This window comes from Micromonospora chersina, assembly GCF_900091475.1.
GTDB lineage: Bacteria > Actinomycetota > Actinomycetes > Mycobacteriales > Micromonosporaceae > Micromonospora > Micromonospora chersina.
Map to the genome: position 1 here is coordinate 3,671,223 of NZ_FMIB01000002.1, position 446,367 is coordinate 4,117,589.

Annotated in this window: 441 protein-coding genes, 5 tRNA genes, 6 pseudogenes and 2 riboswitches (2 of these 454 running past the window's edge); of the genes and pseudogenes, 188 read left to right on the forward strand and 264 right to left on the reverse strand. The window is 73.4% G+C overall.

Features of this window, described 5'->3' with window-relative positions; genetic code table 11:
* Both GA0070603_RS16890 and GA0070603_RS16895 read left to right on the forward strand, forming a co-directional pair.
* Positions 1-485, forward strand: partial view of an MFS transporter gene (locus GA0070603_RS16890; RefSeq protein WP_208862896.1) — the end only. Its footprint begins 733 nt before the window's first position; 485 of the gene's 1,218 nt are visible here — the last part of the coding sequence; its start codon lies beyond the left edge, outside the window; its stop codon occupies positions 483-485.
* Complete coding sequence (locus GA0070603_RS16895) at positions 482-1,654, forward strand: low temperature requirement protein A (protein ID WP_091314690.1); 1,173 nt, start codon at positions 482-484, stop codon at positions 1,652-1,654. Before GA0070603_RS16890 ends, GA0070603_RS16895 begins: the two co-directional genes overlap by 4 nt.
* Here GA0070603_RS16895 and GA0070603_RS16900 read toward each other — a convergent pair.
* The 8 genes from GA0070603_RS16900 to GA0070603_RS16935 form a co-directional block, all read right to left on the reverse strand.
* On the reverse strand, positions 1,642-2,322 hold the full coding sequence (locus GA0070603_RS16900) for a response regulator (RefSeq protein ID WP_091314693.1): 681 nt from the start codon (positions 2,320-2,322) through the stop codon (positions 1,642-1,644). The two genes, GA0070603_RS16895 and GA0070603_RS16900, sit on opposite strands and share 13 nt — an antisense overlap.
* On the reverse strand, positions 2,319-4,859 hold the full coding sequence (locus GA0070603_RS16905; RefSeq protein WP_091314697.1) for a sensor histidine kinase: 2,541 nt from the start codon (positions 4,857-4,859) through the stop codon (positions 2,319-2,321). Before GA0070603_RS16905 ends, GA0070603_RS16900 begins: the two co-directional genes overlap by 4 nt.
* Before the next feature lie 17 nt (positions 4,860-4,876).
* A complete protein-coding gene (locus GA0070603_RS16910) occupies positions 4,877-5,758 on the reverse strand; it encodes a potassium-transporting ATPase subunit C (RefSeq protein WP_091314701.1) in 882 nt (293 codons plus the stop codon).
* The gene (kdpB, locus tag GA0070603_RS16915; RefSeq protein WP_091314705.1) at positions 5,758-7,944 is read right to left on the reverse strand and encodes a potassium-transporting ATPase subunit KdpB; all 2,187 of its coding nucleotides are present in this window, start codon (positions 7,942-7,944) and stop codon (positions 5,758-5,760) included. The genes GA0070603_RS16910 and kdpB overlap by 1 nt, the downstream gene beginning before the upstream one ends.
* A gap of 20 nt (positions 7,945-7,964) precedes the next feature.
* A complete protein-coding gene (gene kdpA, locus GA0070603_RS16920; protein WP_091314708.1) occupies positions 7,965-9,620 on the reverse strand; it encodes a potassium-transporting ATPase subunit KdpA in 1,656 nt (551 codons plus the stop codon).
* Entirely contained in the window at positions 9,620-9,709 is a 90-nt protein-coding gene (gene kdpF / locus GA0070603_RS16925) for a K(+)-transporting ATPase subunit F (RefSeq protein ID WP_091314711.1), read from the reverse strand. Before kdpF ends, kdpA begins: the two co-directional genes overlap by 1 nt.
* Before the next feature lie 456 nt (positions 9,710-10,165).
* A complete protein-coding gene (locus GA0070603_RS16930) occupies positions 10,166-10,381 on the reverse strand; it encodes a hypothetical protein (protein ID WP_229791389.1) in 216 nt (71 codons plus the stop codon).
* 65 nt (positions 10,382-10,446) lie between these two features.
* Positions 10,447-11,481, reverse strand: a complete 1,035-nt coding sequence (locus tag GA0070603_RS16935; RefSeq protein WP_091314715.1) for an extracellular catalytic domain type 2 short-chain-length polyhydroxyalkanoate depolymerase — start codon at positions 11,479-11,481, stop codon at positions 10,447-10,449.
* Between the two features lie 160 nt (positions 11,482-11,641).
* Between GA0070603_RS16935 and GA0070603_RS16940 the strand changes: the two genes are divergently transcribed.
* The gene (locus GA0070603_RS16940; RefSeq protein WP_091314721.1) at positions 11,642-12,397 is read left to right on the forward strand and encodes an Fpg/Nei family DNA glycosylase; all 756 of its coding nucleotides are present in this window, start codon (positions 11,642-11,644) and stop codon (positions 12,395-12,397) included.
* On the opposite strand, the gene GA0070603_RS16945 is transcribed toward GA0070603_RS16940, so the two are convergent.
* From GA0070603_RS16945 to GA0070603_RS31240, 4 genes are read right to left on the reverse strand one after another with little or no spacing between them, the layout of a single operon-like run.
* Positions 12,394-13,935: a serine/threonine-protein kinase gene (locus GA0070603_RS16945; RefSeq protein WP_139131885.1), complete on the reverse strand. Its 1,542-nt coding sequence runs from the start codon at positions 13,933-13,935 to the stop codon at positions 12,394-12,396. The two genes, GA0070603_RS16940 and GA0070603_RS16945, sit on opposite strands and share 4 nt — an antisense overlap.
* 47 nt (positions 13,936-13,982) lie before the next feature.
* Positions 13,983-14,591, reverse strand: a complete 609-nt coding sequence (locus GA0070603_RS16950; RefSeq protein ID WP_091314727.1) for an FIMAH domain-containing protein — start codon at positions 14,589-14,591, stop codon at positions 13,983-13,985.
* A 51-nt stretch (positions 14,592-14,642) separates the two neighbouring features.
* Positions 14,643-16,838: a bifunctional polysaccharide deacetylase/glycosyltransferase family 2 protein gene (locus GA0070603_RS16955; protein ID WP_091314730.1), complete on the reverse strand. Its 2,196-nt coding sequence runs from the start codon at positions 16,836-16,838 to the stop codon at positions 14,643-14,645.
* Positions 16,838-17,020, reverse strand: a complete 183-nt coding sequence (locus GA0070603_RS31240) for a hypothetical protein (protein WP_139131886.1) — start codon at positions 17,018-17,020, stop codon at positions 16,838-16,840. Before GA0070603_RS31240 ends, GA0070603_RS16955 begins: the two co-directional genes overlap by 1 nt.
* A 384-nt stretch (positions 17,021-17,404) precedes the next feature.
* On the opposite strand from GA0070603_RS31240, the gene GA0070603_RS16965 reads away from it, so the two are divergent.
* From GA0070603_RS16965 to GA0070603_RS16975, 3 genes are all read left to right on the forward strand, one after another.
* Positions 17,405-18,160: an SAM-dependent methyltransferase gene (locus GA0070603_RS16965; protein ID WP_208862897.1), complete on the forward strand. Its 756-nt coding sequence runs from the start codon at positions 17,405-17,407 to the stop codon at positions 18,158-18,160.
* 82 nt (positions 18,161-18,242) lie between these two features.
* Positions 18,243-18,668, forward strand: coding sequence for an ATP-binding protein (locus GA0070603_RS16970; RefSeq protein WP_091314740.1), 426 nt, complete (start codon positions 18,243-18,245; stop codon positions 18,666-18,668).
* A gap of 175 nt (positions 18,669-18,843) precedes the next feature.
* Positions 18,844-19,245: a hypothetical protein gene (locus tag GA0070603_RS16975; RefSeq protein ID WP_091314742.1), complete on the forward strand. Its 402-nt coding sequence runs from the start codon at positions 18,844-18,846 to the stop codon at positions 19,243-19,245.
* A gap of 110 nt (positions 19,246-19,355) precedes the next feature.
* Here the strand turns inward: GA0070603_RS16975 and GA0070603_RS16980 are convergent, their stop codons facing one another.
* The 5 genes from GA0070603_RS16980 to GA0070603_RS17000 all read right to left on the reverse strand — a co-directional run bounded on the left by GA0070603_RS16980 (position 19,356) and on the right by GA0070603_RS17000 (position 23,729).
* Positions 19,356-20,336, reverse strand: a complete 981-nt coding sequence (locus tag GA0070603_RS16980) for an aldo/keto reductase (protein ID WP_091314746.1) — start codon at positions 20,334-20,336, stop codon at positions 19,356-19,358.
* Between the two features lie 42 nt (positions 20,337-20,378).
* The gene (locus GA0070603_RS16985; protein ID WP_244282543.1) at positions 20,379-20,894 is read right to left on the reverse strand and encodes a DUF2231 domain-containing protein; all 516 of its coding nucleotides are present in this window, start codon (positions 20,892-20,894) and stop codon (positions 20,379-20,381) included.
* A gap of 80 nt (positions 20,895-20,974) precedes the next feature.
* A complete protein-coding gene (locus GA0070603_RS16990) occupies positions 20,975-22,165 on the reverse strand; it encodes a sensor histidine kinase (RefSeq protein ID WP_208862898.1) in 1,191 nt (396 codons plus the stop codon).
* A gap of 13 nt (positions 22,166-22,178) precedes the next feature.
* The gene (locus tag GA0070603_RS16995; RefSeq protein WP_091314750.1) at positions 22,179-22,844 is read right to left on the reverse strand and encodes a response regulator transcription factor; all 666 of its coding nucleotides are present in this window, start codon (positions 22,842-22,844) and stop codon (positions 22,179-22,181) included.
* Between the two features lie 45 nt (positions 22,845-22,889).
* The gene (locus tag GA0070603_RS17000; RefSeq protein WP_244282544.1) at positions 22,890-23,729 is read right to left on the reverse strand and encodes a DUF3152 domain-containing protein; all 840 of its coding nucleotides are present in this window, start codon (positions 23,727-23,729) and stop codon (positions 22,890-22,892) included.
* A 164-nt stretch (positions 23,730-23,893) separates the two neighbouring features.
* Here GA0070603_RS17000 and GA0070603_RS17005 point away from each other — a divergent pair, with 164 nt between their 5' ends.
* The 4 genes from GA0070603_RS17005 to GA0070603_RS17020 all read left to right on the forward strand — a co-directional run bounded on the left by GA0070603_RS17005 (position 23,894) and on the right by GA0070603_RS17020 (position 27,550).
* Positions 23,894-25,087 carry a DUF2786 domain-containing protein gene (locus GA0070603_RS17005; protein ID WP_091314754.1) on the forward strand — a complete coding sequence of 398 codons (1,194 nt, stop codon included), beginning with the start codon at positions 23,894-23,896 and terminating at the stop codon, positions 25,085-25,087.
* Positions 25,088-25,191: 104 nt separating this feature from the next.
* The gene (locus tag GA0070603_RS17010) at positions 25,192-25,551 is read left to right on the forward strand and encodes a YciI family protein (RefSeq protein WP_244282719.1); all 360 of its coding nucleotides are present in this window, start codon (positions 25,192-25,194) and stop codon (positions 25,549-25,551) included.
* Positions 25,548-26,792 (forward strand): RNA polymerase sigma factor, encoded by a 1,245-nt coding sequence (locus tag GA0070603_RS17015; RefSeq protein ID WP_091314763.1) that lies wholly within the window; start codon positions 25,548-25,550, stop codon positions 26,790-26,792. The genes GA0070603_RS17010 and GA0070603_RS17015 overlap by 4 nt, the downstream gene beginning before the upstream one ends.
* A gap of 29 nt (positions 26,793-26,821) precedes the next feature.
* A complete protein-coding gene (locus GA0070603_RS17020) occupies positions 26,822-27,550 on the forward strand; it encodes a dihydrofolate reductase family protein (RefSeq protein ID WP_091314765.1) in 729 nt (242 codons plus the stop codon).
* Here the strand turns inward: GA0070603_RS17020 and GA0070603_RS17025 are convergent.
* The 11 genes from GA0070603_RS17025 to GA0070603_RS17075 form a co-directional block, all read right to left on the reverse strand.
* Positions 27,447-27,881, reverse strand: a complete 435-nt coding sequence (locus GA0070603_RS17025) for a hypothetical protein (protein WP_091314769.1) — start codon at positions 27,879-27,881, stop codon at positions 27,447-27,449. The two genes, GA0070603_RS17020 and GA0070603_RS17025, sit on opposite strands and share 104 nt — an antisense overlap.
* An 8-nt stretch (positions 27,882-27,889) precedes the next feature.
* Positions 27,890-28,324 carry a hypothetical protein gene (locus GA0070603_RS17030; protein ID WP_244282720.1) on the reverse strand — a complete coding sequence of 145 codons (435 nt, stop codon included), beginning with the start codon at positions 28,322-28,324 and terminating at the stop codon, positions 27,890-27,892.
* A 26-nt stretch (positions 28,325-28,350) separates the two neighbouring features.
* The gene (locus GA0070603_RS17035; protein WP_244282545.1) at positions 28,351-28,860 is read right to left on the reverse strand and encodes an EndoU domain-containing protein; all 510 of its coding nucleotides are present in this window, start codon (positions 28,858-28,860) and stop codon (positions 28,351-28,353) included.
* A gap of 7 nt (positions 28,861-28,867) precedes the next feature.
* A complete protein-coding gene (locus GA0070603_RS17040) occupies positions 28,868-29,362 on the reverse strand; it encodes a WXG100-like domain-containing protein (protein WP_091314775.1) in 495 nt (164 codons plus the stop codon).
* A gap of 2 nt (positions 29,363-29,364) precedes the next feature.
* The gene (locus tag GA0070603_RS17045; RefSeq protein ID WP_091314778.1) at positions 29,365-29,688 is read right to left on the reverse strand and encodes a hypothetical protein; all 324 of its coding nucleotides are present in this window, start codon (positions 29,686-29,688) and stop codon (positions 29,365-29,367) included.
* On the reverse strand, positions 29,688-30,113 hold the full coding sequence (locus GA0070603_RS17050; RefSeq protein ID WP_091314783.1) for a YbaB/EbfC family nucleoid-associated protein: 426 nt from the start codon (positions 30,111-30,113) through the stop codon (positions 29,688-29,690). The genes GA0070603_RS17045 and GA0070603_RS17050 overlap by 1 nt, the downstream gene beginning before the upstream one ends.
* Positions 30,114-30,199: 86 nt before the next feature.
* Positions 30,200-30,697: a hypothetical protein gene (locus GA0070603_RS17055; protein ID WP_091314786.1), complete on the reverse strand. Its 498-nt coding sequence runs from the start codon at positions 30,695-30,697 to the stop codon at positions 30,200-30,202.
* Positions 30,698-30,828: 131 nt separating this feature from the next.
* Positions 30,829-31,002 (reverse strand): CsbD family protein, encoded by a 174-nt coding sequence (locus tag GA0070603_RS17060; RefSeq protein WP_091260889.1) that lies wholly within the window; start codon positions 31,000-31,002, stop codon positions 30,829-30,831.
* 133 nt (positions 31,003-31,135) lie between these two features.
* A complete protein-coding gene (locus GA0070603_RS17065; protein WP_091314790.1) occupies positions 31,136-33,391 on the reverse strand; it encodes a heavy metal translocating P-type ATPase in 2,256 nt (751 codons plus the stop codon).
* A gap of 14 nt (positions 33,392-33,405) precedes the next feature.
* Positions 33,406-34,386, reverse strand: a complete 981-nt coding sequence (locus tag GA0070603_RS17070; protein ID WP_091314794.1) for a DUF8832 domain-containing protein — start codon at positions 34,384-34,386, stop codon at positions 33,406-33,408.
* Positions 34,387-34,422: 36 nt separating this feature from the next.
* A complete protein-coding gene (locus GA0070603_RS17075; RefSeq protein ID WP_091314797.1) occupies positions 34,423-34,632 on the reverse strand; it encodes a heavy-metal-associated domain-containing protein in 210 nt (69 codons plus the stop codon).
* A gap of 154 nt (positions 34,633-34,786) precedes the next feature.
* Between GA0070603_RS17075 and GA0070603_RS17080 the strand changes: the two genes are divergently transcribed.
* Positions 34,787-35,086 (forward strand): metal-sensitive transcriptional regulator, encoded by a 300-nt coding sequence (locus tag GA0070603_RS17080; RefSeq protein ID WP_046568942.1) that lies wholly within the window; start codon positions 34,787-34,789, stop codon positions 35,084-35,086.
* Positions 35,087-35,130: 44 nt separating this feature from the next.
* Here GA0070603_RS17080 and GA0070603_RS17085 read toward each other — a convergent pair whose 3' ends face one another.
* Positions 35,131-35,757 carry a DUF305 domain-containing protein gene (locus GA0070603_RS17085; protein WP_091314801.1) on the reverse strand — a complete coding sequence of 209 codons (627 nt, stop codon included), beginning with the start codon at positions 35,755-35,757 and terminating at the stop codon, positions 35,131-35,133.
* A gap of 85 nt (positions 35,758-35,842) precedes the next feature.
* Positions 35,843-36,265, reverse strand: coding sequence for a DUF6153 family protein (locus GA0070603_RS17090; RefSeq protein ID WP_091314804.1), 423 nt, complete (start codon positions 36,263-36,265; stop codon positions 35,843-35,845).
* Positions 36,266-36,462: 197 nt separating this feature from the next.
* On the opposite strand from GA0070603_RS17090, the gene GA0070603_RS17095 reads away from it, so the two are divergent.
* Both GA0070603_RS17095 and GA0070603_RS17100 read left to right on the forward strand, forming a co-directional pair.
* Positions 36,463-37,788 (forward strand): YibE/F family protein, encoded by a 1,326-nt coding sequence (locus tag GA0070603_RS17095; RefSeq protein WP_091314808.1) that lies wholly within the window; start codon positions 36,463-36,465, stop codon positions 37,786-37,788.
* Positions 37,789-37,942: 154 nt separating this feature from the next.
* A riboswitch (cyclic di-AMP (ydaO/yuaA leader) is annotated at positions 37,943-38,073 on the forward strand.
* 4 nt (positions 38,074-38,077) lie between these two features.
* Positions 38,078-39,097: a coiled-coil domain-containing protein gene (locus GA0070603_RS17100; RefSeq protein WP_091314812.1), complete on the forward strand. Its 1,020-nt coding sequence runs from the start codon at positions 38,078-38,080 to the stop codon at positions 39,095-39,097.
* 63 nt (positions 39,098-39,160) lie between these two features.
* Here the strand turns inward: GA0070603_RS17100 and GA0070603_RS17105 are convergent, their stop codons facing one another.
* Positions 39,161-39,829 carry a carbonic anhydrase gene (locus tag GA0070603_RS17105; RefSeq protein ID WP_091314816.1) on the reverse strand — a complete coding sequence of 223 codons (669 nt, stop codon included), beginning with the start codon at positions 39,827-39,829 and terminating at the stop codon, positions 39,161-39,163.
* 217 nt (positions 39,830-40,046) lie between these two features.
* Between GA0070603_RS17105 and GA0070603_RS17110 the strand changes: the two genes are divergently transcribed.
* Both GA0070603_RS17110 and mycP (GA0070603_RS17115) read left to right on the forward strand, forming a co-directional pair.
* A complete protein-coding gene (locus GA0070603_RS17110) occupies positions 40,047-40,388 on the forward strand; it encodes a helix-turn-helix transcriptional regulator (protein WP_091314819.1) in 342 nt (113 codons plus the stop codon).
* A 59-nt stretch (positions 40,389-40,447) separates the two neighbouring features.
* Positions 40,448-41,686, forward strand: a complete 1,239-nt coding sequence (gene mycP, locus GA0070603_RS17115) for a type VII secretion-associated serine protease mycosin (RefSeq protein WP_244282546.1) — start codon at positions 40,448-40,450, stop codon at positions 41,684-41,686.
* A 144-nt stretch (positions 41,687-41,830) separates the two neighbouring features.
* On the opposite strand, the gene GA0070603_RS17120 is transcribed toward mycP (GA0070603_RS17115), so the two are convergent.
* The 7 genes from GA0070603_RS17120 to eccCa form a co-directional block, all read right to left on the reverse strand.
* Positions 41,831-42,109, reverse strand: coding sequence for a WXG100 family type VII secretion target (locus GA0070603_RS17120; protein ID WP_091314823.1), 279 nt, complete (start codon positions 42,107-42,109; stop codon positions 41,831-41,833).
* A gap of 28 nt (positions 42,110-42,137) precedes the next feature.
* Positions 42,138-42,446 (reverse strand): WXG100 family type VII secretion target, encoded by a 309-nt coding sequence (locus tag GA0070603_RS17125; RefSeq protein WP_091314826.1) that lies wholly within the window; start codon positions 42,444-42,446, stop codon positions 42,138-42,140.
* 205 nt (positions 42,447-42,651) lie between these two features.
* Positions 42,652-42,903, reverse strand: a complete 252-nt coding sequence (locus GA0070603_RS17130; protein WP_139131887.1) for a hypothetical protein — start codon at positions 42,901-42,903, stop codon at positions 42,652-42,654.
* 28 nt (positions 42,904-42,931) lie between these two features.
* Positions 42,932-43,657: a hypothetical protein gene (locus GA0070603_RS17135; protein ID WP_189193165.1), complete on the reverse strand. Its 726-nt coding sequence runs from the start codon at positions 43,655-43,657 to the stop codon at positions 42,932-42,934.
* A gap of 28 nt (positions 43,658-43,685) precedes the next feature.
* Positions 43,686-43,979: a hypothetical protein gene (locus tag GA0070603_RS17140; RefSeq protein WP_091314836.1), complete on the reverse strand. Its 294-nt coding sequence runs from the start codon at positions 43,977-43,979 to the stop codon at positions 43,686-43,688.
* 16 nt (positions 43,980-43,995) lie between these two features.
* Positions 43,996-44,415: a YbaB/EbfC family nucleoid-associated protein gene (locus GA0070603_RS17145; RefSeq protein ID WP_091314839.1), complete on the reverse strand. Its 420-nt coding sequence runs from the start codon at positions 44,413-44,415 to the stop codon at positions 43,996-43,998.
* Between the two features lie 69 nt (positions 44,416-44,484).
* On the reverse strand, positions 44,485-48,450 hold the full coding sequence (eccCa, locus tag GA0070603_RS17150) for a type VII secretion protein EccCa (protein ID WP_091314842.1): 3,966 nt from the start codon (positions 48,448-48,450) through the stop codon (positions 44,485-44,487).
* A 171-nt stretch (positions 48,451-48,621) separates the two neighbouring features.
* On the opposite strand from eccCa, the gene eccD reads away from it, so the two are divergent.
* Positions 48,622-50,019 (forward strand): type VII secretion integral membrane protein EccD, encoded by a 1,398-nt coding sequence (eccD, locus tag GA0070603_RS17155; RefSeq protein ID WP_091314846.1) that lies wholly within the window; start codon positions 48,622-48,624, stop codon positions 50,017-50,019.
* Here the strand turns inward: eccD and GA0070603_RS17160 are convergent.
* Positions 50,003-51,175: a type VII secretion protein EccE gene (locus tag GA0070603_RS17160; protein ID WP_091314850.1), complete on the reverse strand. Its 1,173-nt coding sequence runs from the start codon at positions 51,173-51,175 to the stop codon at positions 50,003-50,005. The genes eccD and GA0070603_RS17160 overlap by 17 nt on opposite strands.
* A gap of 161 nt (positions 51,176-51,336) precedes the next feature.
* Between GA0070603_RS17160 and eccB the strand changes: the two genes are divergently transcribed.
* The 10 genes from eccB (at position 51,337) to GA0070603_RS17210 (ending at position 59,406) form a co-directional block, all read left to right on the forward strand.
* A complete protein-coding gene (eccB, locus tag GA0070603_RS17165; RefSeq protein WP_091314854.1) occupies positions 51,337-52,803 on the forward strand; it encodes a type VII secretion protein EccB in 1,467 nt (488 codons plus the stop codon).
* Between the two features lie 117 nt (positions 52,804-52,920).
* Positions 52,921-53,292 carry a DUF2563 family protein gene (locus tag GA0070603_RS17170; protein WP_091314858.1) on the forward strand — a complete coding sequence of 124 codons (372 nt, stop codon included), beginning with the start codon at positions 52,921-52,923 and terminating at the stop codon, positions 53,290-53,292.
* Entirely contained in the window at positions 53,285-54,550 is a 1,266-nt protein-coding gene (locus GA0070603_RS17175) for a WXG100 family type VII secretion target (protein ID WP_091314861.1), read from the forward strand. Before GA0070603_RS17170 ends, GA0070603_RS17175 begins: the two co-directional genes overlap by 8 nt.
* Before the next feature lie 206 nt (positions 54,551-54,756).
* On the forward strand, positions 54,757-55,227 hold the full coding sequence (locus GA0070603_RS17180) for a hypothetical protein (protein ID WP_091314865.1): 471 nt from the start codon (positions 54,757-54,759) through the stop codon (positions 55,225-55,227).
* Positions 55,228-55,364: 137 nt separating this feature from the next.
* Positions 55,365-56,201, forward strand: coding sequence for a hypothetical protein (locus tag GA0070603_RS17185; RefSeq protein WP_091322043.1), 837 nt, complete (start codon positions 55,365-55,367; stop codon positions 56,199-56,201).
* Positions 56,202-56,244: 43 nt separating this feature from the next.
* Positions 56,245-56,586, forward strand: a complete 342-nt coding sequence (locus tag GA0070603_RS17190) for a YkvA family protein (RefSeq protein ID WP_091314869.1) — start codon at positions 56,245-56,247, stop codon at positions 56,584-56,586.
* Between the two features lie 49 nt (positions 56,587-56,635).
* Positions 56,636-57,058, forward strand: coding sequence for a pyridoxamine 5'-phosphate oxidase family protein (locus GA0070603_RS17195; RefSeq protein ID WP_091314872.1), 423 nt, complete (start codon positions 56,636-56,638; stop codon positions 57,056-57,058).
* A 270-nt stretch (positions 57,059-57,328) separates the two neighbouring features.
* Positions 57,329-57,949, forward strand: coding sequence for a C39 family peptidase (locus GA0070603_RS17200; protein ID WP_091314874.1), 621 nt, complete (start codon positions 57,329-57,331; stop codon positions 57,947-57,949).
* Between the two features lie 86 nt (positions 57,950-58,035).
* Positions 58,036-58,707 (forward strand): HAD family hydrolase, encoded by a 672-nt coding sequence (locus GA0070603_RS17205; RefSeq protein ID WP_091314878.1) that lies wholly within the window; start codon positions 58,036-58,038, stop codon positions 58,705-58,707.
* Between the two features lie 105 nt (positions 58,708-58,812).
* Complete coding sequence (locus GA0070603_RS17210; RefSeq protein WP_091314881.1) at positions 58,813-59,406, forward strand: hemerythrin domain-containing protein; 594 nt, start codon at positions 58,813-58,815, stop codon at positions 59,404-59,406.
* A 55-nt stretch (positions 59,407-59,461) separates the two neighbouring features.
* On the opposite strand, the gene GA0070603_RS17215 is transcribed toward GA0070603_RS17210, so the two are convergent.
* Positions 59,462-59,917, reverse strand: coding sequence for an Lrp/AsnC family transcriptional regulator (locus GA0070603_RS17215; protein WP_091314884.1), 456 nt, complete (start codon positions 59,915-59,917; stop codon positions 59,462-59,464).
* Positions 59,918-60,012: 95 nt separating this feature from the next.
* Between GA0070603_RS17215 and GA0070603_RS17220 the strand changes: the two genes are divergently transcribed.
* Entirely contained in the window at positions 60,013-60,915 is a 903-nt protein-coding gene (locus GA0070603_RS17220; protein ID WP_091314888.1) for an SMP-30/gluconolactonase/LRE family protein, read from the forward strand.
* 4 nt (positions 60,916-60,919) lie between these two features.
* Here GA0070603_RS17220 and GA0070603_RS17225 read toward each other — a convergent pair whose 3' ends face one another.
* The 3 genes from GA0070603_RS17225 to GA0070603_RS17235 all read right to left on the reverse strand — a co-directional run bounded on the left by GA0070603_RS17225 (position 60,920) and on the right by GA0070603_RS17235 (position 62,753).
* Positions 60,920-61,153 (reverse strand): ferredoxin, encoded by a 234-nt coding sequence (locus GA0070603_RS17225; RefSeq protein ID WP_091314890.1) that lies wholly within the window; start codon positions 61,151-61,153, stop codon positions 60,920-60,922.
* Positions 61,154-61,178: 25 nt separating this feature from the next.
* Entirely contained in the window at positions 61,179-62,384 is a 1,206-nt protein-coding gene (locus tag GA0070603_RS17230) for a cytochrome P450 (RefSeq protein ID WP_208862900.1), read from the reverse strand.
* 186 nt (positions 62,385-62,570) lie between these two features.
* Positions 62,571-62,753, reverse strand: a complete 183-nt coding sequence (locus GA0070603_RS17235) for an antitoxin (RefSeq protein ID WP_091314897.1) — start codon at positions 62,751-62,753, stop codon at positions 62,571-62,573.
* Between the two features lie 130 nt (positions 62,754-62,883).
* Here GA0070603_RS17235 and GA0070603_RS17240 point away from each other — a divergent pair, with 130 nt between their 5' ends.
* On the forward strand, positions 62,884-63,987 hold the full coding sequence (locus GA0070603_RS17240; protein ID WP_091314899.1) for an AI-2E family transporter: 1,104 nt from the start codon (positions 62,884-62,886) through the stop codon (positions 63,985-63,987).
* Between the two features lie 6 nt (positions 63,988-63,993).
* Here GA0070603_RS17240 and GA0070603_RS17245 read toward each other — a convergent pair whose 3' ends face one another.
* The gene (locus GA0070603_RS17245; RefSeq protein WP_091314902.1) at positions 63,994-64,656 is read right to left on the reverse strand and encodes a dienelactone hydrolase family protein; all 663 of its coding nucleotides are present in this window, start codon (positions 64,654-64,656) and stop codon (positions 63,994-63,996) included.
* 197 nt (positions 64,657-64,853) lie between these two features.
* Between GA0070603_RS17245 and GA0070603_RS17250 the strand changes: the two genes are divergently transcribed.
* The 3 genes from GA0070603_RS17250 (at position 64,854) to GA0070603_RS17260 (ending at position 65,804) form a co-directional block, all read left to right on the forward strand.
* Positions 64,854-65,246 carry a MerR family transcriptional regulator gene (locus tag GA0070603_RS17250; RefSeq protein WP_091314905.1) on the forward strand — a complete coding sequence of 131 codons (393 nt, stop codon included), beginning with the start codon at positions 64,854-64,856 and terminating at the stop codon, positions 65,244-65,246.
* The gene (trxA, locus tag GA0070603_RS17255; protein ID WP_091314908.1) at positions 65,216-65,563 is read left to right on the forward strand and encodes a thioredoxin; all 348 of its coding nucleotides are present in this window, start codon (positions 65,216-65,218) and stop codon (positions 65,561-65,563) included. The genes GA0070603_RS17250 and trxA overlap by 31 nt, the downstream gene beginning before the upstream one ends.
* Positions 65,564-65,624: 61 nt before the next feature.
* Positions 65,625-65,804 carry a hypothetical protein gene (locus GA0070603_RS17260; protein WP_091314912.1) on the forward strand — a complete coding sequence of 60 codons (180 nt, stop codon included), beginning with the start codon at positions 65,625-65,627 and terminating at the stop codon, positions 65,802-65,804.
* A 49-nt stretch (positions 65,805-65,853) separates the two neighbouring features.
* Here the strand turns inward: GA0070603_RS17260 and GA0070603_RS17265 are convergent, their stop codons facing one another.
* The 6 genes from GA0070603_RS17265 to GA0070603_RS17290 are packed head-to-tail and all read right to left on the reverse strand — an operon-like array spanning position 65,854 to position 70,884.
* Entirely contained in the window at positions 65,854-68,226 is a 2,373-nt protein-coding gene (locus tag GA0070603_RS17265) for a glycoside hydrolase family 65 protein (RefSeq protein ID WP_091314915.1), read from the reverse strand.
* Positions 68,223-68,972: a beta-phosphoglucomutase family hydrolase gene (locus GA0070603_RS17270; RefSeq protein WP_091314918.1), complete on the reverse strand. Its 750-nt coding sequence runs from the start codon at positions 68,970-68,972 to the stop codon at positions 68,223-68,225. Before GA0070603_RS17270 ends, GA0070603_RS17265 begins: the two co-directional genes overlap by 4 nt.
* Before the next feature lie 47 nt (positions 68,973-69,019).
* On the reverse strand, positions 69,020-69,487 hold the full coding sequence (locus tag GA0070603_RS17275) for a DUF4442 domain-containing protein (RefSeq protein WP_091314922.1): 468 nt from the start codon (positions 69,485-69,487) through the stop codon (positions 69,020-69,022).
* A 9-nt stretch (positions 69,488-69,496) separates the two neighbouring features.
* A complete protein-coding gene (locus GA0070603_RS31510) occupies positions 69,497-69,892 on the reverse strand; it encodes a VOC family protein (RefSeq protein WP_091314926.1) in 396 nt (131 codons plus the stop codon).
* A gap of 12 nt (positions 69,893-69,904) precedes the next feature.
* Positions 69,905-70,093, reverse strand: a complete 189-nt coding sequence (locus tag GA0070603_RS17285; protein ID WP_091314929.1) for a DUF397 domain-containing protein — start codon at positions 70,091-70,093, stop codon at positions 69,905-69,907.
* Positions 70,084-70,884 carry a helix-turn-helix domain-containing protein gene (locus GA0070603_RS17290; RefSeq protein ID WP_091314932.1) on the reverse strand — a complete coding sequence of 267 codons (801 nt, stop codon included), beginning with the start codon at positions 70,882-70,884 and terminating at the stop codon, positions 70,084-70,086. Before GA0070603_RS17290 ends, GA0070603_RS17285 begins: the two co-directional genes overlap by 10 nt.
* Before the next feature lie 266 nt (positions 70,885-71,150).
* Here GA0070603_RS17290 and GA0070603_RS17295 point away from each other — a divergent pair, with 266 nt between their 5' ends.
* Positions 71,151-71,480, forward strand: a complete 330-nt coding sequence (locus GA0070603_RS17295; protein ID WP_091322045.1) for a hypothetical protein — start codon at positions 71,151-71,153, stop codon at positions 71,478-71,480.
* A gap of 84 nt (positions 71,481-71,564) precedes the next feature.
* Here the strand turns inward: GA0070603_RS17295 and GA0070603_RS17300 are convergent, their stop codons facing one another.
* From GA0070603_RS17300 to GA0070603_RS17325, 6 genes and pseudogenes are all read right to left on the reverse strand, one after another.
* Positions 71,565-72,872 carry an ABC transporter ATP-binding protein gene (locus GA0070603_RS17300; RefSeq protein WP_091322047.1) on the reverse strand — a complete coding sequence of 436 codons (1,308 nt, stop codon included), beginning with the start codon at positions 72,870-72,872 and terminating at the stop codon, positions 71,565-71,567.
* A gap of 150 nt (positions 72,873-73,022) precedes the next feature.
* Positions 73,023-75,215, reverse strand: a complete 2,193-nt coding sequence (locus tag GA0070603_RS17305; protein WP_091314934.1) for a bifunctional glycosyltransferase/CDP-glycerol:glycerophosphate glycerophosphotransferase — start codon at positions 75,213-75,215, stop codon at positions 73,023-73,025.
* 16 nt (positions 75,216-75,231) lie between these two features.
* Positions 75,232-77,163 carry a DUF5941 domain-containing protein gene (locus GA0070603_RS17310; RefSeq protein ID WP_091314937.1) on the reverse strand — a complete coding sequence of 644 codons (1,932 nt, stop codon included), beginning with the start codon at positions 77,161-77,163 and terminating at the stop codon, positions 75,232-75,234.
* Positions 77,160-77,765: pseudogene (locus GA0070603_RS17315) on the reverse strand (ABC transporter ATP-binding protein); the annotation flags it as partial. The gene GA0070603_RS17310 and the pseudogene GA0070603_RS17315, both read right to left, overlap by 4 nt.
* A gap of 138 nt (positions 77,766-77,903) precedes the next feature.
* Complete coding sequence (locus GA0070603_RS17320; protein ID WP_091314944.1) at positions 77,904-78,731, reverse strand: ABC transporter permease; 828 nt, start codon at positions 78,729-78,731, stop codon at positions 77,904-77,906.
* Between the two features lie 64 nt (positions 78,732-78,795).
* Positions 78,796-80,166 (reverse strand): L-serine ammonia-lyase, encoded by a 1,371-nt coding sequence (locus GA0070603_RS17325; protein WP_091314947.1) that lies wholly within the window; start codon positions 80,164-80,166, stop codon positions 78,796-78,798.
* A gap of 302 nt (positions 80,167-80,468) precedes the next feature.
* On the opposite strand from GA0070603_RS17325, the gene GA0070603_RS17330 reads away from it, so the two are divergent.
* On the forward strand, positions 80,469-80,675 hold the full coding sequence (locus GA0070603_RS17330; protein ID WP_091314951.1) for a PspC domain-containing protein: 207 nt from the start codon (positions 80,469-80,471) through the stop codon (positions 80,673-80,675).
* Positions 80,676-80,721: 46 nt separating this feature from the next.
* On the opposite strand, the gene GA0070603_RS17335 is transcribed toward GA0070603_RS17330, so the two are convergent.
* The 7 genes from GA0070603_RS17335 to pdxH form a co-directional block, all read right to left on the reverse strand.
* Positions 80,722-81,486, reverse strand: coding sequence for a DUF4230 domain-containing protein (locus tag GA0070603_RS17335; protein WP_091314954.1), 765 nt, complete (start codon positions 81,484-81,486; stop codon positions 80,722-80,724).
* Positions 81,487-81,586: 100 nt separating this feature from the next.
* Positions 81,587-82,747, reverse strand: coding sequence for an acyl-CoA dehydrogenase family protein (locus GA0070603_RS17340; RefSeq protein ID WP_091314957.1), 1,161 nt, complete (start codon positions 82,745-82,747; stop codon positions 81,587-81,589).
* 31 nt (positions 82,748-82,778) lie between these two features.
* Positions 82,779-83,084 carry a type II toxin-antitoxin system VapB family antitoxin gene (locus GA0070603_RS17345; protein ID WP_091113285.1) on the reverse strand — a complete coding sequence of 102 codons (306 nt, stop codon included), beginning with the start codon at positions 83,082-83,084 and terminating at the stop codon, positions 82,779-82,781.
* A 131-nt stretch (positions 83,085-83,215) separates the two neighbouring features.
* A complete protein-coding gene (locus GA0070603_RS17350) occupies positions 83,216-83,818 on the reverse strand; it encodes a nitroreductase family protein (RefSeq protein WP_091314961.1) in 603 nt (200 codons plus the stop codon).
* A 2-nt stretch (positions 83,819-83,820) separates the two neighbouring features.
* On the reverse strand, positions 83,821-84,750 hold the full coding sequence (locus GA0070603_RS17355) for an aldose 1-epimerase family protein (protein ID WP_091314964.1): 930 nt from the start codon (positions 84,748-84,750) through the stop codon (positions 83,821-83,823).
* A gap of 188 nt (positions 84,751-84,938) precedes the next feature.
* Positions 84,939-86,237: an MFS transporter gene (locus GA0070603_RS17360; RefSeq protein ID WP_091314968.1), complete on the reverse strand. Its 1,299-nt coding sequence runs from the start codon at positions 86,235-86,237 to the stop codon at positions 84,939-84,941.
* Positions 86,234-86,863, reverse strand: a complete 630-nt coding sequence (gene pdxH / locus GA0070603_RS17365; protein ID WP_208862901.1) for a pyridoxamine 5'-phosphate oxidase — start codon at positions 86,861-86,863, stop codon at positions 86,234-86,236. Before pdxH ends, GA0070603_RS17360 begins: the two co-directional genes overlap by 4 nt.
* 273 nt (positions 86,864-87,136) lie before the next feature.
* On the opposite strand from pdxH, the gene GA0070603_RS17370 reads away from it, so the two are divergent.
* The 4 genes from GA0070603_RS17370 (at position 87,137) to GA0070603_RS17385 (ending at position 92,037) form a co-directional block, all read left to right on the forward strand.
* Entirely contained in the window at positions 87,137-88,243 is a 1,107-nt protein-coding gene (locus tag GA0070603_RS17370) for a citrate synthase 2 (RefSeq protein WP_091314973.1), read from the forward strand.
* Positions 88,244-88,532: 289 nt separating this feature from the next.
* Entirely contained in the window at positions 88,533-89,660 is a 1,128-nt protein-coding gene (gene serC, locus GA0070603_RS17375; protein ID WP_091314975.1) for a phosphoserine transaminase, read from the forward strand.
* Between the two features lie 189 nt (positions 89,661-89,849).
* Entirely contained in the window at positions 89,850-90,938 is a 1,089-nt protein-coding gene (gene sepH / locus GA0070603_RS17380) for a septation protein SepH (protein ID WP_091314978.1), read from the forward strand.
* 112 nt (positions 90,939-91,050) lie between these two features.
* Positions 91,051-92,037, forward strand: a complete 987-nt coding sequence (locus GA0070603_RS17385) for an aldo/keto reductase (RefSeq protein WP_091314981.1) — start codon at positions 91,051-91,053, stop codon at positions 92,035-92,037.
* 145 nt (positions 92,038-92,182) lie between these two features.
* On the opposite strand, the gene thpR is transcribed toward GA0070603_RS17385, so the two are convergent.
* The 5 genes from thpR to GA0070603_RS17410 form a co-directional block, all read right to left on the reverse strand.
* Positions 92,183-92,761 (reverse strand): RNA 2',3'-cyclic phosphodiesterase, encoded by a 579-nt coding sequence (thpR, locus tag GA0070603_RS17390; RefSeq protein WP_091314984.1) that lies wholly within the window; start codon positions 92,759-92,761, stop codon positions 92,183-92,185.
* A 3-nt stretch (positions 92,762-92,764) separates the two neighbouring features.
* Complete coding sequence (locus GA0070603_RS17395; protein WP_091314987.1) at positions 92,765-93,274, reverse strand: hypothetical protein; 510 nt, start codon at positions 93,272-93,274, stop codon at positions 92,765-92,767.
* A gap of 119 nt (positions 93,275-93,393) precedes the next feature.
* Positions 93,394-94,680 (reverse strand): MFS transporter, encoded by a 1,287-nt coding sequence (locus tag GA0070603_RS17400; RefSeq protein ID WP_091314989.1) that lies wholly within the window; start codon positions 94,678-94,680, stop codon positions 93,394-93,396.
* 76 nt (positions 94,681-94,756) lie between these two features.
* Complete coding sequence (locus GA0070603_RS17405; RefSeq protein WP_187399635.1) at positions 94,757-95,206, reverse strand: MarR family winged helix-turn-helix transcriptional regulator; 450 nt, start codon at positions 95,204-95,206, stop codon at positions 94,757-94,759.
* Positions 95,207-95,270: 64 nt separating this feature from the next.
* The gene (locus GA0070603_RS17410) at positions 95,271-96,752 is read right to left on the reverse strand and encodes an NCS2 family permease (RefSeq protein WP_091314995.1); all 1,482 of its coding nucleotides are present in this window, start codon (positions 96,750-96,752) and stop codon (positions 95,271-95,273) included.
* A 134-nt stretch (positions 96,753-96,886) separates the two neighbouring features.
* On the opposite strand from GA0070603_RS17410, the gene GA0070603_RS17415 reads away from it, so the two are divergent.
* The gene (locus GA0070603_RS17415) at positions 96,887-97,102 is read left to right on the forward strand and encodes a DUF2530 domain-containing protein (protein WP_393200648.1); all 216 of its coding nucleotides are present in this window, start codon (positions 96,887-96,889) and stop codon (positions 97,100-97,102) included.
* A gap of 18 nt (positions 97,103-97,120) precedes the next feature.
* Here GA0070603_RS17415 and GA0070603_RS17420 read toward each other — a convergent pair whose 3' ends face one another.
* Positions 97,121-97,960: a DUF3027 domain-containing protein gene (locus GA0070603_RS17420; RefSeq protein WP_091315000.1), complete on the reverse strand. Its 840-nt coding sequence runs from the start codon at positions 97,958-97,960 to the stop codon at positions 97,121-97,123.
* 87 nt (positions 97,961-98,047) lie between these two features.
* Between GA0070603_RS17420 and GA0070603_RS17425 the strand changes: the two genes are divergently transcribed.
* Positions 98,048-99,640, forward strand: a complete 1,593-nt coding sequence (locus GA0070603_RS17425) for an MFS transporter (protein ID WP_091315003.1) — start codon at positions 98,048-98,050, stop codon at positions 99,638-99,640.
* Entirely contained in the window at positions 99,637-100,287 is a 651-nt protein-coding gene (locus tag GA0070603_RS17430; protein ID WP_091315006.1) for a futalosine hydrolase, read from the forward strand. Before GA0070603_RS17425 ends, GA0070603_RS17430 begins: the two co-directional genes overlap by 4 nt.
* 2 nt (positions 100,288-100,289) lie before the next feature.
* Here the strand turns inward: GA0070603_RS17430 and GA0070603_RS17435 are convergent, their stop codons facing one another.
* Both GA0070603_RS17435 and GA0070603_RS17440 read right to left on the reverse strand, forming a co-directional pair.
* Positions 100,290-100,958: a response regulator gene (locus tag GA0070603_RS17435; protein ID WP_091315009.1), complete on the reverse strand. Its 669-nt coding sequence runs from the start codon at positions 100,956-100,958 to the stop codon at positions 100,290-100,292.
* On the reverse strand, positions 100,955-102,130 hold the full coding sequence (locus GA0070603_RS17440) for a sensor histidine kinase (RefSeq protein ID WP_091315013.1): 1,176 nt from the start codon (positions 102,128-102,130) through the stop codon (positions 100,955-100,957). The genes GA0070603_RS17435 and GA0070603_RS17440 overlap by 4 nt, the downstream gene beginning before the upstream one ends.
* A 197-nt stretch (positions 102,131-102,327) precedes the next feature.
* Between GA0070603_RS17440 and GA0070603_RS17445 the strand changes: the two genes are divergently transcribed.
* The gene (locus GA0070603_RS17445; RefSeq protein WP_091315016.1) at positions 102,328-102,885 is read left to right on the forward strand and encodes a hypothetical protein; all 558 of its coding nucleotides are present in this window, start codon (positions 102,328-102,330) and stop codon (positions 102,883-102,885) included.
* A gap of 4 nt (positions 102,886-102,889) precedes the next feature.
* Here GA0070603_RS17445 and GA0070603_RS17450 read toward each other — a convergent pair whose 3' ends face one another.
* On the reverse strand, positions 102,890-103,519 hold the full coding sequence (locus tag GA0070603_RS17450; protein ID WP_091315019.1) for a GNAT family N-acetyltransferase: 630 nt from the start codon (positions 103,517-103,519) through the stop codon (positions 102,890-102,892).
* A 110-nt stretch (positions 103,520-103,629) separates the two neighbouring features.
* On the opposite strand from GA0070603_RS17450, the gene GA0070603_RS17455 reads away from it, so the two are divergent.
* Positions 103,630-104,460 carry a 1,4-dihydroxy-6-naphtoate synthase gene (locus tag GA0070603_RS17455; protein WP_091315022.1) on the forward strand — a complete coding sequence of 277 codons (831 nt, stop codon included), beginning with the start codon at positions 103,630-103,632 and terminating at the stop codon, positions 104,458-104,460.
* On the opposite strand, the gene GA0070603_RS17460 is transcribed toward GA0070603_RS17455, so the two are convergent.
* Complete coding sequence (locus tag GA0070603_RS17460) at positions 104,421-104,807, reverse strand: cold-shock protein (protein WP_026267952.1); 387 nt, start codon at positions 104,805-104,807, stop codon at positions 104,421-104,423. The genes GA0070603_RS17455 and GA0070603_RS17460 overlap by 40 nt on opposite strands.
* Before the next feature lie 27 nt (positions 104,808-104,834).
* Entirely contained in the window at positions 104,835-105,458 is a 624-nt protein-coding gene (locus GA0070603_RS17465) for an HAD family hydrolase (RefSeq protein ID WP_091315025.1), read from the reverse strand.
* Between the two features lie 61 nt (positions 105,459-105,519).
* On the opposite strand from GA0070603_RS17465, the gene GA0070603_RS17470 reads away from it, so the two are divergent.
* The gene (locus GA0070603_RS17470; RefSeq protein ID WP_091315028.1) at positions 105,520-107,985 is read left to right on the forward strand and encodes a helicase-associated domain-containing protein; all 2,466 of its coding nucleotides are present in this window, start codon (positions 105,520-105,522) and stop codon (positions 107,983-107,985) included.
* Between the two features lie 57 nt (positions 107,986-108,042).
* Here the strand turns inward: GA0070603_RS17470 and GA0070603_RS17475 are convergent, their stop codons facing one another.
* A complete protein-coding gene (locus GA0070603_RS17475) occupies positions 108,043-108,279 on the reverse strand; it encodes a hypothetical protein (protein WP_091322048.1) in 237 nt (78 codons plus the stop codon).
* Positions 108,280-108,382: 103 nt separating this feature from the next.
* The gene (locus GA0070603_RS17480) at positions 108,383-109,249 is read right to left on the reverse strand and encodes a L,D-transpeptidase family protein (protein ID WP_091315030.1); all 867 of its coding nucleotides are present in this window, start codon (positions 109,247-109,249) and stop codon (positions 108,383-108,385) included.
* Between the two features lie 175 nt (positions 109,250-109,424).
* Between GA0070603_RS17480 and GA0070603_RS17485 the strand changes: the two genes are divergently transcribed.
* Positions 109,425-111,104: a DNA repair helicase XPB gene (locus GA0070603_RS17485; RefSeq protein WP_091315033.1), complete on the forward strand. Its 1,680-nt coding sequence runs from the start codon at positions 109,425-109,427 to the stop codon at positions 111,102-111,104.
* Positions 111,105-111,277: 173 nt separating this feature from the next.
* Here GA0070603_RS17485 and GA0070603_RS17490 read toward each other — a convergent pair whose 3' ends face one another.
* Positions 111,278-111,556 (reverse strand): hypothetical protein, encoded by a 279-nt coding sequence (locus tag GA0070603_RS17490; RefSeq protein WP_091315037.1) that lies wholly within the window; start codon positions 111,554-111,556, stop codon positions 111,278-111,280.
* A 145-nt stretch (positions 111,557-111,701) separates the two neighbouring features.
* A complete protein-coding gene (locus tag GA0070603_RS31250) occupies positions 111,702-112,166 on the reverse strand; it encodes a hypothetical protein (protein ID WP_139131890.1) in 465 nt (154 codons plus the stop codon).
* Positions 112,167-112,739: 573 nt separating this feature from the next.
* Here GA0070603_RS31250 and GA0070603_RS17495 point away from each other — a divergent pair.
* Together GA0070603_RS17495 and GA0070603_RS31515 are read left to right on the forward strand one after the other, a co-directional pair.
* Entirely contained in the window at positions 112,740-114,224 is a 1,485-nt protein-coding gene (locus tag GA0070603_RS17495; RefSeq protein WP_139131891.1) for a hypothetical protein, read from the forward strand.
* 123 nt (positions 114,225-114,347) lie between these two features.
* Positions 114,348-114,518: a hypothetical protein gene (locus tag GA0070603_RS31515; RefSeq protein ID WP_167544456.1), complete on the forward strand. Its 171-nt coding sequence runs from the start codon at positions 114,348-114,350 to the stop codon at positions 114,516-114,518.
* Here the strand turns inward: GA0070603_RS31515 and GA0070603_RS32480 are convergent.
* Positions 114,515-114,919, reverse strand: a complete 405-nt coding sequence (locus tag GA0070603_RS32480) for a winged helix-turn-helix domain-containing protein (protein ID WP_341864934.1) — start codon at positions 114,917-114,919, stop codon at positions 114,515-114,517. The genes GA0070603_RS31515 and GA0070603_RS32480 overlap by 4 nt on opposite strands.
* Before the next feature lie 186 nt (positions 114,920-115,105).
* Here GA0070603_RS32480 and GA0070603_RS17505 point away from each other — a divergent pair, with 186 nt between their 5' ends.
* On the forward strand, positions 115,106-115,384 hold the full coding sequence (locus GA0070603_RS17505; RefSeq protein WP_425270508.1) for a DivIVA domain-containing protein: 279 nt from the start codon (positions 115,106-115,108) through the stop codon (positions 115,382-115,384).
* Positions 115,381-115,647 (forward strand): hypothetical protein, encoded by a 267-nt coding sequence (locus GA0070603_RS17510; protein WP_091315051.1) that lies wholly within the window; start codon positions 115,381-115,383, stop codon positions 115,645-115,647. Before GA0070603_RS17505 ends, GA0070603_RS17510 begins: the two co-directional genes overlap by 4 nt.
* Before the next feature lie 307 nt (positions 115,648-115,954).
* On the opposite strand, the gene GA0070603_RS17515 is transcribed toward GA0070603_RS17510, so the two are convergent.
* The gene (locus GA0070603_RS17515; RefSeq protein ID WP_091315054.1) at positions 115,955-116,809 is read right to left on the reverse strand and encodes a GNAT family N-acetyltransferase; all 855 of its coding nucleotides are present in this window, start codon (positions 116,807-116,809) and stop codon (positions 115,955-115,957) included.
* A gap of 99 nt (positions 116,810-116,908) precedes the next feature.
* Here GA0070603_RS17515 and GA0070603_RS17520 point away from each other — a divergent pair, with 99 nt between their 5' ends.
* The gene (locus GA0070603_RS17520; RefSeq protein ID WP_091315059.1) at positions 116,909-117,349 is read left to right on the forward strand and encodes a DUF1801 domain-containing protein; all 441 of its coding nucleotides are present in this window, start codon (positions 116,909-116,911) and stop codon (positions 117,347-117,349) included.
* 40 nt (positions 117,350-117,389) lie between these two features.
* Here the strand turns inward: GA0070603_RS17520 and GA0070603_RS17525 are convergent, their stop codons facing one another.
* From GA0070603_RS17525 to GA0070603_RS17540, 4 genes are all read right to left on the reverse strand, one after another.
* Positions 117,390-118,235, reverse strand: a complete 846-nt coding sequence (locus GA0070603_RS17525) for a patatin-like phospholipase family protein (RefSeq protein ID WP_091315062.1) — start codon at positions 118,233-118,235, stop codon at positions 117,390-117,392.
* A gap of 68 nt (positions 118,236-118,303) precedes the next feature.
* Positions 118,304-119,221, reverse strand: a complete 918-nt coding sequence (locus tag GA0070603_RS17530; protein WP_091315068.1) for an alpha/beta fold hydrolase — start codon at positions 119,219-119,221, stop codon at positions 118,304-118,306.
* A 131-nt stretch (positions 119,222-119,352) separates the two neighbouring features.
* Entirely contained in the window at positions 119,353-120,090 is a 738-nt protein-coding gene (locus GA0070603_RS17535; RefSeq protein WP_091315071.1) for a TIGR03089 family protein, read from the reverse strand.
* A gap of 28 nt (positions 120,091-120,118) precedes the next feature.
* A complete protein-coding gene (locus GA0070603_RS17540) occupies positions 120,119-120,697 on the reverse strand; it encodes a TetR/AcrR family transcriptional regulator (protein WP_091315074.1) in 579 nt (192 codons plus the stop codon).
* Positions 120,698-120,785: 88 nt separating this feature from the next.
* On the opposite strand from GA0070603_RS17540, the gene GA0070603_RS17545 reads away from it, so the two are divergent.
* The 3 genes and pseudogenes from GA0070603_RS17545 to GA0070603_RS17550 all read left to right on the forward strand — a co-directional run.
* A complete protein-coding gene (locus GA0070603_RS17545; protein ID WP_091315077.1) occupies positions 120,786-121,154 on the forward strand; it encodes a DUF4267 domain-containing protein in 369 nt (122 codons plus the stop codon).
* Positions 121,155-121,182: 28 nt separating this feature from the next.
* On the forward strand, positions 121,183-121,455 hold the full coding sequence (locus GA0070603_RS32065; RefSeq protein ID WP_244282549.1) for a hypothetical protein: 273 nt from the start codon (positions 121,183-121,185) through the stop codon (positions 121,453-121,455).
* Positions 121,371-121,673: pseudogene (locus GA0070603_RS17550) on the forward strand (cupin domain-containing protein); the annotation flags it as partial. The gene GA0070603_RS32065 and the pseudogene GA0070603_RS17550, both read left to right, overlap by 85 nt.
* Positions 121,674-121,742: 69 nt before the next feature.
* Here the strand turns inward: GA0070603_RS17550 and ligD (GA0070603_RS17555) are convergent.
* Together ligD (GA0070603_RS17555) and ligD (GA0070603_RS17560) are read right to left on the reverse strand one after the other, a co-directional pair.
* Positions 121,743-122,657, reverse strand: coding sequence for a non-homologous end-joining DNA ligase (gene ligD, locus GA0070603_RS17555; RefSeq protein ID WP_091315079.1), 915 nt, complete (start codon positions 122,655-122,657; stop codon positions 121,743-121,745).
* Complete coding sequence (gene ligD / locus GA0070603_RS17560; RefSeq protein ID WP_091315082.1) at positions 122,647-123,585, reverse strand: non-homologous end-joining DNA ligase; 939 nt, start codon at positions 123,583-123,585, stop codon at positions 122,647-122,649. Before ligD (GA0070603_RS17560) ends, ligD (GA0070603_RS17555) begins: the two co-directional genes overlap by 11 nt.
* Positions 123,586-123,670: 85 nt before the next feature.
* Here ligD (GA0070603_RS17560) and ku point away from each other — a divergent pair, with 85 nt between their 5' ends.
* Complete coding sequence (gene ku / locus GA0070603_RS17565) at positions 123,671-124,708, forward strand: non-homologous end joining protein Ku (RefSeq protein ID WP_091315084.1); 1,038 nt, start codon at positions 123,671-123,673, stop codon at positions 124,706-124,708.
* A gap of 39 nt (positions 124,709-124,747) precedes the next feature.
* On the opposite strand, the gene GA0070603_RS17570 is transcribed toward ku, so the two are convergent.
* The gene (locus GA0070603_RS17570; RefSeq protein WP_091315087.1) at positions 124,748-125,140 is read right to left on the reverse strand and encodes a PPOX class F420-dependent oxidoreductase; all 393 of its coding nucleotides are present in this window, start codon (positions 125,138-125,140) and stop codon (positions 124,748-124,750) included.
* An 88-nt stretch (positions 125,141-125,228) separates the two neighbouring features.
* Between GA0070603_RS17570 and GA0070603_RS17575 the strand changes: the two genes are divergently transcribed.
* From GA0070603_RS17575 to GA0070603_RS17595, 5 genes are all read left to right on the forward strand, one after another.
* Positions 125,229-125,879, forward strand: coding sequence for a DUF4241 domain-containing protein (locus GA0070603_RS17575; protein ID WP_091315091.1), 651 nt, complete (start codon positions 125,229-125,231; stop codon positions 125,877-125,879).
* A gap of 115 nt (positions 125,880-125,994) precedes the next feature.
* Positions 125,995-126,654 carry an FKBP-type peptidyl-prolyl cis-trans isomerase gene (locus GA0070603_RS17580; RefSeq protein WP_091315094.1) on the forward strand — a complete coding sequence of 220 codons (660 nt, stop codon included), beginning with the start codon at positions 125,995-125,997 and terminating at the stop codon, positions 126,652-126,654.
* Positions 126,655-126,793: 139 nt separating this feature from the next.
* The gene (locus GA0070603_RS17585) at positions 126,794-127,651 is read left to right on the forward strand and encodes an SCO6745 family protein (protein ID WP_167544629.1); all 858 of its coding nucleotides are present in this window, start codon (positions 126,794-126,796) and stop codon (positions 127,649-127,651) included.
* Between the two features lie 44 nt (positions 127,652-127,695).
* On the forward strand, positions 127,696-128,349 hold the full coding sequence (locus GA0070603_RS17590; protein ID WP_091315099.1) for an HAD family hydrolase: 654 nt from the start codon (positions 127,696-127,698) through the stop codon (positions 128,347-128,349).
* 152 nt (positions 128,350-128,501) lie between these two features.
* Positions 128,502-129,515 carry an NADPH:quinone reductase gene (locus GA0070603_RS17595; RefSeq protein WP_091315102.1) on the forward strand — a complete coding sequence of 338 codons (1,014 nt, stop codon included), beginning with the start codon at positions 128,502-128,504 and terminating at the stop codon, positions 129,513-129,515.
* A 185-nt stretch (positions 129,516-129,700) separates the two neighbouring features.
* On the opposite strand, the gene GA0070603_RS17600 is transcribed toward GA0070603_RS17595, so the two are convergent.
* Entirely contained in the window at positions 129,701-131,350 is a 1,650-nt protein-coding gene (locus tag GA0070603_RS17600) for a fatty acid--CoA ligase (RefSeq protein ID WP_091315105.1), read from the reverse strand.
* An 84-nt stretch (positions 131,351-131,434) separates the two neighbouring features.
* Between GA0070603_RS17600 and GA0070603_RS17605 the strand changes: the two genes are divergently transcribed.
* Positions 131,435-131,926 (forward strand): NUDIX domain-containing protein, encoded by a 492-nt coding sequence (locus GA0070603_RS17605; protein ID WP_091315108.1) that lies wholly within the window; start codon positions 131,435-131,437, stop codon positions 131,924-131,926.
* On the opposite strand, the gene GA0070603_RS17610 is transcribed toward GA0070603_RS17605, so the two are convergent.
* Positions 131,919-132,818 (reverse strand): EamA family transporter, encoded by a 900-nt coding sequence (locus tag GA0070603_RS17610; RefSeq protein WP_091315110.1) that lies wholly within the window; start codon positions 132,816-132,818, stop codon positions 131,919-131,921. The two genes, GA0070603_RS17605 and GA0070603_RS17610, sit on opposite strands and share 8 nt — an antisense overlap.
* 83 nt (positions 132,819-132,901) lie before the next feature.
* Between GA0070603_RS17610 and GA0070603_RS17615 the strand changes: the two genes are divergently transcribed.
* Positions 132,902-133,795, forward strand: a complete 894-nt coding sequence (locus GA0070603_RS17615; protein WP_091315113.1) for a LysR family transcriptional regulator — start codon at positions 132,902-132,904, stop codon at positions 133,793-133,795.
* Between the two features lie 3 nt (positions 133,796-133,798).
* Here the strand turns inward: GA0070603_RS17615 and GA0070603_RS17620 are convergent, their stop codons facing one another.
* Together GA0070603_RS17620 and GA0070603_RS17625 are read right to left on the reverse strand one after the other, a co-directional pair.
* Positions 133,799-135,472, reverse strand: coding sequence for an MDR family MFS transporter (locus GA0070603_RS17620; protein ID WP_091315116.1), 1,674 nt, complete (start codon positions 135,470-135,472; stop codon positions 133,799-133,801).
* A 51-nt stretch (positions 135,473-135,523) separates the two neighbouring features.
* Positions 135,524-136,072 carry a type 1 glutamine amidotransferase domain-containing protein gene (locus GA0070603_RS17625; protein WP_091315118.1) on the reverse strand — a complete coding sequence of 183 codons (549 nt, stop codon included), beginning with the start codon at positions 136,070-136,072 and terminating at the stop codon, positions 135,524-135,526.
* Positions 136,073-136,193: 121 nt separating this feature from the next.
* Between GA0070603_RS17625 and rfaE2 the strand changes: the two genes are divergently transcribed.
* Together rfaE2 and GA0070603_RS17635 are read left to right on the forward strand one after the other, a co-directional pair.
* Entirely contained in the window at positions 136,194-138,032 is a 1,839-nt protein-coding gene (gene rfaE2, locus GA0070603_RS17630) for a D-glycero-beta-D-manno-heptose 1-phosphate adenylyltransferase (protein WP_091315121.1), read from the forward strand.
* A complete protein-coding gene (locus tag GA0070603_RS17635) occupies positions 138,029-138,907 on the forward strand; it encodes a glycosyltransferase family 2 protein (RefSeq protein WP_091315124.1) in 879 nt (292 codons plus the stop codon). Before rfaE2 ends, GA0070603_RS17635 begins: the two co-directional genes overlap by 4 nt.
* Before the next feature lie 3 nt (positions 138,908-138,910).
* On the opposite strand, the gene GA0070603_RS17640 is transcribed toward GA0070603_RS17635, so the two are convergent.
* The 3 genes from GA0070603_RS17640 to GA0070603_RS17650 all read right to left on the reverse strand — a co-directional run bounded on the left by GA0070603_RS17640 (position 138,911) and on the right by GA0070603_RS17650 (position 141,118).
* Positions 138,911-140,017: a glycosyltransferase family 9 protein gene (locus GA0070603_RS17640; RefSeq protein WP_091322050.1), complete on the reverse strand. Its 1,107-nt coding sequence runs from the start codon at positions 140,015-140,017 to the stop codon at positions 138,911-138,913.
* A 61-nt stretch (positions 140,018-140,078) separates the two neighbouring features.
* The gene (locus GA0070603_RS17645) at positions 140,079-140,615 is read right to left on the reverse strand and encodes an Hsp20/alpha crystallin family protein (RefSeq protein WP_091315126.1); all 537 of its coding nucleotides are present in this window, start codon (positions 140,613-140,615) and stop codon (positions 140,079-140,081) included.
* Complete coding sequence (locus tag GA0070603_RS17650) at positions 140,612-141,118, reverse strand: DUF2231 domain-containing protein (protein ID WP_091322052.1); 507 nt, start codon at positions 141,116-141,118, stop codon at positions 140,612-140,614. Before GA0070603_RS17650 ends, GA0070603_RS17645 begins: the two co-directional genes overlap by 4 nt.
* A gap of 164 nt (positions 141,119-141,282) precedes the next feature.
* Between GA0070603_RS17650 and GA0070603_RS17655 the strand changes: the two genes are divergently transcribed.
* From GA0070603_RS17655 to GA0070603_RS17675, 5 genes and pseudogenes are all read left to right on the forward strand, one after another.
* Positions 141,283-141,903 (forward strand): pyridoxamine 5'-phosphate oxidase family protein, encoded by a 621-nt coding sequence (locus GA0070603_RS17655; protein WP_091315129.1) that lies wholly within the window; start codon positions 141,283-141,285, stop codon positions 141,901-141,903.
* Between the two features lie 132 nt (positions 141,904-142,035).
* The gene (locus GA0070603_RS32070; RefSeq protein ID WP_244282550.1) at positions 142,036-142,923 is read left to right on the forward strand and encodes an SAP domain-containing protein; all 888 of its coding nucleotides are present in this window, start codon (positions 142,036-142,038) and stop codon (positions 142,921-142,923) included.
* A 139-nt stretch (positions 142,924-143,062) separates the two neighbouring features.
* Positions 143,063-143,512: pseudogene (locus tag GA0070603_RS32075) on the forward strand (SRPBCC family protein); the annotation flags it as partial.
* A gap of 363 nt (positions 143,513-143,875) precedes the next feature.
* On the forward strand, positions 143,876-144,463 hold the full coding sequence (locus GA0070603_RS17670; RefSeq protein WP_091315135.1) for a GNAT family N-acetyltransferase: 588 nt from the start codon (positions 143,876-143,878) through the stop codon (positions 144,461-144,463).
* Entirely contained in the window at positions 144,460-145,149 is a 690-nt protein-coding gene (locus tag GA0070603_RS17675) for a YdcF family protein (protein ID WP_091315138.1), read from the forward strand. Before GA0070603_RS17670 ends, GA0070603_RS17675 begins: the two co-directional genes overlap by 4 nt.
* 70 nt (positions 145,150-145,219) lie before the next feature.
* On the opposite strand, the gene GA0070603_RS17680 is transcribed toward GA0070603_RS17675, so the two are convergent.
* Positions 145,220-145,756 (reverse strand): GrpB family protein, encoded by a 537-nt coding sequence (locus tag GA0070603_RS17680; protein WP_167544555.1) that lies wholly within the window; start codon positions 145,754-145,756, stop codon positions 145,220-145,222.
* Between the two features lie 543 nt (positions 145,757-146,299).
* Entirely contained in the window at positions 146,300-147,148 is an 849-nt protein-coding gene (locus tag GA0070603_RS31255) for a hypothetical protein (protein WP_139131892.1), read from the reverse strand.
* A 117-nt stretch (positions 147,149-147,265) separates the two neighbouring features.
* On the opposite strand from GA0070603_RS31255, the gene GA0070603_RS17690 reads away from it, so the two are divergent.
* From GA0070603_RS17690 to GA0070603_RS17700, 3 genes are all read left to right on the forward strand, one after another.
* Positions 147,266-148,063, forward strand: coding sequence for a hypothetical protein (locus GA0070603_RS17690; protein ID WP_091315143.1), 798 nt, complete (start codon positions 147,266-147,268; stop codon positions 148,061-148,063).
* 148 nt (positions 148,064-148,211) lie between these two features.
* Complete coding sequence (locus tag GA0070603_RS17695; RefSeq protein WP_091315146.1) at positions 148,212-148,586, forward strand: hypothetical protein; 375 nt, start codon at positions 148,212-148,214, stop codon at positions 148,584-148,586.
* Between the two features lie 52 nt (positions 148,587-148,638).
* Complete coding sequence (locus tag GA0070603_RS17700; protein ID WP_139131893.1) at positions 148,639-149,715, forward strand: acyltransferase family protein; 1,077 nt, start codon at positions 148,639-148,641, stop codon at positions 149,713-149,715.
* A gap of 53 nt (positions 149,716-149,768) precedes the next feature.
* On the opposite strand, the gene GA0070603_RS17705 is transcribed toward GA0070603_RS17700, so the two are convergent.
* Positions 149,769-149,842, reverse strand: a tRNA-Thr gene (locus tag GA0070603_RS17705).
* A gap of 165 nt (positions 149,843-150,007) precedes the next feature.
* Between GA0070603_RS17705 and GA0070603_RS17710 the strand changes: the two genes are divergently transcribed.
* The gene (locus GA0070603_RS17710; protein ID WP_244282723.1) at positions 150,008-151,711 is read left to right on the forward strand and encodes a metallophosphoesterase family protein; all 1,704 of its coding nucleotides are present in this window, start codon (positions 150,008-150,010) and stop codon (positions 151,709-151,711) included.
* Between the two features lie 176 nt (positions 151,712-151,887).
* Here the strand turns inward: GA0070603_RS17710 and GA0070603_RS17715 are convergent, their stop codons facing one another.
* From GA0070603_RS17715 to tmk, 6 genes are all read right to left on the reverse strand, one after another.
* Entirely contained in the window at positions 151,888-152,724 is an 837-nt protein-coding gene (locus tag GA0070603_RS17715) for a PSP1 domain-containing protein (protein WP_091315153.1), read from the reverse strand.
* A gap of 289 nt (positions 152,725-153,013) precedes the next feature.
* Positions 153,014-153,682, reverse strand: a complete 669-nt coding sequence (locus tag GA0070603_RS17720) for a hypothetical protein (RefSeq protein ID WP_091315156.1) — start codon at positions 153,680-153,682, stop codon at positions 153,014-153,016.
* The gene (locus GA0070603_RS17725) at positions 153,682-153,987 is read right to left on the reverse strand and encodes a hypothetical protein (protein WP_091315159.1); all 306 of its coding nucleotides are present in this window, start codon (positions 153,985-153,987) and stop codon (positions 153,682-153,684) included. Before GA0070603_RS17725 ends, GA0070603_RS17720 begins: the two co-directional genes overlap by 1 nt.
* Position 153,988: 1 nt before the next feature.
* Entirely contained in the window at positions 153,989-154,318 is a 330-nt protein-coding gene (locus GA0070603_RS17730; RefSeq protein ID WP_091315162.1) for a YbaB/EbfC family nucleoid-associated protein, read from the reverse strand.
* A gap of 125 nt (positions 154,319-154,443) precedes the next feature.
* Positions 154,444-155,760, reverse strand: a complete 1,317-nt coding sequence (locus GA0070603_RS17735; protein ID WP_091315166.1) for a DNA polymerase III subunit delta' — start codon at positions 155,758-155,760, stop codon at positions 154,444-154,446.
* Complete coding sequence (gene tmk / locus GA0070603_RS17740; protein ID WP_279627495.1) at positions 155,757-157,913, reverse strand: dTMP kinase; 2,157 nt, start codon at positions 157,911-157,913, stop codon at positions 155,757-155,759. Before tmk ends, GA0070603_RS17735 begins: the two co-directional genes overlap by 4 nt.
* 218 nt (positions 157,914-158,131) lie before the next feature.
* On the opposite strand from tmk, the gene GA0070603_RS17745 reads away from it, so the two are divergent.
* On the forward strand, positions 158,132-159,340 hold the full coding sequence (locus tag GA0070603_RS17745; RefSeq protein WP_091315169.1) for an amino acid deaminase/aldolase: 1,209 nt from the start codon (positions 158,132-158,134) through the stop codon (positions 159,338-159,340).
* 119 nt (positions 159,341-159,459) lie between these two features.
* Here GA0070603_RS17745 and GA0070603_RS17750 read toward each other — a convergent pair whose 3' ends face one another.
* Positions 159,460-160,035 (reverse strand): TetR/AcrR family transcriptional regulator, encoded by a 576-nt coding sequence (locus tag GA0070603_RS17750; protein ID WP_091322057.1) that lies wholly within the window; start codon positions 160,033-160,035, stop codon positions 159,460-159,462.
* 226 nt (positions 160,036-160,261) lie between these two features.
* Here GA0070603_RS17750 and GA0070603_RS17755 point away from each other — a divergent pair, with 226 nt between their 5' ends.
* A complete protein-coding gene (locus tag GA0070603_RS17755; RefSeq protein ID WP_091315173.1) occupies positions 160,262-161,569 on the forward strand; it encodes a D-arabinono-1,4-lactone oxidase in 1,308 nt (435 codons plus the stop codon).
* 66 nt (positions 161,570-161,635) lie between these two features.
* Here GA0070603_RS17755 and GA0070603_RS17760 read toward each other — a convergent pair whose 3' ends face one another.
* From GA0070603_RS17760 to GA0070603_RS17790, 7 genes are all read right to left on the reverse strand, one after another.
* Entirely contained in the window at positions 161,636-162,589 is a 954-nt protein-coding gene (locus GA0070603_RS17760) for a DUF559 domain-containing protein (RefSeq protein WP_244282551.1), read from the reverse strand.
* 117 nt (positions 162,590-162,706) lie between these two features.
* Positions 162,707-165,532 (reverse strand): type I DNA topoisomerase, encoded by a 2,826-nt coding sequence (gene topA / locus GA0070603_RS17765; RefSeq protein ID WP_091315180.1) that lies wholly within the window; start codon positions 165,530-165,532, stop codon positions 162,707-162,709.
* Positions 165,533-165,845: 313 nt separating this feature from the next.
* The gene (locus GA0070603_RS17770; protein ID WP_091315183.1) at positions 165,846-166,457 is read right to left on the reverse strand and encodes a hypothetical protein; all 612 of its coding nucleotides are present in this window, start codon (positions 166,455-166,457) and stop codon (positions 165,846-165,848) included.
* Positions 166,448-166,987 (reverse strand): hypothetical protein, encoded by a 540-nt coding sequence (locus tag GA0070603_RS17775; protein ID WP_091315187.1) that lies wholly within the window; start codon positions 166,985-166,987, stop codon positions 166,448-166,450. Before GA0070603_RS17775 ends, GA0070603_RS17770 begins: the two co-directional genes overlap by 10 nt.
* A 120-nt stretch (positions 166,988-167,107) precedes the next feature.
* Positions 167,108-169,456, reverse strand: a complete 2,349-nt coding sequence (locus GA0070603_RS17780) for a sodium-translocating pyrophosphatase (RefSeq protein WP_091315190.1) — start codon at positions 169,454-169,456, stop codon at positions 167,108-167,110.
* A 299-nt stretch (positions 169,457-169,755) separates the two neighbouring features.
* Complete coding sequence (locus GA0070603_RS17785) at positions 169,756-170,193, reverse strand: ATP-binding protein (protein ID WP_091261158.1); 438 nt, start codon at positions 170,191-170,193, stop codon at positions 169,756-169,758.
* Positions 170,193-170,549, reverse strand: coding sequence for an STAS domain-containing protein (locus GA0070603_RS17790; protein ID WP_091261160.1), 357 nt, complete (start codon positions 170,547-170,549; stop codon positions 170,193-170,195). The genes GA0070603_RS17785 and GA0070603_RS17790 overlap by 1 nt, the downstream gene beginning before the upstream one ends.
* A gap of 47 nt (positions 170,550-170,596) precedes the next feature.
* Here GA0070603_RS17790 and GA0070603_RS17795 point away from each other — a divergent pair, with 47 nt between their 5' ends.
* From GA0070603_RS17795 to GA0070603_RS17805, 3 genes are all read left to right on the forward strand, one after another.
* Positions 170,597-173,077, forward strand: coding sequence for a DEAD/DEAH box helicase (locus GA0070603_RS17795; protein WP_244282552.1), 2,481 nt, complete (start codon positions 170,597-170,599; stop codon positions 173,075-173,077).
* Positions 173,078-173,181: 104 nt separating this feature from the next.
* On the forward strand, positions 173,182-173,388 hold the full coding sequence (locus GA0070603_RS17800) for a hypothetical protein (RefSeq protein WP_091315198.1): 207 nt from the start codon (positions 173,182-173,184) through the stop codon (positions 173,386-173,388).
* A gap of 122 nt (positions 173,389-173,510) precedes the next feature.
* Positions 173,511-174,089 carry an LURP-one-related family protein gene (locus GA0070603_RS17805; protein ID WP_091315200.1) on the forward strand — a complete coding sequence of 193 codons (579 nt, stop codon included), beginning with the start codon at positions 173,511-173,513 and terminating at the stop codon, positions 174,087-174,089.
* A 119-nt stretch (positions 174,090-174,208) separates the two neighbouring features.
* Here GA0070603_RS17805 and GA0070603_RS17810 read toward each other — a convergent pair whose 3' ends face one another.
* The 7 genes from GA0070603_RS17810 to ssd form a co-directional block, all read right to left on the reverse strand.
* Complete coding sequence (locus GA0070603_RS17810; protein WP_091322060.1) at positions 174,209-174,562, reverse strand: Rv3654c family TadE-like protein; 354 nt, start codon at positions 174,560-174,562, stop codon at positions 174,209-174,211.
* Positions 174,563-174,639: 77 nt separating this feature from the next.
* Positions 174,640-175,041: a TadE family type IV pilus minor pilin gene (locus GA0070603_RS17815; RefSeq protein ID WP_091322061.1), complete on the reverse strand. Its 402-nt coding sequence runs from the start codon at positions 175,039-175,041 to the stop codon at positions 174,640-174,642.
* A gap of 95 nt (positions 175,042-175,136) precedes the next feature.
* A complete protein-coding gene (locus GA0070603_RS17820; protein ID WP_013283643.1) occupies positions 175,137-175,304 on the reverse strand; it encodes a DUF4244 domain-containing protein in 168 nt (55 codons plus the stop codon).
* 23 nt (positions 175,305-175,327) lie between these two features.
* Positions 175,328-176,062 carry a type II secretion system F family protein gene (locus GA0070603_RS17825; protein WP_091315203.1) on the reverse strand — a complete coding sequence of 245 codons (735 nt, stop codon included), beginning with the start codon at positions 176,060-176,062 and terminating at the stop codon, positions 175,328-175,330.
* Complete coding sequence (locus GA0070603_RS17830; protein WP_425270449.1) at positions 176,062-176,706, reverse strand: hypothetical protein; 645 nt, start codon at positions 176,704-176,706, stop codon at positions 176,062-176,064. Before GA0070603_RS17830 ends, GA0070603_RS17825 begins: the two co-directional genes overlap by 1 nt.
* Before the next feature lie 524 nt (positions 176,707-177,230).
* Positions 177,231-178,442 (reverse strand): TadA family conjugal transfer-associated ATPase, encoded by a 1,212-nt coding sequence (locus tag GA0070603_RS17835; RefSeq protein ID WP_091315206.1) that lies wholly within the window; start codon positions 178,440-178,442, stop codon positions 177,231-177,233.
* On the reverse strand, positions 178,439-179,542 hold the full coding sequence (ssd, locus tag GA0070603_RS17840; RefSeq protein ID WP_091315208.1) for a septum site-determining protein Ssd: 1,104 nt from the start codon (positions 179,540-179,542) through the stop codon (positions 178,439-178,441). Before ssd ends, GA0070603_RS17835 begins: the two co-directional genes overlap by 4 nt.
* A gap of 277 nt (positions 179,543-179,819) precedes the next feature.
* On the opposite strand from ssd, the gene GA0070603_RS17845 reads away from it, so the two are divergent.
* Together GA0070603_RS17845 and GA0070603_RS17855 are read left to right on the forward strand one after the other, a co-directional pair.
* Positions 179,820-180,707 carry a hypothetical protein gene (locus GA0070603_RS17845; protein WP_091315211.1) on the forward strand — a complete coding sequence of 296 codons (888 nt, stop codon included), beginning with the start codon at positions 179,820-179,822 and terminating at the stop codon, positions 180,705-180,707.
* 411 nt (positions 180,708-181,118) lie between these two features.
* A complete protein-coding gene (locus GA0070603_RS17855) occupies positions 181,119-181,928 on the forward strand; it encodes an HAD family hydrolase (protein WP_091315214.1) in 810 nt (269 codons plus the stop codon).
* A gap of 24 nt (positions 181,929-181,952) precedes the next feature.
* Here GA0070603_RS17855 and GA0070603_RS17860 read toward each other — a convergent pair whose 3' ends face one another.
* Positions 181,953-182,699, reverse strand: coding sequence for a Fic family protein (locus GA0070603_RS17860; protein WP_091315217.1), 747 nt, complete (start codon positions 182,697-182,699; stop codon positions 181,953-181,955).
* Between the two features lie 199 nt (positions 182,700-182,898).
* Here GA0070603_RS17860 and acs point away from each other — a divergent pair, with 199 nt between their 5' ends.
* The 5 genes from acs to GA0070603_RS17885 all read left to right on the forward strand — a co-directional run bounded on the left by acs (position 182,899) and on the right by GA0070603_RS17885 (position 194,407).
* Positions 182,899-184,887, forward strand: coding sequence for an acetate--CoA ligase (gene acs / locus GA0070603_RS17865; RefSeq protein ID WP_091315220.1), 1,989 nt, complete (start codon positions 182,899-182,901; stop codon positions 184,885-184,887).
* A 241-nt stretch (positions 184,888-185,128) separates the two neighbouring features.
* The gene (locus tag GA0070603_RS17870) at positions 185,129-187,921 is read left to right on the forward strand and encodes an immune inhibitor A domain-containing protein (RefSeq protein ID WP_091315224.1); all 2,793 of its coding nucleotides are present in this window, start codon (positions 185,129-185,131) and stop codon (positions 187,919-187,921) included.
* Positions 187,922-188,297: 376 nt separating this feature from the next.
* Positions 188,298-190,598: an immune inhibitor A domain-containing protein gene (locus GA0070603_RS17875; RefSeq protein WP_091315226.1), complete on the forward strand. Its 2,301-nt coding sequence runs from the start codon at positions 188,298-188,300 to the stop codon at positions 190,596-190,598.
* 285 nt (positions 190,599-190,883) lie between these two features.
* Positions 190,884-193,316, forward strand: coding sequence for an immune inhibitor A domain-containing protein (locus GA0070603_RS17880; RefSeq protein ID WP_091315229.1), 2,433 nt, complete (start codon positions 190,884-190,886; stop codon positions 193,314-193,316).
* A gap of 158 nt (positions 193,317-193,474) precedes the next feature.
* A complete protein-coding gene (locus tag GA0070603_RS17885; RefSeq protein WP_091315232.1) occupies positions 193,475-194,407 on the forward strand; it encodes an alpha/beta fold hydrolase in 933 nt (310 codons plus the stop codon).
* Position 194,408: 1 nt separating this feature from the next.
* On the opposite strand, the gene GA0070603_RS17890 is transcribed toward GA0070603_RS17885, so the two are convergent.
* Together GA0070603_RS17890 and GA0070603_RS31520 are read right to left on the reverse strand one after the other, a co-directional pair.
* Positions 194,409-194,774 (reverse strand): UCP033725 family protein, encoded by a 366-nt coding sequence (locus GA0070603_RS17890; RefSeq protein WP_091315236.1) that lies wholly within the window; start codon positions 194,772-194,774, stop codon positions 194,409-194,411.
* Entirely contained in the window at positions 194,771-198,106 is a 3,336-nt protein-coding gene (locus GA0070603_RS31520) for an SseB family protein (protein WP_244282553.1), read from the reverse strand. The genes GA0070603_RS17890 and GA0070603_RS31520 overlap by 4 nt, the downstream gene beginning before the upstream one ends.
* Positions 198,107-198,258: 152 nt before the next feature.
* Here GA0070603_RS31520 and mycP (GA0070603_RS17905) point away from each other — a divergent pair, with 152 nt between their 5' ends.
* Positions 198,259-199,461 (forward strand): type VII secretion-associated serine protease mycosin, encoded by a 1,203-nt coding sequence (mycP, locus tag GA0070603_RS17905; RefSeq protein ID WP_091315239.1) that lies wholly within the window; start codon positions 198,259-198,261, stop codon positions 199,459-199,461.
* Between the two features lie 162 nt (positions 199,462-199,623).
* Here the strand turns inward: mycP (GA0070603_RS17905) and GA0070603_RS17910 are convergent, their stop codons facing one another.
* Together GA0070603_RS17910 and GA0070603_RS17915 are read right to left on the reverse strand one after the other, a co-directional pair.
* Complete coding sequence (locus GA0070603_RS17910) at positions 199,624-199,917, reverse strand: WXG100 family type VII secretion target (RefSeq protein WP_091315243.1); 294 nt, start codon at positions 199,915-199,917, stop codon at positions 199,624-199,626.
* Between the two features lie 18 nt (positions 199,918-199,935).
* Positions 199,936-200,253 (reverse strand): WXG100 family type VII secretion target, encoded by a 318-nt coding sequence (locus GA0070603_RS17915; RefSeq protein ID WP_091322065.1) that lies wholly within the window; start codon positions 200,251-200,253, stop codon positions 199,936-199,938.
* Positions 200,254-200,444: 191 nt separating this feature from the next.
* On the opposite strand from GA0070603_RS17915, the gene eccE reads away from it, so the two are divergent.
* From eccE to rarD, 4 genes are all read left to right on the forward strand, one after another.
* The gene (eccE, locus tag GA0070603_RS17920; RefSeq protein WP_208862904.1) at positions 200,445-202,298 is read left to right on the forward strand and encodes a type VII secretion protein EccE; all 1,854 of its coding nucleotides are present in this window, start codon (positions 200,445-200,447) and stop codon (positions 202,296-202,298) included.
* 48 nt (positions 202,299-202,346) lie between these two features.
* Complete coding sequence (locus tag GA0070603_RS17925; RefSeq protein ID WP_091315250.1) at positions 202,347-202,733, forward strand: phage holin family protein; 387 nt, start codon at positions 202,347-202,349, stop codon at positions 202,731-202,733.
* Between the two features lie 94 nt (positions 202,734-202,827).
* Complete coding sequence (locus GA0070603_RS17930) at positions 202,828-203,316, forward strand: GNAT family N-acetyltransferase (protein ID WP_091315256.1); 489 nt, start codon at positions 202,828-202,830, stop codon at positions 203,314-203,316.
* The gene (gene rarD / locus GA0070603_RS17935) at positions 203,313-204,233 is read left to right on the forward strand and encodes an EamA family transporter RarD (RefSeq protein WP_091315261.1); all 921 of its coding nucleotides are present in this window, start codon (positions 203,313-203,315) and stop codon (positions 204,231-204,233) included. The genes GA0070603_RS17930 and rarD overlap by 4 nt, the downstream gene beginning before the upstream one ends.
* Before the next feature lie 7 nt (positions 204,234-204,240).
* On the opposite strand, the gene GA0070603_RS17940 is transcribed toward rarD, so the two are convergent.
* Both GA0070603_RS17940 and GA0070603_RS17945 read right to left on the reverse strand, forming a co-directional pair.
* The gene (locus tag GA0070603_RS17940) at positions 204,241-204,957 is read right to left on the reverse strand and encodes an anti-sigma factor family protein (RefSeq protein WP_091315265.1); all 717 of its coding nucleotides are present in this window, start codon (positions 204,955-204,957) and stop codon (positions 204,241-204,243) included.
* A complete protein-coding gene (locus GA0070603_RS17945; RefSeq protein WP_187399663.1) occupies positions 204,954-205,469 on the reverse strand; it encodes a sigma-70 family RNA polymerase sigma factor in 516 nt (171 codons plus the stop codon). The genes GA0070603_RS17940 and GA0070603_RS17945 overlap by 4 nt, the downstream gene beginning before the upstream one ends.
* Positions 205,470-205,690: 221 nt before the next feature.
* Here GA0070603_RS17945 and GA0070603_RS17950 point away from each other — a divergent pair, with 221 nt between their 5' ends.
* Positions 205,691-207,811, forward strand: a complete 2,121-nt coding sequence (locus tag GA0070603_RS17950; protein ID WP_091315272.1) for a PhoX family protein — start codon at positions 205,691-205,693, stop codon at positions 207,809-207,811.
* Between the two features lie 87 nt (positions 207,812-207,898).
* Here the strand turns inward: GA0070603_RS17950 and GA0070603_RS17955 are convergent, their stop codons facing one another.
* Entirely contained in the window at positions 207,899-208,681 is a 783-nt protein-coding gene (locus tag GA0070603_RS17955) for an IclR family transcriptional regulator (RefSeq protein WP_091315275.1), read from the reverse strand.
* Positions 208,682-208,835: 154 nt separating this feature from the next.
* Between GA0070603_RS17955 and GA0070603_RS17960 the strand changes: the two genes are divergently transcribed.
* Positions 208,836-210,077 carry an MFS transporter gene (locus GA0070603_RS17960; RefSeq protein WP_091315278.1) on the forward strand — a complete coding sequence of 414 codons (1,242 nt, stop codon included), beginning with the start codon at positions 208,836-208,838 and terminating at the stop codon, positions 210,075-210,077.
* A gap of 58 nt (positions 210,078-210,135) precedes the next feature.
* Here GA0070603_RS17960 and GA0070603_RS17965 read toward each other — a convergent pair whose 3' ends face one another.
* The 26 genes from GA0070603_RS17965 to GA0070603_RS31525 all read right to left on the reverse strand — a co-directional run bounded on the left by GA0070603_RS17965 (position 210,136) and on the right by GA0070603_RS31525 (position 237,146).
* The gene (locus GA0070603_RS17965; protein ID WP_091315282.1) at positions 210,136-211,218 is read right to left on the reverse strand and encodes a polyprenyl synthetase family protein; all 1,083 of its coding nucleotides are present in this window, start codon (positions 211,216-211,218) and stop codon (positions 210,136-210,138) included.
* 88 nt (positions 211,219-211,306) lie between these two features.
* Complete coding sequence (gene nuoN, locus GA0070603_RS17970) at positions 211,307-212,860, reverse strand: NADH-quinone oxidoreductase subunit NuoN (RefSeq protein WP_091315285.1); 1,554 nt, start codon at positions 212,858-212,860, stop codon at positions 211,307-211,309.
* Positions 212,857-214,389, reverse strand: coding sequence for an NADH-quinone oxidoreductase subunit M (locus GA0070603_RS17975; RefSeq protein WP_091315289.1), 1,533 nt, complete (start codon positions 214,387-214,389; stop codon positions 212,857-212,859). Before GA0070603_RS17975 ends, nuoN begins: the two co-directional genes overlap by 4 nt.
* Positions 214,390-214,453: 64 nt before the next feature.
* Entirely contained in the window at positions 214,454-216,379 is a 1,926-nt protein-coding gene (nuoL, locus tag GA0070603_RS17980) for an NADH-quinone oxidoreductase subunit L (protein ID WP_091322067.1), read from the reverse strand.
* Between the two features lie 10 nt (positions 216,380-216,389).
* Complete coding sequence (nuoK, locus tag GA0070603_RS17985; protein WP_073834091.1) at positions 216,390-216,689, reverse strand: NADH-quinone oxidoreductase subunit NuoK; 300 nt, start codon at positions 216,687-216,689, stop codon at positions 216,390-216,392.
* The gene (locus GA0070603_RS17990) at positions 216,686-217,456 is read right to left on the reverse strand and encodes an NADH-quinone oxidoreductase subunit J (RefSeq protein ID WP_091315291.1); all 771 of its coding nucleotides are present in this window, start codon (positions 217,454-217,456) and stop codon (positions 216,686-216,688) included. Before GA0070603_RS17990 ends, nuoK begins: the two co-directional genes overlap by 4 nt.
* Entirely contained in the window at positions 217,453-218,094 is a 642-nt protein-coding gene (gene nuoI / locus GA0070603_RS17995) for an NADH-quinone oxidoreductase subunit NuoI (RefSeq protein WP_091315294.1), read from the reverse strand. Before nuoI ends, GA0070603_RS17990 begins: the two co-directional genes overlap by 4 nt.
* A 1-nt stretch (position 218,095) precedes the next feature.
* Entirely contained in the window at positions 218,096-219,451 is a 1,356-nt protein-coding gene (gene nuoH / locus GA0070603_RS18000) for an NADH-quinone oxidoreductase subunit NuoH (RefSeq protein ID WP_091315298.1), read from the reverse strand.
* The gene (locus tag GA0070603_RS18005; protein WP_091315301.1) at positions 219,448-221,928 is read right to left on the reverse strand and encodes an NADH-quinone oxidoreductase subunit G; all 2,481 of its coding nucleotides are present in this window, start codon (positions 221,926-221,928) and stop codon (positions 219,448-219,450) included. The genes nuoH and GA0070603_RS18005 overlap by 4 nt, the downstream gene beginning before the upstream one ends.
* A complete protein-coding gene (gene nuoF, locus GA0070603_RS18010) occupies positions 221,928-223,244 on the reverse strand; it encodes an NADH-quinone oxidoreductase subunit NuoF (RefSeq protein ID WP_091315305.1) in 1,317 nt (438 codons plus the stop codon). The genes GA0070603_RS18005 and nuoF overlap by 1 nt, the downstream gene beginning before the upstream one ends.
* Entirely contained in the window at positions 223,241-224,338 is a 1,098-nt protein-coding gene (gene nuoE, locus GA0070603_RS18015; RefSeq protein ID WP_091315308.1) for an NADH-quinone oxidoreductase subunit NuoE, read from the reverse strand. Before nuoE ends, nuoF begins: the two co-directional genes overlap by 4 nt.
* Positions 224,335-225,660, reverse strand: a complete 1,326-nt coding sequence (locus GA0070603_RS18020; RefSeq protein WP_091315311.1) for an NADH-quinone oxidoreductase subunit D — start codon at positions 225,658-225,660, stop codon at positions 224,335-224,337. Before GA0070603_RS18020 ends, nuoE begins: the two co-directional genes overlap by 4 nt.
* On the reverse strand, positions 225,657-226,394 hold the full coding sequence (locus GA0070603_RS18025) for an NADH-quinone oxidoreductase subunit C (protein WP_091315313.1): 738 nt from the start codon (positions 226,392-226,394) through the stop codon (positions 225,657-225,659). Before GA0070603_RS18025 ends, GA0070603_RS18020 begins: the two co-directional genes overlap by 4 nt.
* Positions 226,391-227,068: a NuoB/complex I 20 kDa subunit family protein gene (locus tag GA0070603_RS18030; protein ID WP_091261240.1), complete on the reverse strand. Its 678-nt coding sequence runs from the start codon at positions 227,066-227,068 to the stop codon at positions 226,391-226,393. Before GA0070603_RS18030 ends, GA0070603_RS18025 begins: the two co-directional genes overlap by 4 nt.
* A gap of 14 nt (positions 227,069-227,082) precedes the next feature.
* Positions 227,083-227,448, reverse strand: coding sequence for an NADH-quinone oxidoreductase subunit A (locus tag GA0070603_RS18035; protein WP_089154551.1), 366 nt, complete (start codon positions 227,446-227,448; stop codon positions 227,083-227,085).
* A 132-nt stretch (positions 227,449-227,580) separates the two neighbouring features.
* The gene (locus GA0070603_RS18040) at positions 227,581-228,855 is read right to left on the reverse strand and encodes a geranylgeranyl reductase family protein (RefSeq protein WP_091322069.1); all 1,275 of its coding nucleotides are present in this window, start codon (positions 228,853-228,855) and stop codon (positions 227,581-227,583) included.
* A gap of 134 nt (positions 228,856-228,989) precedes the next feature.
* Positions 228,990-229,208: a hypothetical protein gene (locus GA0070603_RS18045; protein ID WP_091315316.1), complete on the reverse strand. Its 219-nt coding sequence runs from the start codon at positions 229,206-229,208 to the stop codon at positions 228,990-228,992.
* A 74-nt stretch (positions 229,209-229,282) separates the two neighbouring features.
* A complete protein-coding gene (locus GA0070603_RS18050) occupies positions 229,283-229,993 on the reverse strand; it encodes a demethylmenaquinone methyltransferase (protein WP_091315318.1) in 711 nt (236 codons plus the stop codon).
* 95 nt (positions 229,994-230,088) lie between these two features.
* Entirely contained in the window at positions 230,089-231,348 is a 1,260-nt protein-coding gene (locus GA0070603_RS18055; protein WP_091315321.1) for a COG1361 family protein, read from the reverse strand.
* A gap of 324 nt (positions 231,349-231,672) precedes the next feature.
* A complete protein-coding gene (gene mqnC / locus GA0070603_RS18060) occupies positions 231,673-232,863 on the reverse strand; it encodes a cyclic dehypoxanthinyl futalosine synthase (protein ID WP_091315324.1) in 1,191 nt (396 codons plus the stop codon).
* 228 nt (positions 232,864-233,091) lie between these two features.
* Complete coding sequence (gene paaE, locus GA0070603_RS18070; protein ID WP_091315327.1) at positions 233,092-234,201, reverse strand: 1,2-phenylacetyl-CoA epoxidase subunit PaaE; 1,110 nt, start codon at positions 234,199-234,201, stop codon at positions 233,092-233,094.
* On the reverse strand, positions 234,198-234,677 hold the full coding sequence (gene paaD, locus GA0070603_RS18075) for a 1,2-phenylacetyl-CoA epoxidase subunit PaaD (protein WP_091315330.1): 480 nt from the start codon (positions 234,675-234,677) through the stop codon (positions 234,198-234,200). The genes paaE and paaD overlap by 4 nt, the downstream gene beginning before the upstream one ends.
* Positions 234,674-235,399 (reverse strand): 1,2-phenylacetyl-CoA epoxidase subunit PaaC, encoded by a 726-nt coding sequence (paaC, locus tag GA0070603_RS18080; protein ID WP_091315333.1) that lies wholly within the window; start codon positions 235,397-235,399, stop codon positions 234,674-234,676. The genes paaD and paaC overlap by 4 nt, the downstream gene beginning before the upstream one ends.
* 76 nt (positions 235,400-235,475) lie before the next feature.
* Positions 235,476-235,763, reverse strand: coding sequence for a 1,2-phenylacetyl-CoA epoxidase subunit PaaB (gene paaB, locus GA0070603_RS18085; protein WP_091315336.1), 288 nt, complete (start codon positions 235,761-235,763; stop codon positions 235,476-235,478).
* Positions 235,760-236,824: a 1,2-phenylacetyl-CoA epoxidase subunit PaaA gene (gene paaA, locus GA0070603_RS18090; RefSeq protein ID WP_091315339.1), complete on the reverse strand. Its 1,065-nt coding sequence runs from the start codon at positions 236,822-236,824 to the stop codon at positions 235,760-235,762. The genes paaB and paaA overlap by 4 nt, the downstream gene beginning before the upstream one ends.
* Positions 236,825-237,005: 181 nt before the next feature.
* Positions 237,006-237,146 carry a hypothetical protein gene (locus GA0070603_RS31525; RefSeq protein WP_167544556.1) on the reverse strand — a complete coding sequence of 47 codons (141 nt, stop codon included), beginning with the start codon at positions 237,144-237,146 and terminating at the stop codon, positions 237,006-237,008.
* Positions 237,147-237,194: 48 nt separating this feature from the next.
* Between GA0070603_RS31525 and GA0070603_RS18095 the strand changes: the two genes are divergently transcribed.
* Both GA0070603_RS18095 and GA0070603_RS18100 read left to right on the forward strand, forming a co-directional pair.
* The gene (locus tag GA0070603_RS18095; protein WP_091315341.1) at positions 237,195-238,148 is read left to right on the forward strand and encodes a hypothetical protein; all 954 of its coding nucleotides are present in this window, start codon (positions 237,195-237,197) and stop codon (positions 238,146-238,148) included.
* Positions 238,148-239,086: a serine hydrolase gene (locus GA0070603_RS18100; protein ID WP_091315345.1), complete on the forward strand. Its 939-nt coding sequence runs from the start codon at positions 238,148-238,150 to the stop codon at positions 239,084-239,086. Before GA0070603_RS18095 ends, GA0070603_RS18100 begins: the two co-directional genes overlap by 1 nt.
* Positions 239,087-239,155: 69 nt before the next feature.
* Here the strand turns inward: GA0070603_RS18100 and GA0070603_RS31775 are convergent, their stop codons facing one another.
* From GA0070603_RS31775 to GA0070603_RS18110, 3 genes are read right to left on the reverse strand one after another with little or no spacing between them, the layout of a single operon-like run.
* Complete coding sequence (locus tag GA0070603_RS31775; protein ID WP_208862905.1) at positions 239,156-240,007, reverse strand: menaquinone biosynthetic enzyme MqnA/MqnD family protein; 852 nt, start codon at positions 240,005-240,007, stop codon at positions 239,156-239,158.
* A 33-nt stretch (positions 240,008-240,040) separates the two neighbouring features.
* Complete coding sequence (locus GA0070603_RS31780) at positions 240,041-241,318, reverse strand: MFS transporter (RefSeq protein WP_208862906.1); 1,278 nt, start codon at positions 241,316-241,318, stop codon at positions 240,041-240,043.
* Positions 241,319-241,361: 43 nt separating this feature from the next.
* Positions 241,362-241,943 carry an ArsR/SmtB family transcription factor gene (locus GA0070603_RS18110; protein ID WP_091315348.1) on the reverse strand — a complete coding sequence of 194 codons (582 nt, stop codon included), beginning with the start codon at positions 241,941-241,943 and terminating at the stop codon, positions 241,362-241,364.
* Between the two features lie 185 nt (positions 241,944-242,128).
* Here GA0070603_RS18110 and GA0070603_RS18115 point away from each other — a divergent pair, with 185 nt between their 5' ends.
* The gene (locus tag GA0070603_RS18115) at positions 242,129-244,168 is read left to right on the forward strand and encodes a HelD family protein (RefSeq protein WP_091315351.1); all 2,040 of its coding nucleotides are present in this window, start codon (positions 242,129-242,131) and stop codon (positions 244,166-244,168) included.
* Positions 244,169-244,241: 73 nt separating this feature from the next.
* On the opposite strand, the gene GA0070603_RS18120 is transcribed toward GA0070603_RS18115, so the two are convergent.
* From GA0070603_RS18120 to GA0070603_RS18135, 4 genes are read right to left on the reverse strand one after another with little or no spacing between them, the layout of a single operon-like run.
* Positions 244,242-244,844 carry a hypothetical protein gene (locus GA0070603_RS18120; RefSeq protein WP_091315355.1) on the reverse strand — a complete coding sequence of 201 codons (603 nt, stop codon included), beginning with the start codon at positions 244,842-244,844 and terminating at the stop codon, positions 244,242-244,244.
* A 4-nt stretch (positions 244,845-244,848) separates the two neighbouring features.
* Positions 244,849-245,202, reverse strand: a complete 354-nt coding sequence (locus GA0070603_RS18125; RefSeq protein WP_091315358.1) for a YbaB/EbfC family nucleoid-associated protein — start codon at positions 245,200-245,202, stop codon at positions 244,849-244,851.
* Positions 245,203-245,211: 9 nt separating this feature from the next.
* Complete coding sequence (locus tag GA0070603_RS18130) at positions 245,212-246,138, reverse strand: WXG100 family type VII secretion target (protein WP_091315362.1); 927 nt, start codon at positions 246,136-246,138, stop codon at positions 245,212-245,214.
* Between the two features lie 9 nt (positions 246,139-246,147).
* Entirely contained in the window at positions 246,148-246,468 is a 321-nt protein-coding gene (locus tag GA0070603_RS18135; RefSeq protein ID WP_091315366.1) for a type VII secretion target, read from the reverse strand.
* 173 nt (positions 246,469-246,641) lie between these two features.
* On the opposite strand from GA0070603_RS18135, the gene GA0070603_RS18140 reads away from it, so the two are divergent.
* From GA0070603_RS18140 to GA0070603_RS18150, 3 genes are all read left to right on the forward strand, one after another.
* Positions 246,642-247,529: an ABC transporter ATP-binding protein gene (locus GA0070603_RS18140; RefSeq protein ID WP_091315369.1), complete on the forward strand. Its 888-nt coding sequence runs from the start codon at positions 246,642-246,644 to the stop codon at positions 247,527-247,529.
* Positions 247,530-247,538: 9 nt separating this feature from the next.
* Complete coding sequence (locus tag GA0070603_RS18145) at positions 247,539-248,276, forward strand: ABC transporter permease (RefSeq protein ID WP_091315373.1); 738 nt, start codon at positions 247,539-247,541, stop codon at positions 248,274-248,276.
* A 94-nt stretch (positions 248,277-248,370) separates the two neighbouring features.
* A complete protein-coding gene (locus GA0070603_RS18150; protein ID WP_091315377.1) occupies positions 248,371-249,129 on the forward strand; it encodes a VOC family protein in 759 nt (252 codons plus the stop codon).
* A 97-nt stretch (positions 249,130-249,226) separates the two neighbouring features.
* Here the strand turns inward: GA0070603_RS18150 and GA0070603_RS18155 are convergent, their stop codons facing one another.
* The 4 genes and pseudogenes from GA0070603_RS18155 to GA0070603_RS18170 form a co-directional block, all read right to left on the reverse strand.
* Positions 249,227-250,006 carry an ABC transporter ATP-binding protein gene (locus GA0070603_RS18155; RefSeq protein ID WP_091315386.1) on the reverse strand — a complete coding sequence of 260 codons (780 nt, stop codon included), beginning with the start codon at positions 250,004-250,006 and terminating at the stop codon, positions 249,227-249,229.
* The gene (locus GA0070603_RS18160; protein WP_208863046.1) at positions 250,003-251,103 is read right to left on the reverse strand and encodes a FecCD family ABC transporter permease; all 1,101 of its coding nucleotides are present in this window, start codon (positions 251,101-251,103) and stop codon (positions 250,003-250,005) included. Before GA0070603_RS18160 ends, GA0070603_RS18155 begins: the two co-directional genes overlap by 4 nt.
* 71 nt (positions 251,104-251,174) lie before the next feature.
* Positions 251,175-252,110: an ABC transporter substrate-binding protein gene (locus GA0070603_RS18165; RefSeq protein WP_091315389.1), complete on the reverse strand. Its 936-nt coding sequence runs from the start codon at positions 252,108-252,110 to the stop codon at positions 251,175-251,177.
* Between the two features lie 113 nt (positions 252,111-252,223).
* Positions 252,224-252,315: riboswitch (cobalamin riboswitch) on the reverse strand.
* Positions 252,316-252,422: 107 nt separating this feature from the next.
* Positions 252,423-253,727, reverse strand: a pseudogene (locus GA0070603_RS18170) (M14 family metallopeptidase); the annotation flags it as partial.
* Positions 253,728-253,934: 207 nt separating this feature from the next.
* Here GA0070603_RS18170 and GA0070603_RS18175 point away from each other — a divergent pair.
* Together GA0070603_RS18175 and GA0070603_RS18180 are read left to right on the forward strand one after the other, a co-directional pair.
* Positions 253,935-255,257 (forward strand): C39 family peptidase, encoded by a 1,323-nt coding sequence (locus tag GA0070603_RS18175; RefSeq protein WP_091315395.1) that lies wholly within the window; start codon positions 253,935-253,937, stop codon positions 255,255-255,257.
* 29 nt (positions 255,258-255,286) lie between these two features.
* Positions 255,287-256,627, forward strand: coding sequence for a C39 family peptidase (locus GA0070603_RS18180; RefSeq protein WP_091315400.1), 1,341 nt, complete (start codon positions 255,287-255,289; stop codon positions 256,625-256,627).
* Between the two features lie 71 nt (positions 256,628-256,698).
* On the opposite strand, the gene GA0070603_RS18185 is transcribed toward GA0070603_RS18180, so the two are convergent.
* Genes GA0070603_RS18185 through mqnE form a run of 4 tightly spaced genes read right to left on the reverse strand, consistent with a single transcriptional unit; the run spans position 256,699 to position 259,152 of the window.
* Positions 256,699-257,184, reverse strand: coding sequence for a hypothetical protein (locus GA0070603_RS18185; protein ID WP_091315404.1), 486 nt, complete (start codon positions 257,182-257,184; stop codon positions 256,699-256,701).
* A gap of 54 nt (positions 257,185-257,238) precedes the next feature.
* Positions 257,239-257,517 carry a DUF4229 domain-containing protein gene (locus GA0070603_RS18190; RefSeq protein ID WP_091315407.1) on the reverse strand — a complete coding sequence of 93 codons (279 nt, stop codon included), beginning with the start codon at positions 257,515-257,517 and terminating at the stop codon, positions 257,239-257,241.
* Positions 257,518-257,543: 26 nt separating this feature from the next.
* Positions 257,544-257,972 carry a hypothetical protein gene (locus GA0070603_RS18195; protein ID WP_091315411.1) on the reverse strand — a complete coding sequence of 143 codons (429 nt, stop codon included), beginning with the start codon at positions 257,970-257,972 and terminating at the stop codon, positions 257,544-257,546.
* Between the two features lie 10 nt (positions 257,973-257,982).
* On the reverse strand, positions 257,983-259,152 hold the full coding sequence (gene mqnE / locus GA0070603_RS18200) for an aminofutalosine synthase MqnE (RefSeq protein WP_091315414.1): 1,170 nt from the start codon (positions 259,150-259,152) through the stop codon (positions 257,983-257,985).
* Between the two features lie 241 nt (positions 259,153-259,393).
* Here mqnE and GA0070603_RS18205 point away from each other — a divergent pair, with 241 nt between their 5' ends.
* The 4 genes from GA0070603_RS18205 (at position 259,394) to GA0070603_RS18220 (ending at position 265,530) form a co-directional block, all read left to right on the forward strand.
* Positions 259,394-261,001 (forward strand): C40 family peptidase, encoded by a 1,608-nt coding sequence (locus tag GA0070603_RS18205; protein ID WP_208862907.1) that lies wholly within the window; start codon positions 259,394-259,396, stop codon positions 260,999-261,001.
* A gap of 108 nt (positions 261,002-261,109) precedes the next feature.
* Positions 261,110-262,567, forward strand: coding sequence for a hypothetical protein (locus GA0070603_RS32080; RefSeq protein ID WP_091315422.1), 1,458 nt, complete (start codon positions 261,110-261,112; stop codon positions 262,565-262,567).
* Between the two features lie 187 nt (positions 262,568-262,754).
* The gene (locus tag GA0070603_RS18215; RefSeq protein ID WP_091315426.1) at positions 262,755-264,770 is read left to right on the forward strand and encodes a DEAD/DEAH box helicase; all 2,016 of its coding nucleotides are present in this window, start codon (positions 262,755-262,757) and stop codon (positions 264,768-264,770) included.
* Between the two features lie 139 nt (positions 264,771-264,909).
* On the forward strand, positions 264,910-265,530 hold the full coding sequence (locus tag GA0070603_RS18220) for a putative glycolipid-binding domain-containing protein (RefSeq protein ID WP_091322073.1): 621 nt from the start codon (positions 264,910-264,912) through the stop codon (positions 265,528-265,530).
* Between the two features lie 4 nt (positions 265,531-265,534).
* Here GA0070603_RS18220 and cds1 read toward each other — a convergent pair whose 3' ends face one another.
* The 3 genes from cds1 to GA0070603_RS18235 are packed head-to-tail and all read right to left on the reverse strand — an operon-like array spanning position 265,535 to position 267,984.
* On the reverse strand, positions 265,535-266,626 hold the full coding sequence (gene cds1 / locus GA0070603_RS18225) for an L-cysteine desulfhydrase Cds1 (protein ID WP_091315429.1): 1,092 nt from the start codon (positions 266,624-266,626) through the stop codon (positions 265,535-265,537).
* Between the two features lie 10 nt (positions 266,627-266,636).
* A complete protein-coding gene (locus GA0070603_RS18230) occupies positions 266,637-267,479 on the reverse strand; it encodes an SDR family NAD(P)-dependent oxidoreductase (protein WP_091315432.1) in 843 nt (280 codons plus the stop codon).
* A gap of 46 nt (positions 267,480-267,525) precedes the next feature.
* Positions 267,526-267,984: an Lrp/AsnC family transcriptional regulator gene (locus tag GA0070603_RS18235; RefSeq protein WP_091315435.1), complete on the reverse strand. Its 459-nt coding sequence runs from the start codon at positions 267,982-267,984 to the stop codon at positions 267,526-267,528.
* Positions 267,985-268,252: 268 nt separating this feature from the next.
* Here GA0070603_RS18235 and GA0070603_RS18240 point away from each other — a divergent pair, with 268 nt between their 5' ends.
* Entirely contained in the window at positions 268,253-268,519 is a 267-nt protein-coding gene (locus GA0070603_RS18240) for a BldC family transcriptional regulator (RefSeq protein WP_013473529.1), read from the forward strand.
* Positions 268,520-268,579: 60 nt separating this feature from the next.
* On the opposite strand, the gene GA0070603_RS18245 is transcribed toward GA0070603_RS18240, so the two are convergent.
* Positions 268,580-269,224, reverse strand: coding sequence for a UbiX family flavin prenyltransferase (locus GA0070603_RS18245; RefSeq protein ID WP_091315438.1), 645 nt, complete (start codon positions 269,222-269,224; stop codon positions 268,580-268,582).
* 141 nt (positions 269,225-269,365) lie between these two features.
* Between GA0070603_RS18245 and GA0070603_RS18250 the strand changes: the two genes are divergently transcribed.
* Positions 269,366-270,325: a terpene synthase family protein gene (locus GA0070603_RS18250; protein WP_091315441.1), complete on the forward strand. Its 960-nt coding sequence runs from the start codon at positions 269,366-269,368 to the stop codon at positions 270,323-270,325.
* Between the two features lie 6 nt (positions 270,326-270,331).
* Here GA0070603_RS18250 and mqnP read toward each other — a convergent pair whose 3' ends face one another.
* Together mqnP and GA0070603_RS18260 are read right to left on the reverse strand one after the other, a co-directional pair.
* Positions 270,332-271,243 carry a menaquinone biosynthesis prenyltransferase MqnP gene (gene mqnP, locus GA0070603_RS18255; protein ID WP_091315444.1) on the reverse strand — a complete coding sequence of 304 codons (912 nt, stop codon included), beginning with the start codon at positions 271,241-271,243 and terminating at the stop codon, positions 270,332-270,334.
* Positions 271,243-272,703: a menaquinone biosynthesis decarboxylase gene (locus GA0070603_RS18260; protein ID WP_091315448.1), complete on the reverse strand. Its 1,461-nt coding sequence runs from the start codon at positions 272,701-272,703 to the stop codon at positions 271,243-271,245. Before GA0070603_RS18260 ends, mqnP begins: the two co-directional genes overlap by 1 nt.
* A 143-nt stretch (positions 272,704-272,846) precedes the next feature.
* Here GA0070603_RS18260 and GA0070603_RS18265 point away from each other — a divergent pair, with 143 nt between their 5' ends.
* A complete protein-coding gene (locus GA0070603_RS18265) occupies positions 272,847-273,719 on the forward strand; it encodes an alpha/beta fold hydrolase (RefSeq protein WP_091315453.1) in 873 nt (290 codons plus the stop codon).
* 7 nt (positions 273,720-273,726) lie between these two features.
* On the opposite strand, the gene GA0070603_RS18270 is transcribed toward GA0070603_RS18265, so the two are convergent.
* On the reverse strand, positions 273,727-274,287 hold the full coding sequence (locus GA0070603_RS18270) for a carboxymuconolactone decarboxylase family protein (RefSeq protein WP_091315456.1): 561 nt from the start codon (positions 274,285-274,287) through the stop codon (positions 273,727-273,729).
* Between the two features lie 64 nt (positions 274,288-274,351).
* Here GA0070603_RS18270 and GA0070603_RS18275 point away from each other — a divergent pair, with 64 nt between their 5' ends.
* Both GA0070603_RS18275 and GA0070603_RS18280 read left to right on the forward strand, forming a co-directional pair.
* A complete protein-coding gene (locus GA0070603_RS18275; protein ID WP_091315459.1) occupies positions 274,352-274,822 on the forward strand; it encodes a MarR family winged helix-turn-helix transcriptional regulator in 471 nt (156 codons plus the stop codon).
* 156 nt (positions 274,823-274,978) lie between these two features.
* On the forward strand, positions 274,979-276,346 hold the full coding sequence (locus GA0070603_RS18280; RefSeq protein ID WP_139131894.1) for a hypothetical protein: 1,368 nt from the start codon (positions 274,979-274,981) through the stop codon (positions 276,344-276,346).
* A 57-nt stretch (positions 276,347-276,403) separates the two neighbouring features.
* Here GA0070603_RS18280 and ccsB read toward each other — a convergent pair whose 3' ends face one another.
* From ccsB to hemL, 6 genes are read right to left on the reverse strand one after another with little or no spacing between them, the layout of a single operon-like run.
* The gene (gene ccsB / locus GA0070603_RS18285; protein ID WP_091315464.1) at positions 276,404-277,378 is read right to left on the reverse strand and encodes a c-type cytochrome biogenesis protein CcsB; all 975 of its coding nucleotides are present in this window, start codon (positions 277,376-277,378) and stop codon (positions 276,404-276,406) included.
* A complete protein-coding gene (locus GA0070603_RS18290) occupies positions 277,378-278,997 on the reverse strand; it encodes a cytochrome c biogenesis protein ResB (RefSeq protein WP_091315467.1) in 1,620 nt (539 codons plus the stop codon). The genes ccsB and GA0070603_RS18290 overlap by 1 nt, the downstream gene beginning before the upstream one ends.
* The gene (locus tag GA0070603_RS18295) at positions 278,997-279,857 is read right to left on the reverse strand and encodes a cytochrome c biogenesis CcdA family protein (protein ID WP_091315470.1); all 861 of its coding nucleotides are present in this window, start codon (positions 279,855-279,857) and stop codon (positions 278,997-278,999) included. The genes GA0070603_RS18290 and GA0070603_RS18295 overlap by 1 nt, the downstream gene beginning before the upstream one ends.
* Positions 279,857-280,429, reverse strand: coding sequence for a TlpA family protein disulfide reductase (locus GA0070603_RS18300; RefSeq protein ID WP_091315474.1), 573 nt, complete (start codon positions 280,427-280,429; stop codon positions 279,857-279,859). The genes GA0070603_RS18295 and GA0070603_RS18300 overlap by 1 nt, the downstream gene beginning before the upstream one ends.
* The gene (locus GA0070603_RS18305) at positions 280,429-281,076 is read right to left on the reverse strand and encodes a histidine phosphatase family protein (RefSeq protein WP_091315477.1); all 648 of its coding nucleotides are present in this window, start codon (positions 281,074-281,076) and stop codon (positions 280,429-280,431) included. The genes GA0070603_RS18300 and GA0070603_RS18305 overlap by 1 nt, the downstream gene beginning before the upstream one ends.
* 5 nt (positions 281,077-281,081) lie before the next feature.
* A complete protein-coding gene (hemL, locus tag GA0070603_RS18310) occupies positions 281,082-282,419 on the reverse strand; it encodes a glutamate-1-semialdehyde 2,1-aminomutase (RefSeq protein ID WP_091315481.1) in 1,338 nt (445 codons plus the stop codon).
* 151 nt (positions 282,420-282,570) lie between these two features.
* On the opposite strand from hemL, the gene GA0070603_RS18315 reads away from it, so the two are divergent.
* Complete coding sequence (locus GA0070603_RS18315) at positions 282,571-282,903, forward strand: STAS domain-containing protein (protein WP_091261368.1); 333 nt, start codon at positions 282,571-282,573, stop codon at positions 282,901-282,903.
* An 88-nt stretch (positions 282,904-282,991) separates the two neighbouring features.
* On the opposite strand, the gene GA0070603_RS18320 is transcribed toward GA0070603_RS18315, so the two are convergent.
* Both GA0070603_RS18320 and GA0070603_RS18325 read right to left on the reverse strand, forming a co-directional pair.
* A complete protein-coding gene (locus GA0070603_RS18320) occupies positions 282,992-284,584 on the reverse strand; it encodes an ABC transporter permease (protein ID WP_091315484.1) in 1,593 nt (530 codons plus the stop codon).
* 76 nt (positions 284,585-284,660) lie between these two features.
* A complete protein-coding gene (locus GA0070603_RS18325) occupies positions 284,661-285,563 on the reverse strand; it encodes an ABC transporter ATP-binding protein (protein WP_091315488.1) in 903 nt (300 codons plus the stop codon).
* A gap of 67 nt (positions 285,564-285,630) precedes the next feature.
* Here GA0070603_RS18325 and GA0070603_RS18330 point away from each other — a divergent pair, with 67 nt between their 5' ends.
* Positions 285,631-286,152 (forward strand): GbsR/MarR family transcriptional regulator, encoded by a 522-nt coding sequence (locus GA0070603_RS18330; protein ID WP_091315491.1) that lies wholly within the window; start codon positions 285,631-285,633, stop codon positions 286,150-286,152.
* A 4-nt stretch (positions 286,153-286,156) separates the two neighbouring features.
* Here the strand turns inward: GA0070603_RS18330 and GA0070603_RS18335 are convergent, their stop codons facing one another.
* Together GA0070603_RS18335 and GA0070603_RS18340 are read right to left on the reverse strand one after the other, a co-directional pair.
* Positions 286,157-286,714 carry a response regulator gene (locus GA0070603_RS18335; RefSeq protein ID WP_091315495.1) on the reverse strand — a complete coding sequence of 186 codons (558 nt, stop codon included), beginning with the start codon at positions 286,712-286,714 and terminating at the stop codon, positions 286,157-286,159.
* Positions 286,711-291,063 (reverse strand): HAMP domain-containing protein, encoded by a 4,353-nt coding sequence (locus GA0070603_RS18340; RefSeq protein ID WP_091322075.1) that lies wholly within the window; start codon positions 291,061-291,063, stop codon positions 286,711-286,713. The genes GA0070603_RS18335 and GA0070603_RS18340 overlap by 4 nt, the downstream gene beginning before the upstream one ends.
* A gap of 182 nt (positions 291,064-291,245) precedes the next feature.
* Here GA0070603_RS18340 and GA0070603_RS18345 point away from each other — a divergent pair, with 182 nt between their 5' ends.
* Positions 291,246-293,306 (forward strand): SpoIIE family protein phosphatase, encoded by a 2,061-nt coding sequence (locus tag GA0070603_RS18345; RefSeq protein ID WP_091315498.1) that lies wholly within the window; start codon positions 291,246-291,248, stop codon positions 293,304-293,306.
* 551 nt (positions 293,307-293,857) lie between these two features.
* Here the strand turns inward: GA0070603_RS18345 and GA0070603_RS18350 are convergent.
* On the reverse strand, positions 293,858-295,390 hold the full coding sequence (locus GA0070603_RS18350) for an FAD-binding oxidoreductase (protein ID WP_244282554.1): 1,533 nt from the start codon (positions 295,388-295,390) through the stop codon (positions 293,858-293,860).
* Between the two features lie 100 nt (positions 295,391-295,490).
* Here GA0070603_RS18350 and GA0070603_RS18355 point away from each other — a divergent pair, with 100 nt between their 5' ends.
* Positions 295,491-297,587, forward strand: a complete 2,097-nt coding sequence (locus GA0070603_RS18355; RefSeq protein ID WP_091315505.1) for a S9 family peptidase — start codon at positions 295,491-295,493, stop codon at positions 297,585-297,587.
* Positions 297,588-297,647: 60 nt separating this feature from the next.
* On the opposite strand, the gene GA0070603_RS18360 is transcribed toward GA0070603_RS18355, so the two are convergent.
* Positions 297,648-298,589, reverse strand: a complete 942-nt coding sequence (locus GA0070603_RS18360) for a threonine ammonia-lyase (protein WP_091315508.1) — start codon at positions 298,587-298,589, stop codon at positions 297,648-297,650.
* Positions 298,590-298,653: 64 nt separating this feature from the next.
* Between GA0070603_RS18360 and GA0070603_RS31530 the strand changes: the two genes are divergently transcribed.
* Positions 298,654-298,818: a hypothetical protein gene (locus tag GA0070603_RS31530; RefSeq protein WP_167544557.1), complete on the forward strand. Its 165-nt coding sequence runs from the start codon at positions 298,654-298,656 to the stop codon at positions 298,816-298,818.
* A 34-nt stretch (positions 298,819-298,852) separates the two neighbouring features.
* Here the strand turns inward: GA0070603_RS31530 and GA0070603_RS18365 are convergent, their stop codons facing one another.
* The 6 genes from GA0070603_RS18365 to GA0070603_RS18390 all read right to left on the reverse strand — a co-directional run bounded on the left by GA0070603_RS18365 (position 298,853) and on the right by GA0070603_RS18390 (position 304,898).
* Positions 298,853-300,970, reverse strand: a complete 2,118-nt coding sequence (locus GA0070603_RS18365; RefSeq protein WP_091315511.1) for a bifunctional polysaccharide deacetylase/glycosyltransferase family 2 protein — start codon at positions 300,968-300,970, stop codon at positions 298,853-298,855.
* 2 nt (positions 300,971-300,972) lie between these two features.
* Positions 300,973-301,392 carry a superantigen-like protein SSL4 gene (locus tag GA0070603_RS18370; protein WP_091315515.1) on the reverse strand — a complete coding sequence of 140 codons (420 nt, stop codon included), beginning with the start codon at positions 301,390-301,392 and terminating at the stop codon, positions 300,973-300,975.
* A 108-nt stretch (positions 301,393-301,500) separates the two neighbouring features.
* Entirely contained in the window at positions 301,501-303,024 is a 1,524-nt protein-coding gene (locus GA0070603_RS18375; protein ID WP_091315518.1) for an FtsX-like permease family protein, read from the reverse strand.
* Complete coding sequence (locus tag GA0070603_RS18380) at positions 303,021-303,722, reverse strand: ABC transporter ATP-binding protein (RefSeq protein ID WP_091315522.1); 702 nt, start codon at positions 303,720-303,722, stop codon at positions 303,021-303,023. Before GA0070603_RS18380 ends, GA0070603_RS18375 begins: the two co-directional genes overlap by 4 nt.
* A complete protein-coding gene (locus GA0070603_RS18385; RefSeq protein WP_091315524.1) occupies positions 303,719-304,255 on the reverse strand; it encodes a PadR family transcriptional regulator in 537 nt (178 codons plus the stop codon). The genes GA0070603_RS18380 and GA0070603_RS18385 overlap by 4 nt, the downstream gene beginning before the upstream one ends.
* A gap of 76 nt (positions 304,256-304,331) precedes the next feature.
* Positions 304,332-304,898 carry a TIGR03086 family metal-binding protein gene (locus GA0070603_RS18390; protein WP_091315527.1) on the reverse strand — a complete coding sequence of 189 codons (567 nt, stop codon included), beginning with the start codon at positions 304,896-304,898 and terminating at the stop codon, positions 304,332-304,334.
* Between the two features lie 32 nt (positions 304,899-304,930).
* On the opposite strand from GA0070603_RS18390, the pseudogene GA0070603_RS18395 reads away from it, so the two are divergent.
* Positions 304,931-305,680: pseudogene (locus tag GA0070603_RS18395) on the forward strand (DUF6597 domain-containing transcriptional factor); the annotation flags it as partial.
* A gap of 97 nt (positions 305,681-305,777) precedes the next feature.
* On the opposite strand, the gene GA0070603_RS18400 reads toward GA0070603_RS18395, so the two are convergent.
* From GA0070603_RS18400 to GA0070603_RS18425, 6 genes are read right to left on the reverse strand one after another with little or no spacing between them, the layout of a single operon-like run.
* The gene (locus GA0070603_RS18400) at positions 305,778-307,316 is read right to left on the reverse strand and encodes a SpoIIE family protein phosphatase (RefSeq protein ID WP_091315530.1); all 1,539 of its coding nucleotides are present in this window, start codon (positions 307,314-307,316) and stop codon (positions 305,778-305,780) included.
* A 2-nt stretch (positions 307,317-307,318) separates the two neighbouring features.
* The gene (locus GA0070603_RS18405) at positions 307,319-308,683 is read right to left on the reverse strand and encodes a sensor histidine kinase (protein WP_091315533.1); all 1,365 of its coding nucleotides are present in this window, start codon (positions 308,681-308,683) and stop codon (positions 307,319-307,321) included.
* Positions 308,680-309,693, reverse strand: a complete 1,014-nt coding sequence (locus GA0070603_RS18410) for a SpoIIE family protein phosphatase (protein WP_091322077.1) — start codon at positions 309,691-309,693, stop codon at positions 308,680-308,682. Before GA0070603_RS18410 ends, GA0070603_RS18405 begins: the two co-directional genes overlap by 4 nt.
* Complete coding sequence (locus tag GA0070603_RS18415) at positions 309,690-310,109, reverse strand: ATP-binding protein (protein WP_091315535.1); 420 nt, start codon at positions 310,107-310,109, stop codon at positions 309,690-309,692. The genes GA0070603_RS18410 and GA0070603_RS18415 overlap by 4 nt, the downstream gene beginning before the upstream one ends.
* Positions 310,106-310,519, reverse strand: a complete 414-nt coding sequence (locus GA0070603_RS18420) for an STAS domain-containing protein (protein ID WP_091315538.1) — start codon at positions 310,517-310,519, stop codon at positions 310,106-310,108. The genes GA0070603_RS18415 and GA0070603_RS18420 overlap by 4 nt, the downstream gene beginning before the upstream one ends.
* Positions 310,519-311,379 carry an STAS domain-containing protein gene (locus tag GA0070603_RS18425; protein ID WP_091315542.1) on the reverse strand — a complete coding sequence of 287 codons (861 nt, stop codon included), beginning with the start codon at positions 311,377-311,379 and terminating at the stop codon, positions 310,519-310,521. Before GA0070603_RS18425 ends, GA0070603_RS18420 begins: the two co-directional genes overlap by 1 nt.
* A 162-nt stretch (positions 311,380-311,541) precedes the next feature.
* Between GA0070603_RS18425 and GA0070603_RS18430 the strand changes: the two genes are divergently transcribed.
* The gene (locus GA0070603_RS18430) at positions 311,542-311,898 is read left to right on the forward strand and encodes an STAS domain-containing protein (protein WP_091315546.1); all 357 of its coding nucleotides are present in this window, start codon (positions 311,542-311,544) and stop codon (positions 311,896-311,898) included.
* Positions 311,899-311,908: 10 nt separating this feature from the next.
* Here GA0070603_RS18430 and GA0070603_RS18435 read toward each other — a convergent pair whose 3' ends face one another.
* Positions 311,909-313,201: an MFS transporter gene (locus GA0070603_RS18435; protein ID WP_091315549.1), complete on the reverse strand. Its 1,293-nt coding sequence runs from the start codon at positions 313,199-313,201 to the stop codon at positions 311,909-311,911.
* 49 nt (positions 313,202-313,250) lie between these two features.
* On the opposite strand from GA0070603_RS18435, the gene GA0070603_RS18440 reads away from it, so the two are divergent.
* The 4 genes from GA0070603_RS18440 (at position 313,251) to GA0070603_RS18455 (ending at position 315,165) form a co-directional block, all read left to right on the forward strand.
* Positions 313,251-313,934, forward strand: coding sequence for a FadR/GntR family transcriptional regulator (locus tag GA0070603_RS18440; protein ID WP_091315551.1), 684 nt, complete (start codon positions 313,251-313,253; stop codon positions 313,932-313,934).
* 39 nt (positions 313,935-313,973) lie between these two features.
* Positions 313,974-314,444, forward strand: coding sequence for a large conductance mechanosensitive channel protein MscL (gene mscL, locus GA0070603_RS18445; protein ID WP_091315554.1), 471 nt, complete (start codon positions 313,974-313,976; stop codon positions 314,442-314,444).
* Between the two features lie 77 nt (positions 314,445-314,521).
* Positions 314,522-314,770, forward strand: a complete 249-nt coding sequence (locus GA0070603_RS18450; RefSeq protein WP_091315558.1) for a hypothetical protein — start codon at positions 314,522-314,524, stop codon at positions 314,768-314,770.
* A gap of 29 nt (positions 314,771-314,799) precedes the next feature.
* Positions 314,800-315,165, forward strand: a complete 366-nt coding sequence (locus GA0070603_RS18455; protein ID WP_091315561.1) for a hypothetical protein — start codon at positions 314,800-314,802, stop codon at positions 315,163-315,165.
* Between the two features lie 33 nt (positions 315,166-315,198).
* Here the strand turns inward: GA0070603_RS18455 and GA0070603_RS18460 are convergent, their stop codons facing one another.
* Positions 315,199-316,410: a benzoate/H(+) symporter BenE family transporter gene (locus GA0070603_RS18460; RefSeq protein WP_091315564.1), complete on the reverse strand. Its 1,212-nt coding sequence runs from the start codon at positions 316,408-316,410 to the stop codon at positions 315,199-315,201.
* Between the two features lie 58 nt (positions 316,411-316,468).
* Between GA0070603_RS18460 and GA0070603_RS18465 the strand changes: the two genes are divergently transcribed.
* The 5 genes from GA0070603_RS18465 (at position 316,469) to GA0070603_RS18485 (ending at position 321,151) form a co-directional block, all read left to right on the forward strand.
* On the forward strand, positions 316,469-317,032 hold the full coding sequence (locus GA0070603_RS18465) for a helix-turn-helix domain-containing protein (protein WP_091315568.1): 564 nt from the start codon (positions 316,469-316,471) through the stop codon (positions 317,030-317,032).
* 93 nt (positions 317,033-317,125) lie between these two features.
* Positions 317,126-317,845, forward strand: coding sequence for a PP2C family protein-serine/threonine phosphatase (locus tag GA0070603_RS18470; protein ID WP_091315571.1), 720 nt, complete (start codon positions 317,126-317,128; stop codon positions 317,843-317,845).
* A gap of 51 nt (positions 317,846-317,896) precedes the next feature.
* The gene (locus GA0070603_RS18475) at positions 317,897-319,093 is read left to right on the forward strand and encodes a GNAT family N-acetyltransferase (protein ID WP_091315574.1); all 1,197 of its coding nucleotides are present in this window, start codon (positions 317,897-317,899) and stop codon (positions 319,091-319,093) included.
* 39 nt (positions 319,094-319,132) lie between these two features.
* The gene (locus GA0070603_RS18480; protein WP_091315578.1) at positions 319,133-319,882 is read left to right on the forward strand and encodes a ZIP family metal transporter; all 750 of its coding nucleotides are present in this window, start codon (positions 319,133-319,135) and stop codon (positions 319,880-319,882) included.
* Positions 319,883-319,966: 84 nt separating this feature from the next.
* Positions 319,967-321,151, forward strand: coding sequence for a RodZ family helix-turn-helix domain-containing protein (locus GA0070603_RS18485; protein WP_091315582.1), 1,185 nt, complete (start codon positions 319,967-319,969; stop codon positions 321,149-321,151).
* 84 nt (positions 321,152-321,235) lie between these two features.
* Here the strand turns inward: GA0070603_RS18485 and GA0070603_RS18490 are convergent, their stop codons facing one another.
* Both GA0070603_RS18490 and GA0070603_RS18495 read right to left on the reverse strand, forming a co-directional pair.
* Entirely contained in the window at positions 321,236-322,318 is a 1,083-nt protein-coding gene (locus tag GA0070603_RS18490; protein WP_091315585.1) for an NAD-dependent epimerase/dehydratase family protein, read from the reverse strand.
* Between the two features lie 36 nt (positions 322,319-322,354).
* Complete coding sequence (locus GA0070603_RS18495) at positions 322,355-322,654, reverse strand: hypothetical protein (RefSeq protein ID WP_091315588.1); 300 nt, start codon at positions 322,652-322,654, stop codon at positions 322,355-322,357.
* Positions 322,655-322,781: 127 nt separating this feature from the next.
* Here GA0070603_RS18495 and GA0070603_RS18500 point away from each other — a divergent pair.
* Positions 322,782-322,853 (forward strand) — tRNA-Lys (locus GA0070603_RS18500).
* 51 nt (positions 322,854-322,904) lie between these two features.
* Here the strand turns inward: GA0070603_RS18500 and GA0070603_RS18505 are convergent.
* A complete protein-coding gene (locus tag GA0070603_RS18505; protein WP_208862908.1) occupies positions 322,905-323,429 on the reverse strand; it encodes an SMI1/KNR4 family protein in 525 nt (174 codons plus the stop codon).
* A gap of 101 nt (positions 323,430-323,530) precedes the next feature.
* Here GA0070603_RS18505 and GA0070603_RS18510 point away from each other — a divergent pair, with 101 nt between their 5' ends.
* The 3 genes from GA0070603_RS18510 to GA0070603_RS18520 are packed head-to-tail and all read left to right on the forward strand — an operon-like array spanning position 323,531 to position 326,108.
* Positions 323,531-324,475: an ATP-binding cassette domain-containing protein gene (locus tag GA0070603_RS18510; protein ID WP_091315591.1), complete on the forward strand. Its 945-nt coding sequence runs from the start codon at positions 323,531-323,533 to the stop codon at positions 324,473-324,475.
* Positions 324,475-325,215, forward strand: a complete 741-nt coding sequence (locus tag GA0070603_RS18515; RefSeq protein ID WP_091315594.1) for an ABC transporter permease — start codon at positions 324,475-324,477, stop codon at positions 325,213-325,215. Before GA0070603_RS18510 ends, GA0070603_RS18515 begins: the two co-directional genes overlap by 1 nt.
* A gap of 56 nt (positions 325,216-325,271) precedes the next feature.
* Positions 325,272-326,108, forward strand: coding sequence for a DUF4097 family beta strand repeat-containing protein (locus tag GA0070603_RS18520; protein WP_091315597.1), 837 nt, complete (start codon positions 325,272-325,274; stop codon positions 326,106-326,108).
* Between the two features lie 3 nt (positions 326,109-326,111).
* On the opposite strand, the gene GA0070603_RS18525 is transcribed toward GA0070603_RS18520, so the two are convergent.
* Positions 326,112-329,231 (reverse strand): ATP-binding protein, encoded by a 3,120-nt coding sequence (locus GA0070603_RS18525; protein ID WP_091322082.1) that lies wholly within the window; start codon positions 329,229-329,231, stop codon positions 326,112-326,114.
* 44 nt (positions 329,232-329,275) lie between these two features.
* On the reverse strand, positions 329,276-330,355 hold the full coding sequence (locus GA0070603_RS18530; protein ID WP_091315602.1) for a hypothetical protein: 1,080 nt from the start codon (positions 330,353-330,355) through the stop codon (positions 329,276-329,278).
* Between the two features lie 182 nt (positions 330,356-330,537).
* Between GA0070603_RS18530 and GA0070603_RS18535 the strand changes: the two genes are divergently transcribed.
* On the forward strand, positions 330,538-331,419 hold the full coding sequence (locus GA0070603_RS18535; RefSeq protein ID WP_167544558.1) for an SdrD B-like domain-containing protein: 882 nt from the start codon (positions 330,538-330,540) through the stop codon (positions 331,417-331,419).
* A gap of 102 nt (positions 331,420-331,521) precedes the next feature.
* Here GA0070603_RS18535 and GA0070603_RS18540 read toward each other — a convergent pair whose 3' ends face one another.
* Positions 331,522-332,319: an SAM-dependent methyltransferase gene (locus tag GA0070603_RS18540; RefSeq protein ID WP_279627498.1), complete on the reverse strand. Its 798-nt coding sequence runs from the start codon at positions 332,317-332,319 to the stop codon at positions 331,522-331,524.
* Positions 332,320-332,434: 115 nt separating this feature from the next.
* Here GA0070603_RS18540 and GA0070603_RS18545 point away from each other — a divergent pair, with 115 nt between their 5' ends.
* The gene (locus GA0070603_RS18545) at positions 332,435-332,917 is read left to right on the forward strand and encodes a DUF8243 domain-containing protein (RefSeq protein ID WP_091315611.1); all 483 of its coding nucleotides are present in this window, start codon (positions 332,435-332,437) and stop codon (positions 332,915-332,917) included.
* On the opposite strand, the gene GA0070603_RS18550 is transcribed toward GA0070603_RS18545, so the two are convergent.
* Positions 332,890-335,265 (reverse strand): glycoside hydrolase family 65 protein, encoded by a 2,376-nt coding sequence (locus tag GA0070603_RS18550; RefSeq protein WP_091315615.1) that lies wholly within the window; start codon positions 335,263-335,265, stop codon positions 332,890-332,892. The two genes, GA0070603_RS18545 and GA0070603_RS18550, sit on opposite strands and share 28 nt — an antisense overlap.
* 136 nt (positions 335,266-335,401) lie before the next feature.
* On the opposite strand from GA0070603_RS18550, the gene GA0070603_RS18555 reads away from it, so the two are divergent.
* Positions 335,402-336,031 carry a phosphatase PAP2 family protein gene (locus tag GA0070603_RS18555; protein WP_091315618.1) on the forward strand — a complete coding sequence of 210 codons (630 nt, stop codon included), beginning with the start codon at positions 335,402-335,404 and terminating at the stop codon, positions 336,029-336,031.
* Between the two features lie 18 nt (positions 336,032-336,049).
* Here GA0070603_RS18555 and GA0070603_RS18560 read toward each other — a convergent pair whose 3' ends face one another.
* Positions 336,050-336,823, reverse strand: a complete 774-nt coding sequence (locus GA0070603_RS18560; RefSeq protein ID WP_091315621.1) for a prepilin peptidase — start codon at positions 336,821-336,823, stop codon at positions 336,050-336,052.
* A 590-nt stretch (positions 336,824-337,413) separates the two neighbouring features.
* Here GA0070603_RS18560 and GA0070603_RS18565 point away from each other — a divergent pair.
* The 12 genes from GA0070603_RS18565 to GA0070603_RS18620 all read left to right on the forward strand — a co-directional run bounded on the left by GA0070603_RS18565 (position 337,414) and on the right by GA0070603_RS18620 (position 346,472).
* Positions 337,414-337,980, forward strand: coding sequence for a hypothetical protein (locus GA0070603_RS18565; protein ID WP_091315624.1), 567 nt, complete (start codon positions 337,414-337,416; stop codon positions 337,978-337,980).
* Positions 337,974-338,945 carry a hypothetical protein gene (locus GA0070603_RS18570; protein WP_091315627.1) on the forward strand — a complete coding sequence of 324 codons (972 nt, stop codon included), beginning with the start codon at positions 337,974-337,976 and terminating at the stop codon, positions 338,943-338,945. Before GA0070603_RS18565 ends, GA0070603_RS18570 begins: the two co-directional genes overlap by 7 nt.
* Before the next feature lie 55 nt (positions 338,946-339,000).
* Entirely contained in the window at positions 339,001-339,663 is a 663-nt protein-coding gene (locus GA0070603_RS18575) for an SAF domain-containing protein (RefSeq protein WP_091305366.1), read from the forward strand.
* Positions 339,663-340,496, forward strand: coding sequence for a CpaE/TadZ family protein (locus GA0070603_RS18580; protein ID WP_091315629.1), 834 nt, complete (start codon positions 339,663-339,665; stop codon positions 340,494-340,496). Before GA0070603_RS18575 ends, GA0070603_RS18580 begins: the two co-directional genes overlap by 1 nt.
* Positions 340,486-342,015: a TadA family conjugal transfer-associated ATPase gene (locus tag GA0070603_RS18585; RefSeq protein WP_091315632.1), complete on the forward strand. Its 1,530-nt coding sequence runs from the start codon at positions 340,486-340,488 to the stop codon at positions 342,013-342,015. The genes GA0070603_RS18580 and GA0070603_RS18585 overlap by 11 nt, the downstream gene beginning before the upstream one ends.
* 4 nt (positions 342,016-342,019) lie before the next feature.
* The gene (locus GA0070603_RS18590; protein ID WP_091315635.1) at positions 342,020-342,919 is read left to right on the forward strand and encodes a type II secretion system F family protein; all 900 of its coding nucleotides are present in this window, start codon (positions 342,020-342,022) and stop codon (positions 342,917-342,919) included.
* Positions 342,919-343,779, forward strand: coding sequence for a type II secretion system F family protein (locus tag GA0070603_RS18595; protein ID WP_357272544.1), 861 nt, complete (start codon positions 342,919-342,921; stop codon positions 343,777-343,779). Before GA0070603_RS18590 ends, GA0070603_RS18595 begins: the two co-directional genes overlap by 1 nt.
* Positions 343,780-343,805: 26 nt before the next feature.
* On the forward strand, positions 343,806-344,009 hold the full coding sequence (locus GA0070603_RS18600; RefSeq protein WP_091315643.1) for a hypothetical protein: 204 nt from the start codon (positions 343,806-343,808) through the stop codon (positions 344,007-344,009).
* An 89-nt stretch (positions 344,010-344,098) separates the two neighbouring features.
* Positions 344,099-344,497 carry a TadE family protein gene (locus GA0070603_RS18605; RefSeq protein WP_244282729.1) on the forward strand — a complete coding sequence of 133 codons (399 nt, stop codon included), beginning with the start codon at positions 344,099-344,101 and terminating at the stop codon, positions 344,495-344,497.
* Positions 344,494-344,964 (forward strand): TadE/TadG family type IV pilus assembly protein, encoded by a 471-nt coding sequence (locus GA0070603_RS18610; protein ID WP_091315651.1) that lies wholly within the window; start codon positions 344,494-344,496, stop codon positions 344,962-344,964. The genes GA0070603_RS18605 and GA0070603_RS18610 overlap by 4 nt, the downstream gene beginning before the upstream one ends.
* Positions 344,965-345,017: 53 nt before the next feature.
* The gene (locus GA0070603_RS18615) at positions 345,018-345,392 is read left to right on the forward strand and encodes a hypothetical protein (protein WP_244282730.1); all 375 of its coding nucleotides are present in this window, start codon (positions 345,018-345,020) and stop codon (positions 345,390-345,392) included.
* Between the two features lie 15 nt (positions 345,393-345,407).
* A complete protein-coding gene (locus GA0070603_RS18620; RefSeq protein WP_091315660.1) occupies positions 345,408-346,472 on the forward strand; it encodes a LysM peptidoglycan-binding domain-containing protein in 1,065 nt (354 codons plus the stop codon).
* 22 nt (positions 346,473-346,494) lie between these two features.
* Here GA0070603_RS18620 and GA0070603_RS18625 read toward each other — a convergent pair whose 3' ends face one another.
* From GA0070603_RS18625 to soxR, 3 genes are all read right to left on the reverse strand, one after another.
* The gene (locus GA0070603_RS18625; RefSeq protein ID WP_091315664.1) at positions 346,495-347,346 is read right to left on the reverse strand and encodes a Rieske (2Fe-2S) protein; all 852 of its coding nucleotides are present in this window, start codon (positions 347,344-347,346) and stop codon (positions 346,495-346,497) included.
* Between the two features lie 51 nt (positions 347,347-347,397).
* Positions 347,398-348,039: a 5,6-dimethylbenzimidazole synthase gene (bluB, locus tag GA0070603_RS18630; protein ID WP_091315668.1), complete on the reverse strand. Its 642-nt coding sequence runs from the start codon at positions 348,037-348,039 to the stop codon at positions 347,398-347,400.
* Between the two features lie 63 nt (positions 348,040-348,102).
* Complete coding sequence (gene soxR / locus GA0070603_RS18635; RefSeq protein WP_208862910.1) at positions 348,103-348,483, reverse strand: redox-sensitive transcriptional activator SoxR; 381 nt, start codon at positions 348,481-348,483, stop codon at positions 348,103-348,105.
* Positions 348,484-348,576: 93 nt separating this feature from the next.
* Here soxR and GA0070603_RS18640 point away from each other — a divergent pair, with 93 nt between their 5' ends.
* Positions 348,577-349,416 carry an SDR family oxidoreductase gene (locus GA0070603_RS18640; protein WP_091315674.1) on the forward strand — a complete coding sequence of 280 codons (840 nt, stop codon included), beginning with the start codon at positions 348,577-348,579 and terminating at the stop codon, positions 349,414-349,416.
* Between the two features lie 61 nt (positions 349,417-349,477).
* Positions 349,478-350,230: pseudogene (locus tag GA0070603_RS18645) on the forward strand (crotonase/enoyl-CoA hydratase family protein); the annotation flags it as partial.
* Positions 350,231-350,282: 52 nt separating this feature from the next.
* Here GA0070603_RS18645 and GA0070603_RS18650 read toward each other — a convergent pair.
* From GA0070603_RS18650 to GA0070603_RS18660, 3 genes are read right to left on the reverse strand one after another with little or no spacing between them, the layout of a single operon-like run.
* On the reverse strand, positions 350,283-351,161 hold the full coding sequence (locus tag GA0070603_RS18650) for a hypothetical protein (protein ID WP_091315682.1): 879 nt from the start codon (positions 351,159-351,161) through the stop codon (positions 350,283-350,285).
* A gap of 5 nt (positions 351,162-351,166) precedes the next feature.
* Positions 351,167-351,685: a SigE family RNA polymerase sigma factor gene (locus GA0070603_RS18655; protein ID WP_244282555.1), complete on the reverse strand. Its 519-nt coding sequence runs from the start codon at positions 351,683-351,685 to the stop codon at positions 351,167-351,169.
* 42 nt (positions 351,686-351,727) lie between these two features.
* Entirely contained in the window at positions 351,728-353,212 is a 1,485-nt protein-coding gene (locus tag GA0070603_RS18660) for a dihydrolipoyl dehydrogenase family protein (protein ID WP_091315685.1), read from the reverse strand.
* Positions 353,213-353,304: 92 nt separating this feature from the next.
* On the opposite strand from GA0070603_RS18660, the gene GA0070603_RS18665 reads away from it, so the two are divergent.
* Together GA0070603_RS18665 and GA0070603_RS31535 are read left to right on the forward strand one after the other, a co-directional pair.
* Positions 353,305-354,405, forward strand: coding sequence for a serine hydrolase domain-containing protein (locus tag GA0070603_RS18665; RefSeq protein WP_091315688.1), 1,101 nt, complete (start codon positions 353,305-353,307; stop codon positions 354,403-354,405).
* A gap of 72 nt (positions 354,406-354,477) precedes the next feature.
* On the forward strand, positions 354,478-355,239 hold the full coding sequence (locus GA0070603_RS31535) for a hypothetical protein (protein WP_167544559.1): 762 nt from the start codon (positions 354,478-354,480) through the stop codon (positions 355,237-355,239).
* Between the two features lie 4 nt (positions 355,240-355,243).
* Here GA0070603_RS31535 and GA0070603_RS18675 read toward each other — a convergent pair whose 3' ends face one another.
* Positions 355,244-356,566 (reverse strand): cryptochrome/photolyase family protein, encoded by a 1,323-nt coding sequence (locus tag GA0070603_RS18675; protein ID WP_091315694.1) that lies wholly within the window; start codon positions 356,564-356,566, stop codon positions 355,244-355,246.
* Positions 356,563-357,489: a phytoene/squalene synthase family protein gene (locus GA0070603_RS18680; RefSeq protein ID WP_091315698.1), complete on the reverse strand. Its 927-nt coding sequence runs from the start codon at positions 357,487-357,489 to the stop codon at positions 356,563-356,565. Before GA0070603_RS18680 ends, GA0070603_RS18675 begins: the two co-directional genes overlap by 4 nt.
* A 64-nt stretch (positions 357,490-357,553) precedes the next feature.
* Between GA0070603_RS18680 and GA0070603_RS18685 the strand changes: the two genes are divergently transcribed.
* From GA0070603_RS18685 to GA0070603_RS18730, 10 genes are all read left to right on the forward strand, one after another.
* Positions 357,554-358,711 carry a polyprenyl synthetase family protein gene (locus GA0070603_RS18685; RefSeq protein ID WP_091315701.1) on the forward strand — a complete coding sequence of 386 codons (1,158 nt, stop codon included), beginning with the start codon at positions 357,554-357,556 and terminating at the stop codon, positions 358,709-358,711.
* 29 nt (positions 358,712-358,740) lie between these two features.
* Positions 358,741-360,222 carry a phytoene desaturase family protein gene (gene crtI, locus GA0070603_RS18690; RefSeq protein ID WP_208862911.1) on the forward strand — a complete coding sequence of 494 codons (1,482 nt, stop codon included), beginning with the start codon at positions 358,741-358,743 and terminating at the stop codon, positions 360,220-360,222.
* A complete protein-coding gene (gene idi / locus GA0070603_RS18695; RefSeq protein WP_091315708.1) occupies positions 360,219-360,824 on the forward strand; it encodes an isopentenyl-diphosphate Delta-isomerase in 606 nt (201 codons plus the stop codon). The genes crtI and idi overlap by 4 nt, the downstream gene beginning before the upstream one ends.
* Positions 360,814-361,761 (forward strand): MerR family transcriptional regulator, encoded by a 948-nt coding sequence (locus GA0070603_RS18700; protein WP_091315709.1) that lies wholly within the window; start codon positions 360,814-360,816, stop codon positions 361,759-361,761. The genes idi and GA0070603_RS18700 overlap by 11 nt, the downstream gene beginning before the upstream one ends.
* 75 nt (positions 361,762-361,836) lie before the next feature.
* Complete coding sequence (locus GA0070603_RS18705; RefSeq protein ID WP_091315712.1) at positions 361,837-362,631, forward strand: polysaccharide deacetylase family protein; 795 nt, start codon at positions 361,837-361,839, stop codon at positions 362,629-362,631.
* Between the two features lie 155 nt (positions 362,632-362,786).
* Positions 362,787-362,859 (forward strand) — tRNA-Glu (locus GA0070603_RS18710).
* A gap of 33 nt (positions 362,860-362,892) precedes the next feature.
* Positions 362,893-362,966, forward strand: a tRNA-Asp gene (locus GA0070603_RS18715).
* A gap of 75 nt (positions 362,967-363,041) precedes the next feature.
* Positions 363,042-363,115: transfer RNA gene (locus tag GA0070603_RS18720), tRNA-Phe, on the forward strand.
* 63 nt (positions 363,116-363,178) lie between these two features.
* On the forward strand, positions 363,179-363,517 hold the full coding sequence (locus GA0070603_RS31270; RefSeq protein ID WP_167544560.1) for an Imm10 family immunity protein: 339 nt from the start codon (positions 363,179-363,181) through the stop codon (positions 363,515-363,517).
* Positions 363,518-363,637: 120 nt separating this feature from the next.
* Positions 363,638-363,847 (forward strand): hypothetical protein, encoded by a 210-nt coding sequence (locus GA0070603_RS18730; protein ID WP_091315718.1) that lies wholly within the window; start codon positions 363,638-363,640, stop codon positions 363,845-363,847.
* 30 nt (positions 363,848-363,877) lie between these two features.
* On the opposite strand, the gene GA0070603_RS18735 is transcribed toward GA0070603_RS18730, so the two are convergent.
* Positions 363,878-364,291: a VOC family protein gene (locus GA0070603_RS18735; RefSeq protein WP_091315721.1), complete on the reverse strand. Its 414-nt coding sequence runs from the start codon at positions 364,289-364,291 to the stop codon at positions 363,878-363,880.
* Between the two features lie 244 nt (positions 364,292-364,535).
* On the opposite strand from GA0070603_RS18735, the gene GA0070603_RS18740 reads away from it, so the two are divergent.
* The gene (locus GA0070603_RS18740) at positions 364,536-365,714 is read left to right on the forward strand and encodes a low temperature requirement protein A (RefSeq protein ID WP_167544561.1); all 1,179 of its coding nucleotides are present in this window, start codon (positions 364,536-364,538) and stop codon (positions 365,712-365,714) included.
* Between the two features lie 113 nt (positions 365,715-365,827).
* Here the strand turns inward: GA0070603_RS18740 and GA0070603_RS32085 are convergent, their stop codons facing one another.
* Positions 365,828-366,811: a hypothetical protein gene (locus tag GA0070603_RS32085; protein WP_244282556.1), complete on the reverse strand. Its 984-nt coding sequence runs from the start codon at positions 366,809-366,811 to the stop codon at positions 365,828-365,830.
* 196 nt (positions 366,812-367,007) lie between these two features.
* On the opposite strand from GA0070603_RS32085, the gene GA0070603_RS18750 reads away from it, so the two are divergent.
* Positions 367,008-367,523 (forward strand): SRPBCC family protein, encoded by a 516-nt coding sequence (locus GA0070603_RS18750; RefSeq protein WP_167544562.1) that lies wholly within the window; start codon positions 367,008-367,010, stop codon positions 367,521-367,523.
* Positions 367,524-367,583: 60 nt separating this feature from the next.
* Here the strand turns inward: GA0070603_RS18750 and GA0070603_RS18755 are convergent, their stop codons facing one another.
* A complete protein-coding gene (locus GA0070603_RS18755) occupies positions 367,584-368,291 on the reverse strand; it encodes a DUF2786 domain-containing protein (RefSeq protein WP_091315728.1) in 708 nt (235 codons plus the stop codon).
* A 29-nt stretch (positions 368,292-368,320) separates the two neighbouring features.
* Positions 368,321-368,710 carry a hypothetical protein gene (locus GA0070603_RS18760; protein ID WP_091315731.1) on the reverse strand — a complete coding sequence of 130 codons (390 nt, stop codon included), beginning with the start codon at positions 368,708-368,710 and terminating at the stop codon, positions 368,321-368,323.
* Positions 368,711-368,876: 166 nt separating this feature from the next.
* Here GA0070603_RS18760 and GA0070603_RS18765 point away from each other — a divergent pair, with 166 nt between their 5' ends.
* Positions 368,877-370,226: an ABC transporter substrate-binding protein gene (locus GA0070603_RS18765; RefSeq protein WP_091315733.1), complete on the forward strand. Its 1,350-nt coding sequence runs from the start codon at positions 368,877-368,879 to the stop codon at positions 370,224-370,226.
* A 56-nt stretch (positions 370,227-370,282) separates the two neighbouring features.
* Here GA0070603_RS18765 and GA0070603_RS18770 read toward each other — a convergent pair whose 3' ends face one another.
* Entirely contained in the window at positions 370,283-371,026 is a 744-nt protein-coding gene (locus tag GA0070603_RS18770; protein ID WP_091315736.1) for an enoyl-CoA hydratase/isomerase family protein, read from the reverse strand.
* Positions 371,023-371,880: a 3-hydroxyacyl-CoA dehydrogenase family protein gene (locus GA0070603_RS18775; protein ID WP_091315740.1), complete on the reverse strand. Its 858-nt coding sequence runs from the start codon at positions 371,878-371,880 to the stop codon at positions 371,023-371,025. Before GA0070603_RS18775 ends, GA0070603_RS18770 begins: the two co-directional genes overlap by 4 nt.
* 167 nt (positions 371,881-372,047) lie before the next feature.
* Between GA0070603_RS18775 and GA0070603_RS18780 the strand changes: the two genes are divergently transcribed.
* On the forward strand, positions 372,048-372,335 hold the full coding sequence (locus tag GA0070603_RS18780; RefSeq protein ID WP_091315743.1) for a hypothetical protein: 288 nt from the start codon (positions 372,048-372,050) through the stop codon (positions 372,333-372,335).
* A 46-nt stretch (positions 372,336-372,381) separates the two neighbouring features.
* On the opposite strand, the gene GA0070603_RS18785 is transcribed toward GA0070603_RS18780, so the two are convergent.
* A complete protein-coding gene (locus GA0070603_RS18785) occupies positions 372,382-373,158 on the reverse strand; it encodes a class I SAM-dependent methyltransferase (RefSeq protein ID WP_091315746.1) in 777 nt (258 codons plus the stop codon).
* 113 nt (positions 373,159-373,271) lie between these two features.
* On the opposite strand from GA0070603_RS18785, the gene GA0070603_RS18790 reads away from it, so the two are divergent.
* Positions 373,272-373,649 carry a PPOX class F420-dependent oxidoreductase gene (locus GA0070603_RS18790; RefSeq protein WP_091315749.1) on the forward strand — a complete coding sequence of 126 codons (378 nt, stop codon included), beginning with the start codon at positions 373,272-373,274 and terminating at the stop codon, positions 373,647-373,649.
* Between the two features lie 93 nt (positions 373,650-373,742).
* Here GA0070603_RS18790 and GA0070603_RS18795 read toward each other — a convergent pair whose 3' ends face one another.
* Both GA0070603_RS18795 and GA0070603_RS18800 read right to left on the reverse strand, forming a co-directional pair.
* The gene (locus tag GA0070603_RS18795; protein ID WP_007073996.1) at positions 373,743-373,952 is read right to left on the reverse strand and encodes a BldC family transcriptional regulator; all 210 of its coding nucleotides are present in this window, start codon (positions 373,950-373,952) and stop codon (positions 373,743-373,745) included.
* Positions 373,953-374,210: 258 nt separating this feature from the next.
* Positions 374,211-375,050, reverse strand: a complete 840-nt coding sequence (locus GA0070603_RS18800) for a DUF8083 family protein (RefSeq protein ID WP_091315754.1) — start codon at positions 375,048-375,050, stop codon at positions 374,211-374,213.
* 175 nt (positions 375,051-375,225) lie between these two features.
* On the opposite strand from GA0070603_RS18800, the gene GA0070603_RS18805 reads away from it, so the two are divergent.
* Together GA0070603_RS18805 and GA0070603_RS18810 are read left to right on the forward strand one after the other, a co-directional pair.
* Entirely contained in the window at positions 375,226-376,308 is a 1,083-nt protein-coding gene (locus GA0070603_RS18805) for a Glu/Leu/Phe/Val family dehydrogenase (RefSeq protein WP_091315757.1), read from the forward strand.
* A 301-nt stretch (positions 376,309-376,609) separates the two neighbouring features.
* The gene (locus GA0070603_RS18810) at positions 376,610-376,828 is read left to right on the forward strand and encodes a DUF3073 domain-containing protein (RefSeq protein ID WP_091315761.1); all 219 of its coding nucleotides are present in this window, start codon (positions 376,610-376,612) and stop codon (positions 376,826-376,828) included.
* A 143-nt stretch (positions 376,829-376,971) separates the two neighbouring features.
* On the opposite strand, the gene amcA is transcribed toward GA0070603_RS18810, so the two are convergent.
* From amcA to GA0070603_RS18830, 5 genes are all read right to left on the reverse strand, one after another.
* Entirely contained in the window at positions 376,972-377,208 is a 237-nt protein-coding gene (gene amcA / locus GA0070603_RS31275) for a multiple cyclophane-containing RiPP AmcA (RefSeq protein ID WP_139131895.1), read from the reverse strand.
* Positions 377,177-378,280 carry a cyclophane-forming radical SAM peptide maturase AmcB gene (gene amcB / locus GA0070603_RS18815; protein ID WP_208863048.1) on the reverse strand — a complete coding sequence of 368 codons (1,104 nt, stop codon included), beginning with the start codon at positions 378,278-378,280 and terminating at the stop codon, positions 377,177-377,179. The genes amcA and amcB overlap by 32 nt, the downstream gene beginning before the upstream one ends.
* Before the next feature lie 124 nt (positions 378,281-378,404).
* Positions 378,405-379,559: a phosphoribosylformylglycinamidine cyclo-ligase gene (purM, locus tag GA0070603_RS18820; protein ID WP_091315768.1), complete on the reverse strand. Its 1,155-nt coding sequence runs from the start codon at positions 379,557-379,559 to the stop codon at positions 378,405-378,407.
* Positions 379,560-379,615: 56 nt separating this feature from the next.
* Positions 379,616-381,145, reverse strand: a complete 1,530-nt coding sequence (gene purF, locus GA0070603_RS18825) for an amidophosphoribosyltransferase (protein WP_091315771.1) — start codon at positions 381,143-381,145, stop codon at positions 379,616-379,618.
* Positions 381,146-381,315: 170 nt separating this feature from the next.
* The gene (locus GA0070603_RS18830) at positions 381,316-381,669 is read right to left on the reverse strand and encodes a sterol carrier family protein (RefSeq protein WP_091315775.1); all 354 of its coding nucleotides are present in this window, start codon (positions 381,667-381,669) and stop codon (positions 381,316-381,318) included.
* Positions 381,670-381,828: 159 nt separating this feature from the next.
* On the opposite strand from GA0070603_RS18830, the gene GA0070603_RS18835 reads away from it, so the two are divergent.
* Positions 381,829-383,871 carry a carboxypeptidase-like regulatory domain-containing protein gene (locus tag GA0070603_RS18835; protein ID WP_091322086.1) on the forward strand — a complete coding sequence of 681 codons (2,043 nt, stop codon included), beginning with the start codon at positions 381,829-381,831 and terminating at the stop codon, positions 383,869-383,871.
* Between the two features lie 103 nt (positions 383,872-383,974).
* Here the strand turns inward: GA0070603_RS18835 and GA0070603_RS18840 are convergent, their stop codons facing one another.
* From GA0070603_RS18840 to purS, 4 genes are all read right to left on the reverse strand, one after another.
* The gene (locus GA0070603_RS18840; RefSeq protein ID WP_091322088.1) at positions 383,975-384,724 is read right to left on the reverse strand and encodes a 2-phosphosulfolactate phosphatase; all 750 of its coding nucleotides are present in this window, start codon (positions 384,722-384,724) and stop codon (positions 383,975-383,977) included.
* 10 nt (positions 384,725-384,734) lie between these two features.
* On the reverse strand, positions 384,735-387,485 hold the full coding sequence (gene purL / locus GA0070603_RS18845) for a phosphoribosylformylglycinamidine synthase subunit PurL (RefSeq protein WP_244282557.1): 2,751 nt from the start codon (positions 387,483-387,485) through the stop codon (positions 384,735-384,737).
* Positions 387,486-387,546: 61 nt separating this feature from the next.
* Positions 387,547-388,230, reverse strand: coding sequence for a phosphoribosylformylglycinamidine synthase subunit PurQ (purQ, locus tag GA0070603_RS18850; RefSeq protein WP_091315779.1), 684 nt, complete (start codon positions 388,228-388,230; stop codon positions 387,547-387,549).
* The gene (purS, locus tag GA0070603_RS18855; protein WP_091315782.1) at positions 388,227-388,490 is read right to left on the reverse strand and encodes a phosphoribosylformylglycinamidine synthase subunit PurS; all 264 of its coding nucleotides are present in this window, start codon (positions 388,488-388,490) and stop codon (positions 388,227-388,229) included. Before purS ends, purQ begins: the two co-directional genes overlap by 4 nt.
* A 470-nt stretch (positions 388,491-388,960) precedes the next feature.
* Between purS and GA0070603_RS18860 the strand changes: the two genes are divergently transcribed.
* Positions 388,961-389,644, forward strand: a complete 684-nt coding sequence (locus GA0070603_RS18860) for a S1 family peptidase (RefSeq protein ID WP_091315786.1) — start codon at positions 388,961-388,963, stop codon at positions 389,642-389,644.
* A gap of 129 nt (positions 389,645-389,773) precedes the next feature.
* Entirely contained in the window at positions 389,774-390,235 is a 462-nt protein-coding gene (locus GA0070603_RS18865; RefSeq protein ID WP_208862912.1) for a YbjQ family protein, read from the forward strand.
* A 6-nt stretch (positions 390,236-390,241) separates the two neighbouring features.
* On the opposite strand, the gene purB is transcribed toward GA0070603_RS18865, so the two are convergent.
* From purB to GA0070603_RS18880, 3 genes are all read right to left on the reverse strand, one after another.
* On the reverse strand, positions 390,242-391,663 hold the full coding sequence (gene purB, locus GA0070603_RS18870; protein ID WP_091315790.1) for an adenylosuccinate lyase: 1,422 nt from the start codon (positions 391,661-391,663) through the stop codon (positions 390,242-390,244).
* 58 nt (positions 391,664-391,721) lie between these two features.
* Entirely contained in the window at positions 391,722-391,973 is a 252-nt protein-coding gene (locus GA0070603_RS18875) for a hypothetical protein (protein WP_091315793.1), read from the reverse strand.
* 145 nt (positions 391,974-392,118) lie between these two features.
* Complete coding sequence (locus GA0070603_RS18880) at positions 392,119-393,411, reverse strand: acetyl-CoA C-acetyltransferase (protein WP_091315797.1); 1,293 nt, start codon at positions 393,409-393,411, stop codon at positions 392,119-392,121.
* 54 nt (positions 393,412-393,465) lie between these two features.
* Between GA0070603_RS18880 and GA0070603_RS18885 the strand changes: the two genes are divergently transcribed.
* From GA0070603_RS18885 to GA0070603_RS18915, 7 genes are all read left to right on the forward strand, one after another.
* Positions 393,466-394,824: a 3-oxoacyl-ACP reductase gene (locus tag GA0070603_RS18885; protein WP_091315800.1), complete on the forward strand. Its 1,359-nt coding sequence runs from the start codon at positions 393,466-393,468 to the stop codon at positions 394,822-394,824.
* A 323-nt stretch (positions 394,825-395,147) separates the two neighbouring features.
* Positions 395,148-396,002, forward strand: a complete 855-nt coding sequence (locus tag GA0070603_RS18890) for a MaoC/PaaZ C-terminal domain-containing protein (protein ID WP_244282731.1) — start codon at positions 395,148-395,150, stop codon at positions 396,000-396,002.
* A gap of 86 nt (positions 396,003-396,088) precedes the next feature.
* Positions 396,089-396,841 (forward strand): NUDIX hydrolase, encoded by a 753-nt coding sequence (locus GA0070603_RS18895; RefSeq protein ID WP_091315803.1) that lies wholly within the window; start codon positions 396,089-396,091, stop codon positions 396,839-396,841.
* Positions 396,838-397,812, forward strand: a complete 975-nt coding sequence (locus GA0070603_RS18900) for a protein kinase family protein (RefSeq protein WP_091315805.1) — start codon at positions 396,838-396,840, stop codon at positions 397,810-397,812. Before GA0070603_RS18895 ends, GA0070603_RS18900 begins: the two co-directional genes overlap by 4 nt.
* 10 nt (positions 397,813-397,822) lie before the next feature.
* The gene (locus GA0070603_RS18905; protein WP_091315808.1) at positions 397,823-398,779 is read left to right on the forward strand and encodes a hypothetical protein; all 957 of its coding nucleotides are present in this window, start codon (positions 397,823-397,825) and stop codon (positions 398,777-398,779) included.
* Complete coding sequence (locus GA0070603_RS18910) at positions 398,776-400,026, forward strand: adenylosuccinate synthetase (protein WP_091315810.1); 1,251 nt, start codon at positions 398,776-398,778, stop codon at positions 400,024-400,026. The genes GA0070603_RS18905 and GA0070603_RS18910 overlap by 4 nt, the downstream gene beginning before the upstream one ends.
* Positions 400,027-400,050: 24 nt before the next feature.
* Positions 400,051-400,668 carry a DedA family protein gene (locus tag GA0070603_RS18915; RefSeq protein WP_091315813.1) on the forward strand — a complete coding sequence of 206 codons (618 nt, stop codon included), beginning with the start codon at positions 400,051-400,053 and terminating at the stop codon, positions 400,666-400,668.
* 9 nt (positions 400,669-400,677) lie between these two features.
* Here the strand turns inward: GA0070603_RS18915 and GA0070603_RS18920 are convergent, their stop codons facing one another.
* Both GA0070603_RS18920 and GA0070603_RS18925 read right to left on the reverse strand, forming a co-directional pair.
* Positions 400,678-401,325: a response regulator gene (locus GA0070603_RS18920; RefSeq protein WP_091322094.1), complete on the reverse strand. Its 648-nt coding sequence runs from the start codon at positions 401,323-401,325 to the stop codon at positions 400,678-400,680.
* Positions 401,322-402,476, reverse strand: coding sequence for a sensor histidine kinase (locus tag GA0070603_RS18925; RefSeq protein WP_091315815.1), 1,155 nt, complete (start codon positions 402,474-402,476; stop codon positions 401,322-401,324). The genes GA0070603_RS18920 and GA0070603_RS18925 overlap by 4 nt, the downstream gene beginning before the upstream one ends.
* A gap of 160 nt (positions 402,477-402,636) precedes the next feature.
* Here GA0070603_RS18925 and GA0070603_RS18930 point away from each other — a divergent pair, with 160 nt between their 5' ends.
* On the forward strand, positions 402,637-403,305 hold the full coding sequence (locus GA0070603_RS18930) for a DedA family protein (RefSeq protein WP_091315818.1): 669 nt from the start codon (positions 402,637-402,639) through the stop codon (positions 403,303-403,305).
* Here the strand turns inward: GA0070603_RS18930 and GA0070603_RS18935 are convergent.
* On the reverse strand, positions 403,280-403,918 hold the full coding sequence (locus tag GA0070603_RS18935) for a TetR/AcrR family transcriptional regulator (protein WP_189193466.1): 639 nt from the start codon (positions 403,916-403,918) through the stop codon (positions 403,280-403,282). The genes GA0070603_RS18930 and GA0070603_RS18935 overlap by 26 nt on opposite strands.
* A gap of 77 nt (positions 403,919-403,995) precedes the next feature.
* Here GA0070603_RS18935 and GA0070603_RS18940 point away from each other — a divergent pair, with 77 nt between their 5' ends.
* From GA0070603_RS18940 to GA0070603_RS18955, 4 genes are all read left to right on the forward strand, one after another.
* Positions 403,996-404,448, forward strand: coding sequence for an SCP2 sterol-binding domain-containing protein (locus tag GA0070603_RS18940; protein ID WP_091315823.1), 453 nt, complete (start codon positions 403,996-403,998; stop codon positions 404,446-404,448).
* Between the two features lies 1 nt (position 404,449).
* A complete protein-coding gene (locus GA0070603_RS18945) occupies positions 404,450-405,664 on the forward strand; it encodes an acyl-CoA dehydrogenase family protein (protein WP_091315826.1) in 1,215 nt (404 codons plus the stop codon).
* Between the two features lie 174 nt (positions 405,665-405,838).
* Positions 405,839-407,404, forward strand: a complete 1,566-nt coding sequence (locus GA0070603_RS18950) for an AMP-binding protein (RefSeq protein ID WP_091315830.1) — start codon at positions 405,839-405,841, stop codon at positions 407,402-407,404.
* 93 nt (positions 407,405-407,497) lie between these two features.
* Entirely contained in the window at positions 407,498-409,066 is a 1,569-nt protein-coding gene (locus GA0070603_RS18955) for a N,N-dimethylformamidase beta subunit family domain-containing protein (protein ID WP_091315833.1), read from the forward strand.
* Positions 409,067-409,339: 273 nt separating this feature from the next.
* Here GA0070603_RS18955 and purD read toward each other — a convergent pair whose 3' ends face one another.
* The 3 genes from purD to GA0070603_RS18970 form a co-directional block, all read right to left on the reverse strand.
* Entirely contained in the window at positions 409,340-410,587 is a 1,248-nt protein-coding gene (gene purD / locus GA0070603_RS18960; RefSeq protein ID WP_091315836.1) for a phosphoribosylamine--glycine ligase, read from the reverse strand.
* 37 nt (positions 410,588-410,624) lie between these two features.
* A complete protein-coding gene (locus GA0070603_RS18965) occupies positions 410,625-411,572 on the reverse strand; it encodes a type IV toxin-antitoxin system AbiEi family antitoxin domain-containing protein (protein WP_091315840.1) in 948 nt (315 codons plus the stop codon).
* 187 nt (positions 411,573-411,759) lie between these two features.
* Positions 411,760-413,049, reverse strand: a complete 1,290-nt coding sequence (locus GA0070603_RS18970; RefSeq protein ID WP_091315843.1) for an adenylosuccinate synthase — start codon at positions 413,047-413,049, stop codon at positions 411,760-411,762.
* Positions 413,050-413,171: 122 nt separating this feature from the next.
* On the opposite strand from GA0070603_RS18970, the gene GA0070603_RS18975 reads away from it, so the two are divergent.
* Positions 413,172-414,170, forward strand: a complete 999-nt coding sequence (locus tag GA0070603_RS18975; protein ID WP_091315846.1) for a diacylglycerol kinase family protein — start codon at positions 413,172-413,174, stop codon at positions 414,168-414,170.
* Positions 414,171-414,673: 503 nt separating this feature from the next.
* A complete protein-coding gene (locus GA0070603_RS18980) occupies positions 414,674-416,563 on the forward strand; it encodes a MinD/ParA family ATP-binding protein (RefSeq protein WP_425270510.1) in 1,890 nt (629 codons plus the stop codon).
* Between the two features lie 48 nt (positions 416,564-416,611).
* Here the strand turns inward: GA0070603_RS18980 and GA0070603_RS18985 are convergent, their stop codons facing one another.
* Complete coding sequence (locus GA0070603_RS18985) at positions 416,612-417,040, reverse strand: DUF3151 domain-containing protein (RefSeq protein WP_091315851.1); 429 nt, start codon at positions 417,038-417,040, stop codon at positions 416,612-416,614.
* 262 nt (positions 417,041-417,302) lie between these two features.
* Here GA0070603_RS18985 and GA0070603_RS18990 point away from each other — a divergent pair, with 262 nt between their 5' ends.
* Positions 417,303-418,514 (forward strand): LOG family protein, encoded by a 1,212-nt coding sequence (locus GA0070603_RS18990; RefSeq protein WP_091315855.1) that lies wholly within the window; start codon positions 417,303-417,305, stop codon positions 418,512-418,514.
* A 53-nt stretch (positions 418,515-418,567) separates the two neighbouring features.
* On the opposite strand, the gene fbaA is transcribed toward GA0070603_RS18990, so the two are convergent.
* Positions 418,568-419,590 (reverse strand): class II fructose-bisphosphate aldolase, encoded by a 1,023-nt coding sequence (gene fbaA / locus GA0070603_RS18995; protein WP_091315858.1) that lies wholly within the window; start codon positions 419,588-419,590, stop codon positions 418,568-418,570.
* Between the two features lie 131 nt (positions 419,591-419,721).
* The gene (locus GA0070603_RS19000) at positions 419,722-420,105 is read right to left on the reverse strand and encodes a phage holin family protein (RefSeq protein WP_091315862.1); all 384 of its coding nucleotides are present in this window, start codon (positions 420,103-420,105) and stop codon (positions 419,722-419,724) included.
* A gap of 138 nt (positions 420,106-420,243) precedes the next feature.
* Between GA0070603_RS19000 and GA0070603_RS19005 the strand changes: the two genes are divergently transcribed.
* A complete protein-coding gene (locus tag GA0070603_RS19005) occupies positions 420,244-420,456 on the forward strand; it encodes a hypothetical protein (protein WP_091322095.1) in 213 nt (70 codons plus the stop codon).
* A 34-nt stretch (positions 420,457-420,490) separates the two neighbouring features.
* Here GA0070603_RS19005 and GA0070603_RS19010 read toward each other — a convergent pair whose 3' ends face one another.
* Both GA0070603_RS19010 and GA0070603_RS19015 read right to left on the reverse strand, forming a co-directional pair.
* Positions 420,491-421,546, reverse strand: coding sequence for an LCP family protein (locus GA0070603_RS19010; protein WP_091315865.1), 1,056 nt, complete (start codon positions 421,544-421,546; stop codon positions 420,491-420,493).
* Positions 421,546-422,028, reverse strand: coding sequence for a SigE family RNA polymerase sigma factor (locus tag GA0070603_RS19015; protein ID WP_091315870.1), 483 nt, complete (start codon positions 422,026-422,028; stop codon positions 421,546-421,548). Before GA0070603_RS19015 ends, GA0070603_RS19010 begins: the two co-directional genes overlap by 1 nt.
* A gap of 178 nt (positions 422,029-422,206) precedes the next feature.
* Here GA0070603_RS19015 and GA0070603_RS19020 point away from each other — a divergent pair, with 178 nt between their 5' ends.
* From GA0070603_RS19020 to GA0070603_RS19035, 4 genes are all read left to right on the forward strand, one after another.
* A complete protein-coding gene (locus tag GA0070603_RS19020; RefSeq protein ID WP_091315873.1) occupies positions 422,207-423,751 on the forward strand; it encodes an LPXTG cell wall anchor domain-containing protein in 1,545 nt (514 codons plus the stop codon).
* Between the two features lie 113 nt (positions 423,752-423,864).
* The gene (locus GA0070603_RS19025) at positions 423,865-425,310 is read left to right on the forward strand and encodes a 3' terminal RNA ribose 2'-O-methyltransferase Hen1 (RefSeq protein WP_091315876.1); all 1,446 of its coding nucleotides are present in this window, start codon (positions 423,865-423,867) and stop codon (positions 425,308-425,310) included.
* Complete coding sequence (locus GA0070603_RS19030; protein WP_091315879.1) at positions 425,307-427,823, forward strand: polynucleotide kinase-phosphatase; 2,517 nt, start codon at positions 425,307-425,309, stop codon at positions 427,821-427,823. The genes GA0070603_RS19025 and GA0070603_RS19030 overlap by 4 nt, the downstream gene beginning before the upstream one ends.
* 23 nt (positions 427,824-427,846) lie before the next feature.
* Positions 427,847-428,689, forward strand: a complete 843-nt coding sequence (locus tag GA0070603_RS19035) for a DedA family protein (RefSeq protein WP_091315881.1) — start codon at positions 427,847-427,849, stop codon at positions 428,687-428,689.
* A 237-nt stretch (positions 428,690-428,926) separates the two neighbouring features.
* Here the strand turns inward: GA0070603_RS19035 and GA0070603_RS19040 are convergent, their stop codons facing one another.
* From GA0070603_RS19040 to GA0070603_RS19065, 6 genes are all read right to left on the reverse strand, one after another.
* Positions 428,927-429,304 carry an ArsR/SmtB family transcription factor gene (locus tag GA0070603_RS19040; RefSeq protein WP_007073957.1) on the reverse strand — a complete coding sequence of 126 codons (378 nt, stop codon included), beginning with the start codon at positions 429,302-429,304 and terminating at the stop codon, positions 428,927-428,929.
* 57 nt (positions 429,305-429,361) lie between these two features.
* Complete coding sequence (pyrE, locus tag GA0070603_RS19045) at positions 429,362-429,901, reverse strand: orotate phosphoribosyltransferase (RefSeq protein WP_091322097.1); 540 nt, start codon at positions 429,899-429,901, stop codon at positions 429,362-429,364.
* A gap of 166 nt (positions 429,902-430,067) precedes the next feature.
* Positions 430,068-430,874, reverse strand: a complete 807-nt coding sequence (locus tag GA0070603_RS19050; RefSeq protein ID WP_091315884.1) for an SDR family NAD(P)-dependent oxidoreductase — start codon at positions 430,872-430,874, stop codon at positions 430,068-430,070.
* Positions 430,871-431,683 (reverse strand): hypothetical protein, encoded by an 813-nt coding sequence (locus GA0070603_RS19055; RefSeq protein ID WP_091315887.1) that lies wholly within the window; start codon positions 431,681-431,683, stop codon positions 430,871-430,873. Before GA0070603_RS19055 ends, GA0070603_RS19050 begins: the two co-directional genes overlap by 4 nt.
* Positions 431,684-431,755: 72 nt before the next feature.
* A complete protein-coding gene (locus GA0070603_RS19060; RefSeq protein ID WP_091315890.1) occupies positions 431,756-432,505 on the reverse strand; it encodes a hypothetical protein in 750 nt (249 codons plus the stop codon).
* A gap of 83 nt (positions 432,506-432,588) precedes the next feature.
* Positions 432,589-433,611 (reverse strand): hypothetical protein, encoded by a 1,023-nt coding sequence (locus tag GA0070603_RS19065; protein ID WP_091315893.1) that lies wholly within the window; start codon positions 433,609-433,611, stop codon positions 432,589-432,591.
* A gap of 271 nt (positions 433,612-433,882) precedes the next feature.
* Here GA0070603_RS19065 and GA0070603_RS19070 point away from each other — a divergent pair, with 271 nt between their 5' ends.
* Positions 433,883-435,799 (forward strand): DNRLRE domain-containing protein, encoded by a 1,917-nt coding sequence (locus GA0070603_RS19070; RefSeq protein WP_091315896.1) that lies wholly within the window; start codon positions 433,883-433,885, stop codon positions 435,797-435,799.
* Between the two features lie 70 nt (positions 435,800-435,869).
* Here GA0070603_RS19070 and GA0070603_RS19075 read toward each other — a convergent pair whose 3' ends face one another.
* The 9 genes from GA0070603_RS19075 to GA0070603_RS19115 form a co-directional block, all read right to left on the reverse strand.
* The gene (locus GA0070603_RS19075; protein WP_091315899.1) at positions 435,870-437,438 is read right to left on the reverse strand and encodes a polyamine aminopropyltransferase; all 1,569 of its coding nucleotides are present in this window, start codon (positions 437,436-437,438) and stop codon (positions 435,870-435,872) included.
* The gene (locus GA0070603_RS19080; RefSeq protein WP_091315901.1) at positions 437,435-438,262 is read right to left on the reverse strand and encodes a hypothetical protein; all 828 of its coding nucleotides are present in this window, start codon (positions 438,260-438,262) and stop codon (positions 437,435-437,437) included. Before GA0070603_RS19080 ends, GA0070603_RS19075 begins: the two co-directional genes overlap by 4 nt.
* Positions 438,262-438,684 (reverse strand): DUF350 domain-containing protein, encoded by a 423-nt coding sequence (locus GA0070603_RS19085; protein WP_091315905.1) that lies wholly within the window; start codon positions 438,682-438,684, stop codon positions 438,262-438,264. The genes GA0070603_RS19080 and GA0070603_RS19085 overlap by 1 nt, the downstream gene beginning before the upstream one ends.
* A 39-nt stretch (positions 438,685-438,723) precedes the next feature.
* Positions 438,724-439,152, reverse strand: a complete 429-nt coding sequence (locus GA0070603_RS19090; protein WP_091315908.1) for a DUF4247 domain-containing protein — start codon at positions 439,150-439,152, stop codon at positions 438,724-438,726.
* On the reverse strand, positions 439,149-439,640 hold the full coding sequence (locus GA0070603_RS19095; RefSeq protein WP_091315911.1) for a DUF2617 family protein: 492 nt from the start codon (positions 439,638-439,640) through the stop codon (positions 439,149-439,151). The genes GA0070603_RS19090 and GA0070603_RS19095 overlap by 4 nt, the downstream gene beginning before the upstream one ends.
* 2 nt (positions 439,641-439,642) lie before the next feature.
* Positions 439,643-440,275 carry a DUF4178 domain-containing protein gene (locus GA0070603_RS19100; RefSeq protein WP_091315915.1) on the reverse strand — a complete coding sequence of 211 codons (633 nt, stop codon included), beginning with the start codon at positions 440,273-440,275 and terminating at the stop codon, positions 439,643-439,645.
* Positions 440,276-440,368: 93 nt separating this feature from the next.
* Complete coding sequence (locus GA0070603_RS19105) at positions 440,369-440,746, reverse strand: hypothetical protein (protein ID WP_091315919.1); 378 nt, start codon at positions 440,744-440,746, stop codon at positions 440,369-440,371.
* A 101-nt stretch (positions 440,747-440,847) separates the two neighbouring features.
* On the reverse strand, positions 440,848-443,439 hold the full coding sequence (gene clpB, locus GA0070603_RS19110; protein WP_091315922.1) for an ATP-dependent chaperone ClpB: 2,592 nt from the start codon (positions 443,437-443,439) through the stop codon (positions 440,848-440,850).
* Between the two features lie 85 nt (positions 443,440-443,524).
* A complete protein-coding gene (locus GA0070603_RS19115) occupies positions 443,525-444,166 on the reverse strand; it encodes a TetR/AcrR family transcriptional regulator (protein WP_091315925.1) in 642 nt (213 codons plus the stop codon).
* A gap of 82 nt (positions 444,167-444,248) precedes the next feature.
* Between GA0070603_RS19115 and GA0070603_RS19120 the strand changes: the two genes are divergently transcribed.
* A complete protein-coding gene (locus tag GA0070603_RS19120; RefSeq protein ID WP_091315929.1) occupies positions 444,249-445,385 on the forward strand; it encodes an epoxide hydrolase family protein in 1,137 nt (378 codons plus the stop codon).
* Between the two features lie 47 nt (positions 445,386-445,432).
* Here GA0070603_RS19120 and GA0070603_RS19125 read toward each other — a convergent pair whose 3' ends face one another.
* Positions 445,433-446,367: the 3' portion of a hypothetical protein gene (locus GA0070603_RS19125; protein ID WP_139131897.1), read on the reverse strand. Its footprint extends 169 nt past the window's final position; only the last 935 of its 1,104 coding nucleotides appear in the window; its start codon lies beyond the right edge, outside the window; its stop codon occupies positions 445,433-445,435.

Here is a 446,367-nt window from a genome sequence, read left to right on the forward strand (position 1 = left end):
GGCTCAGCGGCTGGCTGCTCGCGGCGCAGGCGGCCGGGGCGCTGGCCGGGGGCCTGCTCTACACCCGGGCGCGGCCGGGCGGGCCCGGGCGGCTGCCGCTGCTGGCCGCCGCGCTCACGATCGGCTACCTGCCGCTGCTGCTCGCCCCCGGCCCGGTCCCGATGGCCGGCCTGCTCGTGGTGAGCGGGCTGGCGCTGCCCCCGGTGCTCACCGCCATCTTCCTCACCGCCGAGCGGCTCGCCGAGCCGGGCACGGTGGCCGAGGCGTTCGCCTGGGTGAGCACGGCGTTCGTGGTGGGCAGCGCCGCCGGCTCCGCGCTCGCCGGCCCGCTGGTGTCGACGAGCCTCCGGTACGGGCTGGCGATCGCCCCGGTCGCCGCGCTGCTCGGCACCGTGGTGCTCTGGGCCGTCTCCCGTGCCGACCGGTCGCGACACCCGGAGAACGGCCCCGGGCCGGGGGCGGAGGTCTACGCTCGGTCCTCATGACACCCGCGCGTCCGGGGCCCGGGGACCCGGCACCGGCCGACCGGGTGACCACCGTCGAGGTCTTCTTCGACCTCGTGTTCGTCTTCACCCTGACCCAGCTCACCCGGGTGCTGGAGGCGGACCTGTCGCCGACCGGGCTGGCCCGCGTGCTGCTGCTCTTCGGCGTCCTGTGGTGGATGTTCGACGGGTACGTGTGGCTGGCCAACCACGTGCCGCCCCGCGTGCCCGCGCAGAAGCTGCTGCTCTTCGTGGGGATGGTCGGCTTCCTGCTGGCCGCGGTCGCGGTGCCGGACGCCTTCGGCGGCACCGGGCTGCTCTTCGGCGTGGGCTACCTCGTGGTGATCAGCGTCCACCTGCTGCTGTTCACCCGGGCCCGCATCGGTCCGGCACTGGCCCGGCTCGCCGTCTACAACCTGGGGTCGGCAGTGCTGGTGCTCGTGGGCGGCCTCCTCGACGGCACGGCCCGGTACGCGTGCTGGCTCGCGGCGCTCGCGCTCCAGTCGGTGGTCCCGTACCTGGTGCCCCGGATCTCCTGGGTGCGCCTGCTGTCCGCGTTCCACCTCCAGCCCGGGCACTTCGTCGAACGGCACGGGCTCCTGGTGATCATCGCGCTGGGCGAGTCGGTGGTGGCGATCGGGATGGGTGTCGACACCGCCCACGTGGGGATCGGCACGGTTGCCGTCATCGCCCTGGCGCTGGCGCTGCCCGCCGCGCTGTGGTGGACGTACTTCACCGACACCCCGGGGCAGGAGGAGCGGCTGGCGGCGGCCGGCCCGGAGCGGACCCGGCTGGCCCTCCGGCTGGGCTTCGGGCACATCCCGCTGCTGCTCGGCATCGTGGTGGCGGCGGCCGGCATCCACGCCGCGGTGGCCCATCCGGGTCACACGGCGGGTTGGCGCCCGGCGCTGACGCTGGCCGGCGGCGTGGCGCTGTACCTGGCCGGGATCGCGGGCCTGCGCCGGTCGCTGCACGGCGTTCCGGCGCTGAGCCGGCTGGTCACCGGCGCCGCCGTGCTCGCCACCATCCCGGTCGGCACGCGGCTCAACGCCGGCGCGCAGCTCGCCGCCGTGGTGCTGGTGCTGGTCGTGATGCTGGTTGTCGACCGGCGGTGGCACGAGGCCGCGACCAGCGGGCCCGCGGCGGCCGGCGGCCCGGGTCAGGGCCGGTAGCGGTAACCCATCCCCGGCTCGGTGATCAGATGCCGCGGCCGGGCCGGGTCGTCCTCCAGCTTGCGCCGGAGCTGGGCCATGTACTGCCGCAGGTAGTTGGTCTCGTGCTGGTACTCCGGTCCCCACACGTCGTGCAGCAACTGGCGCTGGCTGACCAGCTTGCCCGGGTTGCGCAGCAGCTTCTCCAGCATGGCCCACTGGGTCGGGGTGAGCCTGACCTCGGCGCCGTCGTCCCGCGTCACGGTCCGGTCGGCCAGGTCGACGGTGTGCCGGCCGATCCGCAGCGCGGGCCCGGCGGGGGCGGCGCCGCCGAGGCGGCGGGTGACCGCCCGGATCCGGGCGAGCAGTTCGTCCACCCCGAACGGCTTGGTGACGTAGTCGTCGGCCCCGGCGTCCAGCGCGGAGACCTTGTCCTCGCTGCCGGCCCGGCCGGAGAGCACGATGATCGGCACGGTGGTCCAGCCGCGCAGGCCCCGGATCACCTCGACGCCGTCCAGGTCGGGCAGGCCGAGGTCGAGCACCACCAGGTCGGGCGGGTGGCTCGCCGCGGTCTTCAGCGCCGCCGTGCCGGTCTCGGCGACCTGGACCTCGTAGCCGCGGGCGCGCAGGTTGATCCGCAGCGCGCGGAGGATCTGCGGTTCGTCGTCGACGACCAGGATGCGGGTCACCCCTCGCCCCTCTCCTCGGCGGCGGGCAGCCGCAACACCATGGTCAGCCCTCCGCCCGGGGTGGTCTCCGGGGTGATGCTGCCACCCATCGCCTCGGCCAGCCCGCGCGACAGGGCGAGCCCGAGCCCGACCCCGGTCTGGTTGTCCCGGTCGCCGAGACGCTGGAACGGGAGGAAGACGTGCTCCCACTGGTCCTCGGGGATGCCCGGCCCGGTGTCGATGACCCGCAGCTCGACCTGCCCGGCGTGGGCGCTGGCGGTGATGGTGGGCGGCCGGCCGGGCGGGCTGTGCCGCAGCGCGTTGGCCACGATGTTGACCAGCACCCGCTCCAGCAGGCCCGGGTCGGCGGCGGCGGCCGGCAGGTCGGCGGGGATGTCCGTGGTGACGTCGGCCGCCGATGGGCCCAGCTCGTCCAGGGCCCGCGGTACGGCGTCCTCCAGCCCGATCGCGGTCGCGGTGACGCCGAGCGCGCCGGCTTGGAGCCGGCTCATGTCGAGCAGGTTCGCCACGAGCCGGCCCAGCCGGTCCAGCGACTCGTCGGCGGTGGCCAGCAGTTCCTCGCGGTCGTCGGCGTCGAACTCGACGTCGTGGCTGCGCAGGCTGCTCACGGCCGCCTTCGCCGAGGCCAGCGGCGTACGCAGGTCGTGGCTGACGGCGGCGAGCAGCGCGGTGCGCATCCGGTCGGCCTCGGCGAGCGGCCGGACCGCGGCGGCCTCCGCGGCGAGGCGTTCCTGGCGCAGCGCGACGGCGGCCTGGGCGGCGAACGCCTCGACCACCCGCCGGTCGGCGGCCTCCAGCCGGCGACCGGCGAGGACCACGGTGAGCCGGTCGTCGACGGGCACGGCGGTCTCCCCGGCGCCGGGGCTGCCCGGCGGCGCCTCCCCGACGCTCGCCACCACCCGCCAGGCCGCCGCCTCCCGGGCCCGGCCCGGCCGCCCCTCCGCCTCCGCCACCAGTTCCAGCACGCTCACCGCGCGCAACGCGAAGGTCTCCCGCAGCTGGTCGAGAAGCGCGGGCAGCGGCCGTTCACCGCGCAGCACCCCACCGGCCACGGTGGCCAGGGTCTGCGCGTCCGCCGAGGCCCGGGCGGCCTCCCGGGTACGCCGGGCGGCCACGTCCACCACCCAGCTCACCGCGATGGCCACCCCGACGAACACGCCGAGGGCGAGGAGATTGTCCGCCTCGGCGATGGTCAGCGTGTGGAACGGCGGGGTGAAGAACCAGTTCAGCAGCAGCGAGCTGCCCAGCGCGGCGACCAGCGCCGGCCACATCCCACCGACCAGCGCCACCCCGACCACCCCGGCCAGGAAGAGCAGGATGTCGTTGGTCAGGCTGAGGTCGGGCAGGGCCGCGAGGAGCAGGGTCAGCAGGGGCATGCCGAGCACCGCGAGCGCGTAACCGAGCAGCCGGCGCCGCCGGGACAGCGCGGCCGGCACCTCCGCCGCCCGCCGGCCCCGGCCGGCCTCGGGATGGGTCACCAGGTGCACGTCGATCGGCCCGGAGAGCGCCGTGGTGGTGACCCCGACGCCCCGGGAGAGCAGCTGGGCGAAGCGCCCGCGCCGGCTCGCGCCGAGCACCAGCTGGGTGGCGTTGACGCCGCGGGCGAAGTCGAGCAGCGCCGCCGGGATGTTCGCGCCGAGCACCTGGTGGTACGTCCCGCCCAGGCTCTCCACCAGCACCCGTTGCCGGGCCAGCCGGGCCGGGTCGGCCCCGGCCAGCCCGTCGCTGCGCGCCACGTGCACGGCGAGCAGGTCGGCGCCCTTCCCGCGGGCGGCGATCCGGGCCGCCCGGCGGATCAGCGTCTCCCCCTCCGGCCCGCCGGTCAGGGCGACGACCACCCGCTCCCGGGCCTCCCAGGTGGCCGAGATCCCCTGCTGCGCCCGGTACGCGTCGAGCTGCTCGTCGACCTTGTCGGCCAGCCAGAGCAGGGCCAGCTCGCGCAGCGCGGTGAGGTTGCCGACCCGGAAGTAGTTCCCGAGGGCCGCGTCGATCTTGTCCGGGCGGTAGATGTTGCCGTGGGCCATCCGGCGGCGCAGCGCCTCCGGGGTCATGTCGACAAGCTCGACCTGCTCGGCGGCGCGGACCACCTGGTCGGGCAGGGTCTCCCGCTGGGTGGTGCCGGTGATCTGGGTGACGACGTCGTTGAGCGACTCCAGGTGCTGGATGTTCACGGTGGTGAGCACGCTGATCCCGGCGTCGAGCAGCTCCTGGACGTCCTGCCAGCGCTTCTCGTTGCGGGAGCCGGGCACGTTGGTGTGTGCCAGCTCGTCGACGACGGCGACCTCGGGGTGCCGGGCCAGCACGGCGTCGAGGTCCATCTCGGTGAATTCGGCCGCGCGATAGATCATCGAACGGCGCGGCACCACCTCCAGGTCACCGACCATGGCGGCGGTGTGCGGCCGGCCGTGCGTCTCGACCAGCCCGATCACCACGTCGGTGCCGCGCTCGGCCCGCCGCTGGGCCTCCTCCAGCATCGCGTACGTCTTGCCGACGCCGGGGGCGGCCCCGAGGTAGATGCGGAGTTCTCCCCTGGCCACGGCACCATCCTCCCTGATCAGCGGGCGGGGAACTGCCGGTCGAGCGCCAGGTTGAGGTCGAGGACGTTCACCCCGGGCTCGCCCATGAAGCCGAGCGCCCGGCCCGTGGTGTGCCGTTCGACAAGCCTCCGGACCGCCGCCGGGTCCGCGCCGCGCTCGCGCGCCACCCGGGCCACCTGGATCTCCGCGTACGCCGGGGAGATGTGCGGGTCGAGCCCGCTGGCGCTGGCGGTGACCGCGTCGGCGGGGACGGCGGACCGGGCGGGCGCGTCGCCCCGGACGGGGGTGACCAGGCCGCCCTCGGCCACGTAGTCGTGGCCGGGCTCGGCCAGCTCCACCGGCACGCCCTGCCAGGTGCCGACGAACGGCGTCGCCGGCGCGACCTGGTTGACGCTCACCACCCGGGTGATCCGCCCGGTCAGCCCGTCGGCACGGAACACGGCCAGCACCGCGCCGACGCCGTCCGGGGTGCAGTAGGGCCGCCGCCCGTCGACGCCGTCGAGTTCGCCGACCGCCCTGCTGCGGGAGCAGACCTGGGTGAGCAGGCTCCGCGTCGAGTCGTCGGGGTCGGTGGCGATGGTGTCGACCACGCTCTCCGGCCCGAGGTTGCTGGCCGAGGTGGAGGTGGGGTCGTAGCCCTCGCCGGCGCCCGACGGCCGGGACTGGAAGTAGCGCGGGACGGGGTTGCCGTCCGCGTCGGTGAAGGACTGGCCGATGAGCGAGCTGCCCGCGGTCGTGCCGTTCACGCGCACCAGCGAGCCCTCGGCCTTGCCGTCGAGCCCGGGGACCCGGCCGACGGCGACCAGGGCCAGCGGGTAGGCGAGGCCGAGCAGGACGGTGAAGACGAGCAGCGCGCGCAGGGCGGCCAGGTGCTGGGAGAGCCAGGAAGGAAGGCGCATCACGAGATCCCCGGGATGAACTGGATGAGCAGGTCGATGAGCTTGATGCCGATGAACGGCACGATGATTCCGCCGAGGCCGTAGACCAGCAGGTTGCGGCTGAGCAGCTTCGACGCGGCAGCCGGGCGGTAGCGCACGCCCCGCAGGGCCAGCGGGATCAACGCGACGATGATGATCGCGTTGAAGACGACAGCGGACAGGATCGCCGACTCCGGGCTGGCCAGCCGCATGACGTTCAGCCGGTCCAGGCTCGGGTAGATGCCGGCGAACATGGCCGGGATGATCGCGAAGTACTTGGCGATGTCGTTCGAGATGCTGAACGTGGTCAGCGCCCCACGCGTGATCAGCAACTGCTTGCCGATCTCGACGATCTCGATGAGCTTGGTCGGGTCGGAGTCGAGGTCGACCATGTTGCCGGCCTCCTTGGCGGCCGACGTGCCGGTGTTCATGGCCACGCCGACGTCGGCCTGGGCGAGGGCCGGCGCGTCATTGGTGCCGTCGCCGGTCATCGCGACCAGCCGGCCGCCCTCCTGCTCCTTGCGGATCAGGGCGAGCTTGTCCTCCGGCGTGGCCTCGGCGAGGAAGTCGTCCACCCCGGCCTCGTCCGCGATGGCCTTGGCCGTACGCGGGTTGTCACCGGTGATCATGACGGTCCGGATGCCCATCCGGCGCATCTCGTCGAACCGCTCCTTCATCCCCGTCTTGACGATGTCCTTCAGGTGGATGACGCCGAGCGTGCGGGCCGGTTGGCCGTCGAGGTGCTCGGCGACGACGAGCGGGGTGCCGCCGATGCCGCTGATCTCGTCGACGAGCTGCCCCACCTGCTCGGTCGGGTGGCCGCCGTTCTCGCGGACCCACTTCATGACCGCGGCGGCGGCGCCCTTGCGGATCTGCCGCACGGGCCCGTCGTCCGGAGTGAGGTCGACGCCGCTCATCCGGGTCTGGGCGGTGAACGGCACGAAGGTGGCGTGCGGGATGAAGCCGGGCTCGCGCTCGCGCAGCCCGAACTCGTTCTTCGCCAGGACCACGATGGAGCGGCCTTCGGGGGTCTCGTCGGCGAGGCTGGACAGCTGCGCCGCGTCGGCGACGTCGGCGGCCGTCACGCCCTCCACGGGGAGGAACTCGTCCGCCTGCCGGTTGCCGAGGGTGATCGTGCCGGTCTTGTCGAGCAGCAGCGTGTTCACGTCCCCGGCCGCCTCGACGGCCCGGCCGCTCATGGCGAGCACGTTGCGCTGCACGAGGCGGTCCATGCCGGCGATGCCGATGGCCGACAGCAGTGCCCCGATGGTGGTCGGGATCAGGCAGACCAGCAGCGACACCAGCACCACACCGGTGACCCCGGCGTCGGTGACCGCGCCGGAGTCGGGTGCGGCAGCCTGGTAGGTCTTGGAGAAGATGGCGAGCGGCTGGAGCGTGACCACGGCCAGCAGGAAGATGATCGTGAGCGCGGCGAGCAGGATGTTCAGCGCGATCTCGTTCGGGGTCTTCTGCCGGTTGGCTCCCTCGACCAGGTTGATCATCCGGTCGATGAAGCTCTCCCCCGGCTTCTGGGTGATCATCACGACGATCCGGTCGGAGAGCACCCTCGTGCCGCCGGTGACCGCGCTGCGGTCACCCCCGGATTCCCGGATCACCGGCGCGGACTCGCCGGTGATGGCGGACTCGTCGACGCTGGCGATGCCCTCGACCACGTCCCCGTCGCCGGGGATGACCTCTCCGGCCTCGACCACGACGACGTCGCCCTGCCGCAGTTGCGGAGCGGGCACCGACTCGGTGCGGAAGGTCCCGGGCGCGGCGCCAGGGGTCCAGCCCAGGGCGCGGGTGGCGACCGTGTCCGTCTTCGCCTTCCGGAGAGCGGCGGCCTGGGCCTTGCCCCGGCCCTCCGCGACGGCCTCGGCGAGGTTCGCGAAGATCACCGTCAGCCAGAGCCAGACCGTGATCGCCCAGGCGAACACCGACGGATCCGCCACGGCGAGGACGGTGGTGAACAGCGCGCCGATCTCGACGATCAGCATCACCGGGTTGCGCCACAGGGTGCGCGGGTCGAGCTTGCGCAGCGCGTCGGGCAGGGACCGGACGAGTTGCCTCGGGTCGAGCAGTCCGCCGCCCCGGTTGCCGTGGGTGGCGGGTGTGCCGGCGGTGGGGGCGTCCGCCGTACCGTGCGGTGCCGGCGTGGAGGTGGTCATGTCGTTCTCTCTCATGGTGGTCACAGCCCCTCGGCGAGGGGGCCGAGCGCGAGGGCCGGCAGGAAGGTGAGCGCCACGAGGACCACCGTGACGCCGACGACCATCCCGACGAACAGCGGCCGGTGGGTCGGCAGGGTGCCCTCGGAGGCGGGGGTGGGCTGCTGGCGGGCGAGCGAACCGGCCAGCGCGAGCACGAAGACGATCGGCAGGAACCGGCCGAGCAGCATGCACAACCCCAGCGCGGTGTTCCACCACGGCGTGCTCACCGTGATGCCCGCGAAGGCGGAGCCGTTGTTGTTGCTCGCCGAGGTGAATGCGTAGAGGACCTCGGACAGGCCGTGCGGGCCGACGTTCAAGGCCGTCGAGTTGTTGCCCGTGGCGAATGCCGCCGCCGTGCCGGCCAACACGAGCGCCGGAGTCACCAGGAAGTACAGCGACGCCAGCTTGATCTCGCGGGAACTGATCTTCTTGCCGACGTACTCCGGCGTGCGGCCGACCATCAGGCCCGCCACGAACACCGTGATCACCGCGAGGACCAGTAGGCCGTACAGGCCGGCGCCGACACCGCCGGGCGCCACCTCACCGAGCATCATGTTGAGGATCAACATCCCGCCGCCGAGCGCCGTGTACGAGTCGTGGAACGAGTCGACCGAGCCGGTGGAGGTCAGCGTGGTCGACGACGCGAACATGGCCGAGTTGGACACGCCGAACCGCGTCTCCTTGCCCTCGAGCGCCGCGCTGACCGCCTGCGGCACGGTGCCGCTGTGCGCCAGCTCGAACCCGTTGGTCACGGCGATGCTGCCCAGCGCCAGGATCGCCATGACGGCGACGATCGCGTACCCCTGCCGGTTCTGCCCCACCATGCGGCCGAAGACGCGGGGCAGGCTGAACGGGATCACCAGCAGCAGGAAGATCTCGATCCAGTTCGTCCAGCCCGTCGGGTTCTCGAACGGGTGGGCGCTGTTGACGTTGTAGAAGCCGCCGCCGTTGGTGCCGAGGTCCTTGATCGCCTCCTGGCTGGCGACCGGTCCGCCGGTGACGTGCTGGGTGGCGCCGGTCAGGGTGGTGACGTCGGTGCCGGCCGACAGGTTCTGCACCGCACCGCCGATCATCAGCGCGATCGTGGCGAGCACGCAGACCGGCAGCAGGACGCGCAGGGTGATCCGGGTCAGGTCGACCCAGAAGTTGCCCAGCTCACCGGTGCGGCTGCGGGCGAAGCCGCGGACCAGGGCGACCGCCACGGCGATGCCGACCGCGGCCGAGACGAAGTTCTGCACGGCCAGGCCGGCCATCTGCACCAGGTGGCCCATGGTCGACTCGCCCGAGTACCACTGCCAGTTCGTGTTGGTCACGAACGAGACCGCGGTGTTCCAGGCGCCGTGCGTCATAACCGGTGGCAGCCCCAGGGAGAGCCACAGGTGGTTCTGCAGCCGCATGAACGCGTACAGGAAGAGGATCGACACGGCAGAGAAGGCCAGCAGGCTGCGGGCGTACACGCCCCAGGTCTGCTCGGCGGCCGGGTTCACCCCGACCAGGCGGTAGATGCCCCGCTCGACCCGGGAGTGCCGGGTGCCGGAGACCACCCGGTACAGGTAGTCACCGAACGGCCGGTAGACGGCGACGAGCGCCGCCACCAGGGACACGATGAACAGCACACCGGCTGCTGTCGTGCTCATCAGAACCGCTCCGGGAGCAGCAGGGCGACGACCAGGAACACGCCCAGGCCGATCGCCAGCACCAGGCCGACGGCGTTGACGGTGCTCACAGCTTCTCCACACCCCTCACGACGAGGGCGAGAGCCGCGAACAGCCCCACCGTCACCAGCACGAACACCACGTCGGACACGGCTGACTCCTCTTACCGGACGTTGTCGGGCGACCGTCTTGTGGTCGCGCCGGCCCATCACAACGCCGGTTCGAGCGAGCGGACAGGGGCTATAACGGGACCGTGACGGCGCCCGCCGGTTTCTTGACGCGCCTTTCACGCGGTCCGGCGCCTCGGGTGAGCCCGGTCACCCGGCGTACGCCCGCCGTCGACGCGGCGGAGGTGCCGCTCATCGGCACGTGCCTGGAGAGGATCCGCGATGCGGTGACCTGCCGGCGGCGTTCGTCGTCACGCCGGCAGGCGTGCCGGCGGCCCGGAGCGGGCGGGTTTTCACGCCCGGCGGGCCGCCGTGGAACTCAGCGTCGGCGACCAGGGCCGACGCGGTGAAGGGGGTGCGTCAGCGCCGCACCTCGCGCCAGCCGGCGCCGCTGCCGCGCCACGCACCGGCCAGGATGCTCGCCGAGCCCCGGCTCGGGCATTCCTGGATCTTCGACCGGCCGGCGGCGCCGCCGATCTGGGCCTGCACTTCCCAGCGCTGCCCGTCCGTGCGGATGTAGACGTCACGGCGCCCACGCGGGGCGCTGACCCCGTTCCACCAGTGCTCCTCGACCATCACGTGGTGACGGTATCGCAGCAGCCGACCGGCCCGCACCTGCCGGTACGGGCCGGATTCCCGGCTCAGCCGTCCAGACGGCGCACCATGTTCATGATCGTCTCGACCTGGGCACCTCCCTTGATCGGATAGTTCGTCGCGCCGAGGTAGCCCCACCAGTCCCAGCAGCCGTTCGGGTTCACCCCGCTGGCGACCGCCTGCGGATAGAGCACGATGAGTCGGTTGGTGTCGGCGTACTGGTTGAGGTTGGCCCGGTCGACGAAGGCGGTGCCGACCTTCGCGTACCCCTGGGCGCAGCCGTGCAGGGCGACCAGCAGGCGGCAGGTGGTCCCGGCGGCGCAGGTGCTCGGCACGTACGCGAAGCCGTTGGCGTCCATGCTCAGCCCGTTGGCCCAGCCGTTGGTGGCGAAGGTGTCCTGACCGAACCGGATCAGGGTGCCGCCCAGCGGGCCGGTGTTCGGCGCGGCGACCGAGCCGAGCAGCTTGCCGAGGAAGGCGCCCTGCGGGTCGGTGCCGCAGTCGGCGAGGAACGGCGAGGCGGTGGCCGTGCACCCCACAGTGCCGTACGGGGTGACCCAGGAGTGGCCGGCCGCGCTGCCGGAGTCGTAGCGGACGCTCGCCCCGAAGTCCTGGTAGTACCGGACCAGGTCGTCGGTGACCGACTTCTTCACGGTGCCGTCGTTGCCGCCGTGGTAGACGTACACCGGCTGGCCGGCGAGGTTGCCGGTGCCGTCGACCCAGCCGTAGGACGCCCAGGTGCGGGTGTAGCTCTCCAGGGTGGCGACGTGGGTCGGGTAGAGGTTGTCGCCGCAGCCGTAGAGGGCCTGGGAGACGTTGTTCTGGGCGCAGTAGTAGGGGCCGGCCGCGAAGATCGCGGCGCCCCGGATCCGCGCCGAGTAGGCCACCTGGAGCTGGGTGGCCATGTACCCGCCGGAGGAGACCCCGGCGACGTACACGGCGGAGACCGGGTAGCTGCGCAGCGAGCCGGCGACCGGCGTCTTGGTGTAGGGCGTGCTCGCGGCCCGGGCGGCGACGCCGCCGGGCAGGACCAGGAGGAGGGCCGCGGCGAGGGTGGCGGCGGCTTTCCACGGTGTCTTCATGGCGTTCTCCCGTCGGAGCGCCGGCGGGACGGCCGGCGTGCCGGCACGCTAACGTGACATAGACCACAGCAGATATCCGCGTGGCCGACACCTCGGCGACGGCGGCGGTGTGGCCGGCCCACGGTCGTTTCCGCCCCGCCCGGCCGGGTACGCGCCGGACATGCCCGAGGGTCACCTCATCCACCGGTACGCACGGGAGCAGCACGATGCGCTCGCCGGGAGCGACGTCACGCTCTCCAGCCCGCAGGGGCGCTTCGACCCGGCCCCCTACGCGGGACGGCCGCTGCGGGCCGTCGAGGCCGACGGCAAGCACCTGCTCTACCACTTTCCCGACGCGCCCGTCCTGCACGTGCACCTCGGCATGCGCGGGCTCTTCCTGCGCTACGACGACCCGGCCGTCCCACCCCGCCCCGGCACCCGGCTGCGGCTGGCCGGCCCGGCGGTGGCGTACGACCTCATCGCGCCGATCCGCTGCGAGCCGCTGCCGGCGGACGCGGAACGCGCGCTGCGGGCCTCGCTCGGGCCCGACCCCCTGCGGGCCGACGCCGACCCGGCCGAGGCGGTCCGCCGGCTCACCGCGGCCGGGGCGCCGGTGGGCGCCGCGCTGCTCGACCAGGCGGTCTGGGCCGGCATCGGCAACGCCTGGCGGGCCGAACTGCTCTTCCTGGCCGGGCTGGACCCGGACGCCCGCTCGGTGGACGTTCCGGCGGCGGAGCGCCTGTGGCGGCTCGCCGTCGTCCACCTCGCGCTCGGCCGGGACCTCGGCCAGGTGGTCAGCGACCCGGCCGCGCCGGACGAGCGGTGGGTGTACAAGCGGGAGCGCTGCCGCCGCTGCGGCAGCCCGGTGCGGACCTGGCAGCTGGGCGGCCGCACCGCGTACGCGTGCCCGGTGGACCAGCCGGCGGGCGGGCCCTAGTCGTCGCCCTCCTCGTCCCTGCCCTTCTTCCCGCCCTTGCCCTTCTTCCCGTCCTCGCCCTTCCGGTCGTCGTTCGGGGGCGGAGCCGGACGGCTGGTCTGCCCGGCGACCGTGAGGCTGCTGCGGCACGGTGTGTCGTTCAGCCGAAACTGGCCGGGCAGGGAGGTGGCCTCGCGGTAGGTGACCGCCACGGTGGCGGTGACGGCCCGCCGGGGCGGCAGGTCACCGATGCGCGCCTGTACCGTCTCGCCGCTCTGCCGCCACGTGCCGGGCGCACCCCGCACGAGGCGCTGCCGGTCGGGCAGGCTGAACACCAGCCGCGCCTCGTCGATCGGCACCGTACCGGTGTTGGTGACGGTCACCCGGCCGGTGGACCGCCCGTTCACGGCGCCGGCGACGGCGTACCGGACGTTGCACTCCGGCTGGCGTTGGCCGATGCCCGCGAGAGCGGCCGGGGTGCTGGGCCGGGCCGGATCGCCGTCGCCGGACGGGCCACCCCCGGACAGCGCGGCGGCCGCCCCGGCGGCCAGCAGCGTCACCGCGGCGGCCCCGGCGACGGCGACCCGCCGCCGTGCGGGAAGCCGCCGCCAGCGTGCGAGCGGCACCGCGACCAGCGGCACGGCGGCCAGATTCCGGCGGAGGGACGGCGTCCAGGCACGGGTGGGCGTCGGCTCGTCGTCGGTGGCGGCGCCGGAGCGCAGCAGGGTGGCCGGTGGCAGCCCGGCGACGGCGCCGAGGGCGGCGGCGGCTTCCGTGGCCGGTGGGCGGTCGCCCGGGTCCTTGGCCAGGCAGCGCCGGCACAGGTCACCGATCTCGGCGGGCACCTCCGCGAGGTCCGGCAGGGCCGCGGGTTCCCGGTACCGGTGAGCGGCGAGCATCTGCGTGGTGGTGGAGGCCCGCCACGGCAACCGGCCGGCCAGGGCCCGGTAGAGCAGCAGCCCCAGGGCGTACACGTCCGTGGCCGGCCGCACCGCCCCCTGCTCAAGCCGCTCGGGGGCCAGGTACGCCGGTGTGCCCAGCAGCCCTTCGGACAGCCCGTCCGGGTCCCCCGAGGTGGCCGAGATGCCGAAGTCGACGAGTTTGACGCCGGTGCCGGCCACCATCACGTTGGCGGGCTTGACGTCCCGGTGCACGATCCCGCGGCGGTGGGCGGCGGCCAGCGCGGCGGCGACCTGGGCGCAGATCAGCACCGCCACCCGCCAGGGCAGCGGACCGCCGCTGAGCAGCTGGGCCAGTGAGCGGCCCTCGACGACCTCCATGACCACGTACGGCACCGGCGGGCCGTCGCCGTCGGCCGCCTCCCCGTAGTCGTACACCTCGACGATGTTCGGATGCCGCAGCCGGGCGGCGGCGCGGGCCTCGGCGCGGATCCGGTGCAGCAGCTGGGGGTCGGCCGCCAGGTCCGGGGAGAGCAGCTTCACCGCCACGTCCCGCCCCAGCACCTCGTCGTGGGCACGCCAGACCACCGACATGCCGCCCGACCCGAGCGGGTCCAGCAGCCGGTAGCGACCGTCCAGCATCGACCCGGCGTCCACCACGGATCGGTGCCCCCACGCGCGGCGGGGGAAACATCGGGCGGCGGGGCTCAGCGGGCGGGCAGGGCCTGGGCGAGCTGCGTGGCCCCGGCGACGAGGAGGTCGTAGCCGCGTGCGCTCAGCTTGTCCTCGCGGCGCAGGTCGATCAGATCCTCGGCGAACTCGCGCAGCGTCGCCCGCGCCTCCTCCGGCTCGCCGTCGGCGATCTTCTCCTCCACCTCCCGCAGCCGTTTCCGCAGCTCCTTGCCGTCGCGGGGACGAAGCTGCCGCTGCTCCACGAGCCCGTCCACCACGGCGCGCAGCCCGGCCGCAAGCGCCGCGGGATCAGCCGAGCGGCGTGAGGCCGGTGACGACGGGGACGGCGAGGCGGTGGGCGTCGGGGAGACCTCGTCGGTCACGGGCCCGGAGGGTTCGGAAGGGACGGACGGGGCGACCGCGACGGTGGCGCCGGTGACCGGAGCGGCGCCATCCTCACCGCCGATGAGGGCCAGCGCGAGCAGGGCGGCCACCAGCGCGAGGGCGGCTCCGCCCGACGCGAGCCACATCACCCGGCTACCGTCGTCCGGCGCCCGATGTCGGCTGCCGGCCGGGCGGACCAGCGGCAGGACGCTGGTCGGCTGCGCCAGGTCACCGCTGCTCGGGTCGGAAGGAACGGACACGCGGGAAATCATGCCAGCCGGTGGCCCGCTCCGGAGCCCGGAGCGGCCGGGTCAGGTGACCGGCTGGGTGTGCGCCGCCGCGACCTCGCCGGTGCGGCGCAGCTTCTGCCACTTGAGCCGGCCACCGCTCAGGGCGGTGATCACCGAGTGCAGCAGGACCAGGTACATGACCTGCCGGTAGACGAACTGCTGGAGGGGCAGCGCCCACAACGGCCGCAGGGGTTCCCGGTCCAGCCGGAAGGCCAGGATGGCGGTGACGACCTGCACCACGAGGACGGCCAGCCAGGCCGCCACGGTCTCGTACCGGTCGAGGAAGAACAGCCCGTAGACGGCGAAGATGTCCACGACCGGGGCGAGCAGCGGCAGCAGCACGGAGAACAGGGCGATGAACGGCAGCCCGCGGCGCCCGAACCGTCCCGACGGGCCCCGCTCCACCAGCGCCCTCCGGTGCCGCCAGAGCGCCTGCATGGTGCCGTAGCTCCACCGGTAGCGCTGCCGCCACAGCTCCGGCAGGGTGACCGGCGCCTCGGTACGGGCCACCGCGGTCTCCTCGTACACCACCCGCCAGCCGGCCCGGTGGATGCCCATGGTGAGGTCGGTGTCCTCGGCCAGGGTGGCCCGGCTGAGGCCGCCGGCGGCGCGCACGGCCTCCCGGCGGAACGCGCCGAGCGCGCCCGGGATGGTCGGCATGCAGTGCAGCGTGTCGTAGAGCCGGCGGTCCAGGCTGAACCCGATGACGTACTCGATGTGCTGCCAGCGGCCCAGCAGCCGCCGCCGGTTGCCCACCTTGACGTTGCCGGCCACCGCCCCGACCCGGGGGTCGGCGAACGGCTGCACCAGGCGGTGGATCGCGTCGGGGTCGACCACCGTGTCGGCGTCGACCATCACCAGCAGGTCGTGCCGGGCCAGCGCCACCCCGGCGTTGAGCGCGGCGGCCTTCCCGCCACCGGGCACCCGGGCCACCCGCACGTTCGGCAGCCCCAGCCGCTCGACCTCCTCGGCGGTGCCGTCGTCGGACTCGTCGTCCACCACCAGCACCTCGATACCGGGGTGGCTCCCGGTGGCCAGCGACCGCACGGCCGCCGCGATCGTGGTCCGCTCGTTGTATGCCGGCACGATGATCGTCACGGGGTCGGTCACCACGCCACCCCAGGACCAGGTGGGCGCCCGGCGCCGGCGGGCGTGCGCGACGGCGTACCCGAACAGCAGCAGCGTGCGGGCCAGGGTGAGCAGTCCCACCACGATCAGCAGCAGCCACAGCAGCCGGATCGTCCCGTCTGCCGCCCGCACGCCCCAGACCAGCAGTGCCCCCCGCGCCCGGTCCAGGGCGTCCAGCCGGGCGGTGCCCGCCCCCGGCTGACCCAGGCCCTGCGAGACCGTCGTGAAGCGGTAGCCGCGGGCCTGCATCTCCGGGATGAACCGGTCCAGCGCCGCCACCGTCTGGGAGCGGTCGCCGCCGCTGTCGTGCATCAGCACGACGGCCCCCCGGTCGCCGTCGGGGGTGGCGTTCCGGACGATCGCCGGGACGCCAGGCCGCGCCCAGTCGCGGCTGTCGGTGTCGTTGAACACCGACACGTACCCCCACCGCCCGGTCTCCCGCACCACCGGCCAGCTCGCGTCATCGAGCGAGTCGACACCGCTGGAGTACGGCAGCCGGGCCAGCGAGGTGCTGACGCCGGTGAGGTGCGCGATGGCGGCCTGGGTCTGCGAGTACTCCAGCTTCCGCCGCCACGCCGGCAGGTCCGCCATCTGCGGATGGGTGAAGGTGTGGATGCCCAGCTCGTGCCCCTCGCGGGCCATCCGCTCGGCCAGCTCGGGGTGCCGCGCGACCTGCGAGCCCACCACGAAGAACGTCGCCGGCGCGTGGTGCCGGGCGAGCACGTCCAGCACCTGCGGCGTCCACTTCGGATCCGGACCGTCGTCGAAGGTCAGCGCTATCGTCTTCGGCGGCATCCGCCGGGCCTCCAGCCGGCCGTCCGGGAAGTCCACCACGGTCCCGCCGTCGCGCACCGGCTTCGGCACCGTCGCCGTGCCGGCCGGCCCCTCGGCGCGGTGGTCGGGGGTGAACCGGGCGTTCGCGTAAGCGCCGATCGCCAGCAGGTTGAGCAGGATGAACGTGGCAACGGCCGCGAGCAGCCAGCGCCGGCGGTCGCGCCGCCGCTGCCGCCGTCCCCACGTGGTGAGGCCCGGTGGCGCGGGGACGTCGCCGGTCCCGTCCAGCCGTCGTCCGGCACGCCAGACGCCCATCAGGTGCCGAACTCGAACACGTCCAGGCCCTGGAGCAGCCAGAACGCCGCCAGCAGCACAAGCAGGACCGCGACCAGCGCGTACACGGCACGGCGCAGCCGCCGCCCCCGGCGGCCCGAGCCGTCCACGAAGATCGCGCCGGTGACGTCCGGCGGCTGGAACATCATCGTGGCCGGTTCCATCGGCTCCGCGTGCCGGGCCCCGGTCACCGGGGAGGCGATGCCTCGCGCGACGGGACCGGGTAGCCCGGACACCGGCGGTTCACGGGTGACCCGGGCCGTCGCCACGGCCCGGGGCGCGGCCCGGCCGCCCCTCATCGGAATCCGTCCTATGTGACGCTCGTTCAGCTCCTTCACCTGGGGAGCAATACCCCGGCTGCCGGTCCGAACCACCTCCGCCGACGTGGCGGTTCTGTGCCACCGCTCAGCCGACCGGCAATTCGGTTGGCGGACGACGGGCGGCGGGCTAGCCTCGCGCCAGTTCGCTCCGATCTCCCGAAGAAGGTGTCTTGATGCCCGTGTCGCGCCGCACCGACCAGCCGCTCGTGCCGACACCTCTCACTGGGAGTGACCGCTTTGGATCTGCCACGTAGCTTCACCATCCGCGAGGGCGACCTCCGGATCCTCAACCCGTTCGACGACGCCAAGCTCGCCACCCTGGGCCGGGCGATCAAGCTCCGGCCCGGCGCGTCGATCCTCGACCTGTGCAGCGGCAAGGGCGAGCTGCTCTGCACCTGGGCCCGGGACCACGGCGTCACGGGCACCGGGGTGGACATCAGCACCGCCTTCACCGCCGCCGCCCGGGAGCGCGCCGCCGAACTGGGCGTCGCCGACCGGGTGCGGTTCGTGCACGACGACGCCGCGACCTACGTACCGGAGCAGCGGGTCGACCTGGCCGCCTGCGTCGGGGCGACCTGGATCGGCGGGGGTGTCCCCGGCACCCTGGAGATCCTGGAGCGCGGCCTGCGCCCCGGCGGGATGGCCCTGGTGGGCGAGCCGTACTGGCGGCTCGACCCGCCCGACGAGGAGACCGTGGCGGGCTGCCACGCCCGCTCCCGGGACGAGTTCCAGGACCTGCCCGGGCTGGTCGGGCTCTTCGGCGAGTGCGGCTGGGACCTGGTCGAGATGGTCCTCGCCGACCAGGACAGCTGGGACCGGTACGCCGCCGCGCACTGGCTCAACCTGCGCCGCTGGCTGGACGCGAACCCCGACGACGAGTTGGCGGGCGAGCTGCGCCGGGAACTGACCGAGGACCCGCTGCGGCACGTGCGCTATCGACGGGAGCACCTGGGCTGGGGCGTCTTCGCCCTGCTCCGCCGCTGACGCGCCGGACCGGCTCCCGACCACCGGTCGGGAGCCGGTCCCGGTCGGCTTAGCGGACGGCTACGCAGGGTAAAGCCAGATCATGGGACAGCTGCGAACCTCGCCGCCACCGCCGCAGGCCGCCGAGCTGGAGCAGTGGGTGCTCAGCACGGCCGAGGAACTGCGGGAGCTGCGGGCCTCGCTGCGCGACGCGCTGACCGGGCACGGCCTGGTCCAGGGCGAGGACCTCGACGAGGTGCCCCACCTCGTGGTGCTCGTCGCCACCGAACTGGCGACGAACGCGCTGCGGCACGGCCGGCCGCCGACGATCGTCACCCTGCTCGCGACCGACGACTGCTTCCTGCTCGACGTGGCGGACCACGACCTCGGCACCGTCCCCGGGCTGGGCGACATCCACCCGCTCGACTCGGGCGGCCGCGGGCTGATGCTGGCCGAGTCGGTCTCGCTGGCCGTCGGCTGGTACGCCACCGACGTGACCAAGAACATCTGGGCCTCGTTCCCCCGCTGAGCCGTTCAAGAATTGCGTAACAAATTGTTCTCCACGTAATGTGACCTGCTTTACACCGTCCGCAGTGGACGGCTCGTATGGTCCTTTCCGAACCGCCCGGGAGAAGACCCTTCCGCCGGTTGTCCCGAGAAACCGCGGGAGATCCCCGCGACTATTCGAGAAGGACCCGAAAAAGATGCGCAAGCTCACCCGATCCCTCGTCCTGGCCAGCGTCGCCGGGGCCGTGCTGGCCCCGTCCACCGCACACGCGGCATCCCCCGAGCCCACCACCGCGCTGCTCGGCACGTACGGCTTCGGCCGCGCCGCCGTCATCGGTGAGGCCGGGCGGAACGCCGGCACCTGGGAGTCGTTCTCGGTGCGGTCGGGCTTCGCCGGCGACGACCTGATCATCACCTACCGGCCCCGCACCACGGCCTACCCGGCGGAGAAGCAGGTCTACACCGCCGCCTTCGACCAGGTGGCCGACGCCCAGGCCGAATGCCGGCAGGTCGGCGCCGACGGCGTGGCGCACGGGGTCTGGGTGTCGTTCCGCTGCCGGACCGGCTTCGCCCCGAGCTACACCCTGTTCGTGCGCTGACGCCTCCGGCGTCTATTCCGCCTTCATTTCGCCCCCTGCCGAATGCGGCCGGGACATCAAGTGTGAAAAGCGTCGCCGGCCCGCCGCCGGCGACGCTTTTCGCGCACCGCCTACTGGAAGCCGGCGACCGGGTGCGGGACGTAGGGCGCCTCCAGGGCGGCCACCTCCTCGTCGGTCAACTCCAACTCCAGCGCGGCCACCGCGTCGGTCAGGTGGTGCGGCTTCGTGGCGCCCACGATCGGGGCGGTGACCGCCGGGTTGTGGGCCACCCAGGCCAGCGCCACCTGCGCCCGGGGCACGTTGCGCTCCGCCGCGATCCGGGCCACCGCGTCCACCACCGCCCGGTCGTTCTCCTCGGTACGCGCGTACAGCGCCCGGCCGAACTCGTCGGTCTCCGCCCGCGCGGTGCGCTCCCCCCAGTCCCGGGTCAGCCGGCCCCGGGCCAGCGGGCTCCACGGGATCACCGCGACGCCCTGGTCGAGGCAGAGCGGCAGCATCTCCCGCTCCTCCTCCCGGTAGAGCAGGTTGTAGTGGTTCTGCATCGAGACGAACCGGGTCCAGCCGTGCCGCTCGGCGGCCCAGAGCGCCTTGGCGAACTGCCACGCGTACATGGAGGAGGCACCGAGGTAGCGGACCTTGCCGGCCCGGACCAGGTCGTGCAGCGCCTCCAGGGTCTCCTCGATCGGGGTGCCCGGGTCGAACCGGTGGATCTGATAGAGGTCGACGTAGTCGGTGCCCAGCCGGCGCAGGCTCGCGTCGATCTCGCTCATGATGTGCTTGCGGGACAGCCCGCCCCGGTTCGGCCCGGGGCCCATCCGGCCGTGCACCTTGGTGGCGATCACCACGTCGTCGCGGCGGGCGAAGTCCTTCAGCGCCCGGCCGACGATCTCCTCGCTGGTGCCGTCGGAGTAGACGTTGGCGGTGTCGAAGAAGGTGACCCCCAGTTCCAGCGCCTGCTGGATGAAGGGGCGGCTCTCCTGCTCCGGCAGGGACCAGGGGTGGCCGCCGCGACTCGGCTCGCCGTAGCTCATGCAGCCCAGGCAGAGCCGGGACACCTCCAGGCCGGTGGATCCGAACTTCACGTACTCCATGGGCCCATCTCACCACCGGCCGGCGCGCGGCGCAGGCACCGCTCAGTCACCGTCGTCGTCGCCGTGCCCGGCGGTCGCCGCCGGGGTGTCGCCCCAGACGGCCTTCGCCCCGGAGTCGCCCACGCGGTAGACCTGCACGAGGTTCGCCGCCGCGACGGCCACGGCCAGCACCGCGACCACCACGCCGACCCCGCCACGGCCGGGGGTACGCGGGCCTTCCGTGCCGCCCTCGGCCGGCCCGGGGGACCGGCGGTGCAGCCAGACCAGCGCGACCGCGGCGACCAGCAGCGGCAGCGCGAACCAGATCAGGGTGTCCCCCAGCTCGGCGTGCCGGCCCGGGTCACCGACCCGGCGCTCCAGGCCCTCGCCGCTCTCGGTGGCGAGCGGGACGGCGGCGGTGGCCAGCGCGGCGATCAGCACGACGAGCACACCGAAGCGGCCCCTCCAGGACGGGCGGACGGCCAGCGCGACCACGCCCAGCGCGGCCAGCGGCAGGAGGACCACGACGGCGTGCACCACGAGCGGGTGCACCGGCAGTCCGTTGACGGTGTCGGGCACGATCTCTCCTCGACGATCGGGGGCGTTCACTGTCCGGCCCCACAGTGCCCAGCGTTTCTTGGGAAGTTCTTGCGGCGGGTTCAGGCCGCCGGCAGGACCAGGGTGACGGTGGCGCCCCGCCCCGGCGCCCCGGCGACCTCGACCGCGCCGCGGTGGGCCCGCGCCACGTGCTGCACCAGGGCCAGTCCCAGCCCGAACCGGCGGCCGGCTCCGGCCGTGCCGTGCGCGAAGCGCTCGAAGAGCCGGTCCGCCGCGGCCGGGTCCAGCCCCACCCCGTCGTCGGCGACCGCGGCGGCCACCTGGCCGTCGCGACGGGTCACGGTCACCGTGACGTGGCCGCCGTCGGTCGTGTGCCCGACGGCGTTGTCCACCAGCGCGGTCAGCGCCCGGCGCAGGGCCGTACGGGCGCCCCGGACCCGGGCCGGACCGGCCGCCTCGACCCGCAGCTCGACGTCGTGCTCCCGCGCGTACGCGGACATGCTCGCCACCACCTCGCGTGCCACCTCGGCCAGGTCCACCTCGATGTCCGGCAGCGGCTGGTGCTCGGCGGCGGCCGACACCAGCAGGTCCTCGACCACCTCGCCGAGCGCCCGGGTGTCCGCCACGAGCTGGTCGAGCTGGTCGGTGAGCCGGTCCGCCGGCTGGCTCCGGGCGCGGCGAGCCAGCATCTGCGCACGGGTGTGCAGCACGGTGAGCGGGGTGCGCAGCTCGTGCGAGGCGTCGGCGACGAAGCGGCGTTGCAGGGTCAGCGCGGTGGCCAGCGGCGCGACCGCCCGCCGCGCCAGCAACGCGGCGGCGACCAGCGCGCCCGCCAGGCCGGCCAGCTCGGCCACGAGCAGCGCCACGGCGAGCTGGCCCTGCCGCCGGCGCAGCGGCGCGAGGTCGGCGGCGACCGCCCAGCGGCTGCCGTCCGCCCGGCGGGCGACCAGCACCCGGACCCGCCGGTCGTCCCCGGCGCCGGTCTCGTACCGCCCGGGCGGCCGCCCGACCGCGCCGTCCAGGATCCGGACCAGCTCCGGGGACGCGCTCCTGGTCACCTCGACCGCCGCGGTGCCGGGGCGCTGCCGGGCCAGGAACTGGCCGGGCGGCGGGTCGTCCACGTCCTCGGCCGCCGCCAGCACCTCGGTCAGCCCGGCGTCCAGCGCCCGGGACTCCTGCCGGCTGGTGAGCACGAACATCAGCGCGCCGACCAGCAGCAGGACGATCCCGATCACCCCGGCGGTCTGGGCCACGCTGGTTCGCCGGGCGCGGTCCAGCCGGGCCTCGTCCACGCCGCTGCCCGCCTCAGCCCGGCCCGAGCCGGTAGCCCAGCCCGTGCACCGTGCGCACGGCGTCCCGGCCCAGCTTGCGGCGCAGGTGGTGGACGCAGGCGTCGACGGTGCCCGGCGCGTCGGCGTTGTCGAAGACGGTGCTGAGCAGTTCGGCCCGGGTGAAGACCTTCGTCGGCCGGCCGGCGAGGGCGTGCAGCACGGCGAACTCGCGGGCGGAGAGCGGGATCTCCCCGGCGCCGTCGAGCACCCGGCGGTTGTCGACGTCCAGCCGGCGCCGCCCGAGCGGCAGCCAGCCGGCCGCCTCCGGGTGCCGGCGGCGCAGCGCCCGGAGCCGGGCCAGCAGCTCGGCCACCTCGAACGGCTTGACCAGGTAGTCCTCCGCGCCCGCGTCCAGCCCCTCCACCCGGTCGTCGACCGATCCCCGGGCGGTCAGCAGCAGCACCGGGCAGGTCACACCGCGGGCCCGCAACCTGGCGACCAGCGCCAACCCGTCCAGCGCCGGCAGCCCCCGGTCGACCACCATGAGCTGGTAGTCGCGGGTCAGCGCGTGGTGCAGGCCGCTGTGCCCGTCGCCGGCCACGTCGACCTCGTACCCCTCCTCGGTCAGCAGGTCGGCGAGCAGGCCGGTGAGGGCGCGGTCGTCCTCGACCAGCAGCAGGCGGGGGCGGGGGCTCTCCACGCGCCCAGTATCACCCCCTCTGTGACCACTCCGGCTCGGCGCGCGTCAGTCCTCGGCCGGGATCGGGTCGTCGTACTGGCCGGACGGGCCGCTGTGCGGCGCGCCGTCCACGAGTGGCCAGGCGTTCGGGGTGCAGCCGTGCAGGCCGAGCGTCTGCTGCTCCATGACCGGCGCCGGGCCGCCGGCCCGGGGGCAGAGTTCGTGACCCTGGCCGAGCCGGTGCCCGACCTCGTGGTTGAGCAGGTACTGCCGGTAGCGGCCGAGGTCGGGGAAGTGCGGCACGCCGTGCACCCAGCGGGCCACGTTGATCACCACCTGGTCGCCGTTGCGGCAGGAGGTGTAGCGGTCCGTGGTGTCGGCGCAGAGCCGGCCCCGGGTCACCGGCGTGGTCAGCAGCACCGTGAAGTCGGCCGGGTCGTCGCGTCCGACCCGTTGCAGCCGCCACCGGCCGTCGCCGGTCCAGCCGCGGGGGTCGGCCAGGGTCACCGCCACCTCCCGGGCGAAGCGCTCCACGTCGACGTTGCCGATGCCGTCCTCCACGGCGACCCGGTACCGGAGCAGTTCGCCGCTGCGGCCGGCCACGGCGCCCACGCCGGTGGCGGTGCGGAAGGCGCCCGTACCCCGGGCCGGGTAGCTGATGCCGGGCGGCACCCGGCCGGCGGCCGGCACCGGCGGTGCGGCGGGCCTGGTCATCGCCGGGCGGGCCGGCCCGGCGGCCGGGGCGCCGGCCCGCACGCCGGCCGCGACCAGCAGGTCCGGGTGCCGCCGGGCGGCGTACCCGGCGAGCCCGGCCGCGACCAGCAGCACCACCAGGGTCAGGGCGCCGGCGCGGGACGCCCGCCGCCGACGGTGCAGCCCCCGGTCCCGCCCACGCCGCCCGCCCACGCCGATCTCCGTCCGTCGCGCCGCCCCGGTCCGGCCAGGAGTACGGACGCCGGGCCCGGACGGATGAACGGTGAGCGCGCTCACGGGTCGGGGACGCCTCCGCGCCGGTACCGTTCGTTCCCGGGTGCGCGACCCGCCACCTGCCGCCAGAGAGGGAGCCACCCGTGCCGGACGCCGAGCAGGTGCTCGCCGACGCCCTCGCGGCGGCGCGCGGCACCGACGTACGCGCGGCCGAGCGGGCCCTCGACCGGCTGGTGGTCGGCGACCCGCCGGCCGTGGACGCGGCGCTGCTCGCCCGGCTGACCCACGGCGTGGCGCGGCTCTGGCCGCGCGGCTGGCAACCCGTCGACCTGGAGCGGATCGCCACCCGACGGCTGACCCCGCGAGGCGCCCGGCTGGTCCGGGACGCGCTGGCCGCGCAGCGGCGGGCCATGCCCCAGCCGGTCCCGTCCTGGTTCGACGACCAGCTCGCCGAGCTGGACGCGCGATGGGACGGCGACCCGGGCTGGCTGGACCGCCGCGCCGACGGCGACCGGATCAGCGCGCTGCGGGACGCCGTCGACGCCCTCGCCCTGCTGGAGGGCCTTCCGCCCATCGCGGTGCTGCGCCCGCCGCCCGGCGGTCCGGCCGCCGCCCCGCGCGCCGCCGCCCCGCCCACCGGCTCCCGGATGCTGGACCGGGTACGCGCGCTGCTGGCCAAGGCCGAGTCGACCACCTTCCCGGCCGAGGCGGAGGCGCTCACCGGCAAGGCGCAGGAGCTGATGGCCCGGCACAGCATCGACGCCGCCCTCCTCGACGCCGCCGCCGAGCGACCCGACCGGCCCGGCGGGGTGCGGCTCGGCACCGACGCCCCGTACGCGGCCGCGAAGGCGCTGCTCATCCAGGAGGTGGCGGCGGCCAACCGCTGCGAGTCGATCTGGTCCGACGACCTGGGCTTCGCCACCGTCCTCGGCTTCCCGGCCGACCTGACCGCCGTCGAGCTGCTGCACACCTCGCTGCTGGTGCAGGCCACCGCCGCGATGCTGCGCGGCCGGGGCGAGCGCCGCGCCGGCAGCGGCCGGCGCACCAAGGGCTACGACGAGTCCTTCCTCAACGCGTTCGCGCTGCGCATCGGGGAGCGGCTGCGGGCGGCCACCGCCACGGCGGCCGAGGAACGGGCCGACGACCGCCTGCTCCCGGTGCTGGCCGCCCGCTCGGACGCCGTGAAGGAGCGGGTCGACCAGCTCTTCCCCGGCGTCACCCGGCACCGGCTCCAGGTCCGCGACGCCGAGGGCTGGACCTCGGGCACCACGGCCGCCGACCGGGCCTCGCTCGACGCCGGCACGCCGACGCGCCGACCGGTACGCGGCGGCCGCTGAGATTTTCCTCGGGGATGATGTCGGATCAGGCGAGCCGGCTCCGACCCGTCTGCGAGAGGCGCCACCGCCGGTGGCCCGAACCCGAGGAGTCAATCGTGAAGTACATGCTGCTGATCTGGAACCGGCCCGGCTTCGTCGAGGAGCTGTCCGAGGAGGAGCGGAACGCCATCTTCAGTGACGTCGACGTCATCATGAAGGAGCTGACCGAGTCCGGCGAGCTGGTGGGCGGCGAGGCGCTCGCCCACCCGTCGCAGACGCGTACCGTCCGGCCCGGCGCCGGGGGCGCCGAGATCACCGACGGGCCGTTCGTGGAGAGCAAGGAGCAGTTCGCCGGCTACCTGATGGTCGACTGCGAGACCCCCGAGCGGGCCGCCGAGATCGCCGCCAGCTGGCCGGACGTCGCGCGCGGCGTCGGCGTGCTGGAGGTGCGGCCGGTGATGGAGCAGGCCGGGACGGAGATGTGACCGACCGGGCGGTCGAGGACCTGCTGCGCGCCCTCGCGCCGCAGGTCCTCGGCGTGCTCGTCCGCCGGCACGGCCAGTTCTACGCGTGCGAGGACGCCGTCCAGGAGGCGCTGCTCGCCGCCGCCACCCAGTGGCCGGAGCAGGGCCTGCCGGAGCATCCCCGCTCCTGGCTGGTCACCGTGGCGACCCGCCGGCTCACCGACGAGTGGCGCAGCGAGCGGGCCCGCCGGGACCGGGAGGTCGCGGTGGCGGTCCGGGAACCGGCGTACGCGGCGGTCGCCCCGCCCGCCGACGAGGAGCCGCCCAGTGGGGACGACACCCTGAAGCTGCTCTTCCTCTGCTGCCATCCGGCACTCACGGTCAGCGCCCAGGTGGCGCTCACCCTGCGGGCGGTGGGCGGGTTGAGCACCGCCGAGATCGCCCGGGCGTACCTGGTGCCCGAGGCCACGATGAGCCAGCGGATCCGCCGGGCCAAGCAGCGGATCGAGGCGGCCGGGGCCCGGTTCGACATGCCCTCGGCGGCCGACCGCGACGCCCGGCTGCGCGCCGTGCTGCACGTCCTCTACCTGGTCTTCAACGAGGGGTACACCGCCTCCAGCGGTGCCGAACTGCACCGGGCCGAGTTGACCGGGGAGGCGATCCGGCTGGCCCGGGAGCTGCGCCGGCTGCTCCCCGACGACGGCGAGGTGGCCGGGCTGCTGGCCCTCATGCTGCTCACCGACGCGCACCGGGCGGCGCGTACCGGCCCGGGTGGCGAGCTGGTGCCGCTGACCGAGCAGGACCGCACCCGCTGGGACCGGGCCGGGATCGCCGAGGGCGTGGCCCTGGTGACCGAGGCGCTGACCTGGTCGGCGCCCGGCCCGTACCAGGTGCAGGCGGCCATCGCCGCGGTGCACGCCGAGGCGCCCACCGCTGCCGACACCGACTGGCGGCAGATCGTCGCGCTGTACCGGCTGCTGGCCCGGCTGGCGCCCAACCCGATGGTCACCCTCAACCAGGCCGCCGCGGTGGCCATGGTGGACGGTCCCCGGGCCGGGCTCGCCCTGCTGGCGCCGCTGGACGCCGACGAGCGGACCGCCGGCCACCACCGGCTGGCCGCCGTCCGCGCCCACCTCCTCGAACTGGCCGGCGACCGGGACGACGCCCGGACCGCCTACCTGGCCGCCGCCCGGGCCACCACCAGCCTTCCCGAGCGGCACTACCTGGAGGTACGCGCCGCGCGGCTCGCCACCGACCGATGAGTTACGCCGGCCGGGACAGTCCACCTCGCATGGGAGAGGTCACCAGTCAGATGTCGGTGTCGCTGGACGGGTACGTCGCGGCGCCGGGGCAGAGCCGGCAGGACCCGCTCGGCCGGGGCGGCCTGCGGCTGCACGAGTGGTTGTTCGCCAGCGAGAGCTGGCGCGAGCGGCACGGGCTGGCCGGCGGGGACCGGAACGTCGACGCCGAGGTGGTCGACGAGGTCACGGCGGGAGTCGGCGCGTACGTGATGGGGCGCCGCATGTTCGGCGGCGGCGAGGGCGGGTGGGACCTGGACTGGACCGGCTGGTGGGGTGACGAGCCGCCGTGGCGGGTCCCGGTCTTCGTGCTGACCCACCACCCGCGCGAGCCGCTGGTGATGCGGGGCGGCACCGAGTTCCACTTCGTCACCGACGGCATCGAGGCGGCGCTGGCGCGGGCCCGCGCGGCGGCCGGCGACCTCGACGTGGCCGTGGCGGGCGGGGGCGGGACGGTGCGCCAGTACCTGGCGGCCGGGCTGCTCGACTCGCTGTGGCTGCACGTGGTGCCGATCGTCCTGGGCGGCGGCACGCCCCTCTTCGACGGCCCCGTCGACGCGGTGTGGGAACCGGTCAAGGTGGTCCCCGCCCCCACGGTCACCCACATCCACTACCGGGTCAGAACAGCCGGCCCCGGTACGGATGCGACCGCTTCCACGTCTCCTCCCACTGAAGCAGCTCCGCCTGCCAGAGCGGAAGCTCAGGATGGTAGTCCCGGATGAGATGGAGACTGTCCGGGCGACTGGAGAGGAACGCCCAGTACGCCTCAACCGCCTCGCGCAGTTCGTCGAGGGAATACCGGCCCTTCTCGCCCGCCACCCATTGGTTCTCGAAGTCGATGCCGTCGCTGGTCAGCGTGACGTCGTACTTGTCGCTGCTCCACTCCTCGAACGGATGCCGACCGTGGGAAACGTCGTCGATCATCGCCAGCGCGTCGAGACAGGCCGCATGGTAGATCGAGACGTCGGTGATCAGCCAGGCACCGAGAGCCCGGTATCGCTGGTCGGCGACGTGGAACAGGGGCAGCCGGTACTGGTCGACCGAGAAGGTCATGCCGACGCTCAGAACAACCGCCCCCGATAGGGGTGCGGGCGCTTCCACGTTTCCTCCCAGAGCAGCAGGTCGGCCTGCCACTGGGGCAGGTCCGGGTGATACTCCCGGATCAGATGGGTTCGCTCCGGCATGCTCACCAGAAAGCGCCAGTACCGCTCCAGCACCTCACGGATCTCCGGGACTGGGTACTCGCCGTGCTGAAACTCCAACCACTGGTTCTGGAGCGACACCCGTTCGGGCGTGAAGTGGACATCGAACTTGTCGCTGCTCCACTCCTCGAACGGCTGCCGACCGTGGGAAACATCGTCGATCATCGCCAGCGCGTCCAGGCAGACGCGGAAGTAGATGGAGATGTCGGTGGTCAGCCACACTCCCAGCGCCTCGTAACGTTCGTCGTCCACCTGGTACAGCGGCAGCTTGAACTGGTCGATCGAGAACGTCATCGAACTCACGGATTACCTCCGGGTTGTCACACGACAGGCCAGCCGTGCTTCAGTGCGCCTGTTTGCGGATGGTAGTAGCCCTCGATCGTCAGATTGCGGTACGTGCCGCGCCACGTGCCGTTGGGCAGACGTTGTGCGTTACGGAACGCGCCACTGATGGCCGCGTCCACCTCCGCCGGGGTCCAGTGGTCCGGGAAGAAGGAGCTCACTCCCTGGTTACCGCCCTTCGGCTTCCAGGTGCCGGCCGGCGGGTTGACGGTCGGGTCGAAGTACTCCGGTTGGGCGGTGTAGGCCCGGGTCCGGGGATCCCGCTGTATGGTGCCGGGCTTGAGCCTGCGACCCGGGAAGTCCTGCCCGCCGGGTCGGTAGTGGTAGCCGGAGCCGGTTGCCATGCCGGGGCGCTCGTGACCGAGAAACACGTGGTCGCGTGAGTGGGCCGTCATACGGCCCGGACGGTTGCGCTTGTTGGCGCGCCTCAAATACTGAAGCGCGGCGCGCATCAGGCGGCCGCCGGCCTTCCCCGATCCCTTGGCCATCAGCCGGTCACCCGTCGATCAGTTTCCAGATGACCTCTTGGACGAGGTTGCCGACGATGGTCCGGGCCAGCTGCTGGAAGATCGGGATCTCCAGGAGCGAGGCCCCGAAGGTGACCGCCGCCGTCGCGACCGCCTGGGCGATCTGGATGGCCAGGACGACGAGTTGCACGATCACGGCGATCTTCAGGGCGAGCACGATCGCGCCGCAGATGATCAGCCCGGTGCCGGTGAGCACCGCGGCCGTCACCCCGTCGCGCAGGCTGTCGGCGGGGCTGTCCTCCCGGTTCCACCAGGACTGGAAGGCGGTGATGTCCTGGCCCGAGTGACTGGACCAGACGGTGGCGGCCCCGGTGTTCGCCTCGGCCACGACGCCGGACAGGGTGCCGGAGAAACGGATCCAGGCGTTGCCCATCTCGAAGAGCTTGACCTCGTCGGCCTCCGGCCACGTGTAGCCGAGGATGCCGAGCAGCGAGCGCAGTTCGCCGGGCAGTTCGAGGCCCACCGTCAGCCTCCCAGCGCCTGTCGCAGCCCGTCGAAGCCCTGCTTGATGGCGGCCTCGATCCCGGCGTAGCGAACGGCCATGTCGGTGAGGTCGGTGCCGGCGGCGGCGATCTCCTCCAGGGCGGTGTCGAAGCATTCGAAGGCGAACGCGGAGACCTCGTCGTGAGCGGCGCCGATCAGAGATCCGATGTCGTCGGAGCCCCAGGGCCGGCCGAAGGCGGCCAACTCGGCCTGGAATGCCGTCATGGCCTCGCTGAACCGGACGGCCACGTCGCCCAGGGCGCGGCCGGAGCCGCCCAGCCCGTCCGGGTCGACCTCGATGGCCATCACCGGCCGCCCTGGCCGGACAGCCGGTCCTGGGCCTGGACCAGCGCGTCAGTGAAGGTGGTGAGCTGCCGGCCGGCGTCCTCCTGGATCCGGCGCAGTTGCTCGCCGAGGGAGCTGAGGTCGACCTGGCCGGGAACGGCGGCGGTCGCCTTCTCCTGGAGGTCGGCGAGGGCCGCGTTGACCGCCGTGCTGATCTCCTCGGCCAGGGATTCGCTCGGCAGCCGCATCACCCGGGGGTCGAGGGTCAGCGCGGTGACCCGCCCGGGCGGACCGGCCGTCACCCGGACCAGGCCGTCGGCCGCCTCGCCGACGCCCTCCGGCGGAGCGGGCGCCTCGCCGTCGGCGCCGGCGGTGAACCGCCCCAGCGCGGACATGGTCTCGGACAGCACGCGGCCGAGGCCGGACGGATCGACGGGCTGGGCCATGGGCGTAGCTCCTCCGGGTCGAGGTCGCTTCGCATCCTACGAACTGGCCGCCACGAATGTGACCCCTGGTGAGTCACTGTGGACTGTCAGGCGCGGCACTCCCGGGTGAGCCGCTGCGGGATCTCGACGAAGCTGGAGCCGAGCCACTTCACCGGGGCCGACGAGTTCGCCCCGGCCTCGATCCGCCGGGCGGCGTCGCCGACCAGCGCCTTGATCTCCGGGTCCTCGGCCCGGGCGGCCTGCCCGCGTACGTCGTCGGCCAGGTCGGCCAGGTCGGCCTTGACCTGGTCGTTGATCTGCTCGGGGGTGAGCTGGCGGCGGGTCGCGGCCGCGGAGTCGGCGGCGATCTCCTTGCTCTTCGCGATGATCAGCTTGTCGACCGCGGCGCAGACGGCGGCGGTGTTCGCGGCGGTGACCGGTGACGGCGTGGCGGTGGCCGCGGGAGGGGCGGTGGCGCTGGGCACGGCGGTGGCGCTGGGCGCCGCGGTCGGCTCGGCGGCCGGCTCCTCGGTGGACTGGCAGGCCGCGGCGAGCGCGGTCATCGTCACGAGGGCGGCGGCGCGGATCGCGGTGGTACCGGACATCGTTCTCCCGTGTGGTGGGCGGCCGTCGGTCCGGCCGGAGCGGGCGGTGACGACGCGCGGCGGCCGGGCCACCCCCGCGCGCAGCACGCCGGGCCGGCAGGGCTGCCGGCCCGGCGGAGCGTACGGCGTGCTCAGCTCTTGAAGGCGTCCTTGATCTTCTCGCCGGCCTGCTTCAGGTTGGCGGCGGCCTGGTCGTTGCGGCCCTCGGCCTCGAGGCGCTCGTCGTCGGTGGCCCGGCCGACGCCCTCCTTGACCTTGCCGGCGGTGTTCTCGGTCGCGTTGTCGATCTTGTCGTCGATACCCATGGGAACCTCCACTCAGCAGTTCCTGACGAAGTGGAGGTACCCCGGCCGCCACCCGCTCAACCGCACCTTCATCACACCGGGTGAACCGACGTGCCGCCGGACCCGGAGTCCGGGACCGGCGGCACGCGGCTGGTCAGCCGACCGGGCGGAAGCCGCGCAGCCGGAGGCTGTTGGCCACCACGAAAACCGACGAGAAGGCCATCGCGGCGCCCGCGATCATCGGGTTGAGCAGGCCGGCGGCGGCCAGCGGCAGGGCGGCCAGGTTGTAGGCGAAGGCCCAGAACAGGTTGCCCTTGATGATCGCGAGGGTCCGCCGGGAGAGCCGGATGGCGTCCACGGCGGCCATGAGGTCGCCCCGGACCAGGGTCAGGTCGGACGCTTCGATGGCCACGTCGGTGCCCGTGCCCATGGCCAGCCCCAGGTCGGCCCGGGCCAGCGCGGCGGCGTCGTTGATCCCGTCGCCGACCATGGCCACGGTCCGCCCCTCGCCCTGGAGCCGCTCGACCACGTCCACCTTGTCGGCCGGCAGCACCTCGGCGATCACCTCGTCGATGCCGACCTCGGCGGCCACCGCCTTCGCCACGGTGGCGTTGTCGCCGGTGAGCAGCACCGGGGCCAGCCCCAGCTCGCGCAGCCGGGCGACCGCCTCCCGGCTGGTCGGCTTCACCACGTCGGCCACGGCGAGGACGCCACGGGCCCGCCCGTCCCAGCCGGCCAGGACCGCCGTCCGGCCGGCGGCCTCCGCGCCGGTCGCCGCCCGCGCGACCTCCTCGGGTACGTCGAGACCGCGCCCGCGCAGCAGCCGGAGCCGCCCGACCACCACCTCGCGGCCGTCCACCGCGCCGGTCACGCCGAGGCCCTCGGCGTTGGCGAAGCCGGTGACGGCGGGCAGCGGTCCCGCCTCGGCGGCGCCGTCGGCGACGGCCCGGGCGATCGGGTGCTCGGAGGCGGCCTCCAGCGCGCCGGCCAGCCGGAGAAGTTCGGCGGCGTCCTCGCCCTCGGCGGGCAGCACGTCGACAAGGGTCATCTTCCCGGTGGTCACGGTGCCGGTCTTGTCCAGCACCACGGTGTCGACCTGGCGGGTGGACTCCAGCACCTCCGGCCCCTTGATCAGGATGCCGAGCTGGGCACCCCGCCCGGTGCCGACCAGCAGCGCCGTCGGCGTGGCGAGCCCCAGCGCGCAGGGGCAGGCGATGATCAGCACCGCCACCGCGGCGGTGAACGCGGCGGTCGTCCCGGAGCCGGTGCCGAGCCACCAGCCCAGCGTGCCGGCGGCCAGCGCGATCACGATCGGCACGAAGACCCCGGAGATCCGGTCGGCGAGCCGCTGCACGGCCGCCTTGCCGGTCTGCGCCTGCTCCACCAGCTTCGCCATCTGGGCGAGCTGGGTGTCCCCGCCAACCCGGGTGGCCCGGACGACCAGCCGGCCGCCGGCGTTCACGGTGGCGCCGACCACGGTGTCGCCCGGCCCCACCTCGACCGGCACGGACTCGCCGGTCAGCATGCTGGCGTCGACCGCCGAGGTGCCCTCCTCCACCACGCCGTCGGTGGCGACCTTCTCGCCCGGGCGGACCACGAACCGGTCCCCGACCACGAGCTGGTCCACCGGGATCCGGGTCTCCTGCCCGCCGCGCACCACCGCGACGTCCTTGGCGCCCAGCTCCAGCAGGGCGCGCAGGGCGGCGCCGGCGGTCCGCTTGGACCGGGCCTCGAAGTAGCGGCCGGCGAGGATGAACACGGTCACCCCGGCCGCGGCCTCCAGGTAGATGTTGCCGGCCCCGTCGGTGCGGGTGATGTCCAGCCGGAACGGGTGGGTCATCCCGGGCATCCCGGCGTCGCCGAGGAAGAGGGCCCAGAGCGACCAGCCGAACGCGGCCAAGGTGCCGAGCGAGACCAGGGTGTCCATGGTCGCCGCGCCGTGCCGCAGGTTGATCCAGGCGGCCCGGTGGAACGGCAGCCCGCCGTAGACGACCACCGGGGCGGCCAGGGTCAGCGACAGCCACTGCCAGTAGTCGAACTGCCAGGCCGGCACCATGGCCAGCACGATCACCGGCACGGTCAGCGCCACCGACACCCACAGCCGGGTACGCAGCCCGTGCAGCTCGTCCACCGGCTCGGCGGTCGCCTCGGCCCCCGCCTGGCGGGGCGGCGGCGGGACGACGGCCGTGTAGCCGGTCTTCTCGACGGTGGCGATCAGGTCGTCCGGGGTGACCTCGTCGGCGTACCGGACGCTGGCCTTCTCGGTGGCGTAGTTGACCGTGGCCTCGACGCCGTCCATCCGGTTGAGCTTCTTCTCGATCCGGGCGGCGCAGGAGGCGCACGTCATGCCGCCGATCGCGAGTTCGATCATGTTCGGCGCGACCGGCAGGGACTTCGCGGTCGATGTCATCGCGGCACCTTCTGTCAACTGTGCCCGTGCCCCGGGGTGCCGTGGTCGGCGTCCGGGGTCGGTGCGGTCGTGGGGGCCGGCGCGGCGGACGCCGGAGCGGCCTGGTCACCGGCCACCACGGTGAACTCCGCGGTGTGCACCGCGTCGCCGTGCCGGAAGTCCAGGTAGAGACGGTACGTGCCGGCCGACGGCACCTCGGCGGCGAAGGTCACCGCCGGCCCGGCCGGGGTCCGCCCGTCGCCGGGCGCGCCCTCCGGGTGCACGTGCAGGTACGCGAGGTCGCCCTGGCGCAGCGCCACCAGGTGCCCGTACGCCCCCAGGTAGGGCTGGAGGTCGGTGACGGGCCGGCCGTCCCGGCTGACGGTCAGGGTGAGTTGGCTGGTCCGGCCGGGCTCCGGGGTGCCGGTGAGGGTGACCGTGTAGCCGTCGACGGTGGTGCTGGTCGCCGGCGCGGGCAGCGGCCGGGCGTCCAGCGCGCCGGGGACGGTGACGTCGACCCCGAGGGTGAGCGGCTCCCCGCCGGTCGGGGTGAAGTCGGCGAACGCCCGCCAGACGCCGGGACCGGCGAGCGGTGAGGCGACCCGCCAGGTGCCGTCGGCGGCCAGCTCCGGGTGGACGTGCCGGAAGCCGGAGAGGTCGCGGCGGGCGACGATCAGGTGCATGCGCTTGTCGTGCGCCACGTCGTAGCGGGTGACGGGCCGGCCGTCGGGGCCGGTGATGCGGAAGGCGAACTCGCCAGCCGGCGCGGTGACCGGCTGGAGGGTGTAGCCGCGCTCGGAGACGAGCAGCCCGCCGGGCAGGTGGGCGGTGGCGGTGGCGCCGTGGCCGCCGTCACCGTGGTCGGCTCCGGCGGAGTCGTGGCCGGCGTCGGTGGCGTCGTGGCGGGTCTCGGCGGCCGGGGTGACGGGGCCGGCCGCGTGACCGACCCCGTACGCCGTGCCGAACACCGCCGCGAGGCCGAGGGCGAAGCCGCTCAGTTTCGTCGCCGTGTTCATCGTGGTACCTCGGTTTCTACGGGTCTTCCGGACCCGTCACGCCCCGACGAGGTCGTAACCGGCCTCGTCCACGGCGGCGCGGACGGTGTCCGTGTCCAACGGGCTCTCACTGGTGACGGTGACCCGGCCGGAGGCCAGGTCGACCTGGACGTCGGTGACGCCCGGCAGCGCGCTCACCTCGGTGCTGACCGAGTTGACGCAGTGCCCGCAGGTCATGCCCTGCACCTGGTACGTGGTGGTGACCATCGCGCATCTCCCCTTCCTGCCACCTCCGATCCTATACCCCCAGGGGGTAAGCGGAAGGGAGACGGCTGCCACTTTTCGTACCGTTACCCGGTGGGGGTATCGGCCACGAACAGGACCGTACCATACCCCCGAGGGGTACGCTATCCTTGATGTCATGACCGCACCGACGACCCCGACCCGGGGCTACACCGCCAGCAAGGACCAGCTGCTCGCGCGGCTCCGCCGCATCGAGGGCCAGGTCCGCGGCATCGAGAAGATGGTCGAGGACGACCGCTACTGCATCGACGTGCTGACCCAGATCTCCGCCATCCAGGCCGCGCTGGACAAGGTCGGCCTCGGCCTGCTGGACGGGCACGCCCGGCACTGCATGCACGAGGGCGCCGCCGAGGGCCGCGCCGACGAGATGGCCACCGAGATGATGGCCGCCGTCGGCCGCCTCATGAAGCGCGGCTGACCGGGCCGGGTGCCCCGCCACCGGCGAGGCACCCGACACGTGGCTCAGAGCCGGTCGAGCATCTTCCTCATGGCGTCGATCTCGCCCTGCTGGGCGGTGACGATCTGCCGGGCCAGCGCCGTGGCGTCCGGGTGGGCGCCGCGGGTGATCTCCTCCCTCGCCATGGTGATGGCGCCCTCATGGTGGGCGATCATCATGGTGAGGAACTGCCTGTCGAAGTCGGTGCCCGACGCCGCCCTCAGCTTCGCCAGGTCGGCCTCGGACATCATCCCGGGCATGCCGTGGTCCATCCCCGGCATCCCGTGCCCGGCGCTCATCGAGGGCGCCGGCCGGCCCCACGCGGCGAGCCAGCCGCGCATGGTGGCGATCTCCGGCCCCTGGGCCGCCCTGATCTGCCCGGCCAGCTTCCTCACCTCCGGGTCGGCCGCCCGGGTCTCCGCCAGCTCGGACATCTCCACGGCCTGCTGGTGGTGCGGGATCATCATCTGGGCGAACATCACGTCGGCGGCGTCGAACGAGGCCGAGGCGCCCGCGGCGGGCGTGGCGGTGCCGGCCGCGCCCGGCATGTCGTGGCCGGCCGTCGGATCGTCGCCACAGGCGGCCAGGGCCAGAGCGACGGTGACGCTCGCGCCGGCCAGAGCGGCGCGGCGCGCGATGGTACGAGTGAACACGAGTGTGCCTTTCGAGTGTCGGAACGTACGCAGCGGACGGCGGACGCGGGGCACCGGTGGTCCGGTCCCCTCGCGTCGAGGCGTCCTATCTGCGCAGCACCGACGTCGTCGCCAGGCGCAGCCCGAAGGCCCGGGGCGGCGGGGCGCGCGGGCCGGCGGGGTGCCGGAGCGGGCCGCCGGCCGCCGCGACGGCGGACCGTGACCCGGTCCGCAGCAGCACGACGACCAGCAGCGCGACGGCGAACGCGCCGAGCACCGCCAGGCAGACGCTCCACCCGGACGGATCCGCGCCCGGGTCGCCCGGCGGCAGGGCGCGTGCGGTGCAGCGGTCGCCCTCGCAGTCCGCCACCATGGCGAGCGCTGCGGAGTGCCCGGCCGGATGCCCCGCCGGCTGTCCGGACGGGGAGTGCGCGCCGTGGCCCAGGGTGTGCATGGCGGTCAGCCCGACAAGCGTGCAGACGAGCAGCAGGAGCCGGACCCACCGTCCGGTCGCCGCCGTGCCCGCCATGCCACCACGGTAACCGGCCGCTCGGGTACGCCCCGGGGGAACCGCCGCGGCACCGTGTCCCGGGGCGTCTCCGACCCGCCTGGCTACCATTCCGGGGCGACGACCCGGCCGCGCCCGTCCCGCGGCGCACCGGCCGGTCCGGCGAACCGGCCGGCCCGGAGACACGAATCCCGTTGCGAATCGTTGGGAGAGACGCCATGGGCGCCGACCACACCCGTCCCGCTCCGTCGGCCCCACCGGGGGTACGGCGGATCCTGGTCGCCACGGTGGTGCCGCTCTTCCTGATCACCGTGGTGGCCGCGCTGGTGCTCTGGCCCCGGCAGGACCGGGAAGCGGCGGACGCCCCGGCACTGCCCCGCTACCACGGCACGGTGACCCGGGTGGTGACCGTGCCCTGCCCGCCGACCCCGGAGGCGCCGGAGGGGAGCCCCGGCGGTTCGGCCGGGCCGTGCGGGACGGTGACCGTCGCCGCCGAGCAGGGCCCGGACGCCGGGCGGCAGGTCGAGACTCCGGTGCCCTCCGGCCCGGGCGCGCCCCGGGTCGAGGTCGGCGACGAGGTGATCCTGGTCGAGCTGATCGACCCGGCCGACCCGGCGGTGAAGAGCTACAACATCGCCGAGCACCAGCGAGGCACGCCGCTGGTCTGGCTGGCGGTGCTCTTCGCCGTGGCGATCGTGGCGTTCGGCAGGTGGCGCGGGCTGGCCGCGCTCGGCGGGCTGGTGGCGAGTTTCGCCATCCTGCTCGGCTTCGTGCTGCCCGGGATCGGCGCCGGCCAGCCGCCGCTGCTCGTGGCGATCGTGGGCGCCGCGCTGATCATGTTCGTGGTGCTCTACCTGACGCACGGGGTCACCGCGCAGACCTCGGTGGCCGTGCTCGGCACGCTCGGCAGCCTGGTGCTGACAGGTGTGCTCGGCACCCTGGCCACGGCCGCCACCCACCTCACCGGATTCGGCAGCGAGGACGCGACCACCCTGTCGATGTTCCAGGGCGACGTCGACCTGCACGGCCTGCTGCTCGCCGGCATCGTCATCGGCTCGCTGGGCGTGCTGGACGACGTCACGGTCACCCAGGCGGCCACTGTCACCGAGTTGGCCCACGCCAACCCGGCGCTGTCCCGCCGGCACCTCTACCGGGCGGCCACCCGGGTGGGCCGCGCGCACATCGCCTCCACCGTCAACACCATCGTGCTGGCGTACGCGGGCGCCTCGCTGCCGCTGCTGCTCCTGCTCGTCGCCGACTCCCGGCCGGTGAGCCAGATCCTGACGAGCGAGTTCCTGGCCCAGGAGATCGTCCGCAGCGCGGTGGCCACGCTCGGCCTGATCGCCGCCGTACCGCTGACCACCGGACTGGCCGCGGTGGTCACCACCGCCGGGCGGCGCGGGACCACCGAGGGCCCGGCCGACCCTCCCGCGCCCCGGCCGCCGGCCGGGCGGGACGAGGCGCTGGAGGCGCTCGGCGGGGCGCCCGGGCAGCGGGCCGGCGGGTGGCCCGGCGGCGACAGGAACACGGAGGCCGCATGGTGACACTCCGCAGCGTGATGACGGATTCCAAACGCGATCCTGGTCACGCACGGCGAGGACGAATTCTCGCTATTGGTCGGCTTCCGGACGTAGAACACCGGGAGGACTCTCGGGTAACCTCGCTGCCGGTCACCGCCGAAGGCGCGCACCGGCGCCAGCGGTGCCGCCGCCCAATCGCCCGCGGGCGAGCCGGGGAACCAGGTACATGGGGTGAATCCGCGCGAGCGGTAGGGGCCACTTCCGTCCCGAACCCGTCAGCTAACCCGGTCGGCGGCCGACGGAAGGGAACACTGTGACGGCACCCCTGCGGCGCTGGCTGACCCCCGTGGTGGCCGTCGTGGCCGCGCTCACCGTGCTGGTGGGGCCGACCCCGGCGACGGCCGCTCCGAGCACCCCCACCCCCTCGGGGCACTCCGAGGACGACGACGACCCCCTCATCACCGAGGCCATCGACGCCGCCAACCGGGCCTACCTCCAGGCCAAGGCGAAGCTGGACAAGTCGCGCAAGCGCCAGCTCCAGCTCGCCCTCGAGGTGAAGGCCGCGCAGAGCGAATTCGACGCGCTCAGCCCGCAGGTGGCCCAGATGGCCGCGCAGTCCTACCGCACCGGCCGGATGGGCGCCATGGCCATGCTGCTGGACAGCAGCACGCCCGACTCGTTCGTCCGGCGGGCGGCCGCCCTCGACGAGCTGAACCTGATGAACGCGCAGAAGCTCGCCGCCATCAACGCCGCGAAGAACCGCGCCGAGCAGGCCAAGATCGCGCTCGACATCGAGGTGCGCGAGCAGGAGAAGCAGAAGAACGCGATGGCCCGCGAGAAGGCCGAGACGGAGAAGGCGCTGCAACTGGTCGGCGGCATCGGCTTCACCGGCGGCCTGGTCTCGGCCACCTCACCGGTCGCCCGGGTCGGCCCCGGCCGGACCGCCGACGGCGACTGGAAGCCGGAGTCGTGCAGCGAGAACGACCCGACCACCTCGGGCTGCATCACCCCGCGCACACTGCACGCGTACAAGGAGGTGAAGCGGGCCGGCTTCAACCGCTTCGTGGGCTGCTACCGCCCGGGCGGGCCGTGGGAGCACCCCAAGGGCCGCGCCTGCGACTGGTCGCTCCAGAACAGCGGCTTCTCCCCGTGGCGGACCAAGGACCAGCGGATGTACGGCAACAACGTCGCCGCCTTCCTCATCCGCAACGCCGACCGGCTCGGCATCTACTACGTGATCTGGAACCGGCAGATCTGGTTCCCGGCCACCGGCTGGAAGTCCTACAGCGGACCCTCCAACCACACCGACCACGTGCACATGTCGCTGCTCTGACGACGTACGCCGAGAGGGGCCGGTCCGCGATGCGGGCCGGCCCCTCGACGTTCGGCGGATCGTTCAGCCGGCGAGCGCCGGGTCGGCGGGCGCGGCCGGGGCCGGCACCGGCGTGACCGGCGCGGTGGCCGGAATCTGGGCCACGATGCGCGCCTCGCCGGCGCTCAGCCGGTACGCCATGCCGACGATCGTGCACGCGCCGGCGTCCACCCGCTCGGCCAGCACGGCGGACCGGGCCACCAGGGCCTCGACGGTCTGCGCGATGTGGATGTCGATGATGGCGTCCAGGTCCTCCACGCCGTCCCGGCCGGCCCGGAGCAGGCTGGGCGCGACGGCGTCCACCACGGCGCCGAGGTGCCCGGCCGGCGAGGTGCCGGTGCGGACCGCCTCGCGGGCGGCCTGGACCGCGCCGCACGAGTCGTGGCCGAGCACCACCACGAGCGGGGTGCCCAGCACGGTCACCGCGTACTCGACGCTGCCGAGCACCTCGGGGCCGGCGGTGTGCCCGGCGGTGCGGACCACGAAGAGGTCACCGAGGCCGCGGTCGAAGATGATCTCGGCGGCGAGCCGGGAGTCGGAGCAGCCGACGATCACCGCGAACGGGTGCTGCCCGTCGGCGACCGCCGCCCGGTGTCCGGCGTCCTGGTTCGGATGACGCGGGACACCGGTGACGAACCGCCGGTTACCGGCCTGGAGTTCGGCGAGCGCCTGTTCGGGAGTGGTCGGCGGCATCCATCCTCACCTCGTCCTCGGGCGAAAAAGACCTGGTCAGCCGGCCGGCGACGGAGGCGGCCTCGGGACCAACCGTCACACGCAGTCCAAGGTACGTCAAGATTTACGTGATACGCGTTTCATACGTTGCGCCGCCCTTGACGGCGGCCCGGAACCCGGCCTCGCCCCGCACGCACGGACCGGGGCAGAACCGAGAGGCGCGGGAAAGGGCCATACCATGACGACCATGGCGACGACACCAGGCGAGAACGGGAGCGGCCGGAACTGGACCTTCCTCACCAATCACGGCCACGTGCTGCTGGCCATCGCGCGCAACCCCACGGCGCGGCTGCGGGACGTGGCCGAGGAGGTGGGGGTGACCGAGCGGGCCGCCCAGGCGATCGTCGCCGACCTGGAAGCCGGTGGCTACCTCCAGCGCACCCGGGTGGGCCGCCGCAACGAGTACACGATCAACCCGAGCGGGCACTTCCGGCACCCGGCCGAGGCCGACCAGCAGGTGGGCGCCCTGCTCGCCCTCTTCACCACCGACCCCGCCGCGGAGCCGGTGACCGAGAGCTGACCGTCTTCCCACGGCTGCCCGTCACCGCGCGGACGGCGCGGCGACGGTAATCTCACCGCGTGCGCGACAGCTTGCGGCCGGACGGGACGACGGAGCACGTCCGTACCGGGCACCGGATCCGATCCGTCCTCTCCGGAGTGTCGGTGGCCGCCCTCCTCGGCGGCGTGCTGGCGATGCCCGCGCCCGCCGCGGCGGCCCCGAAGTGCGGCCCACCCGGCGGCCCCGCCCCCACCGCGGCGCCGTGGGCGCTGAACCGGCTCGACCCGGCCGCGGCCTGGCGGGTCACCAAGGGACAGGGCATCACCGTCGCGGTCATCGACTCCGGGGTCTCCCCCGCCCACCCGCTGCTGCGCGGCCGGGTGCTCACCGGCGAGGACTTCAACCAGCTCGCCAAGCTCGACGGGCAGTGCGACCTGGTCGGCCACGGCACCCTGATCGCCGGCATCATCGCCGGGAAGGAGGGCACCGGCGCGCCGTTCACCGGCATCGCGCCGGAGGCCCGGATCCTGCCGGTCCGCGTGCTCGCCGACAACCAGAAGGCCTTCGACGAGTCCATTCCGGCCGAGATCGGCAAGGCGATCCGGTGGGCGGTCGACCACGACGCCGACGTGATCAACCTGTCCCTGGTCACCCTCGACGACCCGGCGCTCAGGGCGGCCGTCGACTACGCCCTCGGCAAGGGCGTGATCCTGGTGGCCGCGGCCGGCAACCGGCAGGAGAACCAGCAGGACCAGCCGGCGTACCCGGCCGCGTACCCGGGGGTCATCGCGGTGGCCGGGGTGGACGAGAACGGCGGGCACGTCGGCAGCTCGGTCACCGGGGACTATGTGGACATCGCCGCGCCCGGGCTGAACATCGTCGGCCCCGCGCCGCAGGGCGCCGGCTATCTGGCCGAGCCGAACGGCGGCACCAGCTTCGCCACCGGGTACGTCTCCGGGGTCGCCGCGCTGGTGCGGGCCGCGCACCCGGACATCAGCCCGAAGGACGTGGCGTTCCGGCTCACCCGCACGGCCGACAACCCGCCGGACGGGCACAACGCACTGGTCGGGTACGGCGTGGTCAACCCCTACCGGGCCGTGACCAGCCTGCTGGGCACCCGCAGCGACCCGCCGCTGGGCGCGATGCCGGCACCGGCGCCGCACACCGATCCGCTGGCCTGGCAGCGCACCGTGGCGATCTGGGCGGCGGCGGTCGGCGCGGTGCTGGCCGGGGTCCTGCTGGCGCTGCGGCCGATCCTGGTCCGGGGCCGGCGGCGCGGTTGGCGCCCCGGCCGTCGGACCGCGCCGCAGGACGCCTGACCCGGCTCGGGGCGGGGATCCCGCACGGCGCCGGGGTATGCGCCGGCGCCGGACCCGGCCCGGCGCGCCGGATTCCGGCGTGGAAAAGCACCACGGCCCCGACCCCGGCGTGAGCCGGAGCGGAGCCGCAGCGGTTCGGTCGGGTCAGCCCCAGACCTTGGAGTTGCTCATCTCGGTGGTCATGTAGTTCTCGCGCGCGATGCCCACGGCACCGCCGATGTCGTTCAGGACCTTGTTGATGTCCCGCACGGCGGCGTCCCACTGAGCCTGGTGCTGCTCGTAGGCGGCGCGGTCCTGACCCTCCCACTCGAGCTTGGTCAGCATCGCGCGAAGCGTGTCCAGCTTCTCGTCGATGGTCCGCGAGATGGCCTGCATCTGCTGGTTGCTGCTCTCGAGGACAGCGTAGTCAACCTTGATGCTCATCGATTCCTCCTCTGCCTGTCTTCGCGGATCACGGGTTGAGAGCAGAGTGGAACTTGTCCAGCATCTGCTGCTGCTCTTCGTCGTTGACCTGGTGCGTCGTGCCGGACTTGTCAAGCAGGTCGGCGATGTTGTCCATCGCCGTCAGCAGCTTGTTCGTGTCCTCGTTCCAACGCAGCATCAGGTTCTGGAAACCCGTGGACGCGCCGCCCTTCCAGGCCATGGCCAGGTCGTCGACGACATTCCACAGCTTCTTGAGCTCACCGTCGACGTCGCTGCGCGTGGACCGCACGTCACTCGCGGCGGTGTGCAGAGTCGCTGCACTGACCTCGAACGCCATGCTTCACACCCTTCCGTCATCTCTGTGGCGGCGGATCCGCCGCGCCCCTCCCCCGCGGCAAGGCGTACACACCCCACCGACGGACACTTCAACCGAACCGTAGCGGACGACGTCCAATCCGCGCAGCCCTGCATCCCCATGGCGCACAACGCCGTCCGGCGATCACGACCGTACGAGGTGGACGGTCACGGACACCAGCGGCCACTCAGGACGGCCGCCGGTACGACCTCAGGTGCATGGCCGCGCCGAAGACCAGCACGACGGCCAGCAGCGCCACGAACAGCCAGAGCACCGGCCTGTCGAGCGCCCGGTCGAGCACCACCGGGATCAGCGCGGCGACACCGGTGAGCAACACCACCTCGCTGGCCCGCTTCGCCCACGTGGCGCGGGACAACTGGGCGACCAGCGCCAGCCCGATGAAGGCCGGCACGGTCACCAGGAAGTACACGAAGAGCACCAGCAGCACCCCGGGGCCCCCCTTCCCGTCACTGGTAGAACTTGGAGTCCTGCACCCAGTCGATTTTGATGTCCTTGATGTCCGGGTCCTGGCCCGTGGCCGCCCAGCCGGGCCGGGAGTCCGACACGAAGGCGAACCGGTCGTTGCCCTGGAAGCCGGCCATGACGGCCGAGAACACCGCGCTGATGTCGCCGAAGACGAGTGCCAGGATCGCCGCGCTCGCCACCATCCCGGCCACGCCGATCGCCTCGGCGATGGGCGCGGTCGGCGGGAACGCCTGGAGGGCCACCGACGCGATCACCGCGATGAGGATGGGGATGAGCGCGTCGACAAGCGCGTTCACCGCGTCGTTGAAGGCGTCCCGGGCGGAGGTCAGCGTGTCCTTGTTGGCGTTGAACGCCTCGGCCAGCGAGTTGATCTCGGCACCGAGCTTGCGGAGGAAGAGGTCGAACGCGTCCCGGTCGTCGAAGTCCCACTCGGTGTCCGACGGTGGGACCTGCTCCAGCGCCGCGCCGAACTGGTCGCCGCCGAGCAGCCGCGCCGCGTCGCCCCACTCCTTGATGGACTTGTTGACCTCGTCGTTGTCGAACGTCTCCAGGTAGGCGATGGCGGCGCCCAGCGCCCCGGCGAACACCAGCCACATCCAGTTGGCCCGGGCCGCCGGCAGCAGCCCGCGCACCGGCGCCGTCGCGGCGGCGACCGTGTGCGTGCCGGTCACCGTGCCGGCCGCGTTGGCGATCAGGATCTCCGACATCAGCTGCCCTCCCCGTCCACCCGGCCGGTCACTTGACCACCCAGGGCTGGTCCGACTTCTCCCAGTTCTTGGCGGTCTGCTCCAGCTGCTCGGCCGCCTTGTGCAGGTGCTCGATGCCCGTCTTGACGTTCTTCAGGTGACCGTCCACCGAGGCGTTGTGCGCCTGCACTGTCGCGCCGCCGAAGAGGGTCAGCGCACCGTCGGGCAGCTTCACGCTCTCCAGCAGCGCCTGCACGTTGCGCAGGTACTGGATCGGGCCGTCCGGAGCGTCGAGCTTCTGGCTCGCCTTGCGGATCGCGTCGACGTCGACCTTGTTCGCCACCGCGTCTCCTCCCTGGTCAGCGGCGCAGGCCGCGGGTCGGGTCGCTCAGGTCCACCCCGAACTGGCGGAACCAGTCCTCCGGGGTGAGGGTGCCCGCCTGCGCCTGACGGACCAGGTCCGAGCCACCGAGCATGTCGGTCATCAGCTCCTGCTGCCGTTCGGCGAAGGAGGCGTACGCCGCGTCGATGGCGGCCTGGAGCGACTCGGCCAGGGTGTAGCTGTCCAGCCGCATGGCCCGGGCGTTGATGTCGATGCCGCCGACCTTCATGTCACCGTCGACGGTCACCCGGACCAGGCCGTCCGGGCTCTCCCCGGTCACGCGCAGGTCGGCGCGCTGCTGCTGGAACTCCGCCAGCCGGCGCTGCTGCTCCTGCGCCTGGCGCAGCAGGTTCTCCACGGCGCCGCCGGCGCCGCCGTAACCCCACGAGGTGCTCACTACTGTTCTCTCCTCACCACTGGCGGTCGGGCCGACGCTACCGGACCCGTTCATGGGACGTCCGCCCCGTCACGCGGGCTCCGTCCAGGCGGTCTGGATCAGCTGCTGGCCGTCCCGGCGGCGGACCAGGGTGCCCCGGCCCGGCGGCTGCGGGCTCGGCCGCAGGTTGCCGAAGACCGCACCCTCCTCGCGGCTGCCGGACATGAGCAGGCCCGGCGAGTCCAGCTCGCGGAGGCGTTGCAGCACCGGCTCGTAGAGGGCCCGGGCCACGCCGCCCACCCGCCGGGTGATGATCAGGTGGAGGCCGATGTCCCGTGCCTGCGGCAGGAGCTCGTGCAGGGCGCTGAGCGGGTTGTTGCCGCCCGAGGCGACCAGGTCGTAGTCGTCCACCAGGATGTAGAGCTCCGGCCCCTTCCACCAGCTGCGGTCGCGCAACTGGGCGGTGGTCACATCCGGCCCCGGCAGCCGGTTCTGCAGAGCGCTGCGGATCGAGCCGAGGCCCTGGCTGAAGACCTGGTTGGACGGCGCGTAGTCGAGCAGGTGGTCGCCCTCGACGGCGCCCAGCAGACCGCGCCGGTAGTCGGCGATGACCAGCCGGGCCTCGGCCGGCGTGTACCGCTCGGCGATGCCCCGGGCGATCAGCCGCAGCAGGTTGGTCTTGCCGCACTCGGAGTCGCCGAACACGGTCAGGTGCGGCTCGGTCGTCAGGTCCAGGTAGACCGGGGCGAGCGCCGACTCGTTGACGCCGATCGGGATGCCCGGCGCCGAGCGGTCGACCACCTTCGCCAGCTCGCCGACCGCCAGCTTGCGCGGCAGCAGCCGCACCTTCGGCGCCGGGCGGCCCGGCCAGTTGGCCGCCACGTGCCCGGCCAGGGCGACCGACGCCTCGGTGAGGTCCTCGATGTCGCGCTTGCCGTCGATCCGCGAGATCCCGGTGAGGAAGTGCAGCTTGTCGCGGGTCAGACCGCGGCCCGGCGTGCCGACCGGCACGTTCTGCGCGGCCCGCCGGTCGATCTCCGACTCGGCCGGGTCGCCGAGCCGCAGCTCCAGCTTGGTGCCGAGCAGGTCCCGCATGTTGATCCGGATCTCCGCCCACCGCACGGCCGTGATCACCACGTGTACGCCGAAACCCAGCCCGCGGTTGGCCAGGTTCGTGATTGTCTGCTCCAGCTCCTCGTACTCCTGGCGCAGCGTGTTCCAGCCGTCGACCACGAGGAAGACGTCACCGAACGGGTCGTCGGCGAACTCCCCGGCCGCCCGGCGTCGCCGGTAGCTGGCCACCGAGTCGATGCCGTGCTGGGTGAACCGGTTCTCCCGCTCGTCGATGACGGCGACCACCTCGGCCACGGTCCGGCGGACCGCCTCGACGTCCCGCCGCCCGGCCACACCGGAGGTGTGCGGCAGCCCGTCCAGGCTGCGCAGCGCGCCACCGCCGAAGTCGAGGCAGAAGAACTGCACCTCGCGCGGGGTGTGGGTGAGCGCCAGCGCGGCCAGCATCGTGCGCAGCATGGTGCTCTTGCCGCTCAGCGAGGCGCCGACGATCACCACGTTGCCGCCGGCGCCGGAGAGGTCGACCATCATGGGGTCGCGGCGCTGCTCGTACGGGCGGTCGACGATGCCCACCGGCACGGTGAGCCGACCCCGCCCCGGCCAGTCCGCGGTGGTGAGGCCGAACGTCGGGTGCACCTTCAGCGGCGGCAGCAGCTCGGCGAGGCCCGACGGCTCGGCCAGCGGCGGCAGCCAGACCTGGTGCGCCGGGCGGCCCTGCCCCTTGAGGCGGTCGATCAGCACGTCCAGCATGGCCACCGCCTTGCCGTCGCCGCTCTGCTCCGGCTCGGGCGCGGTCTCGGCCGGGCTCGGCAGGGCCGGCGCCGGGACGTAGTCGATGCCGTACGGGACGATCCGGCGCTGCACCTGCGCCCGGACCGAGCGCTGCACCTGCCCCGGTGCCCGGTACGGGCCCGAGACGTAGGCGGCGCGGAACCGGAGCATGGTGGCGGTGTCGGTCTTGAGGTAGCCGTGGCCGGGCGCGCTCGGCAGCTCGTACGCGTCCGGCACGCCGAGCACGATCCGGCTCTCCACCGCCGAGAAGGTCCGCAGACCGATCCGGTACGACAGGTGGGTGTCGAGTCCCCGGAGTTTCCCCTCCTCCAGCCGCTGCGAGGCCAGCAGCAGGTGGACGCCGAGCGACCGGCCGAGCCGGCCGATCATCACGAAGAGGTCGATGAAGTCCGGCTTCGCGGCGAGCAGCTCGGAGAACTCGTCACAGATGATGAGCAGGCTGGGCATCGGCTCCAGCGGCTCGCCCGCGGCCCGGGCCTTCTCGTAGTCGTAGCGCGAGACGTAGTTGCCGGCCGCCCGCAGCACCTCCTGGCGGCGGTTCATCTCACCGGCCAGGGCGTCCCGCATGCGGTCGACGAGCGGCAGCTCGTCGGAGAGGTTGGTGATGACCGCGCTGGTGTGCGGCAACGCGTCCAGCGAGGCGAAGGTGGCGCCACCCTTGAAGTCGACAAGGACGAAGTTGAGCTCCTCGGACGAGTGGGTCACGGCCAGCGCCGCGACCACCGTACGCAGGAGTTCGCTCTTGCCCGAACCGGTCGCGCCGATGACCAGGCCGTGCGGGCCCATGCCCTCGTGCGCGGACTCCTTGAAGTCCAGCTCCACCACGTTGCCGTCCGGCCCGACGCCGAGCGGGATGCGCAGCCGGTCCCGGTGGCTGCGCGGCCGCCAGGTCTGCTGGGTGTCCACTGTGGCGGCGTCGCCGACGCCGAGCAGGTCCGGCAGCTCCATGCTGCGGGCCAGCGGCTCCTCGGTGCTGGCGCCCTGCTGCTGCGACAGCCGGTAGGGGGCGATCTGCCGGGCCAGCCCCTCGGCGGCCGCCATGCTCAGCCGGTCCGGCCGGCCCAGCCGGGAGTTGGTCGTGCCGCGGACCAGGTCCAGCCCGCTGCCGTCGCCGGCGTCCAGGCAGAGCAGCCAGCGGCCGGCGTCGCGGGGCACCGCGCCGGAGAGGTCGATCACGGTGGCGCCCAGCAGGCCCGGTCCCATGAGCGCGCAGGTCGACGAGACCTCGCCGCCGTCGAGCACCACCACCACGTGCGGCGCGGTGGTGAGGGGCTTCGCCTCGGGGGCGAACCGGGGCCGGCCGCCCAGCTCGTTGGCGAGCGCCGCCTCCGCCTCGGCGAGGCTGGCGAAGACCATCCGGCGCGCGCCCGCCGCGTCCGTACGCCCCGGGTGCTGGGCGTGCGGCAGCCACTTCACCCAGTCCCACACCGGCTGCCGGTCCGGCGCGGCCACCACGGCCACCAGGAGGTCGTCCGGGGCGTGGAAGGTGACGAGCTGACCCAGCGCGGCCCGGGCCAGGTCGAGCACCGGCTCCCGGTCACCGCGCAACGCGACCCGGCTGAACGCGCGCAGCGACAGCGCGGTCGGCAGGTCCGGCACGCTGGAGTGGGCCCGCACGAACCGGCGCAGCGCGATGGCGCTCATCGGCTCCAGGTCCTCCACCGGCTTGGTCTCCGGCGGCACGATCTCCACGGCCAGCCGCTGCGGGCCGAGCGCGATCCGGGCCTCGCCGAAGTCGTCCTCGGTGATCCGCCGCTCCCACAGCCGGCGCGAGGCGGCGACCGACCACAGCGCGTCCGGCTCCGGGTGCCGCCAGGTCATCGCGGCGCGCTGCTGCTCGGCGGCCCGCCGGGTGCGCTTGCGCATCTGGGCCAGGTAGCGCATGTAGTCGCGCCGCTGGGCGTTCAGCTCGGCCTTGTCGTTGCCGCCGTTGCCGAGCGTGCCGACCGCCATGCCCAACATGGACACGCCGAACAGGCCACCGGCCACGTACGTCATCATGCCGCCGCCGCGGCCCGCGTAGAGGAAGGCCATCGCGCCGACGCCGCAGAGCATCGGCAGGATCATCAGCACCTGACCCATGCCCTTGGCCTGCGGCTCCGGCAGCTCGGGAGGGGACTCCAGCAGCACCTCACCGCGCGGCAGCGCGGGTCCCGGTTGACGCGGAAGCCGGCGGAACACCACCGTGCTCAACCTTGTCTCCTCCCCAGAGGCGGCCCTGCTCGTGGTCGGCCGACGCACCCGAGTCGTCGGGTGGGCAACCTGTGCGACCGCCATCGTAGGTAATCTCCCGGAGGCGCCGTGGACCCACGGGGGCGGCGCCGACGGCCGGGGTGGATCGTAGGCGAGCACGAGGAGGCCACTGTGGCGACGAAGACGGCGACCGGCGGGCTGAGCCGGATCACCATCGTGGCGCCGCGGACCAGGATGGATCTGGCGCTGCCGTCCGACGTGCCGCTGGCCGACCTGTTGCCGACGCTGCTGCGCTACGCCGGCGAGGACCTCGCCGACGAGGGCGTGCGGCACGGCGGCTGGAGCCTGTCGCGGCTGGGCGGGCAGCCGCTCGACGGCGGCCGCACCGCAGCGCAGCTCGGCGTCCGCGACGGCGAGGTGCTCTACTTCAACCCGCGCGCCGCCGCCGCACCCGAGATCGTCTTCGACGACGTGGTGGACGCCGTCGCCACGGCGACCAACCAGCGGGCCGGCGCCTGGCAGGTCGGCACCACGCGGGCCTTCTCGGTGCTGTTCGCCGGGGCGGCGCTGGCGGCCGGCGCGGCGGCCACGCTGCTCGCCGGGCCGCCGCAGCTGCCCGGCGCGCTCGCCGCACTGGTGGTCGCGATCGCGCTGCTGGTCAGCGCCGCGGTGCTCTCCCGGGCCGTCGGCGACAGCCGGACCGGTGCGGTGCTCGCCACGGGTGGCCTCGGCTACGCCGCGATCGGCGGCCTGCTGGTGCTCGCCGGTGACCGCGGGCTCACCGAGCTGGCCAGCCCGCACGTGCTGCTGGCGGCCACCGCGGTGGTGCTGTTCGGCGCGGTCGCCGCGCTGGCCGTCGGGGACCGGCTGCCGCTGTTCCTCGGCGCCGTCGGTGTGGGTGTGGCGGTCGGTTTCGGCGCGGCGCTCTGCCTGGCCTTCGGCATCGGCGCGGCGGCCGCCGCGGCCGTGGTGGCGACCGTGGCGTTCGGCGCGCTGCCGGCGCTGCCGATGATCTCCTACCGCCTGGCCCGGCTGCCGGTGCCGTCGATCCCGACCGGCCCGGACGACCTCAAGAGCGACACCGAGTCGGTGGACGGGCCGCAGGTGCTGCGCAACAGCGAGCGCGCCGACGCGTTCCTCACCGGTCTGCTGTGGACGGTGTCGCTGCTGGTGCTCGGCGGCGAGCTGGTGCTCGCCGGCAATGGCCGGCTGCCGGCGGTGCTGCTCTGCCTCGTGCTGGCCCTCCTCGCGCTGCTGCGGGCCCGGCCGTTCCTCGGCCGCGGCCAGCGCACCCCGGTGCTCCTGGCCGGCACGGTGGGCCTCGGGCTGGCCGCCGCCGCCACCTTCGGCGCGGGCTCGCTCGCGGTGCGGCTCGGGCTGATCCTGGGCGGCCTGCTGGTGGTGACCGTGATCAGCCTGATCTACGGGCTCACCGTGGCGGGCAAGCGGATCTCGCCGGTCTGGGGCCGCACCCTGGACATCGTCGAGATCCTGCTGATCGTCGCCCTGGTGCCGCTGGCCGTCTGGGTCTGCGGCCTCTACGGCTGGATCGTCAACCTTCGACCGTGACCGTGCCCATGGCGGTGCCCACCGGCGCGGTGGCGTAGACGCCCGGGCCGTGCTGGCCGTCCAGCGGGCGGGCCGGCACGCCGGAGCGGCGGGCCACGTCCCGGACCACCTTCACGAGCGCCTCGGCGTGGCCGTCCATGGCCGCCACCCGCAGCAACGGCGGGAGCTGCCGGCCCCCGGGGAGCACGACCGCCGCGACCGTGTGCGACGGGGCGGAGGTGGCGGTCACGGCGTCCACCAGCGCGCCCAGCGAGCCGTTGGGCCGGACCCGCAGCGCCAGGCACCGCTGCGTCCAGCCGCCGCCACGCAGCCCGGTCCAGCTCTCCACGGGGGACTCCGGAGCCAGGTCGAGGCCGGCGCCGGAGACCACCGCGGCGTGCAACTCCTCCCGCCCGAGCACCCGGTGGCCGAGGCCGGCCGCGTTGAGGGCCTTGCCGAGCCGGCCGATGCCGGCCGCGACCGTGCGGTGCACGCCGCGCAGGCCGCCGCCCCGGCTGACCGTCTCGGCGCGGGCGTCGGCGACCGACAGGCGCAGCGCCACCCACACCGTGCGGTGGGCCGCCGGGGGCGACCCGGGCGCCGGGTACCAGACCAGGGTGTGCGAGACGACCTGGGTCTGCGTGACCGGCCCGGTGAAGTCGGCGAGCACCGCGAGGGCCCGGTCCACCACGGCCGCCTCGATCGACCCGGCCTGCGTGCCGGGCCGGCCGGTCAGCGCGACCGCGGCGAACCAGCCCCGGTCGTCCTGGCCGATGCCGAGCCGGGTGCCGCGCTCGGTCAGCTCGACGACGGACAGCTCCGGGGCGAGCGCGGCCAGCCGCGGGTCACCGGCGGGGGCGGCGCCCCGGGCCCGGCCCCGGCGGCGGCGCAGCCGGCGGCGGAGCATCAGGTCCTCGTACCACCAGCGGCCGCCGCGGCGGGCGAAGGCGGCCACCACGGCCAGCAGCGCCAGCACGGCGACGACGCCGAGCAGCCAGGCCGGGCCGCCGGTGGCGAACCAGACGGCGAGCGCGGCACACTCCAGCACCACGAGCTGGCCGACGACCACCGGGCCGAGCCGGCCGCGCCGGCGCTTGTCGGCCGGGGTGACCGGTCGGTCCGCCGGCACGGCGGGGGCGGTGGCCGTACGACCGGGTGGCGCCTGGACCTGGGTCATCGGTGAGCGTCCCTTCTGGACATCCTGGGCATCCGCCGGTGCGGTGCGTCGCCGGAGGCGGGCGGGGTCCCGGTGAACCGTCGACGGCCCCTTATCGTAGGGAAGCCCGCGGCGGAGTTCGGACCTGATCGTCGCGGACCCACCCCTGCCGGAGGTTAGTCATGCGGACCCGCCGCGATCAGGTGCAGGCGTACCGCTTCGTCACCCGCCGGATCGTCTCGGCGCTGCTCTCCGGCGACCCGGAGACCAACGACCTGCCGATGCGGCGCCTCGGCATGGCGGTGTTCGGCAGCGTCATCGCCGCCGCGGTCGTGCTCGGCGGCGCGGGCGCGTACGGGCAGTTCACCAGCAACTCCGCCCCGCTGGAGCCGAACACGCTGGTCATCGAGCGGGAGACCGGCGCCACCTACGTCTTCGGCGACGACAAGGTGCTGCACCCGACGCTCAACTACGCCTCGGCGCGGCTCATCCTCAACGACGCCGGCGCGCCGGTCCGCACGATGTCGCAGGCCTCGATCAAGGACCGGCCGCGCGGCCGGGCGGTGGGCATCGTGGGCGCCCCGGACGACCTGCCGGACCGGAAGTCGCTGGTCGGCCTCCCCTGGTCGGTGTGCGACGTCCCGGACCCGAACGACCCGCAGCGCTCCACCACCCGCCTGGTGATCGACCGGCCGCTGCCCGGGGGCACCCCGCTCACCGACCGGGCGGTCCTGGTCAAGGTGAACGACGCGCGCTACCTGCTCACCGGCGGTTCCCGGCTGCGGGTGGTCGGCGACGAGCAGGCGCTGGTGGCGTTGAAGATGGCCGGCGCGGCCACCCTCACGGTCGGGCAGCAGCTGCTCAACGCGGTGCCGGTCGGCCCGGCGCTGCGCAAGCCGACGATCGACGGGGACGGCGGCCCGAGCGGGCTGACCGTCGGCGACCGCCCGGCCCGGGTCGGCCAGGTCTACCGGGCCGCCGGCCAGTACTACGTGCTCGCCAAGCAGGGCCTGGTGGCGATCGGGGAGGTCACCGCACTGCTGCTGCTGGGCGGCGGCGGCCAGGTCACCGACATCACGCCGGACCAGGCCGGCCAGCTCCTCACCGACCAGCGGCTGGAGGCCGAGGGGCTGCCGGTCCGGCTGCCCACCCTGCACGAGGTCCGCGCGGGGCGGACGGTGCTCTGCGCCACGTACCGCTCCGGCCCGGCCGGCCAGCCGACCACCACCCTGGAGGTCTTCGACCAGCCGCCGGCCGAGTTGACCGCGGCGACCGGGGTGCCCGCGCGGCAGAGCGCCCGGGACGCGGTCCGGACCGCCGAGAGCGTGCTGCTGCCCGGCGGCAAGGGCGTGCTGGTGCAGGCCACCGCCGGGGAGACCGGCAAGCCGGCGGCCGGCTCCACGGTCTACCTGATCACCGCCCAGGGGGTCCGATTCCCGCTCGGCACCGCCTCCGGCGACGCGAAGAGCGCCCTCGGCTACGGCGACGTGACCCCGCTCGCGGTGCCCGCGTCCCTCCTCGCGCTGGTGCCGACCGGTCCGACCCTGGAGCGCGAGGACGCGATGACGTACTTCGATCCGGGCGCCACGCCCGGCGGCGGTGCGACGGCCGGCCCGGGCGAGGACGCGGCCCCCGCCCAGGGCGGGTGACCGGCGCCGCGACGGTCCGAAGTGGAAGGAACCCGATGACGGGTCGCCCCGGTTGGCCCGGGTCGACTAACCTGAACGTGGCCAACGGTTATCGACGATGACTACGGGGATGCAGCCATGACCGGGCGCACGACAGTAGACGTACTGTCCTTGGAGGACTTTCACCAGCGGCTCGAGCGCAGGCTGAGTGAGGCCGAGTCGGTGTTGAAGAAGCTCAACACCGAGATGCAGTGCCGGCCGCCGGCGCTCGGCACGTTCACGGACGCCAACGACAACGCGCGTCGCTACTCCGAGACGCACCAGAGCTACGTCAACCACGTCGAGCGGTTGCGCCGGGCGATTGTCGCCGCCCAGAAGGCCACCAAGACGATCATGACGAACTACCGGACCGCCGAGGCACGCAACGCCGCCGCCGCGGCCGACATCGCCGCCGCACTCTCCGGGCTGACCGAGGCGATGAAGCCGAAGGGAGAGGATCCGCGTGTCTGAATACACCCAGCGCTACGAGCACGTCAGCCACAAGGAGCTCTACCAGGGCGTCAACGCGGGTGACCCGAAGCAGATCGACGGTCTCAGCGCCCAGTGGACGTCGCTCAAGGGCACCCTCGACGACCTCGGCCGTGACCTGACCGCCGACCTCGACGCGCTGCTGAAGACGTGGACGGGCGACGCCGCCCGGGAGTTCCGGCGCCGGCTCAGCCTGGTCGCCGACTACTCCGGCAACCTGGCCGAGGGCATGACGGGCATCCGGCAGGGGCTCGACATGATGGCCAGCGAGCTGCGCACCGCCCAGGCCAAGGCGGAGAGCCCCGAGGAGACCGACGACAACGACAAGATGCTCTCCAACGCCGGAAAGGGCTTCCTGGTCGGTGGCCTGCCCGGCGCGCTGATCGGCGGCATCGTCGGCCACGAGCAGGACAAGGCCGAGCAGGAGAAGGCGCACCAGCGGATGGTGCAGGTCGTCGCCAAGCTGGCCGAGGGCTACGACTTTTCGGCGTACGGCCGGATCGTCGTGCCGGAGCCGGCGCCCACGGAGCTGCCGGGCCACAGCGACCCGACGGACCCGACGCTGCGCAGCGGCCCGTCGGTGAGCACGCCGTCGGCCGGGCCGGGCGTCGGCAGCTTCGGCCCCGCGGCGAACGGCACCGCGACCACCTCGGGCGTGCACCACACCGCCCCGGGCAGCGGCACGGTGGGCGGCGGCACGACGGGCGGCGCCACGACGGGCGGCCAGCCCGGCACGGGCACCCCGGGCAGCGTCGGTTCGGTCGGCACCGTCGACCCGACCGGCACCTCGCTGGCGGGCGCCGGTCCGCTGACCGTCCCCGGTCCGACGACCGGCCTGGCGGGCCCCGGGCTCGGCGGCGCCAACCCGACCCTGCCCGCCGGCGGGGGCGGCGGCTCGCTCTACGGCATGCCGGGCGTGCTCGGCACCGGGTCGCTGGCCGGCTCGGGCGGTGGCTCGGCCGGCTCCGGCCGGGTGGGCGGCATCGGCGCCGAGAGCCGGTCGGCCGCGGGCACCGGGCGCCTCGCCTCCGGGCGGGGCGTGACGGTCGAGACGGAGGGCCGCTCCACGGGCAAGGGCGGCGCCACCGGGCGGCCCGCCATGGCCGGCCGAAACGGCGTGCTGGGCGCGCGTGGCGACCAGGACGACGACGCCGAGGGCCGGCTGACCTGGCTGACCGAGGACGAGATGGTCTGGACCGACGGCGAGGCGGCCCCGCCGCCGGTGCTCGGCGGCAACTGACCGCAGCCTGACGACGGCGCGGCGTCCCCACCGGGGCGCCGCGCCGTTCGCGTCCACCGGGGGCGCGCCGTTCGCGTCCGGAGGGGCGCCCGCCCGTTCGCCGAACCGGCGGACAGGATCCGTCCACAGCGAATGGTGGGGCGGGTCACGTCGACCGGAAAGATCGTCGAGCTGCACGATGCGGACCTGACCGATAGGTTGAAACGGTGCTGCCCGTAGCGTTCGCCTCGTCCCTCTGGACGGCCACGCTGCGCAGGATCGCCCGCACGGCGGTGACCGCCCTGGCGGTCATCTCCGGGCTCACCGGCCCGGCCGCCGTCACGGCCGCCGACCACCACCCGACCGCGACGGCCCGCCCGGCCGTCGACCTCCGGCTCGACGCGCTCTCCGCGGCCGGCCTCCACGGGCCCTCCGCCGTCGACGTCCGCATCGACGCGTCCGCCGCCGTCGACCTGGGTCCGGCCGCCCGCCGGGTCGCGGAGGGGTCCGGCGTCCGCCCCGCCGCCGCGCCGGCCGCTGACTCGCCCGTCCGGCACCCGCTCACCGCGCCGGCTCCGGCCGGCCCGCCGCGCCGGGGCACGGCCGGCGCCGCCGCACCGGTCGCGGGTCCGGACGTCGTGGTCGCCGCCGACCCCGGCCGGGCCGCCATCGCCCGCCGCGGTCCGCCGCGCGCCTGACCCGCCGCCCTTCGGGTTCGTTCCGGCGCGCTCGACCGCGCCCCGCCGCGCACCCCGTCGCGTTCCGGCCGCGACCCACCGCCCGTCCACCGGGCCCCGACCGTTGACTCCGACCGTTCCACCACGAGGTGCTGGTGATGCAGACCGTCTTCTCCACCGTCCTGCCCGACGTTCCGCGCGCCGCCGTGATCTGGCTGGCGCTGCTCGCCGTGGCGGCGATCGTGGTCGCCGCCCTGATCCTCCGCCCGGCCCGGTTCCGGTCGGTGTTCGGCGACCGGATCAGCGAGGCCGCCCGGCCGAGCAGCATCGACCTGGCCGCGCAGGCCCGCGAGGAGGCCCGCGAGCGGGCCCGGTACGCGCAGGAGGTCGCGGTGGCCGCGTCCCGGGCGGCGGCGACCGCCGAGCGGCGCCGGACGGAGTGGCTGGCCGCGCAGGAGGAGGTCGAGGAGGCGTGGCGGGCGTACGAGGCGGCGGAGGAGGACGTCCGCCGGCTGGCCGCCGCCGCGGCGCTGCCCCTGCCCCGGACCGCCCGGACCCCGGCCGAGTACGTGGACCGGGAGCGCTGGCTGCACCGGGCGGCGCTGGACGCCCAGTGGCGCAAGGAGATCACCGTGCAGCAGCTCAGCGACATCCTCGGCCACCGGGGCTGGGATCCGCGCCGGCACCCGGTGGAGCAGGAACTGCTGCTGCGCCGGCTGGTACGGGACAACCTGCGGGCCCGGCAGCAGGCCGCCCTGGAGCGGGAGCAGGCCGCCTGGCGGGCCGCCGAGCTGGCCGCCGCCGCCGCGCGGAGCCTGCGCGACGAGGCGTACGCGGCGACCCGGCCGGCGGCCGCGCCGCAGTCGTCGCTGTCCATCGTCGACCTGGCCGGGCCGGAGGCCACCCGGGAGTTGCCGACGCCCAGCCGGGCCGTCGAGACCACCCGCGAGCTGACCCCGGTGGCCCGGGGGCGGGCGGCCGTGCCGGCGTACTGACGCGCCTCGGGCGGAACTGGCCCGGCTCGGTTAGCGTGACCTCGTGTCCCGTGAAGCGTGGGTACTTGTCGTGCTCGCCGCCGTCGCCGCGCTGGCGACGCTGGTCGGGGCGGTGCTGCTCGCCGTCCGGGTGGTCCGCACCCGCCGCATGCTGGGCGCGCTCGGGGTCGGCGGCAAGGTCGCCTTCTACGGCGCGCTGATCTACACGATCCTGCCGGTGGACGTGCTCCCCGACCCGATCTACCTGGACGACATGGGCGTGCTGGCCGGTGCGCTGATCTACCTGGGCCGGCTGGCCGCGAAGCACCGGGCCGCGCAGCGGGGGCTGCCCGACCGGTCGGACTCCCCGCCGGAGCCGGGCCGGGCGCGCCGCCCCGTGTCATGATCGGCGCGGGGCCGGCGGTCGGCCCGATTCAGGGCACCGAGGACGGCACATGGCGGGCGACCACCGGTTGGATCCACACGACGAGCGGGTCGCCCGGTTCTTCCGGGAGCGGCACCTCGCCACGCTGACCACCCTGCGCGGGGACGGCACCCCGCATGTCGTGCCGGTGGGTGTCACCTTCGACGCGGACGCCGGGCTGGCCCGTGTGATCACCTCCGGCACGTCGGCCAAGGCCCGGCACGTCGCCGCGGCCGGTCCGGCGGGCACCCCCGTGGCGGTCTGCCACGTCGACGGCCGCTGGTGGTTGACCGTGGAGGGCCGGGCGGTGCTGCGCCGCGACCCGGAGGCGGTGGCCGAGGCCGAGCGGCGGTACGCCGAGCGGTATCGCACCCCGCGTCCGAATCCGCAGCGGGTGGTCATCGAGATCGCCGTGAGCCGTCTGCTCGGGAGCCTTCCCACCGGCACCGACTGACCCGTCGGTCACCGCGCCGACGAGACGTCCGCGCCGGGTGTCCGGTTAAACCGTGACGGCCGCCACCTGCGGAAATCGGGGCCCGTGCCGGGCCGTTGCACCTCCCGTACGAGCGATATGAGCGAGCGGGCGGCAGGCCCGCCGCCCCCGGTGAGCGAGTGGGGCAGCGCCTCCAGTGCGCACCGAGATCCCCAGAGAGCACGCCGAGCGCCACTCCCGGTGCCGCGTCTCCGGACCCCGGAGACGTCACCCCCCGAATGGAGCCTCGACATGAACTCGATCTTCCGTAAGAGCATGCTGTCCGTCGCCGGCCTGGTGATGTGCGGCGGCACCGTCCTCGGCCCGGCTGTCGCCGCGCAGGCCGCGCCGTCGGCCGCCCTGAAGGGCAAGGGCGAGCGCAGCGCCGGCTACGAGTACGAGGCGCAGCCGAACTTCTTCTACTGCGGCCCGGCCTCGACCCGTATCGCCCTGTCGGCCGAGGGCAAGGAGGTCAGCCAGGACGAGCTGGCCGCCAAGCTGGGCACCACCGAGAACGGCACCGACTCGGCCCTCGACATCACCCGGGTGCTCAACGAGTACACCGGTGGCAAGTACAAGACCACCGAGATCCGGGACGACGTGGCCACCAAGGAGCAGGTCGAGCGCCTGCGGGCGGACGTCAAGGCCGCCGTGGACCAGGGCCGGCCGGTCGTCGCCAACATCCTGGGCGGCGCGCTGGACATCGACGGTGTCGAGCACAGCTACCCCGGTCACTACCTGACCGTGGTGGAGTACAAGGACGACGGCAACACGGTGCTGATCGCCGACCCGGCCAGCCCGAACGAGCCGACGTACTGGATGGACGTGACCGAGCTGGCCAACTGGATCGCCGGCCGCGGTTACAGCTCCTGACCGAGCAGTCAAGGGCCGGTCTCCCCGGGCGGGGAGGCCGGCCCTTTCGGCGTCCGCCGGGTCACCGACCCCGCTAGAGTCTGACCGTGCCACGACCGGTGATCTTCGACCTGTTCCACACCCTGGTGCCTGGCGGGGACCCCGAGCGGGACCGGGTGGTCGGCGAGATGGCGCTGATGGTGGGGGTGGAGCCGGCCGCCCTTGTCGACGCGTACCACGCGACGTGGCGGGACCGGATGACCCGCTGGGACGCCGCGGAGACGGTGCGCCTCCTGGCCCGGCGGCTCGGTGGCTCGCCCACCGAGGAGCAGGTGGCCCGGGCCGCCGCGCACCGGCGGGAGCTGGCCCGGCGGCTGTTGTCGCGCGTCCGGCCGGAAACCGTCGCGGTGCTGGACGCGCTGCGCGCCGACGGCCACCCGATCGGGCTGGTCAGCAACGCCACCGCGGAGACCGCCGAGGCGTGGCCGTCGACCGACCTGGCCCGCCGGTTCGACGTCGCGATCTTCTCCTGCGACGTGGCCCTGGCCAAGCCCGACCCGGCGATCTACCGGCTGGCGGCGGAGCGCCTCGGTGTCGCGCCGGCCGACTGCGTGTTCGTGGGCGACGGCGCGGACGGCGAGCTGGCCGGGGCGGCGGCGGTCGGCATGACAGTGGTCCGGACCACCGAGCACAACGACACCGATCCGGCCTGGGTCGGCCGCGCGCTGACCGCGCTCGGCGAGCTGCCCGCCCTGCTGTGGGAGCCGGCCAGCGGCTGAGCACCCCGGGTGGGAGGCGGCGGAAATCCGGCTGGTTCGATCGACCGGACGAGGGTAGTGGGCCAGGCAAGCCGTTCCGCAACCCACCGGTAAGGGGCTACTCAGATGACCGACGTACAGACGGAACGGGACGTCGTCGACGTCCTGATGACGGACCACCGCGAGGTCGAGGCGATCTTCGTCGAGCTGGAGAGCCGGCAGGGCACCCCGGAGCACCGGCGGCAGCTCGCCGACGTGGTGATCGCCGAGCTGGTCCGGCACTCCGTGGCCGAGGAGGCCTATGTCTACCCGGCCGCCCGCAAGGCCCTCCCCGACGGCGACCAGCTCGCCGAGCACGAGATCTCCGAGCACGCCGACGCCGAGCGGACCATGAAGGAGCTGGAGTCCCTCGATCCCTCCGAGCCGCGCTTCGACGAGCTGCTGACCAAGCTGACCGCGACCATCCGGCACCACGTGCAGGAGGAGGAGAGCGACCTCTTCCCCCGGCTCCGCGCGGCCTGCGCCCGCGAGGAGCTGGTCGAGCTGGCCGGCAAGGTGGAGGCGGCGAAGAAGTCGGCGCCGACCCGGCCGCACCCGGCCGCCCCGGACCACCCGCCGGCGAACAAGCTGCTTGCCCCGGGCACCGGCCTTGTCGACCGGATGCGCGACGCGCTGAGCGGCCGGCCCACGTCGATGCGGGAGCTGCGCGAGAAGTCCTGACCACCGACCACGGCGGCCACGCTCCCGGCACGGGGGGCGTGGCCGCCGCCGCGTGTCAGGGGGTCTGGGGGTACGGGTCGAGCGGGCGCTCGAAGAAACTCTCCAGCACCACCACGGTCTGCGTGCCGGTGACGCCCTCGACCTGGAACAGCCGGCGCAGGCTGGCCTGGAGCTGCTCGGGCGTGCCGACCCGGATCTTCACGAGCAGCGAGGCGGGGCCGGCGATGACGTGCGCCTCCACCACCTCGGGCAGCGCGGCGAGCGCGTCCCGGGTGGGGTGGTCGCCCATCCAGGCGTTCGCCTCCACCAGCACGAACGCGAGCACGCCCCGGCCGACCGCGCCCGGGTCCACGTCCACAGTGGTCCGCCGGACCACCCCCTGCTCCCGCAGCTTCCGCACCCGTTCGTGTACCGCCCCCGTGGAGAGGCCGACCTGCCCGGCCAGCGCCGCGTACGACTGGGTGGCGTCGTTCTGCAGCGCGGCCAGCAGCTTCCGGTCGACGTCGTCCACGACCGTCCTCCGTTCGGTGTCTCAAGTCACGGCTGATTCTGGTTCAGTCATGCTAGCTTCTTGCCGAACGTCAGTCACGACTGGAGGCGATCGGCGTGGATCGGTTCAGGACGCGTTTTGAGGTGCGGGACGAGCGGTTCCGCCGGGTCAACGGCGACGAGTGGACGGAGTGCCTCTGGACCGGCGGCCGCTGGCTGGAGGGCCCGGCCTGGTTCTCCGCCGGGCGCCACCTGGTCTTCAGCGACATCCCCAACGACCGGCTGCTGCGCTGGGACGAGACCACCGGCGCGGTCGGGGTGTTCCGCCAGCCGGCCGGCTACGCCAACGGGCACACCGTCGACCGACGGGGGCGGCTGGTGAGCTGCGAGCAGGGCCGGCGGCGGGTCACCCGGACCGAGGCCGACGGCACCGACACGGTGCTCGCCGAGCGCTGGCGCGGCAAGCGGCTGAACAGCCCGAACGACGTGGTCGAGCACTCCGACGGCTCGATCTGGTTCACCGACCCGAGCTACGGCATCGACAGCGACTACGAGGGCCACCGGGCCGAGGGCGAGATCGGCGGCAACCACGTCTACCGGGTCGACCCGCACGACGGCGAGGTACGCCGCGTCGCCGACGACTTCGGGCAGCCGAACGGGCTGGCGTTCAGCCCCGACGAGTCACTGCTCTACGTGGTCGACACCCGGGCGAAGCACCTGCGCCGGTTCGCCGTCACCGAGGGCGGCGCCCTCCGCGGCGGCGAGGTCTTCGCCACCTGCGACGCCGGCTCCTTCGACGGCGTACGCCTCGACGACGCCGGCCGGGTCTGGGTGGCCGCGCACGACGGGCTGCACTGCTTCGACCCGGACGGCACGCTGCTCGGCAAGCTGCACCTGCCGGAGGTGGTCGCCAACTTCACCTTCGGCGGCCCGAAGCGCAACCAGCTCTACATCTGCGCCTCCAGCTCGCTGTTCAGCCTGCGGGTCAACGTGAACGGGGCGCGCTACCCCGGCTGGTGACCGGTCAGCCCTCCGGGGCGATCCGCCGGAGGTTGTCCAGGTCGGACACGACGATCGCCTCCAGCGGGCAGGACTCGGCCGCGTCCAGCACCGACTCGTCGGCGGCGATCCGCTCGGCCACCGGCCGGGACAGCCCGTCGACGAGCACGAAGTGCTGCGGCGCCACACCGGCGCAGATCCCGGAGCCGATGCACCGGGTCGGGTCGACGTGCAGCCGCCACTCGGTTCCCTCGCTCACGCGCCCTCCCCCGCTCCGGCCCGGTTCACCAGGCCACCGGCATCGCCACCAGGCCCCGCACCAGCAGGCCGCTCTTCCAGGTCAGCTCCTCCACCGGCACCGCGAGCCGGAGCCCCGGCGCCCGGTCGAGCAGTGTCTCCAGCACCACCCGCAGCTCCATCCGGGCCAGCTGCGCGCCGACGCAGTGGTGCACGCCGTGCCCGAAGCCGAGGTGCGGGTTGACCGTCCGGGTCAGGTCGAGCCGGTCGGCGTCGGTGAACACCGCGTCGTCCCGGTTGGCCGCCGCTATGTTGACCACCACCGGCTCGCCGGCCCGGACCAGCACCCCGCCCAGCTCGACGTCCTCGGTGGCGTAGCGCGGGAAGGCGGCCGTCGCGCCGAGCGGGATGAACCGCATCAGCTCCTCGACGGCGACCGGCACCAGCTCGGGCCGCTCGCGCAGGGTGTCCCAGGCGCCGGGGGTGGTGAGCAGGACGTACACCATGTTGGGGATCTGGGTCACGGTGGTCTCGTGGCCGGCGGCGAGCAGCCCGGCGGCGAGGGTGACCATCTCCTCCTCGGTGAGCCGGTCGGCGTGCTCGTCGCGCGCCCGGACCATCGCGCTGAGCAGGTCGTCGGCGGGTTCGAGCCGGCGCTGGGCGACAAGCCCGCCCATGTAGGCGAGCAGGTTGTCGATGTATTCCTGGGCGAGGCCCGGGTCCAGCGAGGTGGTCGACACGATCGCCTCCGACCACGTGTGGAACCTGTCCTGGTCGGACACCGGCACGCCGAGCAGGTCGCAGATCACCCTGATCGGCAGCGGGGTGGCCAGGTGCGCCACCAGGTCGGCGGGCGGCCCGGCGGCGAGCAGCCCGTCGACCAGTTCGTCGGCCACCGCCCGGGTACGCGGACGCAGCTCCTCGACCCGCCGCGCGGTGAACGCCTTCGCCACGAGGCGGCGCAGCCGGGTGTGCTCCGGCGGGTCCATCGAGAGGATGCCGGTCTCCTGCTGGCGCGGGGTGTTCCGGGGTTCGTCACGGCCGACCGACGCGGCCCGGCTGAACCGTGGGTCGCCGAGCACCGTCTTCACGTCGGCGTGCCGGGTGGCCAGCCAGGCGGGCTCGCCGTAGGGCAGTTGGACCCGGACCAGTGGCTGCTCGCGCAGCTCGGCGTAGCGGGCGTCCAGGTCGAGCCGGACAGGGGCGTTGAACGGGTAGCGCTGCGGGATGGTCGCCTGGGAAGTGTCGGTCACCGGCTGGCTCGCTCTCGTCCACGGCACCGCGGGCGGTGCGGGTCGACTCCGCACGACTCGACGCTGAGTCATGCCCCGACTGCGGATGGTAGCGAGGTCGGTCGATGGAAACCAGAGGATTGTTCCGGGTCCGACACGACGATCCCGGGCCGCCCGTGCGGGACGGCCCGGGATCGCGAGCTGTGGTCAGCGTCCGGTGTCGCCCTGACCGGTCCGCTGCTGCGCCATGTCGACGCCCTTGTCGATCTGCTCGTCGTACTTGCCCTGGGTCCGCTTGTCGGCCATGTCGCCGCCCTTTTCGATGCCCTGGTCGACCTGCTTGTCATGCTTGTCAGCCATGTCCTTGGCCTTGTCCATGAAGTCGCTCATGTCGCTGCTCCCTTCGATACGTTGAATGCCTTCCCTGGGGCCGGAGGCACAAACACGCCGTGCCCGAACGCCGACCGGGTGTCGGATTCGCGTGCGTCGGGTACGGAACGGCCACGATCGAGGAGGCGACGTGGACGAGGACGCTGGGACGCCGGATCCGGCGGAGCGGAACCGGGCGGCGGGACCGCGGCACACCTGGGCGGGGCTGCCCTGGCCGGTGCGGACGGCCGTCACCTGGAGCGCGTGTCTCGTGGTGGTGATCGCCGCGCTCTGGCTGCTCGGGAAGATCGCCGTGCTGCTGGCGCCGCTGGCCGTGGCGCTGGCCGGCACACTGTTCCTCACCGCGCTGCTCGACCCGGTGCTGCTGCGGCTGCGCCGGCTCCGGGTGCCGGCCGCGCTGGCCGCCCTGCTCAGCGTCCTGCTGTTGCTCGGCGTCCTGGTCGGCGTCGGCGCGCTGGTGTGGAACCTGACGGCGAGCCAGTTCGGGGAGCTGAGCCAGCAGCTCGACCAGGGCCTGGAGCGCAGCCGGGACTTCGTCACCTCCAGCCTGCCGGTCACCGACGAGCAGCTCGACCGCCAGATCGAGCAGATCCGGAAGGGGCTCAGCGGCAGCGCCCCCGACCCGGTCGCCGGGGCGCGGACGGCCGCCGAGGTCGCCGGCTCGCTCCTGCTCGGCCTGGTGCTCCTCTTCTTCCTGCTGAAGGACGGCCGCTCGATGTGGCACTGGGTGCTGCGCCGGATGACCGGGCCGCGCCGCGACCTGACCGCCGAGGCGGGCCGGGCCGGCTGGCGGACGCTCGGCGCGTACAGCCGGGGCACGATGATCATCGCGGCGATCGACGCCCTCGGCATCGGGCTGGCGCTGGTGCTGCTGCGCGTCCCGCTGGCCCTGCCGCTCGCGCTGATCACCTTCCTGGGCGGGTTCGTGCCGATCATCGGCGCCACCGTGGCCGGCGCGGTCGCGGTGCTTGTCGCCCTGGCCGCCAACGGCCCCACCACCGCCCTGCTCACCCTCGCCGCGGTGATCGCCGTCCAGCAGATCGAGGGCAACCTGCTGGAGCCGCTGGTGATGAAGCGGCAGGTGCAACTGCACCCGGCGGTCATCCTGGTCGTGGTCACCGCCGGCACGCTGGTCGCCGGCATCGCGGGCGCGTTCGTCTCGGTGCCGATCGCCGCGGTCACCTGGCGGGTGCTGGACACCGTCCAACGCCACCGGGCCGCCCTGCCCGGGTGATGCAGTTCAGGCCGGGTGTGGCTGGCGGAGATGGGTGGTGAACCAGGCGCCGGCCTGGTCCGCCACCTGGTCCAGGGTGCCCGGCTCCTCGAAGAGGTGGGTGGCGCCCGGCACGATCCGCAGCTCGGCGATGTCGCCCAGATCCGCCTTGGCCTGCTCGTTCAGCACGATCACCTCCTCGTCCAGCCCGCCGACGATCAGCAGCGTCGGGGCGCGTACCGCCGACAGCGAGCTGCCGGCCAGGTCCGGACGGCCGCCCCGGGAGACCACCGCGCCGACCTGTTCCGGCCGGGCGGCAGCGGCGACCAGGGCGGCGGCCGCGCCGGTGCTGGCGCCGAAGAGCCCGATCGGCAGCCGGCCCAGCGTCGGCTCGGCGGCCATCCAGTCGACGATGGCGGCCAGCCGCTCGGCGAGCATCCCGATGTCGAAGCGCAGCTCGGCGGTGACGGCGTCCCGCTCGTCCTCCTCGGCGGTGAGCAGGTCGACAAGCACGGTGCCCAGTCCCCGCCCGTTGAACTCGTGCGCCACCGCGACGTTTCGCGGGCTGTGCCGCGAACTGCCGCTCCCGTGCGCGAACAACACCACCCCCACCGCCCCCGACGGCACGATCACGTCGGCCGGCAGCCCCCCGTCCACCACCGGCACGCTGACCTCACGGGAATCCCCCATATCCCCACACCTCCGGCCCGCTCATACCCACCGAGGCGCTGATCATGAAGTTGGCGGCGGGGAAATCGCTCTCCCCCACCGCCAACTTCATGATCAGCGGGGTTCAGGGCGGGGCGCGAGGGTTGCCTTGACGTCGGCGGCAAGGTTTAGCGTGACGGTGGTCAGGAGGGCGAGCTCGGCAGGTGGGGGTGGGTGGGTTGCGGATCGGGGAGTTGGCGGAGCGGGCCGGGACCAGCACCCGCACCCTGCGCTACTACGAGTCCCAGGGGCTGGTGTGCCCGCGCCGGTCGGCGAACGGCTACCGGATCTACGACGAGGCGGAGCTGCGCGTCGTGCACGAGATCCGGGCGCTGCTGGCGGTCGGCTTCGGGCTGGACGACATCCGGCCGTTCGTGGCCTGCCTGCGGGCCGGCAACAGCTCCGGGGACGTCTGCCCCGACTCGGTGGCGGTGCTGCGGCGCAAGCTCGCCGAGGTGGACGACTACCTCGACCGGCTCGGGGCGGTCCGCCACCAGCTGCACGACCAGCTCGCCCGCGCGATCGCCCATCGGGAGGAAACATGCCTCAGGACACGCAGCAGGGCCGACTGACCCCGGTCACCGACGAGACCTTCGCAACCGTCGTGCTGGCCGCCGACCGGCCGGTGGTGGTCGACTTCTGGGCGGAGTGGTGCCCGCCCTGCCGCCCGGTGTCGAAACACCTGGCGGAGCTGGCCGAGGAGTTCGGCGACGCGCTGCGCTTCGTCACCGTGAATTCGGACGAGAACCCGCAGAGCACCCGGGCCTACCAGGTGATGTCGATGCCGACGATGCTGGTGTTCCGGGACGGGCAGGTGGTGGGCTCGATCGTCGGCGCCCGGCCCAAGAACCACCTGCGGCTGAGCTTCGCCCGGCACCTCGACGGTTGAGCCGGACCGGATCGGGAAGGCGCGGGGTGACCACGGACCCCGACGGATCGCGAGGCTCGTCATGGCGAAACAGGACAGGTCCCGAGAGCAGGAGCTCACCGATCAGGAACGCCGCAAACAGGAGCTGAAGGGCTCGGAGGACTGGGCGGACCGCGCCTCCGTGGCACGCACCGCCGACGACCCGCGGGCCACGGCGCCGCGTGACGCCGGCGGCCGGCCGTCCAACGGCCGCCAGTTCTGACGTACGCCGCTGAAGCCCCGGCCCGCGACCACGCGGGCCGGGGCTTCGCTCAGCTCATGTTCTCCGGCAGGTGCAGCAGGGGTGCCCGGCCCGGCGGCTGCTCCGGCTGCGGCCCCGAGGGGTGTGCCGGCGGCACCGGCACGGTCACCGGCTGGGCGGCAGTGATGCGGATCGGCTCGGCGTGGTGGCGCAGCTCCACCACGGTGTCCGGCCCGCCGTTGCGCAGCGAGTACGTCGTCTGGTGCGGCCGTACGTCGACCCGCAGCCGCATCCCGCGCCACTGGAGCGAGAACTCCAGGCGGCTGAGCCGGCTGGGGAGCCGGGGTGAGAAGGAGAGCGTCCCGTCGTGGTCGCGCAGGCCGCCGAAGCCGGCGACCAGGGCGATCCAGGCCCCGGCGAGCGAGGCCATGTGCACGCCGTCCCGGGTGTTCTCGTTGAGGTCGTGCAGGTCCATGAGCGCGGCCTCGCGCAGGTAGCGGTGGGCCAGCTCGGGATGGCCCACCTCGGCGGCCATCACCGCCTGTGTGCAGGCGCTCAGCGAGGAGTCCCGCACGGTGCGCCGCTCGTAGTAGTTGAAGTTGCGCATCTTCTCCGGGCCGGTGAACGCGTCACCCCGCCAGTGCATGGCGAGCACCAGGTCCGCCTGCTTGACCACCTGCTTGCGGTACAGGTCGAAGTACGGGTAGTGCAGCAGCAGCGGGTACTTCTCCGGGGGCGTGTGCTCGAAGTCCCACTCCTGCAACCGGGTGAAGCCCTCCACCTGCCCGTGCACCTGGATCTCGGGGTCGTACGGGAGGTGCATGGCGGCTGCCGCGTCCCGCCAGGCGGCCGCCTCCTCCTCGGTGACGCCCAGGTCGAGGGCCTGGTCCCGGTGGCGCATGGCGCAGTCGGCGGCGGTCAGCAGGTTCCGCTGCGCCATCAGGTTGGTGTAGACGTTGTCGTTCTTCACCGCGGTGTACTCGTCCGGGCCGGTCACCCCGTCGATGTGGAACCGCCCGGTGCGGTCGTGGTGGCCGAGCGAGCGCCACAGCCGGGCCGTCTCGACAAGCAACTCCAGGCCGATCTCCTCCTCCAGCGCCTGGTCGCCGGTGACCAGCACGTACCGGCGGAGCGCGTCGGCGATGTCGGCGGCGATGTGGAACGCGGCCGTCCCGGCCGGCCAGTACGCCGACGACTCCGGCCCCTCGATGGTCCGCCACGGGAAGGCGGCCCCGGCCAGGTTCAACGTCCGGGCCCGTTCCTGCGCCTGCGGGAGGGTGGAGTGGCGCCAGTGCAGGGCGTCCCGCACCGCGCCGGGCTGGGTGTAGGTGAGCACCGGCAGCACGAACATCTCGGTGTCCCAGAACGCGTGCCCGTCGTACCCCGGGCCGGTGAGGCCCTTGGCGGCGATCGGCCGGCGTTCCGCGCGGGCGCCGGCCTGGAGCACGTGGAAGAGGCCGAACCGGACGGCCTGCTGCACCTCCGGGTCGCCCTCCACCCGCACGTCGGCGGCGTCCCAGAACTCGTCGAGGTATTCCCGCTGCTCGCGGCGCAGCCCGTCCCAGCCGTCCAGCCGGGCCGCGGCCAGCGCCGCCCCGACCTGGTCCCGCAGCGCCGGCAGCGACCGGCGGCTGGACCAGCCGTACGTCAGGTACTTGACCACCCGCAGCGTCTGGCCGGGCTTGAGCACGCAGCCGATGGTGGTGCGGACCCAGTCCTCGTAGCCCTCGGACTCGATGCTGGTGCGCTCCGGGGCGTCCACGTCGTGCGCCATCTGGGCGGCGACCCGCAGCCCGCTGACCTTGGTGCGGTGGATGAGCAGCCCGCCGTCGTCGGTGGTCAGCTCCTCCTCGGCCTGCAACGGCGACTCCAGCACGGCGGCCACCCGCGGGTCGCGGCTCTGCGGCGGCAGGGTCTCGTTGGCCACCAACTCGGACTGGAGGATGAGCCGCAGCGGCCCCTCCAGCGCCTCGACCTCGTAGTGGATCGCGGCGACCGCCCGCTGGGTGAACGACACGAGCCGGGTGCTGCGGACCTTCACGTCCCGCCCGGCCGGCGAGCGCCAGTGCAGCTCGCGGTGCAGGGTGCCGGCGCGCAGGTCGAGCACGCGCTCGTGGGAGAGCAGTTCGCCGTAGCGCACGTCGAGCGGCTCGTCGTCGACAAGCAGCCGGATGAGCTTGCCGTTGGTGACGTTGACGACGGTCTGCCCGGACTCGGGGAAACCGAAGCCGGCTTCCGCGTACGGCAGGGGGCGCAGCTCGTAGAAGGAGTTCAGGTAGGTGCCGGGCAGGCCGTGCGGCTCGCCCTCGTCGAGGTTGCCGCGCAGCCCGACGTGCCCGTTGGAGAGGGCGAAGACGGACTCGGACTGGGCCAGCACGTCCATGTCGAGCCGGGTCTCCCGGACGTGCCACGGCTCGACCGGGTACGCCCGTTCCCGGATCACGCGTGCGCCCCGGTGAGCAGCTCCGACAGGTCGGTCACCACCACGTCGGCGCCGTGCGCGCGCAGGTCGTCGGCCTGGCCGACCCGGTCGACGCCGACCACGTACCCGAAGCCGCCGGCCTTCCCGGCGGCGACGCCGGCCAGCGCGTCCTCGAAGACGGCCGCGTTCTCCGGCGGCACCCCGAGCAGTTGCGCGCCGGCCAGGAAGGTGTCCGGGTGCGGCTTACCGCGCAGGCCGCGCTCGCGGGCCACCAGCCCGTCCACCCGCGCCTCCAGCAGCGGCTCCAGCCCGGCGGCGGCGACCACGTCACGGCAGTTGGCGCTGGCCGAGACCACCGCCCGGCGCAGCCCGGCCCGGACGGCCTCGTGCAGGTAGCGCACCGAGCCCTCGTAGACCTCGACACCGTCGGTGTGGATCCGCTTGAGCAGGATGACGTTCTTCCGGTTGCCCACCCCGTTGACGGTCTCCGCCTCGGGCGGGTCGTCCGGCGAACCCTCGGGCAGGGTGATCCCGCGCGAGGCCAGGAACGAGCGCACTCCGTCGGCGCGCGGTTTTCCGTCCACGTACCGGTTGTAGTCGGGACCGGGGTCGAACGGGCGGAACGGCTCGCCGGTGGTCGCCGCCCGCGCCCGCAGGAACGCGTTGAAGGTCTCGGTCCAGGCGGCGTTGTGCACCTTGGCGGTCTGCGTCAGCACACCGTCCAGATCGAAGAGACAGGCGGTCACGTGAGCGGGTAGGCCCAGCATTGCCTGAATCTATCCAGCACACCGGCCGGACAAACCCGATTCGGACGTCAGCGGTTCGGGCGGAGCGTCCAGACGACGGTGAGCGCCGAGGTCACGGTGCCGTCCTCGGTGCCGATCTCCACCTCGACCGGGAACTCCGGCCGCTGCCCGGCGTCCAGTTCGGCGATCACCTCGGCCGGGGTGCGCCCGAGCCGCGCGGTGGCCAGGACCGGCCCGAGGGCGACCTTCTGGTAGCGGATGGTGGCGGTCACGGCCAGCGGTACGGCCCGGTCGAGCACCGGCCCGAACGCGGCGAGCACCACCGCCCCGGAGGCGGTCTCCCCGAGGGTGAACATGGCGCCGGCGTGCGGGCCGCCGACGTGGTTGTGGTGCTCGGGGGCGTCGGGGAGCCGGACCACGGCCCGGACGCCGCCCTCGGCCTCGGGGGCGACCTCGACGAATTCGATACCGAGCGTGCGGGCGAACGGCACGGCCTCCAGCAGACCGGCCGCGACCTGGCGAGAGTCGATGGACATGCCCAGACGCTACTCGTCAGTAACTTTCCCGGCAAGGGCGCGCTCGGCATCGCTGCGCAGCAGGCAGAACTCGTTGCCCTCGGGGTCGGCCAGCACGACCCAGCCACTGCCGTCCGGCTCCCGCCGGTCGGCGACGACGGTGGCGCCCAGGGCCAGGACCCGCTCGACCTCCCGGTCGCGCGGTACGTCCGGTTCCAGGCAGATGTGCACGCGGTTCTTCACGGTCTTCGGCTCGGGCACGCGCTGGAAGTAGACCCGTGGGCCGCCGGGCGGCTCGATGACGAGTTCCTCGTCGCCGGGCTGGAACTCCGGATCGACCGGGCAGTCGAACACCCCGCTCCAGAAGCGCGCCAGCCCGTACGGGTCGGCGCAGTCGAACGCGACGTTGCGGATCACGGTCCCCATCCCCGGCCCCGCTCAGTGGCGCTTCGCGTGGGCGACGAAGGACGCCCAGCTCGCCGGGGTGAAGGTGAGCGCCGGCCCGTGCCGGTCCTTGCTGTCCCGCACGGCCACCACGCCGGGCAGGTTGTCGGCCACCTCCACGCAGTCGCCCTGGTTGCCGCTGCTGCGGGTGCTCTTGCGCCAGATCGCGCCGGTCAGGTCCATTGCTCTGCCGCCTCCGAGATCGCCGCCAGGGTGGCCCCGTGCGGCATGGCCTCCGCCCGCACGGACTCCCAGATCTGCCGCAGGGAGTTTACGTCCACCGTCCGCTCGACGATGGTGCCCTGCAACTGGTTATCCAGGTAGCCCACGTCGTCGCCGTCCGGCGGGGTGGCGAGCACGAACGCCCCGTTCAGCCCCGGGTAGGCGCCGGTGCCGCGCGGGACCACGTGGAGGTGGACGCGAGGGCGGCGGCCCACGTCGGCCAGGTGCCGCAACTGCTCCCGCATGACCTCGGGGCCGCCGACCGGCCGCTCCAGCACGGTGTAGTCGAGCACCGCCACAAACTGCGGCGGCCCGGGCCGGTTCAGCACCGCCTGCCGGGCCAGCCGCGCGGCGAGCGGTTGCTCGATCTCCTCACCGGCGAGCTGCGCCGCCCCTTCGTAAAGCGCCCGGGCGTACGCCTCCGTCTGGAGCAGCCCGGGCACCACCAGCGGCTGGAAGCTGCGCAACGTGGTCGCCTCCTGCTCGATGGACACCCACTCGCGGAACCAGGGCATGAGGCTCTCCCGGACCAGGGCGTCCCGGATGCGGACCAGCAGGCCGCCGGCCATCAGTGCCTCGTCGCAGCGCTGGGCGAACTCCTCCCGGGGCGGGCGCCGGCACTGCTCGACGGCGGCCACCAGCGAGGCCGAGTAGTTGACCCGCTCACCCAGCGCCTCCTGGGACAGCCCGGCGTCCCCGCGCAGCCGACGCAGCTCCCCGGCGAACAGCTCCAGCATCGGCATCCGGCTCATCTGCACACCTCTGCACACCTCTGCACATCGGGGAACGACCGGCCGGACGGCCGGGCTGGTGGGGGCGGAACGGCTTCCGACCCTAACGCCCGGGTGACCAGACTGTCACCCAGCGGAGTCGCCCGTTCCCGTCGAGGAGCGACTCCCGGGCCCGCCCCCTTCCCCCGATCCGGGGCGGGCCCACCCCCAAACGAAGCGAGGCGCACATGCACCCGTCACGGCGACCGGACACCGGTAGGGCCCCGGAAGGGCCCTCCGGCACGGGGATCCCGAACGAGACGACCACAGGGGACGGGCCCGCGGTGGAGCGGCCGAGGGCGTACCCGTCGCACGCACCGCCGCACACGCCGCTGCGGCCCGTGTGGTGCTGCCGGGCCTGTGGGCAGCCGTGGCCGTGCGCGCAGGCGCGCCTGCTGCTCAAGGCCGAGTACGCGGACGACCAGATCGGCCTGTCGCTCTACCTGTGCGGGCTGCTCCACGAGGCCGCCCGGGACCTCTACCGACTGAACCCGGACGACGGGCCGGCCCCCGCCGACCTCTTCCGCCGGTTCGTGGCCTGGGGCCCCTACCGCCGGCCGGCCGTGGACCCGCCGTAGCGGTCCCGACCTGAGGAGTGCGTGACACAGCGTGGCCCGGCATGGGCAACCAGCACGGAAGGCCCGTCGGCTACGCCACGATCCTCAGCGCCAGCCCACGTCGATCCGGTCGCCGCGCTCGTCGAAGAAGTGCAGCGCGTCCATCCGCACCTGGACCGCGAGCGGGTGCCCCGCCGACACCGCCGGGTACGGGGCCAGCCGCACGGCCAGTTCGGCCGGGCGGCGGTGGTGCCGGCCCGGGTCGGGAAGCACGCTGGTCCGGCTCCCGCCGCCGCTCGGGGCTGCGGAGACCGGTGCGTCCGCCGCCCGCCCGGCGAGGCGCTGCATCACCTGGCCGAACCGGCGCAGGCCGCGCTGGCCGGAGGCGGCGTTCTCCGCGGGGGTGCCCATCTCGTCCACCACGATGGCCGTGGCGCCGATGTCGAGGAAGGCCAGCGACTCGTGGCCGTGGTGCTCCAGGTAGCGGATCCGGCCGTGCAGCACGTCGCCGGCGGTGTCTGGAGCGACCGGGGTGAGCGCCTCGGCCCGCATGCCGACCACGATCCGCTCGCCGTGGTAGTGCGCCACGGCCCGGCTGCGGATGTCGTCCCAGGGCAGGTAGAGCGCCTGCTCGCCGAGGTTCAGCGCCACGTACCGGTCGAGGTGGACGTAGACCGACGCCTCCAGCAGGTTCATGCGCGGGCTGCCGAGGAACGCGGCGACGTAGAGGGTGGCAGGGCGGCCGTACACCTGGGTGGGGTTGCCCACGTCCTGGAGCACGCCCTTGCGCATGATGGCGACCCGGTCGGCCATGGTCAGCGCCTCGGCCTGGTCGTGCGTGACGTAGATGGTGGTGACGCCCAGCTCGCGGGTCAGCCCGGAGATCTCGGCGCGCAACTCGGCGCGGAGGCCGCTGTCCAGGTTGGAGAGCGGCTCGTCCATGAGGAACAGCCCGGGCCGGCGCACTATCGCCCGCCCCATGGCCACCCGCTGCCGCTGGCCGCCGGAGAGCTGGCTGGGCTTGCGTCCCAGCACGTCACCGATGCCCAGCGCGCTGGCCACGTCCTGGATCCGCTCGCCGCGCGGCCCGGGCTCGACGCCGGAGAGCCGGAGTGGGAAGCCGATGTTGTCGCCCACTGTCATGTGTGGGTAGAGGGCGAAGTCCTGGAAGACCATAGCGATCTTCCGGTCCCGGGGCGGCAGGTCGTTGGCCACCTCGCCGCCGAGCATCACCGCGCCCGAGGTGGGATCCTCCAGCCCGGCGACCATCCGCAGCACGGTGGACTTGCCGCAGCCCGAGGGGCCGAGCAGCACCATGAACTCGCCGTCGTTGACATCCAGATTGATGGTGTCGACCGCGACTGTTCCGTCCTGGAACACCTTGGTGACATCCTTGAGCGCGACGGTCGTCACCGTCACCTCCCCAGCTCTCGGCCGAACCCGGGAATGACTGTGACCAGGATCATGGGATCCGCACATCGGGTAAACGTGCGATGTTCAGATCGTGAAAGACCTATTACGCGGGATAGGCGGTCTTCCATAGGTAAGGTGACCGTCGAGTAACTATCCGGCCGGCTCGTTCAGGAACACCCGGCGGACCACCCGCTCGGCGGCGTGCCCGTCGTCCAGCGCGCAGAACCGCTTGCGGAACCGTTGCCGGGCCTGCTCAGCTTCCGTCCCCCGCACCGCGCCGCTGCGAAAGACGTCGAGCAGCCCGGGAAAGTCGACGGCGACGGCGCCGGGCGGCTCGGCGAGCAGGTCGAAGTAGACGCCCCGGGCCACCCGGTACGCGTCCCAGTCCGGCGCGTAGACCACTATCGGCCGGTCCAGCACCGCGTAGTCGAACATCGCCGAGGAATAGTCGGTGACCAGCACGTCCGCGACGAGGTACAGGTCCTCCACCCGCTCGTACGTGCTCACGTCCAGCACCGTGCCGTCGGACGCGCCGCGGAGTTGCCGTTCCCGGTCGTGGAAGTAGTGGCTGCGCATCAGCAGCCGCCCCGACGGGCCGAGCACGTCGCGCATCCGGTCCGGGTCGAACGGGGGCCGCCAGCCGGGCAGGTGCTCCCGGTGGGTCGGCGCGTAGAGCACCACGTACTCCTCGGGGCCGATGCCAAGGTCGGCGCGGGCCTTGCGGCAATCCTCGGCGGTGGCCAGCGCCAGCCGGTCGTTGCGCGGATAGCCGACCTCCAGGGTGGTGTAGTCGGCCGGGTAGGCCCGCTCCCACATCTGCGTGGAGAAGCTGTTCGCGCTGACGCTGTAGTCCCAGCGGTCCATGCGGTCCAGCAGCTTCGTGAAGTCCATCCCCACGGCGCCGACCGGATAGCGCTGCTGGTCCAGGCCCATCACCTTGACCGGGGTGCCGTGGTGGGTCTGCACGTGCACCGAACCGGGTCGCTTGCGGACGAAGTCCGGGAAGTTGACGTTGTTGATCAGCCAGCGGGCCCGGGCCAGCACCCGGTAGTAGTCCCGGGTGCCGGCGACGACGTACTCCACGCCCGGCGGCAGGACGTCCACCCGGTCCCGGCGGACGATCCAGACGCCGCGCACCTGCGGGGCGAGCCGGCGGGCGGCCGCGTAGATGGCGGCCGGGTTGCAGGCGTAGCCCCGGTACCAGTACGCCGCGTAGACGGCGAGCGTCGGGTCGAGCGGGCGGTGCAACTCGGCCAGGTAGTACTCGCGCAGCGCCGCGTCCCGGGCCTTGCGGGCGGTACGCCGGGCCACCGGCAGCACCCGCCGCCGGACCTTCCGGGCTGTCTGCCGGGCCTGCTCCTCCGCCTGGTGGGCGGCGCGGAGCGCGCTGAACGTCCGCCACCGCCCGGCCGCCACCAGCCGGTGCTTCACCCCCTCCAGGCCGGGTGGGACCGGATAGCCCCCGGGCGGCAGGAAGCGGACGTAGTCGGCGTGGATCTGGGCGAAGAACGGCGGCCGCAGGTCGGCGTCGAGCCGCTCGCCGTTGCCCAGCACGGTCAGGTAGTGCCAGATCATCCGCTCGAAGACGGCCGGGCGCAGGTCCGCCACCGCCGGCCCCCAGCGGTCCATCAGCCGGAACACGCGGTGCCACTGCGCGAATACCTCGAAGTGCCGGTCGCCCCGGGTCCGGGTGATCGCCCCGGTGCGGCGCTGCCGGTAGTTCAGGCACACCCGGTCCAGCACGCCGATCCGCTCGGCGGCCATCAGCGCCGGGTAGCTGAACGAGACGTCCTCGTACCAGCCCGGCTCGAAGCGCAGCCCCTGCTCGACCAGGAACTCCCGGCGGACCAGCCGGTTCCAGGCGGTGTGCAGCAGCCGCAGGGTCTCCGGCCGGTCCCGCAGCCCGAACGTCGCCTCGCCGGGCGGCTCGGGGAACACGTCCCGCATGGCGCTACGGGTGGCGGAGTTGTTCCAGTGCGCGCGGACGTGGTCGACGACCAGCACGTCCGGGCGGGTGGCGCGGAGCCGGTCGGCCACGTGCGGCAGGCAGCCGGCGACCAGCCAGTCGTCCCCGTCGACGAACCAGACGTACTCGCCGGCGGCCCGGTCCAGCCCGATGTTGCGGGCCGGACCGAGCCCGACGTTCTCCACGAGCCGCACCGGGTGGACCCGGGGGTCACGGGCCGCGTACTCGTCCAGGATCTCGCCGCTGCCGTCCGGGGAAGCGTCGTCGATCCCGATCACCTCGATGTCGTCGAACGGCTGGTCGAGGATCGAGTCGAGACACTCCCGCAGGTAGCCCTGCACCTTGAAGGCCGGTACGACGAAGCTGATCAGGGTCATCCCGGCCGGCCCTCCGTCAGCCCGGCGAGCGGTCACCCCCACGGACGCGGGCCGGCAGGACCACCCAGGCGAGGACCACGCTCGCGACAAAAACCACGAGAAGGTACGTACCGAGTGTAGCCAGAGCGATGCTCGCAATTCCGGCGATTGAGCCGATGGTCAGCAACGCGGAGCGACCCTCCCAGCCGAGCGTGGCGGCGTGCAGCGGCGGGGCAGCCTGCCGCTTCTCCAGCCGGGCGGTCAGGTCGTAGTGGTGCAGGGTCAGCACGAAGACGTACCCGAAGATCAGCCACGGCGACACCCGCCCGGCCACCCCGACGGCGATGGCGAAGAGGTACTCCCCCGCCCGCAGCGCGGCCGGGACCAGCCAGTCCAGCGGCCCGTCGTGCGCCGTCCGCGCGCCGTGCGCCCCGCTCAGCAGGACGACGAACGCGAACGCCACCGCCCAGCCGGGCAGGTCGCGCCCGTCGTGGACGGCCAGCAGCGCCCACAGCAGCAGGCCCGCCGCGCCGAGCGCGCCGACCACCGCGAGCACCAGCGGCTGCCGCACCGCCGGCAGCCTCCCGGGCGCCGGCAGCGTACGGGCCAGCGGCCCGTCGTCGCGGTGCAGGCCGGTGTCGACCGTGGTCAGCACCGGCACCCGCATCCAGCGCGCCCGCAGGGTGCGCAGCGCTCCGGTGTACGCGAACGCCAGCACCCCCCACACCAGCACGGCGCAGAGCGCCACCAGCGGCCCGAACAGCGCGGCGGCCACCGCCATGAGCGCCCAGCGCTCACCGATCGGGAAGACCACGGTCCGCTTCAGCCAGTAGGAGACCGAGCCGGTGTCCGCCTGGACCTTGGTCGAGGCGGCGTTCAACTTCCCGCCGATGCCGCCCGCGTCCCCGGTGGCCGCCCGGGGGCGCCGCGCCGCCTCGTCGTGCAGCACCCCGTACCAGGTGTCGGTCATGTGCCGCACGGTCTGGAGGGTCATGGCGGCGATGGCGAGCGCCCAGCCGTAGCGGAATCCGGCGTGCGTGGCGCCGTAGCCGAGACCGGCGTAGACGACGTACTCCTTGGCCCGGTCGGCCATGGTGTCCAGCCAGCCGCCCCAGGCGCTGAAGTGCCGGGTGTAGCGGGCCAACTGGCCGTCCACGCAGTCGAGCACGAAGCCCAGGTAGAGCAGCAGCCCACCGGCCACCAGCGCGAGCCGCCCGCCCACGCCGAAGAGCACCGCCGCGGCCACCGCGAAGGCCACCGAGATCATGGTGACCGCGGTCGGGCCCAGGCCGATCCGGGCGGCCGCCTTCGTCACGTACGGGGACCAGGTGCTGACGAAGAACGTGGTGAAGAAGTCGTCCCGCTCCTTCACCGACAGCTTCAGTTCGGCCTTGTCCTCGTTCACGGCGGCCACGGCGGCCTGCGCCGCGGCCAGTTCCGCCGGGTCGCCGACCCGGTGCGCCACGAGCAGGCGTACCCGGTGGGCGAAGGTCAGCGTGCCGCATCCGGCCAGGTCGGCGAAGAGGCGGTCGACGCCGCCCCCGGCCGCGGTCCGGGCGGCGGCGGCGAGGGCCGGCAGGTCCGCGGGGCCGACCCGCAGCGCGCCGCCGAACACGCCGGTCGCGCCCGCCGGTTCGTCCACCGCGACCACCTGGCCGCGCTCCTCGCGGACCGTGGCCTGCCCGGCGGCCGGCGGATCGGTGAGCACCAGGGCCACCGTCGGCCCCACCGGGCTGGTCGCCAGATGCTTGAGTACGGCGGTGTGCGCCACCAGGTCGGCCCCGCTGACCAGCACCGGCCCGGTGGCGGCGGCCACCAGGTCGGCCAGCTCGGACAGGTCGGCGGCCACCCGCACCTCGTCCGCCCCGGCCCGCCGCCACTGCCCGGCGATCCGGTCGACGAGGCGCTCCCCGCCGTCCGTGGTGAGGCCCGCCGCCGGCCCGGCGGCGAGCACGATCGCGAGCGTCACCGCTGCGTCGCGCTGGCGTACGCGTGCAGCGCCTCGTCGATCGTGCCGTCGACGGTCAGCCGCCCGGCGTCGAGGTAGAGCCCCCGACGACAGAACCGGGTGAGGTCCTTTTCGTTGTGTGACACCAGCACCAGCGTGCGCCCTTCCGCGAGAAGTCGCTCGATGGTCGCATAGCACTTCGCGCGGAACTCCGCATCCCCGACCGCGGTCACCTCGTCCACCAGCAGCACGGGGTGCGGCAGGTGGGCGATCACCGCGAAACCCAGCCGGACCTTCATCCCCGACGAGTAGTGCCGGACCGAGGTGTCGATGGCCCGTTCCACCTGCTCACCGGCGAACGAGACGATCTCGTCGAAGTGCCGGCGCAGGTATCCCGTCGACAGCCCGTGCAGCCCGCCCACCAGGTAGAGGTTCTCCCGCCCGGTCAGGTCCCCGGAGAAGCCGGCGGAGAGTTCCAGCAGCGGGGCCACCCGGCCGTGGACCCGGATCGCGCCCTCGTCGGGGATGAGCACGCCGGCGATCAACCGCAGCAGGGTGCTCTTGCCCGTGCCGTTGCGCCCGACCACGCCGACCGTCTCGCCCGGCTCGATCCGGAACGAGACGTCCCGCAGCGGCCAGAACCGGCCGGCGTCCGGGTCCCGGGAGCCCCGGTGGATGAGCAGTTCGCGCAGCCGGAGCTGGCGGCGGCGGTTGCGGACGAACCGGATGCCGAGCCCGTCCGCCTCGATGATGGCCGCCATTCACAGTTCCTTGAGCACGGCCGGTTCGAGGCGGCGGAACGACCACCAGCCCAGCGCGAACACCAGCAGGCTGCCCACCACGGTGACGGTGAGCAGCCGGGCGTCCGGGAACTCGTCCGGATACCAGATCGCGTGGTGCAGCTGGAAGATCCCGACCAGCGGGTTCAGCTCGTACGCGACCTTCAGCCAGCCCGGCATGCCCGAGCCCCGGACCAGGTCCAGCGGGTAGATGATCGGGGTGGCGTAGAAGAGCACCCGGATGATCAGCCGCATGAAGCGCTCGATGTCGCGCATCAGCACGTTGCCCGCCGACAGCAGCAGCGCCAGCCCCACCAGCAGGACGAACTGCACCGACACGGCCAGGGGCAACGCGAGCAGCGTCCAGCCGAGGTGGATCCGGCCGTGGGCGGCGTAGAGGGCCGCGATGGCGACCAGGATGGGCAGGCCGGCGGCGTACTCGGCGAACCGGCCGGTGACCCGGCCGATCGGGAAGACCTGCCGGGGCAGGTTCATCGTGGTGATCAGCCGGGCCTGCCCGGTCAGCGCGTTGGCCGCCTCGGTCAGCGCCGAACTGGCCCACATCCAGGCGAAGATCCCGGTGATCAGGAAGAGCGGGTACGACCCGGCCGCGTCACCGAGGTGCCGCCGGGTGGCGCCGGAGTAGAGCACGCCGAAGACGAACCAGTAGATCAGGCCCATGCCGAGCGGCTCGATCAGCGACCAGAGGTAGCCCAGCACGGACTGCTGGTACTTCACCGCGAGATCGCGCCGGACCAGGATGCGCAGCGAGGTGCGGGCGGACCAGAGCGCGGCGACGCCGGACGTCACCGTCCCATCCTCGCCCCGACCGCCCCGGCCCGCCGTACGGACGCGCGCGGTCACCCCTTCGGGTTCAGCACTCGATCACGTTGACGGCGAGGCCGCCCCGCGCCGTCTCCTTGTACTTGATCTTCATGTCGGCGCCGGTCTCCCGCATGGTCTTGATGACCTTGTCCAGCGACACGGCGTGCACCCCGTCGCCGCGCAGCGCCAGCCGGGCCGCGGTGATCGCCTTGATGCTGGCCACGGCGTTCCGCTCGATGCACGGGATCTGCACCAGGCCGCCGACCGGGTCGCAGGTGAGCCCCAGGTTGTGCTCCATGCCGATCTCGGCCGCGTTCTCCACCTGCTCGGGCGTGCCGCCCAGCGCCTCGGCCAGCCCGGCCGCCGCCATCGAGCAGGCCGAGCCGACCTCGCCCTGGCAGCCGACCTCGGCCCCGGAGATCGAGGCGTTCTCCTTGAACAGCACCCCGATGGCGCCGGCCGCCAGGAGGAAGCGGATCACGCCCTCCTCGGAGGCGCCCGGCACGAACCGCGTGTAGTAGTGCAGGACGGCCGGGATGATCCCGGCGGCGCCGTTGGTCGGCGCGGTGACCACCCGGCCGCCGGCCGCGTTCTCCTCGTTGACCGCGAGCGCGAAGAGGGTGACCCAGTCCATGGCGTGCAGCGGGTCGTTGGCGTCGCCCTCCGCCTCCAGGCTGCGGCGCAGCTCGGCGGCCCGGCGGCGCACCTTCAGGCCGCCCGGCAGCACGCCGTCCCGGGCGCAGCCGTTCTCGACGCACTCCCGCATGACCCGCCAGATCTCCAGCAGCCCGGCCCGGACGTCCGCCTCGCTGCGCCAGGACAGCTCGTTGGCGAGCATCACCTCGCTGATCGACAGGCCGGTGTCGGTGGTGACCCTGAGCAGCTCCGCCCCGGTGAGGAACGGGTGGCGGACGCGGGTGCTGTCCGGCTTGATCCGGTCCGCCCCGGCGGCTGCCTCATCGACAACGAACCCGCCGCCGACGGAGTAGTAGGTCCGCTCCCGGACCTGCTCCCCGGCCGCGTCGAAGGCCGCGAAGGTCATCCCGTTCGGGTGGTACGGCAGCGAGCGGCGGCGGTGCAGCACCAGGTCCCGGTCCGGGTCGAAGTCGATCTCCTGGCTGCCGAGCAGGCTGAGCCGCCGCTGCACGCGGATCCGCTCGACCCGCGGCCCGACCGAATCGGTGTCGACAGTCTCCGGGGACTCCCCCTCCAGCCCGAGCAGCACGGCGCGGTCGCTGCCGTGGCCGTGGCCGGTGGCGCCCAGCGAGCCGAACAGCTCGGCCTGCACCCGCGTGACGTCGGCGAGCTGGCCGTCGGCCTTGAGCCCGGCCACGAACGTGCGCGCGGCGCGCATCGGCCCGACGGTGTGCGAGCTGGACGGCCCGATACCGACGCTGAAGAGGTCGAAAACACTGATCATGGCTGCACTTCCTCGCCGTCGTCCCCGTCGTGCGGGTCCGGCCCGGTGTGTGCCGCTCCCCGGTGCGAGGGGCGGCGGGCGGCACCCGGGGTGTGGGCGCCCGACCGGCGAGCCTACCCTCCGCGCCCGCCGTCAACCCACCGTCACCGGCTGACCGGCCGGTGAATCGGTAATGGCCGGCCGGGGTAAAGCACCTACGGGTTCCCGCGTCACCGATCCTCCTCGGGGCCGAGGGCGGGACCCGCTCCCGTTCCTACCGTGGAATCAGCGCGGCGGATCGCCGCAGAAGTGGGAGTTCGACGATGAGTCGCAAACTGGTCCGGCCCCGCCAGGGGCGCGTGTTCGCCGGTGTCTGCGCCGGCCTGGCCCAGCGGTTCGGCATGTCGGCCGGCATGGTCCGGCTGCTGTTCCTGCTGTCGCTGCTGCTGCCCGGCACCCAGGTGATCATCTACCTGATCCTCTGGGTCCTGATGCCGAACGAGGACCGCTGGCTCGCCACCGGCCGCTGACCCGCGGCGCCCGCCCCGGGGAGCACCGGGGCGGGCGCCGGCGGCGTCAGGACGCCGTGTAGGTGACCGTCACCTTCTGGTAGCCGAGGGAGCGGAGCAGCCCCTCCAGCATCTTGCGGGTGTTCTCCTCGGCCCGGGCGGTGAGCCCGCTGTCCCGGGCCGCCGCGGAGATCCGGTCCTCGGCGAGCTGGTAGACCTGCTGCTGCCGGTTGGGGTCGCCGCCGACCAGGTCGTTCAGCCGGTTGATGAGGCCGCGCTGTTCGGCGAAGACGTAGCTCTTGTCCATGTCCAGGTCGGTCTCACCGAGCTGCGGCGCGGGCAGCTTGATCTCCACGGACTTGCCGTCGTCGGAGACCACCACCGCCCCGTCGCCGATCTTGGCGAAATCGACGTACGCCTCGATCCGGCCCGCCCCGACGAAGAGCGTGCGCTCGTTGAGCAGGAAGTCGGGCACGTTGCGCCGGTCCTTCTGCACGTCGACCACCACCTGGAAGTTGCCCTCGGCGGCCACGTAGCGGCTCAGGTCGCGGATCGACTTGAGCAGCGGCGGCTGGCTGCGGTCGGTCTGCTCCTTGGCGAACGGGTTGCGGAAGTCCGGGAGCAGGCCGGTCGCCTGCACGCCGAGCAGCACCACCACGGCCAGCGCGGCCGCACCGAGCACCCAGAGCAGGCCCCGTGCCGGGGCGCCGGGCGACCCCGGGCCACCACGGCCGGGCTCGGGTGGGACGTCCGACCGGGCCCGGAGAGCCTCACCGGTCGGATATTCCGGGAACTCCCTGGTGGGCTGGTTGATGTCACCGTCGCGGGCCATCGCCCCTCACCGTCCTCCGCAGACACATCGACTGAGAATGACGGTACGGCCACCGTGCGACACTCGCTCGCCGAGCGACCCGATCGGGTGAATCCGCAGGTCAGGCGAAGGCGGAGAGCCCGGTCAGCCGCTGGCCGATGACCAGCTGGTGGATCTCCGAGGTGCCCTCGTAGGTCAGCACGCTCTCCAGGTTGTTGGCGTGCCGCATCACCGGGTACTCGCCCGAGACGCCGTTCGCGCCGAGGATGGTCCGGCACTCCCGGGCGATGGCGATGGCCTCCCGGACGTTGTTCAGCTTGCCCACGCTCACCTGGTCCGGGCGCAGCTTCCCGGCGTCGGCGAGACGGCCCAGGTGCAGCGCCAGCAGCAGCCCCTTGTTCCACTCGACCGCCATGTCGGCGAGCTTGGCCTGGGTGAGCTGGAAGCCGGCCAGCGGCCGGCCGAACTGGGTGCGGGTGGTCGCGTAGGACAGCGCCGTCTCCAGGCAGTCCCGGGCCGCGCCGAGCGCGCCCCAGACGATGCCGTGCCGGGCCTCCGTGAGGCAGCTCAGCGGCGCCTTGAGCCCGGTCGCCTCGGGCAGCCGGGCGTCCGCCGGCAGCCGCACGTCGTCGAGGGCGATCTCGCCGGTCACCGACGCGCGCAGCGACATCTTGTGCCGGATCTCCCGCGCCGTCACCCCCGGCGTGTCCATGGGTACGGCGAAGCCGCGCACGCCCTCGTCGGTGCGCGCCCAGATCACCCCGACGTCGGCGATCGGCGCGTTGGTGATCCACAGCTTGCTGCCACTGAGGATCCAGTCGTCGCCGTCACGCCGCGCGCGGGTGGCCATCGAGGCCGGGTCGGAGCCGTGGTCCGGCTCGGTCAGCCCGAAGCAGCCGATCGCCTCGCCGGCCGCCATGGCGGGCAGCCAGCGCTGCTTCTGCTCCTCGCTGCCGTAGCGCCAGATGGCGTACATGGCCAGCGACCCCTGCACCGAGACCAGCGAACGGATGCCGGAGTCGCCGGCCTCCAGCTCCAGGCAGGCCAGCCCGTACGCGACGGCCGACGCGCCGGCGCAGCCGTAGCCGGTCAGGTGCATGCCGAGCAGGCCGAGCTTGCCGAACTCGCGGGCCAGCTCGCGGGCCGGGACGTGGCCGTCCTCGTACCAGCCGGCGACGTGCGGGCGCACCCGGTCGTCGATCAGCTGGCGCACGACGGCGCGGATCTGCCGTTCCTCCTCGCCCAGCGACGCGTCGATGTCCAGCAGGTCGAGAGGGGTCATGGCGTCACCTTAACGAAGACTCAGTCGACGGTCACTCGCCCTGCGGGCTGAGCACCAGCACCCGGGCGTGGATCTGGTTGCGCTGCTGGAGCGCCGCGCGCAGCGCCCGGTGCAGGCCGTCCTCCAGGTAGAGGCCGCCGTTCCACTGCACCACGTGCGGGAAGAGGTCGCCGTAGAAGGTGGAGTCCTCGGCGAGGAGCTTGTCGAGCGCCAGCTCCCGCTTGGTGGTGATGAGCTGGTCCAGCCGCAGCGGGCGCGGCGGGATCTCGGCCCACTGCTTGAGCGTGAGGTTGTGCTCCGGGTAGGGACGCCCGTCCCGGACCGCCCTGAAGATCACGGCACGCTCCCCTCCCCCCGGCCGGCCTGATGATGTCGGTGCCAGCCTAGCCGCACCCGCCACACCGCGTTTTACTCCCTCATGTCGGTTTCGCTACCGCCGATACCCAGGCCGGACGCGCTGAACCGCAGTCAATTCCAGCGACCCCGCCGGACCACCTCGTCCACCGGCCGGCGGCCGCGGCGCAGCGACGGCGACCGGTGGTCGGGTGCCCGGTAACCTACCGTGACCGCGCCGATCGGGTGGTACTCCGCCGGCACCCCGAACGCCTCCCGGTACGCCCCGATCCGCTGCGGCGGGATGCCGAAGAAGCACGCGCCCAGCCCCTCGTCCACGGCGGTGAGCAGCATGAGCAGGGCGGCGAAGCCGGTGTCGACGTACCAGTAGGGCACCGGCCAGCGGTCCTCGGAACGGTCCGCCCACCCCTTGTCCGGCTCGGCGTAGCGGTCGAGGTACGCGGAGCGGTTGGCGTGCGGCACCACGATGAGCGGGGCCTTGCGCATCCCGGCCAGCCAGCGTTCCCGGCCGCCGCCGCCCGGGGTGGCCGCCGCCCAGAACCGCTCCCGGTCCGCCGGCTCCTCCAGCACCAGGAAACCCCAGCCCTGGGCGAACCCGGCCGACGGGGCCCGGACTGCGTGATCCAGCAGCCGGTCCACCACCTCCGGCGGGACCGGGCGGTCCGGGTCGTAGTTTCGGACCATCCGGCGGCGCCGGACGACCTCGGCGAACTCCACGCTCAGGCCCCGGGCCGGATGCCCCAGGCGCCCCGCCAGGTCTGCCCGGGGGCCAGCGTGATCAGGTCCTTGCCGGAGCGGAACGCGTCCGCCGGGCAGGTCATCGGCTCGACCGCCACCGAGCGCCGGTGCCGCTCCCCGGTGAGGGTGTCCCCGGTGAAGACCTGCCACCAGCCGAACTCGGCGTCGGCCCAGATGTGGACCGCGGCCGAGCCGTCCGGCGCGGCCAGGGTCACCGCCGAGCCGCCGTCGGCGTCCCGCACCACGTCGCCGAAGGCCAGGTCGAGCACCGCGTCGCCGATCGGGCGGGGCTCCGTCCAGTCGTACTCGGTGCCGGCCACCTCGGTCGCGGCCACCGGCAGCAGCCGGCTGTCCAGCAGCACCCGGGTGCGCCCCGGCACCCGCAGCGACATCTCCTCGACACCGACCTTGGGCAGTTGCAGGTAGGGGTGCACGGAGAAGCCGAACGGCGCCGGCTCGCCGGACAGGTTCGTCACGTCGTGCTCGGCGCGCAGGCCGCCCGCCCCGACGCTCCACCGGCTCCGCAGCCGCAGCGCCCAGGGGTAGCCGGGGCTGGGTGGCAGGTCGTAGACCAGCGTCACGCTGTCCGGCGACTGCTCGACGAGCTGCCACCGCACCCAGTTGATCAGCCCGTGGATGGCGTTGTGCCGGGCCGGCTCGGTCAGGTCGAGCTGCAACGACCGGTCGCCGAACGTGTACGCGCCGTCCCGGATCCGGTTCGGCCAGGGGGCCAGCACGTGACCGGCCGAACCGGGGCAGAGCTCGTCCGCCTCGTACCCGTCGAGGTAGTCGACCCCGTCGTGCCGGTAGGTCCGCAGGCCGCCGCCGACCTCGACCACGACGGCCTCGTGGCCGTCGGCGGCAATGGTCCACTGTGCCCCGGACGGGGACGGGCGCGCGTCGGTCTCCATGCCGGCGACCTTAGCCCGTCACCCCCACCCGGCGCGGAGCCCGCCCGGCGGCGTCCCAGCGTGCGGCCGGTCCCGGGCGGTTCGCCGCCCCGCCCCCGCGCCGAGGCGCCGGCCCGGGCGGCGGTCGCCCCGAGCTTGCGCTCAGGTCCGGTCGCCGAACTGGGCGGCGGTCGGCCCCGGGCTTGCGCTCAGGTCCGGTCGCCCGGCCGAGCGGCGGCGCGGTAGCGGAGCAGCGCCGGGAAGACCGCGACCAGCGCGACCGCGAGAACGGCGGAGGCCAGGCCGCCGGCGACCATGGCGGCGCCGGTGCCGAACCCGGCGGCCATCGCCCCGGCCCGCAGGTCACCCAGGCGCGGGCCACCGGCGACGACCACCGTGTTGACGCCCTGGAGCCGGCCGCGCATCCGGTCCGGCGCGTAGACCAGCAGCATCGACTGCCGCAGGGTCGCGCTGACCAGGTCGGCGGCGCCGGCCAGGCCGAGCAGCGCCACCACCAGCCAGAGCTGGCGGGCCAGCCCGGCGGCGGCGATCGCCACGCCCCAGCCGACCACGGCCACCACCAGCGCGAGCCCCTGCCGGCGCACCCGGCCGATCCAGCCGGAGGTGAGGCCGCCCAGCATGGCGCCGATGGCGATGGCGCTGTAGAGCCAGCCGACCGCCGCCCCGCCGCCGAACCGCTGGTGCGCCAGCTCGGGGAAGAGGGCCCGGGGCATGGCCAGGATCATGGCGATCAGGTCGATGGCGAAGGAGAGCAGCAGCACCGGCGTGGTGGCCAGGTAGCGGAGCCCGTCGACGATGCTGGCCAGCCCGGCCCTGCGCGGCGTGCCGTCACCGCCCGGGTCCGGCTCGGGCGGCATGGTCGGCAGCCGCAGCGTGGCCCAGAGCGACACGGTGAAGAGAAGCGCGTCCACGCCGTACGCGATGGGCAGCCCGGCATCGGTGCGCCAGGTGGCGAAGATCAGGCCGGCGGCCAGCGGCCCGAAGACCGAGGTCGCCGTGAACGTGGTGAAGTTCAGCGTGCTGGCCGCCGGCACGAGGTCGGCGGGCACCAGGCGGGGCAGGATCGCGCTGCGGGCCGGCGAGGTGATCGCGAACGCGGTCGACTGCACGGCGACCAGGGCCAGCAGCAGCATGGGGCTGCCCACCCGCAGCAGCGACTGGAGGAGCAGCGCCAGGGTCGACGCCCAGAGCAGGCCGCCACCGGCCAGCAGGACACGCCGCCGGTCCCGGGCGTCGGCTACCGCCCCGCCCCACAGCCCGAAGACGAGCAGCGGCAGGAAGCCGGCGATCCCGAGCAGGCCGACCCAGAACGAGCCGCCGGTCAGGTCGAACATCTCCACCGGCACCGCCACGGCGGTGAACTGGAAACCGAACATGGCCACCGCGTTGCCGAGCCACACCCGGCGGTACGCGGGCACGCCCAGCGGGCGCAGGTCGATCGCCCAGCGGCGCGCTCCGCGCGGCCGGGCCTCCCTGACCCCCGTCACGGGGCCAGCCGCTCGGTGACCCAGATCCCACCCTCGGTACGCCGGAACCGCAGCCGGTCGTGCAGCCGGCTGGCCCGGCCCTGCCAGAACTCCACCGTCTCCGGGCGCACCCGGAACCCGCCCCAGTGCGGCGGCGCGGGGATCTCGTCCACGTCGGCGAAGCGCTCGGCCGCCGCCCGGTACGCCGCGTCCAGCGCCGCCCGGTCCGGCACGACCTCGGACTGGGTGCTGGCCCAGGCGCCCAGCTGGGAGCCGCGCGGCCGGCTGGCGAAGTACGCCTCGGTCTCCGCCCGGTCGACCCGCTCGACCCGCCCGGTGACCGTCACCTGGCGGTGCATCGGGAACCAGGGGAAGACCAGGCTGGCCCACGGGTTCGCGGTCGCCTCGCCGCCCTTGCGCGAGCCGTAGTTGGTGTAGAAGACGAAGCCGTCCGGGTCGTACCCCTTGAGGAGCACGGTCCGGCCGCTCGGCCGCCCCTGCGCGTCGGCGGTCCCGACCACCATGGCGTTCGGCTCGGGCAGCGGATGAGCCACCGCGTCCGCGAACCAGCGCCCGAACTGGGTGTGCCAGTCCGGCGCGAGATCCGATTCGGAAAGGCCCAGGTCGGCGGCGTACTCGTTACGCATACCGGCCGGGGCAGGTGTGTCGCCCGTCACTCTCGTCGTCCCTCTCCCGGGGATGCCGGCGTCCCCCGACGCTGGCCAGGCCCCACCACCCAGTCTTCTCCAGCCCGTGAGCTTGTCCACCGGCGGGGATGTCATGTGGCGCACAGTCGCCGCGGGTCGCGAATCCGGTTACCGAGCAGGCAAGATGTTCCGAACACATCCCTGAGGGTCGCCTAAGCCGCGGGCCCGTCGAGCCCGCGCGGCCACCACCACCGCCGGAAGCCAGGAGACGACATGGCCGACTTCAAACCGGGCCTGGAGGGCGTCGTAGCCTTCGAGACCGAGATCGCCGAACCGGACCGCGAGGGTGGCGCGCTGCGCTACCGCGGCGTGGACATCGAGGATCTGATCGGTCAGGTCTCCTTCGGCAACGTCTGGGCGCTGCTTGTCGACGGGCGCTTCGGCCCGGGCCTGCCGCCGGCGGAGCCGTTCCCGGTGCCGGTGCACTCCGGCGACATCCGCGTCGACGTGCAGTCCGCGGTCGCCATGCTGGCCCCGTACTGGGGGCTCAGCCAGCTTCTCGACATCTCCGACGAGCAGGCGCGCGAGGACCTGGCCCGGGTGTCGGTCACCGCGCTCTCCTTCGTGGCCCAGTCCGCCCGCGGCCTCGGCCTGCCGGCCGTGCCGCAGAAGGAGATCGACAAGGCGGAGACCATCGTCGAGCGGTTCATGAAGCGCTGGCGGGGTGAGCCCGACCCGCGGCACGTCAAGGCCGTCGACGCCTACTTCATCTCGGCCGCCGAGCACGGCCTGAACGCCTCCACCTTCACCACCCGGATCGTCGCCTCCACCGGCGCCGACGCCGCCGCCTGCATCTCCTCCGGCATCGGCGCGCTCTCCGGCCCGCTGCACGGCGGCGCGCCGTCCCGGGTGCTCAGCATGCTGGAGGCCGTCGAGCGCAGCGGCGACGCCGAGGGCTACGTCAAGGGCGTCCTCGACCGGGGCGAGCGGCTCATGGGCTTCGGCCACCGGGTCTACCGGGCCGAGGACCCGCGCGCCCGCGTGCTCCGCCGCACCGCCAAGGAACTGGGCGCGCCGCGCTTCGAGATCGCCGAGGCGCTGGAGAAGGCCGCCCTGGCCGAGCTCCAGGCCCGCCGTCCGGACCGGGTGCTCGCCACCAACGTCGAGTTCTGGTCGGCCGTGGTGCTCGACTTCGCCGAGGTGCCGGCGCACATGTTCACCTCGATGTTCACCTGTGCCCGGATGGGCGGTTGGTCCGCACACATCCTGGAGCAGAAGAAGCTCCAGCGGCTGGTCCGCCCGTCGGCCCGCTACGTCGGCCCGGGCAGCCGGAAGCCGCAGGAGGTCGAGGGCTGGGACGCCATCCCGCACGGCGTCTGAGGTGTAAGGAAGGGCCCCCTGTTAACGCCTCCGGTATAGGAGGGGGCCCCTGTTAACCGCCCCGAAGGGCCCCGGCCGCCAGGTCGGGGCCCTTCGCGTGTGGCATACGACTCACCCCGGAGCTTGGGACCAGCCGTCGGGCCGGGTGGCGCGGGTGCGAGGATGAAGGCCGGCAGTGCCGCCGGACCGGGCTCGGACCCGGCTCCGCCGCGCGCCCGCGCGTGGCCGCCGTCGCTCCGCGCCCGCTGAAAGGGCCCGCCCTCGCCCATGCGGAAGGATCGAGACAACCGTGGCTGACGCACCGACCATCCGGATTCCCGACGACATCAGGCCCGCCGACGGCCGCTTCGGCTGCGGGCCGTCCAAGGTCCGTCCGGCGGCGGTCTCCGCGCTCGCCGACGTCGCCACCAGCTACCTGGGCACCTCGCACCGGCAGAAGACGGTCCGCGACCAGGTGGCCCGGCTGCGCCGGGGCATCGCCGAGTTCTTCTCCCTCCCAGAGGGCTACGAGGTGGTGCTCGGCAACGGCGGCACCACCGCCTTCTGGGAGGTCGCCACCTTCGGCCTGGTCCGCGACCGGGCCCAGTTCGCCAGCTTCGGCGAGTTCGGCGCCAAGTTCGCCAAGTCGGTCAAGGACGCGCCGTTCCTGGGCGAGCCGACCGTGCGCAAGTCCGACGCGGGCAGCGCGCCGACCCTGGTCGCCGAGGCGGGCGTGGACGTCTACGCCACCCCGCACAACGAGACCTCCACCGGCGTGGCGGTGCCGATCAGCCGGGTGCCGGGCGCCGACGAGGGCTCGCTGCTGCTCGTCGACGCCACCTCCGGCGCCGGCGGCCTGGAGGTCAACGTCGGTGAGACCGACGTCTACTACTTCGCGCCGCAGAAGTGCTTCGGCTCCGACGGCGGCCTCTGGCTGGCCCTCATGTCGCCGGCCGCGCTGGCCCGGGCCACCGAGATCAAGGAGTCGGGCCGCTACATCCCGGCCTTCCTCGACCTGGTCACCGCTATCGACAACTCGCGGCTGGAGCAGACCTACAACACGCCGGCGCTGGCCACGATCTTCCTGGCCGCCGAGCAGACCGACTGGATGAACTCGCAGGGTGGGCTGGCCTGGGCGGCCAAGCGCACCGCCGAGAGCGCCGGCATCGTCTACGGCTGGGCGGAGCGCTCGTCGTTCGCCACCCCGTTCGTGACCGACCCGGCGCTGCGCTCCAACGTGGTCGCCACGATCGACTTCGCCGACGGCGTGGACGCCACCGCGATCGCCAAGGCGCTGCGCGCCAACGGCATCGTGGACACCGAGCCCTACCGGAAGCTCGGCCGCAACCAGCTGCGCGTCGCGCTCTTCCCGGCGGTCGAGCCGGCCGACGTGGAGGCGCTCACCGCGTCCATCGACTACGTGGTCGAGCGACTCTGATCACCCGGTGACGGTGGGTGGTCATCGGGGCCCCGGTGACCACCCACCGTGATCATCACCGCAGCTCAGTCGCAACATGCCGGGTGTCGCATCCCCCACCTTCGGGTAGATGAGCGTACGGTGGTCCGAGGACGCCCGGGTGGCCGGCTCGTGGCGTGACGGCCAGCGAAGCGGGACGGAGGCAAGCCCATGCGCCCAGTACGCTTCGTCGCCCTCTCGGAGGACGGCCAGGCTCTGGTGCTCGCCGACGAGGTCGGGCGCCTGCTCGCCCTGCCCATCGACGAGCGCATCGCCTCGGCGCTGCACGCCGAGCCGGGCGCCACGCCCCTCGCGGTCGTGCCGTCCGCCGCCGATCCCACCCCGTCGCTCTCCCCGCGGGACATCCAGGCCCGGATCCGTTCCGGCGAGTCCGCGGAGGACGTCGCCCGGATCGCCGGCGTGCCGGTCGACCGGGTGCTGCGCTACGCGGGCCCGGTGCTCCAGGAGCGGGCCATGCTCGCCCAGCACGCGCGGCGCACCCGGCTCAAGGGCGCCGAGAAGCCGACCCCGCTGGCCGAGGTCGTCAACGGCCGGCTGGCCCAGCACGGGATCGACACCGAGAAGATCTCGTGGGACGCCTACCGGCGCGACGACGGCACCTGGCGCATCATCGCCACCTGGCCGTCGGGCAAGGCCACCGCGCAGGCGGTCTGGGACCTCGACAAGCTCCGGCAGAACGTCACCCCGCACGACGACATGGCGCAGTACCTGTGCGCCGAGCGGCCCACGCCGATCCTCGGCCAGGAGCCGGCGCCGGAGCGGGGCGGCCACGCGCTGCCCGGCCCGTCGCGCGGCGAGCCGGGCCGGGGCGGGCACGGCCTGCCGTCGCCGGCCGAGCACGCCCGTCCGGGGCGGGACCCGATCCGCGCCGGCCGCGACGCGCTGCTCGCCTCGCTGGACCGGCCGCTCGGCGGCACGTCCGGCCGCGGCCTGGACACCCGCTCGCCGGCCGCGCTGGCCGGGCCCGACGCACCCCGCCAGCGGGCGGTCACCGGGGGCGCGGCCGCGCTGCTCGGCGGCGGCCAGGGCTCCGCGTTCGACGACGACTCGGACGCGCCGAAGGAGATCCCGGCCGTGCCGTCGCTGGCCGTGCTCCGGCCGCGGCGCACCGGTGCTCCGGCGGCGACCGGCGGCAGCGGCACCGAGTCCACCGAGGCCGGTGGCAAGCCCCGCAAGCGGCTGCCGAGCTGGGACGACGTCCTCTTCGGCAGCGGCCCGGCGGCCCGCGAGTCCTCCTGATCGACGGTCCACCCTGGTAACGTCCGACGGCTCCAGGTCGCGGCGCGGCGTCAGACGCGCCGAGCTGGAGTTGTCGTGGGCACTCTAAGTGCCCGCGTGCCAGGGTGGACCCATGGAGTACACGAACCTGGGACGCACCGGTCTGTCGGTGAGCCGGCTCTGCCTCGGCACCATGAACTTCGGTCCGCAGACGACCGAGCCGGACAGCTTCGCCATCATGGACCGGGCGCTGGAACACGGGATCAACTTCTTCGACACCGCCAACGTCTACGGCTGGAAGCTCGGTGAGGGCGTCACCGAGCAGATCATCGGCCGCTGGCTCGCGCAGGGCGGCGGGCGCCGGGACAAGGTCGTCCTGGCCACCAAGGTCTACGGCAAGATGGGCGAGTGGCCCAACGAGCAGGGCCTGAGCGCCCGGCACATCATCCGGGCCGCCGAGGACTCGCTGCGCCGGCTCCAGACCGACACCATCGACCTCTACCAGATGCACCACGTCTCCCGGAGCACGCCGTGGGAGGAGATCTGGCAGGCCATGGAGACCCTGGTCGCCCAGGGCAAGGTCCTCTACGTCGGCTCGTCCAACTTCGCCGGCTGGCACATCGCGCAGGCGCAGGCCGCGGCGGGCCGCCGCAACTTCCTCGGCCTCGTGTCCGAGCAGAGCATCTACAACCTCATGACCCGGCACGTCGAGCTGGAGGTGATCCCGGCCGCGCAGCACTACGGGCTGGGCATCATCCCCTGGTCGCCCCTGCACGGCGGGCTGCTCTCCGGTGTCATCCGCAAGATGGCCGAGGGCGGCGCGGCCCGCGGCGCCAGCGGCCGGTCGGCCGACGCGCTGGCCGAGCACCGGGCCACCATCGAGGCGTACGAGAAGCTCTGCGCCGACCTCGGCCACGACCCGGCCGACGTGGCCCTGGCCTGGCTCCTCTCCCGCCCGGGCGTGACCGCCCCGATCGTCGGCCCGCGCACCATGGACCAGCTCGACCGCAACCTGGGCGCCCTGAACGTGAAGCTCGACGAGCAGACCCTGGAAAAGCTCGACGAGTTGTTCCCGCCGGTAGGCAACGGCGGCCCCGGCCCGGAAGCCTGGGCCTGGTAGTCCCCCTCACCCGCCGCCCTCGCCCTCGCCCGTCGCCCTCTCCCCGTCGATCTTGCAGTTGGTGCCCTCGACCTGGGTCGTTTGGACCTTTTGTCGGGGCACAAAGTGCAAGATCGCGGGGGAGGGCGGGGCCGGGCGGGGTGGGTTACAGGGGCCAGGTGGCTAGGCGGTCGTAGGTGGGCTTCGGGCCGGGGTGGCTGCGGACCAGGGCCAGTTCGTCGGCGCTCCACTCCGGGCCCAGGTAGTCGTGCAGGGTTTCGCGGTCGGCCAGCACGTCGGCGCGGTCGATCCGGTCGCCGGGGCGGGCGATGGTCAGGTGGGCCCGGAACGGCTTCTCGTCGTGCGGCAGCCGCGCCCGGCGCAGGCCGGAACGGATCAGCCGGGCGAGCACGGCCAGCGCGTCGACCTCGCCTTGTACGTCCACCCAGAGCACGGTGAACCGGCCGCGCCCGAAGCTGCCCCCGCCGCCGAGCCGCAGCCGCGGGGAGCTGCCCCGGGCGTCGCGGAACGTCTGCGCGGCGAGGCCGAGCGCGCTCTCCACGTCGACCAGCCGGTCGTCGGGAGTGTCGCCGAGGAACGCCAGCGTGAGGTGGGCGTTGGCCGGGTCGGCCAGCCGGACGTTGGTGCCGGCCGCGGAGGCGGCGCCGGTGCGCAGCCGGGCCACCTGGGCGCCCAGATCGTCGACCACCGGTTTCGGCGGGTAGACCGCGACGAAGAGCCGCACCTGTCAGCGGTGCCGCTGGTGGTGACCGGGACGGGCGGCGGGCAGGGTCAGCCCGGCGGCGTGCAGGAGGCCCTCGACGCGTACCCGTTCGATCTCCCGGTCGACGCCCTCCAGTTCGGTCAGGTGCTCGGCGATGCCCAGCGCCCCGCAGGCGGCCCGGAGCCGCTCGTCGTACGCGTCGATGACCGCGCCGTGCCACACCACCGAGCGGTCGCTGGCGGCGAGCCGGTGGCCGCCGAGGCGGCGGAGGTCGGTGGCGAGCTGTTCCAGCGGGCGGCGGTCCGCCCGGTCGAACTCGGTGAGGTCGATGTCCCGGGTGAGCGACTCGGCCTCGATGGCCCGGTCCAGCCGGGCGATGGTGCGGCGTTCCCGGCGCTGCTCGCGCCACTCGGCCCACCCGCAGGCCACCCGGTCGAGGATCTCGTCGGCGCAGAAGACCAGCGCGAACAGGGCCGGCAGACAGCAGACAGCGAGGATCGCCAGCATCAGCAGCAGTCCCCGCCCCACTCCCACGTATCGACGCTAAGCCTCGTTGTCCCCGCCCGCCACCCGATTGGCGAGATCCGGACGCGAATGAATGAGGAAGGACCGGTCCCCATGGGCGGGAACCGGTCCTTCGGGCGGTCGGCGGGTCACTCGGCCCCGGGCGACACCACGTAGAAGCGCGGCATGGGCAGCACCCGCATCCGCAGCCGGGCGCCGGAGCGGCGCAGCTGCCAGGTGAGCGCCAGCAGCGCGGCGGCCAGCGAGAGGAGGCCACCGATCCAGATGCTCGCGCCGGCGCCGTAGGTCTCGGCCACCCAGCCGATGATCGGCGCGCCGACCGGGTTGGTGCCGAGGAAGACGAGCACCCAGAGCGCCATGACCCGGCCCCGGAAGGCGGCGTCGACGCCGAGCTGGACCCGCTGGTTGGCGGCCTGGGCGAAGAACACCATGAAGAACCCGGTGGGCAGCAGCAGCGCGACCACCAGCCAGTACGCCGGGGCGAGCCCGACGAGCGTGCCGAAGCTGGCGCAGCCGACCGCCGCGCCGAGCACCAGCCAGACCGAGGGCCGGCTGCGCCGCCCGGTGCCGGCGAGGGCGCCGACCAGGGCGCCGACCGCCAGCGCCGTGCTGAACAGGCCGAACGAGGCGGCGCCGGTGTTGAACACGGTCTTGGCCAGCGCCGCGAGGGTGAGCTGGAAGTTGAACAGGCTCATCCCGATGACCGACATGACGACCATCGGCAGCAGGAGGTCGGGGCGGCGCGCCACGTACCGGAGGCCGTCCACGACCTTGGCCTGGTCGCGCTGGCCGGCCGGCGGCAGGTCCTTGCGGTGCAGCTCGGCGGCGCGCATCCGGACGACGTTGACCAGCGGGGCGATGGAGCTGAGCGCGCTGAACAGGAAGACCGGGCCGACGTCGAAGGCGGCGATGGCCAGGCCGGCGACGGCCGGGCCGACGATCCGCGCCGAGTTGAAGGTGGCCGCGTTGAGGGAGAGCGCGTTCGGCAGCAGCGGCACGCCGACCAGTTCGGAGACGAACGCCTGCCGGACCGGGGTCTCCACGGCGTTGGCGACGCCGAGCAGGGCGGCGAACGCGAAGACGTGCCAGAGCTGCACCAGACCGGTGATCACCAGGATGCTCATCACCAGCGCCAGCGCGGTCCAGAACGCGTTGGCGACGAAGAGCAGCATCCGCTTGTCGTAGCGGTCGGCGAGGCGGCCGGAGAGCAGGGTCAGCAGGAGCACGGGGGTGAACTGCAACGCGGTGACCACGCCGAGCGCGGTCGCGGAGTTGTCGCTGAGCTCGAGGACGAGCCAGTCCTGGGCGATGAACATCATCCAGACGCCGATCAACTTGATCAGCTGCCCGGTGGCGAAGAGTCGGTAGTTACGGACTCGTAGGGACTGGAACATCGTGCTCAGCTTGGCCTGCACTCTAGGTGCGCCTCCTCGCGATCAAGTACGCCTCATCCACAACGGACGAAGCGGACCGCGGGACGCGGGTACCCGTTCAGGCGCGAGCGATGCCTTGGAGGATGTCGGCGGCACGACTCAGCGTGTCGCGTTCCTCCTCGGTCAGCGCGGCCAACCGGCTGGCCAGCCACTCGTTGCGGGCCCGCTCGAACTGGTCGAGCACGGCCCGTCCCCCCTCGGTCGCCGCCAGGATGACCTGCCGTCCGTCGGTCGGGTGGGGGGTGCGCTGCACGAGGCCGCGCTCCTCCAGCTTCGCGACGATCTTCGTCATCGTGGGCGGCTGCACCCGCTCGACATCGGCCAGCTCCCGGGGTGTCAGGGCGCCCGCCAGCTTGAGGCTGGTGAGCGCCGAGAGCTGGGTGACCGTGAGGTCACCGACCGGTCGGGCCTGCCGGACCCGCCGGTTGAGTCGGGTGATCGCATCACGCAGCTGAGGGGCCAGCTGCGCCGGTGGCACGCGTTTCGCCGTCACCGTCCGCTCCGTCACAGTAGTTAGCTTAACTAATGAGCCTGGCTAACGACATCCGATATGACCAGGCTCACCAGCGACTTCAGAGCACCACGGCCTCGATCGGCCCGCGCAGGAAGTAAAGGATGAACAGGGCGGCCACTCCGTACAGCAGGGGGTGGACCTCGCGGACCTTGCCCTTCGCGAGCTTCAGCAGAACGAAGGTGATCACGCCCGCGCCGATGCCGTTCGAGATCGAGTAGGTGAAGGGCATCAGCACGATGGTGAGGAACGCCGGGATGGCGATCTCGTAGTCGGTCCAGTCGATGGTGCGGACCGCCGTCATCATGAGGAAGCCGACCACCACGAGCGCCGTCGACGCGGCCTCGAAGGGCACCACCACCGACAGCGGCGCCAGGAACATGGCCAGCAGGAACAGGCCGCCGGTGACCAGGTTGGCCACCCCGGTCCGGGCGCCCTCCGCGACACCGGCCGCGCTCTCGATGTACGACGTGTTGCTCGACACCGAGGCCGCGCCACCCGCGGCGGCGGCGATCGAGTCGACGAGCAGGATCTCCCGGGCCCGCGGCGGGGTGCCCCGCTCGTCGAGCATGTCGCCCTCCTGGCCGATGGCGACCATCGTGCCCATCGTGTCGAAGAAGTCCGTGATGAGCAGGGTGAACACGAACATCAGCGGGACCAGCCAGCCGACCCGGGTCCACGAGTCCAGCACGTTGAAGTTGCCGAGCAGGGAGAGGTCGGGGACGTCCACGACCTTCTTCGGCAGTTCGGGCACGTTCAACGCCCAGCCCTTGGGGTTGGGCTTCCCGTTGACGAAGGACGGCCCGATGTTGCCGACCGCCTCCACGATGATCGCCAGCACGGTGGAGACCAGGATGCCGATGAGGATCGCGCCGCGGATCCGGCGTACCACCAGCACCAGTGTGAGCAGCAGGCCCACGACGAAGACCAGCAGGGGCCAGCTGACGATCTTGCCGCTGATGCCCAGCCCGACGGGCACGGTCGTGTTCGCGACGTCCGGCACGCGCCGGACGAAGCCGGCGTCGACCAGGCCGATGATGGTCAGGAAGAGGCCGATGCCCACGCCGATGGCCGTCTTGAGCTGGGTCGGCACCGAGCGGAACACCGCGGTACGCAGCCCGGTGAGCACGAGGATGCCGATGAGCACACCCTCGATCACCACGAGACCCATGGCGTCCGCCCAGGTCATCTGCGGCGCGATCTCGAACGCGACGAGCGCGTTCACGCCCAGCCCGGCGGCCAGCGCGATGGGGAACCGGGCCACCACGCCCATGAGGATGGTCATCACGCCGGCGACCAGCGCGGTGGCCGCCGCCAGCGCCGGGATGGCGAGCTTGCGGCCGTCGCCGTCGACGGCGCTGCCCAGGATCAGGGGGTTCAACACCACGATGTACGCCATCGTGAAGAACGTGGCCAGACCGCCCCGGACCTCGCGGCCCGGCGTCGACCGCCGGGCGGATATCTCGAAGAAGCGGTCGAAGGCGTTGCGCGGGTGCGCGGGATCGGGTGGGGTGCCGTGGTCCGGCGGCGGCGCTATGGCCATCGGGTCCTCACATATTGATCGACCGGTTGTCGCGCGCATCGTCCCAGATCACTCACGGGCAGGGAAGAACGATCGCGTACGCTGGGCGCGTGCCCCAGGAGCAACAACCGCGGCCCGAGCCGCTCGACCCGCCGATGGTGCCGATCGCCGTCGCCGGGCTGGTCGTCTGGGCGGTGGCCGGTCTGGTGCTGCTGCTCTTCTTCCGCGACTGGCTCACCGAGCACGGGCACGAGAACTGGCTCTGGACCTGCCTCGCCGGTTTCCTGTGGGGCTTTCCCGGGCTGGCCGTGATGATGCGGCACGACGCCAACCGGCGTCGCCGCCGGGCGGCCACCGCCCGTCAGGGCTGACCGCTCAGTGCTGACCCGTCAGGGGTGGCCGTACGGCTCCGCCGGCTCGGCCGCCTCCACCGAGCCCGGGGCCCGGCTCACCGACACCGCTTCCACCGCGCTGTCGTCGTAGACCGTGGGCAACTCGTCGACCGGGCTCTCGGCCGCCTCGACGAGCGTCTCCGAGTGGGCGCCGCAGCCGTGGTCGGCGCTGACGACCCGGCCGTCGTCGGGGGCGTAGAAGTTGCCGCAGGCGCCGAAGGACTGCCGCAGCGCGCCGGCGAGCGGCAGGTAGAAGCCGCAGGTGCCACAGCGGGCGGCGGCCGGCGCGGCCACCGAGATCGCGGCATCGGGGCCGTGGTCGCCGTCGTACCAGCGCTGGGCCGCCTCGGTGCGACCCTCGCGGGACAGCACCCGGGCCCGGCCGAGGCCGAGCTCCCAGGCGGTCTCCTCCACGGCGGGGTCGTCGGAGAGCAGGTAGCCGGGGGCGAGCCGCTCGTCGTCCGCCGGAGTGGGCAGCAGGTCGCCGGGGCCCAGGTCGCCCGGCTTGAGCCGCTCCTGCCAGGGCAGCCAGCCAGGGGCGAGCAGCGCGTCGCCGCCCGGCAGCAGCACCGTCTCGCAGATGGTGACCGTGCGGCTGCGCGGCACCCGGGTCACCGTGACGGCCCAGCGCCAGCCCCGGTAGCCGGCAAGGCGGCACTCGAAGTAGTGCGTGACGAGCCGGTCGCCCTCGGCGACGGCCTGGAGGTGGTCGCCGACGTCGGCGGGGTCGACCTCGGTGATGGCAGCGCGGGCCACGTCAACGGCGGCGGCGCACACCTGGTCGAGCCGGGGAGCGCGGGCGGAGGCGGGCCTGGTCACCGGACCATTGTTCCCCATGCCGGCGGTGGAGTCACAGGCACTCCCCGGTGTCGTTCTCCCCGGGTGGTGCGGCGCACGTGGATGAGATGGGCGAGGATGGGACGCATGCCGCTGTCCTCCCGCTCCGGCCGGTCCGTCCTCGGGCGTACCGTCGGCACCGGCATCCGCGCCACCCGCCTGCTGCTCCGGGGCTCGCTGCACGGCGGGCGGTGGATGACCCGGCGGGCCGGGACGGCCCGCGCCCGCAGCGCCGGCAACGAGGTCGGCATGGTCCGCCTCTTCGACCTGCACGCCCTCTCCTGCGCCGGGGACACCCTGATCGCCATCGGCCTGGCCGGGACGATCTTCTTCGACGTGCCACTGGGCGAGGCCCGCAACAAGGTCGCGCTCTACCTGCTGGTGACCATGGTCCCGTTCGCCATGCTCGCCCCCGTGGTCGGCCCGCTGCTGGACCACTTCCGGCACGGCCGCCGGTACGCGCTGGCCGCCACCATGCTCGGCCGCGCCTTCCTGGCCTGGTTGATCTCCGACTACATCGGCGGCTTCGGGCTCTACCCGGCCGCGTTCGGCGTGCTCGCCCTCTCCCGGGCGTACGGGGTGGCCCGCTCCGCGGCGGTGCCCCGGCTGCTGCCCGAGGGGCTCGGGCTGTCCCAGGCGGGCGCCCGGGCGAGCGTCTACGGCACGGTGGCCGGCGCGCTGGTCGCGCCGATCGGGCTGGCCGCGTTCTGGTTCGGGCCGCAGTGGCCGCTCCGGGTCGCCTCGCTGATCTTCCTGATCGGCATGGTGATCTCGCTCCGGCTGCCGCCGCGGGCGGACTCGGAGCCGCCGGAGCGGGTGCCGCGTCCGCTGCGGGCGCTGCGCCGCCGGGACGGGGAACGCCCGCTGGGCCGGGGCCGGCCGGCCGGCCGGCTGGTGATCGCCACCCTGATCGGCTCGGCGGCGCTGCGCGGGCTCTACGGCTTCCTGCTGCTCTTCCTGGCCTTCGCGATCAAGGCCGGCGACCTCACGACCGACTTCTTCGGCCGGAACCTGGGCGCCCAGGGCGCGCTGGGCCTGGTCGGCGGCGCGCTGGCGGTGGGCAGCTTCCTGGCCACCGCGATCGGCACCCGGCTGCACATCCACCGCCCGACCGCGATCCAGTCCAGCGGCACGATCATCGTGGCCGGCGTGGCGGTGCTCGCCGCGCTGAAGTTCTCGCTGCCCCTGGTGGCACTGCTCTGCCTGGTCGCCTCCCTGTTCAGCGGGATCGCCAAGCTCGCGGTCGACGCCTCGATCCAGGAGCGCATCCCGGAGCGGCTGCGGGCCAGTTCCTTCGCCCACTCGGAGACCGTGCTGATGCTCGCCTTCGTGGCCGGCGGCGGCCTCGGGCTGGTCCCGTTCACCGGCCGGATCGGCGTGGCGGTGGCCGCCGGCGTGGCCGCGCTGGTGGCCGCCCGCGGGGTGCTGGTGGCGACCCGGCTGCGCGGCGAGCACCTGGTCGGCCGCCCGCTCGGCGACGACGAACTGGCCCACGAGGCGGAGTTCGACGACCCGGCCCCCACCTCGCCGGCCCCGCACCGGGCCGACCCGCCCCCGCCGGTCGACGACGACGAGCTGGCCCCGCCCGGGTTCCACATCTACCGCCCGTCCTCCTCGGTGGGCGGGCCGGGCGGCACCGAGGACGAGAACCGCCGGGAGCCCCGGGGGCCCGTGGCGTGAGCGGGTTGCTGGTGGTGACCGCGGTACCCGCCGAGGCGGACGCGGTCCGGGCGGGCCTCACCGATCCCACGGTCACCGTCCTGCCGGTCGGTGTCGGCCCCGCCGTCGCCGGCGCGGCCACCGCCCGGCTCCTGGCGCTCGCCGAGGGTGCCGGGCGGCCGTACCGGGCGGTGGTCAGCGCGGGCATCGCGGGCGGCTTCGTGGACCGGGCACCGGTCGGCGGCACCGTCCTGGCCACCCGCAGCGTCGCCGCCGACCTGGGCGCCGAGTCGCCCACCGGCTTCATCCCCGTGGAGGACCTGGGCATGCCGGCCGAGCTGCTGGGCGGCGGCAGCGTCGTACCCGCCGACCCGGGCCTGCTGGGCGCCCTGCGGACCGCCCTCCCGGCGGCCACCGTCGGCGCGGTGCTCACGATCAGCACGGTGACCGGCACCGCCGCGAGCACCGCGGCCCTCGCCGACCGGCACCCCGACGCCGTGGCCGAGGCCATGGAAGGGTACGGCGTCGCCGTCGCCGCCACCCAGGCCGGCCTGCCCTTCGCCGAGCTGCGCACGGTGTCCAACCCGATCGGCCCCCGCGACCGCGGGTCGTGGCGGATGCGCGAGGCGTTCGCGGCGCTCACCGCGGCGGCCGCCGCCCTCCGCTGAGGTCACTCGCCGGGGACGACGAGCCCGGACTCGTACGCGTAGACGACGGCCTGGACCCGGTCGCGCCGGTCGAGCTTGGTGAGGATCCGGCTCACGTGGGTCTTGACGGTCTGTTCGGCGATGACGAGGTCGGCCGCGATCTCCTGGTTGGACCTGCCGCGCGCCATGAGCACGAGCACCTCCACCTCGCGCGGGGTGAGCGTGTCGAGGGCGGCCGGCCGGTTGCGGGGGCCGGGTGACTGCCGGGTGAAGCGCTCGATCAGCCGGCGGGTGACCGACGGGGCGAGCAACGCGTCGCCGGCCGCCACCACCCGTACCGCCTGCACCAGTTCGCTGGCCGGCGCGTCCTTGAGCAGGAAGCCGGAGGCACCGGCGCGCAGCGCCTCGTAGACGTAGTCGTCGAGGTCGAACGTGGTGAGCATGAGCACCCTGGGCCGGTGCGCCGGCGGCGGGGCGTCGAGCAGCAGCCGGGTCGCGGCGAGCCCGTCCAGCCGCGGCATCCGCACGTCCATGAGCACGACGTCGGGCCGGAGCCGGCGGGCCAGCGTGACGGCCTCCAGCCCGTCGGCGGCGCCGCCGACCACGGTGAGGTCGGGCTGGGCGGCCAGCAGCGCGCCGAAGCCCTCGCGCACCATCGCCTGGTCGTCGACGATCAGCACGGTTGTCGTCACGACACGTCCTCGGGGTCGTCGGCGCACGGGAAGGTGGCCTCGACGGCGAAGCCGCCCGCGCCGTCGAGGCCGGCCGAGAGGGTGCCACCCAGGAGGGTGACCCGCTCCCGCATGCCGGCCAGGCCGTGCCCGCCGGTACGGGGCGGCGGCGGCACGTCCGGCGCGGCGTTGACGACGCTGACCCGCAGCAGGTCGCCGTCGCGGCGCACGGTGACGGCCACCGGAGCCTGGCCGGCGTGCCGGGCGGCGTTGGACAGCGACTCCTGCACGACGCGGTACGCGCACAGGCCGACGGTGGCCGGCACCCCGGCGATCCCGGCGGTGTCGAGGGTGACCGGCACGCCGGCCCGGCGCGCGCCCTCGACGAGGGCGGGCAGGTCGTCCAGGCCGGGCTGGGGTGCCCGCTCCGGCGGGTCGGCGCCGCGCAGCGTGCCCAGCAGGCGGCGCATGTCAGCCAGGGCCTCGCGGGCGCCAGCGCTGATCGAGGCGAACTCGGCGCGCACCGGCTCGGGCACCGCGTCGTGCCGGTACGGCGCGGTCTCGGCCTGCACGGCGATGAGCGACATGTGGTGGGCGACCACGTCGTGCAACTCCCGGGCGATGCGGGCGCGCTCCTCGAGGGCGGCCCGGCGGGCGTACTCGGCGCGGGTCAGTTCGGCCTGCTCGTGCAGGGCGCGGCGGGCCCCGGCGCGGCCGGCGAGCGCGTCGAGCAGGACCGCGTACGCGCCCAGCGCCAGCGTGCCGCCGACGCTGTCCGGGCCGGGGATCCACACCCACAGCACGGCCACCATCAGCGCGTACATCGTCCACAGTGCCGGCCGGCCGTAGCGCAGCGCGGCCACGGTGAACGCCAGCACGAACACCGGGATCTGCGGCGGGTCCCACGCCCAGCTTCCCCAGGGGTCGCCGGGGGCGAGGGGGGTGAGCAGGGCGGCCAGCCAGCCGACCCGCCAGGCCAGCAGCGGGTGCCGGACCAGCAGCGCGAGCGGCGCCACCTCGGCCAGGCCGACGAGGGTGACCCAGCCGTCCGCGCCGGGATGCGCCCGGGCGGCGAGCGCCGCGCACAACGGGAACCCCACGACGGTGGCGGTGGCGAGCAGCACGACGACCGCCCGGCGTACGGCAGCGGGCCGCCCGGCCAGCCAGGACGGCGCCGGGTCGGTCGCGGTCACGACGGTCCGTAACCCGCGCCACCCGTGCTCGATGATCCGACCGGTCCGCATCACCGGCGAGCCTAGCGACGCCGGCCCGGCGGGCGCGTGGCGCTGACGGGGGATCTCGCGTCCTCCGATGTCATACCCGGGAGCCACCCGAGGTTGGCTCCGCGCGGCGATGTGCCGGCACCACCGCTCTCCGTAGCGTCGCCCTCATGACGATCACCCAGGTACGCACAGACTGGTCCGGCCACGCCCGTGGCGTACTCCTCGACGCCGTCTACTGCGGCGGGCTGGCGGTGGTGAGCCTCGCCGGGCTGGGCCTGGTCCTGGCCGGCCGGCCCGCGGCGGCGGCCCGGCTCTCCGGCCGCTGGCAGCGGCTGCGCAGGCAACCGGCCACCCAGCCGGTGCGGGCCCTGCCGGTGGCGGGCAACGCGCTCATGGGGCTGGTGCTCGGGGTGCTGGCCGTCATCCCGCTCGGGATCGAGGCGCTGTTCGTGGCCCGCGGCGTGCTGTACGGCGTGGTGGACGGCGGCCCGTACGACACCTCGTGGGGCGGCCCCACCAGGGGCGGGGCCTGGCTGGCGCACTTCCTCGTGGGGGTGCCGTTCGCGCTCGCCGGGCTGGCGGCGATGTCCGGCCTCGCCCTGCTGCACCGGCGCTGGACGGCCCACCTGGCCGGCGAGCGGGGTGGCGCGTGGGTGGTGCCGGTGGCACTGCTGGCGTGCGGGGCCGCGGCGGTGCTGTTCGTGGCCTGGCTGCACCAGATCTGAGCCCTCATTCGTCACGGTTCACCGCGTGGAGGCCCGCGTTCCACGTCTCGCGGGTCATCTCGTACTCGACCTCGCCCTGATCGGACCCGGGCAGCGGGTCGTCGAAGGGCGGGAAGAACGTGCGCACGTGCCGCATGCCGACGGCCTCCATGACGCGTCGGGACCCGGTGTTCACGGCCATGGTCTGCGCGATCACCCGGCTCTGCCCGACGGTGTCGAAGGCATGCCGCAGCAGCGCCCGGGACGCCTCACTGGCCAGGCCCTTGCGCCAGTGCCGGCGAAGGAGGCGGTAGCCCAGTTCGGCGACTGTGGGGTCGTCGGGCTGGTCGGGGCCGTGCGCCGGCGGAAGCATCATGAGCCCGACGAACTCGCCGTCGTCCTCACCCGCCGGCGGTGTCGAGCCGGGCGCGCCGCCCTCGGTACCGAACGCCATCCAGAAGCCCAGGCCGTCCACCGTGCCGGCCAGCGCCATCCGCTGCGCGTGCGAGTCGATCACCTCGTCCCGGGATCGCGCCCGGCCGACGAGGTAGCGGAGCACCTCCGGGTCGGAGTCGAGTTCGACCTCCAGGTCGAGGTGCCGGTCGGCGAGGGGTACGAGCAGCAGGCGGTCGGTCCGCAGGAGCGGCTGAGGCATGCGGCAACGATCACACGACGGTCCCCGCTGACGCGATCCGATTCCCACCGCAGGTCACACGCGCTCGCCCGACTGGCGGGGCCAGAACCCCGCGGGGTTACGGTGGGGGCGTGGCGCTCTCCCTGGCGATCTCGCCCTGCCCCAACGACACGTTCGTCTTCGACGCCCTGGTGCACGGCCGGGTGCCCGGCGCGCCGCCGGTCGAGGTGACCTACGCCGACGTGGACGTCACGAACACGGCCGCCGAGCGCGGGGCGTTCGACCTCGTGAAGGTGAGCTACGCGGCGCTGCCGTGGCTGCTCGACGACTACCACCTGCTGCCCTGCGGGGGCGCGCTGGGCCGGGGCTGCGGGCCGCTGGTGCTCACCCGCGGCGACCGGGAGGACCTGTCCGGGGCGACGGTGGCGGTGCCGGGTGAGCGGACCACGGCGTACCTGCTGTTCCGGCTCTGGGCGGCCGACCAGGCGCCGGCGCGGATCGAGGTGGTGCCGTTCCACGAGATCATGCCCGGCGTGGCGGCCGGGCGGTACGACGCCGGGCTGGTGATCCACGAGGCGCGCTTCACCTACCCGCGGCACGGGTTGACCGCCCTTGTCGACCTGGGCGAGTGGTGGGAGGGCGACACGGGGCTGCCGATCCCGCTCGGCGCCATCCTGGCCCGCAAGGGCGCTGTCGACCCGGTCGAGGCGGCCGCCTGGATCCGCGAGTCGGTCCGGCAGGCGTGGGCCGACCCGGAGGCCAGCCGGGAGTACGTGCTCGCGCACGCGCAGGAGATGGAGCTCGACGTGGTGGACCGGCACATCGGCCTCTACGTCAACGAGTTCACCGCCGACCTGGGAGAGGCCGGCTTCGCCGCCGTGGAGGCGCTGCTGGGCCGGGCCGCCGACGCCGGGCTCGTCCCTCAGACCTCCAGCTCGCGCGCCACGGCGTGGACCAGCTGAGCGATCTTCTGCGCGGTCTTCCGGTCCGGGAAGCGGCCCCGGCGCAGGTCCGGCTGGACCTTCGCCTCCAGCACCTTGATCATGTCTTCGACCAGGCCGTGCAGCTCCTCGGCCGGCCGGCGGCGCAGCTCCGCCACCGAGGGCGGCGCCTCCAGCAGCTTGACCCCCATGGCCTGGGCGCCCCGCCGGCTGTCGACCACGCTGAAATCGACCCGCTGGCCGCCCTTCAGGTCGGCGACACCCGCCGGTAGCGCGCCCTTGGGCAGGAACACGTCGCCACCCTCGTCGCTGGTGACGAACCCGTATCCCTTGGCCGCGTCATACCACTTCACTCGACCCGTCGGCACGTGAAACCCCTGCTTCGCTCGGAACCTCTACCCCTCCCAGGCTAGCCCGATGATCCGGTCCAGCGCCCCCGGGAATCCGGTGAGATCATCCAGCACCACGTGCGCTCCGGCGGCGCTCAGCTCGTCTTTCGTGCATGGGCCGGTCGCCACTCCCACGCCTGGGATTCCCGCAGCTTGCGCGGCGGCCATGTCGGCCACGTGATCGCCCACGTAGAGGGTCCCGCCGTGCTCCCGCAGCGCGGTCGCCTTCTGCTCGGCGAACAGGTCGCCGACCAGCTCGTCGACGGCGAGGCCGAGGTGGTCCAGGTGCAGCTTCGCGAGCCGGCCGAGCTTGGAGGTCACCACCATGACGCGGCCGCCGCGCCCGTGCACCGCACCGATGGCGGCCTCCGCGCCCGGCATGGGCAGGGTCGGGGTGATCGCGTACGCCGGGTAGAGCTCGCGGAACGTACCGACCGCCTCGTCGACCTGCTCTGGCCGGAACCAGTGGGCGATCTCGGTGCGCAGCGGCGGCCCGAGGCGGGAGACCGCCAGGTCGGCGTCGACCGGCACGCCGGTCAGCGCGGTGAGCGCCCGGTAGGCGGCCGCGATGCCGGGGCGCGAGTCGACCAGGGTCATGTCGAGGTCGAATCCGACCATGAGCGGGGGCATGCCGAGAACGTACCCGTCCGACGGGCGGGACGGCCCCCGGCCGGGCTAGCGTGGAACGACGATGACCACCTCACTCGCCGACCACCTGCGGACCCTCCCCGACGAGTCCCTGGCCGCCCTCCTCCAGATGCGGCCGGACCTCGTCGTGCCCGTGCCGGCAGACGTCTCCGCCCTCGCCATCCGCGCCCAGTCGCGGGTCTCCGTGGCCCGGGCGCTCGACGGGCTGGACCAGTTCACCCTCCTGATCCTGGACGCCGCCCGGCTCACCCGGGACCCGGAGGGCAGCGGCACCAGCACCGAGGCGATCCTGGCCCTGGCCACCGCCGGCCCGCACCCGCCCGCCCCGGCCACCGTCCGCGACGCCGTGAACAAGCTCCGCGCGCTCTTCCTGCTGTACGGGCCGGAGCACGACCTGCACGTGGTGGGCGGCGTCGACGAGGTGTCCCCGTACCCGGCGGGGCTCGGCCGGCCGGCCGCGGAGCTGGACCCGCGCGCGGCGGCCGTCTGCGCGGACCCGGCGAAGCTGCGGCGGACGCTGCTGTCCGCGCCGCCCTCGGCCCGGGCGATCCTGGACCGGCTCGCCGCCGGCCCGCCGGTCGGCACCGTGCCCGCGGGCGCGCTGGACGCCCCCGCCACCGGTGAGGAGGACGTCCTCCCGCCGGACCTGGTCAACGGCGGCGCGGCCACCGGCTCCCCGATCCGCTGGCTGGTCGAGCACCGGCTGCTGGTCCGGATGTCGGCCGTGAAGGGCGGCGGCACCGTCGAGCTGCCCCGCGAGGTGGCGCAACTGCTGCGCCGGGACAGCGGCCCGCTCGGCCCGCTGCGCACCAGCCCGCCGCTGGTGTCGAGCCCGCCCCGCGAGGCCAAGGCCGTCGACTCGGCCGGCGCCGGGCAGACCATGGAGGTGGTCCGGCACACCGAGGCGCTGCTGGAGGCCCTGGCCGCCGAGCCCGCCCCGGTGCTGCGCTCCGGCGGTGTGGGCGTCCGGGACCTGCGCCGGCTGGCCCGCGGTCTCGGGCTGGACGACCCGACCACCGCGCTGATCTTCGAGGTGGCGTACGCGGCCGGGCTGCTCGGCGAGCTCGACCTCACCGGCACGGTCACCGCCCGCTACGGGGGTGACCAGCAGATCCTGCCCACCGGCGGCTACGAGGTGTGGCGGGCCGCCTCGCTGGCCCAGCGCTGGGAGCAGCTGGCCCGGGCCTGGCTGACCATGACCCGCCAGGTGGGCCTGGTCGGGCAGCGCGACGACCGCGACCGGCCCATCTCGGTGCTCTCCGCCGAGGCGGAACGGGCCGGCGCGCCGGCCGCGAGGCGCTCGGTGCTCGCCGTGCTGGCCGACCTGGCCCCGGCGACCGCCCCCACCCCCGACGAGGTGCTGGAGCTGCTGGACTGGCGGGCACCCCGGCGGGCCCGGGGCCGGGAGGCCGCGCACCGCGAGGTGCTGGCCGAGGCCGCCCAGCTCGGGGTGACCGGGCTCGGGGCGCTCACCTCGTACGGGCGGCTGCTGCTGGCCGAGCTGACCGACGACGAGCGGGGCGAGGACCCGCTCGGGCTCTACTCGGACGCCGAGTCGGGCGAGCCGTCCACCGCCGTCCGCGCGCTCGACGCGCTGCTGCCCGCCCCCGTCGACCACTTCCTCGTGCAGGCCGACCTGACCGTCGTGGTGCCCGGCCCGCCCGATCCGGCGCTCGCCGCCGAACTGGACGTGGTGGCCGAGCACGAGTCGGCCGGCGGGGCGAGCGTGTACCGGGTCACCACGGCCAGCGTGCGGCGGGCCCTGGACGCCGGCTACTCCGCCGACGACCTGCACGCGCTGTTCCGCCGCCGGTCGCGCACCCCGGTGCCGCAGGGGCTCAGCTACCTGGTGGACGACGTGGCCCGCAAGCACGGCGGGCTGCGCGTCGGCACGGCCGGCGGCTACGTGCGCAGCGACGACGAGGCGCTGCTCACCGAGGTGCAGGCCGACAAGCGGCTGGAGGCGCTGGCCTTCCGGCGGCTGGCCCCCACGGTGCTGGTCACCCCGTACCAGGTGAACCGCATGCTGACCGCGCTGCGCGACGCCGGCTACGCGCCGGTGCCCGAGGACGCCGGCGGCGCGGCGGTGCTCGCCCGGCCGAAGACCCGGCGGGCGCCGGCCCGGGTGCCGGTGGCCAGCCGCAGCCTCGACCCGCTCGCGGCGCCGCGGCTGCCCATGCCCCGGCTGCTCGGGGTGGTCGAGCAGATCCGCCGCGGCGAGGCGGCGGCCCGGGCGGCCCGGCGGGCCCCGGAGGTGGTCCGCGGGACGGCGCGCAAGGGTCCAGGGCCGGCGCACACCCACAGCGACGCCCTGGCGGTGCTCCAGCAGGCGGTACGCGACAAGGCGCTGGTCTGGGTCGGCTACGTCGACGCGCACGGGGCGACGGCGTCCCGGCTGGTCCGGCCCGTGTCGATCGGGGCCGGCTACCTGCGCGCCGAGGACGAGCGCACCGAGATGCTGCACACCTTCGCGCTGCACCGCATCACCGCGGCGGTGCTGGAGGACTGAGGGTCGATGGCTCCAGGTCGGCGCGCCTCGTCGCCGCGCCGCGACCTGGAGCCGTCGTCAGTCGCCGTTGCGGCGCAGGGTGCCGATCACCGAGACGGCGAGCAGCAGCCCGAACGCGGCCCCGGCCGACTCGCCGACCGAGTCGACGAAGCCCTGCCGCTGCACCAGCAGCCCGAAGAGGAACCAGCCGAAGATGCCGGTGGCGGCGGCCGCGTAGCCGACCATGGCCGCGGTCGAGACCTCCTGCTGGCGTGCCCGGTCGTTGTCGGGAAGCACGTCGTGGTCGACGGTCATCTCCAGTCCCTCCCGCCCCGTGGTGGACCCGACCTCCAGCGTGGCACCGGGAGGGGTCACCCGGACAGGGGATAAAACCCTGATCCGGGCGGGCGGGTCACGCTCAGGTGCCGGCGCGGTGGCCGAAGACGACCACGCGGGTGCCGACCGAGCCCAGCTCCCAGAGGCGGACGGCGTCGCGGTGCAGCAGGTTGACGCAGCCGTGCGAGCCGATCCAGGGGTTGTGCAGGTAGGTGGTGGTCTCGTGGAAGCCGATCCCGCCGTTGAACCGCTGCCAGTAGGGCAGCCACACCTTGTACGGGTTGGACCACTCCCGCATGTTCTTCCCACCGACCGTGTAGGTGCCGGTCGGGGTGGCGTAGCCGGCCATGCCGGTGCGGGTCACCGTCGGGCCCATGACCACCTTCCCGCCGCGCATCGCGAAGACGGTCTGCCGGGTCAGGTCGACGCAGAAGGTGAGGCCCGAGCCGGCGCGGCAGCGGCTGGTGTCGGTGTCGGCCAGCCGCTTCGCCACGTCGTACGTGGTGGCGCCGGCGCGGCCGGCGGCCGGGCTGATCCCGTACCGAATCTGGAACTTCTTGATCGCCGCGCAGTCGGCGGCGGACTGCTTGCCGTCCACGGTCAGCGTCCCGAAGCCGCCCAGCCGGGTCAGGTACGTCTCCACGGCCTTCTGGTGCTCCCCCTGCGGGCACCCGGCGGACTTGGAGGGCTTCGGCGTGGCCGGCTTCGGGGTGGTGCTGCGGGAGGGTTTCGGCGTGGCCGTCCGGCTCGGCGTCGCCGACGGGGACGCGGCCGGCTGCTCCGGCGTGGGCGGCGCGCTCGCCCCCGATGCCTCCTCCGTCACGCCGACGGGGGCCGGGGCGGCGGCCCCGGATCCGTCGCCCTGCGGATCGCGCGCGCACGCACCGACGCCGACCAGCACGACCGCTGCCAGGCTGACGGCCCGAACGGCGAACCGGACACGCTTCATGGGCCCTCCCCCTGGACAGTTGTCCCGCTTGCTAGACGTACGGGAGCAGTGTGACGTTGCCTGTCCAGTGAGTCTTTTTCCGGACACCCATTCGCGTGCAACACTGGATGGTCCGCCTTCGGCAGGTCAGCCGCCGTGCGGGCGAGAATTTCCGGCTCTTGGAGAGGACGCTGGCGTGAGCGGTGGACCACTGATCGTGCAGTCGGACAAGACCCTGCTGCTGGAGATCGACCACCCCGACGCCCAGGCGTGCCGGATGGCGATCGCGCCCTTCGCCGAGCTGGAGCGCTCTCCCGAGCACGTCCACACCTACCGGCTCACCCCGCTGGGCCTGTGGAACGCCCGGGCCGCCGGCCACGACGCCGAGGGCGTGGTGGACACGCTGATCAAGTACTCTCGCTACCCGGTGCCGCACGCGCTGCTGGTCGACGTGGCCGAGACCATGGACCGCTACGGCCGGCTCCAGCTCGCCAACGACCCGGCGCACGGCCTGGTGCTCCGCGCGCTGGACCGCGTGGTCCTCATCGAGGTCGCCAAGAGCAAGAAGCTCGCCGGGATGCTCGGCCCGAAGCTCGACGAGGACACCATCCAGGTGCACCCCTCCGAGCGCGGCCGGCTCAAGCAGGCGCTGCTCAAGCTCGGCTGGCCCGCCGAGGACCTGGCCGGCTACGTCGACGGCGAGGCGCACCCCATCGAGCTGGCCGAGTCCGGCAAGGACGGCGGCAAGCCGTGGACGCTGCGGTCGTACCAGCGGGAGGCCGTCGAGGCGTTCTGGGCCGGCGGCTCCGGCGTGGTGGTGCTCCCCTGCGGCGCCGGCAAGACCCTCGTCGGGGCGGCGGCCATGGCCGAGGCCAAGGCCACCACGCTCATCCTGGTCACGAACACGGTCGCCGGCCGGCAGTGGAAGCGCGAGCTGATCGCCCGCACCTCGCTCACCGAGGACGAGATCGGCGAGTACTCGGGCGAGCGCAAGGAGATCCGCCCGGTCACCATCGCCACCTACCAGGTGCTCACCTCCCGCAAGGGGGGCGTGTTCACCCACCTCGACCTGTTCGGCGCCCGCGACTGGGGCCTGGTCGTCTACGACGAGGTACACCTGCTGCCCGCGCCGATCTTCCGCTTCACCGCGGACCTCCAGGCCCGCCGCCGGCTCGGCCTCACCGCGACCCTGGTACGCGAGGACGGCCGCGAGGGCGACGTGTTCAGCCTGATCGGCCCGAAGCGGTACGACGCGCCGTGGAAGGACATCGAGTCGCAGGGCTGGATCGCGCCGGCCGAGTGCGTCGAGGTCCGGGTGACGCTAACTGATGCGGAGCGGCTGGCGTACGCGACGGCCGAGGCCGAGGAGCGGTACCGGATGGCGGCTACGGCTCGGACCAAGTTGCCTGTCGTGCGGGCGCTCGTTGAGCGGCATCCCGACGAGCAGGTGCTCGTCATTGGTGGGTACATCGACCAGTTGCACCAGCTTGGGGAGTATCTGGACGCGCCTATCGTGCAGGGGTCTACCACCAACAAGGAGCGGGAGCGGCTGTTTGACGCGTTCCGGTCCGGTGAGGTTAAGACCCTGGTGATTTCCAAGGTTGGGAACTTCTCGATCGACCTGCCTGAAGCCGCTGTCGCGATTCAGGTGTCGGGGACGTTTGGGTCGCGGCAGGAGGAGGCGCAGCGGTTGGGGCGGGTGCTGCGGCCTAAGGCTGATGGGCGGCAGGCGCACTTCTACACGGTGGTTTCGCGGGACACGATCGACACGGAGTACGCGGCGCACCGGCAGCGGTTCCTCGCCGAGCAGGGGTACGCGTACACCATCGTGGACGCCGACGACGTCCTCGGCCCGAAGCTCCCGACGATCGACTAGCTGACTCACGCATTACCAGTCGGTTGCGGCCTGCTGATCGTCGCGGTCCTGGTCTTCGTCTACCTGCGCCTCAGGTTCGCCAGCGTCCGCTGCTGTTCGGCGGCTTGGCTGCTCCGATGACTGCTCGGCCGAAGTGCCGCCAGCATGAGCCGGCGCGGGTGGTGCGATGAAGTTCAGTCAAGCGCTCTGTACTCAGCCGGCGGTTCAACAAGTTCCGGTTGCTGGACCCAGTACCTCTCCCCGTAGATCTTCAGCATTGCCCAGTGCCATGCTTCGTCATGGAAGACGAGTCCTCGGTACGGTGCATCGCTGGCCTCGAAGGGGTACCGCTGCATAGCTGCCGCCTCGGCCTCGGTTGCGTTGAGACCCCCGTAACGCCGCATCACCCAAGCAAAGCGTCGGCGCTCGTCTTGCAGGTACTGGACATACTCGCCCTCGCTCCAGTCCGCCATGTCTTTACCCTAGGATCCCGATCCTCGCAGTCTTTGAGCGATAGCTCAGCTTGACCTGCGCAACGAGTGAAATTCCACCTGGTCCTCATCGTCCACGCGCCGGCGGCAGCTTGTGATTGGTTAGCCTCGGCATCGAGCCGCAGCGCTACTCTTTCACACCCAACTCCTTTCTCGCCGCCGCCGCGAAAGTGTCCAGGCACTCGCCTACCTCGCCATCTCGTTCGTTACTCGTGGACAGTCGATTGTCATTTATTTCATTCATGCAATCAATCAAGATCCCGTAGACATTAAGGATTGCCTTTCGCACAGGGCTCGATCCGAGCAACTGTATCTCACCGCACTTATGCGTCAAGTCCATGTACGGTCCGTCCCACTTCGATGTATCGAAGTCGTCACCCGTGTTGTACGTCCTTGCCATCTCTGCAAGTTTCAGCGCAATAGACAGCGCCTCTGCGTAAATGATTCGCCGTTCGGCATGCCAACGTCGCGCATCTTCTCGCTTTACCTTGAAGTAGTCCAGGGTGACAACGACAACTTGAGCTACCATCACGCCAGCAAAGGCGAATATTCCGGCAACTAGCGGGCTACCCCACCAGGGTTGAGTTTGCATCGTTAGACCTCGAATCCTCAAAAACCGTCCGTCGATGGATGCGCGTCAGACCACCGTCCCGGTCAGACACGGCGGTCAACACACGAGGAAGGCTACGAGGGCCTAACAACCCCAGCGATATTAAGAACAACTCCAGGTTCACCACCTCGACGCTCCTATGGAGATCGAACTCCGGTCAACGCGTGGGGTCGCGGCAGGCAAGGTACTGCCGGGCGTGTGACCGGGCGAGCATAGCCAGGCGAAGCCAAGCCCAAGCTGAGCGAACCAACTGGGCGATTGCCGCGGTGTGCGAGACCGAACATCCGGCCGGCAACGGACGCGACCGCCAGCATGTGGCGACAGTCGCCGTCAACCTGGGCGAATCCCGAACATCCGGCTGGCTGCGATCATGTTTTCCTTGGCCCTGTCTGCGGCCCGCCCCTTGAGCCAGTCGGGACAGCCATGCTGACTAACCGGAGCTGTTTGCTTCGGGCGTCAAGCAGACTGTCAGAAATCGTACTCATGGCGAATGCCTAGTGCGTGCGGGCGGGCGCGGCACCAACAGCTTTGCCGCGCGGGCTATAGCATCACCACATGGGCGAAGAAGCGCTTGAACCAGAGTCAAATCGGGCAGATTCCACAGATAAGGCTCCCGTTCCGAACATCAGTCGTAGCCTATGGTCCACTCTCCGCCGCTTCCTTCTCAGCATCTCGGGGGTCGAGGGAATCGTTCATTCGACTGGCCCGCATTTGCCTGCACAGAGCAAAGTGAAGCACTTGGTCGAGGCAACCACTCGTAGTCGTGGATCGCTGATATCTCCCGAGCAACGTCGCGCCCTCGAAAGCATTATGTCGGGTCACATCGAGGCGATCATCGACCTACGCGACGAAAAAAAGAAGTACGACGATCCCGAAGTTGCCTCTGCCTTTTTCGAGGAGCGGTTTAAAGAGCTGTGGGCCGCGACATACGAAAAGTACCAAGAGGTGGGGGTTAGCGCTCCGACCAGTCTCGATCTCCTGCAAGCAACCACCCCGCGAGAGCTGGAGCGGCCCACAAGCAGTGTGCTCTACTCCTCATTGCTTATCTCCACCGTCGGAATGTGTGAGGTCTTCCTTGGCCAGGCAATGCGGGAGTACCTGACGTTCCGCCCTCAGGCGCTTCATGGAACGGAAATCCGCTTCCAGTTCGCAGAGATGCAGCAGTTTAGTTCGATTGAGTCGCTGAAGGCGTACCACATCGATCGTCAAGTAGATTCGATCATCCGCCAAGGAGGTATCGATGAGTGGATGAAGTGGTTTGAGGTCAAGGTAAAGCTTAGCTTTGCCGAGGTTTCAGCCGACCCGATGGCTGTGCGGGAGATCTTTCAGCGGCGGCACGTACATGTGCACAACGACGGTGAAGTCTCCGCCATATACCTGGCTAAGATGGCCGATACGAAACGACAACTACCTGAACTCGATACGTATCTTCGCGTTGATGAAAGTTATCTCCTACAGGCGGTCGACCGGTTGCGAACCTTCGGCATCGCTCTTGCCGTCGTTCTAGCACGCAAGCTGACGCCGAAGGGCTCGAAGGATCCAGGTCTGAAATGGCTGGAGTCGCACGCGAATGACCTGGTATACGGCCTCCTTTGTGCCAACAAGTATGAATCTGCTGTAGAGATTGTTAACCTATTGATCGAAGACACGAGCGAGCAAAGCGTTAAGACAATGATGCTCGTGAACCGGTGGATCGCTCAGTCGCGTCTGGGCAAAGAGAAGGCAGTCCGAAAAGAGGTCCGGGACTGGGACACATCCGCGCTAGATGCCAAATTCCACCTGGCTCAACTGACCCTTCTTGGTGAGACGGAACAGGCACACGCTCTCGCTATGGCCGAAATTGGTCGAGGGGCCCTCACCGAGCAGAATTATCGCGAGTGGCCCCTCTTCGCGCCCCTGCGCGAAATCTATCCACCGACTGTTGAACAGATTGCATCAGTTGAACTAGTGCCGGTTCAACGGGAGGAATCGACGGCAGACCTGCTTAAAGACCCTCCCGCCGCAGATGAGGGAACGACGGAATGTCATCTCGACGATTAGCGCCGCCTCCATCCCGTCTGCGCCGACCCGCCTTCCCCGGAGAGCAGGCTGCCGCCGGGCCCACCACGTCAAGTGAATCTTGACGTGGCGGACGCTGGCGGGCGAGCGGTGACACTCCGCCGAGTGGTGGAGATGAGCATGACCGAGCAGTGTTATCGCGCAGTGCTGGACGTCGAGGCTGGCCTGGCCCCGACCGAGGTCGACGAACGCTCGCTGGGAGCAGAGAGACATCGCGTCACGGGAACGGGGGAGTTCGAAGGCTACCGCTGGCGTCGGCTTTTGAGCCGCGGCTAGTCAGATGCTGGATGGTCCCCAGCGACGTATACGCCCTTACCTTGATGACCTTCGATCAGACCTTCAGCCTGCAGGATCAGCAGAGCCGATCGGACCGGCTCGGCGGAGACGCCGTAGTGCGCGGACATCTCGCGCAGCGAAGGCAGCTTGAACCCCGGGCCGTACTCACCCGAGCTGATCTTGTCGCGGCTGTCCTGAGCAATGCGTTGACGGTCTGGGATTCGGGGCATGGCAACTCCTGGTAGGCCCCAAGATCCTCCCACGCCGCCACCTCGGCAGCCAAGACTTCGCGTGCTTAGCATGTTCGGCTCTTGTTCTTTGCATGCTTTGCATTGTATGTTGAGCCCCGGAAGCCCGGCACTGGATCGCCTGGTAGGCAACCGGCCCTCCCGGTTGGGCATCCACCGCCGCTGGCACGGCTGACTTGGTTCGTCGGCTGTGCCAGCACCCCAACGCTGAATGCAAGCTCCCTGCTGCCGTCCCCCGAACAGGCCGCAGGGCTGGGCGGCCTCCGCCGACGGCAACCCGCGGAGGCCGCCCCACCACACTTCGACGCGACCCGATGAAGGGCGGTCCCCGTGCGCAACCTGATCCGTCGCCTGGCGAGCCGACGCGACGAGAGACAACCAATCGCACAAACGAACAGAAGCCAGCCACTCCGCCCCTGGCAGATCCGCGAGCGCTGCTTCAACGTCCGCCGCCGCGGCCTCGACCCGGCAGAGATCCGCACCTTCCTCTACCAGGTCGCCGACGAACTCACCGTCGCGCAGAGCGCCCTGCGAGCGGTTCAGGAGGAGAACGTCCGCATCAAGAACGCCCTGCGCACCTGGCAGAGCACCCAGTCGGCGAACCACCGCTACCGATGACCGGCCGCTGGGTGATCCACCTCCCCGTCACCGCCCCCGACCTGCACCGCGCCCGCATCTTCGCCCGCACGGCCGCCCGCCTCCTGGCCCAGCTCAGCGCCCGCGTTGAGCCCGGCGGGGTGACCGTCTCGGAAGAGGACCAGCAGTGCGTACGCCATTGGGTCTTCTGCGACCGCCCACTACCCGGCGCCGGCCGATGCGCCCTGCCGGTCGACCACACCTCGCCCTGCGCACGCCGCGCACCCTGGCTCACCCGCCGCTAAGCAGGACAGATGCCAGTGCTGACGGAATGGCGACTGAACCAGCGGGTACGCGCACTGGAGGCAGGTCGGGAGACGCCCTGCTGCGGAAGCGCCATCTCGGAAGAGAAGAGAGGCACGCGATGAAGGACAGAATTCTCACCCCGATCAAACGGGCGACAAAGACCATCCAGGTGCGCCGTAAACGCGGAGACGCCCTGATCACCAAGGCAAAGGCCACGCGGCCCGGCCGGATCTTCCAGTAAGCGCCGGACCGAAGACAAGCACAACCAGCGCGCTCGGCCTCCACGAGGGCCGAGCGCGCCCACGGCTACGAACGCCGGCGCAGGTAGCGAGCCCGCCGACCGAAGTCCTGGAACCCGAGCCGCCGGTACAACTCGGCGGCCGGGTTGTTGTCGTTGACGCAGAGCCACGCCTCCCGCGCCCCGTCCGCCGCCAGCCCTCGCAGCGCACCAGCCACCAGATACGCCCCGACCCGCCGCCCCCGCCACCCCGGCACGACGCCCACCTGGTCGATCCAGTTGTCGATGACGTTGACGAACCCCACGGCGGCACCGTCAGGCCCACGCGCGATGAGCGACAGGTCCGCCCGGTACTCGTCGTCCTCCCCCAGCTCACCCAGCCACTCGTCGGCGGTGGGCGAACCGAAGCCGGGCCGGTCAGCGAACGACGCCCGGTAGGTCGAGAACAGCTCGGGACCAAGTGTCACCGGCTCGGTGGTCACGCCGTCGGGACGAGGGACATCAGGAAGAGAGCAGAGGTCGTGCCGCTGCACCCACTCCATGAACGTCCGCTCGAAGCCTCGCTCCGTGAACAGCGCATCCGCACCAGGGCTCCACGACTCGGTCGTCACCATCAGGTCGACCTCACCGGCCTGCTCAAGAGCCCAGCTCAGCAGCCGCCCGCCGAAACCCCGCCCCCGCCAGTCCGGATGCACCAGGCCGGTGCCGGTGGCCGGCTGCCCGCCGAGGCCGACCCCCACGGCCGCGACCAGGCCGCCGTCGTGCCAGGCGCCGAGGGTACGCGTCTGGAGCAGCCGCGCCCGCAACAACGGGGTACGGGCGAACAGCGGCAACCCGCCGTCGACGGCCAGGCACGCCTCGGCCAGCCGGGTCAGCTCAACGAGGTGCTCCTCGCCGAACTCCTTCCAGATGAGCCCGTCCACTTCCCACCCCCGATGACAGTCGCCGCTGGGCAGTAGGCCCCGCGCCCGGGACCGGTGTCAACCGGATTCGCTGTCGTACTCACCTGGGAGCATCGGCACATGGCGACCTCGAAGCAGCCGGTGACCGTGCCGACCGACGCCAGCGTCGACGATTTCCTGGCGGCCGTGCCGGACGACCGCCGGCGGGCCGATGCCGAGCGGCTCTGCGCGCTGCTGCGCGAGGTGACCGGCGAGCCCCCGGTCATGTGGGGGCCGAGCATCGTGGGCTTCGGCGCCTACCGCTACACCTACGGCAGCGGGCGCACGGGTGACTGGCCGCTGGTCGGCTTCTCGCCGCGCAAGCAGCAACTCGTCGTCTACCTGGTCGGCGGCTACGAGGAGCGCTACCCGTCGGTGCTGGCCCGGCTCGGCCCGCACAAGACCGGCAAGGGCTGCCTCTACCTGAAGCGGCTCGACGACGTCGACGAGAGCGCCCTGCGCGAGCTGGTCGACCGCACGGTCCGCGTGCACAGGGGCGTCGACCGGGCCAGCCAGGGCTGACCGGCCCGAGGATCAGGCCGCGACCTACGGCACGAACGCGTCAGTCCCAGAGAGCGGCGACGGCGGCGGCGTGCGTCGCGCCGACGGCCCGGCCGGCGCGGGCGGAGGCAGCCCGGGTCGCGGGTGACAGCGCGTTGGTGCCGAACGCGTCGACGGACGCCTGGTCGGCACTGATCACGTGGACGGCGGCGGGGGCGAGCGCGGCGATCTCGGCGTCGAGGTCGCCCCACGGCTGCGGGGTGTCCGCGAGGGTCGGCTGGATGATCAGCACGCGGTCCGCGCCGGCGGCCAGGTCGGCGTTGGTCATGGAGCGCACGCCGCCGTCGACGTAGCGGCGGTCGCCGATCGTGACCGGCGGCCAGATGCCGGGCACCGCGCAGCTGGCCGCGACGGCGTCGCCCAGGGTCACGCCGGACTCGCGGGTGAAGATGGCCTCGTCACCGGTCTCGGCGTCGACGGCGGGCAGCAGCAGGCGACGGTCGGGCCACTGCTTCACGGGGAGCCGGGCGTCGATCGCGGCGAGCCGGGCGGCCGGGTCGACGGTCTGCGCGGCGAGGGCGAGCCCGCCGAGCCGGCGGCGGGCGTCCTCCGGCCCGGTCGCGCCGGTCAGCACGGCGGCGTACTCGGCGAAGAGCTTCTCCGTGTCGACGTCGACCTCGATCTCGGCGGTCTCGGGGCGGAGCTGGGCCGCGTACAGGTCGTCGAGCGCGACACCGCTGGTGATCTGGGCGGCGACCGCGGAACCGGCGGAGGTGCCCACGACCAGGTCGGCGGCGATGACCCGGTCGGCGAGGGTGGGGTCGGCGTCGGCGAGGCCGCGCAGGACGCCCAGCTCCCAGGCAATCCCGGCCACGCCGCCACCGGCGAGTACGAGTGCGTTCGTCATGATCAGCAGCCTTGCACAGCGCGGGGGCACAGTGGATGCCGGTGATCCGTGACGGACGCCTCAGGGAGTCAGGTCGCCACCTGCAACACCGCGTCGGCGAACGCCTCCGGCGCCTCCTGCGGCAGGTTGTGCCCGACGCCGCCACTCACGGTCCGGTGCTCGTAGCGGCCGGAGAAGCGCCCGGCGTACACAGACGGGTCGAGGTGGGGTGCGCCGTTGGCGTCCCCTTCGAGGGTGATGGTGGGCACCGCGATGCTCGGGTTCGCGGCCAGCTTCTGCTCGACCTCGTCGTACTGGGGCTCGCCTGGGGCGAGGCCGAGGCGCCAGCGGTAGTTGTGGATCACGACGTCGACGTGGTCGGGGTTGTGCAGAGAGGCGACGCTCCGGTTGAACGTCTCGTCGTCGAAGGCCCACTTCGGGGACGCCGTCCGCCAGATCAACTTGGCGAAGGCGTCCAGGTTCTTCGCGTAGCCGTCCCGGCCGCGGTCCGTGGCGAAGTAGAACTGGTACCACCAGGAGAGTTCGGCCGGCGGCGGCAGCGGTGTGCGCCCCGATTCCTGGCTGGCGATCAGGTAGCCGCTCACCGAAACGAGGCCCTGGCAGCGCTCGGGCCACAGCGCCGCGATGATGTCGGCCGTCCGGGCGCCCCAGTCGAACCCCGCGAGCGTCGCCTTCGGCACCCCGAGGGCGTCCAGGAACGCCACGGTGTCGAGGGCCAGGGCCGCGGGCTGGCCGTTGCGCATGGTGTCGTCCGACCGGAACCGCGTCGTGCCGTACCCCCGCAGGTGCGGCACGAGCACCCGGTGACCGGCGGCCACCAGCCGGGGTACGACCTCGGCGAAGCTGTGGATGTCGTACGGCCACCCGTGCAGCAGGAGCACCACCGGCCCGTCCGGTGGCCCGGCGTCGACGTATCCGACGTTCAGCACACCGGCGTCGACCTGCCGCACATCCGTGAACGACGCTGCCGATCCGCTGGCGTTCATACCGACCGCTCCTCGTGCTCGCCCCGACTTCTGCACGCTAGAGCCGGGCGAGGGCCATCGGCGGCGTTCCCGGCGAAGGCGACCTCGGCGGCGCTCGGGTGGCTAGGATCCGCGGCCGACCGTCCCAGCCCTCACAGCACCCGGGTGGCCTGCTCGGCCGCCGCGCGGGCGTCCCGGTCGGCCGGATCGAGGTTGGCGCAGAGGACCACGGACGCGCCGGCCGCGAGCGGGGCGAGCAGCCACTTCAGCGGCTGCTCGTGCGCGGCCGCGTCGACCAGCAGCCGGTCGCCGGCGCGCAGGTCGAGCTGCTTGGCGTACTCCCGGGCCACCGCGCCCCACTCGCCGTAGCTGGTGCCGTCCGGGCTGGCCGGGTCGGACGGGCGCAGGACGCCCAGGTCGGGCGCGATCTCGGGGTGCCGGAGCACCTCCGTGGACCAGTCCAACCAGCCGGGCGGCACCGAGGACAGCGGGCCGGGGCCGGTGCCGACGAGGTAGCGGTGCGTCCCCTCGGGCACGTCCTCCAGCCAGTCATCGAGGCGTTCCGGGGTGACGAACACGGCGTCGTACGGCAGGTCGGCACCGGGTTCGAGGACCGGCAGCCCGGCCAGAGCGCGGGGCCGGAACGAGACCGACAGCCCGACCGACCAGGCCCCGATGAGCACGGCCGCGGTACGCCAGTGCGGCGGCAGCAGCACCGCCACCCGGTCGCCGGGGCGCAGCCCGCAGCCGTCCCGCAGCAGCCCGGCGCTGCGGGCCGCCCACGCGCCCAACTGCTGGGCGGTCAGGTCGGTGCGCTCGCCGGTGGCGTCGTCGAGGTAGCTGAGCAGCGGCTCGCCTGTCGCTACGGCGACGGGTGCGTGGTCGGCCATTGGGTGCGCTCCCTCCCTGGCGGTCAGCTCACCCTAGCCGGGCGAACCGATCCACCAGGAGGGCCAGCCGCCGCTCGTGTTCCTCCCGGCGGAGCCGGCCGTTGCGCATCAGCGAGACCAGGCCGTGCAGCCCGCTCCAGAAGGTCTCGGTGAACGTCTCCAGGTTGTCGTCACCGGCGAAGGGGCGCAGGGTCTCCGCCAGCTCGGCGAAGGCGCGGGCCAGCTCGACCGGCACGTCCTGGCTGGCGAAGGGCAGTTCGGTGGGGAGGTTGAAGATCGCGTCGTAGAGCGCGGGCCGTCGTTCGGCGAAATCGGCGTACGCCGTGGCGATGCCCGCCACCGCCTCCCGCTCGTCGGTCGCGGCGGCCCGGGCGGCGGCGAGTTCGGCGGCCAGATCACCGCAGCCCTCCACGGCGACCGCCGCCATGATGGCGCCCTTGCCCTTGAAGTGGCTGTAGAGGACGGGCTGGCTGTACTCGATCTCGGCGGCGAGCCGGCGCGTGGTGACCGCGTCCCAGCCCTCCGCCTCGGCCAGGTCCCGGGCCGCGGCGACGATCGCCCGCTCCCGTTCCGCCCGCTCCCGCTCACGCCGCTCCCGAATCGCCATGACCGGAACTCTAGCATCGCTAGCCAAGCTGCCGTCGCTCTGCTAGCGTCGCTCTCACCCCTAGCACTGCTAGAAATCGGAGCCAGACATGCTCAGCGCCATCGCCTACGGGCTCGCCGTCGTCCTCAGCCTCTTCTGTGTCTTCATCGGCGCGCGGTTCCTTCTCGCGCCCCAGGCCTCGGCCGCCGGCTACGGCGTGCCGGTCAAGCCGGACGAGGACCCCGCCTACCTCACGATCAAGGGCCTGCGCGACCTCAGCTACGGCCTGCTCGGTCTCGCGCTCATCGCCTTCACCAGCGCCGAGGCGGTCGCCTGGTACATGCTGATCGTCGCGATCAACCCGCTGGGAGACACCCTCATCGTGCTGCGCCACGGCAGGAAGGCCGTCGCCTTCGGCGTCCACTTCGCCACCGCCGTGGTCATCCTGCTCAACGCCGTCCTGCTGTTCGCCCTCTGACCGGCACCGCCACGACAGGAGTAGCGCGATGTCCCTGATCACGCCCGACTTCGACAGGTCCGTCATCGTCCGCGACGTGGACGCCGAGGTGGTGGGCCGCGCTCCCACCACGATCCGGCTGCTGGCCGACAGCAGCGCCACCGGCGGCGCGCTCTCCACACAGCGGGTCACCCTGACCGACGGCGCGGACGGCGCCCGGCCGCACCACCACGGCAACTCCAGCTGTTCTACCTGCTCGACGGCACCGCGCAACTGCTGTCCGGCGAGCAGGTCGTCACCGCCGAGCGCGGCGACCTGGTGATCGTGCCGCCGGGCGTGGCGCACGCGTTCGCCGCCGCGCCCGGCGAGAACGCCGACATCCTCATCGTCATCACCCCCGGCGTCGAGCGGTTCGAATACTTCCGCCACCTGGAGCGCATCGCCTACGGGAAGGTGCCGCCGGAGAGCCTGCTGGAGGTGCAGGAGCTGTACGACACGTACTTCCGGAGCAGCGCCGCCTGGGACGCCGCCCGCGGCTGAGACCGACGACCGGGCCCGCGACCGTCGCCTGTGGTCGCGGGTCCCGTCGTGCCTGCCGCCCTGAATGGGTCAGCGGCCGGGTAGTTCCGGGCCGCCGTCGAGCAGCGGGGCGAGCAGGTCGCCCTGCTTCTCCACCCGCTTGAGCACCTCCGGGGCGGTGTACGGCTTCGTCGACGGCCGCTTGCCGGCCGCGCCCGCCTCGACCTCGTCCCAGGTCAGCGGGGTCGAGACCGAGGGCACGTCCTGGGCCCGCAGCGAGTACGGGGCCACCGTCGTCTTGGCCGCGTTGTTCTGGCTCCAGTCGATGAAGACCTTCCCGGGGCGCAGGTTCTTCGCCATCTTCGAGACGATCAGCTTCGGGTGCGCCTTCTCCAACTCCTGCGCGATCCGCTTGGCGTAGTCGGAGACGAGATCGGCGTCCTGCGTGCCGGCGATCGGGCAGCAGAGCTGCATGCCCTTCTTGCCCGACGTCTTCGGGTAGCTGTCGATGCCGTCCTCGGCGAGCCGGTCCCGCATGAGCAGCGCCACCTGGCAGCACTGCTTCAAAGCGGCCGGGGCACCCGGGTCCAGGTCGACCACCATCATGTCCGGGTGCTCGCCGATCTTCCACTGCGGCGTGTGCAGCTCCAGCGCGGCGAGGTTGGCCAGCCATACCAGGGTGGGCAGGTCGTCGGCGACCACGTAGTCGATGGTCTCCCGCCCCTTGCTCGACCCGGGGGCGGGCAGGTTCTCGGTGCGTACCCAGGCGGGGGTGGCGGCGGGCGCGTTCTTCTCGAAGAACGAGCCGCCGTCGACGCCGTTGGGGAAGCGGATCCGGGTGAGCGCGCGGTCCTGGAGGTGCGGCAGCAGCACCGGGGCGATCCGGGTGTAGTAGTCGATCACCTCGCCCTTGGTGAAGCCGGCCTTCGGGTAGAGGACCTTGTCCAGGTTGGACACCTCCAACGAGCGGCCCTCCACGTCCACCTTCAGACGGTCAGCTGGCATCGTCGACCTCCTCGGCCGGCTTGTCGGGGCGCAGGCGCAGGATCCGGGGGAAGCGCAGCCGGCCGTCGGGGGTGCGCTGGCCGTACTTGACCTCCACCACGACCTGAGGAGTTACCCAGTTCGCGCCGCGCGCATCCTCGCGCGGCACGTCCCCGGCGAACGGCGAGCCGGCGGTACGCAGCGGCTCCAGCTCGCGCAGCAGTTCCCGTTCGAGCGCCGCGCCGATCCCGCCGCCGACCCGGCCCCGGTAGGTGAGCCGCCCGTCCGGCCGGGGCACCCCGACCAGCAGGCCGCCGATCTTCCGCGCGCCGGGCCGCCAGCCGCCGACCACGAAGTCGCCGGTCACCTCCAGCTTGACCTTCACCCAGTCCGGCGACCGCACCCCGGGCCGGTAGGCGGCGTCGACCCGCTTGGCCATCACCCCCTCCAGGCCGTGCTCGCCGGCCGCCGCGTAGGTGGCCGGGCCGTCGCCGAAGACCGGGGGCACCGCCCACCGGGCGGCGCCGAGCCCGAGGGACTCCAGGATCTCCCGCCGCTCCCGGTAGGGCCGGCCGGTCAGGTCCGCGCCGCGCAGCCGCAGCACGTCGAAGATCATGTACGTGACGGGCACGGTCGCCGCGAGCCGCGCGGCCTTGGCCGCGTTACGGACGTGCATCCGCTCGGCCAGGGCGGTGAACGAGGGCTGGCCGTCGGTGAAGAGCACCACCTCGCCGTCCAGCAGGGCGTCGTCGACCTGCTCGGCCAGGGGGATCAACTCGGGGTACGCGGTGGTGATCTCGACGCCGGAGCGGGCGTACAGGCGCTGGTGGCCGCGGCTGATGTCGGCGAGCGCGCGGACCCCGTCCCACTTGAACTCGTACGCCCAGCCGTCACCGGCCGGGAGCTGCCCGGTCATCGCGAGCATCGGCTTCAACGGCGCGCCGGGCACCTCATGACTGTAGTTGCGCACGGAAGCGCGTGCGTCCCGTTCGATCATTTGCGATTCTGGTCAGAACCGGGGAGAGGAGCGCGTCATGCGGGCGATCTGGAAGGGAGCGGTGTCGTTCGGCCTGGTGTCGATCGGGGTGAAGGTCTACTCGGCCACCGAGGAGAAGGACATCCGCTTCCATCAGGTGCACCGCGAGGACGGCGGCCGCATCCGTTACAAGCGCACCTGCTCGGTCTGCGGCGAGGAGGTGACCTACGACGACATCGCCAAGGGCTACGACATCGGCGGCGGCGAGATGGTCATCCTCACCGACGAGGACTTCGCCGAGCTGCCGCTGACCACCTCGCACGCGATCGACGTGCTGGAGTTCGTGCCGGCCGAGCAGGTCGACCCGATCCTCTACAACAAGGCGTACTTCCTGGAGCCGGAGGGCTCGGCCACCAAGCCGTACGTGCTGCTGCGCGACGCGCTCGCCGACTCGGAGCGGGTGGCGATCGTGAAGGTGGCGCTGCGCCAGCGGGAGCAGCTCGCGACGCTGCGGGTCCGCGAGGGTGTGCTGCTGCTCAACACCATGCTCTGGCCGGACGAGGTGCGCCAGCCCGACTTCGGCTTCCTCGACGAGGACCTCAAGGTGCGGCCCCCGGAGCTGGCGATGGCCAGCTCGCTCATCGACTCGATGGCCGGCGAGTTCGAGCCGGACGCCTTCACCGACGACTACCGGGCCGCGTTGCAGGAGGTCATCGACGCCAAGGTCGAGGGCCGCGAGGTGGTCCAGCCGGAGGAGGAAGAGGCCGCGCCGGCCGCCGCCGTGGACCTGATGGCCGCCCTCAAGGCGTCGGTCGACCGGGCCCGGGCGGCCCGGGGCGAGGCGCCGGAGGGCGGGGCGGGCGAGCCGACCCCGATCTCGGCGGCCCGCTCGGCGCAGAAGGCCGCCAAGGCCACCAAGGCGCCGGCCAGGAAGGCGGCCGAGAAGAAGGCCCCGGCGAAGAAGGCGCCCGCCAAGAAGGCGGCGGAGAAGAAGGCCGAGCCGGCCAAGAAGACCGCCGCCAAGAAGGCCGCGGCGAAGAAGGCCCCGGCCAAGAAGGCCGCCGAGAAGAAGGCCGCCCCCCGCAAGACCGCCTGACGTCGAGGGGCCGGGCGCCGGCCCCTCGACGCCGGCGCCTCAGCCCCGGCCGAGCTTCTCGGTGGGGGTGATGCGGACGATCACCCGCTCCTCACCGGGCCGGCGGAACGGGTACGTGTCCTGCCCGAGGTACTTCTGCGCCATCCGGTCGATGTGCTCGTCGGCCCCCTCGGAGACCAGCTCCGCGGTGCCCTTGACCCACAGGGTGCGGAAGTCGTCGGCCTTGTCCACCACGGAGACCGCGACCACCGGGTTGCGCTCGATGTTGACGTACTTCTGCCGGCCCTTGGCCGTGTTGAAGACGATGTGCTCCCCGTCGGTGTCCACCCAGACCGGGGTGACGTGCGGGGTGCCGTCGACTTCGATCGTCGCCACGTGGGCGAGCTGCGGCTCGGCGAGCAGGGCCAGGTCTTCTTCGGTGAGGATCGCCATGGTCGAGAAGGTACTCCGGATGGACTCCCGTCGCTGTCGGTCGCCGCAGGTACGCTGCGCCGGCCGCTTCCGAGAGAGGACGACCCACGTGCCGTACACCCCTGACTTCGACGGGCTGCTGACGCCCGGCGCGCGTTTCCCCGACGGGGAGGCCGAGCACGTGCTGGAGGTGCACCCGGCCGGCGAGGTAGTGCTGCCGACCGGGCGCGTGGTGGGGTGCGACCCGCTGGTCTGCCCGGAAAGCGACCCGTTCACGGTGACCGTCGAGCCCGGCCGCTACCCGGCCCGGGCGTGGGTGTCGTCGATCCGGCGGGACGGCGTGGAGAGCGACCGGCGGGTGGCCGCGCTCGAACTGGTGATCCGCGACGAGCCGGTGGCCCGCTGGGAGATGGCCCTCGTGGACGGCCAGGACGTCGGCGAGCTGGACGACGACGGGTTCTTCGGTTACGGCGTGGACGCGGGCACCGGCACCCTCGCCGACCGTGCGGCGCTCGGGCCGCTGGAGGACTGGGACTACGACCGGGTCGAGGAGGTCTTCCTCGCCGAGGACGAGGACCACGTAAAGGGTCCGGTCCCGGGGCTGGTTGACGCGGTCGTCGACGAGGCGACCGGCGCGAACGTGCTGACCGTCTGGTCGGGCTGGGGCGACGGCTGCTACGGGACCTGGGTGGGCCGGACCGCGGACGACCGGGTCGCGTCGTTTGTCACCGACTTCATGGTGCTGCCCTCCGAGGGATGAGCCGTCCGATTCCGGCCGGCCGTGGGAGCACTGCGGGCGTTCGGGCGGGTACCGTGTGCGCTGGCCTCGGCGGCGGCCCGCCGGGGGCACCCACCCCACCCAGCAGGGAGTCGACGTGAGCGAGCGCGTGCAGAACCGGTCGGCGGGCCAGAGCCCGGGCACCAAGGCGGAGCGGCGGCTGGCCGCCCAGCTGGCGGCGAAGAAGGCCGCCGAGGCGAAGCGCCGCCGGCAGTCGATCCTGGGCGCCTTCGTCGGTGTGCTCGCCGTGGCCGGCCTGATCGCGGGCATCGTGTGGAAGAACAGCGGCGACGACGACAAGCCGGCGAGCACCGCCGCGTCGGCCAGCGCCGCCCCCTCGGCCGAGCCGACCGCACCGCCGGCGCAGCAGTTCCCGGCCGACATCGACCCGGCGCTGAAGACCAAGCCGACCGTCGAGGCGGGCAAGGGCGAGCTGACGAAGCTCACCGTGACCACGCTGGTCAAGGGCAAGGGCGCGGCGGTCAAGGCCGGCCAGCAGATCACCACCAACTACGTGGGTGTGTTCTACAAGGACGGCAAGGAGTTCGACGCGTCCTGGAACAACGGCCAGCCGGCCACCTTCCCGATCGGCGTCGGCCAGGTCATCCCGGGTTGGGACAAGGGCCTCGTGGGCGTGCCGGTGGGCAGCCGGGTGCAGCTCGACATTCCGGCCGATCTGGCGTACGGCAACGACGCGTCGGGCGGGCGCCCGGCCGGGCCGCTGCGCTTCGTCGTCGACGTGCTCGCCGCGCAGTAGCTCACAGCAGGCTTCCGTACGGTCACCCTGCGGCAGTAGGTTCAAGGTCACCGTGGGCGGTCCACCCGCCCGCGGCGACCTGCCCACCGACGCGGAGGTGCACGTGGCGGCGCTGGACGACACCGGGCTGGCCCGGCTGATGTGGACCCACTTCGAGCCGGTCCACGCGGTGACCTATTTCCACCCGCGGGCCCGCGCCGCGTACGAGGCGGTCGGGCTGCGCGGCTACTGGCGGGGCTACTTCGCCGGCCGGGCCGCCCCGCTGGGGCCTGTCGGCGCGCCGAGCGTGGTGGCCGCGTTCTTCAGCTTCGCGCCGGCCATGGTGGCGCGGGCCCTGCCCTCGGTGTGGCGGCTGGCCACCCCGGAGGAGGCGCTGCGCGCCCGGCTCACCGGCGCCGTGCAGGCGCTCGCCGAGTTCACCTACGAGCTGCCCGAGTCGCACCTGGTCGAGGCGGCCGACCTGCTGGAGGAGGCGGCCGGGCACGTGGAGCCGGCCGGCCGGGTGCTCGGTGCGGTAAACGCCGCCCTGCCCCGGGGCGAGTACCCGCTGGCCCGGATGTGGCAGGCCGCCACCACGCTGCGCGAGCACCGGGGCGACGGGCACGTTGCCGGGCTGGTCGGCACCGGCCTGGCGCCGGCCGAGGTGGTGGCCTGGCGGTGCCGGGTCGACCAGTCCCGCGAGTTCCACCAGGCGGCCCGCGGCTGGACCGACGAGGAGTGGACCGCGGCCGAGGAGCGGCTGGTCGAGCAGGGCTGGCTGACCGCCGACCACGCGCCGACCGAGCACGGCACGGCGACCTTCCGGGCCGTCGAGGAGGCCACCGACCGGGCCGCCCTGGGCCCGTGGCGGGCGCTGGGCGCGGAGCGTACGGCCCGGCTGCGCGAACTGCTCGACCCGATCGCCGCCCGGTGCCGCACGATCATCCCGCCGAAGGCCCCGATCGGCCTGCCGGCGCAACGCGGCGTCGCGACCGACACGGCGGCCCCGACCCGCTGAGCGGCCCGCCGGCACGCGGCCGGGCCGTCCGGCAGGATGGGTACGTGGTGGACGCGGTGCTCTTCGACCTGGACGGCGTGATCGTGGACTCCGAGCCCGTCTGGGAGGAGGTCCGGCGGGCGTACGTGGCGGAGCACGGTGGCACCTGGCAGCCGGACACCCAGCGCCGGCTCATGGGGATGAGCACCGGCGAGTGGGCCGCCTACCTGAGCGGTGAGCTGGGCGTCGACCGGAGCGCCGAGCAGGTCGCCACCGAGGTGGTGGCGGAGATGACCCGGCGGTACGCGCAGCGCGTACCCCTGATCGACGACGCGGTGGCGGTGGTGCGCCGCACGGCCGCGCGGTGGCCGCTGGGGTTGGCCAGTTCCTCGCCCACCCGGCTGATCGCGGCGGCGCTGGACGCGACGGGCCTGACCGGCGCGTTCGGGGCGACGCTGTCGACGGAGGAGACCGCCCGGGGCAAGCCGGCGCCGGACGTCTGGCTGGCGGTTGCCGCGCGGCTCGGCGTCGACCCGGCCCGGTGCGTGGCGGTGGAGGACTCCTCGAACGGGGTCCGCTCGGCGGCCGCCGCGGGTTGCCGGGTGGTGGCCGTGCCGCACGGGTCCTACCCCCTGGACCCGGACGCCGAGAAACTGGCGGCTGTGGTCCTGCCCTCGATCGACGCGCTCACCCCGGAGCTGGTGGCGCGCCTCGGCTGAGGCCCGAGCCGATCGGGACCTTCGGCTGGTACGCCCGACATGTCGCCCTCCTGTCGCCGACCATCCGGTTGTACCGTTTCCGGGGCGCGTCCGATCGGAATGATCGCGGGGCGGCCGGGTAGCGCAGCCGGCACGACGGCGGAGGGACGGCGATGAGGGCGATCGTGTACGAGACCAACGGGGACGCCTCGGTGCTCCAGCTCGTGGACCGGCCGGTGCCGGAGCCGGGCCGGGGCGAGGTGCTGGTGCGGATGGCCGTGGCCGGGGTCAACCCGACCGACTGGAAGGCTCGCCGTGCCTGGCCGTTGCCGCAGGGCTGGCAGATCCCGGGGCAGGACGGCGCCGGGGTGATCGAGGCGGTCGGCGAGGGCGTCGACCAGATCCTCATCGGTGAGCGGGTGTGGCTCTGGGAGGCGGCCTGGCAGCGGCCCTGGGGCACGGCCAGCGAGTACACGGTGGTGCCGGTCCGGCACGCGGTGAGCCTCGGTTCGGCCTCGTTCGACCTGGGCGCGGCACTGGGCATCCCGTTCATGACGGCGCACCGCTGCCTGACGGCCGGCGAGTTCATGCCGGACAAGCTGCACGCCGGCGCGTTGAGCGACCACGTGGTGCTGGTGCAGGGCGGTGCGGGCGCGGTGGGCAACGCGGCCATCCAGTTGGCCAATTGGGCCGACGCGTGCGTGATCGCCACGGTGAGCAGCCCGGAGAAGGCGCAGCTCGCCGCGGCGGCCGGGGCCAGCTTCGTGGTCAACTACCGCGAGCAGGACGTGGTCGAGGAGGTCCGCAAGATCGCGCCCGACGGGGTGCACACGATCGTCGAGGTGTCCGCCGCCCAGAATGCCGCAGCCGACGTGCAGTTGCTGCGTACGGGCGGCGCGGTCTGCGTCTACGCGGACGACGGCGGCGAGCAGGTGACCCTGCCGATCCGGCCGCTCATGATGCCGAACGCCCGCTGGCAGTTCGTGCTGATCTACACCGCGCCGAAGGCGGCGAAGGCGCAGGCGGTGACGGACATCGCGGCGGCGGTGGCCCAGGGCGCGGTGCGGGTGGGCGAGGAGGCCGGCCTGCCGCTGCACCACCACTCGCTGGAGGCGGCGCGGGCGGCGCACGAGGCGGTGGAGAACTCGGTGGTCGGCAAGGTGCTCATCACGACCAGCGAGACATGAGAACGCGAAACCGATTTCGCCATCATCGGGACAGAGGCGAACAAGTTTCGCGAGAATGACATTGCGGGTCGCCCCGCAATGGACGGGCGGCCCCGGCGCGGTGCGAACGCCGGGGCCGCCCTCTGGGGAGGAATGTTCGAGAGGAACATGTCCTACCCGTGCTGGCGACGGTACGCCGGAAAGTGTTACGGCGCGGTCAGTTCACGTACGTCCAGGCCACCGTCGGCGTACCGGGAACGCACCACCTTCTTGTCGAACTTGCCGACGCTTGTCTTCGGGACCGCGTCGATGAACGCCCAGCGCTCCGGCAACTGCCAGCGCGCCACCGACTTCCCGAGGAAGTCCCGCAGCTCCTCCGCGGTGACCGAGGCGCCCTCCCGCACCACCACTGTCGCGAGGGGCCGCTCGTCCCAGCGCTCGTCCGGCACGCCCACCACGCACGCCTCCAGCACGGCCGGGTGCGCCATGAGGGCGTTCTCCAGCTCGACCGAGGAGATCCACTCCCCGCCCGACTTGATCACGTCCTTGGCCCGGTCGGTGAGGGTGATGTAGCCGTCCGGCGAGAGCGTGCCGACGTCCCCGGTCCGCAGCCAGCCGTCGCGGAACTTCTCCTCGTCCGGGATGTCGTCACCGACGTACCGGGCGGTCACCCACGGCCCGCGGACCTCCAACTCGCCCACGGACGTGCCGTCGGCGGGCAGCGGCTCGCCCAGCGGGCCGACGATCCGCGCGGCGACCCCGGCCGGCACCCGGCCCTGCGTGTAGCGGTAGCGCCAGGCCGTCTCGCCGGTCGCGCCCGCCGGCGGCCGGGAGACCGAGCCCAGCGGGGACATCTCGGTCATGCCCCAGGCGTGGATGACCTCGATGCCGTGGCGCTCCTGGAAGGCGTGCATGAGCGACGGCGGGCAGGCCGAGCCGCCGACGATCACCTCCTTCAGCGAGGAGGTGTCCACGTCGTGGCTGTCCAGGTAGGCCAGCAGGTCGGTCCAGATGGTCGGCACCGCGCCCGCCAGCGTGGGACGCTCGGCGGCGATCATGGCGGCGATCGGCTCGGCCTGGAGGAACCGGTCCGGCATGATCAGCGACGCTCCGGAGAGGAACGCCGCGTAGGGCAGGCCCCACGACATCGCGTGGAACATCGGGACGATGGCCAGCTCGCGGTCCTGCGGGCCGAGACCGAAACCCTCCGGCATGCAGACCTGGAGCGAGTGCAGGTAGATCGAGCGGTGGGAGTAGGCGACCCCCTTGGGGTTGCCGGTGGTCCCGGACGTGTAGCAGAGGGCGGCGGCGTCGCGCTCGTCCACCTCGGGCCAGTCGTAGACCTCCGGCCGGTCGGCCAGCAGGGCGTCCCAGTGGTGTACGGCGATCCGGTCGCCGGCCGCGGCCACCAACGGGCCCGGGTCGCCGCCGCCGACCACCACCACGTGGCGCACCGTGGTCATCTGGCCGATAACCCGGGCCAGCAGTGGGATCAGCGTGGTGTCGACCAGCACCACCCGGTCCTCGGCGTGGTTGGCGATGTAGGCGACCTGGTCCGGGAAGAGCCGGAGGTTGAGGGTGTGCAGCACCGCGCCCATGCTGGGCACGGCGAAGTAGGCCACCAGGTGCTCGTTGTTGTTCCACATGAAGGTGGCGACCCGCTCGTCACCGGTGACCCCGCACTCGTCGCGCAGCGCGTGGGCGAGCCGGGCGGCGGTCCGCCCGACCTCGGCGTACGTCATCCGGCGGGGCTCGGCGCCGGTCCACGTGACGACCTCGGCCGTGCCGTGCACGGTGGAGCCGTGTTCGAGGATCCGGGCGACCTGGAGGGGGGCGTCCATCATCGTGCTACGCATGGGTAACAACGTAGTGTCGCCGGTCACACCAGCGGAACCCCCGGAACGGCCGAGCCGACCAGGGAAGGTGCGTAGATTGTCCGGGTGAGCATCTCGTGGGCCGACTCGTACGTCGGGCAGCTCCGGGCCCTGGCCGGTGACCGCACCCTGATGTTCGTCGGCGCGCGCGCCGTGGTCCGGGACAACGCCGCCCGGGTGCTGCTCATCCAGCGCTCGGACAACGGCCAGTGGGCCCTCCCGGCGGGCGCCATGGAGCTGGGCGAGTCGATCGCCGACTGCGCCGTCCGGGAGGTGCGCGAGGAGACCGGCCTGCGCGCCCTGCGGGTCAGCGCCTTCGCCCTCTACACCGGCCCCGACTTCACCAACACCAACATGTACGGCCACACCTACCAGGTCTTCACCACGGCGTTCCGGGTGGAGGAGTGGGACGGCGAGCTGGCCCGGTTCACCGACGAGACCGTCGACGCCGGCTTCTTCCACCGGGACGAGCTGCCCACTCCGCTCTCCGCAAGCGTCGCCGAGACCCTCGCCGACCTGGACGTCTTCGAGCAGACCAACCGTCTCATCCTCAAGTGACGGCGCCGGCCGCCGCGGGCCGTCCGTCGGGGGCCGCCGGGGTGTGGTCGCCCGGCCGGGCGCCGGACCGTTCCGCGCCGATACCGGCCACCACCACGAAGGCGATCCCGGCCACCGCGGCCGGCCCGGGCACCTGACCGAGCGCGACCAGGCCGACGACCAGGGCGATGGCCGGCTCCAGGCTCATGAGCGTGCCGAAAGCGGCGGTGGTGAGCCGGCGCAGCGCCAGCAGTTCCAGCACGAACGGCACGACGGGCAGCAGCACGGCCAGCCCGAGGCCGGCCAGGAGCACCGGCCAGGTCAGGTCACCGATCACCGACGGGCCGACGACCACTGTCGCGACCACGGCCGCCACCGGCATGGACACCGCCAGGCCGCGGACCCCGGAGACCTCGTCGCCGACCCGCTGGGTGAGCAGGATGTACGCGGCCCAGCAGGCGCCCGCCCCGAGCGCGTACGCCACCCCGACCGGGTCCGCGCCCCCGTGCCACGGCTCGGTGAGCAGCAGCACCCCGACCGCCGCGAGCGCCGGCCAGAGCTTCGCGCCGCCCCGGCCGCGGGCCACGGCCACGCCCAACGGCCCGAGGAACTCCAGCGCGCTGGCCGTGCCCAGGGGCAGCCGCGCCACCGCGGCCATGAACAGGATCGTGACGCCGGCCGTGACCACACCCAGCGCCACGCAGGCCCGCAGGGCGGAGCGGCTGAAGGCCGACGGGCGGGGCCGGACGAAGACCGCCAGCAGCACCCCGGCCCAGGCCAGGCGCAGCCAGGCGGCGCCCTCCGGGCCGACCCGGTCGAAGAGGCCCACCGAGGCGGCCAGCCCGAGCTGGACGCAGGTCATGGAGGCGACGGCCATGGCGGTGCCGGCCCGGGCGGGAGTCACGGTGCTCATGGGGACAGTAGAGCCGGTCCGTACCGCTCGCGTCCACGTGCCATTCCTGGACGGACCATTCGGCAATCGTGAACAATCGTCGAGTGGACCTGCGTCGCCTCCGCCTGCTGCGCGAACTGGCCCGGCTCGGCTCGATGCGCCTGGTCGCCGACGAGTTGCACGTCACCACCTCGACGGTGTCGCAGCAGCTCGCCGTGCTGGCCCGGGAGGTGGGCGCCGACCTGGTCGAGCCGCACGGCCGCCGGGTCCGGCTCACCCCCGCCGGGCGCCGGCTGGCCGAGCACGCCGTGACGATCCTCGCCGCTGTCGACGCGGCCCGGCTCGACCTCGACCCACGCGCCGAACCGGCCGGCACGGTACGCGTCGCCGGCTTCGCCACCGCCGTCCGGCGCTCGCTGCTGCCGCTCACCGCCCGGCTCGCGGCGGACCACCCCCGGGTGCGCCTCCGCATCGACGAGCACGAGCCCGCCGAGGCGTACGCGCTGCTCGCCACCGACGACGTCGACCTCGCGCTGACCTACGACTACAACCTGGCCCCGATCACCGCCGACCCCGCGCTCGACACCAGGCCGCTCTGGACGGTGGCCTGGCACCTCGGGGTGCCGGCCGGCGCGGCGGCCCTCCCTGAGGCGGACGCCCCGGCGGTGTTCGACCGGTTCCGTGACGCGGACTGGATCGTCAACTCGCGCAACACCGCCGACGAGGTGGTGGTGCGGACCATCGCCTCGATGGCCGGCTTCGAGCCCCGGATCGTGCACCGCGCCGACAGCCTCGACCTGGTCCAGGACCTCATCGTCGCGGGGCTCGGCGTCGGCCTGCTCCCCGGCGACCAGCCCACCGGGCCGGGGGTCCGGCTGCTGCCGCTCACCGGACCGCAGGCCCTCCTGCGCGCGTACGCCGTGACCCGCCGCGGCCGGGCGGCCTGGCCCCCGCTGGCGCTGATCCTCGACCTGCTGACCGCCCCTCCGGAGGGGTGAGGGTCAGAGCATCGTCTGGGACTTGGACTCCATGTCGGCGGCGGCCTCCTCCTTCGACTCCCTGGTGAGGGGCTTGCCGCCGGGCGCGGCCGCCGGGCCGCCGAGCGGGTCCGCGCCGCCGGTCGACCCCTGCGGGCCGGCGCCGCGCAGCTGCTCGTTCGGCATGAGCAGGGTGACCACCACGGCCAGGATCGCGACCAGCCCGGTGGTCAGGAAGACCAGGTGCAGCGACTCGACGAACGACGCCTGGATGGCGGCCCGCACCGGACCGGGCAGTGCCAGGATCGTGGCCGGGTCGTTGATCGAGATGTCGGCGCCGCCGCTTGCCGCCACGGCCGCCCGCTGGTCCGGCGGGAGCTGGGCGATGGCCGCCGGCAGCCGGCCGGCCAGCTCGCTGGTGAGCCGGGACGACAGCACCGCGCCGAGGATGGCCACGCCGAACGAGCCGCCCAGCGAGCGGAAGAACGTCGCGGACGACGTGCCCGCGCCCAGGTCGCGCGGGTCGACCGAGTTCTGCACGCCCAGGATCAGCGACTGCATGCACAGGCCCAGCCCGACGCCGATCACCACCATGAAGCCGAAGGCGACCCAGAGCGAGGTGGCCACCTGGAGCTGCCGGAACAGCAGCATGCCGGCGACCAGCACGGCCGCGCCGGCCACCGGGAACCACTTGTACCGGCCGATCCGGCTCATGGCCCGCCCGGTGATGATCGAGGTGAAGATGATGCCGGCCATCATGGGCAGCATGAGCAGGCCACTGCGGGTCGGTGAGGCGCCCTTGACGATCTGGAGGTAGAGCGGGATGAAGATGATCGACCCGAACATCACCAGACCGAGCACGAAGCCCGCCGAGTTGGCCAGCGCGAACGTGGGGCTGCGGAACAGCCGCAGCGGCAGGATCGGCTCCTTCACCCGGGCCTCCTGGAGCACGAAGAGCACGCCCAGCACCGCCCCGGCCACGAACAGCCCGATGATCACGCCGGAGCCCCAGGCGTACTCGTTGCCGCCCCAGCTCAGCGCGAGCAGCAGGCAGCTCACACCGGCGACCAGCAGCCCCGCCCCGACCCAGTCGACGCTGTGCTCCCGGCGCTGGAAGGGGACCAGCCGCATGACGTGGTAGCAGACCACGATGGCGAGGATGGCCAGCGGCACGTTGATGTAGAAGATCCACCGCCAGTTGGTCTCGGCGAAGTAGCCGCCGACCAGCGGGCCGGCCACCGAGGCGATGCCGAAAACGGCGCCGAACAGGCCCTGGTAGCGGCCACGTTCCCGGGGTGGCACCACGTCCGAGATGATGGTGAACGCCAGCGTGAGCAGGCCGCCCGCGCCGATGCCCTGCACGCCCCGGGTGACGATCAGCTGGGTCATGTTCTGCGACAGGCCGGCCAGCAGCGAGCCGAGCAGGAACGTGCCGATCGAGAAGAGGAAGACCGGGCGGCGCCCGTACAGGTCGGCCATCTTCCCGTAGAGCGGGGTCGAGGCCGTGGAGGCGAGCAGGTACGCGGTGACGACCCACGAGTAGTGGTTGATCCCGCCCAGCTCACCGACGATGGTGGGCAGCGCGGTGCCGACGATGGTCTGGTCGAGCGCCGCCAGCAGCATGCCGGTCATCAGGCCGAGCATCAGCAGGCGGATCTGGCGGGCGTGCAGCACGGGACGAGCGGCCTGGGCTGTCATCCCGCTTCCTTTCCCACCGGGGACGGATCATGCCCCCGGTGGGAGAAGAAGTCAGTGCCGGCCCTCGGCGAACTCCTCGACGATCTTGTCGCAGAACGCCGGCAGGTCGTCCGGCTTGCGGCTGCTGACCAGGCCGTTGTCGGTGACGACCTCCTGGTCCACCCACTTCGCGCCCGCGTTGGTGAGGTCGGTGCGCAGGCTCGGCCAGGAGGTGATCGTCCGGCCGCGCACCACGTCCGCCTCGACAAGCGTCCACGGGCCGTGGCAGATCACCCCGACCGGCTTGCCGGCCTCGAAGAACGACTTCACGAACCGGACCGCGTCGGGATCGGTCCGCAGGAAGTCCGGGTTCGCCACGCCGCCGGGCAGCACCAGCGCGTCGTACGCCCCCGCGTCCGCCTCCTTGGTCGTCACGTCGACCTGGTACTGCTTGCCGTGGTCGAGGTGGTTGAAGGCCTGGATCGAACCGGACTCGATCGAGACCAGCTCGACCCGGGCACCGGCGTTCTCCACCGCCTCGCGGGGCTTGGTGTACTCGACCTCCTCGACGCCGTCGGCGGCCAGGAACGCGATGCGCTTGCCCTTCAGTGTCGCTGCCATGGTGGTTCTCCTCTCCGGGGTCTGTCTGCACCCGTTCCCGGGCGGGATCCGCCGAAACCGGACGGTGAGGGTGTCCGGGGCCGCAGGTTTGGCCGGTCCCGCTCGGGGGACCCGAAGGGGCATGGCAGGAGCAGCAGCGGAAGAGCGCCGGCTCGCCACCGTCGTGGCCGGCTGGCAGGGGCGTCCCGTGCTGGTCGTGGGCGACGCCATGCTGGACGAGTGGCGGTTCGCGGAGTCGGAGCGGCTCTGCCGGGAGGCGCCCGCGCCGGTCCTGACCCTGCGCCGACGGATCTCCGCCGCCGGCGGCGCGGCGAACACCGCCGTCAACGTGGCCGCTCTCGGCGGCCGGGCCGCCCTGGTCGCCCCGGTCGGCGCGGACGTGGCCGGTGACGAGCTGCACGACTGCCTCGACCGGGCGGGCGTCTGGGACCGTACCGTCGGCCACCCCGGGCGGCCCACGCCGGTGAAGCGGCGGATGCTCGCCGGCAACCAGATCCTGCTCCGCGAGGACTCCGGCGACCCGGAGGACCCGCTCGACGACGACGGGGTGGCCCGCCTGCTGACCGCGCTGCACTGCGCCACGGAGGAGCTGCGCGCGGTGGCCGCCGGGCAGCCGCCCACCCTTGTCGTCTGCGACTACGGCCTGGGCGCGCTGCCCTCGGCGGTGCGCGCCTGGCTGGTCGCCAACCGGGACCGGTACGCCACCGTGGCGCTCGACGCGCACGACCTGGCCGACTGGCGCGGCCTCAACCCGACAGTGGTGACGCCGAGCTTCGCCGAGGCGACCCGCCTGCTGGCCCGGGCGGCCGCCGGCTTCAACGGCGGGCACCGGGGCGCGGCACGCGGCGCCACCGCCGGTCACCTGCACCTGGACCACCTGGCCGACCCGGCCGACGGCCCCTCCGAGCTGGTCGTCGGCGCGGCGCCCGGCGGCGCGGGCGAACGGGAGCCGGGCAGCCCGCACCCGACCTCGGGGGCGCCCGCGGCCGAGCACGGCGGCGGGGTCGCCGGCCCGACCGGCGAGCCGACTCCCGGCGAGGAGCGGGTCGCGCTGACCGGGGACGGGCTCAGCGTCACGGGCACCGGCGTGACCGTCAACGCGGCGGCCGGGGCCGGCGTCGACCGGGCCGTGCTGGCCGAGTCCCGCCTGGACGAGCTGCGCGAGCACACCGGTGCGGACGTGGTGGCGGTGACCCTGGACACCGAGGGCGCGGTGGTCGGCGGGGCCGACGGCGAACCCCGGCGCAGTCACAGCACGCCGGTCCCGGCCAGCCACGCCGTCGGGGCCGGGGACGCGTACCTGGCGGCGATGACGCTGGCGCTGGCGGCGGAGGCGAGCCTGCCGACCGCCGCGCAGCTCGCCCAGCTCGCCGCCACCATCACCGTCTCCGACACCGGCACCTGCGTGTGCCGGCGGGAGGACCTGCTGGAAGCGCTGGGCAGCGGGCCGGAGGAGGCCGGTCGCCCCACCCAGGTGGGCGCCGAGGAACTGGCGGCGATCGTCGCGGAGCACCGCCGGGCCGGCCGGTCGATCGTCTTCACCAACGGCTGCTTCGACGTGCTGCACCCCGGGCACGTCCGCTACCTGACCCAGGCCCGCGCGCTCGGCGACCTGCTGGTCGTGGCCGTCAACTCCGACGGCAGCGTCCGCCGGCTCAAGGGCCCCGACCGGCCGGTCAACCCGGTCGAGGACCGGGCCGCCCTGCTGGCCGCGCTGGAGTGCGTCGACCACGTGGTGGTCTTCGAGGAGGACTCCCCGGCGAAGCTCATCGAGGCGGTCCGCCCGGACGTCTACGTCAAGGGCGGCGACTACCCGCCCGAGATGGTCCCGGAGGCCCCGCTTGTCCGCCGGCTCGGCGGCCAGGTGCGCACCCTCGGGTACGTGCCGGACCGCTCCACCTCGGCGATCATCGACCGGATCCGGTCGCACCCGGTCGTCGGTGAGGGCAGGCCGGCGTGAACCGACCGCTCGACCCCGGCGTACCCGAGGAGTTCCGCCGGCCCCGGCAGCTCGACGTGCTGATCCCCACCCGCAACCGGCCCGCCGAGCTGGCGGTCACCCTCTCCGGGCTGGCCGCGCAGGAGGGCGTACCGGATTTCGGGGTGGTGGTGAGCGACCAGTCCGACGGCGACCCGGCGTACGCGCACCCGGCGGCGGCCACAATGGTCCGGGCGTTGCGCCACCGGGGGCGCCCGGTGCTGCTGACCCGGCGGTTGCCCCGGCGCGGGCTGGCCGAGCATCGCGCCTACCTGCTGGACCGGTCGGCGGCCCGGTACGTGCTCTGCCTCGACGACGACGTCTGGCTGGAGCCCGGCACCGTCTCCCGGCTGGTCACCGCAATCCGGGAGCTGGGCTGCGGCTTCGTCGGCAACGCCGTGCACGGTCTCTCCTACGCCGACGACGTGCGCCCGGAGACGCACGGGCACTACGAGGAGTGGCCCGGGCCGCCGGTGCCCGAGCGGATCCGCCCCGGCACACCGGAGTGGCAGCGGGCGTCGATCCATCCGGCGGCGAACCTGCTGCACGTCACCGAGAAGCTGCGGCTGCCGGCCGGGGCGTGGCGGGCGTACAAGGTCTCCTGGATCGGCGGGTGCGTGCTCTACGACCGGGCCAAGCTGCTCGACTCCGGCGGCTTCGAGTTCTGGCGCCGGCTCCACGAACGGCACCAGGGCGAGGACGTCGCCGCGCAGCTCGCGGTGCTGGAGCGGCACGGCGGCGCCGGCGTCCTGCCCAGCGGCGCCTACCACCTGGAGTCACCGACCACCGTCACCGAGCGGGACGTGGAGGCGTGGGAGGTCGTGGTCGCCGAGTCGGACACGCCGCAACCGGCCTGACGCTCAGCCCGCCAGCAGGTCGCGTGCCGCCTCGACCACCTCGGCCGTCGGCACGTCCGCCACGAACGAGTCGCGGTGCGGACACTCCCCGCCGCCGGGCCGGTGCGGGTAGATGTCCCGGGTGCAGTCGACGCCACAGACCGGGCAGTTGGTGGTCCACGAGGCGATCGGGCGGTGCCGGACCCGCAGCGGCGTGGCCCCGTTTATCAGGTTGCCGATCCAGTAGACGCCGACCGTCGGGGCGCCCACCGCGCCGGCCAGGTGCAGCGGGCCGGTGTCGTTGGAGACCACCAGCGCGCACCCCTCGTACGCGGCGGCCAGCCCGCCCAGGCTCAGCGTGCCGACCTGCGGGCGTACCGGCACGCCGGCCGCCGCGACCACCTCGTCCACCGTCTCCCGCTCGGCGGGGGTGCCGGTGACCAGCACCTCGTACCCGTCGCCGGCCAGCGCCCGGGCCACCTCGCCGAAGCGCTCCGGCGGCCAGCGCCGCCTGGTGTCGGTGGCACCCGGGTGCAGCGCCACCCGGGGACGGTCCGGCTCGCCGAGCACCGTGCGCGCCTCGGCCCGGTCGGCGTCGGTCACCGTCAGCGCCGGGGTTACCGTCACCGCCGGCGCACCGACCAGGGCGACCGCCTCCAGGTAGCGGATCACCTCGTGCTGGTAGTAGACGTACCGGATCCAGCGGTCCAGCGGCGGCGCGTCGTCGGCGCGCAGGCCGGCGGTGACCCGGGCGCCCAGCCCGGCGATGACCGGGTTGGAGTTGGCACCCCCGCCGTGCAGTTGCAGGGCGAGGTCGAACCGCTCCTTCCGGGCCGCCGCCAGGAAGTCCGCCAGCTCGGACGGCGTCTCGTCCGGGCCGGGCTCGCGGATGCCGGGCGCCGGCGGCACCACCAGCACCCGGTCCACCGGGCCGGGCCGGTCGCGCCACAGCTTCGCGTGCCAGGGCGCGCCGAGCAGCACGATCTCGGCCGAGGGGTACGCGGCCCGCAGCGCCTCCAGCGCCGGCAGGAGAAAGATGAAGTCGCCGAGCGCGTTCGCCCGCAGCACGGCGATCCGCTCGACGTCGGGTACGCGCTCGCCCACCGGGCCCAGCACCGACGACGGCTCCAGGTCGCGGCGCGGCGACAGACGCGCCGACCTGGAGTCGTCGGCCAGGCTTGCCACGCGACCCCTACGGCCGGTCGATCTCGTCGACAGCGGTGTCCGGGTGGTGCAGCTCCCGGTCCGCTGCCGGGTCGGTCACGGTCCGCGTACCCCCGGAGGTGGCGCTCGGGCCGGCGCGGCCGACGGTGATGGTGCGCGGCGCGGGCCGGGCCGCCCGGGGCAGGCGCACCCGGAGCAGGCCGTGGTCCATCACCGCGTCGATCCGGTCCGGGTCCACCCGGGACGGCAGGTCCACCCGGTACTCGAAGCCCCGGGTGGTGAACCCGCCCGGGATGCCCTGGTCGGCGTTGACCTCGGCCTCCGACCGGGCCCGTACGCACAGCTCCCGGTCGTCCAGCTCGACGGCCACCTCCTCGGGGGCGACGCCGGGCAGCCGGACGACCACCTCCCAGCCGTCGGCGATCTCGGTGAGCTCCACGTCCGGGCTGCCGCCGCGCCCACCGACCAGGCGGCTCAGCTCGGCGCGCAGCGACTGCAGCTCGCCCATCGGGTCCCAGCCCTGCTGGCGGCCCCGCCAGCCCCGACCGCCGCTCTGTTCCGTCATCGCACGTCTCCGATCCGCTGGGTGGCCGAGGGGGGTCGCAGCGAGCTCGGCGCGTTCAGGTCGTGCTCCGGGTCGACGCCGACGCCCAGCCGGTCCACCAGCTCGCCGCCCAGCCATGCGCTGACGCCGAGGATGGCCACGGCGACCACCTCGATGGCGATCAGGGCGCCCCCGGCGGCCCGGGAGTCCGCGTTGAGCCGGACCACCCACACCGCGGCGAAGAGCAGGATCACCGCGACGTTGGCGGCCGCGTGGGTGAGCCCGACCCGCTTGGCGCGGGTGCCGGTGGGCAGGGCGAGCAGGTCGAAGGCGCCGGCCGCCGCGGCCAGCAGGCCGCCGATCAGGCCGACGGTGATGTTCCAGTAGGCCACCTCGCCCAGGAGGTCCGGCCCGCCCACGGTGTCGATCACGTCGAAGATCACCGCGGTGACCAGCAGGGCCACCGGGAACATCACCAGCATCGGATGCACGGGATGGCCGAGCACCTTCAGTCGGCTCTCCATCTCGGCCTCCATCGATCGGTCCGGGCGCGCTGCGGCTCAGTCCGTACCCGCCGGCTCCGGGGGCAAACCTCGCCGTCGACGCGCTCTCCTAGGCTGACGATGGCGGAAACCGGCCGTCCGTGGGCCGGAATCGCCATCAAGGTCAACGGACGGGGGAGGCAGACGTGACGACACGGGAGATCACCAGCCCGGAGGAACTGACCGAACTGCTGGGCGTACCGACGCAGCGGGCGCGGGACAAGGAGCGGACGGTGCTGCACCAGCGGGACCGGGAGTGGCTGGCCGCCTCGCCGTTCTGCCTGGTCGCCACGGCCGACGCGGACGGCGGCTGCGACGTGTCCCCGAAGGGCGACCCGGCCGGCTTCACCCTGGTCCTGGACGAGACCACCATCGCCATCCCCGAACGGCCCGGCAACCGGCGGGCCGACGGCTACCGCAACATCCTGGCCAACCCCCACGTCGGGCTGATCTTCCTGATCCCCGGGCGCACCGACACGCTGCGGATCAACGGACGGGCCCGGCTGGTGGCCGACGCGCCGTACTTCGCCGACATGGAGGTCAAGGGCCACCGCCCGGTGCTCGCCGTCGAGGTGTCCATCGAGCAGATCTTCTACCACTGCGCGAAGGCGTTCTTCCGCTCCGAGCTGTGGAAGCCGGAGACCTGGCGGCCCGACGCGCTGCCGACCCGCGCCCGCCTCGTCAAGGAGGTGGAGGCGCCGACGGAGAACCTCGCCGACCTGGAACGCCACTACGGCCCGGACTACGCCCGCAAGCTCTACGTCTGAGCCTTCCGCCACGCCGGCCGCCCGTCCACGATGTTTGGCCGGGCGGCTGGGGGTACTGATTCGGGGACGGCCCACCGCGATCACGCGACGCCGGACACCCCCTGGTACCGGGTCGAGGAAGGATGATGTGCGATGCCCACGAAGAACGGCTCCGGGCGCGGCAGCGGCTCGACCGCGACCACGAACCCGCCGGGCAACCAGACGCCGAACACCCCCGACATCAACGAGAGCGAGATCGCCCGGCTCACTGTCGACCAGCTCCGCGACCGGCTGCGCCGCCGCGGCGTGACCGGCACCGCCGACATGCGCAAGGACGACCTGGTCAAGGCCCTCGTGAAGGCCATGAAGGACGGTGCCAAGAAGAGCACCTCCGCCCGGGCCGGCGATTCGTCCGGCTCCGGCTCGTCCCGCTCGGGGTCGGCGGCGAAGAAGAGCACCTCGTCGGCGAACCCGCCGGGCAACCAGACCCCGAACACGCCGGACGTCAACGAGAGCGAGATCGCCCGGCTCAAGGTCGACGAGCTGCGCAGCCGGCTGCGCGCCCGGGGCGTCACCGGCACCGCCGACATGCCGAAGGCCGACCTGGTGAAGGCGCTGGTGAAGAGCCTGACCGACAAGTCCGGCGCGTCCTCCTCCTCGGGTGGCGGCGGCGTCCGGAAGGGGCCCCAGAACTCGAAGTCGATCAAGTACGCCCAGGAGGTCACCTCGGTCGACGACGAGCCGGAGCGGCCCGGCCGCAGCCTGGTCACCACCGACCACGAGGTGATCCGGCGCTGGGCCGAGGCCCGCAAGGGCCTGCCGACCACCGTGGACGGCACCGAGCACGACGGCCACGCCGGGGTGCTGCGCTTCGACTTCCCCAGCAACGGCCGCGAGCAGCGGCTGCGCGAGATCAGCTGGGAGGAGTGGTTCCGCACCTTCGACGAGCGGCGCCTCAACTTCATCTACCAGGAGGAACGCTCCGACGGGAAGCAGAGCAACTTCTTCCGGCTGGAGAGCCCGGACCGCGAGGACGGCTGAGCCCCTGATCGTCCGGAGGCCCGGGTCGGCGCGTCGACCCGGGCCTCCGGCATGTCCGCCGAATCCGCGCCGTCCCGGTTAGCCCCGGTCTCCCGGGGTACGGATTTCAGTACCGACGACTGAACGACAAGGAGTGCCCATGACCACGAAGGTCGAGAAGTCCATCGAAGTCGACGTGCCCGTCAGCACCGCGTACAACCAGTGGACCCAGTTCGAGGAGTTCCCCCGGTTCATGGGTGGCGTGCAGGAGGTACGCCAGCTCGACGACCGGCGGATGCACTGGGTCGCCGAGATCGCGGGCGTGAAGCGCGAGTGGGACGCCAAGGTCCTGGAGCAGGTGCCGGACCGCAAGGTCGCGTGGGCCGCCACCAGCGGCGCCACCAACGCCGGCGCCGTCTACTTCCAGCCGATCGGCACCGACCGCACCCAGGTCCGGCTCTCCCTCGAGTACGAGCCGGAGGGGCTGGTCGAGAAGGCCGGCGACAAGCTGCACATCGTCGAGAAGCGCGCCGAGGCCGACCTGGAGAAGTTCAAGTCGTACATCGAGGGCCGGGGCGCGGAGACCGGCGCCTGGCGCGGCACCGTCGACGAGGGCCGTACCCTCGGCACGCCCGGCGTGGAGCACGCCGCGTCCTCCCGCGGTGACGACGGCAAGGCCGGCATCTCCGGCAAGGCGGTCGCGGCCGGCGCGGTCGCCGCGGGCGCGGCAGCGGCCGGAGCCGCCGCGGTGGCCAAGCACCGCTCGGAGGGCGACGAGGAGCCCACGCCGACCGAGACGGAGTACGTGGTGACCGACGTCCCCACGCAGCGGACCGGCGTGTTCCCGCCCGACCCGGCGGACCCGCGCCGCAACCTGTAGGACCTTTCACCTCCCTGCCGGAGCGAGCCCGGTGGGCCGGCCCCGCGCCGCGCCCGCCGGGCTCGCTTCGTTGCGCGCGTATCGTTGCCGCCCGTGACCGACCTCGAACGACGCACACCGGAGATCACCGTCGCCACCCCGGCGGACCGCGGGCGGGTCGTCGACTCGCTGGTCGCCGCGTTCGCCGCCGACCCCGTCCTGACCCACCTCTTTCCCGACCCGGCCAGCTACCCCCGGCACGCCGCCGCCTTCTTCGGGCACCTCTTCGACAAGCGGGTCCACCGGGGAACCATCTGGACGATCGGCCGGGGCGCCTCCGTGGCGATCTGGGAACCACCCGTCCCGCCGGAGCCGCAGCCGGCCGACCCGCTCGCCGCCCACCTGCCCGCCGACGCGCTGGCCCGGGTCCACGCCTACGACGCGGCCGTGCACGCGGCGCTGCCGGCCGGCCCGTTCTGGTACCTCGGCGTGCTCGGCACCCACCCCGACAGCGCCGGTCGTCGCTGGGGCCACGCCGTCATGCGGGCCGGGCTGGCCCGGGCGGCGGCGGACGGGCTGCCAGCGGTGCTGGAGACCAGCAACCCGGCGAACGTCGAGGTCTACCGCCGGGCCGGCTGGCAGGTGGTACGCGAGATCGCCGAACCCCTGCCGACCTGGATCATGCGGCAGGGAGACCGGTGAATCCCTCCCGGATCGTGCGCGACGAGGATTTCGTCGGTTGCAGCGCCAGCCAGTTCCTGGAGCTGCTGAAGGCCCTCACGATGATCCTGACGCTGCCCCAGTCAGCCGCCGACCACGTCGAGGCACTCGTCGTCCTCACCGGTCAGGGCGAGGAATGGCGCCTCGGTCACGCGATCCGCACCTGGGAGGCGAACCCGAAGCTCCGCCACCTCCTCGTGGCGAACGGGAACCCGGCCGAGAAGACCTACACGGAGATCACGCTCGACCAGCTGCGGAGCCTCGGCCTCCGTCGTGTCGAGGGAGTCCACGTCCAGGCCGAACCGGCACCGAACACCGGCAGGCAGGCCGCCTGGGTCGCCGACCAGGTCCAGGCCCGCGGCATCACGAGCCTCGCGCTCACCGTCTCCCCCTACCACCTGGCCCGGGTCTACCTCACGGTGCTCAAGACCCTCACCCTTCGAGGCATGCGGCTGCCGATCATCCCGCTTCCCGCAGCCGTCGCTCCGGACACACCCGTCCCCGAGACCGGAGCGACCGCCTACGACCTCGTGCCCGGGGAGGCCAGGCGCATCCTCGCGTACGTGGCGGAAGGGTGGGTCGCCACGCCGGCGGAGCTACAGGAGTACCTGCGGTGGCTGTGGAGCCGGCACAGGGCTCTCCTGGTCGGGCCGGACCTCGCCGGCTGACGGCACGGGCGCGGGCGGCCGTGCCGGGCCTCAGCCCTCTGGCTCTGGCCCCCTGGCTCTTCAGCCGCCGTTATCCGGTTGAGCTGCCCCAGAGGCGGGCTTCGGCCGCCAGTTGCCGCATCGCATCCTCCTTTGCGGCGCCGTACCGCGCCCGGCTGTCGGGATGCCGCTCGGCAGCGAGCCTCTTCGCCGCCTCGTAGCGGCGGGCAGCGCCGGCGTCAGCCGCGAGGTAGGCGCGGAAGAGCCGGTTCTCCGCCGGCACCGGCGACGTGACGCCGAAGACGTGCAGGTGCTCGGTCCGCTTCCCCGCGGTGTCCCTGGGGAAGAACAGGTGCTGGTCGTCGTCGGGGAACACCAGCGGGCGGTAGACGTACCCGAGCTGCTCCAGCGGCCGGAGATCGGCGAGCACCGCCTCGACCTCGGGCACCACCACCTGGATGTCGATGATCGGCTTGGCCGCCAGCCCGGGAACGCTTGTGGAGCCGATGTGCTCGATGCTCACCGCCGTGGGCAACGCGCCGACCAACAGCCGCCGGGCAGCCGTGAACCGCTCCGGCCACGCCGGGTCGTAGGCCACCACCTCGACCACCGGCGCGACGTCCTCCACCTCGTCACCGTAGCGGCGGTTGTCGGCGCACCGCTGCCCGCCGCCTCCCTCGTGACGCCGGCACCCACGACCGGTCCCGGTTCCGCTAGCGTCCGGTCTGTGGCAGCCCAGGCAGCGGGAGCGTTCCGGCGGACGCCGATCGAACGATCAGATCAGCGGGTGGCCTGGGAACGGACGGATCAGGCCTTCTTCGCGGCCGGAGCGTGCCACATCCTGGCCTGGGTCTGCCGGGGCTCCTACCCTGGTCGCCGCATCGAGATCGCCGGCGTGCGCCCGGCCGGCGAATGGCAGATCTTCCACGTGTACGCCGTGTGGGACGGCTGGGCGTTCGACCACTCAGGCTGGAATCCCGAGCCGCAGCTGCTCGCGGTGAACACCGAGTTCGAGGGCCGCCCGCTGGAGAGCGTCAGGATCACCGACGACCTCGCCGGATTCTGCGCGACGCACCACTCCCGGATGCCCAGCGAGTACTGGCGGGACCCGCTCCCCCGTGCCCGCGACTACGTGAGCCGGCACAGCCCGCCCTGGGCGGCGCACCCGCCCTCAGTTCCAGTGCAACCTGCCCATCTCCCGCTTGAACTGCGTGAGGCTGACGGTGCTGCCCTCCGTGGGCGTCAGCCGGAGGGAATAGGTCACCTCCCCGACCTCCCACCACAGGGTCCATGAGCTTTCCGCCCCACCGGTGATGACACCCTTGCGGGCGCCGATCGTGAGGGTCGCGACGGTGGCGGGTCGACTCGCTTCGGCCGTCGGACGGGCAGCCGCGAGGAGACTCAAGCCTCCGGGGCCGTTGTAGCCCTGGAACCAGCCGTCTTCAGTGGACGCCCACTGCCCGGGGTGCGGGCTCCACCGCTTGTCGCCGCTCAATGCGGGAAGATCCCGTTCGAGGTACGTCGGTGGCGGGACTGCGCTGGCGGCGTCGCGGAGCACCCGGTCGCCCAGGGGTTCCGGCAGCGACACAAGGAGGGGGATGGCGTTGCCGCCCGTGGTGCAGTCGGACGCACGCCCGGTGCGGGCCTTCACCGCGATCACCACCCGGGTGCCGTCCTGCTCGACCACCGCCGCCTGAGGCTGCACGAGTTCCTCGCACTCGGCGCTCGTCCCGGCGTACACGGTGACGGACATGCCGTCGCGGGCAACCAGCGCCGAAAGCCAGGCCAGGGTCGAGGGCGGCTCCGCCGGTGTCTCCCGCGCCGACACCTGCCGGGGCGCCGGCGGATCGGTTGCGCGTTGCTGCCTGAGGAAGAAGCTGCCCACGAGCGCCAGGCCGATGGCGGCGGCCGCGACCGCGAGGGTGACCCGCCCGTGGCGTCGCGGCCGGTCAGCCGGAAGCTGCCCGGTCGGCAGGTCGTTGCCGACCATCACGTCGGGCAGTCCGTCGTCGGATCTCATCAGCCGCCTTCACCTTCCGCCAGGAGCGCAGAAGCGGAGCGTACGCGAGCATCGGCCACCTCACGGGCCCGTGTTCAGGGACCTCGCCCATGGACCGTCGGCTCTACTGTCACGGACATGATCAGCAAGGTTTCCGCCGCCGCGGTGCGCCATCGGCACGTCGTTCTGCTGCTTGGTCTGCTGGTGGCAGGCGTGAACGCTGCTGCCGTCGGGTTCGCCTCCGCCCTCGGACAGGTGCTGTTCACCCCGCTTCTCCTCCTCGCCGTGGTGGTCCTGCTCCTGTCGGTCATCGCCGTGGGGATCCGGCCCGCCTGCTTCGTGGTGCTGCCGCAGGTGCCGGCCTTCGCCACGCCGGCGCCGGCGTGGAAGGTGTTCTTCGCCCTGGGCTTCCTCGGGCCTGGCTCGGCCAACGTCGGCGCAGTGGTGCGCTCGGCAAGGGCCGGCATGGCGTCGACGTTCGACGTGGTCATGACGATCTCCTGGCTGGCGCTTGTCGCGCTGCTGCTCGTCGAGGCGTGGCGGGGGCACGACGTGCAGCTACGGCCGCACGGCATACAGCAGAGGTGGGTTCTCGGCTCACTCACCGTGCCGTGGGAGGCCGTCCCGGCCGCACAGGTCCCCGCGGGGGCGGACCGTCCCTCGCGGCTCCGGATGACCTTCGCGGAGCCTCTGCTCGTGAGGCGGCGTGGCCTTCCGTGGGGCTGGAACGCGCTGCGCACGGACAGCGTCGACGCCAGATTCCTCGCCGCCGCGATCCGGCACTACGTCGGTCATCCCGAACACCGGGCGGTCATCGGCAGCCAGGCCGAATACCGACGGCTGCTCGCCGACCTGGCCGACCGGAACGGCGGAAGCGACGAGAGCATAACGGGACCAGATTGCCCACCCGCGCCGCCTGCACAGAGGGCGTTCTAGCAGCAGAAACGACTCTCGGCAGCGCACACCCTGGCCTGTTGCGGACTGGATGCGGACCGCCTCGGGCAAGGCCTGGTTCCGAATGGCCATGTCGCCGTCGGGGTGCTGAAGTCCTTGTCAATCACGCTGCGGCCATACGTTCATCACCGTGAACCCGATCTCACCCCCGCCCGGGCGGACCAGGGTCTGGCAGAGCCTGGCCTTCATGATGGCCGGCCATGGCCTGCTCATCGCCGGGCTCGCGCTGTTGTGGACGCTGCTTCCCGCCGGCGGCGAATGCGACGGTATCGGATGCGTTCCGCACGACCTCCTGCTTCGCCTGGCAACCGTGGGCGGCCCCTTTTTCCTCACCGTGGCACTTCTCGCCTCGGCTGTCGAGCTTTGGCGTACGGTGGCCCGGACTGGGCATCAAGCGGCTTGGGCCACTGGGACAACGGCCGCGCTCACCGGCTGGCTCGTCGGATTTGTCGCCATCTTCTGCTACGTCAGTTACTCCATCGTGGGTGACGCGTTGGTGTGGTGATCCTGTTCACTCCGGCTAGGTCGGGGTGTCGGCCGACCGGCAGCCTGGCCGGGTGACAACCACGGTGATGTCTGACGAGCCCGGCGTCGCTGTCGCGCCCGTGCGGCGCGACCCGTACATCGACAACATCAAAGGGCTGTTGATCGTCCTGGTCGTGCTCGGCCACATGGTGGGTCAGACGGTCGGCTCCTCGCCCGGTGGCAGGACGATCTACACATTCATCTACCTGTGCCACATGCCGGCCTTCGTCCTGCTTTCGGGGATGCTCTCGGCAACCGAGCTCACCGGCCGTCGTGCGGCGTCGCTGATCCGGGATCTGCTCGTGCCGTACGTGGTGTTCCAGCTCCTGTACATGAGCTTCTACACGGCGATGGACAAGCCGATGCCGTGGACGGCCAACATGCTCCTCTCCCCGATTTATCACCTGTGGTTCCTGCCCGCTCTGTTCATCTGGCGGATGCTCACACCGCTCTTCGCCCAACTTCGCGGAGCTGTCGTCATCGCGGTCGCCGTGTCCCTCTCCGCCGGAACCGCCAGCCTGCTCGGCCACGCCCTGTCCCTGGACCGGGTCGCAGGAATGCTGCCCTTCTTCGTCCTCGGCGTCTGGCTCGGTCGCGGCAGGCTCGCGTACCGCCCGTCTCCGACCATGCGGCTGACCGCGATCGCCGTCCTCATCGCTGCCGCACCGATCGCCTATCTGGTCGCCTCGCGCCTGTCGAACCTCTGGGTGTACTGGAACCGCATTTATCAGGGGCTCGGTGTGGACGTGACCGAGGGCGTCCTGATCCGGCTCGGACTGATGGCCGTCGGGTTGGCGATGACCTGGGCGATCATGATGCTCACTCCCCGTCGCCACACGTTCCTCACGGGTTGGGGAGCCAACTCCATGTACCCGTATCTGCTGCACGGGTTCGTCGTCCTGGCCTTCCAGTGGTCATCCCTGGACAAGCAGGTCGACGACCTCCCCGCCTTGCTGGTGCTCATCGCGGCGGTCGTCGCGCTGGTCTGGATCACCGCCAGCCGGCCCGTGGTGTGGGCGTTGCGTCCGCTGGTCAGTCCTCCGGTCGGCTGGCTGCTCAGGGACGTCGCCAAAGCGAAGAACCATCAGTCCACGCCGACCGCGACGTGATCGGACCTCGGAAACGGCAGAAGCCCAGGCCTATGACCTGGGCTTCTTCACCGAGCCGCCTGACGGAATCGAACCGTCGACCTACGCATTACGAGTGCGTCGCTCTAGCCGACTGAGCTAAGGCGGCAACGATCGTCAAGTGTACGGCACACCCCGCCGGACGCCGAACGGGATCCCCTCCCCTCCGATCCGGACATCCGGGAGTTTCGGTACGTGCGCGGGAGAGACTTCGCGCTCGGTCAGGACTACCCTGCGGCGGGTGAGTGACGATCACGTACCGCCGCCGCAGCCGATCCCCGAGGCGCACCCCGGCGAGCGGGCCACCCGACGCCCGCGCAGCCTGGACCCGCTGGAGCTGGGGTTCACCCCGCGCAAGCCGGTCCCCTGGCTCGCGCCGCTGCTGCTGATCAGCACCGGCGTGCGGACCCTGCTGGCGATCCTGTTCGGGGCGTACCTGGACAAGCGCGAGTTGCAGAACGCCTTCGGCGACGCCACGTTCCGGCAGGTGGGGCCGGACGGCGGGCTCTGGCTGGACTACGTGGCGGACCTGGGCGACGGCTTCGACGCCACGTACTCGGTGGCGTACCTGCTCGCCCAGCCGGAGCTGGAGGTGGACGGGCACCGGCTGCCCCGGGCGCAGACCCTGGTGATGGGGGGCGACCAGGTCTACCCGTCGGCGGCGTACGAGGCGTACGAGGACCGGTGCAAGGGGCCGTACCAGGCGGCGATGCCGGTCGCCCCGCCGCAGCGGCCGACGCTCTTCGCGGTGCCGGGCAACCACGACTGGTACGACGGGCTGACCGCGTTCCTGCGGCTGTTCGTCCGGTCCCGGGACCGGCACTTCGCCGGTTGGGGCACCGGCCAGTCCCGCTCGTACTTCGCCGTGGAGCTGCCGGCCGACTGGTGGCTGCTGGGCCTCGACGACCAGTCCGGGTCGTACCTGGACGACCCGCAGCTCACCTACTTCGACGAGGTGGCACGGAAGCTCACCCCGCGCGCGAAGGTGATCCTCGCGGTGCCGGCACCGACCTGGGTCAAGGCCCACGACCATCCGACGGCCTACGACTCGATCGACTACTTCATCCGTACGATCGTCGCGCCCACCGGCGCGCAGGTGCGGCTGCTGGTCTCCGGCGACCTGCACCACTACGCCCGCTACACCGGCCCGGAGCGGCAGCTCATCACCTGCGGGGGCGGCGGCGCCTACCTCTACCCCACCCACCAGCTGCCGGAGCGGCTGGAGGTGCCGCCGCGGGACACCCTGGCGCGCCGCTCCAGCCGCACCCGCGAGTACGAGTTGGCCGCCCGCTATCCGGACAAGGCCCGCTCCCGGAAGTACGGCTGGGGGATCTTCGCCCGGCTGCCGTTCCGCAACCCGGGGTTCACGACCCTGCTGGGCACCCTGCACACGCTGCTGATGCTGGCCATGGCCGGGGTGGCGGCGAACCACGTGGGCACCACCGAGCAGCGCCTGTTCAGCGTCCCCCTGGTGATCATGCTGGTGGTGACCCTGCTGAGCGCGGCGTTCTTCGCCAAGCCACCCAGCTCCGGTGGGAAGCGGCACGCCCGGCACTGGATCCTCGGTGTGACGCACGGGCTGGCCAACGTCGCGCTGGCCGCCGGCGGCACCTGGCTCTGGCTGCACTTACCGTTCTACGACTGGCCGTGGCCGCTGCCGGCGGTCGCCGCGGCGGTCCTGTACGGGCCGGTGAGCGGGCTGGTGGCCAGCCAGGTGGTGGCGCTCTACCTGCTGGTGGCGGGGTCGTTCGGGGTGAACGTCAACGAACTCTTCGCCGGCCAGGGCATCGAGGACTCGAAGTCGTTCCTCCGCTTCCGCATCGACCCCGACGGCACCCTGACCATCTACCCGATAGCGGTCGACAAGGTCTCCCACGCCTGGCAACTCAACGAGGACGAGTCCCCGACGTCAAGCTGGATCCTCCCGAAATCCCCCCTGACCCCCCGCCTGGCCGAACCCCCCATCGTCCTCCGCTGACCAGCGGCCGGGCCCAGCCCGGCCCAACCCGGCCCAGAGTCGATCATGAAGTTAACGGCACGAAAAGAGATCGAATTCGCCGCTAACTTCATGATCAACGAGGGAGACGGCGAGGCGGGCGGGAGACGGCGAGGAGGGCGGAGGGCGGAGCGGCGGCGGTGCCCGGCGGCGCGGTCTCAGGAGTAGTGCTGGTCGTGGGCCTGGCGGGGGGCGCAGACGGAGGCGCGGCTGCAGGAGCAGCGGGAGCCGTCGGCGTCGAGGCGGACCGTCACCGAGTCGCGGGGGACGCTGTGGCCGACGACCTTGCCCTCGCCCTCCGGCGTGGAGACGCGGCTGCCGATCGCCGGGGCGGACTCCTGGAACCGCTGGTAGAGCGGGTGCTCGTACTTCAGGCAGCACATCAGCCGGCCGCACGCGCCGGAGATGCGCAGCGGGTTGAGCGGCAGGTCCTGGTCCTTGGCCATCCGGATGGTCACCGGCTCGAAGTCGGTGAGGAAGGTGGCGCAGCACAGGTCCCGCCCGCAGGAGCCGATACCGCCCTGCACCCGCGCCGAGTCGCGGGCGGAGAGCTGCCGCAGCTCGACCCGGCAGTGCAGGGTCGCCCCCAGGTCGCGGACGAGGGAGCGGAAGTCGACCCGGTGCGGGGCGGTGAAGTAGACGGTCGTGCGGTCGCTGCCGGTCTCCGGGGTGGCGAAGACGTGGTCGATCGCCACCACCTTCATGGGCAGGCCGTGCTCGCGGATCAGCCGCTTGGCGGCCACCTTGGCCTCGGCCTTGCGGCGGCGCAACAACTCGTCGCGGCGCAGGTCCTCGTCGCCGGCGAGGCCGGCGAGCCGGGGGAAGCCTTCGGTGTCCTCGCTGACCCACTGCGCGGCCCAGACGCACTCGGCCACCTCCGGCCCCTCGTCGGTGGGCACCAGCACCTTGTCGCCCACCTGCGGTCGCAGCTCACCCGGGTCGAGGTAGTAGAGGCGCCCGTACCGGTTGAAACTGACCGCGCAGAGCATGCCCATGTCCCCCACCCTACGACCTTCGCGGGGTTCGGGGACGGCCGCCCGTCGCCGTCCGGTCACCGGGCGCAGTGATCCATGATTGTCGACTCGACCGAACCCGCCTCGACCCCTCGTGCCGTTGATCCTCCCCCGGACGGCTGAAACGTGAGTCGGTTACGGGACAAGCGGCGACCGACCGCGTTGAGTGAAGGGATACCTGCGGGGGGTGCAGGGGAAGGCCACGGCGTCGCCGCCGGAGCCCGGCCACGGCCGGTTCGGCGTGCGACGCCGTGGACCTGCCGGGGCCCGTTCAGTGCCCGATGCGGGTGGTGCCGCCGTAGCGGGGCGCGGTCGTGGCCCGGTCCCGCCAGGTCGTCTCGGCCAGGCTCGGCGCCCACTGGCGCAGCAACGTCTCGGCGCCGTCGTAGGCCACCCCGAGCACGCCCAGCACCCGGGTGGCGATCTCGGCGGCCGCGAGCGCCCCGGACCGCCCCGCGTCGACGCCCGGGCGGGTGGCGGCGTGCACGGTGACCGCCTCGGCCGAGCGCAGCACCTCGGCGAGCGCCCGGGCCAGCGCGACGCGGCTCCCCTCCACCCAGTCGGCCAGCGCGTCCGCGTAGCCGGCGGTCGACTCCAGCCGCCCGACCAGGCTCTCCGGCCCCTCGTCGAGGTGCCGGAGCAGGGCCGTGCGGGCCTCGTCGTAGGCCCCTGCGGCCGCCCCGGACCAGGCGACCGGGTCGGCGAGCATGGCGCAGGTGTCGTCGTACCCCCGGACGAGCCGGCGCACGGCGTGGCCGGCGCCGGTCAGCGGCGCGGGGTGCAGGTCGAGGAACTCGCGCACGGCCGCGCCGGGGAGCACCTGCATGCGGCGCAGCAGCGGCCAGAGCCGGTGCCCCTCGGGCGCGCCGGCGGCGAGCAGCGCGTCGACCCGGGTGAGCAGGTCGAGGGCCGGCTCGGCGAGGCGGTCGAGGGCGTCCATCAGGCCTCCCGGGCCAGCCGCCGCCCGACGGAGTCGTCGGTGGCGGAGTAGCGGTCGGCGGCACTGCGCAGGGCCGCAGCGGCGGCGGCCAGCCGGGTGGCCGCGGCCTGCGCCTCGCGGGCCCGGTCGCCGGTGGCGGCCGTCCACTGCCGGTGCAGGGCCCGGCCGACCTCGCCGGGCCGGCCGGCGGCCTGGGCGCCGAACGCGGGGTGCGGCGGGTCGCTGGCGGTCACCGTGCGGGCCAGCGTGGCGAGGGTCGCGCCGGCCTCGTCGAGGCGGGCGGCCAGCGCGCGCAACGTCTCCATGTCAGGCTCCCGCCAGCGGCCGGTAGGCCGCGAAGGTCTCGTTGTGCAGCTTCTCCCGGGCCCACTGCGCCGCGTCGGCGGCGGCGGTGACCGCGGCCTGCACCGAGCCGGCCACGTCGCGGGGGCTGCGCTGGTGCAGCGGGCCGAGGAAACGCACGTCGGTGATCCGCCCGCCGGCGGTCACCACCACCTCGACGAGGCCGTCCGGCGAGCGGACGGTGACCTCGACCGTCGACACCGCCTGGTCGAACTCGGCCTGGAGGGTCTCGATGCGCCGGTAGCGGCGGACCGCCTCCTCGATCCAGGCTTCGTCGATCTCCCCCCGCGGCATCGGCGGACTCCTCCCGGCTGACCCTCGTCACTGAGCGTGCCGCCACCGTCACCGCGGCCACACCGGACCGTACCGCAGTCAACAAAGCCTGTCGATGCCCTGTGGACAACGCGGCAGGGTGGCGGTCAGCCCTTCCACAGGGCGAGCATCATGGCCTCCACCGCGATCCGCGGCTTGACGTTCGCCTCGATCGCCGCCCGGCACTCCAGCACGGCCTCCAGCCGGCGCAGCGCCCCGTCGGCGTCCCACTTCTGCGCGCCGGCACCGGCCAGCGCCGCGGTGTCGGTGTGCACCGGGGCGACCGGCGCCCGCAGCGCCATGGTCAGCGCGTCCCGGTAGAAGCCGGCCAGGTCGACCAGGGCCCGGTCGAGGGCGTCCCGCTGGGCCCGGGTGGCCCGCGACTTCTGCCGCTTCTCCAGGTCCTTGAGCTGACCGGCGGCGCCCCGCATGGCACCGGCCGCGCCCCGGCCGGTGCCGCCCGCGCCCAGCGCGGTCTGCAGCGCGGCCCGCTCCGCCTCGTCGACCTCGGCGACCGACGCGGCGGCCTCCGCCTCGGCGGCCTCGATGAGCGCGGAGGCCGCGTCGAACGCGGCGCCGACCCCGGTGAGCCGGCGCGGCACGGCCAGCACGGCGTCACGGCGCTGCCGGGCCTCCGGGTCGCGGGCCAGCCGCCGGGCCCGGCCCACGTGGCCCTGCGCGGCAGCGGCGGCCCACTCGGCCACGTCGGGGGCGATGCCGTCCCGGCGTACGAGCACCTCGGCCACCGCGCCGGCCGGCGGCTGCCGCAGCGGCACGACCCGGCACCGCGACCGGATGGTCACCGAGATGTCGTCCGGGTGGGTGGAGGGGGCGCAGAGCAGGAAGACGGTACGCGGCGGCGGCTCCTCGATGGCCTTGAGCAGCGCGTTGCCGGCGGCCTCGGTGAGCCGGTCGGCGTCCTCGATGATGACGATCTGCCAGCGGCCGCCGGACGGGGTGCTGGCCGCCCGGAGCACCAGCGCGCGCATCTCGTTGACGCCGATGGAGAGCCCCTCGGGCACCACCAGCCGCACGTCGGCGTGGGTGCCGGCGAGGGTGGTGTGGCAGCCGGGGCAGTGGCCGCAGCCGGTGCCGTGGACGCACTGCAACGCGGCGGCGAAGGCGCGCGCGGCCACCGACCGGCCGGAACCGGGCGGCCCGGTGAAGATCCAGGCGTGGGTCATCCCGGCGCCCGGATCGGCCGCGGCCCGGCCTTCCGCCGCGCCGGGCCCGTCGACAGGCTCGGCGAGCGCGTCGAGGTCGTCGTGCCCGCCGGCCGGGTCGGCTCCGCCGGCCGCCGGGGCGCCCGCCCGGGACACCGCGGCCGCGGCGGCGCGGAGCAGGGCGGCGGCCGAGGCGGAGGCCCGCCGCAGCGTGACCACCGCCTCGTCCTGCCCGACCAGGTCGGCGAAGACGTCCGTCATCGTTTGGGGCGCTCCATCGTCACCAGCTCCGCGTCGGATAACTCGGGCTGGACCGTGGTGTCGGGGCCCTGCGCGGGGCGCGGATGCACGATGCCGGCCGGGTCGACGAGGAACTCGTCCACCCGCCGGGCGACCGCCGCGGCGATCTCCTCGACCGGGCGGGACGCGTCGAGCACCAGATAGCGCTTCGGGTCGGCGGCGGCCAGGTCGAGGAAGGCGTAGCGGACCCGCTCGTGGAAGGCGAGCGACTCGGCCTCCAGCCGGTCGGCGTCCCGGTCGCGGGAGTCGACCCGGGACAGGCCGGTGTGCGGGTCGACGTCCAGGAGCACCACGAGGTCGGGCTTGAGCCCGCCGGTGGCCCACGAGGAGAGCCAGGAGACCTCCTGCACCGGCAGGGTCCGCCCGGCGCCCTGGTACGCCAGCGACGAGTCGACGTACCGGTCGCTGACCACCACCGCGCCGCGGATCAGGGCCGGCCGGACCACGGTGGCCACGTGGTGCGCCCGGTCGGCGGCGTAGAGCAGCGCCTCGGCGCGCGGCGACGGAGCGTCGTCGCCGGAGGTGTCCAGCACCAGCGAGCGGATCCGTTCGCCGATGCCGGTGGCGCCCGGCTCCCGGGTGACCACCACGTCCCGGCCCTGCCCACGCAGCCGGTCGGCGAGCGCGGCGAGCTGGGTGGACTTGCCGGCGCCCTCGCCACCCTCGAAGACCACGAAGAGGCCAGTGGAGACGAAGGGCTCCGCCGGCATGAGCGGGCGGCCCCGGATCGAACCCCAGAGGTCGGCCAGGACCGGCACGCCCTTCTTGTCGTCCATCTGGCCGAAGGCGCTGATCCCGGCGAAGATGCCGGCGGCGCCCGCGGCGAGCAGCAGCAGGCGGGTCGAGGAGACCGAGATACCCAGGTCGGCGATGGTGAGCTGGCGCGAGCCGCCGACGCCGACCAGGAGGCTGCTCAGCGCGATGGCCAGGATCAGCACCAGCCGGGTGCCGATCTGCACCACCGCGAAGACCCGGCCGCGCACCTCGTCGGCGACCTCGCCGCCGAGCAGCGTGGTGCCGGCCAGGAAGGCCATGCCGGCGCCCGCGCCGACCAGGATCGCGCCGAGCATGGCCATGGACAGGTGGATGGCGAAGGCGAGCACCAGCACCGAGGCGCTGGCCAGCACGATGCTCATGCCGAACCAGCGGCGGCGGGACATGTCCCGGACGATCATCGGCCCGAGCCCGATGCCGAGCGCCAGGCCCACGAAGATCGCGCCGAACAGCAGCGAGAAGGCGGCGTCACCGGCGCCGAGCGAGTTGGCGAAGAACTTGGCCGTGCCGACCACGATGCCGCCGCCCGCGAAGGCGCCGAAGATGCCCAGCACGAGGCCGCGGACCAGCGGGGTCTGGCCGATGTACTTCCAGCCGTCGGCGAACTGGCGGAACATGCTCTGCTCGACGCGCTCCGTCTCGCCGCGCTGGGCCTCGCTGATCTCCTTGATCCCGAAGGCCACCACCAGTGCGGTCGCCAGCCGGGAGAAGGCGTTGAACCAGAGGGCGAGCTGGGCCGGCTCGGCCCAGTCGGGCAGGTCGCCGCCGACCGCCCCGCGTACGCCGCGGTCGAGCACGGCCAGGGCGATGGCCGCGGCCACCGGGGTCAGGCCGTACGTGGTGATCAGCGTGAGCTGGTTGGCCGCCTCCAGCCGGGTGCGCGGGATCAGGTTGGGGACCGCGGCCTCCTTGGCCGGGATCCACAGCAGGGTGACCGACTCGATCAGGAACGTGGCGATCAGCGCCCAGCCGACCACGAGCCCTCCGGCGGCGCCGGTGAGCGCGTACAGCGGGATCGAGGCGAAGAGCACGAAGCGCAGCAGGTCGCAGATGACCATCGTCCAGCGGCGGTCGAAGCGGTCGGCGAAGACGCCGGCGACCGGACCGAGCACCAGCGCCGGGAGCAGCCGGATGGCGGTCACGCCACCGAAGGCGGCACCCTGGGCGGTGCTGCCGGAGACCTGGGCGGCGGCGAAGAGGGCGGTGGCGAGCAGGCCGAGCCAGTCGCCGAAGGAGGCCACGCCGAGCACGATCCACAGCCGGCGGAACGGCCGGATGCGCAGCACCGACCGGATGGCGGCCGCACCGGAGCGGTCGGCCTGCCCTGCGGGCGACGACACGCCGGGCGACTCGCCGTTGTTCTGGCTTTCGATGGCCGTACCTCCACGTGCCGGCCCAGAGCTGGGCATCCCCGGTGGAACACTCTAGTCGCGGCGAGATGCGTCCCCCTCCGCGACATTCGCCTGCTCGCCGAGCCTAGGCCGCGGGCACCACCGACCGCAGCCCGGACAGACGCGAGGGTATTTCGCATTGCCGTCGAGACAGTTAGCGTGCAGACGTGGCCACCGACCGTGACAAACTTCGCGATCGCCTCGATCGGGCGACCGCCCACCTCGACCCGCCCTACGCCGTGGTCGATCTCTCCGCCTTCGACGCCAACGCCGCCGCCCTGGTCGACCGGGCCGCCGGCAAGCCGGTCCGGATCGCCAGCAAGTCGGTCCGGGTCCGGGAGCTGCTGACCCGGGCGCTGGCCCGGCCCGGCTGGCGGGGCGTGATGGCGTTCACCCTCCCCGAGGCGCTCTGGCTCGCCCGCAGCGGCGTCAGCGACGACGTCCTGGTCGCGTACCCCACCGCCGACCGGAGGGCGCTCGCCGAACTGGCCGCCGACCCGGCGCTCGCCGAGGCGGTGACCCTGATGGTCGACGACCCCGGGCAGCTCGACCTGGTCGACGAGGTCTGCCCGCCCGGCCGCCGGCCGGCGCTGCGGGTCTGCCTCGAACTGGACGCCTCCTGGCGACCCCTGGGCGGCCGGGTGCACGTGGGCGTGCGGCGTTCTCCCGTGCACAGCGCCGGAGCGGCCGGCACGCTCGCCGCCGCCGTCGCCGGCCGGCCCGGCTTCCGGCTCGTCGGCCTCATGTCGTACGAGGCGCAGATCGCCGGCCTCGGCGACGCCCCGCCCGGGCAGGCGGTGCTGGGCACGGCCATCCGGGTCACGCAGCGGGGGTCGTACCGGGAACTGCTGGCCCGCCGGGCGGCCGCGGTCGCCGCCGTACGCGAGCACGCCGACCTGGAGTTCGTCAACGGCGGCGGCACCGGCAGCGTGGCCGCCACCAGCGCCGACCCCGCGGTCACCGAGGTCACCGCGGGCTCCGGCCTGTACGGGCCGACGCTCTTCGACGCGTACCGTGCCTGGCGGCCGACCCCGGCGGCGTTCTTCGCCTGCGCGGTGGTCCGGCGCCCGGGGCCCGGGCTGGCCACCGTGCTCGGCGGCGGCTGGATCGCCTCGGGCCCGGCCGCCGACAGCCGGCTCCCCCGGCCGTGGCTGCCGGCCGGGTTGAAGCTGCTGGGCGCGGAGGGCGCCGGCGAGGTGCAGACCCCGCTGGCCGGCGACGTGGCGACCGCCCTGCGGATCGGCGACCGGGTCTGGTTCCGCCACGCGAAGGCCGGCGAGCTGTGCGAGCACGTCAACGAGGTGCATCTGGTGGACGGCGACAGCGTCGTGGCCACCGTGCCGACCTACCGTGGCGAGGGCCACGCGTTCCTCTAGACGGTGACGGCGGGTCCCGGCGCACCTCGGGAACCCGCCGCTCGTCGTCCTGCCCCGGTCGCACCCCGGGCATCGCACCATTGTCGCCACCGCCGGCACCAGGGCGGTGACGGCCCTGCTCAACTCTGCTGGACGGCCTCCGTCCGGGCGTCGACCTGCCGGTGCAGGTACTCCCGGATGAGCGCCTTCGCCTCGACCAGCACCCGCTCGTCGCCGTCGGTACGGCGACGGAACGCCAGCTTGATCAGGGAGTCGGCGGCCTCCACCGCGACCTCCAGGTGGAACCGGAGGTCGGGCACGCCGGCCAGACCGAAACGCTCCGTGAGCACCCGGGCGAGCTGATCCGCGATCACCCCGTTGTTGTCCCGCTGCTCGTCGAGCAGGTGCAGGTCGACCACGTCGCCGAAGTGCAGGGTACGGAACCCCGGGACCGTCCGGTGCATCGAGATGTACTCGTCGATCGCCGCGTCGACCCCGTCCCACCAGTGGGTCAGGTCGGCGGAGGCGAACCGCTCGTCGAGCCGCTGGAGATAGGACTCCATCGTGCGCAGGGTGAGCGCCTGCACGATCGCCCGCTTGTCCGGAAAGAACTGGTAGACCGACCCGATCGCCACCTCGGCACGCTCGGCGAGCAGGGTCGTGGTCAAGCCCTCGTACCCCACTTCGTCGACGAGCTCGGCGCAGGCGTCCAGCATCCGCTGGACCCGCGCCACACTTCGACCCTGCACCGGTACCCGACGCAGCGGCCCGGTCGTGGCGGCTGGTGTGGACACTCGGCGCCACCCCCCTTCGACGGATGAACATATCTGCACGTCACGAGTCTGTGACTACCGGTACAACGAGCCGGGCTCGATTGCGGTATTTACCAGGTACAACGTTCCTGATATGAAGTCAGTTCATATTCACGTCGAGGAGCGTCCCATGGTCGGCACGCCAGCCGCCTGGTCCAACTGGGCCGGCAACCAGCGCAGCACCGCCGCCCTGACGGTGCGCCCCCGCACCGTCGAGGAGGTCGCCGAGGCGGTGCGCCACGCCGCCGACACCGGCCGGACGATCCGGGCGGTGGGCAGCGGACACTCCTTCACCGCGACCGCCGTCGCCGACGGACACCGGCTCGACCTCGCCGACCTGGACACCGGGGTCACCGTCGACCCCGCTCGCCGCCTGGTCACCGTACCGGCCGGAATGACCCTGCACACCCTCAACGACCTGCTCGCCCGCCACGGCCTGGCACTGCCCAACCTCGGCGACATCGACGCACAGACCATCGCCGGGGCGCTCTCCACCGGCACCCACGGCACCGGCGGGAAGCTCGGCTGCCTGTCCACCTTCGTCACCGCGCTCACCCTCGTCACCGGGACCGGCGAGGTGCTGCGCTGCTCCCCCGACGAGCACCGCGACGTGTTCGCCGCCGCCCGGGTCGGGCTCGGCGCGGTCGGGGTGCTCGTCGAGGTCACGCTGCGGTGCGTAGACGCCTTCGTGCTCCGCGCGCACGAGCGGCCGGCCGCGCTCGCCGCGGTGCTCGACGACCTGCCCGGCCTGGTCGAGCAGCACGACCACGCCGAGTTCTACTGGTTCCCGTACACCGACCGGGTGCAGGTCAAGACCAACGACCGGGTACCCGCCGACGACCGGCCGCTCCCCCGCTGGCGCGGCTGGCTGGACGACGAGTTCCTGTCCAACACCGTCTTCGCCGGGGCCTGCCGGCTGGGCCGCGCCGTGCCGGCGCTCGCCCCCGGGATCAGCGCCATCTCCGCCCGGGCGCTCACCGAACGCACCTACACCGGCCGCTCCGACCAGGTCTTCTGCACCCCGCGCCGGGTCCGCTTCGTGGAGATGGAGTACGCGCTCCCGCGCGCCGCCCTGACCACCGCCCTGACGGAACTGCGGAAGATCGTGGACCGGCTGCCGTTCAAGGTGCTGTTCCCCGTCGAGGTGCGGTTCACCGCCGCCGACGACATCTGGCTCTCCCACGGCTACGGGCGGGACTCCGCGTACATCGCCATCCACCAGTACGTCGGGATGCCGTACGAGCCGTACTTCCGGGCGTTCGAGGAGGTCGCCACCGGCCTGGACGGCCGCCCCCACTGGGGCAAGCTGCACTGGCGGACCGCCGACTCCCTGGCGACGGCCTACCCGAAGTTCACCGACTTCCAAACAATCCGCAAGCGGCTGGACCCCGACAACCGCTTCTCAAACCCGTACCTGGAGCAGGTGCTGGGCGCCTGACCTGCGAAGATCTTGGAAGGAACTGGCCCCCATGAGGGCCTTTTCCTTCCAAGATCTCGGGGAGCGTCAGCCGCGCCACCCGGCGGCGCGGAGGGCCGCGCGGAGTTGGGCGACGACCGCTTCGGGGTGTGCGCGTAGGGCCCACGACGGGAACCGGAGCACGCGGTCGCCCTCCACCCACAGGTCGTTCTGCCGGCGCATGTCCGCCCAGGCGTGGGCTGGGTCGAGATGCTGGCCGCCGTCGACCTCGACGTGCACCCGCCACTCCTCGAAGTACGCGTCCAGGTAGCGGCGCCGGCCAGCCGCATCCCGCCGGACCTGCTGACGCGTCGGTTCCGGCAGTCCGGCGCGGCGGACCAGGCTCAGCAGGTCCAGTTCGCCCAGCGAGTGCGCGCCACCGGCGGCGTCCGTCGCGGTGGCGAGGATCAGCCGGCGCCGGCGGAGGCGCGGCAGCCGGTCGACGACCTCGTGCAGGTCGTCCCCGCCCACCAACCGCTGCTGGAACGCCGCCGCGACGACGGCCCGGGCCTGCTCGTCGTTCGGCGCCCACTGGGCCGAGTCGATGATCGACCGGGCGGCCGCCGTCCGGGGTGGCTGTCCGCGCCGGTACACGTCCCGGTCCGGTAGGTGACTGGTCCGGTGCGCCCGGACGCCCGCTGGCAGCGGGGCACGACGAACGGCCGCCGGTAACAGCAGGTGCACGACCCGGTCGGGGAACCCGCGCAGCCCGCCGGCCTGGGCGGCGCTGAGCCCGCCGAGCAGCGCGGTGGGGCCGGCGGCCAGCACGGCGATCCACCGGCGCTGGGCGGCAGTAACCGGGCCGTTGTGCGCGACGAGGATGCCCCGGTGCACCTGGCGCCAGCGGCCCGTCGCCACCCGGTGCCGGATCGCCTTGCGGGTCAGGTGCTCCCGTGCCTGCGCCAGGGAGATCACGTCCTCCTGGCGGAAGAGCAACCGGGCCAGCTCGTCCGCGTCATCCCCCGGCACCGCCCGCCGCAACGCCGCCCAGGAAGCCTTCACTCGACCGACCCTGCCCGACCGCGCCCCGTGTCCGCCGCCCCTGTGGACAAAGAAAAGATCTTGGAAGGAACTGGCCCCCATAGGGGCCTTTTCCCTCCAAGATCTCGAAGATCCGGCCTACTCCGGTGACGTGGTGGCCTTCTTTGGGGTTGCCTTCTTGGCCGGGGTCTTCTTCGCCGTCGTCGTCTTGGCGGTGGTGGTCTTCTTGGCGGCCGTGGACTTGGCGGCCGCCGTCTTCTTGGCTGCCGTCGTCTTCTTCGCCGGGGCGGCCTTCTTGGCCGCCTTCTTCTTCGGGGCCGGACCCTTCGCCCGCTTCTCGGCGAGCATCTCGGAGGCCTCCTCGAGGGTCAGCGCCTCCGGGGTCTGCCCGCGCCGCAGCGACGCGTTGGTCTCCCCGTCCGTGACGTACGGCCCGAACCGCCCGTCCTTGATGACCAACGGCTTCTCGGTGGCCGGGTCGTTGCCCATCTCCCGCAGCGGCGGCGCGGCGGCCCGGCGCTGGCGCGTCTTCGGGGCGGCCAGCAGGGCGAGCGCCTCGTCCAGCGTGACGGTGAACATCTTGTCTTCCGAGTCCAGCGAGCGGAACTCGTCACCGCGCTTGACGTACGGGCCGTAGCGGCCGTTGTTGGCGACGACCTCGTTGCCCTCCGGGTCGGTGCCGATCACCCGGGGCAGGCTGAGCAGCTGCAACGCCTGGTCGAAGGTGAGGCTGTCCGGCGACTGCGAGCGCAGCAGCGAGGACTTCCGGTCGCCGCTGGCCACGTACGGGCCGAACCGGCCGGACTTGAGCAGGATCGGCTCGCCGGTGGCCGGGTCGTCGCCGAGCTTGCGCTCGCCCCCGCCGCCGAGGAACAGCTCGTGCACCTTCTCCGGGGTCAGCTCGTCGGGGGCCAGCCCCTCGGGGATCGGCGCCCGGTCGCCCTGACCGCCGCCCTCCTCGCCCTCCGCGGGGGGCGCCGGCTGCTCGCCCGGCAGCGCCCGCTGGAGGTACGGCCCGTAGCGGCCGACCCGGACGACGACCTCGCGCCCGTCCTCGTCGGTGAACAGCGGGATCGAGTTGACGCTGCGCGCGTCGATGTCGCTGAGGTTCTCGGTGACCAGCTTCTTCAGCCCGCCCGCGTGGGCGATGGCCTGGTCGCCGGTGCCGTTGGCGCTGCCGAAGTAGAAGGAGGTGAGGAAGTCGACCGCCGCGTGGTCACCGCCGGCGATCTCGTCCAGCTCGTTCTCCATGCTGGCCGTGAAGTCGTAGTCGATGAGGCGCGGGTAGTGCCGCTCCAGCAGCCCGATCACCGCGAACGCCAGGAACGACGGGATCATGGCCTGGCCGCGCTTGAAGACGTACCCGCGGTCCTGGATGGTCTGCATGATCGACGCGTACGTGGACGGGCGGCCGATGCCCAACTCCTCCAGGGCCTTGACCAGCGACGCCTCCGTGTAGCGGGCGGGCGGCTGGGTGTGGTGGCCCTGGGCGGCCAGCTCCTCGGCGGTGAGCGGCTGGTCCTTGGTGAGGGTGGGCAGGCGGCGCTCGGCGTCCTCGGCCTCGGCGTTCTCGTCGTCGCTCGACTCGACGTAGGCGCGCAGGAAGCCGGGGTCGGTGATGGTCTTGCCGGTCGCGCCGAAGTCGGCCTCCTCGCCGGCGGAGGAGAGCGCCCGGATGCGCACCGAGACGCTGGAGCCGACCGCGTCCGTCATCTGCGAGGCGATGGTGCGCCGCCAGATCAGCTCGTAGAGCTTGAACTCGTCGGCGGACAGCTCCTTGGCCACCTCGCCCGGCGTGCGGAAGTTGTCCCCGGCCGGGCGGATCGCCTCGTGCGCCTCCTGCGCGTTCTTCACCTTGCCGGTGTAGCGGCGGGGCTCCGGCGGCACGCTGCGCTCGCCGTACAGCTCGACGATCTGCCGGCGGGCCGCCGCGATGGCGGTCTCCGACAGGTTCACCGAGTCGGTACGCATGTAGGTGATGTAGCCGTTCTCGTAGAGCCGCTGCGCGGTGCGCATCGTCTGCTGCGATGAGAGCCGGAGCTTGCGGGCCGCCTCCTGCTGGAGCGTGGAGGTGATGAACGGCGCGTACGGGCGGCGGCGGTAGGGCTTCTCCTCGACCCGGGTGACAGTGAACGGCCGCCCTTCGAGGCGCGCGGCCAGCCCCCGGGCGCCGCTCTCGTCGAGGTGCACGACCCCGGCACCGGGCTTGACCCGGCCGGTGGTCGGCTCGAAGTCCTTGCCGGTGGCGATCCGGTCGCCGCCCAGCGCGATGAGGGTGGCGTTGAAGGTGCGCGGGCCCTCGCCGGGGTTGGCGACCGCGAGGGTGGCCAGGATGTCCCAGTACTCGGCGGTACGGAACGCCATCCGCTGCCGCTCCCGCTCGACCACGATCCGGGTCGCCACGGACTGCACCCGGCCGGCGGAGAGGCCGCTGCGGACCTTGCGCCAGAGCACCGGGGAGACCTCGTAGCCGTAGAGGCGGTCGAGGATGCGCCGGGCCTCCTGGGCGTCGACCAGGTCCCTGTCGATCTCCCGCGGGTTGGCCACCGCGGCCTGGATGGCCGGCTTGGTGATCTCGTGGAAGACCATCCGCTTGACCGGCACCTTGGGCTTGAGCGTCTCCACCAGGTGCCAGGCGATCGCCTCGCCCTCGCGGTCCTCGTCGGTGGCGAGGAAGATCTCGTCCACTTCCTTGGCCAGCGACTTCAGCTTGGTGATCTGCTTCTTCCGGTCGGCGGAGACCACGTAGAGCGCGGCGAAGCCGTTGTCCACGTCCACGCCGAGCCGGGCCCACGGCTTGTCCTCGTAGGCGGCCGGGATCTCGGCGGCGTTGCGGGGCAGGTCCCGGACGTGGCCGAAGCTGGCCTCCACGACGTACCCCGGGCCGAGATAGCCCGAGATCGTCTTGGCCTTCGCCGGTGACTCGACGATGACCAGACGGGTGGTTCCAGCGTTGCTCGGCACGTCTCTCCCCGACCTCACTCCTACGCAATGCCCGCTTCGGGCCCTGTTGCACCCTGCCGGACCACCGGCGGTCCGGATGTCCAACGTAACGCGCCGTCCGCGTTCCGGGTTTCGTGGGCGGCAAATGATCAGGTTGCGTCGACCATCGGCCGGCACCCCGCCGGACGGCGCCACCGTACACCGTGGGTAGGGCGCCGAGCGGGTCACTGTGACGATCACGCACCCATGGCGGAGGAGACACCGGTCGTTTTCCTGGGCAAACCGCCGCACGGCGTGTCCGGGATCGGACAGCCGGCGGGGTTGCGCCGGAGGGTCAGCCGTGCGTCGCCGGCCACTCGGCCGCCGGCACGGCCCGCGGCCGGTCCCCGACCAGCTCCGCGAGCCGGGCCACCCGGCGCCGGCCGGTGATCCGGTACGCCGGCCCGCCCTCCTCCGCCTCCACGAACGCGGCCGGCAGCCCCACCGCGGCGAGCGCGGCGCGCACCGGGGGCCAGCACTCCTCGTCGGCCGGGCCGAGCCGGAGCCGGAACCCGGCCGGGTCGGCCGCCCCCGCGGCGGCGAGCCAGAGCCGCAGCCGCCGCCCGTTGAGGTGGAACCGCGCCGGGGGCCGCTTCACCGTCCCCCGCAGCCAGGCCAGGGCGAGCGGGGCCAGCGTGGTGGCGTACGCGGTGCGCACCAGGTGCCGACCGTCCTCCGTCGGCTCCCAGCTCGCCGGGATCCCCCGGGCGCCCAGCTCGGCCACCAGCACGTGCACCCGCCAGGCGGCGTCCACCACCACGGCGACCCGGGCCGTCCCGCCCATCCGCACCACCTCCCCGGGCCCGGCGAGCAGGCCGGCGAGGTCGGACAGCGACGGGTCGGCCGCCTCGGTGGAGAACAGCGAGGGCTGGCGGGCCGGGTTCTGGGAGGGAGGGGTCAGCGACACTCCGGGACCTCGTCGAAGGCCTCTTTGAGCTCGGTCGAGTTGAGTTTGCTGGTGTCCAGCGCGCTCGCGTCGTACTCCTTGTTGAGCGTGTCCACGGCGGCCCGCACCCCGTCGTAGAAGGGACCGGCCTGAGCGGTGTCCAGGCGTTCGATGGTGTCCCGGGCCCGCCCGTACGCGTCCCGCACCTTGCTCAGCGACGCGCGGAACCCGGCGGAGATCTCGTCGCCGTGGTCGGTCTCCGGCACGCCCGCCTCCTCGACCTTGCGCCGGGCGGTCTCGCTGGCCTGCTCGGCCCCGGCGAAGAGCCGGACCAGGTTCTCCTTGGCCTGCGCGGGGGTGGTCTGCGCGGTCATCTGCTGCTGGGTGCTGCTGGTCAGCTTGTTGATCTCGGCGCGCCACGGGCTGAGCGCCTGGCAGACCGACGCGGCCCAGGCCTGCGGGCTGGGGCCGCCGCAGCCGGCGACGACGAGGACCAGCGTGGCCAGGACCACCGTGAGCTTTCCGGCGGTTGCCGCCCGGCGCGTACGCATGCGAAGCAGCGTACGACCTCCCGGTGGAAGTGCCACCGGTCAGGTTTCGTGCACGGGACCGCCGGACGGCACGGTTCCCGGCCGGCTGAGGGCCGACCGGGAACCGTCGCGTCGTCCGGGTCAGGCGTTGACCGTCTCCGGGCGCTGGTCCGGGGTGCCGGCGCCGCTGTCGGAGTCCGCCATCGCCACGCCCTTGCGCTTGCTGAACACCACGGCCGCCACGATGATCAGCGCGGCCACCACGGCGATCGCGATGCGCAGCGCGGGGTTCTTGTCGTCGCCCACGCTCCAGGCCACCACGGCCGGGGCGATCAGCAGCGAGACCAGGTTCATCACCTTGATCAGCGGGTTGATCGCCGGGCCGGCGGTGTCCTTGAACGGGTCACCGACGGTGTCGCCGATGACGGTCGCGGCGTGCGACTCGGAGCCCTTGCCGCCGTACGCGCCGTCCTCGACCAGCTTCTTGGCGTTGTCCCAGGCGCCACCGGAGTTGGCCAGGAAGACCGCCATCAGCGTGCCGGCACCGATCGCACCGGCCAGGTAGCTGGCCAGCGCGCCCGGGCCGAGGCCGAAGCCGACCGCGATCGGAGCGAGGATGGCCAGCAGGCCGGGGGTCATCAGCTCGCGCTGCGCGTCCCGGGTGCAGATGTCGACGACCTTGCCGTACTCGGGGCGCTGGCTGCGGTCCATGATGCCGGGCAGCTCACGGAACTGCCGGCGGACCTCCATCACCACGGCGCCGGCCGAGCGGGACACCGCGTTGATGGCCAGGCCGGAGAAGAGGAAGACCACCGCCGCGCCGATGATGAGGCCGACCAGGTTGCGCGGGTTGGCCACGTTCAGCGAGTTGAGGATCTCGGCGCCGACGTCGCCGACGCCCGCGTCCTCGTACGAGGAGCGCAGCGTGTCGGTGTACGAGCCGAACAGCGCGGTCGCGGCCAGCACCGCGGTGGCGATCGCGATGCCCTTGGTGATCGCCTTGGTGGTGTTGCCGACGGCGTCCAGCTCGGTGAGCGTCCGCGCGCCGTGCTCGTCGATGTCACCGGACATCTCGGCCACGCCCTGCGCGTTGTCCGAGATCGGGCCGAAGGTGTCCATGGCGACGATGACGCCGACGGTGGTGAGCAGGCCGGTGCCGGCCAGCGCCACCGCGAACAGCGACAGGGTGATGGAGCTGCCGCCGAGCAGGAAGGCGCCGAAGACGCCCGCGCCGATCAGCAGCGCCGAGTAGACCGCCGACTCCAGGCCGACGCTGATGCCGGCGAGGATGACGGTGGCCGGGCCGGTCTGGGAGCTCTTGCCGATGTCCTGCACCGGGCGCCGGTTGGTCTCGGTGAAGTAACCGGTGAGCGCCTGGATCGCGGCGGCCAGCACGATGCCGATGACCACCGCGCCGATGGCAACCAGGCGCGGGTTGCGGTCGACGTCGGTCAGCCCGCCCTCCAACTCGCCGAAGGTCGCCGGCAGGTAGGCGAACGCCGCGATCGCCACCAGCACCGCGGAGATCACCGCGGAGAGGTAGAAGGCCCGGTTGATGGCGGTCAGGCCGTTGCGGTCGCTGGTGCGCAGCCGGGTGATGAAGACGCCGACGATCGCGACCAGCACGCCGATGGTGGAGATGATCAGCGGGAAGACCAGGCCGTCCTCGCCGAACGCGGCGCGGCCCAGGATCAGCGCGGCGACAAGCGTGACCGCGTACGACTCGAAGAGGTCGGCGGCCATGCCGGCGCAGTCACCGACGTTGTCGCCCACGTTGTCGGCGATGGTGGCGGCGTTTCGCGGGTCGTCCTCCGGGATGCCCTGCTCGACCTTGCCGACCAGGTCGGCGCCGACGTCGGCGGCCTTGGTGAAGATGCCGCCGCCGACCCGCATGAACATGGCGAGCAGCGCGGCGCCGAAGCCGAAGCCCTCCAGCACGGTCGGGGCGTCACCCTTGAACAGGATGACGACGAGCGCCGCGCCGAAGAGGCCGAGACCGACGGTGAGGAAGCCGACCACGCCACCGGTCCGGAAGGCGATCTTCATGGCGCCCTCGCGCCCGCCTTCCCTCTCCCGGGCGGCCGCGGCGACCCGCAGGTTGGCGCGGGTGGCCAGCCACATGCCGGCGCCCCCGATGAACGCGCTGAACAGCGCGCCCACCACGAAGAAGGCCGACCGGCCGATCTTCACGAGGGTCTCGTTGCCGTCGGTGTCGTGCACCGGCAGCAGGAAGAGCAGCACGACGGCGATCACGACGAAGATCGCCAGGGTGCGGAACTGCCGCAGCAGGTACGCGGACGCGCCCTCCTGCACCGCCCCGGAGATCTCCTGCATGTTCGTGGTTCCCGTACCGGCCGCCAGGACCGCCCTGGTGAGGGCGGCCGCGAAGACGAGCGCCACCAGCGCGATGACCGCGGCGATGACGACGTACGTCACGTTGGCTCCGGTAAGGGACAGTGCGCCGCCGTCGGCGGCCAAGGTCCCGGACATCTATGTCCTCCTGTACCGAACAACTCGCGCCGGCCAGTGGAGACGCACGGACCGACGCCTGGATGCGGACTCGCCAGCGCGCCAACCCACTGCGGCGGACCGTTCCCGCTGGCTGCGGGACAGATCACTTGCTGACAACCCGCGTACTGTAGCCCTCCGACGTGTTGGAGGTCACACCGAGGGGGCACCCTGTCCCGATGATCTTCGTCGCTGTGTTATGCGAGGAAATCTGATATATAGAGCGGTCAACGCGACGAGGCCGCGTCCCCGAGGGGAACGCGGCCTGCGGCAGAACAGGGTCAGGCGCGGCCGACCGGCCACACCATCCGGACCTCGGTGCCGACGCCCTCGTCGACCGGGCGGACCTGGAGGTCCTCGACGAAGCCGGCGAGCAGGGCGAAGCCCACTCCGGTGGTCAGCGCGTCCTCGCTGAGCGACTCCTTGGCCAGCTCGTCCGGGGGCAGCGCGGCGAGACCGATGCTCGCCTCGATCGGGGCGCGGTCCACCACCCGCACCGTGTACGCCCCGCTGTCGGACATCTCCACGTACACCGGGTCGGGCAGCCCGTACTGCCGGTGCAGCGCGACCGCCCGGGTGCACGCCTCACCGATGGCCAGGCGCACCTCATCGAGGAGGTCCTCGCGGACCCCGGCCCGGCGGGCCACCGCGACGCCCACCAGCCGTGCGGTGCGGACGTGCACCGGCGCCGGGGAGAACGAGAGCTTGACGGTCGCCATCACGCGCCGGCGCCGGTCGCGTCGGCGTCGATCGCCGCGTCGACCGTGGGGTGCAACGGGAAGACCTGGTCCAGGGCGGTGATCCGGAAGATCTTGAGCAGCGGCTCCTTGTCGCAGACCAGCGCGAACGAACCGCCGGCCGAGCGGAGCCGCTTGAGCGCGCCGACCAGCACGCCGAGGCCTGTCGAGTCCAGGAAGTCCACCCGGCCCAGGTCCACCACCACCCGGCGGGCACCGCCGTCGATCAGCTCCAGGAGCCGTTCCCGCAGGCGCGGCGCGGTGTAGACGTCCACCTCACCGCCGACCTCGAGCACCGTGTGCTCCCCCACGGTGCGGGTCGCCAGCGACAGCTCCATCGGCCCCTCCTCGGTAAGCTCTCCTGGGCATCTAACCATCCCGCCGAATGGCCCCTTCCAGGTCACCGGCGAAGGCTTCCCCTTACCCCCACCCCCGGTTTCCAATTCCGAACACCAGTGCGAGAGTGCAGGACGTGACGTCACCGGCCACCGTATCGGCGGGCAGTGGTCCCGGCCGGTCGCCGGGCGAGCTGCTCCGCCGGTTGCGCCTGCGGCACGCCGCCGACCCGGTCACGCACGTCGAGCGGGTGCCGGCCCGGGCCGGGGAGCCGGCGCCCTGGCCGGACTGGGCCCCCGACGAGCTGCGGGAGGCGTTCGCCCGGCGTGGCGTGGTCGCCCCGTGGCGGCACCAGGCCGAGGCCGCCGAGCTGGCGTACGCGGGGAAGCACGTCGTGGTCGCCACCGGGACGGCGTCCGGCAAGTCGCTGGCGTACCAGCTCCCGGCGCTGGGCACCCTGCTCGCCGACCCACGCGCCACGGTGCTGTACCTGGCCCCGACCAAGGCGCTCGCCGCCGACCAGCTCCGCGCCGTCGCCGGCCTGGAACTGGAGGGGGTACGCCCCGCCACCTACGACGGGGACACCCCGCGCACCGAGCGGGAGTGGATCCGGCGGCACTCCCGGTTCGTGCTGACCAACCCCGACATGCTGCACCACGGCATCCTGCCCGGGCACGCGCACTGGTCCGGTTTCCTGCGCCGGCTCGCGTACGTGGTGGTCGACGAGTGCCACACCTACCGGGGCGTGTTCGGCTCGCACGTGGCGCACGTGCTGCGGCGGCTGCGCCGGCAGTGCGCGCGCTACGGGCGTACCCCCGTGTTCGTGCTGGCCTCGGCCACGTCGGGCGACCCGGCGACGGCGGCCGGGCGGCTCACCGGTCTCCCCGTCGCCGCCGTCACCGAGGACGCCTCGCCGCGCGGCGGGGTGACCTTCGCGCTGTGGGAGCCGCCGCTGCTGCCCTCCTCCGACGTCCCGTCCCCGGAGGCCGACCTTCTCCAGGTGCGGCGGTCGGCGCTGCGGGAGACGGCCGACCTGCTCGCCGACAGCGTCATCGAGGGGGTACGCACGCTCGCCTTCGTCCGGTCCCGGCGCGGCGCCGAGGTGGTGGCCGCGAACGCCCGGCGGGCCCTCGACGAGGCGGTGCCCGGGCTGGGCGACCGGGTGGCCGCCTACCGGGCCGGCTACCTGCGCGAGGAGCGCCGCGAGCTGGAACGCGCCCTGCTGCACGGCGACCTGCTGGGGCTCGCCTCCACCAACGCGCTGGAACTCGGCGTCGACCTGGTCGGCCTGGACGCCGTGCTCATCTGCGGCTGGCCGGGGACCCGGGCCTCGCTGTGGCAGCAGGCCGGCCGGGCCGGCCGCTCCGGCGACGAGGCCCTCGCGGTCCTTGTGGCCCGGGACGACCCGCTCGACACCTACCTGGTGCACCACCCCGAGGCGCTGTTCGGGCGGCCCGTCGAGGCGACAGTGCTCGACCCGGCCAACCCGTACGTGCTCGCGCCGCAGCTCGCCTGCGCCGCCCACGAGGCGCCGCTCACCCCGGCCGACCTGGAACTCTTCGGCGAGGGCGCGAAGGAGGCCGTCGACTCGCTCGTCGAGGCGGGCGCGCTGCGGCAGCGCCCCACCGGCTGGTACTGGCGGCACCGGGAACGCCCCGAGGTCGACCTGCGCGGCGAGGGCGGGGCGCCGGTCTGCGTGGTGGAGGAGTCCACCGGGCGGCTGCTCGGCACGGTCGACGGCGGCTCCTCGCACTTCCTGCTCCACACCGGCGCCGTCTACCTGCACCAGGGCGTCTCGTACGTGGTCGACTCGCTCGACCTGGCCGACGGGTGCGCGCTGGTGCACGCCGAGGAGCCGGACTGGTCCACCCACGCCCGGGACGTCACCTCGCTGTCCGTGGTGTCCGTCCGGTCGTACGTGGACGCCGGGCCGGTCGGGCTCTTCCTCGGCGAGGTGGACGTGACCAGCCAGGTGGTGTCGTACCAGCGGCGGCGGATCGCCACCGGCGAGGTCATCGACACCCGGCCGCTGGACCTGCCGGCCCGGGAACTGCGCACCGTCGCGGTCTGGTTCACCCTCTCGCCGGAGTCGCTGGCCGCGGCCGGCGTGGAGGCCGCTGACATCCCGGGAGCGCTGCACGCCGCCGAGCACGCCGGGATCGGCCTGCTGCCACTCATGGCGACCTGCGACAGGTGGGACATCGGTGGCCTCTCCACCGCCCTGCACCCGGACACCGAGGCGCCCACCGTGTTCGTCTACGACGGCCACCCGGGCGGGGCGGGCTTCGCCGAGCGGGCGTACGGGACGGCCGCCGCCTGGCTGCGCGCCACCCGGGACGCGATCGCGGAGTGCGGGTGCGAGTCGGGGTGCCCGTCCTGCGTCCAGTCCCCGAAGTGCGGCAACGGCAACAACCCGCTCTCCAAGCCGGACGCGGTAAAGGTCCTGGACGTGGTCCTCGCCAACCTCGCGGCGGTCTCGGCCCCGGGCGGGACGGTGCTGCCGCGGCAGGAGGGGCGGGCCGGGGGCTGACCTCCTGGGTGGTGGGACGCGTGCATGAGGAGGGCGACGGCGGGGCATTGATGCATGGGAGCGCTTCCATGTCCCCGAGATTCTTCGCGCCGGGAGGTACAGCCGTGGCCGACACGATCGCCGAGACCGTCGACCTGCTCTACACGATCGACCAGGAGAACCTCACCCCCGACCAGCAGATCGCGCTGGGCGCCGCGCTCGCCGGCCTGGCGCAGGCGGAGCGCCTGGAGCAGATCAACGAGCGCCTGCGCGGCATCCACCAGGTGCTCAACGCCTGGGCCATGAAGGCGACAGTCGACGGCGGCCGCTGACCGACGGCCCGCAGGGGTGGACGGCGGTCGATCGGATCACCGGCCGGAACACGCCGGCCACGGGCGGGCGGTGACGGCCGGGCTGTGCGAGACTCCGGCGTTCGCCTCTTCAAGGAGATCAGATGCAGCTCGACAGCTTGCAGGCCCAGCAGCGGTTCATCGTCCGCCAGCGGATCCGGATGATGGTCAACCAGTACGAGGTCCACTCCGTGGCGCCGGACGGCTCCGAGGGTGGGCTGCTCGCGTTCGCGCAGCAGAAGCGGCTCGCGTTCAAGGAGCAGGTGACCATCTACACCGACGACTCCAAGCAGTACCCCCTGCTCGGCTTCAAGGCCCGGCAGCGCCTCGACCTCGGCGCCACGTACGACGTGACCGACCACGCCGGCACCCCCATCGGCCTGTTCCGCAAGGACTTCGCCCAGTCGCTGCTGCGCTCCACCTGGCACGTCGAGCAGGCCGGCCTGCCGCAGATCACCGGGCAGGAACGCAGCCTTCCGGTGGCCCTGCTGCGCCGCTTCGTCGACTCGCTCTCCTGGCTGCCCTACCACTTCGACTTCGTGGCCAACGGCCAGCCGGTGTTCTCGGTCGACAAGAAGTGGGGCCTGCGCGACCGGTACGTCGTCGACATCCACCACCCGCAGATCGACCGGCGACTGGTGATCGCCATGGCGGTCGGCCTGGACGCCCTCCAGTCCCGCTGACGCAAACAGTTCGGCCGGCAGGTGTCGAGGCGGCCGGTGTCGAGGCGTGGTCTTCCGCCCCGACACCGGCCGCAGTCGTGAAGGCGGCGGCACGCACCGCTTTGCGCCGACTGTGATCGTCAGCCTCGGGCCGGGCCGGCACGGGAGGTGGCGGTCGCCGCGCGGGTCAGCCAGGGCAGTGGGGTGACCGTCACCTCCATGGTCACGACGATGTCGAGACCGTCGAGCCGGCAGGCCGTCAACCGGCCGCCGTTGGCCGCCCCCAGGTCGGCGGCCCGTCCACACGCGGCAGCGGCGCCTTCGAGGACCCGGGCGGCACCCGCGAGCGCCCCGAAGTCGGCGGCGTTCCGGGCCTGGTGGCGTGCGCACCGGGCCGCGCCGAGCCCGGCGCCGAGGAGCCCGACCAGCACGAGCACCAACCCGACCGCGAGCAGGTACAGGGTCGCTCCGCCCCGGTCGGCGCCCTCGTGCAGCCGCCGGCCGACCGCCCTCGTAGCCCAGCCTGGGCACCATCCCGCTGGACGAGGCGGGCGGCCCGTGTCGCACGCGGTCACGGGTGCGGTCCGGGGGAACCGGGTTCGACCGCGGCCACCGCCGTGCCCGACACGGTGAGCCGGGGCAGCCGGGCGCCGAAGCTCCGGACCGGTGCCCGCACGGTCGCGGTGACGCGGTCGCCGGCCACCGTCACCGAGACGTCCGCGCCGGCCGGGGCGTACCGGGAGCCGGCGGCCGACCCGGGTTCGCCGCGGGCGGCGGCGAGCGCCGCCTCCCGGGCCGCGTCGACGCAGCCAGCCCGTGTGGTCACTGCGTCGACCGCGGTGAGACCGGCGAAGAGGAGAAGCATCAGCGCCGGCAGGCCGGCCGCCAACTCGGCCGTGAACGAGCCCCGCTCCCGCGCACCCCACTGCCGCCGCCCGGCAGTCCGTCCCCGCTGAACGGCCCCGCTGACCAGGTCGTTGCCAGGGCCACGGCCACGGCCACGGCCACGGCCGCTGGAGGGTGGGCACAGGTCGGGGCCGGATCGGCGGCCGGCCCACCGGCGACCTGTCACTTCAAGGCCCGGTCGATGACGGCGGTGAGCGCGGACTGCACGTTGCCGGAGGTGAGCACCTTCAGCAGGATCCCCGCGAAGGCGACCGCCGCGAGGGTGCCCACGGCGTACTCGGCCGTGTTCATTCCGGCGTCGCCGCGCAGGCGGGTGAGGAGTTTGCGCATGTCGTACTCCCTTTCTCGGGGGTTCAGAGCACGTCGCCGAGGACGGCGACGATCACCGGCACCAGACCGGCGAGAATGAAGGCGGGCAGGAAGCAGAGCCCGAGCGGCAGCACGATGAGCACCCCGGCCCGCCGGGCGGCAGCCTCGGCCGCGGTCGATCGGTCGGACCGCAGGTCGTCGGCGAGCCGGGTGAGCGCGCCGGCCAGCGCCGCGCCGCTGCTCGACGAGCGGATCGCGCCGGTCACCAGGCGCTCCGCGCCGGGCACGGGTCCCAGGTGCTCCCACGCCTCGGCCGCCGTGCCGCCGAGTTCCAGCGTCCGCCCCACCCGACCGAGCCGGTCGGCGAGCGGTCCACCGAGCGCGTCGGCGACCGCCAGCACCGAGCGGTCCACCGGTGCGCCGGCCCGGAGCGCGGCGGCCAGCAGGTCGGCGGCGAGGGGCAGGTCGGCCGCCTCGCGCAGCCGGCGGTCGCGGACGGCCCGCGGCTCGATCCGCCGCAGCAGTCGGTCGGCGGTCACCCCGGCCAGCGCCCCGACGAGCACGCCCGCCCAGCCACCCACCACGACCAGCACGGCCACCCCCGCGAGGCCGGCGCCGAGCCGGATCCGGTCCGGCCACCAGGCCGGGCGGTTCCACTCCGCCGGCCGGTTGGGGACGAGGAGGCGCAGCCGCCGCGCCGGACGGGTGGCGGGTCCGGACACGACAAGGAGCAGCGCCGCCCCGGCCAGGCAGGCGGCGGCCACCACCGGACGGGACATCAGGCGGCCCGCCCGGGCGCCGCGCCGAGCCGCTCCGCCCAGATCAGCCCGCCGATCTGCAACGCGACGGCTGCGACGGCGCTGCCGCCACCGACCGGGGTGTGCAGGAGCACGGCGACCGGGTCGACACCGATGGCGTACCCGAGCCCGATCCCGCCGAGCGGCAGCCCGGCGAGCAGCCACGCGGTCGCCCGGGCACCGGCCGCCTGCGCGGCGGCGGCCGCCAGGCCCCGGTCCGCCGCCCGGGCGTCGGCCTCGACCCGTTCGAGCAGCTCGGCCAGGGGCGCCCCGGTGCGGTCGGCCAGCCGGACGGCGGCTCGCGCCAACCTGGCGACTCGTCGCGGACCGTCGCCGATCGCCCCGCCGGGCGGCAGCCCGGCCCGCAGGTCGGCGGCGAGCGCGCCGAGCTGGTCCAGGTCGCGGCGGTGGGCCCGGTCGGCCGCCCGGCGGAGCCGCCGGCGCCGCACCGCCCGTGCCGCGAGCGTGCCGTAGGCGGCCAGCACCACCGCGGCCACCGGTCCGCCGAGCAGCGCTCCGGCCCCGGCGCCGACCACGGCGGCCGCCGGCAGGGCGGTTCGCCCGGCGAGCGGAGCACGAGCGACCCCGTGGGACGACGGGGGGTCGGGTGTGGAGGTGGCGGCCACCGACCGCCAGGACCTGAGCCCGACGGCCAGCCGGAACGTGCCGTCGGCGGCGAAGGCGACCAGCCGAGGCCGGATGGCGCGACCGGTGCGGAGCCGAGCGGTGGTCCACCGCGACCCGGGCGTGGGATCGGCTGGAACCGGAGGGGTGGCCGGTCGGGACCGGGCCGGGTGATCGGTGGAAGCCAGGAGTGCGGTGCGTCCGGTCCGGTACTCACGGGCCGCGCGGAGGAGCCCGGACGGTGGACGGGTCGGGTCCCGCCGGCCCGGCGGGCGGCCCGGAGGGGGACGGTCGGCGGGAGGTCCGGTCATCGTCGCCCGCGGCTGTAGGCCGCTGAGGTGAGGCGTCCGCAGCATCGGTCCCGGCCCCGCCCCGGAACAGGCTCGCATCGTCGGCACTTCGTCACGACCAGGTCGGTTCCTCAGGTCGAGGACGGCGTGCCGGCGGGTCCGGCCGGCGCGTACCGGCCAGGCGACCGCCGCGGCGGCACCGGCCAGGAGAACGGCCACCAGCCACACCGGGCCGGTCACGACGGGCCCGCCGAGCCGGGCCACGCCGCGCAGAGGATCGGTGGCACCGCCACCCCCCGCTCGCGCAGCAGGGCGCCGAGTGGTCGGGCCGCGAGCCCGAGCCCGCGACCGCGTAGCCAGGCCGGGACCACGGTGACCATCCGGTCGGGTCCCTCGGGCAGGAGCAGGCTGACGGACTCCAGCACCCGGCCCTCGGTGGTCCGCCGAACCTGCAGGAGGACCTGGAGCGCGGCGGCGACCTGGGCGTGCAGGGCGGCCCGGGGCAGGCCACCGAGCATCCCGAGCGCCTCCAGCCGGGCCGGTACGTCCGTCGCGGCGTTGGCGTGCAGCGTCCCGGCCCCGCCGTCGTGGCCGGTGTTCAACGCGGCGAGCAGGTCGACCACCTCGGCGCCCCGGCACTCGCCCACCACCAGCCGGTCCGGCCGCATCCGCAGTGCCTGCCGGACCAGGTCGCTGAGCCCGACCGCCCCGGCGCCCTCCACGTTGGACGTGCGGGCCTGGAGGCCGATCACGTGCGGGTGCACGGGTCGCAGCTCGGCCGCGTCCTCCACGAGCACGATCCGCTCGGTGCCCGGCACCAGCCCGAGCAGCGTGTTGAGCAGGGTGGTCTTGCCGGAGCCGGTCCCGCCCGTGACCAGGTACGCCAACCGGGCGGCCACCATGGCGGCGAGCAGCGGGGCTACCGGCCGGGGCACGGCGCCCTGCCGGACCAGTTCGTCGAGGGTGAACGGCCGCTGCCGGAAGGTGCGCAGCGACAGGTAGGGCCCGTCGGTCGCCACGGGTGACAGCACGGCGTGCAGCCGGGTGCCGTCGGGCAGCCGGGCGTCGGCGTACGGGGAGGCGTCGTCGAGCCGGCGGCCGGCCGCGGCGGTGAGGCGCTGGGCCAGTCGGCGGACGTCGTCGACGGTGCCGAGTGGCACGGCTACCTGGTGCAGGCCCCGTCCCCGGTCGACCCAGACCCGGGTGCCGTTCACCAGAACGTCGGTGACCTGCGGATCGGCCAGCAACGGCGCGAGCGGGCCGGCGCCGACGAGGTCGTCGTGGACCCGGTCGGCGATCCGCAGCAGGGCGGTGTCCCCGAGCACGGCCGCGTCCGGCTCGGCGCGTACGGCGGAGACGACGGCCGCGGGCGTGACCGGGGTGGCCTCGGCGGCGAACCGGTGCCGGACCCGGGCGGCGAGTTCCCCGGCGTCGGCCGGCCCGGTCATGCCGCACCCGCCGTGGGCACGTCGGCCAGCCCGTCGAGGAGCCGCTGGCAGAGCACGGCGAGCGGGCCCTTGCCGGTGGCGGCGGGCGCCTCGCCGCGTTCCAGCCCCCGGCAGAGCCCGGGCTCGGGCCGGAGTGTGCCGGCCAGCGGCAGCCCGAGCGCCCGGGCCACCTCGCCGGCCCGGAGCCGGCCGGGTGCGGGACCCCGCACGACCACCGCCAGGTCGGCGCAGTGCGGGGCGGCCACGGCGACGACCCGGGCCGCGGCGGCGGTGGCGCGCAGCTCGGCCGGTACGACGACGAGTGCCCGGTCGGCCGCCTGGAGGGCGACCACGGCCGCGTCGTCCAGGTGCCGGGGCAGGTCGAGGACGACCACGTCGCGACCTCGGCGGGCGGCGTCGACGGTGGCGGCCATCGCCTCGGCCGGCAGGTGCCGCAGGGCACCGCGGTCCCAGGAGAGGACGACCAGGTCGCCCCGGCTGGGCAGGGCCCGGACCAGCGACGGCGGGTCCACCCGGCCGTCGGTGCCGGTGAGGCCGGGCCAGCGCAATCCTTCGAGCTGTTCCCAGCCGAGCACGAGGTCGAGGCCGCCCCCGAGCGGGTCGGCGTCCACCAGCAGGGTGCGCAGCCGGGCCCGGGCCGCCGTGACGGCGAGGCCCCCGGCCAGCACGCTGGCGCCGGCACCGCCCCGCCCGCCGAGCACCGCCACGACGCGGGCGGGGCCGCCGCCGGGCAGGTCGACGGCGCACTCGGCGAACCGGTCGACCAGCCAGGGCTCGGCCGCGGGCAGGGTGGCGACGTGCTCGGCGCCGATCAGCTCGGCGACCTGCGTACCCGGATCGAGCTGGCCGGAGCGACCGACCAGCACCGTGCGGGGCCGGCGCGGCAGACGGGCCCGCAGGCACGCCTGGGCCTGGTCGGCGCCGACCAGCACCAGCGGCGCGGGCGTCCAGCGGGCCCGCGCGGCGGCGGGGTCGGCGGCCAGCTCGACCTCGGTGCCGCCCGCGGCGGCGAGCCGCAGCAGTTCGTCGAGGAGGTCGCCGTCGGCGGTGACGAGGAGGGGCAGCCGGCGGTACGGCGGCAGCGGGGTACGGGGCGGCATGGCGGCCTCCAGCGGTCGGACTCGGACGTGCCGCGGAGCAGCCTGCCGGCGGGATCGGCGCACCGGAGCCCGTCCGGGCGGCCCTGTGGACGACGGGTGCGGCTGTGGACAGCCCTCGGACGCCGAGACGATCTGCTATGGCCGGCAGGCGCCGCCACCGTCCCTTGTGAACGCATTTGTCGGTGCGGTGTAACGACGTCGGTCGTTCCTGCGGTAATTGACTGACGGCAATATCGGGCGATCAGACGCCCGATGTCCGACGCAGAGAGGAACGGGGATGCAGGGAACCTGGCGGAGGGCGGCCCTCGCGGCCAGCCTGTCGATCACGGGGGCGCTGGGCGGGCTGGCTGCCGCCGCGCCGGCACAGGCACAGACTGTGGAGTCCGGCTCGGTCTCCTTCAGCGGAGACCCCGGTGACTACATCACCGGCGGCGGGTCGTACGCGTACGCCACCGGCAACGGCGACCAGCTCACGACGAACGCGTCGACCGACAACAGCCACGTGTCGGTAAACGTCAACGGCTACAACGGCGACTGGTGGTACCTGGACTTCGACGCCCCGGGCAGCCAGCCGCTGACCCCGGGCACCTACGACAACGCGACCCGCTACCCGTTCAACGGCGCCGGCCCCGGCCTCAGCCTGGACGGCAACGGGCGCGGCTGCAACGAACTGACCGGCACCTTCACCGTCATCAACGCGGTGTTCGGGCCGAACGGCTACGTGCAGACCTTCGACGCCACCTTCGAGCAGCACTGCGAGGGTGGCGTGGCGGCGGCCCGGGGCGAGGTGCACATCGCCAACCCGCCGGCCCCCGCCCCGCTCGACCTGGAACTCGGCGTCGCCACCGACGGCACGGCCAGCACGATCAGCGGCAAGGCGATCGTGCACGGCACGGTGAGCTGCAACCAGCCGACCTCCGTCACGGTGAGCGGCGTGGTCGACCAGGTGGTCAAGAAGGTGCTGGTCCGCGGCCGCTTCTCGGCCCTGGTCAGCTGCACGCCGGGGGCGCCCGTGGCGTGGACGGCCGCGGCCACCCCCATCGACACCACGCCGTTCGGCAAGGGTGCCGCCGAGGTCAGCACCGACGCGACCGGCTACGACAACGAGTACCAGCAGTACGTCACGGTCTACGACACCTCGATCGTGAACCTGTCCAAGTCCTGACGGACCGGTGACGCGGGCGGCCGGGCCGACCACGGCCCGGCCGCCCGTGGGCCACCCGATGTCCGAGCCGGATCATTTCCGGAAAGGGACGACCCCCGTCGGGGGGAGACGGGGGTCGTCGTGAGGTTCGGCTCCGGGGGGGTCGAGCCGAACCCACTCAGCGGTCACGGGGGGTGCAACCGCCGAGGGTCCATATTCGTGGCTGTCGACGGGACGTGAACTCTCGTCGCGAGCACAAGCATGCCGCAATGGACCCTTATACGTCGAGTGGTGTTCACTCCACGCAACGCTAATTTATGGCCCACAGGTGTGACAGCCGTCACTCTCATGGGTACACCCGCCGGACCGGGCGACTTCCGGAGGACCCGGGGGACCAGCCGAACGTGCCCCGTCGGGCTAGACTTTCGCGCCGTGGGCCGGAGTGCCGCTTTCTTCGATCTCGACAAGACCGTCATCGCCAAGTCGAGCGCACTGGCGTTCGGTCGGCCGTTCTACCGGGACGGGCTGATCACTCGCCGTGACGTGGTCAAGTCGGCGTACGCGCAGCTGATGTTCCGGCTGGGCGGCACCGACGAGCAGACCATGGCCCGGACCCGGGACTATCTCGCCACGCTCTGCAAGGGCTGGCCGGTGGAACAGGTCCGCCAGATCGTCGCGGAGACGCTGCACGAGCTGATCAACCCCTACGTGTACGCCGAGGCCGCCGCCCTCATCGAGGAGCACCAGGCCGCCGGGCGGGACGTGGTGCTGGTGTCCGCCTCCGGCGAGGAGATGGTCCGTCCCATCGGCGAACTGCTCGGGGTGACCGACGTGATCGCCACCCGGATGGCGGTGGCGGACGGCCGCTACAGCGGCGAGGTCGAGTTCTACGCGGCCGGCCCGCGCAAGGTCGACGCCGTCGGCGAACTGGCTCTCGAACGGGGCTACGACCTCGCCGACTCCTATGCCTACTCCGACTCGTACAGCGATCGGCCGCTGCTGGAGTGCGTGGGCCACCCGACCGTGGTCAACCCGGACCGGGCGCTGCGCCGGCTGGCCGTGGAGAACTCGTGGCCGGTGCTGGAGTTCCGGCACCCGGTGCCGCTGGGCCGGCGCCTGCGGGAGCGTCCCGCCGTGCCGGTCGCCGCGGCGGCCCTGGGCGTGGGCGTCGGCGTGGCCATCGGCATCGCCTGGTACGGCCGGCACCGCCGCACCCGCGCCGCCGCCACCCCCACCGTCTGAGGCCGCGCCGAGCAGCGCGGCGGTTCAGGACGCGGCGAGGATCTCGTCGCCGATGAGCGTGATCTGCTCCGCGCCGACCTCCACGGCGGCCATGTAGTGGCGCAGCCAGGAACGCAGCCCGTCGGGGGTGCCGGTGGCGAAGGCGCCGGCCGCGCCGACGTACTCGGGCTCGCGCTCCCGGTGGCCGACGTCGACGGCGACCAGCCCGCGCGGGTCGAACCCGGTGGAGATCAGCACCAGGCGGGCGGCGGCCCGCGCCACCACCCCGGAGGGGCCGGCGAACGGGCGCAGGTTCAGCAGCTCGCCGTGCACCACGGCGGCCAGCACCAGCGGCGGCACCTTCGTGCCCCCGGCCACCAGCGCGGCCAGCCCGTCGAGGCGGGCCGCCACCACCGGGTCGGCCACCGGGCGACCCAGCTCGGCCTCGGCGACCACGTCGCGGGCCGCGAGCACGTGCAGCCGGGCGAGGGCCTGGCGCGGAGCCTTCGGCCAGAGGTCGCTCAGCCCGGGCAGCGCCCCGGCCACCCGCAGCGCGCCCTGGAGCAGCGGGTCGGTGACGGTCCCCGCGCGTACCTCCTCGCGGTCGTGGACGCGGCCCTCCAGCGCGGCGCTGGCCACGGCCGAGCGGAGGCTGACCTCGGCGGCGACCTGGCCGCCCTGGCGGCGCAGCGCGCGGTGCCGGTGGGCCTGGTCGACCCGGTCGCGGGCCCGCTCGACGGCGGGCGCGATGTCGGCGAGCGCGAGCAGCGGGGCGAGCGGGTCGGTGGTCACCCCGCCACGCTAGCGATCCCCGCACCCCGCCGGAGCGCCAGCCGCCGGGAAGCGACGCGAACCACTCTCCTCTGCTGCTCGGCGCGCCCGGAGGGCCACTGGGCGCGTGACGGGTGACCGGGCGGTCGCGGCGGGGGGCGGGCCGGGACTAACCTCACCCGGGTAGGAGACGCAGGTCACGCGATGAAGGAGTCACCGCATGAGCGAGGCATTGGCCAACTTGCTGAACGAGACGCGCCAGTTCCCGCCGCCGGCCGAGCTCGCCGCGAACGCCAACGTGACCGCTGACGCGTACGCCGAGGCGGCCGAGGACCGGCTCGCCTTCTGGGAGCGCCAGGCCGGGCGGCTGCACTGGGACCGGCAGTGGAACCAGGTGCTCGACTGGTCGAACGCGCCCTTCGCGAAGTGGTTCGTGGGCGGCCAGCTCAACGTGGCGTACAACTGCCTGGACCGGCACGTGGAGGCCGGGCGCGGCGACAAGGTGGCGATCCACTGGGAGGGCGAGCCGGGTGACACCCGCACCGTCACCTACGCGGACCTGCACAAGCTCACCTGCCAGGCGGCGAACGCGCTGACGGAGCTGGGCGTCACGGCCGGCGACCGGGTGGCCATCTACCTGCCGATGATTCCCGAGGCGGCGGTGGCGATGCTCGCCTGCGCCCGGATCGGCGCCACCCACAGCGTGGTCTTCGGCGGTTTCTCGGCCGACGCGCTGACCAACCGCATCCAGGACGCCAGCGCCAAGGTGGTGATCACCGCGGACGGCGGCTTCCGCCGGGGCAAGCCGTCCGCGCTCAAGCCGACCGTCGACGAGGCGGTGGCCAACTGCCCGTCGGTGGAGCACGTGCTGGTCGTCCGCCGCACCGGCGAGGAGGTCGCCTGGTCGGCGAAGGACCACTGGTGGCACGAGACGGTGGAGACCGCCTCGCCGGAGCACACCGCCCAGCCGTTCGACGCCGAGCACCCGCTCTTCATCCTCTACACCAGCGGCACCACGGCGCGACCCAAGGGCATCCTGCACACCACCGGCGGCTACCTCACCCAGACGTCGTACACCACGCACGCGGTCTTCGACCTCAAGCCGGAGACGGACGTCTACTGGTGCACCGCCGACATCGGCTGGGTCACCGGGCACTCCTACATCGTCTACGGCCCGCTCTCCAACGGCGCCACCCAGGTCATGTACGAGGGCACCCCGGACACCCCGCACAAGGGCCGGTTCTGGGAGATCGTCGACAAGTACAAGGTCACGATCCTCTACACCGCGCCGACCCTGATCCGCACCATGATGAAGTGGGGCGAGGACATCCCCGCCGGCTACGACCTCTCCTCGCTGCGCCTGCTGGGCAGCGTGGGTGAGCCGATCAACCCGGAGGCGTGGATCTGGTACCGGCAGTACGTCGGCCGGGGCGAGCTGCCCGTCGTCGACACCTGGTGGCAGACCGAGACCGGCGCGATCATGATCTCCCCGCTGCCGGGCGTCACCGAGGCCAAGCCCGGCTCGGCGATGACCCCGCTGCCGGGCATCGTCGCCGACGTGGTCGACGACCAGGGCCAGTCGGTGCCCAACGGCGGTGGAGGCTACCTCGTGCTCCGCGAGCCGTGGCCGTCGATGCTGCGCACCATCTGGGGCGACGACAACCGCTTCATCGAGACCTACTGGTCGCGCTTCGGCGCCGGCGCCAACCAGGGGGGCGACTGGGTCTACTTCGCGGGTGACGGGGCGAAGAAGGACGACGACGGGCACATCTGGCTGCTCGGCCGGGTCGACGACGTGATGCTGGTGTCGGGCCACAACATCTCCACCACCGAGGTGGAGTCGGCGCTCGTCAGCCACCCGTCGGTGGCCGAGGCGGCGGTGGTCGGCGCGACCGACCCGACCACCGGCCAGGCGATCGTCGCGTTCGCCATCCCGCGCGGCAGCACGGAGATCTCCGGTGCGGCCGGCGAGCAGCTCATCGCCGACCTGCGCAACCACGTGGCCAAGACGCTCGGCCCGATCGCGAAGCCGCGCCAGATCATGCTGGTGCCGGAGCTGCCGAAGACCCGCTCCGGCAAGATCATGCGCCGGCTGCTGCGGGACGTCGCGGAGCACCGGTCCCTCGGCGACGTCACCACGCTCCAGGACTCCTCGGTGATGGACATGATCTCCTCGGGCATGGGGGCCGGAAAGTCCGACGAGGACTGAGCGCAGACGTACCCCTGACGGTGGGTGGCGGTCCGGACGGGCCGCCACCCACCGTCGTTCTGTTGAGACACCTGTCGGAAATTCGGTGGAGGCCGTCCAGGCTGATCGGCCAGAGGCTATGTCGCCCCCTGTCGATGCGGGCCCTCTTCGGTTAGGTTCGCCGCATCGGACCGGTTCGACGGGCGTCGCTACGACGCGCGACCGGCCGGCTCCCCCTCCCATGCCCTACGAACGGAGTGGCATGCACACATTTCCGCAGTCCGGGTCACGCCGACGCCTACTCGTCGCGCTGCCCGCCATCGCCCTCGCCGCCACGTCGCTGACCGTGACGGGCAGCGCGGCCGCCCAGACGTCCGGTGCCGCCCGGGCAACCATCGGGGCGGACGACTACTACATCAACTACGCCGAGCCGGAGGTTCAGCCGGACACGGCGGGCAAGGAGGTCAAGGGCAAGGACGGGGTCTACTCCAGCCCGGTCGACGCGGCGCGGGCCTACGACCGCAAGTTCGCGGGCGGCAACCCGAAGGCCGCGCGGGAACTGGCCAAGCTCGAGGCCAAGGCGATCAAGACGGGGCAGAGCCCCCGCCAGATCAAGCAGGCCAAGGGCACCCAGACCGCCAAGCTGCTGACCCTGCTGGTGGAGTTCAACGACCAGGCGAACGACGACTTCACCAACGTGTACGTGCCCAAGACGGTCTTCGAGGACCGGAGCTGCGTCCTCGGCACCGTGCAGAACGGCCCGAAGCACAACACGATCCCCAACCCGGCCAGCCTGCCGCACAAGGACAACAACTCGATGTGGGTGCCGGACTTCTCCCCGGCGCACTACGACAAGATGCTCTACACCAAGGAGGGCATCACCGACCGGGTCCGCACGGACCTGACCGGGCCGGACGGCAAGCCGGGCATCGACATCTCCGGGCGCACCATGCACAACATGTACCTGGAGATGTCCAAGGGCGCGTACACGGTGGACGGGCAGGCCAGCCCGTGGATCACCGTGCCGCACTCGGAGGGCTGGTACGCGGCGTCCCGCTGCTTCCAGGACGAGAACGGCAACTGGGTCGCCGGTCGTGAGCAGTCGATGAACGGCCACCCGGACAACCCGCAGGGCGCCGGCCGGCTCGCCACCGACGCGGTGGACGCGCTGGCCAAGATGGACCCGAACTTCCCGTGGGCCGACTACGACATCGAGGACCAGGGCGACGCCGACGGCGACGGCAACGTCAACGAGCCGGACGGCGTGATCGACCACCTGGTGCTGGTGCACGCCAACCAGGGCAAGTCCCGCGGCGGCGGCGACGTGGGTGTCTACTCGGTCTGGGCGCACTCCTCGACCGTGGCCGGCGGCTACACCATCCCGGGCACCAACAAGAAGGTCGCGAACTACATCGTCCAGCCGGAGGACGCCGGCGTCGGTGTGTTCGCCCACGAGTACGGCCACGACCTGGGCCTGCCCGACCTCTACGACACCTCCGGCAACGCCGACTCGGACGTCGACTTCTGGGACCTGATGGCCTCGGGGTCGCACACCGGTGAGATCTTCCAGGCGCTGCCCACCCACATGGGCCTCTGGGACAAGTGGGTGCTCGGCTGGGCCGACCCGTTGCAGCTGAACCCGGGCGACGACCCGCGTGACGTGCAGCTGGGCCAGACCTCGAACACCCCGGTCGGCACCAAGGACGGCATCAAGGTCAACCTGCCGAACAAGGTGATCACCCTGGCGCAGCCGCACAGCGGGGCCAACATGTGGTACTCCGGCGCCGACCAGGACTGGGCGGACGTCAAGCTGAGCCGCACGGTGACCGTCCCGAACGCCGCGGACGCGAAGTTCTGGATGTGGAACAACTACGTCATCGAGGCGGACTGGGACTACGGCTTCCTGGAGGTCTCCACGAACGGTGGCGCCACCTGGTCCGAGCAGAAGGTCTACGACGCCACCGGCAAGCTCGTCACCACCAACGACGGGTACGCCGACCCGAACGGCCGGATGGTCGACTTCGGCGGCAAGAAGTACGGCCTGACCGGCAGCACCGGCGGCTGGCGCCACGACTACGTCGACCTGTCCGCGTTCGCCGGGCAGACCGTCCAGGTCCGGCTGCGGTACGCCACCGACGAGGCGTTCGTCGAGCGCGGCTGGTTCGCCGACGACTTCTCGGTCACCGGCGGCGGCGCCACCACGTGGAGCGACGACGTCGAGGGCGGCGCCAACGGCTGGACCCAGACCGGCGGCACCTTCACCGACACCACCGGCGCCGGCTGGCACGTCGACTCGGGCACCCAGACCAAGGCGCACTACTACCTGGCCGAGTGGCGCAACTTCGACGGCTTCGACAAGGGCCTGAAGTACGCGTACGACACGGTCTACTCGCACGAGGCGTGGAAGGTCGACCGGATCTCGTACAACGCCCCGGGCATGCTGGTCTGGTACCGGGACACCGTGCTCGGCGACGTCAACCACGTCACCGCGCAGATGACCGCGCTGCCCAGCTACGGGGCCAAGGGCGGGCTGCTGATCGTCGACTCGCACAACGACCCGCTGCGCCGGCAGGGCGAGGCGGCCGTCAAGGACCCGTCGGTGCTGGACAACCTGCCCAGCCGCCCGCAGTCGTCCAACGCGGCCTTCTCGCTCGGCTCCTCGTACCCCTTCAAGGAGTGCCTGGAGGCGGCCGGCGAGCCGTACAGCGAGTACTGCACCAACTTCCCGGCCCAGGGTCCGGTGCGGGCGTTCAGCGACGGCAAGGGCTGGTACCCGGGCATCGAGATCCGCAACGGCTCCGCGTACGCCCGGGACAACGACGCCTCGGTCGTCATCCCGTCGCGGGGCAACGCGAAGTACACCACCCGGGTGACCAACCCCGACGGCTCGCCGGCGACGGCGTACTACGGGGCCACCCTGGGCGGCGGGGCGATCGTGCTCGGCACCGGCAACCCCGGTGACGCGGGCGTCGCGTACGGCGTCTCGATCACCATCAAGCGGGCGGCCGCGGACAACTCGTACGCCACGGTGTACGTGACCCCGGCAACCCCGTGACCTGACACGCCGAAGGGCGCGTCGGAACCACACGACGGGGCCCGTCTGGAGCACACTGCTCCGGGCGGGCCCCGTCCGTCTTACGCGCCGGCAATTTTTCTCCGCGACCGTGTGACATTTTCGCGGGCTCCTGCGCTCCCCTTTGGGGACCTCATAATCGCCGTTACTCAACGTGATCGTGGCCAAAACGTAATGTGAATCGGCGTCGAATCGCTGAGCGCTTTCGCCCGGATTTGTCCGGGAATCCAGGCCTAATCATCAGGTGATTGACCGGTGACAACGATGCAAACACCTGTCATTGTGAGTGACGCATGACATGACAGTGATGGCTTTCGCCGTCCCCGTCATGTAACAGATCCACAAAGGAGGAGGACCTTTGAGGAGACGAGTCACAGCGGGCCTGGCCTCGGCCGCGGCCGCGCTGCTGGCAGCCGGTGTCGTCACGACGCCGGCGTCCGCCGCCCCGGCGGCGGAGCCCACCCCCGGCGTCGAGAAGGCCAAGCACAAGGACAACCTGGCGGATCCGAAGGCGGATCAGCAGCGGGAGGTCAAGAAGCAGGCGATCGCCGACCTGCTTCAGGGCAAGGCCAAGCTCCAGACGCGCAACGGCTCGAAGGTCATCCAGGTCAAGGACGACCTGTTCGTCGAGTACCAGCAGGCCCCGAAGACCGACCCGATCTTCACCATGCTGGTCAACTTCGGCGACAAGACGGACCCCCGCACCGGTGGAACCCCCGGTCCGGTGGCCAACCAGATCCCCGAGCCGGACCGCAACTGGGACGGCAGCTCCACCGACGACAACAGCACCCTGTGGCGGTCCAACTTCGACCGGGCCCACTACATGGACATGTTCTACGGTGAGGGCGAGTCGTTCCGGGACTTCTACCTCAAGCAGTCCGGCGGCCGGTACACCGTCAACGGTGACGTCAGCGACTGGGTCACCGTTCCCTACAACGAGGCCCGGTACGGCAGCAACGCCATCTCCGAGGCCGACGGCTACTGGAACTTCATCAAGGACAGCGCCACGTCCTGGTACGAGTCCCAGAAGGCGGCCGGCAAGACGCCCGAGCAGATCAAGGCGTACCTGGCCCAGTTCGACATCTGGGACCGGTACGACTTCGACGGCGACGGCAACTTCAACGAGCCCGACGGCTACCTCGACCACTTCCAGGCGGTGCACGCCGGTGAGGGCGAGGAGGCCGGCGGCGGCGCCCAGGGCGAGGACGCCATCTGGTCGCACCGCTGGGCGGCGTTCACCAACCTCGAGGGCAAGGCCGGCCCGGCCGGCAACCTCGCGGGTGGTGTGCAGATCGGCGACACCGGGATGTGGATCCGTGACTACACCACGGAGCCGGAGAACGGCGGCCTCGGCGTCTTCGCCCACGAGTACGGTCACGACCTCGGTCTGCCGGACCTGTACGACACCGCGGGCGGCGACAACGGCGTCGGCTTCTGGAGCCTGATGTCCTCGGGTTCGTGGCTGGGCCACGGCACCGACGACATCGGTTCGACCCCGGGCTACATGGACCCGTGGTCGAAGCTCTTCCTGGGCTGGCTGAACCACAGCACGGTCGAGTACGGCAAGGGCAGCACCCAGGTGACCCTGGGCCCGGCCGGTGACAGCGACGGGCCGAAGGCCCAGGCTGTCGTCGTCAACCTGCCCGCGCAGACGCAGACCACGAACTACAACACGCCCTTCGGCGGGTCGTACGAGTGGTGGGGTGGCAGCGCGGACGACCTGAACGCCACGCTGACCCGCACCCTGGACCTGACCGGCGCGACCTCCGCGTCGATCACCTCCAAGCTGCAGTACGACATCGAAGAGGACTACGACTACCTCTACGCCGAGGTGTCGAACAACGGCGGCGCCACCTGGACCGACCTGAAGAACAACCTGGTCGACGCGGGTGACAGCGGCATCGACGGTTCCAGCAACGGCGCGTGGGTCGACTCGACCTACGACCTGTCGGCGTTCGCCGGTCAGACCGTGCTGTTCCGCTACCGCTACGCGACCGACGGTGGCGTGCACTTCGCCGGTCCGTTCCTGGACAACGTCTCGCTGACCAAGAACGGCTCGGTCGCGTGGACCGACGACGCGGAGACCCTCGCCGCGGAGTGGACCGCCAAGGGTTGGACCCGGATCACCGGCTCGGTGACCGACACCTACCCGCGCTTCTACATCGCCGAGAACCGGACCTGGTTCGGTTACGACGACACGCTGCGGACCGGCCCGTACAACTACGGGTTCGCCAGCCGCCCGAACTGGGTGGAGCACTTCTCCAACCACCAGGGCATGCTGGTCTGGTACGTGAACTACGCGTACGGCGACAACAACACGTCGACGCACCCGGGCTACGGCCTGAACCTGCCGGTGGACGTCCGTCCCGACAAGATCAACGTCGGCGGGCAGGGCACCATCACCAACCGGCGCAACGGCTACGACGCCACGTTCAGCCTGTACGCCAAGCCGGCGCAGACCTTCCACAAGAACGACGTGGCGGTCACCGTTCCGGCGCTCGACCCGCAGCCGATCTTCAGCGACAAGGGCATCGCCAAGTACTGGAACGCGGGCAACCCGTGGAACTCGGTGAAGGTCGCCGGCACCGGCACCACCATCGAGATCCTCAAGCAGGGCACCACCCCGACCAGCGACATGGTCGTCAAGGTCACCAACTGATCGGGTAGCACCAACGCGAGGGGCCGGTGGCGGCGACGCCACCGGCCCCTTTCGCGTACCCCGAAGCATTTCGTCCCAGCTCAACCCCACCCGATCGACCGACCCCGATGTGACGGTGAGGAGCGTTCCCATCAAAAAGTTGCTACAAATCGACGCGCCTGTCTTCCCACGCGTCACGGGAATGTCTATCTTCACCAGTGGTCCCACAAGTGGGACCGTCCACCGGCCCGTACCCCCGTAGGGCCGGTTCCCTCACACCGGAGGTACCACGTGCGCAAAGTCGCAGTGGGTCTGCTCGGGCTTTCGTTGACGGCGACAGGGCTGGTGGCGGGCACGGCCGCCAGCGCGGCGCCGACCCCGAAGCTGCCGGCTGCCGCTCCGGCGGCGGCCGAGCCGCAGGCCCCTCACGATCTGCCGGACAAGCTCGAGGACAAGCGGCGGGCACTCCGCCAGGAGGGCCTCAGCGAGGTTCTGTCCGGCCGGGCCAAGGCCCAGAAGATCAACGGCAGCACCGTCGTCAAGGTCGGCGAGACCGCCGGCGGCGCGGCGGCGGCGGCCGGCGCTCGGACCGCCAGCAACAAGGCGGGCAAGAAGGACCAGTACGTCGAGCTGGCCCGGGAACGGACCGACAAGATCTTCGTGATCCTCGCCGAGTTCGGCGACGAGCGCGACCCGGCCTACCCGGACAAGGACACGAACCCGGACATCGCAGGTCCGACCCGGTTCGACGGTCCGCGGCACAACGAGATTCCGCAGCCCAACCGGGCGGTGGACAACTCCACCGTCTGGCAGGCCGACTACAGCGCCGACTACTTCCGGCAGCTGTACTTCGGCACCAAGCCGGGCGACGAGTCGCTCAAGCAGTACTACGAGGCCCAGTCGTCCGGCCGCTACACGGTGGACGGTGAGGTCACCGACTGGGTGAAGGTCAAGTACAACGCCGCCCGGTACGGCCGCTCGGACGACCCGATCGCCGACGACTCGGACGACCCGGCCAACGACCCGGCCGTCTGCGCGGACAACGTCTGCCCGAACACCTGGGACCTGATCCGCGACGCCGCCAACCAGTGGGTCGCCGACCAGAAGGCCAAGGGCCGCACCGACGCCCAGATCAAGGCCGACATGCAGTCGTTCGACCAGTGGGACCGGTTCGACTACGACGGCGACGGCAACTTCAACGAGCCGGACGGCTACATCGACCACTTCCAGATCGTCCACTCCGGCGGCGACCAGGCCGACGGTGACCCGCACCAGGGTGAGGACGCCATCTGGAGCCACCGGTGGGCGGCGTACAACACGTCGCGCGTCGGTCCGCCGAACTTCCCGATCGGCGGCACCGAGATCGGCGACACCGGCGTCTGGATCCGCGACTACACGATCCAGCCGGAGAACGGTGGCCGCAGCGTCTTCTACCACGAGTACGGCCACGACCTCGGTCTGCCGGACGACTACAACGTCATCAGTGGTGGGGACAACAACAACGAGCACTGGACCCTGATGGCCCAGAGCCGGCTCAGCGGCAAGAACGACGCCGGCATCGGCGAGCGCGGCGGCGACCTCGGCGCCTGGAACAAGCTCCAGCTCGGCTGGCTCGACTACGAGGTGGTCAAGGCCGGGCAGAAGCGCGACCTGAACCTGGGCCCGCAGGAGTACAACTCCAAGAAGGCGCAGGCCGCGGTCGTGGTGCTGCCACAGCGGGAGTACACCTTCCAGTACGGCGCTCCGTTCGAGGGCACCAAGCAGTACTTCTCCGGTAACGACGACGACCTGGACAACACCATGACCAGGACGCTCGACTTCACCGGGAAGACCTCGGCGGCGCTGTCCATGAAGGGGCGCTTCAACATCGAGACCGGCTACGACTACCTCTTCTTCGAGGCGTCGCTGGACGGCGGCAAGACCTGGGCCGCCCTGCCGGGCACGGTCAACGGCAAGCCGATCCCGCCGGTGTCCAACACCGACCCGACCCCGGGTCTGACCGGCAGCAGCGCGGGCAAGTGGGTGGACATCAACATCCCGATGGACGCGGCGGCCGGCAAGGTCGTGCAGTTCCGCTTCCACTACCTCACCGACGGTGGGGTCTCCTCCGGCGGCTTCTTCGGTGACGCCATCACCGTGACCGCCGACGGCCAGACCGTGCTCAGCGACGGCGCCGAGGCCGGTGCCGGGGACTGGGCGCTCGACGGCTGGAGCATCACCGGGGAGAGCTACACCCGGCTCTTCGACAACTACTACATCGCCGGCAACCGGTCGTACGTCTCGTACGACAAGTACCTGAAGACCGGCCCGTACTTCTTCGGCTACGCGAACACCCGCCCGGACTACGTGGATCACTACGCGTACCAGACGGGTCTGCTGATCTCGTACTGGAACCTCCGGTACGCGGACAACGACACGTTCGCCCACCCGGGCGAGGGTCGTAACCTGATCATCGACGCGCACCCGCGGCCGATCTACAACCTGACCGGCGCCCCGTGGCGGGCCCGCGTCCAGGTCTACGACGCGCCGTTCAGCCTGAAGAAGGCGGACTCGTTCACGCTGCACATCAACAGCCAGCCGCAGTACATCCGTGGCCAGGCCGCGCAGCCGCTGTTCGACGACACCAAGCAGTACTGGTACCCGGAGCTGCCGAACCACGGCGTCAAGGTTCCGGCCGCCGGCGTCAAGATCAAGGTTCTCCAGCAGGACGGCACCTCGATGAAGGTCCGCTTCTCCTGAGCCGCTGATCACCGCTACACCTCGCGATGCCCGGGCAGGTCACCTGCCCGGGCATCGCCCTTTCCGGTGGCCGTGCCGGCCGCGCCCGTCCCGGAGAATCCCCTGATCCTCACCACCTGCGGGCCCGCCCACGCGGTGCCCGCCCTAGGCTGTGCCCCATGACCGACCAGCGCGGCGGACCCGTCGACGAGTCCTGCGTCCTCCCCGAGGGGCCGTGGACGCACCGGTTCGTCGGCGCCAACGGCAGCCGCTTCCACGTCGTCGAGGCCGGCACCGGCCCCATGGTGCTCTTCCTGCACGGCTTCCCCGAATACTGGTACGCCTGGCACGAGATGCTGCCGGCGGTCGCCGACGCCGGCTTCCGCGCCGTCGCCGTCGACCTGCGCGGCTACGGCGCGAGCGACAAGCCACCCCGGGGGTACGACGGCTACACCCTCGCCGCCGACGTGGCCGGGCTGATCCGGGCCCTCGGCGAGCGGTCGGCCACCCTGGTCGGCAGCGGCGCGGGCGGGCTCATCGCCTGGACGGCCGCCTCGTTCCACCCCACCCTGGTACGGCGGCTCGTGGTGCTCGGCGCGCCGCATCCGCTCCGGCTCCGGGCCGCCATCTTCGCCGACCCCCGCGGCCAGTTCACCGCCTCCACGCCCACGCTGAAGTTCCAGCTCCCCCGCTACGAGCACGTGCTGACCCGCGACGACGCCGCCGAGGTCGAGGCGATGCTGCGCCGGTGGGGCGGGCCGCGCTGGGTGAACGGTCCCGACTTCGACGCGTACGCCAGGTGCTGCCGGGTGGCCATGCAGATCCCGCAGGCGGCGTTCTGCGCCATGGAGGGCTACCGCTGGGCGTTCCGGTCGGTGCTGCGGCTGCACGGCTACCGGTTCGTCCGGCTGATGCAGAAGCCGCTGACCACCCCGACCCTCCAGTTGCACGGCGCGCTCGACCGGGCCTCACTGCCCCGCACCGCCCAGGGCTCCGGCCGCTACGTCACCGCGCCCTACGAGTGGCGGTTGCTCGACGGTGTCGGCCACTTCCCGCACGTGGAGGCCCGGGACCTGGTGCTCGGCGAGATCCTGCGCTGGACGAAATCCTGACTCAGACCCGCTGCTCGCGCAGGTCGGTCACCTCGTTCGCGGGCGCCCAGCCCTGGTAGACGCCGAAGTCGAACGCCTCCAGCCCCATCTTCTGGGCCACCGGCCAGCGGCCGCCGGTGTACTCCACGCGCAGCCAGCCGTCGTGCTCGGCCAGCACGATGAACGGCTGCCCCTGCCAGGTGCAGGTGGTCCGCACGTACGCCAGGTCCTCGACCTCGGCAACCGGCACCACCCGGACGTGCCGGCCGGGGCGTACCTCGGTGAAGCCCTCGCCCGGCTCCGGCTGGTACAGGCGGACGTCGCCGCCGTCCGGGCTGGCCTGGTACTCCCGGCCCCGCCAGCGGGCCACGTAGCCGTCGCGGGTCACGCCTCGTCCGCCCTGACCCAGAGCAGCGCGTCGGTGTCCAGCACGGCGACCACCCGCTCGCTGCGATCCGCGCCGATCCGCCACAGCTCGGCGCCGTGCGGCAGCCGGGCGCTGTCCACCTTGAACTCGGCGACCACGTCGCTGCTCTCCCCCGGGGCGAAACCGTTGCCGCGGAACGGGGGCCGCTCGATCACCCAGCCCTCCATCGCCCGCATCGCGCCCTCGTTCTGCCCGCCGTAGGGGATCCGGTAGAGGCTCGGCCGGTAGGCCGGCCAGCGCAACACGTAGATCTCCTCGGCGTCACGGGAGAACGGCGAGCCGGGGTGGCCGAGACCGAGCGCGTCGTACAGCTCGGCCGGGGTGCCGAGGTGGGCCAGCTCGCCGGCCCGGTGCACGAAGCCGGACACCCGGTCGTAGCCGCGCTCCAGGTAGTAGGCGAGCTGGCTGGGAGCGATCGCCTTCTGCATGGTCACGGGGCGGGCCGGGTCCACCGCCGGCGCAGCGGGCCGGGGCTCGGCCGACGGCGCCGGTGCGGTGGTGGGCGGCTCCGGCTCGGTCTCCGGGTCGTCACCCAGCCCCACCTCGGCGGCCCAGTTGGCCAGCGCGAGAACCTGCTCCCCCGGGTACGTCGCCCCGACCGGGGTGCCCGGGTTCACGGCGAACGACCAGCTCACGTCCGGCCAGCGGCGGATGAGCTGCACGAACTTGACCCGTACCGTCTCGGTCGGGCCGCCGGCCCGGTGCGCCAGCCGCTCGGGCGAGGTGTAGACCACCACGTACGTCCCGCCGTCGATCTGCTCCGTGCACCAGACGAAGCCGGGATCGCCCGGCCGGCTGCCCGCCACTGAATCGGCGGCGACCGGCAGCAGCACCCGGGCCAGCAGCAGGGTGGTGAGGAAGCTGTCGGTGCTGCCGCTGCCGGCCGCGCTCAGCAGTTCCTCCTCGACCTCGTTGGCGGGCACGAAGTCGGCGTCCCTGGCACCGTCCACCGGGGACCCTGCGGCTCCGGCCGTTGGCTTTTCCGGCGGCACGGGCCCGGCCGCGGGCGCGAACACCGACGTCGTCGGCTCGGCCGCCGGGGCAGCCGGCGCGAACATGGACGTGGCCGGCCCCTCCGCGGCGGCAGCGGTCGGTACGAACACCGAGGTGGTCGCCTCGTCAGCGGCGACATTCGGCGCGAACACCGACGTCGTCGGCTCCTCGGCTGCCGGCGTGAACGGCCGCGTGTCCGTCCCTGCGGGTGGCTCGAAGAGGGGCACGTCCGGCGGGGGCGCGGGCGGCTCGAACAGCGGCTCGGTCCGCTCGTCCTCAGAAGGGGCCGGCGCGAAGAGCGTTGTCCTCTCCTCCGCCGGGGCGCTCCGGTCCCGCTGCGGCGCCGTGGGCTCCGTCGACGCGAACAGCGACGCGGTCGGCTCGGGCGCCGGGGAGGCCGAGGCGAACCGCGACGTGGTCGGCTCGGGCGCCGGGGAGGTGGGCGCGAACAGCGAGGTCGTCGCCTCGTCCGCCGTCGCGCCCCGGTCGGGCGGGGACACCACCGGGCCGGCGGGCGGCCCCGCCAGCGGCGCGGTCGGCTCGTCCCCCGAGCCGGCAGCGGTGAACAGCGGCGACGGGCGCGGATCGTCGGCCGGGTTCGACGCGTGCGGCGCGGACGGGCCGGACAACGGCGCGGACGGGCCGGACAGCGGCACGGTCCGCTCGGCGGGCATGTCGGCGGGCGTCCCCGCGGCAGGAGCCGCCCGGAGGTCGGACGGCCCGGCGGCACGGTCGAGGACCGGCGACGGAGGCGGGTCGACGAGCAGCGGCACGGTGGGGTCGGTGGGACCGGCCCAGGGCGCCGCCGGGCCGCCGTCCCCCGGGGACGCGGCCGGCGCCGTGGCCGACGCCATCGCGGAGGCGGCGGCGGGCACCGTGGGCACCGCGTACGGCGCGGGCGGCGGAACGGCGGCGGGGCGCGGCGCCGGCTCGGTCAGCTCGCGGGACTCGATGACGGTGCCCTCGATGACGATCGGGGTGAAGCCCCGGCGCGACGCGGGTGGGGCGGACACCGGCTCGGCGATCGACGGCGGAAGCTCCTCGGCCTCGGCGAGGTCGGCCGGGCCGGGGATCGGCTGGGTCTGGTCCTCCGATCCCGGGTCGTCGCCCGTGCCGGGGTGCCGCCGGGGCAGCGCCTGGGTGGCCTCTGCGGCCGGGGCCGGGCGGAACGGCCGCTCCGGTTCCGCGGGTCGGCTCGCCGGGGTCGGTTCGGCCGGGTTTACCCGGAACGCCTGCGTCGGGTCCTCCGGAACCGGCTCGTTCAGCGGCCGGCGGCGCGGGAACGGCTGGCCGCCGCCGGCGAACCGGGAGGGCGGCGTCGCCCGGTCCCCGCCGCGGCGCGGCGCGTCCAGCGGCGAGGGGCGCCGGGGCGAACGGCCGGAGGTGGGCTCGAAGAAGGATCGGGCGGGTGGCGGCGCGGGTTCGACCGATCGGCCGTTGGTGGGGCCGGAGCGGCCGGCATCGGTGAACGGATCCGGCTCGTCGGGACGCCGACGCAGGTCGGTGAGCCAGCCGTCGAGATTGTCCGCGCCCGGCTCGCTGCCGGCGGGGCCGGTGGGCCGCGCGTCGTCCCACGTACGGCGGCCGAGCGGGCGGGCCGGACGGCCGTTCGCCGGGTCGGGGCGGCGGGACGGTGGTGGGGCGGGCGGGTCGGCCGCGCCGGGGACGGTGGGCCGGGTGCTCGGGGCGGGAACGGTGGGGATCGGAACTGTCGACGGCTCGCCGGCCGGCTCGCTGCGGGCCGGCGGCACCCGCCCTCCGGCCGCCGGGGACACGGGTGGCGGGGACACAGGCGGCGGGGACACGGGCGGCGGGGGGACGTCCCGGCCGGGCGCGGGCGGGCCACCCCGGGCGGCCCGGGCGGCGCTCTCCACCCGCTCCAGGCGAGCGCGGGCGCCCATGGTCCGGCCCGGCAGCCGGACGTCGCCCCGGGCGAGCTGCGCGACGAACCAGGCCGGCAGGTAGCCCTCGATGGGCAGCCCCGGATTGACCGCCAGCCACCACTCGTGGTTGGGCCAGTCCGCGGCCAGGTCGGCGTACGGGACCCGGCGGGTGGCGCCGGCGTTCTCGCCCAGGCAGGCGCGCAGCGCGGTGGCGGAGGTGAAGGCCAGGACGTGCGTGCGGCCCCCGGTGGTCCAGGTGCCCCAGCCCGTCGGGCCCCGCCCGGCGGGCTTCTCCGCGGCGACCGGCAGCAGCAGATCGACGCGGGTCAGGACGCGGAAGTAGAGCTGCTGGTCCTGTGCGCGGAGCGCATCCCGCATCGCCACCTCGGCCTCGGTGGCCGGTTCCCATCCGGTCACGGCCACGTCTCCTTCCGCGAACAGGCCACAGGCATCGCCTACAACCTACAAGGTGGTAACAAGATCACAATGCCTGGCCATCGACGGTCGGCCGGGTCGTCGGCGAGGCGCTAACATCCCGTTCCGGAGTCGACACGATACGGAGGCCGTCGATGTCCCGGCCCACCGCGCGCCCGGCCCTGGCCGTTCTGGTGACCCTCCTGGTCGCCGGGTTTCCGGCCGCCCCGGCGGCGGCCCGGGCACCGTCGGCCTGCGCCACGCCGCCCACGCCGGCCCGCCCCGTCGCGGAGCAGCCCTGGCCCCAGCAACGGTACGCGCCGGACCGGCTCGCCCCCCTCGCCACCGGCGCGGGGGTGGTGGTCGCGGTGGTCGACTCCGGGGTGGACCGGTCCCATCCGCAGCTCGCCGGCCGGGTGCTCGACGGGGTCGACTTCCTCGACCGGGGCGGCGACGGCACCCGGGACTGCGCGGGGCACGGCACCGGCGTGGCGAGCATCATCGCCGCCGCGCCCCGGCCGGGTGTGGCCTTCCGCGGGCTCGCGCCGGACGCGCGCATCCTGCCGGTACGCGTCAGCGAGCAGCAGGTGGTCGAGGGGCGGGAGTCGGGGCGTACGGTCGGGGCGGCCGACTTCGCGCGGGCGATCCGGTGGGCGGTGGACCACGACGCGGACGTGGTCAACCTGTCCGTCGTGCTGTACGCGGACGACCCCGCCGTGCGCGCCGCGATCGCCTACGCGGTCCGGCGGGACGTCGTGCTGGTGGCCGCCGCCGGCAACCTGCACGACAGCGGCGACCCCCGCCCGTACCCGGCCGCCTATGACGGGGTGCTGGGGGTGGGCGCGATCGGGGCGGACGGCATCCGCGCCGCCTTCTCGCAGACCGGCCCGTACGTCGACCTGGTCGCCCCGGGCAGCGACGTGCTCATGGCGGCGCCCCGGCAGGGTCACCACCGGGCGGAGGGGACGAGCTACGCGGCGCCCTTCGTGGCCGGCACCGCGGCGCTGGTCCGGCAGTACCGCCCCGAACTGGACGCGGCCGAGGTCGCCCGGCGGATCGTGGCGAGCGCCGACCCGGCTCCGGGGCGGGCGGACGGTTACGGCACGGGGGTGCTGAACCCGTACCGCGCGGTGACCGAGACGGGTGGGCCGGCCTCCGGCCGGGGGACGGGGGCGGCGCTCCCGGTCGACCGGCCGGACGCCGCGGAGCTGGCGCGGCAGGCGCGCCGGACGACGGCCCGGGACCGGGCGCTGCTGGTGGCCGGCACCACCGGGGCCGCCGCCCTCCTGGTGATGCTGCTCGCCGTGGTGCTGCCCCGCGGGGCGCGCCGCCGCTGGCACCCGGCCGACCCGGCCTGACCCTGACGGAACGGACGCCACCGGCCGGAACGGACGCACCCCGGTGGGACCTGACGCCACCCGGGCGGAACTGAGGCCGTTCGGAGAGGATTGAGGCGCCCGGCCGGAGCTGACGCAGCGGCGGGCGGCACGGGCGGGAGTGCCCGTGCCGCCCGCCGGCGGTCACTGGAACAGGTTGACGTTGCGCTTCTCGGTGTCGAGGTAGTCGGCCGCGGAGTCCTCCACGGCCAGCTTGATGTCGCGCAGCATGGCCTGGAGGTCCTGCGAGGCGGCCCGCCAGCGGGCCTGCCGCTGCTCGTACGCCTCGCGCGCCTCGCCGGACCAGCTCGTCACCAGCGGGGCGGCGTCGCGTTCGAGCTGCCCGAGCTGGCTTTCGAGGGTGGTCAGCGCCCTCTGGATGTCCGCGCCGGCCTGTTGCAGGGCGGCGAAGTTGACGACCAGCACACCGTGGTCCATCTGGGTCCTTCCCGTGCGTCAGAGCGGTAGCTGGATGCCGCGGTTGGTGCCCGCCACCCGGCCGGCGGCCTCGGTGTCGGACACGTCGTACTGCCGGCCGGCGGTGCGGATCGCGGTCGCGGTCTCCCGCAGCGCCCGTTGCAGGGCCGCCTGATCCTGCGCCCACTGCTGCTTGACCTGCGCGAAGGAGCGCCCACCGGCGCCCCGCCAGGCCTGCTGCAACACCTCCAGCTCGGCCATCAGGCCGCTGAGCATGGTCTGCAGCGACTGGTCGACCTGCTCGAACTTCGCGGCGGTCTGCTGCATCACCGCGGCTTCTGCCTGGGTCTGGGACACCCCGGACGTCACCTCGTCTCCTCGGTCGTGGCTGGTCGCTGAGCGACCACCGTGGACTCGCCGGAGCGCGCCGCCGGAGAAGGGGGAAGGGGGACGGCTGGCGCACTCGACGGAACTCGTCGCTGACGGTAGCCGTCCGACTCCGGTTCTGCTACCCCCTCGGGCTCCCCTGTGGACAACGAAGCTCTACGATGTGCCACGGCGGCGTCACCCGGCGAACACGCGGAGGAGGTGCGGTGACCGCGACCACGACCGGCCGGCCGGCTTCCGCACCCGCCCCGCCGGCGCAGTGGACGCGGCGGCCGGCTCCGGCCGTTCGCGCCGGGCAGGTGGTGGCCGCCCAGGTCGCGGTGGCGGTGCTGGTCGCGGCCGTGGGCCGGGGTGTCCCGGTGACGGCGGCGGCCCTGCTGCTGGCAGCGGTCCTGCTCCCCGCCACCTGGGTCCGGTTCCGGGGCCGCTGGCTCTTCGAGTGGCTCGCCGTCGGCGCGGCGTACCTGGCCCGGCGGCGCGCCCTGCCGGCGGCCTCCGGGCCGGCCGCGCTGCTGGAGCTGGCGCACCCCGGGGCGGTGGTGCGCCCGGCGGAGCTGGCCGGCGGCCCGGCGGCGGTGCTGGAGGACGCCGCCGGGATGACCGCGCTGCTGGAGATCGGCGACCCGGACGACCTGCTCGGCGAGGGCCCGCGGGAGTTGCCGTCGCCGCTCGGCCTGCTGCCCGTGCCCGGGCCGGAGAGCCCACCGGTCCGGATCCAGCTGCTGTGCTCGGCGTCGCCCGCGCCGGCGCCCACCGCCGGGGCGGGCACGGCCGGCACGTCGTACCGGCAGCTCACCGACGGGCGGCTGGCGGGGCGGGCCCGCACGGTGCTGGCGGTCCGGGTGCTCCGGGCCGACGGCTGGTCGGACGAGGAGCTGCGTCGCGCCCTGTCCGGCACGGTCCGGCGGATCGTGCGCCGGCTCGGCCCGCTCTCCGGTCGCCCGCTCGGCGGTCCGGCGGCGCTGCGCGTGGTGGCCGAGCTGGCCCACCACGACGCCGGGGCGCCCGTGCGGGAGAGCTGGCCGGCGGTGACCGTGGGCGGGCTGCCGCAGACCACCTGGCGGCTGCGCCGGTGGCCGGATCCGCGCACCGACGCGGCGCGGCGGATGGTGTCCCGGCTGCTGGCGCTGCCGGCCACCGCCACCACCGTGTCGCTCTGCGTGGGCCCGCGCGCCGGCGCCGACGCCGCGCCCACGCCGGCCGAGCTGACCGTACGCCTGGCCGCCCGCACCACCGCCGAGCTGTCGGTGGCCGAGCGGGCGCTGCGCCGGCTCGCCGGGGATCTCGGCGCGCATCTGCGCCGGCTGGACGGCGAGCACCTGGCCGGGCTGGCGGCCACGCTGCCGCTGGCGGTGGCCCGCGCCGCCGCCCCGGTCGGGCCGGAGCTGGCCGCCCTGGAGCTGACTCTCGGCGAGTCGGGGTTGATGGTGGGCGCGAACCGGCACGGCGGCGCCGTGACCGTACGCCTGTTCCGGCCCACGACGACCCGGCTGCTGCTGGTCGGTGGGGCACGCGCGGCCCAACTGCTGGCCCTGCGGGCGCTGGCGCTCGGCGCCCGGGTGGCGGTGCAGACGACCCGGCCCCGGGTCTGGGAGCCGTTCGTCCGCGGGGTGGGCGCACCGGGCGGTGCGGTGCCGCTGGTCCCGCCGGGGCGGCCGGTCGGCGGCGCGCCGGGGTCGCCGCTGCACCCGTTGCTGCTGGTCGTCGACGTCGGCCCGGTGCCGCCGGAGGTCGGTCCGGCGGCGGCCTGGCAGTCGGTGCTTGTGGTCCGCGACGAGCTGACCCCGGCCGACACGGCCGCGCTGGCCCGCGCGGACCTCGCGATCCTGCAACCGCTCGACCCCGGCGAGGCCGCGCTGGCCGGCGCGGCGCTGGGCCTGGGCGGTTCGGCGGACTGGCTGACCCGGATCCGGGACGACATGGTGGCGGTGGTGAACCGGCGGGCGTTGCGGTGGGCGCTGCTCTCGCCGACGCCCATCGAGTCGCAACTGGTCGGTCGCCCGGCCCGCCATTGAGCCGATCACGGGTTCCGCGAGTCGACGCGGCGTGGCACGATCCCGGCCATGGATTTTCTGAAGGGTCTTCTGATCCGGCTGGCCTCGACGGCGGTGGCCTTCTGGTTGGCCACGCTCCTCATCCCGGGCATCTCGCTGGACTCGGATTCGGCCACCGAGACGGTGACCACGCTGGTCCTCGTCGCGGTGATCTTCGGGGTGGTCAACGCGGTGCTCCAGCCGATCATCAAGACCGTCGGCTGCGGCTTCTACCTGTTGACCCTCGGCCTGATCGCGCTGGTGGTCAACGGCCTGCTCTTCCTGCTCACCAGTTGGATCGCCGGTGAGGCGGGCCTGCCGTTCCACGTGGACGGCTTCTGGCCGGCCGCGGTGCTGGGCGCGCTCTTCGTCGGCATCGTCACCTGGATCCTCGGCGCCGTCCTCGACCGCGACTGAGCCCGCACGACCCGTCGATTCCCGCCCGCCGGCCGAGGCCAGTGGGCGGGAATTGGCTGGCGAGGCCGGGTCGGGCCGCAACTAGGGTCGAGGGGTGTTCACCCTGACCCGCCCCGACGGCTACCTGCTCAGCACCGATCCGGACCGGCTCGACCTGGACCGGGTGCACCACTGGCTCTCCACGGACGCCTACTGGGCGCTCGGGCGGGACCGGGACACGGTGGGGCGGGCCTTCGCCGGGTCGATCGGCTTCGGCGTCTACCGGCCCGGTGACGGGCGGCAGGTGGCGGTGGCCCGGGTGGTCACCGACCGGGCGACCTTCGCCTGGCTCTGCGACGTCTACGTCGACAGCGCCGAGCGGGGCCGGGGGCTGGGCACCTGGCTGGCCGGCGCGGCCCGCGACCACCTGGCCGAGTGGGGCGTACGCCGGATCGTGCTGGCCACCAACGACGCGCACGGGGTCTACGCGAAGGTCGGCTTCACGCCTGTCGAGCCGGGCCGCTGGATGGAGTACGACAAGCGGGTGACCCAGCTCACCGGAAAGGAGCAAAGCGCCGGTTCACCACTTACGGTGGAGGCGTGAACCAGACCCGTCTCGGCTACCTCTACGGCTTCGGCGCGTACCTGCTCTGGGGTTTCTTCCCGATCTACCTGAAGCTGCTCCGCCCGGCCGGGCCGGTGGAGATCCTCGCGCACCGGATCGTCTGGTCGGTGGTCTTCGTGGCGCTGCTCCTGGCCGCCATGCGCAACATCGGTTTCCTGCGGGCGCTGGCCCGGCGTCCCCGGGCGCTGGCCGCCATCGCGGCCGCCGCCGCACTCATCGCGGTCAACTGGGGCACCTACATCTATGGGGTGAACTCCGACCGGGTGGTGGAGACCGCCCTGGGCTACTTCATCAACCCGCTGGTCGTGGTGCTGATCGGGGTGTTCGTGCTGCGCGAGCGGCTGCGCCCGGCGCAGTGGGCGGCGCTCGGCGTGGGTGGCCTCGCGGTGGCGGTGCTGACCGTCGACTACGGCCGGCTGCCCTGGCTGGCTCTCACGCTGGCCTTCAGCTTCGCCGGGTACGGGCTGGTCAAGAAGCGGCTCGGCCTACCCGCCGCGGAGGGGCTCTTCGTCGAGTCGGCGGTGCTGGCCCTGCCCGCCCTGGCCTACCTCGGCTGGCTCGGCCGGCAGGGCGACGCCACCTTCGGGCACGGCTCCGGGCACACCGTCCTGCTGGTCCTGGCCGGCGCGGCCACCGCGATCCCGCTGCTGCTCTTCGCCGGGGCGGCCAACCGGCTGCCGCTGACCGGGCTGGGCATGTTGCAGTACCTCGCGCCGATCCTCCAGCTCGGCTGCGGCGTGCTGGTCTTCCACGAGCCGATGCCGCCGGCCCGGCTGGCCGGGTTCGCCCTGGTCTGGGTCGCCCTCGTGGTGTTCACCGTCGACGCCGTCCGGCACACCCGGCGCACCCGCGCCGAGGCACGGGCCGCCGCCCCGGTGCCCGCCGGCGCCCGCTGACCGCACCTCAGCGGGCGTCGTAGGCGAGCACCGGGGTGCCGTCGGCGCGGACCAGTTCGAGGCGGACCAGCTCGCCGTGGGTGAAGTGGGTGGCGCCGACCACCCGGACGTTGTCGCCGGGCGCGGCCAGCCAGGTGCCGACCTGCTCCGTCGCGCCGTCCGGGCCGTGCGCCACCAGCCGGAAGGTGTACGCCTCGCGGTGACCGGCGCGCTGGTCGTACCCGCAGCGCATGGTGACCTCGGTGCCCCACCGCTTGTCGGTCAGGGCGACCTCGGCGTGCAGCGGCACCGGCCCGTCGACCGGCCGCATGGCCGTCATGGGCACCGGCGCCGGGGTGCTCGCCGTCGCGGTGGCCGTCGGCGGCGGGGCGGCCGGCGGGCGGACCAGTGACACCCCGACGCCGGCCAGCACCGCGAGCGCGGCGGCGGCGAGCGCCGTCAGCGCGTACCGTCGCCGGGACCGGGACCGCTCGCGGCGCCGGCGCTCCCGCGCGGCGTCGAGCAGTGCGGGCACCCGGGAGGTCTCCGCGGCGGACGGCAGGAACTGCTCCAGCCCGGCCGGGTCGAGCCGGCCCAGCAGGCCGGGCAGCACGGCGATCTCGGCGACCGCCTCCCGGCACGACGCGCAGCCGGCCAGGTGCCGCTCGTAGGCCGCCCGGTCGGCGGGGGCGAGGGCGCCCAGCACGTACGCGCCGTCGTCGTGCGCGAACTCGCAGCGGGTCATCCGGTCACCCCCATCTCGGCCAGCGCCAACCGTAGTGAGCGCAACGCGTAGTGCGTGCGGGACTTCACCGTGCCCGGCGGCACCCCGAGCCGGGCGGCCGCCTCCGCCACCGACCGCCCCTGGTAGAAGCACTCCACCAGCACCTCACGGTGGGTCGGGCTGAGCCGGTTCAGCGCTTCGGCCACGGTCCACGCCTCCACCGCGCGCTCCGTCTCGTCGACCGTCTCGGCGGGTTCGGGCAGCTCGTCGGTGTAGACCTCGCCGACGCGGGTGGACCGCCGGCGCCAGGCGTCGATGGCCAGGTTCCGGGCGGTGGTGAAGAGCCAGGCGCGGACCGAGCCACGCCGCGGGTCCAGCGACTCGGGATGCCGCCAGGCCCGGAGCAGGGTCTCCTGCACCAGGTCCTCGGCGCGCGTGCGGTCGCCGTTGACCAGCCGGAGGGCGTGCGCGAAGAGCGCGTCGGCATGCTCGTCGTGCAGCGCGCGCAGCAGTTGGGCGTCGTGGTCACTGATGGCGGTACCTCGCTTCCGGCGGCGGGGAGACCGGCGATGCGTTCGCCCCTTGATACGTGCCGTGACGCCGATCGGTTCAGCCGCAGGTCACACGGTAGGTGTTCACGTCCGGTTCACACACCCGCCGGTGCCCGCTCACCGTGCCCTGGCAGCGTCCGGCCCGTACGCGCGACCGGGTGCTCCGGCCGCGCCACCGACGTCCGATCAGGAGGCTCCACCCCATGAGCGACCGTCCTCGGCTGCTCCCGCTGCTGGGCGCCACCCGCCACGGCGCACGGGACGCCATGACCTGCCAGTACCGGTGCGGCAACGCCTGCGACCACCCGGTGCCGAACCGCTCCGACAACCCGTACTTCGGGGATCTGGTCGACGCCGAGGTCTCCCGGCGTGGCGTGGTGCGGGCCGGCGCCGCGGGCGCCCTCGTGCTCGGCTTCAGCGGCGCCGTGGCCGGTGCCCTCGCCGGCGCGGCCCCGGCCGCCGCCGCCCCCGCCGCCCCGGCCGTCCCGGGCGCCGGCGAGGCCGCCGCGCCGGCCGGCGGGGTGGGCAGCGGCGCGCTGACCTTCCGGCCGATCCCGCCGAACAAGCTGGACACCCTTGTCGTGCCCAACGGGTACGACCACGCCGTGGTGATCAAGTGGGGTGACCCGGTGGTGCCGGGCGCGCCCGCGTTCGACGTGCACGCGCAGACCGCCGCCGCCCAGGCGAAGCAGTTCGGCTACAACAACGACTTCGTCGGGGTGCTGCCGATCGACCGCAGGCGCGCGCTGCTGGTGGTCAACCACGAGTACACCAACGAGGACCTGATGTTCCCCGGCTTCACCGGCCAGGACGCGCTCTCGGTGGAGCAGGTGCGGGTGGCCATGGCCGCGCACGGCATGTCGGTGGTGGAACTGGAGCGGGTGGACGCCACCGGGCAGTGGCGGCCGGTGCGCAGCGGCCGCCGGCAGTACAACCGGCGGGTCACCGCGCTGGCCACGAAGTTCGAGCTGACCGGCCCGGCCGCCGGCTCGGCCTGGCTGCGCACGGCCGCCGACCCGAAGGGCCGTACGGTGGTCGGCACGCTGAACAACTGCTCCGGCGGGGTCACCCCGTGGGGCACGGTGCTCTCCGGCGAGGAGAACTTCAACCAGTACTTCGTGGGCGGCGACGGCGCGCCCGAGGAGCTGAAGCCGAAGCTGGCCCGTTACGGCATCCCGACCGACGTGCGTCACCCGAGCGGCAGCCGGAAGTGGGAGCGCGCCGACGAGCGCTTCGACCTGGCGAAGCACCCGAACGAGGCGCACCGCTTCGGCTGGGTCGTCGAGATCGACCCGTTCGACCCGGAGAGCCGCCCGCGTAAGCACACCGCGCTCGGCCGGGTCAAGCACGAGGGCGCCAACGTGATCGTGGCGAAGGACGGGCGCGTGGTCGCGTACATGGGCGACGACGAGCGCTTCGACTACCTCTACAAGTTCGTCTCGGACAAGAAGTTCATGCCGGGCAACTCGTGGGTGGCCCGCAAGCACAACCTGACCCTGCTGGAGTCCGGCACGCTCTACGTGGCCGCCCTGGAGGGGAACAGCGCCGCCGAGATCGACGGCACCGGCAAGCTGCCCTCCGACGGGGCGTTCGACGGCCGGGGTCGCTGGATCAAGCTGGTGAGCGGCAACCGCTCGTACGTCGACGGGATGACCGCGGCCGACGTGCTGACCTTCACCCGCCTCGCCGGGGACAAGGTCGGCGCCACCAAGATGGACCGACCCGAGGACGTCGAGCCGAGCCAGCTCACCGGCAAGGTCTACGTGGCGCTGACCAACAACACCGACCGGGGCAAGGCCGGCAAGGCGGCGGCCGACGAGGCGAACCCGCGCAACCTCAACAAGCACGGGCAGATCCTGGAACTGGTCGAGGATCGGGGCGACAACACCGCCGAGAGCTTCGCCTGGTCGCTGCCGATCGTCTGCGGCGACCCGGCGGACCCGGCCACCCACTTCGCCGGGTACGACAAGACGAAGGTCTCCCCGATCTCCTGCCCGGACAACGTCGCCTTCGACGCCACCGGCAACCTGTGGATCTCGACCGACGGCAACGCGCTGGGCAGCAACGACGGCCTCTTCGCCACCGCCGTCGAGGGCCCGGAGCGGGGCCACCTGAAGCAGTTCCTCACCGTGCCGCTCGGTGCCGAGACCTGCGGCCCGTTCATCACGAAGGACAACCGGTCGGTCTTCGTGGCCGTGCAGCACCCGGGCGAGATCACCGGCGCCTCGGTGGAGAACCCGGCCTCGACCTGGCCGGACGGCGACTTCGCCAAGCCCGGCGTGGTGGTCACCTGGCGCCTGGACGGTGGCCCGGTCGGCAGCTGACGTTCCCCTGCGCGGTCCGGCGCTGGACCGCCCGTGGAGGGCCCCTTCCCCCGCCGGGGAGGGGCCCTTCGCGTGTCCGCTCCGGGGTCAGGCGTCTGCGGCGATGCCGTCGGCGACCGCGCGGGCCACCGTGAGCAGCTTGGCGCGGACCACCCGGGCGGACGTCATCATCTCGCTGGCCGGCAGCGCGCAGGCCAGCACCACCCGGCGCTCGATGTCCTTGTCGGGGGTGACCAGCACCGCGGCGCACGCCACCCCCTGCCGGAACTGGCCCAGCTCCAACTGCATGCCGCGCCGGTCGCCGGCGGCCAGGTCGGCCTCGAACGCCTCGACGGTGGTGAGGGTGGCGCCGGTGAACGGGCGCATGCCGTATTCCCGCAGGTAGCGGAAGCGCTGCTCGGGGGTGAGGGTGGCCAGCAGGCCCTTGCCGAGCGCGGTGGCGTGCGCGCCCTCGTCGAAGCCCGGCACCAGGTCCTCCAGGTACGGCGAGCGCGGCCCCTCGGCGACCGCCGTGAGCGCCACCTGACCGCCCACGAAGCGGCCCAGGTAGTGGCTCCAGCCGGTGTCCGCCGCGGCCCGCCGCAGCGCCTCCCCGACCGGCGGCGGCCCGCGGAACGCGGTGACCAGCTCGCGGTAGCGGTCGGCGACCTCCAGCCCGACGATGTACGTGCCGTCCTCCCGGCGGATCACGTAGCCCTCGTAGGCCAGCGTGCGCACCAGGTGGTAGGTCGTGGCGACGGTCAGCTCGCAGCGGCGGGCGATCTGCTTGACGGTGAGCCCTTTCGGCGCACGGCCGACCGACTCGAGCACTCGTAGCGCGCGGGAGACACTTCGGATCAGGTCCGAAGGTTCCGCCAAGGGGTCACGCACAACCACCTCCGCCGCCGGGGACTTACACCATATGAAAAACAGGCCGAGTGCGAAATGCCTGTTCGGATCGAGGATGCCAGATCACCGGGCACGGACCGTGCACCGACAGACACGATCAGCTGCCAAAACGTGACCGGCGTAGGTTGGGCGGGCCATGACCGAAACCTTGTCGCATCCCGCTCCGCCCGCGCCCCGGCGTACCGTCCGGACCAACGCGGGCGCGATCGCCACCACGATCGCCTGCGTCCTGCCCGTCTTCCTGGTCGGCGGGCTCGCCGTGCAGATGGGCGACGACCTCGACTTCACGCCCGCCCGGCTGGGCCTGGCCGTCTCGGTCTACTTCGGTGTCAGCGCCCTCGCCTCGGTCCCCTCCGGCGCCCTGGTGGAGCGGTACGGGGCGGCCGTGGTGGCACGCGCCGGCATCCTCCTCTCCGCCGGCTCGCTGCTGGCCGTTGCGGGGCTGGCCCGGTCGTACCCCGTGCTCGTGGTCCTGCTCGCGCTCAGCGCCGCCGCCAACGCCCTCGGCCAGCTCGCCAGCAACGCGGCGCTGGCCCGGCACGTGCCCGCCCACCGGCAGGGCCTCTCCTTCGGGCTGAAGCAGGCCGCCATCCCGGTCTCCACCCTGCTTGCCGGCGCGGCGGTGCCGACCGTCGCGCTGACCGCCGGCTGGCGCTGGGCGTTCGTGGTGGCCGCCCTCGCGGCGCTGGCCGCGCTGCCGGCCGTACCCCCGGCGGAGCGGGACCGGGTCCGGCGTGCCGCCGCCGGCCGGGCGGGGCGGGCCACGACGGCGCTCGTGGTGGTCGGCGTGGCGGCGACCCTGGCGGCCGCCGCGGCGAACGCGCTGGGCACCTTCGTGGTCGACTCGGCGGCCGGTCGGGGGCTGTCCCCGGCGCTGGCGGGCCTCACCCTCACCCTGGGCAGCGCGGTCTGCGTGGCCGCCCGGGTGGGCGCGGGCTGGCTGGCCGACGGCCGGGAGACCGGCCACGTCGCGCTGATCGCCGGGATGCTGATGGTGGGTGCGGTGGGGCTGGCCCTGCTCGCGGTGTCCGGCCCGGTGCCGCTGGTGGCCGGCGTGGTGCTCGGCTTCGGCCTCGGCTGGGCCTGGCCCGGGCTGATGAACTTCGCGGTGGTCCGGCTCCACCCGCAGGCCCCGGCCGCCGCCACCTCGATCACCCAGACCGGGGTGTACGCGGGCGGCTGCGTCGGCCCGCTCGGCCTCGGCGCGATCGCCGACACTCTCGGCTACCCGACCATGTGGCTGGTAGCGGCGACCGCCATGCTCCTGGCCGCCGCCCTGATGCTCCTGGGCGCCCGCCTACTGTCCGCCCACCCACCCGGCCCCCGCCTCGGTGATCATGAAGTTGGCGGCAGTTCGGGAGATCGACTCCGCCGCTAACCTCATGATCAACCAGCGAGGCCGCCGGAGGGCAGGGCAGCGGGCGGGCAGGTTCGGGTCAGCTGGTGCGGTCGGCGATGTAGTCGCAGAGGGATTCGAGGGCTCGGCGGGCCGGGCCCGCCGGGAGGGGCGCGAGGCGGGCGCGGGCGTCCTCGGCGTAGCTGCGGACCGTCTCCCGGGCGCGCTTCAGCGCGGGCGACTCGCGGAGCAGGCCGAGTGCCTCGGCGTGCAGCGCGTCGTCGACGAGCGGGCCGGTCGCCAGGATCTCCCGGAGCCGGACGCTGGCCGCGTCGGAGTCGTCGGAGGCGAGCGCGTAGAGCACCGGCAGGGTCGGCACGCCCTCGCGCAGGTCGGTGCCGGGCGTCTTGCCCGACTGCACCGACTCGCTGGCGATGTCCAGCAGGTCGTCGGAGAGCTGGAAGGCCACCCCGATGATCTCGCCGTAGCCGGCCAACGCCTCGATGTGCTCGGCGGACGCACCGCCGAACATGCCGCCGAAGCGGGCCGAGGTGGCGATCAGCGAACCGGTCTTCTCGGCGATGACGTGCAGGTAGTGCGCGACCGGGTCGCTGCCGCGCGGGCCGACCGTCTCGGCGATCTGCCCGTGCACCAGCCGGGCGAAGGTGCGCGCCTGGAGGCGTACGGCCTCCGGGCCCAGGTCGGCCGAGATGTCCGCGGCCCGGGCGAAGAGGTAGTCGCCGACCAGGATGGCCACCGAGTTGGTCCAGCGGGAGTTGGCGCTCGGGGCGCCCCGGCGCACGACCGCCTCGTCCATGACGTCGTCGTGGTAGAGCGTCGCCAGGTGGGTGAGCTCCATCACCACGGCGGCGGGCACGACCTCCGCGGCGTCCGGGTCGCCGAACTGGGCGCCCAGCGCCACCAGCAGCGGCCGGAACCGCTTGCCGCCGGCCTCCACCAGGTGCCGGGCCGCCTCGCTGACGAGCGGGTCGGCGCTGGCCACGCTGGCACGCAGGTCGGTCTCGACCCGCTCCAGGAGACCCAGGACGGACGCCTCGACCCGCGGATCGGCGAGGTGCAGGCCGAGCGCGCCGAACTGACCCGTGCCCTCCGGGCCCGGACCACCGCCCGGGCCGGTGGCACCTGAACGCTCGCCAGCCGGAATCACCACGCCATCAACCATGCCACACCCGTTCGACCTGCCCGGCGAGGGGGATACGGACCGGGGGCCGGCACGCCTCGGCGTACCGGCCCCCGGGGTGGAACCTCTGTCATCGCACGAATTCGGCGGCACCGTTGGCCAGGTCGAGCAGGGGCGCCGGGGCGACACCCAGGACCAGCGTGGCGAGCACGCCGATGACCAGGGCCGCCGAGGTGAGCGCGCCCGGCACGGTGACCGTCGGGGTGGCGTCGCCGGGCTCCGAGAGCCACATCATCACCACGACCCGCAGGTACGGGAAGGCCAGCACCATGCTGGTCAGCACGCCGGCGATCACCAGCCAGGCCTGGTTCGCGTCCAGCGCCGGGGCGAAGACGGCGAACTTGCTGGTGAACCCGCTGGTGAGCGGGATACCGGCGAAGGCCAGCAGGATGAACGTGAAGATCGCCGCGAAGAACGGCGACCGGCGGCCGAGCCCGGCCCAACGGGACAGGTGGGTGGCCTCCCCGTCGGCGTCCCGGACCAGGGTCACGACGGCGAACGCGGCGAGCACCGAGAAGCCGTACGCGACCAGGTAGAACATCGTGCCGGAGAGCCCCTCCTTGCTGGGCGCCAGCACGCCCACCAGCAGGTAGCCCGCGTTCGCGATCGACGAGTACGCCAGCAGCCGCTTGATGTCCGTCTGGGTCACCGCGAGCACCGCGCCGACCAGCATGGTCAGCACCGCCACCGCGCCGAGCACCGGGGTGAAGTCCCAGGAGGCCCCCGCGAAGGCGACGTGGAAGACCCGCAGCAGGGCGCCGAACGCGGCGACCTTGGTGCAGGCGGCCATGAAGCCGGTCACCGGGGTCGGCGCGCCCTGGTAGACGTCCGGGGTCCAGACGTGGAACGGGGCGGCGGCGGCCTTGAAGAGCAGGCCGATGGCGAGCAGCGCCATGCCGGCGAAGAGCAGCACCGGGCTGGACGAGGACTCGGACACCGCGGCGTGCACGGTGGCGAAGTCGACGCCGGCGCCCCGGCCCGGGATCCCGGCGGTGAAGCCGTAGATCAGGGCCACGCCGAAGAGGAAGAACGCCGAGGCGTACGCGCCGAGCATGAAGTACTTGAGCGCGGCCTCCTGGCTCAGCAGCCGCCGGCGGCGGGCCAGCGCGCAGAGCAGGTAGAGCGGCAGCGAGAAGACCTCAAGTGCGATGAACATGGTCAGCAGGTCGTTCGCCGCCACGAAGATCAGCATGCCGCCGATCGCGAAGGTGACGAGCGGGTACACCTCCGTGGTGCCGCCCATCCCGTCGGCCTGGCGCCGGTCGTCGGCCGACTCGGCGGTGACCGCGGCGTGGGCCACGAAGGCCCCGCCCCGCTCCACCGTGCGCTCGCCGATCAGCAGCAGCGCCATGGCGGCCAGGATCAGGATCGAGCCCTGGAGGAAGAGCGTCGGCCCGTCCACGGCGATGGCCTGGCCGGCGGTGATCAGCCGGTCGTCGGCGTTGAGGATCACCATGGTCAGCGCGCCGAGCACCGCCAGCAGGGCGAGCGCGAGCTGCACCGTGTTGCGCAGGCGGCGCGGCACGAACGCCTCGACCAGGACGCCGACCAGGGCGGCGCCCAGCATGATCAGGATGGGAGCGAGCGCCGCGTAGTCGATCGACGGCAACTTCAGCTCGGTCATTTCGCGGCCTCCTGGACGCTACCGACCTCCGGGGCGGGATCGGTCCGACCCACGTCCTGCATGGTCGCCTTCACGGCGGGGTTGATGACATCGGTGACCGGCTTGGGGTAGAAGCCGAGCAGCACGATCAGCGCGATGAGCGGGGCGACCACGATCTTCTCGCGCAGGCTGAGGTCCCGGCGCATGCCGTCGACCTCGGTCAGGGCCGGGTTGAGGGTGCCCTGGGTGGTGCGCTGCACCATCCACAGCACGTACGCCGCGGCCAGGATGATGCCGAGCGTGGCGATCACCGCGACCGGCTTGTTCGTGGTGAACGTGCCGATCAGCACCAGGAACTCGGAGACGAACGGCGCGGTGCCGGGCAGCGCCAGCGAGGCGAGACCGGCGAAGAAGAGCACCCCGGCGAGCAGCGGCACCAGCTTGCCCGCGCCGCCGAAGTCGCTGATCAGCGCCGAGCCCCGGCGGGCGATCAGCATGCCCACCACGAGGAAGAGCAGGCCGGTGGCCAGCCCGTGGTTGAGCATGTAGAGCACGGCGCCGGTGCCGGCCTGGGTGGTGAAGGCGAAGATGCCGACCCCGATGAACCCGAAGTGGGCGATCGAGGTGTACGACACCAGCCGCTTGAGGTCGTTCTGGCCGACCGCCAGCAGCGCGGCGTAGATGATGCCGATCACGCCGAGCGCCAGCGCCCACGGGGCGAACCACCGCGACGCCTCGGGGAAGAGCGGCAGGCAGTACCGCAGGATCCCGAAGGTGCCGACCTTGTCCAGCACGCCGACCAGCAGCGCCGCCGCGCCGGCCGGGGCCGCGCCACCGGCGTCCGGCAGCCAGGTGTGGAACGGGAAGAACGGCGCCTTGATCGCGAACGCGAGGAAGAAGCCGAGGAACAGCCAGCGGGCCGTGTCGGTGGCGAACTCGGCCTGGCTGAGCGCCTGCCAGTCGAAGGTCTTCCCGCCGACCACCCAGAGGCCGATCACCGCGGCCAGCATGAACAGGCCGCCGACCAGGGAGTAGAGGAAGAACTTGACCGCCGCGTACTGCCGCTGGTGGCCGCCGTAGCTGCCGATGAGGAAGTACATCGGCACCAGCATGACCTCGAAGAACACGTAGAACAGGAACACGTCGGCGGCGGCGAAGACGCCGATCATCGTGCACTCGAGGACGAGCAGCAGCGCGAAGTAGACCGGCACCGAGCGCCGGGACGACTCGGCGTCATGCCACGACGCCAGGATCACCAGCGGCACCAGGATCGCGATCAGCATCAGCATCACCAGCGCGATGCCGTCCACCTCGAAGGTGAAGTTGACGCCCCAGTTCGGGATCCACGCGTAGGACTCGCGGAACTGGAACCGGTCACCGTCGGCCTGGAAGGTGATCCACATGGCCACCGAGAGCACCAGCACCAGCAGCGACCAGCCGAACGCCACCAGCTTGGCCAGGTCCGGGTTGCGCCGCGGCAGCAGGGCCACGACCAGGGCGCCGACCAGCGGCGCCACGGTCAGCACCGAGAGGAACGGGAAGTTGGACATTATTCGGCCTTACCTCCGTCGTGACTGCGTGGCCCGCCGGCGGGGGCGGCCGCGTTGAGGTCGATCACGCCAGCCACCCCGCCTGCACCGCCAGGAAGGCCGCCACCACGAGCAGCGCGCCGGTCAGGATCGAGGTCGCGTACGACCGCACGAAACCGGTCTGCAGCCGCCGGAGCCGGCCCGAGCCACCACCCACCGCGGCGGCGAGGCCGTTGACCAGCCCGTCGACGCCCCGGTTGTCGAGGAAGACCAGCGCCCGGGTGAGGAAGATGCCCGGCTTCTCGAAGACCGCCTCGTTGACGGCGTCCGTGTAGAGGTTCTTGCGGGCGGCGGTGACCAGCACGCCGGCCGGCTGCGGCTCGGTGGCCGTGCCGTTGCGGAACAGGAACCAGGCCAGCCCGGCCCCGAGCACGGTCACCAGCAGCGAGAGCGTGGTGATCAGCCAGTGCGCCATGACGGCGTGCTGGCCCTCCTCCTGGTGGCGCAGGCCCGCGGTCGCCTCCAGCCAGTCCGGCACGGACGAGGCCAGCAACGCGCCGGCCGCGACCGAACCGATCGCCAGCAAGATCAGCGGGATCGTCATCAGCTTCGGCGACTCGTGCGGGTGCTCGATGTCCTCGGTCCAGCGGGCCGGGCCGTGGAAGGTGAGCACGAAGAGCCGGGTCATGTAGAACGCGGTGAGCCCGGCGCCGAGCAGCGCGGCCAGGCCGAAGAGCCAGGCCGTCCAGCCCTCACGCTCGAACGCGGCCACGATGATCGGCTCCTTGGAGAAGAAGCCGGAGAACGGGAACATGCCGATGATGGCCAGCCAGCCCATCATGAAGGTCAGCCAGGTGACCTTCATGTACTTCGACAGGTTGCCGAAGCGGCGGATGTCGACCTGGTCGTTCATGCCGTGCATGACCGAGCCGGCGCCGAGGAACATGTTGGCCTTGAAGAAGCCGTGCGCCAGCAGGTGCACGATGGCCAGCGCGTACGCCGCGCCGCCCAGGCCCACGCCGAGGAACATGTAGCCGATCTGGCTCACCGTCGACCAGGCCAGCACCCGCTTGATGTCGTCCTTGGCCGCGCCGATGAGGCAGCCCATCAGCAGGGTGATCGCGCCGACGCTGACCACCACGAGCTGGAGCGTGTGGTTGGCCGAGAAGATCGGGTTGGAGCGGGCGATCAGGTAGACGCCCGCGGTGACCATGGTCGCCGCGTGGATGAGCGCGGAGACCGGGGTCGGGCCCTCCATGGCGTCCGGCAGCCACGCCTGGAGCGGGAACTGGCCGGACTTACCGGTGGCACCGAGGAGCAGCAGCAGGCCCAGCACCAGCACGGTGGTGGCGCTCAGCGCGCCGACGCCGTTGAAGACCTCGTCGTACTGGGTGGTGCCGAGCATGGCGAACATGACGAAGATGCCGATGGCCAGGCCGGCGTCGCCGACCCGGTTCATGAGGAACGCCTTCTTGCCGGCGGTGGCCGCGCTCGGCCGGCCGTACCAGAAGGAGATCAGCAGGTACGACGCCAGACCGACGCCCTCCCAGCCGAAGTAGAGCATCACGTAGTTGTTGCCGAGCACCAGCAGCAGCATCGCGGCGACGAACAGGTTGAAGTACCCGAAGAACCGCCGCCGGCCCTCGTCGTGCGCCATGTACTCGACCGCGTAGAGGTGGATCAGGAAACCCACCCCGGTGATCAGCAGTACGAAGACGGCGGCCAGCGGGTCGAAGAGCAGACCGAAGTCCACCTTGAGGTCGCCGACCGTGATGAACTGCCAGAGGCTCTGCTCGACCTGCTTGTTCTCCAGGCCACGCAGCTGGAAGAAGTAGGTCAGGCCGAGCACGAAGGCGGCGCCGATGGCCGCCACGCCCAGCCAGTGACCCCAGCGGTCCGCCCGCTTGCCGAGCAGCAGCAGGATCGCCGCGCTCACCAGCGGGATGGCCACCAGCAGCCAGACACTGCCCAGAAGCCCGCTGGCCTGGGCGAATTCCACAGTCTCTTCCACCACGAGCCCCTCAGTACTTCAGCAGGTTGGCGTCGTCGACGCTCGCCGAGCGCCGGGTCCGGAAGATCGACATGATGATCGCGAGCCCGACCACGACCTCGGCCGCGGCCACCACCATCACGAAGAACGCCATGATCTGGCCGTTCAGGTCGCCGTTGATCCGGCTGAACGTGACGAGCGTCAGGTTGGCCGCGTTGAGCATCAGCTCGACGCACATGAACAGCACGATCGCGTTGCGCCGGATCAGCACGCCGACGGCGCCGATGGTGAACAGCACCGCCGCGAGGATCAGGTAGTAGTCCGGGGTCACTTCTCCGTCCCCTTCAACGAGGTCTCCTCGGCCGTCAGCTCCCGCACCGGCATGATCTCCGGGATGCTGCGGTCGGTCAGCCGGCCGTCGGGCAGGCGGGCCGGGGTGGCCACCGAGGACGACGTGGCGAAGACACCCGGTCCGGGCTTCGGGCCGGGGTAGTTGCCGGGGCGGAACCGGGCCTTCATGGTGGCGACCTGGTCCATCCGGTCCTCCTTGCGCCGCTCCACGTGCGCCAGCACCATCGCGCCCACCGCCGCCGTGATGAGCAGCGCGGACGTCAGCTCGAAGGCGAAGACGTACTTGGTGAACAGCAGCCGGGCGATGCCCTGCACGTTGCCCTCGGCGTTCGGCTTGTCCAGGCCGACGGCCTGCACGCCCTCCAGCGCCCGGTAGAGCCCGGAGCCGACCAGGCCGGCGAAGCCGAGCCCGAGCACCACCGCGGCGACCCGCTGGCCGCGCAGCGTCTCGATCAGCGAGTCGGAGGCGTCGCGGCCGACCAGCATGAGCACGAAGAGGAAGAGCATCATGATCGCGCCGGTGTAGACGATGATCTGCACCATGCCGATGAACGGCCCGGCCTGGAGCACGTAGAACACGCCCAGGCAGAGCATGGTCAGCACCAGCCAGAGCGCCGAGTGCACCGCGTTGCGCGCCCAGACCATGCCGATGGCCCCGAGAAGGGCCAGCGGGGCGAGGATCCAGAAGGTGACCTCCTCACCCCCGGACACCTGGCCCGCCGCGGCGAGCACCGTCTGCGTGGTCATGCTCCTGCTCCCTTGCCCGCCTCGGCCCGCTGCGCGGCCTGCTCGGCGCCGGGGAAGGTCACGCCGGGGTGCTCCTCCACCTGGTACCGGCCCGGGCCCATGGGCGAGCGCTCGGCGCCGGCCGAGGTGCCCGGGTTGGTCAGCCCGCCGACGTAGTAGTCCTTCTCGCTGTCGCCCAGCCGCATCGGGTGCGGCGGCTGCTCCATGCCGGGCAGCAGCGGCGCGAGCAGCTGCTCCTTCGTGAAGATCAGGTCCTGCCGGTTGTCCCGGGCCAGCTCGTACTCGTTGCTCATGGTGAGCGACCGGGTCGGGCAGGCCTCGATGCAGAGCCCGCAGAAGATGCACCGGGCGTAGTTGATCTGGTAGACGCTGGCGTACCGCTCACCCGGGGAGAAGCGCTGCTCCTCGGTGTTGTCGCCACCCTCCACGTAGATCGCGTCCGCCGGGCACGCCCACGCGCACAGCTCGCAGCCGATGCACTTCTCCAGCCCGTCCGGGTGCCGGTTGAGGATGTGCCGCCCGTGGTAGCGCGGCGCCGAGACCGGCGGCTTGAACGGGTAGTCGGTCGTGACGACCTTCTTGAACATGTGCGAGAAGGTGACACCGAAGCCCTTGAACGTTCCGGTGATCGCGCCCACGTCACACCTCCCTGGAGTCCGAGCCGGCGACGACGTTGGCCGGCTCCCGCTCGGCGACCACGCGCTTGGTACGCGGGCTCGGCGGAACCTGAAGATCCATCGGCGGCAGCGGGAAGCTGCCGTGTGGACGGCTGTTCACCTGCTCCTGGAGCGGCGGCTTCGGCGCCTTCTTCCGGCTCGGCCAGAAGAGCGTCGCCAGCAGCAGCACGCCCGCGGCGATGCCGGTGGCGAGCAGCCGGTCCTTGGTCTGCCAGTCCTCGATCGAGCGGAGCCCGCTCAGCACCAGGATCCAGACCAGGTTGATCGGCAGCAGGACCTTCCAGCCGAAGCGCATGAACTGGTCGTAGCGGAGCCGGGGCAGGGTGCCCCGCAGCCAGACGAAGACGAAGACCAGGACGATGACCTTGCCGAAGAACCACAGCATCGGCCACCAACCCGAGTTGGCGCCCGACCACAGGGTGATCGGCCAGGGGGCCCGCCAGCCGCCGAGGAACAGCGTCGTGGTGACCGCGGACATGGTCACCATCGAGACGTACTCGGAGAGCATGAAGAGCGCGAACTTCAGCGAGCTGTACTCGGTCATGAAGCCCGCGACCAGCTCCGACTCCGCCTCGGGCAGGTCGAACGGCGCCCGGTTGGTCTCACCGACCATGGCGATGAAGAAGATGACGAAGCTGGGCAGCAGCAGGATCGCGTACCAGCCGGGGGCCGGGATCTGCTGGCCGGCGATGGTGAGCTGGGTGGCGTCACCCTGCGCGGCGACGATCCCGCTTGTCGACATCGTGCCGGCGGTCATGAACACCGCCACGATGCTCAGCCCCATGGCGACCTCGTACGAGATCATCTGGGCGCTGGACCGGAGACCGCCGAGCAGCGGGTACGTCGAGCCGGAGGCCCAGCCGCCGAGCACGATGCCGTAGATGCCCATCGAGGAGCAGGCGAGGATCACCAGCACCGCCACCGACACGTCGGTGACCTGCAGCGGCGTGTGGTGGCCGAAGATGCTCACCATCGGGCCGAACGGCACCACCGACAGCGAGGTGACCGCGCAGATCACCGAGATGGTCGGCGCGAAGAAGAAGACCACCTTGTCGGCGGTCCGCGGGAGGATGTCCTCCTTGAAGGCCATCTTCAGGCCGTCCGCGAGGGTCTGCAGCAGGCCGAACGGGCCGACCTGGTTCGGGCCGGGCCGGACCGCCATGCGGCCGACCACCCGGCGCTCGAACCAGACGCCGAGCAGCGTGGCCAGCAGGCCGAAGGCGAACGCGAAGACGATCTTCCCGAGGACCAGCCACCACGGGTCCTTGCCGAAGTCGGCGAGCGTCGGGTCCTGCGCCGCGAGAATGACGGTGCTCATTGGGCACTCCCGGTGTTGAGGAGCGGACCCGGACGGAGGGCCGCGTCCGCGGCGACCGCCGCGGCCGAGACCTTCACGATCTCGCCGGACGTCGCGCCGAGGCTGCGCCGGACGGTCGAGCCGGGTGAGTTGGTCGGCAGCCAGACGACGCCGTCCGGCATCTCGGTGATCGCCGCCGGCAGGGTGACCGCGCCGCGGTCCGTACCGACGGTCACCGGGTCACCGTCCGCGACACCGAGCGCCTCGGCGGTGCCCTTGCCCAGCCGGACCACCGGCGGGCGGGCGGTGCCGGCGAGGTGCTCGTCGCCGTCGGTGAGGCTGCCCAGGTCGAGCAGCTGGTGCCAGGTGGCCAGCACGGCCTCGCCGGCGCCGGGCTGCGGCACGGTGGCCGGCTCGACGGACGGGGCGGACGGCCGGTCGACCCGGGTCGGCGGCAGCGCGCCCAACTCCCGGCGGACGCTCTGCACGTCACCGGTGCCGAGCCGCACGTCGAGCTGCGCGGCGATCGCGTCGAGCACCCGGCCGTCGGTCATGGCCGCGGTGTCCAGCACCTTCTCGAAGGTGCGCAGCCGGCCCTCCCAGTCCAGGAAGCTGCCGGCCTTCTCGACCACCGGGGCGACCGGCAGGACCACGTCGGCCCGGCGGGCCACCGCGCTCATCCGCAGCTCCAGGCTGACCAGGAACGGCACCGCGTCCAGGGCCTGCTCGGCCAGGCGCGGGTCGGACAGGTCGGCCGGGTCGACGCCGGCCACCACGAGGGCGCCGATCTGACCGTTGGCCGCGGCCGTGAGGATGCCGTCGGTGTCCCGGCCGGCCTGGCTCGGGATCACCCCGGCCGGGATGTCCCACGCCTCGCCCAGCTCGGCGCGGGCGGCCGGCTCGGTGACCACGCGGCCGCCGGGCAGCAGGTTGGGCAGGCAGCCCGCGTCGACCGCGCCGCGGTCACCCGCGCGCCGCGGCACCCAGGCCAGCTTGGCCCCGGTACGGCGGGCCACGTCCGCCGCGGCGGAGAGGCCGCCGGGCACCGCGCCCAGCCGCTCGCCGACGATCAGGATGGCGCCCGGCTGGCTCAGCGCCTCGGCCACCGTGGCGTGCTCGGCCAGCACGCTGGCCTCCTCGCCCGGCACCACCCGGGCCAGCTTGGCCCCGAGCTTCTCCAGGCCGCGGGTCGCGAACGGCGCGAGCGCGTACACCGTGAGCTTCTTCTTCAGGTACGCCTTGCGCAGCCGCAGGAAGAGGATCGGGCACTCCTCCTCCGGCTCCAGGCCGACCAGCACCACGGCGGGCGCGTTCTCCACGTCGGCGTAGGTCACGTCGGTGACCCCGGCGACGCTGCTGGCCAGGAAGTCGGCCTCCTCGCGGGAGACCGGGCGGGCCCGGAAGTCGATGTCGTTGGTGTGCAGGGCGACCCGCGCGAACTTCGCGTACGCGTAGGCGTCCTCGACGGTGAGTCGGCCGCCGGTCAGCACCGCCGTGCCCTGCTCGCCGTCCCGGGCGGCGCGCAGCCCCTCGGCGGCCCGGGTCAGGGCCTCGCTCCAGGACGCCTCGCGCAGCTCACCGGTCTTCTCGTCCCGCACCAGCGGGGTGGTGAGCCGGTCGAACGCGCGGGTGTACTGGAAGCCCCAGCGGCCCTTGTCGCAGTTCCACTCCTCGTTCACCGCCGGGTCGTCACCGGCCAGCCGGCGCAGCACCTTGCCGCGCCGCCAGTCGGTGCGCTGCGCGCAGCCGGCCGCGCAGTGCTCGCACGCGCTGGGGGTGGAGACCAGGTCGAACGGGCGGGCCCGGAACCGGTACTGCGCGCCGGTCAGCGCGCCCACCGGGCAGATCTGCACGGTGTTGCCGGAGAAGTACGAGTTGAAGGGGACGTCGCCCTCGTCGCCCTGCTCGCCGTACGCATCGTCCCGGTAGATGTTGATCTCCTCGGCGGACGACCGGCCCATCAGGTCGATGAACTTGTCGCCGGCGATCTCCTCGGAGAACCGGGTGCAGCGCTGGCAGAGCACGCAGCGCTCGCGGTCGAGCAGCACCTGGGTGCTGATCGGCAGCGGCTTCGGGTACTCCCGCTTGTGCTCGTGGAAGCGGGAGTCGGTGCGGCCGGTGGACATCGCCTGGTTCTGGAGCGGGCACTCGCCGCCCTTGTCGCACATCGGGCAGTCCAAGGGGTGGTTGAGGAGCAGCAGCTCCATCACCCCCTCCTGGGCCTTCTTGGCGACCGGGGAGGTGAGCTGCGTCCGCACCACCATGCCGTCGGCCACGGTCTGGGTGCAGGAGGCGACCGGCTTGCGCTGGCCCTCCACCTCCACCAGGCACTGCCGGCAGGCGCCGGCCGGGGCCAGCAGCGGGTGGTCGCAGAACCGCGGGATCTCGGTGCCCAACTGCTCGGCGACCCGGATCAGCAGCGCCCCCTTGGGCGCGGTGACCTGGACGCCGTCGATGGTCAGGGTGACGGTCTCGGTCTGCTTGGCTACGTCGGTCATCAGTGGGCTCCCACCAGCTGCTTCTCGGAGAGCTTCGGCGCGGTACGTCCCTCGATGTAGTCGAGGTAGTCCTGCTTGAAGTACTGCAGGGACGAGGTCACCGAGCTGGTCGCACCGTCACCCAGGCCGCAGAACGAGCGGCCGAGGATGTTGTCGCAGGTGTCGAGCAGGGTGTCCAGGTCCTCGTGGGTGCCCTGACCGGAGAGGATCCGCCGGTAGACCCGGACCATCCAGTAGTTGCCCTCACGGCACGGGGTGCACTTGCCGCACGACTCGTGGTGGTAGAACTCCAGCCACCGGTAGGTCGCGTACACCGGGCAGTCCTGGTCGGAGAAGATCTGCGTGGCCGTGGTGCCCAGGATCGAGCCGGCCGCCGCCACCCCCTCGAAGTCCAGGGGCACGTCCAGGTGCTCGGCGGTGAGCAGCGGCGTCGACGAGCCGCCCGGGGTCCAGAACCGCAGGTTGTGCCCGGGCTGCATGCCGCCGGCCAGCTCGATCAGCTCGCGCAGGGTGATCCCCATCGAGCACTCGAACTGGCCCGGGTTGGCGATCCGGCCGGAGAGCGAGTAGATCATCGGGCCGGAGGACTTCTCCGTCCCCATGGTCTTCCACCAGTCGGCGCCGCCCAGCACGATGTACGGCACGCTGGCGATGGTGCCGACGTTGTTCACCACGGTCGGGCTCGCGTACAGGCCGTGGGTCGCCGGGAACGGCGGGCGCAGCCGGGGCTGGCCCCGGAAGCCCTCCAGCGAGTCCAGCAGCGCGGTCTCCTCACCGCAGATGTACGCCCCGGCGCCGGAGTGCACCACCAGGTCGAGGTCGAAGCCGCTGCCCTGGATGTTCCGGCCCAGGTAGCCCTTGGCGTACGCCTCCCGCACGGCGTTGCGCAGCCGGCGGGCGGCGTGCACGGCCTCGCCGCGGATGTAGATGTACGCCCGGTTGGCGCGGATCGCGTACGAGGCGATGATGACGCCCTCGACAAGCGAGTGCGGGTCGTGGGTCATGAGCGGCAGGTCCTTGCAGGTGCCCGGCTCGCCCTCGTCGGCGTTCACCACGAGGTAGTGCGGCTTGCCGTCGCCCTGCGGGATGAACCCCCACTTGAGACCGGTCGGGAAGCCCGCGCCGCCACGGCCGCGCAGCCCGGAGTCCTTGATCAGCTGGATCAGGTCGTCGGGGTGCGCCTTGAGCGCCTTGCGCAGGGCGGCGTAGCCGTCCAGCTTCTCGTAGGTGCCGATCCGCCAGGCGTCCGGCGACAGCCAGCGCTTGGTGAGCACCGGCGTCAGCTTGGCCAGCGTCTCCGGCCGAGGAGCGGTCACTTCTGGACCCCCGTTTCGCTCGCGACCGCCGGGCCCGCGCCGTTGGCGCCCGCCCCGGCCTCCGCTTCCTTGAGGTTGCGCTGCTGCGCCCCGGCCTCGTCGCCGGCGGGCTTGCCGTCACCGGCCGGCGGGTTGGCCGCCGCGCCGGCGGACTCGGCCGCCTGCGCGTCGCGGGGCGCCGGCGCCGTGGAGTCGGTCGGGACCTTGGTGCCGGGGCTGTCCGGCACCGCGGTGCCCGCGTCCGGCTGCCGGGTCTCGGCGGTACGCACCTGCGGCGACTTGTCGTCCGGCGCCTTCACGTCCGGCGCCGTGCTGCCGGTGGCCGCCGCGGGCTTCACCGGCTCGGGGGCCGGGGCCGGCTTGGCGGCCTCGGCCTTGGCCTTCGCCTCGGCGGCGGCCCTGTCGGCCTCGGCCTTGCTGCGGATCGGGGTGTTCGGGTCGAAGCCCGGCACCGAGATGCCGTGCTGCTCGGCCAGGCGCAGGCCCCGCAGGGTCGGCTCGCCGGGCCCGCCGTCGGCCACCGCGCCGTCGCGCTCGTCGGCGAAACCGGCGAGCTGGACGGCCATCTCCTTGAGGGTGCAGAGGCGGGCGCCCCGGGTCGGCATCGGCCGGCCGCCCGCCCGCAGCTCCTCCACCACGCCGAGCGCGCCCTGCGGGTCGACGTTGTCGAAGAAGTCGTAGTTGACCGTCATGACCGGGCCGTAGTCGCACGCCGCCAGGCACTCGGCGTGCTCCAGGGTGATCTTCCCGTCGGCGGTGGTCTCGTCGTGCCCGACGCCCAGGTGCTCGGCGAGGGTGTCGTAGACCTCCTGGCCGCCGAGCACGTTGCACATGGTGTTGGTGCAGACGCTGACCAGGTAGTCACCGGTCGGCTTGCGCTTGTACATCGTGTAGAAGGTGGCGACCGCGCCGACCTGGGCCTTGTTCAGGCCGAGCACCTCGGCGCAGAACTCGACCCCGGCCGGGGAAACGTACCCCTCCTCGGACTGGACCAGGTGCAGCAGCGGCAGCAGGGCCGAGCGGGACCGGTCCGCCGGGTACCGGGCGATGATCTCCCGCGCCCGCTCCCGGGTCTCTTCGGTGAAAACACTCATCGGTCACAACCACCCATCACGGGGTCCAGCGAGGCGCCACCGGCGATCACGTCGGCGATCAGGCCGCCCTCGGCCATCGCCGGGAGGGCCTGGAGGTTGACGAAGCTCGGCTCCCGGTAGTGCACCCGGTAGGGCCGGGTGCCGCCGTCGGAGACCGCGTGCACGCCCAGTTCGCCGCGGGGCGACTCGACGGCGACGTACACCTGGCCCGGCGGGACCCGGAAGCCCTCGGTGACGAGCTTGAAGTGGTGGATCAGCGACTCCATCGACTGACCCATGATCTTGGCGACGTGCTCCAGCGAGTTGCCCATGCCGTCGACGCCGATGGCGAGCTGCGCCGGCCAGGCGATCTTGCGGTCGGCCACCATCACCGGGCCCGGCTTGAGCCGGTCGAGGGCCTGCTCGACAAGCTTCAGCGACTCCCGGATCTCGGCCAGCCGGACCAGGTAGCGGCCCCAGACGTCGCCGTCGGTGTGCGTCGGCACGTCGAACTCGTACGTCTCGTAGCCGCAGTACGGCATGGTCTTGCGCAGGTCCCAGGCGAGACCGGCGGAGCGCAGCACCGGACCGGTCACACCGAGCGCGACGCAGGCGGTCACGTCGAGGACCGCCACGTTCTTCGTCCGCTCGGTCCAGATCGGCTGGCCGGAGAGGAGGTCCTCGTACTCCTTGAGCTTCTTCGGCATGAGCTTCAGGAAGTCGCGGATCTTGACGATCGCGTCGTCCGGCACGTCCTGCGCGACGCCGCCCGGCCGCACGTACGCGTGGTTCATGCGCAGGCCGGTGATGGTCTCGAAGATGTCGAGGATGTACTCCCGCTCGCGGAAGCCGTACAGCATCATGTTGATCGCGCCCAGCTCCATGCCGGTGGTGGCCAGCCAGACCAGGTGCGACGAGATGCGGTTGAGCTCCATCATCAGCACCCGGATGGTGGTGGCCCGCTCGGTCACCTCGTCGGTGATGCCGAGCAGCTTCTCCACCGCGAGCGCGTACGCCGTCTCGTTGAACAGCGGGGAGAGGTAGTCCATCCGGGTCACGAAGGTCGAGCCCTGGACCCAGTTGCGGTATTCGAGGTTCTTCTCGATGCCGGTGTGCAGGTAGCCGACGACCGAGCGGGCCTCGCGGACCGTCTCGCCCTCCAGCTCCAGGATCAGCCGGAGCACGCCGTGCGTGGACGGGTGCTGCGGACCCATGTTGACGACGATCCGCTCGTCGTTGATCGGGTCCGTGCCGGAGACGACCTGGTCCCAGTCCCCACCGGTGACGGTGAAGACCTTGCCCTCGGTCGTCTCGCGCTCGGTCGCGTAGTTGGACGTGGTCACTGGTAGGACCTCCTACGGTCCGGCGGCGGGATTTCCGCACCCTTGTACTCGACGGGGATGCCGCCGAGCGGGTAGTCCTTGCGCTGCGGGTGCCCCTCCCAGTCGTCCGGCATGAGGATCCGGGTCAGGTTGGGGTGGCCGTCGAAGACGATGCCGAACATGTCGTACGTCTCCCGCTCCTGCCAGTCGGCGGTCGGGTAGACGGCGGTGACGCTCGGCAGGTGCGGGTCCTCGGCGGAGACCGCGGCCTCCAGCCGGACCCGGCGCCGGTAGGTCATCGAGGTGAGCTGGTAGACCACGTGCAGCCGGCGCCCGTCCGCGCCCAGGTAGTCCACACCGGACACCGAGGAGCAGAGCTCGAAGCGGAGCGCCAGGTCGTCACGCATCACCTGGCAGACCTCGGCGATCCGCTCCGGGCGGACGTGCAGGGTCAGTTCGCCCCGGTCGACCACGACCTTCTCGATCGCGTCGCCGAACTGGGGGTACGCCTCCTCCAGCGCGTCGCGGACCTCGTCGAAGTAGCCCCCGTACGGGCGGGCGGCCTCCTCGATGGGCTTGCGCTGGCGGACCAGGCCGCCGTAGCCGGAGACGTCGCCGGTGCCCTGGTTGCCGAACATGCCGCGCCCGGCAGGGCTGGCCGGCGGGTACTCCGCCGGTGCGGTGCTGCTGGCGCCGGCCGGGGTGGTCGGGACCGGCACGCCGCCGTCGTTGTTCTTGTCGTTCGGTGCCGTCACTTCGGGCCCCCCTGCGACTGGAGGTGGTTCTGCGCCTTCATCCAGTTCTCGATCCGCAACTGCTCCTCGCGCCCCTCGCGGACCGCCTTCGTCCACTCGGCGCGCCGGGCCTTGTCGTTGCGGTACGACGACGGCATCGAGCCGTAGGGCACGACGGGCACGTCACCGCGCTCCTTGCGGGCCTCCAGCATCTTGCGGCCGTTCGCACCCAGCGGCTCGTACATGATCTTCTCGCGGAGCTTGAGCACCGCGTCGATGAGCATCTCGGGCCGGGGCGGGCAACCCGGGAGGTACATGTCGACCGGCACGATGTGGTCGACGCCCTGCACGATGGCGTAGTTGTTGAACATGCCGCCGCTGCTGGCGCAGACGCCCATCGAGATGACCCAGCGGGGCTCGGCCATCTGGTCGTAGATCTGGCGCAGCACCGGGGCCATCTTCTGGCTCACCCGGCCGGCCACGATCATCAGGTCCGCCTGCCGCGGCGAGGCCCGGAAGACCTCCATGCCCCAACGGCCCATGTCGTAGTGCGGACCACCGGCGGCCATCATCTCGATGGCACAGCAGGCCAGGCCGAAGGTGGCGCCCCAGACGGACGACTTCCGCGACCAGTTGACCAGCTTCTCCACGGAGGTGAGCAGGACGCCGGCCGGGAGCTTCTCCTCGATGCCCATCTGACGTACCTCCCTCAGTCCCAGTCCAGGCCGCCGCGCCGCCAGACGTAGGCGTAGGCGACGAAGACCGCGACGATGAACATGACCATCTCCACGAAGCCGAAGATCGGCAGGGCGTCGAAGGAGACGGCCCAGGGGTAGAGGAAGATGATCTCGATGTCGAAGACGATGAAGAGCATCGCCGTCAGGTAGAACTTGATCGGGAACCGGCCGCCGCCGACCGGCTGCGGGCTCGGTTCGATGCCGCACTCGTACGCCTCGAGCTTGGCCTTGTTCAGACGCCGGGGGCCGGCGAATCGGGCGGCGGCCACGGAGAACAGCGCGAATCCCGCGGCGAGGGCGAACAGCCCGATGATCGGTGCGTAAGGAGAGAGCGTCATCGTTGTCTCCTGCTCGTCCTTCCCTGACCTCGACGGTTGGCGAAAATCACACTATTCACGTCCCTCGTGACCTCGGCCGGCGGGGGTCGATCTTTGTCGGTCCCGGGGCGCCGTGACCCCGGGACCGGTGGTCTAGACGGCGGGCGCCACCCTCGTCATCGCGTTGATGACGCGGTCCATCGCGTCACCACCCCGGGGATCGGTGAGGTTGGCCAGCAGCTTCAGCACGAAGCGCATCAGCATCGGGTGGGGCATGCCGTGCTTGGTGGCCATCCGCATCACCTCGGGCCGGCCGATGAGCTTCACGAAGATGCCGCCGAGCCGGTAGTAGCCGCCGAAGCGGGCCTTCAGCTCCTGCGGGTACGCCAGCAGGGCCCGCTCGCGCTCCGCGCCGACCGGGCGGGCGAGCGCCTGCACCGCGACCTCGGCGGCCAGCTCGCCGGACTCCATCGCGTACGCGATGCCCTCGCCGTTGAACGGGTTGACCATGCCGCCGGAGTCGCCGACCAGCAGGACCCCGCGGGTGTAGTGCGGGACCCGGTTGAAGCCCATCGGCAGCGCGGCGCCGAGGATCGGGCCCTCCGCGTTGGTCTCGTCGGTCATCCCCCAGTCCTCGGGGGTGTTGGCCAGCCAGTCGGTGAGCAGCCGGCGGTAGTTCGTCTTGCCGAAGGCCGAGGAGGAGTTGAGCACGCCCAGGCCGACGTTCACCCGGCCGTCGCCGAGGCCGAAGATCCAGCCGTAGCCGGGCAGCAGCGCGTCGCTGCCCTTGGCCCGCAGCTCCAGCCACGACTCCAGGTAGTCGTCGTCGTGCTTCGCGGGCGAGCGGTAGTAGCGGCGGACCGCCACGCCGATCGGCCGGTCCTCGCGCTTGGCCAGGCCGAGGGCGAGCGGGAAGCGGCCGGAGACACCGTCCGCGGCGACCACGAGCGGCGCGTGGAAGGTGGCCGGCTCCCTGTCCGGGCCCACCTCGGCCTGCACGCCGATCACCCGGTCGTCGGCGCCGAGCACCGGGCCCAGCACGTTGACGCTGGTGCGCAGCTTCGCCCCGGCGGCGACGGCACGCTGGGCGAGCAGGTCGTCGAAGTCGAGCCGGGTCCGGACCAGGCCGTAGTTGGGGAAGCTGGCCAGGTCGGGCCAGTCGAGTTCCAGGCGTACCCCACCGCCGATCACCCGGAGGCCCTTGTTGTGCAGCCAGCCGGCCTCGGGCGAGGTGTCCACGCCCATCCGGATGAGCTGCCGCACGGCCCGGGGGGTGAGCCCGTCGCCGCAGACCTTCTCCCGGGGAAATTCGGTCTTCTCCAGCAGCAGCACGCGTACGCCGTGCCGCGCCAGGTGGTACGCCGTAGCCGATCCTCCGGGACCGGCGCCCACGACGATGACGTCGGCGTCGTTCTCCACCGCGGCCATCCGCGCCTCCTCCCGCATGCTCGTGAAATGCTTCACAAGCCGATCCGGTTGGAGTCTATGACCGGCGTTACACCTGTATGCGCTGAGGGGGGCCTAACTTCGCGGAAACGGGCCGGTATGCGTCCCTCCGGCGCTCAGGAGCGCGCGGAAGCGGCCGGGCCGAGGCCGGCGTCGAGGCGGATCGCCTCGGGCAGGTGCTCGCGCAGCGCGCCGCCGGCCGCGCGGTCGAGCGCGGCCAGCACCTCGGCGACCACCTGACGGACATCGGCGGGATCCGCGCCGGCCAGCTCCCGGAGCTGCGCGATGAGTTCCGCGGCGTCGTCGTCGGTGGCCGCCTGGTCTGGTCCCCTCATGGGGGCGAGCCTACGGGACAAAGTAGACCTAAAACGGATATTCACGAAAAGGCCCGTTTATGCCGGCCCGCGCGTCAGTCCCGGACCGCCCGGTGCAGCGCGACCACACCGCCGGTCAGGTTGCGCCAGGCCACCCGGCCCCAGCCGGCCGCGCCGATCCGCGCGGCCAGCGCCTCCTGGTCCGGCCAGGCCCGGATCGACTCGGCGAGGTAGACGTACGCGTCGGGGTTGCTCGACACCGCGCGTGCCACGGCCGGCAGCGACCGCATCAGGTACGACAGGTAGACCGTGCGGAACGCCGGGTTGACCGGGGTGCTGAACTCGCAGACCACCAGCCGGCCGCCCGGCCGGGTGACCCGGGCGAACTCGCGCAGCGCCGCGTCGGTGTCGTTGACGTTGCGCAGCGCGAAGGAGATGGTCACCGCGTCGAAGCTCGCGTCGGCGAAGGGCAGCCGCAGCGCGTCCCCGGCCAGCAACGGCACCCGCGGACGGGTGCGCTTGCCGGCGTGCAGCATGCCGAGCGACAGGTCCGCGCCGACCGCGTACGCCCCGGAGTGGCCGAGCTCCTCGGTCGAGACGCCGGTGCCGGCGCCCACGTCCAGCACCCGCTCGCCGGGGCGCAGCCCCAGCGCCTCCCGGGTGGCCCGCCGCCAGAACCGGTCCTGCCCGAAGGAGAGCACCGTGTTGGTCAGGTCGTAGCGGGCGGCCACGCCGTCGAACATCGCGGCGACCTCGTGCGGCTGCTTGTCCAGGCTGGCGCGCTGGCCCTGCGGGGTACGGCTCACCCCTCCACTCTGCCAGCCGCCCCCCGCCCGACTCCTGCCGGGTACGCGTGGGGGCGGGGTGGTCGCCCACCCCGCCCCCACGTCGTCCAGGTCGGTCAGTCCTCGGTGCGCTCGTCGGTCGGGGTGACCAGCACCACCTTCCGGCGGCGGGAGAGCAGCAGCAGCGCCCCGCCGGCCAGCAGGACGGCCGCGCCGACGCCGCCGATCAGCCCGACCTGCACACCGGTCACCGGCAGGCCGCCGTCGCCGGCGCCGCCGCCGCTGCCACCGCCCGGGGTCGCCGTCGCGCTCGGCTGGCCGGTCGGAGCCGGCGCGCCGGTGCCCGTCGGGGTGGGCTGCGGCGTGCCGGTCGGGCCCGGGGTGGGCGCGGCCGACAGGTCCACGAAGGCCTCGAAGATGGTGTGGTTGTCCAGCTCGTCGACCTCGGCGAAGGTGCGCCGCTGCGCGGCGTCGGCCGCCCTGGGCGCCTCCTCCGGCGCGCCCTCGGCACCGTCCAACCCGTACGCGAAGAGGTCACCCTCGTGCAGCACCGGCTCGGTGACGTCGTCGCCGACGCGGACCGTGACGCCCGCGGTGTAGTACTGGCCCGGCTGGACCACCGCGCCGTCGTCCTCGCAGAGCGCCTGGGCCTTGCCCAGGATCTCCTGCCGCAGGCAGCCCTCCGGCAGGTCCACGAAGCTCACTCCGGCCGGCAGGGTGAGGCCGTAGAAGACGCCGGTGGCCGGACGGCTGCCGTCGTTGTAGACCGCCCAGTCCAGCGGAACCGTCACGCCACGCCGGACCGGCTTCAGGTCGGGCTCGTCCTGTCCGGCGCCGTCGACCACCACGTTGTCCTGGATGTCCTGCACCCAGGCGGTGAGGTCGTAGCCGGGTCGGGTGACCTGGACCGGCACCTCCACGATCTCGTCGGCCGTGTTCGGCTGGGGGCTGACGGTGCCCACGCCGACGGTCAGCACACCGCCGTCGCCCTTGCCGCCGGTGCTGAACAGCGGGATGCCGAAGTCCTCGCTGGTGCCGGCGGGCAGGTCGCCCAGCCGGCAGTCGTAGAACTGGCTGGAGACGACCCGGCAACCGTCCGGCAGCACGTAGCCCACGCGCTTCGGGTTGAGCTCGTCGACCTTGACCCGGACGCTGACGTCCTTCGCCTCGGCCGTGCCGACGTTGGTCACGGTGAACTTGAACGGCTTGGCCTGGGCGGCCTCGACGCCCTTGGCCAGGCTGGTGCTGATCGGGGCGAGCACGAGGTCGGGCAGGTCGGCCGCCTGTGCCGGCGTGCCGACGGCGGCCAGCGCGCCGGCCGCGAGCAGGGCCACGGCGCCGGCACGGGCCAGCGGTGGACGGTAGGTGAAGGTCATGGATCCCCCGGGGTAAGGGACGTGCGGATGGTTGCGGAACGAAGGGACGCTACCGGAGCGACGTCGGGACGCGCCAGAACCCCGTCGATGAATTCCCACCGTCCTCACCGGAACGCAGACAGCAGGGGCGGGATGGTGACCCATCCCGCCCCTGCTGCCGTGCGTTTATGTGAACGGCCCTCGCGGGCCGATGGAGGACGACCGTCAGGCGGACGACGACAGCGTAGCGGCCGCGGCCGCCGGTGGTGGCGGGGTCGCCCAGGTCGCCGTCGATCTGTTATCTCGCAGGTCGGCGACCCGATCGGCGGTACCGACGGAACAGGGTCAGTTGACCTCGACCAGCGGGAGCGACTTACCGGCGCCGCCGCCCGGCAGGGCGATCGAGGAGAAGTGCGAGACCACCCGGTCGTCGCTCGGGTCGTCGGCCGGCGTCCGGTGCACGGCGAGCCGGTTGTAGAGCGTGTCCCGCTGGGCGGGGATCCGGTCGGCGGTGCGGATCATGTTGATCAGCTCGTGCAGGTTCGAGCGGTGCCGGGCGCCGGCCGAGGAGATGACGTTCTCCTCCAGCATGATCGAGCCGAGGTCGTCCACCCCCATGTGCAGAGCGAGCTGGCCGACGTCCTTGCCCGTGGTCAGCCACGACGCCTGGAGGTGCGGCACCGTCTCGAAGAAGAGCCGGGCCACCGCGACGAGCCGCAGGTATTCGAGCGTGGTCGCCTGGGTGCGGCCCTTCAGGTGGTTGTTCTCCGGCTGGTACGTCCAGGGGATGAACGCGCGGAAGCCGCCGGTGCGGTCCTGCACGTCGCGGATCATCCGCAGGTGCTCGATCCGCTCGGCGTGGGTCTCGCCGGTGCCCATCATCATGGTCGCGGTGGACTCCAGGCCCTGCCGGTGCGCCAGCTCCATGACCTCCAGCCAGCGCGCGCCCGACTCCTTGAGCGGCGCGATCGCCTTGCGCGGCCGGTCCGGCAGCATCTCGGCGCCCGCACCGGCGATCGAGTCCAGCCCGGCCGCCTTGATCCGGGCGATCGCCTCGTCCAGGCTCACCCCGGAGACCTTGGCCATGTGCAGGATCTCGCTCGGGCCGATCGAGTGGATGGCGAGCTGCGGGTACGCCGCCTTGACCGAGGAGAACAGCTCCTCGTAGTACTCCACGCCGTAGTCCGGGTGGTGGCCGCCCTGGAGCATCACCTGGGTGGCGCCCAGCTCGACCGCCTCGCCGCACCGGCGCAGGATCTCCTCGGTCGGGTGGGTCCAGCCCTCCTTGTGCTTGGGGGCCCGGTAGAACGCGCAGAACTTGCACGCCGTCACGCAGACGTTCGTGTAGTTGATGTTGCGGTCGATCAGGTACGTGACGATGTTGTCCGGGTAGCGCCGCCGGCGCACCGCGTCCGCCGCCTCGCCCAGCGCGTGGAAGGGCGCCTCGGTGTAGAGCAGCAGGGCCTCCTCGGGCGTGATCCGCCCGCCGTCCGCGCCACGCTGCAGGATGTCGTCGATCTCCCGGCTCACCGTCACGTCTCCGAGGGTACGTCGCCCGCTCGGAGGCCGGAACGCCGCTCCACCCCCGGTGACGAGCGCCCCATCGGCCGGCTCAGTTCATCCCCGGTCCCGCGCGCTCGCCAGGACGGCCGCGATGTCCACCGCGGGATCCCCGAGCACCGGTGGCATCGGAACCGGCCCGGGCCGCGGTCGGCGCCGTCGCCCGCCCCTCAGCGACCAGGTGGCCGAGGAACGCGTCCCGGGTCACGCGTCGTAGTCGACGGTGAGTTTGTCGGTGACCGGGCTGGACTGGCAGGTCAGGACGTAGCCGGCAGCCACCTCGTCGGGCTCCAGCGCGTAGTTGCGGGCCATTGTCACCTCGCCGGAGACCACCTTGGCCCGGCAGGTCGAGCAGACCCCGCCCTTGCAGGCGTACGGCAGCTCGCCGCGGACCTTGAGGGCGGCGTCCAGCACCCGCTCGTCGCGGCCCATCGTGAAGCTCGACGAGCGCCCGTCCAGCACGATCGTCACCTCCGCGCCGCTGCCGGACTCGTCCGTCGGACGGCGGACCGGCTCCGGCGGGGCGTCGACGTGGAACAGCTCGGTGTGCACCGTCGCGTCGGGCACGCCGCGGTCGGCCAGCACCGCCCTGGCGTCCACCACCATCCCGTACGGGCCGCAGAGGAACCACTCCTCGATCGCGTCACCGGGTACGACGGTGTCGAGCAGGCGGGCCAGCCGGTCGGCGTCGATCCGCCCGGAGAGCAGCGCCGACTCGCCCATCTCCCGGGAGAGCACGTGCACGAGGTGCAGCCGGGTCGGCCACCGGTCCTTCAGGTCGGCCAGCTCCTCGGCGAACATCACGGTGTTCGCCGTGCGGTTGCCGTACACCAGGGTGAAGGTGCTTTCCGGCTCGACGGAGAGCGCGGTCGCGACAAGCGAGAGCACCGGGGTGATGCCGGAGCCGGCGACCACCGCGCCGTAGCGGCGGACCCGGTCCGGGGCGAACGCCGAGGTGAAGTGGCCGAGCGGGGGCAGCACCTCGACGACGTCGCCGCCGCGCAGGGCGCCGCAGGCGTACGCGGAAAAGGCGCCGCCGGGGACCTCCCGCACCCCGATCCGCAGCCGCCCGTGCCGGGCCAGCTCGTCGGGGGTCGAGCAGATCGAGTACGACCGCCGCACGTCCTCCCCGCCGGCACCGACCCGCCGGACCGTCAGGTGCTGTCCGGCGGAGAACGCGAACGTCTCCCGCAGCTCCTCGGGCACGGCGAAGGTGATCGCCACGGAGTCGTCGGTGAGCCGGTCGACGGCGGCGACGTGCAGCGGGTGGAAGACCGGCCGGCGACGGACCGGCCGGGTGATCGTGACAGTCACAGCGCCTTCAGGTGGTCGAAGGGTTCGGAACACGAGCGGCAGCGCCACAGGGCCTTGCAGGCGGTGGAGCCGAACCGGCTGACCTGCTCGGTCTCGGGTGAGCCGCAACGCGGGCAGCGGACGGCCAGGGTCAGCGGGACGACCCCGCCGCCCCGCGCGGCCGGCGCGGGTGGGGCGATGCCGGCGGCGGCCAGCTTGGCCCGGCCGCCCTCGGAGATCCAGTCGGTGCTCCACGCCGGGGCGTACACCGTGCGGACCTCGGCGTCCGGGTGACCGGCGGCGGCGAGCGCGCGCCGGATGTCCGCCCGGATCACGTCCATGGCCGGGCAGCCGGTGTAGGTGGGGGTGATGGTGACGACGACCCGACCGGTGGCCGGGTCCTCGTCGACAGACCGCAGGATGCCCAGCTCGTCGATGGTGATGACCCGGATCTCCGGGTCCACCACCGCTGCCACGGCCGCCCTGGGGTCACTCACCAGCGGGCTCCGGGGTGGGCGCGGTGCAGCACCTGCATCTCGGCGAGCAGGTAGGAGAGGTGTTCGGTGTGGACGCCGTCCCGGCCGCCGCCCGGCGCCCAGCCGTCGGCCGGCCGGGTCAGCGTCGCCTCGTCGAGCACCGCGGACACGACGGCGTCGAAGTCGGCCCGCAGGGTGGCCGGGTCGACCGGCGCCGCCGGGTCCGCGGTGAACAGCTCGTGGGTGTACGGCCACACCTGGTCGAGCGCGTCCTGCACGCGCCGGTGCGACTCGTCGGTGCCGTCGCCGAGCCGCTTCACCCAGAGCGAGGCGTGGTCCAGGTGGTACGCGGACTCCTTGCGCGCCTTCGCCCCGATCGCGGCCAGCCGCTCGTCGGCGCACCCGCTCAGCGCGGTGTAGAGGGGGAGCTGGTACGCGGCCAGGAGGAACAGCTTCGCCATGGTCATGCCGAAGTCGCCGTTGGGCAGCTCGACCAGGAGGCAGTTGCGGAACTCCCGGTCGCCGCGCAGGTAGGCCAGCGCGTCCTCGTCCCGGCCGGCGCCCTCCAGCTCGCCCGCGTACGTGAGCAGCAGGCGGGCCGCACCGAGCTGGTCGAGGGCGATGTTGGCCAGCGCGATGTCCTCCTCCATCTCCGGCGCACGGGAGGTCCACTCGCCGAGCCGCTGGGCCGCGATGAGCGCGTCGTCGCCGAGGGCGAGGGTGAAGTCGAACAGGCTGCTCACGCCGCCACCTCGCTCCGCTCGGCGGCGGCGCTTCGCGCCACGCTGCTGAGCCGAATGGTTCGCTCGCTCCGCTCGCTCACAGGTGGTCCACCCCGTCCGGCACCTCGTAGAAGGTGGGGTGGCGGTAGACCTTGTCGGCGGCCGGGTCGAAGAAGGCGTCCTTCTCGTCCGGGCTGGACGCGGTGATCGCGCTCGCCGGCACCACCCAGATCGAGACGCCCTCCTGGCGCCGGGTGTAGAGGTCGCGGGCGTTGCGCAGGGCCAGCTCGGCGTCGGGGGCGTGCAGGCTGCCCACGTGGGTGTGCGACAGCCCGCGCCGCGCCCGCACGAAGACCTCCCAGAGAGGCGAATGGTCCGTGCTCATGCCGCCACCTTCTCCTTGTTCAGCTGCTTCGCCGCGTACGCCGCGGCGGCCTCCCGCACCCAGGCGCCGTCGGCGTGGGCGCGGCGCCGGTGCTCCATCCGCTGCCGGTTGCACGGCCCGTCGCCCTTGATCACCCGCATCAGCTCGTCGTAGTCGGGCTGGGTGTAGTCGTAGGACTGCCGCTGCTCGTTCCAGCGCAGGTCCGGGTCGGGGATGGTGAGACCGAGGATCTCCGCCTGCTGCACGCACATGTCGACGAAGCGCTGGCGCAGCTCGTCGTTGGAGAAGCGCTTGATCTTCCAGGCCATCGACTGGGCGCTGTGCGTCGAGTCTCCGTCCGGGGGGCCGAACATGGCCAGTGAGGGGTACCACCAGCGGTCCACCGCGTCCTGGGCCATCGCCTTCTGTTCCGGGGTGCCGTGGGCCAGCGTGTGCAGGATCTCGTAGCCCTGGCGCTGGTGGAACGACTCCTCCTTGCAGACCCGGATCATGGCGCGGGCGTAGGGGCCGTAGGAGCAGCGGCACAGCGGCACCTGGTTGACGATGGCGGCGCCGTCGACCAGCCAGCCGATCGCGCCCACGTCGGCCCAGGTCAGGGTCGGGTAGTTGAAGATCGAGCTGTACTTCTGCCGGCCCTCGATCAACAGCTCGACCAGTTCGTCCCGGCTGACGCCCAGGGTCTCCGCGGCGGCGTAGAGGTAGAGGCCGTGTCCGGCCTCGTCCTGCACCTTGGCCAGCAGGATCGCCTTGCGCTTGAGCGAGGGGGCCCGGCTGATCCAGTTCCCCTCCGGCTGCATGCCGATGATCTCGGAGTGCGCGTGCTGGGCGATCTGCCGGATCAGCGTCTTCCGGTACGCCTCCGGCATCCAGTCCCGCGGTTCGATCTTCTGGTCGGCGTCGATCACGTCCGCGAAGCACGCCGCGAAGTCCTCGTCCGGGGCCGGTCCGCCGCGCCGGGCGCGCGCCGCAGCCTCGCGCAGCGCGGCCTCCGCCGCCTCCACCTCGCCGAGCAGGCCGCCGCCCGGGCCGTCCTCGGGCGGGGCGAAGTCGTTGCCATACATGAGGCCAGTGTTACAGCTCGCCCCCGATGACACCAGAGGGTGTAACAGGTTTCCGCACCCACCTTCTGTCACCGGACGACCGCTTCCCGTGAGAACCCTGACCTGCGCAAACCCTGTGACGTCGACCACCCGGAGAAGATGAATCCCCACAAGGGCGTCATAACGGTCCAATGCCCCGCCTTCACGGCGAGTTGCCGGGCGTCGGGATCTGGCATCCGGCCTGTCCGGAAGTAGACTTCGCCCGGCACACCGATCGGCTGCCGACGATCGCCACCGGCTCCAGGCCATCTCCCCCGGCCTCGGCGATCAGGCCGAACAGCATTCGGAAGCGCCGGTCCCCCCGGCCAGACAATCTGGAGTTCACCCACTCATGCGACCTCGCGTGACCATGGTGCTCGCCATCGTGGCGGTCCTCATCGGCGGCGGCATGCTGGTCCCCGCCGCGTACGCCAAGTTCTCCAGCGGCGACGGCATCGGAGGCATCGGAGGCGGCGTGGCGCAGGTCCCCACGCCCGAACCGACCGCGCCCCCGAAGCCCACGCTGGCCGCCGGCCCGGTCTCGGTGAACTTCAAGGGCAAGTTCTTCTCCTGGGCGCTGATGGACCGGAAAACCGGCAAGATCAGCGGCACGCCGAACATGGCGTCGACCAACTCGACCGAGTCGATGATCAAGGCGTGGATCGTCTCCGACTACCTGCGCCAGCTCAACGGCAAGCCCCTGAGCGCGGAGCGGAAGAAGCAGGCCACCACCGCCATCCGGGACAGCAACGACCGCTCGGCCGAGGCGCTCTACAACGCCGGCGGGCGCAAGCCGGTGCTGGATCGGCTGATCAAGATGTGCAAGCTGACCGACACGAAGATCGAACCCAAGGCCAGGTGGGCGTACACCCAGATGTCGCCGCGCGACGCGGTGCGGATGGGCGACTGCATCGGCGACGGCACCGCCGCCGGACCGAAGTGGACGAAGTGGGTGCTCACCGAGATGGCCAACGTGCGCGGCGGCGTGAAGGACCAGAAGTCCGTGGAGGTCCAGGGCGGGCACTGGGGCATCGTCGACGGCCTGCCCGCCTCGATCACGTCGCAGGGCCCGGTCAGCATCAAGAACGGCTTCACCATGCTCTGGGCCGACGGCCAGTGGCACGTCAACTGCCTCGCGGTGGCCGACGACTGGACCCTGGCCGTGATGATGCGTTATCCCGGCGCCGGTGACACGAGGACCCCCTCGTACGGCGCGAAGGTCTGCGCCAGCGTCGCCACCCAGCTGGTGACCCCGCAACCGGGCGCCGCGCTCAAGGTGCCGCAGCAGCCGGTCGGGAAGCTCTGATGGCGGGCACCCGGCGCCGGCCGGGCAGTGACCACCGCACGCTGACGTACAGCGCCGTCGCCGTGATCCTGGTCGGCCTGGTGCTCGTCTCGCTGAGGTTCGTGCCCGGCTCGCCCTTCCGCCCCACCGCGGCCTCGCACTCGCCCGCGGCGGGCACCCGGTCGTCGAGCGCACCCACCGACCGCAACGCCCGCCCGTCGCCGTCTCCCTCGCCGTCGCTGGAGCCGCTGCCGTTCGCCGCCCAGGACCTTGACGACCTCGACATCAAGGGCTGGTACTCCTGGGCCGTGCTGGACAAGCGGACCGGAAAGATCATCGGCTCGGCGAACATGAACCAGACCAGCACCACCGCGTCGTTGATCAAGTCCTGGGTCGTCGCCGACTACCTGCGCCGGAGCGCCGAGGCGGGCAGGACCCCGAGCGACGCGAAGCTGGACGACGCCACGCAGATCATCCGGGACAGCGACAACACCCGGGCCCAGGAGTTCTACGAGAGCGTCGGTGGTTCGGCCTCGATCAAGCGGCTGATCTCGATCTGCAAGCTGACCGACAGCAAGGTCGCCAGCGACGGCGGCTGGAGCCGGACGATGCTGTCGCCTCGGGACACCGCGCGGCTCGGCCTCTGCATCGACGACGGCCGGGCCGCCGGGCCGAAGTGGACCAAGTGGCTGATCAACGAGATGCGGCTGGTCCGCGGTGACGGCGACTTCGGCATCCGCAAGGCCTTCCCCGCCGCCGAGCAGAAGCAGATCGCCATCAAGAACGGCTGGATCGACCGGCAGAAGGAACGGGAATACCACGTCAACTGCCTGGCGATCGGCGACACCTGGACGATGGGCGTGATGGTCCGCACCCCGTTCAGCGACGCGAGTTCCTGGCAGTACGGCATGGACGCCTGCGAGAAGATCACCGAGGCGCTGCTCCGCGACGCCACCTGATTCCACCCGCTGCGCGAAGCGGCGGTGTCCCGGTCCGCCGGGACACCGCCGCTTCGTCGTGGAAGGGCGTCAGCCCTCGAAGAAGTGCGGCCCACCCTCGGGCAGGGCGGGCGCCTCGCCGATCCCCGCGGCGCGCCGGGCGAACTCACGCAGGCCGGCCACCTGCCGCTCGCCCAGGGAGAAATCGAGGGTACGGAAGTAGGTCGCCAGGGTCGCCGCGTCGAACGGCTCCCAGCGGGCCGCGGCCTCGGCCACCTGGTCCAGCTCGGCCAGGCACAGGTCACGCGAGCGCAGGAACGCCTCGTGCACCTCCTTGACCAGGCCGGGGTGGGCGGCGGCGAAGTCGCGGCGGACCGCCCAGACGGCGAAGACCATCGGCAGCCCGGTCCACTCGCGCCACGCCTGGCCGAGGTCGGTCACCTCGAGGCCCTTGCGGGGCGCCTCGTAGAGCGCGCGCAGCGCCACGTCACCGATCACCACCCCGGCGTCAGCCTCCAGCAGCATCTGGGTGAGGTCCGGAGGGCAGCGGAAGTAGTCGGGGCGGACCCCGTACCGCTCCGCGAGCAGGAGCTGGGCCAGCAGCACCCCGGTACGCGAGGTGGAGCCGAGCGCCACGCGGGCGCCGTCCAGCTCGGTGAGGGGCCGGGTGGACACCACGTTGACCGAGAGCACCGGGCCGTCGCTGCCGACCGCCAGGTCCGGAAGGAGCAGCAGCTCGTCGGCGTGGCGCAGGTACTCCACCTGGGAGATGGGGCCGATGTCCAGGTCGCCGGCGACCAGCGCGGCGTTCAGCCGGTCCGGCGAGTCCTTGTGCAGGTCGACGTCGATCAGCGCGCCCGACCGCATCAGCCCCCAGTAGATCGGCAGGCAGTTGAGGAACTGGATGTGCCCCACCCGGGGGCGGGCGATTCGGTCGGCCATGACCCGACCGTATCCCCGGCCGGTCGGGCTGGCTCAGCGGGAGGGGGTCGGAGTGGCCAACTCCGCACGCCGCTCCCGCCCGGTCCCGACGGTGGGCCGGGCGGCGCGCTCGGCGCGTACCGCGCGGCGGACCGGCCAGGCCGCCGCCACGACCACCAGCACACCGGCCACCCCGCAGGCGGCGACCAGCGGCCGGGGCGTGGCCACCTCCAGCAGCAGGCCGCCGATCAGGTAGCCGCCCATCCCGGCGCCCTGCACGGCCGCCCCGAAGATCGCGAAGGCGCGGCCCCGGGCCGCCTCGGGCACCCGGCGGGCCAGCAGCAGGTTGTTGAAGACGTTGTCGCCGCCGTTGCCCACCCCGCCGGCCAGCCAGATCGGCACGAGCAGCCAGGCCGCCGGCACCGCCGCCGACGCCAGCACCGCCAGACAGCAGCCGCCGAGCAGGACCAGCCCGGCCCTGAGCAGCGCGCCGTCGTCGGTGAGCCGGCGGGCGAGCCGGGCGAAGAGCCAGCCGCCGACCACGATGCCGAGCGTCCAGGCGCCGGTGACCAGGCCGTAGACCGTGGTGGAGCTGTGCAGTGTCTCCCGGATGAAGAAGACCTCGATGACGTTGATGGCGCCGACCGCGGCGACCACCGCGGCGAGGCTGCCCACCATCACGAGCAGCAGCGGGTCGCCACGGAACCGCCAGGCGGGCGGCGGGGTCGCCGCCCCGGCGGCCGGCGCCGTCGGCCGCCGGCCACCCCGACGGGTACGGATGAGCAGGCCGGCCGCCACCAGAGCGAGGTAGCTGACGGCGTCGACGAGCAGCGGCACCCGGGTGCCGAACTGGCCGACGAGCAGGCCGGCCAGCGCCGGCCCGGCGAGCGCCCCCAGGGTGCCGGCGGTCTGGTTCAGGGCGCCGGCCCGGGGCAGGTCCTCGGCCCGGACCATGGCCGGCACCAGCGCGGCGAGCACCGGCTGGGTGACCGCGAGCCCGGCCGCGAGCAGCGCCACCAGCGCGATGACCAGGGCCGGGTGCCCGGCGTACGCGAGCGCCAGGCAGATCGCGGCCTGACCGAGCCCGGCGGCCACCAGCAGGACCCGGCTGTCCACCCGGTCGGCGAGCCGGCCGGTCAGCGGGGCGAGCGCGACAAGCGGCAGCGTGGCCGCGAGCAGCAGCCCCGAGACCGCGAGCCCGCCGGCGCCGGCCGACTGGAGCGCCAGGGTCAGCGCGCTGGCGGCCAGGAAGTCCCCGCAGCTGGAGACGCCCCGGGCGGCGGTGGCGAGCCAGACGTCGGCCCACCGCGACGGACCAGATGTGAAGGACATATTTCGAAAATAATCCTTCACACCTGGCGGGCGCAACCCTCGGTCAGTCGATCGGCAGCGCCCGGTACTGCACGGCGACCGTGCGCGAGCCCTCCGGCGGATCCCTGCGCAACCGGCGCCGGTAGGGGTCCAGCAACGCCTGGACCGCCTGGTTGAGCTCGACCAACTCGTCGGCGGTGACCTGGAGCAGGCTGTCGCTGAACCAGGCCGCCTGATACCAGTCCGGCGGCTCGTCCGGGGCGCGGCGCATCCAGTCCCGGGCGCGCTGGTTGTCCCGGGCCAGGTGCGCCTCGGTCAGGGCCAACTCGGCGGCCCGCGCCTCCGAGTCCGCGTCCTGCCCGGACTCGATGTGGTAGGACGGGCTGAACGCCTGCCAGACCCGCTCCCGGGCGTCCCCCCGGCTCGGCGCCTCCTCGATCAGGCCGAACTTCGCCAGCTCCCGCAGGTGGTAGCTGGTCGCGCTCGGCGAGAGCCCGGCGATCTCGGCGCACTCGGTGGCGGTCGCACCGCCCTCCATCGTGCTGAGATGCTCCATGATCGCCATACGGGCCGGGTGGGCCAGGGCACGCATCACCTGCGGGTCGCTGATCGTCACCCGGTGCTGCTCCGGACGCGCGTCGGTCATGCCACCCATGATCCCGCGCCGGGCGGCGCCCGGGGAAATTCGGTTGCCCGCCGACCCGACCGGAGTAAGCTGCTCTGTCCCGCCTGACGGCCGTGGTGAGTAGCACCGCACAGGACGTCCCCGCGCCGACCCGGAGGTCGGAAACGCGAGCGGCAGCGTTGTTCCCCGTGACGAGGAGTACGTGGATGACCCTGCACGCCCAAGAACAGACACTGGATGCCGAGCTGGACGCCGAGCGCGCCCACCTGGACACCTCCCGCGCGGCGCTGCGCCGGATGCGGGAGCGCGCCGAGTCCCTCTTCGCCACCGGCGACAAGGTGGCCGGGGACGCGTACACCGCCGAGCAGCTCGGCCGGCACATGGCCCGGCGGGTGAAGGAACTGGCCGACGACCCCACCACCCCGCTCTTCTTCGGCCGGCTTGATTTCGGTGACCTGGATCCCGACCACGCCGGACGCGACTACCACGTCGGGCGCCGGCACGTCACCGACGAGCTGGGCGAGCCGCTGGTCCTGGACTGGCGGGCCCCGGTTTCCCGGTCGTTCTACCGGGCCAGCGCCCGGGACCCGCAGGGCGTCGCGGTGCGGCGCCGGTTCGGGTTCAGCGCCGGCGTGCTGACCAGCTTCGAGGACGAGCGCCTGGACCGGGGCGAGGAGCTGGGCACCGCCAGCCGGATCCTCACCGCCGAGATCGAGCGCCCCCGCGTCGGCCCGATGCGGGACATCGTCGCCACCATCCAGCCCGAGCAGGACGAGCTGGTCCGGGCCGACCTGGCCGACTCGATCTGCGTCCAGGGCGCACCGGGCACCGGCAAGACGGCCGTCGGGCTGCACCGCGCCGCGTACCTGCTCTACCTGCACCGGGAGCGGCTGCGCCGGTCGGGGGTGCTGATCGTCGGGCCGAACCGGGCGTTCCTGTCCTACATCGCGGCGGTGCTGCCGGCGCTCGGCGAGGTCGAGGTCGAGCAGGCCACCGTGGAGGACCTGGTCGCCCGGGTGCCGGTCCGCGCGGTCGACGACCCCGCCGTGGCGACGCTCAAGCACGACATCCGGCTGGCCGAGGTGCTGCGCCGCGCCGTCGACGCGCACATCGGCACGCCCACCGAGCCGATCATGGTCTCGGACGGCTCCTTCCGCTGGCGGATCGGCCTCGACCCGCTGCACCGGCTGGTCGAGGAGACCCGCCGCGAAGGGCTGCCGTACACGACCGGCCGCGAACGGGTCCTGGCCCGCCTCGTGGGGCTGCTGCAACGCCAGTCCGAGGCCCGCCGTGCCGAGTCGCCCAGCGACGCCTGGCTGCGCCGGATGAGCAGGGTCAAGCCGGTCACCGAGTTCCTCGACGCGGTCTGGCCGGCGCTCACCCCCGAGGGACTGCTGCACCGGCTGCGCACCGACCCCGAGGCGCTCGCCGCCGCCGCCGACGGCCTGCTCACCGCCGAGGAGCAGGAGCTGTTCCGGTCCGGCGCGGTGGGGCGTACCCCGAAGGCGACCCGGTGGACCGCCGCGGACGCCGTGCTGATCGACGAGGCCGCCGGGCTCCTGGAACGGCCCGCGAGCTTCGGACACGTGGTGGTCGACGAGGCGCAGGACCTCTCCCCCATGCAGTGCCGGGCCATCGCCCGGCGCAGCGAGCACGGCTCGATCACCCTCCTCGGCGACCTGGCGCAGGGCACCGCCCCCTGGGCGGCCACCGACTGGCGGGAGTCCCTGACCCACCTGGGCAAGCCGGACGCGGCGGTGGTGCCGCTGAGCGTCGGCTTCCGGGTGCCCGCCGCCGTGGTGGCGTTCGCGAACCGGCTGCTGCCGGCACTCGCCGTCGACGTGCCGCCGGCCCAGTCGCTGCGCCGGGACGGGACGCTCGACGTGCGTACCGTCGAGGACCTGACGGCCGCCGCGGTGGCCGAGGTGCGGGCGGCGCTCGCCCACGACGGCTCGGTCGGCGTGATCGCCGCCGACGCCGCGGTGGACCGCCTCCGCGCGGCCCTCGCCGACGCGGGCGTCGAGACCGCGACCGCCGACGACGTGGAGGCCGCGGCGCGGGTCACCGTGGTCCCGGCGACGCTGGTCAAGGGCCTGGAGTACGACCACGTGGTGGTCGTCGAGCCGGCCGCGATCGTGGCCGCCGAGCCGCGCGGCCTGCACCGCCTCTACGTGGTGCTGACCCGGGCGGTGTCCCGGCTGGCCGTGCTGCACCGGGAGCCGCTGCCCGAGCCGCTGGCCGGCTGACCCGGCCGCTACCCAGCCCGGCGGGACCGCTCGGCCCGGCCGCTGCTCAGCCGGCGGGTGGCCGGTCGGGCGGTCAGCCGGAGAGCGCGGCGGCGACGTCGCGCAGCGGGCGGCCCGACTCGGCGATCGGCACGGTGAACGCCAGCCAGGAGCCGTCGGCGAAGTCGAGGCGCAGCCGCTTCGGGTTCAACCGGTGCCAGCCCACCCGGGCCGACGCCACCTCGGTCCGCGACGCCGACCAGGCGATCCCGGTCTCCGCCACGGACCGCTCGTCGTCCGCCCGGCTGGACAGCAGCTTCATGGGCCCGCTCACGCAGACCAGCAGCCGCCGGTCGGTGGCCACCAGCAGGGTGTCCCGTGCCGCCAGGTCGGGCCTGGGTGGGCGCAGCGCGTGGCGCAGCCGGGAGGCGGCGGAGCCCGGGGCGCCGCGTCCGGCGATCCCCCAGACCACCCGGTCGACAAGCCGGTCGCCCCACGCCCAACTGACCAGCGGTGAGATCAGGTTGAGCAGCACCGCCCCGGCGCTCACCCGGCCGGCTGGCGCCTCCGGCTTCGCCGCGTCGGCCGGCGGAGGCGGCGGCGCCCCGTGGGCGGGCTCGGCCTTCGCGTACGCCAGCACCCGCTCGCCCGGCTCGACGAGCCGGCCGATCCGGTCGCGGTATCCCGTGGGCTCCATCGGCTCAGTATCGGTCGTGGCCGTAGCCGTCGTCGGCGGGCCGCTCCGCCGCCGGCGCGTTGCCCATCACCTCGCCGACGATCTCCCGGACCCGGGCGGCGGCGGCCTCCTGGGCACGGTTCGCCGCGGCGGTGAACTCCTCGGCCAGGGTGTAGGAGTCGAACCGCATGGCGCGTGCGTTGACCTCGGTGGAGAGGATCCTGCCGTCGGCAGCCGCGGTGACGGTGACCAGGCCGGAGTCGCTCACCCCCTCGGCGCTGCTCTGCTCCAGCTCGGCCATCCGCGCGCCGAGTTCGCGCTGCCACCCGTCCAGGTTGCGGGCCAGCGCCTCGATCCGGTCCAGGGCCGGGAAGGTCATGGCTGCCTCTCAGTTCACGATCGAGTCGAAGACGTTCTGCACACCCTTGGTGTACGGCCCCAGGTCCTCCGAGTACGTGCCGTCCACCAGGTAGTTGCGGTCCTTGTGGCCGTCGGACACGTCGTGCAGGCCGACCCCGGTGTCGAGCAGGGCGCCGCCGATGCCGGGGATGTTCACGGGGGACGCCTGGTTGATGGCGAACTTGCCGGGGAAGAGGATGGCGGTCCGCTTCGCCATGAACGTGAACGCCTCCCGGCCGTAACCGGACTTGTTCCAGAGCCGGTACGCCTTCTTGGCCTGCTTCAGCTCCAGCACCACCTGGCGGTACCTCATGAGCAGCGCGGCGACCCGCTCCAGCTTGGTGACCAGCTTGGTGAGGATCTCCGCGAACCGGGCCACGATCTTGACCATGCGGCCGACAGTGGTGGCCAGCCGGGCCAGCACCCGGACCACGGTGGCGGCCAGCGTCACGCCCGCGCTGAGCACGGCCGCCACCGCGGCGATGATCACCTCGGTGAGGAACCAGAGCAGGAACTCCAGGATCAGCTCGACCAGCAGGTTGAACGCGTCGACCGCCGCGTTCGCCGCGTCGACGAGCACCTCCTTGGTGCCGTCCAGACCCTTGGCCAGCTCCTCGATCGCCTCCTCGACGGACTCCATCGAGGCGTGGAACTTCTCCGCCGCGTCACCGTCCCACGCGCCGCGCAGCCGGGCCCGGTCGGCGATCTGGTCGCCGGCGATCTGCCGGACCGCCTCGCCTGTGGTGAGGGCGAGCTGGGCCGCCCGCATGAGGTCGTCCGGCTCGCCGGCGACCAGTTCCAGCAGCTGCTCGAACGGCCAGAGCACCGCGTTGGACAGCGGCTTGAACGGGTCGGGCGTGCCCGACACGATCTGCTCGAAGTAGGTCTTGTTGCGCTGCAACGCCTCGGTGCTCATGAGGTCCCCTCAGGCGCCCGGCGTGAACATGTCGGTGGTCGCCACGTCGGTCCCCGTGTAGGCGTCCGCCGTGTCGCTGATCCCCTCGGCGATGTCGGCCATCACCTCGGCGCCGTCCTCCAGCCCCTGCAGGCACGCCTCGAACTGCTCGGCGTACGCGGCGGCCAGGCTGAACGACGCCGGCATGATGCCGAAGCTGTGCCGGGGGACGTGCCCGTCGTGGAAGACCCGGCGCAGCTCGCGGAAGCGGCCGGCCCGGTCGCGGGACGCGGCGGCGAAGGCGGTCAGCGCCTCCGGCCGGACCTCCAGGTTCCTGCTCGGACTCGTCAACGGACCCTCCCCAGTGTCCAGTCGTCAACCACCCGTCGCCGGCGCGGCCGGAGAACGGAGCCTCCACAGTAGGCGATCGGCACCGGCCCGCGGGGGGCGGTGAAACTCGCGCCGGCACGGTACACAGGTGGGGGCATGCCCGTCCGGGACCGCAACCCCCGAGGAGCCTGAAGATGATCCTGGCCCACGCCGAGCAGGTCAGCCGCCGCTACGGCGAGGTGCTGGCCCTGGACCGTGTCGACCTGACCGTCCGTGCCGGGGAGCTGGTCGGCCTGCTCGGCCCGAACGGCGCCGGCAAGAGCACGCTGCTCAACCTGCTGGTGGGGCTGCGCCGCCCCACCGCCGGCCGGGTCGAGCTGCTCGGGGGTGACCCGCGTGACCCGGCGAGCCGGCGGCAGCTCGGGGTGACCCCGCAGGAGACCGGCCTGCCCGGCACGCTGCGCGTCGGCGAGGTGGTCGACTTCGTGTCCGCGCACTTCCCCGACCCGGTGCCCCGGGGCGAGCTGCTCGACCGGTTCGGCCTCACCGACCAGGTGCGCCGGCAGACCGGCGGCCTCTCCGGCGGGCAGCGCCGGCGTCTCGCGGTGGCGCTCGCCTTCGTCGGCCGACCCCGCCTCGTGGTCCTCGACGAGCCGACCACCGGGCTGGACGTGGAGGCCCGGCACACCCTGTGGGAGGCCGTCCGCGGCTTCCACGCCGAGGGCGGCACGGTCCTGCTGAGCAGCCACTACCTGGAGGAGGTGGAGGCCCTGGCGCAGCGGGTGGTGGTGATCGGGCGCGGCCGGGTGCTCGCCGACGACTCCGTGGCGGCCATCCGCGGCATCGTGGGCGTACGCCGGGTCAGCCTCGTCGCCGACGACCTGCCGCGGCTGCCCGGCGTGGTGGCCACCGAGCACGCCGAGGGCCGCACCCACCTGCTCACCACGGACGCCGACCAGCTCGTCCGCGACCTCGTCACCGCCGGCGTGGCGTTCCGCGACCTGGAGGTCCGGCCCACCTCGCTGGAGGAGGCGTTCCTGACCCTCACCGCCGACGACCGGCCCGCACCCACCCCCGCCTAGGAGACCGTCGTGCCGCTCGCCCTGGTCCACGCCCGCTACCAGCTCCTGGAGATCGTCCGGATCCCGGTCGCGGTGGTCGGCAGCGCCTTCTTCCCCGCCGCCGCCATGCTCTTCTTCGTGGTGCCGTTCGCCGGCGACGACGCCGTCGGCGCCACCTACGCCACCGCCGCCATGATCACCTTCGCGGTGATGAGCGCCAACATCTTCCAGTACGGGGTGGGCGTCGCCGAGGACCGCGACCAGCCCTGGAACCCGTACACCCGGACCCTGCCGGCCGGGCCGGCGCCGCGCCTGGCCGGGCGGATCCTGGCCGGCCTGGTGCTGACCTACCTGTCGATGATCCCGGTGGTGGTGATCGCCGCGGTCGGCACCGCGGCCCGGGTGACCACGACGCAGTTCCTGCTCGGCCTCGCCGCCGTCGCGGTGATCTCGGTGCCGTTCACCCTGCTGGGCATGGCGATCGGCTACTCGCTGCCGAGCAAGGCGGCGGTCGTGGTGGCCCAGGTGGTGTTCTTCCCGCTGGCCTTCGGCGGCGGCCTGCTCTCCGGCCCGGACGACGCGCCCGGCTTCATCAAGGCGGTCGCCCCCTACCTGCCGACCCGCGGCGCCGTCGAGCTGATCTGGGCGGCCGTCACCGACTGGCGACCCGACCCGCGGGCCATGGTGATGCTTGTCGTCTGGGTGGTGGCGCTCGCGGCGGTCGCCGGGTGGGCGTACCGACGGGACGAGGGACGGCGCTTCACCTGACCTTTTGTCCTGTTCCGGCCCGGCGGTCGGTGCGGCGGTGCCACGATGCCGGCAGGGCGTGCCAGCGGGGCCGCCCCCGGCGAGAGGGGTCAGCGTGGACGGCGTGGAGCCCGGCACGCCCTGCTGGACCGACCTGGCCACCCCGGGGCTGGACGACGCGAAGCGCTTCTACCCGGAGCTGTTCGGCTGGACCGGCCGGGTGTCCGACGAGCCGACCGCCGGCGGCTACACCACATTCCTCAAGGGCGGCCGGGCGGTGGCCGGGGTCGGGCCGCCGGCCGCCCCCGAGCAGGTGCCGATCTGGTCGACGTACGTGGCGACCGACGACGCGGACCTGGCCGCCACCCGGGTGGAGGCGGCCGGCGGCCAGGTGGTGGTCTCCCCGTTCGACGTCTTCGAGCAGGGCCGGATGGCGGTCCTCTCCGATCCGGCCGGGGCGGTGTTCAGCGTCTGGCAGCCCATGGCGATGCGCGGCGCGGAACTGTTCAACGCTCCCGGCTCGATGTGCTGGAACGAGCTGGTCACCCCCGACCCCGACCGGGCGAAGGAGTTCTACGCGCTGGTGTTCGGCTGGCACCCCGAGGAGCAGCAGGCGGGCCCGGTCACCTACACCGGGTGGCGGTGCGGCGCCCGGATCGTCGCCGGCATGATGCCGCAGCTGGAGCCGCTGCCGCAGGACCTGCCCGCGTACTGGACGGTCTATTTCGCCGTCGAGGACGCGGACGCCACCGCGGCCCGCGCCGCGGAACTCGGCGGCACCATCCTGGTGCCGCCCAGGGACAACCCGGCCGGCCGCAGCGCCGCCCTCCGCGACCCCCAGGGCGCCCTCTTCTCGATAACCGCCCTCCGCTGAGCCCTGCCCGCCCCGGCGATCTTGCAGTTGCGGCCCTCGTGGCGCGGCTTACGCCCCTTTCGTCGGGGCAGAAAGTGCAAGATCGCGGGTGGGAGGGTCAGCGGGGGCGGACCGGGACCACCAGGGGGCCGTGGTCGCCGGGGATCACCCGGACGTTGGCTCGGTAGTGGCGGGCCAGCAGGGGCTCCGTGAGGACCTCCTGCGGGGGGCCGGCGGCGGCCACCCGGCCCTCGGCGAGCAGGACCAGGCGGTCGGCGTACTCGCCGGCGATGGAGAGGTCGTGCATGGTGGCGAGCACGGTCAGCTCGTGCTGCCGGCGGAGCTGGTCGACAAGCTCCAGCACCTCCTGCTGGTGACCGATGTCCAGCGCGCTGGTCGGCTCGTCGAGCAGCAGCAGGGTGGCGCCCTGTGCCAGCGCCCGGGCCAGGAAGACCCGCTGCCGCTCGCCGCCGGAGAGGGTGGCCAGTTCGCGATGGCCGAACGCGCCCAGGTCGAGCCGGTCCAGCACCTCGTGCACGGCGGCCAGGTCGGCTGCCGACTCCCGGCCCAGCGCCGGGATGTACGGGGTGCGCCCCAGCAGCACGTAGTCGAAGACCGACATGCCGGCCGGCACCACCGGGGACTGCGCCACGGTGGCCACCACCCGGGCGCGGTCGCGGCGGCGGAGGGAGTTGATCGGCGTACCGAAGAGGGAGACCGCGCCCGGCGCGGGCAGCAGGCCGCCGACGGCGCGCAGCAGTGTCGACTTGCCGGCGCCGTTCGGGCCGATCACGGTGACCCACTCGCCGACGGCGACCGCCAGGTCGACGCCGGCCAGGATCGGCGTGCCGCCCAGCTCGACACGCAGGCCACGCAGCTCCACGGCGGGCGCGCTCATGTGAGCACCCGGCGGGCGGTGCGCAGGACCAGCACGAAGAACGGGCCGCCGAGCAGCGCGGTGACCACGCCGATGGGGATCTCGGCGGGGGCGGCGGCGGTACGGGCGACCACGTCGGTGAGCGCCAGGAACGCCCCGCCGAAGAGCATCGACAGTGGCAGGATCACCCGGTAGCTCGACCCGGCGAGCAGCCGGACGGTGTGCGGCACGATGATGCCCACGAAGCCGATGAGGCCGGAGGCGGAGACCGCGGCGGCGGTGCCCAGCGAGGCGGCGGCGATCAGCAGGTAGCGGGAGCGCTGCGGGTGCAGCCCCAGGCTGGTGGCCTCGTCGTCGCCGACGGAGAGCACGTCCAGCTCGCGCCGGTGCAGGAGCACCACCACGGCGGTGAGCACGAAGTAGGGCAGGACCAGCCGGACGTCGTGCCAGCCGGCGGTGGCCAGCCGCCCGAGCAGCCAGGAGTAGACCTGCTGGATGCTCTCGGAGTGCTGTTGCAGCAGGTAGGTCTGCCCGGCGGAGAGGAACGCCGAGACCGCCACCCCGGCCAGGATGAGCGTGGCCGGTGACCGGTCCCGCCCGCCGGCCGCGCCGAGCAGGTACGTCATGACGACCGCGCCGAGCGAGCCGACGAACGCGGCGAGGGGGATGGTGAGCGGCATCCCGGTCAGCGACCCGCCGGCCCCGGCGCCGAGCGCGATCGCGGCGGTCACCGCCAGGCCGGCCCCGGCCGCCACGCCCAGCAGGTACGGGTCGGCGAGCGGGTTGCGGAACACGCCCTGGTAGCAGCCGCCAGCCAGGGCGAGCAGGGCGCCGACGAGCAGGCCGAGCACGACCCGGGGCAGCCGCAGCTCGGTGACGATGGCGATCTCCCGCTCGCTGAGCCCGCTGTCCAGGTGCACGCCGGGCAGCAGGTTGAGCAGCTCGGCGGCGACGCTGCCCGGGGGCAGGCTGACCGGGCCGAGCGAGACACCGGCCACGAGCGCGACCAGCACCGCGCCGAGACCGGCGAGCAGCCACCGGGTGCGGAGTCCCGCCGGCCGGGCCGTCGCACCCGGCCCGGCCGGCGGCCGCTCACCCGCAACCCCGTGCTCGGGCACGCCGGCCAGCCGGGACGCGTCGGGCGTCCCGGCCGGCCGGTGAGCGTTGTCCGCCGGTCGCACGGTCACCGTCAGGCCGGGACCTTGGCGGTGGCGTCGACGATCGCCTTGAGCAGGTCGACCACGCGCGGGCCCCAGCGCGAGGCGATGTCGTCGTCCAGGGCGACGACCTGGTTGTTCTTCACGGCGGTGACGCCGGCCCAGCCGCTGCGCGCCTTGACGGTCTCCGCGTTCTGCTTGCAGCACTTGGTGTCGGCCAGGAAGACGAAGTCGGGGTTCGCCTTGACGATGACCTCCTGGGAGAGCTGCGGGTAGCCGCCGTTCTTGCCGTCGGCGTCCGCCGGGTCGGCGATGTTCTCCAGGCCGGCGAGCGCGTAGATCGAGCCGATGAAGGTCTTGCTGGTCGCGCTGTACAGCTCCGGGCCGAGCTCGTGGTAGTAGGTGAGCTTCTTCGCCCGCTGCGGCAGGTCCTTGGTGAGCGCCGCGATGTCGTCCTTCATCTTCTTCGTGACGGCGTCCGCCTCGGCCGGGTGGCCGGTGAGCTTGCCCAGGTCGGTGATCTGCTGGTACGTGTCGTCCAGGGTGGCCGCCGCCGGGGTGAGCAGCACCGGGATCTTCAGCGTGGTGAGCTGGTCGACGATCTTGTTGGTGTCGTTGGAGAGCACCACGAGGTCGGGGCTCTTGCCGGCGATCGCCTCGGCGTTCGGCTGGAAGCCGGAGAGGTCGCTCTTCGGCGCCTCCGCCGGGTAGTTCGAGTTGTCGTCGACGGCGGTGACCTGCTTGCCGGCGCCGATGGCGAAGAGCATCTCGGTCGCCGACGGCGACAGCGAGACGATCTTCTCGGGGCGCTTGTCCAGGGTCAGCTTGCCGACGGTGACCGGGAAGGCGGCCGCCGAGCTGCCGCCGGCGGCGGGGGTGTCGTTCGAGGTCTTCTCGGCGCAGCCGCCGAGGAGCAGCGCGCCGACCGCGAGGGCGGCGGCGAAGAGCCGGGGGGTACGTCTGGACATCGGTCCTCCTGTCGGTCGAGGAGCGTGGTGCTTCGCCGACAGGGACCGCCTGGGCGGGCCCGTCCGCGAGGCGCCCTTCCTCGAGAGCGCGTGTCGCGACCGGCCGCAGGCGACCTGGCTCGTCCCCACAGTCGTCGGCGCCGGCGGAGGCCGGCGCCGCGTGCGGGGCATCACAGTTGCGGGACAGCGCCGGTTTCACACCGGCTTCGCTGCGGTCTGGTCGGTGCCACCGTAGCGCACGACCAGCGGAGATCGTCCGGACGGGAGGGGTGGTGGGGGCCCCGGCCGGGACCCCCACGGGGCATCGCGTCAGCAGTAGGTGCTCTGCTTGCCGATCGCCCGGTACGGGCAGTCGGCGTACTCGGAGAGCAGCAGCACGGCCTCCCGGTTGCGGGAGGTCTGCGCGGGGATCACCTCGTCGGGCGGGTAGAAGCCACCCCCGGAGGCCGAGCCGGGGTACATCTCGAAGGTGTACGCCCAGATCTTGTGGGCGCCCCACATCCAGTCGATGCTGGTGCCGTCGGCGATGTAGAGGTCGCTGGACTGTTCCGGGGTGTAGCCGTTGCTGGACGCCATCTGCCGGCCGATGGTGGCGAAGGTGTTGTACTGGTCGGCGTTCATCCCGGTGGCGGTGTTGCTGTACGTGTAGCCGTACGGCCAGAGCACCAGCTGCGAGTAGGTGTGGAAGTCGATGTTCGCCTTGATCTGCTGCACTCCGCCGACCACCCGGCCGTTGACGAAGTTGCGCAGCGCCGCGGTCTCCGGCGCGGAGAAGGCGGACGGGCCGCGGTAGGTCTCCGACGAGGTCGAGCCGGACGAGCCACCGCAGCAGCCCCACTGGTACGACCAGTTCCGGTTCAGGTCGGTGCCCACGTACGAGGAGCCGCTGTTCGGCTGCCGGTTCTTCCGCCAGGAGCGGTAGGAGCCGGTGGCGATGTCGTACTCGCTGCCGTCGGGGTTGACGGTGGGGACGATCCAGATCTCCCGCGAGTTGACGATGTTGGTGATCCGGGAGTCGGTGCCGTAGTTGTCGGTGAACAGGTTGAGCAGGTAGATCGCCATCTCGACGGTCAGGTGCTCGCGGGCGTGCTGCTGGGCGTTGAAGAGGATCTCCGGCTCGTTCTCGTCCGTGCCGACGTTGTCGGAGATCTTCACGGCCATCAGGTCCCGGCCCTGGTAGGACCGGCCGATGCTGAGCTTGCGGGCGATCGCCGGGTGGTCGGCGACCACCGTGTTCACCACGGCCGTCAGCTCGGCGTAGTCGTGGTAGTTGGAGTCGGCGGGCGGGAAGGCGTAGGCGACGGCGCCGGCGGCCGGGGCCGGGGCGACGTCCTTCTCCAGCCGGAAGCCGAGCCGGGTGATCGCGGCGGCCTCGGCGGTGGTCGCCGTGACGTGCAGGACGCCGTGTTCGGAGTGGTCGATCGCCGCGCCGGTGCGGGCGACGGCGCTGCGGTCGGCGAGGGTGCGCGGGCCGAGCACCCGGTAGGCGACGGCGGCCGGATCACCGTCCGGGGCGGGCCGGGCGGCGGCCGGGCCGGTGAGCGCGGTGACGAGGGTCAGGCCGACGGCGGCGGCGAGGGCCAGCCGGCGGCGGAGCGGGGACGTGCGGAGGGCCATGGACAACCTCCTCGGGGTACGGGAGATCCCGTTGTCCGCACACTTCACCAGGAGTCACATGGTCATATCAACATCCATGATTGTCTGCCTTCCATCCCGACCGGATCCTCACGCCGGCAATGATTTTCCATGCGTGAACCTCTGGCGAAACTTCCCTCCAGGCGCGACAGTGAACGGCAACGATGCCGTCCTCCTGGAGGAGCTGCCATGGACCGGACATCCCTGCGGTCGGTCGCCGTCGCCGGCGCCACCGCGCTCGCCCTCCTCGCCCCCACCGCGCCGGCCGGCGCGACCACCACCACCGTCACCCACGACGAGCAGATCACCTGGCAGGGGTGGTCCGGCGCGGCCTGGTCGACCGGCACCGCCGCCGGCACCACCGGCACGGCGGCCGGCCTGACCCTCACCACCCCGGTCGGCACCATCCTCTACAAGGACCCGCACAGCAACACCCGGCGCACCTGGGCCTACGGGACCTGGACCTCGCCGCTCACCCAGGTCGGCTTCTCCGCCACCGAGCTGGTCACCTCGTGGAACGCCGACACCCCCGCCGGCACCTGGCTCCAGGTCGAACTCCAGGGCACCTACACCACCGGCACCCGCACCCCCTGGTACGTGATGGGCCGCTGGGCCTCCGGCGACGGCGACATCCGGCGCACCAGCGTCGACCGGCAGGGCGACAAGACCTCCAGCGTCTACACGGACACGTTCGCCATCAACAACCCGGCCGCCGGGGTGCTGCTGCGGGCGTACCAGCTCCGGGTGACCCTCTACCGGGACCCGGCCTCGACGGTCACGCCGGTGCTCCGCTCGGTCGGCGCGATGAGCTCGAACGTGCCGGACCGGTTCACCGTCGCCCCCAGCGCCGGGCACATCGCCTGGGGCACCGAGCTGGCCGTGCCGCGCTACTCGCAGAACATCCACGCCGGCCAGTACCCGGAGTACGGCGGCGGCGGCGAGGCATGGTGCTCACCCACCTCCACCGAGATGGTGGTCGAGTACTGGGGCCGCAGGCCCTCCCCGGCCGACACGTCCTGGGTGGACCCGGGCTACGCCGACCCGACCGTCGACCATGCCGCCCGGATGACCTATGACTGGCAGTACGGCGGCACCGGCAACTGGCCGTTCAACACGGCGTACGCGGCCAGCTTCCCGGGCCTGGAGGCCAAGGTGACCCGGCTGCACTCGCTCGACGAGGTGGAGCAGTTCATCGCCGCCGGCATCCCCGTGGTGACCAGCCAGTCCTTCCTCGCCAGCGAGCTGGACGGTGCCGGCTACGGCACGGCCGGGCACCTCATGGTGGTGGTCGGCTTCACCGCCACCGGCGACGTGATCGCCAACGACCCGGCCTCGCCCAGCGACGCCGCGGTCCGGCACGTCTACCGGCGCGACCAGTTCGAGCAGATCTGGCAGCGGACCCGGCGGACCACCGCGAGCGGCGGCACCGGCAGCGGCTCCGGCGGCGTCGTCTACCTGATCAAACCGACCGAGGTGGCCTGGCCCGCCGTGGCCGGTTCCACCAACTGGTGATCCATCCCTACCCAACCAACGGAGTGCACATGGTCAGACCAGCCCTGCGTGCGGTCGCCCTCGTCGGCGCCGCCGCGCTCGCCCTCGTCGGTGTGACGGCGCCCGCCCACGCCGACAACAACCTGCCGGTCGTCGCGCACGACGAGCAGATCACCTTCCAGGAGTGGTCGGAGTACCCGGACTGGCGCGACGGCACCCACGAGGGCACGTACGCCATCCCCGGGCACCGCACCGGCATCACGATCGGCCAGCCGGCCGGCACCACCGAGTTCACCGACGAGCACACCGGCACGACCCGGACCTGGGAGTACGCCACCTGGACCTCGCCGGAGCGGACGGTCGGCTTCGACGCCAGCGAGCTGGTCGCCTCGTGGAACGCCGCGACCCCGGCCGGCACCTGGATCCAGGTCGAGCTGCACGGAACCTACAACACCGGGCAGCAGACCCCCTGGTACGTCATGGGCCGCTGGGCCTCCGGGGACCAGGACATCAAGCGGGCCACGCTGGACGGCCAGGGCGACCCGTGGTCGACCATCTGGACCGACACCTTCTCGATCGACAACGCCCAGGCCGGTGTGCTGCTGCGGTCGTACCAGCTCCGGCTGACCCTCTACCGGGCGCCGGGGCAGGCCGCCTCGCCGCGGGTCTGGATGCTCGGCGCCATGAGCTCCAACGTGCCGGACCGGTTCACCGTGGAACCGAGCAAGGGCGGCATCGCCTGGGGCACCGAACTCGCCGTGCCGCGCTACTCGCAGAACATCCACATCGGGGAGTACCCGGAGTTCGACAACGGCGGTGAGGCCTGGTGCTCCCCCACCTCGACCGAGATGGTGGTGGAGTACTGGGGCCGGAAGCCCTCCGCCGAGGACACCGCCTGGGTCGACCCGAGCTACGCCGACCCGACCGTCGACCACGCCGCCCGGATGACCTACGACTACGAGTACGAGGGTGCCGGCAACTGGCCGTTCAACACCGCGTACGCGGCCAGCTTCCCCGGCCTGGACGCCCGGGTCACCCGGATGCACTCGCTGGACGAGGTGGAACGCTTCATCAAGGCCGGCATCCCGGTGATCACCTCGCAGTCCTTCCTGGCCAGCGAGCTGGACACGGCGGGCTACGGCACGTCCGGGCACCTGTTCGTGATCGTCGGCTTCACCGCCGACGGTGACGTGATCGTCAACGACCCCGCGTCCTCGTCCAACGACGCGGTGCGCAACGTCTACAAGCGGGAGCAGTTCGAGCAGATCTGGCTGCGCACCAAGCGGCACCGTGCGAACGGGACCGTGGCCTCAGGCTCGGGCGGCATCGCGTACCTGATCAAGCCGACCGACCGGCCCTGGCCGGTGGTGCCGGGCTCGACCAACTGGTGACGGGACGGGCCCGGCACGGTCCCTCGGGACGGTGCCGGGCCCGCCGGTGCGGTAAGTGGACCGGCCTGGGGTCAGGCCGACGGAGCGAACGAGGCGGGCGGGGCCGCGGGCTCGGCCCGCCGGCTGCGCCGACGGATCGCCCGGACGATGATCACCACCCAGGCGACAAGGGCGGCCACACCGGCCAGGGTGAGCCCGGTGACCAGCAGGTAGGTCGAGCCGCCCGCCGTGGAGAAGACGCCCTTCCGGGCACCGGAGTCGAGCGCCGGGGCGGTGGCTCCCGCCGCCAGCCCGTCCGGCGCGTCGTAGAGGATCACGTCGGCGCGCTGGGCGCCGCCCTCGGTGGCGACGAAGGTCCCGTGCCACTCGCAGTTACGCCGGCCGCATTCCTCGTTCACCGCGGTGAACGTGCCCGGCGTGCCGCCACCGTTCTTCGCCTCCCAGGCCGGGGCGAGGTCGGTGACGCTCAGCATCAGTCCGATGGCGGCGATGACCGGCAGGCCGATCCAGACGAAGACCTTCGTCCGCCACCCGTTGATCGTGTTCAGGAAACTCACGGCGGCCGACCCTAGCGGTCGGCGTCGTTTCCCGCTGCCCCGTCCCGCGAGGGCTCAGCCCTCGCGGCGCTCGTCGGTGCGCTCGCCCTGGTCGTCCCCGGCCAGCGCGGAGCGCAGCCGGTCCTTCTCGGCGCGGCGCCGCTCCGACGCCTCGGCCATCTCGCCGGCCATCTCGTCCCGCCAGCCACGGAGCAGGAAGAACGACAGCGCGGCGGAGAAGACCAGCGCCAGCATCAGCCGCAGGAACATGTTCATCTCGACGAACCAGAGGGCCGCCAGCACGCCGACGAACAGCCCGATCCGGCCCAGCGTGTACTTGACCGCCGCGCTCACTGCGCCACTTCCCTCTTCCTCACGCCTCAGCCCGTCCGCCGGGCCAGCCAGTGCACGCCATGAAACCAGATCACCGCGTAGACCACGGTGAACACCGCCGCGGCCAGCGCGCCGGAGACCAGCGGCGGCAACCCGGCGGCGAGGCCGGCCGCCAGCAGGCCGGCGAGGACGCCGACCGCGATCCCGGCCAGCGCCGCGAGCACCCGGGCCGCGCCGAACTCCCACGCCCGGAAGTCGTCCCAGAACAGCCAGAGCGGCAGGATCACCGCGAGCCAGCCGTTGGTCCGCCCGAACCCGCCCGCGCCCATCGTGGCGAAGGCCCACTCGAAGAGCACCAGCGCCAGCACCCCGATCACCAGCCCGGCGAGGCTCACCCCGAGCAGGTCGCCCAGGGTGAGGATGCGTCCCTCGGCGTCCCGCCGGGGAAAGCTGCGCGGCTGCTCCTCGGTGCTCATCGACGTGCGGTCAGGCCCAGACCTGCTGCGGCTCGGCGCGGCGCTCGGCCAGCGACGGGGCCGCGTCGTACTCGCGGACGATCTCGTAGCGGGTGTTCCGCTCGACCGGGCGGAAGCCGGCGTCCCAGATGAGGTTCAGCAAGTCCTCGCGGTGCATCGTGTTCGGCGTGCCGTACGAGTCGGCGTCGTGGGTGATCTTGTATTCCACGACCGAGCCGTCCAGGTCGTCGACGCCGAAGTTCAGCGAGAGCTGGGCCACCGAGAGACCGTGCATCACCCAGAAGCACTTCACGTGCGGCACGTTGTCGAAGAGCAGCCGGGAGACGGCGAACGTCTTGAGCGACTCGGCCGGCGAGGCCATCGTGGTCTGGGCCTGGATCCGGTTACGGACCTTGCCGTCCGCCGAGTCGACGAAGTCGTGCTGGTAGCGCAGCGGGATGAAGACCTGGAAGCCCCCGGTCTCGTCCTGAAGCTCGCGCAGCCGCAGCACGTGGTCGACCCGGTGCCGGGGCTCCTCGATGTGGCCGTAGAGCATCGTCGACGGGGTCTTCATGCCCTTCGAGTGGGCCAGCCGGTGGATCCGCGACCAGTCCTCCCAGTGGCAGGCGTGGTCGACGATGTGCTGCCGGACCTCCCAGTCGAAGATCTCCGCGCCACCGCCGGTCAGCGACTCCAGGCCGGCGTCCATCAGCTCGTCGAGGATCTCGTCGGCGCTCAGGCCGCTGATCTTCTCGAACCACTGCACCTCGGTCGCGGTGAACGCCTTCAGGTTGACCTTCGGCAGCGCCGCCTTCAGCTCCCGGAGCACCTTCGGGTAGTAGCGCCACGGCAGGGTGGGGTGCAGGCCGTTGACGATGTGCAGCTCGGTGAGCTGCTCGTCCTCCATCTCCTTGGCCTTGCGGACCGCCTCGTCGATGCGCATCGTGTAGGCGTCCTTCTCGCCCGGCTTGCGCTGGAACGAGCAGTACGCGCACGAGGCGGAGCAGACGTTCGTCAGGTTGAGGTGCCGGTTGACGTTGAACATCACCCGGTCGCCGTTCATCTCGGTGCGCTTGTGGTGCGCCAGCCGCCCCAGCCAGGCGAGGTCGTCGCTCTCGTAGAGGGCCACCCCGTCCTCGCGGGTCAGCCGCTCCCCCGCGTAGACCTTCGCTTCGAGCTCGCGCTTGAGTCCAGCGTCCATCGAAAGCCACGTCCCTTCCACCTGCGGTCCCGGTCGAGCGTACGTCGCGGGCCGGACGAACCGGCGACCCGGTCAACCGCAGCGACCTACTTCACCGGTCTTCCGGTCGGCCGTCACGCTCCGCGCATCGACATAGCTGCGTTGGTGAGGTAAGACAGGATGGGGCGGAACACACACCGGTACCGTCCTGGCTCACCGCGCCCACCTCGCGCGGAACACACCAGACCGGGACGGGGAGCGAATGGTCGACAGCACGCAGGGCCGACGCCGACGAAGCCGGAATCCGGTGATCTCGCCGGTGCTCCGCCCGGCGCTCTGGTCCGCTCTGCTCGGGGCGGTCGCGGCCGCGGCGCTGGCCACGCCGGCCTGGGCCGACCCGCTGCCCGACACCATTCCCGACTCCGGCTCCCGCCCCCGGGTCGCCGGCGCCCTTCAGCTGCCCACCGTGCCCGGCGCCGTCCCCGGCGTCCCCGGCACCGTCCCCGGCCTGCCCGGCACCGTGGCCGGCGGGCGCACCCCGGGCCTCCCCGGCGCCACGCCCGGCGTGGCCAACCCGGCCGACGGCCCGCTGATCGCCCAGATCACCCAGGTCGACGCGCAGGTCGCCCAGCTCGGCGACACCCTGCTCACGATCAAGGGCGAGCGGGACACCGCGCAGGCGGACCTGGCCCTCGCCGCCACCCGGCTCAAGGAGGCCCAGGACGCGCTCGTCCGGGCCCAGGAGAACGCGAAGGCCGCCGCCGCCGACGCGGTCAAGGCCGACGCCGCGCTGCCGCCCGGCGAGTTCGGGGCCAACCTGCGCGAACTCGCCAACCTCCAGCGGATCACCCGCGGCGACAAGGCCGAGGGCGCCACCACGGCGGTGACCGGCGAACTGGCCCGGGCCACCGCCGCCGAGCGGGTCGCCCGGGAGGCGCACGCCTCGGCCGAGCGGCGCGTCGCCGAGAAGACCGCGCAGTACACCCGGGTCGAGACCGATCTGCACAAGCAGGAAGCGGCGCTGCTCAAGCTCCGCCGGGACAACGCCGCGCGGCTGCTGGAGATCGAACGCCGCGAGGACGCCGCCGAGCAGCAGCTCGGCAGCCCGTACGTCGTCAACCAGAGCGTCAGCGGGTTGGTCGCCGACCCGAAGGCCCTGGCCGCGGTGCGGTACGCCCTCGCCCAGCTCGGCGACCCCTACCTCTGGGCGGCCGAGGGGCCGGACCGGTTCGACTGTTCCGGCCTGATGCTCGCCTCCTACCAGGCGGCCGGCTACCAGGGGCTGCCCCGGGTCTCCCGGGACCAGTACTACGCCACCCGCTCCCGCACCGTCGATCCCAACGCGCTTCTCCCCGGCGACCTGCTCTTCTTCGCCTCGGGCAGCAGTTGGACGAGCATCCACCACGTCGCCATGTACATCGGCAACGGCAAGATGGTCGAGGCGCCGCGCACCGGCGACGTCGTGAAGATCTCGGTGGTCCGGTGGTCCCGGCTCTACGCGGCCACCCGGGTGATCGGCGCGGTCCCCGCCCCGGCCACCCCGGCGCCGGTCCCCACACCGACCCGGTCGACCACCCCGCCGACGCCCAGCGCGACGCCGAAGCCCACCAGGACGGCCACGCCCAAGCCCACGAGGACGGCCACGCCGAAGCCGACGCCGAGCACGTCGAGCCCGACGCCCACCCCGTCGACCTCGCCGAGCACCACCACGCCGCCGCCGACGACGCCACCGCCGAGCCCGACCGAGTCGCCGACCTCGACGCCGAGCAGCACCGAGGGAGCCGGGAGCGTCGAGCCGAGCACCAGCTCTGTCGCTCCGGCGAGCAGCGCGGCCGAGAGCACCTCCGTCAGCCCGAGCGCCACCGACTGACCAACCGCCGCTCCGGCTGTGCTCCCGGGCCGGAATGTGGCACGGTGAGATCCAGGCACGCCCGGCCGGCGCCACGGTCGGGGGCGAGCGTGGGCACGGAGGGGCGAGATGGGCGAGCACGACGTTCCGGCGGAGACGGTCCACCCCGGACCCGTCCCCGACGCCGCCGACCGGCCGGCCGGGTCCGCCGAGGAGCGTCCGAGCCAGGCCCCTCCGGTGGCCGTGGCCCGGGTCAGCGTCGCCGGCGCCACCGCGCCACCCCCGGACGGGGAGCGGCCCAGCGCGCCGGCCACCGGCAACACCTACCGGGCGGGTGGCTCCCCGACGGAGCCCGCCCCGGCGCTGGACCGGCGTCAGCCGGGTGCCTCCGTCCCGCCACCCTCGACCTGGTCCGCCTTCGCCGCCGCCGAGCGCTCGCCGGCCGACGGCACCACCTCGACCGGGGGCGAACCGGCACCCGGCGCGGACTCCCCCGCCGGCACGGCACCCGTCGCCCCCGCGCCCCGGGCCGCCGGCTCCGCGGCGGTGCCCGCGCCCCGCGCGGTGGAGCCCGAGGCCGAGGCCGCACCGGCGCCGGCGGGCCTGCCGGCGGCCGGCCCCGGGAGGCAGCCGCGGGCCGGCGTGGGGCACGCCCGGGCCAGCGCGTCGGTGCCCGGCCTGACCCGCGCCTCGGCCGACGAGGTCGCCTCGGCGCTCGGCGGGACGCCCGGCAGCGCCAAGGTCTACCGGGCGGGCCCGGTGAACCCCGAACCGCCCGAGCCGGCCCAGCCGCCGGAGCCGGCCCAGCCCCCGACGCCGCCCGTCCCGGAGCCCGAGCCGGCGCCGACGCCCGTGCCCGGTCCTACTCCGCCCTCCCCGGCACCCCCCGTGCCGGCGCCCGAGCCCCCGTTCCGGCCCACGCCGCCGGTGCCCGCACCGCCGCCCGGTCCGACCCCGCCGGGGCCGGTGCCCCCGGTGCCGGGTCCGCCGGTGCCGCCGCCCGGCCCGCCGGTGCCCGCGCCTCCGCCGCCGCCCGGCCCGATGCCGGCGCCGCCGTTCCCGCCGCCGCCCGCCATGGCCGGCGTGCCGAGTTCGACGCCGTTCCCGGGCGCCGCGCAGCCGGGGCCGGCCGCCCCGGCCCGGGCCGCCGCGCCGACCTCCGCTCCGCCGCTGCCCACCGCGCCGCCCGTGGTGCCGGCACCGGCCCTGCCGTCCTGGCCGCCGTCGACCGACCCCACCGGGTACCGGGCCGGCCAGCCCGGTCAGGTGCCCGCGCCGAGCCGCCCGGTGAACCACCCGCCGGCCGGTCCCGACCTGGCCGGCACGGCGTACGGCGGCACCGACGGGCCGGGCTTCGCCACCGTCGCCCTTCCCCAGGGCAATCCGCTGGAGAACTCCGGCTCGCTGACCGGGCACATCCTGGCGCAGGGCTGGGCCGAGGACGCCCCGGCGACCCGGTCCAGCAACACGAAGGTCGTGATCGTGCTGGCCGCCGCGCTGGCGTTGCTCGTCGCGATCAGCCTGGTGGTGGTCTTCCTGGCCAACGACGCGCTGAGCGGGATCACCGGCGCCGCGCTGACCCGCTGACCGGGGTGAGCCCGCCCACTACGCACTCACGGTGCGGTGGCAGGTTCGCCGCACCGCCGTACACTTGTGGAGATCACTGACCCGGCGCGCCCGTTGCGCGCCCATGGGCGATCTTGCGGGCGAATCGGCGGCGTGACGAAGCCGCGGCGGGCCATCGCGAAGATGCGCCCCGCTCGAAAGGCATTTCTTGACCACGTTCGCTGCCTCCGGCACGTCCCCGTCCGCCGACCCCACCATCGACACCCCTGACTTCGCCGCGCTCGGCCTGCCCCGGCAGCTGGTCGAGGCGCTCGCCCGGCAGGGCATCACCGCCCCGTTCGAGATCCAGCGGGCCACCCTGCCCGACGCCCTCGCCGGCCGCGACGTGCTCGGCCGGGGGCAGACCGGCTCGGGCAAGACCCTGGCCTTCGGCCTGCCGGTGATCGCCCGGCTCGCCGACCGCAACCGGGCCCGGCCGCTGCACCCCCGCGCCCTGGTCCTGGTGCCCACCCGCGAGCTGGCCATGCAGGTCAACGACGCGCTCGTGCCGCTCGGCAAGTCGGTCGGCATCTTCGTGAAGACCGCCGTCGGCGGCGTCCCGTACGACCGGCAGATCGACGCGCTGCGCCGCGGCGTGGAGATCGTGGTGGCCACGCCGGGGCGGCTCGGGGACCTGATCGAGCGGGGCGTGTGCAACCTCGACGACGTCGAGATCACCGTGCTCGACGAGGCCGACCAGATGGCCGACATGGGCTTCCTGCCCGAGGTCACCGAGCTGCTGGCGAAGACCCCGGCGGACGCCCAGCGGCTGCTCTTCTCGGCCACTCTGGACAACGACGTCGACTCGCTTGTCAAGCGGTTCATGACCGACCCGGTCACGCACTCGACCGCGCCGGCGACCGCCGCCGTGTCCACCATGGACCACCACCTGCTGCTGATCCCGCCGCACGACAAGTTCGCCGTGGCGGCGTCCATCGCGGCCCGCGACGGACGCACCATGCTCTTCGCGCGTACCCAGCTCGGCGTCGACCGGCTGGTCGAGCAGCTCGCGGCCGTGGGCGTACGGGCCGGCGGCCTGCACGGCGGCAAGACCCAGCGGATGCGCACCCGGACCCTGGCCGAGTTCCGCGAGGGCCGGATGAACGTGCTGGTCGCCACCGACGTGGCGGCCCGGGGCATCCACGTCGACGGCGTGACGCTGGTGCTGCACGTGGACCCGCCGAAGGACCCGAAGGACTACCTGCACCGGGCGGGTCGCACCGCGCGGGCCGGGGAGTCGGGGGCGGTGGCGACCCTGGTGCTGCCGAAGCAGCGCCGGACCACGCTGGCCATGCTGGAGAAGGCGGGCGTCGAGCCGGCCGAGACGCGCGTCCGCGCCGGCGACGCCGCGCTCGTCGAGCTGACGGGCGCCCGCGAGCCCAGCGGCGTGCCGGTCCGGGACGAGCCGGAGCCGCGCCGGGGCGGCCCGCGCCGCTTCGGCGACCGGGACGGGCGTGGCGAGCGCCGCTTCGGCGACCGGCCGCGGAGCTTCGACCGGGGCGACCACCGCGACGGCGACCGCCGCTTCGGCGACCGGCCGACGGGGCGGGGCTTCGACCGCGGTGACCGCCGCGAGGACGACCGCCCGGCCGGCGGCCGCGGCTACGACCGGGGTGCCGGCGAGCGGCGCTTCGACCGCGACGACCGGGGCTTCGGCGAGCGACGCCCCGCGGAGCGGGGCGGCTTCGACCGCGACGGGCACGGCGACCGGCGCTTCGGCGACCGGCGCTTCGGTGGCCGCGACGAGCGCGGCTCGGGCCGCCCCTGGGGTGACCGCGACTCCGCCGACCGGGCCGGGCGCGACCAGCACCGGCCGACCGGCGCGGGTCGCGGCTTCGACCGGGACGCCCGCGGCGACCGGCGGCCCGACGACCGCCCCACCGGCGGCCGGACCTACGGCGACCGGGACGGCGGGCGCGCCTACGGCGACCGGCCCACCGGCGGCCGCGGCTACGGCGACCGGGACGGCGCGCGCGGCCACGGCGGACGCTTCGAGGACCGCCCGCAGGGCGAGCGGCGTTTCGGCGACCGCGACGGCCGTGGCGACCGGCGCTTCGGCGAGCGGGGCGAGTTCCGTCCGGCCGAGCGCCGGGGCGGTTTCCGGCCGGAGGCGCGGGGTCGGGACGACCGGCCGCGCGACGACCGGCGGGGCTTCGGCGGTCGCCCGCCGGCCCGCACCCACTGACCGACCCCTCAGGCTGCACCCCGCCGGACCAGGCAGGGCGCGAACACCGACGCCGCCGTCGAGCCACCGCTCGGCGGCGGCGTTCGCGCATCCGCTGCCGGTGTCCGCCGGGTGGCGTAACGTCCGGTTCATGCCGACCATGCCGAAGTCGCTCTTCTGGTCCCGGACCGACACCGCCGGCTCCGAGCACGTCCTGCTCGACGATCGGCAGGGGCTCGCCGCGCAGGGCGTGGCGCTGGCCGTCGACCCGATCCCGTACACCTGCCGCTACCAGTTGACAGTGGGCACGGACTGGTCGACCAGCCGCCTGGAGGTCGCCGCGGAGGGCGCGGGCTGGTCGCGGAGCGTACGCCTGGAGCGCACCGGGGACGGGTGGCGGGTGCGCACCGGCGAGGAGGGTGACCTGGACGCGGCGCTGCGCGCGGCCGGGCATCCGCCGGCCGGGCTGCCGGGCACCGACGACCCGGACCGGTTGGCCGAGGCGCTCGACGTCGACCTGGGCGGCTCGCCGCTGACCAACACCCTGCCGGTGCGCCGGCTCGACCTGAAGCGGGCTCCCGCCGACCAGGCGCGGACCGTCACCGTCGCCTGGGTGCTGCTGCCCAGCCTGGCGGTGCTCCCCGCCGAGCAGGTCTACACCTCGCTCGGCCCGGGCCGGGTCCGCTACGCCAGCGGCTCGTTCTCGGCCGACCTGGACGTGGACCCGGAGGGCTTCGTGGTGCGCTACCCGGGGCTGGCCGAGCGGATCGACCCGCGCTGACCGCTCAGGCCGGCCAGGCGCCGGTGGCCAGGAAGCGGTCGATGGTGGCCAGGTGCGGGGCGAGATCGAGGCCCTGCCCGGCCACCCACCCGTCGTCGTAGTAGGTGTGCGCGTAGCGGTCGCCGGGGTCGCAGATGAGGGTGACCACCGAGCCGGTCCGGCCGGCGGCGAGCAGTTCGGCGATGAGCCCGAACGCGCCCCAGAGGTTGGTGCCGGTGGAGCCGCCGACGCGGCGGCCGAGCACCGCCGAGCCGGCCCGCATGGCGGCCAGCGACGCGGCGTCCGGCACCTGCGTCATCCGGTCGACGACGCTGGGCAGGAAGGACGCCTCGACGCAGGGCCGGCCGATCCCCTCGATCCGGGAGCCCTTGTCGGTGCGGACGGACCAGTCGCCGGCCTGCCAGGCGGGGTAGAACGCGGAGTTCTCCGGGTCGACGACGCAGAGCTTGGTGGGCAGCCGGCGGTAGCGGGCGTACCGGCCGATGGTGGCGCTGGTGCCGCCGGTGCCGGCGCCCACCACGATCCAGGCGGGCACGGGGTGCCGCTCCAGGGCGAGCTGCGCGTAGATCGACTCGGCGATGTTGTTGTTGCCCCGCCAGTCGGTGGCCCGCTCGGCGTAGGTGAACTGGTCCATGTAGTGCCCGCCGCTGTCCTCGGCGAGCCAGCGCGCCTCGATGACCACCTTGGCGGGGTCCTGCACCAGGTGGCAGCGGCCGCCCTGGAACTCGATCTGGGCGATCTTCTCGGGCGAGGTGGAGGCGGGCATGACGGCGATGAACGGCAGCCCGAGCATCCGGGCGAAATACGCCTCGGAGACCGCTGTCGACCCGGACGACGCCTCGACGATCGTGGTGTCCGGGCCGATCCAGCCGTTGCAGAGCCCGTAGAGGAAAAGCGAGCGGGCCAGCCGGTGCTTGAGCGAGCCGGTGGGGTGCACCGACTCGTCCTTGAGGTAGAGGTCGATGCCCCACTCCCGGGGCAGCGGGAAGGGCAGGAGGTGGGTGTCGGCGGAGCGGTTGGCGTCCGCCTCGACCGTGGCGATCGCCTCGGTCACCCAGCTCCGGCTGGCCTCGTCACACCGGTCGAGATGAGTCACGCCGGCAACGTTACAAGCGAGGTGGGCTCGCGTCGGGACGGGCCCGGCGTGCCTGCCGGCGCTGGCCGGCCCGGCCGGCGGCCCGGACCACCGGGGTGAGGGCCAGGGCGAGCCGGGGGAAGGCGTCCAGGAGCCGCACCTGGGCGCCGCGCCAGCGGGGCAGGCTGACCACCGGCCGGGGCCGCCGGGCCAGCCGCACGGCCCGGGCGGCGACCCGCTCGGGCGTCAGCAGCGACCCGGTGAAGGAGGCCAGGGCCCCGGGGTCGTCGAGCTTGTCGTGCAGCATCGGCGTCCAGATCCCGTCCGGGCACAGGCACGACACGTGTACGCCCCGGACGCCGGCCATCCGCAGGTCGGACAGGGTGCCGAGGCTGTACGCCAGCAGGGCGTGCTTGCTTGCCGCGTAGACGGTCTCGCCGGGGGCGGCGATCAGCCCGGCGAGCGAGACGACGTTGAGCACGTGCCCGTGGGCCTGCGCCCGCATCACCGTGAGGGCGGCGTGGGTGCCGTTCATGGCGCCCAGCGCGTTCACCTCGAGCAGCCGGCGCCGGGTCGCCGCGTCGTGCGCCCAGGACGGCCCGGTGGCCAGGATGCCGGCGTTGTTGACCCAGAGCCCGAGACCGCCGGGCGCCCCGGCCGCCTCGGCGGCCACGGCCGCGCACGCCGCCTCGTCGCGGACGTCGAGCGTGCGGGACCAGCCGCCGAGCGGCGCCGCCGCGCCGGCCACGGCCTCGGCGTCCACATCGGTGAGCAGCACCCGCCAACCGTCGGCGTGCAGCGCGGCGGCGATGGCCCGGCCCAGCCCGCCGGCCGCCCCGGTCACCACTGCCGCGCCCCGCCCTGGAGTCGTCATCGGCGCACGGTAACGCCCCGGGCCGGCCGGGACCAGAGCCCGCGGCTCAGGAGGCGGCGGGCTGGAGCGGCTGGGGGCGGTTCTCCCACTTGGTCGACAGCGCGATGCCGGTGCGGGTGGAGGCCACCCCGGGTGTGCGGTTCAGCCGGACGATTAACTGCTCCAGCTCGGCGATGGTGCCCACCCGGGCCTTGAGCAGGAAGGACTCGACGCCCGCCATGAAGTAGCAGGACTCGATCTCGGGCATGTGCCGGAACGCCTCCAGCACGTCGTCGGTGTCCGCGGTCGAGTCCTCCACGATCCCGATCAGCGCCGTGACCCCGAGCCCGATGGCCTCCGGCTCCACCTCGGCCCGGTACGCCCGGATGACGCCGCCCGACTCCAGTTTGCCGACCCGCTCGTGCACGGCCGGGGCGGAGAGGCCCACCTGGCGGGCCAGCTCGGCGTACGACAGGCGGGCGTTGCCCCGCAACAGCTCCACGAGGCTCAGGTCGATCGCGTCCACGGAGAGTGACCCTATCCTTCCGGGCGTAACGCCTGACGCCCGGCATCAGTTGAACGTGACATCGCGTTGCCATTCACAAACGTGTCGTCACGGGGGTTCTGCGCCGGTAGCATTTACTAACTTCTCACTGTGTGCGTTTTTCGCGTTTGGCGGACACGCCAGGTCGCTGGTGCTGTAATTGCCATACGTCCCTCATGACGGCTCTGGGCTCGCACCGGCCGGGGGCAGTGTGTTCAGCCGGGGGCTTCGTCGACGCGAGGAGGGGGCTGTGGACACTGGAGATCGCCTGCTGACACCGGGTGAGGTCGCCGCGCTGTTTCGGGTTGACCCGAAGACCGTGACCAGATGGGCAGCGGCCGGCCGGATCGGCAGCATCCGGACTCCAGGCGGGCATCGCCGGTTTCGGGAATCCGAGGTGCGGGCCCTGCTTGAGGGGGAGGGCATGCTGGACGAGGCGGAGGACATGGGCAAGGCGCGCAACATGGGCCCGACCGCCTCGACCGGCCCGGGGCCGGCGAACGCCGGAATGTACTGAGAAGACGCCGGTCGGGACGCTGGCCAGCCTCCGGCCGGTCCGCGTTCCGACCGGCGTCGTTCAGGTCCGGTCCGCGTCCCGCCTGGCGGCGGCCAGCTCACCGGACCAGCGGCGGAACAGCGTGTGCGGCACGCCGAGCCCGTCCAGCACCTTTCCGGCCACGAAGTCGACCAACTGCTCGGCGGTGGCCGCCGCCCCGGCACCGTAGAAGCCGGGGCTGGCCGGCAGCACCACGGCGCCGGCGTCGTGCAGCGCGATGAGGTGCTCCAGGTGGCTGCGGGTCACCGGCGTCTCCCGGGGGACCACCACCACGGGCCGGCGCTCCTTGAGGTTCACCTCGGCGGCGCGCTGCAACAGGTCCTTGGAGAGCCCGATGGCGATGCCGGCGCAGGCCGCCGTGCTGGCCGGGACGACGGCCATGCCGCGTACCCGGTAGGAGCCGCTGCTGGGGCCGGCGGCCAGGTCACCGGCCGGCCAGTGCCGCAGGTCCGCGCCGGCGAGGTCGCGGCCCAGCCAGGCGGCCAGGTCCTCGGCCCAGTGCCCGTCGCGGAACGGCTTCCCGGTCTCGTCGAGGATGGTCAGCCGGGCGGCCCGGGAGACGATCAGGTCCACCGCCTGGCCGGCGTCGAGCAGGCCCCGGACGACAGCGGCCGCGTACGGCGTGCCGGAGGCACCGGAGACGCCGACCACCCATGGTTCGCGCATACCGCCCAGCCTGCCTGGTCGGGCTGAGCGCCGGGCGACGACCCCCCGGCGGAGTGTCCCGCTTGTCCGCCCGGGTCGGCGGTCGTGCCGGGATCGTGGGATTCTTCCCTTCGGCGATCCACGGTCAGGGAAGGACCGGTGATGACGGCGGCGGTGCTGCGGGAGTTGCGGTCCGAGTGCCCGATCCCGTCGCGGCTGTCGCCGCACGCCGACGCGGTGCAGGTGTGGCTGGTCGGCCAGCTCGACCGGCTCGGCCTGCCGCTGGACCCGGTCATGCGGGAGCGGCTGGCCCGAGCCGGTTTCGCCCGTTACGCCGGCCGCCTCTATCCGGACGCCAGCGAGCCCGACCTGCGGTCGCTGGCCGCACTGTTCACCTGGTTCTTCCTGGTGGACGACGCCTGTGAGGGGCCGGGCCGGCTGGCCCCGGCGCAGATCCGGGCGCTGCGCGACGGGGCGCTGGCCCTGCTCCGCGAGGGCCCCCGGGCGCGCCATCCCGGCTTCTCCGGCCCGCTGCGCCGGCTGCTGGTCCAGGCGTGGCGGGAGCCCCGGCGCCGGATGCCGGCCCGCTGGCGGCTGCGCTTCGCCGACGCCGTGGCCGACCACCTGGACGGCGCCTGGCGGGAGGCGGTCGCCACCGTCGCCGGGCGGCCACCGGGCGTCGCCGAGTACGTGCAGCTGCGCCGGGCCACCTCGGCGGCGTACGTGTCGTACCCCCTGATCGAGTTCGCGGCCGGGCGGCCGCTGCCCGACGCGGTCTACCACCATCCCGCGCTGCGCCGCCTCGCCGACCTCGCCAACGACCTGCTCTCCTGGTACAACGACCTGGCCTCGCTGGAGCGCGACCGGGCCACGGCCGGGGGGCACAACCTGGTGCTGGCGGTGGCCGCCGAGCGGGGCGTGCCGGTGCCGGCCGCGGTGGACCTGGTGGCCGCGCGCTGGCGCGCGGAGATGACCCGCTTCATGGCGCTGCGCGCCGCGGTGCCGTCGTTCGGCCCGGCGCTGGACGAGTCGGTCACCGCCCACCTCGACGGGCTGGCCAACGCGGTCCGCGGCACTGTCGACTGGACGCTGGAGAGCGCCCGCTACCCGGTGGCCGGGTGACGCCGCTCAGGGGCGCAGGTCGAGGCGGACCACCAGGTCCAGCAGGGCGAAGACGAACAGCGCGATGCCGACGAAGCCGTTGGCGGTGAAGAACGCCCGGTTGACCTTGCTCAGGTCGGTCGGGCTGACCACGAGGTGCTGGTAGCCGAAGGCGACCGCCGTGAGCGCCAGGCCGATCCACCAGAGCCAGCCGAAGCCGACAAGCGCGCCGAACCAGATGAACAGCGCGAAGGTCACCACGTGCGCGACGGTGGAGGCGTGCAGCGCGAAGCGCCGGCCGTAGCGGGCCGGGACGCTGTGCACGCCGATCTCCCGGTCGATCTCGGAATCCTGGCAGGCGTAGATGAGGTCGAAGCCGCCGATCCAGAGGCCGACTGCGGCACCGAGCAGCCAGGCCGGCCAGGAGCCGTCGAGGGTGCCGGTGACGGCCAGCCACGCGCCGACCGGGCCGACCGCCTGGGCGATCGCCAGGATGGCGTGCGGCCAGTTGGTGAACCGCTTCCCGTAGGGGTAGACGACGAGCGGCACCACGGCGAGCGGGGCGAGCGCCAGGCAGAGCGGGTTGAGCAGGGCGGCGGCGGCCAGGAAGACCACCAGCGCGACGGCCGCGCCGGTCCAGGCCGTCCGCACGCTCACCGCCCCGGTCACCAGTTCCCGGTTGGCGGTACGCGGGTTCCGCGCGTCGATCCGCCGGTCGAGGATCCGGTTGGCGGCCATGGCGAACGTGCGCGCCCCGACCATCGCCACGGTGATGAGCAGCAGGTCGAGCCAGCGCACCCGCCCGCCGTCGACCCGCATGGCGGTCAGCGCCGACAGGTACGCGAATGGCAGCGCGAAGACCGAGTGCTCGATCGCGACCAGCTTGAGGAAGGACTTGACCCGTCCCGGGCGTTCCGTCGGGGCCTCGGTGACGGCCATCAGATCCCGTACTCCTTCCAGCGCTTGTCGACAAGCGAGACCACCTCGGGCGACATGGTCATCTCCTCGGGCCAGCCCCGGGTGTAGCCCTCGGTGGGCAGCTTGCGGGTCGCGTCGAGGCCCGCCTTGCCACCCCAGAACTGCTGGTACGAGGCGTGGTCCAGGTGGTCGACCGGGCCCTCGGTGATCAGCAGGTCCCGGGCGTAGTCGACGTTGCCGAAGGCGCGGAACGCGACCTCGTTGTAGTCGTGCACGTCGCAGTCCTCGTCGACGATCACGATGAGCTTGGTGAGCGACATGAGGTGCGCGCCCCAGATCGCGTTCATCACCTTCTGCGCGTGCTTCGGGTAGCGCTTGCGGATGGAGACGATCGCGCAGTTGTGGAAGACGCCGGCGGCCGGCAGGTCGTAGTCGACGATGTCGGGGATCATCATCTTGAGCAGCGGCAGGAAGATCCGCTCGGTGGCCTTGCCGAGGCCGTGGTCCTCCTGCGGCGGCTTCGAGGTGATGATCGAGTGGTAGACCGGGTCGCGCTGCATGGTCATGGTCTCGACGTGCAGCACGGGGAACGGCTCGACAGGCGTGTAGAAGCCGGTGTGGTCGCCGAACGGGCCCTCGGGCAGCCGCTCCCCCGGCTCCAGGTAGCCCTCCAGCACCACCTGGGCGTGCGCCGGCACCTGCAACGGCACGGTGAGGCAGTCGACCATCTCCACCCGCTCGCCGCGCAGGAACCCCGCGAACAGGTACTCGTCGATGTCGCCGGGGAGCGGCGCGGTCGCCGCGTACGAGACGACCGGGTCGCAGCCGATGGCGATGGCCACCGGGAGCCGCTGGCCGAGCCGCTCGGCGACGGCGTGGTGCGCCGTGGAGTCCTTGTGGATCTGCCAGTGCATGCCGAGGGTGTTCCGGCTGTGCTGCTGGAGCCGGTAGAGGCCGAGGTTGCGCTTGCCGGTCTCCGGGTGCTTGGTGTGGGTCAACCCGAAGTTGTGGAAGATCCCGCCGTCGCCGGGCCAGACCTGGAGGCCGGGCAGCCGGTTGAGGTCGACGTCGTCACCGCGGTAGACCACCTGCTGGCAGGGCGCGGTCTTGACCTTGCGCGGCGGCAGCGACTTGAGCTGCATGACCTTGCCGAGGCCGTCGCGGATGCCGGACCAGCCGACCGGCAGCTCCGGCTTGATCATCGCGCCGATCCGCTCGCCGATCTCGTCCAGCGTGTCGACGCCGAGCGCCATGGCCATCCGCTTCTCGGTGCCGAACAGGTTGATCGCCACCGGCATCTCGCCCCGGGTGGGCCGCTCGAAGAGCAGCGCCGGGCCGCCGTCGCGGACGGTCCGGGTGACCACCTCGCTGATCTCCAGCGTGGGGTCGACCGGGACGCCCACCCGCCGCAGCTCGCCCGCGGCCTCCAGGGCCGCGAGGAAGTCCTTGAGATCGGTGTACGGGAAGCCACGAGCCGCCATGCCCGCCAGTCTCCCGCACCGGTGTTCCCAGCGTCCAAGCCGGGTGGTGTGAGCTGAGCCGTAGCGTCGCGCGACCGCACCCGGCGCCCGGCATGGCTCTCCACGCACCGGGTAGTCGAGCCGCCGGACGAGAGGGGGCTTCGATGGGCGACGGACGGGTCCCGGCAGGGTTCACCGAGCAGCGGACCCGGGTCGGTGACATCACGATCAACCACGTCCGCGGGGGCAGCGGGCCCACCCTGGTGCTGCTGCACGGCTACCCGCAGTGCTGGCGGATGTGGCGGCACCTGCTGCCGGTGCTGGCCGAGTCGTTCGAGGTGGTCGCGCCCGACCTGCGCGGCTTCGGCGACAGCGACGCCCCGACCGACGGCTACGACAAGAAGAACGTCGCCGCCGACCTGCACGGGCTGCTGACCGCGCTCGGCCTGGTCGAGGACATCCGCCTGGTCGGTCACGACCTCGGCACGATGGTCGCCTACGCCTACGCCGCCGCCCATCCCGACCGGGTTTCCCGGCTGGCGCTCACCGAGGCGCCGATCCCCGACGAGAGCATCTACGCGATCCCGGCCCTCACCGCCGCCGGCCCGGCCGTGTGGAACTTCGGCTTCTTCAACCTGACAAACGGCCTGCCGGAGCAACTCGTCACCGGCCGGGAGCCGCTCTGGGTGGACCGGTTCACCGACTCGATCATGGTCAACAAGGGCAGCATCGGTCCGGAGGAGGTGGCGGAGTACGCCCGACACCTGCGGGATCCGGCCCACCTCTGGGCGAGCTTCGCCTACTTCCGGGCGTTCGGCCAGGACGTGGCGGACAACGCCGCGTACCGGGCGACGAAGCTGCCGATGCCCGTCCTCGCCGTCGGCGCCCGGGCCAGCCTCGGTGAGCAGGTGGCCGAGCAGGTCCGCCGGTACGCCGACACGGTCACCGGCGAGGTGGTGGAGGACTGTGGCCACTGGCTCTTCGAGGAGCGGCCGGCCGAGCTGGCGGACCTGCTGCTGCCGTTCCTGCGGAACTGAGGCCGCCTCAGGAGGCCGGGGACCAGGCGTACGCGGCCAGCGGCGGGTCGAGCGGGGCGTCGGTGAGCCGGTTGGCGAAGGTCGAGATCGTGTACGTGCCGACGCCGAGCACCACGTCCAGCGCGTGCCGGGGCTGCCAGCCGGCGGCCAGGAAGGCGTCCAGGTCGCCGTCCGGCACGGCGCCCCGGTGGTCGAGGACGGCGACGGTGAACCGGCGCAGCGCCTCCAGCCGCGGGTCGGGCAGGGCGGTGCCGGCCCGGAGCGCCTCGATCAGCTCCGGCGCGACGCCGGCCCGGGTGAGCGTCGCGGTGTGCATTGCCACGCAGAGGTGGCACTCGTTGCGGGTGGCCACGGTCAGCACCACGACCTCCCGGGCGACCGGGTCGAGGTCGGTGGATTCGAAGACGGCGTTGGCGGTGAGGAAGCCCTTGAGCAGTTCGGGTGACTCGGCCATGAGGGCCACCGCGCCGGGCAGGTGGCCGAGCTTGCGGTGGACGGTGGCCATGGTGGGACGGGCGGCGGCGGGCGCGGTGTCGGGCGTGTGGGCGGTGAAGACGGGACGGGACATGACAGGTACCCCTCACGTACGATAGTCAACGTGGTTGACGAAATAGTAAACGGGGTTGTCGAACATGGCAACGCCTGACCGCCCGGGCTTCGTGCTCCCGCTGCTCCTGCTCGCCGGCTTCCGCACTCTCATCGACGACCTGCACGCCGAACTGGCAGGGCAGGGGCACCCCGACCTGCGGCCGGCACACGGCTTCGTGCTCCAGGCCGTCGGCCCGGCCGGCACCACCGCCTCCGACCTGGGCCAGCGCCTGGGCGTCTCGAAGCAGGCGGCCGGCAAGACGGTCGACCGGCTGGTCGCGCTCGGCTACCTGGAACGCGCCGACGACCCCGCCGACGCCCGGCGCAAGCTGGTCCGGATGACGGCGAAGGGCCACGACGGGCTGCGCCGCTCGGCGATCCTCTTCGACGAACTGCGCGACCGCTGGGCGGCGACCCTGGGCGCGGACCGGGTCGCGGCCATGGAGGACGACCTGCGCCGCATGGTCCCGTCCGACGTCTTCCGCCTCGACGTCCCCGGCTGGTTCGGCGGATGACGCACAGTCGCACGATGCAGGTGACCCTCCGGGTCGTCGATCTGCTGGGCCGGCGAAGGCCGTAGACCCGGGCAACTTTCGTCGGCTCATCTCCATAGGATCAGCGCGCCGTCCGGCCGACCAGCCCGGACGGCCCACCTTCCTTCGAGGAGTTCGATGAGATCACTGCGCGCGTCTCGCGCGATCCAGGCCGGCGCCGTCGCGATGGCCACGCTGGGCGCGGTCACCGCCCTACCCACCCCTGCGTCGGCCGACACCGGCCCTGGCTGGGTGAGCGGCTGGCTTGGCGACACCTCCGTCGGCACGGCGGGCGCACCCGCCCGCACCGCCGCCCTCTCCATCAGCAGCAGCACCGACGCCCTCCACCCGCGGACCACGTTCGACCTGGCCGGCCTGGCCGGCGTCGCCACCGCCACCTTCCCGGACTGGTGCGTCATCGACGCCAACTCGGTCACCTGCCCGATGCCCCCGGACGCCACCACGGACGAGTGGGACACGGTCAACGGAACGATGCCGATCGTCCTCCGAGCCGCCCCGGGGGCCGCCGACGGAGCCAGCGGCACCATCAGCTACACCACCCTGGCCGACGGCCTCGACGGCTGGGCACAGCAGGCGACCGTGACGGTGCACGCCGGACCGGACGCGATCGACCTGGTCGACCGGTACGTCGACAACGCCGGCACCGGCGACCGGCTCGCCATGCCGGTGGCGTTGGTGAGCTCCGGCGACCAGGCGGTGGACGGCCTGCGGATCACCCTGCGCTTCCCGGTGGGGCTGGAACCCGCCGCCTACCGCAACTGTCGGTACGGCGCCGGCGACCAGCTGAGCACCGTCGTTGTCTGCACCATCGGCGACCAGCTCATCCCCGGCCGCCGCTACGAGGTGCCGGGCGGGTTCGTCACCACCGTCGGGGCGGCCGCGATCGGCGACAAGCGGATCATGCAGAGCGTGGCGCCCACCGTCACCGCGGGGCCGCTGCCCACCGGCGTGACGTTCGGCAAGCGGGACGCCGACGAGCCGCTGCGGCTGCGCCAGGTCGGCGACCCCATGGACGTGATCGGTCCCGAGCACCAGTCCCCGTCCGGCCAGTACTTCCTGCGGGCGATCCATGGGGCGTACGACGTCGTCGCCCTGGGGGCGGCGGCCACCGGTGTGCCCGGCGACACCGTCCAGGTCCAGGTCGGGCTGCGCAACGACGGCCCCGGCGTGCCGGACGGCACGGTGTCTGGTGACAGCGCGGCGCGGCTCGTCTTCACGCCGCCGGCCGGCACGGCGGTGACCAGGTCCCCGTCGGGCTGCTGGCCGATCGGGGGCGACGAGGAGGCCACCGAGGAGACGGTGCCGAGCGGCTGGTACTGCACCAGGCCCGGTGGCGTCTTCCCGGCGGGCGAGACCTGGCTCCTCGACTTCGACCTGCGGGTTGACGGCCCGCTCGGGGCCCCCGGCGAGGTCCGCCGCGCGGACGACTACCCCCGGGTGGATGACAACCCGGCGAACGACGCCGCCCCGGTGACAATGAGCTGACCCGGAAACGCGCGACCGCCGGGAGCCACGCGGCTCCCGGCGGTCGGCGCGGACGGCTCAGTTGACGCCGGCGTAGGAGTGCAGGCCGGTGAAGAAGAAGTTGACCCCGAACAGGTTCATCAGCATGGTCAGGAAGCCCACCACAGCGATCCAGGTGGCCACGTTGCGCCTGACGCTCGGGGTGGCCCGGGCGTGCAGGTAGCCCGCGTAGACCACCCAGGAGATGAACGCCCAGGTCTCCTTCGGGTCCCAGCCCCAGGCGCGACCCCAGGCCGCCTCGGCCCAGATCGCCCCGGCGATCACCGCGAAGGTGAAGATCGGGAAGGCGAAGGCGTGGAGGGTGAAGGTCAGCCGCTCCAGGCCGGCCGCCGCCGGCAGCCGCCGGGCCAGGGTGTACGGGAAGCTCCGCTTGCCCTGCTCCCAGCCGGACCGCATCAGGTACGCCACGGCCGGCACCACGCCCAGCAGGAAGATGCCCGAGGCGAAGATGATCGTCGACACGTGGATGATGAACCAGTACGACTGGAGCGCCGGCATCAGCGGCACGACCTGCACGTAGAGCTTCAGCTCGGCGAACGCCAGCAGCAGCACCATGACGAGGGTCAGGAACAGCCCGAGCCGGCGCAACGACGGCTGCTTCCAGAGCACCGCGAGCCAGGCCGCAGCCCCGATCCAGGTGACCGTCAGCACGAACTCGTACATGTTGCCCCAGGGCATCCGCTCGGCGGCGATGCCCCGGGTGACCACCGCGCCCAGGTGCAGTGCGGCGGCCAGCACGGTGATCCAGGCGGCGATCCGCCCGGCGAGGGCGGCCCGGGCGGCGGAGCGGTGGGGCCGGGTCGGGGCGGGGGTGGCCGGCTCCTCGACGGTCCCGCCGGGGCCGCCGGCGCCGGCGCCGACCAGCTCCCGGGCCGGGGCGGCCGCCGGCACCTTCCGGGCGTTGCCCAGGGCGTACTCGACGGCGTGGCTGATCATCGCGACCAGGTACGCCAGGATCGCGAACGTGACCAGCTGGTCGGAGAGTGCGGACATCACTCGTCTCCTTCTCGCGCCCGCCGGTCGTCCCGCTCGCCGTCGCTGACCGCGGCGACGAGCTGTGCGAACTCGGGGGCGAAGCCCGGGTGCTCGGTGCGCGGCAGCCCACCGGCCTCCACCAAGCTACTACCGCTCGTCGGAGATCCACCGTCCGGGGGCGTCACCCGGAACCAGACCCGGCGCCGCCGGCCGAAGAGCGAGCCCATGAGGCCGAGCAGCAGCGTCACGCAGGCGACAAGCATCATGGTCTGGCCGGGGGCGTGCCGGACCGCGATGGTGATGTACGGCTGGGTGCCGACGAACTCCAGCGTGCTGCCGTCGTCCAGCTTCCACGTCTCGCCGAGGCTGAGCTTCTTGTCGCCGATCTGCTTCAGCTTGCCGTTGCCGAGCTGCCGCTTGTCGAGCTGGTAGACCGAGCCGGGGATGCCGGCGTCCAGCCCCAGGTTGCCCCGGTACGCGGCAAGCACCACCGCCGGGTTCCGCTCCTCGGGGAACTGGGACGAGACGAACGGCGCGGTGTCCGGGGCGGTGGGCAGGTAGAGCCCGTCGAAGGCGACCTGCTGGTCGGGGTTGCGCTTCCCGGTCTTCGGGTCGACGTTCGCGTCGGGGAAGAGGGCGACGCCCTCCTCGGTGCCGTTCTGGTCGCCGGTGCGCAGGAACGGCGCCGTGCTGGTCTGGGTGCGGCCGTACTTGTCGGTGTACCGGAGGATCGGCGCGTACCCGTTGCCGAGCAGGTAGACGTTTGCCGAGCCGAGCCGCAGCGGTGAGTTGACCGAGAAGCCGGCGGTCCGCTCCGAACCGTCCGGCTCGTCCACCTTGACGGTGGCCCAGTAGCGGGACGCCTGGCCGGACGGCAGGTAGTCCGCCTCGAACTTCTCCAGCGTGAGGCAGAACGACGGCAGGTCCGCGCTGTCCACCCGCGGGCCGAGCGACGCCTCGGCGTACTGCTGGCGGGTGTTGCAGAAGGCGTTGTCCGCGCCCGACACCAGGATCCGGTTGCCGTGCCAGCCGTACCAGGAGCCGAGCGCGACCCCCAGCAGGACGGCGACAAGCGAGACGTGGAAGAGCAGGTTGCCGGTCTCCTTGAGGTAGCCCTTCTCGGCGGAGACCTCGTTGCCGCGGACGGTGACCCGCCAGCGGCGCCGGCGCAGCACCGCGGCGATCGCCTCGGGGTCGGCGGCGGCCGGCGCCTCCAGCACCGCGTGCTGCGGCAGCCGTTCCAGGCGCTTCGGGGCGGCCGGCGGCCGCATCCGCAGGGCGCGGACGTGGTCGCGGGCCCGGGGCAGGATGCAGCCGACCAGCGAGGTGAACAGCAGCAGGTAGATCGCGGAGAACCAGACCGAGCCGAAGACCTCGAACATGCCGATCTGGTCGAGCCGGGGCGCCAGGTCGGGGTGGTCGACGAAGTACTGGTTGACCTTCTCCGGGTTGACCCCGCGCTGGGGCAGCACCGAGCCCGGGATGGCGGCGATCGCGAGCAGGAAGAGCAGGATCAGCGCCGTACGCATGCTGGTGAGCTGCCGCCACGAGTTGCGCAGCAGGGCCAGCACCGGATTGACCCGGCGCCGGGGCGCGCCGGCGGGCGGGGCGGCCGGCCGGTCGTCCACGCTCGTCATCAGATGCTCACCTCGCCCACGCCCACGTGCGTCTGCAACCAGATCACGAAGTCCTGCCAGCCACCGGTGACCAGCGCCACGCCGATCAGGATCAGCAGCGCGCCGCCGATGCGGGTGACCCAGCGGCTGTTGCGCCGGACGGCGCGGAACACCCCGAGCAGGCGGTGGAAGCCCAGCCCGAAGACGACGAACGGTACCCCCAGCCCGAGGCAGTACGCCACGGCGAGCAGCACGGCCCGGTCGGTCCGCCCGTCGACTGTCGCCATGCCGAGCACCGCGCCGAGCGTCGGCCCGGTGCACGGCAGCCAGCTGAGCGCGAAGACCGCGCCGAGGACGGGGGCGCCGAGCAGCCCCGCGGCGGGCAGCCGCCGGATACGGAACTCGCGCTGCATGCCGGGGATCACGCCGAGGTAGCCGAGGCCGAGCACCACCACGAGCGCGCCGATGACGATCTCCAGCGTGCGCTCGTACTGGAAGAGGAGCTTGCCGACACCGGAGAAGAGGATCGCGGTGGCGACGAACACGGCGGTGAAGCCGGCGATGAAGAGCAGCGTGCCGGCCAGCACCCGCCCCTTGACGGCGACCGCCGACCGGGTGGCCGGTGCCGCCACGGCGACGCCCGTGCCGCCGGAGGTGTTAACAGGGGACCCCTCCTCTACCGGAGGCGTTAAGAGGGGGCCCTTCCTTGCACTCCGACCCTCCAGGTCCGCCCCGGCCAGCCCGGTGACGTACGACAGGTAGCCGGGCATCAGCGGCAGCACGCACGGGGAGAGGAAGCTGACCAGCCCGGCGAGGGCCGCGGCCCCGACGGCCAGCAGCAGCGGGCCGGATTCGGCGAGCTGGCGGAACGTCTCGCCCATCAGCGTGATCCGGTGGCGGGCTGCTCGGCCGCGACCCGTTCGACGACGGGTTGCAGCTCGTCCCGGGTGACGGCTCGGCGGATCACCACCGCGACCCGGCCCTCCCGGTCCAGGACGACAGTCGCCGGGGTGGTGTTGGGCGGGATGTCGAAGTTCAGCGCCTGCCGGCTGGCCGGGTCGAAGAGGCTCGGGTAGGTGGCCCGGCCCTCCTCGAACGCGATCGCCTTGTCCTTGCTGTCCTGCACGTTGATGCCGAGGAAGGTCACCCCGGACGCCTTGGTGGCCTGGTAGGTGGCCTCCAGGTCGTCGGCCTCGGCCCGGCAGGGCGCGCACCAGGAGCCCCAGAAGTTGACCACGACCACCTGGCCACGGGCCTCGGAGACGTCGTAGCTGCCGCCGGTGAGCAGCTCACCGCTCACCTTCGGGGTCTTCGACCGCTGGTCGGGAGCGCAGGTGATGGTGACGCCGTCGCTCTCGCAGCGGCTCTCCTCGCTGCCGGAGGAGCAGCCGACCAGCGCCGTACCGGCGGTGACGGCGGCGAGCAGGGCGGCGACGAGCCTCCGGGTGCGCATCAGGCGCCCTTGGCCGTCCGAGCGGTCGGCGAGATCGCGATCAGGTGGGCCGCGGGCTCGGAGTAGCCGATGCCGGAGATCTTCGCGCCGTCGAAGTGGAACGAGGTGAGGCTGGCCAGGCCGCACTGCCGCTTGCGCGGGTCGTGCCAGAGCCGCTTGCGCTCGACGTAGCGGCGCAGGGTCCAGATGGGCAGCTGGTGGGAGACGAGCACGGCCTCGCGCCCCTCGGCGGCGATCCGGGCGGCGTGCAGGGCGGCGAACATCCGCTCGGCGATCACCCGGTAGGCCTCACCCCAGGACGGCGTCACCGGGTCGCGCAGCACCCACCAGTTGCGCGGGTCGCGGAACGAGCCGTCGCCCGGCGAGACCTTCTTGCCCTCGAACCAGTTCGCGCTCTCGATCAGCCGCTCGTCCACCCCGACGGGGAGGCCGAACTGCGCCGCGATCGGCTCGGCGGTCTGCTGGGCGCGTTCGAGCGGGCTGGCCACCACGTGCACCACGGTCCGCTCGGCGAGCGCCTGGGCGGCCGCCTTGGCCATCTGGACGCCCAACTCGGAGAGGCGGAAACCGGGCAGCCGGCCGTAGAGGATGCCGTCCGGGTTGTACACCTCGCCGTGCCGCAGCACGTGGACCACCGTCTCGCTCACGATTGCTACCCCCCGTGTCCTGCCGCTGCCGCAGCGTTCGCCGCCGTCGGCAGGGCCGCGGCGATCTGCTCCAGGGCGGCGTCGTCGATCGCCGCCGACACGAACCACGACTCGAACGCGCTCGGCGGCAGGTAGACGCCGGCGGCGAGCATGGCGTGGAAGAACGCCTTGAACGCGGGCACCTGCTGGGTGCGGGCGCTGTCGTAGTCCGCCACGTCGGCGTCGGTGAAGAAGATCGAGAACATGTTGCCGGCGTACGAGAGCCGGTGCGGGACCCCGGCGGCGGCCAGCGCCTCGGTGGCGAGCTTGCCCACCGTGGCGGCCGTCTCGTCGAGCCGGCGGTAGAGCGCGTCGTCGGCCAGCCGGAGCGTGGCCAGGCCGGCGGCGCAGGCCAGGGGGTTACCGGAGAGCGTGCCGGCCTGGTAGACCGGGCCGGCCGGGGCCAGCTTCGCCATGATCTCCGCGCGCCCGCCGAACGCCGCGGCGGGCAGCCCACCGCCCATGACCTTCCCGTACGTCCACAGGTCGGCGTCGGACGGGTCGAGGCCGTGCCAGCCGGCGCGGGAGACCCGGAACCCGGTCATCACCTCGTCGACGATGAGCAGCGCGCCGTGCGCGTGGGCGATCCGGGCGAGCTGCTGGTTGAAGTCGTCGCGCGGGGCGATCACGCCCATGTTGCCGGCGGCCGCCTCGGTGATGACCGCCGCGATGTGCGGGCCCTCGGCCGCGAAGGCCTCCTCGACCGCGCGCAGGTCGTTGTACGGCAGCACGATGGTGTCGCCGGCGGCCGCCCCGGTCACGCCGGGCGAGTCGGGCAGGCCGAAGGTGGCCACGCCGGAGCCGGCGGCGGCCAGCAGCGCGTCGGAGTGGCCGTGGTAGCAGCCGGAGAACTTGATGATCTTGGCGCGGCCGGTGAAGCCGCGGGCCAGCCGGATCGCCGACATGGTGGCCTCGGTGCCCGAGTTGACCAGGCGGACCTGCTCCACCGGGGTGCGCGCGACGATCTCCGCGGCCAGGTCGACCTCGCCCGGGGTCGGCGTGCCGAAGCTGGTGCCGAGCGCGGCGGCCTCGCGCAGCGCCTCGACCACCGCGGGGTGGGCGTGGCCGAGGATCAGCGGCCCCCAGGAGCAGACCAGGTCGACGTAGCGGCGACCGTCGGCGTCGAAGAGCCAGGGACCCTCCCCCCGGACCATGAAGCGCGGGGTGCCGCCGACGGCACGGAACGCGCGCACGGGGGAGTTGACCCCGCCGGGCACGATGGCCTTGGCGCGGTCGAACAGGGCCTCGGAGGCCGGGGCGTCGGCCGGGTAGCGGCCGGATCCGGCGGAAAAGGTGTCGCTCACGATGCCGCCATTGTGTCAGCGCCGGGCGGCTGATCGGCAGGCACCCCGCACCGGGGGTTACCGGGCTCACGCCTCGTCCGTTCGGCGCGGCTCACCGACCGGCGGGTCGCCTCGACGGGCCCGTTGGTCGAGATCGCGATAGGCTGACCGGGTGGATCGTGCCGAACTGTCCATCACGCTACACCGGACGGGTGACGAAGCCGTGCTTCGCCTCGCCGGTGAGATCGACATGCTCACGGCCGCCCAGCTGTCGACAGTCGTCAACGAGGTGCTGGCCGACCCTCCGCCGCGCATCGTCCTCGACCTGGGCGGGGTCACCTTCTGTGACTCCCAGGGCCTCGGCACCCTCGTGGTGCTCAGCCGCAAGGCCAGCCACGCGCAGAGCCTGCTGGTCCTGAGCAACGTCGGCGACTTCCTCCTGCGCGTCCTGGACATCACCGGCCTGCGCAGCGCCCTGATGATCCGCAACGAAACAGCCCCCTGACCCCCGCCGTCCCGCGTTGATCATGAAGTTGGCGGCGATGTGGATCTCCACAGGCGCCGCCAACCTCATGATCAACTGGGTCGAGGGATCAGGTGACGGGGACGTCGCGGCGGCGGAAGGCCGTTAGGCCGGCCGTCGCCAGGGTCAGGGCCACGGCTGCGAGGGCCCACAGGGGGGTTGCGCTCCAGGTGTCGCGGAGGACCTGTGGGGTGTGCGTGAACGGGGAGAGGTCGAGCAGCCACTGGTCCAGGTCGAGCACCGCGCCCAGTTGGCCGAGCAGCACGCAGACCGCCAGCACCGCCCAGGCCACCGGGGCGAGCCTCGGCAGCAGGCCGTAGAGCAGCACCGCGAGGCCGGCCAGCACCCAGGCGGCGGGCACCTGGGCCAGCCCGGCGCCGAGCATCCGGGGCAGCTCCCGGGGCACGTCCTCCACGCTGAGGCCGTACGTCAGGCCGGTGGCCAGGCCGGTCACGGCGAGCACCACCACCGGACCGACAAGCGCGAACACCACGTGCGACAGCAGCCAGGTGGAGCGGTGCGTGCCGGTGGCGAGCACCGGTTCGGCGTGCCCAGCGGACTCCTCGGCGCGCATCCGCAGCGCGGCCTGGATGCCGTAGCCGGCCGCCGCCAGCCCGGCCAGGCTGAGCGTGGCGCCCAGGTAGGCGTCGGCCAGGCCGGAAGCCCCACCGATCCGGGCCATGATCTGCTCCAGCTGCGGGTTCCCCTCGACCGAGCGGCCGGCCGCCTCCGCGGCGCCCCCGAGGATCAGCCCGAGCAGGCCGAAGCCGACCGACCACCAGAGGATCTGCCCCCGGTGCAGCCGCCAGGCCAGCCCGAACGGGCCGGCAAGCCCCCGGCCCGCGGTGGCCGGCCCGAGCCGCGGCGGCAGCACCCCGGCGCCCAGGTCACGGCGCACCGAGACGGGGTACGCGACCGCGGCGAGCAGCGCCGACGCGACGAGCGGCAGCGCCGGCACCCACCAGCGCTCCCCCTCGTACGGGCGGATCCGGGGGGCCCAGCCCAGCGGGGAGAGCCAGCTCGGCCAGTCGTTGCCGGCGGTGTCCCCCACCATCCGCAGCGCGAACGAGGCGCCGAGGACGGCGATCCCGATGCCCCGTGCCCCGCCCGCGGTCTCGGTGAGCTGGGCGGCCAGCCCGCCGAGGGTGGCGAAGACCACGCCGGTCAGGGCGGTGCCGAGGCCGTACGCGTACGAGCCGGCGGCCGGCAGCCCCGTGGAGGCCAGCCCGGCCGCCGTGAGCAGGCCGAGCAGCAGGTCGGCCGCGTACGTGACGAGTAGCGCGGCGGTCAGCCCGGCGTGCCGGCCGAGGACCCCGCCGCCGAGCAGTTCCCGCCGGCCGGCCTCCTCCTCGACGCGGGTGTGCCGGATGACCGTGAGGAGGCTGGCCAGCGCCACGATGACCAGCAGGAAGCCGCCGCGCTGGGCGGTCAGCGCGCCGACGCTCTCCCCGTAGACCGGGCCGAGCAGCGCGACGATCGAGGGGTTGCGGGCGGTGCCGGCGGCGTACGCGGCCCGCTCGGCGTCGGTCGGGAACAGTTCGAAGAAGCTTGTCGCGTACGTCATGGGCAGCACGGCGAGGACCAGCACCCAGAGCGGCAGCACGAGGCGGTCCCGCCGCAGGACGAGCCGGACCAGATGGCGGGTGCCCGTCAGGGTGCTCATGCGACCACCTCGCTTCGCTCGGCGGCCGCACGAGGCTCCACCGCGCTGTACTGATGATTCGCTCGCTGACGCTCGCTCATCGGGTCAGCTCCTCGGGGACCGCCTCGTAGTGCCGCAGGAACAGCTCCTCCAGCGTCGGCGGCGTGCTGACCAGGCTGCGGACGCCCAGCTCGGTGAGGCGCCGCAGGGCGACGTCCAGCGCGGCCGAGTCGACGTCGAAGCGCACCCGGTTGCCGTCCACCCGCAGGTCGTGCACGCCAGGCAGGTCGGCCAGCCCGTCCAGCGGGGCGGCGACCTCGGCGTCGATCGAGGTGCGGTGCAGGTGGCGCAGCTCGGTGAGGGTGCCGGACTCGACGGCCCGGCCGTTCCGGATGATCGTCACCCGGTCGCAGAGCGCCTCCACCTCGGCCAGGATGTGGCTGGAGAGCAGCACGGTGCGGCCGTCCTGCTTGGCCCGGCGTACCCAGTGCTGGAAGACCTCCTCCATGAGGGGGTCGAGCCCGGAGGTCGGCTCGTCGAGGATGAGCAGTTCGACGTCGGAGGCGAGCGCGGCCACCAGGCCGACCTTCTGCCGGTTGCCCTTGGAGTAGGCCCGGCCCTTCTTGCGCGGGTCCAGCTCGAAGGACTCCAGCAGCTCGGCCCGGCGCTTCGGGTCCAGCCCGCCGCGCAGCCGGCCGAGCAGGTCGATCACCTCGCCGCCGCTCAGGTTGGGCCAGAGGGTGACGTCGCCGGGCACGTACGCGAGCCGGCGATGCAGCGCGACGGCGTCCCGCCACGGGTCGCCGCCGAGCAGTCGGACGGCCCCCGCGTCCGCCCGCAGCAGTCCGAGCAGCACCCGGATGGTGGTCGACTTGCCGGAGCCGTTGGGGCCCAGGAAGCCGTGCACCTCGCCGGCGCGGACGGTCAGGTCGAGTCCGTCGAGCGCTCGGGTCCGGCCGAAGGTCTTCACCAGGCCGGACACCTCAATGGGAGTTTCCATACTTCGGAAGCTACGCTCGTTTCACAAACTTGTGAAGACAGTGAGATCTGAGAGACGATCAGGTGTGATGAGCGAGACGACGCCGACGACCCAGCCGCCCCACCGGGACGAGGAAGAGGTCCACCTCTTCGTCGAACGGATGGCGATGGCCTTCGCGGACGTCGGCTTCCCCCGCATGGCCGGCCGGGTGCTCTTCACCGTGATGAGCGCGGACGAGCCGCTCACCGCCGCCGAGATCGGCGAGCGGCTGGGGGTCAGCGCGGCGGCCGTGTCCGGCGCGGTGCGCTACCTCACCCAGTTCGCCATGCTGGTCCGCGAGCCGGTCAAGGGCTCCCGGCGGGACCGCTACCGGATGCCGGCCAACCCCTGGTACGAGGCCACGATCACCAAGACCGGCCTCTACAAGAACTTCATCGACATCGCCAGCGGCGGGGTCGACGCGCTGCGCGGGCGGGACACCCCGGCGGGCGAGCGCGTGGCCGAGATGCGGGACTTCTTCCTGTTCGTACAGGAGGAGATCGACGCCCTCGGCGAACGGTGGCGGGCCCGGCGCGCCGCGACGGGACACGGCGACCGGGCCGACGCCTGAACGCTCAGGCGGTGTTGCCCCAGCGGGCCTGCTCCAGCAGGTCCACCGCGCGCTCCCGGGACTCGGCGTCGTCCTCGGCGCGCAGCAGCGCGGTCGCCTCGTCCACCGCGTCGGTCAGCACCCGCCACTGGGCGTCGCGCTCCCGCACCAGGTCGGACTGGGCGGCGAGCTGCCGGGTCTTCACCCACAGCTCGACGAAGACGGACACCTTGGCCCGCAGCACCCACGGGTCGAACGGCTTGGTCAGGTAGTCGACCGCGCCCACCGCGTAGCCGCGCAGGGCGAGCTGGGCGTCCTTGTCCGCCGCCGTGAGGAAGATGATCGGCACGTGCCGGGTCCGCTCCCGCCGCTTGATGTGGGTGGCGGTCTCGAAGCCGTCCATGTCCGGCATCTGGGCGTCCAGCAGGATCACCGCGAAGTCGTCCACCAGAAGCTGCTTGAGCGCCGCCTCGCCGCTCTCCACGGCGACCGACTGGACCGGAAGCCCCTGGAGGATCGCCTCCAGGGCCATCAGGTTCTCCCGCCGGTCGTCCACCAGCAGCGCCTTGGCCATCTGGGTCACGGATTCTCCTCGCCTCGGCTCCGGCCGATCCAGGACGCCATCATCTCGATCAGCTCGTCCAGGTCGACCGGCTTGGTGATGTAGTCGCTACCCCCGGCCGCGATCGCCGACTCCCGGTCACCGGGCATCGCCTTCGCGGTCAGGAACACGATCGGCAGGTCGGCGAAGCGGTGGTTCCGCCGGATCTGCGCCGTCGTCTCGTAGCCGTCCTGGTCCGGCATCATCGCGTCCATCAGCACGATGTCCACCTCCGGATGCTCGGCCAGTTGGCGGACTCCGTCCGCTCCGTTGTCCGAGTACAGCACGGTCATGCCGTGCAGTTCCAACGCGGAGGTCAACGCGAACACGTTCCGGACGTCGTCGTCGATGATCAGGACGGTCACGCCCTCCAGCCGGCGGGTCGCCGGCGTCTCCTGCGGCTGCGGCAGTTCCATGGGCATGAGCAGGGACGACGGCAGGCCCGCGCGCTGCGGCGAGGGCGGCGCCGGCGCCACCACCGCGTCCGGCGCCAGCACATCGGGTACGAAGAGGGTGAACGTCGAACCCTGCCCGGGCGCGGAGGACACCGTGATCGTGCCGCCGAGCAGGCGGGCCAGGTCCCGGCTGATCGACAGGCCCAGGCCGGTGCCGCCGTAGCGCCGGCTCGTGGTGCCGTCGGCCTGCTGGAACGCCTCGAAGATCAGCGAGAGCTTGTCGTCCGAGATGCCGATGCCGGTGTCGATCACCGAGAAGGCGATCACCTGCCGGGCGTTGGTCAGCGCCGGCACGTCGAAGACCGCGTTCTCGGCGGCCGGCGCGATCCGCAGGGTCACCGCGCCGTTGTCGGTGAACTTCACCGAGTTGGAGAGCAGGTTGCGCAGGATCTGCTGCAACCGCTGGGCGTCCGTGACCAGGGCCGGCGGCAGCTCCTTGCTGATCCGTACCTGGAAGTCGAGGCCCTTCTCCTCGGCCTGCGGGGCGAACGCCTGCTCGACGTAGCTGCGGATCTCCGAGAAGTGGATCTCGGTCGGCTCCACGTCCATCCGGCCCGCCTCGATCTTGGACAGGTCGAGGATGTCGTCGATCAGGGAGAGCAGGTCCGATCCGGCGCCGTGGATGGTCCGGGCGAACTCGATCTGCTTCGGGCTCAGGTTCTGCTCCGGGTTCTCGGCGAGCAGCCGGGCCAGCAGGAGCAGCGAGTTCAGCGGCGTACGCAGCTCGTGGCTCATGTTGGCCAGGAACTCCGACTTGTACGCCGACGCCCGGGTGAGCTGCTGCGCCTTCTCCTCCAGGCCGAGCCGGGCCAGCTCGATCTCCCGGTTCTGCGTCTCGATGTTGGTCTTCTGCTCGGAGAGCAGCTTCGCCTTGTCCTCCAGTTCGGCGTTGGTGCGCTGGAGTTCGGCCGACTGCTCCTGCATCTCGTGCGCCAGCCGCTGCGACTGCGCCAGCAACTCCTCCGTACGCCGGTTGGCCTGGATCGTGTTGACCGCCACGCCGATGGTGAGCACCAGCCGCTCCAGGAACGCCAGGTGCAGCTCGGAGAAGGTGCTGACCCCGGCGAACTCGATCACGCCGAGCAGCTCGCCCTCGAAGAGGACCGGCAGCACCACGAGGTCGGCCGGAGGCGTCTCGGCCAGGCCGGACCGCAGCACCAGGCGCCCGTCGGGCTGGGCGTTGACCCGGATGGTCCGCCGGGACAGGGCGGCCTGCCCGACCAGCCCCTCGCCGGGCCCGAAGGTCACGTCGTGCCCGCGGGCCACGTAGCCGTAGGAGGCGGTGAGCCGCAGCCGCATGCTCCCCTCGGAGCTGTCCGCCAGGAAGAACGCGCCGAGCTGCGCGTCGACCAGCGGGGTCACCTCCATCATGATCATGCGGCAGACCTCGCCGAGGTCCCGCTGGCCCTGGAGCAGGCCGCCGATCCGGGCCAGGTTCGAGTCCAGCCAGCCCTGCTCGGCGTTCTTCTTGGTCGTCTCCCGGAGGGTGACGATCATCTGGTTGATGTTGTCCTTCAGCTCGGCGACCTCGCCCTGCGCCTTCACGCTGATCCGCTGGGTCAGGTCGCCCCGGGTCACCGAGGTGGAGACCTGGGAGATCGCCCGGAGCTGGGTGGTCAGGGTCGAGGCGAGCTGGTTGACGTTCTCGGTGAGGTCGCGCCAGGTGCCGCTGACCCCCTTCACCTGCGCCTGGCCGCCCAGCTTGCCCTCGATGCCGACCTCGCGGGCCACCCGGGTGACCTCGTCGGCGAACGAGGAGAGCTGGTCCACCATGGTGTTCACGGTGTTCTTCAGCTCCAGGATCTCGCCCTGCGCATCGACGGTGATCTTCTGGCCCAGGTCGCCCTTCGCCACGGCCGTGGTGACCGAGGCGATGTTCCGCACCTGGCTGGTCAGGTTCGACGCCATCGAGTTCACGTTGTCGGTCAGGTCCCGCCAGGTGCCGGAGACACCCTTCACCTGGGCCTGGCCGCCGAGCTTGCCCTCGGTGCCCACCTCGCGGGCCACCCGCGTCACCTCGTCGGCGAACGACGAGAGCTGGTCGACCATCGTGTTGACAGTCGACTTCAGCTCCAGGATCTCGCCCTGCGCGTCCACCGTGATCTTCTGCGACAGGTCACCCTTGGCCACCGCCGTGGACACCTGGGCGATGTTCCGCACCTGGGCGGTCAGGTTCGACGCCATCGAGTTCACGTTGTCGGTCAGGTCCCGCCAGGTGCCGGCGACGCCGCGTACCTGGGCCTGGCCGCCCAGCTTGCCCTCGGTGCCCACCTCGCGGGCCACCCGCGTCACCTCGTCGGCGAACGACGACAGCTGGTCCACCATCGTGTTGACGGTCGACTTCAGCTCCAGGATCTCGCCCCGGGCGTCGACGGTGATCTTCTGACCCAGGTCACCCTTCGCCACGGCCGTGGTGACCGAGGCGATGTTCCGCACCTGGCTGGTCAGGTTCGACGCCATCGAGTTCACGTTGTCGGTCAGGTCCCGCCAGGTGCCGGAAACGCCCTTCACCTGCGCCTGGCCGCCCAGCTTGCCCTCGGTGCCCACCTCGCGGGCCACCCGCGTCACCTCGTCCGCGAACGACGACAGCTGGTCCACCATCGTGTTCACAGTGTTCTTCAGCTCCAGGATCTCGCCCTGCGCGTCCACCGTGATCTTCTGCGACAGGTCACCCTTGGCCACCGCCGTCGAGACCTGCGAGATGTTCCGGACCTGGCTGGTCAGGTTGCCGGCGAGCTGGTTCACGTTCTCGGTGAGGTCCCGCCACGTGCCGGAGACCCCGCGTACCTGGGCCTGGCCGCCCAGCTTGCCCTCGATGCCCACCTCGCGGGCCACCCGCGTCACCTCGTCCGCGAACGACGACAGCTGGTCCACCATCGTGTTCACGGTGTCCTTCAGCTCCAGGATCTCGCCCTGGGCGGCCACCGTGATCTTCTGGGAGAGGTCGCCGCGGGCCACAGCGGTGGAGACCTGGGCGATGTTGCGGACCTGGCTGGTCAGGTTCGACGCCATCGAGTTGACGCTGTCGGTCAGGTCCTTCCAGGTGCCGGCCACGTTCGGCACCTCGGCCTGGCCGCCGAGCTTCCCGTCGGTGCCCACCTCGCGGGCCACCCGGGTCACCTGCTCGGCGAAGAGCCGCAGCGTGTCGGTGAGCGAGTTCATCGTGTCGGCCAGTTCGGCCACCTCGCCGCGGGCGCCCACCGTGATCTTCTGCGACAGGTCGCCCTTCGCCACCGCCGTCGCCACCTGGGAGATCGACCGCACCTGGCCGGTGAGGTTCGACGCCATGGTGTTCACCGAGTCGGTGAGGTCCTTCCAGGTGCCGGCCACGCCGCGGACGTCCGCCTGGCCGCCCAGCTTGCCCTCGGTGCCCACCTCGCGGGCCACCCGCGTCACCTCGTCGGCGAACGACGAGAGTTGATCCACCATCGTGTTCACGGTCCGGCCGATGCGCAGGTACTCGCCACGCAGCGGGCGGCCGTCGATCTCCAGCGCCATGTGCTGGGACAGGTCGCCGTCGGCCACCGCCACGATCACCCGGGCGATCTCCGTGGTCGGGCGGCCCAGGTCGTCGATCAGCGAGTTGACCGCCCGCTGCCCCTCCGCCCAGGAGCCGTCCAGACCCTCGTCGTCGAGGCGCTCGGTCAGCCGGCCGTCACGGCCGACGACCCGGCTGATCCGGCGCAGGTCCAGGTGCTGCCGCTCCTGGAGCGACACCACGTCGTTGAAGGTGTCGGCCACCTCGCCGGCCAGGCCGGCCCGCCGGGGCAGCCGGACCCGGAGGTCGCCGCGACGTACCCGCCGCAGCGCCTCGACCAGCTCACCGAGGAGCGCCTCGTGGTCGTCCGCGGCCACCGGTTGTTTCGCCGTGGTCATCAGTTCCTCGCTCAGCTCGGGGGCCATCAGGCTCGTGCCGACACGCGGCCATCCCACCATTCTGCCGCGTGTCACGTCGAGGCCACGGGCGGCGAGCCCGCGCCACGCCCGTTCTGTCCCCCGCCGGCCGGAATCGGCGGAGCGGCTTGGCACCCGGGGTGGCGGCGGTGGAGGATACGAAGGTGTCAGCGGAGGCGGGGCCCGCCATGAACGGCGGCTCGGACGAGCACATCCGCCGGGTCCGCCTCCCCGCGGACCGGCGCACGCCCGCCGCGGCCCGCGCGCTCGTCCGGTCCGTGCTCGCCGAGGCGGACCTGCACGAACTGCTCAACGAGGCGCTGCTGCTCACCACCGAACTCACCACCAACGCGGTCGAGCACGCGCGCACCGAACTGGACATCGAGGTCGAAGCCGACCCGGGCGGGCTCACCGTCACCGTCACCGACTTCGCCTCCGGCCCGGTCGACGAACTGCTCGTCGGCGTCCGGAACACCACCTCCGACATCACCGAGGTCGCCGAGCGCGGGCGCGGGCTCCTGCTGGTCGACCACTTCGCCAGCCGGTGGGGCACCACCTACCTGCCCACCGGGAAGGGTGTCTGGTTCCGGCTCGACCGGCCCGGCGTGGGAGCCGCCACCCGGCCCGGCGGCCTGACGCCGGCCACCCAGGCCGCCGACGGGGACGGGGGCACCCCGAGCGCCGCCGCGATGAGCGAACTCATGCAGACCACCCCCGACCCGTACGCCGACGACCCGCTGCCCGAGTTCGCCGCCGGGCTGCTCACCCGGGTCGCCGAGATGGTCGGCGCGGCCGGCGGCGTCGTACGGCTGGACCGCGGCGACGGCCAGGGCAGCCAGGTGCTCGCCCGCTACGGCCGGCAGCCCCGCGAGGGCAACGAACTGCTGCGCGTCCCGCTCGCCGTGCACCGCCCGTACGCCGGCGAGCTGGAACTGGACGCCGCGCCCTCGGCGTACGCCCGGCCCCTCGCGGTGCTGGCCGGCGAGCGGCTCTCCCTGCACCTGGAGAACGACCGGCTGCGCCGCGCCGACGTACGCCGGTCCGCCTGGCTCACCTTCCTCGCCGAGGCGAGCGAGCTGCTCGCCCAGTCGCTGGACGTCGAACTGACCATGGCGCTCGTCCCGCAGCTCGTGGTGCCCCGGCTGGGCCAGTGGTGCGCCGTGCACACCACCGACGAGTGGGGGCGGCTGCGGCTCGCCGCGGCCAGTCACGCCGACGAGGCGTTGCTGCCCCAGCTGCACCGCGTGCTCCAGGAGACCGGGCCGGACTCGATCCAGGCCCGGCTGCGGGAGGCGTCCCGGAGCGCCGCGCAGGTGCCGCTGGGCGCGCCGATGGAGGGCTTCGCCGTACCCCTGATCGCCCGCGGGCAGCGGCTCGGCACCCTGGCCGTGGGCCGCCATCAGCGGCACCGGCACGACCCCGACGAGGTCTCGGTGCTGGAGGACGTGGCCCGGCGGGCCGCGCTGGCCATCGAGAACGCCCGGATCCACGCCGAGCGCCGCCGGGTCGCGCAGACCCTCCAGCAGTCGCTGCTGCCGCCGGTGCTCCCGGTGGTCGAGGGCATCGGCTTCGCCGCCGAGTACGTCCCGACCGGCGACGAAGCCGAGGTCGGCGGCGACTTCTACGACGTGGTGCCGCTGCCGGACGGCCGGTGGCTCGTGGTGATCGGCGACGTCTCCGGCAAGGGCGTCCAGGCGGCGGCGGTGACCGGCCTGGTCCGGGACGTGATCCGGGTGCTGGTCGGCGACGGCAAGCCGCTGCCCGAGGTGCTCGGCCGGCTCAACGAGACGCTCGTCGAGCGGGGCGGCGGCCGCTACTGCACGCTGGCGCTCGCGGCGGTGGGTCCGGGCGACGGCGACCAGCTCGACGTCTCGCTGCACCTGGCCGGGCACGACCGGCCGGTGCTGCTGCACGGCGGCGGCGGGGCGGACTTCGTCGGCACCGGCGGCACGGCGCTGGGCCTGCTCGATGCGATCGCCACCCCGACCGCCGAGATCGCGCTCAAGCCCGGCGACGCGCTGATCTTCTACACCGACGGGGTCACCGAACGGCGGCGCGGCCGGGAACTGTTCGGCACCGACCGGCTCCGCGAGTCGGCCGCGCCCCTGGCCGGCTACTCGGCGGACGTGGTCGCCGCCCGCCTCCGCGCCACCGCCATCGCCTTCTCGGTGGAACCACCACGCGACGACATAGCCGTCCTGGTCCTCCGCAACGACGCCCTCTAACCCCACCGCCACCGCCCCGCGCGGGCCACCCAGCGCGCCGCCGGCCGCCGCGCCGCCGATCATGAAGTTAGCGGCAGCGATTGCCCCATTTGCGACCGCCAACTTCATGATCAACGGGGCGGGGGCGACCGACGGCGGACCAGGACGGAGGACAGGCGCGCCGAGGGCATGCTGGCCCGGCCGCCTTCCGCAGCCCCCCAACACGCAGACCCTTCGGCGGGCAGAGCCTCGGCACGCAGACCCTTCAATGGGCAGAGCCTCGGCATGCAGGCCCCAGCACGCAGACCTTCGGTGGCAGAGCCCTCAGCACGCAGACCCTCGGCGCAGCCCTCGATGAGCGGGCGACCAGCGCGCACCGCGCCCCCACAGGTCGATCAAGAGGTTTGCGTCCACGACGGGCGCGATCCTGACGCAAACCTCTTGATCAACTCCGCCACACGCCGACGGCTCCGCCACCGGGTCGTTGATCAAGGAGTTTGGGTCGGGGAGGGGTGGGTGGTGACGCAAACTTCTTGATCGACAACGGTGGGCGCGAAAGGGGGTAGCCCGGGTTACAGGCCGCCCGGGAGGCGGCCGGGGGCCAGGCGGTGGTGGGGGTCGAGGTGGGCTTTGGCGTTGCGGAGGCGGGGCAGCGTGGGCAGCTCGCCCCAGAGGTCGACGGCGCGGCGGACCGGTGCCGGCGCGGACACCACCACGCAGCGACCCTGGCGCGCGAGGAGCACGCCCCGGACGGCGGCGAGGATCGAGGCGACCCGCTCGGGCGGCAGTGAGCCGGGCAGCGCGGCGTGTACGGCGCCGATCCCGGCGGAGCCGCGCACCGGCACGGGGGTGCCGGCCGCGTCGCGCAGCGCGTAGACGGCGGCGTGCAGGTCGTTGATGGGCACCTCGATGCGCAGCGCGGTGTCGCCGGGGGCGAACGGGTAGCGGCCCCACCACTCGGGGGCGGCGTGGTTGACCACGGACTCGGGCCCCAGCAGCGCGGTGAGGCGGTCGGCCCGCTCCGCCACGTCGGCCGGGCCGCCCTCCAGCAGCACGACGAGGCTGCCGGCGGCGGCGGGCCGCGCCGGGCGACCGGCGACCGCCGGGTGGTCGGGCCGGCCGGCCACGGAGGGGTGGGACGCGGGGATCCGCCGGCGCGGCAGTGAGACGGGCACGGGCAGGTCCAGCTCGACGGCCGCCGGGTCGAGCCGGGCGGCGAGCACGGCCCGGACCAGGTCGTGCACCTCCAGCGGGGTCCACACGGGACGGGACACCCAGACCCGGCCGGCCGGCACGGCCTGCACGCGCATGGTGGCCGAGACGAGCACCCCGAGGCCGCCCTGCGAGCCGCAGAGCAGCCGCGCCACGTCGAGACCGGGCACCTCGGCCCCGCCGAAAACGACCGAGCCGCCCAGCCGCGCCACGTCGAGACCGGGCACCTCGCCCCCGCCGAGGGCCGCCGAGTCGCCACCGGGCGGCGTGCCACCGGCGGGTCCGGCCGCCACGCTCCCGCCCGGCCGGGTGGACGGGGCCGCCTGCCCGAACTGGGCGGTGCCGGGCAGACCCACACTGACCAGCTCGCCGTCGGCGTCGAGGTAGCGCACACCGACGAGCTGGGCGCACGGGCTGCCGTGCCGGTGGCGCAGCGGGCCGGCCTCGTCGGCGGCCAGCACCCCGCCCAGGGTGGCACCGGGGGACGGCGCGTCGACGGGGAGGCGCCGTCCGGTGCGCTCCAGGGTGGCCTGCACCGCCCGCAGTGGAGTGCCGGCACCGATCTCGGCCACCGAGGAGCCCTGCGGCTCGTGCCAGACCCCGGCGAGCCGGCCGGTGTCGAGCATGATGTCGACCTGCGCGGGAGCCGCACCCCAGTCGATCTTCGTGCCGGCGCCGCGCGGCACCACTGTCAGGTCGTGCGCCGCGGCGAGGCGGAGCACCTCGGCCGCGGCGTGCGGGCCGCCCGGCACGGCCACCCAGCGAGCCGTCCGGCCGGCCACCTCGTCGGCGGGGCCCGCGAAACGGGCGAACGGCGGGCCGCAGATCTCCGCCAGCTTCCGGGTTATCTCGAGGGCTCCGGGTCGATCGGTGGAACTCGCTGCAGCCGCCATGGCGGTTATCGTACACATGTTCGAAAGACCTGTCGGCGAGTCGCCGCGTTCGCACGGCGCGCGACCCCGGCGGCGGCCCGGCGGCCGGTAACGTGACGCCGTGACCACCGAGAACCCTGTCCCCGTCGCCAAGCGCGTTCCGGCCGACCGGACCCACCACGGCGACACCGTCGTCGACGAGTACGCCTGGCTCGCCGCAAAGGACGACCCGGACACGATCGCCTACCTGACCGCGGAGAACGCGTACACGCAGGCGCGCACCGCACACCTGGAGGGGCTGCGCGCGGACCTGTTCGAGGAGACCCGCCGGCGCACCCAGGAGACCGACCTGTCGGTGCCGACCCGCAAGGACGGCCACTGGTACTACACCCGCACGGTCGAGGGCCAGCAGTACGGCGTGCAGTGCCGCCGGGCCGTCCGCGACGGCGAGACCACCCCGCCGGTCAGCGAGGACGGCGCGCCGCTCGACGGCGAGGAGGTGCTGCTCGACGGCAACCAGCTCGCGGAGGGGCACGACTTCTTCGCGCTCGGCGCGTTCGACGTCAGCCCGGACGGCCGCTGGCTGGCCTACTCCACCGACTTCTCCGGCGACGAGCGCTTCACGCTGCGGATCAAGGACCTGTCGACCGGCGAGGTGCTGCCCGACGAGATCCCGGACACCTTCTACGGCACCGCCTGGTCCAGCGACGCCTCGACGCTGTTCTACGTCACGGTCGACGACGCCTGGCGGCCGAACCGGGTCTGGCGGCACACGGTGGGCACCCCGTCGAGCGAGGACGTGGTGGTGCACCAGGAGGACGACGAGCGGTTCTGGGTGGGCGTCGAGCTGACCCGCTCGGAGCGGTTCGTGGTCATCGACATCCACAGCAAGATCACCAGCGAGGTGCGGGTGATCCCGGCCGCCAACCCCACCGGCGAGCCGGCGATCATCGCGCCGCGCCGGCAGGGCGTCGAGTACGCGGTGGAGCACCACGGGCACCGTTTCCTCATCCTGCACAACGACGGCGCGGAGGACTTCGCGCTCGCGTACACCTCGGCGGACGCGCCGGGCGACTGGACGCCGCTGATCCCGCACACCCCGGGCACCCGGCTGGAGTCCGTCGACGCGTTCGAGAACCACCTGGTCGTCTCGCTGCGCAGCAACGGGCTGACCGGCCTGCGGGTGCTGCCGGTCGGCGGCGGGGACAGTTTCGACATCGCCTTCCCGGAGCCGCTCTACAGCGTCGGGCTGGACGCCAACCCGGAGTACCGCACCAGCGAGGTGCGTCTGCGCTACACCTCGCTCGTCACCCCGGACTCGGTCTACGACTACGACCTGGTCACCCGGCAACTGGTGCTGCGCCGGCGCAAGCCGGTCCGGCCCGGCCCGGACGGGCGGGAGTACGACCCGGCCGACTACGAGCAGCACCGGGACTGGGCGCTCGCCGACGACGGCACCCGGGTGCCGATCTCGCTGGTCTGCCGGAAGGACACACCGCGCGACGGCTCCGCCCCCGCCGTCATCTACGGCTACGGGTCGTACGAGGCGAGCATGGACCCCTGGTTCTCCATCGCCCGGCTCAGCCTGCTCGACCGGGGCGTGATCTTCGCGGTCGCGCACATCCGCGGCGGCGGCGAGCTGGGCCGGCGCTGGTACGACGAGGGCAAGCTGCTGGCCAAGAAGAACACCTTCACCGACTTCGTGGCCTGCGCCCGGCACCTGGTCAAGGCGGGCTGGACGGCGAGCGACCGGCTGGTCGCCCGGGGCGCCTCGGCCGGCGGCCTGCTGATGGGCGCGGTGGCCAACCTGGCCCCGGACGCGTTCGCCGGGATCGTCGCGCAGGTGCCGTTCGTGGACGCGCTCACCTCGATCCTCGACCCGTCGCTGCCGCTCACCGTCACCGAGTGGGAGGAGTGGGGCAACCCGCTCGACGACCCCGAGGTCTACGCGTACATGAAGTCGTACACGCCGTACGAGAACGTGACCGCTGTGGACTACCCGGCGATCCTCGCGGTGACCAGCCTCAACGACACCCGGGTGCTCTACCACGAGCCGGCCAAGTGGATCGCCCGGCTGCGGGCGGTCGCCCCGCAGGGCGACTACCTGCTCAGGACCGAGATGGGCGCGGGCCACGGCGGCCCGAGCGGCCGGTACGACGCCTGGCGCGAGGAGGCGTTCATCAACGCCTGGATCCTGGACCGGCTGGGCCGCTCCTGACCCGTCGGCGGAGGGGCCGGCGCCGGCCCCTCCGCACCGACGAGCCGGACCCGGGCGGTCTCAGCCCAGCGCCGCCGCCAGCACGTGCGGGTCGGCGTTGCCGCCGGTCACCACCGCGACGGTACGCCCCGGCGGCAGCTCGTCCCGGTGGAACAGCCGGGCGGCCAGCGCGACCGCTCCGCTCGGCTCGGCCACCAGCCGGGCCTCGCCGAGCAGCCGGCCCAGCGCCGCGACGATCTCGTCCTCGGTCACCGTGACGATGCCGTCCAGCCGGTCCCGGAGGTGGGCGAGGGTCAGCTCGGACAGGTTGGTCCGCAGCCCGTCCGCGCAGGTGCGGTAGGTGCGTTCCACGTCCCAGACCACCACCTCCCCGGCCGCGAGGGAGTCCCGGGCGTCGGCGGCGAGCAGCGGCTCGACCCCGACCACGGCGGTGGACGGTCGCAGCGCCCTGACCGCGGTGGCCACCCCGGAGGCGAGCCCGCCGCCGCCCACCGGCACCAGCACCACGTCGACGTCGGGCAGGTCGGCGACGATCTCCAGCCCGACGGTGCCCTGCCCGGCGATGATCCACGGATGGTCGAACGGCGGCACCAGCACCGCCCCGGCGTCCACCACTACCTGTTCCGCCTCGGCGAGCCGGCGGGCCGGCGGGACGAGCCGCACGTCCGCGCCGAGCGCCCGCATCCGCGCCACCTTGACCTGCGGCGCGCCCTCGGGCACGACCACTGTGCACGGCACGCCGAACGCCCTCGCGGCGTAGGCCAGGGCCTGGCCGTGGTTGCCCGAGGAATGGGTCACCACCCCCCGGGACCGGGCGGCCGGGTCCAGCCGGGCCAGCGCGTGGGTCGCCCCGCGCAGCTTGAACGACCCGACCGGTTGCAGGCTCTCCGGCTTGAGCCACAGCTCGTCGTCCCAGAGCGTCGGCAGCAGCGGGGTGCGCACCACGGCGCCCGCGATGTCCTCGGCCGCGGCCCGTACGTCGGCGATCGAGACCAGGTCCATCGCCCCATCCTGCCGCGCCCCGGCTCCGGCCGCCGCCCCGCGCTAGGCGCCTAGACTCGGCCGGGTGGACGAGGACGAGCAGCGGGCGGAGCCCGGACCGGGGCCGGCCCGGCGGGCGCCGGCCTGGCTGATCCTCGGTGTGGTCGCCTCCGCCCTGGTGGTCTGCTGCTGCTCGGCGCTCATCGGCCTGGCCGTCTCCTGGTCCGCCGGCCTCCTCGGCACGCGCTGACCGCACAGCCGAGGGCCGGACCGGCAGCGCCGGGTCAGCGGGCCGGCGCCCCGCCGACGAGCGCCGCCGCCTCGCCCGTACGCACCATCCGCTGCCAGCGCAGCCGGTTGCCGACCACCGCCGTCACCACCGACTGCACCACGACCAGGTACATGACCTGGCGGTAGACGAGCTGCTGGAGCGGCAGCGTCCAGAGCGGGCCGAAGCGTTCCCGGTCCAGGCGCAACGCGTACGCGGCGGTGCCGGCCTGGAGCAGGAGCAGGCCCAGCCAGGCCAGCGCCAGCTGGGACCAGGGCAGGAAGAGCAGCCCGTAGAGGGCGAAGACGTCGACGGCGGGCGCGGCCAGCGGCAGCACGATCTGGAACACGGCCAGGTAGGGCAGGCCACGCCGGCCCAGCTTCCCGCCGGCCCCCGGCTCGCGCAGGGCGTGCCGGTGCTTCCACATGGCCTGCATGGTCCCGTAGCACCAGCGGTAGCGCTGCCGCCAGAGCTGGCGCAGCGACGAGGGCGCCTCGGTCCAGGCGATCGCGCCCTCCTCGTACACCACCCGCCAGCCGGCCCGGAGCACCTTCATGGTCAGGTCGGTGTCCTCGGCCAGGGTGTCCGCGGGCACCCCGCCGACCGCGAACAGCACCTCGCGGCGGAACGCGCCGATCGCGCCGGGGATGGTCGGCATGCACTCCAGCACGTCGTACATCCGGCGGTCGAGGTTGAAGCCGATCACGTACTCCAGGTGCTGCCAGCGGCCGAGCAGCCGGCGCCGGTTGGCCACCTTGGTGTTGCCGCTGATCGCCCCCACGGTCGGGTCGGCGAAGCCCTGGACCAGCCGGTAGACGGTGTCCGGCTGGAAGACGGTGTCGCCGTCGACAAGCACCAGGAGGTCGGCGCGGGCGGCCCGGATCCCGGTGTTCAGCGCTGCCGGCTTGCCGGCGTTGGCCTGCCGGATGACGCGGACCCCGCGCAGCCGCATCCGTTCGACGATGTCGGCCGTGCCGTCGCTGGACCCGTCGTCCACCACGATCACCTCCAGCGCCGGGTACGCGCTGGCGACCAGGGACCGCACGGTGGCGGCGATGTTGGCGGCCTCGTTGTACGCCGGCACGATCACCGACACCGGCGCGACCACCTCGGGCAGCCGGCGCCGCGGGCGGCGTACCCGGCGGACGTGCCGCTGGGCGCAGGCCACCTGCACGGCGAGGCGGACCACACCGAGCACCAGAGCCACCCCGAGCAGCAGGTTCATGGCCGAGGTCAGCCAGTCGGCGCCGGTCTGCGCCCACCGCAGCGCGGTGCCGCTCAGCCGGGCGCCGGTGGTGGCCGTGACCATCGAGTCGGGCGCGCCGATGCCGGCGGAGACGGTGGTGAACGTGTAGCCCTGCGTCCCCAGCCGGGTCAGCAACTGGTCCAGGGCCGCGACGGTCTGGCCACGGTCGCCGCCGCCGTCGTGCATCAGCACCACCGCGCCGGCGCCGCCCTGCGGGGTGGCCGCCTTGACGATGGCCGGCACGCCGGGGCGCTGCCAGTCCTTGGCATCCCGGTCGGCGAGCACCGCCACGTGACCGCTGCCGGCGGCGTTCCGCAGGGCCTCGTACTGCGCCTCGGTCATGGCGGCCGTGGTCGACGAGAAGGGCGGCCGGAACAGTGTCACCTCGCGGCCGGTCACGCCGGCGATCGCGTTGCGGGTCCAGGAGAGCTCGGCCCCGGCGCGCCAGCCCGGCGCGGCGGTGAGGTCGACGTGGGTGAAGGTGTGCGAGCCGATCTCGTGACCCTCGGCGAGGATCCGCCGGACCAGTTCGGGGTGTTCGTCCACCCGCGAGCCGACCACGAAGAACGTGGCGTGGGCGTGGTGCCGGCGCAGCACGTCGAGGATCTGTGGCGTCCAGCGCGGGTCGGGACCGTCGTCGAAGGTGAGCGCCAGGGTGCGGGCCGGCAGCCGCCGGCTGACCGGCGTGGGACCGTCCAGCCGCAGCACCGGCCCGCCGGTGGTGACCGCGCGGGGGGCGGGCGAGGCGGGCGCCTGGTCCGGGCCGGAGCCACCGCCGACGGCGCTGACCAGGCCGTGGAAGCTCAGCGCGGCCAGCAGGGTGACGAGGCCCAGCAGGAGCAGCACCCAGTGCGCCCGGGGGTCGGGGCGGGCGACGTGTCTCGCCATGGTCAGGGCTTGCCCGGTGTCCTGCTCGGCTTGGCCGTGTTCCGCCGGTCGTCGCCCTGCCCCGGCACGGTGACGGACGGGCGGGGCGCCGCCGAGGTGGTGGTCCGGGTGGGTGCGGTCGTGCGGACGGTGGTCGACACGGGCGCCGGGCTGGTGCTGGTCACCGGCGCGGGCCGGGGACTCGGGCTGGTCCGCTCCCCGCCCCGGGACGGCGCGTCGACGCCGGCCTCGACGGGCGGCACCTTCGTGTCGGACCAGCCGGGCAGCGGCACCGTGGAGTCGAAGAACAGCCCGGCCAGGATCAGGCCGAAACTGGTGAGCAGGCCGAGGCCCATCGCCGTGCCGGCGATCACGGTCAGCCGGCGACGCCGGCCGCTCCGGTCGACGAACACCGGCGGCGCGCCGCCCGGCTGGTTCTGCATGGTGCTGATCTCCCGCTGTCACTCTCGCGCCGGCGGTTCCGCCGGCTCGGGCAGCCACACCCCCAGGCCCCCGAGGCAAACAGCGCCGCCGGCGCCCACCGCGTCACATCAGGTCGTGCGCAGCTCCTCCACCGTCGTGCTGGCGCGCAGGAAGAGCAGGCCGACGCCGACCGTCAGCAGCACCGCGGCGAGCCCGCCCGCCGCGAACCAGGCCAGCTGCTCCCACGGTACGTGCGGCGCGACGGTCACCTCGGGCACCCACTCGGTGCGGGTGTGGCCGGCGCGGGTCGCCGGGTCACCGCAGAGCCGCTCACCCGCGTCGCAGACCTCCTGCGGGTAGCCGCCGCCCCTCGGTGCGGGATACACGCCACGGACGAGCAGGTAGCCGACGGCCAGCGCGAGGCCGATCGCGGGCACCGCCGGGGCGAGCGACTGCCAGAGCAGCGAGCGGCCGATGGTGGCCCGTGGCACCCCGGTCGCCACCAGTGCCGCGTACGCCCGCCGCCGGGTGACGATCCCCTCGACGACCGCCACCAGCAGCCCTCCCCCGGCGATGGCCACGGACACGGCGACCGCCAGGTCGACGAGGTCCATCGCCCCCAGGTAGAAGGAGCCCGGGGCGGCCATTCCGGCGCCGGTGCGGCGTTCCAGCTCGATGGCGGCCAGAAAGTCGGCGCGGATGCCGGCGGCGCCCGCGCCGAAGACCAGCGCCGCCAGCAGGGCGGCGAAGGTGCGGCTGCCCGCCCACGGGTCGGCGGTCAGCCGGCGTGCCGCGAGCAGCGTGGCGGGGCGGCGGCCGTACCGGTGCAGCAGCCGGCCGGCGGTGTGGGAGAGCCAGCCGGTGCCGGCGATCACCCCGACCATGGCGGCCAGGGCGCCGAGGACCAGCAGCGTCGGCAGCAGCCAGGGCGGCGGTGTGGCGTGCCGCCGCTCGTACCAGAGGCCCACCGGGCGGAACGCGGCGAACAGGGCGAGCCCGACCAGGATCAGCAGGCCGGGCCACGGCCAGGGCGCCCGGGTGCGGACCCGGCGGACCACGCCGAACGGGGTGGTGGTGACCCGGCGCAGCAGCACCGCGCCGACCACGGCGGAGAGCAGCGGCAGGCCGAGCACCACGGCCAGCACGGCCGGCGGGGCCGGCTGGACGTCCGTGGGCAGCGAGAGCCGCCCGTCGGCGCCGGGCCGGTGGAGCAGCCGGTGGCCGGCCACGAAGACGGCGAGGCCGCCGACGGTGCCGAGCAGGCTGGCCAGGCCGGTCTCCGCGGCCGCGATCCGGGTCACCTCGCGCGGGGTCGCCCCGGCCAGCCGGAACGCGGCCAGCCGGCGGTCCCGGGCCGGCGCGCCGAGCCGGGCGCACTGCCCGGCAAGCCCGAGCACCGGCACGACGAGCAGCAGCAGGGCGAACGCCAGGCCGCCGCGCAGGCCCGGCTCGCGCAGCAGGCCGTTGGTGTACTGGAGGGACCAGCGGACGGAGTTGCCGTCGGTGGCCGGCGGGGTGGGTATGGCGAGCACGGTCAGCGCGGCGAGGCCCGCCAGCGTGGCCAGGGCGGCGCTCAGCGCGGTCAGGGCGACCCGGGCGGTGTCGGCCCGGGTGCCGGCCCGGGCGAGCCGGAACAGGGTGCCCGGCGTCACCGGTGGCCACCCGGCAGCGGCGCGTCGAGCCCGAGCCCCGACCGGTCGAGCACCCCGTCACGCAGGGTCACCTCGCGGTCGGCGTACGCGGCGATCCGCGGCTCGTGGGTGACAAGCACGACGGTGGTGCGCTGCTCCCGGGCCAGCCGGACGAGCTGGGTGAGCACCTGCTCGCCGGTGAGCGTGTCCAGCGCGCCGGTCGGCTCGTCGGCGAAGAGCACCCGTGGCTCGGTGACCAGGGCCCGGGCCAGCGCGCAGCGCTGCTGCTGCCCGCCGGACATCTCGCCCGGCGGCACGTCGGCGACCTCTGCCACGCCGAGCCGCTCCAGCCAGGTGAGCGCCGCCGTCCGCGCCTCCCGCCGCCCCGTGCCGGCGAGAAGCAGCGGAAGGGCGACGTTCTCCGCCGCGGTCAGCTCGGCGACGAGCTGGCCGAACTGGAAGAGCACCCCGAACTCGGTGCGCCGCAGCCGGGACCGGGCCGCCTCCGACCACTCGTCGATCCGCTCCCCGCACCAGGTGACCTGCCCGGCGTCGGGACGCAGGATGCCGGCGAGGCAGTGCAGCAGGGTGGACTTGCCGCAGCCGCTCGGGCCGGTGACGGCGAGGATCTCGCCCTCGGCCACGTCGAGCGTCACGCCTCGCAGGGCCGGTGTCCTCCCGTACGCGCGGACCACGCCGCGCGCCTGAAGAAAGCTCACGAGTGCACCTCCCGGTGCCAGTCGGCGACCCGCTCCAGGGTGGTGTGCAGCCACCGCAGGTCGGCGTCGAGATGGGCGATGGCGAAGTCGGCCGCGATCACGTCGTCGAGGGCGGCCGCCGGGGCGGTCTTCACCGCGGTCAGCTCGCGCAGCCGCTCGGTGTGCGCCCGGCGCTGGGCGATCAGGTAGCCGCGGGCCCGCTCGACGTCGGCGACCATGAGCGCGACCACCACCTTGGCGAAGAGGGTGCTCGCCACGTACGGCAGGGGCGGCTCGACGGTGGCCAGCCACCGGTCGAGGGCGGCCCGCCCCGCCCCGGTGAGCGCGTAGGAGGTGCGGTCCGGGCCGCCCTCGCGGTCCTGGCCGGCCGGGGCCACGAGGCCGTCCCGCTGAAGCCGGGCCAGGGTGGCGTAGACCTGCCCGAAGGCGAGCGGCCGGGCCCGGGGCAGCCGCTCGTCGTGGGCGCGTTTCAGCTCGTAGCCGTGCCGGGGGCCGCGCGCGAGCAGCCCGAGCAGAACGTGCTGAGTGGACACGCCACCACTATTCGTTGAGTGAATAGTGGTGTCAAGAGTGGCCCGTGCGGGCGGGTCGCCGCACGGGCCGGTCGGGTCAGGGGGTCCAGGCGGGGTCGCGGCCGGTCCGGCCGAGCAGGGCATCCAGGGTGGTCGGCTCGGCGCTGGTCGGGACCGGCTCGCCGAAGGCACCCATCTTCTGCCCCGTGTCGCCCATGCGGTCCATGAAGCCGTGCCCCTCGGCCAGCACCGACGGGTCGACCTCCAGCCGCTGCCCGGTCGCCCGGGCCAGGTCCCAGCCGTGCACGGTGAGGTCGATGAGGGCCATCTGGCCGACGGTCTCCTGCGGCAGCCCCATGCCGGGCGAGACCCCCTCCAGCGCCGCCGGGTCCGACCACGCCTCGGCCAGGCGTACGGCCTCGGTGGCGAACCGCTCCCGCCAGCCCTCGGTCAGGTGGTCGGTCTTGGCCGACCAGTCGACCTCCCGCCGGCGGGCCAGGTCCTGGAAGTTGACCACCACGTCGAAGAGGTGGTTGAGCAGGTCGCGCACCGTGTAGTCGGGGCACGGGGTGGGCAGGCCGAGCTGGTCGTCCGAGATGCCCTGGACCACCGCCGCCGTACGGGGCGCGGCCGCGGCCAGCAGCTCACTAGTCTTCGTGGTCATACGGACCAGCGTATGAGGGCGGTCTTGAAGAAATGCGACACGAGCCGCGGCGGGACAGCAGGGGGATCCTCGACCCCGGCCGGCTGCTGCGGCGGGTCCACTTCCGGCGCCGGCTGCCCGCCCCGGCGCTGCGCCCCTGGGTCGAGCACTACTGGCTCATCGACTGGGCGCTCACCGACCCGTTCGACCAGCGGATCGTCCCGCACCCGGCGGTCAACGTGGTGTTCCAGGCCCAGGACGGCGAGGCCGAGCACGGCGAGATCGCCGGTGTGGACACCGGCCTGTTCACGGTCTCCCTGCACGGCACGGGCCGGGTCACCGGGGTGCAGTTCCGCCCCGGTGGCTTCCGCCCGTTCTGGGGCCGCCCGGTTGCCGAACTGACCGGCCGGCGCCTCCCGCTGCCCGCCGGGCCGCCGCCGCCCGGCGCCGCCCCCACCGGACCATTCGCCGCCGGGCCGGTCTGCCCGGGCACCGACGAGCAGCGCTGCCGCCGCCTGGACGACCTGCTCAGCGCCTGGGAGCCGGCGCCGGACCCGCTCACCGTCGAGGCCGTCGCCCTGGTCGAGGAGATCCGGGCCGACCGGACCGTCCTGCGCGTCGACGACCTCGCCCGGCGGCACGGGGTCTCCACCCGGCGGTTCCAGCGGCTCTTCCTGGACCACGTCGGCGTCGGCCCGAAGTGGGTGATCCGCCGCTACCGGCTCCAGGAGGCGATCGAGCAGGCCGCCGCCGGGCCGCTGGACTGGTCCCGGGTCGCCGCCGACCTGGGGTACGCCGACCAGGCCCACCTGGTCCGCGAGTTCACCGCCGTGACGGGGGTGTCGCCGGCCGCGTACGCCCGCTCGCTGGCGACCCCCCCACGGGGGGTGACCCGGGGGCTCACCGGCGGCGGACGGCGACCACCGCGACGTCGTCGTGGATCTCCGGCGGCGCCAGCTCGACCAGCAGCCGCTGGCAGAACCGGTCCAGGTCGTCGTCGACCCGGGTGGCGACCGCGCCGAGCGCCGCCATGCCCTCGTCGATCGTGGCGTCCCGCCGCTCGATCAGCCCGTCGGTGTAGAGGACCAGCGTGGCGCCGGCCGGCAGCACGAACTCCAGGTCCGGCGGGCGGGGCGCGCGCACACCGAGCAGCGGGGCGGACTGCTGCACGAACTCGATCCGCCCGTCGTTGCTGATCAGGGCCGGCAGGTGCCCGGCGCTGGCCAACCGGATCAGCCCGCTGCCCGGGTCGAGGAGCAGCAGGCAGATGGTGGCCAGCTCGGTCGGCAGCAGGGTACGCATCAGCTCGTTGACCCGGTCCAGGATCACCCCCGGCGGGTGCCCCTCGACCGCGTACGCCCGCACCGCGTGCCGCAGCTCGGCCATCACGGTGGCGGCGTGCAGGGAGTGCCCGGCCACGTCGCCGATCGCCATCAGCAGGTGGCCGTCGAGCATCACCAGCTCGTAGAAGTCCCCGCCCACCTCGGTGTGGGCGCTCGCCGGCTCGTACCGGACGGCCAGGTCGAGCCCGGCGATCTCGGGCAGCCGGCGGGGCAGCAGGCTGCGCTGGAGGGTCACCGCGATGCGGTGCTCCTGGTCGAAGGAGCGCTGGGCCTCGACCGCCGAGGCGACGGCCTGGGCGAGCTGCACCAGCACCGGGGTCCGTACGGTCTGGGTGGCGGTCGGCACCACCACGTAGAGCGGGGCCCGGTCCTCCCGGAGCCGGGCGGCACCCACGGTCACCGTGTCGCCGGCGGGCCAGGCGGTCAGGTCCCACGCGCCGGGTTCGTCGACCCGGACCCGGGTGCCGATCGGCAGCCCGGTGTCGTCCACCGTCCACGGCACGATCACCGGCGCCGAGTCCGGCCCGGCGGCCACCCCGGCGAGGCAGTCCCCGTCGAACGTCTCCGCGATCACGGCCGCCGGGCTCTGGAAGATCCGCGCCGCGCCGGCCGCCGCCGCCTCCAGCAGCCGCACGAAGTTCGGCGCCGCGTGCATCCGCACGGTGGCGTCGGCGAGGGCGGTCAGCCGCTCGGCGAGCAGCTCGGCGCGCTGCCGGGCCTGGTAGTAGCGGAGCACCGCGTGCGCGGTGGCGACCAGTTCCTCGGGCTCGATCGGCTCGGCCAGGTACGCGTCCGCACCCCGGGTCAGCCCCTGCGCCCGGTCCACCACGTCCACGGCGTGCGCGGAGACGTGGATGACCGGGGTCGACGGGCGGGCCTCCTTGATCAGCTCGCAGACCTCGAAGCCGCTCATGTCGGGCAGCCGGACGTCGAGCACCACGAGGTCGACCGGGTCCTTGCGCACGCGGTCCAGCGCCTCGGCGCCGTTCTCCGCCTCGATGGTCGAGAATCCGGCCCGGGTCAGCCAGCTCACCAGCAGGTACCGCTTCGGGCTGCTGTCGTCGACCACCAGCACGGTCGCCGTCCCGCCCTCCACCGTCAGGCTCCGCCCATGGGAAGGACCACGGTGAAGGTGCTGCCCGCACCGGGTTCGCTGGTCAGCTCCAGCGTGCCGCCGAGCAGCGTGACCAGTCGGCGCGCGTACGGCAGGCCGAGGCCGGTGCCGCCGACCCGGGTCGTGCCGGGCACCTGGTAGAACTCCTCGAAGATCCGCTCGTGCAGCTCCGGCGGGATGCCCGCGCCCGTGTCGGTGACCGCCAGCGACCACACGTCGCCCCGGCGCTCCGCCCGCAGCCGCACCTCGCCGCGCTCGGTGAACTTGAGGCCGTTGTGCAGCAGGTTGCGCAGCACCTGGGCGAGCAGCACCTCGTCCGAGCGGACCGTCGCCGGGACCGGCGGCTCCTCCACCACCAGCTCGACCTCGGGCCGGGTGGCCAGCGCCCGCAGCGTGCCGCGGAGCTGACCGAAGAGCCCGCGCAGGTCCACCTCGGCCCAGTTCGGCTCGAGCCGGCCCGACTCGGCCTTGGCCAGGTCGAGCAGCTCGTTGACCAGGCCGAGCAGGTCGGCGGCGGACGACCGGATCAGCCCCACCTGCCGGGCCTGCTCGGCGGTGAGCGGGTCGGAGGCGGAGTCGGCGAGCAGCCGGGACAGCCCGATGATCGCGGTGACCGGGGCGCGCAGCTCGTGGCTCACGTTGGCCAGGAACCGGCTCTTCGACTCGCTGGCCGCACGGAGCTGGGCGGACTTCTCGTCCAGCTCGGCGTAGAGCGCCACCACGCCGCGGTTGGTCTCCTCCAGTTCCTCGGTGAGCTGGTTGTAGAGCGCCATCACGCCATGGTTGGTCTCCTGCAGCTCGGAGTTGAGCACCTCCAGCTCGTCGCGCTGGCTGCGCACCTCGTCGAGGGCGGAGATGAGCTGCGCGTTCTGGGTGGCCAGCTCGTCCAGTGCGCTGCCCGGAGCGCTGCTGGCCAGCTCGGCCCGGAGCTGGGCGAGGCGCTCCGGCGTGAGCGGCTCCGCCTGGGCCGGTACTCGTCGGGACATCCTCACGACCGTATCGCCCCCGTCGGTCACCACGCCCAGCGTGTCCACCAGACGCGCCACCGCACCGGACTGCGGCTGGTAGCGGCCGTCCGGCAGCGGGCGGGCCGGGGCCAGGTCGACCCGGAGCATCGACCGGCCGGCGTGCACGTCCCGGTCCAGCACGAAGGTGACGTCGGCGCCGTCGACGGTGCGCAGCAGGTCCCGGGCCACCTCACTGAGCGCTGTCGCCAGGCGTACCTGGTCCTGGTGCTCCAGCCCGACGGCGGCGGCCACCTCCCGGCCACGCTGGCGGACCAGGAAGATGTCCTGCTCCACCCGGAGCGCCATGTGCAGCAGCGGGTCCGGGCCGGCGGGGCGGGTCATGACTCGGCCCGGGCGACCAGGACGCAGGCGTCGTCGCGGCGGACGCCGGCGTCGCGGAGCAGGGTGGCGGCGATCAGCAGCGGGGAACGGCCGGTCAGGCCGGGATAGTCGGCCAGGTCCCACCGGTCCACCACACCGTCGCTGTGCATCACGAGGGTCGCCCCGGCCGGGAACGGGTAGGTGTACTCCCGCACCGAGGGGCGCTGGTGTCCGGCGATGCCGGGCAGCGAGACGAGACCGCGCCGCCGCTCGCCCGTCGCCACGATCATGGCTGCGATGTTGCCCAGCCCGGCGTAGTGGAGCAAGCCCGACACGGGGTCCGGTTCGGCGACCGCCAGCGCGGCGCCGCGCGTGTGCGCGATGGCCCGGTGCAGGTGCTGCACCACGGTGCCCGGCGGCCCGGCCGGCGCGGCGCGGAACGCGGCCAGCGCGGCCCCGGTGGCGGCGGCGGCGAGCGGGCCGTGTCCCAGGCCGTCGCAGACCAGCACCTGCCGCCGGCCGTCGGCCAGCCGCACCGCGTACCCGTCGCCGCTGACCTGCTCGCCGGTCATCGGCCGGACCAGCGCGCCGGCCCAGTCCGGCGTGGGGACCGGACCGTTCCAGACCTGGACGGCGAGCACGGTGCCCCGGCCGTGCAGGGAGTAGCCGTCGAACAAGCTCGCCTGCCGGGTGATCGCGCCGAGGCCGATGCCGAGGGTCCCGGTGGTGGAGTGCCCGTCCGCGGAGGAGAGGGCGAGGTCGGCCATGCCGGGGCCGGAGTCGATCGCCACCAGTTCCACCCCGGCCCGCCCGGCCCGGCGGACCGGGCGGAGCAGCAGGGTGCCCTCCTGGGCGTGCTTGACCAGGTTGCTGGTGACCTCGGCGGCGACGATGGCCAGGTCGGCGACCCGCTTCTCACCGAGTTCCAGCTGCCGGCCGAGGCGCTCGGCGGTCCGCCGCACGCTGCTCGCGGTGGCGCCGCTCTCCACGCGGAACCAGAGACCGTGGTCGGCGACCACGTCGGCGTTCATCGGGACCACTTGGTGACGGTGATCCGGGTGCCCTCACCCACGACGGTCCAGATGTCGAAGTCGTCGACCAGCCGGCGGGCGCCGCTGAGCCCCAGGCCGAGCCCGCCGCCGGTGGTGAAGCCGTCGGTAAAGGCCCGGTCGAGGTCGGGGATGCCCGGCCCCTGGTCGGCGAAGACGATGCGGACCCCGCGCCGGCGGCCGTCCTCGACGGTGATCACCTCGGCGGTGCCCCCGCCGCCGTAGATCAGCGTGTTGCGGGCCAGCTCGCTGGCGGCGGTGACCAGCTTGGTCTGGTCGACGAGTGAGAGCTTGACCGCGACGGCGGTGGTACGCACCAGCTGCCGGACCCGGACCACGTCCTCGTCGCTGCGGATCGCCTGGGTCGCCGGCACCCCCAGGTCGACGCCGGTGGTCATGGCGTCGCCGTCGTCTCGGGGTCCTCGTCGGCGACGTCCACCTCGTCCCACTCGTCGCTGCGGCTCGCCGCGATCAGCTCCATGCCGCGCTCGACGTTCAGCGCGGTGCGGATGCCGTTGAGCGACAGCCCCAGCTCGACCAGGGTGATGGCGACGGCGGGACGCATCCCGACCACCACCGTCTCGGCGTCCAGCACCTTGGAGATGGACGCGATGGTGGAGAGCATCCGGCCGACGAAGGAGTCGACGATGTCCAGCGCCGTGATGTCGATGATCACGCCGTGGCAGCCGGTGGCGACGATCCGCTCCGCGAGGTCCTCCTGGAGCTGGACCGCCGTCTGGTCGGACATGTCGACCTGGATGGAGACCAGCAGGATGTCGCCGATCTTGAGGATCGGCACCCGCTCCATCAGGACTCCCGGCGTGCGCGGCGGGAGGTCGTCTCGACGCCGGTGAGGCGCAGCACGTGGCGCAGCGCGTCGGCCAGGCTCGCCTTGGTGGCGATGTCGCCGAACTCGATGCCGAGGGCGACGATCGTCTGTGCGATCTGGGGCCGGATGCCGGAGATGATGCAGTCGGCGCCCATCAGCCGGGCGGCCACCACGGTCTTGAGGATGTGCTGGGCGACCTGGGTGTCCACGGCCGGCACGCCGGTGATGTCGATGATCGCGTACGGCGAGCCGGTGTCGACCAGGGTCTGGAGCAGCCGCTCCATCACCACCTGGGCACGGGCCGAGTCGAGGGTGCCGACCAGCGGGACGGCGACCACGCCCTCCCAGAGCTTCACCACCGGCGTGGACAGCTCCAGCAGCTGCTCCGCCTGGTCGGCGATCAGGCCCTCGCGGGTGCGCACGAAGCTCTCGAAGGTGAACAGGCCCATCTGGTCGATCAGGGCGGAGAAGGCGACGAAATCGCGGAGGGTGTCCGCGTCCTGGCTCTCCTCCATGAGCTCCAGCAGCGCGTCCTTGAACGCGAACACGCTGATCGCGGTCTCGGTGGCGCTGAAGCCCTGCCGCGCCCGGCTGGTCGAGAGCTCGGCCAGCACAGCCCGCAGCTCGCCGCCGTGCTGGTCGGCCAGGTCGGTGAGACCCTGCCCGGCGGCATCGACCATGCCGCGGTGCAGCTCTCCCGCCTGGCGGGACAGTTCCGCCTGGCTGAGCCGGCCGCGCAGCGAGCTGGCCACGATCTCCGTCCAGCGGGTGGTCAGCCGGTCGGCGTGCTCGGTCAGCAGGCGGGCGAGCCGACCACTCTGTTCGGCGCTCAACGCCATGGTGACCTCCCTGAACTCTGGACGGGCCGGACTCTATCACCGGCAACTACGGGACTACTTGCCACGAAGCAAAGGAATGATCGACGGCACCCTTCTCCGCTCCCGTTCTGCACGCTGCCAGGTTCGTGGGATACCGTTCCACCGAACACAGGAGGTCGACGAATGTCCCTGACGGTGCACACGGAACAGCGCGGCGACGTGGTCGTCGTGTCGGTCGCGGGCGAGCTGGACATGGCGACGGCACCGCAGCTCCAGGACCAGATCACGGACCTGCTGGACAAGGGGCGCAACCGCCTCGTGTTCGACCTGGCCGAGGTGTCGTTCTGCGACTCCACCGGGCTGTCGGTGTTCGTACGCGCCAAGAACAGCTGCGACGAGGCCGGCGGCGTGGTCCGGCTGGCCGCCCCGCAGCGTGGCGTGCTCCGCATCCTCGAGGTCAGTGGCCTGGTCGAGGTGCTGCACACCTATCCGACGGTGGAGCAGGCCGTGGCGGGCGACCCCACACCGGCCTCCTCCTGACCGTCGCACCTCAGCGCTCGTCCTCGATTTGCCGGGGACGGGCGATCACCATGCCCGCGGCCGTCTGCACGGCGAGCGCCACCAGCAGGAAGCCGATGGGCGCGGTCCAGCCCCCGGTCGCCTCGTAGAGGACGCCGACCAGCAGCGGGCCGAGCGCGGCGATCACGTAGCCGGTGCTCTGCGCGAAGGCGGACAGCGCGACGGTCCCCTCGGCGGTCCGGGCCCGGAGTCCGATCGTGGTCAGGATCAGTGGGAACGCGCCCTGGCCGAGGGCCAGCAGCAGGACCCAGAGCGGCGCGAGGCCGTGCGGCGCGAGCGCCAGGCCGACGTACGCGGCCGTGGAGAAGGCGGTCAGTGACAGCACCAGCGGGCGCAGCGTGGGCAGCCGGCCGGCCAGGGTGGGCATCATGAGCGCCACCGGCACGCCGAGCGCGGTCACTCCGGCGAGCAGCAGGCCGGCCGCCTCGGGCGCGTAGCCGGCGTCCCGGAAGAGCTGGGCCAGCCAACCCATGATCGCGTACCCGCTGAGCGACTGCGCCCCGAAGTAGACCGCCATGGCCCAGCCGAGCCGGGTCCGCGCCGGGCGGACCCGCGCCGCTCCGGCGGCGGCCACCGCCGGGGCCGGCGCGCGTCGCGCGGCCCGGGCCCGCAGCGCCAGCGGCACCCACGGGAGTACGGCCACCGCGGCCAGCCCGGCCCAGACGCCGAGCCCGGCCCGCCAGGAGCCGAAGGCGTGGGCCACCGGCACCGCCGAGGCGGCGGCCACCGTCGTGCCCACCGTCAGCGCCATCGTGTACGCCCCGGTGACCAGCCCGGTGCGGTGCGGGAAGTGCTGCTTGACCAGCATGGGCAGCAGGATGTTCGCGACCGCGATGCCGGCCAGCGCGAGCGCGCTGGTGAGCACGAACACCGCCGCCGAGTCGGTGACCACGCGGAGCACCTGCCCGACGGTCAGCGCCAGCATGGCCACCACCAGCACCCGGGCGGCGGCCCAGCGCCGGACCAGCCACGGGGTGAGCGCGCCGAGCCCGGCGAAGGCGATGGTGGGCAGCGTGGTGACCAGGCCGGCCATCGTGCCGGACAGGCCCAGCCCGTCGCGGATCTCGTCGAGCAGGGCACCCAGGCTGGTCACCGCGGCACGCAGGTTGACCGCGACCAGCAGCATGCCGACCAGGACCAGCAGGCCGCCGCGCGCCGGGGCGGCCGGGGGCGCGGGGGCGGCGGCCGGGGCCGGTCCGGGGGTCACGTCGGTGGTGGGAGCGTCGCTGACGGGAGCCGCGGTGGCCGTGGGTGGCGGGGTCATGACCTCGAACCTACAATCATGGGATGAATTTCGGCAGGAGGTGTAACCGGTGACACCCGCCGTCGATTCCGTCGCCGTGCCGCCCCGCGGTCACCGCGTGCGCCAGACCATCGAGCAGCTCCGGGCCCGGATCCTCGGGGGCGAGTGGCCGGTGGGCGCGAAGATCCCCACCGAGCCGCAGCTCGTCGCGGCGCTGGGCGTGGGCCGGAACACCGTCCGCGAGGCGGTCCGGGCGCTGGTGCACGCCGGGGTGCTGGAGTGCCGGCAGGGCTCCGGCACCTACGTGGTGTCGACCGACGAACTGGCCCCCGTGGTGGCCCGCCGGCTCACCGACGACCGGATGGCCGAGGTGATCGAGGTCCGGCGCGCCTTCGAGGTGGAGGCGGCCCGGCTCGCCGCGCTGCGGCGTACCCCCGAGGACCTGGCGGCGCTCGACGGCGCGCTCGCCACCCGGGAGGCCGCCTGGCGCTCCGGCCGGGTCGGTCAGTTCGTCGAGGCCGACGCGGCGCTGCACACCGCCGTGGTGGCCGCCGCGCACAACACCATGCTGGCCGAGCTCTACGCCTCGGTCGGCGCCGCGCTGCGCAGCACCGTCGCCCAGGCCATGGGCGAGGCCCTGGAACCCGAGCGGTACGTGGACCACGGCCGGCTGGTCGAGGCGATCCGGGACGGCGACCCGGCGCGGGCGGCGATCGAGGCCGGTGCTTTTCTCGAACCCCCCTCCGGGGCATAGGTTGTCCCGGACGGAGATTCGGACAGCACGGGAGAGCGGATGCTCAAGGGCTTCAAAGACTTCATCATGCGCGGCAACGTCGTCGACCTGGCGGTCGGTGTCGTCATCGGCGCCGCCTTCACCGGCGTGGTCACCCAGCTCACCAAGTCGTTCCTGGACCCGCTGATCCGGGTCTTCGTGCTGCTGATCACCGGCAGCGACAAGGGGCTGGCCGGCACGGCGCCGACGTTCCGCGGCATCGCGTTCGACTGGGTCGCCTTCGTCAACGCGGTGATCACCTTCCTGCTCACCGCGGCGGCGCTCTACTTCCTGGTCGTCTACCCGATGAACCGGCTCGCCGAGCGGCGCCGGCGCGGCGAGGAGCCGCCGCCGAAGGCCCCCAGCGAGGAGATCAAGCTGCTCACCGAGATCCGGGACGCGCTGCTCGCCGGCAACCACGCCACGCCGGGCCAGCGCGGCGCGCTGGACGACGTGCTCGGCCGCCGGCAGGAGCCTCCGGCCGCGCGCTGACGCCATAGCCGATCGGCCCCCGTGGGAATCCCGCGGGGGCCGACGTGTGTCGAACACATGTTCGATAGAGTCCGGGCATGGAGCAGCGCAGGCACTGGTGGAACGGGAAATGGGGGCGACTGGCCCGGCGGGACGTCTTCCTCCGGGTCGACGGCGACCGCTGGCACGTCGAGCAGCGCGCCGGCGGCGCCGAGGGGGTCTCCCAGTTCTACGAGTACGCCAGCGTCGAGGAGGCCGAGGAGACGGTCCGGGCGCTGCTGGAGGGGCCGGACACCTGGCGCGAGCTGTCCCCCCGCCCGCCGAGCGGCTGGGCCCCGCCCGTTTAGCGCCCGCGCGCCTCGGGAACCGCGCCTGTATGAGCCAGCAGCAGGACAGCGTCTCCCGGGTCACCACCGGCATGCGGGTGGTCGACTCCAGCGGCGTCGAGGTGGGCACCGTGGATCTCGTCCAGCGCGGCGACCCGGCCGCCGTGACCGTGCAGGCCCCCGCACCGGTCGACCCGGGCAGCAGCCTGGACGAGCTGATCGGGTCGGCGGCCGCCGAGGAGCCGGACGTCCCCGCCGACCTGGCCGCCCGGCTGCTGCGCGAGGGCTACCTCAAGGTCTCCACCGAGCTGGCCCGCACCGGCGCCGTCTACGTGCTGGCCGACCGGATCGCCGAGGTGACCGACGACGGCGTACGCCTCACCGTCCCCGCCGCCGACCTCCCGCCCGAGGAGTGACGCCCCGCCTGGCGAGCGACACGTGGATGGTGATCAGCCCGCCCGGGCCGGGGCGGCCGGTTCCGGCTCCTGCTCCGACTCGGCCAGTGGCGTGGTGGTCCGACGGCGGCGGAACAGCAGCAGCATGAGCCAACCGGCGACCAGTCCCCAGAACGCGCCGCCGACGCCGAGCAGGCTCACCCCGGAGGCGGTGACCACGAGGGTGACGACCGCGGCCTCCCGGGCGTCCGGCTCGGCCACCGCCGTCGCGACGGCGCCGGCCAGCGCGCCGAGCAGCGCGAGCCCGGCCACCGCCTCGACGAGGACCGGCGGGGAGAGCAGGACCAGTGCGGTCGCCGCGCCGGCCCCCAGACCGAGCAGCGCGAGGCCGATCCCGGCGGTGACCGAGGCGATCCAGCGCCGCTCCGGGTCGGGGTGGGCGTCCGGGCCGGCGGCCAGCGCGGCGGTGATCGCGGCCAGGTTCACCGCGTGCCCGCCGGCGGGCGCCCCGAGCGCGGTGGCGAGCCCGGTCACCCGCAGCGCGGAGCCCAGCGGGGCGCGGTAGCCGTAGCCGGCCAGCACGGCCGTGCCCGGCACGTTCTGCGCGGCCATGGTGACCAGGAACAGCGGCAGCGCCAGCCCGACGATCGCGGGCAGGGTCCAGGCCGGGGCGGTCAGCGCCACGGTCGGGGCGGCGTCGATCCGGGCCGGCCCGTGCGAGGTCAGCGCGATCGCCACCACGGCCACGGCGAGCGCGCCGGGCACCGCCCAGCGGCGGGCGAACCGGTGCAGGAGCAGCCAGGCGAGCACCACCGGCCCGGCCAGCCGGGGCACCTCGACCAGGGCCCGTACGGGCGCGGTGCAGAGCGGCAGCAGCACCCCGGCGAGCATGGCGCTGGCGATCGGCGCGGGGATCGCGGCGACCGCCCGGCCGAGCGCGGGAACGAGTCCGGCAGCGACGATCAGAAGGCCGGTGAGCAGGAACGCGCCGACCGCCGCGGGCCAGCCGCCGGGCACCGGCCCAGTGGCGACCAGCAGCGCGGCGCCGGGGGTGGACCAGGCGATGGCGAGCGGCAGCCGGTGCCGTAGGCCGAGCCAGACCGCGCAGCAGCCGCTGGCGACGCAGAGGGCGAGGAGCCCGGAGGCGGCCTGCCTCTGGTCGGCGCCGACCGCGCGCAGCCCGGCCAGCACCACAGTGAACGAGCTGGCGAAGCCGACCAGGGCGGTCACCACACCGGCCAGCACGGGTTGCAGTCGACCGGTCATGCTCTCCCCCTCACCGCCGTTCCGTTTACGGAACGGGCCGATGTAGCACGATAGCCCCATGGCAGCTGCCCCACCAGCCGGTGACCGGACCGCGGAAGCCGTCGGCCGGCGCATCCGCGCCCTCCGCGAGGAGCGGGAGATGTCCCTGTCCACGCTCGCCCGCCTGGCCGGCGTCGGGAAGGCCACCCTCTCCGGGCTGGAGAACGGCACCCGCAACCCCACCCTGGAGACCCTGTACGCGATCACCGCCCAGCTCGGCGTGCCGCTCACCGCCGTGCTCTCCGGGCCGGCGGAGACGCCGACCGTACGCGGCACCGCCGTGGGGGCCACGCTGCTGGAGGTCTTCAGCGACACCGACGCGACCTACGAGCTGTACCGGATGCGGGTCAGCCCCGGCCCCGCGCAGCTCTCCCCGGCGCACCAGGCCGGCGTCACCGAACACGTGACCGTCTTCTCCGGCGTGCTCCGCGCCGGCCCGGTGGACGCGCCGCTGACCGCCGGCCCGGGCGAGTACCTGCGCTGGGTCTCCGACGTGCCGCACAGCTACGCCGCCGTCGGCGACGAGGTGGTCCGGGCGAGCCTGCTCCTGCGCTATCCCCGAGTGACCACAGTGGATGGTTGATACATACCCCGTGTGCAAGCCGGCGACATTTCTTTCAGCAGACCCAGCAGTGCGTAGAGACGCGGGGCGGGTGTTCTTGGCAAGCTTGTCCCCATGACGCTCATCCTCCGCTCGGCCATCCTGAACGACGTCGGCCTCGTCCGGACCAACAACGAGGACTCCGCCCTCGCCGGCGACCGCCTGGTAGCGGTGGCCGACGGCATGGGCGGCCTCCCCGCCGGCGAGGTGGCCAGCGAGATCGTCATCCGCATCCTCGACGAGCTGACCCCGCCGACCGTGCCGGACGAGGCCGCCGACGCGCTGCGCGCCGTGGTGAGCACCGCGAACCAGCGGATCCGCGCCGCCATCACTGTCGACCCGGCGCGCGACGGCATGGGCACCACGCTCACGGCCGGCCTGCTCGCCGGCGACACCCTGGTCCTCGCCCAGGTCGGCGACTCCCGCTGCTACCTGCTGCGGGACAACGAGCTGAGCCAGCTCACGCGGGACGACACCTTCGTGCAGGCGCTTGTCGACCAGGGCGCGCTCTCCCCCGACCAGGCCCGCCACCACCCGCAGCGCTCGCTCGTCACCCGGGCGGTCCAGGGCTCGGACGCGCCGCCCGCCGTCGGGGTGCTCACCGTGTTCGCCGGCGACCGGCTACTGCTGTGCAGCGACGGCCTCTCCGACTACGTGGAGGACGCCGCCATCGCCTCGGCGCTGGCCACCTACGGCGACCGGCAGCAGTGCGGCGAGCAACTGGTGAAGCTCGCCCACCAGGCCGGCGCGCCGGACAACGTCACAGTGGTGGTCTCCGACGTCACCGAGGCCTGAGCCGGCCCGATTCCGGTTGCGCCACCCGGTGGCTCGGGTTGGGATGAACGGATGCGCATTCGCCGGTTGGCCGCCGAGGAACGCCTGACCACCAGCTTCCCGCTCCAGGCGTACGCCTTCGAGACATCGCCGCCGGCGGCGACCCGGACCGAGGAGTTCCGCGCGTACCTGCCGTACAACGCGGGCAACCGGACGCTGATCGTCGAGGAGGACGGCGTCACGACGGCCGCCGTGTCCGCGGTGCCGATGCGGCAGAACCTGCGCGGCGCCGTGCTGCCCATGGCCGGCGTCGCCGGGGTGGCCACCCACCCGCTGGCCCGCCGGCGCGGGCACGTGCGCGCGCTGCTGGACCGGCTCCTCGACGAGATGCGGGACGAGGGGCACGCGCTGACGGCGCTCTACCCGTTCCGCGCCTCGTTCTACGAGCGCTTCGGCTACGTCGGGCTGCCCCGGCGACGTACCGCGGTCTTCGCCCCGGCGGACCTGGCGCCGCTGCTCCGCGCCGACCTGCCCGGCGAGGTGGTCTGGGAGCGGGTCGGCGCCGGCTACGACCGGTGGCGGGCGTACACCGAACGCTGCCTGCGCGAGCGGCACGGGTTCGCGGTCTTCCCGGACTTCCGGGCGGTCGGGCTGCGCGACCGGGACGACCGCTGGCTGCTCACCGCCGTCCGGGACGGCGCGACGGTCGGCGCGGTCACCTACCGGATCGACGACCACGGCGGCACGTTGGTGGCGGACGACCTGCTGGCCGACGACCCGTACGCCCGGGCGTCGCTGCTCCAGTTCTTCGCCCGCCACGTCGACCAGGTGGAGCGGATCAGCGTCGAGTTGCCCGCCGACGAGCTGCCCGAGCTGTGGCTCACCGACCTCGCCGTGCACGTCGAGGCACGGGTGTCGCGGCCCGGCTCGCCCGCCCCGATGGCCCGGCTGCTCAGCCTGGACGCGCTCGCCGACCAGCCGGTCGGCACCGGCCGGGTCGTCGTCGAGCTGGTCGGCGACCGCTGGCTGGGCGGCACCCACCTGCTCGACGGCGCCACCGGCACGCTGGAGGTGCTCCCCGGGGACGCCGCCGCGGGCAGCGTCCCGACCGCGCGGCTCACCGCCGCCGGGCTGTCCGCCCTGGCGTACGGGGTGCTCGACCCGGCCGAGGTGGCCGTGCGGGGGCTCGGTGAGGTGCCGGTGGACGCGGCCGCCGAGCTGCGCCGGATCTTCCCGCGGGAGCTGCCGTACCTGTTCGCCGACTTCTGAACCGGTTTCCGTTTTCGGGCCGGGGGTAGGGTCCTGCGCGTGCCGGAGTGGTTGGAAGCGGGATTCTGGGGTCTGCTGGCCGGGTCGGCTCTGCTGATCGGGGCGCTCGTCGGGTTCTTCGCGCGGGTGCCGCGCCAGGTGATCGCCTCGGTCATGGCCTTCGGCGCGGGGGTGCTGCTCTCCGCGGTCTCGTTCGAGCTGATCGCCGAAGCGCACGAGCAGGGCGGACTGAGGCCGGTGGTGATCGGCGCGACGTTCGGCGCGCTCGCGTACACCGGGGCGAACATCCTGCTGGCCCGTCGCGGGGCGCGGCACCGCAAGCGCTCCGGCGACGAGCAGCCCTCCGAGCAGGAACAGCCCGGCTCGGGCACGGCCATCGCGGTGGGAGCGCTGCTGGACGGCGTACCCGAGTCGGTGGTGATCGGCGCGAGCCTGCTGGCCGGCGGCCCGGTCAGCCTGGTCACGGTGATCGCGGTCTTCCTCAGCAACGTGCCGGAAGGGCTCTCCAGCGCCGCCGGCATGCGCCAGGCCGGCCGCACCCGGCGCTACGTCTTCCTGCTCTGGACGGCCATCGCCCTGGTGTCCGGCGCGGCGGCGCTGGCCGGCTACACGCTGCTCGGGGGTGCCCCGCCCGAGGTGCTGGCCACCATCACGGCGCTCGCGGCCGGCGCGATCCTCGCGATGATCACCGACACCATGGTCCCGGAGGCGTTCGAGGACGCCCACCTGCTGGTCGGTCTGATCACCGTGCTCGGCTTCCTGGTCGCGTTCGCGTTGTCCCACGCCTGACCGGGCTCGGCGGGTAGCTTAGCCCCGGGTTAAGGATTGCGCGCCGAGTCGTGCCGGGGCGGCCCGCGCTCCTAGCATCGTCCGGTGCGCGTGAAGTCCGCTGTCGCCCTCCTCGTCCTCGGTGTCGCCACCGCGACCCTGCCCGCCTGCGGAGGTGACCAGCCGGCCGGCTCGCCCGCGCCGGTCGCGGCCACCGGCACGGCTGCCGGCCCGACGCCGCCCCCGACCGTCGACCCGAGCGCCCGCGCCGGTCTCGGCAGCGCCAAGCCCAGCGCCACCCCGTCGACTGTGGCGTTCCGGGCCGGCAACCCGGACGGGCACGCCGCCGTGCCGGCCGAGGCGCGGGCGGTGGACACCTCGCGCCCGACCCGTACGGTCGGCACCGGCACCCCGGCGAGTTGCACCTCGGAGGCCGTGGTGAAGGCCGTGGCCGCCGGCGGGATCATCACCTTCGACTGCGGCCCGGCCCCGGTGACCATCCGGATGAAGGCGACCGCGAAGGTGGTCAACTCCCACGGCCCGCGGATCGTGCTGGACGGCGGCGGCAAGGTCACCCTGAGCGGCGGCGGCCAGCGCCGGATCCTTTACCAGAACACCTGCGACCAGGCCCAGGGCTGGACCACCTCGCACTGCCAGAACCAGGACCACCCGCAGCTCACCGTGCAGAACCTGACCTTCGCCGACGGCAACTCCACCGGCGACCGCACCGAGGGTGGCGGGGGCGGCGCGATCTTCGTACGCGGCGGGCGGCTCAAAGTGGTCAACACGCGCTTCGTGGACAACCGCTGCGACGGGACCGGCCAGGACCTGGGCGGCGCGGCGCTACGGGTGCTCAGCCAGTACGAGAACAAGCCGGTGTACGTGGTGAACAGCAGCTTCACCGGCGGCGTCTGCGCGAACGGGGCGGCGACCAGCAGCATCGGCGTCTCCTGGACCGTGCTGAACAGCGTCTTCCGCGACAACCGGGCGGTCGGCAGCGGCGCGAACCCGGCCCGGTCCGGCACCCCCGGCGGCGGCAGCGGCGGCGCGATCTACTGCGACGGCAACGAGTTCACCGTCCGCGTCGCCGGCACCGTCATCGAGAACAACACGGCCAACGAGGGCGGCGGCGCCATCTTCTTCGTCAGCAACAACCGCACCGGCACCCTTCGCATAGAGGCGTCAACGCTCCGCCGCAACCCGAGCAAGGGCTTCGAGACCCGCGGCTACCCCGGCATCTTCTTCCTGGGTGCCCACCCACCCACGGTGACCGGCTCCCGCCTCTCCTGAGGCTCCCGCCTTGCCGCGTTGATCAAGAAATTCGCGTCGGAGTTGACCTCCTCGAAGACGCAAACTTCTTGATCGACTCCTGGGTCAGTAGGGGTTGGGGTGGCCGGGGAGGCGGGCCTTCAGGAGGGCGGTGGAGCGGCCGGGGAGCATTGGGTTCGCTGACATCGGTGGGGAGGTGGTGCCGGTGCGGCTGGACATGCCTTCGAACAACTCCTTCAGGGCCGTCACGCTGTCGACCCGCGGCGTCCAGCCCAGTTCCCTCTCGGCTCGTTCGCTCGACATGAGCGGGGCGTTCAGAGCCAGGTCGACCCAGCCGGTGTCGACCGGTTGCAGCCGCGCCCGCCAGGTCAGCGCCGCCGCCGCGCGCAGCACCGGGGTGGCCACCGGCACCGTCCAGCCGTGGAAGTGCCGGGCCACCAGCTCCGAGGTCAGCACCGGGTCCGCGGCGACGTTGAAGGCGCCGCGCGCATCACCCAACACGGCCCGGGCGTACGCGTCGGCCACGTCGTCGGCGTGCACCGCCTGCATGCGCAGCCGCCGGTTCGTCGGCACCAGCGGGATCCGGCCGTACCGCAGCAGCCGCACCGGCGCCAGCGGGCCGAGGAAGTAGCGCCGGATCTCCGTGCCGGCGTCCCGCTGGAACGTCAACCCCGGCCGCAGCCGCACCACCCGCAGCTCCGGGCGCTCCCGCTGCAACCCGTCCAGCAGCGCCTCCACCTCGGCCTTGTCCCGGCTGTACGACGACGTCTCCACCCCGGTCGCCGGCCAGTTCTCGCTCACCGGATGGTCCTTCGGGCCGGGCGCGTAGGTGCCGACCGACGAGGCGTACACCAGGGCGGGCACGCCGGCCCGGACGGCGGCCTCGATCACCGCGCGGCTGCCGCCGACGTTGGTCCGGTGCAGCGTGCGCTGGTCGTGGCTGGGCTGGATCTGCCAGGCCAGGTGCACCACGGCGCGCGCCCCTGCGAAGGCCGCCGCCAGCTTCTCGACCGCGTCGGGCGCCCCCACGTCGCAGGAGTGCCACTCCACAGCGTCGTACGGCTCACCGGCATCCGGCCCGGGCATCCGGCGCGCCACACCGACCAGCTCCGCCCCGGACTCCCGCCGCAGCCGGCGCAGCAGCGCCGTCCCCACGTTGCCGGTCGCCCCCACGATCACGATGCGCATACCGGTGCCGTACCCGCTGAAGCGGACAGCAACCGCTCACGGACGGGGGTTCGTCCGCACCCAGCCCTTCTCCCCCTCGCGGCGGCCCTGCGTGGCGGCCAGGCAGCGCGGGCAGACGTAGCCCTCCGGGTCGGCCTCGGTGAGCACGTCGGTGTCCGAGTAGTCGAACGGCACGTGCGGGAAGCGGCGCAGCCGGGTACGGCTCAGCTGGAGCCCGCAGACCGTCTGGTTCTGGCCCGGCAACCAGGCGTGCACCTCGCCACCGGGCCGGCGTACGCCGTCGTCCCCGGCCACCTCGCTGGACGCCGCCACCGCGGCGGTGGTGCTGACCTTCATACCGGTTCCGGTTCCCCACCGGGGCGCCGTCATGCCCCTTCGGCCGCAGTGCGGCGCGAGTCTGAAGATCGACAGGTGGCGGAAGCCGGAAGCCCGGCGTGGGCGGGTTCCGGTAGCCTGGTCGGACGGGCCGCTAGCTCAATGGCAGAGCTGTGGACTTTTAATCCATAGGTTCAGGGTTCGAGTCCCTGGCGGCCCACTCCTCCGCAGGTCAGCGGCCCCGATCGGGGTCGCTGTCGCCATGATCTGTCTACCGGCACATCGAGTCGATCAGCTCCTCGAAACCGGGAAACTCCTCCCGCGCCGCAGCGATGACCTCACTCGCCGACCTGCGCTGCGACGGCGCCCACCGTTCGGCGATCTCGGTGAGGCGGCCATCCATGCGGGGCTCGTGTTCGTGGTCGGGGTATGCCGTCGCCTCCCAGGGCCCGAAGCCGTCGGCGAGGAGCCACAGGTAGGCCCACAGGTTCTGCGCCACGACACCCATCTCACCCTCGGAACCGAGGAACACCACGGGCTGCCGCTCGATCGGCTCACCATCACGCACCAGCCAGAACGCGGCGAGGCCACCCGTGCCGTCCTGCCCGAAGACCCGGAACTCGGATCCGTCGAGCTCGGCGTTTCCCGTCCAGGCCCGCCACCACTCGGCGGTCTCACCGGCGTCGAGGAAGTCGGGGTACGGCTCGAAGTCGACACCGGCCCCGTCCCGGTAGTCGAAGCCGACCTCATGAGCTTCGGAGAGCGCGGGCGGCAGGGCACGACGGTCGTCTGTCACGGGCAGCACCGTAGTGAGAGGGACCGACGACGCGGCCATGTCAGCTGTCGTGTCAGCGGCGTGTCAGGGGGGTGGCAGGCCGGCCGCCGATCGTGGTCCGCATGACGAGTTCAGCGATCGCGGCCTCGGGGCTGCGGAAGGCGTACAAGGACAAGGTCGTTCTCGACGGCATCGACCTCGATGTCGCCGCGGGCACGGTCTTCTCCCTGCTCGGCCCGAACGGGGCGGGCAAGACGACGACGGTCAACGTGCTGACCACCTTGATGAAGGCCGACGGCGGCACGGTCCGCGTCGCCGGCCATGACGTGGCGACGGAGACGAAGGCCGTACGGGCGGCCATCGGCGTCACCGGCCAGTTCGCCGCGGTGGACGACCTGCTGACCGGCCGCGAGAACCTCCAGTTGATGGCGGCGCTCAAGGGTCTGCGCCCGGGCGAGAGCAAGCTGGTGGTCGACGACCTGCTGGAGCGGTTCGACCTGGCGGAGTCGGCGCAGAAGATGACGACGACCTATTCCGGGGGCATGCGCCGGAAGCTGGATCTGGCGATGACCCTGGTGGGCAAGCCGCGGATCATCTTCCTGGACGAGCCGACGACGGGCCTGGACCCGCGCAGCCGGCGGACGATGTGGGACATCATCCGCGGGCTGGTGGCCGAGGGCGTGACCATCTTCCTGACCACGCAGTACCTGGAGGAGGCCGACCGGCTCGCGGACCGGATCGCGGTGCTCGACCAGGGCAAGCTGGTCGCCCAGGGCACTCCGGCCGAGCTCAAGCGGCAGATCCCCGGCAGTCACGTCCGGCTCCGGTTCGCCGGTGACCTCGAACTCGACTCCGCCATGCGGGTCCTCACCGACGCCACGCGCGACGACGAGGAGGACCTGATCCTGCGGGTTCCCAGCGACGGTGGGGCGAGGTCGCTGCGCGCCCTGCTGGCGCAACTCGACACCCATTCCATCGAGGTCGAGGAGTTCTCGGTGCACACGCCGGACCTCGACGACGTCTTCCTTGCCCTGACCGGCCGTACGAGCACGAAGGTGAACGCATAATGAGCCACTCGATGACCATGCTCGGTCGCAACTTCAAGCACACTCTCCGCAACCCGGTCGCGGTGTTCAACGGGGTCCTGTTCCCGATCGTCATCATGCTGATGTTCGTCTACGTGATCGGCGGCGCCTTCGACATCGACGGGAAGTACATCGACTACATCGCCCCCGGCATGGTCGTGTTGACGATCTGCTACGGGCTGAGCGCCACAGCGCTGGCCGTGAACTCGGACATGACGAAGGGGATCATCAACCGCTTCAAGGTCATGGACATCTCGCGCAGTGCCGTACTGACCGCCCATGTCGCGGCCAGCATGCTCCGCAGCCTGATCGCCATCGCCGCCATCATCGGGGTGGCGTTCGCGCTGGGGTTCCGACCGGCCGCGAGTTTCACCGAATGGCTGGGCGTGATCGGTCTCATCGTGCTGGTGGCCTTCGCGACCAGCTGGATCACCGTCGCGCTGGGGCTGGCCGCCAAGACCCCGGAGTCGGCGGGGCTGACCTCCGTGCCGCTGGTCATGCTGCCGTTCCTGAGCAGCGCGATCGTGCCCGCCGAGACGATGGGGGCGGGCGTGCGGCAGTTCGCCGAGTACCAGCCCTTCACCCCGATCATCGAGACCCTGCGCGACCTGCTGGCCGGCGCACCGTCCGCGAGCAGCGCGGTCGCCGCCGTCGCCTGGTGCGTCGGGATCGCCCTCGTCGGCTACGTGTGGGCGCTCTCCACCTTCAAGAAGCGAGCCTGACGGCTTCAGGGAAGCAAGCCTGACCGGAACCCACAAGCGCACGAGGAGAAGCTGTCATGCTTACTTTCACCACGCCGGCCCCCGTCGCCGCCACCATCGAGGTCGCCGGCGCCCAGGTGCGGATCAACGCTACCGACCGGACCGACACCGTCGTGCTGGTCGAACCCGTCGACGCGGCGAGCCGCAAGGACGTCAAGGTGGCCGAGAAGACCACTGTCGACTTCGCCGGCGGTCGGCTGTCGGTCAAGACGACCGTCTCCGGGGACAAGGACGGATCGGTCGCCATCACGATCGACCTGCCCACGGGCTCCAGCCTGGCCACCTACCTCGCCCACTCGGAGGTCCACGCCGACGGCGCGTTCGGCGGGTGCGAGCTGCACCTGGCGTCGGGCCGCGTCCAGGTCGACCGGGTCGACGCGCTGCGGGCGAACATCGCGTCCGGTGAGGTCGCGGTCGGCCACGTCGCCGGGCGCGCCGACATCGACGGTGGGGCGTTCACCCTGCGGATCGGCGAGGTCGAGGGGACTGTCGCGCTGTCCAACTCGGGCGGGCGGACCTGGATCGGCCACGCCTTCGGCGACCTGGAGCTGAGCAGCGCCAGCTGTGACTTCGACATCGACCGCGCCGACGGCGGCGTCACCGCCACGACGGCCAGCGGCGCCATCCGGATCGGCCGGATGACGCACGGTCAGGCGAAGCTGATGAACGGCTCGGGGAACATCGAGGTCGGCATCAGCGAGAGCGCCGCCGCCCACATCGACGTCGTGAGCGAACGCGCGTCGGTGCGGGACACCGTCTCGACGGGCGGAAACCCCGACCGATCGAACGGTACGGTCTCCGTCCACGCCCGCACCCGGCACGGGGACATTGTCGTCCAGCGCGTCGCGGGCTGACCCTCACGACGCGAGCGCGACCTCGACCAGCTCGGCCGCGCTCGACCGCGCACCCTCTTGCGTCACCTCGGCGAACCGTGCTTCGCCGAGGTGACGCCGTGCGTCCCGCTCGATCCGGGCCGCGTCCGGGTGGGCGCGATCCGGCAGTCCGCGTACGCCGACGCTGGCCGCGAGCAGCCGCGCCGCCTGCTCGTGCTGGTCGCGGCGGAGTGCGAGGTCGGCGACACCGACGAGTATCTGGGCGAGGAGGAAGGGGTGTCCCGCCTCGGACGCCGCCTGCCAGGCCGCCACGCGGTGCGTACGGGCCTCACGGAGATCGTCGGCCAGGTAGCCGAGCACGTCGTGGATGGCCGCGCTGATGTGCGGCTGCTCCGCTTCGTCGCCCAGCACGGCGGTCGCGATCCCGAGCTGGCGGCGTGCCTCCGCGGTGTCGCCGTCCCGGCGCGCGAGCTCCGCCTTGGCGAGGGCCAGCTCGACGAGCGCGTGCGGCCAGGTGACCCCTTCGGCGCACCGTTCGGCCTCGGCGATGGCGGCCGCGCTGGCGTCCCGGTCGCCCTGGAGCGAGTACAGCAGGGCCTGCTGGGTCCGTAGCCGGATGACGTCCTCGACGGCGCCGACCTCGGTGACGACCCCGACCGCCTGCTCGTAGTGCTCGCACGCGCCCACGAACTCGCCGCGCGTCGCGAGTTGGCCCGCCAGCTCGGCCAGGGCCAGGGAGATCCCGAACCGTTCGCCGAGCGCCCGGAACTCGGCCAGCGCCAGCTCCAGGTTGGCCTCCGCGTCCGGGCCGCCCTGGCCGAGCATGATCCGCATCTTGCCGGTCTGCCAGCGGGCCAGGGCGCGTACCCAGGGGTCCTCGTTGTCCAGCACCGACTCGAACGCGGACACCGCGGTCTCCGGCGCCTGGAGGATGCGCTCCAGCGGGGCGACCAGGTCCAGCAGCGGGTTGCGGTGCGGGCTCTGCTGGCTGAACCGGTACGCCTTGTGGATCCACTCGGCGCCCTGGTGCTCGTCGCCGCGCCCGGAGGTCACGAAGAGCACCACCAGCCCGTACGTCATGGCCCGGACGTCGTCGGTCACCTCGCCGGGTACGCGGGTGGCCGCGATCATCAGCTCGATGCCTTCGGCCCGGCGCCCGCCGAGCCACCAGTACCAACCGGTGGCCGCCGCGAGCCGCATCGCCGCCTGCGCCTCACCTGCGGCGATCGCTCCCCGCATGGCGGCGCTGATGTTGTCGTGCTCCGCCTCGAGCGTGGCGAGCCAGTCCAGTTGTTCGGCGCGGCGGAGATGCGGCTCCGCGGTCTCGGCCAGCTCGGTGAAGTAGGCGAGGTGCGCCCGGCGGGCCGGGTCCGACTCTCCCGCTTCGGCGAGCCGATCCGCGGCGTACTCCCTGATCGTGCTGATCATCCGGTAGCGCGGGGCGCCGTCACCCTCGCTGACCAGCAGCGACTTCTCGGTCAGGGAGGTGAGCAGGTCGAGTACGTCGTCGCCGGCGCAGACCCGCTCGGCCGCCTCCAGGCTCGCCCCGCCGGAGAACACCGAGAGCCTGCCCAGGACGGTCCGTTCGGCGTCGGTGAGCAGCTCCCAGCTCCAGTCGACAACCGCGCGCAGCGTCCGGTGTCGGGGCAGCGCCGTGCGGCTCCCGCCGGTCAGCAGGCGGAACCGGTCGTCGAGCCGGTTGGCGAGCTGGTTGACGGACATGGTGCGCAGCCGGGCGGCGGCCAGTTCGATGGCGAGCGGCATCCCGTCCAGCGCCCGGCACACGCGCGCCACCGTCGACAGGGTGTGTTCGTCGGTCCCGAGGTCCTTGCGCACCGCGCCGGCCCGGTCGAGCAGCAGGCGGACCGCCGGCGAGGACGCCACCTCGCCCGGGCTGGCGTCGGTCGGCACGGCCAGCGGCTCGACCGACCACAGTGCCTCACCGGTGATGCCCAGCGGCTCCCGGCTGGTCGCCAGGATCCGCAGTCGCCGGCACTCCCCGAGTACCCGGTCGGCGAACCGCGCCGCCGACTCGATCACGTGCTCGCAGTTGTCCAGGATGAGCAGCGCCTCGCGCTCGCGGATGGCGGCGATGAGCCCGTCCACCGGGTCGGCGCTCGGTCCCGAGCCGAGCAGCGCGTCCCGGAGCCCGAGCCCCGCGAGCGTCGCCTGCGCGACGTCACCGTCGGCGCCGATCGCGGCGAGTTCCACCAACCAGACCCCGTCGGGCAGGTCACCGACCATCGTGCGCGCGGTCTCCGTGGCCAGCCTGGTCTTGCCCGAACCGCCGGGGCCGATCAGGGTGGTCAGCCGATGCTCCGCGACGAGCCCGCGGACGGCGGCGACGTCCGCGTCCCGGCCCACGAAGCTGGTCAGCTCGGCACGCACGTTCGTCTTCCGGTTCTCCTCCCGCCGGCCCAGCTCGCCGCGCAGCAGCGCGGTGTGCAGGGCCGACAGCTCCGGCGACGGGTCGACGCCCAGCGCGTCGGCCAGCGCCTCCCTCGTGCGTTCGTAGGTGAGCAGGGCCTCGGCATCGCGGCCGGCCGCAACGAGCGCGCGCATCAGCGCGGCGACAAGCGGTTCCCGCAGTGGATGCGCGGCCACCGCGTCGGTCAGCTCGGCGACCACCTCCGCGCCGTGGCCGATACCGACCTCCGCGTCGAAGCGATCCTCCATCGCGGCCAGGCGCAGCCCGTCGAGCCGCGTCACGGCCGCGTCGAACGCCGTGCTGTTCTCCAGGCCGACATCCTGGAGGGCGGCGCCGCGCCACAGGGCGAGGGCCTCGCGCAACAGCCGGACCCGCGGCAGGCCCTCCTCCTGGCGGGCCCGGCCGAGGAGGCGTTCGAACCGCAGGGCGTCGACGGCGTCGGGGTCCACCACCAGCCGGTAGCCGCCCGGCTGCCCCTCGACCACGCCTCCCGGCAGCGCCTTCCGCAGCCGGGAAGCCAGGCGTTGCAGGGCGTTCGCGGCGTCGGTGGGCGGGTTCTCCCCCCAGATCCAGTCGATGAGCGTGGCCTTCGGGACGACCCGGCCCGGCTCGACCGCCAGGGCGATCAGCAGCGCGCGCAGCCGGGCGCCCGGCACGTCGGCCAGGATGCCGTCGTTCGTGCGGACCTCAAACGGTCCGAGCATCCTGACCTGCACGCGCTGATCCTCCCACGGCGGCTCGTCCGCGCCGGAACGCACCACTAGCCGCTCCGCTGCCACCAGCGGCGCTTGGGGACCGGTGCGGGTGCCGGCTCCTCGGCCTCGTCGTCGTCCTGCTCGGCGCGGGCCAACACGGCGGTCGCCAACGCGCGGTCGTCCGCACGGCAGCCGGGCGTGACGAGCATCAGGTTCGCCAGTGACTCCTCGATGGTGACGAGCCGGTTCGCCGACACCGCCGCGTCGAGCCGGGCGCGGACCAACTGGCGTACCTCCGGGCGTAGGTCCGGCTCCCGGTAGGCGGCGGTGACGAGCGCGAACAGCGCGGCGTCGGCGACCCAGTCCTCGATCCCGAAGGCGAGGTCCACCAGCACCTCCCGCCGGGTCGAGGTGAGCCACGGCTGGTCCGTGGCGTGGTGCAGGATGCCGAGGCACACCCACGGCTGCAGGAGCCGGTACCAGTACGTCGGCGTCGACCTGGCCAGGTGCTGCCAGCGCGCGGTGTCCGGCGGGCCGGGCAGGTGCGCGAGCAGCCCGAGCAGGTCGTCCAGCGGCAGCCCGCCGAGCGGGGCCGCCTCCACGTATCCCGACAGCGGCGACTGCCACGGCTCCCCCGCGACCTCCCGCAGCACGGCGACCGCGGCGGCCGACGGCGCCGGCGCGGCGGGCACCGGCTCGGTGCCGTCGTACCGCCAGACCGCGTACCGGCCGGGCCGCACGGGCGTGCGGATGTCCGGGGGCGGGAACTGGGCGATGCCGATGTCGACCGGGCCGGTGATCCGGCGGCAGGCCGTGATCGCGCTGGCCGGCTCCGCCGCGGACAGCCCGAGGCCGGTGACCTCGAGCTGCTCGCCGCGCGCCCGGCGGCCACCGAGGTCGTTGGCGATGTTGCTGATCGCCTCGCTCGGCATCGGCACCCAGTTGAGCCAGGGCCGCTTCGATCCGGCCAGGGCGAACACCACGTCGGTCATCCCGCACGGGTGCGGATCGTCGTGCACGGCGACCAGGTCCGCCACGTCGCCGGAGGCCCGGAACCGCACCGCGTGCCGGGCCGCGTCGCGGTGCGGGAAGGTGGTGTCGTCGGCCAGCTGTCGCAGGTCGGCATCCGCGTCGCCCGAAAACATGGCGCGGAGCCTAGCAACGCGGACAGCCGGGCAGGGGGCGGAGATCAACCGCGCAGCCGGACCGGAACGGGCCGGAGGCCGCGTAACACCGATGGGATCGACGACGCCGGATGAGTGGAGACGCAGTTGATCTCCGCGGTCCGCCGTTCCGCCGGGCCGCGACCCCACGACGTGAGGAAGTCATGCGACCGAACTCCCTGTCCCGCTCGCTCCGACGTGTCGTCCCCACCACCCTGGCCGCCCTCGCCCTCGGCGCGGCGACCCTTCCGGCCGACGCGGTGGCGGCCGGAAGGACCCAGCCCGACCTGGTCGTCGACCTCGTGACGACCGACGTGCTCAACCCGGCGGAGGGCGAGACCTTCAACGCCCAGGTCGACCTGCGCAACTACGGCAACGGCGACTCGGGCCCGGTCAAGGTCACCGTCTCGGTGCCCGCCGGCCTGCGCACCACGACCCCGTACACCGGCACGGGGTGGACCTGCACGGTGGCGGGCGCGACCAGCTACTCGTGCGCGTACCCGGCACTGTCGGCCGGACAGCGCAGCCAGCTGAACGTGCCGTTCGAGGTGGCCGGCGCCACCCCCGGCACCACCGTGCCGATCACCGCGACGATCGCCCCCGACAAGCGGGAGTCGAACACCGGCAACAACACCGGCTCGGTGACCGTGGCCATCGCGGGCACCTGCGTCATCCGTGGTGTCGTGTGGCACGACCTGGACGGCGACGGGCAGCGCGAGGACGGCGAGCCGGGCATCGGGCCGGACGGCGTGCTCCAGGTGACCCTCTGGCGGCCGCAGGGGCAGACCATCGGCGGCGGGTCGGCCACCGTGAACCCGGACGGCACCTGGTCCATCACGGCCCGGACCGAACTGCTCTACCAGGTACGGGTGGAGGCGACCAGCCAGTACGACAAGACCGCCGGGAACGTGGGTGACGACGCCACCGACTCGGACCTGGTGACGGCGTACCAGTGGGACCCGACCCTGCTCGCCGCCAGCGCCGAGTTCTCGGCCCACGCCGGTGAGGAGTACGTCGTCGACGCCGGTCTGATCACCCGGAGCTGACCTCGGCCGCCGCCTGCCCGGGAAGACACGCGCCCGGGCGGGCGGCAGCCCTCTCCCGCTCGTTCACCTGCCGAGCGGGACCCGGTGGGCTGACCGGGCGGGTCAGCGGCGCAGGCCGACCCCGCCATAGCCGTGCGACACGGCCGAGCGGGGCTCGCCGTCCGGCCGCCAGTCGGCCAGCCAGACCAGGCCCGGCTCGACGAGGTCGTACCCGTCGAAGAACCGCAGGGCGGCGGCGTGCGTGCGCGGCACGAGCGGCGCGCTGCTGCGCTGGTAGACCGCCTTCCCCTGCTGGGCGGGCAGCGGCGGCGCGCCGTCCATCGTCAGGTGGGAGAGCGCGAGCAGGCTGCCGGGGGCGGTGGCGTCGCGCAGCCGGGCCACCGCCGCCCACGGGTCGTCGGCGTCGGGCACGAAGTGCAGCACCGCGACCAGCAGCAGCGCCACCGGCGCGGCGAGGTCGAGGGTGCCCCGCACGTCGGGGTCGGCCAGCAGTTCGTCGGGGCGCCGCAGGTCGCCCCGGACCACGACGGTGCGGCCGTCGGCGGGCAGGAGCCGCCGGGCGTACGCGACGGCGACCTCGTCGTTGTCCACATAGACCACGCGCGAGTCGGGGGCGACTTCCCGGACGATCTCGTGCACGTTGCCCTGGGTGGGCAGCCCGGCTCCGATGTCGAGGAACTGGCGTACGCCCCGCTCGGCCGCGTGACGCACGGCCCTGCGGAGGAAGGCGCGGTTGGTCTGTGCCGCCACGCCGGTGTCGGGGAAGAGCGTCAGGATCTGCTCGGCGGCGGCCCGGTCGGCGGCGAAGTTGTGGCAGCCGCCCAGGTAGTAGTCGTACATCCGGGCGACGTTCGGCCGGGCCTCGGCGTCGGTCGCGGTGGTGGTCGGCTCTCCCGTCACGCCCTGATGTGTAGCACCCTGGGCGACACACCGCTGACCCGTCGTGTCCGTGATCCGGCTGCCGAGCCCGTTCACCTGGTACGACGGTGGGACCAGCCGAGCCGAGGAGGTACCCATGACCGGTGGACGGGAGACCGTGGAGGTCGACCCGGTGGTGTTCCGCGCCGTCTACGACTCGCCCGCCTCGCTGCCGGGCCGGCACCGCTGGACCACCCCGGAGTCGGACGTACGCCGGCTGGAGAAGCTGCTGAACATGCCGGCGCGCAGCATCGGCGCCCCGCTCTGGGTCAGCGGCGACGAGCCGGACTGCCCGAAGTGCGGTCGCCGGGTGAACTGGTACGACATCGTCTCCTCGGCCCTGCACGGCGTGCACGACCGGGGCATGATCGCGCGGGTCATCCTCGGCGAGCGCAAGTACGTCAACACCGAGGTGCCGGACGCCGTCCCCGGCGTGCACTGCGCCGACTGCCGCACAGCCATCGAGGGGCTGCGCAGCTTCAAGTGCCACAACTGGGCGTACGCGTTCGAGGCGCTGGAGGAGATCGTCGAGCGGATGTCGGGCGTGCCAACTCAGCCCGCGCCGCCCACGTCCTCCTGACTGCGCCGGTGCGGCCGGCGGCCGGGCGGTGACGGCGGCTCGGGGCCCGCGTCGGGCACCGGCGGCATGGGCCGGGTGACCGGGGCGTCGCCGGTGACCCGCAGCCGCTCGCCGTGGTGCCACAGCTCGACGGCGTCGGCCGGGCTGGCGTCGGGCAGCTCGTAGCGGGCCGCGTCCGGGGTCAGCGTGACCCGCAGCCGGTGCCCGTGCCAGCGCAGGTGGAAGGCAAGCCGGGTGATCCGGCGGGGCAGCCGCGGGTCGAAGGAGAGCACGCCCCGGTCGTCGCGCAGCCCGCCGAAGCCCTGCGCCACCACGAGCCAGGCCCCGGCCAGCGAGGCCAGGTGCAGCCCGTCGGCGGTCTTGTCGCCGAGGTCCTCCAGGTCCTGCAACGCCGTCTCGGCGAACAGGTCGTACGCCAGGTCGAGGTGGCCGACCTCGGCGGCGAGGATCGCCTGCGCGGAGGCCGACAGCGACGAGTCCCGGACGGTCCGGGCCTCGTAGTAGGCGAAGTTGCGGGCCTTCTCGTCGGCGGTGAACTCGCCGGGGCAGCGGAGCATCGCCAGCACGAGGTCAGCCTGCTTGACCACCTGCCTGCGGTACAGCTCCAGGTAGGGGAAGTGCAGCAGCAGGGGGTAGTCGTCGGCGCGGGTGTTCGCGAAGTCCCACTCGGGCTGCTCGGTGAAGCCCGCCGACTGCTGGTGCACCCCGCGCTTGCCGTCGTACGGGACGTGCACCGCGTCGGCGGCGGCCCGCCAGCCGGCGATCTCGGCCGGGTCGACGCCGAGCCGGGCGGCCGCCTCCGGGAGCCGTTCGGCGGCGTCGGCGGCGCCGCGCAGGTTGCGCCGGGCCATCAGGTTGGTGAAGAGGTTGTCGTCGACAAGCGCCGAGTACTCGTCGGGGCCGGTGAGCCCGGTCAGGTGGAAGGTGCCGGTGTCGGACCAGTGGCCGTACCGGTGCCAGAGCCGGGCCGTCTCCACCAGCAGGTCCACGCCGCACTCGGCGAGGAAATCTTCATCGCCGGTGGCCGCCACGTGGCGCAGCACCGCGTCGGCGATGTCGGCGTTGACGTGCAGCCCGGCGCTGCCCGCCGGCCAGTAGGCGGAGCACTCCCGGCCGCCGAGGGTCCGCCACGGGAAGGTGGCCCCGGCCAGTCGCAGCTCGGCGGCACGCTCCCGGGCCTCGGGCAGGTGCGCGTGCCGCCAGCGCAGCGCCGAGCGGGCCAGCCCCGGCGCCAGGTACGTGAGCACCGGCAGCACGTAGCCCTCGGTGTCCCAGAGGACGTGGCCGTCGTAGCCGTTGCCGGTGAGCCCCTTGGCCGGGATGGTCCGGTCGCCGTCGGCCCGGCCGGACTGGAGCAGGTGGAACACCGCGAACCGGAGCGCCTGCTGGAGTTCCGGGTCGCCGTCCAGCTCGACGTCGGCGGTGGCCCAGGCGGCGTCGAGGGCGGCCCGCTGCGCGTCGAGCAGGGCGGCGAAACCCTCGGCCCGGGCCGCGTCCGCCTCCGCGACGACGAGGTCGGCCAGCTCGCCGGCCGGCGTGCCGTCGACGTGCGCGCACTCGTACGCGGCGAACTTCGTGACCCGGATCCGCTCGCCGGGGCGCAGCGGGCCGGTGACCGCCAGCCGGAACCGGTCGGGGGTCAGCTCGGTGTCGGTCGCGGCGGTGCCCGGCGCGTCGACCCGGTGGGCGACCGCGACGGCGACCCGCTGGGCGCTGCGTTCGGTCCGGTGCACGAGCACCCCGTCGGTGCCGTCGCGCCGGCCCGTCTCGGCGGTGAGCGGGTCGTGGATCACCGACGCGGCGCGGGGGTCGTCGGCGCGCTCCGGCACCCGCTCGTTGGCGAGCAGGTCGGCGCTGACCCGCACCTCGACGGGGCTGTCCAGCGGCTCGACCTGGTAGTCGACCGCGGCGACCGGCCGGCGAGGCAGCGAGACCAGCCGGGTGCTGCGGACCCGGACACCCCGGCCGCCCGGCGAGATCCACTCGGTCTCCCGGCGGACCACCCCGGCGCGCAGGTCGAGGACCCGTTCGTGCCGACGGACCGTCCCGGTCCGCAGGTCCAGCGGCTCACCGCCGACCCAGAGCCGGACGAGCGCGGCGTTCGGGGCGCTGATCACGGTGTCGCTGTGCTCGGGGAAGGCGTACCCGTCCTCCGGGTAGCTCAGCTCGCGCTGCTCGTGGAACCCGTTGAGGTAGGTGCCGGGCATCTCGTAGGGCTCGCCCTCGTCGAGGGTGCCGCGCCAGCCCACCCAGCCGTTGCCCAGCGCGAAGATCGACTCGGTCTCGCCGAGCCGGTCCATGTCCGCCGCGGTACGGCGGATCCGCCAACTCTCGTCGCCCTGCGGCACGGGTCCTCCCGAGGTCGGTACGTCGCGGCCACCGAATCAGACCCGGCTGAGAGGCGCCTGAGACTTGGGTGCCCCGACAGTCATTCCCCCACCACCCTCCAGGTGAACGGAGTATGAACGGTTGGTGAGGTGATTCATGACTGACGCCGTGGTGACCGACGTTCCGGATGTCAGTGCCGACTGGTACCACGACATCGTCGAGTTCGCCGACCGCACGCCGGAACCGGTCCACTGGTTCGCCGTGCACTTCACCGAGGGGGCCGTGATCCTGCTCGGGGTGCTGCTGGTGCTGGCCGCGCTGTCCCGGCTGGTCGGCGGCGACCTCCGGGGCCGGGCGCTCGCCCTGGCCGCACCGGTCGCTGTGGTCTGCGCGTACGCGTCCAGCGAGGGGTTGAAGACCCTCGTGGCCGAGGACCGGCCCTGCCGCAGCCCCGCCGACCTGGTGATCGTGGCCGGGCACTGCCCGCCGGCCGGCGACTGGTCGTTCCCGAGCAACCACGCCACCATCGCGGGCGCGCTGGCCGCCACCGCGCTGCTGCTGCACCGCCGGATCGGCCTGGTGGCCGTCCCGCTGGCCGCGCTGGCCGCGTTCTCCCGCACCTTCGTGGGCGTGCACTACCCGCACGACGTGGCCGCTGGCCTGCTGCTCGGAGTGCTGGTGGGCACCCTGCTCACCCCGGTGCTGGCCCGCCCGGTGGCCGACGTGCTGCGCTGGCGGATCCGCCGCGCCGCCGCCCGCCCGGACGTGCGGCCCGCCCGGCGCTGACCCGCCCGCCGCCGGCGCTCACGTCGTCAGGACGAGGGCGAGGGCGGTGCCGAGGATCAGGGACGGGCCGAACGGCAGGTGGCTCGACCAGCGGACCCGGCGGGCCGCCAGCAGGGCAAGGCCGGCCACCGCCGAGAGGGTGACGGCGAGCACCAGCCCCGCCACCAGCACCGGCCAGCCGTGCCAGCCGAGCAGCGCCCCGGCGCCGAGCGCCAGCTTGGCGTCGCCGAGGCCGAACCCACGCCGGCCGAGCAGCAGGGTGGTCGCCGCGAATCCCGCGCCGAGGGCGAGCCCGGCCGCGGTGGCCCGTAACCAGGGCCCCGGGCCGGCACCGGCCAGCCCGGCGGCCCCGAGCAGCACCCACACCCCGGCCGCCGCGGGCCAGGTCAATCGGTCGGGGAGCCGGTGCACCGCCGCGTCGACAAGGGCCAGCGGCACCGCCCAGGCGAGCCACCAGGCGACGGCCGCCCGCACGCCGGCCGGCCCGCCGGTGAGCGTCACCGCCGCCACGGCCGCGACCACTGCCACCTCCACCACCATCGGCGCCGCGCCGACTCGCGCCCGGCAGGACGGGCAGCGGGCCGCCGGCCCGAGCGCCGGCAGCGGCCGGTCCATGCCGATCGGCGCGCCGCAGCCGTCGCACCCCGCCCGGTCCGGCACACCCGGGGGTACGGCGTACCGGGCGACCGCCAGCCGCAGCAGCGGTACGACCGCCAGCGCGGCCGACAGCCGGACGGCTGGACGGCGGGCGGGGGCCGTCGGTGCGGCGGCGCGGACCCGCCCGGCGGTCATGCCGGCGCCCCGGGGTGGTCGCTGAGGGTTCCACTCTGGAGCACGCAGAGTGAGTTTCGCCCGACCGCCGTGTCGCGGATGGCGCAGAAAACGGCGTCGGCCCCGGGGCGGGCCAGGGCAGGCGGACCGGCTGCCGGCGAGGGACGGGCGCGCCACCGGCCGAGGGGACGGATCGGACCAGAGGGGCGGTTGTCCCCCAATCCGCCGCCCGCCGGCCGGCCCTCGGGACACCCGACGATGTGTGCGGGTGAACGCACTCCTGCCGGCGGTCGACCCGCCCGCGGGCCGTTCGTCGCCGTCCGGACACCCACCGGCCGCCACCGCCTCTCATCACTCACAGTGTTCGAATGAATTGCCTCTGTTGCATCGGCGGACGTCAGCCTATGCTCGCCCCTTGGGTACGACGCAACCCCCGATCAATTGGCGTCGGAGGCCGACCGGAGACACCAGGTTTCGAATTCGTTAAAGATCCGTACAGGTAAATGCAGCGGTAGCAGATGCGGCCCGGCCGAAAACATCCGGGCGCACTTCCGCATGCCCGGAGTGCGTTGACGCGACCACTCCGGGCCGCCACCGAGGAGGGCCCGGCGTTGCGCACACGGCAATCCCGCCGATGGGAAATCTGCCTGCTCAGCCTTGCTCTACTGGCCGCCACCGGCGGCTGCGGCAGCGAGCCGGAGGCGGCGACCCGCCCGCTGGCCGGGGGCGCCGCCGCACCCGTCGCGCATTCCGGCGCCGAGGAGGAATCAGCCGGAAAGGCCGCGCTCGCCGCCTATTCCGGCTATCTCGACGCGTCCCGGGCGGCGAGCGCGCGCAGCGATCCGGCCCATCCCGCACTGGCCCGATTCGTGGCGGATCCGTTGCTGACCCGGGTGCGGGTGGCAATTCGCGAGGCGAAGGAGCACGGCGCCATGCGTACCGGAAGACTCGTTTCCGATCCCACGGTCGTCGCGGTCGACCTGGCCGCCGATCCGCCCACCGTCGAGATCCAGGACTGCCTGGACGCGACCGGCTACCGCCTCGTCTACGCCAAGGACCGCCGGGTCGTCCCCGGCACCCGCGGCGGGCGCTACCTGGCCACCGCCACCGCGACCCGCTACCCGGACGGCCGGTGGCTGATCAGCGCCGGCGCCGGACACCAGGACCAGCCGTGTTGACCTGGGGAGGAAGGGGTGTCCCGGCCCGGCCGGCCCGGGCCGGGACGCCCCGCCGGCTGCTGCTCACCGCCGGGCTCGCGCTGCTGCTGGCGCTGACCGGCGCGCCCGCGCTGCTGGCGACCGGCGCGTCCGCCCGTGCCGGCAACCCCGGCGGCGAGTGCCCGCCCGGGCAGAACGACTGCAACGTCTGGGACGACGAACCCGGCACCCCGGGCGGGCCGGGCGGCGGCGGCGACCCCGGCGGAGGAGGCGGGGACGGCGGCGGCGCCGCGGCGAAGTGCCAGTGGAACGGCCGGGTCATCCCCTGCTACGACGACCTGCTCGGCTGGTTCAACAACGGCGACGGCTGCTACTACAAGCTGGCCGAGCCCCAGCCCACCGCCCCCGAGGGCCAGCAGTGGTACGTCCGGACCTGCAACGGCGGCGACCTGGGCGCGCAGAGCGTCGTGCTGCGCGACGGGCCGCCGCCCGGCTACGGCGCGCCGCCCGACCCGGAGGAACTGGCCCGCCGCGCCCTGGCCTCGATCTCGCTGCTGCCACCCCGGGTCGCCGTCGCGCCCCGACGCAGCAAGGGTCCCGGCCTCGTCGGGCTGCCGGTCTGGATGTGGGCCAGCGGCGGGGCGTCCTACTTCGGGCCGCTGCGCGCCTCCGCCTCGGACCGCGGGCTGACCGTCGAGATCACCGCCCGGGTCACGCGGATCGTCTGGACCATGGGCGACGGCACCCAGGTCACCTGCACGGGGCCGGGCACGCCCTACACCGCCGACGGCCCCCGGGCCGGGCGCACCTCGCCCGACTGCGGCTACGACCGCGGCTACGCCCGGGCCGGCACCTACCAGGTCAGCGCCACCACGTTCTGGACCGTCGAGTGGTCCGGCGGGGGCGAGAGCGGCGAGATCGCCCAGAGCCGGGTCAGCGGAACGGTCCCGGTGCAGATCAACGAACTTCAGGTGGTGACACGGTGAGCGCGAGGAGTGAGCCGGGTTTGCGAGCCCCGCAGTCGCGAACGGAGATGACGCAGTGAGTGTGGCGACGCGGAACGGGACTCCCCTGGACGCGCCGGTGGCGCCGCCCAAGGTGGTCCGGCAGCGGCGGATCCGCCCCGGCCTGCTCGGCCTGGCCGTGCTGCTGATCGCCCTCGGCGGCCTGGGCGCGGCCTTCGCGGTCACCTCGGTGCGCTCCACCGGCAGCTATCTCGCGGTGGCCCGGCCGGTCGAGGTCGGCCGGCAGCTCACCGCCGACGACCTCGTCCCGGTGCGGGTGTCCGGCGGGCGGGAACTCCAGCCGGTGCGGGCCGACCGGATCAAGGAGGTGCTGGGCCGGCGGGCCGCCGTCCGGCTCACCCCCGGCACGCTGCTCACCCCGGCCCAGCTCACCGACGCGCCGCTGCTCGGCCCCGGGCAGCAGCAGCTCGCGCTGGGGCTGGAGCCGAGCCAGGTGCCGGCCCGCAAACTGCACCCCGGCGACAAGGTGCTGCTGGTCAGCACACCCGACACCAGCGCCGGTGGCACCGAGGCCACGCGCGGCGGCGGCACCCGGTTCGAGGCCACCGTGATCGACACCGCCACGCCGGAGAACGACGACGTGGTGGTCTACCTGGCGCTGGCCATCCGGGACGTGCCGGCCGTGGTGGCGCTGGCGGCCGACGACCGGATCGCGCTCGTGCTCACCGAGGCGGCCTGATGGCGATCATCGCCATGGTGTCGGCGAAGGGGTCGCCGGGCGTCACCACCGCCGCGCTGGCCGCCACGCTGAGCTGGCACCGCCGGCTGGTGCTGGCCGAGTGCGACCCGGCGGGCGGCTCGATCCTCGCCGGCTACCTGGGCGGGGCGCTCGACGGCCCGCGCGGCCTCGGCGAACTGGCCGTCGGGGAGCTGCGCGACGGCAACCTGGAGAACGCCTTCTGGTCCCAGCTCGTCGACCTGGACGCGCCGAGGCGGGAGCGGCTGCTGCTGCCCGGCGTGGTCGACCCGGCCCAGGCCGGCAGCGTCACCCCGCTCTGGCAGCGCTTCGCCGACTTCTTCACCAGCCTGGAGCGGGGCGTCCCGCCATACGACGTTGTTGTCGACTGTGGCCGGTTGCAGGTCGGTGATCCACCGTGGCCGGTGCTGCGGGCGGCGGCCGTCGTGCTGCTGGTCACCCGGGCCCACCTGCCCGACCTGTCCGCCACCCGCGCCACGGTCAAGGCCATCGAGCGGGACTTCGCCGAGCACCGGATCCCCCCGGGCACCCTGCGCCTGCTGGTGGTCGGGGACGGGCACGGCGGCAGCGAGATCAGCAAGGCGCTGCGGCTGCCGGTGATCGCCCGGCTGCCGCACGACCCGCGTACCGCCGAGGTGCTCGGGCACGGCGGCACCGTACGCGCCAACCGGCCGCTCATGCGCGCGGCCGGCGCGCTGGAGGTGCCGGTCCGGGCGTTGCTGGACCGGCGGCGGGCCCGGCTGGCCTGGCCGGGAGCCCCGGCCCCCCGCGCGGTGAGCGCGCCGAGCACGCCGGGGGTGTCCGGTGCGGTTTGAGCCGGTCTCGCACGACCCGCGCGGCCAGCAGCCCGGCGCCACCTCGACGGTGCCGCCGCTGGTCCCGCCCAACGCGCGGCACCACCTGCCCCCGGCGCCCGCCGTACCGGTCGCGCCGCCACCCCCGCCGCCCCGCCCCCGGGTCGACTTCGCGGTGGTCCGCGAGCTGCGCCGGGAACTCAGCGAGCGGCTCACCCTCTGGCAGCGCGGCCGGGAGTTCGACGCGGACGCCGAGGAGGTCGAGCGGGCCCGGCTGGCCGTCGCCGTGGTCTCCGCGTACGCGGACTCGGTCCGCCGGGCCGGCACGCCGATGGCCGCCGACGAGGAGCGGCTGCTGCTCGACCAGGTGACCGCCGAGCTGGTCGGTCTGGGCCGGCTCCAGACGCTGCTTGTCGACGACACCATCGAGGAGGTGCACATCCTCGGCTGCGACCAGGTGCGCATCACCCGGCACGGCGGCGGCGTGGACTGGGCCGAGCCGATCGCCGACAGCGACGACGAGTTGGTGGAGATCCTCCAGGCGGCGGCCCGCCGGGCCGGGGCGACCGAGCGGTCGCTGTCCACCTCCAAGCCGACGCTCGACCTGCAACTGCCCGACGGCAGCCGGCTCGCCGCGGTCTTCCTGGTCAGCCACCGCCCGTACGCGGTGATCCGCAAGCACAACACGCTCGCCGTGAGCCTGGAGGACATCGCCGGTGGCCGGCCCGACCTGGACGAGATGATCGACCCGCTGCTGCGCGACTTCCTCCGCGCGTCCATGCGGGCCGGGCTGAACATCATGGTCGCCGGGCTGGCCGGGGCCGGGAAGACCACTGTCATCCGCGCGCTCATGGACGAGATCCCGGCCGACGAGCCGTACGTGCTGCTGGAGGAGAGCCGGGAGCTGCTGCCGGCCCGGCGCGGGCACAAGCACCGGGCGGTGATGAGCTTCGAGTCCCGGGAGGGGCACGGCGAGCGCGGGCTGGACGGGCGGCCCGCCGGCGAGGTGAGCATCGCCGACCTCATCCCGGTGTCGCTGCGGATGGGCGTGCTGCGGATCATCGTCGGCGAGGTGCGGTCCCGGGAGATCGTGCCGATGCTCCAGGCGATGACCACCAGCCGCGGGTCGATGTGCACGATCCACGCGCGCACCCCGGCCGGGGTGGGTGAGCGGATCATCGAGCTGGCGCTGGCCCACGGCCGGGAGATGACCGTCGACCAGGCCCGCCGCATGGCGGGCAACGCGCTGGACCTGATCGTCTACGTCACGGTCGAGGACGAGACGGCGATCGGCGGCCGCAAGCACCGCTTCGTCTCGCACGTCGAGGAGGTCATCGGCGTCGGCGAGGGCAACCGGATCACCACCACCAGCGTCTTCGGCCCGGGACCGGACGGCCGGGCGGTGCCCCGCCACCTGCCCGAGCGGATCCGCGACCAACTGCTCCGGGTCGGCTACGACGCCCGGCTGCTGACCCGGTTCATCGAGGCCGGCACGGGCGCCTGGCGGCGGCCCCGGCACACCCGACTGGGGCGGCGGTGACCTCATGACGACCATCGAGTTGATCGCCCTGGTCTCCGGGGCCGCGTGCGTGGCCGGGCTGGTGCTGGCGGTGGTCGCGCTGGTCGGCACCCGCCGGCCGCCCCGGTCGGCGGCGGGCGCCGGGCCCGGGCTGAGCCGGCTCTGGACCGGCTCCGGGGCCGGCCGCCGGGAGCAGCACCGCCACCAGGTGCTGCTCGGCGCGGCCGTCGTGGCCGGCGCGCTGGCCTTCCTGCTCACCGGGCTGCCGGTGGTCGGCCTCCTGGTGGGGCTCGCGGTGCCCGGCGTGCCGTGGCTCTTCGCGGTGGGTCGCGCCGAGCAGCGGGCCATCGCCCGCATCGAGGCGGTCGGCGAGTGGACCCGGCGGCTCAAGGACATCTCCAACACCGGCCAGGGCCTCCAGCAGGCCATCATCGGCACCATCGCCACCGCGCCGGAGGAGATCCAGGAGGAGGTACGCACCCTGGCGGCCCGCCTCCAGGCCGGCTGGCTGGCGAAATCCGCCCTGCTGGCCTTCGCCGACGAGATCGCCGACCCGGTCTGCGACCAGGTGGTGGCGGCGCTGATCCTGCACCTCACCGACCGGGGCGAGCGCCTCGGCGACGTGCTCGGCTCGATCGCCGCCGCCGCCTCGGCCGAGGTGGCCACCCGGCGCGAGGTCGAGGCGAAGCGGACGCAGCCCCGGTTCGCGGTCCGCTTCCTCACCGGGATGACCCTGGCCACGCTCGCGTACGGGCTGGTCAACAGCGACTACGTGAAGCCGTACGGGACGGTCGTCGGGCAACTGGTGATGGCGGTGCTCGGGGCGGCCTTCGTCGGGCTGCTGGTCTGGGTGCGGTCGATGAGCCAGCCGCCCCGCCCGGCGCGCTTCCTGCCGGCACCCGACCCGGAGGAGGCGATCGCATGATTGTGAACTGGCAGCTGGCGGTCGCCGTGCTGGGCGGGGCGGCCGTCGGGCTGGGCCTGTTCCTGGTGGTCCGCGAGGCCCTGCCGGCCACCCCGGCGCTCGGCCCGGCGCTGCGCCGGCTGCACCAGCCGCCCGGCCAGGCCCCGGTGGCCGGGAGTGGGCCGGACTGGCTCGGCGGTGTCTCCCGCTGGCTGCGCCCGCCGCACCGGCAGCTCGCCCTGCTCGACCGGACCCCCGAGCAGTACGCCCTGTCGGTGCTGCTCTCCGCGCTGGTCGGGTTCGCCACGCCGGCGGTCGCCTCGGCCGTGCTCTTCCTGGGCGGGGTGGCGCTGCCGCTGGCCGTACCCGTGGTGGGGAGCCTGGGGTTGGCGCTGGTCGCCGGCCTGCTCGCGCACCGGGCGGTGCTGGCCCGGGCGGACGCCGCGCGGGACGAGTTCCGCCAGGCGGTCTGCACCTACCTGGACCTGGTGGCCTTGCAGCTCTCCGCGGCGCACGGCCCGGTGCAGTCGCTGGAGCGCGCGGCGGCGGTCTGCGACGGCTGGGTCTTCGACCGGATCCGGGAGGCGCTGCGGATCGCCCAGCTCCAGATGCACTCGCCCTGGGACGAGCTCCAGGAGCTGGCCGACCGGATCGGCATCCCGGAGCTGGGCGACGTGGGGGCCATCATGCGCTCCTCCGGAAGCGAGGGCGCCCAGGTGCACGAGACCCTGCGCAGCCGCGCCGACTCGCTGCGCGACCAGATCCGCACCGACAACCTGGCCCGGGCCGAGGGGGTGACGAGCCGGCTGGACATCCCCGGCTCGCTGCTGGTCTTCGTCCTGCTCGGCTTCGCCGTCTACCCGTTCCTCGCCCGTCTGTGAGCCCACCCCCGACAAAGGAGACGACCATGCACCTCTACGCCTACCTGTACGCCGCGGTCAGCAGCCGCCTGGCCGAGCTGCGGCGGGACACCGAGCGTGGCGACAGTCCGGTGCCGACCGCAGTGATCATCTTCGGCCTGGTCGCGGTGGCCATGGCGGTCACCGCGCTCGCCCTGACCAAGGCCAACGACTGGATGAACGCCATCCCGAACCACACGGATCCAAAGTGACGTCCCGCCCCGCCCGTACGGACCGGAGCCGGCCGGCACCCGCCGGCCGGCCCGCCGGTCGGCGCGGCCCGGGGCGGGTCACCGCCGTCCTGCGTGGACGGCTCGCCGCCGGCGGGCCCGAGCGGGGCGCCAACCCGGTCGAGCTGGCGGTGGTGATGCCGGCGATCCTGGTGCTGCTCTTCGCCTCGATCCAGCTCGCCGTCTGGTTCGTCGCCCGGTCCACCGCCCTCAACGCGGCGCAGACGGCGGTGAACGCCCAGCGGGCGCTCCAGGCCCCGCCGAACGCCGGTCGGGACCGGGCCACCACCTTCCTACGTGCCGCCGGGGACTGGCTTGTCGACTGGGAGTCCCCCGGCCCCACCTGCACGGCGACCGCCACCGAGGTCACCTGCACGGTCAGCGGGCGCTCCCTGTCGGTGATCCCGGGCGTGCGGTTCGCGGTGTCGCAACGCGCGCACGGCCCGGTCGAACGCTGGACGACGGGGTGAGGCGCGTGGCGCGGGACCGGGGTTCCGTCTCGATCGAGGTGGCCGTGCTCGCCCCCGCCTTCATCGGGCTGATGGTGCTGGCCGGGGTGGCCGGCCGGACGGCCGTCGCCGACGAGGCGGTGGAGTCGGCCGCGCACGACGCCGCCCGCGCCGCGTCGATCGCCCGGGACGCGCGGACCGGCCGGACCGCCGCCACCGGCGCGGCCCGCCGCCAGCTCGACTGGTCGGGGCTGCGCTGCACCGCCCCGCCGGCGTTGACCTTCCGCGGCTCGGTGGGGGACGCCGGGACCAGCTTCGCGGCCGCGTACCGCAGCGCGCCCGGGGTGCCGGCGACGGTCACCGTCACGGTGACCTGCACGGTCTCGTTCGCCGACCTGCGGGCGCCGGGGCTGCCCGGGGTGCCGGGCGGCAAGACCGTCTCGGCGAGCTTCACGTCCCCGCTGGACACCTACCGGAGCCGCCGGTGACCGGGCGACGCGCGTCGGAGAGCGGCCGGGTGAGCCTCTTCCTGGCCGTGGCCATGACCGGCGTACTCGCGATCATCAGCCTGGCGTACGACGGCGCCGGGCAGCTCCGCTCCTTGCAGCGCGCGGACAACCTGGCCGCCGAGGCGGCCCGCAGCGGCGGCCAGATGATCGACCGGGCGCACGCCATCGAGGGCGGCCCGAAGCAGATCGACGAGGTGGCCGCCCGGAAGGCCGTCGCGGACTACCTGAGCGCCGCCGGCGGGGTCCGCGACCACGAGGTCAGCTTCCCGGTGGTCGCCGGCGAGCGGCAGATCCAGGTACGCGTCCGCATCACCTACCACCGGGACCTGCTCGGTCTCTTCGGCTTCCAGAACACCGCCACCGTCACCGGTGAGGCCACGGCGCGGGCGCTCACCGGAGCCCCGTAGGAAGGGAAGGCAGCCATGGGTGCATCGCAACGCTCGGCCGTCCGGCGGACCGGCCAGGTCCTCACCGGCCTCGGCGCCCTCGTCGTGCTCTGCGCGGTGCTGGCCGGTGGGCCGGTCGCCCTGCTGGCCTTCGCCGGCAACCCCCTCCCCGACCACCTGCCCACACTCGCGGAGGTGGGCACGGCGTTGACCAGCCGCGACGACGGTCAGCTCTTCCTGCGGGCGCTGGCCGTGGTGGGCTGGTTCGGCTGGGCCACGTTCGCCTTCTCCGTACTCGTGGAACTCCTCGCGGGGGCGCTGCGCCGGCCGGCGCCCCGGCTGCCCGGGATGCGCCGCCAGCAGCGGGCCGCGGCCGCCCTGGTCGGCTCGGTGGCGCTGATCCTGGCGGCCAGCCCGGCCGCGGCGAGCGCCGCCGCCCTGGCCGCGCCGCAGCCGGTCGCCGCCGCGCCGGCGGTGGTCGCACCGCAGGCCGGACACACCGCCCCGCAGGCCGGTTCCACGCTTGCCGCCCCGCCGGCCCGGGCCGCCTCGGTCACCACGAGTCCGGCGGTGTACCGGGTGGCGAAGGGCGACTACCTGGGCGAGGTGGCCGACCGCTACCTGGACGACTTCGACCGCTACCGCGAGGTGGCCCGGCTGAACCGGCTCGCCGATCCGGACCGGATCCGGCCGGGGCAGTTGCTCAAGCTGCCCGAGGGGGCGGTCGACGCGGGCGCCCGCCGGCACGCGACCGGCCGGCTCGTGGTCACCCCGGCCAGCCCGGCTCCCGGCCCGGCCGCCACGCCGGGGGGTGGCGGCGCGTCCTCGACGACGCCGAAGGGCAAGCCGTCCCCGCACCCGACCGGACGGGACACCACGCCCACTGTGGAGGCGCCCGCCGGGCAACAGCCATCCATGTCGGCGGGGGCCTCCCGGGCCACCGCGGAGGACGGGATCAACCGCCCGCTGGCCATCTCGGCGGTGCTGGCGGTGGCGAGCATCGTGGGCGCCCAGATCGGCGCGGTCCTCGGCCTGCGGCGCCGCCCGGTGCCCCGGACGACGGTCCGCGACCTCGTGGTGGGCCGCCACCGCAAGGGTTGACGCCATCGGCCGGCGACGGCGGTCAGGGGAGGCGGGCCTCCAGGCGGCCGTTGACCACCCGGGTGGGGAGGACGACCTGGTCGTTGCCCGAGGGGCCGTGGACAACCTCGCCACCGTTGAGGCGGAACGTGCTGCCGTGCCAGGGACACACCACGCAGGCGTGGCCGTCGATCTCCTGCACCTCGCCCTCACCGAGCGGGCCGCTCTGGTGCGGGCAGCGCTCCAGCATCACCGTCACGTCGTCGCCGTGCCGGTAGAGGATGACCGAGACGTCGTCGATCTCGCGGGTGAGGAGCTGGCGCTGCGGCAGGCTCGACATGTCGCCGAGCGGGTGCCAGCCGTCGCTGACCAGGTGCAGCTCGGAGATGCTCTGGCTGACCTGCGCGCCCTGCTTGTACGCGAGGTGCCCGCCCAGGTACGCCCCGGCGCTCGCCGCCGACAGCCCCAGGTAGGCCAGCGCGCGGCCCAGGTTGTGCCGCCCGTTCATCCGGGCCGCCAGCGAGCCGGCGTAGAGGCTCAGGCCGATGGAGTTCGCGGCGGCGTGCACGAGGCCGATCCGGCGCTGGTCGCGGGAGAGTGCGGCCCAGTCGTTGAGCCCGGCCACGGCGGCCGGCAGCGCGCTGACCGTGCCGACCCCGACGAGCGCGGTCGCCGCCCGGCGCTGGCCGGGCATCAGGTCCACGACGGCGGCCGAGATCCAGGCGCCGACCGGCACCTGCACCATGGCCGGGTGCAGCGGGTGCCCCAGCCAGACGCCGTGCAGGAAGTCCCGGACCCGCTGCGCACGCAGGGTGCCCTGGACGGCGCGCTGCAACCGGTCACCGACCCGGTCGAGTCGGGTGTTCTGCTCGATCTTCGTCAATAGTTCGCGCACGTGGTCCGACTTCCCGGCAGGAGAGGTCCCAAACCGGGCGGCGACAGCGGATCACCCCATCGGGTGATCGTCGTCCGCCCGCCAGCGGTCGGTGTGCACGGCGGCGGCCAGCGGCCGGGGCGTACGCCACCCGTGCCGAACCAGGTCGGGAACGGTCTGGAGGTGGCTCACCGGGCCCACGCAGAGCCAGGCCACCGGGCGGATGCCGGGCGGGATGCCGAGCAGGTCGGCCAGGAACGGCTCGCGGTAGAAGGAGACCCAGCCGACGCCCAGCCCCTCGGCGGTCGCGGCCAGCCAGAGGTTCTGGATGGCCAGGCAGACCGAGTAGAGGCCGGCGTCGGCGATGGCGTGCCGGCCGAGCACCGCGGGCCCACCCCGCCGCGGGTCGTACGTGACCACGATCGACAGCGTCGACTCCAGCACCCCGTCGATCTTGATGCGGGCGAACCGCTCGGCCGCGTCGCCGTCCAGCGTGGCGGCGAAGGTGTCCCGCTCGGCCTGGACGTGCGCGTGGAACCGGCGCCGGGTCCCCGGGTCGCGGACCAGCACGAAGTCCCAGGGCTGCGAGTTGCCGACGCTCGGCGCGGCGTGCGCGGCCGTGAGGATCCGGTCCAGGACGCCGTCCGGCACCGGCTCCCCGGTGAACTCGGCGCGCACGTCGCGGCGGCGGTGGATGACGTCGTACAGGTCCACAGGCAGGCTCCCGCCGCACTCGGCCCACCCTCGCGGTGGGCGACTCAACGCTAGAGGGAGCCGTCAGCGCGCGGGCGGGGCGGGCGGGGCCAGCTCGCGCAGCACCTGGCTGAGCCGGTCGATGCGGGACTGGGCCTCGCCGCGCAGCCGCTCGGCAAGCGCGTTCCAGTCCTCTGTGGTCGGCGCCTGCCCGGGTGGCAGCGCCGCGAGCGCCCGGCCCACCTCGGCCAGGGTGAGGCCGACCCGCTGGCACGCCTCGATCATCGCCAGCCGGCACATCACGTCGCCGTGGTAGCGGCGCTGGTTGCCGGCCGTGCGGTCGCTGCTGATGAGTCCCTGCGCCTCGTAGAAGCGGATCGCCGACGCGGAGACGCCGCTGCGCTGCGCCACCTGACCGATGGTCAGGCCCGGCTCGTGCCAGTCGAAGGACGTGTCCTGCTTCACGCCCCGAGTATGCCCGCCGACGATTGACCTCAACAATTGTTGAGGTTCTACGGTCGGCTCCATCGAGTTCACGAGAATTCCCTGGAGGCGACAATGATCCTGGTGACGGGCGCGACGGGCAACGTCGGGCGGCGCGTGGTGGAGCGGCTGGTGGCGGCGGGCCACGGCGTACGGGCCGTGACCCGCGATCCGGGCCGCGCGAAGCTGCCGGCGGTTGTCGAGGTGGTGGCCGCCGACCTGGCCGATCCGGAGACCCTCCGCCCGCACCTGGCGGGCGTCGACGCCGTTTTCCTGATCTGGCCGTTCGTCGAACCGGCCACGGCGGCGCGGCTCGCTCCGCGCGTCGCCGCCGTGCTCGCCGCCGCCGGGTCGCCCCGGGTGGTGTACGTGTCGGCCGCCACCGCCGAGGCCGACCCGGACTCGTTCTGGGCCGTGGTGGAGCGCGCCGTCATGGCGTCCGGCCTGCCGTGGACGATGCTGCGTCCCACCGGGATCGCCACGAACACGCTGGGCTGGGCCCCGGCCATCCGCGCCGAGGGCGTGGTGCGCTGGCCGTACGGCACGGCGGCCCGTTCGATGGTCCACGAGGACGACATCGCGGCCGTGGCGGTCGACGCGCTGACCAGCGACCGGCACGACCGGCGGACCTACGTGCTCAGCGGCCCGCAGACGGTCACCCAGGCCGAGCAGGTGCGCCTCATCGGCGCCGCGATCGGCCGCGACCTGCGCTGGCAGGAGGTGCCCGCCGAGGCGGTACGCCCCATGCTGTCCGTGGCGATGGGCAGCGCCGCGTTCGCGGACGCGGCACTGGCCGGCTGGGCGGCCATGGCGGAGACGCCGGAGCAGGTGACCGGCGACGTGGCGGCCGTGCTGGGACGCCCGGCGCGCACGTTCGCCGACTGGGCCGCCGACCACGCGGCCGACTTCGCCTGAGTCCGCCGCCCGGAACGGTGGAAGCTGGCGCGCCGGGCGCCGTCGAGGGCATGCTGACCGGATGGGGGTACGCGTCGAGCACGCCGGGCCGGTGACCACGGTGATCCTGGACCGGCCGGAGGCGCGCAACGCCGTCGACGGGCCGACGGCCCGGGCCCTGGCCGACGCCTTCCGCGCCTTCGAGGCGGACCCGGACGCGGCCGTCGCCGTGCTCTGGGGCGCGGGCGGCACGTTCTGCGCCGGCGCCGACCTCAAGGCCATCGGCACGCCGCGCGGCAACCGGGTCGAGCCCGAGGGCGACGGCCCGATGGGCCCGACCCGGATGCGCCTGTCGAAGCCGGTGCTGGCCGCGATCTCCGGGTACGCCGTGGCCGGCGGCCTGGAACTGGCGCTCTGGTGCGATCTGCGGGTCGCCGAGTCGGACGCGACGCTCGGGGTGTTCTGCCGGCGCTGGGGCGTGCCGCTCATCGACGGCGGGACGGTGCGGCTGCCCCGGCTCATCGGCGAGAGCCGGGCCATGGACCTGATCCTCACCGGCCGCCCGGTCCCCGCCGATGAGGCGTACGCCATGGGCCTGGTGAACCGGCTGGTCGCGCCGGGCACGGCCCGGGCGGAGGCCGAGCGGCTGGCCGCCGAGATCGCCCGGCACCCGCGGACCTGCCTGCGCAACGACCGGGCGGCGGTGCTGGCGGGCGGCGGCCTGCCCGAGCCGGAGGCGCTGGCGACCGAACTCGCCTTCGGGATGGAGTCCCTGGTCACCGACGCCATGAAGGGCGCGGCCCGGTTCACGGCCGGCGCCGGCCGGCACGGCGCCGCCCCCGAGGACGACGCCGGGTCCGACGCGGCGGAGAAACCCGACCGACCGCCTAGGGGCGGGTCGGCCGCTCGACCGTGACCGGCCGGCCGTAGCCGGAGAACGCCATGGTCACCTGGGTGCTGGTCGGAGGTCCCACCTTGCCGTTCTTCCGGAAGACGAGCGTGACCTCGTAGGCCAGTTCGGCGATCCGGTCGTCGGCGCCGAGCGTCACGTCACCCACGATCTTCTCGCTGACGAGCGGGGCGTCGGCGTCGAAGCCGGTGGACTCGCCGGTGGGCTCGACGCTGAAGTGATAGGCCCGTTGCCCGGTCCGGGTGACAGTGGCGTCGTTCCTCTTCAACACCTGGAACAGCCCGTCCTGGTCCGACGAGGCACCGAGGGCACCTCCCATCGCCACGTCGAAGGGGAGGTACTTCCGCTCGCCCGGGTACCGCTTCCAGGGCAGCTTTCGGCGGCCGTCGGAGCCGCCGACGTAGTACACGCCGTCGACCAGCCGTTCCTCCGTGTAGCTCACGCCGTCCGGGTACGGCGTGCGCAGCCAGCCGTCGGCGCTTCTCGGGTCGAAGGCGCCCGTCGTGGTCTCCACCCAGTTCGGATCGACCCGGTTGGACCTGCGTACCGTGACCCGGTAGCTCGTGCTCTCACTCGCGGTGACGGCGGCGGCCAGTTCCATCCTCGGTGACGCGACCGCGGGTGCGGATGCCTGGGCCACGGCCGGCCGGTCCGGCGCCGGCCGGTGCACCAGGGTAGTCGCGCCGGCCGTGCTCAGCACGAGCACGGCGAGGGTGCCGCCGGCGACGGTCGCGGTCCGGCGTCGGCGCCCCCGGCGACCCCGCTCCAGAAGCGTCGCGGCCGGTGCCGCCGAGTGCGGCTCGCCGTCGACCAGGGCGTGCAGCCGGTCCGTGAGCCGTTCGTCGAGATCTGTCATCGCTGTCACCTGATCCCCGTGTAGGAGGGTTGCTGGAGGAGGTGGCGGAGCTTGCCGAGGGCCTTCGAGTGCTGGCTCTTGACCGTGCCGACGGTGCAGCCCAGCACCCGGGCCACCTCCCGCTCGGGCAGGTCCTCGTAGTGGCGCAGCACCACCACCGCGCGCTGCCTCGGTGGCAACGCGCGCAGCGCCCGACGCAGCGCGACGGCGTCGTGGTCCGGCTCGGTGGACGGGGCGGCCCGGTCGGGGACCTCGGCGACGAGGCTCTCCCGCCGGCGCCGCCGCCAGAACGAGGTGTGGTTGTTCACCAGCGCACGCCGGAGGTAGGCGTGCAGGTCGTCGCTCCGGGACAACCGGCGCCACCGCTCGTACATCCGGACCAGGCTGTCCTGGAGGAGTTCCTCGGCCCGCCACCGGTCGCCGGCCAGCAGCATGGCCAGCCGGATGTGGCGCCGCCAGGCCTCCTCCACGAAGGCCACGTACGAGGCGTCCGCCGTCGACAGTCGCGTTTTCTGGTCGGTCACGCCCCTACCACGCGGCCGCACCGGGAATGGTTGTCCGGGCGGTCACTTCAGGTTGCGCAGAGCGTCCTCGATGGCACGGTGGAAGGTCGGGTACGCGTAGATCATGTGCCGGAGCTGGCTGACCGGGACGGCCGCGTGCACCGCCACGACCAGCGCGGAGAGCACCTCGCCACCGGCCGGGCCGACCGAGGTGGCGCCGATCAGCACGCCCTGGTCGGCGTCGGCGACAAGCTTGATGAAGCCGGCGTTGCCGGTCTTGTGGATCCAGCCGCGGGTCGACGCGGTCAGGTCCGTGTAGCCGACCTGGACGTTGACGCCCCGCTCGCGCGCCTGGCGCTCGGTGAGGCCGACGGCGCCCACCTCGGGGTCGGTGAAGGTGACCCGGGGCAGCGCCCGGTAGTCGGCGACCGGGACGCTGCCCGGGGCGACGGTCGACCCGCCCGCGCTCATCGCCCCGCCGACCGCGCTGACCACGCCGGCCGCGCCGCCCACCACGCTCGCGGTGCCGCTGGCGTCCGGCCCGCCCTTCATACGCCGCATGCGGTCGAGCACGTCGGCGACGACGATGCCGGCCTGGTACATGGCGATGTGGGTGAACGCGCCCTCGCCGGTGAGGTCGCCGACCGCCCAGATCCCCTCGGCGGCGTGCATGCGCTCGTCGACCGGCAGGTAGCGCTGCGTGCAGTCGATGCCGACCGAGTCCAGGCCCAGCTCCTCCAGGTGCGCCTTGCGGCCGGTCACCACGAGCAGCTTCTCGCCGCTGAACTCGGCGCCGTCGGCGTGGACGGTGAAGGCGCTGCCGTCGTGGCTGACCCGCCGGGCCGCGAACCCGGTGTGGATCTCGACCCCGTCGGCCCGCAGCGCCCCGGCGGCGACCTCCGACGCCTCCGGCTCCTCCAGGGCGAGCACCCGGTCGGCCGCCTCGACCACTGTCACCCGGACGCCGAACCGGGCGAAGACCTGGGCCAGTTCCAGCCCGATGGCGCCGCCCCCCAGCACCAGCAGCGACTCCGGCAGCTCCTCGACCTCGATGGCCTGGTGGTTGGTCCAGTACGGGGTGCCGGCCAGGCCGTCGATCGGCGGGATCGAGGGCCGGGTGCCGGTGCCGAGGACGATCCCGTAGCGGGCCTCGAACGTCTGGTCGCCGACGCGTACCCGGTTCGGGCCGTCGAGCCGGCCGCTGCCCCGGAGGAACCGGCCGCCCTTGCCGGTGAACCGGTCCACGGCGACCTTGTCGTCCCAGGTGTCGGTGGCCTCCTCGCGGATACGGCGGGCGACCGGCGCCCAGTCGGGCCGTACCTCGGCGCTGCCGGCCAGCTCGTTGACCCGGTGCGCCTCGGCCAGCGCGTTCGCCGCCCGGATCATCATCTTGCTCGGGATGCAGCCCCAGTAGGGGCACTCGCCGCCGACCAGGTCCCGCTCGATGCCGACCACGGTGAGGCCGGCCTCGGCGAGCCGCCCGGCCACCTCCTCGCCGCCGACCCCGAGCCCGACAACGACCACATCCACCAGTTCCGGCTCCGCCATCCCGCCAGCATTCCGCACCGCCGGACCGGCGGCCACCTCGTCGGGCCGGAATTCCCGCGCCGGTAACCAGCCCGACCGCCTACCGTGGCCGGATGCTGGCACGCTTCGCCCCGGTCCGGGACTGCTTCCACGACCTCTTCGCCGCCGGCCGGGAGACCGGGGCCGCGCTGGCCGTCTGGTACGACGGCACGCCCGTGGTCGACCTGGTCGGCGGCACCCGCGCCGCCGTCCCGCCCGGTGCGGCCGTCCCGGCTGTCGGGGCGCAGGCGCCGTGGCGGCCGGACGCGCTGGTGAACGTCTACTCGGTGGGCAAGCCGGTGGTCGCGCTCTGCCTCCTGCTGCTTGTCGACCGGGGCCGGGTCGACCTCGACGCGCCCGTGTCGGCGTACTGGCCGGAGTTCCGCGCCCCGGCCACCGTGCGGCAGGTGCTCGACCACACCGCCGGGCTGCCCGCGTTCCCGGTGCCCCGGCCCGCCGCGGCGATCCCCGACTGGGGGTCGCTCTGCGCCGACCTGGCCGCCGCCGAACCCGAGTGGACGCCGGGCAGCGTCGCGGGCGAGCACGCCTGGACGTACGGGCACCTGGTCGGCGAGCTGGTCCGTCGGGTGGACGGGCGGCCGGTGGGGCGGTTCCTGGCCGAGGAGATCGCCGGACCGTGGGGCCTCGACCTCGCCTTCGGGCTGGGTGCGGCGGACCAGCGGCGCTGCGCCGACCTGTCGTACGCCGATCCGGACTGGCCGGTCCGGATGCTGGGCGAGCCGGGGTCGCTGCGCGCGCGGGCGTTGGGAAACCCGGCCGGCGGGCTGGATACGGCGGTGGTGAACAGCCCGCTCTGGCGGGCCGCCGAGTTCCCGGCGGTGAACCTGCACGCCACCGCGTCCGCCCTGGCCCGCCTCTACGCGGGCCTGCTGGCCGGCGGCACCCTCGACGGGGTACGCCGGTTCAGCCCGGAACTGGTCGCCGAGGCGACCCGGGTGCAGTACGACGGTCCGGACCTGGTGCTGGACCGGCCGGCGTCGTGGACGTTGGGCATGCAGTGGGAGCCGGACGGGAGCTGGGGCATGGGCGGGATCGGCGGCAGCAGCGCCTGGGCCGACCCGGAGCGCGGCTACACCTTCGCGTACGCGACCGCCCGGCTGGCCGACCACGACCGGGTGGAGGAGCTGGTGGACGCGCTGCACTCCTGCCTCTGACAGGAACCGGACTGATCAACAGGGGTGGCGACCCTGTCACGCTGCGTCAGCCGCCGCTACGCTCCGGTGCTCGTGGAGAACGAAGCGCCCGCGCCGGCGACCCGGCTCAAGGAGCACTCCGGGGTCGCCGCCAACCTGGTCTCGGCGGTGGCCGGGCTGGTCGCCCTGGTGCAGGCGGTCCGCTCCGACCCGCTGTGGATCGTGCTGGGCCTGGTCGCGCTGGCGGCGCTGGCGGCGTACCAGCTCTGGCGACGCCGCTGGCGGACGGCCGGGCTGGCCGCGGTGGCGCTGCTGGTCCTGGGCGTCGCCGGCTGGGCCCTCAACCAGGACCGGCGCGACGCCGCGCCCGCCGCCGCCACGACAACCCCCACGGGCCCGACGACCGCCCCCGCGGCGCCGGACCCCACCGCCGCCACCACCCCGGCGGGCGCCACCGGCGCGGCGGCCTCGGCCGGCGGGGCCGCGCCCGTGGTCTTCAGCGACGTGGTGCAGCTCGACAAGAAGACCGGGGTGGACGTGGACGGCGGCCGGCCCGTCAAGCGGTACGCGCAGGACGCGACGGTCGACCTCTACCTGGACTGGGGCTACATCCTCTACTCCAGCGCCCGGCACAGCGCCATGTACGACGACACCTCCGCCGGCCCGGAGGAGGGTGCCCAGGCCCGCTGCGCCACCTACCGCGAGGGCCGCCGCACGAGCGCCCCGCACCACTACGTCGGCGGCGGCCAGCAGTACTGCTTCACCACCTCGGAGGGGCGCCCGGGCTGGTTGCAGGTGGTGAACCAGGCGGGTGAGGGCGGCGCCCTGGTCAAGGTGACCGTCTGGCGGGAGTGAGCGGTCAGCGCAGCCAGACCGGCTCGGCGCCCGGCACCTTCAGCGGGGGCGGGTAGTCCAGCGCCGCGCGCGCCCGCTCGGGCAGCCGCCACGGCTGGTGGACCGCCTTCCCTCCGATCGAGGCCAGCTCCGGCACGTACCGGCGGACGTACGCGCCGTCGGGGTCGTAGCGTTCGGCCTGGCGGACCGGGTTGAAGCCGCGGTGCGGCCGGGCGTCGTTCCCGGTGCCGGCAACCCACTGCCAGTTGCCGGAGTTGTCGGCCACGTCGCCGTCGAGCAGCCAGCGGAAGAAGACCGCCACCCCGGACCGCCAGTCCAGCCGGAGGTGCCTGGTCAGGTAGCCGGCGGTGATCAGGCGGGCGCGATTGTGCATCCAGCCCTCGGCGCGCAGCTGCCGCATCCCGGCGTCCACGATCGGCATCCCGGTCCGACCCTCGGTCCAGGCGTCGAGCGCGTGCTTGTCGTACCGCCAGTCCTCCCGTGCCCCGCGCCGGTACGCCCGGGAGGAGAGGTCGGGGAACGCGGCGGTCACCTGGTGGTAGAAGTCCCGCCAGCAGAGCTGCCGGACGTAAGGCCCGTCCCGGTCACCGGCCCGGTTCGCCACTGCCAGCGGGGAGAGGCAGCCGAAGCGCAGGTAGGGGCTGAGCCGGGAGGTCTCGTCGCCGGCCATGTCGTCGTGGATGTCGTCGTACCGGCCCAGGGCGGGCAGCCACTCGGTGAGTTGGCGCCGGGCCACGCTCTCCCCGCCGACCATGGCGTCCGGCGAGTCGCCCCGGGGCGGGTCGGGCAGCCGGCCCGGATCGACGCCGTCGGGCAGCCGTACGCGCCTCGGCGCGGCCAGTTCCTCCCGCACCTTGGCCCCCTGCCAGGCCCGGAAGTACGGACTGAACACCTTGTAGTGGTCGCCACCCGCGGGCCGCAGGTCACCCGGCTCGACGATCGTGAGGCCGGGAAACAGCCGCAGGGACATCCGGTGCCTGTCGCACTCCTCGCGCAGCCGGCGCTCGCGCCGCCGGGCGTGGCGGCTCACGTCGGCGGAGAGGCCGATCCCCTCGGCGCCCACCGCGCGGGCCAGCCTGACCGTCTCGGCCACCGGGTCGCCGCGCCGGATCACGAGGTCGCCGCCGCGCTGCCGGAGCGCATCGCGCAGCTCGGCCAGGCTCTGGTGCAGGAACCGGGTGCGGTTCGGCGAGAGCCGTTGCAGCGCCGGGTCGAGCACGTGGAGCGGCACCACCCGGTCGAACGCCGAACACGCCGACGCCAGCGCCGGGTGATCGTGCACCCGCAGGTCGCGGGTGAGGAGCACGATCGCCGTGCGGTCGCTCACGCGACCAGGGCCGGCCGGAGGGCGGGGCCGGGAACCCGCACCGGCGCGCCGGCCGGGGTGAGCAGCGCCCGCGCGGCCACCGCCATCCGCCGCCGCCGGGGTACGAGGGCCCGTCGGGTGAACACGTCGAAGTCCTGGGCGGCCACCTCGTCGAGGATCCCGCCGTAGAGCGCGTACGCGGTGCGCATGCAGGCCTGCGAGGCGGGGGCGAGCAGCGGGATGCCGGGCGCGGCGGCCTCGTAGTGGGCCTGGGCGCGGGTCACCTCGTACTCGATCAGCTCGCGCAGCCGCGGGGTGGTGCGGCCGGCGGCCCGGGCGGCGAGCAGGTCCTCGCGGGTGACGTCGAACCTGGCCAGGTCCTCGTCGGGCAGGTAGGTCCGCCCCCGGTCCAGGTCCTCGGCCACGTCCCGGATGAAGTTGGTGAGCTGGAAGGCGAAGCCGAGCTGGCGGGCCGGCTCCCGGGCGGCGGCCGGGTCGGAGCTGCCCAGGATCGGCAGCATCATGGTGCCGATGACCGCGGCCGAGCCCTCCATGTAGTCGAGCAGGTCGTCGTACGTCGGGTAGGACGTCACGGTCAGGTCCATCGTCATGCTGCGCAGAAACGACGCGAAGTCGCCGCGGTCCAGGTCGAAGACGGCGATGGTGTGCAGCACCGCGGGAAGCAGGGGGTCGTCGACCGACGCACCGTGCAGGCCGGCGACGAAGCTCGCGGACCACTCGTCCAGCCGGGCGGCGCGCTCGGCCGGCGGCAGGTCCTCGGTGCGGTCGACGATCTCGTCGGCGTATCGCGTGAAGCCGTACAGGGCGTGCACATGCCGCCGTTTCCAGGCGGGGAGCAGCCGGGTGGCGAGATAGTAGGTACGGCCGTGACGCCGGTGCAGCTCGCGGCAACGCTCATAGGCAGCGGTGAGATCGGTGTCCACCGGCCCTCCTCGAATTCGACGCAGCAATCGACGCAACTCGCAACTCTAGGGTACGCTCGCCCGCATGGCCAACGACGCAGTTGCGGACAGTTCGCTCCGGGTGGTCGCGCCGGCTCAGCCCGGAACGCCGGACGATCCGGTCCGCGGTGTGCTGGCCGCCTTCACGAACGACCTGGTGAACGGCGTCGACGAGACCCTCGCGGCGTTCCTGGCCACCGAGGTCGACTCGCTGGCCGAGATCGACGCGGCGATGGGCGGGTTCGCCGCGACGGCCCGCGACTGTGTGCTGGCCGGCGGCAAGCGGGTCCGGCCGACCTTCGCGTACTGGGGCTGGCGCGGGCTGACCGGCGGCGACGCGCCGCTGCCCTCGGTGCTGCCGGCGCTCGCCGCGCTGGAACTGCTGCACACGTTCGCGTTGGTGCACGACGACGTGATGGACGCCTCCGACACCCGGCGCGGCCGGCCGACAGCGCACCGCGCCGCCGCCGCACGGCACCGGGCGGCCGGGCACACCGGCGACCCGGAACGGTACGGCGAGGCGGTCGCCGTGCTCATCGGCGACCTCTGCCTGGTCTGGGCCGACCGGCTGATGGCGCACGCGACCGTGCCGCCGGGCCGGATGCTCGACGTGCGCCGCTGCTACGACCAGATGCGGGTGGAGACCGTCGCCGGCCAGTTCCTCGACGTGCTCGGCGAGCACGACGCCGCGCACTGGTCGGTGGACCGCGCGCTGCGGGTGGCCCGCTACAAGACCGCCGGCTACACCGTCCAGCGGCCGCTGCTCTTCGGCGCCGCCCTGGCCGGCGCCGAGGCGGACGCCCCGCTGATCGCCGCCTATACCCGTTACGGGCTGGCCGTCGGCGAGGCGTTCCAGCTGCGGGACGACCTGCTCGGTGTCTACGGCGACCCGGCGACCACCGGCAAGCCGGCCGGTGACGACCTGCGGACCGGCAAGCCCACCGTGCTGCTGACCCTGGCCCGGCAGCTGGCCGACCCGGCCCAGCGCCGCGCCCTGGAACGGGCCGGCACGGTCACCGAGGCGCACGAGGTGGCGCGCCTGGCCGACGTGGTCCGGGAGACCGGTGCGGTGGCCCGGGTCGAGCGGATGATCGCCGACCGGGTGACCGAGGCGCAGGCCGCGCTGGACACCGCGCCGATCGACGGCACCGCGCGGACCGCGCTGACGGGCCTCGCCACGGCCGCCACCACGCGGCGGGCATGATGGGCAACTTCGCGAACAAGGGGGCTGGGATGCGCACCGTGAGCGGGCGTACCGACCGGGTGGTGGTCGTCGGCGCCGGGCTGGGCGGGCTGGCCTGCGCGCTGCACCTGGCCGGCAGCGGCCGGCAGGTGACCGTGCTGGAACGCGAGCCGGTGCCGGGCGGGCGCGCCGGCCGGCTCGGCGTCGACGGATACGAGTTCGACACCGGCCCGACAGTGCTCACCATGCCCGACCTGATCGCCGAGGCGCTCGGCGCGGTGGGCGAGGACCTGGACGACTGGCTCGACCTGACCCCGCTCGACCCGGCCTACCGGGCCTACTACCCGGACGGGTCGACGCTCGACGTCATCACCGACACCACCCGGATGGCCGCCGAGATCGCCCGGGTCTGCGGGCCCCGCGAGGCGGACGGCTACCTGCGCTTCGTCGACTACGCGCGGGACCTGTGGCGCTGGGAGCGGGCGGACTTCATCGAGCGCAACCTGGACGCTCCCACCGACCTGCTCACCGGCAACCTGCTCCGGTTGCTCGCCAACGGCGCCTTCCGGCGGCTCCAGACGAAGATCAACCAGTTCTTCCGCGACCCGCGTACCCAGCGGATCTTCTCCTTCCAGGCCATGTACGCCGGCCTCGCACCGCACGACGCGCTGGCCATCTACGCGGTCATCGCGTACCTCGACTCGGTGGCCGGGGTGTGCTTTCCGCGCGGCGGCATCCACGCGGTCTCCCGCGGCATGGCCGGCGCGGCGGAGAAGCACGGCGTGCAGATCCGGTACGGCACCACGGTGACCCGGGTCGAGACCGCGCACGGCCGGGCCACCGGCGTGGTCACCGCCGACGGCGAGTTCGTCCCGGCGGACGTCGTGGTGCTCAACCCCGACCTGCCGGTCGCCTACCGCGACCTGCTGCCGGAGAGCCGGCAGCGCCGGCTCACCTACTCGCCCTCCTGCGTGGTGCTGCACGTCGGTTCGACGCAGGGCTACCGCAGGATCGCTCACCACAACATCCACTTCGGACGGGCCTGGAAGGGCACGTTCGACGAGGTGATCCGCCGCGGTGAGCTGATGACCGACCCGTCGCTGCTGGTGACGAACCCGAGCCGCACCGACCCGTCGGTGGCGCCGGCCGGGCGGCACACCTACTACGTGCTCGCCCCGGTGCCCAACCTCCACCGGGCGCCCTTCGACTGGCCCGGTGACCTGACCCACCGCTACGCCGACCAGCTCGTGGCGACCCTGGAGGAGCGCGGCTACGTCGGCTTCGGCGACGGCATCGAGGTGCTGCGCGCGGTGACACCGGCCGACTGGGAGGCGCAGGGCATGGCCGCCGGCACCCCGTTCGCCGCCGCGCACAGCCTCTTCCAGACCGGCCCGTTCCGCCCCTCGAACCTGCACGGGACGCTCGGCAACGTGGTCTTCGTCGGCTCCGGCACCCAACCCGGGGTGGGCGTGCCGATGGTCCTGATCAGCGGCAAGCTCGCCGCCTCGCGGATCACCGGGACCATGTCATGACGGCCCGGGAGAAGCATCTGGTCGAGCTGGTCGACGACGGCGGGCACGTGCTCGGCGAGACCACCGTGGCCACCGCCCACCAGCCGCCCGGCCGGCTGCACCGGGCGTTCTCGGTGCTGCTGGTCGACCCGCGGGGGCGGATCCTGCTCCAGCAGCGAGCCGCCGTGAAGACCCGGTTCCCGCTGCGCTGGGCCAACGCCTGCTGCGGCCACCCCCTGCCCGGGCAGTCGCTGGTCGAGGCCGCCAACCGCCGGCTCGCCGAGGAACTCGGCGTCGAGCCTGTCGACCTCACCGAGGTCGGGGTCTACGTCTACTACGCCGAGGACCCGGACACCGGCCGGGTCGAATTCGAGTACGACCACGTGCTGCGCGCCGACGTGCCGGCCGACCTGCCCGTCCGGCCCGACCCGGACGAGGTGGCCACCCTGCGCTGGGTCGACCCGCACGAGCTGGAGCAGGAGCTGGACGCCGACCCCCGCGCGTACGCGCCCTGGCTCGGCGGGGTGGTGAACCGGCTGCTGCGGCCGGCCCGTCCCGCCGTCGACGCGGCCCGGGCGGGCGCGCCGGCCGACGAGGTACCGGAGCGGTCGGGTGGCGGATGAGGCGCTGAGCGCGGGGGCCGTCGCGCGCCGGCTAGGGGTCGCGGTCACCACGCTGCGCACCTGGCACCAGCGCTACGGCCTCGGCCCCGGCGAGCACGTGCCGGGACACCACCGGCGCTACACACCTGCCGACCTCGCGCGCCTGGAGATCATGCGGCGGCTCACCGCGGAGGGGGTCGCTCCCGCCGAGGCCGCCCGCTGGGCCCGGCAGGCGCCGGCCGTCCTGCCCGCCGAGCAGCTCGGGCCGAAGCGACGGGACCCGGCGGTCCGGGACGGCGGCGGGACGACCATCCCGGTCGGCCGGGCCGGACCGGTGGCCCGTGGCATGGCCCGCGCCGCCATGCGGCTGGACTCGGTGGCGATCGGCGAGACCGTCGCGCACGCCCTCGCCACCGACGGCGTGGTACGGACCTGGGACGGGCTGCTCCGGCCGGTGCTCGCCGGCATCGGCGAACGGCACGCCACCACCGGCGGGCTCGTCGAGGTGGAGCACCTGGTCTCCCGGTGCGTCTCCGAGGCGTTCGCGGCCATGGCCCGCTCGCACGCCATCGCCGGCCCGGCTCGGATCCTGCTCTCCTGCGCCGACGAGGAGCAGCACACGCTGCCCCTGGAGGCGCTGGCCGCCGCCCTGGCCGAGGCCGGGGTGGGCTACCGGATGCTGGGCGCGCGGGTGCCGGTGGCCGCCCTGCTCGAGGCCGTCAGCCGGACGGGCCCGGCGGCCGTGGTGCTCTGGTCGCACACCCGGGCCACGGCCGACCCGGACCAGCTCACCGCGGTGCTCGCCGCCCCGCGCCGGCCGCTGCTGGTGCTCGCCGCCGGGCCCGGCTGGCGGTCCGACACCCTCCCAGCCGGGGTGGTCCGGCCGGTGGACCTCGCGGAGGCGCTGTCGCTGGCCGTGGCGGTACGGGACTCCCTGGGCCAGTCGACGACAGGCTGAGGGGCCCTCCCCATTCGGCGCGGCGTCCACTACGGTCGGAAAGTCCCCCGACCCGACCCCCTCTCGGGAGCGACGATGCGTCCACGCACCGTGCTGGCGTTCGCCCTCGGCCTGATGCTCCTCCTGGCCGGCTGCGGCGAGCCCGGCAAGACCCCGACCCAGGCCGGCGCCCCGCCGACCGCCTCGGCGGTCCCGACGCCGCCGAAGACGCCGACCCCGCGGCCCAGCCCGAGCCGCACCACCCCGCCGAAGCCGAAGCTGCGCCCGCTGCCGAAGACCCTGCCCGCCGGGCTGCACCGCAGCAGCGGCGACCGGGGCGTCGCGCTGACCTTCGACGACGGGCCGGACCCCCGGTACACCCCGCAGATCCTCGACCAGCTCCGGGCGGCCCACGTCACGGCGACCTTCTGCCTGGTCGGCAAGCAGGCCCGGCGCTACCCGCAACTGGTGGCGCGGATCGTCCGCGAGGGTCACCAGCTCTGCAACCACAGCTGGCGGCACGACATGAACCTCGGCCGGCGGCCACTCGCCGAGATCCGGGCCGACCTGGTCCGCACCAACCAGGCCATCCGGGCGGCCGCGCCGCACGCGCCGATCACCTGGTTCCGCCAGCCCGGCGGCCGGTGGACGGCCGAGGAGCTGACAGTGGCCCGCCAGCTCGGCATGCGCCCCCTGCACTGGAGCGTCGACCCGCAGGACTGGGACCACCCGCCGGCGGGAACGATCATCAAACGGGTGACGGCGGCGACCCACCACGGCTCGATCGTGCTGATGCACGACGCGGGCGGCGACCGGACCCAGACGATGGCCGCCTGCCGGCGCCTGATTCCCGACCTCAAGCGGCGGTACGGGATCTCCCGGCTCCGGTGACACCGCGCCTGACCTGCGGTTTTACCCGGCGGTGTGCGGGTGGCCATACCGGTTTGGCCGACCCAGGAGGCATGGCATATGCTTCTCATGCCTCCGGCGGGGCCGGATGGGAGCAAGTCCGCTTGAAGTTGCGAGTGTGCAATGATGGCGGGGCCGCCCTCATCGTCTAGCGGCCCAGGACGCCGCCCTTTCAAGGCGGTAGCACGGGTTCGAATCCCGTTGGGGGCACGGTCCGGCTCACGCCGGATGCAACACCAGCCAGGTCCTGTGGAGCAGTTGGAGTGCTCGCCGCCCTGTCAAGGCGGAGGTCGCGGGTTCAAGTCCCGTCAGGACCGCAAGCGCTGACGCCGCGCCCTTCATGCGCGGCGTTCTGCGTATCGGCCCGTGCGGTAGCATGAGCCGAGCGGCACGGCCAGGTAGCTCAGTTGGTACGAGCGTCCGACTGAAAATCGGAAGGTCGGCGGTTCGACCCCGCCCCTGGCCACATAGCCTTTCGCCGGGCTACAGAGATCCCCACCAACGGCAACGTCGGTGGGGATCTTGCTGTTTGCGCCGTCACCTCGCAAGATCAGCGGCAGGACGGCCGACCGGAGACGAGGATGCCGCGGAAGACCCGCAGGAAGTCGGCCTGGGCTGGGACACCTACTGCCTGGTGGTCGATCCGGGGCAGGCCACGCACTACGGCGGGGTCCTCGAATGCGAGGTGACCGGTACGCGGCTGAGGCTCACCCTCACGAGCGAGGCGGCACAGGAGCTCGCGCTCCCCACGGATGCCACCTTCGACCTGCAACTGAGCGCTGATCAGATTTCCATGCTCAAGCGTGGACTGACCCGGGTCCTCACCTCCGGCCGCAGGAACGCTCGACCCACGCTCCTGCTCCACTAGCGGGTCGGCGTGCGAATCTTGGAGACTTTCCGTTCCCAGCCAACGGAAAGTCTCCAAGATCCGACCGGGCTGGCGTCGCGTCGGCGGCTGTCCGTGCGTGCCTGTCCTACCGTCGGCGGTATGACGACGGTGCTGGTGTCTCTCGCGGTGTTCGTGGCGTTGCTGGTCGCGGTGGTCGCCTTCGTGAGCCGGCGGGACCGGAACAGGTCGTCGTCGTGCGAGGACCGGGCAGCGGTCCGCGACGCCGGTGCCGACCAGGCCCGGCACGAGGCCGAGCGCCACTTCGTACAGGGCCAGGCAGCGGGTCACCAGATGCCCCACAGCACGTGAACGAGCGTCACGCCGGCCCTTAACCCCGGGCTACTCGGCGTAGGGCTGGTCCGTGCCCTGGTCGCTGTAGCCGAGGCTCCAGATGTAGCCGTCCGGGTCCGCGAAGGAGCCGCCGTACCCGCCCCACGGCAGGGCGCCGGCGGGCTTGAGGATCGTGGCCCCGGCCTTCTCGGCCTCCGCGATGATCTCGTCGACCCGCGCCTCACTGCGGACGACGTAGGTGAGGACCAGCCCGCTGAAGCCGCTGCCTTCCGGGTCGGCGCCCACCTGGCCGGCCAGGCCCTCGCGACCGTAGAAGCCGACGAGGGAGCCTCCGTCGGACTCGAAGAACACCGAGATGCCGTAGTCGTCCTTGATCTTCCAGCCGAGCCCCTCCGTGTAGAACTGCTTGGACCGGGCCAGGTCCCGGACGCCGAGCAGGATCGAGCTGACGTTCGCCTTCATGTCATGTCTCCTTGTGCCTGAGGAATGAGGTGCACGAGGAATGCGGTGCACGCGGACCACGCTACGAACGGCCCCGTCCCCGGTGCTTCTCGATTCCTGACCGGTTGGTCGCCGCTCGCCGCCCAGGTGACGTGCCTGCCGCCCCTCCGTGTGCACCACGCCCAACCCCGGGTCTGCCGGGGGCGGGCGGGCGAGTATGAGCGGTATGGGACGTCCGGAAGGCGGTGAACGGAGTCAGGACCTGTTGCAGCGTCGCGAGGACGTGCGGCAGGCAAACTTCCTGGAACTGTTCGTCGACCTGGTGCTGGTGTTCGCCCTGGCCGGCGTGGTCACCCGGGTCGCACGGGACATCGTCAGCGAGGACGTGGTCGTCCGGTGGCGGGCGATGGCCTTCCTGCCGGTGCTGTCACTGCCGCTGATCTGGCTGTGGATCACGACCGCGCACATCACCAGCTGGTTCGACCCCCGCCGTCGCAAGATCCAGTGGATAGTCCTGGCCAGCGCGTTCGGGCTGCTGATCATGTCGACGTCCCTGCCGTACGCGTTCGTGGGCCGCGGCTGGGCTTTCGTGCTGCCGTACGTGCTCCTGCTGTGCGGCCGGCCGCTCATCCTCATGCCGGCGCTGCGCGGGCACCCACTGCGGCAGCTCTACCTCCGGTCGCTGCTGTGGTGCGCGCTCTCGGCGGTGTTCTGGTTCGCCGGCGCGGCCGGCAGTGGCGGCTCCCGGGCCGCCCTGTGGGCGACCGCCGTGGTCATCGACTACCTGGGTGCCCAGCTGCGCTGGGCGGTGCCGGGGATGGCCCGTTCGCCGGTCAGCGCCTGGGCCACCGACAGCCGCCACCACCTGCCCGAGCGCTACCAGCAGTTCCTGATGATCGCCCTCGGGGAGAACGTGCTCGCCGTCGGCACCACGCTGACCAACCAGAAGGTCACCGTGGCGACCGCCGCCGGGCTGGTGGTGGCGTTCCTGGCGACGGTGCTGATGTGGCGGATCTACTTCTACCGCTCCGGCCAGGTGCTCGCCGAGACCGTCGCCGCGGCGGGAGACCGGGACGCGGCCGGCCTCGCCATCGGCACCGCCCACGTCGTCATGGTGCTCGGGATCGTGGCCACCGCCGTCGGTTTCGAGATCGTGCTGAAGCATCCGGACGGCGCACCGGAGCCGGCGTGGCTCCTGGCGAGCCTCGGTGGTCCGGCGTTGTTCCTCTACGGCCGCATCCGTCTGGAACGCGTCGTGTTCGACCGGCTGTCGCTCCGCCGGGTCGTCGCCATCGCCGCGCTTGCGGTTGCCGCCGTGCCCCTGCACCTCGCCCCGCCGCTGGCCGCAGGGGTCGTGGCCGCGCTCGTCCTGCTCGGCGTGGCCCTGGCCGACGCCCGCCACGCCGCCGGCCGCCCCCAGGAGCCCCCCTCCCCGGCGCACTGACCCGCGAGCCACGAAAGGCCGGGCCGGCAGCTGAGGCCGTCAGGGTCAGGGGTACCGGCGGCTGGTCGCAACAGGTTCACGGACGCACCGCTCGGATGAGCTGGCCTCGCGGGCTACCGCTTCGGGCGGTGCTGGCCCATGCCGCTCTGGATCGCCTCCCAGACGCTCCGGCCGGCCTGCAACAGCGTCTCCCCGGCCTGCCCGGCGAGCTGCGCCGGACCGGGCGGGCCACCCGCCGCCTTCTCCGCTTCCTCCGGCTTCCCGGCGGCGGCCGGCTTCCCCGACTCCGGGGTCTTCCCCGAGCCGGCCGGCTTCCCCGACTCGGGGGTCTGCCCTGGACCGCCCGGCCTCCCGGCCTCCGGGGCCTGCCCCGGACCGCCCGGCCTCCCGGCCTCCGGGGCCTGCCCCGGACCGCCCGGCCTCCCGGCCTCCGCGGCTTTCCCGGGACCGGGCGCGTTGCCGGGGCCGGCGGGTGCCTGGCCGGCGCCCTTTTCGCTGGACGGCGGGCGCCCCTCGGGGCTCGTCGACGGCCCCGTCATCGCGCCGGTGGGCGGCTCGGGAGAACGCGCCCCGGCCGGTCGCGCCGGGGAGGGCGGTGCGGGTTGGCCGACGCCCTCGCGCAGGGCCCGGTCGGCGACCGCGCCCACCGTCCCGACCCGCTGCCCGCTCTCGTTCACGACGGGCGCGCTGGCGAGTTGCTGCGCCGCCCGGTTCACGTCGTCGATGCTGCCGCCGACCGACCGGGCCAACGCGTCGATGAGGTGCGGGTTCCGGTCGATGGTGCTCAGCGCGCGGTCCAGGATCTGCACCAGCTTCTCCAGGCGTACCTTGAGCAGCGCCTCGGCGCTGACCCCCGTGACGTCCAGTTCCACGCCCTCCAGGTGCACCCGGACCCCCGCGTCGAGCTGGAGCAGGTTGGCCAGGCGGGCGCGCAGCGACAGGTCGGCGTCGAGCCCTTCGACGGACAGCCGGATCTGGTCGACCGTCACCTCCGGGATGTCGAGCAGGACGTCCGGCTCCGACTCGCCGGCGCCCCGGTGGGCGGGCCGCCCGCTCGTCGGGTCCGGCTCCCGCCCGGTCGCTCCGCTCTCGCTCATGCTCCCCGCTCCCCGCTGGCCCCCGTCGCCTGGGCCGGATCAGGCGCGGTTACCCGGTTTCCGGCCCACCATCCCTGGCGGTCCGTGGCCGGCAACGCGCGGCCCGGGCACTGTCCGGAAAACGTTCTCCCGCTGTCCGGAAGCGGGCGAAGATGAAAGCTGCACAGCGAGGCATGAGCCGGTATGGTCCGGGCCTATGGGACAGGGGATGGCCGATCCGGATGAGGTCCGCCAGGAATTCGACCGTTTCTCCCTCCGCAGCACACTCTTCGCCCCCGCCTCCGCCGAGCGGGCGTACGCCGTGTTCACCGGGTCGCTGGCCGACTGGTGGGTGCGCGAATACACCTGGTCCGGGCCGGAGGCGCTTGCCGAACTGGGCATGGAACCGCGGGCCGGCGGCATGCTCTACGAGATCGGGCCGTACGGCTTCCGCGGTGACTGGGGCCGGGTGCTGACCTGGGATCCGCCCCGGCGGCTCGTCTTCACCTGGCAGATCGGGCCGGACCGGGTGCCGGTGCCGGACCCGGCGCGGGCCAGCGAGGTCGAGGTCCTCTTCCAGCCCGAGGGGCCGGAGCTGACCCGGGTGGACGTCGAGCACCGCTACTTCGACCGGCACGGTGAGGCCGCCGAGGGCTACCGCAAGGCGCTCACCGCCGGTTGGCACGAACTGCTCTGCCGCTACCTGGCGACCGTCGCCCGCGCCACCGACTGACCGCGGCGGATCACTCACCGATGCCCGGTGGCCCGCACCACCGATCGACCACGGTGGATTTCAGCCACCGATGCCCCTCGCCGGCGTACCGGCGCCGGTCACCCCGGTGCCACCGAGGTCGGCCCGGCGGCCCGCGGCCGCGCCCGGACCGAAGCCGCTGCCCGCGAGCCGGCGGCGCGGGGCGGTACGCAGCCGCGGGTACACCTCGGCGAGCCGCCGCTGGACCCGGTCGGAGCGGTCGGCGAGCACCAGCGCCACCGAGGGTGCCCCGGATTCGGCCACCGCGCCGGCCTCGGCAGTGCGCAGCCGCTCGGCGACCACGTGCGCGAAACCGGCCAGCCACGTACGCCGGAACGCGGCCGGATGCTCGCCGGCGGGTACGGCGGTGCCGGCCAGCCCGTGCGCGGCCTGCACCAGCAGCGAGGTGAAGAGCAGTTCGACCCGTTCCAGGTCGCTGGCGAAGCCGAACAGGTGGAGGTCGAAGCCGCTGCCCTGCCGGCGGCGTACGCAGCGGCAGCGCAGCGGTTCGGCGACCGCCGCGAGCAGGCCAACCTTGTCCCGGGCGTACGGGGCGACCACCTCGACGACCCGGTCACCGACCGGATCGGTGGCCGGCTCGCGGGCGGCGAGCAGCGCCCGGTCGACGCCGTAGCGGGCGATCAACTCGGTTGCCTTGGCCATGAAGGCGGCCGACTCGGCGGGCGTGCAGGCCGGGTCCTCGGCCTGGGCGAGCAGCTTGCGGACCTTGCTCAGCATCGCCTCGGACATGCACCAGAGCTATCACAGAGCGGGGAGGGTCAGCCCGCCCGGCTGCGCAACGTGGCGACCGTCGAGCCGGCGAGGGTGAGCAGGCAGTCGGGCAGCAGCCCGTCGGCGGCCGCGGCCCCGAACAGCGCCTCGCCGGTGTCGGCGTCGTCATTGGCGTACGCGCTGACGAAGCGTGCCACCCAGCGGGTGTCGTAGTCGGCCTGGTCGATGCCGGGAAAGTCGAGCACGGCGCCGCCCCCGGGGGCGTCGTCGCCGACCATCGTGGCGGCCAGGCACCAGGCCACCCCGTACGCCCCGGCGAGCCCGGAGCGGTCCACCACGGCGTCGAAGGTGTCCACCACGCCGGCCCCGTCACCGGCCAGCGCCGAGCGGAGCACGGCGGTCGCATCGTCCAGCGTCTGCTGTGCCTCGTCGCTCACCTGCCGAACAGTAGTTCCGAGGGTCAAGCGGTGACCCCGGAACAGCGCCGCCATCACGCAGAGTGATACCAGCAGTCGGGGTGCCGACGGACGGACCTCCACGGTCCCGCGCGCCGCGCCGGCACGCTAGTGTGCGCAGCGGACCCTCGCCGGAGGAAGGACGACAATGCTCAGAACTCGCGCGTCGCGTGCGGCCCTGTCCACGGCCTGCGCGGCGCTCCTGCTCGCCACCAGCGCCTGCGGGAGCGACAAGCCCGAAGATGCGGCCAACACCCAGGTGCGCCTCTACGGCACCGACGGCAACATGCTCAACTCGTACGCTGACGGGCTGAAGGACCGCGCGGACCTCATCAACGGCATGAAGGGCACCACCCCGCTCACGCCGCTGCCCGAGAGCTTCAAGGATCAGCTACGCACCGTAGACCCGAAGCTCCAGGACTACCTCTACGCGGCGGAGACCTACGACGCGATCGTGATAAGCGCGTTGGCCGCCCAGCTCGCCGGCACCACCGAGCCGACCGAGATCGCCAAGCAGATCGTCGGTGTGACCACCGGCGGCCAGCGCTGCGAAGAGGTGGCTACCTGCCTCCAGCTGGCCCGCGCCGGCGAGGACATCGAGTACCGCGGGGTGTCGCTCAACCGGGCCGGGTTCACCGACGTCGGTGAGCCGGCCACCGCCAGCTACGCCACCCTGCACTTCGACGACCGGCAGATCGACGACGGCAAGACCGAGTTCGTCGGCGCCGGGAACGATTCGTCGGCCAGCACCAAGACGCCGCCGCGGGGCCGTAAGTCGCGTCCGGCCAAGTCCTACAAGGAGGACGGCTCCCCGCTGGTGCTCGGCGGCCTGCTGCCGAAGACCGGTGACCTGGCGCTCGCGTACCCGCCCATGGCGGCCGGCGCGGTGCTCGCGATCCGCGAGATCAACGCGGCGGGCGGCGCGCTCGGCGACCCGGTGACCTGGATCGAGGGCGACGACGGCACCGACCCGAAGGTGGCCAAGGCGACGGTGGCCGCGCACGTCCAGCAGGGCGTGCACGTCATCATCGGTGCGGGCGCGTCCGGCATCTCCCGGGCCGTGCTGCCCGACGTGGTGGCCGCCGGGCGGATCCTCTTCTCCCCGTCGAACACCGACGCCGGGCTGAGCACCGTGGAGGACAAGGGCCTCTACTTCCGCACCGCGCCGCCGGACAGCCTCCAGGGTCGGGCGCTGGCCGACGTGATACTGCGCGACGGACCGCACAAGATCGCGATTGTCGCCCGCAAGGACTCCTACGGTGAGGGCCTCCAGGAGAACGTCCGCGCCGAGCTGGAGAAGGCCGGAATGGGCGCCGACAAGGTCAAGCTGCTCTCGTACGTGCCCCCGGAGGGCGCGTCCCCGCCGCCGGTGGACTTCACCGCAGGGGCCAAGGAGATCAAGGACTACGGGGCGGACGCCGTGCTGCTCATCGGCTTCGGCGAGTCGGCGAAGGTGATCACCGACCTGGCCGACGCCGGGGTGCAGATCCGGAACTGAGACGACGACGAGGGCCGCACCGGACGAACCGGTGCGGCCCTCGTCGTGTCCGCCGGTCAGCGGGAGCGGCGCCGCTCCAGGAACTCGGTCATCCGCCGGTGCTTCTCCTCGTCCTCGAAGAGCACCGCCTGGCTGAGCAGGTCGAGCTGCGGGTGCGCGGCCGCGGGGGCGTCCACCGCGAGCTTGGTGAGCCGCAGGGCCAGCGCCGAACCCTTGGCCATCTCGTCGAGCAGGCCGTGCGCGGTGGGCAGCAGCTCCGCCGGCTCGGCCACGACCCGGTTGACCAGCCCGATCCGCAGCGCCTCGTCGGCGTCGACCCGCCGGCCGGTGAACAGCAGCTCCTTGGCCCGGGCCTCCCCGACCAGCGCGGGCAGCCGGTAGGTCGCGCCGGCGCCGGCCAGGATGCCCAGCCGCACCTCAGGCTGGCCGAACACCGCCCGCGCCGTGCACACCCGCAGATCGCAGGCGTACGCCAGCTCGGCGCCGCCGCCCAGCGCCGGGCCGTCGACGGCGGCCACGGTGGGCATCGGCAGCGCCCGGATCCGGGCGAAGGCGGCCTGGTTGATGGCGGCCAGCGCGTCCAGCCGACCGCGCTCGCGGAGCTGGGCGATGTCCGCGCCACCGGCGAAGATGCCCTCCGTCCCGCCGGTGAGCAGCAGCAGCCGGGGCCGGGCCTCCAGCTCGGCGCAGACGCCGTGCAGCTCGGCGATCAGCTCCGCGTCGATCGCGTTGCGCTTCTCCGGCCGGTCCAGGGTGACCACCAGCCGGTCCGGCAGCTCCTCGATCCGCAGCCCGCTCACTGCTTGACCCCGCCTTCCCAGTTGTAGAAGCCCTGCCCGGACTTCTTGCCCAGCCGGCCGGCGGCCACCATCTCCACAAGCAGCGGCGGCGGCGCGAAGCGGTCCCCGTACGCGGCCTGGAGGGTGCGCGCGATGTCGAGCCGGACGTCCAGCCCGACCAGGTCGGTCAGCTCCAACGGGCCGACCGGGTGCCGGTAGCCCAGCACCATCGCCTTGTCGATGTCGGCGGGGCTGGCCACCCCGTCGGCGACCATCCGGATCGCCTCCAGGCCGAGGGTCACGCCGAGCCGCGAGGTGGCGAAGCCGGGCATGTCGCGTACGACGACGGGGTCCTTGCCCAGCCGGCCGGCGAGCGCGACGGCCGCCTCGGTGGTCTCCGGCGCGGTGGCCGGGCCGACCACGACCTCGAGCAGGGCCATGGCCCAGACCGGGTTGAAGAAGTGCAGGCCGAGGAAGTCGGCCGGCCGCTCCAGCCCTTCGGCCAGCTCGGCGATGGGGATGCTGGACGTGTTGCTGCCGAGCAGGGCGGGCCGGCGGCCCTCGGCGTCCCGCAGCACGGCCCGCTTCAGGTCGAGCCGCTCGGGAACCGCCTCCACGATCACGTCCGGGCCCTCGGCCACCTCGGCGAGCCCGGCCCGCAGGGTGACCCGCTCGCGGTTCGCCGTCGCCGCCTCGGCCGTCAGCTTGCCGCGCTGCACGCCGCGCTCCCACAGCTCGCCGAGCCGCCGCAGGGCGCCGGCGCCGCGCGCCGGGTCCACCTCGACCAGCTCGACCGCGTACCCGGCGCCGGCCGCCACGTACGCGATGCCGAGGCCCATGGTGCCGGCCCCGACGACCACAAAACGACCACTCATCGATGTCCCTTCGGCGCGGACCGGTGACGGGCGGGGTCTCCGCCGCGCCGCACGAGTCCGCTCGCTCGCTCCTGGGTGCGACCCTATGCAGGGCCGGCCCGCGGAGCATGCGTGGGGGCGCGCCGGATCGGGTACAGACGGCCGTCAACGCCGAGGGAAGGATCGAGATGAGCCAGGCACCGGACAGCGCGGAGGGCACCGAGACCGTGGAGACCCGCGGCGACGAGCGGGTGGACCTGCTCCGCGCGGACACCAACAACGACGGGAAGACCGACGTCTGGGTGGTGGACACCGACGGCGACGGGAAGGCCGACCTGTTCCAGTTCGACACCGACGGCGACGGCAAGGTGGACATCACCATGGTCGACATCGACGAGGACGGCACCCCGGACGAGGTGGTCGACGGCGACGGCGGGCTCCCGCCCGAGCAGACCACGCCCACCGTGCGGGTCTGACGCGTACGCCGGCGGGCGCCCCGGACGTGTCCGGTCGCCCGCCGGCTCAGGCCAGTCTCAGCGTGGCCAGGTAGTACGGGTGGTCCTGGTCGTCCACGTCGACCAGTCGCCACGGCGAGCCGTGGACCAGTTCGGCGAACTCCTCGACCGAGCACACCAGATAGTCGAACCACTCGGTGCCGAGCAGCCGGTAACGCAGCCGCAGCCGGAGCTGGCCGCCCAGCCGCCCCCGCCGACGGTTCAGCTCGTGGTAGCCGGTGTGCACCGGATCGGTGGTGCCGTACGGGTCGGTGCCGTGGGCGATGACCTGCGCGCCGGGGCGGGCCAGCGCGGCGAGCGCGGCCAGCAGGGCGGGGGCCCGCTCCCGGCCCTCGAACAGCCCCAGGTTGTTGCCGAGCAGCAGGAACGTGTCGTAGCGCCGGCCGTCGGCGACGTGCTCGTCGACGGTGCCGAGCACCAGGTCTCGTACGCCCCGGTGCCGGCTGACCCGCAGCGCGCCGACCGACGTGTCCAGGCCGGTGACCGGCACGCCCCGATCCTGGAGGTCCAGCGCGATCCGGCCGGCCCCGACGCCGATGTCCAGCACCTGCCCGCGCACCCGGTCCACGGCCCGGTGGTCGTACGGCTGCCACCGCTGCGGCGGGTCCAGGTAGTGCTCGGCGGGGGCGCCGTTGACCAGCCCGTCGTCGCGCTCGATGATCTCGATGACCGGCCGGGGCAGCCGCCCACCGACCAGCGGCCGGGGCCCGATCCCGGTGGTGACCGCGTACGCGTCGCGGATCATCTCACCGAACACGTCGCCGATCGTGGGTTCCCCGGTCACAGTGCTGTCTCTGTTCGCGACTGCGGGGCTCGCAGACCCGGCTCACTCCTCGCGCTCACGGCGATCACGCTATCCGGGCTCACCCGGCCTGTCGCCGCCGTATCCTGAGCGGCGTGACAGACCTGGACCGCCTGGCGGCGGAGAAGTACGTCCTGCTCACCACGTTCCGCAAGGACGGGCGGGCGGTGCCGACTCCGGTCTGGGCGGTGCGCGACGGTGAGGCGCTGGCGGTGTGGACGGTGTCGGACTCCGGCAAGGTGAAGCGGATCCGGCGCGACGGCCGGGTAACGGTGGCCCCGTGCGACGTGCGCGGCCGGCCGCACGGCGAGGCGGTGCCGGGGCACGCGACGATCAGCGGCCCCGAGTCGACCCGGCGGATCCGGGGCCTGCTCAAGCAGAAGTACCGGCTGATCGGCCGGCTGAGCCTGCTGGGCAGCCGGCTGCGCCGGGGCGAGGGCGGCACGGTGGGCCTGCGCATCGTGCTCGACTGAGCGAACCGGCCCCGGACACGATTCAGGGCGGCGGATCGTCGCTGTCGCGACGTCCCACCGCCCCTGATCGAACGCCTGAGAAACGTCCGGCGGTCAGTCCCCCTGACGCTGCTGGGGAATCTGCCCCTGCAGCAGGGCGCGAACCTCCGACTCGCGGTAGCGGCGGTGGCCGCCCAGGGTCCGGATGGCGCTGAGCTTGCCAGCCTTGGCCCACCGGGTCACCGTCTTCGGGTCGACACGGAACATCGACGCCACCTCGGCCGGTGTGAGTAGCGGCTCTGGTTCGTGCGTTCGCGATGCCATCGGGGTCACTCCTCCACATGTATAGACATCGGCCGGGGTCCCGCCGGCCGACGCGTCTCCCATGGTCCGGCTAGTCCCCGATGTCCGACATGGGCCGAACGGCTGAAGGTCCCTAGACGGACGGATGAACCATGCCCGATTTTTACGACTTTTATGCCGCAGAATCTACCTTATTCGGACTCATGATCACGGGTCGTGAAGCGTCGACTACGAGACAGTCTCGCATCGAGAGGGCTCAACCCGGGCAAACCCGGCGGCCTAGTTGCAGCGCTCCAGCAGCTGCACGGCACGCCAGCGGGCGACCAGCTTGTCGTACGCCGCCGAGGCCTCCTCCGCCTCGCCGCGCGAGAGCCCGGCCAGCCCGGTCGCGACCAGCTCGGTCGAGTCGTCGGTGGCGAGCGTCTCGTCGGGCAGCAGCTGCACCAGGCCGCCGTAGTCCAGCTCCACGACCGAGCGGGGGTGGAACTCCTCCAGCCAGCGGGCGGCCTCCTCGACCGCCTCGGTGATCGGCGCCTCGCCGACCGACTTGCGCAGCACGGACAGGGCGCGGGACGACCGGCGGCGCGCCTTGGAGATCTCCGTCCGGTAGCGCAGCGCCCGCCGCTCCGGCTCGGTGACCAGGTGCCGCTCCTGCGCGTCGAAGAGCACGAACCAGCGCAGCGGCACGCCCCAGGTGGCGATCTGCTCGTGGACCCGGGGCACCCCGTGCTCCAGCACCCGCGCCCCGCTGCGCCAGTCCTCCACCACGGCCTTGGCCTGGCCGGCGAGGACCGGCGGGACGAACGCGTCGGCCAGCACCGAGGGCACCCCGTCGCGGGCGCTCAGCGCCGCCTCGGCGACCCGGATCCGCAGGTTCCAGGGGCAGACCAGCAGGGTGTCGTCGGCCTCCAGGACGTACGCCTCCTCGGGCAGGTCGGGCAGCCGGGTCCAGCCCGCGCCCAGCGCCTCGATCACCGCCGTCCGCTGCCGGCCCGGCCCCTCCAGCGGAGCGACCGCCCGGCCCTCGTCGACGTAGCGGCGCCAGTACGACTGCCGGTCGCGATCGAAGGCGGTCAGCGGCTCGTACACGCGCAGGTATGAGGCGAAGAGCGACGGCACGGCGACGATCCTCCCACGAGACGGGACTTGTCCGCCGCCGCCGTCACGAGGCGTCGTGACGTGCGCGACAGTACGGCTGCGGCCGATATTAGGCTCAGTAGCACCGGCACCATCCCGCCGGCGTGCCAACAGGTTCCGCGCCCCACAAGGACGCACACCGACACAGGAGTCAGCCATGGGCGTATTCGCCAGCACCGACGACCCGGGATCCACCGGTCACGAACAGGTCGTGTTCTGCCAGGACAAGCAGTCCGGCCTGAAGGCGATCATCGGGATCTACTCCACCGCGCTGGGCCCCGCCCTCGGCGGCACCCGGTTCTACCCGTACGCCAGCGAGTCCGACGCCCTCGCCGACGTGCTCGACCTCTCCCGGGGCATGGCGTACAAGAACGCGCTGGCCGGCCTCGACCTCGGTGGCGGCAAGGCGGTCATCTGGGGTGACCCGGAGCAGATCAAGAGCGAGGCGCTGCTGCGCGCCTACGGCCGTTTCGTGGAGTCCCTGGCCGGGCGCTACTACACCGCCTGCGACGTCGGCACCTACGTCGCCGACATGGACGTGATCGCCCGGGAGACGAGCTACGTCACCGGCCGCAGCGTGGAGCACGGCGGCGCCGGCGACTCGTCCGTCCTCACCGCCTGGGGCGTCTTCCAGGGCATGCGCGCCGCCGCCGAGCACGTCTGGGGCACCCCGAGCCTGGCCGGTAAGCGGGTCGGCGTGGCCGGCCTGGGCAAGGTCGGCAAGTACCTCACCGGCCACCTGCTGGAGGACGGGGCGGAGGTCGTGGCGACCGACGTCAACCCGAAGGCCCTGGAGTGGGTGCGCACCACCCACCCGCAGGTCACCCTGGTCGACGACACCGCGGCGCTGGTCGCGTCCGACATCGACGTGTACGCCCCGTGCGCGCTGGGCGGCGCCCTGAACGACGACACGGTGCCGGTGCTGCGCGCGAAGGTGGTCGCCGGGGCGGCCAACAACCAGCTCGCCCACGCGGGCATCGAGAAGGTCCTCGCCGACCGGGGCATCCTCTACGCCCCCGACTACGTGGTGAACGCCGGCGGCGTGATCCAGGTGGCCGACGAGATCGAGGGCTTCAACTTCGAGCGCGCGAAGCTGCGGGCCACCCGGATCTTCGACACCACCCGGGAGATCCTGCGACTCGCCGACGACGAGGGCGTCCCGCCGGCGGTGGCCGCGGACCGGCTCGCCGAGCGGCGGATGGCCGAGGTCGGCCGGCTGCGCACCATCCACCTGCGCTGAACGTCACCCTCGGGGGCGGGCACTCGCCCGCCCCCGGGGCGCGCCGACCCGCACACCGGCGTTAAGCTGCGATTGGGATGTTTCGTGCCGGTTTGACCGCTGTCATGGCCGGCCCCGGCGCTCACTCCTTACCGGGTACACTTTGTGACGGCCGGATCACTGCGACGCGCAGGGCCGGTTGACGGTAACCCGAGGTGCCGAACGGTGGCATCCCCATGTACCGTAAGAGCCACGAGAGATGCCTGACGTCATCGGGGCCCGCCTTCGGGCTGCCCCGCATTCTGTGCGAGGGGGTCGAGCCATGGGGCGCGGCCGTGCTAAGGCCAAGCAGACGAAGGTGGCGCGGGAGTTGAAGTACCACTCCCCGAACACCGACCTCACCGCCTTGCAGCGCGAGTTGGCGGGTGCTGGTGGGAAGTCTGAGCAGCACTTCGACGACGACTACAAAGAGTATGTCGACGACGATGATGAGGATCACGCGGACGACGACCCGGACACCTGGGTCCGTCCGACCCGCTGACCTCCGGTCGCATCTGAGCACGCGGTGACTCCCCGCGTGCTCACGCATGTGCCCATCCAAAGCGGCGCACCGACGATCAGGGACCTCGCCGTGCCGGAGCCACTCCGGCCGACCGGCAGGTCCCTGATCGTGGACGCGCACCCTCAGCGGGGCCGGTTGTTCCAGTTGTAGAACGTCGGGATGTTCTCGAAGTGGTTCCAGGCGCACACCGCGCTGGCACCGTCGCCGCCCGACACCTCCGCCCGCAGCAGGCGCGCGGCCTCGGCCTCGTGGAGAAGCGCGGTCAACCCGGCGGCGGCCTCCCGCACCCGGTCCACTACGGGATCAGGGGCGGCTCCCCCGACGCGCTCAGGCTGCCGGTGACTCGTGGTCTCGGGCATGCTCCAACACTCCCTCCAGTAGGCGGATCTTGCTGTTGCGGCAGTGCTCGGTCTCCGTACCGTCAAAACGCCCCAGCTCGAAGTAGCGGTTGGCCGCGTGGCCGCCGCCGCAGAAGCCGAAGTAGGGGCAGGAGGACCGGCACGCCTCCACGCCGGTGAGGAACTCGCCCACCCAGGGCGTCCGCCCCGCGCCGGCCAGGATCTCGGCCAGCGGGGTGGTCAGCACGTTACCGCTGCTGAAGTCGCCGTAGCGCGGGTCGGTGAAGCCGGCCAGCTCCGGCGAGAGCACGACCACCGAGCCGTCGTGGCTCACCGTGGGGATCGGGTCGAGCCGGCGGGGCAGCAGGTCGTCGGCCGTGCCGGCCAGGACGGCGCCCGCGTACCGCAGGGACCACTCGATCTCGCGCAGGTGGATCCGGGGATCCCGGCGCCAGGCGGCGACCAACTCGGCCCAGAACCCGGTCACCGCGGCCGCGTCCCGGGCGTTCGTGCGGGTGTTCACGCCCTCGGTCTCCTCGATGTTGATCCCCAGCACGTCGCAGCCGAGGTCGAGGAAGTAGTCGTAGAGCTCGGTGGCCAGCCCCGGCTCCGGCCGGGAGACCACGGCCAGCGCCGAGAAGGGCAGCCCGTGCCGGCGCAGCGCCGCCACCCCGGCCAGGATCCGGTCGTACGCCGGCCGGCCGCCCCGGGTGACCCGCTCGCCGTTGCGGGCCCGGGGGCCGTCCACGCTCACGCTGACCCGGATCCCGTGCTCGGCGAAGAACGCGCACCAGGCGTCGTCGATGAGCGTGGCGTTGGTCTGGACGTGGTGCTCCACCGCCGGGCCGAACGGGGCCAGCAGGGCCGCCAGGTGCTCCCGGCCGGCCGCGAGCGGCTCGCCGCCGTGCCAGACCACCGAGAAGCGCTCGGAGGCCGCCCAGGGGTTCACCGAGGCCGCCACCGCCTCGGCGACCGTGAGCGGCATCCGCCGGTCGACGGCCCGCAGCGGCAGGTAGCAGTAGACGCAGTCGAGGTTGCAGAGCGTAGTCGGCTGCATCACCACGTACGAGGGGACGGCGGAGATGCCCCGCATCCCGGTGTGCGTACGCGCAGCCATCAACCCTCCCCCGCCTAGCCTGAACCGCCCTTCAGGCTAGGCGGCGGTGACCACTCGGGTGAACCCCCGATCAGGTGCCCGGATGATCACCGGAGAGTGATCACCCGCGGGTGTGCTGGCCGATCATCTGCACGTTGCCGGTGCCCTCGATGATCTCGCCGGCCTGCCAGGCGTCGACGCCGCGGCCGGTCAGGGTGGCCAGCGCGCGGTCCGCGTCCTCGGCCGAGACGATGGCGAACATGCCGACGCCCATGTTGAACGTCGCCTCCATCTCCGGGTCCTCGATCCGGCCCTTGGACTGGATCAGGTCGAAGATCGGCTGCGGCTTCCAGGTGGAGCGGTTGACCACCGCGTCGACGTGCTCGGGCAGGACCCGGACCAGGTTGCCCGGGATGCCGCCGCCGGTGACGTGGGCCAGCACCCGCACCTCGGCCTCGGCGATCAGCTTGAGGCAGTCCTGCGCGTAGATCTTGGTGGGGGTCAGCAGCTCCTCGCCGAGGGTGCGCTGCCGGCCGAAGTCCTCGATCACCACGTCCAGCCGCATCCGGCCGGCGCCCAGCAGCACGTGCCGGACCAGCGAGTAGCCGTTGGAGTGCAGGCCCGAGGAGCGCATGGCGATCACCACGTCGCCCACCTCGACCCGCTCCGGGCTGAGGATGTCGCTCTCCTCCACCACGCCCACGCCGGTCGCCGAGATGTCGTACTCGTCGGGGCGCAGCACGCCCGGGTGCTCGGCGGTCTCGCCACCGAGCAGGGCGCAGCCGGCGTACCGGCAGCCGTCGGCGATGCCGGCACCGATCTCGGCGACCTTGTCCGGGACGACCTCGCCGGTGGCGATGTAGTCGAGCAGGAAGAGCGGCTCCGCGCCGCACGCCACCAGGTCGTCGACCACCATGGCGACCAGGTCGATGCCGACCGTGTCGTGGATGTCGAGCTGCTGGGCGATCACCAGCTTGGTGCCCACACCGTCGGTGGAGGAGGCCAGGATCGGGTTCTTGTACTTCTTCGTGTCCAGCCGGAACAGGCCGGCGAAGCCGCCCAGGTCACCCATGACCTCCGGGCGCCGGGTCTGCCGGACCTTGGACTTCAGCAGCTCGACCGCGCGGTCGCCCGCCTCGATCGACACCCCGGCATCGGCGTACGAGACCGAGCGTTTGCGCTGCGTACGGCCGGTCCCCGCCGACCAGGGCTGGCGGTCGCCGCCGGCGCCCGTCGGGCTGGATCCTGCGCCGCTGCGCTCGGACACGTGGGTCACGGTTCTCCCCTTTTGGTTCCCGCGGACCGGCCGGTGGGCCGCCCGCGTCGGTGGTGCTACGGGCGGTTGCTCGGCGTGGCGACGAGCGCGGCGGTGGTTGCGGCGGCGGGCTCGGACGCCTCGGCGGCGACCCGGCGGCCCACTCCTTCGAGCACGTGCTTGCCGATCAGGTTCCCGGCCGGCAGCTCGATCGGGTATTCCCCGTCGAAGCACGCCCGGCAGAGCCGGGTCTTCGGCTGCTCCGTCGCGGCGATCAGGCCGGGGAGCGATACGTAGCCCAGCGTGTCGGCCCCGATCGACCGGCGGATGCCCTCGTTGTCCAGCCCGTTGGCCAGCAGCTCGGCCCGGGTGGCGAAGTCGATCCCGTAGAAGCAGGGCCAGCGGACCGGCGGCGACGAGATCCGGACGTGGACCTCCAGCGCCCCCGCCTCGCGCAGCATCCGCACGATGGCCCGCTGGGTGTTGCCCCGCACGATCGAGTCGTCCACGACCACCAGGCGCTTGCCGCGGACGTTCTCCCGCAGCGGGTTGAGCTTGAGCCGGATGCCGAGCTGGCGGAGGGTCTGCGAGGGCTGGATGAAGGTGCGCCCGACGTACGGGTTCTTCATGAGGCCCTGGCCGTAGGTGATGCCGGACTCCTCGGCGTAGCCGATCGCGGCCGGGGTGCCGGACTCCGGCACCGGGATGACCAGGTCGGCCTCGACCGGGTGCTCCCGGGCGAGCTGGCGACCGATCTGCACCCGGGCGGAGTGCACGTTCCGCCCGGCGATGGTGGCGTCCGGGCGGGCGATGTACACGTACTCGAAGAGGCAGCCCTTGGGCTCCGGGGCGGCGAACCGGCTCGACCGCAGCCCGTCCTCGTCGATGGCGATCAGCTCGCCCGGCTCCACCTCGCGGACCACGCTCGCGCCGACGATGTCCAGCGCGGCGGTCTCGCTCGCCACCACCCAGCCGCGCTCCAGCCGGCCGAGAACCAACGGGCGGACGCCGTGCGGGTCGCGGGCCGCGTAGAGGGTCGACTCGTCCATGAAGACGAAGCTGAACGCGCCGCGCAGCTGGGGCAGCACCTCCAGGGCGGCCGCCTCGACGGAGAGGTCGGGTCGGCTGGCCAGCAGCATGGTGACCAGCGAGGTGTCGTTGGTCGAGCCGTCGGAGTCGACACCCCGCTCGGCCACCTCGCGCTGGAGGTCGGCGGTGTTGACCAGGTTGCCGTTGTGGGCCAGCGCGATGGTGGTGCCGGCGCTGGTGGCCCGGATGGTCGGCTGGGCGTTCTCCCAGGTCGAACCGCCCGTGGTCGAGTAGCGCGCGTGCCCGATCGCCACGTGCCCGCGCAGGCTGGCCAGCGTCGGCTCGTCGAAGACCTGGGCGACCAGGCCGAGGTCCTTGTAGACCACGACCCCGGAACCGTCGCTCACCGCGATGCCCGCGGCCTCCTGGCCGCGGTGCTGGAGGGCGTAGAGCCCGAAGTAGGTCAGGTTGGCGACCTCCTCCCCGGGCGCCCAGACGCCGAAGACGCCGCACGCGTCCTGGGGGCCGGGTCGCTGGGGGTCAAGGTCGTGGCTCAGCCGGCCATCGCCTCGGGGCACCTGCCGCTCCCTCAATGCTGGGGTCTGGACTGGCCTGGCGGAGGTCGGGGGGCAAGCTCCGCACGGTGGGCCGGGGACCGTGGTCGCCTCATAGTGTACGCGAACAGCCGACGATACCGACAGTCACGATCCGCCCGCACAGCGTGACCGGTGGGCGCGCGTCACCGCAGCTACAGCGGCAGGTGCTCGGAAAGATCCGCCCGGATGCCGGACACGCGTACGCGACCCTCGGTGACCGCCTCCGCCCAGCCGAGGCGGCCCGTGGCCACCTCCAGCCAGGTCTTCGGGTCCATTTCCACCACGTTCGGGGGCGTTCCGCGGGTGTGTCGCGGCCCCGCCACGCACTGCACGGCACCGTAGGGTGGAACCCGCACCTCCACCGATCGGCCGGGGGCGCGCTCCGCGAGGACGGCCAAGAGCGTACGGACCGCCTCCCGGAACACCGGCCGTTCGGGCCTACGCCCCTCATCCAGCGCCGTCAACGTTGCCGCGACCGCGGCCGAATAAGTGTGCGGAGAGGACACGACGGGACGATACGACCCGGCAGCATCCCGCTCGACGCTGGCCCTGGGTAGAGATGATCCGGTCAGACAAGGCATAGTTGCCGACGGCGTATTCGTACCGTGAGTGATCACCCTGGCCGGACCGGCCGGCGGGGAGATCAGACCCGGAAGGCGGTGGACGTGTCAACACACCGACGTGCCTGGAAGCAGCGGGCCGGTGTGGTCGTAGCGCTGGTCTTCGGCGCGCTGCTCGCCGTCCCCGCCACACCCGCCCTGGCGGCGCCCAACATCAGCAACGTGTCCGCCTCACCGAACTCCGTCGAGGCGGGCGGCTCCGTCAAGGTGACCTACACCCTCAACTTCACGGACCCGCTCTCCGCCGCCGACGTCTCGGTCACCTCCAGCAACCCGAAGCTGAACTGCGTCGACGGCTGCTCACGCGGTCGGGTGGATCAGAACGGCACCTTCGACGCCACGTTCCGGGCTGCCTCCGACGCGCCGAACGGCTCCGCCACGATCACGATCAAGGCGACGGACTCCAACGGGCCCAACAAGCAGGAGCAGTCGGCCACGGTGACGGTGACCCTCGTCGCCAAGGCTCCGCCAGCCCCGCAGACGGTCAAGTCGGTCTCCGGCAAGGTCGTCATCTCGGCCAACGGCGAGCCGATCGCGGGCGCACTGGTCATGCTCCGGGACAGCCGGAACAACCAGCGCCGGACCAACACGGACAGCAGCGGCAACTTCCGCTTCACCGGCTCCGACTCGGACCCCATCGCGCCGGGCCGGATCGACCTGGGCGCCTCCAAGGACGGCGCCGAACCCGGTACGAAGTCGATCGACGCGGCGGCCGGTCAGTCCGTGACCGGCCTGCGGATCAGCGTTCCGCTCAAGGTCGAGGCCAGCCCCAGCGCCACCCCGTCCGCGAGCGAGGAGGCCCTGCCGAGCGACGAGGCGACCGACGAGGCGACCGACGAACCGGCCAGCGAGCAGCCCGCCGCCCAGCAGCCGGCCGCCAACGAGGACTCCGGCGGCTTCGGCTCGTGGCTGCTCATCCTGCTCGGCGGCCTCTTCGTCGCCGTCGGTGTGGGCACCATCGTGCTGCTCTACATGCGGCGCAAGAACGAGGACGGCGACGGTGACGGGGACGGCCCGCACGGGCCCACCGGCCCCGGTGGCCCGGCCGGAGCGGCCGGCGCGGTGCCGGGCGCCCGGGGCGCCTACCGGGGCGCGGACGACCAGACCCGGGTGGTCAACGGCATGGGCGCCGGTGCGGCGCCGACAATGGTCGGTGGCACCTCGCTGAGCGACGCGCCGACCATGATGCACCGCCCGGTCGTCGACGACGTGCCGCCGGACCCCTACGGCGCCCCTCCCGGCCCGGGCTACGGCGCCGGGGCCGGTGCCGGTCAGGCCGGCTGGGCCGGCAACGGCTACGGCGACGGCGCTCCCGGCCAGGGCGGCTACGGCGCCGACAACGGCTACGGCGCCGCACCGTCCTCGGGCGGCGGCTACGGCACCGCCCCGTCCTCGGGTGGCGGTTACGGGAGCCGGGACTACGGCGCCGGCGCCGGCGGTTACCCGCCCGCACAGGGCGGCGGCTACGGCGGCGAGCGCTACGACGAGCCCACCGGCCGCTACACCGGCGACAGCACCCAGTACGCGCCGCCGGCCGACCCGTACCCGACCAGCACCTACCAGCCGGACCAGGGCCGGGGCTACGACCAGCCCGGTCAGGGGGGCCAGTACGGCCGCGGCCCGGAGCAGGGCGGCAACGGCTACGGCTCCGGTGGCGGCTACGGCGCACCGGCGGGCGGCTACGACAACGGTCCGGCGGGCGGCTACGGCGGCAGCCAGCAGGGCGGCTACGACAGGGCGCCAGCCGGTGGCTACGACGGCGGCCAGCAGGGCGGCTACGACGGCGGCCAGACCGGCGGCTACGACGGGCGCCAGGCCGGCTACGAGGGCGGCCAGCAGGGCGGCTACGACGGTTACGACAAGCGCGGCGGCTACGGCGGCGGCGACGGTTACGGCCAGTCCCAGCAGGGTGGCTACGGCCAGCCCGGCGGCTACGGCCAGGAGCAGCCGCCGCAGCAGCGCGGCGGTGGCTACGACAACCAGGGCTACGACCAGGGTGGCTACTACGCCGACCCGGCCGAGGCGGGCCGGGGCCGACCCGACGCGCAGGACCGCGGCGGCCGCCGCCTGGACTGGCTGGACGACTGACCGCGGGGGCGCGAGCGCCCCGATCGAGCACGACGAGAGTGGCCGCCCGGCTGAGCCGGGCGGCCACTTCGCGTAGCGGTTGGTGGACGGGGAGCGGGCCGAGTCAGGCGGGGGCGAAGTAGCCCTGGCGCAGCACCGGCACCACGTCGGAGACGCCGACCTCGACGGCGACGTCCACGTCCCGGGCGAAGCCACCCTCGATGAGTTCCCGGCCGGAGACGCAGCCGCGGACCGCTGCCGGCACGTCGGGCGTGCTGGCCAGGGCGGCCAGGGCCATGGCCGCCTCCACGGAGAGCCCGCCGGGCACCCCGGACAGGGCGTCCAGCACGCTGGCCGCCCCGAGCTGGTCCTCCACGCCGGGGCGCAGCGACCCGTCCGGCCAGCGCTCACCGGCGGCCACCACGCCGATCGGGGCGTCGGTCGAGCCGTACCCCTGGGCGCGGAGCCAGCGCCCGACGGCGGGCGCGTTGCGCAGGCAGGCCGCGACCACCGGCACGCCCGTGGCGCTCGCGGCGGCGCTGATGGCCGAGCCGTTCGGGGACGGCAGCACCAGGTCGGCGACGACCGGCGCGGCCCGCAGCGCCGCCGGCGACAGCGACCACGGGTGTTCCGGGGTCGTCTTGCGGCGGCCGACAGCGGCGACGGCGCCGACCCGGCGGGCGTAGTCGGCGGCCTGCTCGCCCCACGGGAACGGGTGCACCCGCATGCCGCGGCTGACCGCCACCTCCACGGCGGTGGTGAACGAGAGCACGTCCACCACCACCAGAGCGGCGCAGACCCGGCCGAGCTCCGCGGCCCCGCTCAGCCCCCAGTCGAACCGGGCGCCGGCGCCGGGTTGGGCGAAGACGGCCAAGGCCAGCGCCTCAGCGCTGATCCGGCGCGGGGCGCTGGTCGTCGTCACCGGCAGCCGTCGCGGTGCCCTCCGGGCCGGACGCCGCCTCGGGAGCGTCGCCGGCACCGTCGGTCGCGGCGTCGGGGACCTCCGCCGGAGCCTCGTCGGCCGCAGCCTCGTCGGCCGGAGCCTCGTCCGTCGCCGTGCTGTCGGCCGCCGGAGCGTCCGCCACCGCCACGGGAGCGGCCGTCTCGGCCTCGGTCTCCGCGGGAGCGGAGCCGGCCCGCGCGATGGGCTCGGCGTCGACCTCGGCCGGGTCGACACCGACCGGCTGCTCGGCGGTGGCCGGCAGGACGGTGGTGGTCCCGGTGCGGGTGGCCTCCACCTCCACCTGCGCCGCCCCCGCGCCGCCGAAGAGGCGCGGCAGGGTGGCGGTGTGCGCCTCGCGCAGCTCGTCGAGGCCGATCCGGAACTGGCCGTGCACCTCCAGGGCGCCGCCGGCCGGGTCGGTGACCCCGATGAACTCCCACGGCACCCCGCGCTCGGCGCAGAGGGCGGTGAACGCCTTCTCGTGGCCGCGCGGCACCGACACCAGCACGCGGCCGGCGGACTCGCTGAACAGGAAGACGAACGGCATCGAGCCGCCGGCGAAGTGCTCCGGCAGCACGACCCGGGCGCCGACCCCGCGCCGCAGGCTGGACTCGACCAGGCTCTGGGCGAGACCACCGTCGGAGAGGTCGTGCGCGGAACTCAGGTGCCCGACCCGGGCCGCCTCGGCGAGCAGCTCGGCGAGCTGCCGCTCGCGGGCCAGGTCGACCTGCGGCGGGATGCCGCCCAGGTGCTCGTGGGTGACCCAGGCCCACTCCGAGCCGGAGAGCTCGACGTGCGTCTCACCGAGCAGGAAGAGCTGGTCGTGGTCACCGGCCGGCCGGGGCACGAAGCCCATCGGCACCCGGTCCGCCACGTTGTCCAGCACGCCCAGCACGCCGACCACGGGGGTCGGGTGGATGGCCGCCGCACCGGTCTGGTTGTAGAAGCTGACGTTGCCGCCGGTCACCGGGATGCCCAGCTCCAGGCAGCCGTCCGCCAGGCCGCGCACGGCCTCGGCGAACTGCCACATCACGCCCGGGTCCTCAGGCGAGCCGAAGTTGAGACAGTTGGTCACGGCGATCGGCTTCGCGCCGGTCACCGCCACGTTCCGGTACGCCTCGGCCAGCGCGAGCTTCGTCCCGTGGTACGGGTCGAGGCGCGCGTACCGGCCGTTGCCGTCGACGGAGAGGGCGACGCCGAGGCCGGTCCGCTCGTCGATCCGGATCACGCCGGAGTCCTCCGGCTGGGCGAGCACGGTGTTGCCCAGCACGTACCGGTCGTACTGCTCGGTGACCCAGGTCTTGTCGGCCAGGTTCGGCGAGCCGATCATGCGGAGCACGGTCTCGCGGAGCGCGTCCGGGTTGCTGGGCCGCGGCAGGGTCTCGGCCCGGTCGGCCTGGAGCAGGATCAGGTCGGCCGGCTCGCGCATCGGGCGGGCGTAGACCGGCCCGTCGTCGACGAGCGAGCCCGGCGGCACGTCCACCACGAGCTGGTCGCGCCAGGTGATGACCAGCCGGCCCGGCTGGCCGTCCGGCGACGGCGCGGTGACCTCGCCGATGGCGGTGGCCCAGACGCCCCACTTCTCGGCGGTCTTGAGCACCGCGTCCAGCTTGTCCGGCGAGACGACCAGCAGCATCCGCTCCTGGGACTCGCTGGCCAGGATCTCGTGCGGCTCCATCGAGGGCTCGCGGAGCGGCACCCGCTCCAGCCAGACCCGCATGCCGGTGCCGGCGGAGGCGGCGGTCTCGGTGAGCGCGCAGGTCAGGCCGGCGCCGCCGAGGTCCTGGATGCCGACGACCAGCTCGGCGTCGTACAGCTCCAGGCACGCCTCGATGAGCAGCTTCTCCATGAACGGGTCGCCCACCTGCACGGACGGGCGGCGCTGCTCGCTGCCCTCGTCGAAGGTGGCGCTGGCCAGCACCGACACGCCGCCGATGCCGTCCCGGCCGGTCTTCGCGCCCATCAGCACGACGATGTTGCCGGGGCCGGTGGCGTCCTTCTTCTGGAGCCGGTCGACCGGCAGCACGCCGAGGCAGAGCGCGTTGACCAGCGGGTTGCCCTGGTAGCAGGGGTCGAAGACCACCTCGCCGCCGATGTTGGGCAGGCCGAGGCAGTTGCCGTAGCCGCCGACGCCGGCCACCACGCCGGGCAGCACCCGGGCGGTGTCCGGGTGGTCGGCCGCGCCGAAGCGCAGCGGGTCCATGACGGCGACCGGGCGGGCGCCCATGGCGAGGATGTCCCGGACGATGCCGCCGACACCGGTCGCCGCGCCCTGGTACGGCTCGACGAAGCTCGGGTGGTTGTGCGACTCGACCTTGAAGGTCACCGCCAGCTCGTCGGAGACCTGGACCACGCCGGCGTTCTCGCCGATGCCGGCCAGCAGCCGGTCGCTCGGCGGCGCCTTCTCACCGAACTGGCGCAGGTGCACCTTGCTCGACTTGTAGGAGCAGTGCTCGCTCCACATGATCGAGTACATGGCCAGCTCGGACTGGGTGGGTCGGCGGCCGAGGATGTGCCGGATCCGGTCGTACTCGTCGTCGCGGAGGCCCAGCTCGGCGTACGGCTGGAGCTCCTCTGGGGTGCCGGCGGCCCGGGGCACGGTGTCCACGCCGGGCGCCCAGTCCTCGGACGGGCCGGCCTGCGGCACCACGCCCGGCGTCTCCCGCAGGGCCGGGTCCGGATGGGTGGTCATGACCTCTCCTCGCTGCGCTCGCCGCCGTGGCGGCGGGTGGGCCGACCGATGATCCCGACGGTCACGCCGGGGCCCCCACCAGGTGCTTCAGCACCGAGGTGAAGAAGCCGAGGCCGTCCAGGGAGGGGCCGGTGAGCGCCTCCACCGCGTGCTCGGGGTGCGGCATGATGCCGACGACGTTGCCGGCCTCGTTGGTGATCGCGGCGATGTCGCGCTGCGATCCGTTGGGGTTGCCGCCGACGTAGCGGGCGACGACGCGGCCCTCGGCCTCCAGCCGGTCCAGCGTCGCCGGGTCGGCGACGTAGCAGCCCTCGCCGTTCTTGACCGGGATGAGCACCTCCTGGCCGGGCTGGAACGCGTTGGTCCAGGCGGTGCCGACGGCCTCGATCCGGAGGACCTGGTCGCGGTTGCGGAAGTGCAGGTGCTGGTTGCGGGTGAGCGCGCCGGGCAGCAGGTGGGCCTCGCAGAGGATCTGGAAGCCGTTGCAGATGCCGAGCACCGGCAGGCCGCCGCGGGCGGCGTCGACGATCGTCCCCATCACGGGAGCGAACCGGGCGATCGCGCCGCAGCGCAGGTAGTCGCCGTAGGAGAAGCCACCAGGCAGGACGACGGCGTCGACGCCGTGCAGGTCCGGGTCGCCGTGCCAGAGCCGGACCGGTTCGGCGCCGGCGATCCGGACGGCCCGGGCGGCGTCGCCGTCGTCGAGCGAGCCGGGGAACGTCACCACACCGACCCGGGCGGTCACGAGCGCGCGTCCGCGGTCTCGTCGGCCTCGACCAGGTGGACGGTGAAGTCCTCGATGACCGGGTTGGCGAGCAGCTTGTCGGCGATCTCCCGGGCCCGGTCCAGGTCCGGTTCACCGGTGAACTCGATCTCGATCCGCCTGCCGATCCGGACCGAGGCGACGTCGCTGACGCCGAGCCGGGGCAGCGCGTTTGCGACGGCCTGGCCCTGAGGATCGAGGATCTCGGGCTTGAGCATGACGTCGACGACGACGCGAGGCACGGGGCACTCCTGACTGTGTACGCAGTTGGGTGCCGGCCCACAACGGGCGAGCGCAGCCAGCCTACCTGGCAGATACGGTCCCGCCCGCACCGGCCGGGGCCGGGTCAGGCAGTGATCGGCGTGACCGGCCACCGTGACGGAAGGCCGATGCGAGTTCGTTGCGGCGTCGATACGAATTTGTTGCCCGGCGCGACCGCCGGCTCGCGTCGACAGGCCCCTCACCAGGCATTTTGCCGTACGCCCCGGGCGGCGCGACCGGTTTCCGACAGACGGCGTCCCGGCCCCCGCACAGGCGGCCGCTCGATCCACCGATTTCGATCGGCCCCTTGTGACGAACATCAGCCGACCCTTAGCATTCATCGCCAAGCGTCGATGAGTTCATCGACCGGCCCACCGGGTCCACCCCGCCCCGGTCGGGTCACCCCGGCCCGGCGACCCCGGGCGTTCCCTCCGCAGAAGGAGTCCCCGACATGCGCCTCCGTCCCCTGCTCGCCGTGCTGACCACCGCCCTCGCCGGCGTGCTCGCCACCGCGTCCGGCGCCGCCGCCGCACCGGCCGGTCCGCAGCCGATCATCGGTGGCGGCACCGTCTCGTCCGCCCCGTGGGCCGCCGCGGTGTTCAGCAACGGCTCGTTCACCTGCTCCGGCAGCGTCATCGCCTCCCAGTGGGTGCTCACCGCCCGGCACTGCGTCAGCGGCTCGATGTCGGTCCGGGTCGGCAGCGTCTACTACGCCTCCGGCGGGGTCACCCGCACCGTCAGCGCCTCCTACACCCGCTACGACCTGGCCCTGCTGCGCCTGTCCAGCGCGGTCAGCACCTCCACGGTGACGCTGGCGAGCAGCAACCCGCCGGTCGGCTCGACCAACTCGATCTACGGCTGGGGCATGACCTGCTACAGCGGCTGCGGCGCGTCGCCCCAGCTCAAGACCGCCAGCGTGCAGGTGACCAGCACCAACGCCACCGACGCGTACGGCGGCCAGGCGATCCGCAGCACCCGGATCAACGGCAACGCCTGGCGGGGCGACTCGGGCGGCCCGCAGTTCTACAACGGCCGCCAGGTCGGCGTCGCCTCCACGGCCGACGGCTACAGCATCCAGAACTACGGCAGTGTCGCGTACAACCGGTCCTGGATCACCTCGGTGGCCGGTGTCTGACGGTTAGCGCCGGTGCGGCGCGGATGGGCCGGTGGCACCCCGCCCGTCCGCGCCGCGCCGTTTTGCAGCATCCGATCAGGTGAACACGGCTCACGAACGGGCCGCCCCGCGGCTGACAGCATCGGAACCGTGCTGGTCGTGACGACGGATCAACTGCCCGGCTACGAGATCCGCCAGATCCTCGGCGAAGTGGTCTCCTCGATGGCGAGGACGCGCAACCCCTACCGCGAGGGGGTGAAGAACCTGCGCGGTGGCGCCTACGACCCGATGGCGCCGGACAACCTCACCCGCTGGCGTACCGACTCGGTGGCCCGGCTCGGCGAGGAGGCCATGCGGCTCGGCGCGAACGCCGTGATCGGCATGCGCTTCGACAGCCGGGACTGCGGCGAGATGTGGATGGAGATCTGCGCGTACGGGACAGCGGTGATCGTCGTACCCAAGACGCCCGACGTCATGCCGCCGGACCAGCCGATGATCGCGGCCGAGACCGCCCACGAGCCGGAGATCGCCACCGCGCCCGGCGGCATCGCCGAACCGGCCAGCGCCCCCAACCTCAGGACCGCCGGCGAAACCCCCACCCCCGGCTCCTGACCGTGGTCAGAGGATGGGCGGGGGCGAGTAGGCGGCGGCCTCGGGGTGGGCTTCGACAATCCTGGTGATGCGGGCCGTCACCCGGTCGACCTGGGCTCCGGCGGCACCCACGAAGGCGTTGCGGTCGGCGACCAGGGCGTCGATCTCCGCCCGGGTCAGGCCGAGCCGGCCGTCGGCGGCGAGGCGGTCGAAGAGGTCGTTCTCGGCGGCGCCCTTCTCCCGCATGGCCAGCGCCACAGCGACCGCGTGCTCCTTGATCACCTCGTGCGCGACCTCCCGGCCGACGCCGCGGCGGACCGCCGCGACCAGGATCTTGGTGGTGGCCAGGAAGGGCAGGAAGCGCTCCAGCTCCCGGTTGATCACCGCCGGGTACGGGCCGAACTCGTCGAGCACGGTGAGGAACGTCTGGAACAGCCCGTCGGCGGCGAAGAAGGCGTCCGGCAGGGCCACCCGGCGGACCACCGAGCAGGAGACGTCGCCCTCGTTCCACTGGTCGCCGGCCAGCTCGCCGACCATCGACAGGTAGCCCCGGATGATGACGGCGAAGCCGTTCACCCGCTCCGACGAGCGGGTGTTCATCTTGTGCGGCATCGCGCTGGAGCCCACCTGGCCGGGCTTGAAGCCCTCGGTGACCAGCTCCTGCCCCACCATCAGCCGGATGGTGGTGGCCAGCGACGACGGCGCTGCCGCGACCTGGGCCAGCGCGGAAAGCACGTCGAAGTCCAGCGACCGCGGGTAGACCTGACCGACGCTGTCCAGCACCCGCGCGAAGCCCAGGTGCCCGGCGACCCGGCGCTCCAGCTCGGCCACCTTGTCGGCGTCGCCGTCGAAGAGGTCGAGCTGGTCGGCGGCGGTGCCCACCGGCCCCTTGACGCCGCGCAGCGGGTAGCGCTCGATCAGGTCCGTCAACCGCTCGTACGCGATCAGCAGCTCCTCGGCCGCCGAGGCGAAGCGCTTGCCCAGCGTCGTGGCCTGCGCGGCGACGTTGTGCGACCGGCCGGTCATCACGAGGCCCGAATATTCGTGGGCGTGCCAGGCCAGCCGGGCCAGGGTGGCGACCACCCGGTCCCGGATCAGCTCCAGCGAGGCCCGGACCTGGAGCTGCTCGACGTTCTCGGTGAGGTCCCGGGAGGTCATCCCCTTGTGCACGTGCTCGTGGCCGGCGAGCGCGCTGAACTCCTCGATCCGGGCCTTCACGTCGTGCCGGGTGACCCGCTCGCGCTCGGCGATCGAGGCCAGGTCCACGTCGTCGACCACCCGCTCGTACGCCTCGACCACCCCGTCCGGCACCGGCACGCCGAGGTCCCGCTGGGCCTTCAGCACGGCGAGCCAGAGCCGCCGCTCCATGCGTACCTTCTCCTCCGGCGACCAGAGGGCGACCAGCTCGGGCGAGGCGTACCGGTTGGCGAGCACGTTCGGGATCGTCACGGTCCCATTCTTTCGCACCCGCCGACCAGGGCTCCGGTCGCCCCGAGCCCGGCCCTCATCAGGGCGGGGCGGGCCGGCCGGTGAGGGCGTGGTAGAGCCCGGCGCAGGCGTCCTCCTCGGTGTCGAAGCGCTGGCGGACGTCGTGCACCCCGCGCTCGTACAGGCCGATCTCCCAGCCACCGCCTGGTGCGTGGCGGAGGAACCAGAAGTCGGCCGGGACCGGCACGTGCTCGTGCACGCCCTCCAGCTCGAAGGCGTCCGGCGACAGTCCCGCCGCCAGCAGGGCCCCGCGTACCTGGTGCCGATCCACACCCGACCTCCTGTCCGTCGAACCGCCGGGCTGAGCGCGACCTGCGTACCCCTGACGGGCCGGGCAAACCACGCGACGGGAGTGGAACCGTCGCGCGCCGACGGACGCTCAGGTGCGACAGGTGCGGACGTCGGTCGATTCGGGGTCAGCGCTCCAGGATCGCCGTCACACCCTGGCCACCGGCCGCGCAGATGGAGATCAGGCCACGCCCGCTCCCCTTCTGGTCGAGCAGCTTGGCCAGGGTCGCCACGATCCGGCCGCCGGTGGCCGCGAACGGGTGCCCGGCGGCCAGCGAGGAGCCGTTGACGTTGAGCTTCTCCCGGTCGATCGAGCCGAGCGGCGCGTCCAGACCGAGGCGCTCCTTGCAGAACTCCGGCGACTCCCAGGCGGCCAGGGTGGCCAGCACCTGCGAGGCGAACGCCTCGTGGATCTCGTAGTAGTCGAAGTCCTGGAGGGTCAGCCCGGCGCGGGCCAGCATCCGGGGCACCGCGTACGCGGGGGCCATGAGCAGCCCCTCGTCGCCGTGCACGAAGTCGACCGCCGCCGTCTCCGACCAGGAGAACCAGGCAAGCACCGGCAGGTGGTGCTCGCGCGCCCACTCCTCCGAGGCCAGCAGCACTGTCGACGCGCCGTCGGTGAGCGGGGAGGAGTTGCCGGCCGTCATGGTGGCCTGCGCGGCGTCCGGCCCCTTGGTGCCGAAGACCGGCTTGAGCGAGCCGAGCTTCTCCAGGCTGGTGTCCGGGCGGAGGTTCTGGTCACGGGTGAGCCCCAGGTAAGGGGTCATCAGGTCGTCGAAGAACCCCTTCTCGTACGCGGCGGCGAGCCGCTGGTGCGAGCGGAGCGCCAACTCGTCCTGGGCTTGCCGGTCGACGTTCCAGCGCAGTGCCGTCTTCGCGGCGTGGTCGCCCATCGACAGCCCGGTACGCGGCTCGGCGTTGCGCGGAATCTCCGGCTTGAACGGCTGGAGCGGGCGGAGCTTCGCGGCGACCTTCAGGCGCTCGCCGAGCGTGCGGGCGGAGTTGAGCTGGATCAGGGTGCGGCGCAGGTCCTCGTTGACGGCCAGCGGCGCGTCGGAGGTGGTGTCGACGCCGCCGGCGATGCCGACCTCGATCTGCCCGAGCGCGATCTTGTTGGCGACCAGGATGGCGGCCTCCAGCCCGGTGCCGCAGGCCTGCTGGATGTCGTACGCCGGGGTGTGCGGGTCGAGGCGCGAGCCGAGCACGACCTCGCGGGTGAGGTTGAAGTCCCGGGAGTGCTTCAGCACGGCGCCGGCCACCACCTCGCCGACCCGCTGCCCGGCCAGCCCGAACCGGGCGACGAGCCCGTCCAGCGCCGCGCCGAGCATGTCCGCGTTGGACGCGTGCGCGTAGCGCGAGTTGGACCGGGCGAAGGGGATGCGGTTGCCGCCGATCACCGCGACCCGCCGGACACTCTGCACGATCGGCCTCCTCGAAGCTGTTGCCCGAACCCTACTCGCCAGTAGGCTACGCCTATGACCGACAGGTACGCGAGCTTCGTCCAAACGGGGGCCGGCCGCACGCTGGTCAAGCGCCTCGGGCTGCCCGACCCGCCTCGCCTGCGCCGGCACACGCCGGGCGACCCGCTGGTTCCCGGGCCGGTCCTGCTCGGCTCCTCGACCGGCGGCCGGCTCGCCGAGCCGGTGGGCAAGGTCCTGACCGCCGCCGGGGTCGAGCTGGTCGACCCGGCCGCCGCCACCGACGCCACCGCCCGCTTCGCGGCCCTGGTGTACGACGCCACCGGCATCACGGACTCCACCGAGCTGCGCCAGCTCTACGACTTCTTCCACCCCCAGGCCCGGGCGCTGCTGCCCAGCGGCCGGGTGATCGTGCTGGGCACCCCGCCGGCCGAGTGCGGCTCGCCCCGCGAGGCGACCGCCCAGCGCGCACTGGAGGGGCTGACCCGCAGCATCGGCAAGGAGTTCGGCCGGGGCGTGACCGCCCAGCTCGTGTACGTCACGAAGGACGGCGACGCGGGCACCCCGGTCAGCCTGGAGTCCACCCTGCGCTTCCTCCTCAGCGGCCGGTCCGCGTACGTCTCGGGTCAGGTGATCCGGGTCGGCGCGGGGACCGCCACCGCGCCGGCCGACTGGGACCGGCCGCTGGACGGTCAGGTCGTCCTGGTCACCGGGGCGGCCCGCGGCATCGGCGCGGCGCTGGCCCGGGTGCTCGCCCGGGACGGCGCCACTGTCGTCGCGCTGGACATCCCGGCCGCCGGGGACGAGCTGGCCGCGGTCGCCAACGAGGTGGGCGGCAGCGCCGTGCAGCTCGACCTGACCGCGCCGGACGCCCCGACCCGCCTGGCCCAGCACCTCGCGAGCCGGCACGGCCGGGTCGACGTGGTGGTGCACAACGCCGGCATCACCCGGGACAAGACGCTGGGCCGGATGGACGCCGACCGCTGGGACTCGGTGATCGACGTGAACCTCTCCAGCCAGGAGCGGATCAACGACGTGCTGCTGGAGCGCGACCTGATCCCGGCCGGCGGCCGGATCGTCTCGGTCTCCTCGATCGCGGGCATCGCCGGCAACCGGGGCCAGACCAACTACGCGACAAGCAAGGCCGGGGTGATCGGCCTGGTCGACTCCCTCTCCCCGGTGCTGCGCGAGCGGGGCATCAGCCTCAACGCGGTCGCGCCCGGCTTCATCGAGACCCGGCTGACCGCCCGGATCCCGCTGATGATCCGCGAGGCGGGCCGGCGGATGAACAGCATGGCCCAGGGCGGCCTGCCGGTGGACGTGGCCGAGACGATCGGCTGGCTGTCCTGGCCGGCGAGCGGCGCGGTCAGCGGCAACGTGGTCCGCGTCTGCGGCCAGAGCCTGCTGGGGGCGTGATGGCGCGGCGGAAGCAGCGGCCGGAGGAGCCGGCCGAGGAGCTGTCGGTGCACGAGCTGATCGAGGGCCCGACCCAGGACCTCACCTCGGCCCGGGCGGCACTCGCGGCGCGCGGTGCCCCGGAGCCGCCGGTCGAGGCGACCCAGGACCTGTCCGCGCTGGCCGGGGACCGCACGCAGGACCTGTCCGCGCTGGCTGACGATCTCACCCAGGATGCGCCGGCCGGCGACCGCACCCGGGACCTGTCCGGCGCCGCCGCGGCGGTCGCGGCGGGCGGGGCGGCCACGCTTACCGCACCGGAGCGCACCGGGCCGGAGGGTCGCCTGCGCATCGACCTGCCCCGGCTGCCCGCGCCGGGGGCGCTCTACCGGCGGGCCCTGCTGGGCGCGCTGCCCGGCATGGGTGGCCGGCGGCGGCCGGACGTGCCGGCCGTGGAACTGGGCGTCACCGGGGTGCCGGTCGACCCGGCGCACCTGGCCGACTACGACCGGGTCTGCGGGTTCCGGCTGGCTGACCGGCTGCCGGCGACGTACCTGCACGTGCTGGGCTTTCCGCTCTCGCTGCGGCTGATGACCGCGCCGGAGTTCCCCATCCCGCTGACCGGCGTGGTGCACGTGGCGAACCGGATCACCGTGCACCGGCCGGTCGAGGTGGGCGAGACGGTGGACTTCCGCACGTACGCCGAGAACCTGCGCCCGCACGAGCGGGGCCGGCAGCTCGACGTGGTGCTTGTCGGCTCGGTCGGCGGCGAGGAGGTCTGGCGGGGCGTCTCGACGTACCTCGGGAAGGAGCGCGGGGCGGGCGGCGGCCCGCGGCCGGACCGGGGTGACCGCCCGACCCCGCCGGCCGCCTCGGCCCAGTGGCGGGTGACCCCGCGGGTGGGGACGGACTACGCCCGGGTCTCCGGCGACCACAACCCGATCCACACCTCGAAGCTGGGCGCGCGGCTGTTCGGCTTCCCGCGCCCGATCGCCCACGGCATGTGGAGCAAGGCCCGCTGCCTGGCGGCGCTGGAGAGCCGGCTGCCGGAGGCGTACACGGTGGAGGTGGCGTTCAAGCTGCCGGTGCCGTTGCCGTCCACGGTGGCCTTCAGCGCCTCCGGCGCCGGCGGGGGCTGGGACTTCGCGCTGCACGACGCGCGGCAGGGGCGGCCGCACCTGGTGGGCACCGTCCGCTGAGGAAAGAGGGGGCTTGGCGTTCCCTCTTTCGTGCGCTAAGTTGTTCTCAGGTTGAGTTGTTCTCAGGATGAGAGAGACGAGGCGACGTGAACGAGCAGGACTTCCTCGCCGCGTACGACCCCCGGGACTACCCGGCGGTGGCAGTCACCGTCGACGTGGTGGCGCTGACCATCCGCGAGGGCGCGCTGCACCTGCTGCTGATCCGCCGGGCCGCCCCGCCCTACGCGGGGCACTGGGCGCTGCCCGGCGGTTTCGTCCGCCCCGACGAGGACCTGGCCGCCGGCGCCCGGCGCGAGCTGGCCGAGGAGACCGGCCTCGGCGGCGAGCGGCTGCGTCGGGTCCACCTGGAGCAGCTCGCCACCTACGGCGCGCCCGACCGCGACCCCCGGATGCGCGTCGTCTCGGTCGCCCACCTGGCCTTCGCCCCCGACCTGCCCGACCCGGTGGCCGACACCGACGCCGACGACGCGATCTGGCTGCCGGTCACCGCCCTGACCACCCGGCAGCTCGCCTTCGACCACGGCCGGATCATCGACGACGGGTTGGAGCGGGCCCGGTCCAAACTGGAGTACACCCCGCTGGCCACCCGCTTCCTGGAGCCCGAGTTCACCATCACCGAGTTGCGGGCCGTCTACGAGACGGTGTGGGGGCACCCGCTGCACGCCGGCAACTTCCACCGCAAGGTGCTCTCGGTGCCCGGCTTCGTGGAGAGCACCGGCGCCAGCACCGAGCGCGGCGGCGCGCGCGGCGGCCCCCGGGCCAAGCTCTACCGGGCCGGCGACGCCAGGCTGCTCCACCCAGCGCTGCTGCGCCCCGCCCGGGAGGAGACGGTGCGGTGAGGACCGAGGACGCCATCCGGCTGGTCGCCACGGCGCGCGGCGACGCCGACCTGTTCGGCACCGCCGCGCCGGCCCGCCGCTACCGCGAGCTGGTCACGGCGCTGCACCCCGACCGGCTCGGCGCGGTCGACCCGGGGGTACGCGCCGCCGCCACCGACGCGCTCATGGCGGTGACCGCCCGCTGGCGGGGCGGCCGCGCGGCCGAACTCGGCGACTACGTGTTGCGCCGGATCGCGTACGTCGGGGACCTGGCCGACCTCTACGACGTCGGGCGGGACCGGCTGCTCAAGCTGCCCCGGAACCCGGTCGACAACGACCTGATGGCCCGCGAGGCGCGCGCCCTGCGGCGGATCGCCGAGCGGGGCGACCCGCGCCGCCTGCCGTACGTGCCCCGGCTCGTCGACCACCTGCCCGCCCGCGACCCCGCGACCGGCGCGGAACGGCTGGTCAACGTGGTGGCCGCGGCACCCGGGCTGCACAGCCTCGACGAGGTGCGCCGGGCGTACCCGGACGGGCTGGACCCGCGCGACGCGGCCTGGATGTGGCGGCGGCTGCTGGTCGCCCTCGGCCTGGCCCACCGGGCCGGGGTGGTGCACGGCGCGGTGCTCCCCCGGCACGTGCTCATCGAGCCGGACGCGCACGGCGTGGTGCTGGTCGACTGGTGCTTCTCCGCCGAACCCGGCGCGACCGTCCCGGCGCTGGTCCCCGGCCACGAGGACTGGTACCCGGCCGAGGTGACCGCCCGGCGGCCCGCCGGCCCGGGCACCGACCTGGCCATGGCCGCCCACTGCATGACCTGGCTCATGGCCGACCGCGCCCCGCGCGAGCTGCGCGCCTTCGCGGCCGGCTGCACGCGCCCGAAGCTGGCCGCCCGCCCCGACGACGCCTGGCGGCTGCTCGGCGAACTCGACGAGGTGCTGGACCGCCTCTTCGGCCCCCGCACCTTCCGCCCCTTCACCCTCAATCCCTAGGGAGGCTGCCATGGGCAGCGGAATCTGGTCCACCGACGTGTACGACGCCGCCGACCGCTACCGGCGGGCCACCGGCGCGAGCGCGTTCTCGTACAGCGACAGCGGGGCGCGGACCGTGCACCCCGCGCTCGACCCTCGCGGCGCCGTCCGGGAGAGCCGCGACTCGGCCGAGCACCCGCGGTCGACGCCCATCGCGGTGCTCTTCGACGTGACCGGCTCGATGGGCCACGTGCCCCGGGTGCTCCAGAGCAAGCTGCCACAGCTGCTCGGCCTGCTGCTCCGCCAGGGGTACGCCCCCGACCCGCAGATCATGTTCGGCGCCATCGGCGACGCCACCTGCGACCGGGTGCCGTTGCAGGTCGGCCAGTTCGAGTCCGACAACCGGATGGACGACGACCTCGGCCGGATCGTGCTGGAGGGCGGCGGTGGCGGCCAGATGACCGAGTCGTACGAGCTGGCGATGTACTTCATGGCCCGGCACACGGTCACCGACAGCTGGACGAAGCGGGGCCGGCGCGGCTACCTGTTCATCATCGGCGACGAGCTGGCGTACCCCCGGGTGGACCGGCGGCAGGTGGCCCGGCTCGTCGGCGACGACCTGCGCGAGGACGTGCCGCTGCGGCAGATCGTCGACGAGGTGACCCGGCGCTGGGACACCTACTACCTCCTCCCGGCCGGCAGCGCGTACGCGGGCAGCCGCAAGGTGCTCGACTTCTGGCGCGACCTGCTCGGCCAGCACGCCGTCGAGCTGGACGACCTGGACGCGGTCTGCGAGACCATCGCGCTCACCGTCGGCCTCGGCGAGCAGGCCATCGACCTGGACGCCGGCCTACGTGACCTGGACCGGGCCGGGTCGACGGCGGGCCGGACCGTCTCCCGGGCGCTCGCCCGGCTGGACGGCGGCCAGCGTTCGGTGGCCACGCTGCCGTTCGCCCCCAGTGACGGAAGCGGGGTCACCCGGCTGTGAACCACGTGATGGTGGTCGACCTCGGCTACGGCGACGCCGGCAAGGGCACCGTCGTCGACTGGCTCTGCGCGAGCCGGCCCGTGCACACGGTCGTCCGGTTCAACGGGGGCGCGCAGGCGGCGCACAACGTCGTGCTGCGCGACGGGCGACACCACACGTTCGCGCAGTTCGGGTCCGGGACGTTCCGCCCCGGGGTCCGTACGCACCTGTCGCGGCACGTCGTGGTGGACCCGCTGGCGCTGGCTGCCGAGGCCGACCACCTCACGGCGGTCGGGGTGTTCGACGCGCTCGACCGGCTGACCGTGGACGGGGAGGCGCTGCTGGCCACCCCGTACCACCGGGCCGCCAACCGGGCGCGGGAGATCGCCCGGGGAGCCGACCGGCACGGCTCCTGCGGGCTGGGGGTGGGCGAGGCGGTCGCGTACGGCCTCGCCCACCCCGACGAGGCGCCCCGGGTGGCGGACTGCGCCCACCCGGCGGTGCTGCGCCGCCGGCTCACCGCGCTGCGGGACCGGCTCACCGCCGAACTCGGCCCGCTGGACGCCCCGCCGGTCGAGGACTGCCTGCCCGCGTACGCGGCCTTCGCCGACCGGGTGGCGATCGTCGACCGGGCGTACCTGGCGGGCGTGCTGCGGGCGGGGACCTGCGTGTTCGAGGGGGCCCAGGGGGTGCTGCTGGACGAGTGGCACGGCTTCCACCCGTACACCACGTGGAGCACCACCACCTTCGCCAACGCGGAGGCGCTGCTGGCCGAGGCCGGGCTGGCCGGCAGCGCGCAGCGGCTCGGCGTGCTGCGGGTGACCACGACCCGGCACGGTCCCGGGCCGCTGGTCACCGAGGACCCGGCGCTGCCCTTCGCCGACCCGCGCAACCCGACGAACCCCTGGCAGGGTCGGTTCCGGTTCGGCCACTTCGACGCGGTCGCCCACCGCTACGCCCTGGCCGCCGCGGGCGGGGTGGACGGGCTGGCCCTGACCCACCTGGACCTGGCCGGCCCGGCCCTGCGCATCTGCCGCCGCTACGACACCGTCGACCGGCTCGCCCCCGGCCCGGCCGGCGACCTGGACCGCCAGGCGGCGCTCACCGCCCGGCTGCTCCGGGCCCGCCCGATCCTGGACGAGGCGCCCACCGACTGGCCGGCGGCGGTCGCGGCCGAGCTGGGCACGCCCGTGCTGCTCACCTCGCACGGCCCGACCGCCGAGGACAAGGTGCCCGCCCTCGCTGGGGCCGTTTCCACTCCCCGCTGACATCCCACCACCGAGCATGGGGGCATGGGGGACGTGGTCGACCTGCTGCACCAGACGGTGACCTCGCCGTGGGTGTACCTGGTGATCATCGCGGTCACCGCTGTCGACGCGTTCTTCCCCGCGGTGCCCGGCGAGACCGTGGCGATCACCGCCGGGGTCTTCGCGGCCGGCGGGGAGCCGCACCTGGTCGGGGTGATCGTGGCCGCCGCGTTCGGCGCGCTCGTCGGCGACCACGTCTCGTACGCCATCGGGCGCGGCGGGGGCGCGCACCGGCTGGCCCGGCTGCCCGCCGACAGCCGGCGCCGGGCGGGTTCCGAGTGGGCCCGGCGGGCGGTCGACCGGCGCGGCGGCATCATCCTGACCACCGCCCGGTACGTGCCCGGCGGGCGGACCGCCGTCACCCTGACCATGGGCGCGGTCCGCTACCCGCTCCGCTCCTTCTTCATGTACGACGCGCTGGCCTGCGTGACGTGGGGCGTCTACTGCGGCCTGCTCGGCTACTTCGGCGGGCTGGCCTTCGAGCACAACCCGATCCAGGGCCTTCTCGCCGGCGTCGGCATCTCGGTGGCGGTCACCGGCCTGTTCGAGGCCGCCCGCTGGGCCCGCCGCCGCGCCCGCGCCCGCGCCACCGCACGCCGCTGACCGGAGCTCTCACTCCTCCAGCAGGTCGGCGTCGTGGACCAGGATGGCGAGCTGGACCCGGTTGGCCACGCCGAGCTTGGCCAGCGCGCGGCTGACGTGCGTCTTCACGGTCGCCTCGCTCGCGCCGACCCGGCGGGCCACGTCGGCGTTCGCGTCGCCCCGGGCCACCTCCCGGACGATCGCCGCCTCCCGGTCGGTGAGCCGGGCCAGCCGCTGCCGGGCGGCCTCCCGCCGGGCCGGACCGCGTTCGGCGAACGAGCTGATCAACCGCCGGGTCACCGTCGGGGCGAGCATGGCGTTGCCGGCCGCGACGGTCCGCACGGCTGCCGCGAGCTCCCGGGGCGGGGTGTCCTTGAGCAGGAAGCCGACCGCGCCGGCGCGCAGCGCGCCGTGCACGTACTCGTCCCGGTCGAAGGTGGTCAGCATGACGACCCGGGGGCCCGCGGCGACGATCCTCGGAGCGGCGGCCAGCCCGTCGGTGCCGGGCATGCGGACGTCGAGCAGCACCACGTCGGGCCGCAGCCGGACGGCGGCGGCCAGCGCCTCGTCGCCGTCGGCCGCCTCGCCGACCACCGCGATGTCCGGCGCGGCCTCCAGGATCAGCCGCAGGCCGGCGCGGACGAGCTGCTCGTCGTCGGCGATCAGGGTACGGATCATGGCAGCTCCTCGACCGGCACCAGCGCCCGTAGCAGGTATCCCCCGTCGGCGGTCGGACCCGCCGACAAGCGGCCGCCGGCCAGTTCGACCCGCTCGCGCAGCCCCACGAGGCCGAGCCCCGCGCCGGGCAGGGCGGGGCCGGGCCGGGTGGCCAGGCCGTTCAGGACGGCGACCTCGATCCCGTCGGGCAGGTGCCGCAGGCGCACGGTGACCGCCGCGTCCGGGGCGTGCTTGCGCACGTTCGTCAGCCCCTCCTGCACCACCCGGTGCACGGTCCGGGCCACCGCGCCCGGCACCGGCCCGGCCGTCCCCTCGTCCCGCCGGTCCACCCGGAGGCCGGCCGCGCGGGAGTCCGCCACGAGGTCGTCGACGGCGTCCAGCCCGGCGGCGGGCAGCGGGGTGCCGCCGCCGGCCGGCTGGCGCAGCACACCGAGCACCTCGCGCAGGTCGGTGAGGGCCGCCCGGCCGGTGGAGCGGATCAGGGCGGCCGCCTCGACGGTGGCCGTGTCGGCGGCGGTCACCTCCAGCGCCCCGGCGTGCACCACCATGAGCGAGACACGGTGCGCCACCACGTCGTGCATCTCCCGGGCGATCCGGGCCCGCTCCTCGGCGCGTACCCGGTCGGCCCGCGCCTCCTGCTCGCGTTCCAGCCGCTCGGCGCGGTCCCGGAGGGCGGCCAGGGTGTCCCGCCGCGCCTGGATCCACAGGCCGGCGAGCAGCGGGAACACCACCACCCAGGCGAAGAGCGCCGTGGCGTTGGCGCCGGTCGCGGTGGTCAGCCGGCGCTCGCCGCCGACCGCGACGCCGACCACCACCCCGACCAGGGCGACGAGTCCCGCGCCGAGCAGGTGACCGGTGAGCCGGCGACCGCGCAGCCCCACGCCGGCGCGCCACGAGGCCAGGACGGCGGCCGGCCAGGCGGCCAGGACGACCCAGCCGACCACCGCCGCGACGACCAGCGGCCAGCGGCGGGCCGCGACGGCGGCGGCGCCCGAGGCCAGCGCCACGGCCAGCACCAGCAGCCGGGGCAGCGGCGAGCGGACGCCCAGCGCGCCGGTCGCCGACGCCCAGGTGCCGGCCGCCACGAGCCCGGCGAGCAGGAGCGGCGTGTGCCGCTCGGCCCGCCGCAGCAGGGCGGCGCGGGTGGTCACCCGGCGAGCCTAGGCCGGGCGGGCGCGCGACGGGGCGTACCTCGGGGTGGTTTGGGGGCCGACCCCGACGGCCCGTCGGGGTACGACGCGACGAAAGTGACAGCCGCCGGCCGACCGACGGCAGATGGCGGGGACCGGGGGCGCGACAAGCATCGGGGCCATGGATTCGGTGCTCGACCTGCTCCACCAGACCATGTCCTCGCCCTGGGTCTACCTGGCGCTGTTCGCCATCGCGGTGGTCGACGGCTTCTTCCCGGTGGTGCCGAGCGAGACCGCCGTCATCACGGCCGGGGTGTTCGCCGCCACCGGCCAGCCGGACCTGCCACTGGTGGTCGGGGCGGCCGCACTCGGGGCGTTCGTCGGCGACCATGTCTCGTACGCGATCGGCCGGCACGGCGGCGGCCGGCTGCTGGCCCGGATTCCGGCGGCCGGCACGGCGACGGGTCGAACCGGTCGGGGCAGCCGGCGGCGGGCCGCGTTCGAGCGGGCCCGGCGCGGCATCGCGGCGCGCGGCGGCCTGATCCTGACGGTGGCCCGGTACGTCCCCGGTGGACGGACCGCGGTCACGCTGACCATGGGCGCGACCCGGTTTCCCCGGCGGCGGTTCCTGGCCTTCGACGCACTGGCGGCGCTCTCCTGGGGCATCTACTCCGCGCTGGTCGGCTACCTCGGCGGGCTCGCCTTCGAGCGGGACCCGGTGCGCGGGCTGCTGCTCGGGCTGGGCCTGGCGGTGGCCCTGACCGTGGTGGTGGAGGCGGTGCGCTGGGCGCGGGGCCGGCGCCGGCGGGGGGCGTGTGCCCGGCTCAGCCGGCCGGCGGATGCCAGGTGATCCCGCGCAGCAACTGGTCGGCGCCGAGCCAGGCCACGTTCATCATGCGGGTGGCGGTCTTCTCCGGGTCGGCCTCCGGGTGGTCGGCCAGCCAGTCGGCGAGCGACTCGGTGGCGCCGACCAGGGCGTACGCGACGACCTCCAGGTCGGTGGCCCGGACCTCGCGCCCCTTGGCGCGCAGCGCGTGGTCGAGCATCCCGGCGACCACCTCGACCAGCCGCCCGCGCATCGTGGCCAGCTCGGCGGCGAACGGCTGCTCGCCGCGGGCCTGCCGGTAGAGCACGGCCCAGCCGTCCCGGTGCGCGCCCACGAAGCCGAAGAAGGCGCGCAGCCCGCGCCAGAGCCGCTCGTCGGCGGGCAGGTCGGAGGCGGCCGCCCCGGCGATGGCCTCCATCATCCGGGTGCCCTCGCGGTGCAGGCAGGCGACGAAGAGCTCCTCCTTGGTGCCGAGGTACGCGTAGACCATCGGCTTGGAGATGCCGGCGTCGTCGGCGATCTCGTCCATACTGGCCGCGTGGAAGCCCCGGCGGGAGAAGACCTTTACCGCCGCGTCGAGCATCTGCTGCTCGCGCACGGCGCGGGGGAGGCGCTTGAAGGTCGGTGTGCTGGACACCCTTGCGAGCATACCTACTCGTGCGTAAGGTTACGCCCGAGTAACCAAAGTCGGCTCGCCCGAGAGGTGCATCCCCCATGAGTGACTTCGACCCGGCCAACTTCGCGAACGTCGGCCCGAAGGAGTTCGCGCAGCTGGTCAAGTCCACCCCCGACGACAAGCTCGCCGAGATCATGTCCGGCGACCTGCGCGGCAAGATCCTGAGCGAGGTCTTCAACCGGATGCCGAGCCTGTTCCGGGCCGACCGGGCGGGTTCCACCAACGCGGTCATCCACTGGAACATCACCGGCCGTCCCGACGGTGGCACCGACACCTACGAGATCGTCATCGAGAACGGCACCTGCACCGTCTCGGAGACCCCCACCCGGGACCCGAAGCTCAGCCTCACCATGGGCCCGGTCGAGTTCCTGAAGATCGTCTCCGGTGGTGGCAACCCGGTCATGATGTTCATGACCGGCAAGCTGAAGGCCAAGGGCGACCTGGGCCTCGCCGCCAACATCGCCAACCTGTTCGACATCCCCAAGGCCTGAGATGGCCGAGTTCTCGCTCGACCTGAACGAGGAACAGCGGGACCTTCGCGACTGGGTGCACGGCTTCGCCGCCGAGGTCGTGCGCCCGGCCGCGGCCGAGTGGGACGCCCGCGAGGAGACGCCCTGGCCGATCATCCAGGAGGCGGCGAAGGTCGGCCTGTACGGCTTCGAGTTCCTCGCCACCTGCTGGGCCGACCCGACCGGCCTCTCCCTGCCGATCGCCAGCGAGGAACTGTTCTGGGGTGACGCCGGCATCGGCCTGAGCATCTTCGGCACCTCGCTGGCCGTCGCCGCCATCTACGGCGCCGGCACCCCCGACCAGCTCGTCGAGTGGGTGCCGCAGTGCTTCGGCGACGTCGACCAGCCCGCCGTCGCGGCGTTCTGCACCACCGAGCCGGAGGCCGGCTCCGACGTCGGCTCGATGCGGACCCGCGCGGTCTACGACGAGGCCACCGACGAGTGGGTGCTCAACGGGCAGAAGGCGTACGCCACCAACGGCGGCATCGCCGGCGTGCACGTCGTCACCGCCTCGGTCGAACCCGAACTGGGCTCGCGGGGGCAGGCCGCGTTCGTCGTGCCGCCGGGCACGCCGGGGCTCACCGCCACCCGCAAGCTGCGCAAGCTCGGGCTCCGCGCCTCGCACACCGCCGACGTCTTCCTCGACGACGTACGGGTGCCCGGGCGCTGCCTGCTCGGCGGCCGGGAGGCGCTCGACGAGCGGCTCGCCCGCGCGCGCACCGGCCAGCGCGCCTCCGGCCAGGCCGCCATGCGCACGTTCGAACTGTCCCGACCGACAGTCGGCGCGCAGGCGCTCGGCGTGGCCCGCGCCGCGTACGAGTACGCCCTCGACTACGCCAAGGAACGGGTCCAGTTCGGCCGGCCCATCATCGAGAACCAGGCGGTCGCGTTCGCGCTCGCCGACATGAAGATGGAGATCGACGCGGCCCGGCTGCTGGTGTGGCGGGCCTCCTGGATGGGCCGCAACAACCGGCCGTTCAGCGCGGGCGAGGGCTCGATGTCCAAGCTCAAGGCCGGCGAGGTGGCCGTGTCGGTCACCGACCGGGCCGTCCAGCTCCTCGGCGGCGCGGGCTTCCTGCGCGACCACCCGGTCGAGCGGTGGTACCGGGACGCCAAGATCTACACCATCTTCGAGGGCACTTCCGAGATCCAGCGGCTGGTCATCTCCCGGGCCATCTCCGGTATGCAGATCCGCTGATCGCCGGCGGACCCCGACCCGACCCGCGGTGGCACCGCGCGCCGCGGGTCGGGCCGCCGGTCCACCTCGCACGTTCAGAGTGTCCGCAGGCTGGGCACCTGATCACGTGGGCTCGGCACCGCGCCGCCCCGGGTGCATGATCGGGAGAACACGAACGCGAAGGAGGGTCGCGACTTGGACCTGCCGTTCATCGTCGCCACGCTGACCCGACGCGGACTGCTCAATCCGGGCCGCCCGATCCGGGTGGCCTCCCAACTCAACGCGCTGCGCCGGTGGGGCTGGAGCCTCGCCGGGGAGCTGCGCCAGGCCGCCGCCCGCGACCCGGGGCGCGTCGCCGTCGTCGACGAGCACGGCGCCGCGCTGACGTACCAGGAACTGCTGGACCGGTCCGAACGGCTGGCCCGGTCCCTGCGGGCCGGGCTCGGCGTGCAGGCCGGCGACCGGGTGGGCGTGCTCTGCCGCAACCACCACGGCCTCATCGAGGCGATCGTCGCCGCCATGCTGCTCGGCGCGGACGCCGTCCTCGTCAACACCGGTCTGTCCGCGGCCCAGCTGGCCACGGTGGCCGAGGAGCAGGGCCTGCGCGTGCTCGTGCACGACGCCGAGTTCGCCGAGCGGATCCTCGGCCTCCCCGCCGAGCTGCACCGGGTCGACGAGCGCCGCCAGGAGGAGCTGATCGCCGGCGCGCTGCCCGGTGACCAGCTCCAGCCGCCGGAGCGCGACGGCCGGACCATCGTGCTCACCTCCGGCACCACCGGCGCGCCCAAGGGCGCCCGCCGGCCCACGCCGCACGGCTTCGGCCCGCTGGTGTCCATCATCGACCGCATCCCGCTGCACGTGCACGACACCGTGCTGATCGCCGCGCCCCTCTTCCACACCTGGGGGTACGCCGCCCTCCAGGTGTCGTTCGCGCTGCGCGCCACGATCGTGCTGCACCGCCGGTTCGACCCGGCCGCCACGCTGGCCGCCCTGGCCGCGCAACCCTGCGACGCGCTCTTCGCCGTACCGGTGATGCTGCAACGGCTCATGGAGGTGCCACCGCCCGCGTCCCGGCCGCCGCTCAAGGTGGTCGCGGTCAGCGGCTCGGCGCTCCCCGGCGGCCTGGCCACCGCCTTCATGGACCGCTACGGCGACGTCCTCCACAACCTCTACGGCTCGACCGAGGTCTCCTGGGCCTCCATCGCCGGCCCGGCCGAGCTGCGCACGGCCCCCACCACGGCGGGCCGACCCCCGCACGGCACCCGGCTGGAGATCCTGGACGACGCTGGCGAACCGGTCCGGGACGGCCGCGTCGGCCGGATCTTCGTGGGCAACGAGATGCTCTTCGAGGGCTACACCTCGGGCGCCGGCCGCGAGAGCCGCGACGGCCTGCTGGACACCGGCGACCTGGGCCGCATGAACCCCGAGGGCCTGCTCTTCGTCGACGGGCGCGCCGACGACATGATCGTCTCCGGCGGCGAGAACGTCTTCCCGTCCGAGGTGGAGGACCTCATCGCCCGCCTGCCGCAGGTCCGCGAGGTCGCGGTGATCGGCGTGCCGGACACCGAGTACGGCCAGCGGCTGGCCGCGTTCCTCGCCCTGCACCCCGGCGAGACGCTCGACCCGGAGGCGGTCCGCGAGTACGTCCGCCACTACCTGGCCCGCTTCTCCGTACCCCGGGACGTGGTGTTCGTGAAGTACCTGCCGCGCAACGCCACCGGCAAGGTGCTCAGCCGGGAACTCCGCCGCTACTACGGCTGAGCCACAGGGGACGGACGAGGCCCCATCGCCGGTGGTACCTTCCCTGCGCCGGCTGTTCCGGCAGTGCCTTCCACCCCCTCGGGAGCTGCTCGCATGGTCCGGATCCGTCGGCGCTGGGCCCTCGGTCTCCTCCTCGGTGGCGTCTCCGCCACGGCGCTCGGCACCTCCGAGCCCGTGCTCAGCCGACGCCGCGACGCCACGCCGGTCCGCCGGCAGTCCCCGCCCGTCGAGGTGGAGAACCGCGCGGCCGGCGAGCCCTGGTGGCCGCCGGAGGGCTCCCGGACCGCCGACGACCGGCGGCGGCAGATCCAGGGGTACGCCTCGACGACAAGCCTCGCCCCCGGCGAGTCCGTCGACTTCCACGTCGCGGTCAATCCGGCCGGCCGGTTCCGGATCACCGTGCACCGGCTCGGCTGGTACGACGGCGCCGGCGCCCGGACCATGCTGACCAGCCCGGACCTGGACGGCGCCCCGCAGCCGGTGCCGCCCGCCGACCCGGCGACCGGGGCCATCGCCTGCCGCTGGCCGGTGTCCTGGACCCTCCGCATCCCCGAGGACTGGACCTCCGGCCTCTACCAGGCGGTCTTCACCTCCGCCGACGGCTGGCGCGCGTGCACCCCGTTCGTGGTGCGGGACGACCGGCGGGCCGCCGCGCTCTGCGTGGTGCTGCCGGTGACCACCTGGCAGGCGTACAACCAGTGGCCGCGGGACCGGCGGGCCGGCAAGAGCCTCTACAACGGCTACGCCGCCAGCGGCCGGCGGGATCCGTCGCTGCGCGCGCGTGAGGTCTCCTTCGACCGCCCGTACGCCGACTCGGGCCAGCCCAACCAGTTCAGCCGGGACCACGACGCCGTCCAGTGGCTCGAACGCAACAGCTACGACATCAGCTACGCCACCAGCTTCGACCTGCACTCCGGGCGGCTCGACCCGGCCCGCCACCGGGGGCTGGTGTTCTGCGGGCACGACGAGTACTGGTCGGCGGAGATGCGCCGGGCCGCCGAGGCCGGGCTGGCCGACGGCACCAGCCTCGCGTTCCTCGGCGCCAACAGCGTCTACTGGCACATCCGGGTGCGACCCTCCGCCGACGGCCGCCCGGAGCGGGTCGTCGCCTGCGCCAAGACCACCCCGGACCCCGACGAGGACGCCGCCGGGCCCACGGTCACCTGGCGCGGCCTCGACAAGCCCGAGCAGGCGCTGCTCGGCGTCCAGTACAACGGCATCGTCGTCACCCCGCAGCCGCTGGTGGTCCGGTCGGCCGACCACTGGTTGTGGGCCGGCACCGGGGTGGCCGACGGGGACCGCATTCCCGGGGTCGTCCGGGGCGAGGCCGACGGCGTCCACGCCGGCACCGCCCGGCCCCTCGGACTCCGCGAGACCCCGCTCAGCGGGTCGCCCTACCCCGCACAGCAGGGCGGGCGGCGGATGCAGAGCACCCACGTCTACGAACGGCCGGGTGGCGCGGTGGTCTTCGCCACCGGCACGCTCGGCTGGACGATGGCGCTCAACCGGCGCGGGCACCGCGACGAGCGGATCGAACGGGCCACCGCCAACGTGCTCGACCGGATCCTCGGCCGCATGCCCCGCGGCGCGGTGCCGCCGGACGAGACCGGCCTCGAAACGGCGGATCAGCCGGCGGTCACGCCCGGCCCGACCAACCGCTGACGACGGCGTCAGCGCGTCCCGGCCGCCCGGACCGGCCGGTGGTCTTCTCCGAACGGCAGCCGTCGCGGTAACCCTCGACGGCGGCCGGCAGGTGGTCGCCTCGTCGCCGCCATCGGTCAGGACGGGGACGAGACGGCCGGGCCCGATCAGGCGGGGTCGATCGTCCACGGCGCCGCACCGCTCAACCCGGGTCGAGACGGCCGGGTCCGGTCAGCGGGAAGGCGGAGTCGGCCGTCCACCGGCCGCATTGCCGCTACAAGGCGGTCGACCCGGTCAGCCGGGAAGATCGATCTGGCCGTGCACGGCGGCGGCGGCGATGTCGGAACGGTGGTGCGAGCCGGCCAGCCCGATGCCGCGTACGACCTCGTAGGCGGCGTCCCGCGCGGCGGCCAGGTCGGGCCCGGTGGCCGTACCGCAGAGGACCCGGCCCCCGGCGGACCGCAGGCTGCCGTCGGCGTCGCGGCGCGTGCCGGCGTGAATGACGCCGGCACGGTCGGCGCCGGTGATGACGTCACCGGTACGCGGCGCCGCCGGGTAGCCCTCGGCCGCCACCACGACGGTGACCGCCGCGCCGTCACGCCACCGCAGCGGCGGATGCGCGGCAAGCGTGCCGGTGGCGGCGGCGTGCAGCAGCCCGCCCAGCGGCGTCTCCAGCAGGGCGAGCACCACCTGCGTCTCCGGGTCGCCGAAGCGGGCGTTGAACTCGATCACGCGCGGGCCGGCGGCCGTGATCGCCAGGCCCACGTAGAGCAGGCCGGCGAACGGGGTGCCCCGGCGGCGCAACTCGGCCAGCGTCGGGTGCACCACGTCGCGCATCACCTCGTCGACGAGGCCGGGCGGAGCCCAGGGCAGCGGCGTGTACGCGCCCATGCCGCCCGTGTTCGGCCCGGTGTCGCCGTCGCCGACCCGCTTGAAGTCCTGTGCGGGCAGCAGCGGCACGGCCGCCTCCCCGTCGGTGACCACGAACAGCGAGACCTCGGGACCGGCCAGGTACTCCTCGATCACCACCCGGCCGCACTCCTCCGCGTGCCGTACGGCGGCGGCGCGGTCATCGGTCACCACGACACCCTTGCCCGCGGCCAGCCCGTCGTTCTTCACGACGTACGGCGCACCGAACTCGTCGAGCGCCTTCCCGACGCTCGCCGCGTCAGTGCAGGTGTAGGCCCGGGCGGTCGGCACACCGGCCGCGGTCATCACGTCCTTGGCGAAAGTCTTCGAGCCCTCCAGCCGGGCCGCCTCGGCCGACGGGCCGAAGGCCGCGATGCCCTTGGCGCGGACCGCGTCGGCGACCCCGGCCACCAGCGGCGCCTCCGGACCGATCACCACGAGATCCGCGGCCACCTCGACGGCGAGCGCCGCCACGGCCGCCGGATCGGTGGCGTTGACGTCCCGCACCTCGGCCACCGCAGCGATCCCCGGATTCCCCGGAACCGCCACCAGCGCCTCGACGGAAGGATCAGCGACCAGCCCGAGCGCGAGCGCATGCTCCCGCCCTCCACCACCCACAAGAAGAACCCGCACGACGGCATCCTACTGACCACCCCACCCACCCTGTCGATCATGAGCCCGGCCGCCCGGATGGTGGTCTTCGTGCGGTGACAGCCGAACGCACCATCCAGGGGATGTAGTCCGGGCGCAGGGTGTCGGACCACGTGAAGCGCAGCACCGTCCAGCCGGCGTTGACCAGGCGGTTCTGCCGGTGCCGGTCGGCGAAGAGCGCCGCTGGCCCGCCGTGTGCGTGGCGACCGTCCGCCTCGGCGACGACCCGGGCCGCGCGCCAACCCAGGTCTCCGATCCCCAACAGGTAGCCGTCGCCGTCCCGGACCTCGATCTGGAGGACGTCCGGCGCGATCCCGCCGTCGACGCAACGGAGCCGGGTGCGGGTTTCCAGCGGAGACTGAGCCAGGCCGTTCGCCTCAGCGAGGTAGCGGCGGGCGGCGACCGCGCCACGTCGCCCCCGGAACAGCGACGGCATCCGTTCGAGATCGACAGGCGAGAGCAGGCGCCGGTTCAGCGCGGAGTCCAGCAGCGAGACAGCGCAGTAGCGCTCCTCCCGCAACACGAGGTCGGTAACGGTGCGCATGGCATCGGTCGCCATGATCCCCGCTACCCGCCCGAACTGCCCGGGTCCGATGACGAGTTGGTGCACCACCACCTCGGGATGAGAGTCGCGCACCGGCCGCGACGCAGAACCCGGAACCGACAGGTGGATCAGCTCGCTGCGCGGCAGCCCATCGATGCGGTGCAACTCGGCGGCAGTGCCCAGGACCGCTGCGGCGCCGGGACCGAACGACGCCACCGCTGCCCTGATCCGCGCCCGCCGCGGAATGCCGTCATAAGCGTCAGCGTCGACGAGATACCCACCGCGCGCCAGGGCCCGCCACCGACCCGCTCGGCACAGCCGCTGCACCTCGTGCACGGTGAAGCCGGCGGCCCGCGCCTGAGCCAGCGTCACCACACCATCCCGGGCCGCCGCAACCCGACGCACGATCGCCAGAGCATCCACACGGGGACCCTGCACCCCACAAACCCCGAAGAACCACCCCTGTGGAAAACCCTGTGGACACCCGGACGGGGAGGCCGCATTGATCATGAAGTTATTGCCACCGGACTCGGCGTATCAGCGCAATAACTTCATGATCACCGGGGCGATCGGGGGAGGGTGAGGGGGTGGGTGGCGGGAGGGCGGGGCCTTACGGGAGGAGGGGGTGGCGCACCACGTTTTCTTCGCGGCCTGGGCCTACGCCTACGATGCTGACCTTTGTGCCGCAGAGTTCTTCGATGCGGGCGATGTAGCGCCTTGCGTTTTCCGGCAGGTCGGCTTCGGTTCGGGCCTTCGTGATGTCTTCCCACCAGCCGTCGAGCTCTTCGTAGATCGGGGTGGCGTGGTGGAAGTCGGTCTGCGTCATCGGCATGTCGTCGAAGCGCTCGCCGTTAATCTCGTAGCCGACGCAGATCGGCACCTTCGGCATGCCGGTCAGCACGTCCAGCTTGGTGATGACCAGGTCGGTGACGCCGTTGAGGCGGCAGGCGTACCGGGCCACGACGGCGTCGAACCAGCCGGTGCGGCGCTCGCGGCCGGTCGTGGTGCCGTACTCGTGGCCGATCTTGCGCAGGTGCTGCCCGTTGTCGTCGAACAGCTCGGTCGGGAACGGGCCCGAACCCACCCGCGTCGTGTACGCCTTGCTCACCGCGATGACCTTGGTGATCGCGGTCGGCGGGATGCCCGCGCCCACGCACGCCCCGCCCGCCGTCGGGTTCGACGAGGTGACGAAGGGGTAGGTGCCGTGGTCCATGTCGAGCATGGTGGCCTGGGCGCCCTCCAGCAGGACGGTCTCGCCGCGGTCCAGCGCGTCCCAGAGCATCACCCGGGTCTCCGCGATGTACGGCCGCAGCCGCTCCGCGTAGCGCAGGTACTCCTCGACGGTCTCGTCGACGTCGATCGCCTTGCGGTTGTAGACCTTGAACAGCACCTGGTTCTTCTCGCGGAGCGCCAGCTCCAGCTTCTTGCGCAGGATGCCGGGGTCCAGCAGGTCCTGGAGCCGGATGCCCATCCGGGCGACCTTGTCGCCGTACGCGGGGCCGATGCCCCGGCCGGTGGTGCCGATGCGCGAGCTGCCCAGGTAGCGCTCGACCACCCGGTCCAGCGCCCGGTGGTGCGGCATGATGAGGTGCGCGTCACCCGAGATCCGCAGCCGGGAGACGTCCACGCCCCGTTCGGCGAGACCGTCGATCTCCTCCAGCAGCACCTTCGGGTCGACCACCACGCCGTTGCCGATGACGATCATCGCGTCCGGCGAGAGCGCGCCGGACGGCATGAGGTGCAGCGCGTACTTCTGGCCGTCCGGGGTGATCACCGTGTGGCCGGCGTTGTTGCCGCCGGAGTAGCGCACGACGTAGTCGACCCGCTCACCCAGCAGGTCGGTAACCTTGCCCTTGCCCTCGTCGCCCCACTGAGCGCCGATGAGCACGATCGCTGGCATCTTCTCCGCCTCCAGAAGGCTCGGGTGCCAGGTGGCGACCGGTCGGCGAGCCCGGGGTGTCAGGCTAACAAGTAGTGACGGCGGGACCGGCAGGGGTTCGTCGAGAAGCAGGAGGCTCCTTCGTGTACGACGTGGTGCTGCTCACCCTCGGCTCGGAGCGGGACGCTTCCGGTGGGGGCTGCGGCAGCGGTGGGGCCTGCTGCGGGGGCGCGTCCGAGGCGGCCGGCGAGAAGTCCGAGGAGCGCTGCGAGACGCCGCGCGTACCGGTGCTGGCCTGCGCGGACGCCCTGACCGCCCGGGGTGCCCGGGTGGAGACGGTGATCGCCCGTTCGGACGCGGAGATCGACGAGGTGCTGGCCCGCCTCGACGGCCCGCCCCGCGCCGACGGCCTCACCTGGCCGGACCCGGACTCGAAGACCCGGCTGGTCGTCGCCACAGCCAGTGACGGTCAGTTGCGCGCCGTGCTACGCCGGCTGGTCCGGCGGTACGCTCCGCCGCCCAGCCGCCGACCCGCCGACCTGCCCGAGAACCGGACCGTGCCGGACCTGCCGCCGGTCGGCGTACTCCCGCTCGACCCGGCCCGGTCCGGGACGGCGCGGGACCTGGCCGCGCAGCTCGGCCTGCCCCGCGACCCGGCCGCGGTGGCCGCCGCGGTGCTGGACGGCACCCCCCGCCGGCTCGACCTGCTGCGCAACGACGGCGGTTCGGTGACGCTGGACGGCGCGCTGCTCGGCGCGGCCGACGACGCGGGCCGGCCGCTGCACTGGCGGGCCCGGGTCGAGGTCGACGGCAAGCTGCTGAGCACCGGCGAGGAGCCGATCATGGCCTGCGCCATCGGCAACGCCGGCGGCTACGCGAGCCTGGGCGACGTGGCGCTGCTGGCCGACCCGGACCCGTCCGACGGCCGGGTCCAGGTGGCCGTGGCCGTGCCCGTGGTCACCCGCTCCGCGTTGGGCCGGAAGAGGGTACGGCTGGAGGTGCGCCGGGCCCGGGGCCGCGCGGCGGCGGTCGTACCGCGGGACGAGAAGGTGCCCTTCCTCGACGACGGCGTCGAGGGTGAGCTGAGCCGGAAGCGGTCGTGGTGGACCGAGCCGGGCGCCTGGGCGGTCTGGACGGCCTGACCTCCGTCGATCCCCGCTCGGGCCACCCGGCAGACCGGACGGCCTATCCTCGGCGGGAGGAATGGGGAGGAACCGTGGTGCACGAACACGCCGACCGGGCCCACGTGCCGGGTCAACCGCAGGTGCCGGAGCGGGACATCGAACCGCTCTGGCCGCCCGAGCAGGCCGACCCGGTCGTCACCGCCCCGCCGTGGGCGGCCCCGGCCCAGCCGAGCGCGGCACCCTGGCCCGTCCCGCCCGGCGACGCCGCACCGTCGACCCCGTGGCCGCAGCCGCCCGCTCCCGACGAGGCCCGCGCGGGTGACGTGGTGCCCGCACCCCGCGCGGCGCAGCCCCCGGTCGATCTGGACCTGCCGTTCACCCTCGACCAACCGCCAGCCACGCCAGCGGCGACCACCCCCGAGGCGAGCGCCCCCCGACCGGCCACCGCCGGCCGGGACGACACGGCTCACGGTTCCGGGGCCACGCCCGAAGCTGGCACGTCCGGAACGAGCGCTCCCCGGCTGGCTACCGGAGCAGCGGACGGAACCGGGGCCGACGCCCCTGCGGCCGACGGCGACACGCCTGCCGGAGAGGCGGAGAGCCCCGGTGACCGTGTTGCTGGCACGCCACCGAACGGCCGGCCCGACTCCCCCTGGGCTCAGCCTCCGCAGCGCGCGACCGCCGACCCCACTCCAGGGCCGCACACCGGTCCAGTTACGCCGTCAGCCCAGGGCGGCGCGGAGAGCCTGGCCTGCCCACCCGCCGCCGAACCGGTGACCCCAACCGACACGGCCGGGCCGACACAGCACGCCGCGGGCCCGACACCACCCCACACCGTCAGCTCGACCCAGCTCACAGCCGCTGACCCGACGCAGCACGCCGCAGGCCCGAACCTGGCCCACGCTCTCGACCAGGCCCGGCCCACCAGTGGCCCGGCCGCTTCCGCGCACGCGGCGCCCGCGGTCGGAGCCCCGACACCGGCGCAGGCGGCACCCCACGACGGCCCCGAGAGCTCCGCCCGGATCGCCGACGGGTCGCCCGAGGCCGAGACGCCCCGGCTCGGCCCTTTCCCGCCCTCACCCGGCGTGCCACTCCCGCAGTCCTACGGCGACGGGACGGCCTACCCGCCCGGACCGGTCGGCTACGGACAGCCGACGCCCGGGCCGGGCAGCTACCCGCAGCCGACGCCGGGACCAGCCGGCTACGGGCCTCCCGCACCAGCGCCCCAGGCCGGGCCTCCCGCGCCACCGCCGCACGCCGGGCCACCCGCGCCGGGTCCGCAGCCCCACCCGTCCGCGCCGGCGCCGCAGGCCGGGACGCCGGGGTGGTACCCGCCGGCCTGGCCCCAGCAGGCGGCCCCGCCCCCGCAGCCAGGCGCACCGCAGCAACAGCCCGCACAGGCGCAGCCGGCACCACAGCAGCCCGGGATGCAGCAGCCGGGGACGGCCGCGTACCCGGAGCAGGTCTGGACGCCGGCGAGCGGCACCCCGCCGACGGCGGAGGACTTCGCGCGGCGGCGGCAGGTCCGGCCCGTCGACCCGGTCGCCACCATGGGGGTACGGGCGGTGGTCAACAGGATCGGGCTGGTCCGGCTCGCGCCGGGGCGGCAGGAGCAGGAGATGCGGCGGGACATCGAAATGGTGCGCCGCAACTTCGGCGGGCTGCGCCAGGTGACGGTGGTCAACCCGAAGGGTGGTGCCGGCAAGACGGTCGCCATCCTGCTGCTCGCCATGACCTTCGGCCAGAAGCGCGGCGGGTACGTGCTGGCGTGGGACAACAACGAGACCCAGGGCACCCTCGGGATGCGGGCCCAGCAGGACTTCCACTCGCGCACGGTGCGGGACATGCTGCGTGACCTGGCCCAGTTCCAGGGCCCGCACGGCCGGGTGGGCGACCTGTCGCAGTACGTCCGCTCGCAGGGCGAGGGCATGTTCGACGTGCTCGCGTCGGACGAGTCGGCGACCGGCGGCGAGATGCTGACCGCGGCGGCGTTCGCCGAGATCCGCGAGGTGGTCAGCCGCTTCTACAAGCTGATCTTCGTGGACACCGGGAACAACGTCCGGGCGCAGAACTGGCAGGCCGCCATGGACGCCACCGACCAGCTGGTGGTCACCATGTCGGCGCGGAACGACTCGGCCGAGACCGCCGCCCGGATGCTCGACCACCTGGAGCAGAGCGGCCGGCAGCGGCTGGTCCGGCAGGCGGTGACGGTGGTGTCGATGCCGCCGTCCCGCAAGGAGATCGACCTGCCGGCCATCCAGGAGCACTTCGCCGCCCGGACCCGGGCGGTGCTGCTGGCGCCGTACGAGCGGCTCATCGACACCGGGGAGCCGATCCGGTACGGCCAGCTCTCCTCGGCCACGCGGGACGCCTGGTTGAAGATCGCCGCCTCGGTGGCGGAGGGGCTGTAGGACGGCGCGACGGCCGGCTCCTCGCCAGGACCCGGCCGTCGCGTCGGTTCAGTGGCTGGCCAGGGCGTCGCCGGCGGCCGGGTCGCAGTCGCGGAGGAACTGGGCGCAGCGCGCCGCCTCGTCCGCCTCGCCGATCTCGCCGGCCGCGCGGGAGAGCACGTAGAGGCAGCGAAGGAAGCCCCGGTTGGGCTTGTGCGACCAGGGCACCGGGCCGTGGCCCTTCCAGCCGCTGCGACGGAGCTGGTCGAGGCCCCGGTGGTAGCCGGTGCGGGCGTACGCGTACGCCGGGATGACCTGGCCCGCGGCGAGCGCCCGGGTGGCCAGCGCCGCCCAGCCCGCGCTGTAGGTCGGGAAGCGGGCCGCGACCTCGGCGTACGCCTCGTCGGTGTCCTGCTCGACGGCGGCCGCCAGCGCGGCGTCGGCCTCCTCGTGCGCGGGGAGCAGGGTGGCCGGTGGCTCAGGCAACAGGTTCTGCATCGCCCCATTCAACCCGCTTCGCCCGGGGGTACGCGAGGGGGTCCGGCCAGCCGGTCGGCTGAACGGCTGAGGGTTTCGTCACGCCTGCGGCGTCGCGCCCACGTACCCGCGGCTAATGCCGCGGCGCGACTTTTTCCACTACAACTACAGATCCGGAGCCTCCCCAGGACCCGGTTACGCAGGAGCCCGGTGGCCTGGCCGCCGGGCTCCTGTCCCTGCCGCCCGCGTTTGCCGGCTTGCCGCCGCGGGGCAGGATGATCTGGTGCCGACCCCACCTCCCGCGGACGTCATCGAGCCGCACGCCAACCCCGACGAGATCGAGACCCGGACCGCCTTCGACCGGCGGCTGGCCGAGGGGAGCCTCGCCGGCCTGACCGTGCAGGGCCTCCGCCTCGATTTGGACCCGGTCCCCGACCTGCGCGGCGTCGAGGTCGCCGGCACCCTCTTCGTGGGCTGCCGGTTCGCCGACCGCGAGGTCGGCGCGGACCTGGTCCGGCGGGGCGCGAACGTCGTCCCGCCCTTCTCCGGGCTGCCGTACCCGACCCAGCCGTCCCACCTCTACACCGCCGACGACCTGGCCGCCGGCTTCGCCGAGGGCGGCTTCGAAGGGATGTACGACACCCGGGTGTACGCGCACTTCCGGGCGCACGGCGGCGCCCTGCCCGACGTTCGCGAGGCGCTCGGCCAGCGGCTGCACGACCACGGGGTGGACAACGCCCTGGCCGACGCCACCCGGGCCTGGCTGGCCGTGCACGGGCCGCAGTCGGTGGTGGGCGTGATGGGCGGGCACGCGGTGCCGCGCGGCAGCGCCGCGTACCGGATGGCGGCGGTGCTGGGCTGGGAGCTGGCGCGGGCCGACCGGCTGGTGGTCACCGGCGGTGGTCCCGGCGTGATGGAGGCTGCCAACCTGGGCGCGTTCCTCGCGGCGTGGCCGGCGGAGGAGCTGACCGCGGCGATCGACCTGCTGGCCACCGCGCCCGACTTCACCGACCACGACCGCTACACCGAGGCGGCGCTGCGGGTCCGGGAGCGGTACGCGGCCGGGCCGGCCCTGCCCACGCCCCGCCCGGCGGCGGCCGGCACCGAGTGGGCCCGCTCGGGCGGCCTGGCCATCCCGACCTGGCTGTACGGGCACGAGCCGGCGAACCTGTTCGCCGGGCGGATCGCCAAGTACTTCTCCAACGCCATCCGGGAGGACACCATCCTGCGGCTGGCCCGGGGCGGGATCGTCTTCGCGCCGGGCCGGGCCGGCACGGTGCAGGAGGTGTTCCAGGCGGCCACGAAGACCTACTACGGCACCGACGGGGCGAGTGGCGCGTACGTCTTCCTGGACCGCACCTACTGGACCACCGAGCTGCCCGTGGAGTCGCTGCTGCGGCCGCTCTTCGCGGCCTCCCCGTTCGGCGACCTGTCGACCACGGTGCATCTCACCGACGACGTGCGCGAGGCGGTACGGGTCCTCACCGCCGGCTGAGACGCGCGGAGGCCGGCACCCGATCGGGTGCCGGCCTCCGGTTCACGCGGTGGTCACTTCATCGTGGTGCCGGTGGAGCGCAGGTGCTCGCAGGCCTCCACGACGCGGGCGGCCATGCCGGCCTCGGCGGCCTTGCCCCAGACGCGCGGGTCGTACATCTTCTTGTTGCCGACCTCGCCGTCGACCTTCAGCACGCCGTCGTAGTTGCGGAACATGTGGTCCGCGACCGGCCGGGTGAAGGTGTACTGGGTGTCGGTGTCGATGTTCATCTTCACCACGCCGTAGTCCAGCGCCTCGCGGATCTCCGACAGGAGCGAGCCGGAACCGCCGTGGAACACCAGGCTGAGCGGCTTGTCCTTGCCGTACTTGGCGCCCACGGCCACCTGGATGTCGTGCAGCACCGCGGGGCGGAGCTTGACGTTGCCCGGCTTGTAGACGCCGTGCACGTTGCCGAAGGTCAGCGCCGCCATGTAGCGGCCCTTCTCGCCGAGGCCGAGCGCGTCGACCATGGCCAGGCCGTCCTCGACGGTGGTGTAGAGCTTCTCGTTGATGGCGTTCTCGACGCCGTCCTCCTCGCCGCCCACGACGCCGACCTCGATCTCGAGGACGATCTTGCCCTTGGCGGCCTCGGTGAGCAGCTGCTCGGCGATCTCCAGGTTCTCGGCCACCGGCACGGCCGAGCCGTCCCACATGTGCGACTGGAAGAGCGGCTCCTGGCCGTTCTTCACGCGCTCCTGCGAGATGGCCATGAGCGGCCGGACGAACTTGTCCAGCTTGTCCTTCGGGCAGTGGTCGGTGTGCAGGGCGATGTTGACCGGGTACTTCTTGGCCACCTCGTGCGCGTACGCGGCGAAGGCCACCGCGCCGGTCACCATGTCCTTCACGGACGGGCCGGACAGGTACTCGGCGCCACCGGTGGAGACCTGGATGATCCCGTCGCTCTCCGCGTCGGCGAAGCCCTTGAGCGCCGCGTTCAGCGTCTGCGAGGAGGTCACGTTGATCGCGGGGTACGCGTACCGGCCGGCCTTGGCCCGGTCCAGCATCTCCGCGTAATCCTCGGGGGAAGCGATGGGCATGTCGAACGCTCCTTACTTACCGCTCTCGGCCGTGCAGGCCGCTCTCGTCCTTGGGTGCGCCGGACCGCGCTGTCCACCGCGGGAAGTATCCCGTAGGAGCGCGCGGCGGGCACAACCGACCCGGGAACCGCTCACCGCTCGTCCAGGCTGTCCGGCACCACGACGCTGATCAGCCAGCTCACCACCGCCATCACGATGGCGCCCCAGAAGGCGGCCCAGAAGCCGTTGACATGGAACGACAGGTCCAGCCCGCGGGCGATCCAGTCGGTGAGCAGGAACAGCAGCGCGTTGACCACGAGCGCGAACAGACCGAGCGTGAGCAGGTAGAACACGCAGCCGATCACCTTGATGACCGGCTTCAGCAGGGCGTTTACCGCGCCGAAGATGAGCGCCACCACGACCAGGGTGAACACGGTGTTGAAACCGTTGTGGCCGGTCACCTCCACCCCGGGCACGATGAGCGTGGTGACCCACAGCGCGACCGCGGTGATCGCCAGCCGGATCAGGAAGCCCACGTCACCATCCTGGCACCGGGTGTTCCCCCCGGAGGGAACAATCGCCGACTCCACCGTTCCGCCCGCCGCCGAGCGCGGGCCGAGGTGAGCCCGTACGGTGTGGTGGTGACTGTCCGCACCGAGATCCAGGGAGGGACGATGGGTCAGCCCGAGGAGGACTTCGCTCCGAGCGACCACCTCGCTCCGGAGGAGCGCGACCTGGAGGCGGAGCCGGCCGACGCGGTCGAGCAGGCCGCGGTGGTCACCCCCGAGGAGGGCGACGGTGAGCCGCACCGGGGCCTGGAGGTCGACGACTGGGACGCCATGGAGCAGGCCCGGGTGGTCACCGCCGACGAGGACGACTACCGCTGAGCAGGCGGGCGGGGCCGGCGGCCCCGCCCGCGTGTCAGCGCAGGGCCGTGACCTGCTTCGGGTGGGCCGCGGTCCAGTCGCCGAGCCGGTCGGTGCGCAGCGCGTCGAGGAACCCCGGGGCCAGGGCCGGGTCGAGCCGGAACCCCAACGGCGACTCCTCCGCCTTTCCGTGGCGGACCGGCAGGCCGACCGCGACCGGCTCGGCGGTGGCCGCCTTCCCGGCCGCCGAGACCAGGGCCGGAAGGGACAGTTCCCCGGTGTCGATCACCGCGCCCGAGCCGATCTTCGTGATCAACCGGCTGAGCAGCAGCGGATCGGTCAGCGCCCCCTGCTCTTGGACTCGGTGGAGCAGTCCGGCCGCGTACCGGGCGGCGTTGCGGTCACGGTCCAGCCCACCCTCGGGCATGTTGAACCGCTGGCGGAGCACGTCCACAGCGGCGGCACCGTCGAGCCGCTGGCATCCGGCGCGGTAGGTCCGGTGGGTGTGGTACGAGCGGACCGTGGTCGGCAGGCAGACCGGCACGCCGCCGACCGCGTCGGTGAGCTCGCGGGTCGCCCCGTAGGTGAGCACCGCGCCCGCGTCGATCCGTACGCCGGTCAGCTGGGCGACCACCTGCCGGGTCGCCCGGTATCCGGCGGCCAGATCCTTCCCCGACGGCCCGGCGCCGAAGGCGAAGGACGCGTTGAGCTTGTCGGTCCCCCGGCCGGGGATCGGCACCAGCAGGTCGCGTGGGAGGGAGACCAGGTAGAGCCGGCTGCGGTCCGCCGGGACGTGCACCAGCAGCACGGAGTCGGCGCGCCGGCCCCCGCCGGCCTGGTCCAGGCCGAGGAGCAGCACGTTCAGCGCCCCGGTGGGCGCCGGCGAGGGCGTCGCCAGCAGGTTCGCGGTCTCCGGCGGGCGCGGCGCGACCGCGGTGAAACCGGCCAGGGCGGCGGCGACCACCGCCAGCGCCGTACCCGCGAGCCGGAGCCGCAGACGTCGGCGCCGGCGGCGGACCACGGCCCGGTCGATGGCGGCCCGGACCGGGGCGGTGGGCGGGGTCAACGCCTCGCGCCTGGCGAACGCGGCCCGCAGGTCGTCCTCGATCATCAGCAGACCTCCACGTACTCGGCTCGGAGGGTGGCCAGGGCGCGGGAGATGCACGAGCGCACGGTGCCGACGGCGCAGCCGAGGATCTCCGCGATCTCCGCGTCGGGCAGGTCCTCGTAGTAGCGGAGCACCAGCGTGGCCCGCTGCCGCCGGGGCAGCCGCGACAGCCACGACCAGACCTGGTCGCGGTCCACCGCCGACTGCGCGTGGTCGCTCGGCGCCGGCACCGCCTCGTCCGGTTCGCCGCGCAGCAGCACCCGGCGCGCCCAGGAGCCGCGCCGCCAGTCGATGAACTGGTTGGTGAGCATCCGGCGCACGTACCGCTCCGGCGCGTCGCTGCGGGCGACCCGGCGCCAGTTGAGCTGGACCCGGACCATGGTCTCCTGCACCAGGTCCTGGGCCTGGTGCGGGTCGCCGGTCAGCATGACCGCGTACCGCAGCAGGGCGCTCAGCCGCGCGTCGGCGAACTCCTCGTACGTCACTGCACCTCCCGGTGTCCCGCCCTGTTGACGGGCACGGGCCGGCGGAACATTGCACCGACCCTGATCAGCCGTTCGGTCAATATCTGCCGATGCAGGCGCCCCGGGACAGCGGAGCGACTTAAGGCTTCTTTAAGCTCCACGGGCTCCACCTGATCATTCACGGGAGGAACCCCCAACCATGCTTTCCCACTCCACCCGGCGCTGGCTCGCCGGGCTGGGCGTCGCAGGCGCATTCGTCGCCGCCTCCGCCACCCCCGCCGCCGCGGCCGACTCATTCCAGCTGATCTCCTACGACACGCTGGTCGCGCCGGGCCACTCGGTCCTCAACTACCTCTACGCGTACGACCCCGAGAGCGAGAAGGAGCTGCAGAAGCTCACCCTCGACCTGGACCTGTCGAAGGTCGACGACTTCGCCACGCTGGAACTGGCGAGCGGCGGCTGGGACTGCGCCACGACCGACGCCAACCTGCACTGTGAGGCGGTGGCCGGCGAGTGGGGCGTACCGAGCTTCGACTACTACCTGACCGCGAAGTCCGACGCCACCCCCGGGCAGAAGGCCGAGATCGCCGTCAAGGCCAACGGCGACGGCAAGGTCGCCACCGGCTCCGTCAGCGTCACCGTGGCTGAGGGCGTCGACCTCCAGAGCGAGCCCGAGGACAGCGTCGACGGCGCGCCGGGCGCCGAGGTCGGCCTGCCGGGCACGGTCCGCAACGGCGGCGAGAACACCGCCCACGGTGCCGTGTTGCGGCTGCAGAGCGACTGGTTGACCCCTTACGTCGGCAACTTCAGCAACTGCGAGTACGACGACGGCCTGCCCGCCATCTGCCGCTTCGACACGGACCTGGAGCCGGGCAAGAGCTACAAGCTCTCCGCACCCCTTCCGGTCAAGGTGGACAAGACGGCACGCACCGGCAGCAGCGTGGTCAACTACATGGACTGGTGGACCAAGGACGACTGGGCGCTGATCGAGAAGGACCCGACCTGGCCGATGCCTCCGGGCAAGCCGGGCACCGGCGACGAGCTGCGCCTGATCGAGGTGGGCGCCGCGCGGCAGTCCGTCCCGCAGACCGACGTGGACCGGTGGAACAGCTTCACCGACATGAGCGTCGTGGTGACCGGTGACAACGGCGCCGACCTGGCCGCCGTGGGCAGCACCGCCACCGGCAAGGCCGGTGACCAGGTGAAGGTCTCCGCCGGCGCCCACAACCTCGGTCCGGCCCTGGTGGAGACCTGGCGCGAGGAGGGCCCGCTCACGGTGGTCGAGGTGCCGCAGGGCACCACCGCGGTCAAGGTCTCCGAGGACTGCGCTCCGTGGGTCCAGGACGAGCCGTGGAACCCGTGGGACCACGCGGGTGAGCCGGGTGCGGCGAAGTACGGCTGCATCGGTTACGGCGACCTCGCCAAGGGCGACACCACCACGTGGGAGTTCACCCTCCGGATCGACAAGCTGACCGGCGAGACCTCCGGCAAGGTGGCCACCAAGCTCGCCGGGGACCCGAACGAGTCCAACAACTACGCCGCCATCACCGTCAAGCCGGGCACCGCCGGCAACGGTGGCGAGGGTGGCAACGGCGGCAACGGCGGCGGCGAGGGTGACGGTGGCACGCTGCCGATCACCGGTTCCAACACCGCCCTGATCGCCGGCGTCGGCGCGCTCCTGCTCGCCGCCGGCGCGGCCGGCTACGTGGTGTCCCGCCGCCGCAAGACCCGCTTCGTCGCCTGACCGGAGCCCCACGGAACCCAGGTGCCCCGCCGACCGTCGCGGTCGGCGGGGCACCGTCGTGTCCGCCTGAAAACCGGACGACGCAAGATCGCCGGAGCTGACACCATCGACGGGTGCTGCTGACCCTGACCACGACCCACCGCCCCGCCACCGACCTCGGCCACCTCCTCGTCAAGCACCCGGACCGCGTGCAGAGCTTCGACCTGCCCGCCGGCACCGCGCACGTGCTCTACCCGGAGGCGGACGAGGCGCGGTGCACGGCGGCGCTGCTGGTCGAGGTCGACCCGCTCAAGCTGGGCGGCGGCCGGGGCCGCCGGCAGGCGACCACACCGGACAGCTTCACGCTCGGGCAGTACGTCAACGACCGCCCGTACGCGGCGTCCAGCCTGCTCTCCTCGGCGCTGGCGAAGGTGTTCCGCTCGGCCCTGCGTGGCGAGTCGCGGGACCGCCCCGAGCTGGCCGCCGCCGCCATCCCGCTGGAGGTGCGGGTGCCGGTGCTGCGCTGCCGGGGCGGCGCCGAGCTGGCCGTACGGGTCTTCGCCCCGCTCGGCTGGACCGTGGCGGCCACCCCGATCCCGCTGGACGAGGCGTACCCGGAGTGGGGCGACAGCCGGTACGTCGACCTGACGCTGACCGGGACGCTGCGGCTCGCCGACGCGCTCAACCACCTCTACGTGCTGCTGCCCGTGCTGGACGACGCCAAGCACTACTGGGTGGCACCGGACGAGGTGGACAAGCTGCTGCGGGCCGGCGCCGGCTGGCTGGCCGACCACCCGGAACGTGCCCTCATCACCCGCCGCTACCTGGCGCACCGGCGCGCCCTGGCCGGGGAGGCGATGGCGCGCCTGGCCGAGCTGCGCCTCGCCGACGAGCCGCCCGCCGACGACAGTGTGGAGACCGACCAGCCGGCCGAGGCGCCGCGGGCCTCGCTGGCCGTACGCCGGCGCGAGACGGTGCTGGCCGCGCTACGCGACAGCGGGGCGTCCCGGGTGCTGGACCTGGGCTGTGGGGGCGGCGCGCTGCTCACCGCGCTGGTCGCCGAGCGGCGGTTCACCGAGGTCGTCGGCACCGACGTGTCCAGCCAGGCGCTCACCCTGGCCGCCCGGCGGCTGCGGCTGGACCGGCTGCCGGAGCGGCAGCGGGACCGGATCCGGCTCTGGCAGTCGGCGCTGACCTACCGGGACGACCGGCTGCGCGGCTACGACGCGGCGGTGCTCATGGAGGTGGTCGAGCATCTCGACCCACCGCGGCTGCCGGCGCTGGAGGACGCCGTGTTCGGCCACGCCCGGCCCGGCACGGTCGTGGTGACCACGCCGAACGTGGAGTACAACGTCCGCTACGAGGGGCTCGGGGCGGGCCGGTTCCGGCACGCCGACCACCGCTTCGAGTGGACCCGGGCCGAGTTCGCCGCCTGGGTGGAGCGGGTGGCGACGGCGTACGGCTACACGGCCACGATCGGCGGTGTCGGCGACGAGGACCCCGAGCTGGGCTGTCCGACCCAGCTGGCCGTACTGAGCAGAACGGACACCGACATCCGGAAGGAGGAGACGACCCGATGACCATCCTGGACATTCCCGAGCTCGCCCTGGTGGCGCTCGTCGGCGTCTCCGGCTCCGGCAAGTCGACGTTCGCCGGCCGGCACTTCCGGCCCAGCCAGGTGCTCTCCTCGGACACCTTCCGGGGCATGGTGGCCGACGACGAGAACGACCAGTCCGCCTCCGGCGACGCGTTCGACGCGCTGCACCACGTGGCCGGGATCCGGCTGCGCCGGGGCCGGCTCACCGTTGTCGACGCGACGAACCTCCAGCCGCACGCCCGGGCGGGGCTGATCAAGGTGGCCCGGGAGCACGACGTGCTGCCGGTGGCCGTCGTGCTGGACGTGCCGGAGGCGGTGGCCTGGGAGCGTACGCAGTCCCGGGCCGACCGGACGCACGGCCGGCAGGTGCTCGCCCGGATGCAGCGGGACCTGCGGCAGTCGTACGGGCGGCTGGCCCGGGAGGGCTTCCGCAAGGTGCACGTGCTGCGCGGCGTCGAGGAGATCGAGGCCGCCGAGATCCGCTACGAGAAGCTGTTCAACGACCGGCGCGAGCTGACCGGGCCGTTCGACATCGTCGGTGACGTGCACGGCTGCCGCGAGGAGCTGGAGGCGCTGCTGCTGCGGCTGGGCTGGTCACTGCACCGTGACGACGCGGGCCGCCCGGTGGACGCCGTGCACCCGTCGGGGCGTACCGCGGTCTTCGTGGGTGACCTGGTGGATCGCGGCCCGGACTCCCCCGGGGTGCTGCGCCTGGTGATGGGCATGGTGGCGGCCGGCCACGCGATCTGCGTGCCGGGCAACCACGAGCAGAAGCTGCTGCGCAAGCTGCGCGGCCGGGACGTGCGGCTCACCCACGGCCTGGCCGAGACGATGGCGCAGCTGGAGTCGGAGCCGGCGGAGTTCGTGGCGTCGACGGCGGCCTTCATCGACGGCCTGGTCAGCCACTACGTGCTGGACGGCGGCCGGCTGGTGGTGGCGCACGCCGGTCTCAAGGAGGCGTACCACGGCCGGGCGTCCGGGCGGGTGCGGTCGTTCGCCCTCTACGGGGAGACCACCGGCGAGACCGACGAGTACGGCCTGCCGGTGCGCTACCCGTGGGCGCGCGACTACCGGGGCTCGGCCATGGTCGTCTACGGCCACACCCCGACGCCGGAGCCGGAGTGGGTGAACAACACCATCTGCCTGGACACCGGCTGCGTCTTCGGCGGCAAGCTCACCGCGCTGCGCTACCCGGAGAAGGAGCTGGTCGCCGTCCCGGCGGTCAAGGAGTGGTACGCCCCGGCCCGCCCGCTGGTCGCGCCCACCCCGGCCCGGCCGGACACCGTGCTGGACCTGGCCGACGTCACGGGACGGCGGCACCTCACGCACGCGTACGGGACGCTGACCGTGCCGGCCGAGAACGCGGCCGCCGCGCTGGAGGTGATGAGCCGGTACGCGCTGGACCCGGACCGGCTGGTCTGGCTGCCGCCGACCATGGCGCCCTGCTCGACCTCGACGGTGGAGGGGTTCCTGGAGCACCCGGCGCAGGCGTTCGCCGACTACCGGACGGCCGGCGTCGACCGCGTGGTCTGCGAGGAGAAGCACATGGGTTCGCGGGCCGTGGTGCTGGTGGAGCGGGAGCCCGGACGGTTCGCCGGCGGGGCGGTGCACACCCGCACCGGCCGGCCGTTCTTCGGGCCGCCGCTGGACGGGGAGCTGCTGGCCCGGGTCCGCGCGGCGGTCACCGCGGCCGGCCTCTGGGCCGAGCTGGGCACCGACTGGCTGCTCCTCGACTGCGAGCTGCTGCCCTGGTCGGCGAAGGCGGGCGGGCTGATCCGCGAGCAGTACGCCGGGGTCGGCGCGGCCGGCCGTGCGGCCCTGCCGGCGGTGCTCGGCACGCTGGACGCCGCCGCCGGGCGCGGCCTGCCGGTGGGCGAGTTGCGCGACCGGATGGCCGACCGGGCGGCCGAGGTCGAGGCGTACTCGGCGGCCTACCGGGCGTACGTCGGGCCCACCGACGGGCTGCGCGGGGTGACGCTCGCGCCGTTCGCCGTGCTGGCGGGGGCCGGGGCGAGCTACGCCGACCGCGACCACGGCTGGCACCTGGCGCTGGCCGACCGGCTCTGCGCGGCCGACCCGGAGTTCTTCACCCCGACGCGGCGGCAGGTGGTCGACCTGGCCGACGAGGGGGCCGTGGCCGCGGCGACCGACTGGTGGCTGTCGCTCACGGCGGCCGGCGGGGAGGGCATGGTGGTCAAGCCGTACGCCGGACTCGCCGCCCGCTCGCCGAAGGGGTCGCTGCTCCAGCCGGGGATCAAGTGCCGGGGCCGGGAGTACCTGCGGATCATCTACGGTCCCGGGTACACCGGTCCGGGGCAGCTCGCCGCGCTGCGCAAGCGGTCGCTGGGGCGCAAGCGCGGGCTGGCCCTGCAGGAGCACGCGCTGGGCCTGGCCGCCCTGGACGCGCTGGCCGAGGACGCCCCGCTCTGGCGCCGCCACGAGCTGGTCTTCGCCATCCTCGCCTGCGAGTCGGAGCCGGTCGACCCGCGGCTCTAGACCCGTACGCCCGGTCCGGCGCGGTGCCGGACCGGGCCCGGGTACCCTTTGTGGCCGTGGACACAGCAGAGAAGACCCGGGTGCTCTCCGAGAGCGTGGCCCTGAACCCGCTCGATCCGAAGGACCTCATCCACACCTTCGGGATGATCGGCGTCTGGGCGATCCTCTTCGCCGAGACCGGCCTGCTGGTCGGCTTCTTCTTCCCGGGCGACTCGCTGCTCTTCCTGGCCGGGGTGGCCGCCTCGCCGGTGGCCGACGCGATCTTCGGATCCGGCACCCGGCTGTCGCTGGCCGGCCTGCTGATCGGCGGCCCGCTCTGCGCGATCGCCGGCGCCCAGCTCGGGCACTGGCTCGGCGCGCGTTACGGCAGGCGGATGTTCGACCGCCCCAACTCCCGGCTGTTCAAGCGGGAGTACGTGGAGAAGGCCGAGTACTACTTCCAGAAGTTCGGCCCGGCGAAGGCCGTGGTGCTGGCCCGGTTCATCCCGATCGTGCGGACCTTCCTCAACCCGGTGGCCGGGGTGCTCGGCATGCCGGCCCGGCAGTTCCTCCTGTGGAACGTCGTCGGGGCGATCCTCTGGGTCGACGGCATCCTGCTGATCGGCTACCTGCTGGCCGACCAGATCTACAACGCGATCGGCGACAAGATCGACCGGTACATCCTTCCGGTGGTCGCGCTGATCATCCTGATCTCGGTGCTGCCCATCTTCTTCGAGTTCCTGCGCGACCGGCGGGCGCGCAAGCGCGGCGAGGCGGTCGCGGTGATCGCCGCGGCCAGCGCGGCGGGCGCCGTGGACGCGGTCCGGGACGCGGTGGACGGCGACGACGACCAGCAGCACGGGCGCGGCGGGCAGCACCGCCGCTGACCCGGCCGGAGACACCGAAGGCCGGCTCCCTCTCGGGGAGCCGGCCTTCGACTACGACCTGTCGACCTGCGGGTGGCACGGATGACGGCAGCCGTCACCTGTGGCCATCCGGGCTCGGCGCGTCTGACGCCGCGCCACGACCCCGGACAGCCATCCGATGGGTGACGCCACCCCTGGCACGCCACCCATCGCCGCCGCACTCAGCGAGGCGGCCACCCGGCCCGGACACGTCCGGATTCAGCGGGCCTTCTTGGTGGCCCGCTTCCGCGGCGGGGTGAGCAGATCCGCGATCGTGGCGATCGCGGTCGGCACCAGCCGGTAGTACGCCCAGACACCGCGCTTCTCCCGCTCCAGCAAGCCGGCCTCGGTGAGGATGCGCAGGTGGTGGCTGACCGTCGGCTGCGAGAGGCCGAGCGGCGCGGTGAGGTCACACACGCACGCCTCCCCCTCGGGAGCCGACTGGATCAGGCTGAGCAGCCGCAGCCGGGCGGGGTCCGCGAGGGCCTTGAGGACCCCCGCGAGCCGCTCGGCGTCGGCACGTTCGATCGGCTCGCCGGCAAGCGGCGAGATCTGAGGCATGGTCATTTCAGCCAACGCAGTTCCCACGTATTCCATCCTTCCACCAGCAGCATCGATCCGCCTGCATATCAGCAGATCCGAATCGGCAAACTTTTACGCCACAAGGCCGAGGTCAGCCAACGTATAGGCCGCCCGATAAGGCAGTCCGGCGGCTCGCACCGCGTCGCCGGCGCCTCGATCAACAATAACCGCCACACCCACCACCTCGGCCCCGGCCTCGCGCAATGCCTCGACAGCGGTCAACACGCTGCCGCCCGTGGTCGAGGTGTCCTCGACCGCCAGGACCCGCCGCCCGGCGACCTCCGGGCCCTCGATCCGTCGCTGGAGACCGTGCGCCTTGCCCGCCTTGCGCACCACGAAGGCGTCCAGCGGGCGGTCGGTGCCGGCCGACGCGTGCAGCATGGCCGTGGCGACCGGGTCGGCCCCGAGGGTCAGCCCGCCCACCGCGTCGTACGCCCAGTCGGCGGTGAGGTCGCACATGACCCGACCGATCAACGGCGCCGCCCGGTGATGGAGCGTGACGCGACGCAGATCGACGTACCAGTCCGCCTCCCGACCCGACGAGAGCACCACCCGGCCGTGGACGACAGCCAGGTCAGTGATGAATTTACGCAGGTCGTCGTGGTCCCCCATGGCGATAGAGGGTACTTCGCAAGTCTGGGAGGCGGGCGTGGGGTCCACCTGGGTCAACCCTGCGGGCGACCGACGGGTGGCGATGCCCGACTACGCTGTGCGACCGTCCACCCCGGTCAGCGGGCGGGGATCCCGGCGACGGGACACCCGGCGGGCCCGTCCGCGGTCAGTCTCCGGCCCGGCCGACCCGGCCCCGGGTGTCCCGGGAGACGCCGCGCAGCAGCCGCCGCGGCGCGTGCCGCAGCCCCGCCACAGCCAGCTTGTACTTCCAGCTCGGCACGCTTACCGCCTTGCCTTTTCGCAGGTCACGCAGCCCTTCGTCGACCACGTCGTCGGTCCGCAGCCACATCCACGCCGGGGTCCGCGACATGTCGATGCCGGCCCGCTCGTGGTAGCCGGTGCGGGTGTAGCCGGGGCAGAGCGCCATCACGCGTACCCCGAGCGGGGCCACCGACTGGCCGATCGATTCACTGAAATTCGTCACCCAGGCCTTGCTGGCCGAGTACGTCGATCCCGGCATGGGGACACCGAAACCCGCAACCGAAGAGACATTTATCACTGCCCCGTGGCCCCGCTCGACCATCGGACCGAGGGCCGCGTGGGTCAGCCGCAGCACGGCCAGCACGTTGAGCCGGACCAGGCGGGCCTCGTCCGCGACGGCCGACCTGACGAACGGGGTGTTGAGGCTGATCCCCGCGTTGTTCACGAGCAGCTCCACCGGCGGGTCGGCGGTCAGCCGGCCTTCGACGGCGGCGCAACCGTCGTCGGTGGACAGATCCGCGGCGATGGTCTCGACCCGGTGACCGTGCCGGCCGGTCAGCTCGGCCGCCAGGGCGTCGAGCCGGCCGGCGTCCCGGGCCACCAGGACGAGGTCCCAGCCGTCGGCGGCGAGCCGGCGGGCGAACGCCTCGCCGATGCCGAGGCTGGCCCCGGTGATCAGGGCCCGGCGCGGGGAGAGGGGTGCGTCGGTCACGGGCGGTCCTCGGGGGGTGGGGTCGGCCCGGGCGGGGCCGACGGCGGCGGGGTGGCGGACGTGCCGGGCGGCGGGGCCGACACCGGCGCGGTCGGCGGCGCCCAGGGCGAGGGCTGTCCGTGGGCCGGGGCGGGAGGACCGTAGTACCCGGGTGCGGGCGGACCGGCCGGCGGAGTGGAGGCCGGCGGGGGCCCGTAGGCCGGAGCCGGACCCGCTGGCGGGACCGGGCCGGCCGGGCGCGGCGGGCGGCGGTGGAAGAAGGCGCCGGCCGTGGGCAGCGTGAGCAGGGCCGCCACCACCAGGTACCCGAGGATCTGCGCCACCGACACCGCCGCGTTCACCGGGATCCACCAGCCCGGGTAGGCGTCCCCGACCCGGGCCAGCAGGTCGGCGGTCACCCGGTCGTCGGCGCCCAGCCGGAGCGGGGCGGCCCGCTGCCCGACCAGCACGGCCAGGCCGCAGCAGCCGCAGAACAGGCCCAGCCCGGCGACCACCCAGGTGGTCACCCGGGCGCCGCCGCGGCCGGAGAGCAGGCCCAGGGCGAGCCCGACGAGCAGCAGCGCGACCAGCACGCCGAGCACGGCCGAGAGCACGGTGGAGCCGCGCAGCAGGGACGCCACCCCGTCGATCTCGCCGCTGCCCGCGCCCGTCGCCCGCGCCGCCTCCCGGAACCGGTCCACCGTGCCCGCCGTGACCAGCAGGTTGGCGACCGCGTACGCCACGGCGCCCACCGCCATCAGCAGCAGCAGCGCCGCCGCCGAGACCACCGCGCCGGGCCGGCGCGGCGGTGCCTGATGGGGGTACGACACGACAGATCCCTCCGGTAGGCGTCGGCTTGCAACCTACTCGGAGGGATCGTCGGCGTCGCTCTTATCCGGGCGTCAACTTCCGGATGGCGGCTCGCCCTCGCGGCGCTCGCCCGAACCCGGCGCCGGCGGCTGGCCGGGGGCCGGCGGGTAGGCCGGGTCGGCGGGCTGGCCCGGGGTGGCCGGGTAGCCGGGGGTGGTCGGGTAGCCCGGGGTGGCCGGGTAGCCCGGGTAGGCCGCGCCCGGGACCGGCGGCTCCCAGGCCGTCTTGGGCTTGCGGAAGAACTCGTTGGCCTTCGGCAGCGCCAGCAGGATCAGCGCGGTCAGCAGGGCCAGCAGCGAGATCAGGCCGAGCAGCAGGCTGACCGGGCCGTACCAGGACGGCAGCGCGTCCTGCAGCCGGCGCTGGATCTCCTCGCCGCTCGGCAGGTCGCCGTTGGTGGACCCGCCGCCGGTGAGCCCCCCGGAGACACCGTTCAGCAGACCGCCGCCGGTGCAGCAGAGCAGGACGCCGCCCAGCACCCAGGTGGTGATCCGAGAGGCGTTCTTCCCCCGGTTGTTCAGCAGCGCGAGCACGACCAGCCCGACCGCGAGCAGCAGCGAGAGCACGGCGCCGCCGAGGCTGGCCACGTAGGCGAAGTCGCCCGCCTGCTCGGCCGAGGTGCCGGCGTACGCGTCCTTGAGCACGTCCCGGATGGTGCCGAGCGTGGACAGGGTGACGATCAGGCTCAACACCTGGATGACGGCGACGAGGATGAGCAGCCAACTGGAAACCGTCACCACGCCCGGACGTGTGCGGGGCGGGGTGCCCGGAGCATCGACCATGATTCTCCCTCCCTTGATCAGAGGACCACCGTAACGAAGCCGGGCCAGGTGGGCACGATGCGACAGCGGGAGCGGTGCGGGATTCAGCGGTCGGACGGCTGCCGGCGGCAGAGCCGCCGGTACTCGGCGGTCACCACCGCGAGCAGGAAGAGGTCCACGGCGAGCGCGAAGACCGCGCCGAACTGGTTGACCGTGAAGCTGAAGATCTGCCCGAACAGCAGGTCCACGAGGAGCGCGAGCTTGAACAGGCGGAAGGCCCGCACCTGGTCGCTGGGCAGCAGCAGGGCCCCGCGGATGCTCAGCACGGCGGTGATCAGCGCGGAGACCGAGACCCCGAGTACGGCACCCCACTCCTGCTGGTCGGGCAGTTCTCCGGTGACGGCGTCCAGCAGGACCCGCAGCACGATCACGAACGGTTCGCCGACCACGTAGAGCACCACCACGGCCACCACCCAGCGGTGCGTCGTCACCCAGACCGCCGCCCGGCGGGCCCGGAGCAGCCAGGGCTGCCAGAACCGGGGCGCGGGCGGCTCCCGCCGGGGCACCGCGTCCAGCAGCCGGGCCACCGCCTCCTCGACGTCCGGACCGCAGTCCCGGACCAGCCGCAGCACCGCCGCCCGGCGCCGGGCGGTGAGACCGGTGCTGAGCCCGCCCACCACGGTGTACAGGGCGTTCGCCGTGCGCTCCGGCGCGGAGAGCCGGGTCCGGCCGCGCAGCGTCTGGGTGAGCAGGACCAGCAGCGCGAAGGCGACGTAGATGATGCTCGCGGCCGGGGCGTAGAAGTAGTCCGTGCCGGCGGTGACGAACTTGCCGACCTCGTCGATGAAGAGCCCGAAGCCCATCCCGCCCAGGATCGCGCCCAGGATGCGCGCCGCGCTGCCCAGGAAGACCAGCCCCACCCCGAGGCCGGCCGTCATCAGCAGGCCACCCCAGAGCACGTGCGCGATGTGCAGCCCTCCGCCGCCGAGCTGCGGGAAGCCGGTCGCCTGGAGGTACGCCCGGGTGACCAGCACCGTCACCACCCCGGACAGCACGAACGCCTGAAGGTACGACGGCGCCTCCAGTGCCCGGGGCGGTCGCGACCAGCGGGACGGACGGGCGGCCATGAGACCGACGCTAGTGCGGTCCCGACGAGTGTTCGCGCGTTTGACCGTCCCGGTAGGGGACACCGGAGGGCGTCTTCGGCGGGAACAGGCCTCGTCGTCCGGATCCTGAATGGGATCCATCGCGGGTCCATCGCTCCGCCCTTCCATGATCACCGGGTTCGGCAGGACAGGGATGACCGAACGGCCGATGCCGGCTGCCGTGCCGCACGCTCTGATCAGCATGAATGTCCGGGCGATCAGGCCGGGACAGACACGGGGAGGATGATTCGCTGTGAACAGGAGCAGGCCACGTCGTGGCCTCGCCGGCGTACTCGCGCTGGCGCTCGGCGCCGCTGGGCTCGCCGTCGTGTCGACGGCCACCCCGGCGGTCGCCGCACCGCACTACGAGAGCGTCCCGTCGGTGCAGATCGGCTGGACCGACTCGGCGACCCCGAAGGCGGCGTACGACTCGAACGAGACGCACATGCCGCTCGGGACGTGGGTCGACGAGAACGGCAGGAGCCACACCTCGCGCATCTACGCCACCTTCGACCTGTCCTCCTACGAGGATCGGAAGATCTACGGCGGCACGATCTTCGTCCAGGAGTACAGCGCCACCGACTGCGGGAAGCGCGCGATCGAGATCTGGCGGACCGAGCCGGTGAGCGAGACGCCGACCTGGAACGGAGCCCCGAAGCCACTGGCGAAGCTGGACGAGATCCGCACTCCCGAGTACTGCCCGAAGGCGAGCATCTCGTTCGACGTGACCGGCGCGGTTCAGGACGCGGTCGCACAGGAGCAGAGCCGGATCACGTTCGAGATCCGGGTGCCGGCGCAGTACGAGAGTGACCCGGCCTACGGGCGGCGGCTCAACTGGTACCGCAGCGTCGGCCTCACCACGAAGTACAACACCGTGCCGAAGATCGACAACAACAACCTGTACAACGCCGGACTCCCGTGCGCCACGCTCCACCCGTACCCCCGGGTCGGCGGCTTCGCCAACGTGCTCCAGGCACTCGGCACCGACGCGGACCCGAACGACGAGCGGGCGCTGACCACGGAGTTCGCGATCTGGCCGACGGACCGTCCGGAGGCCCGCAAGGTCTTCTCGAAGGAGTACGGCATCTCGGGCCGGGTCAACACGGTCAATCTGCCGCAGGGCACGCTGACCGACGGCGAGTCGTACGCCTGGCAGGCCCGGGTGAGCGACAAGGCGGACTTCTCGTCCTGGTCGAAGAAGTGCTACTTCACCTACGACGCCACCAACCCCACCGCCCCGGGCGTCACGTCGGCGAACTACCCGTCCGACGACACCGACGAGTGGGCGCCGGCCGGCGTGCCGGCGGTCTTCACCTTCTCCGGGAAGGGCGACAAGGACGTGGCCGGGTTCCAGTACTCCTGGAACGATCTCGGCGTCAACGTCTGCGAGGCGAGCGGCGACGTCGGTCAGTGGGTCTGCCGTGACCCGTTCAGCCTGCCCAACACGGTGCGGGCGGACGCCCCCGGCGGTTCCGCGACCGTCACGCTCAACCCGGCCGGCTCCGGGCCGCAGCGGTTGACCGTGCGCTCCATCGACGCCGCCGGCAACGTCTCCACCCCGACCGTCTACGAGACGCTGGTTCCGTGGTCCACGCCTGAGGTGCGGGTCGAGAACGGCGAACCGCAGTGGGGGCAGGAGGTGGTTCTGAAGTTCGTGCCGGCGAACGGGGTCACCGGGGTGCGTGAGTACGAGGTGACCCTGGACCACGGCGACCCCGAGACGAGGCCGGCGGACGCGGACGGCACGGCCCGGTTCAGCTTCACCGCCACCAACCCCGACGGGCACTCGTTGACGGTCCGCAGCCGCAGCGCGAACGGCTTCGTGTCACAGAAGGCGAACTGGTCGGCCTACTTCTGGCCGGGTCCGGGCGTGAAGTCGGACGTCTACGTCCAGAGTCCCGACGGGTCACCGGTCGGTGGAGTGGGCGTCGAGGGCACCTTCACCTTCTCCCCGCCACCGGGCTGGACGGACGTCGCCGCCTACCGCTACGGCTTCGTGGACGGCGAGGAACTGACCGAGGTCGCCGCCGGCGCCGACGGCCGGGCGACCATCACCTGGACGCCGACCACCAGCGGATGGGTGACCCTGACGGTGTTCGCGGTGAAGGCCGACGGCACCTGGAGCGACTACGGCAACTGGTACTCGTTCGAGGTGGCTCCCACCGCCTGACATCACTCGGGCCAGGGGGAGGGCGCCGACCCTCCCCCTGCACCCGGAAGACCCGCCCGCCAACCCGGGCCTAGTAGCCGCGCCACTCCACGCGGGCGTACTCCAGGACTCTGGGCTGCAACAACGTGGAGGCGGGCACGTCCAGCCGGGCCCGGTCGGCGGGGAAGGTGGCCGCCGCGGCGAGCACCGACGGGGTGAGGAACCGCAGCGACGGCGCGTCGGCGGGCAGCCCCAGCGCGGGCGGCGTCCCGCCCGGCGCGGCGAGCACGAAGCCCCAGTCGCCGAAGCTCGGCACGTCCACGTGGTACGGCACCGTGGCGAAGCCCGCCTCCCGGATCGACCGCTCGATCGACCAGTACGACCGGGGCGCGAAGTACGGCGAGCCGGACTGCACGACGAGCCGCCCGCCGGGGGCGAGCACCGGCCGGATCAGCGCGTAGAACTCGATCGTGTAGAGCTTGGCGGTGGCCGTCTCGTCGGGGTCGGGCAGGTCGGCGATGACGACGTCGAAGCGTTCCGTGGCGGTGCGCAGCCAGCCGAACGCGTCGACGTTGAGCACCCGCACCCGGGGGTCGGCGAGCGAGTGGTGGTTGAGGTCCCGCAGTTGCGGCTCGGAGCGGGCCAGCCGCACGACGGCGGGGTCGAGGTCGACCAGGGTCACCTGGCGCACGTCCGGGTACTTGAGGATCTCCCGCAGCGCCAGCCCGTCACCGGCGCCGAGCACCAGCACGTTCCCGTGCGGCCCGCGCATGGCCGGGTGGACCAGCGACTCGTGGTAGCGGTACTCGTCGATCGAGCTGAACTGGAGGTCGCCGTTGAGGAACAGCCGCAGGTCGGTGTCGGCGTGGCCGACCTCCCGCACCGACCGGGTCAGCACGATCTCCTGGTAGCGGCTGCGCTCGGCGTGCACCACCGGGTCGCGGTAGAGCTGCTGCCGCGCGGTCACCTCGAAGTCGTGGGCGGTGACCCAGGCGTACCCCAGGCAGAGGGCGACCACGACGCTGCCGGCGCCGAGCGCGACCCGCGCCCGGCGGCCCAGGTCGGCGCGGAAGACCGTGCAGACCAGGGCGAGGCCGGCGACGGCGTTCACCGCGCCCACCACGAGGGCGCCCTTGAGCTGGCCGAAGACCGGCATCAGCAGGAACGGGAAGGCCAGCCCGCCGAGCAGCGCGCCGACGTAGTCGGCGGCGAACAGGTCGGCCACGGCGCTGCCCGCGGACTGCTCGCGGATGCGTTGCAGCAGCACCATGAGCAGCGGGATCTCCGCGCCGATCAGCAGGCCGAGCACGAAGGCGGTGCCGACCAGCGCCGGACCGTAGAGGTCGAGCCAGGCGAACGCGGCGTAGAGGCCGAGCACGGAGAGGCCGCCGAGCAGGGCCAGGGTCAGCTCGATCGCGGCGAACGCGGCCGCCGCCCGGGACTGGAACGGCTTCGCGACCAGCGCGCCCACGCCCATCGCGAAGACCATCACGCCGAGCACGATCGACGCCTGCCCGACCGTGTCGCCGATGAGGTAGCTGCCGAGCGCGACCAGGGCCAGCTCGTACACCAGGCCGCAGGCCGCGCACACGAAGACCGCGAGCAGGACCGCCGCGCGGGCCGGGCGCCACCGCGGCCGCGCGGGCGCGTCGGCGGTCACGCCTTTTCCCGGGTACGCCCGGCGGCGCCAGCCCCGGCGCGCTGCGCGGGCACGACCACCCGGCGCTTGCGACCACTCCGGCTCGGCGCGTCTGGCGCCGCGCCGCGACCCGGAGCAGTCGTCCGCCGGCGCTGCACCACGCCCACGGTGACGAAGAGCGCGGCGAGCAGGACCAGCCCGACGGTGGCGGCGAGCCAGCCCCAGCGGTCCCGCAGCAGGTCGCTGCCGGCGTCGGGCAGCGGGGACGGGCTGGCCGCCGCCGGGACCGGGGTGTCGGCCGGCTCGGCCAGCCCGGCCTCGACGGCGAGCAGCGGCAGCATGACCGCGGCCCGGGTGACCGCCCAGCCGGGGTCGTCGACGAAGACGTCCTCGGTGAGGCCGAGCCGCTCCAGCCCGCGCTCGACCTGCCAGAGGTCCGCGGAGTCGATGTCCGGCGAGCCGGTCACCTGGATCCGGGCGAAGTCGTTGCTCTCGCTGCTCTCCGAGACGTAGCCGATGTTGGCCGTCACCTGCACCCAGCGCGGGCAGGCCGGGTTGTCCTCGACCGCGACCCCGTCGCCGAGGTTGGAGCCGACGTTCAGCGGGTCGCCGTAGTCGTAGTAGTCCACCAGCTCCCAGCCGTAGCAGAGGCCCTGCTCGGCGCTGGTGCGCTTGAGGATCGCCACGCTGTCGGCCCGCTCGTCGGCGGCCGGCGCCGCCACCGTGGTGTCCCCGTCGTTGTTCAGCACTCCCGCCGCCACGCAGCCGGCGACGACCAGGCCGATGGTCAGCCAGACGGCCCAGGCGGCGGCCCTGTTCTTCGCCGCCGGCTTGCCCGTGGACATCAGCTGATCGCGGCGGCGATGATCGCGCCGGTGGCGAGGTGCACGACGGCGGAGACCCAGACCGCGGGGTGCGGCTCCGGGTCGACCAGGATCTCCCCGAGCTTGCCCGGGGTGGCCATGTCGAGCAGCAGGAACGCCGCGGCCATGAGGACCAGCCCGAGGATGCCGTACGCGGCCGCGCCGACCAGGCCCAGGGCGAAGTCGTCGGCGCTGGCGGCGATCGCGGCGACCACGATGACGCCGACACCGGCCAGGTTCGAGGCGAGCAGCAGCGCCGCGTTGCGGTTGCGCTCGGCCCAGATCAGCTCGTGCAGCTTGCCGGGGGTGGCGACGTCGACAAGCACGTAGCCGACGGCCATCAGGGCGACGCCGACCACGCCGTAGGCGAGCGTGACGAGCAGGTCGGTGACCAGGGTCTGCACAGGGGACTCCAGGATTCGTCGGGGTGGGAGGAGGTCAGGTCACTTGCCGGAGCCGGGGCCGCCGCCACGGACCGTGCTGCCCCGCCCCCACCCCCAGTGGCTGCCCACCCGGGCGTGGTAGCGGGGGTAGGCGGTGGTCATCCGCTCCAGCAGGATCACCGAGCCGGCGGCGGCGAGCGGCAGGATCACCACCGAGTCGTCGTCGTAGCGCAGGTAGACCCCGCTGCCGTCGACGTACTGGTCGGCCGGCTGCCAGGCGTCGGTGATCTCCTTGGACACCTGGCTGGGCGTGCGGTTCGACGTGTACGCGATCGCGTCGGAGCCGAGGTCCCGGCTGGTGGCCCGGGTGTAGCGGTCCTCCACGTACCCCCGCGGCGAGAAGTTGCCGTAGAAGATCGCGAAGGCGGCGACCACGGCGCCGATGACGGCGAATGCCACCCCCACCACGAACCACCGTCGGTACGTCACAGCTCCACCACCGTCTCGGTCAGGACCAGCTCATTGGTCTGGGGGTACGCGTGCCAGGTGCGCCAGGCCACCGAGCCGTCCGGTGGGGCGGGGCGGACGGCGAGCGCGGTGACCGCGTCCTCGTCGCCGGGAAAGACCCCGACCAGCGCGTACGGGTCGTCGGCCAGTTCGGCGCGGAGCGCGGCGACCCGGGTGCGCAGGCCGTCGCCCGCCGGCCGGAGCACCGTTGCGGTGAACCGGTAGCCGGCGGTCTCGTCGTGCAGGGCGTCCGGCAGGTGCGGGGGGCGGCCGGGCAGGCACGCGACCGTCTCGGTGAGGTCGCCGCAGATCACCTGGTGGGAGGCGCCGAGCAGGCGCAGCCGCAGCCGCAGCCCGCCGGGCAGGGTCAGTTCACGCACGTGCAGGGCGGGGTGCTCGGGGCCGCCGAGGGCCAGGCTCAGGTCGGCGGCGCGGGTGTCGACGTACGGGGCGTCCAGGGCGACGAGCACGCTCAGCCCACCTGCTCCGGACCGCCCTGCGGGTAGATCATCACCTCGGCGCGGTGCAACTGCTCACCGAGGTTCACCTCCCAGCCGGCCTCCCCGTACGCCTCGAAGGAGAGCCGCGCGCCGCCGGGCGCCTGGTAGTCGTGGTAGCGCATGGTGCCGCGCGGGTCGAGGCCGGTGCCCTCGGTGGCGGTGTACTTCGCCTGGCCGGACTCGTCCCAGTTGTAGCGGCGGCCGGCGATCTCCAGGGTCGGCGCGCCCGGGGTGACGGTGGCCGACGGCTCGCTGGTCCAGAGGACCATCTCCAGGTCGGGCTCCGACTCGACGGAGAGCCAGCGCTTCACCCCGCCGGCGTCGTCGAGCAGGTGCTCCGCCCAGCTCCAGCCGCCCTCGACCAGGTGCACCGAGCCGCGCACGGTGTAGGGCACCTGCCGGATCTCCACGATGTCGCCGGGCTTGAGCCCGCGGGGGTCACCGCGCAGCGCGTCGGCGTCCCGGTCCCGGAACGGGTCGCCGGGCGTGGCCGCCGGGCGTGGCGCGGACCGGGCCCTGCGCAGGGCGATCACGGCGATGACCACGCCGGCCACTCCGACCAGGCACCCCAACGTGGTCACGACGTACGCCAGCGAACCGTTCACGGTCGTCTCCCCCCAAGGTGTTTCGGCGGAGACGGTAACAACCCCACGCACGCGCGCCGAAGCGCCGTTCGCTGAGTGATTGATCAGCTACGGTCAGGCTCCGGCGAGGCGTTCGGTGGCGTACTCGCGGAGGGTGGCGCGGCCCATGATGCAGCCGCTGAACGTGGTGAACTCGCCGTCGTCGTCGCGCAGCCGCTCCCAGGCGGCCCGGCCCGCCGCCGGGTCCACCGTGTCGAGCAGCGCGGCCGCGTACGCCTTCCCGGCCGGCGACCCGTGCTTCAACAGCCGGTCGACCTTCTTCCGGGCCGCCTCGGGATGCTCCCGCAGGGCCCGCTCCACGTGCCGGTACGCCTCGGTGGCCGGCAGGATCTGCCCGGCGATCCCCACCCCGCCGAAGGCGAGCGTGTCCGCCCGGCCGAGTTCCTCGACGGCCGCGTCCAACTCCCGGTCCTTCTTCCCGATCCCCAACATGCCCTCACTATTGCCCTGGCCGGGCGCCATCGACGCTGTTGATCAAGAAATGGATCGGCCCGGCCGGCCCCCGTGCGGGGGCGGCCGGGCCGGAAGGAGGGTCAGGCGGCGGTGACGGTCAGGGCGTCCTTGCTGTCGGCCAGGTCGACCCGCACCGTGTCGCCGTCGCGGATCTGGCCGGCCAGCAGCGCCTTCGCGAGCTGGTCGCCGATGGCCGACTGCACGAGCCGGCGCAGCGGCCGGGCCCCGTAGATCGGGTCGTACCCGTGCTCGGCCAGCCACGTACGGGCGGCGTCGCCGATGTCCAGCGTCAGCCGGCGGTCCGCGAGACGGCGTCGCATCCGGTCGAGCTGGATGTCGACGATCGCCCGCAGGTCCTCGCCCTGGAGGGCGGCGAACACCACGATGTCGTCGAGGCGGTTGAGGAACTCCGGCTTGAAGTGCGACCGGACCACCGCGAGGACACCCTCCCGGCGCTGCTCCTCGGCAAGCGTCAGGTCGCTGATCACCGACGACCCCAGGTTCGAGGTGAGGATCAGGATCGCGTTGCGGAAGTCCACGGTGCGACCCTGGCCGTCGGTGAGCCGGCCGTCGTCGAGCACCTGGAGCAGCACGTCGAACACGTCCGGGTGGGCCTTCTCCACCTCGTCCAGCAGGATCACCGAGTACGGCCGGCGGCGCACCGCCTCGGTGAGCTGGCCGCCCTCCTCGTAGCCGACGTAGCCGGGCGGGGCGCCGACCAGGCGGGCCACCGAGTGCTTCTCGCCGTACTCGCTCATGTCGATGCGGACCATGGCCCGCTCGTCGTCGAACAGGAACTCGGCGAGCGCCTTGGCCAGCTCGGTCTTGCCGACACCGGTCGGGCCGAGGAAGAGGAAGCTGCCGGTCGGGCGGTCCGGGTCGGCGACGCCGGCCCGGGCGCGGCGGACCGCGTCGGAAACGGCGCCCACGGCCTCGGCCTGGCCGACCACGCGGGCCCGCAGCGACTCCTCCATCCGGAGCAGCTTGGCGGTCTCGCCCTCGAGCAGCCGGCCGGCCGGGATGCCGGTCCAGGAGGCGACGACAGCGGCGATGTCGTCCGCGCCGACCTCCTCCTTGAGCATCGCGCCGTCGGCCTGGAGCCGGGCCAGTTCCTCCTCGGCCCGCTTCAGCTCGGCCTGGAGGGCGGGGATCCGGCCGTAGCGCAGCTCGGCGGCGCGCTCCAGCTCGCCGTCGCGCTCGGCCCGCTCGGCCTCGCCGCCGAGCCGCTCCAGCTCCTCCTTGGCGGTCGAGAGCTTCGTGATGTGGCTCTTCTCCAGCTGCCAGCGCTCGGAGAGCGCGGTGAGCTGCTCGCGCTTGTCGGCGAGCTCCTTGCGCAGCCGGGCCAGCCGCTCGGCGGAGGCGGCGTCCGGCTCCTTGGCCAGCGCCATCTCCTCGATCTCCAGCCGGCGGACCGCCCGCTCGATCTCGTCCACCTCGACCGGGCGGGAGTCGATCTCCATCCGGAGCCGGGAGGCGGACTCGTCGACCAGGTCGATGGCCTTGTCCGGCAGGAACCGGTCGGTGATGTAGCGGTCGGAGAGCGCGGCGGCGGCGACCAGCGCGGCGTCGGTGATCCGGACGCCGTGGTGCACCTCGTAGCGCTCCTTGAGGCCGCGCAGGATGCCGATCGTGTCCTCGATGGTCGGCTCGCCGACCAGCACCGGCTGGAAGCGGCGCTCCAGCGCCGGGTCCTTCTCGATGTGCTCGCGGTACTCGTCGAGCGTGGTGGCGCCGACCATCCGCAGCTCGCCGCGGGCCAGCATCGGCTTGAGCATGTTGCCGGCGTCCATCGAGCCCTCGCCCTTGCCCGCGCCGACAACGGTGTGCAGCTCGTCCAGAAAGGTGATGACCTGGCCGTCGGAGTTCTTGATCTCCTCCAGCACCGACTTGAGCCGCTCCTCGAACTGGCCGCGGTACTGCGCGCCGGCCACCATGGCGCCGAGGTCGAGCGAGACGAGCTTCTTGTCCCGCAGCGACTCGGGCACGTCACCCGCGACGATCCGCTGGGCCAGGCCCTCGACGATCGCGGTCTTGCCGACGCCCGGCTCGCCGATCAGCACCGGGTTGTTCTTGGTACGCCGGGACAGCACCTGGATCACCCGGCGGATCTCCGAGTCGCGGCCGATGACCGGGTCGATCTTGCCCTCGCGGGCGCTCGCCGTCAGGTCGACGCCGTACTTGGCGAGGGCCTGGTAGGTCTGCTCCGGGTCGGCCGTGGTGACCCGCCGGTCCCCGCCGCGCACGGTCGGGAAGGCGGCGACCAGGTTCTCCTCGGTGGCGCCGGAGTTCTTCAGCGCGACGGAGACCGCGCCACCCACCCGGGCCAGCCCGGCCAGCAGGTGCTCGGTGGAGGTGTATTCGTCGCCCAGCGGCCGGGCGATCTGCTCGGCGGCGCCGATGGCGTTGACGAACTCGCGGGCCAGGGTCGGCTCGGCGATGCTGGAGCCGCGCGCCGCGGGCAGGGCGTCGACCGAGCGCTGGGCGACCCGGCGCAGCTCGGCGGGGTCGGCCCCGACGGCGCGCAGCAGGCCGGAGGCGGTCGAGCCCTCGGTGTCCAGCAGCGACAGCAGCAGGTGCCAGGGCTCCACGGTGGCGTGCCCGCGCTGGTTCGCCAGCGCGACGGCGCCGGTGATGGTCTCGCGGCTCTTGGTGGTGAGTCGTTCCGTGTTCATGGGCTCCCCCGGATCGGCGTGTCCACTGGGAGAGACACAACCAGAGTTGAGTCTATTCCGCTCAACTCCGGAGGTGTGACCCGGCTCACTCCCGGCGCTTCCAGCGCCAGTCGAACTCCCCGGCGGCCGGCGGCGGCCCGGGCAGCGGCGGCTCGGCCTGCGCGAGACCGGCCAGCAGCAGCGCCAGGTGGCGGCGACGCAACTGCCGGGTCCGCTCCGGATCGGGTACGCGAATCGCGGCGCACGCCTCCAACAGCAGGCCGACGTCCTGCGCCACCACGTCCGGCCGGAGCCGCCCGGCCTCCCGCGCCCGCTCCACCAGCCCCTCGACCAGCTCGTTCGCGCGTACCGCGGCCCGGCCCATCTCCTCGGTCGGGCTGAAGGTGCCGGCCAGGTGCACGGTGAGGGAGTGCACGTCGGCGTCGACGACGCGCGCCAGGAAACCGGCGAACGCCGCCCAGTCGTCCGGCTCGCCGGCGGCCTCCTCGGCCGCCGCGATGAACCGCCGCAACCCGTCGTCGCAGAGCTTGCGCAGCAGGTCCTCCTTGCCGGCGTACCGCCGGTAGAGGGCGCTGATGCCGACGCCGGCCCGCTCGGCGACGGCGGCGATGGGCGCCTTCGGGTCATCGAGGAAGACGGCGCGGGCGGCCTCCAGGATCACCGCGTCGTTGCGGGCCGCCTGGGCACGTCGGCCGGCGAGCGGCGGGGTGTCGATCGGATTCGGCATGCACCGAGATTAGCACTGGAACGGATCGTTCCGCTCTGCTACTGTTAAACGGAACGAAGCATTCCGTTCTGAAGGAGCAGTCATGACGGACACCGCCATCCGCCCGTACCGCGTCGAGATTCCGCAGGCCGCGCTGGACGACCTCGCCGACCGGCTGCGCCGGACCAACTGGCCCGGCGAGCTGCCGGGCGTCGGTGGTGCGTACGGCATGGCGACGGATCGGGTCCGCGAGCTGGCGACGTACTGGTTGGAGAAGTTCGACTGGCGGGCGGTCGAGGCACGACTGAACGCCCACCCGCAGTTCGTCACCGGCATCGACGGCGAGGAGATCCACTTCCTGCACGTCCGGTCGTCCCGGCCGGACGCCACCCCGCTCGTGCTCACCCACGGCTGGCCCGGCTCGGTGGTCGAGTACCTCGACGTGATCGCCCCGCTCACCGAGCCGGCCGATCCGGACGCGCCGGCGTTCCACCTGGTGATCCCGTCACTGCCCGGCTTCGGCTTCTCCGGTCCGACCCGCAGCGCCGGCTGGAACCGCTACCGCACCGCCCGGGCCTGGGCGACGCTGATGGCCCGCCTCGGGTACGACCGGTACGGCGCGGTCGGCAACGACGCCGGTTCGATGGTCTCGCCCGAACTGGGCCGCCTCGACGCGGACCACGTGCTCGGCGTGCACGTCACCCAGCTCTTCTCCTTCCCGTCCGGCGACCCGGCCGAATTCGCCGGGCTCACCGAGACCGACCAGGCCGCGCTGAAGCACCTCCAGTGGTTCTACGAGAACAAGTTCTCCTTCAACCAGGTGCAGAGCCAGCAGCCGCAGACCCTGGCGTTCGCGCTGGCCGACTCGCCGGTCGGCCTGCTGGCGTGGAACGGGCAGTTGCTCGACGAGAGCCTCGACCCGGACTTCGTCCTGGCCAACGTCGCGATCTACTGGTTCACGGGCACGGCCGCCTCGGCGATGCGGTTCTACTGGGAGGACGCGCACGCCACCGAGCAGCCGGCCGGGCCGACCACCGTGCCGACCGCGGTGGCGATGTTCCCCGGCGACTTCCAGTCGATCCGTCGGTTCGCCGACCGGGACCACGCCAACATCGTCAGCTGGCACACCTTCGAGGCCGGGCCCGAGCGGCGTGGGGACGTCGCCGGCCACTACGCCGCGCACGAGGCGACCGACGTGCTGGTCGGCGACATCCGGCAGTTCTTCGCCGGGCTCCGCTGACAGTCGACGTGTTCGTCGCCGGGCCGGAGCAGCCCGGCGACGAACCGTCAGTCCCCGGCCAGCACCACCCGGACCCAGCGCCGGTTGGCGGTCCAGCCCGTGCCCACCACCACGTCGTCCGGCCCCCGGGCGAGGATCGTGCCGTCGCCGAGCACCGTGAGATGGTGCTCCCCGGTGAGCGGCCAGTCGACCCGGTAGTAGCGACCCCCGGCCACCACACCCACCCCGTCCGGGCTCGTCACCGCCACCAGCTCGGCACCGAGCGGCGCCACCGAGCGGGCCTGCGCCGGATGCCCGGCGGCGCCGACCAGCGCCCACTCCCGGCCGCCCACCAGCCGCCAGAGCGCCGGGAAGCCCGTCCGGTCCGGGCGCTCCCCGACCAGCCACGCGCCACCGTCCGGCGCGATCACCGCGCGGAGCACCCCCACCTCGTCGCCCCGCCAGGGCAACGGCGTCGACACCCAGTGCCGGCCCGCGTCCCGGGACAGCGCGGCTGCCGGCCGGCCGTCCCGCGTGCCGGCCGCCACCACGAGGTCCCCGGAGTGGCCCACGGTGTTCAACCCGGGCACGGCCGGCTGGGTGGGCAACGGCCGCAGGGCGGCGCCGTCCCACTCGGCCACCGCACCGAGCCCCTCGACCACCTGGAAGCGACCCCGGGCCGCCACCAGCGCCGCCGGCTCCCCACCGGTGGTGTGGACGAAGCTGGCCCCGCCGTCGGTCGAGGTGTACCAGCCGTACGGCTCGGCGAGCAGCACCAGCGCCCCCGGCACCGCGTAGAGCTGCTGGTCCTCCGCCACCGGACGGGGATGCCGCAGCACCTGCCAGCTACGGCCGCCGTCCACCGTGGCGTAGAGCAGGGCGGTGCAGCCGCGGCCGGGTGGCACGCCGTCGCAGGCGGCGAAGAGGGCGTACCCGTGATCGGCGTCGACGAACTCCACGAACGGGCGGTCGTAGCGGCGGTCGACGGCGACCCGGACCTGGC

Excerpts from the sequence above, each read along its gene's own strand:
- GA0070603_RS16895 (WP_091314690.1), top strand. The coding sequence starts at position 482 with ATGACACCCGCGCGTCCGGGGCCCGGGGACCCGGCACCGGCCGACCGG.
- GA0070603_RS16910 (WP_091314701.1), bottom strand. The coding sequence starts at position 5,758 with ATGCGCCTTCCTTCCTGGCTCTCCCAGCACCTGGCCGCCCTGCGCGCG.
- kdpB (WP_091314705.1), bottom strand. The coding sequence starts at position 7,944 with ATGACCACCTCCACGCCGGCACCGCACGGTACGGCGGACGCCCCCACC.
- kdpA (WP_091314708.1), bottom strand. The coding sequence starts at position 9,620 with ATGAGCACGACAGCAGCCGGTGTGCTGTTCATCGTGTCCCTGGTGGCG.
- GA0070603_RS16930 (WP_229791389.1), bottom strand. The coding sequence starts at position 10,381 with ATGGTCGAGGAGCACTGGTGGAACGGGGTCAGCGCCCCGCGTGGGCGC.
- GA0070603_RS16935 (WP_091314715.1), bottom strand. The coding sequence starts at position 11,481 with ATGAAGACACCGTGGAAAGCCGCCGCCACCCTCGCCGCGGCCCTCCTC.
- GA0070603_RS16940 (WP_091314721.1), top strand. The coding sequence starts at position 11,642 with ATGCCCGAGGGTCACCTCATCCACCGGTACGCACGGGAGCAGCACGAT.
- GA0070603_RS16955 (WP_091314730.1), bottom strand. The coding sequence starts at position 16,838 with ATGGGCGTCTGGCGTGCCGGACGACGGCTGGACGGGACCGGCGACGTC.
- GA0070603_RS31240 (WP_139131886.1), bottom strand. The coding sequence starts at position 17,020 with ATGGAACCGGCCACGATGATGTTCCAGCCGCCGGACGTCACCGGCGCG.
- GA0070603_RS16970 (WP_091314740.1), top strand. The coding sequence starts at position 18,243 with ATGGGACAGCTGCGAACCTCGCCGCCACCGCCGCAGGCCGCCGAGCTG.
- GA0070603_RS16975 (WP_091314742.1), top strand. The coding sequence starts at position 18,844 with ATGCGCAAGCTCACCCGATCCCTCGTCCTGGCCAGCGTCGCCGGGGCC.
- GA0070603_RS16980 (WP_091314746.1), bottom strand. The coding sequence starts at position 20,336 with ATGGAGTACGTGAAGTTCGGATCCACCGGCCTGGAGGTGTCCCGGCTC.
- GA0070603_RS17010 (WP_244282719.1), top strand. The coding sequence starts at position 25,192 with ATGCTGCTGATCTGGAACCGGCCCGGCTTCGTCGAGGAGCTGTCCGAG.
- GA0070603_RS17020 (WP_091314765.1), top strand. The coding sequence starts at position 26,822 with ATGGGAGAGGTCACCAGTCAGATGTCGGTGTCGCTGGACGGGTACGTC.
- GA0070603_RS17025 (WP_091314769.1), bottom strand. The coding sequence starts at position 27,881 with ATGACCTTCTCGGTCGACCAGTACCGGCTGCCCCTGTTCCACGTCGCC.
- GA0070603_RS17030 (WP_244282720.1), bottom strand. The coding sequence starts at position 28,324 with ATGACGTTCTCGATCGACCAGTTCAAGCTGCCGCTGTACCAGGTGGAC.
- GA0070603_RS17035 (WP_244282545.1), bottom strand. The coding sequence starts at position 28,860 with ATGGCCAAGGGATCGGGGAAGGCCGGCGGCCGCCTGATGCGCGCCGCG.
- GA0070603_RS17045 (WP_091314778.1), bottom strand. The coding sequence starts at position 29,688 with ATGGCCATCGAGGTCGACCCGGACGGGCTGGGCGGCTCCGGCCGCGCC.
- GA0070603_RS17050 (WP_091314783.1), bottom strand. The coding sequence starts at position 30,113 with ATGGCCCAGCCCGTCGATCCGTCCGGCCTCGGCCGCGTGCTGTCCGAG.
- GA0070603_RS17055 (WP_091314786.1), bottom strand. The coding sequence starts at position 30,697 with ATGTCCGGTACCACCGCGATCCGCGCCGCCGCCCTCGTGACGATGACC.
- GA0070603_RS17060 (WP_091260889.1), bottom strand. The coding sequence starts at position 31,002 with ATGGGTATCGACGACAAGATCGACAACGCGACCGAGAACACCGCCGGC.
- GA0070603_RS17065 (WP_091314790.1), bottom strand. The coding sequence starts at position 33,391 with ATGACATCGACCGCGAAGTCCCTGCCGGTCGCGCCGAACATGATCGAA.
- GA0070603_RS17070 (WP_091314794.1), bottom strand. The coding sequence starts at position 34,386 with ATGAACACGGCGACGAAACTGAGCGGCTTCGCCCTCGGCCTCGCGGCG.
- GA0070603_RS17075 (WP_091314797.1), bottom strand. The coding sequence starts at position 34,632 with ATGGTCACCACCACGTACCAGGTGCAGGGCATGACCTGCGGGCACTGC.
- GA0070603_RS17080 (WP_046568942.1), top strand. The coding sequence starts at position 34,787 with ATGACCGCACCGACGACCCCGACCCGGGGCTACACCGCCAGCAAGGAC.
- GA0070603_RS17090 (WP_091314804.1), bottom strand. The coding sequence starts at position 36,265 with ATGGCGGGCACGGCGGCGACCGGACGGTGGGTCCGGCTCCTGCTGCTC.
- GA0070603_RS17095 (WP_091314808.1), top strand. The coding sequence starts at position 36,463 with ATGGGCGCCGACCACACCCGTCCCGCTCCGTCGGCCCCACCGGGGGTA.
- GA0070603_RS17105 (WP_091314816.1), bottom strand. The coding sequence starts at position 39,829 with ATGCCGCCGACCACTCCCGAACAGGCGCTCGCCGAACTCCAGGCCGGT.
- GA0070603_RS17110 (WP_091314819.1), top strand. The coding sequence starts at position 40,047 with ATGACGACCATGGCGACGACACCAGGCGAGAACGGGAGCGGCCGGAAC.
- GA0070603_RS17120 (WP_091314823.1), bottom strand. The coding sequence starts at position 42,109 with ATGAGCATCAAGGTTGACTACGCTGTCCTCGAGAGCAGCAACCAGCAG.
- GA0070603_RS17125 (WP_091314826.1), bottom strand. The coding sequence starts at position 42,446 with ATGGCGTTCGAGGTCAGTGCAGCGACTCTGCACACCGCCGCGAGTGAC.
- GA0070603_RS17135 (WP_189193165.1), bottom strand. The coding sequence starts at position 43,657 with ATGTCGGAGATCCTGATCGCCAACGCGGCCGGCACGGTGACCGGCACG.
- GA0070603_RS17160 (WP_091314850.1), bottom strand. The coding sequence starts at position 51,175 with ATGACCCAGGTCCAGGCGCCACCCGGTCGTACGGCCACCGCCCCCGCC.
- eccB (WP_091314854.1), top strand. The coding sequence starts at position 51,337 with ATGCGGACCCGCCGCGATCAGGTGCAGGCGTACCGCTTCGTCACCCGC.
- GA0070603_RS17170 (WP_091314858.1), top strand. The coding sequence starts at position 52,921 with ATGACCGGGCGCACGACAGTAGACGTACTGTCCTTGGAGGACTTTCAC.
- GA0070603_RS17185 (WP_091322043.1), top strand. The coding sequence starts at position 55,365 with ATGCAGACCGTCTTCTCCACCGTCCTGCCCGACGTTCCGCGCGCCGCC.
- GA0070603_RS17195 (WP_091314872.1), top strand. The coding sequence starts at position 56,636 with ATGGCGGGCGACCACCGGTTGGATCCACACGACGAGCGGGTCGCCCGG.
- GA0070603_RS17200 (WP_091314874.1), top strand. The coding sequence starts at position 57,329 with ATGAACTCGATCTTCCGTAAGAGCATGCTGTCCGTCGCCGGCCTGGTG.
- GA0070603_RS17210 (WP_091314881.1), top strand. The coding sequence starts at position 58,813 with ATGACCGACGTACAGACGGAACGGGACGTCGTCGACGTCCTGATGACG.
- GA0070603_RS17235 (WP_091314897.1), bottom strand. The coding sequence starts at position 62,753 with ATGAGCGACTTCATGGACAAGGCCAAGGACATGGCTGACAAGCATGAC.
- GA0070603_RS17245 (WP_091314902.1), bottom strand. The coding sequence starts at position 64,656 with ATGGGGGATTCCCGTGAGGTCAGCGTGCCGGTGGTGGACGGGGGGCTG.
- trxA (WP_091314908.1), top strand. The coding sequence starts at position 65,216 with ATGCCTCAGGACACGCAGCAGGGCCGACTGACCCCGGTCACCGACGAG.
- GA0070603_RS17260 (WP_091314912.1), top strand. The coding sequence starts at position 65,625 with ATGGCGAAACAGGACAGGTCCCGAGAGCAGGAGCTCACCGATCAGGAA.
- GA0070603_RS17270 (WP_091314918.1), bottom strand. The coding sequence starts at position 68,972 with ATGCTGGGCCTACCCGCTCACGTGACCGCCTGTCTCTTCGATCTGGAC.
- GA0070603_RS17275 (WP_091314922.1), bottom strand. The coding sequence starts at position 69,487 with ATGTCCATCGACTCTCGCCAGGTCGCGGCCGGTCTGCTGGAGGCCGTG.
- GA0070603_RS31510 (WP_091314926.1), bottom strand. The coding sequence starts at position 69,892 with ATGGGGACCGTGATCCGCAACGTCGCGTTCGACTGCGCCGACCCGTAC.
- GA0070603_RS17285 (WP_091314929.1), bottom strand. The coding sequence starts at position 70,093 with ATGGACCTGACCGGCGCGATCTGGCGCAAGAGCACCCGCAGCAGCGGC.
- GA0070603_RS17290 (WP_091314932.1), bottom strand. The coding sequence starts at position 70,884 with ATGAGCCGGATGCCGATGCTGGAGCTGTTCGCCGGGGAGCTGCGTCGG.
- GA0070603_RS17305 (WP_091314934.1), bottom strand. The coding sequence starts at position 75,215 with ATGACCCTGATCAGCTTCGTCGTACCGGCCTTCAAGGTGCAGGGCTAC.
- GA0070603_RS17325 (WP_091314947.1), bottom strand. The coding sequence starts at position 80,166 with ATGATCAGTGTTTTCGACCTCTTCAGCGTCGGTATCGGGCCGTCCAGC.
- GA0070603_RS17330 (WP_091314951.1), top strand. The coding sequence starts at position 80,469 with ATGAGTCGCAAACTGGTCCGGCCCCGCCAGGGGCGCGTGTTCGCCGGT.
- GA0070603_RS17335 (WP_091314954.1), bottom strand. The coding sequence starts at position 81,486 with ATGGCCCGCGACGGTGACATCAACCAGCCCACCAGGGAGTTCCCGGAA.
- GA0070603_RS17340 (WP_091314957.1), bottom strand. The coding sequence starts at position 82,747 with ATGACCCCTCTCGACCTGCTGGACATCGACGCGTCGCTGGGCGAGGAG.
- GA0070603_RS17355 (WP_091314964.1), bottom strand. The coding sequence starts at position 84,750 with ATGGAGACCGACGCGCGCCCGTCCCCGTCCGGGGCACAGTGGACCATT.
- pdxH (WP_208862901.1), bottom strand. The coding sequence starts at position 86,863 with ATGCGTAACGAGTACGCCGCCGACCTGGGCCTTTCCGAATCGGATCTC.
- GA0070603_RS17370 (WP_091314973.1), top strand. The coding sequence starts at position 87,137 with ATGGCCGACTTCAAACCGGGCCTGGAGGGCGTCGTAGCCTTCGAGACC.
- sepH (WP_091314978.1), top strand. The coding sequence starts at position 89,850 with ATGCGCCCAGTACGCTTCGTCGCCCTCTCGGAGGACGGCCAGGCTCTG.
- GA0070603_RS17385 (WP_091314981.1), top strand. The coding sequence starts at position 91,051 with ATGGAGTACACGAACCTGGGACGCACCGGTCTGTCGGTGAGCCGGCTC.
- GA0070603_RS17410 (WP_091314995.1), bottom strand. The coding sequence starts at position 96,752 with ATGGCCATAGCGCCGCCGCCGGACCACGGCACCCCACCCGATCCCGCG.
- GA0070603_RS17415 (WP_393200648.1), top strand. The coding sequence starts at position 96,887 with ATGGTGCCGATCGCCGTCGCCGGGCTGGTCGTCTGGGCGGTGGCCGGT.
- GA0070603_RS17420 (WP_091315000.1), bottom strand. The coding sequence starts at position 97,960 with ATGGGGAACAATGGTCCGGTGACCAGGCCCGCCTCCGCCCGCGCTCCC.
- GA0070603_RS17425 (WP_091315003.1), top strand. The coding sequence starts at position 98,048 with ATGCCGCTGTCCTCCCGCTCCGGCCGGTCCGTCCTCGGGCGTACCGTC.
- GA0070603_RS17445 (WP_091315016.1), top strand. The coding sequence starts at position 102,328 with ATGACGATCACCCAGGTACGCACAGACTGGTCCGGCCACGCCCGTGGC.
- GA0070603_RS17450 (WP_091315019.1), bottom strand. The coding sequence starts at position 103,519 with ATGCCTCAGCCGCTCCTGCGGACCGACCGCCTGCTGCTCGTACCCCTC.
- GA0070603_RS17465 (WP_091315025.1), bottom strand. The coding sequence starts at position 105,458 with ATGCCCCCGCTCATGGTCGGATTCGACCTCGACATGACCCTGGTCGAC.
- GA0070603_RS17470 (WP_091315028.1), top strand. The coding sequence starts at position 105,520 with ATGACCACCTCACTCGCCGACCACCTGCGGACCCTCCCCGACGAGTCC.
- GA0070603_RS17475 (WP_091322048.1), bottom strand. The coding sequence starts at position 108,279 with ATGACCGTCGACCACGACGTGCTTCCCGACAACGACCGGGCACGCCAG.
- GA0070603_RS17480 (WP_091315030.1), bottom strand. The coding sequence starts at position 109,249 with ATGAAGCGTGTCCGGTTCGCCGTTCGGGCCGTCAGCCTGGCAGCGGTC.
- GA0070603_RS17490 (WP_091315037.1), bottom strand. The coding sequence starts at position 111,556 with ATGGCGGACTGGAGCGAGGGCGAGTATGTCCAGTACCTGCAAGACGAG.
- GA0070603_RS31250 (WP_139131890.1), bottom strand. The coding sequence starts at position 112,166 with ATGCAAACTCAACCCTGGTGGGGTAGCCCGCTAGTTGCCGGAATATTC.
- GA0070603_RS17495 (WP_139131891.1), top strand. The coding sequence starts at position 112,740 with ATGGGCGAAGAAGCGCTTGAACCAGAGTCAAATCGGGCAGATTCCACA.
- GA0070603_RS32480 (WP_341864934.1), bottom strand. The coding sequence starts at position 114,919 with ATGCCCAACCGGGAGGGCCGGTTGCCTACCAGGCGATCCAGTGCCGGG.
- GA0070603_RS17510 (WP_091315051.1), top strand. The coding sequence starts at position 115,381 with ATGACCGGCCGCTGGGTGATCCACCTCCCCGTCACCGCCCCCGACCTG.
- GA0070603_RS17520 (WP_091315059.1), top strand. The coding sequence starts at position 116,909 with ATGGCGACCTCGAAGCAGCCGGTGACCGTGCCGACCGACGCCAGCGTC.
- GA0070603_RS17525 (WP_091315062.1), bottom strand. The coding sequence starts at position 118,235 with ATGACGAACGCACTCGTACTCGCCGGTGGCGGCGTGGCCGGGATTGCC.
- GA0070603_RS17530 (WP_091315068.1), bottom strand. The coding sequence starts at position 119,221 with ATGAACGCCAGCGGATCGGCAGCGTCGTTCACGGATGTGCGGCAGGTC.
- GA0070603_RS17535 (WP_091315071.1), bottom strand. The coding sequence starts at position 120,090 with ATGGCCGACCACGCACCCGTCGCCGTAGCGACAGGCGAGCCGCTGCTC.
- GA0070603_RS17540 (WP_091315074.1), bottom strand. The coding sequence starts at position 120,697 with ATGGCGATTCGGGAGCGGCGTGAGCGGGAGCGGGCGGAACGGGAGCGG.
- GA0070603_RS17545 (WP_091315077.1), top strand. The coding sequence starts at position 120,786 with ATGCTCAGCGCCATCGCCTACGGGCTCGCCGTCGTCCTCAGCCTCTTC.
- GA0070603_RS32065 (WP_244282549.1), top strand. The coding sequence starts at position 121,183 with ATGTCCCTGATCACGCCCGACTTCGACAGGTCCGTCATCGTCCGCGAC.
- ligD (WP_091315079.1), bottom strand. The coding sequence starts at position 122,657 with ATGCCAGCTGACCGTCTGAAGGTGGACGTGGAGGGCCGCTCGTTGGAG.
- ku (WP_091315084.1), top strand. The coding sequence starts at position 123,671 with ATGCGGGCGATCTGGAAGGGAGCGGTGTCGTTCGGCCTGGTGTCGATC.
- GA0070603_RS17570 (WP_091315087.1), bottom strand. The coding sequence starts at position 125,140 with ATGGCGATCCTCACCGAAGAAGACCTGGCCCTGCTCGCCGAGCCGCAG.
- GA0070603_RS17585 (WP_167544629.1), top strand. The coding sequence starts at position 126,794 with ATGTGGACCCACTTCGAGCCGGTCCACGCGGTGACCTATTTCCACCCG.
- GA0070603_RS17595 (WP_091315102.1), top strand. The coding sequence starts at position 128,502 with ATGAGGGCGATCGTGTACGAGACCAACGGGGACGCCTCGGTGCTCCAG.
- GA0070603_RS17600 (WP_091315105.1), bottom strand. The coding sequence starts at position 131,350 with ATGCGTAGCACGATGATGGACGCCCCCCTCCAGGTCGCCCGGATCCTC.
- GA0070603_RS17610 (WP_091315110.1), bottom strand. The coding sequence starts at position 132,818 with ATGAGCACCGTGACTCCCGCCCGGGCCGGCACCGCCATGGCCGTCGCC.
- GA0070603_RS17620 (WP_091315116.1), bottom strand. The coding sequence starts at position 135,472 with ATGACAGCCCAGGCCGCTCGTCCCGTGCTGCACGCCCGCCAGATCCGC.
- GA0070603_RS17625 (WP_091315118.1), bottom strand. The coding sequence starts at position 136,072 with ATGGCAGCGACACTGAAGGGCAAGCGCATCGCGTTCCTGGCCGCCGAC.
- rfaE2 (WP_091315121.1), top strand. The coding sequence starts at position 136,194 with ATGGCAGGAGCAGCAGCGGAAGAGCGCCGGCTCGCCACCGTCGTGGCC.
- GA0070603_RS17645 (WP_091315126.1), bottom strand. The coding sequence starts at position 140,615 with ATGACGGAACAGAGCGGCGGTCGGGGCTGGCGGGGCCGCCAGCAGGGC.
- GA0070603_RS17650 (WP_091322052.1), bottom strand. The coding sequence starts at position 141,118 with ATGGAGAGCCGACTGAAGGTGCTCGGCCATCCCGTGCATCCGATGCTG.
- GA0070603_RS32070 (WP_244282550.1), top strand. The coding sequence starts at position 142,036 with ATGCCCACGAAGAACGGCTCCGGGCGCGGCAGCGGCTCGACCGCGACC.
- GA0070603_RS31255 (WP_139131892.1), bottom strand. The coding sequence starts at position 147,148 with ATGAGATCCGACGACGGACTGCCCGACGTGATGGTCGGCAACGACCTG.
- GA0070603_RS17690 (WP_091315143.1), top strand. The coding sequence starts at position 147,266 with ATGATCAGCAAGGTTTCCGCCGCCGCGGTGCGCCATCGGCACGTCGTT.
- GA0070603_RS17715 (WP_091315153.1), bottom strand. The coding sequence starts at position 152,724 with ATGGGCATGCTCTGCGCGGTCAGTTTCAACCGGTACGGGCGCCTCTAC.
- GA0070603_RS17720 (WP_091315156.1), bottom strand. The coding sequence starts at position 153,682 with ATGGACGCCCTCGACCGCCTCGCCGAGCCGGCCCTCGACCTGCTCACC.
- GA0070603_RS17725 (WP_091315159.1), bottom strand. The coding sequence starts at position 153,987 with ATGGAGACGTTGCGCGCGCTGGCCGCCCGCCTCGACGAGGCCGGCGCG.
- GA0070603_RS17730 (WP_091315162.1), bottom strand. The coding sequence starts at position 154,318 with ATGCCGCGGGGGGAGATCGACGAAGCCTGGATCGAGGAGGCGGTCCGC.
- GA0070603_RS17735 (WP_091315166.1), bottom strand. The coding sequence starts at position 155,760 with ATGACGGACGTCTTCGCCGACCTGGTCGGGCAGGACGAGGCGGTGGTC.
- GA0070603_RS17750 (WP_091322057.1), bottom strand. The coding sequence starts at position 160,035 with ATGCTGGACGCCTGCGCCGAGCTCGTCGACGAAGTGGGGTACGAGGGC.
- GA0070603_RS17755 (WP_091315173.1), top strand. The coding sequence starts at position 160,262 with ATGGTCGGCACGCCAGCCGCCTGGTCCAACTGGGCCGGCAACCAGCGC.
- GA0070603_RS17775 (WP_091315187.1), bottom strand. The coding sequence starts at position 166,987 with ATGCGTACGCGCCGGGCGGCAACCGCCGGAAAGCTCACGGTGGTCCTG.
- GA0070603_RS17780 (WP_091315190.1), bottom strand. The coding sequence starts at position 169,456 with ATGTCCGGGACCTTGGCCGCCGACGGCGGCGCACTGTCCCTTACCGGA.
- GA0070603_RS17785 (WP_091261158.1), bottom strand. The coding sequence starts at position 170,193 with ATGGCGACCGTCAAGCTCTCGTTCTCCCCGGCGCCGGTGCACGTCCGC.
- GA0070603_RS17790 (WP_091261160.1), bottom strand. The coding sequence starts at position 170,549 with ATGGAGCTGTCGCTGGCGACCCGCACCGTGGGGGAGCACACGGTGCTC.
- GA0070603_RS17795 (WP_244282552.1), top strand. The coding sequence starts at position 170,597 with ATGGCCCCTTCCAGGTCACCGGCGAAGGCTTCCCCTTACCCCCACCCC.
- GA0070603_RS17805 (WP_091315200.1), top strand. The coding sequence starts at position 173,511 with ATGCAGCTCGACAGCTTGCAGGCCCAGCAGCGGTTCATCGTCCGCCAG.
- GA0070603_RS17820 (WP_013283643.1), bottom strand. The coding sequence starts at position 175,304 with ATGCGCAAACTCCTCACCCGCCTGCGCGGCGACGCCGGAATGAACACG.
- GA0070603_RS17825 (WP_091315203.1), bottom strand. The coding sequence starts at position 176,062 with ATGTCCCGTCCGGTGGTGGCCGCCGCCTGCCTGGCCGGGGCGGCGCTG.
- GA0070603_RS17835 (WP_091315206.1), bottom strand. The coding sequence starts at position 178,442 with ATGACCGGGCCGGCCGACGCCGGGGAACTCGCCGCCCGGGTCCGGCAC.
- ssd (WP_091315208.1), bottom strand. The coding sequence starts at position 179,542 with ATGCCGCCCCGTACCCCGCTGCCGCCGTACCGCCGGCTGCCCCTCCTC.
- GA0070603_RS17845 (WP_091315211.1), top strand. The coding sequence starts at position 179,820 with ATGCAGGGAACCTGGCGGAGGGCGGCCCTCGCGGCCAGCCTGTCGATC.
- acs (WP_091315220.1), top strand. The coding sequence starts at position 182,899 with ATGAGCGAGGCATTGGCCAACTTGCTGAACGAGACGCGCCAGTTCCCG.
- GA0070603_RS17870 (WP_091315224.1), top strand. The coding sequence starts at position 185,129 with ATGCACACATTTCCGCAGTCCGGGTCACGCCGACGCCTACTCGTCGCG.
- GA0070603_RS17885 (WP_091315232.1), top strand. The coding sequence starts at position 193,475 with ATGACCGACCAGCGCGGCGGACCCGTCGACGAGTCCTGCGTCCTCCCC.
- mycP (WP_091315239.1), top strand. The coding sequence starts at position 198,259 with ATGTCCCGGCCCACCGCGCGCCCGGCCCTGGCCGTTCTGGTGACCCTC.
- GA0070603_RS17910 (WP_091315243.1), bottom strand. The coding sequence starts at position 199,917 with ATGGACCACGGTGTGCTGGTCGTCAACTTCGCCGCCCTGCAACAGGCC.
- eccE (WP_208862904.1), top strand. The coding sequence starts at position 200,445 with ATGTGCCACGGCGGCGTCACCCGGCGAACACGCGGAGGAGGTGCGGTG.
- GA0070603_RS17925 (WP_091315250.1), top strand. The coding sequence starts at position 202,347 with ATGGATTTTCTGAAGGGTCTTCTGATCCGGCTGGCCTCGACGGCGGTG.
- GA0070603_RS17940 (WP_091315265.1), bottom strand. The coding sequence starts at position 204,957 with ATGACCCGCTGCGAGTTCGCGCACGACGACGGCGCGTACGTGCTGGGC.
- GA0070603_RS17950 (WP_091315272.1), top strand. The coding sequence starts at position 205,691 with ATGAGCGACCGTCCTCGGCTGCTCCCGCTGCTGGGCGCCACCCGCCAC.
- GA0070603_RS17960 (WP_091315278.1), top strand. The coding sequence starts at position 208,836 with ATGACCGAAACCTTGTCGCATCCCGCTCCGCCCGCGCCCCGGCGTACC.
- GA0070603_RS17965 (WP_091315282.1), bottom strand. The coding sequence starts at position 211,218 with ATGGTTGATGGCGTGGTGATTCCGGCTGGCGAGCGTTCAGGTGCCACC.
- nuoN (WP_091315285.1), bottom strand. The coding sequence starts at position 212,860 with ATGACCGAGCTGAAGTTGCCGTCGATCGACTACGCGGCGCTCGCTCCC.
- GA0070603_RS17975 (WP_091315289.1), bottom strand. The coding sequence starts at position 214,389 with ATGTCCAACTTCCCGTTCCTCTCGGTGCTGACCGTGGCGCCGCTGGTC.
- GA0070603_RS17990 (WP_091315291.1), bottom strand. The coding sequence starts at position 217,456 with ATGACCACGCAGACGGTGCTCGCCGCGGCGGGCCAGGTGTCCGGGGGT.
- nuoH (WP_091315298.1), bottom strand. The coding sequence starts at position 219,451 with ATGAGCACCGTCATTCTCGCGGCGCAGGACCCGACGCTCGCCGACTTC.
- GA0070603_RS18005 (WP_091315301.1), bottom strand. The coding sequence starts at position 221,928 with ATGACCGACGTAGCCAAGCAGACCGAGACCGTCACCCTGACCATCGAC.
- nuoE (WP_091315308.1), bottom strand. The coding sequence starts at position 224,338 with ATGAGTGTTTTCACCGAAGAGACCCGGGAGCGGGCGCGGGAGATCATC.
- GA0070603_RS18030 (WP_091261240.1), bottom strand. The coding sequence starts at position 227,068 with ATGGGCATCGAGGAGAAGCTCCCGGCCGGCGTCCTGCTCACCTCCGTG.
- GA0070603_RS18035 (WP_089154551.1), bottom strand. The coding sequence starts at position 227,448 with ATGACGCTCTCTCCTTACGCACCGATCATCGGGCTGTTCGCCCTCGCC.
- GA0070603_RS18040 (WP_091322069.1), bottom strand. The coding sequence starts at position 228,855 with ATGGCCGCGGTGGAGAACGACGCCGACGTCATCGTCGTGGGCGCCGGT.
- GA0070603_RS18045 (WP_091315316.1), bottom strand. The coding sequence starts at position 229,208 with ATGAGGGGACCAGACCAGGCGGCCACCGACGACGACGCCGCGGAACTC.
- GA0070603_RS18055 (WP_091315321.1), bottom strand. The coding sequence starts at position 231,348 with ATGACCTTCACCTACCGTCCACCGCTGGCCCGTGCCGGCGCCGTGGCC.
- paaB (WP_091315336.1), bottom strand. The coding sequence starts at position 235,763 with ATGAGCACGGACCATTCGCCTCTCTGGGAGGTCTTCGTGCGGGCGCGG.
- paaA (WP_091315339.1), bottom strand. The coding sequence starts at position 236,824 with ATGTATGGCAACGACTTCGCCCCGCCCGAGGACGGCCCGGGCGGCGGC.
- GA0070603_RS31525 (WP_167544556.1), bottom strand. The coding sequence starts at position 237,146 with ATGCTGTTCGGCCTGATCGCCGAGGCCGGGGGAGATGGCCTGGAGCCG.
- GA0070603_RS18095 (WP_091315341.1), top strand. The coding sequence starts at position 237,195 with ATGCGACCTCGCGTGACCATGGTGCTCGCCATCGTGGCGGTCCTCATC.
- GA0070603_RS18100 (WP_091315345.1), top strand. The coding sequence starts at position 238,148 with ATGGCGGGCACCCGGCGCCGGCCGGGCAGTGACCACCGCACGCTGACG.
- GA0070603_RS31775 (WP_208862905.1), bottom strand. The coding sequence starts at position 240,007 with ATGGCCGACCGAATCGCCCGCCCCCGGGTGGGGCACATCCAGTTCCTC.
- GA0070603_RS31780 (WP_208862906.1), bottom strand. The coding sequence starts at position 241,318 with ATGTCCTTCACATCTGGTCCGTCGCGGTGGGCCGACGTCTGGCTCGCC.
- GA0070603_RS18110 (WP_091315348.1), bottom strand. The coding sequence starts at position 241,943 with ATGACCGACGCGCGTCCGGAGCAGCACCGGGTGACGATCAGCGACCCG.
- GA0070603_RS18115 (WP_091315351.1), top strand. The coding sequence starts at position 242,129 with ATGACCCTGCACGCCCAAGAACAGACACTGGATGCCGAGCTGGACGCC.
- GA0070603_RS18120 (WP_091315355.1), bottom strand. The coding sequence starts at position 244,844 with ATGGAGCCCACGGGATACCGCGACCGGATCGGCCGGCTCGTCGAGCCG.
- GA0070603_RS18125 (WP_091315358.1), bottom strand. The coding sequence starts at position 245,202 with ATGACCTTCCCGGCCCTGGACCGGATCGAGGCGCTGGCCCGCAACCTG.
- GA0070603_RS18130 (WP_091315362.1), bottom strand. The coding sequence starts at position 246,138 with ATGAGCACCGAGGCGTTGCAGCGCAACAAGACCTACTTCGAGCAGATC.
- GA0070603_RS18140 (WP_091315369.1), top strand. The coding sequence starts at position 246,642 with ATGATCCTGGCCCACGCCGAGCAGGTCAGCCGCCGCTACGGCGAGGTG.
- GA0070603_RS18155 (WP_091315386.1), bottom strand. The coding sequence starts at position 250,006 with ATGAGCGCGCCCGCCGTGGAGCTGCGTGGCCTGCGTGTCGAGCTGGGC.
- GA0070603_RS18165 (WP_091315389.1), bottom strand. The coding sequence starts at position 252,110 with ATGTCCAGACGTACCCCCCGGCTCTTCGCCGCCGCCCTCGCGGTCGGC.
- GA0070603_RS18175 (WP_091315395.1), top strand. The coding sequence starts at position 253,935 with ATGGACCGGACATCCCTGCGGTCGGTCGCCGTCGCCGGCGCCACCGCG.
- GA0070603_RS18180 (WP_091315400.1), top strand. The coding sequence starts at position 255,287 with ATGGTCAGACCAGCCCTGCGTGCGGTCGCCCTCGTCGGCGCCGCCGCG.
- GA0070603_RS18195 (WP_091315411.1), bottom strand. The coding sequence starts at position 257,972 with ATGAGCACCGAGGAGCAGCCGCGCAGCTTTCCCCGGCGGGACGCCGAG.
- mqnE (WP_091315414.1), bottom strand. The coding sequence starts at position 259,152 with ATGGACGCTGGACTCAAGCGCGAGCTCGAAGCGAAGGTCTACGCGGGG.
- GA0070603_RS18205 (WP_208862907.1), top strand. The coding sequence starts at position 259,394 with ATGGTCGACAGCACGCAGGGCCGACGCCGACGAAGCCGGAATCCGGTG.
- GA0070603_RS32080 (WP_091315422.1), top strand. The coding sequence starts at position 261,110 with ATGGGCGAGCACGACGTTCCGGCGGAGACGGTCCACCCCGGACCCGTC.
- GA0070603_RS18220 (WP_091322073.1), top strand. The coding sequence starts at position 264,910 with ATGCCGAAGTCGCTCTTCTGGTCCCGGACCGACACCGCCGGCTCCGAG.
- GA0070603_RS18230 (WP_091315432.1), bottom strand. The coding sequence starts at position 267,479 with ATGACGACTCCAGGGCGGGGCGCGGCAGTGGTGACCGGGGCGGCCGGC.
- GA0070603_RS18245 (WP_091315438.1), bottom strand. The coding sequence starts at position 269,224 with ATGCGCGAACCATGGGTGGTCGGCGTCTCCGGTGCCTCCGGCACGCCG.
- GA0070603_RS18250 (WP_091315441.1), top strand. The coding sequence starts at position 269,366 with ATGACGGCGGCGGTGCTGCGGGAGTTGCGGTCCGAGTGCCCGATCCCG.
- mqnP (WP_091315444.1), bottom strand. The coding sequence starts at position 271,243 with ATGGCCGTCACCGAGGCCCCGACGGAACGCCCGGGACGGGTCAAGTCC.
- GA0070603_RS18260 (WP_091315448.1), bottom strand. The coding sequence starts at position 272,703 with ATGGCGGCTCGTGGCTTCCCGTACACCGATCTCAAGGACTTCCTCGCG.
- GA0070603_RS18265 (WP_091315453.1), top strand. The coding sequence starts at position 272,847 with ATGGGCGACGGACGGGTCCCGGCAGGGTTCACCGAGCAGCGGACCCGG.
- GA0070603_RS18270 (WP_091315456.1), bottom strand. The coding sequence starts at position 274,287 with ATGTCCCGTCCCGTCTTCACCGCCCACACGCCCGACACCGCGCCCGCC.
- GA0070603_RS18275 (WP_091315459.1), top strand. The coding sequence starts at position 274,352 with ATGGCAACGCCTGACCGCCCGGGCTTCGTGCTCCCGCTGCTCCTGCTC.
- GA0070603_RS18280 (WP_139131894.1), top strand. The coding sequence starts at position 274,979 with ATGAGATCACTGCGCGCGTCTCGCGCGATCCAGGCCGGCGCCGTCGCG.
- ccsB (WP_091315464.1), bottom strand. The coding sequence starts at position 277,378 with ATGTCCGCACTCTCCGACCAGCTGGTCACGTTCGCGATCCTGGCGTAC.
- GA0070603_RS18290 (WP_091315467.1), bottom strand. The coding sequence starts at position 278,997 with ATGACGAGCGTGGACGACCGGCCGGCCGCCCCGCCCGCCGGCGCGCCC.
- GA0070603_RS18295 (WP_091315470.1), bottom strand. The coding sequence starts at position 279,857 with ATGGGCGAGACGTTCCGCCAGCTCGCCGAATCCGGCCCGCTGCTGCTG.
- GA0070603_RS18300 (WP_091315474.1), bottom strand. The coding sequence starts at position 280,429 with ATGCGCACCCGGAGGCTCGTCGCCGCCCTGCTCGCCGCCGTCACCGCC.
- GA0070603_RS18320 (WP_091315484.1), bottom strand. The coding sequence starts at position 284,584 with ATGAGCACCCTGACGGGCACCCGCCATCTGGTCCGGCTCGTCCTGCGG.
- GA0070603_RS18325 (WP_091315488.1), bottom strand. The coding sequence starts at position 285,563 with ATGGAAACTCCCATTGAGGTGTCCGGCCTGGTGAAGACCTTCGGCCGG.
- GA0070603_RS18330 (WP_091315491.1), top strand. The coding sequence starts at position 285,631 with ATGAGCGAGACGACGCCGACGACCCAGCCGCCCCACCGGGACGAGGAA.
- GA0070603_RS18340 (WP_091322075.1), bottom strand. The coding sequence starts at position 291,063 with ATGACCACGGCGAAACAACCGGTGGCCGCGGACGACCACGAGGCGCTC.
- GA0070603_RS18350 (WP_244282554.1), bottom strand. The coding sequence starts at position 295,390 with ATGGCGGCTGCAGCGAGTTCCACCGATCGACCCGGAGCCCTCGAGATA.
- GA0070603_RS18360 (WP_091315508.1), bottom strand. The coding sequence starts at position 298,589 with ATGGACCTGGTCTCGATCGCCGACGTACGGGCCGCGGCCGAGGACATC.
- GA0070603_RS18365 (WP_091315511.1), bottom strand. The coding sequence starts at position 300,970 with ATGGCGAGACACGTCGCCCGCCCCGACCCCCGGGCGCACTGGGTGCTG.
- GA0070603_RS18370 (WP_091315515.1), bottom strand. The coding sequence starts at position 301,392 with ATGCAGAACCAGCCGGGCGGCGCGCCGCCGGTGTTCGTCGACCGGAGC.
- GA0070603_RS18390 (WP_091315527.1), bottom strand. The coding sequence starts at position 304,898 with ATGACCACGAAGACTAGTGAGCTGCTGGCCGCGGCCGCGCCCCGTACG.
- GA0070603_RS18405 (WP_091315533.1), bottom strand. The coding sequence starts at position 308,683 with ATGACCCGCCCCGCCGGCCCGGACCCGCTGCTGCACATGGCGCTCCGG.
- GA0070603_RS18410 (WP_091322077.1), bottom strand. The coding sequence starts at position 309,693 with ATGAACGCCGACGTGGTCGCCGACCACGGTCTCTGGTTCCGCGTGGAG.
- GA0070603_RS18415 (WP_091315535.1), bottom strand. The coding sequence starts at position 310,109 with ATGACCACCGGCGTCGACCTGGGGGTGCCGGCGACCCAGGCGATCCGC.
- GA0070603_RS18420 (WP_091315538.1), bottom strand. The coding sequence starts at position 310,519 with ATGGAGCGGGTGCCGATCCTCAAGATCGGCGACATCCTGCTGGTCTCC.
- GA0070603_RS18425 (WP_091315542.1), bottom strand. The coding sequence starts at position 311,379 with ATGGCGTTGAGCGCCGAACAGAGTGGTCGGCTCGCCCGCCTGCTGACC.
- GA0070603_RS18430 (WP_091315546.1), top strand. The coding sequence starts at position 311,542 with ATGTCCCTGACGGTGCACACGGAACAGCGCGGCGACGTGGTCGTCGTG.
- GA0070603_RS18435 (WP_091315549.1), bottom strand. The coding sequence starts at position 313,201 with ATGACCCCGCCACCCACGGCCACCGCGGCTCCCGTCAGCGACGCTCCC.
- mscL (WP_091315554.1), top strand. The coding sequence starts at position 313,974 with ATGCTCAAGGGCTTCAAAGACTTCATCATGCGCGGCAACGTCGTCGAC.
- GA0070603_RS18450 (WP_091315558.1), top strand. The coding sequence starts at position 314,522 with ATGGAGCAGCGCAGGCACTGGTGGAACGGGAAATGGGGGCGACTGGCC.
- GA0070603_RS18455 (WP_091315561.1), top strand. The coding sequence starts at position 314,800 with ATGAGCCAGCAGCAGGACAGCGTCTCCCGGGTCACCACCGGCATGCGG.
- GA0070603_RS18460 (WP_091315564.1), bottom strand. The coding sequence starts at position 316,410 with ATGACCGGTCGACTGCAACCCGTGCTGGCCGGTGTGGTGACCGCCCTG.
- GA0070603_RS18465 (WP_091315568.1), top strand. The coding sequence starts at position 316,469 with ATGGCAGCTGCCCCACCAGCCGGTGACCGGACCGCGGAAGCCGTCGGC.
- GA0070603_RS18470 (WP_091315571.1), top strand. The coding sequence starts at position 317,126 with ATGACGCTCATCCTCCGCTCGGCCATCCTGAACGACGTCGGCCTCGTC.
- GA0070603_RS18475 (WP_091315574.1), top strand. The coding sequence starts at position 317,897 with ATGCGCATTCGCCGGTTGGCCGCCGAGGAACGCCTGACCACCAGCTTC.
- GA0070603_RS18490 (WP_091315585.1), bottom strand. The coding sequence starts at position 322,318 with ATGCGCATCGTGATCGTGGGGGCGACCGGCAACGTGGGGACGGCGCTG.
- GA0070603_RS18495 (WP_091315588.1), bottom strand. The coding sequence starts at position 322,654 with ATGAAGGTCAGCACCACCGCCGCGGTGGCGGCGTCCAGCGAGGTGGCC.
- GA0070603_RS18510 (WP_091315591.1), top strand. The coding sequence starts at position 323,531 with ATGACGAGTTCAGCGATCGCGGCCTCGGGGCTGCGGAAGGCGTACAAG.
- GA0070603_RS18515 (WP_091315594.1), top strand. The coding sequence starts at position 324,475 with ATGAGCCACTCGATGACCATGCTCGGTCGCAACTTCAAGCACACTCTC.
- GA0070603_RS18520 (WP_091315597.1), top strand. The coding sequence starts at position 325,272 with ATGCTTACTTTCACCACGCCGGCCCCCGTCGCCGCCACCATCGAGGTC.
- GA0070603_RS18530 (WP_091315602.1), bottom strand. The coding sequence starts at position 330,355 with ATGTTTTCGGGCGACGCGGATGCCGACCTGCGACAGCTGGCCGACGAC.
- GA0070603_RS18535 (WP_167544558.1), top strand. The coding sequence starts at position 330,538 with ATGCGACCGAACTCCCTGTCCCGCTCGCTCCGACGTGTCGTCCCCACC.
- GA0070603_RS18545 (WP_091315611.1), top strand. The coding sequence starts at position 332,435 with ATGACCGGTGGACGGGAGACCGTGGAGGTCGACCCGGTGGTGTTCCGC.
- GA0070603_RS18555 (WP_091315618.1), top strand. The coding sequence starts at position 335,402 with ATGACTGACGCCGTGGTGACCGACGTTCCGGATGTCAGTGCCGACTGG.
- GA0070603_RS18560 (WP_091315621.1), bottom strand. The coding sequence starts at position 336,823 with ATGACCGCCGGGCGGGTCCGCGCCGCCGCACCGACGGCCCCCGCCCGC.
- GA0070603_RS18580 (WP_091315629.1), top strand. The coding sequence starts at position 339,663 with ATGGCGATCATCGCCATGGTGTCGGCGAAGGGGTCGCCGGGCGTCACC.
- GA0070603_RS18590 (WP_091315635.1), top strand. The coding sequence starts at position 342,020 with ATGACGACCATCGAGTTGATCGCCCTGGTCTCCGGGGCCGCGTGCGTG.
- GA0070603_RS18600 (WP_091315643.1), top strand. The coding sequence starts at position 343,806 with ATGCACCTCTACGCCTACCTGTACGCCGCGGTCAGCAGCCGCCTGGCC.
- GA0070603_RS18615 (WP_244282730.1), top strand. The coding sequence starts at position 345,018 with ATGACCGGCGTACTCGCGATCATCAGCCTGGCGTACGACGGCGCCGGG.
- GA0070603_RS18620 (WP_091315660.1), top strand. The coding sequence starts at position 345,408 with ATGGGTGCATCGCAACGCTCGGCCGTCCGGCGGACCGGCCAGGTCCTC.
- GA0070603_RS18640 (WP_091315674.1), top strand. The coding sequence starts at position 348,577 with ATGATCCTGGTGACGGGCGCGACGGGCAACGTCGGGCGGCGCGTGGTG.
- GA0070603_RS18650 (WP_091315682.1), bottom strand. The coding sequence starts at position 351,161 with ATGACAGATCTCGACGAACGGCTCACGGACCGGCTGCACGCCCTGGTC.
- GA0070603_RS18660 (WP_091315685.1), bottom strand. The coding sequence starts at position 353,212 with ATGGCGGAGCCGGAACTGGTGGATGTGGTCGTTGTCGGGCTCGGGGTC.
- GA0070603_RS18665 (WP_091315688.1), top strand. The coding sequence starts at position 353,305 with ATGCTGGCACGCTTCGCCCCGGTCCGGGACTGCTTCCACGACCTCTTC.
- GA0070603_RS18685 (WP_091315701.1), top strand. The coding sequence starts at position 357,554 with ATGGCCAACGACGCAGTTGCGGACAGTTCGCTCCGGGTGGTCGCGCCG.
- crtI (WP_208862911.1), top strand. The coding sequence starts at position 358,741 with ATGCGCACCGTGAGCGGGCGTACCGACCGGGTGGTGGTCGTCGGCGCC.
- idi (WP_091315708.1), top strand. The coding sequence starts at position 360,219 with ATGACGGCCCGGGAGAAGCATCTGGTCGAGCTGGTCGACGACGGCGGG.
- GA0070603_RS18705 (WP_091315712.1), top strand. The coding sequence starts at position 361,837 with ATGCGTCCACGCACCGTGCTGGCGTTCGCCCTCGGCCTGATGCTCCTC.
- GA0070603_RS18730 (WP_091315718.1), top strand. The coding sequence starts at position 363,638 with ATGACGACGGTGCTGGTGTCTCTCGCGGTGTTCGTGGCGTTGCTGGTC.
- GA0070603_RS18735 (WP_091315721.1), bottom strand. The coding sequence starts at position 364,291 with ATGAAGGCGAACGTCAGCTCGATCCTGCTCGGCGTCCGGGACCTGGCC.
- GA0070603_RS32085 (WP_244282556.1), bottom strand. The coding sequence starts at position 366,811 with ATGAGCGAGAGCGGAGCGACCGGGCGGGAGCCGGACCCGACGAGCGGG.
- GA0070603_RS18750 (WP_167544562.1), top strand. The coding sequence starts at position 367,008 with ATGGGACAGGGGATGGCCGATCCGGATGAGGTCCGCCAGGAATTCGAC.
- GA0070603_RS18755 (WP_091315728.1), bottom strand. The coding sequence starts at position 368,291 with ATGTCCGAGGCGATGCTGAGCAAGGTCCGCAAGCTGCTCGCCCAGGCC.
- GA0070603_RS18765 (WP_091315733.1), top strand. The coding sequence starts at position 368,877 with ATGCTCAGAACTCGCGCGTCGCGTGCGGCCCTGTCCACGGCCTGCGCG.
- GA0070603_RS18775 (WP_091315740.1), bottom strand. The coding sequence starts at position 371,880 with ATGAGTGGTCGTTTTGTGGTCGTCGGGGCCGGCACCATGGGCCTCGGC.
- GA0070603_RS18780 (WP_091315743.1), top strand. The coding sequence starts at position 372,048 with ATGAGCCAGGCACCGGACAGCGCGGAGGGCACCGAGACCGTGGAGACC.
- GA0070603_RS18795 (WP_007073996.1), bottom strand. The coding sequence starts at position 373,952 with ATGGCATCGCGAACGCACGAACCAGAGCCGCTACTCACACCGGCCGAG.
- GA0070603_RS18805 (WP_091315757.1), top strand. The coding sequence starts at position 375,226 with ATGGGCGTATTCGCCAGCACCGACGACCCGGGATCCACCGGTCACGAA.
- GA0070603_RS18810 (WP_091315761.1), top strand. The coding sequence starts at position 376,610 with ATGGGGCGCGGCCGTGCTAAGGCCAAGCAGACGAAGGTGGCGCGGGAG.
- amcA (WP_139131895.1), bottom strand. The coding sequence starts at position 377,208 with ATGCCCGAGACCACGAGTCACCGGCAGCCTGAGCGCGTCGGGGGAGCC.
- amcB (WP_208863048.1), bottom strand. The coding sequence starts at position 378,280 with ATGCGGGGCATCTCCGCCGTCCCCTCGTACGTGGTGATGCAGCCGACT.
- purL (WP_244282557.1), bottom strand. The coding sequence starts at position 387,485 with ATGACCACCCATCCGGACCCGGCCCTGCGGGAGACGCCGGGCGTGGTG.
- GA0070603_RS18860 (WP_091315786.1), top strand. The coding sequence starts at position 388,961 with ATGCGCCTCCGTCCCCTGCTCGCCGTGCTGACCACCGCCCTCGCCGGC.
- GA0070603_RS18885 (WP_091315800.1), top strand. The coding sequence starts at position 393,466 with ATGACCGACAGGTACGCGAGCTTCGTCCAAACGGGGGCCGGCCGCACG.
- GA0070603_RS18905 (WP_091315808.1), top strand. The coding sequence starts at position 397,823 with ATGGGCAGCGGAATCTGGTCCACCGACGTGTACGACGCCGCCGACCGC.
- GA0070603_RS18915 (WP_091315813.1), top strand. The coding sequence starts at position 400,051 with ATGGGGGACGTGGTCGACCTGCTGCACCAGACGGTGACCTCGCCGTGG.
- GA0070603_RS18920 (WP_091322094.1), bottom strand. The coding sequence starts at position 401,325 with ATGATCCGTACCCTGATCGCCGACGACGAGCAGCTCGTCCGCGCCGGC.
- GA0070603_RS18930 (WP_091315818.1), top strand. The coding sequence starts at position 402,637 with ATGGATTCGGTGCTCGACCTGCTCCACCAGACCATGTCCTCGCCCTGG.
- GA0070603_RS18940 (WP_091315823.1), top strand. The coding sequence starts at position 403,996 with ATGAGTGACTTCGACCCGGCCAACTTCGCGAACGTCGGCCCGAAGGAG.
- GA0070603_RS18945 (WP_091315826.1), top strand. The coding sequence starts at position 404,450 with ATGGCCGAGTTCTCGCTCGACCTGAACGAGGAACAGCGGGACCTTCGC.
- GA0070603_RS18955 (WP_091315833.1), top strand. The coding sequence starts at position 407,498 with ATGGTCCGGATCCGTCGGCGCTGGGCCCTCGGTCTCCTCCTCGGTGGC.
- GA0070603_RS18970 (WP_091315843.1), bottom strand. The coding sequence starts at position 413,049 with ATGCCAGCGATCGTGCTCATCGGCGCTCAGTGGGGCGACGAGGGCAAG.
- GA0070603_RS18985 (WP_091315851.1), bottom strand. The coding sequence starts at position 417,040 with ATGCAGAACCTGTTGCCTGAGCCACCGGCCACCCTGCTCCCCGCGCAC.
- fbaA (WP_091315858.1), bottom strand. The coding sequence starts at position 419,590 with ATGCCCATCGCTTCCCCCGAGGATTACGCGGAGATGCTGGACCGGGCC.
- GA0070603_RS19005 (WP_091322095.1), top strand. The coding sequence starts at position 420,244 with ATGGGTCAGCCCGAGGAGGACTTCGCTCCGAGCGACCACCTCGCTCCG.
- GA0070603_RS19010 (WP_091315865.1), bottom strand. The coding sequence starts at position 421,546 with ATGATCGAGGACGACCTGCGGGCCGCGTTCGCCAGGCGCGAGGCGTTG.
- GA0070603_RS19020 (WP_091315873.1), top strand. The coding sequence starts at position 422,207 with ATGCTTTCCCACTCCACCCGGCGCTGGCTCGCCGGGCTGGGCGTCGCA.
- GA0070603_RS19030 (WP_091315879.1), top strand. The coding sequence starts at position 425,307 with ATGACCATCCTGGACATTCCCGAGCTCGCCCTGGTGGCGCTCGTCGGC.
- GA0070603_RS19040 (WP_007073957.1), bottom strand. The coding sequence starts at position 429,304 with ATGGAATACGTGGGAACTGCGTTGGCTGAAATGACCATGCCTCAGATC.
- pyrE (WP_091322097.1), bottom strand. The coding sequence starts at position 429,901 with ATGGGGGACCACGACGACCTGCGTAAATTCATCACTGACCTGGCTGTC.
- GA0070603_RS19060 (WP_091315890.1), bottom strand. The coding sequence starts at position 432,505 with ATGGTCGATGCTCCGGGCACCCCGCCCCGCACACGTCCGGGCGTGGTG.
- GA0070603_RS19065 (WP_091315893.1), bottom strand. The coding sequence starts at position 433,611 with ATGGCCGCCCGTCCGTCCCGCTGGTCGCGACCGCCCCGGGCACTGGAG.
- GA0070603_RS19080 (WP_091315901.1), bottom strand. The coding sequence starts at position 438,262 with ATGTCCACGGGCAAGCCGGCGGCGAAGAACAGGGCCGCCGCCTGGGCC.
- GA0070603_RS19105 (WP_091315919.1), bottom strand. The coding sequence starts at position 440,746 with ATGTTGGGGATCGGGAAGAAGGACCGGGAGTTGGACGCGGCCGTCGAG.
- clpB (WP_091315922.1), bottom strand. The coding sequence starts at position 443,439 with ATGAACACGGAACGACTCACCACCAAGAGCCGCGAGACCATCACCGGC.
- GA0070603_RS19115 (WP_091315925.1), bottom strand. The coding sequence starts at position 444,166 with ATGCCGAATCCGATCGACACCCCGCCGCTCGCCGGCCGACGTGCCCAG.
- GA0070603_RS19120 (WP_091315929.1), top strand. The coding sequence starts at position 444,249 with ATGACGGACACCGCCATCCGCCCGTACCGCGTCGAGATTCCGCAGGCC.